390 protein-coding genes, 5 tRNA genes, 2 pseudogenes and 3 riboswitches (2 of these 400 running past the window's edge) are annotated in these 461373 nt (G+C 48.4%); of the genes and pseudogenes, 307 read left to right on the forward strand and 90 right to left on the reverse strand.

Annotation, left to right across the window (positions count from 1 at the left end):
• Positions 1–220: the final stretch of a TatD family hydrolase gene (locus NIA71_RS14670; RefSeq protein ID WP_253020797.1), read on the forward strand. It extends 599 nt beyond the left edge of the window; only the last 220 of its 819 coding nucleotides appear in the window; its start codon lies beyond the left edge, outside the window; the stop codon is at positions 218–220.
• Between the two features lie 20 nt (positions 221–240).
• Here NIA71_RS14670 and NIA71_RS14675 read toward each other — a convergent pair whose 3' ends face one another.
• Both NIA71_RS14675 and NIA71_RS14680 read right to left on the reverse strand, forming a co-directional pair.
• The gene (locus tag NIA71_RS14675) at positions 241–1815 is read right to left on the reverse strand and encodes a putative ABC exporter domain-containing protein (RefSeq protein ID WP_253020798.1); all 1575 of its coding nucleotides are present in this window, start codon (positions 1813–1815) and stop codon (positions 241–243) included.
• Positions 1812–2522 carry an ABC transporter ATP-binding protein gene (locus NIA71_RS14680; protein ID WP_148397029.1) on the reverse strand — a complete coding sequence of 237 codons (711 nt, stop codon included), beginning with the start codon at positions 2520–2522 and terminating at the stop codon, positions 1812–1814. The genes NIA71_RS14675 and NIA71_RS14680 overlap by 4 nt, the downstream gene beginning before the upstream one ends.
• A gap of 306 nt (positions 2523–2828) precedes the next feature.
• Here NIA71_RS14680 and NIA71_RS14685 point away from each other — a divergent pair, with 306 nt between their 5' ends.
• The 5 genes from NIA71_RS14685 (at position 2829) to glyA (ending at position 11118) form a co-directional block, all read left to right on the forward strand.
• Positions 2829–4598, forward strand: a complete 1770-nt coding sequence (locus NIA71_RS14685) for a SpoIIE family protein phosphatase (protein ID WP_148397028.1) — start codon at positions 2829–2831, stop codon at positions 4596–4598.
• Between the two features lie 19 nt (positions 4599–4617).
• Complete coding sequence (tilS, locus tag NIA71_RS14690; protein ID WP_148397027.1) at positions 4618–6006, forward strand: tRNA lysidine(34) synthetase TilS; 1389 nt, start codon at positions 4618–4620, stop codon at positions 6004–6006.
• 70 nt (positions 6007–6076) lie between these two features.
• Entirely contained in the window at positions 6077–8269 is a 2193-nt protein-coding gene (gene ftsH, locus NIA71_RS14695) for an ATP-dependent zinc metalloprotease FtsH (RefSeq protein WP_269477880.1), read from the forward strand.
• A complete protein-coding gene (locus NIA71_RS14700; protein WP_253020800.1) occupies positions 8270–9835 on the forward strand; it encodes a PucR family transcriptional regulator in 1566 nt (521 codons plus the stop codon). It abuts the gene before it with no gap.
• Positions 9836–9867: 32 nt separating this feature from the next.
• Positions 9868–11118, forward strand: a complete 1251-nt coding sequence (glyA, locus tag NIA71_RS14705; protein ID WP_253020801.1) for a serine hydroxymethyltransferase — start codon at positions 9868–9870, stop codon at positions 11116–11118.
• Positions 11119–11869: 751 nt separating this feature from the next.
• Here glyA and NIA71_RS14710 read toward each other — a convergent pair.
• The gene (locus tag NIA71_RS14710; protein ID WP_253020802.1) at positions 11870–12046 is read right to left on the reverse strand and encodes a hypothetical protein; all 177 of its coding nucleotides are present in this window, start codon (positions 12044–12046) and stop codon (positions 11870–11872) included.
• A gap of 239 nt (positions 12047–12285) precedes the next feature.
• Here NIA71_RS14710 and NIA71_RS14715 point away from each other — a divergent pair, with 239 nt between their 5' ends.
• From NIA71_RS14715 to dusB, 5 genes are all read left to right on the forward strand, one after another.
• Positions 12286–13827, forward strand: coding sequence for an acyl-CoA carboxylase subunit beta (locus tag NIA71_RS14715; protein ID WP_148397024.1), 1542 nt, complete (start codon positions 12286–12288; stop codon positions 13825–13827).
• Positions 13828–13838: 11 nt separating this feature from the next.
• The gene (locus NIA71_RS14720) at positions 13839–14252 is read left to right on the forward strand and encodes an OadG family protein (protein WP_148397023.1); all 414 of its coding nucleotides are present in this window, start codon (positions 13839–13841) and stop codon (positions 14250–14252) included.
• Positions 14253–14288: 36 nt separating this feature from the next.
• The gene (locus NIA71_RS14725; protein WP_253020803.1) at positions 14289–14684 is read left to right on the forward strand and encodes a biotin/lipoyl-containing protein; all 396 of its coding nucleotides are present in this window, start codon (positions 14289–14291) and stop codon (positions 14682–14684) included.
• Positions 14685–14832: 148 nt separating this feature from the next.
• On the forward strand, positions 14833–15624 hold the full coding sequence (locus NIA71_RS14730; protein ID WP_148397021.1) for a type III pantothenate kinase: 792 nt from the start codon (positions 14833–14835) through the stop codon (positions 15622–15624).
• Positions 15621–16580: a tRNA dihydrouridine synthase DusB gene (dusB, locus tag NIA71_RS14735; RefSeq protein WP_367177893.1), complete on the forward strand. Its 960-nt coding sequence runs from the start codon at positions 15621–15623 to the stop codon at positions 16578–16580. Before NIA71_RS14730 ends, dusB begins: the two co-directional genes overlap by 4 nt.
• 44 nt (positions 16581–16624) lie before the next feature.
• Here dusB and NIA71_RS14740 read toward each other — a convergent pair whose 3' ends face one another.
• From NIA71_RS14740 to NIA71_RS14750, 3 genes are read right to left on the reverse strand one after another with little or no spacing between them, the layout of a single operon-like run.
• Positions 16625–17413 (reverse strand): ABC transporter permease subunit, encoded by a 789-nt coding sequence (locus NIA71_RS14740; protein WP_253020804.1) that lies wholly within the window; start codon positions 17411–17413, stop codon positions 16625–16627.
• The gene (locus NIA71_RS14745) at positions 17400–18290 is read right to left on the reverse strand and encodes an ABC transporter ATP-binding protein (protein WP_253020805.1); all 891 of its coding nucleotides are present in this window, start codon (positions 18288–18290) and stop codon (positions 17400–17402) included. The genes NIA71_RS14740 and NIA71_RS14745 overlap by 14 nt, the downstream gene beginning before the upstream one ends.
• Positions 18277–18906, reverse strand: a complete 630-nt coding sequence (locus NIA71_RS14750) for a TetR/AcrR family transcriptional regulator (RefSeq protein WP_253020806.1) — start codon at positions 18904–18906, stop codon at positions 18277–18279. Before NIA71_RS14750 ends, NIA71_RS14745 begins: the two co-directional genes overlap by 14 nt.
• Positions 18907–19066: 160 nt before the next feature.
• On the opposite strand from NIA71_RS14750, the gene NIA71_RS14755 reads away from it, so the two are divergent.
• Genes NIA71_RS14755 through NIA71_RS14765 form a run of 3 tightly spaced genes read left to right on the forward strand, consistent with a single transcriptional unit; the run spans position 19067 to position 20856 of the window.
• A complete protein-coding gene (locus NIA71_RS14755) occupies positions 19067–19387 on the forward strand; it encodes a PadR family transcriptional regulator (RefSeq protein ID WP_148397017.1) in 321 nt (106 codons plus the stop codon).
• Positions 19380–20000, forward strand: coding sequence for a DUF1700 domain-containing protein (locus NIA71_RS14760; RefSeq protein WP_148397016.1), 621 nt, complete (start codon positions 19380–19382; stop codon positions 19998–20000). The genes NIA71_RS14755 and NIA71_RS14760 overlap by 8 nt, the downstream gene beginning before the upstream one ends.
• Positions 19993–20856, forward strand: a complete 864-nt coding sequence (locus tag NIA71_RS14765) for a DUF4097 family beta strand repeat-containing protein (RefSeq protein ID WP_253020807.1) — start codon at positions 19993–19995, stop codon at positions 20854–20856. Before NIA71_RS14760 ends, NIA71_RS14765 begins: the two co-directional genes overlap by 8 nt.
• Before the next feature lie 492 nt (positions 20857–21348).
• Here the strand turns inward: NIA71_RS14765 and NIA71_RS14770 are convergent, their stop codons facing one another.
• Both NIA71_RS14770 and NIA71_RS14775 read right to left on the reverse strand, forming a co-directional pair.
• Positions 21349–22512 (reverse strand): iron-containing alcohol dehydrogenase, encoded by a 1164-nt coding sequence (locus NIA71_RS14770; protein WP_148397014.1) that lies wholly within the window; start codon positions 22510–22512, stop codon positions 21349–21351.
• An 87-nt stretch (positions 22513–22599) separates the two neighbouring features.
• Entirely contained in the window at positions 22600–23145 is a 546-nt protein-coding gene (locus tag NIA71_RS14775) for an NADH peroxidase (protein WP_148397013.1), read from the reverse strand.
• Between the two features lie 190 nt (positions 23146–23335).
• On the opposite strand from NIA71_RS14775, the gene NIA71_RS14780 reads away from it, so the two are divergent.
• From NIA71_RS14780 to NIA71_RS14800, 5 genes are all read left to right on the forward strand, one after another.
• Entirely contained in the window at positions 23336–24583 is a 1248-nt protein-coding gene (locus tag NIA71_RS14780) for an ABC transporter substrate-binding protein (protein ID WP_253020808.1), read from the forward strand.
• Positions 24583–24807 (forward strand): NifU family protein, encoded by a 225-nt coding sequence (locus NIA71_RS14785; protein WP_148397011.1) that lies wholly within the window; start codon positions 24583–24585, stop codon positions 24805–24807. Before NIA71_RS14780 ends, NIA71_RS14785 begins: the two co-directional genes overlap by 1 nt.
• A 16-nt stretch (positions 24808–24823) precedes the next feature.
• Complete coding sequence (locus tag NIA71_RS14790; protein WP_148397010.1) at positions 24824–26047, forward strand: CapA family protein; 1224 nt, start codon at positions 24824–24826, stop codon at positions 26045–26047.
• Positions 26019–27455 (forward strand): dipeptidase PepV, encoded by a 1437-nt coding sequence (gene pepV, locus NIA71_RS14795; protein WP_253020809.1) that lies wholly within the window; start codon positions 26019–26021, stop codon positions 27453–27455. The genes NIA71_RS14790 and pepV overlap by 29 nt, the downstream gene beginning before the upstream one ends.
• Before the next feature lie 117 nt (positions 27456–27572).
• The gene (locus NIA71_RS14800; protein ID WP_148397008.1) at positions 27573–28967 is read left to right on the forward strand and encodes a DEAD/DEAH box helicase; all 1395 of its coding nucleotides are present in this window, start codon (positions 27573–27575) and stop codon (positions 28965–28967) included.
• 115 nt (positions 28968–29082) lie between these two features.
• On the opposite strand, the gene NIA71_RS14805 is transcribed toward NIA71_RS14800, so the two are convergent.
• Positions 29083–29763, reverse strand: coding sequence for a hypothetical protein (locus NIA71_RS14805; RefSeq protein ID WP_253020810.1), 681 nt, complete (start codon positions 29761–29763; stop codon positions 29083–29085).
• A gap of 149 nt (positions 29764–29912) precedes the next feature.
• Between NIA71_RS14805 and NIA71_RS14810 the strand changes: the two genes are divergently transcribed.
• The 4 genes from NIA71_RS14810 to NIA71_RS14825 all read left to right on the forward strand — a co-directional run bounded on the left by NIA71_RS14810 (position 29913) and on the right by NIA71_RS14825 (position 32227).
• A complete protein-coding gene (locus NIA71_RS14810; protein WP_290446012.1) occupies positions 29913–30404 on the forward strand; it encodes an RNA polymerase sigma factor in 492 nt (163 codons plus the stop codon).
• The gene (locus tag NIA71_RS14815; RefSeq protein WP_253020811.1) at positions 30397–31140 is read left to right on the forward strand and encodes a zf-HC2 domain-containing protein; all 744 of its coding nucleotides are present in this window, start codon (positions 30397–30399) and stop codon (positions 31138–31140) included. Before NIA71_RS14810 ends, NIA71_RS14815 begins: the two co-directional genes overlap by 8 nt.
• Positions 31141–31214: 74 nt before the next feature.
• Positions 31215–31344, forward strand: a riboswitch (FMN riboswitch).
• 104 nt (positions 31345–31448) lie between these two features.
• Positions 31449–32021: an ECF transporter S component gene (locus NIA71_RS14820; protein ID WP_253020812.1), complete on the forward strand. Its 573-nt coding sequence runs from the start codon at positions 31449–31451 to the stop codon at positions 32019–32021.
• 129 nt (positions 32022–32150) lie between these two features.
• Positions 32151–32227: transfer RNA gene (locus tag NIA71_RS14825), tRNA-Pro, on the forward strand.
• A gap of 174 nt (positions 32228–32401) precedes the next feature.
• Here NIA71_RS14825 and NIA71_RS14830 read toward each other — a convergent pair.
• The 3 genes from NIA71_RS14830 to NIA71_RS14840 form a co-directional block, all read right to left on the reverse strand.
• Entirely contained in the window at positions 32402–33988 is a 1587-nt protein-coding gene (locus NIA71_RS14830) for an APC family permease (RefSeq protein ID WP_148397005.1), read from the reverse strand.
• Between the two features lie 18 nt (positions 33989–34006).
• The gene (locus NIA71_RS14835; protein ID WP_253020813.1) at positions 34007–35311 is read right to left on the reverse strand and encodes a saccharopine dehydrogenase family protein; all 1305 of its coding nucleotides are present in this window, start codon (positions 35309–35311) and stop codon (positions 34007–34009) included.
• A gap of 238 nt (positions 35312–35549) precedes the next feature.
• Positions 35550–36962, reverse strand: a complete 1413-nt coding sequence (locus NIA71_RS14840; protein WP_253020814.1) for an AraC family transcriptional regulator — start codon at positions 36960–36962, stop codon at positions 35550–35552.
• An 87-nt stretch (positions 36963–37049) separates the two neighbouring features.
• Here NIA71_RS14840 and tsaE point away from each other — a divergent pair, with 87 nt between their 5' ends.
• The 8 genes from tsaE to NIA71_RS14880 all read left to right on the forward strand — a co-directional run bounded on the left by tsaE (position 37050) and on the right by NIA71_RS14880 (position 43182).
• Positions 37050–37475 carry a tRNA (adenosine(37)-N6)-threonylcarbamoyltransferase complex ATPase subunit type 1 TsaE gene (tsaE, locus tag NIA71_RS14845; protein WP_415270804.1) on the forward strand — a complete coding sequence of 142 codons (426 nt, stop codon included), beginning with the start codon at positions 37050–37052 and terminating at the stop codon, positions 37473–37475.
• Positions 37463–38152 (forward strand): tRNA (adenosine(37)-N6)-threonylcarbamoyltransferase complex dimerization subunit type 1 TsaB, encoded by a 690-nt coding sequence (gene tsaB / locus NIA71_RS14850; protein ID WP_148397002.1) that lies wholly within the window; start codon positions 37463–37465, stop codon positions 38150–38152. The genes tsaE and tsaB overlap by 13 nt, the downstream gene beginning before the upstream one ends.
• Positions 38145–38609, forward strand: coding sequence for a ribosomal protein S18-alanine N-acetyltransferase (gene rimI / locus NIA71_RS14855; protein WP_253020815.1), 465 nt, complete (start codon positions 38145–38147; stop codon positions 38607–38609). Before tsaB ends, rimI begins: the two co-directional genes overlap by 8 nt.
• 276 nt (positions 38610–38885) lie before the next feature.
• Entirely contained in the window at positions 38886–39092 is a 207-nt protein-coding gene (locus NIA71_RS14860; RefSeq protein ID WP_148397000.1) for a hypothetical protein, read from the forward strand.
• A gap of 9 nt (positions 39093–39101) precedes the next feature.
• Positions 39102–40118 carry a tRNA (adenosine(37)-N6)-threonylcarbamoyltransferase complex transferase subunit TsaD gene (tsaD, locus tag NIA71_RS14865; RefSeq protein WP_253020816.1) on the forward strand — a complete coding sequence of 339 codons (1017 nt, stop codon included), beginning with the start codon at positions 39102–39104 and terminating at the stop codon, positions 40116–40118.
• Positions 40119–40136: 18 nt separating this feature from the next.
• A complete protein-coding gene (gene abc-f / locus NIA71_RS14870) occupies positions 40137–42092 on the forward strand; it encodes a ribosomal protection-like ABC-F family protein (RefSeq protein ID WP_253020817.1) in 1956 nt (651 codons plus the stop codon).
• A gap of 150 nt (positions 42093–42242) precedes the next feature.
• On the forward strand, positions 42243–42470 hold the full coding sequence (acpP, locus tag NIA71_RS14875) for an acyl carrier protein (protein WP_148396997.1): 228 nt from the start codon (positions 42243–42245) through the stop codon (positions 42468–42470).
• A gap of 67 nt (positions 42471–42537) precedes the next feature.
• Positions 42538–43182, forward strand: a complete 645-nt coding sequence (locus NIA71_RS14880) for a redox-sensing transcriptional repressor Rex (RefSeq protein WP_253020818.1) — start codon at positions 42538–42540, stop codon at positions 43180–43182.
• A 67-nt stretch (positions 43183–43249) separates the two neighbouring features.
• Here the strand turns inward: NIA71_RS14880 and NIA71_RS14885 are convergent, their stop codons facing one another.
• Positions 43250–43420 (reverse strand): DUF362 domain-containing protein, encoded by a 171-nt coding sequence (locus NIA71_RS14885; RefSeq protein WP_148396995.1) that lies wholly within the window; start codon positions 43418–43420, stop codon positions 43250–43252.
• Between the two features lie 71 nt (positions 43421–43491).
• Between NIA71_RS14885 and NIA71_RS14890 the strand changes: the two genes are divergently transcribed.
• The 8 genes from NIA71_RS14890 to NIA71_RS14925 all read left to right on the forward strand — a co-directional run bounded on the left by NIA71_RS14890 (position 43492) and on the right by NIA71_RS14925 (position 50932).
• A complete protein-coding gene (locus NIA71_RS14890) occupies positions 43492–44298 on the forward strand; it encodes a hypothetical protein (protein WP_253020819.1) in 807 nt (268 codons plus the stop codon).
• On the forward strand, positions 44298–45206 hold the full coding sequence (locus tag NIA71_RS14895) for a DNA-3-methyladenine glycosylase family protein (protein WP_253020820.1): 909 nt from the start codon (positions 44298–44300) through the stop codon (positions 45204–45206). The genes NIA71_RS14890 and NIA71_RS14895 overlap by 1 nt, the downstream gene beginning before the upstream one ends.
• 54 nt (positions 45207–45260) lie before the next feature.
• Positions 45261–46118 carry a prepilin-type N-terminal cleavage/methylation domain-containing protein gene (locus NIA71_RS14900; protein WP_253020821.1) on the forward strand — a complete coding sequence of 286 codons (858 nt, stop codon included), beginning with the start codon at positions 45261–45263 and terminating at the stop codon, positions 46116–46118.
• Positions 46119–46323: 205 nt separating this feature from the next.
• On the forward strand, positions 46324–46602 hold the full coding sequence (locus NIA71_RS14905) for a co-chaperone GroES (RefSeq protein ID WP_148396992.1): 279 nt from the start codon (positions 46324–46326) through the stop codon (positions 46600–46602).
• A 23-nt stretch (positions 46603–46625) separates the two neighbouring features.
• Positions 46626–48266 (forward strand): chaperonin GroEL, encoded by a 1641-nt coding sequence (gene groL, locus NIA71_RS14910; RefSeq protein WP_148396991.1) that lies wholly within the window; start codon positions 46626–46628, stop codon positions 48264–48266.
• Between the two features lie 157 nt (positions 48267–48423).
• On the forward strand, positions 48424–49203 hold the full coding sequence (locus tag NIA71_RS14915; RefSeq protein ID WP_148396990.1) for an IclR family transcriptional regulator: 780 nt from the start codon (positions 48424–48426) through the stop codon (positions 49201–49203).
• A gap of 72 nt (positions 49204–49275) precedes the next feature.
• Positions 49276–49788, forward strand: a complete 513-nt coding sequence (locus NIA71_RS14920) for a ferritin (protein ID WP_253020822.1) — start codon at positions 49276–49278, stop codon at positions 49786–49788.
• A gap of 217 nt (positions 49789–50005) precedes the next feature.
• Positions 50006–50932, forward strand: coding sequence for an AraC family transcriptional regulator (locus tag NIA71_RS14925; RefSeq protein WP_148396988.1), 927 nt, complete (start codon positions 50006–50008; stop codon positions 50930–50932).
• A 155-nt stretch (positions 50933–51087) separates the two neighbouring features.
• Here NIA71_RS14925 and NIA71_RS14930 read toward each other — a convergent pair whose 3' ends face one another.
• Positions 51088–52521, reverse strand: a complete 1434-nt coding sequence (locus tag NIA71_RS14930) for an aldehyde dehydrogenase family protein (RefSeq protein WP_253020823.1) — start codon at positions 52519–52521, stop codon at positions 51088–51090.
• A gap of 48 nt (positions 52522–52569) precedes the next feature.
• A complete protein-coding gene (locus NIA71_RS14935; RefSeq protein ID WP_253020824.1) occupies positions 52570–53736 on the reverse strand; it encodes an FIST signal transduction protein in 1167 nt (388 codons plus the stop codon).
• A 334-nt stretch (positions 53737–54070) separates the two neighbouring features.
• On the opposite strand from NIA71_RS14935, the gene NIA71_RS14940 reads away from it, so the two are divergent.
• The 4 genes from NIA71_RS14940 (at position 54071) to NIA71_RS14955 (ending at position 58339) form a co-directional block, all read left to right on the forward strand.
• Positions 54071–54826: a M15 family metallopeptidase gene (locus NIA71_RS14940; RefSeq protein WP_253020825.1), complete on the forward strand. Its 756-nt coding sequence runs from the start codon at positions 54071–54073 to the stop codon at positions 54824–54826.
• Positions 54827–54848: 22 nt separating this feature from the next.
• Positions 54849–56360, forward strand: a complete 1512-nt coding sequence (locus NIA71_RS14945; protein WP_148396985.1) for an IMP dehydrogenase — start codon at positions 54849–54851, stop codon at positions 56358–56360.
• 12 nt (positions 56361–56372) lie between these two features.
• Positions 56373–57917, forward strand: coding sequence for a glutamine-hydrolyzing GMP synthase (gene guaA, locus NIA71_RS14950; protein WP_253020826.1), 1545 nt, complete (start codon positions 56373–56375; stop codon positions 57915–57917).
• A gap of 149 nt (positions 57918–58066) precedes the next feature.
• A complete protein-coding gene (locus NIA71_RS14955) occupies positions 58067–58339 on the forward strand; it encodes a type II toxin-antitoxin system RelB/DinJ family antitoxin (protein ID WP_253020827.1) in 273 nt (90 codons plus the stop codon).
• A 452-nt stretch (positions 58340–58791) separates the two neighbouring features.
• On the opposite strand, the gene NIA71_RS14960 is transcribed toward NIA71_RS14955, so the two are convergent.
• On the reverse strand, positions 58792–59046 hold the full coding sequence (locus tag NIA71_RS14960) for a helix-turn-helix transcriptional regulator (protein WP_148397989.1): 255 nt from the start codon (positions 59044–59046) through the stop codon (positions 58792–58794).
• A 113-nt stretch (positions 59047–59159) separates the two neighbouring features.
• Here NIA71_RS14960 and NIA71_RS14965 point away from each other — a divergent pair, with 113 nt between their 5' ends.
• The 3 genes from NIA71_RS14965 (at position 59160) to NIA71_RS14975 (ending at position 63466) form a co-directional block, all read left to right on the forward strand.
• The gene (locus tag NIA71_RS14965) at positions 59160–60635 is read left to right on the forward strand and encodes a sigma-54 interaction domain-containing protein (protein WP_253020828.1); all 1476 of its coding nucleotides are present in this window, start codon (positions 59160–59162) and stop codon (positions 60633–60635) included.
• Positions 60636–60843: 208 nt separating this feature from the next.
• Complete coding sequence (locus tag NIA71_RS14970) at positions 60844–62361, forward strand: BCCT family transporter (RefSeq protein WP_148397987.1); 1518 nt, start codon at positions 60844–60846, stop codon at positions 62359–62361.
• Between the two features lie 37 nt (positions 62362–62398).
• A complete protein-coding gene (locus tag NIA71_RS14975; RefSeq protein WP_253020829.1) occupies positions 62399–63466 on the forward strand; it encodes an arginase family protein in 1068 nt (355 codons plus the stop codon).
• Positions 63467–63694: 228 nt separating this feature from the next.
• Here the strand turns inward: NIA71_RS14975 and NIA71_RS14980 are convergent, their stop codons facing one another.
• The 3 genes from NIA71_RS14980 to NIA71_RS14990 form a co-directional block, all read right to left on the reverse strand.
• Positions 63695–64549, reverse strand: coding sequence for a hypothetical protein (locus tag NIA71_RS14980; RefSeq protein WP_253020830.1), 855 nt, complete (start codon positions 64547–64549; stop codon positions 63695–63697).
• Complete coding sequence (locus tag NIA71_RS14985) at positions 64546–66582, reverse strand: N-6 DNA methylase (RefSeq protein ID WP_253020831.1); 2037 nt, start codon at positions 66580–66582, stop codon at positions 64546–64548. The genes NIA71_RS14980 and NIA71_RS14985 overlap by 4 nt, the downstream gene beginning before the upstream one ends.
• A 315-nt stretch (positions 66583–66897) precedes the next feature.
• Positions 66898–67782 (reverse strand): MerR family transcriptional regulator, encoded by an 885-nt coding sequence (locus tag NIA71_RS14990; protein ID WP_253020832.1) that lies wholly within the window; start codon positions 67780–67782, stop codon positions 66898–66900.
• A 356-nt stretch (positions 67783–68138) separates the two neighbouring features.
• Here NIA71_RS14990 and NIA71_RS14995 point away from each other — a divergent pair, with 356 nt between their 5' ends.
• The 18 genes from NIA71_RS14995 to NIA71_RS15080 all read left to right on the forward strand — a co-directional run bounded on the left by NIA71_RS14995 (position 68139) and on the right by NIA71_RS15080 (position 88893).
• Positions 68139–69569 carry an aldehyde dehydrogenase family protein gene (locus NIA71_RS14995; RefSeq protein WP_253020833.1) on the forward strand — a complete coding sequence of 477 codons (1431 nt, stop codon included), beginning with the start codon at positions 68139–68141 and terminating at the stop codon, positions 69567–69569.
• Positions 69570–69764: 195 nt separating this feature from the next.
• On the forward strand, positions 69765–71198 hold the full coding sequence (locus NIA71_RS15000) for a sigma-54 interaction domain-containing protein (protein ID WP_253020834.1): 1434 nt from the start codon (positions 69765–69767) through the stop codon (positions 71196–71198).
• Positions 71199–71543: 345 nt separating this feature from the next.
• Complete coding sequence (locus tag NIA71_RS15005) at positions 71544–73082, forward strand: NCS1 family nucleobase:cation symporter-1 (protein ID WP_148397980.1); 1539 nt, start codon at positions 71544–71546, stop codon at positions 73080–73082.
• A 15-nt stretch (positions 73083–73097) separates the two neighbouring features.
• Positions 73098–74429, forward strand: a complete 1332-nt coding sequence (locus NIA71_RS15010; protein ID WP_253020835.1) for a M20/M25/M40 family metallo-hydrolase — start codon at positions 73098–73100, stop codon at positions 74427–74429.
• Between the two features lie 21 nt (positions 74430–74450).
• Positions 74451–75680, forward strand: a complete 1230-nt coding sequence (locus NIA71_RS15015; protein ID WP_253020836.1) for an FAD-dependent oxidoreductase — start codon at positions 74451–74453, stop codon at positions 75678–75680.
• On the forward strand, positions 75671–76927 hold the full coding sequence (gene preA / locus NIA71_RS15020) for an NAD-dependent dihydropyrimidine dehydrogenase subunit PreA (protein WP_253020837.1): 1257 nt from the start codon (positions 75671–75673) through the stop codon (positions 76925–76927). Before NIA71_RS15015 ends, preA begins: the two co-directional genes overlap by 10 nt.
• 17 nt (positions 76928–76944) lie before the next feature.
• Entirely contained in the window at positions 76945–78348 is a 1404-nt protein-coding gene (gene hydA, locus NIA71_RS15025) for a dihydropyrimidinase (RefSeq protein WP_253020838.1), read from the forward strand.
• 26 nt (positions 78349–78374) lie between these two features.
• Positions 78375–79919, forward strand: coding sequence for an acyl-CoA carboxylase subunit beta (locus NIA71_RS15030; RefSeq protein ID WP_253020839.1), 1545 nt, complete (start codon positions 78375–78377; stop codon positions 79917–79919).
• A 96-nt stretch (positions 79920–80015) separates the two neighbouring features.
• A complete protein-coding gene (locus NIA71_RS15035; protein ID WP_253020840.1) occupies positions 80016–80837 on the forward strand; it encodes a Cof-type HAD-IIB family hydrolase in 822 nt (273 codons plus the stop codon).
• A gap of 100 nt (positions 80838–80937) precedes the next feature.
• Positions 80938–82257: an aminotransferase class III-fold pyridoxal phosphate-dependent enzyme gene (locus tag NIA71_RS15040; protein ID WP_253020841.1), complete on the forward strand. Its 1320-nt coding sequence runs from the start codon at positions 80938–80940 to the stop codon at positions 82255–82257.
• 237 nt (positions 82258–82494) lie between these two features.
• Complete coding sequence (locus NIA71_RS15045; RefSeq protein ID WP_253020842.1) at positions 82495–83604, forward strand: hypothetical protein; 1110 nt, start codon at positions 82495–82497, stop codon at positions 83602–83604.
• Positions 83605–83673: 69 nt separating this feature from the next.
• Complete coding sequence (locus NIA71_RS15050; RefSeq protein ID WP_332108557.1) at positions 83674–84771, forward strand: HNH endonuclease domain-containing protein; 1098 nt, start codon at positions 83674–83676, stop codon at positions 84769–84771.
• Entirely contained in the window at positions 84771–85364 is a 594-nt protein-coding gene (locus NIA71_RS15055; protein WP_253020843.1) for a class I SAM-dependent methyltransferase, read from the forward strand. Before NIA71_RS15050 ends, NIA71_RS15055 begins: the two co-directional genes overlap by 1 nt.
• A 134-nt stretch (positions 85365–85498) precedes the next feature.
• Positions 85499–85894, forward strand: coding sequence for a hypothetical protein (locus tag NIA71_RS15060; protein WP_253020844.1), 396 nt, complete (start codon positions 85499–85501; stop codon positions 85892–85894).
• On the forward strand, positions 85895–86383 hold the full coding sequence (locus NIA71_RS15065; RefSeq protein ID WP_253020845.1) for a hypothetical protein: 489 nt from the start codon (positions 85895–85897) through the stop codon (positions 86381–86383).
• A gap of 198 nt (positions 86384–86581) precedes the next feature.
• A complete protein-coding gene (locus tag NIA71_RS15070) occupies positions 86582–86890 on the forward strand; it encodes a nucleotide pyrophosphohydrolase (protein ID WP_148397969.1) in 309 nt (102 codons plus the stop codon).
• Between the two features lie 468 nt (positions 86891–87358).
• Positions 87359–88108, forward strand: coding sequence for a peroxide stress protein YaaA (yaaA, locus tag NIA71_RS15075; protein WP_253020846.1), 750 nt, complete (start codon positions 87359–87361; stop codon positions 88106–88108).
• 62 nt (positions 88109–88170) lie between these two features.
• Complete coding sequence (locus NIA71_RS15080; RefSeq protein WP_253020847.1) at positions 88171–88893, forward strand: DUF5131 family protein; 723 nt, start codon at positions 88171–88173, stop codon at positions 88891–88893.
• A gap of 65 nt (positions 88894–88958) precedes the next feature.
• On the opposite strand, the gene NIA71_RS15085 is transcribed toward NIA71_RS15080, so the two are convergent.
• Together NIA71_RS15085 and NIA71_RS15090 are read right to left on the reverse strand one after the other, a co-directional pair.
• Positions 88959–89663 (reverse strand): YczE/YyaS/YitT family protein, encoded by a 705-nt coding sequence (locus tag NIA71_RS15085; RefSeq protein ID WP_253020848.1) that lies wholly within the window; start codon positions 89661–89663, stop codon positions 88959–88961.
• Positions 89664–90066: 403 nt separating this feature from the next.
• Positions 90067–91662, reverse strand: a complete 1596-nt coding sequence (locus NIA71_RS15090) for an amidohydrolase (RefSeq protein ID WP_253020849.1) — start codon at positions 91660–91662, stop codon at positions 90067–90069.
• Between the two features lie 218 nt (positions 91663–91880).
• On the opposite strand from NIA71_RS15090, the gene NIA71_RS15095 reads away from it, so the two are divergent.
• The 3 genes from NIA71_RS15095 to NIA71_RS15105 all read left to right on the forward strand — a co-directional run bounded on the left by NIA71_RS15095 (position 91881) and on the right by NIA71_RS15105 (position 97617).
• Positions 91881–93785 carry a response regulator transcription factor gene (locus NIA71_RS15095; RefSeq protein ID WP_148397964.1) on the forward strand — a complete coding sequence of 635 codons (1905 nt, stop codon included), beginning with the start codon at positions 91881–91883 and terminating at the stop codon, positions 93783–93785.
• Between the two features lie 372 nt (positions 93786–94157).
• Entirely contained in the window at positions 94158–95816 is a 1659-nt protein-coding gene (locus tag NIA71_RS15100; RefSeq protein ID WP_253020850.1) for an APC family permease, read from the forward strand.
• Positions 95817–96255: 439 nt separating this feature from the next.
• Positions 96256–97617, forward strand: a complete 1362-nt coding sequence (locus NIA71_RS15105; protein WP_253020851.1) for an MATE family efflux transporter — start codon at positions 96256–96258, stop codon at positions 97615–97617.
• Between the two features lie 231 nt (positions 97618–97848).
• On the opposite strand, the gene NIA71_RS15110 is transcribed toward NIA71_RS15105, so the two are convergent.
• Complete coding sequence (locus NIA71_RS15110) at positions 97849–99180, reverse strand: ISNCY family transposase (RefSeq protein WP_253020852.1); 1332 nt, start codon at positions 99178–99180, stop codon at positions 97849–97851.
• A 258-nt stretch (positions 99181–99438) separates the two neighbouring features.
• Between NIA71_RS15110 and thiS the strand changes: the two genes are divergently transcribed.
• The 16 genes and pseudogenes from thiS (at position 99439) to NIA71_RS15185 (ending at position 112722) form a co-directional block, all read left to right on the forward strand.
• Positions 99439–99633 carry a sulfur carrier protein ThiS gene (thiS, locus tag NIA71_RS15115; RefSeq protein WP_148397502.1) on the forward strand — a complete coding sequence of 65 codons (195 nt, stop codon included), beginning with the start codon at positions 99439–99441 and terminating at the stop codon, positions 99631–99633.
• Between the two features lies 1 nt (position 99634).
• The gene (gene thiF, locus NIA71_RS15120; protein WP_148397501.1) at positions 99635–100264 is read left to right on the forward strand and encodes a sulfur carrier protein ThiS adenylyltransferase ThiF; all 630 of its coding nucleotides are present in this window, start codon (positions 99635–99637) and stop codon (positions 100262–100264) included.
• Positions 100265–100268: 4 nt separating this feature from the next.
• Positions 100269–101039, forward strand: coding sequence for a thiazole synthase (locus tag NIA71_RS15125; RefSeq protein ID WP_253020853.1), 771 nt, complete (start codon positions 100269–100271; stop codon positions 101037–101039).
• Positions 101040–101050: 11 nt separating this feature from the next.
• Positions 101051–102211, forward strand: coding sequence for a 2-iminoacetate synthase ThiH (gene thiH / locus NIA71_RS15130; protein ID WP_253020854.1), 1161 nt, complete (start codon positions 101051–101053; stop codon positions 102209–102211).
• Positions 102198–102752, forward strand: a complete 555-nt coding sequence (locus NIA71_RS15135; RefSeq protein WP_253020855.1) for a thiamine phosphate synthase — start codon at positions 102198–102200, stop codon at positions 102750–102752. The genes thiH and NIA71_RS15135 overlap by 14 nt, the downstream gene beginning before the upstream one ends.
• Before the next feature lie 144 nt (positions 102753–102896).
• Positions 102897–103454, forward strand: a complete 558-nt coding sequence (locus tag NIA71_RS15140; RefSeq protein WP_253020856.1) for an RNA polymerase sigma factor — start codon at positions 102897–102899, stop codon at positions 103452–103454.
• The gene (locus tag NIA71_RS15145; RefSeq protein WP_253020857.1) at positions 103454–104209 is read left to right on the forward strand and encodes a DUF4367 domain-containing protein; all 756 of its coding nucleotides are present in this window, start codon (positions 103454–103456) and stop codon (positions 104207–104209) included. The genes NIA71_RS15140 and NIA71_RS15145 overlap by 1 nt, the downstream gene beginning before the upstream one ends.
• Positions 104210–104502: 293 nt before the next feature.
• A complete protein-coding gene (locus NIA71_RS15150; protein ID WP_148397495.1) occupies positions 104503–105177 on the forward strand; it encodes a BglII/BstYI family type II restriction endonuclease in 675 nt (224 codons plus the stop codon).
• A complete protein-coding gene (locus NIA71_RS15155; RefSeq protein ID WP_148397494.1) occupies positions 105170–105817 on the forward strand; it encodes an MT-A70 family methyltransferase in 648 nt (215 codons plus the stop codon). The genes NIA71_RS15150 and NIA71_RS15155 overlap by 8 nt, the downstream gene beginning before the upstream one ends.
• Positions 105818–106440: 623 nt before the next feature.
• Entirely contained in the window at positions 106441–107259 is an 819-nt protein-coding gene (locus NIA71_RS15160; RefSeq protein WP_253020858.1) for a hypothetical protein, read from the forward strand.
• Positions 107260–107273: 14 nt separating this feature from the next.
• Positions 107274–108314, forward strand: a complete 1041-nt coding sequence (locus NIA71_RS15165; protein WP_253020859.1) for an alcohol dehydrogenase — start codon at positions 107274–107276, stop codon at positions 108312–108314.
• A gap of 30 nt (positions 108315–108344) precedes the next feature.
• A complete protein-coding gene (locus NIA71_RS15170; RefSeq protein WP_253020860.1) occupies positions 108345–109163 on the forward strand; it encodes a hypothetical protein in 819 nt (272 codons plus the stop codon).
• Between the two features lie 24 nt (positions 109164–109187).
• Positions 109188–110858 carry an AAA domain-containing protein gene (locus tag NIA71_RS15175; RefSeq protein WP_253020861.1) on the forward strand — a complete coding sequence of 557 codons (1671 nt, stop codon included), beginning with the start codon at positions 109188–109190 and terminating at the stop codon, positions 110856–110858.
• 36 nt (positions 110859–110894) lie between these two features.
• Positions 110895–111089: pseudogene (locus NIA71_RS20105) on the forward strand (AAA domain-containing protein); the annotation flags it as partial.
• Positions 111090–111143: 54 nt separating this feature from the next.
• Positions 111144–112208, forward strand: coding sequence for an AAA domain-containing protein (locus tag NIA71_RS15180; protein WP_367177919.1), 1065 nt, complete (start codon positions 111144–111146; stop codon positions 112206–112208).
• Between the two features lie 16 nt (positions 112209–112224).
• A complete protein-coding gene (locus NIA71_RS15185; protein ID WP_148397488.1) occupies positions 112225–112722 on the forward strand; it encodes a phosphatase PAP2 family protein in 498 nt (165 codons plus the stop codon).
• On the opposite strand, the gene NIA71_RS15190 is transcribed toward NIA71_RS15185, so the two are convergent.
• Positions 112719–113627, reverse strand: a complete 909-nt coding sequence (locus tag NIA71_RS15190; RefSeq protein ID WP_148397487.1) for a DMT family transporter — start codon at positions 113625–113627, stop codon at positions 112719–112721. The two genes, NIA71_RS15185 and NIA71_RS15190, sit on opposite strands and share 4 nt — an antisense overlap.
• 156 nt (positions 113628–113783) lie before the next feature.
• Between NIA71_RS15190 and trxA the strand changes: the two genes are divergently transcribed.
• Complete coding sequence (gene trxA, locus NIA71_RS15195) at positions 113784–114092, forward strand: thioredoxin (protein ID WP_148397486.1); 309 nt, start codon at positions 113784–113786, stop codon at positions 114090–114092.
• A 93-nt stretch (positions 114093–114185) separates the two neighbouring features.
• Here the strand turns inward: trxA and NIA71_RS15200 are convergent, their stop codons facing one another.
• Complete coding sequence (locus tag NIA71_RS15200; RefSeq protein WP_148397485.1) at positions 114186–114821, reverse strand: Crp/Fnr family transcriptional regulator; 636 nt, start codon at positions 114819–114821, stop codon at positions 114186–114188.
• Between the two features lie 159 nt (positions 114822–114980).
• On the opposite strand from NIA71_RS15200, the gene NIA71_RS15205 reads away from it, so the two are divergent.
• The 8 genes from NIA71_RS15205 to NIA71_RS15240 all read left to right on the forward strand — a co-directional run bounded on the left by NIA71_RS15205 (position 114981) and on the right by NIA71_RS15240 (position 126501).
• Complete coding sequence (locus NIA71_RS15205; RefSeq protein WP_148397509.1) at positions 114981–116885, forward strand: acyl-CoA dehydrogenase family protein; 1905 nt, start codon at positions 114981–114983, stop codon at positions 116883–116885.
• Between the two features lie 11 nt (positions 116886–116896).
• Positions 116897–118099: an FprA family A-type flavoprotein gene (locus tag NIA71_RS15210; RefSeq protein ID WP_253020863.1), complete on the forward strand. Its 1203-nt coding sequence runs from the start codon at positions 116897–116899 to the stop codon at positions 118097–118099.
• Between the two features lie 316 nt (positions 118100–118415).
• Positions 118416–119129 (forward strand): peptidoglycan editing factor PgeF, encoded by a 714-nt coding sequence (pgeF, locus tag NIA71_RS15215; protein WP_253020864.1) that lies wholly within the window; start codon positions 118416–118418, stop codon positions 119127–119129.
• A gap of 771 nt (positions 119130–119900) precedes the next feature.
• Positions 119901–120401, forward strand: a complete 501-nt coding sequence (locus NIA71_RS15220; protein WP_253020865.1) for a hypothetical protein — start codon at positions 119901–119903, stop codon at positions 120399–120401.
• A complete protein-coding gene (locus NIA71_RS15225; RefSeq protein ID WP_253020866.1) occupies positions 120337–122433 on the forward strand; it encodes an EAL domain-containing protein in 2097 nt (698 codons plus the stop codon). The genes NIA71_RS15220 and NIA71_RS15225 overlap by 65 nt, the downstream gene beginning before the upstream one ends.
• 165 nt (positions 122434–122598) lie before the next feature.
• Positions 122599–123948, forward strand: coding sequence for an APC family permease (locus NIA71_RS15230; RefSeq protein ID WP_253020867.1), 1350 nt, complete (start codon positions 122599–122601; stop codon positions 123946–123948).
• A 77-nt stretch (positions 123949–124025) separates the two neighbouring features.
• On the forward strand, positions 124026–124712 hold the full coding sequence (locus tag NIA71_RS15235; protein WP_148397480.1) for a response regulator transcription factor: 687 nt from the start codon (positions 124026–124028) through the stop codon (positions 124710–124712).
• The gene (locus NIA71_RS15240; RefSeq protein WP_148397479.1) at positions 124687–126501 is read left to right on the forward strand and encodes a sensor histidine kinase; all 1815 of its coding nucleotides are present in this window, start codon (positions 124687–124689) and stop codon (positions 126499–126501) included. The genes NIA71_RS15235 and NIA71_RS15240 overlap by 26 nt, the downstream gene beginning before the upstream one ends.
• A 215-nt stretch (positions 126502–126716) precedes the next feature.
• Here the strand turns inward: NIA71_RS15240 and NIA71_RS15245 are convergent, their stop codons facing one another.
• A complete protein-coding gene (locus NIA71_RS15245) occupies positions 126717–127703 on the reverse strand; it encodes a DUF2156 domain-containing protein (RefSeq protein WP_253020868.1) in 987 nt (328 codons plus the stop codon).
• A gap of 243 nt (positions 127704–127946) precedes the next feature.
• On the opposite strand from NIA71_RS15245, the gene NIA71_RS15250 reads away from it, so the two are divergent.
• From NIA71_RS15250 to NIA71_RS15265, 4 genes are all read left to right on the forward strand, one after another.
• Positions 127947–130136 carry a bifunctional metallophosphatase/5'-nucleotidase gene (locus tag NIA71_RS15250; protein ID WP_253020869.1) on the forward strand — a complete coding sequence of 730 codons (2190 nt, stop codon included), beginning with the start codon at positions 127947–127949 and terminating at the stop codon, positions 130134–130136.
• A 113-nt stretch (positions 130137–130249) separates the two neighbouring features.
• A complete protein-coding gene (gene speC / locus NIA71_RS15255; RefSeq protein WP_227755509.1) occupies positions 130250–132406 on the forward strand; it encodes an ornithine decarboxylase in 2157 nt (718 codons plus the stop codon).
• Positions 132407–132565: 159 nt separating this feature from the next.
• On the forward strand, positions 132566–133429 hold the full coding sequence (locus tag NIA71_RS15260) for an AraC family transcriptional regulator (RefSeq protein WP_148397476.1): 864 nt from the start codon (positions 132566–132568) through the stop codon (positions 133427–133429).
• Positions 133430–133431: 2 nt separating this feature from the next.
• A complete protein-coding gene (locus tag NIA71_RS15265; RefSeq protein WP_227755508.1) occupies positions 133432–133896 on the forward strand; it encodes a hypothetical protein in 465 nt (154 codons plus the stop codon).
• Positions 133897–134025: 129 nt separating this feature from the next.
• Here NIA71_RS15265 and NIA71_RS15270 read toward each other — a convergent pair whose 3' ends face one another.
• The 3 genes from NIA71_RS15270 to NIA71_RS15280 form a co-directional block, all read right to left on the reverse strand.
• Complete coding sequence (locus NIA71_RS15270) at positions 134026–136005, reverse strand: NAD(+) synthase (protein ID WP_253020870.1); 1980 nt, start codon at positions 136003–136005, stop codon at positions 134026–134028.
• Between the two features lie 208 nt (positions 136006–136213).
• Complete coding sequence (locus NIA71_RS15275) at positions 136214–136843, reverse strand: hypothetical protein (RefSeq protein ID WP_227755506.1); 630 nt, start codon at positions 136841–136843, stop codon at positions 136214–136216.
• Positions 136844–136861: 18 nt separating this feature from the next.
• Positions 136862–137305 carry a cell wall hydrolase gene (locus NIA71_RS15280; protein ID WP_148397473.1) on the reverse strand — a complete coding sequence of 148 codons (444 nt, stop codon included), beginning with the start codon at positions 137303–137305 and terminating at the stop codon, positions 136862–136864.
• 272 nt (positions 137306–137577) lie between these two features.
• Here NIA71_RS15280 and NIA71_RS15285 point away from each other — a divergent pair, with 272 nt between their 5' ends.
• From NIA71_RS15285 to NIA71_RS15325, 9 genes are all read left to right on the forward strand, one after another.
• Positions 137578–138537 (forward strand): 3'-5' exoribonuclease YhaM family protein, encoded by a 960-nt coding sequence (locus NIA71_RS15285; RefSeq protein WP_253020871.1) that lies wholly within the window; start codon positions 137578–137580, stop codon positions 138535–138537.
• 35 nt (positions 138538–138572) lie between these two features.
• Positions 138573–140786 (forward strand): ATP-dependent RecD-like DNA helicase, encoded by a 2214-nt coding sequence (locus NIA71_RS15290; protein ID WP_253020872.1) that lies wholly within the window; start codon positions 138573–138575, stop codon positions 140784–140786.
• A 16-nt stretch (positions 140787–140802) separates the two neighbouring features.
• On the forward strand, positions 140803–141543 hold the full coding sequence (locus NIA71_RS15295) for a ComF family protein (RefSeq protein ID WP_227755503.1): 741 nt from the start codon (positions 140803–140805) through the stop codon (positions 141541–141543).
• A 321-nt stretch (positions 141544–141864) separates the two neighbouring features.
• The gene (hpf, locus tag NIA71_RS15300; RefSeq protein WP_227755502.1) at positions 141865–142392 is read left to right on the forward strand and encodes a ribosome hibernation-promoting factor, HPF/YfiA family; all 528 of its coding nucleotides are present in this window, start codon (positions 141865–141867) and stop codon (positions 142390–142392) included.
• Between the two features lie 150 nt (positions 142393–142542).
• Positions 142543–143400, forward strand: coding sequence for a diadenylate cyclase CdaA (cdaA, locus tag NIA71_RS15305; protein ID WP_148397469.1), 858 nt, complete (start codon positions 142543–142545; stop codon positions 143398–143400).
• Entirely contained in the window at positions 143387–144589 is a 1203-nt protein-coding gene (locus NIA71_RS15310; protein ID WP_253020873.1) for a YbbR-like domain-containing protein, read from the forward strand. Before cdaA ends, NIA71_RS15310 begins: the two co-directional genes overlap by 14 nt.
• Positions 144590–144633: 44 nt before the next feature.
• Positions 144634–145983, forward strand: coding sequence for a phosphoglucosamine mutase (gene glmM / locus NIA71_RS15315; RefSeq protein WP_148397467.1), 1350 nt, complete (start codon positions 144634–144636; stop codon positions 145981–145983).
• 12 nt (positions 145984–145995) lie between these two features.
• Positions 145996–147828 (forward strand): glutamine--fructose-6-phosphate transaminase (isomerizing), encoded by a 1833-nt coding sequence (gene glmS / locus NIA71_RS15320; protein WP_253020874.1) that lies wholly within the window; start codon positions 145996–145998, stop codon positions 147826–147828.
• Positions 147829–147832: 4 nt separating this feature from the next.
• A complete protein-coding gene (locus NIA71_RS15325; RefSeq protein WP_253020875.1) occupies positions 147833–149083 on the forward strand; it encodes an adenosylhomocysteinase in 1251 nt (416 codons plus the stop codon).
• A 317-nt stretch (positions 149084–149400) separates the two neighbouring features.
• Here the strand turns inward: NIA71_RS15325 and NIA71_RS15330 are convergent, their stop codons facing one another.
• Positions 149401–149880, reverse strand: coding sequence for a pyridoxamine 5'-phosphate oxidase family protein (locus NIA71_RS15330; protein WP_227755499.1), 480 nt, complete (start codon positions 149878–149880; stop codon positions 149401–149403).
• Between the two features lie 124 nt (positions 149881–150004).
• Between NIA71_RS15330 and NIA71_RS15335 the strand changes: the two genes are divergently transcribed.
• From NIA71_RS15335 to NIA71_RS15365, 7 genes are all read left to right on the forward strand, one after another.
• The gene (locus NIA71_RS15335) at positions 150005–151390 is read left to right on the forward strand and encodes a PLP-dependent aminotransferase family protein (RefSeq protein ID WP_253020876.1); all 1386 of its coding nucleotides are present in this window, start codon (positions 150005–150007) and stop codon (positions 151388–151390) included.
• 83 nt (positions 151391–151473) lie between these two features.
• Positions 151474–151752, forward strand: a complete 279-nt coding sequence (locus tag NIA71_RS15340; RefSeq protein WP_367177897.1) for a TIGR04076 family protein — start codon at positions 151474–151476, stop codon at positions 151750–151752.
• Between the two features lie 29 nt (positions 151753–151781).
• Positions 151782–152567, forward strand: a complete 786-nt coding sequence (locus tag NIA71_RS15345) for a hypothetical protein (protein ID WP_253020877.1) — start codon at positions 151782–151784, stop codon at positions 152565–152567.
• A gap of 314 nt (positions 152568–152881) precedes the next feature.
• Positions 152882–155470 carry an InlB B-repeat-containing protein gene (locus NIA71_RS15350; protein WP_253020878.1) on the forward strand — a complete coding sequence of 863 codons (2589 nt, stop codon included), beginning with the start codon at positions 152882–152884 and terminating at the stop codon, positions 155468–155470.
• A gap of 182 nt (positions 155471–155652) precedes the next feature.
• A complete protein-coding gene (locus NIA71_RS15355; RefSeq protein WP_227755494.1) occupies positions 155653–156537 on the forward strand; it encodes a DUF5688 family protein in 885 nt (294 codons plus the stop codon).
• A 594-nt stretch (positions 156538–157131) separates the two neighbouring features.
• Positions 157132–159729 (forward strand): EAL domain-containing protein, encoded by a 2598-nt coding sequence (locus NIA71_RS15360; RefSeq protein WP_148397458.1) that lies wholly within the window; start codon positions 157132–157134, stop codon positions 159727–159729.
• Complete coding sequence (locus NIA71_RS15365; protein WP_253020879.1) at positions 159726–163322, forward strand: response regulator; 3597 nt, start codon at positions 159726–159728, stop codon at positions 163320–163322. Before NIA71_RS15360 ends, NIA71_RS15365 begins: the two co-directional genes overlap by 4 nt.
• An 80-nt stretch (positions 163323–163402) precedes the next feature.
• Here the strand turns inward: NIA71_RS15365 and gltX are convergent, their stop codons facing one another.
• The 5 genes from gltX to NIA71_RS15390 all read right to left on the reverse strand — a co-directional run bounded on the left by gltX (position 163403) and on the right by NIA71_RS15390 (position 171636).
• Positions 163403–165049 carry a glutamate--tRNA ligase gene (gene gltX, locus NIA71_RS15370; protein WP_227755492.1) on the reverse strand — a complete coding sequence of 549 codons (1647 nt, stop codon included), beginning with the start codon at positions 165047–165049 and terminating at the stop codon, positions 163403–163405.
• A 61-nt stretch (positions 165050–165110) separates the two neighbouring features.
• Entirely contained in the window at positions 165111–167840 is a 2730-nt protein-coding gene (locus NIA71_RS15375) for an EAL domain-containing protein (RefSeq protein WP_253020880.1), read from the reverse strand.
• Positions 167837–169402 carry a sensor domain-containing diguanylate cyclase gene (locus NIA71_RS15380; RefSeq protein ID WP_148397454.1) on the reverse strand — a complete coding sequence of 522 codons (1566 nt, stop codon included), beginning with the start codon at positions 169400–169402 and terminating at the stop codon, positions 167837–167839. Before NIA71_RS15380 ends, NIA71_RS15375 begins: the two co-directional genes overlap by 4 nt.
• Before the next feature lie 321 nt (positions 169403–169723).
• On the reverse strand, positions 169724–170668 hold the full coding sequence (locus tag NIA71_RS15385) for a magnesium transporter CorA family protein (protein ID WP_253020881.1): 945 nt from the start codon (positions 170666–170668) through the stop codon (positions 169724–169726).
• Between the two features lie 74 nt (positions 170669–170742).
• Positions 170743–171636, reverse strand: coding sequence for an aldo/keto reductase (locus NIA71_RS15390; protein ID WP_253020882.1), 894 nt, complete (start codon positions 171634–171636; stop codon positions 170743–170745).
• 190 nt (positions 171637–171826) lie between these two features.
• Between NIA71_RS15390 and NIA71_RS15395 the strand changes: the two genes are divergently transcribed.
• Both NIA71_RS15395 and NIA71_RS15400 read left to right on the forward strand, forming a co-directional pair.
• Positions 171827–173674: a helix-turn-helix domain-containing protein gene (locus tag NIA71_RS15395; protein WP_253020883.1), complete on the forward strand. Its 1848-nt coding sequence runs from the start codon at positions 171827–171829 to the stop codon at positions 173672–173674.
• A gap of 14 nt (positions 173675–173688) precedes the next feature.
• Complete coding sequence (locus NIA71_RS15400) at positions 173689–174597, forward strand: DMT family transporter (RefSeq protein ID WP_148397450.1); 909 nt, start codon at positions 173689–173691, stop codon at positions 174595–174597.
• Positions 174598–174745: 148 nt separating this feature from the next.
• Here the strand turns inward: NIA71_RS15400 and NIA71_RS15405 are convergent, their stop codons facing one another.
• The 3 genes from NIA71_RS15405 to NIA71_RS15415 are packed head-to-tail and all read right to left on the reverse strand — an operon-like array spanning position 174746 to position 179605.
• Complete coding sequence (locus NIA71_RS15405; RefSeq protein ID WP_148397449.1) at positions 174746–176242, reverse strand: amino acid permease; 1497 nt, start codon at positions 176240–176242, stop codon at positions 174746–174748.
• A 42-nt stretch (positions 176243–176284) separates the two neighbouring features.
• Positions 176285–177220 carry a glycyl-radical enzyme activating protein gene (locus NIA71_RS15410; RefSeq protein WP_227755490.1) on the reverse strand — a complete coding sequence of 312 codons (936 nt, stop codon included), beginning with the start codon at positions 177218–177220 and terminating at the stop codon, positions 176285–176287.
• 21 nt (positions 177221–177241) lie between these two features.
• Positions 177242–179605, reverse strand: a complete 2364-nt coding sequence (locus tag NIA71_RS15415; protein ID WP_253020884.1) for a glycyl radical protein — start codon at positions 179603–179605, stop codon at positions 177242–177244.
• Between the two features lie 242 nt (positions 179606–179847).
• Between NIA71_RS15415 and NIA71_RS15420 the strand changes: the two genes are divergently transcribed.
• From NIA71_RS15420 to NIA71_RS15430, 3 genes are all read left to right on the forward strand, one after another.
• Positions 179848–180801 carry a hypothetical protein gene (locus NIA71_RS15420; protein ID WP_253020885.1) on the forward strand — a complete coding sequence of 318 codons (954 nt, stop codon included), beginning with the start codon at positions 179848–179850 and terminating at the stop codon, positions 180799–180801.
• Between the two features lie 462 nt (positions 180802–181263).
• A tRNA-Glu gene (locus NIA71_RS15425) sits at positions 181264–181338 on the forward strand.
• A 552-nt stretch (positions 181339–181890) separates the two neighbouring features.
• Positions 181891–182811: a DMT family transporter gene (locus tag NIA71_RS15430; protein WP_148397445.1), complete on the forward strand. Its 921-nt coding sequence runs from the start codon at positions 181891–181893 to the stop codon at positions 182809–182811.
• Between the two features lie 4 nt (positions 182812–182815).
• On the opposite strand, the gene NIA71_RS15435 is transcribed toward NIA71_RS15430, so the two are convergent.
• Positions 182816–183808: a hypothetical protein gene (locus NIA71_RS15435; RefSeq protein ID WP_253020886.1), complete on the reverse strand. Its 993-nt coding sequence runs from the start codon at positions 183806–183808 to the stop codon at positions 182816–182818.
• The gene (locus NIA71_RS15440) at positions 183805–185220 is read right to left on the reverse strand and encodes a CCA tRNA nucleotidyltransferase (protein WP_253020887.1); all 1416 of its coding nucleotides are present in this window, start codon (positions 185218–185220) and stop codon (positions 183805–183807) included. Before NIA71_RS15440 ends, NIA71_RS15435 begins: the two co-directional genes overlap by 4 nt.
• Before the next feature lie 74 nt (positions 185221–185294).
• Here NIA71_RS15440 and NIA71_RS15445 point away from each other — a divergent pair, with 74 nt between their 5' ends.
• The 13 genes from NIA71_RS15445 to NIA71_RS15505 all read left to right on the forward strand — a co-directional run bounded on the left by NIA71_RS15445 (position 185295) and on the right by NIA71_RS15505 (position 195644).
• Positions 185295–186725 carry an aminotransferase class I/II-fold pyridoxal phosphate-dependent enzyme gene (locus tag NIA71_RS15445; RefSeq protein WP_253020888.1) on the forward strand — a complete coding sequence of 477 codons (1431 nt, stop codon included), beginning with the start codon at positions 185295–185297 and terminating at the stop codon, positions 186723–186725.
• Positions 186726–187028: 303 nt separating this feature from the next.
• Positions 187029–187241, forward strand: coding sequence for a TOBE domain-containing protein (locus tag NIA71_RS15450; RefSeq protein WP_148397441.1), 213 nt, complete (start codon positions 187029–187031; stop codon positions 187239–187241).
• Positions 187242–187517: 276 nt separating this feature from the next.
• Positions 187518–188396 (forward strand): hypothetical protein, encoded by an 879-nt coding sequence (locus NIA71_RS15455; RefSeq protein WP_253020889.1) that lies wholly within the window; start codon positions 187518–187520, stop codon positions 188394–188396.
• Positions 188397–188407: 11 nt separating this feature from the next.
• Complete coding sequence (locus NIA71_RS15460; RefSeq protein ID WP_148397439.1) at positions 188408–188770, forward strand: VOC family protein; 363 nt, start codon at positions 188408–188410, stop codon at positions 188768–188770.
• Between the two features lie 22 nt (positions 188771–188792).
• Entirely contained in the window at positions 188793–189482 is a 690-nt protein-coding gene (locus NIA71_RS15465) for a phosphopantothenoylcysteine decarboxylase (RefSeq protein WP_253020890.1), read from the forward strand.
• On the forward strand, positions 189479–190024 hold the full coding sequence (gene coaBC / locus NIA71_RS15470) for a bifunctional phosphopantothenoylcysteine decarboxylase/phosphopantothenate--cysteine ligase CoaBC (RefSeq protein ID WP_148397437.1): 546 nt from the start codon (positions 189479–189481) through the stop codon (positions 190022–190024). Before NIA71_RS15465 ends, coaBC begins: the two co-directional genes overlap by 4 nt.
• Before the next feature lie 12 nt (positions 190025–190036).
• The gene (locus NIA71_RS15475; protein ID WP_253020891.1) at positions 190037–190312 is read left to right on the forward strand and encodes a GNAT family N-acetyltransferase; all 276 of its coding nucleotides are present in this window, start codon (positions 190037–190039) and stop codon (positions 190310–190312) included.
• A 69-nt stretch (positions 190313–190381) separates the two neighbouring features.
• Complete coding sequence (gene thrC, locus NIA71_RS15480) at positions 190382–191860, forward strand: threonine synthase (protein ID WP_253020892.1); 1479 nt, start codon at positions 190382–190384, stop codon at positions 191858–191860.
• A 767-nt stretch (positions 191861–192627) separates the two neighbouring features.
• Positions 192628–193098, forward strand: a complete 471-nt coding sequence (locus NIA71_RS15485; RefSeq protein WP_148397434.1) for a methylglyoxal synthase — start codon at positions 192628–192630, stop codon at positions 193096–193098.
• Between the two features lie 91 nt (positions 193099–193189).
• A tRNA-Ser gene (locus tag NIA71_RS15490) sits at positions 193190–193277 on the forward strand.
• A 588-nt stretch (positions 193278–193865) separates the two neighbouring features.
• Positions 193866–194192 (forward strand): nucleotidyltransferase family protein, encoded by a 327-nt coding sequence (locus NIA71_RS15495; RefSeq protein WP_148397433.1) that lies wholly within the window; start codon positions 193866–193868, stop codon positions 194190–194192.
• A gap of 85 nt (positions 194193–194277) precedes the next feature.
• A complete protein-coding gene (locus tag NIA71_RS15500) occupies positions 194278–195243 on the forward strand; it encodes a PDDEXK nuclease domain-containing protein (protein ID WP_290446078.1) in 966 nt (321 codons plus the stop codon).
• 80 nt (positions 195244–195323) lie between these two features.
• Positions 195324–195644: a hypothetical protein gene (locus NIA71_RS15505; protein ID WP_253020893.1), complete on the forward strand. Its 321-nt coding sequence runs from the start codon at positions 195324–195326 to the stop codon at positions 195642–195644.
• Between the two features lie 177 nt (positions 195645–195821).
• Here NIA71_RS15505 and NIA71_RS15510 read toward each other — a convergent pair whose 3' ends face one another.
• The 3 genes from NIA71_RS15510 to NIA71_RS15520 form a co-directional block, all read right to left on the reverse strand.
• Positions 195822–196325, reverse strand: coding sequence for an Ltp family lipoprotein (locus NIA71_RS15510; protein WP_253020894.1), 504 nt, complete (start codon positions 196323–196325; stop codon positions 195822–195824).
• Between the two features lie 113 nt (positions 196326–196438).
• Positions 196439–198643: a GGDEF domain-containing protein gene (locus NIA71_RS15515; RefSeq protein WP_148397431.1), complete on the reverse strand. Its 2205-nt coding sequence runs from the start codon at positions 198641–198643 to the stop codon at positions 196439–196441.
• A 179-nt stretch (positions 198644–198822) separates the two neighbouring features.
• The gene (locus NIA71_RS15520) at positions 198823–199668 is read right to left on the reverse strand and encodes a MerR family transcriptional regulator (RefSeq protein WP_148397430.1); all 846 of its coding nucleotides are present in this window, start codon (positions 199666–199668) and stop codon (positions 198823–198825) included.
• Between the two features lie 98 nt (positions 199669–199766).
• On the opposite strand from NIA71_RS15520, the gene NIA71_RS15525 reads away from it, so the two are divergent.
• From NIA71_RS15525 to NIA71_RS15555, 7 genes are all read left to right on the forward strand, one after another.
• Complete coding sequence (locus NIA71_RS15525; protein WP_253020895.1) at positions 199767–201383, forward strand: APC family permease; 1617 nt, start codon at positions 199767–199769, stop codon at positions 201381–201383.
• On the forward strand, positions 201380–202162 hold the full coding sequence (locus NIA71_RS15530; protein WP_148397427.1) for an SDR family NAD(P)-dependent oxidoreductase: 783 nt from the start codon (positions 201380–201382) through the stop codon (positions 202160–202162). Before NIA71_RS15525 ends, NIA71_RS15530 begins: the two co-directional genes overlap by 4 nt.
• 17 nt (positions 202163–202179) lie before the next feature.
• Positions 202180–203883 (forward strand): amidohydrolase, encoded by a 1704-nt coding sequence (locus NIA71_RS15535; RefSeq protein ID WP_253020896.1) that lies wholly within the window; start codon positions 202180–202182, stop codon positions 203881–203883.
• Between the two features lie 22 nt (positions 203884–203905).
• On the forward strand, positions 203906–204715 hold the full coding sequence (locus NIA71_RS15540) for a polysaccharide deacetylase family protein (protein ID WP_253020897.1): 810 nt from the start codon (positions 203906–203908) through the stop codon (positions 204713–204715).
• A 16-nt stretch (positions 204716–204731) separates the two neighbouring features.
• On the forward strand, positions 204732–205502 hold the full coding sequence (locus NIA71_RS15545; protein ID WP_148397424.1) for an SDR family NAD(P)-dependent oxidoreductase: 771 nt from the start codon (positions 204732–204734) through the stop codon (positions 205500–205502).
• Between the two features lie 60 nt (positions 205503–205562).
• Positions 205563–206180: a flavodoxin family protein gene (locus tag NIA71_RS15550; protein ID WP_253020898.1), complete on the forward strand. Its 618-nt coding sequence runs from the start codon at positions 205563–205565 to the stop codon at positions 206178–206180.
• A gap of 141 nt (positions 206181–206321) precedes the next feature.
• Complete coding sequence (locus NIA71_RS15555; RefSeq protein ID WP_253020899.1) at positions 206322–207590, forward strand: RidA family protein; 1269 nt, start codon at positions 206322–206324, stop codon at positions 207588–207590.
• Positions 207591–207898: 308 nt separating this feature from the next.
• Here NIA71_RS15555 and NIA71_RS15560 read toward each other — a convergent pair whose 3' ends face one another.
• The gene (locus tag NIA71_RS15560; RefSeq protein ID WP_227755471.1) at positions 207899–208894 is read right to left on the reverse strand and encodes a helix-turn-helix transcriptional regulator; all 996 of its coding nucleotides are present in this window, start codon (positions 208892–208894) and stop codon (positions 207899–207901) included.
• 150 nt (positions 208895–209044) lie between these two features.
• On the opposite strand from NIA71_RS15560, the gene NIA71_RS15565 reads away from it, so the two are divergent.
• The 7 genes from NIA71_RS15565 (at position 209045) to NIA71_RS15595 (ending at position 218467) form a co-directional block, all read left to right on the forward strand.
• Entirely contained in the window at positions 209045–210409 is a 1365-nt protein-coding gene (locus NIA71_RS15565; protein ID WP_148397421.1) for an APC family permease, read from the forward strand.
• 24 nt (positions 210410–210433) lie between these two features.
• On the forward strand, positions 210434–212140 hold the full coding sequence (locus tag NIA71_RS15570; protein ID WP_253020900.1) for an amidohydrolase: 1707 nt from the start codon (positions 210434–210436) through the stop codon (positions 212138–212140).
• A gap of 511 nt (positions 212141–212651) precedes the next feature.
• Positions 212652–214046, forward strand: a complete 1395-nt coding sequence (locus tag NIA71_RS15575; RefSeq protein ID WP_253020901.1) for a sigma-54 interaction domain-containing protein — start codon at positions 212652–212654, stop codon at positions 214044–214046.
• 247 nt (positions 214047–214293) lie between these two features.
• A complete protein-coding gene (locus NIA71_RS15580) occupies positions 214294–215733 on the forward strand; it encodes an MFS transporter (protein ID WP_253020902.1) in 1440 nt (479 codons plus the stop codon).
• Positions 215734–215796: 63 nt separating this feature from the next.
• Positions 215797–216918: a P1 family peptidase gene (locus NIA71_RS15585; RefSeq protein WP_253020903.1), complete on the forward strand. Its 1122-nt coding sequence runs from the start codon at positions 215797–215799 to the stop codon at positions 216916–216918.
• A gap of 3 nt (positions 216919–216921) precedes the next feature.
• On the forward strand, positions 216922–218301 hold the full coding sequence (locus NIA71_RS15590) for an aminopeptidase (RefSeq protein WP_253020904.1): 1380 nt from the start codon (positions 216922–216924) through the stop codon (positions 218299–218301).
• Positions 218302–218317: 16 nt separating this feature from the next.
• Positions 218318–218467, forward strand: coding sequence for a TRIC cation channel family protein (locus NIA71_RS15595; RefSeq protein WP_253020905.1), 150 nt, complete (start codon positions 218318–218320; stop codon positions 218465–218467).
• A 145-nt stretch (positions 218468–218612) separates the two neighbouring features.
• Here NIA71_RS15595 and NIA71_RS15600 read toward each other — a convergent pair whose 3' ends face one another.
• Complete coding sequence (locus NIA71_RS15600; protein WP_253020906.1) at positions 218613–219362, reverse strand: Na-translocating system protein MpsC family protein; 750 nt, start codon at positions 219360–219362, stop codon at positions 218613–218615.
• Positions 219363–219396: 34 nt separating this feature from the next.
• Entirely contained in the window at positions 219397–221136 is a 1740-nt protein-coding gene (locus tag NIA71_RS15605; RefSeq protein WP_253020907.1) for a sensor histidine kinase, read from the reverse strand.
• Positions 221137–221418: 282 nt separating this feature from the next.
• Between NIA71_RS15605 and NIA71_RS15610 the strand changes: the two genes are divergently transcribed.
• Positions 221419–223653: a M28 family peptidase gene (locus tag NIA71_RS15610; RefSeq protein WP_253020908.1), complete on the forward strand. Its 2235-nt coding sequence runs from the start codon at positions 221419–221421 to the stop codon at positions 223651–223653.
• 148 nt (positions 223654–223801) lie between these two features.
• Here the strand turns inward: NIA71_RS15610 and NIA71_RS15615 are convergent, their stop codons facing one another.
• From NIA71_RS15615 to NIA71_RS15665, 11 genes are all read right to left on the reverse strand, one after another.
• Entirely contained in the window at positions 223802–224779 is a 978-nt protein-coding gene (locus tag NIA71_RS15615; protein ID WP_253020909.1) for a hypothetical protein, read from the reverse strand.
• Positions 224780–225355: 576 nt separating this feature from the next.
• A complete protein-coding gene (locus NIA71_RS15620; RefSeq protein WP_227755464.1) occupies positions 225356–225862 on the reverse strand; it encodes an HdeD family acid-resistance protein in 507 nt (168 codons plus the stop codon).
• A gap of 97 nt (positions 225863–225959) precedes the next feature.
• Positions 225960–226997, reverse strand: coding sequence for a DUF3089 domain-containing protein (locus NIA71_RS15625; RefSeq protein WP_253020910.1), 1038 nt, complete (start codon positions 226995–226997; stop codon positions 225960–225962).
• A gap of 61 nt (positions 226998–227058) precedes the next feature.
• A complete protein-coding gene (locus tag NIA71_RS15630) occupies positions 227059–236052 on the reverse strand; it encodes a non-ribosomal peptide synthetase (protein ID WP_253020911.1) in 8994 nt (2997 codons plus the stop codon).
• Between the two features lie 3 nt (positions 236053–236055).
• Positions 236056–237414 carry a phenylacetate--CoA ligase family protein gene (locus tag NIA71_RS15635; RefSeq protein ID WP_253020912.1) on the reverse strand — a complete coding sequence of 453 codons (1359 nt, stop codon included), beginning with the start codon at positions 237412–237414 and terminating at the stop codon, positions 236056–236058.
• Positions 237401–237826 (reverse strand): ATP-binding protein, encoded by a 426-nt coding sequence (locus NIA71_RS15640; RefSeq protein ID WP_253020913.1) that lies wholly within the window; start codon positions 237824–237826, stop codon positions 237401–237403. Before NIA71_RS15640 ends, NIA71_RS15635 begins: the two co-directional genes overlap by 14 nt.
• A 2-nt stretch (positions 237827–237828) precedes the next feature.
• Positions 237829–238122, reverse strand: a complete 294-nt coding sequence (locus tag NIA71_RS15645) for an STAS domain-containing protein (RefSeq protein WP_148397406.1) — start codon at positions 238120–238122, stop codon at positions 237829–237831.
• A gap of 2 nt (positions 238123–238124) precedes the next feature.
• Positions 238125–239873 (reverse strand): MATE family efflux transporter, encoded by a 1749-nt coding sequence (locus NIA71_RS15650; RefSeq protein WP_253020914.1) that lies wholly within the window; start codon positions 239871–239873, stop codon positions 238125–238127.
• A gap of 21 nt (positions 239874–239894) precedes the next feature.
• Positions 239895–241817, reverse strand: coding sequence for a PP2C family protein-serine/threonine phosphatase (locus NIA71_RS15655; RefSeq protein ID WP_253020915.1), 1923 nt, complete (start codon positions 241815–241817; stop codon positions 239895–239897).
• 28 nt (positions 241818–241845) lie between these two features.
• Positions 241846–242475, reverse strand: coding sequence for a 4'-phosphopantetheinyl transferase family protein (locus NIA71_RS15660; protein ID WP_253020916.1), 630 nt, complete (start codon positions 242473–242475; stop codon positions 241846–241848).
• A complete protein-coding gene (locus NIA71_RS15665) occupies positions 242472–244319 on the reverse strand; it encodes a GDSL-type esterase/lipase family protein (RefSeq protein WP_253020917.1) in 1848 nt (615 codons plus the stop codon). The genes NIA71_RS15660 and NIA71_RS15665 overlap by 4 nt, the downstream gene beginning before the upstream one ends.
• Positions 244320–244896: 577 nt before the next feature.
• Between NIA71_RS15665 and NIA71_RS15670 the strand changes: the two genes are divergently transcribed.
• From NIA71_RS15670 to NIA71_RS15730, 13 genes and pseudogenes are all read left to right on the forward strand, one after another.
• Entirely contained in the window at positions 244897–245238 is a 342-nt protein-coding gene (locus NIA71_RS15670) for an STAS domain-containing protein (protein WP_253020918.1), read from the forward strand.
• 18 nt (positions 245239–245256) lie between these two features.
• Entirely contained in the window at positions 245257–246960 is a 1704-nt protein-coding gene (locus tag NIA71_RS15675; RefSeq protein WP_253020919.1) for a SpoIIE family protein phosphatase, read from the forward strand.
• Positions 246957–247345, forward strand: a pseudogene (locus tag NIA71_RS15680) (ATP-binding protein). Before NIA71_RS15675 ends, NIA71_RS15680 begins: the two are co-directional and overlap by 4 nt.
• Positions 247346–247365: 20 nt before the next feature.
• Positions 247366–248658 carry a condensation domain-containing protein gene (locus tag NIA71_RS15685; protein ID WP_253020920.1) on the forward strand — a complete coding sequence of 431 codons (1293 nt, stop codon included), beginning with the start codon at positions 247366–247368 and terminating at the stop codon, positions 248656–248658.
• Positions 248655–250115, forward strand: a complete 1461-nt coding sequence (locus NIA71_RS15690; protein ID WP_253020921.1) for an AMP-binding protein — start codon at positions 248655–248657, stop codon at positions 250113–250115. The genes NIA71_RS15685 and NIA71_RS15690 overlap by 4 nt, the downstream gene beginning before the upstream one ends.
• Position 250116: 1 nt before the next feature.
• Positions 250117–250344 (forward strand): acyl carrier protein, encoded by a 228-nt coding sequence (locus NIA71_RS15695; protein WP_148397397.1) that lies wholly within the window; start codon positions 250117–250119, stop codon positions 250342–250344.
• A gap of 33 nt (positions 250345–250377) precedes the next feature.
• Positions 250378–252102, forward strand: coding sequence for an MATE family efflux transporter (locus tag NIA71_RS15700; RefSeq protein WP_253020922.1), 1725 nt, complete (start codon positions 250378–250380; stop codon positions 252100–252102).
• Positions 252103–252219: 117 nt separating this feature from the next.
• Positions 252220–254157 carry an AraC family transcriptional regulator gene (locus tag NIA71_RS15705; protein WP_253020923.1) on the forward strand — a complete coding sequence of 646 codons (1938 nt, stop codon included), beginning with the start codon at positions 252220–252222 and terminating at the stop codon, positions 254155–254157.
• Positions 254158–254520: 363 nt separating this feature from the next.
• Positions 254521–255807: a M24 family metallopeptidase gene (locus tag NIA71_RS15710; protein ID WP_253020924.1), complete on the forward strand. Its 1287-nt coding sequence runs from the start codon at positions 254521–254523 to the stop codon at positions 255805–255807.
• A gap of 1 nt (position 255808) precedes the next feature.
• On the forward strand, positions 255809–257437 hold the full coding sequence (locus NIA71_RS15715) for an amidohydrolase (RefSeq protein ID WP_253020925.1): 1629 nt from the start codon (positions 255809–255811) through the stop codon (positions 257435–257437).
• Positions 257438–258808 carry a Na+/H+ antiporter NhaC family protein gene (locus NIA71_RS15720; RefSeq protein WP_253020926.1) on the forward strand — a complete coding sequence of 457 codons (1371 nt, stop codon included), beginning with the start codon at positions 257438–257440 and terminating at the stop codon, positions 258806–258808.
• A 256-nt stretch (positions 258809–259064) separates the two neighbouring features.
• On the forward strand, positions 259065–259247 hold the full coding sequence (locus NIA71_RS15725) for a LemA family protein (protein WP_148397391.1): 183 nt from the start codon (positions 259065–259067) through the stop codon (positions 259245–259247).
• Positions 259240–259932, forward strand: a complete 693-nt coding sequence (locus NIA71_RS15730) for a PD-(D/E)XK nuclease domain-containing protein (RefSeq protein WP_253020927.1) — start codon at positions 259240–259242, stop codon at positions 259930–259932. The genes NIA71_RS15725 and NIA71_RS15730 overlap by 8 nt, the downstream gene beginning before the upstream one ends.
• A 68-nt stretch (positions 259933–260000) precedes the next feature.
• Here the strand turns inward: NIA71_RS15730 and NIA71_RS15735 are convergent, their stop codons facing one another.
• Positions 260001–260549: a LysE family transporter gene (locus NIA71_RS15735; RefSeq protein ID WP_265333489.1), complete on the reverse strand. Its 549-nt coding sequence runs from the start codon at positions 260547–260549 to the stop codon at positions 260001–260003.
• A 166-nt stretch (positions 260550–260715) separates the two neighbouring features.
• Between NIA71_RS15735 and NIA71_RS15740 the strand changes: the two genes are divergently transcribed.
• From NIA71_RS15740 to NIA71_RS15755, 4 genes are all read left to right on the forward strand, one after another.
• A complete protein-coding gene (locus NIA71_RS15740) occupies positions 260716–261258 on the forward strand; it encodes a helix-turn-helix domain-containing protein (RefSeq protein ID WP_367177920.1) in 543 nt (180 codons plus the stop codon).
• 204 nt (positions 261259–261462) lie between these two features.
• Positions 261463–262935, forward strand: a complete 1473-nt coding sequence (locus tag NIA71_RS15745) for a sigma-54 interaction domain-containing protein (RefSeq protein WP_227755460.1) — start codon at positions 261463–261465, stop codon at positions 262933–262935.
• Between the two features lie 242 nt (positions 262936–263177).
• Positions 263178–264593: an MFS transporter gene (locus NIA71_RS15750; protein WP_227755459.1), complete on the forward strand. Its 1416-nt coding sequence runs from the start codon at positions 263178–263180 to the stop codon at positions 264591–264593.
• A 17-nt stretch (positions 264594–264610) separates the two neighbouring features.
• The gene (locus NIA71_RS15755; RefSeq protein ID WP_227755458.1) at positions 264611–265720 is read left to right on the forward strand and encodes a P1 family peptidase; all 1110 of its coding nucleotides are present in this window, start codon (positions 264611–264613) and stop codon (positions 265718–265720) included.
• A gap of 329 nt (positions 265721–266049) precedes the next feature.
• Here the strand turns inward: NIA71_RS15755 and NIA71_RS15760 are convergent, their stop codons facing one another.
• Positions 266050–266991 (reverse strand): helix-turn-helix domain-containing protein, encoded by a 942-nt coding sequence (locus tag NIA71_RS15760; RefSeq protein WP_227755457.1) that lies wholly within the window; start codon positions 266989–266991, stop codon positions 266050–266052.
• 164 nt (positions 266992–267155) lie between these two features.
• Between NIA71_RS15760 and NIA71_RS15765 the strand changes: the two genes are divergently transcribed.
• The 21 genes from NIA71_RS15765 to NIA71_RS15865 all read left to right on the forward strand — a co-directional run bounded on the left by NIA71_RS15765 (position 267156) and on the right by NIA71_RS15865 (position 294100).
• Positions 267156–268790 carry an APC family permease gene (locus NIA71_RS15765; RefSeq protein ID WP_253020928.1) on the forward strand — a complete coding sequence of 545 codons (1635 nt, stop codon included), beginning with the start codon at positions 267156–267158 and terminating at the stop codon, positions 268788–268790.
• Positions 268791–268809: 19 nt separating this feature from the next.
• Entirely contained in the window at positions 268810–270519 is a 1710-nt protein-coding gene (locus NIA71_RS15770; protein ID WP_253020929.1) for an amidohydrolase, read from the forward strand.
• Positions 270520–270539: 20 nt separating this feature from the next.
• Positions 270540–271760 (forward strand): saccharopine dehydrogenase family protein, encoded by a 1221-nt coding sequence (locus NIA71_RS15775; RefSeq protein WP_253020930.1) that lies wholly within the window; start codon positions 270540–270542, stop codon positions 271758–271760.
• A gap of 87 nt (positions 271761–271847) precedes the next feature.
• A complete protein-coding gene (locus NIA71_RS15780) occupies positions 271848–272603 on the forward strand; it encodes a YdcF family protein (protein WP_253020931.1) in 756 nt (251 codons plus the stop codon).
• Positions 272604–272726: 123 nt separating this feature from the next.
• Complete coding sequence (locus NIA71_RS15785; protein ID WP_253020932.1) at positions 272727–274772, forward strand: leucine-rich repeat domain-containing protein; 2046 nt, start codon at positions 272727–272729, stop codon at positions 274770–274772.
• 190 nt (positions 274773–274962) lie between these two features.
• Positions 274963–276099 carry a DUF6017 domain-containing protein gene (locus NIA71_RS15790; protein ID WP_089982499.1) on the forward strand — a complete coding sequence of 379 codons (1137 nt, stop codon included), beginning with the start codon at positions 274963–274965 and terminating at the stop codon, positions 276097–276099.
• Between the two features lie 34 nt (positions 276100–276133).
• Positions 276134–276346: a DUF5348 domain-containing protein gene (locus NIA71_RS15795; protein WP_008689697.1), complete on the forward strand. Its 213-nt coding sequence runs from the start codon at positions 276134–276136 to the stop codon at positions 276344–276346.
• Between the two features lie 42 nt (positions 276347–276388).
• On the forward strand, positions 276389–276865 hold the full coding sequence (locus NIA71_RS15800) for a PcfB family protein (protein ID WP_089982496.1): 477 nt from the start codon (positions 276389–276391) through the stop codon (positions 276863–276865).
• Entirely contained in the window at positions 276862–278667 is a 1806-nt protein-coding gene (locus tag NIA71_RS15805; RefSeq protein WP_002566674.1) for a VirD4-like conjugal transfer protein, CD1115 family, read from the forward strand. Before NIA71_RS15800 ends, NIA71_RS15805 begins: the two co-directional genes overlap by 4 nt.
• Before the next feature lie 64 nt (positions 278668–278731).
• Entirely contained in the window at positions 278732–278947 is a 216-nt protein-coding gene (locus tag NIA71_RS15810; protein WP_002566673.1) for a Maff2 family mobile element protein, read from the forward strand.
• A 75-nt stretch (positions 278948–279022) separates the two neighbouring features.
• Positions 279023–279886, forward strand: a complete 864-nt coding sequence (locus tag NIA71_RS15815) for a VirB6/TrbL-like conjugal transfer protein, CD1112 family (RefSeq protein ID WP_253020933.1) — start codon at positions 279023–279025, stop codon at positions 279884–279886.
• Between the two features lie 21 nt (positions 279887–279907).
• Complete coding sequence (locus tag NIA71_RS15820) at positions 279908–280471, forward strand: MT-A70 family methyltransferase (protein WP_158347426.1); 564 nt, start codon at positions 279908–279910, stop codon at positions 280469–280471.
• 6 nt (positions 280472–280477) lie between these two features.
• A complete protein-coding gene (locus tag NIA71_RS15825) occupies positions 280478–280927 on the forward strand; it encodes a PrgI family protein (RefSeq protein ID WP_022788455.1) in 450 nt (149 codons plus the stop codon).
• Positions 280830–283235, forward strand: coding sequence for a VirB4-like conjugal transfer ATPase, CD1110 family (locus tag NIA71_RS15830; protein WP_253020934.1), 2406 nt, complete (start codon positions 280830–280832; stop codon positions 283233–283235). The genes NIA71_RS15825 and NIA71_RS15830 overlap by 98 nt, the downstream gene beginning before the upstream one ends.
• 50 nt (positions 283236–283285) lie before the next feature.
• Positions 283286–284089, forward strand: coding sequence for a DNA-methyltransferase (locus NIA71_RS15835; protein ID WP_253020935.1), 804 nt, complete (start codon positions 283286–283288; stop codon positions 284087–284089).
• A complete protein-coding gene (locus NIA71_RS15840) occupies positions 284022–285977 on the forward strand; it encodes a C40 family peptidase (RefSeq protein WP_158347423.1) in 1956 nt (651 codons plus the stop codon). The genes NIA71_RS15835 and NIA71_RS15840 overlap by 68 nt, the downstream gene beginning before the upstream one ends.
• 23 nt (positions 285978–286000) lie before the next feature.
• Positions 286001–286258 carry a DUF4315 family protein gene (locus NIA71_RS15845; protein ID WP_003509287.1) on the forward strand — a complete coding sequence of 86 codons (258 nt, stop codon included), beginning with the start codon at positions 286001–286003 and terminating at the stop codon, positions 286256–286258.
• Positions 286245–287003, forward strand: coding sequence for a DUF4366 domain-containing protein (locus NIA71_RS15850; RefSeq protein WP_158347421.1), 759 nt, complete (start codon positions 286245–286247; stop codon positions 287001–287003). Before NIA71_RS15845 ends, NIA71_RS15850 begins: the two co-directional genes overlap by 14 nt.
• Positions 287000–289105 carry a DNA topoisomerase 3 gene (locus tag NIA71_RS15855; RefSeq protein WP_253020936.1) on the forward strand — a complete coding sequence of 702 codons (2106 nt, stop codon included), beginning with the start codon at positions 287000–287002 and terminating at the stop codon, positions 289103–289105. The genes NIA71_RS15850 and NIA71_RS15855 overlap by 4 nt, the downstream gene beginning before the upstream one ends.
• A gap of 126 nt (positions 289106–289231) precedes the next feature.
• Positions 289232–293896: an LPD25 domain-containing protein gene (locus tag NIA71_RS15860; protein WP_253020937.1), complete on the forward strand. Its 4665-nt coding sequence runs from the start codon at positions 289232–289234 to the stop codon at positions 293894–293896.
• 3 nt (positions 293897–293899) lie between these two features.
• Positions 293900–294100, forward strand: coding sequence for a transposon-transfer assisting family protein (locus tag NIA71_RS15865; RefSeq protein WP_253020938.1), 201 nt, complete (start codon positions 293900–293902; stop codon positions 294098–294100).
• Positions 294101–294172: 72 nt separating this feature from the next.
• On the opposite strand, the gene NIA71_RS15870 is transcribed toward NIA71_RS15865, so the two are convergent.
• From NIA71_RS15870 to NIA71_RS15890, 5 genes are all read right to left on the reverse strand, one after another.
• On the reverse strand, positions 294173–294919 hold the full coding sequence (locus NIA71_RS15870; protein ID WP_002573994.1) for a hypothetical protein: 747 nt from the start codon (positions 294917–294919) through the stop codon (positions 294173–294175).
• Between the two features lie 22 nt (positions 294920–294941).
• Positions 294942–295865 carry an abortive infection family protein gene (locus tag NIA71_RS15875; protein WP_253020939.1) on the reverse strand — a complete coding sequence of 308 codons (924 nt, stop codon included), beginning with the start codon at positions 295863–295865 and terminating at the stop codon, positions 294942–294944.
• Between the two features lie 225 nt (positions 295866–296090).
• Positions 296091–296462: a cysteine-rich VLP domain-containing protein gene (locus NIA71_RS15880; RefSeq protein ID WP_253020940.1), complete on the reverse strand. Its 372-nt coding sequence runs from the start codon at positions 296460–296462 to the stop codon at positions 296091–296093.
• Complete coding sequence (locus NIA71_RS15885) at positions 296459–297793, reverse strand: relaxase/mobilization nuclease domain-containing protein (protein ID WP_253020941.1); 1335 nt, start codon at positions 297791–297793, stop codon at positions 296459–296461. The genes NIA71_RS15880 and NIA71_RS15885 overlap by 4 nt, the downstream gene beginning before the upstream one ends.
• Positions 297754–298083, reverse strand: coding sequence for a plasmid mobilization protein (locus NIA71_RS15890; protein ID WP_002566656.1), 330 nt, complete (start codon positions 298081–298083; stop codon positions 297754–297756). Before NIA71_RS15890 ends, NIA71_RS15885 begins: the two co-directional genes overlap by 40 nt.
• Before the next feature lie 377 nt (positions 298084–298460).
• Here NIA71_RS15890 and NIA71_RS15895 point away from each other — a divergent pair, with 377 nt between their 5' ends.
• From NIA71_RS15895 to NIA71_RS15935, 9 genes are all read left to right on the forward strand, one after another.
• Positions 298461–299297 carry a tyrosine-type recombinase/integrase gene (locus NIA71_RS15895; RefSeq protein ID WP_002573990.1) on the forward strand — a complete coding sequence of 279 codons (837 nt, stop codon included), beginning with the start codon at positions 298461–298463 and terminating at the stop codon, positions 299295–299297.
• 336 nt (positions 299298–299633) lie between these two features.
• A complete protein-coding gene (locus NIA71_RS15900; protein WP_018595755.1) occupies positions 299634–299918 on the forward strand; it encodes a hypothetical protein in 285 nt (94 codons plus the stop codon).
• Between the two features lie 28 nt (positions 299919–299946).
• Complete coding sequence (locus NIA71_RS15905; RefSeq protein WP_002566654.1) at positions 299947–301134, forward strand: nucleotide sugar dehydrogenase; 1188 nt, start codon at positions 299947–299949, stop codon at positions 301132–301134.
• Positions 301135–301155: 21 nt separating this feature from the next.
• Positions 301156–302448: a glycosyltransferase family 2 protein gene (locus NIA71_RS15910; RefSeq protein ID WP_002566653.1), complete on the forward strand. Its 1293-nt coding sequence runs from the start codon at positions 301156–301158 to the stop codon at positions 302446–302448.
• Positions 302426–303463, forward strand: coding sequence for a glycosyl hydrolase (locus NIA71_RS15915; RefSeq protein ID WP_002566652.1), 1038 nt, complete (start codon positions 302426–302428; stop codon positions 303461–303463). The genes NIA71_RS15910 and NIA71_RS15915 overlap by 23 nt, the downstream gene beginning before the upstream one ends.
• 588 nt (positions 303464–304051) lie before the next feature.
• Positions 304052–304495, forward strand: coding sequence for an RNA polymerase sigma factor (locus NIA71_RS15920; RefSeq protein ID WP_002566650.1), 444 nt, complete (start codon positions 304052–304054; stop codon positions 304493–304495).
• On the forward strand, positions 304492–304731 hold the full coding sequence (locus NIA71_RS15925) for a helix-turn-helix domain-containing protein (RefSeq protein WP_002566649.1): 240 nt from the start codon (positions 304492–304494) through the stop codon (positions 304729–304731). The genes NIA71_RS15920 and NIA71_RS15925 overlap by 4 nt, the downstream gene beginning before the upstream one ends.
• A gap of 429 nt (positions 304732–305160) precedes the next feature.
• The gene (locus tag NIA71_RS15930) at positions 305161–305364 is read left to right on the forward strand and encodes an excisionase (RefSeq protein ID WP_002566648.1); all 204 of its coding nucleotides are present in this window, start codon (positions 305161–305163) and stop codon (positions 305362–305364) included.
• 79 nt (positions 305365–305443) lie between these two features.
• Complete coding sequence (locus NIA71_RS15935) at positions 305444–306721, forward strand: site-specific integrase (RefSeq protein ID WP_002566647.1); 1278 nt, start codon at positions 305444–305446, stop codon at positions 306719–306721.
• A gap of 265 nt (positions 306722–306986) precedes the next feature.
• Here the strand turns inward: NIA71_RS15935 and NIA71_RS15940 are convergent, their stop codons facing one another.
• Together NIA71_RS15940 and NIA71_RS15945 are read right to left on the reverse strand one after the other, a co-directional pair.
• Positions 306987–308402 carry an amidohydrolase gene (locus NIA71_RS15940; RefSeq protein ID WP_253020942.1) on the reverse strand — a complete coding sequence of 472 codons (1416 nt, stop codon included), beginning with the start codon at positions 308400–308402 and terminating at the stop codon, positions 306987–306989.
• A 71-nt stretch (positions 308403–308473) separates the two neighbouring features.
• On the reverse strand, positions 308474–309727 hold the full coding sequence (locus NIA71_RS15945; protein ID WP_227755450.1) for an MFS transporter: 1254 nt from the start codon (positions 309725–309727) through the stop codon (positions 308474–308476).
• Positions 309728–309998: 271 nt separating this feature from the next.
• Between NIA71_RS15945 and NIA71_RS15950 the strand changes: the two genes are divergently transcribed.
• Together NIA71_RS15950 and NIA71_RS15955 are read left to right on the forward strand one after the other, a co-directional pair.
• Positions 309999–311396, forward strand: a complete 1398-nt coding sequence (locus NIA71_RS15950; protein WP_148397376.1) for a sigma-54 interaction domain-containing protein — start codon at positions 309999–310001, stop codon at positions 311394–311396.
• Between the two features lie 432 nt (positions 311397–311828).
• A tRNA-Ala gene (locus NIA71_RS15955) sits at positions 311829–311904 on the forward strand.
• Positions 311905–312344: 440 nt separating this feature from the next.
• Here NIA71_RS15955 and NIA71_RS19985 read toward each other — a convergent pair.
• Positions 312345–312479 carry a hypothetical protein gene (locus tag NIA71_RS19985; RefSeq protein ID WP_265333486.1) on the reverse strand — a complete coding sequence of 45 codons (135 nt, stop codon included), beginning with the start codon at positions 312477–312479 and terminating at the stop codon, positions 312345–312347.
• 238 nt (positions 312480–312717) lie between these two features.
• On the opposite strand from NIA71_RS19985, the gene NIA71_RS15960 reads away from it, so the two are divergent.
• The 4 genes from NIA71_RS15960 (at position 312718) to NIA71_RS15975 (ending at position 318611) form a co-directional block, all read left to right on the forward strand.
• Complete coding sequence (locus NIA71_RS15960) at positions 312718–313848, forward strand: WG repeat-containing protein (protein WP_253020943.1); 1131 nt, start codon at positions 312718–312720, stop codon at positions 313846–313848.
• A gap of 16 nt (positions 313849–313864) precedes the next feature.
• Positions 313865–314614 (forward strand): hypothetical protein, encoded by a 750-nt coding sequence (locus NIA71_RS15965; protein ID WP_148397636.1) that lies wholly within the window; start codon positions 313865–313867, stop codon positions 314612–314614.
• Between the two features lie 71 nt (positions 314615–314685).
• A complete protein-coding gene (locus NIA71_RS15970; RefSeq protein ID WP_253020944.1) occupies positions 314686–315849 on the forward strand; it encodes an exonuclease SbcCD subunit D in 1164 nt (387 codons plus the stop codon).
• Complete coding sequence (locus NIA71_RS15975; RefSeq protein WP_253020945.1) at positions 315846–318611, forward strand: AAA family ATPase; 2766 nt, start codon at positions 315846–315848, stop codon at positions 318609–318611. Before NIA71_RS15970 ends, NIA71_RS15975 begins: the two co-directional genes overlap by 4 nt.
• A gap of 7 nt (positions 318612–318618) precedes the next feature.
• On the opposite strand, the gene NIA71_RS15980 is transcribed toward NIA71_RS15975, so the two are convergent.
• Complete coding sequence (locus NIA71_RS15980) at positions 318619–319998, reverse strand: MATE family efflux transporter (protein ID WP_253020946.1); 1380 nt, start codon at positions 319996–319998, stop codon at positions 318619–318621.
• A gap of 148 nt (positions 319999–320146) precedes the next feature.
• Here NIA71_RS15980 and NIA71_RS15985 point away from each other — a divergent pair, with 148 nt between their 5' ends.
• Positions 320147–321883, forward strand: a complete 1737-nt coding sequence (locus NIA71_RS15985) for a hybrid sensor histidine kinase/response regulator (RefSeq protein ID WP_253020947.1) — start codon at positions 320147–320149, stop codon at positions 321881–321883.
• Between the two features lie 37 nt (positions 321884–321920).
• Here NIA71_RS15985 and NIA71_RS15990 read toward each other — a convergent pair whose 3' ends face one another.
• Positions 321921–322991, reverse strand: a complete 1071-nt coding sequence (locus NIA71_RS15990; RefSeq protein WP_148397631.1) for a CdaR family transcriptional regulator — start codon at positions 322989–322991, stop codon at positions 321921–321923.
• Positions 322992–323246: 255 nt separating this feature from the next.
• Here NIA71_RS15990 and NIA71_RS15995 point away from each other — a divergent pair, with 255 nt between their 5' ends.
• The 11 genes from NIA71_RS15995 to NIA71_RS16045 all read left to right on the forward strand — a co-directional run bounded on the left by NIA71_RS15995 (position 323247) and on the right by NIA71_RS16045 (position 335318).
• The gene (locus NIA71_RS15995; RefSeq protein WP_148397630.1) at positions 323247–324221 is read left to right on the forward strand and encodes a hypothetical protein; all 975 of its coding nucleotides are present in this window, start codon (positions 323247–323249) and stop codon (positions 324219–324221) included.
• On the forward strand, positions 324218–324715 hold the full coding sequence (locus NIA71_RS16000; protein WP_148397629.1) for an RNA polymerase sigma factor: 498 nt from the start codon (positions 324218–324220) through the stop codon (positions 324713–324715). The genes NIA71_RS15995 and NIA71_RS16000 overlap by 4 nt, the downstream gene beginning before the upstream one ends.
• Positions 324716–324794: 79 nt before the next feature.
• A complete protein-coding gene (locus tag NIA71_RS16005) occupies positions 324795–325613 on the forward strand; it encodes a MerR family transcriptional regulator (protein WP_148397628.1) in 819 nt (272 codons plus the stop codon).
• Positions 325614–325786: 173 nt separating this feature from the next.
• Entirely contained in the window at positions 325787–326794 is a 1008-nt protein-coding gene (locus NIA71_RS16010) for an SPFH domain-containing protein (protein ID WP_227755444.1), read from the forward strand.
• A 15-nt stretch (positions 326795–326809) separates the two neighbouring features.
• Positions 326810–327061, forward strand: a complete 252-nt coding sequence (locus NIA71_RS16015; protein ID WP_336246071.1) for a hypothetical protein — start codon at positions 326810–326812, stop codon at positions 327059–327061.
• A gap of 156 nt (positions 327062–327217) precedes the next feature.
• Positions 327218–328597 carry an aminopeptidase gene (locus NIA71_RS16020; protein ID WP_148397627.1) on the forward strand — a complete coding sequence of 460 codons (1380 nt, stop codon included), beginning with the start codon at positions 327218–327220 and terminating at the stop codon, positions 328595–328597.
• A gap of 42 nt (positions 328598–328639) precedes the next feature.
• Entirely contained in the window at positions 328640–329146 is a 507-nt protein-coding gene (locus tag NIA71_RS16025; protein ID WP_148397626.1) for a DUF6933 domain-containing protein, read from the forward strand.
• Between the two features lie 71 nt (positions 329147–329217).
• Positions 329218–329787 carry an N-acetylmuramoyl-L-alanine amidase family protein gene (locus NIA71_RS16030; protein WP_148397625.1) on the forward strand — a complete coding sequence of 190 codons (570 nt, stop codon included), beginning with the start codon at positions 329218–329220 and terminating at the stop codon, positions 329785–329787.
• 542 nt (positions 329788–330329) lie between these two features.
• The gene (locus NIA71_RS16035) at positions 330330–331046 is read left to right on the forward strand and encodes a B3/4 domain-containing protein (RefSeq protein ID WP_253020948.1); all 717 of its coding nucleotides are present in this window, start codon (positions 330330–330332) and stop codon (positions 331044–331046) included.
• A 191-nt stretch (positions 331047–331237) separates the two neighbouring features.
• Positions 331238–333376, forward strand: coding sequence for a GGDEF domain-containing protein (locus tag NIA71_RS16040; RefSeq protein WP_253020949.1), 2139 nt, complete (start codon positions 331238–331240; stop codon positions 333374–333376).
• Positions 333366–335318 carry a bifunctional metallophosphatase/5'-nucleotidase gene (locus tag NIA71_RS16045; RefSeq protein WP_253020950.1) on the forward strand — a complete coding sequence of 651 codons (1953 nt, stop codon included), beginning with the start codon at positions 333366–333368 and terminating at the stop codon, positions 335316–335318. Before NIA71_RS16040 ends, NIA71_RS16045 begins: the two co-directional genes overlap by 11 nt.
• Before the next feature lie 320 nt (positions 335319–335638).
• Here the strand turns inward: NIA71_RS16045 and NIA71_RS16050 are convergent, their stop codons facing one another.
• Positions 335639–336556 carry a D-2-hydroxyacid dehydrogenase gene (locus NIA71_RS16050; RefSeq protein WP_148397620.1) on the reverse strand — a complete coding sequence of 306 codons (918 nt, stop codon included), beginning with the start codon at positions 336554–336556 and terminating at the stop codon, positions 335639–335641.
• Positions 336557–336849: 293 nt separating this feature from the next.
• On the opposite strand from NIA71_RS16050, the gene NIA71_RS16055 reads away from it, so the two are divergent.
• Genes NIA71_RS16055 through NIA71_RS16075 form a run of 5 tightly spaced genes read left to right on the forward strand, consistent with a single transcriptional unit; the run spans position 336850 to position 339660 of the window.
• Positions 336850–337398, forward strand: coding sequence for a DUF6506 family protein (locus tag NIA71_RS16055; RefSeq protein WP_148397619.1), 549 nt, complete (start codon positions 336850–336852; stop codon positions 337396–337398).
• A complete protein-coding gene (locus NIA71_RS16060; RefSeq protein WP_148397618.1) occupies positions 337399–337950 on the forward strand; it encodes a manganese efflux pump MntP family protein in 552 nt (183 codons plus the stop codon).
• A gap of 15 nt (positions 337951–337965) precedes the next feature.
• The gene (rdgB, locus tag NIA71_RS16065; RefSeq protein WP_148397617.1) at positions 337966–338568 is read left to right on the forward strand and encodes an RdgB/HAM1 family non-canonical purine NTP pyrophosphatase; all 603 of its coding nucleotides are present in this window, start codon (positions 337966–337968) and stop codon (positions 338566–338568) included.
• 22 nt (positions 338569–338590) lie between these two features.
• The gene (locus NIA71_RS16070; RefSeq protein WP_148397616.1) at positions 338591–339469 is read left to right on the forward strand and encodes a YihY/virulence factor BrkB family protein; all 879 of its coding nucleotides are present in this window, start codon (positions 338591–338593) and stop codon (positions 339467–339469) included.
• The gene (locus tag NIA71_RS16075) at positions 339466–339660 is read left to right on the forward strand and encodes a nucleic acid-binding protein (RefSeq protein WP_148397615.1); all 195 of its coding nucleotides are present in this window, start codon (positions 339466–339468) and stop codon (positions 339658–339660) included. Before NIA71_RS16070 ends, NIA71_RS16075 begins: the two co-directional genes overlap by 4 nt.
• An 826-nt stretch (positions 339661–340486) precedes the next feature.
• Here NIA71_RS16075 and NIA71_RS16080 read toward each other — a convergent pair.
• The gene (locus tag NIA71_RS16080) at positions 340487–341653 is read right to left on the reverse strand and encodes a 3-phosphoglycerate dehydrogenase family protein (protein WP_148397614.1); all 1167 of its coding nucleotides are present in this window, start codon (positions 341651–341653) and stop codon (positions 340487–340489) included.
• A gap of 126 nt (positions 341654–341779) precedes the next feature.
• On the opposite strand from NIA71_RS16080, the gene serC reads away from it, so the two are divergent.
• From serC to NIA71_RS16205, 25 genes are all read left to right on the forward strand, one after another.
• Positions 341780–342868, forward strand: a complete 1089-nt coding sequence (serC, locus tag NIA71_RS16085; RefSeq protein WP_269477826.1) for a 3-phosphoserine/phosphohydroxythreonine transaminase — start codon at positions 341780–341782, stop codon at positions 342866–342868.
• A 59-nt stretch (positions 342869–342927) separates the two neighbouring features.
• Complete coding sequence (locus tag NIA71_RS16090) at positions 342928–344139, forward strand: cofactor-independent phosphoglycerate mutase (RefSeq protein WP_148397612.1); 1212 nt, start codon at positions 342928–342930, stop codon at positions 344137–344139.
• Between the two features lie 8 nt (positions 344140–344147).
• Complete coding sequence (locus NIA71_RS16095) at positions 344148–345512, forward strand: D-alanyl-D-alanine carboxypeptidase family protein (RefSeq protein WP_148397611.1); 1365 nt, start codon at positions 344148–344150, stop codon at positions 345510–345512.
• Complete coding sequence (gene uvrC / locus NIA71_RS16100) at positions 345505–347361, forward strand: excinuclease ABC subunit UvrC (protein WP_253020951.1); 1857 nt, start codon at positions 345505–345507, stop codon at positions 347359–347361. The genes NIA71_RS16095 and uvrC overlap by 8 nt, the downstream gene beginning before the upstream one ends.
• Positions 347362–347427: 66 nt before the next feature.
• On the forward strand, positions 347428–347679 hold the full coding sequence (locus tag NIA71_RS16105; protein ID WP_148397609.1) for a DUF1292 domain-containing protein: 252 nt from the start codon (positions 347428–347430) through the stop codon (positions 347677–347679).
• A 79-nt stretch (positions 347680–347758) separates the two neighbouring features.
• The gene (locus tag NIA71_RS16110) at positions 347759–348988 is read left to right on the forward strand and encodes a L,D-transpeptidase family protein (RefSeq protein WP_253020952.1); all 1230 of its coding nucleotides are present in this window, start codon (positions 347759–347761) and stop codon (positions 348986–348988) included.
• Between the two features lie 177 nt (positions 348989–349165).
• Entirely contained in the window at positions 349166–350545 is a 1380-nt protein-coding gene (locus NIA71_RS16115; protein ID WP_148397607.1) for an NAD(P)/FAD-dependent oxidoreductase, read from the forward strand.
• Positions 350546–350600: 55 nt separating this feature from the next.
• Positions 350601–352388 (forward strand): ABC transporter ATP-binding protein, encoded by a 1788-nt coding sequence (locus NIA71_RS16120; RefSeq protein ID WP_367177898.1) that lies wholly within the window; start codon positions 350601–350603, stop codon positions 352386–352388.
• Complete coding sequence (locus NIA71_RS16125) at positions 352389–352964, forward strand: DUF2238 domain-containing protein (protein ID WP_227755431.1); 576 nt, start codon at positions 352389–352391, stop codon at positions 352962–352964.
• A 57-nt stretch (positions 352965–353021) separates the two neighbouring features.
• The gene (locus NIA71_RS16130) at positions 353022–353426 is read left to right on the forward strand and encodes a C-GCAxxG-C-C family protein (RefSeq protein WP_227755430.1); all 405 of its coding nucleotides are present in this window, start codon (positions 353022–353024) and stop codon (positions 353424–353426) included.
• 480 nt (positions 353427–353906) lie between these two features.
• On the forward strand, positions 353907–355166 hold the full coding sequence (locus NIA71_RS16135) for a pre-peptidase C-terminal domain-containing protein (RefSeq protein ID WP_253020953.1): 1260 nt from the start codon (positions 353907–353909) through the stop codon (positions 355164–355166).
• Positions 355167–355782: 616 nt separating this feature from the next.
• Entirely contained in the window at positions 355783–355992 is a 210-nt protein-coding gene (locus tag NIA71_RS16140) for a cold-shock protein (protein WP_148397603.1), read from the forward strand.
• A gap of 267 nt (positions 355993–356259) precedes the next feature.
• Positions 356260–357891 carry an AMP-dependent synthetase/ligase gene (locus NIA71_RS16145; RefSeq protein ID WP_253020954.1) on the forward strand — a complete coding sequence of 544 codons (1632 nt, stop codon included), beginning with the start codon at positions 356260–356262 and terminating at the stop codon, positions 357889–357891.
• 3 nt (positions 357892–357894) lie between these two features.
• Positions 357895–359706, forward strand: a complete 1812-nt coding sequence (locus tag NIA71_RS16150) for an AMP-dependent synthetase/ligase (protein ID WP_253020955.1) — start codon at positions 357895–357897, stop codon at positions 359704–359706.
• Positions 359707–359708: 2 nt separating this feature from the next.
• Positions 359709–360800 (forward strand): alanine/ornithine racemase family PLP-dependent enzyme, encoded by a 1092-nt coding sequence (locus tag NIA71_RS16155; RefSeq protein ID WP_227755427.1) that lies wholly within the window; start codon positions 359709–359711, stop codon positions 360798–360800.
• Between the two features lie 25 nt (positions 360801–360825).
• A complete protein-coding gene (locus tag NIA71_RS16160) occupies positions 360826–361542 on the forward strand; it encodes a hypothetical protein (RefSeq protein ID WP_148397599.1) in 717 nt (238 codons plus the stop codon).
• A gap of 106 nt (positions 361543–361648) precedes the next feature.
• On the forward strand, positions 361649–363037 hold the full coding sequence (locus NIA71_RS16165; protein ID WP_148397598.1) for a sigma-54 interaction domain-containing protein: 1389 nt from the start codon (positions 361649–361651) through the stop codon (positions 363035–363037).
• 406 nt (positions 363038–363443) lie between these two features.
• The gene (gene ord, locus NIA71_RS16170) at positions 363444–364502 is read left to right on the forward strand and encodes a 2,4-diaminopentanoate dehydrogenase (RefSeq protein ID WP_227755426.1); all 1059 of its coding nucleotides are present in this window, start codon (positions 363444–363446) and stop codon (positions 364500–364502) included.
• 90 nt (positions 364503–364592) lie between these two features.
• The gene (gene ortA / locus NIA71_RS16175; RefSeq protein WP_227755425.1) at positions 364593–364892 is read left to right on the forward strand and encodes a 2-amino-4-oxopentanoate thiolase subunit OrtA; all 300 of its coding nucleotides are present in this window, start codon (positions 364593–364595) and stop codon (positions 364890–364892) included.
• A complete protein-coding gene (ortB, locus tag NIA71_RS16180) occupies positions 364892–366310 on the forward strand; it encodes a 2-amino-4-oxopentanoate thiolase subunit OrtB (protein WP_227755424.1) in 1419 nt (472 codons plus the stop codon). The genes ortA and ortB overlap by 1 nt, the downstream gene beginning before the upstream one ends.
• Positions 366311–366377: 67 nt before the next feature.
• Positions 366378–366743 (forward strand): ornithine aminomutase subunit alpha, encoded by a 366-nt coding sequence (locus tag NIA71_RS16185; protein ID WP_227755423.1) that lies wholly within the window; start codon positions 366378–366380, stop codon positions 366741–366743.
• Positions 366744–366745: 2 nt separating this feature from the next.
• Positions 366746–368962, forward strand: a complete 2217-nt coding sequence (oraE, locus tag NIA71_RS16190) for a D-ornithine 4,5-aminomutase subunit OraE (RefSeq protein WP_148397593.1) — start codon at positions 366746–366748, stop codon at positions 368960–368962.
• A 44-nt stretch (positions 368963–369006) separates the two neighbouring features.
• On the forward strand, positions 369007–370593 hold the full coding sequence (locus tag NIA71_RS16195; protein ID WP_253020956.1) for a GlmL-related ornithine degradation protein: 1587 nt from the start codon (positions 369007–369009) through the stop codon (positions 370591–370593).
• A gap of 17 nt (positions 370594–370610) precedes the next feature.
• Positions 370611–371696, forward strand: coding sequence for an ornithine racemase Orr (gene orr, locus NIA71_RS16200; protein WP_253020957.1), 1086 nt, complete (start codon positions 370611–370613; stop codon positions 371694–371696).
• A gap of 86 nt (positions 371697–371782) precedes the next feature.
• Complete coding sequence (locus NIA71_RS16205) at positions 371783–372451, forward strand: N-acetylmuramoyl-L-alanine amidase family protein (RefSeq protein WP_253020958.1); 669 nt, start codon at positions 371783–371785, stop codon at positions 372449–372451.
• Positions 372452–372593: 142 nt separating this feature from the next.
• On the opposite strand, the gene NIA71_RS16210 is transcribed toward NIA71_RS16205, so the two are convergent.
• On the reverse strand, positions 372594–372854 hold the full coding sequence (locus tag NIA71_RS16210) for a GIY-YIG nuclease family protein (protein ID WP_227755419.1): 261 nt from the start codon (positions 372852–372854) through the stop codon (positions 372594–372596).
• Between the two features lie 112 nt (positions 372855–372966).
• Between NIA71_RS16210 and glp the strand changes: the two genes are divergently transcribed.
• The 11 genes from glp (at position 372967) to NIA71_RS16265 (ending at position 384809) form a co-directional block, all read left to right on the forward strand.
• A complete protein-coding gene (glp, locus tag NIA71_RS16215; protein WP_253020959.1) occupies positions 372967–374196 on the forward strand; it encodes a gephyrin-like molybdotransferase Glp in 1230 nt (409 codons plus the stop codon).
• Between the two features lie 12 nt (positions 374197–374208).
• Positions 374209–376113, forward strand: coding sequence for a molybdopterin biosynthesis protein (locus NIA71_RS16220; protein WP_253020960.1), 1905 nt, complete (start codon positions 374209–374211; stop codon positions 376111–376113).
• A 273-nt stretch (positions 376114–376386) separates the two neighbouring features.
• Entirely contained in the window at positions 376387–376536 is a 150-nt protein-coding gene (locus NIA71_RS16225) for a hypothetical protein (RefSeq protein ID WP_253020961.1), read from the forward strand.
• A 261-nt stretch (positions 376537–376797) separates the two neighbouring features.
• Positions 376798–377280 carry a hypothetical protein gene (locus NIA71_RS16230; RefSeq protein ID WP_253020962.1) on the forward strand — a complete coding sequence of 161 codons (483 nt, stop codon included), beginning with the start codon at positions 376798–376800 and terminating at the stop codon, positions 377278–377280.
• A gap of 428 nt (positions 377281–377708) precedes the next feature.
• Positions 377709–378740 (forward strand): AAA family ATPase, encoded by a 1032-nt coding sequence (locus NIA71_RS16235; RefSeq protein ID WP_332108590.1) that lies wholly within the window; start codon positions 377709–377711, stop codon positions 378738–378740.
• A complete protein-coding gene (locus NIA71_RS16240; RefSeq protein WP_253020963.1) occupies positions 378740–379894 on the forward strand; it encodes a DUF58 domain-containing protein in 1155 nt (384 codons plus the stop codon). Before NIA71_RS16235 ends, NIA71_RS16240 begins: the two co-directional genes overlap by 1 nt.
• Positions 379895–382288 carry a transglutaminase-like domain-containing protein gene (locus NIA71_RS16245; protein ID WP_253020964.1) on the forward strand — a complete coding sequence of 798 codons (2394 nt, stop codon included), beginning with the start codon at positions 379895–379897 and terminating at the stop codon, positions 382286–382288. It begins immediately after the preceding gene.
• 130 nt (positions 382289–382418) lie between these two features.
• On the forward strand, positions 382419–383372 hold the full coding sequence (gene moaA, locus NIA71_RS16250; RefSeq protein WP_148397584.1) for a GTP 3',8-cyclase MoaA: 954 nt from the start codon (positions 382419–382421) through the stop codon (positions 383370–383372).
• Positions 383373–383374: 2 nt separating this feature from the next.
• On the forward strand, positions 383375–383857 hold the full coding sequence (moaC, locus tag NIA71_RS16255) for a cyclic pyranopterin monophosphate synthase MoaC (protein WP_253020965.1): 483 nt from the start codon (positions 383375–383377) through the stop codon (positions 383855–383857).
• Positions 383858–384385 (forward strand): MogA/MoaB family molybdenum cofactor biosynthesis protein, encoded by a 528-nt coding sequence (locus NIA71_RS16260; protein ID WP_148397582.1) that lies wholly within the window; start codon positions 383858–383860, stop codon positions 384383–384385.
• Complete coding sequence (locus tag NIA71_RS16265) at positions 384378–384809, forward strand: MOSC domain-containing protein (RefSeq protein ID WP_148397581.1); 432 nt, start codon at positions 384378–384380, stop codon at positions 384807–384809. Before NIA71_RS16260 ends, NIA71_RS16265 begins: the two co-directional genes overlap by 8 nt.
• On the opposite strand, the gene NIA71_RS16270 is transcribed toward NIA71_RS16265, so the two are convergent.
• Together NIA71_RS16270 and NIA71_RS16275 are read right to left on the reverse strand one after the other, a co-directional pair.
• Positions 384796–385548 carry a Rossmann-like domain-containing protein gene (locus NIA71_RS16270; protein WP_253020966.1) on the reverse strand — a complete coding sequence of 251 codons (753 nt, stop codon included), beginning with the start codon at positions 385546–385548 and terminating at the stop codon, positions 384796–384798. The two genes, NIA71_RS16265 and NIA71_RS16270, sit on opposite strands and share 14 nt — an antisense overlap.
• Before the next feature lie 32 nt (positions 385549–385580).
• Complete coding sequence (locus tag NIA71_RS16275) at positions 385581–386360, reverse strand: hypothetical protein (RefSeq protein ID WP_253020967.1); 780 nt, start codon at positions 386358–386360, stop codon at positions 385581–385583.
• A 218-nt stretch (positions 386361–386578) separates the two neighbouring features.
• On the opposite strand from NIA71_RS16275, the gene NIA71_RS16280 reads away from it, so the two are divergent.
• The 9 genes from NIA71_RS16280 to ribE all read left to right on the forward strand — a co-directional run bounded on the left by NIA71_RS16280 (position 386579) and on the right by ribE (position 394891).
• On the forward strand, positions 386579–387442 hold the full coding sequence (locus NIA71_RS16280; protein WP_148397578.1) for a phosphate ABC transporter substrate-binding protein: 864 nt from the start codon (positions 386579–386581) through the stop codon (positions 387440–387442).
• A 13-nt stretch (positions 387443–387455) separates the two neighbouring features.
• Entirely contained in the window at positions 387456–388346 is an 891-nt protein-coding gene (gene pstC / locus NIA71_RS16285; protein ID WP_253020968.1) for a phosphate ABC transporter permease subunit PstC, read from the forward strand.
• Entirely contained in the window at positions 388343–389167 is an 825-nt protein-coding gene (pstA, locus tag NIA71_RS16290) for a phosphate ABC transporter permease PstA (RefSeq protein ID WP_253020969.1), read from the forward strand. The genes pstC and pstA overlap by 4 nt, the downstream gene beginning before the upstream one ends.
• Before the next feature lie 3 nt (positions 389168–389170).
• Positions 389171–389935 (forward strand): phosphate ABC transporter ATP-binding protein PstB, encoded by a 765-nt coding sequence (pstB, locus tag NIA71_RS16295; protein WP_148397575.1) that lies wholly within the window; start codon positions 389171–389173, stop codon positions 389933–389935.
• A gap of 11 nt (positions 389936–389946) precedes the next feature.
• Entirely contained in the window at positions 389947–390600 is a 654-nt protein-coding gene (gene phoU / locus NIA71_RS16300; protein WP_253020970.1) for a phosphate signaling complex protein PhoU, read from the forward strand.
• Between the two features lie 551 nt (positions 390601–391151).
• Positions 391152–391267: riboswitch (FMN riboswitch) on the forward strand.
• A 211-nt stretch (positions 391268–391478) separates the two neighbouring features.
• Positions 391479–392561, forward strand: a complete 1083-nt coding sequence (gene ribD / locus NIA71_RS16305) for a bifunctional diaminohydroxyphosphoribosylaminopyrimidine deaminase/5-amino-6-(5-phosphoribosylamino)uracil reductase RibD (RefSeq protein WP_253020971.1) — start codon at positions 391479–391481, stop codon at positions 392559–392561.
• A 4-nt stretch (positions 392562–392565) separates the two neighbouring features.
• Complete coding sequence (locus NIA71_RS16310; RefSeq protein WP_148397573.1) at positions 392566–393201, forward strand: riboflavin synthase; 636 nt, start codon at positions 392566–392568, stop codon at positions 393199–393201.
• A gap of 11 nt (positions 393202–393212) precedes the next feature.
• Positions 393213–394415 (forward strand): bifunctional 3,4-dihydroxy-2-butanone-4-phosphate synthase/GTP cyclohydrolase II, encoded by a 1203-nt coding sequence (locus NIA71_RS16315; RefSeq protein ID WP_253020972.1) that lies wholly within the window; start codon positions 393213–393215, stop codon positions 394413–394415.
• 14 nt (positions 394416–394429) lie between these two features.
• The gene (gene ribE / locus NIA71_RS16320; protein WP_148397571.1) at positions 394430–394891 is read left to right on the forward strand and encodes a 6,7-dimethyl-8-ribityllumazine synthase; all 462 of its coding nucleotides are present in this window, start codon (positions 394430–394432) and stop codon (positions 394889–394891) included.
• Between the two features lie 2 nt (positions 394892–394893).
• Here ribE and NIA71_RS16325 read toward each other — a convergent pair whose 3' ends face one another.
• Positions 394894–395925, reverse strand: coding sequence for a DUF2804 domain-containing protein (locus tag NIA71_RS16325; protein WP_253020973.1), 1032 nt, complete (start codon positions 395923–395925; stop codon positions 394894–394896).
• A 123-nt stretch (positions 395926–396048) separates the two neighbouring features.
• Between NIA71_RS16325 and NIA71_RS16330 the strand changes: the two genes are divergently transcribed.
• Together NIA71_RS16330 and NIA71_RS16335 are read left to right on the forward strand one after the other, a co-directional pair.
• Positions 396049–396873 (forward strand): deoxyribonuclease IV, encoded by an 825-nt coding sequence (locus NIA71_RS16330; RefSeq protein WP_253020974.1) that lies wholly within the window; start codon positions 396049–396051, stop codon positions 396871–396873.
• A 50-nt stretch (positions 396874–396923) separates the two neighbouring features.
• Entirely contained in the window at positions 396924–397682 is a 759-nt protein-coding gene (locus NIA71_RS16335) for a glycerophosphodiester phosphodiesterase family protein (RefSeq protein WP_148397569.1), read from the forward strand.
• 39 nt (positions 397683–397721) lie between these two features.
• On the opposite strand, the gene cysK is transcribed toward NIA71_RS16335, so the two are convergent.
• The 4 genes from cysK to NIA71_RS16355 all read right to left on the reverse strand — a co-directional run bounded on the left by cysK (position 397722) and on the right by NIA71_RS16355 (position 401999).
• Complete coding sequence (cysK, locus tag NIA71_RS16340) at positions 397722–398645, reverse strand: cysteine synthase A (RefSeq protein ID WP_336246073.1); 924 nt, start codon at positions 398643–398645, stop codon at positions 397722–397724.
• Entirely contained in the window at positions 398639–399934 is a 1296-nt protein-coding gene (locus NIA71_RS16345) for an O-acetylhomoserine aminocarboxypropyltransferase/cysteine synthase family protein (protein ID WP_253020975.1), read from the reverse strand. The genes cysK and NIA71_RS16345 overlap by 7 nt, the downstream gene beginning before the upstream one ends.
• A 120-nt stretch (positions 399935–400054) precedes the next feature.
• The gene (locus NIA71_RS16350) at positions 400055–400492 is read right to left on the reverse strand and encodes an RrF2 family transcriptional regulator (protein ID WP_233087115.1); all 438 of its coding nucleotides are present in this window, start codon (positions 400490–400492) and stop codon (positions 400055–400057) included.
• Positions 400493–400826: 334 nt separating this feature from the next.
• A complete protein-coding gene (locus NIA71_RS16355; RefSeq protein WP_253020976.1) occupies positions 400827–401999 on the reverse strand; it encodes a cation diffusion facilitator family transporter in 1173 nt (390 codons plus the stop codon).
• Between the two features lie 190 nt (positions 402000–402189).
• Here NIA71_RS16355 and NIA71_RS16360 point away from each other — a divergent pair, with 190 nt between their 5' ends.
• Positions 402190–403638, forward strand: coding sequence for a basic amino acid/polyamine antiporter (locus tag NIA71_RS16360; protein ID WP_253020977.1), 1449 nt, complete (start codon positions 402190–402192; stop codon positions 403636–403638).
• 7 nt (positions 403639–403645) lie between these two features.
• Here the strand turns inward: NIA71_RS16360 and NIA71_RS16365 are convergent, their stop codons facing one another.
• The gene (locus NIA71_RS16365; RefSeq protein ID WP_148397563.1) at positions 403646–403918 is read right to left on the reverse strand and encodes a TIGR03905 family TSCPD domain-containing protein; all 273 of its coding nucleotides are present in this window, start codon (positions 403916–403918) and stop codon (positions 403646–403648) included.
• Positions 403919–404042: 124 nt separating this feature from the next.
• Between NIA71_RS16365 and NIA71_RS16370 the strand changes: the two genes are divergently transcribed.
• The gene (locus tag NIA71_RS16370) at positions 404043–405029 is read left to right on the forward strand and encodes a DUF3048 domain-containing protein (protein WP_253020978.1); all 987 of its coding nucleotides are present in this window, start codon (positions 404043–404045) and stop codon (positions 405027–405029) included.
• A 2-nt stretch (positions 405030–405031) separates the two neighbouring features.
• The gene (locus NIA71_RS16375) at positions 405032–405802 is read left to right on the forward strand and encodes an RNA-binding protein (RefSeq protein ID WP_253020979.1); all 771 of its coding nucleotides are present in this window, start codon (positions 405032–405034) and stop codon (positions 405800–405802) included.
• A gap of 297 nt (positions 405803–406099) precedes the next feature.
• Here NIA71_RS16375 and NIA71_RS16380 read toward each other — a convergent pair whose 3' ends face one another.
• A complete protein-coding gene (locus NIA71_RS16380) occupies positions 406100–407467 on the reverse strand; it encodes a penicillin-binding transpeptidase domain-containing protein (RefSeq protein WP_253020980.1) in 1368 nt (455 codons plus the stop codon).
• Positions 407464–409176 (reverse strand): FtsW/RodA/SpoVE family cell cycle protein, encoded by a 1713-nt coding sequence (locus NIA71_RS16385; RefSeq protein WP_148397559.1) that lies wholly within the window; start codon positions 409174–409176, stop codon positions 407464–407466. Before NIA71_RS16385 ends, NIA71_RS16380 begins: the two co-directional genes overlap by 4 nt.
• Before the next feature lie 211 nt (positions 409177–409387).
• Between NIA71_RS16385 and NIA71_RS16390 the strand changes: the two genes are divergently transcribed.
• From NIA71_RS16390 to NIA71_RS16415, 6 genes are all read left to right on the forward strand, one after another.
• Positions 409388–410269 (forward strand): 2-oxo acid dehydrogenase subunit E2, encoded by an 882-nt coding sequence (locus NIA71_RS16390; protein ID WP_253020981.1) that lies wholly within the window; start codon positions 409388–409390, stop codon positions 410267–410269.
• Complete coding sequence (locus NIA71_RS16395; protein ID WP_253020982.1) at positions 410259–411986, forward strand: AMP-binding protein; 1728 nt, start codon at positions 410259–410261, stop codon at positions 411984–411986. Before NIA71_RS16390 ends, NIA71_RS16395 begins: the two co-directional genes overlap by 11 nt.
• Positions 411987–412616: 630 nt before the next feature.
• Positions 412617–412976: a DUF134 domain-containing protein gene (locus NIA71_RS16400; protein ID WP_148397555.1), complete on the forward strand. Its 360-nt coding sequence runs from the start codon at positions 412617–412619 to the stop codon at positions 412974–412976.
• Entirely contained in the window at positions 412948–413307 is a 360-nt protein-coding gene (locus tag NIA71_RS16405; RefSeq protein WP_148397554.1) for a NifB/NifX family molybdenum-iron cluster-binding protein, read from the forward strand. Before NIA71_RS16400 ends, NIA71_RS16405 begins: the two co-directional genes overlap by 29 nt.
• Before the next feature lie 754 nt (positions 413308–414061).
• A complete protein-coding gene (locus NIA71_RS16410) occupies positions 414062–414316 on the forward strand; it encodes a hypothetical protein (protein WP_253020983.1) in 255 nt (84 codons plus the stop codon).
• Positions 414317–414395: 79 nt separating this feature from the next.
• Positions 414396–414471, forward strand: a tRNA-Lys gene (locus NIA71_RS16415).
• 590 nt (positions 414472–415061) lie between these two features.
• Here the strand turns inward: NIA71_RS16415 and NIA71_RS16420 are convergent.
• The gene (locus tag NIA71_RS16420) at positions 415062–416000 is read right to left on the reverse strand and encodes a DMT family transporter (RefSeq protein ID WP_253020984.1); all 939 of its coding nucleotides are present in this window, start codon (positions 415998–416000) and stop codon (positions 415062–415064) included.
• A 149-nt stretch (positions 416001–416149) separates the two neighbouring features.
• Between NIA71_RS16420 and NIA71_RS16425 the strand changes: the two genes are divergently transcribed.
• Positions 416150–416953 carry a MerR family transcriptional regulator gene (locus NIA71_RS16425; RefSeq protein ID WP_253020985.1) on the forward strand — a complete coding sequence of 268 codons (804 nt, stop codon included), beginning with the start codon at positions 416150–416152 and terminating at the stop codon, positions 416951–416953.
• Here the strand turns inward: NIA71_RS16425 and NIA71_RS16430 are convergent.
• A complete protein-coding gene (locus tag NIA71_RS16430) occupies positions 416948–417850 on the reverse strand; it encodes a DMT family transporter (protein WP_148397545.1) in 903 nt (300 codons plus the stop codon). The two genes, NIA71_RS16425 and NIA71_RS16430, sit on opposite strands and share 6 nt — an antisense overlap.
• A 361-nt stretch (positions 417851–418211) precedes the next feature.
• Complete coding sequence (locus NIA71_RS16435) at positions 418212–419144, reverse strand: NlpC/P60 family protein (protein ID WP_253020986.1); 933 nt, start codon at positions 419142–419144, stop codon at positions 418212–418214.
• Positions 419145–419439: 295 nt separating this feature from the next.
• Between NIA71_RS16435 and NIA71_RS16440 the strand changes: the two genes are divergently transcribed.
• The 21 genes from NIA71_RS16440 (at position 419440) to NIA71_RS16540 (ending at position 444881) form a co-directional block, all read left to right on the forward strand.
• Positions 419440–419805 carry a hypothetical protein gene (locus NIA71_RS16440; RefSeq protein WP_253020987.1) on the forward strand — a complete coding sequence of 122 codons (366 nt, stop codon included), beginning with the start codon at positions 419440–419442 and terminating at the stop codon, positions 419803–419805.
• Positions 419806–420074: 269 nt separating this feature from the next.
• Positions 420075–420239 (forward strand): hypothetical protein, encoded by a 165-nt coding sequence (locus NIA71_RS16445; protein WP_253020988.1) that lies wholly within the window; start codon positions 420075–420077, stop codon positions 420237–420239.
• A 209-nt stretch (positions 420240–420448) separates the two neighbouring features.
• Entirely contained in the window at positions 420449–421006 is a 558-nt protein-coding gene (locus NIA71_RS16450) for a hypothetical protein (RefSeq protein ID WP_148397543.1), read from the forward strand.
• Positions 421007–421024: 18 nt separating this feature from the next.
• Positions 421025–423862 (forward strand): zinc ribbon domain-containing protein, encoded by a 2838-nt coding sequence (locus NIA71_RS16455; RefSeq protein ID WP_253020989.1) that lies wholly within the window; start codon positions 421025–421027, stop codon positions 423860–423862.
• 38 nt (positions 423863–423900) lie between these two features.
• A complete protein-coding gene (locus NIA71_RS16460; RefSeq protein ID WP_148397541.1) occupies positions 423901–426783 on the forward strand; it encodes a UPF0182 family protein in 2883 nt (960 codons plus the stop codon).
• A 117-nt stretch (positions 426784–426900) separates the two neighbouring features.
• Positions 426901–428817 (forward strand): glutamine synthetase, encoded by a 1917-nt coding sequence (locus NIA71_RS16465; RefSeq protein ID WP_253020990.1) that lies wholly within the window; start codon positions 426901–426903, stop codon positions 428815–428817.
• 9 nt (positions 428818–428826) lie between these two features.
• Complete coding sequence (gene serS / locus NIA71_RS16470) at positions 428827–430101, forward strand: serine--tRNA ligase (protein ID WP_148397539.1); 1275 nt, start codon at positions 428827–428829, stop codon at positions 430099–430101.
• A 21-nt stretch (positions 430102–430122) separates the two neighbouring features.
• Positions 430123–431589, forward strand: a complete 1467-nt coding sequence (putP, locus tag NIA71_RS16475; protein ID WP_367177921.1) for a sodium/proline symporter PutP — start codon at positions 430123–430125, stop codon at positions 431587–431589.
• A 24-nt stretch (positions 431590–431613) separates the two neighbouring features.
• Positions 431614–432702 carry a hypothetical protein gene (locus tag NIA71_RS16480; RefSeq protein WP_253020991.1) on the forward strand — a complete coding sequence of 363 codons (1089 nt, stop codon included), beginning with the start codon at positions 431614–431616 and terminating at the stop codon, positions 432700–432702.
• A gap of 25 nt (positions 432703–432727) precedes the next feature.
• Positions 432728–433915 carry a pyridoxal phosphate-dependent aminotransferase gene (locus tag NIA71_RS16485; protein WP_253020992.1) on the forward strand — a complete coding sequence of 396 codons (1188 nt, stop codon included), beginning with the start codon at positions 432728–432730 and terminating at the stop codon, positions 433913–433915.
• Between the two features lie 561 nt (positions 433916–434476).
• Positions 434477–434863 carry a 4Fe-4S binding protein gene (locus tag NIA71_RS16490; protein WP_253020993.1) on the forward strand — a complete coding sequence of 129 codons (387 nt, stop codon included), beginning with the start codon at positions 434477–434479 and terminating at the stop codon, positions 434861–434863.
• A 14-nt stretch (positions 434864–434877) separates the two neighbouring features.
• Complete coding sequence (locus tag NIA71_RS16495) at positions 434878–436659, forward strand: aldehyde ferredoxin oxidoreductase family protein (protein WP_148397535.1); 1782 nt, start codon at positions 434878–434880, stop codon at positions 436657–436659.
• Positions 436660–436762: 103 nt separating this feature from the next.
• The gene (locus NIA71_RS16500; protein WP_148397534.1) at positions 436763–437002 is read left to right on the forward strand and encodes a MoaD/ThiS family protein; all 240 of its coding nucleotides are present in this window, start codon (positions 436763–436765) and stop codon (positions 437000–437002) included.
• Between the two features lie 41 nt (positions 437003–437043).
• Complete coding sequence (locus NIA71_RS16505; protein WP_253020994.1) at positions 437044–438087, forward strand: C40 family peptidase; 1044 nt, start codon at positions 437044–437046, stop codon at positions 438085–438087.
• A 15-nt stretch (positions 438088–438102) separates the two neighbouring features.
• Positions 438103–439428 (forward strand): NlpC/P60 family protein, encoded by a 1326-nt coding sequence (locus NIA71_RS16510; protein WP_253020995.1) that lies wholly within the window; start codon positions 438103–438105, stop codon positions 439426–439428.
• Positions 439425–440114: a HesA/MoeB/ThiF family protein gene (locus tag NIA71_RS16515; protein WP_253020996.1), complete on the forward strand. Its 690-nt coding sequence runs from the start codon at positions 439425–439427 to the stop codon at positions 440112–440114. Before NIA71_RS16510 ends, NIA71_RS16515 begins: the two co-directional genes overlap by 4 nt.
• 151 nt (positions 440115–440265) lie before the next feature.
• A riboswitch (molybdenum cofactor riboswitch) is annotated at positions 440266–440395 on the forward strand.
• Between the two features lie 91 nt (positions 440396–440486).
• Positions 440487–441368 carry a substrate-binding domain-containing protein gene (locus NIA71_RS16520; protein WP_148397532.1) on the forward strand — a complete coding sequence of 294 codons (882 nt, stop codon included), beginning with the start codon at positions 440487–440489 and terminating at the stop codon, positions 441366–441368.
• 78 nt (positions 441369–441446) lie between these two features.
• Positions 441447–442142, forward strand: coding sequence for an ABC transporter permease (locus tag NIA71_RS16525; RefSeq protein ID WP_148397531.1), 696 nt, complete (start codon positions 441447–441449; stop codon positions 442140–442142).
• Positions 442143–442152: 10 nt separating this feature from the next.
• The gene (locus tag NIA71_RS16530) at positions 442153–442857 is read left to right on the forward strand and encodes an ABC transporter ATP-binding protein (RefSeq protein WP_253020997.1); all 705 of its coding nucleotides are present in this window, start codon (positions 442153–442155) and stop codon (positions 442855–442857) included.
• Positions 442858–442869: 12 nt separating this feature from the next.
• Positions 442870–443514, forward strand: coding sequence for a molybdopterin-guanine dinucleotide biosynthesis protein B (gene mobB / locus NIA71_RS16535; RefSeq protein ID WP_253020998.1), 645 nt, complete (start codon positions 442870–442872; stop codon positions 443512–443514).
• Complete coding sequence (locus NIA71_RS16540) at positions 443511–444881, forward strand: aldehyde dehydrogenase (protein ID WP_253020999.1); 1371 nt, start codon at positions 443511–443513, stop codon at positions 444879–444881. Before mobB ends, NIA71_RS16540 begins: the two co-directional genes overlap by 4 nt.
• A gap of 1 nt (position 444882) precedes the next feature.
• Here NIA71_RS16540 and NIA71_RS16545 read toward each other — a convergent pair whose 3' ends face one another.
• Positions 444883–446304, reverse strand: a complete 1422-nt coding sequence (locus NIA71_RS16545; protein ID WP_148397527.1) for a sensor histidine kinase — start codon at positions 446302–446304, stop codon at positions 444883–444885.
• Positions 446294–446965, reverse strand: a complete 672-nt coding sequence (locus tag NIA71_RS16550; protein ID WP_148397526.1) for a response regulator transcription factor — start codon at positions 446963–446965, stop codon at positions 446294–446296. The genes NIA71_RS16545 and NIA71_RS16550 overlap by 11 nt, the downstream gene beginning before the upstream one ends.
• Positions 446966–447202: 237 nt before the next feature.
• On the opposite strand from NIA71_RS16550, the gene NIA71_RS16555 reads away from it, so the two are divergent.
• The 9 genes from NIA71_RS16555 to NIA71_RS16600 all read left to right on the forward strand — a co-directional run bounded on the left by NIA71_RS16555 (position 447203) and on the right by NIA71_RS16600 (position 454530).
• Complete coding sequence (locus tag NIA71_RS16555) at positions 447203–447676, forward strand: CarD family transcriptional regulator (RefSeq protein WP_148397525.1); 474 nt, start codon at positions 447203–447205, stop codon at positions 447674–447676.
• Between the two features lie 93 nt (positions 447677–447769).
• Entirely contained in the window at positions 447770–448876 is a 1107-nt protein-coding gene (locus NIA71_RS16560; RefSeq protein ID WP_148397524.1) for a PIN/TRAM domain-containing protein, read from the forward strand.
• A gap of 13 nt (positions 448877–448889) precedes the next feature.
• Positions 448890–450035 carry a 2-C-methyl-D-erythritol 4-phosphate cytidylyltransferase gene (ispD, locus tag NIA71_RS19990; RefSeq protein ID WP_269478796.1) on the forward strand — a complete coding sequence of 382 codons (1146 nt, stop codon included), beginning with the start codon at positions 448890–448892 and terminating at the stop codon, positions 450033–450035.
• Positions 450036–450060: 25 nt separating this feature from the next.
• The gene (locus NIA71_RS16575; RefSeq protein ID WP_253021000.1) at positions 450061–451788 is read left to right on the forward strand and encodes a proline--tRNA ligase; all 1728 of its coding nucleotides are present in this window, start codon (positions 450061–450063) and stop codon (positions 451786–451788) included.
• On the forward strand, positions 451789–452436 hold the full coding sequence (locus tag NIA71_RS16580) for a trimeric intracellular cation channel family protein (protein WP_148397521.1): 648 nt from the start codon (positions 451789–451791) through the stop codon (positions 452434–452436). It begins immediately after the preceding gene.
• Positions 452408–452983, forward strand: coding sequence for a chromate transporter (locus NIA71_RS16585; RefSeq protein ID WP_148397520.1), 576 nt, complete (start codon positions 452408–452410; stop codon positions 452981–452983). The genes NIA71_RS16580 and NIA71_RS16585 overlap by 29 nt, the downstream gene beginning before the upstream one ends.
• Complete coding sequence (locus NIA71_RS16590; protein WP_148397519.1) at positions 452980–453549, forward strand: chromate transporter; 570 nt, start codon at positions 452980–452982, stop codon at positions 453547–453549. The genes NIA71_RS16585 and NIA71_RS16590 overlap by 4 nt, the downstream gene beginning before the upstream one ends.
• Positions 453540–453995 carry an NUDIX domain-containing protein gene (locus NIA71_RS16595; protein WP_148397518.1) on the forward strand — a complete coding sequence of 152 codons (456 nt, stop codon included), beginning with the start codon at positions 453540–453542 and terminating at the stop codon, positions 453993–453995. Before NIA71_RS16590 ends, NIA71_RS16595 begins: the two co-directional genes overlap by 10 nt.
• Before the next feature lie 49 nt (positions 453996–454044).
• Positions 454045–454530: a peptidylprolyl isomerase gene (locus NIA71_RS16600; RefSeq protein ID WP_415270834.1), complete on the forward strand. Its 486-nt coding sequence runs from the start codon at positions 454045–454047 to the stop codon at positions 454528–454530.
• Positions 454531–454590: 60 nt separating this feature from the next.
• On the opposite strand, the gene NIA71_RS16605 is transcribed toward NIA71_RS16600, so the two are convergent.
• Both NIA71_RS16605 and NIA71_RS16610 read right to left on the reverse strand, forming a co-directional pair.
• Entirely contained in the window at positions 454591–455499 is a 909-nt protein-coding gene (locus NIA71_RS16605) for an ABC transporter permease (protein ID WP_253021001.1), read from the reverse strand.
• A gap of 23 nt (positions 455500–455522) precedes the next feature.
• Positions 455523–455672, reverse strand: coding sequence for a hypothetical protein (locus tag NIA71_RS16610; RefSeq protein ID WP_253021002.1), 150 nt, complete (start codon positions 455670–455672; stop codon positions 455523–455525).
• Positions 455673–455859: 187 nt separating this feature from the next.
• Here NIA71_RS16610 and NIA71_RS16615 point away from each other — a divergent pair, with 187 nt between their 5' ends.
• From NIA71_RS16615 to NIA71_RS16630, 4 genes are all read left to right on the forward strand, one after another.
• Entirely contained in the window at positions 455860–456021 is a 162-nt protein-coding gene (locus NIA71_RS16615; RefSeq protein WP_253021003.1) for a TetR-like C-terminal domain-containing protein, read from the forward strand.
• 101 nt (positions 456022–456122) lie between these two features.
• A complete protein-coding gene (hydA, locus tag NIA71_RS16620) occupies positions 456123–457523 on the forward strand; it encodes a dihydropyrimidinase (RefSeq protein WP_253021004.1) in 1401 nt (466 codons plus the stop codon).
• A complete protein-coding gene (locus tag NIA71_RS16625) occupies positions 457501–458736 on the forward strand; it encodes a M20 family metallo-hydrolase (protein WP_253021005.1) in 1236 nt (411 codons plus the stop codon). The genes hydA (NIA71_RS16620) and NIA71_RS16625 overlap by 23 nt, the downstream gene beginning before the upstream one ends.
• Positions 458737–458814: 78 nt before the next feature.
• Complete coding sequence (locus tag NIA71_RS16630) at positions 458815–459180, forward strand: PepSY domain-containing protein (protein WP_253021006.1); 366 nt, start codon at positions 458815–458817, stop codon at positions 459178–459180.
• A gap of 56 nt (positions 459181–459236) precedes the next feature.
• Here the strand turns inward: NIA71_RS16630 and NIA71_RS16635 are convergent, their stop codons facing one another.
• Positions 459237–460607, reverse strand: a complete 1371-nt coding sequence (locus NIA71_RS16635; RefSeq protein WP_253021007.1) for an MATE family efflux transporter — start codon at positions 460605–460607, stop codon at positions 459237–459239.
• Positions 460608–460687: 80 nt separating this feature from the next.
• The gene (locus NIA71_RS16640; RefSeq protein WP_253021008.1) at positions 460688–461107 is read right to left on the reverse strand and encodes a MarR family winged helix-turn-helix transcriptional regulator; all 420 of its coding nucleotides are present in this window, start codon (positions 461105–461107) and stop codon (positions 460688–460690) included.
• Between the two features lie 134 nt (positions 461108–461241).
• On the opposite strand from NIA71_RS16640, the gene NIA71_RS16645 reads away from it, so the two are divergent.
• A protein-coding gene (locus NIA71_RS16645; RefSeq protein ID WP_253021009.1) for an NAD(P)/FAD-dependent oxidoreductase crosses the window boundary here: on the forward strand, positions 461242–461373 show its 5' portion. 756 nt of this gene lie beyond the right edge of the window; 132 of the gene's 888 nt are visible here — the first part of the coding sequence; it begins with the start codon at positions 461242–461244; its stop codon lies off the right edge, out of view.

A 461373-nucleotide genomic window follows, 5' to 3' on the forward strand; every position in this document is an offset into this window, starting at 1 on the left:
CAAAAAGACGGCGGGCGTAGTGGAAGAGCTTCCGCTGGAGGTGCTACTTGTAGAAACCGATTCTCCCTACTTGACCCCGGAACCGTTCCGCGGCAAGCGCAATATTCCGCCCTATGTGGAATACACGGCAAAGAAAGTGGCGGAGATCAAAGGCATCCCGCTGGAGCAGACGGCAGCTCAAACCAAGGAAAACGCGATGCGCTTTTTTGGAATCAAGTAATGGATCCCCTCCGGGAGCGGCTACTTTTTGACGGTAGGCATATCGCAGTTGTGCAGAACCTGCCTGGATAAAACGAAGCAGATCAGGGCCGCCGCCAGTTCCCAAGCGGAGAGTGCCCCAAGGGCGATTACCATGGCTGCTGGTCCGCCGACCAAGTAGAATACGGCCATGGCTGCCGCCAGGCCCGGGATCATGAAAAGAATGACAACAAAGAAGTACACGATCAGCAAAAGTCCCTGTGAGAGATTGGCCTGGGTCCACCGCAGGGACAAAAAATTGATTGCCAGCAGCAGCAACGAGAAAAGAATGTAAGGCAGCATGCTTATAAAGGTGAGGGCCGGGCTGCTGCCCAGGATGAAAGCGGGGATTCCTAAGAACAAGACGCTTTCGACAACGATTTTCAGCATCATCTCCATGTTGCTCCAGATGAGTTTTTGAAAGGGCGAGGCAGGAATCATGTAAATATAATGGGAATAGAGTTCCATCAGACCCCGTCCGGTGCCGATCATGAACACCTGCATCCACATGAGTATCTGCACCAAGGTGAGCAGACCCAGACTATCCCGCAGGAAGAAAGAGACTGTGATGATGATTACGGCAGCAACCAGCATATACAAACTGAAAAAGCCAAAGCGGTTTTTGCGGAAGGTTTCACGCATGTGTTTGTAAAAAAGGACCTGCGGTCCCAGGCCGCTGAGGCCGGTTTTGGTTACTTTCACCTTGGCCGTTGTGGAACCGGCTGCCTGTACGTCGCCTTCCGCTGCTGCCCGTTTCCGCTCAAAGCTGGTTTCGGTAGCCACCAGCACATCTTCATAGTAATCGGAACGGCTGAACAGGATATAGAGGAACAGGACTGCCCCCGCAGCGGCCAAAAGCCCCAGCCAAGCCAGCCCTGCCGCCATACTGCCCTGGATCAAAGCGATGGCCCCGGCCGATGCCCAGCCTACGAGCGGGGTGGCGGCTAGAAGAGGGGACTGGATGATGATGCCCGTAGCCATGCTGCCATGGGCGGCAATCTGAAAGACAGTATAGATGAGCAGGGGCACGAATACGGCGACTGCCAGGATCCGTACCGTCCGTTTTCTGCGGGGCCTTCCGTTGGTAACGCTGTATATGACCAGCGATAGCAGGGTGAAAACGATGGTGGCCAGGATAAAAGCGCCAAAGAGAATCAGTACGCCGTCGAATCCTACTCCAAAACTAGCAAGCGTGCTGCTCTGAAACAGCAGAAAAAATCCTGCAAAAAATGACATTCCCGCCATGCGGATCAGCCCATAGAGCAGGGTTGCCCTGGGATTGACCGGCGATACGAAGAGAAGATTAACGTCGCTCATTTCAAAAATGGTATCGCCTGATGAAAGGCCCTTCTGGACGGCCAGGCCGTAAAAGAGCAGCAGAAAGGCAAAATAAATGGGTAGTAAATAAGATGTTGGATACGCATGATTCATCTGCCCGGAGCCCAAAAGGGTGGTCGCCAAAGCCCCGCCGATGGCAGCGAACACCAAAAGATAAAGCACCAGCTTGGCCGGCTTGTGGATCACGGCTTTTATTCTATTTTTCAAACTGGTACGAAACAAATAAAAGTGGCTGCTCATGCTTTCTCCTCCCCGCTACCTTCCGTGATGGAAAAATACAGATCTTCCAAATCGCTGCCGCTGTCCAGGTCCTCTCTGCGGCAGGCCCGTGCGATACGTCCGCCTGTCATGATACAGGTGGTATCCCAATTTTCTTCTACGCTTTCGATCATGTGAGTCGAAACGATCATAGCACACCCATCCTTTTTCAATTCTGCGATCAAGCTCTTCAATTCCCTGATCGCATGGGGGTCCAGGCCCACAAGAGGTTCGTCGAAAATGACGGCTCTGGGATTGGTCAGGGCTGCGCAGCAAATGCTTACTTTTTGCTGCATGCCTTTGGACAGCTCTTTACCCAGCTTGTTTTGCTTATCATCAAGTTCAAAGCGCCGCAACAGCTGGGATGCCTGAGGTTTCCAGTCTTTCAGCTGGTAAGCGCGGGCAATAAATTCCATATGTTCCTGTACGGTCAGCATGGGGTAGAGGGCCGGCATCTCCGGGATGTATCCCAGCTGCTGCTTGGCCTCTTTGCTGCGGTTGTCATATCCGTTTATGGTAATAGCGCCTTCAAAACGCAGCAGCCCACAGATGCATTTGATCAAGGTGGACTTTCCTGCTCCGTTGGGGCCCAGCAGCACGGTAAGCTCACCGGGCTTTACCGTCAGGGACAGATTATTATTGGCAATAAATTTTCCGTACCGTTTTGTTAAATTCCTTACTTCTATCATGTCTAGGGTTCCTCTCAATGTTACGCAGCCTGCCCGGCCATTATAAGCGGTCAGCAGCATGGGGATAAAACCGTTGCTCATATGATACAGGAACTGGAGGTGCAAGTCAATTTTTTCCGCCCTGCCTGTCCCGCACCGTCCCCGCCTCCCCTTTGACATTCCTATCTGAACAGCTCAAAGCACGAGTCCCGCAGCTTCTCGAAATTTGTCGCAAAAAAACTGGTATTTTCTATCGGATTTCGACAAAGGAAAATATTGGCGTAAGGTATAATAGCTCCAGGCTTGTACAAAAGGAGGAGTCTGTAAATGGAACTGATATCAAAAAGGCCGGTTATCGGCAAAGAAAAAGGGGATATTCATATATGGGCCGTAGCGGCGGTGGTTGTATTGAGCTTTCTAGTGAGTAGAGCGTGTTTTATGGGGGAAACGTTTCCTGCGGGAATCGCCCTGCTTACGGCCTTGCTGACCTATCATACATTAAACTTTTACTTACTTCCAGTCATGCTTATTGGACTGGGGACGTTTTACAGCAGTGGGATCGCCATCTGGGGCGACGTGGGCGCGCTGTGCGGATGCGCACTGGTGTTTCTATGCACAGCCAAAATTCGATTTGCAACTTGGCACAAAGCCGTCATTGCAGGGTCGATCACGGTGATCGCCAGGAGCATCTATTATATTGCCGCAGGATATACATATCGAATCGCTGCAGCGGACCTTCTCCTGGAGGGCTGCTTTGTCGCGGTGCTGTGCGGCATCTTTGAGATCCTTCTCCAGCTGGTGGACAAAAGGGAACCGAGAAGCGGTACTGCCGGCGGGATGCTGGCCATTGCATCCGCGGCTATGCTGATCGTTTCCGGGACAAGCCTGCCCTGGGTTTTAATACCGGCGGCCATGACCATTACGCTGCTCATCGGCTATCTCTTTGGCACCATGGAAGGATTGCTGGTTGGTTTCGTTTCCGGGCTTATCCTGATCCTCAGCGGCGGCCCGCCTGGAGCCATCCTTGTCTTGGCGCTGGGAGGCGTTGTTGCAGGGTTTGCCAGAGGTCAGAATAAACTTGTAGCTGCGTTATGCTTTGCGGCAGTGACAATGGGCGCGGGGACCATTGAACTATCCGTCAATTTGGCGCTGCCCATATACGGCCCGCTGGCATCAGGGGCAATCCTTGCCTTGATGCCGCAAAAGTGGCTTTTCCGGCTGGATACGGCCCTTTGCACATTTCTGCGCTGCGGCGTTTTCAAAGAAAAGAAAAAGAACGCGGAAGCATCCGCTTACTTAGAAAGGATCCGGAGAAATTTTGATGACCTGTCATCCCTTTTCGTCTCACAAGAAAACAACCGGATCCTGATGTCCTATCAATTTAAGGCCATGTCCAGAATTATCGACCATACAATTAAAGAAATAAGCAGCAGGCCCGGCGCCGCCTCCGTAAAGCTTTGCGCCGAGCCTGCCTGGGCCGGCTATGCGAAAGACCGGGGGATCTCCGGTGACAGCTATATGTGGGAAGAACTGCCGGACGGGCGGTTTGCCATCGTCCTCAGCGACGGCATGGGAAACGGCAAGACAGCGGCAACGGAAAGCAGCTTGGCCGTGGCTGCGGTAATCAAGCTGCTCAAGGCCGGACTGGAGGTGGAGCTGGTATTAAAGCTACTCAATTCCATTCTCCTGCTCAATGCGGAAAATGAAATTTTTTCAACCATTGACCTGGGTATCCTCAATAAAAAAACCGGGAAAATGAAATTCTATAAAATCGGCGCGGCAACGACCTTTATTAAACGGAAAAATGCTGTGGAGACGGTGAAGGTTTCGGCCATGCCAATGGGAATTGTAGATGGACTGAAGATCGATTATGTGACGGTCCATTTGAATCCAGGCGACCAGGTGATCATGATATCCGACGGAGTGACCGATTCCAAACGAGAAGACCTTTCCATGGAATGGCTGGCCCAGACCATCGAAGAGATCAAATCCAAGGACCCGCAGACAATGTGCGACCTGATCATGAACCGGGCCGTAGAAAACTATGGCTTGAAAGAAAAGGATGACTTGACGGTTTTGTCTGTAAGAGTCAGCTGATCTATGATATACTGGGTCCATGATCAGAGAAAGCATTAAAAAAACTATTTTTAAGCATAATTTAATCAATCGCGGAGAGCACATTGTGATCGGCCTTTCCGGAGGCCCTGATTCAGTGTGCCTTTTTCATGTGCTGAAAAGTTTGGAAGAAGAATTGGATATTTGCTTGTACGCAGTCCATGTAAACCATAAATTCCGCCCCGGCGCTGCCGAGGAAGACCAGGGTTATGTGGAAAAGCTGTGCCAAAGTCAGGGCGTACCATGCCGGGTTGTTGTCCGGGATTGCGCAAAGCTGGCGCAGGAGCAGGGAATGAGCAGCGAGGAAGCGGGACGAAAGGTGCGCTATCAGGCTTTTGAAGAAATGTGCCGCAGCCTGGCTGACAGGGGCATTGCAAGGGAAGCCATTAAGATTGCTGTCGCCCAAAATGCTGACGATCAGGCGGAAACGGTGCTCCTTCGCCTTTTGCGGGGAACCGGGCCCGACGGATTGGCAGGGATGGCCTATCTGCGCAGGGAAGGGGATTTTGCCGTTATACGGCCGCTGCTGGATATGAAGCGGCAGCAGATTGAAGCTTATTGCCGGGAGCACAAACTGGATCCGAGGATCGACCAGACCAACCTGCAGTCCATTTATACCAGGAATAAAGTCAGGCTCCAGCTGATACCATATTTGAAGGAGCACTTTAACAGCAGCGTTGACAGCGCGCTGGTGCGGCTGAGCAAAATCGCTGCTGAGGATAAAGAATATCTGTGGAAGATCACAGAACAATCATATAAGGAGCTTATGATAGAGCCTGGAATTTTAAATCTGGCAGGCTTGCAGTCTCTGGAAAAAGCCATTCGCCGCAGGGTCATGCTCAAAGCCTTTGAAGAGGCCGGACTGGAGCAGGATATCACAGCGCGCCATTTGGAGGCGGCGGACCAGCTTTTGATGGAAGGCGGTACTTCAAAGTCTCTGGACTTTCCCGGCGGCTGTAAAATGACCATCGGCTACGGCTGTGTTTCTTTTAGAAAAGAAATCGATCAAACGGCCGCCAGGGCCAAAACGCGCCTGAAAATGCGCTTGGCCGCCGCGGAAGAGGAATTCCCTCCGGGAGCGGCTGTCTTTGACTGGGAAAAGATATGTGAGGGACATGGAGCTTCACCGCAAGTTCAGCTGAGAACAAGGCTTCCCGGTGATTATATCGGACTCAAGCTTGGACGTAAAAAAATACAGGATTTTTTTGTTGACAAAAAAGTCCCCAAGGAAGAACGGGACAGGGTGCCGCTGGCTGCCATCGGCAGTGAAATTCTATGGATGGTAGCCGACGGGCGGACCAATCTCAAGGCCCATCGTTACAGTGAAAAATATAAAGTCGATCAGGCAACAAAAGTGGTCCTTTTGCTTGAAATTATTTGTGAAATATGATAAAATGACATACCCAATTTTGGATATTAGAACAAAATTTAAATAAAAACCGACACGGGAGGACGGAAATTTGAAAAGGTTATCAAAAAATATAGGAATTTACCTGATCATCTTTGGACTGGTACTTGCCATGGCATGGTTCTACAGCAGCGGTTCCGACAAGGATGCGGAAAAGGAAGTTTCTTTTTCCACAATGGCTGAATACGCGGCGGACAGCCAGATCTCGGAGATTAATATCACAGAGACCAAGATCAGCGCTACGTTGAAAGATGACAGTCAGGTATACGCATACGCATCCAATGTGGTCGACTTGCAATGGTTCAACGAGAAATACGTGTATCCGCAGATTGATGCCAAAACGCTCAAGTATAAGACCGACGAGCCTCATAAGGAATCGATCTTCATCACCCTGCTGCCAACCCTGATCATGATCGGGGCGCTGGTTTTCTTCTTCTTTATTATCATGAACCAGAGCGGTGGAGGCGGCAAAGCCATGTCCTTCGGCAAGAGCAAAGCAAAATTGCAGAAAGACAGCGACCTGAGAAAGGTGACGTTCAAGGATGTTGCCGGCCTGGATGAGGAAAAAGAAGAGCTGGCGGAAGTGGTGGACTTTCTGCGCAACCCCAAGAAGTACAACAGTCTGGGCGCACGGATTCCAAAGGGAATTCTGCTTGTGGGCCCCCCGGGAACTGGTAAAACTTATATTTCCAAAGCTACTGCCGGAGAGGCAGGGGTTCCTTTCTTTACCATCAGCGGTTCTGACTTTGTGGAAATGTTCGTCGGAGTCGGCGCCTCCAGAGTCAGAGACTTGTTCGAGCAGGCGAAAAAGAATTCGCCCTGTATCATCTTTATCGACGAAATCGATGCGGTGGGCCGCAAGAGAGGCGCCGGCCTGGGCGGCGGCCACGATGAACGGGAACAAACCCTCAATCAGCTGCTGGTAGAAATGGACGGCTTCGGTGAGAATATGGGAATCATCATACTGGCTGCGACCAACCGGCCGGATATCTTGGACCCGGCTCTGCTCAGACCCGGCAGATTTGACCGCCAGGTTGTGATCGGCGCGCCGGATATCAAGGGAAGAGAAGAGATTTTCAAAGTTCATTCGAGAAACAAACCGCTGGCAGACGAAGTGGACCCCAAAGTTCTTGCCAGACGGACTCCGGGTTTTACCCCTGCGGATATCGAGAACATGCTCAATGAAGCGGCTCTTTTGACAGCCAGAAGAAATGGAATTAAAATCCGTATGGATGAGATCGAAGAAGCGATTACAAAAGTAATCGCAGGTCCGGAAAAGAAGAGCAGGGTAATCAGTGAAGAAGAACGAAAACTGACTGCTTTCCATGAGGCTGGTCATGCGGTAGTCGCCCACTCTCTGCCGAAAACCGATCCTGTTCATCAGATCACCATCGTGCCGAGAGGCCGTGCTGGTGGATTTACAATGATCCTGCCCAAAGAGGACAAATATTACGGCACCAAAACCACCATGCGCGAGCAGATTATCCATCTGCTGGGCGGGCGTGTAGCGGAAATGCTTACCCTGGACGACATCAGTACGGGAGCCAGCAACGATATCATGCGGGCGACGGAAATTGCCAAGGATATGATAACCAAATATGGTTTCAGCGACAAGCTGGGACCTGTCAACTACAGCTCATCGGATGAAGTGTTCCTGGGCAAGGATTTCTCCACCAGGCAGAACTACTCAGAAGAAACTGCTTCTGAGATCGATGAGGAAGTTAAAAATATTGTAGAAGCTTGCTTCGAAGAGGCAAAAGCGATCCTGACCGAGCATCTGGATAAACTTTATACGGTGGCCGAAGCGCTGCTGGAGATTGAGACGCTGGACGGCGAGCAGTTCGAGCTTTTGTACAGCGGAAAGATGACTGCCAAAGAGCTGGCTGACGATGTGCTGGACAAAGAGAACCAGCGCCGTGAAAAGAACGCAGCCGAAGCAGAAGAAGCTGCGAGAATTCTTCGGGAACAAGAAGAACGGGAGGCCAGAGAAGCGGAAGAGGCGCTCAATAGTATGGTCCTGGATAAGGACGGTGAAGAAAAAAATTGGGTTACAGAAGGCGAGGAAGAGCCGGATGACGACGATATGCCCAGTGAAGAAGAACTGGCAAAGTATGACGAAGACTATTTCGCCGATGACGATGAGGAAATGGATGAAGAGTCAGAGGATGAGGGTGACCCCCAGTCCGTAGAAGCGCCAGATCAAGACAGTGAAAAGGCTTCGGAGGAAGATAAAGAGGAAAAATAAATGAAAGTTACAGTAAAGGATTGTCTGGAGTTAAGAGCCTTTAAGGGCGCCAGGGTAGTGGCAGGCAGAGCGGCCCTTGGCAATGACGTGAAAGCGGTTTCTGTTCTAGAAGCTACCGCGCCCAAAGAAGTGGCGGCTTATGCCGACGATAAAGGTGAGCTTCTTCTGACTGGTTTCTTTGCGGTCCGAGACGATGTCTCCCAGCAATGCCAGATTGTAAAGCAGGTGGCTGCTGACGGCCATGCGGCTTTGGTCATATTCTATGTGGGCACGGTTGTGCCCGCTCTTGATAAAAAGGTGATCCAGGCCGCGGAAGCAGCCGATCTGCCGCTGATTGTGATGCCGAAAGACAGCCGCGCCCACTACTCCCATGTGATTACGCAGATCATGGAAAAAGTCCTTTACAGCGATAATTTTAGCAACCGGCTGATCAGCAATACCATTTTCCATTTGCTGAACTTTGAAAAACACAGCAACTTTCAATCGGCGGTCCGAGAGGCAGCCATTAATAATGACTTTCAGCTGATTCTCCTCAGTGAAGATTTCAACCCCATCTTGTCCGTTGAGACGCGCCATAAGGCGACGATTGCAGAAGCCATTCGTATGGGAAAAGAGCGGGAAGTGGAAAAACAATCGGAAGTATACACAATGATCGATGTGAATGGGGTCCTTACCTATTGGGGCCCGGTAACGATCAATAATGATAAATACTTTATGTTCATCGTGGACAACGAAGATTCCTATTCCGCAGGGGAGATCACCAAGCTGGCCGAAATCATCGAGCTGGCTATGGGCATGTGGAAATATACTCCGGAAAGAGATGCAAGAGCAGAATTCATCAAAGCCCTCATGCGGGGCAACAAGAGTCTGGCTTACACCTTGAAGGACGAGGCCGGAATCGAAGGGGACGATATACTCAGCGTATTTTTTGCCAAAGGAATCAATCAGGGAATCCTGACTGAATTTGAAAAGCAAGAAGGACTGCATATCATGAAAATCAGCGAGGCCGATGAAACTTACGGCATGATTTTGATTGATCGAGATGACCCGGATGTGGATATTGACGGAAAGAGCAGCTGTGTCAAGCTGTTTAATAAGTTAAAAGAGGACAAGACTGTCCGTATTTTCCATGTAACCGGATTGGATGGAATTGAGGGTGCAGGAGACGCATACAGGCTGATCAGCGAGAGTTGGTCCTTTGTACAAAACGTCTTCCCTTATAAACGAGTATTTACAAAATACGAACTGGCACTGGTGAGCAATTGCATTAATATCCAGCTCCAGGGCGGCTATGTGAAAAAAAATTATCTGGAACTTTTGGAACCCTTCAAGGGCGCGGGAGAGAACAAAGGAAAACAGCTGCTGGATACGCTGGAAACCTTTGTCCTGGATGCCGGGATGAACAGCGGCAAAACCGCTGAATTTATGGGGATTCATACTAACACAGTTCAATACAGGCTGAAACGGATTAACGATGTGCTGGGCGTGGAAATTACCGGAAACCGGGTTATTCCCGGGCTGACGATCGCACTGGCTCTCAAACGCCTTGAGCGGGTGGTTAGTTAATATATTTATGGTAGAAAAAAGGAGAACACGGAATGTATTTTAATTACTTGGACAAGGCTGATCCTGAGATCAGCGCCGCCATCAAACGGGAGATCGGCAGACAGGAGACAAAGATTGAAATGATCGCTTCTGAAAACTTTGTCAATTATGAAATCATGGAAGCGGCAGGAAGCGCTCTGACCAATAAATATGCGGAAGGCTATCCGGGCAAGCGGTATTACGGCGGCTGCGAATTCGTCGATGAGGTGGAGGCTATGGCCATTGAACGGGCCAAGGCGCTCTTCGGCGCAGACCATGCCAACGTTCAGCCTCACTGCGGCGCCAACGCCAATACGGCCGTTTACCAGGCGGTTTTGGAATATGGAGACACGGTTCTGGGCATGGATTTATCCAACGGCGGACATTTATCCCACGGATCCCCCGTCAATATTTCCGGAAAATCCTACAACTTCGTCCCATACGGACTGAACCCGGAAACGGAAAAGATCGATTTTGACAATGTGCGTGAGCTGGCGCTCAAACATAAGCCCAAGCTGATTGTGGCAGGAGCCTCCGCTTATCCGAGGACCATTGAAACGGACAAGTTTAAGGCCATTGCCGATGAAGTAGGCGCGATTTTAATGGTGGATATGGCTCATATTGCCGGTTTGGTGGCAACCGGTCATCATCCCAACCCGATGGAGTATGCTGATATCGTTACCAGCACCACCCATAAGACACTGCGCGGTCCCAGGGGCGGCTTGATTTTATGCAAAGAAAAGTATGCCAAGGCCATCGACAAAGCAATTTTTCCAGGAACCCAGGGCGGTCCGCTGATGCATATTATCGCTGCCAAAGCTGTCTGCTTTAAGGAAGCTGCCGAGCCGGAGTTCAAAATATATCAGCAGCAGGTGATCGACAATGCGCAGGCTTTGGCAAAAGCACTGATTGCAAAAGGTTTTGATTTGGTTTCCGGCGGCACGGACAACCATTTGGTACTGGTAAACCTGGTAGGCAAAAACCTGACTGGAAAACGGGCGGAAAATCTATTGGACGAGGCAAACATCACGACCAATAAAAACGCAGTTCCCAATGATCCCCAGAGCCCATTTGTTACCAGCGGTCTCAGGCTGGGAACACCGGCCATGACCAGCAGAGGATTTAAGGAAGAGGATGTGGAAAAAACAGTGGAGGCCATGGCGCTTGTTCTGGATAACCCGGATGATCCGAAAGCCATGGAGCAGGCAAAAGCCATCGTCAAAGAGCTTTGCCAAACGTATCCGCTGCATACTATTCAGAAATAGAGTTTGAAATGCTCGCATATTGACGGCAGGCAAAACTGTTGGTGCGAACCCTTTACAATGCAGCAAAACAAAAAATATTGCAAATCCTATTCGAAACCGGCCTTTTGGCAGCCAATGTCCATATAAAATGGCGCTGCAGGCCGGATTGTATCCGGTGTTAGATGCAGGTAACCGCATGCAAGTCGCTTGTATGCGCCTATATGCAGCAAATAAATGAATTTTGCCATCCTGGCTTGCTGTGAAAACGGCAAAATGCCCTGTTCTTCTATGAACTTTGCATTAAAAACAGGCCATTTCGAATAGAAACCGGCCAAAAAAGTTTTTTTGCTGTTGGGACGGCCCGGCCCACGTGCAATTAAGGATGCTCTGGCACCCAGAGGCAGTGTTTACACTGCCTCTATTTTGATACCGTCATTCTCCAGGAGTTGAGGCCGGGAACAAATCATCGCGATCTGTGCCTGGCAGGCCTTTCCAGCGATGATTTCAGGCCTTTTTTACGGCCAATTCACCTATAAACAGCATGTAATTATCGCTTTTATAGCTTTTTTTCTTTTCCCACGATAAAAAATCATCGTAATCTTAGACAAAAACAAGCTCGAGCGATCATTTTACTTTTCACCCTTTACTAATCCGGGCCCGAAGGGCCCGCTCCTTCCATAAAAGGGATCGAAAAAAAGGGCACATCGCATTCGTTTTCATGAATGCGACGGCCCCCCTTAGAAATTCGTGTGCAATACGCGAACTGACTCGCCTAGCGCCGAGTATTGGGCCCCAGTCCTTCCTTCTTCGAATTGTGCCCCAGGTTTTGATTTTTTAGAGTTCCGGGAACTTCCCCTTCCTGCTCCTCAAGAATTTTTTTACCGAGACTTACAAGGCCTTTTGAAGTAAGTTCGCCCAGCTCTTTTGAAGTCATATCTCCAAGATCCATTTTATCACCTCCTACTAGATAGTGTGGGTAGAAACATACGGGTTATACTTGTCCTGGATACGATATTGCCGAAACTTTGAAAAAACGGCTGTCTCCCTTGTAAAGACCAGCTGGAAGAATAATGTATACAACGGAATTTTGGTTGCAAAAGAGCTTGAATTACGTTATAGTGAGGTTGGTGTACCATGCACTGATAAATATTTCACAAAACATCCAAAATACTTAAGGAGGAAATATATATGAACAAGCTTGAAGAACTTCGCCAATTGAAAGAAAAAATAGCTCAGGGCGGAGGACAAAAAAGGATCGATGCGCAGCACAAAAAAGGAAAGCTGACCGCAAGAGAGAGATTGAATGTTCTCTTCGACGAAGGAAGCTTTGTAGAAAACGATGTGTTTGTTTCTCACAGATGCACCAATTTCGACATGGCTGACACCAAGGCTCCTGGGGATGGCGTTGTTACTGGTTATGGTACAGTGGACGGCAGACTTGTATTTGCTTATGCGCAGGACTTTACCGTACTTGGCGGATCTCTGGGTGAATACCATGCAGAGAAGATTGTCAAGGTGCAGGGCATGGCTCTGAAAATGGGAGCACCGATCGTCGGCTTAAATGACTCCGGCGGAGCGAGAATTCAGGAAGGGGTTAACGCGCTTTCCGGATTCGGCAAGATCTTCCACAACAACACGATCTCTTCCGGCGTTATTCCGCAGATTTCCGTAATCATGGGACCTTGCGCAGGCGGAGCGGTTTATTCACCGGCCATCACAGATTTTATTTTCATGGTAGACAAAACAAGCCAGATGTTCATAACAGGACCGGAAGTCATTAAAACGGTTACTGGTGAAGATATTTCCGCCGAGCAGCTGGGCGGCGCTATGACCCATAACACGGTCAGCGGAGTTGCTCACTTTATAGGAACGGATGATACGGATACACTGATGCAGGTAAGAGAGCTGCTCAGCTACATGCCTTCCAACAATTTGGAAACAGCTCCGATCTATGCGACGAGCGACGACCCCAACAGAATGATTCCGGAGTTCAACGATATCATTCCGGATAACCCCAATAAAGCGTATGATATGTACGATATTATTACCAAGATCGCAGACGACGGTAAACTCTTTGACGTTATGCCCCATTATGCGAAGAACATGATCACCTGCTTCATCCGCATGGACGGAGCAACGGTAGGCGTTATTGCCAACCAGCCCAAGTTCGGAGCCGGATGCCTGGACATCAACGCATCCGACAAAGCGGCAAGATTTATCAGAAGATGCGACGCGTTCAACATTCCTCTGTTGACCGTGGAAGACGTACCTGGATTCCTTCCGGGAGCCGATCAGGAATACGGCGGAATTATCCGCCACGGCGCCAAGATGCTGTACGCGTACTGCGAAGCAACCGTTCCAAAGATCACCATGATCCTGAGAAAGGCTTACGGCGGCGCTTACATCGGAATGTGCAACAAGGAATTGGGCGCAGATCTGGTTATGGCCTGGCCGTCGGCACAGATCGCTGTAATGGGAGCCGCAGGAGCCGCCAATATCGTATTTAAAAAAGATATCAAAGCAGCCGACGATCCGGAAGCAAAGAGACAGGAAAAAATTGCTGAATACGAAGATCGGTTCAACAATCCGTACAGAGCCGCGGAGATGGGTTATGTAGATGACATCATCGAACCGGCTACAGCTAGACAGAGAATCATCAGCGCTCTGGATATGCTGAGCACAAAGAGAGAATCCTTACCTGCTAAGAAGCACGGTAACATTCCGCTGTAGGAGGTGGCATAATGAGCTTAATGGAGCAATTTGCAAATCCCGATGTGATGCATAACATGACTTTTGGAGAAAAGATGGCAGGGGCCGGGATCACGACCCTGATGGGAATGGGGATCACGTTTATCGTGCTGATCCTGTTATGGGCCTGCATCGCAATCATGACAAAATTTACATATCGTCCCAACAAGGGAGATAAGGCGCCGCAGAAGGCAGATGCCGCACCCGCTGCAGCCCCGGCAGCTCCCACAGGAGCGGCAGCAGTCACTGCCGATGACAGTTTGATCGCAGTCATTACAGCAGCGATCACTGCTTATGAGGGGGGCGCAAATAATTTCATCGTTCGGAAAATACGCAGAATATCCGGTGACACGACAGCATGGGGTGATGCTGGCCGCGCCGACTGCATTGACAGCAGAAAGTTTTAAGTGAAGGATTTATCAGGAAAGGAAGAGTAAACGAAAATGAAAAAATATAACATTACAGTAAATGGTACTGTGTATGCAGTAGAAGTTGAAGAAGTAGGCGGAGCAGCGGCACCAGCAGCGCCTGTACCGGCACCAGCGGCAGCGCCTGCGGCTCCTGCTCCTGCACCGGCAGCAGCCCCGGCCCCGGCAGCACCTGCTGCCGCAGCTCCGGCAGCGGGAGCAAACACGGTAAGCGCCCCGATGCCGGGAACAGTTCTGGAAGTGAAAGTTACACCGGGTCAGGCTGTAAATGCCGGAGACGTTCTGATCATTCTGGAAGCTATGAAAATGGAGAACGAAATCATGGCACCAGCAGCAGGAACCGTAGATACCGTACCTGCAGCCAAGGGCGCGTCCGTAAATGCCGGAGACGTTCTGGTTACTCTTAAATAAGTGAATTTGATTTGATGAATATACTGGCGGGCACATGCGACCCGCCAGTTTTCATTGTCAGGTATAAATATGCTCGACATAGCGCGCATATTGGAGTATAATAGCTTGCAGAATTCTAAAAAAGGCAGAGCAAAGGAGAAACAAAGCCATGCTACTAGCATTTGACGTAGGAAACACCAATATTGTACTGGGCGTTTTTAAAGAGGGGGAGCTGATCCAAAACTGGAGGCTGGAAACGGATAACAATAAGAGCGCCGACGAATACGGAATGGTGATCAATCAGCTGTTTCAGTACGAAGGACTGGACGTAGGGGAAGTGGAGGACGTGATCATTTCCACGGTAGTACCTTCCGTACTGTTCACGCTGCAGCATCTATCCATGAAATATTTTAATAAAAGAGCGATTGTCATCGGACCGGGTATCAAAACCGGCCTGGTGGTGAAATACGATAACCCAAAGCAGGTAGGCGCAGACCGAATTGTCAACGCGGTGGCAGCTCACGCCAAGTACGGCGGACCGCTGATCATCATTGATTTCGGAACGGCTACAACATTCTGCGCGATCTCAGAAAAAGCGGAGTATATCGGCGGTACCATTGCGCCAGGATTGAAAATCTCTTCAGAGGCTCTGTTCGAAAAGACTGCCAAGCTGCCTAAGGTCGAGCTGGAGGAACCGGGGAACGTAATATGCAGAAATACGATCCACAGCATGCAGTCGGGGCTGGTCTACGGCCATATGGGAATGGTGGACTATATTGTAAAAAAGATGAAGAAGGAACTGCAGGATTACAGCGAGTCGGAAGAACCGGTAAAGGTTATCGCCACAGGAGGGCTGGCTACTCTCATTGACAGCGGGATCGACTGCATCGATCATGTGGACAAGCTGCTGACTTTGGAGGGCCTGGAAATTATCCATAGGAAGAATAAAAGACAGAAATGATGAAAATAGGGAATATTGAGCTGGAAAACCCTTTCGTTTTAGCGCCGCTGGCCGGGATTACCGACGGTCCTGCCAGAAGTTTGGCAAAGGAGCAGGGGGCTGCCCTTCTGTACTCGGAAATGGTCAGCGCCAAGGGACTCTGGTACAAAGATAAAAATACAGAGCGTCTCTTAGAAATCTTTCCAGGCGAAGAGCCGATCGCCTATCAGTTGTTTGGGAGCGAACCGGACATCATCGCCCATGCGGCAAAAACCTTGCGGGGTCGTAAAAATGCGGCGTTTGATATTAATATGGGCTGTCCGGTGCCCAAGGTGGTAAAAAACGGCGAAGGCTCCGCACTGCTGAAAGATCCGGATCAAATATATGAGCTGGTAAAAGCGGCTGCGGATCATGCGGGAAAGCCGGTGACGGCCAAAATCCGCATCGGATGGGATCACGATTCCATCAACGCGGTCCAGACCGCCAAAGCCATTGAGGCTGCGGGGGCCGCTGCTGTTGCAGTTCACGGCAGAACAAGGCAGCAGTATTATACGGGCCATGCGGACTGGGATATGATCCGCAGGGTAAAAGAAAACGTCAATATTCCAGTGATTGGAAATGGAGACGTTTTTTCAGGCGAAGATGCCAATCGCATGCTGAAAGAGACCGGATGCGACATGGTGATGATTGCCAGGGGCGCCCTCGGGAACCCCTGGATTTTCCGCGATGCGATTGCCATTTGGAAAGGCGATGAAAAGCCGCCGGCGCCCTCCCTTGAGCAGCGGGTGCAAACCATGCTCATTCATTTGGAGCGGCTGACAGCAGTCAAGGGCGAGTATGCGGCCGTCAGGGAGATGCGCAAACATGTGGGCTGGTATTTAAAAGGGATCAGAGGTTCCGCGGCGGTAAGAAGGACGATTAACCGCATTACCGACCTGGAGGAACTGAGGCGGGAAATCGAGCGCATTGGCGAATGAGCCGGGAGGTTTGGTATGGGCTGAATGTGTATCTGCCTACGCACCTACACGCTGATATCCTTGCGCCGGAAATGCAGGAAAGCGATCAGCGCCGCTGCCAGCGTGTATACCATTCCCAATATGATCAGCTTGCCGTCCAGCGTCCCATCGGGAATAATGGAGGAAGCGTCCGCATATTTGAATGGCGTGATATATTTGAGCCAATCGGCCTGGCTGCCGATGTTTCCGATGATATTGAGGAAATACAGTAGAGCGGCAAAGCCAAGACCAAGTCCAAGCCCGGATCTACGCAAAAAGGAGGAAATGGCAAAACAGATAAGTGCGATTTCCAGCTGAAGCAGGAACTGGGCGATGTGAAAGAGGACAAACGCCTTAACCTCTATTTGTTCATCGATCAGAACAAAAGAAATCAATGAACAGGCGATGCAGATTGCATTAAAAAGAATCAATTGGCAGATCAGGGCAGCCAGCTTTTCCCAAGTGACCCTCATGCGGCTGATGGGATGGGTGAGGAGAAATTCCGCCGTATGACCGGCCTCCTCCTTAGCCAGGCTGCTGATCCCCAGCAGAGCCGCGAAAAAAGCACCGCCGATTCCCAGAACATTTCCGCATTCGATACCGTAAAAGCCCATCACCGAACCCAAACTCAGCTTATCCATGCCAAAGGCTTCGGTAAAACCCCCCATCTGAGAAAAGATTTTGTCGATACCGCCCATCTGCTTTCCCATTTCCGGGTACATGAGCATACAGATCAAAATCATAAAACCGACCACAGCGCTCCAAATCAGCAGCATCCTGCGGCCCTGCCGCAATTCATGTCTAAATAAGATCATTGGACCCACTCCTTTCATGATAAAAGTGCATAAAGATTTCTTCGATATCCGGTTCGGATATCGAAAGGTCCTGGACAGGAAGGGCATTCAGCGAGGCGATCAGCGACTTCATCTCCCCCTGGTATAAAAAGCGGACACTTTCTGCGCCGCAGTCCACATCGAGGATACCATCGATGGCCGGCGGCGTTTGAATCCCGTGAACCTCCACTTTCCGCGCCGATGTTTTGGAAAGGGCTTCGACTGAGCCATGCACGACCAGCTGCCCGTCCCGGATAATGGCGGCGCTATGGCAATGACGCTGAATTTCTGAAAGCACGTGGGAAGAGAGAAAGACAGCGGCACCTTCTTTGTTCCGCTCTTCCACCAACGAAAAGAACTCCTTCTGCATCAGCGGATCCAGCCCGCTTGTGGGTTCATCCAGTATGTACAGCTGAGGGCGGTGCTGGAAGGCACAGACAATTCCAACCTTTTTCCGGTTTCCCAGAGACAGCTCCCGAATTTTCTTCTCTTTATCCAGCATAAAACGGTCACAGAGCAAGGCAGCTTCCCGGCTGCAATCTTTCTTATGCAGTTTGGCTGAAAGCTGGATCATTTCTTTTACCCGCAGACTATCATAAAACATGGCTTCCGACGGCATATAGCCGATTTGAGCCAAAATCGACGTTCGCTCCCGGCCGCAATCCATATTGAGAACCTTGGCGGTTCCCGATGAAGGGGAAATCAGACCCAGCAGCAGGCGGATCGTCGTACTTTTTCCCGCTCCGTTGGGGCCGATGAAACCGAAGATTTCTCCCTCCGAAACGGACAAATCCAGATCAATGATCCCCCGGGATTTGCCATAGTATTTTGTCAGACCTTTTGTTTCAATTATGTTCATCCCAATATTCCTCCTTATAAAAATGACGGCGCAGCAAATCCATATAGGACAAAAATTCTTCATTGAGCGCTTCCAGGTCTGCCAGCTGCTGCGGCGTGCGGCTGCGCATAAAACCGTCCGACATCCAAAGGATGATATCCAGGGCCTGGTCCGGGGAAATGCTTTCTTTGAATTTGCTGCCGTCGGTGCGTTCCAGGACTGTGGTGCGGCTGGCGGAGATAATGTCTCTGAACCTGGTATCTATCTGTGCTTCTACGGCGTCATCGTGTTCCAGATAGGCTCTCACCAAAAAGGAAATTAGATCCGGATGCTGATGAAGCACCTGAACTTTCGCCATCTGTGCGCTGATCAGAGCTTTGAAAAAATCCGTCTCCTCAGAATCGTAGTACCGCCTCATTCCCTCAATCAGGGACTTTTCCGCATATTGATAGAGGTGGAGATACAGCTCTTTTTTGCTGCCGAAATAATGAAAAAGCAGGCCCTTGGAAATACCGGCCAGCCGGGTGATCTCCTCTGTTGACGCTTTTTTATAATCATTTTCCGCAAACACATGGAGCGCAGCGTTTATAATCGCATTTTGTTTTTCGACGGGCAGGTTGTAAAATTTGTCGTTCATAAAAAAACTCCTTTTCGTTGACCAAATTGGTCAACAACAGTATAACAGCATTGACCGAATTGGTCAATAGAAAAGTTTGCATAATCTGCTTGACAAATAATATTATACGTCGTATAGTATTAGCAGATGAACAATATAATAAAAGAAAGAAGGATGCTCTATGGGATTTAAAATTGATTCAGCCCTTCTGGAAGCGTGTGTATTGTCGGTCCTTTCAAAAGAAGATACCTATGGATATGTGTTGACTCAATCCATGAAAAAAGTTCTGGATATATCCGAGTCAACCTTGTATCCGGTGCTGCGGCGCCTGCAGAAAGAGGATTATCTGCGGACCTATGACCAGCCCTATCAAGGTAGGAACCGGCGTTACTATACGGTAACAGAAAAAGGGCTTACACGATGTGAAATGTATAAGAAAGAATGGAAAGTTTACAAGGATCAAATCGATTCCTTGCTCAACGGGGGTGAAGATCATGAATAGACAAGAGTTTATGAACCGGCTGGCCGCCGAGTTATCAAAGCTGCCGAAGGAAGAGATTCAGGCAGCGATGGAATACTACAGTGAATATTTTGATGAGGCCGGACCGGAACGGGAAGCAGAGACTATCCAGGAGCTGGGAAGTCCATCTAAAGTTGCGACCCAGATTAAGGCTGATTACGCTGTCCGCCAGCTGGATCACGACAATGGCCGCCAGAGCACCAAAAAAGGGCTGTCAGCGATTTTATGGGTGATCATGGGCATCTTTGCGGCGCCGGTCGCCTTGCCGCTGGCGATCGCTCTGGGGGCCGTAGCCTTTGCCGTCTTTATCAGTATCTTTGCGGTGATCGCAGCGCTGCTTGCCTGTCTGATCGCATTCTGCATCGGCGGCATTGCTCTTGTCGCCATCGGATTTGCCGGGCTGGCCGGAAGCGTGGCGGGCGGTATGATGCTGATCGGCATGGGGCTTGTAGCCGCCGGTCTAATGGCAGTTTTGTGTGTAGGTGTTGTGATAGGTGCCAGGGCCCTCATCCGTTTGACTGCAAAAGAAATGCAGAAGAGCAGTCAGAGGAGACGGGAGAAAAAGCTGGCAAAGGAGGGGCATGGAAATGAGTAAGAGAATGAAAACCTTTTTAATGGTCTGCGGAATCGTGGTCGGCGCAGGACTGCTTCTCAGCATTGCCGGCGCGGCCTTGGGAGGAATTCGGGGTTTGGCCAGTGTTGAGGAGCGGGTTCCATGGATCAGCCTTACCGGCGGACAGCAAGAGCATCAGAATGGAGCGACAGAAGCCTTTTCTTCCATCAATGTGGATTCGGACCTGGGCCGGGTGGAATTTGTCCAAGGGCAGACCTTCGCAGTGGAAACCAGTTATGACAAAGCCATGGGCGCACCCAGGGTTTCTGTGGAAAACGGTATCCTGAATGTAAAGCCATCCGGGAAAAAAATCCGCTGGTTTAACTTGAATCTTTTCAATCTGGGCGACCACAAAGATACGGTGATAAAAATTTATTACCCCCAAGGTACAGCCTTTGATCGCGTTGAGATTGACAGCGATATGGGGGATGTAAAGCTCAATGATCTATCGGCAAAAACGCTGCACATCGAGTCGGATGCGGGAGATGTTACCATGAACGGGATTATAGCCGGAGAACTGGACCTGCGTGCCGATATGGGCAGTATCCAAGGGGCCAGCATTAAATCTTCCTCTGCCTCGATTAAGCTAAATGCGGGTGATATGAATCTCTCCGGAGAATTTGCAGGAATGACGAAAATCGACGGTGACATGGGGGATTGTACTTTGACCACCTACCTACCGCAGGATTCCTATTCCATAAAAACGCAGACGGACTTGGGGGACTGCTCCATTAATGGAAAGAGCGTGGGCAGCACTTATCTTGCGGAAAATCCGGCGGCGGCCAATCATATTGAGACGAATTGCGATACTGGAGATACGGAAATTAACTTTATATAAAAAATCAAGTGTGTATTGTAAAATAAAATCCCGCAGGGACGTCCAGTGCGGGATTTTTTATAATACAGGAAATATCGATTGCGTAGCATTTTCTGTATTTCAAAAAAGTTTACCTTGTGAAAGTGAGCGCGAAGCGCGAATAACGTTTCCAGAGGAAACTTTTTTATATTAGGGTGAGACTACGGCAATCGGAATATGGGGCGGCTGCGGCTTGGAGAGGGGGCGTGGGGATCTTTGAGAAAAAAATAAAAAAAGATTTCACTTTTTGCGCAGGTTTCAACAGCCAGACGCTGTCAGATCCGACTTGAGTTTGCGCGGGCAGTCAAGTTGGCGGGGTCAGCCCTCGCAAACCCACAACTTCGCGTAAAAAATAAAAAATTTTATAAAAATTTTCCGGGACCCTGGCCTGTGGATTCGGAGCTGAACCCATAAAGAAAACGCGACTTGCAAGTGGCAAGCCGCGTTTTCGTAAGTTCCAATATCGCAAAAAAACTAGCGATAGGATTTCTGATAAATTTTCACGACATCTTCATCAGACAGAGAAACCGGGTCGCAGGCAAAGAGCCTTCCCATGGACTCTCTGGCATTAACCGCATATTTATCCAGTTCTTCTTGTTTAATTCCGTAATCGCTCATTTTCAGCTGGTCCACGCTGCAGTCCTTCTGCAGCTGTGCTAACGCATCTATAAAGTCGCCGGCATCCTTGGCATGGTGTTTTCCCATGGCTTTGGCCATCTTGATGTACTGCTCGTCGCAAGCGCTGGTTTTGACAAAGTGGTCGTGATAAGCCAGACTGATCATAATCAGTCCTGCACCGTGGGGCAGGCTGTGATGATAAGCGCTGAGGGCGTGTTCCATGGAATGCTCCGAGGTGCACATCATAAAGAATCCGGCCAGTGTGTTTGCCAGAGCCACGTAGCTGCGGGCTTCTTCATTGCTTCCATCCTTGACCGCCGTCGGCAGGTATTTGGCAATATATTCGATGGCTTTGAGGGCGAACATTTCACCCATCGGATTTTCGTATTTGTTGATAACGCTTTCCACTGCATGAAAGAGGGCGTCGAATCCCTGATAAGCCGTCAGCATCGGCGGGATGGTCATCATCAAGTCCGGGTCCACCACTGAGATGGCAGGATAGAGTTTTTCATTGACATACCCGCATTTTTCATTGGTCTCCTCTTTGGTGGTAACGGTAGCAGCATCGGCTTCCGAACCTGTTCCTGCAGTGGTGGTAATGGCGACGATGGGAAGAGGATCGCATACCAGCGGCAGTCCCTTGCCCGTCTTGCCGCCGTTATAATCCCAATAATCGCCGGGATTGGTGGCCATGACGGCAATGGCTTTGGCTGCGTCCATGCTGCTGCCGCCGCCCAGGCCGACAACGAAGTCACAGCCTGTCTCCTTAGCCAGCGCGCCGCCTTCCATCACGTGGCGAAGCACTGGATTGGGCAGAATCTTATCAAAGAGAACATGCTCACAGCCGGCTTTTTCAAGCTGCTCTTCCACGCGGGCCAGATACCCGTTGGCCTTGGTTGATTTTCCGCTGCTGATGACGATCAGCGCCTTTTTTCCGGGCAGAGCCTGCTTGTGCAGGCCATCCAGCGCTCCTTTTCCGAACAAAATCCGGGTGGGAATATAATACTGAAATTTTTTCATCGGTTTCTTCACTCCTTACATAAAAACGTGGTTTCCTGTATAAAGAAAAAAGGATGCAGACACGCCGCATCCTCGTTATGTTTGATTTTAGCCAAAATATCTCTTAAGTAAACCTTCAAAAGCACAGCCGTGTCTTGCTTCGTCCTTAGCCATTTCATGAACCGTATCGTGGATTGCATCCAGATTCTGGTCCTTAGCCATTTTAGCCAGAGCTTTCTTGCCTGCGCAAGCGCCGTTTTCTGCGTCTACACGCATTTCCAGATTCTTCTTGGTGGAATCCGTAACCACTTCTCCCAGAAGCTCTGCAAACTTGGCAGCGTGCTCAGCTTCTTCCCAAGCAGCTTTTTCCCAATAAAGTCCGATTTCCGGATATCCTTCTCTGTGAGCGACTCTCGCCATAGCCAGATACATACCAACTTCGGAGCATTCCCCATTAAAATTATCTCTAAGGCCCTGCACGATTTCCGGATCTACATCTTTGGCAACGCCGACTACGTGCTGGTCAGCCCATTCTCTTTTACCTTCTTCAACTTTTACAAATTTTTCGGCGGGCACTTTACACTGTGGGCACTGAGCTGGTGGTTCCGGTCCTTCGTGCGTGTATCCGCATACTGAACAAGTCCATTTCATAATTTTCTACCTCCCAATAGTTTAGTCTTAATTTACTCTAATCTAGTTATACCACCATTATATGGAATGAAACAACCTTTTTTTGCAGCAGACTTTACCTTTTTGCAAAAAACAGGTATAATTTGATGTACATGTAACTTAGAGGGAAATGTTTGGAATTAGAGAATACAGGCAAGAAGGTGAAGAGGACAGCATGTCAAAGGCGAAAAAGATAATGGCCGGCATCCTTGCGGCAGGTGTTTTTTCCTTGTCACTGGCAGGATGCACGACGTTTAATAACTTTAAAGAAGCGTTTATAAATAAAAACGCATCATCGGACGATACTATAAGAATCGGGGTTTACGAACCAATGAGCGGCGCCGATAAGGAGCAGGGAGAGCTGGAGGTTCGGGGGATTGAACTAGCTCATGATCTTTATCCCAATGTCTTGGGAAAACAAGTAGAGCTGGTCTATGCGGATAATAAGTCAGATCTTGATGCAGCCGAAACTGCTATGGCGGATCTGATTAAAAAGCAGCCTCTGGCTGTTTTGGGCAGCTATGGCAGTATTTATTCGCTGGTAGCCAACGGATATCTGGAGGCGGCCAAGATTCCCGGTATCGCAATAACCAATGTCAATCCGCTGGTAACGAAGAACCACCCTTATTATTTCCGGGTATGCTTTGTGGAATCCTATCAGGGCGAGGCTTTGGCCCGCTATGTCTATGAGCAGCTCAAAGAAAAGAAAAGCGGGATCCTGCTGCCGGATGATGATGATCAGGCTACGGCAATGGCCAGCAGCTTTAAAGACAAGTTTGTCCAATTAACGGGGGATGGAGAAGCCATAGCCGTTTATCAAAAATTTAAGACAGGAGATAAGGACTTTTCACAGCAGCTGCAGGCGATTGCCAATTCCAGGGTGAGCACGGTATTTCTCCCGGGAGATATCCCCGATGCGGCAGCGATTCTCAAACAGGCGAAAAAGATGGGGATCAGCAATGTGACTTTTTTAGGTGACAGCGACTGGTCGACGGACGAATTTATGGACATTGCCGGAAAATACATTTACAATAACGTTGCCTTTTCCACACTTTATACGGAGGATGAGGCGGTGACACAGACTTCCCGGCAATTTCTCGATGCCTACAGTAAAAAGTACGGCAAAGACGAAACTGCGGCAGCTGAAACGGCATTGGGATTCGATGCGTATTTGCTGCTCATTCATGCCATCGAGACCGCAGGGGCGAATTGCACCGGCGAAGATGTCCGTGAGGCCCTGGCCCAGACGGCCGACTTTTCTGGCGCCTCCGGAAAAATTACCTTTGATAGCGTCGGAGATCCTAAGAAATCCGTTGTTATAAATACAATTGCTAATAAAAAAATCAAGCCCATATGTACGATTGATCCGGTAGAACCGGAGAAAAATGTTAAGAAAAAAGAGAAGAAAAAGGAGAATGAATAATGGAACAGAAAATCAAAGAAGGTTTAGAACAGATCAGACCCTTCCTACAGAGAGACGGAGGAGATATTGAGTTCGTGGAGTATACGGACGATCATATTGTAAAAGTGAGACTGCAGGGACATTGTGCGGGATGCCCGGGAGCGCAGATGACGATCAAAGGAGTCGTTGAGAGAATCCTTATGGAAAGCTATCCCGAAATCAAAGGCGTAGAAGCAGTTCAGTAGTTTTACGGAAGAGAACATGGAAAAAAAGACAAACAAATTAAAAATAGGAGTCTTTAGCGCGCTGGCCCTGGTTTTTCTAGGGCTGGCTATTCTTTTAGCCTGGACAAAAATATCGGGTGCAGTGCCTGCCGGCTCTCCGGCTGGAGAAACAGCGCCGCCAAAGGAGATTCCCCTCTCCATTCTATGTGTGGGCGACATTATGTCCCACAACCCCCAAACCAATGCTGCTTATGACTCGGATAAAAAAGAATATAATTACGACAACAATTTTCAATATGTAAAATCATATATTGAGGAGGCTGATCTGGCGTTGTGCAATGTGGAGACAACCTTCGCGGGCAAGCCCTATTCGGGTTTCCCTAACTTCAGCTCACCCGACGCCCTTGCGACTTCGTTGAAAAATGCAGGCTTTGATGTGGCGATTACCGCCAACAACCATATGGCGGATAAAGGCCTGGACGGAATACTGCGGACTCTGAAAGTACTTAAAGAGAATCAGCTTCCGACAGTTGGCAGCGTGAAAGAAGAGGCCGATGAACGGTATCTGATTCAGGACGTGAAGGGTGTCAAAGTGGGCATTGTAGCGTTTACTTATGAAACCGGATCAGGCAGCGGAGGCGTTTCCATCAACGGCAGCGCAGTTTCCGATGAAGTGGCGGCCCGCATCAATTCCTTTAACTTCAACACGCTGAAAGAAGATGGCGAGAAGATCAAGGAAGCCATTGATCAAGCCAAAGCCGCAGGAGCGGAAGTGATCGCAGCCTATTACCATTGGGGAGAAGAGTATCAGAAGTCCGCCAATAAGCATCAGAAAGAACTGGCACAGATGACGGCCGATCTGGGTGCAGATATTATTTTTGCCTCCCATCCTCACGTGCTGCAGGAAACTGCCTGGCTTAAGGCCGGCGATTCGGAGAAAAAGGTGCCGGTTTTTTACAGCATGGGCAATTTTATTTCTAACCAGAGGACAGAAACGTTGAATAATCGTTACACAGAGCAGGGTGTGATCGCCCAGGTGGATCTTACATATGTGGAAGGCAGTGGAATCAGCCAGATTTCCATGAGTGCTGTGCCCACTTGGGTAGATAAGTATTATTCTGACGGTAAACAGGTCTATGCGGTTGTTCCGCTGGATGACGGGCTGAAGGACAACGAGGCTTTGGCGGCCTCGGGACATTTGTCCAGGGCAAAGCAGGCCAGGGAGGATGCAAATGGAATACTTGCAATCGATAATCAGTAACATAGAAGCAAACAAAGAACAGATGATCAAGACGCTGCAGGAGCTTGTTCAAATAAAAAGCGTGGCCGAAGAGATGGAAGGCCAATATCCCTTCGGGGAAGGCGTTGAGCAGGCCTTTTCCTATATGCTGGAAAAAGGAACTTCTGAAGGCTTTGCAGTGAAGGATGCGGACCATTACGGGGGACATATCGACTTGCCTGGAAACGGCGGCGACGTCATGGGAATTGTCGGCCATCTGGATGTGGTTCCGGAAGGTACGGATTGGGATTACGATCCCTATGGCGGCGAGATCGTGGATGGAAAGATTTACGGCCGGGGTACGATGGACGATAAAGGTCCGGTGGTGGCATCCTTCTATGCCATGAAGGCGGTGAAGGACAGCGGCGTACCTCTCAAAGATACCGTGCGCTTGATTTTGGGGCTGGACGAAGAGACCAACTGGAAAGGGATGAAATATTACCTGGAGAAGGTGGCACCGCCTGACTACGGATTTACGCCTGACGGCGATTTTCCAGCCATTCATGGGGAAAAGGGCATTCTGGTTTTTGAAATTGCCAAAAAGTTTGGCAGCAGCGCTTCCAAAGGGCTGGAACTCCGCTCCCTAAGCGGCGGTAACGCAGCCAACATGGTTGCGGACCATGCCAGAGCCGTGGTCCGCGATACGGCGGGCGGAGGCTATGAGACGATTAAGGAAAAGGCGGCGGCTTTTCGCCAGCAGCATCAGGTGAAGCTGAAATGCAGAGGCATCGGCAAGAGCCTGGAGATTACGGCAGAAGGCGTCTCCGCCCACGGCGCCAAGCCGGAGCAGGGCGAGAATGCCATCTCTATTTTAATGGATTTTTTGGGAAACCTGAACTTTGCCAGCGATGATATCAATGAATTAATCGAGTTTTATAATACCTACATTGGTTATGAATTGGATGGTCAATCCCTGGGCTGCGGCTTTTCGGATGAGCCGTCGGGCAAGCTGGTGCTCAATGTGGGGATGGCGGCGGTGTCCACTCAGGCCGCATCCTTTACCATCAATGTCCGCTACCCGGTGACCTCCAGCGATGAGGCGGTCTATGAAAGCATCATGCCGGTGCTGGATCGCTATAATCTGGGCATTGTCAAGGAAAAGCACGAGGAACCGATCTATATTCCTGAGGATGATCCCATGATCGCCACGCTCATGGATATCTACAAAAGGCAGACTGGTGATGAAAACAGCAGGCCGCTGGTGATCGGAGGCGGCACCTATGCCAGGGCGATGAAGCATGTGATCGCCTTTGGCGCCAGGTTTCCTGGTGAGCCGGAGCTGGGGCATCAGAAAAACGAATGCCTAGCTGTGGAAAGCCTTGTAGCTATGGCCAAAATTTACGCAGAAGCAATCTTCCGCCTAGCAGCGGACGAAGAAGAAAATAGTTGACTTGAACGGCAATTATAGCGTATACTAATTAAGAATCGTAAAAAAGAAGCCGACGCTCCAGTAAACGAGCGCCGGCTTTTCTTGTTTGTAAGTAAAAGGAAAGATAAGAGTATTTGAATGGAACAAATGAATTATAATCAATCGGGACTTAATCAGGGAATTCTTCATGCAGTGGCGGAAATGGGTTTTGAGCAGATGACACCCATCCAGCAGAAGGCGATCCCAGTGATGATGGAAGGCAAAGATCTGGTCGGCCAGGCGCAGACGGGTACGGGAAAGACCGCGGCATTCGGCATTCCGCTGATCCAGAAAATCCAGCCGGACAGCAGCGGCGTTCAGGCCCTGGTCTTATGCCCCACAAGGGAGCTGGCCATCCAGGCTACGGAAGAATTGCGGCGGTTTTCTAAATATATGAAGGGCGTAAAAATTGCTCCCGTTTTCGGCGGGCAGGATATGTCAAAACAGATACAGATGCTGAAAAGCGGAACAAAAATCGTCGTCGGCACGCCGGGACGAGTTATGGATCATATGCGGCGCAGGACCTTAAAACTGGACGGAATCCAAACGGTGGTGCTGGATGAAGCCGATGAAATGCTCAATATGGGATTCCGCGAGGATATTGAAACGATCCTGGAGGATACGCCGCAGGAGCGCCAGACCGTATTGTTTTCCGCTACCATGCCCCAGGCTATTCTCAATATTACAAAGAAATATCAAAGGAATGCAGCTCTGATTAAAATTACCAAAAAAGAACTGACTATTCCCCTGATCGAGCAGTTTTATTTCGAGCTGAAAAGCAAGGATAAAACGGAGGCCCTGTGCCGCCTGCTGGATGTCCACGACCCAAAGCGGGCGCTGGTATTCTGCAAAACCAAGCGGGGAGCCGATGCCTTGTCGGGAGAGCTGAAAGGAAAAGGGTACCCTGCAGAACCGCTCCACGGAGATTTGAGTCAGGGTCAGCGAAACGCGGCTATGGCCCAATTCCGCCATGGCAAGGCAAACATTCTGGTAGCAACCGACGTGGCGGCTAGAGGTTTGGATGTGGATGATGTGGAAGCGGTCTTTAATTATGACATCCCCCAGGAAGAAGAGGCTTATGTCCACCGGATCGGCCGCACCGGCCGCGCGGGTAAGGAAGGCAAGGCTTTTACCTTTGTGGTCGGAAAAGAGATTTATAAGCTGCGGAGCATCGAAGGCTACTGCAAAACCCGGCTGGCCAAGGGAACTCTGCCGTCGGCCACATCGGTTATGAAGCAGAAATCGGATAAAATTCTCAATCAGGCAGTCCGATTGGCCGAAGGCCATAATCTGCAGCTGACCGGCAGCATGCTCCATAAGAAAGCGAAGGAAAGCGGCTACCCCATTGAATACTTGGCCGCAGCGCTTTTGCAGATGCAGATGGGCGATGAAATCACGGAGATCAGTCAGGAGCCCCACTGGGCTGCAGCACCTGCTAAAAAGAAAAAAAGAGACGGAAAGCGGAAACGCAATCCAGGACGTCGCAGAAATTAATCCATCCGCTGCCGGGCATGACTCCCGGCAATCAAAGAGACCGGGCGCTGCATGAAAGAAGTGATTTGCTTCAGCTTCATGCAATGCCCGGCCTCTCTATGTTTATCATGTACGACTAATCATCGATCGCTCTAAAAGTGCCTTTAATCGTTGTATAGGAAGATGCTCCTTTTGCTTTGATCCCGGAAATGGAATAGTTATACTTCTCGCCGTAGGTCAAACCGCCGACCCATACTTCCAGATCGTCGCTGTCCTTATCGGTGATCCTGGTGCTGTAAGAGTTTCCATTGGAATCTGTAATCTTAACTTTTGGGTTTTTCCATTGCACTTTGGTTTTGAAATCAAAGCTTACTTCCTGATCTTCGTAGTCGTAGTCAATGTCTTTCATCTTAATATTGTTCTTTGCCGATTTGGCTGCCGGAATTTTTACTTTTCCCTTCACAGAAGTGTATTTTGATGCCTTGGCTTTTTTGATACCTTTAATAGTGAATGTGTATTTTTTCCCCTTTTTGTATTTTTTGATTTTAAATTCCAGCTCATCATTATCCTTGTCCCGGATAGAAGCCTTATACTTCTTGCCGGAATTGTCCTTGACCGTTACTTTGACTTTTTTATACTTGACCTTACCATAAAAATCAACTTCGACTTTTCCTTTGCCGTCATACTTGATTTTTTCGATCTTCGGCGCCGACGAACTGGCGGCGGATACGGTTCCGGTAGTAAAGATTCCCATGGTCATGATCATAGCCAGCGTCAGAATGATGGCAGTGGCTTTCCTTGCGATACCTGTATTCATATTACTCCCTCCTTTATATGCTTCTTGATTATGTGTTTATTAAACCACGGGAAGATTAAAGAAACATTAATGAACGAAAAATTTTGTGGTATGCTTAAAAAAGCTGTAACGTTTTTCCGTCTGAGGAGTCATATAGCTAAAGAGGTGAGATGGTGAAGCATTTTGATGAAATCTACAATCAATATTTTAAAGACGTCTATAAATATATTTTTGCTTTGAGCCAAAGCAAAGAGACTGCGGAAGAAATCACGCAGGAAACCTTTTTCAAAGCGCTCAAGGGAATCGATTCTTTTCGTGGTGACTGCGATCTGCGCGTGTGGCTTTGCCAAATCGCCAAGCATACTTATTTAAGAGAATTAAAGAAAGATAAACATGTGGCTGGAGAGCTGGATCTGGAGCAGCCGGACCGAACGGATACAGAGGCGGATTTTATTAAAAAAGAAAGCGCCCTGCAAATTTATCAAATCCTTCATCATATGGAGGAGCCGTACAAAGAGGTCTTTTCTGTCCGGACCTTTGGCGAACTGCCGTTTAAAGAAATTGGGCAAATTTTCGGCAAAAGCGAAGGCTGGGCCCGAGTGATTTATTATCGGGCCAAAGTGAAGATTCAGGAAAGGTTGGAGGAGGAACAGCATGAATAGATTGGAATGCAAAACAGTAAGAGATTTGCTGCCGCTGTATATGGACGGTATCTGCAGTGAGGAGAGCCAAAAGCTTGTGGATGAGCATCTGGCGCAATGCAGTGATTGTAAAAAAATATTCGAACAAATGAACATGCCGGTCGAGGCTCCCATCACTGCTGATGAAGGGAAAAGCGCTTTACAGAGAATAAAAAAGAAAATCCGAAAAAAGTATGTGATCCTGGCTGTTATTACAGCGCTTTTGGCAGGCCTTTGGACGGGGCTATCGATCTTTATGCAGCTGGTGGAAACGCCCATGTCCTATGAAGAGGTAAAGGTTTCGGTGGTGCAGGATAAAAAAACACCTACTAAGTATAACTTGACTTTTAGCGGACCGTCATACGAAGGTCTCTATGGGGAAGCCGAGCTGGTGGCGGAAAATGAACAGTATGAATATTTGGCGGAGGTTATTCACTGTACCAGCTCTATGTGGAGCAGGACCTTTAAAAGAAAACCCATGAAAAATGAGGTGACCATGACCTTTTCTTCTGATCCGGAGGACAGTGTGGACGGCGTTACACAATTTGAGGATGGGAGGGAACAGAAAATGAGAACCGTGGCCGCATATTATCAGGCCACCCCCGGTTCGCCCCGTTATCTACTATGGGTATCCGATGATTTTAAGGATCGGGTCTATCGGCAAATCGATGAATGGAATGCGGTGGCCGGAGAAAGAATTGTAAAGGCGGATCAATAGGGGGATTAAAACGCATTTTACAACAAAAATTTGACAACGCCCCGATTTCCCACTATAATATTATCGTAAAAACAAATCTGTTTCAGGGCGAGGCGAAATTCCTCACCGGTGGTAATGAGCATGAGCTACGAGTCCACGAGCCTTTTTGGCCGAACGGGTCAGATCCCCGTACCGACGGTATAGTCCGGATGAAAGAAACACGGATACGGTTCTTGTATTTAGTGACTTTGCCCTGGAATTTATTCCAGGGTTTTTTAGTGACCTGACAGATTCCTGAACTTATTCATAGAAAATGGAGGAATCAAAAAATGAGCGAGGCAAAAATGGGAGAGAACTTAAATCAAAGCGGACACAGACAGTCCAACTCAGTGAAATTGGCCAAGATGGGCATGCTGGTAGCCATATCGGTTGTATTGGTATATTTTATACATATCCCAATGTTTACGGCATTTTACGAATATGACCCGGCGGATATTCCAATTCTGATCGGAACCTTTGCTTTCGGACCTTGGGCGGGGCTCCTTCTGACAGTGGTGACTTCTGTCATTCAGGGACTTACGGTCAGTTCAGCCAGCGGGGTTTATGGAATTCTGATGCACGTGATCGCCACAGGAGCATTTGTTCTGGTAGCAGGGTTTATCTACAGAGGCGAAAAGACTAGAAAAAAGGCGATCATTGCACTTCTTTGCGGAGTCCTGGCCATGGTAGTGATAATGGTCCCGGCCAACATTCTGATTACACCGTATTTTATGGGCGCACCAAGATCAGCAGTCGTGGCCATGATTCCGGTTATTATCGCCTTCAATTTTACAAAGGCAGGGATCAATGCAGTGCTGACCTTCTTCCTTTATAAGAGAATATCTAAATTCCTGCACAAATAGAGATTCATGTAATTGTCCATATAAGAAGATACCCGGCGGATTATAAAATTCTGCCGGGTATTTTTAAATTGGTGGTTGTCAATCCGATTTTATGTGGTAAAATAGAAGAGAATCTGAAATTCGCAGCGGCTGGGTGTGGCGCAGTTTGGTAGCGCGCGTGGATGGGGTCCACGAGGCCGCAGGTTCAATTCCTGTCACTCAGACCAGTAAGACAAGTTTCAACTAAGAGAAAAGTTGGAACTTGTCTTTTTCTTTTATAACGCAGGAAATATCGATGCAATCGATATTGACGGAGTTTCAAAGAAAGTACCTTGCAAAGTGTCGGCCCTTGCGGCCGACATGTGTGAATAGGGAGCTGTGCTCCCGTCATTCACACTTTTTTATGCCGATGCCATGATCAAATCAATTAAACCGAATTTGAGACAGCCGACTGCCACCAGCAGAATCAGCATCCAGGTGCAGATATTAAGAATCATCATTCGCTCCATGGACCGGGCCGCAAGCTTGCTGCGGTACCGATGCTTTTTCCACTGGAAGGCTGCATACAGAGGAACCAGCCATGCCCAAAGCTTGGTGTGTATGGTCAGCTCGGCACAATAGCCTTCCCCGTCCCTTCCGCCATACATCTCTTTAAACAGATAGTAAGTGATTGGACCGGATAAAAGGGCAACAATCCCGATAATCACAGCTCCGAGCCCATTGGTACAGAGGGCGATGATGCAAATTGCAATCGGGAACAGTGCAATGACAAAGAATAATTTCTTGCCTACCGGAATCCGGTATTCGCCGTGTAAATCTGGCTTTTTAAAGCGTATATACACGGCACTGCCAAAGACCAGCAGCAGGCAGAACATATAAAGGAAAACATCCATAACAATCAGGACATCGAAGGAGCCAATCATCGCCAGCAGCAGAGTGGCTGCGGTTACAACGCAGATCGCCACATACGGCGTTCCATTCTTTTTATCCACTTTCATAAAAAATCTGGGGAATAGCCTGTCTTCCGCCATAACAAAAGGCGCTCTGCTGGAGGATGCCACATAATCGTTGTAAATCGCAAGGTTGGCAAACACCGCGCCTATGACAAAGATAATCATCAGCGGCTTTCCGCCGATCATGCCTCCAATCTCCACATAGGAAAGCCCTTCTTCCGCGCTCCACTGGGACCAGGTCCCTTCCGGCAGCCCAGCAATACCTGCTACCGTCGGCAGAATATAAGTCAATGCTACGAAAGGGATCGCCAGCATCAACCCTTTTGGAATCAGTTTGGACGCACCTTCGATCTCACCTCCCAGGGCGGAAATGGCCTCATAGCCGGAATACATCCACATGCCGACAACCAGCGCCAGGCCAAAGCTGCCCAACGCTCCGCTCTCCGTATTGAAAAAAGGGAGGCAGGGGTTTGTCTGCCAGTTTACAAACCCCATAATTGTCAGCAGCGCAAAGGGAACCAGGCTGATGATACCCAAAATAATGGTGCTGGCCCCCAGCATTTCCAAACCTTTTACATTAATATAGGTAAAAATAACGACCAATGCTACGATCAGCGCAATCCGGGCTAACGTCGACATCTCAATAAAGCTCTCTATGTAGCTGACTGCAAGGACCAGGTATACCGCGGTGTCGATAAATCCCATCAGCGTATACCACCAACCGCAGTTATATCCCCAAAAGTCTCCAAACGTTTCCCTTACCCACACATAGATCCCGCCTGCTTCCGGATAGGTGGAACTCATTTCCGCGCAGATTAATCCGTAGGGCAATCCCCAGAAAATGGCCAGCAGAACCAGCAGAAGAATTGCCATCCCCGGGCCTGCCTGGCCCACCATATCCTCGATTCCATAAGAGCCTCCTGCGATATAGCAATAGAGCAGAAAAAATACGGTGGACAGCTTTACAGCAGATTTTTTTAATGACGGGTTTTCATTCTCAAGCAGGACTTCCCCTGCTTGACTTGGAATATGCATAAAGGTTCCTCCTTGTGTTTATAGCGCTTCGAACAGTGCCTGCAAGTCTTTCTGATCTTTTTCCGCCTTATATTCCGATTCGTACTCAACAATACCAAATGGGAAATTGGCTTCCTGCATGATCTTCAGATATGGTACCGCGTCGAAACATTCCGGAGTCTGAACGCCTTTTCCGGTCCAAATGCCTCTGCCCACCAGCTCGATTCCGATGGAAGCGCCGAAGCCTGTCTGGGAAACGACCGCCTGTGTCCCGAAACGTTTCAAAGATTCCTGCTGGTCCGTACTCTGATACATAAAGATTTTTCTCTGTTTTCCATCTTTGATTCCTTCGCACAAAATTCCTCCGCAAGTCTTTCCAAATACATGGTCGTCGATGCTGTCCGGCTGGGGCGCCACTTTTGCAACCAAATCTCTTGGTGAAATCAGCGTTCCATTCATTTCAACCGGCTCTGTGCTCCTCAGTCCCAGCGCGTTGACTGCCTTCAGAGCGCTTACCAGGTTGTCGTCCAGTCCGATTTTATAGGAAACGCGCTTCAGGCCCTTCTCCTTCAGCACTCTTGGCATGAATACGGTTTCTTCGTGCTCAATTTTATACAGCTTTACAGGGCCTACGCCATCAGGGAATTCAAAGACTTCTTCGCCTGCAAAGGGCTCATCACACACATAACCTTTATCATCATACCAAGTGATATTCGGATTCATACATTCATCCAGCACGGTCCATACGTTAAATCCAAACGCAACGTCATCCGCGCCGCCGTTGGGGTCTTCCATGTTGGCTCCATCTTTGATGTCGATCGTGTGCAGTTCATCAAAGAGGTGATCCGCCGCGAATCTGGCAAAGACGTCGATGGTACCAGGCTCGATTCCCAGACCAATGATAGCCAGCTGGCCTTTTTCTTCCCACTCCTTGTTTTTATTGAAGTTATAATCGGCCATGAACTCTTTAAAGCACTGCTTTCCTGTTCCATAGCACTTCGGTTCATCCTCTGGGACTGTCCATACGCCCATGTTGGAATAGTTGGCTCCGCCTTCCAGCGCCGCGTCAAAGATCGTATTTGTTAAAAACGGAAGCGCCGCATCCATTACAAAGTCAATCTTGTGTTTCTCAATTAAGGCTACCAGTTCTTGCTTGCTCTTTGCGTTTACCTTTTCCGGTACGAACCTCGGGTCACTGATCTCTTCTGCAATATCTCTCGCTTTTCCAAGATCATAATCCGCCATCACAACTTTTTCCAGCCAAGAGCCCTGTGGATCTCTTTCTTTCATAATCTTGATAATTGATTCACCAACACCGCCGCAGCCTACAACCATTAATTTCATTTTTTCTTCTTCCTTTCTGTCAGATCATTCAAATAATTCGTTTTCTTTATCTTAAGAGATTTGGCCCGGTTCATCAATTGCTCCAAATTCTATGTTTTTTACAAAACTTAGTCGGTTTTATCCTTGACCTTTTTTCTTTTTTCCGGGAAGAAAAAAACAAGGACGCCTTTTCGGTCGGCCTCCGAAAATACGTCCTTGTCAATTTTTAGTTTTTGTTTCGAAAAAACAGCTATGCAGCCTAATCGAACTTCAATGCCATTTTTATATTCTTCGGATCGATGTGCCCCTTTAACCGATCAATCAGGCCTTTTACCTCCACATCCTTTTCAAACTCACTGAAATAAATGCAGAATCTGCATCGGCTCAAGGCTTCTTTTCCTTCTTGATGCTGTATGGAAGAGGCAAAGCCTGTAATAATCTGTTCCCATTCCTCTGCGCTCCGCTCCTCAAATCGAATCTCAATGCAGAGGACATACGACATTTCTCTGACGATTCGAAAAATATTTTCTACAAACTCGGTATCATACGTTATTTTTCCATCTCTGAGCCCGGCCGCGTTTTTATCCAGCAGAGGCATATAGATTTCCCGTAGTCCCAGCGCTTGGTGGCTTTCTCGGATCATTTCTTTTTTTATTCTGCTGCCAGTGTACTTTCTCATCTGGTACTCATATTTTTCTTTCCAGTTATGGGACAAATCCGCGGAGTGGATCAAATAGGATTTTTCTTCATCCATGAAGGAATCAATGAGATCACGGCCAAAACTGCCCAAGAGCTGTGTTCCATCATATTCTTCAAAACATGCTCCCCGCTGCATATATTCCTGGTAAGCTTTTTTATGGGCTGACGGTGTGCGGTCATACCACTTTTTAAAACTCTTATAGATATATTTCGGATCGGAAAAACCGCAGTATAGAGAAATTTCATTAATGCTTTTTTCCGTAGTAAAGAGAAGCTTTTCCGCCATTTCACTTCTCCTGGAGTTGAGGTATTCAGTAAAATTCATATTAGTCATCTTCTTCCAAAATTGGGAGATATAAGTTTTGCCGATAAACTCCTTCTGCGCCAGCGCTTCCAGACTGACCTTCTCTTCATACCCCTCCTCAATTTCTTTCATAATCCTATGATATCTCTGGAGCTGGTCTTCCGCAATATCCCGTCCGTTATAATAATGAGCCATATCAAATTTATAGACAAGGAGCTCCATAATTTGCCTCATGTTTTCATTGATTTTGTCGATTTCCTTGTCGTTCTTTGCCGCTTCCACAATAACCATTACTAAAAGCTTTCTTAATTCGGGCACGTACTTCTCCTGCATGCTGTTGGTATTAAAGCTTTCACAGATAAAGTTCAAATATCGGATGTATGGCTGCTGATCCTCAAATTGCAGAAGATCAATATATAAAGATATAACCAAATTATCCCCGTTTCCATGGAGATAATGGATATCACCTTCATTGAGGACGACGTAATCTCCCTCTTGCAGCTGAAAGCGGTCATAGCTGGCCAAAACCTGCACCTGGCCTTTCAGTACAAAAATTACCTCTAGGCAATCATCGTGCCAATGAGGAGGATAATCGGTAATATTATAGGCTCGCACCGCGGTAGGCGTGTCTGGAATAAAGCTAATATCTTCTCTCTGAAGCATCATCATTTCCCCGTTCCTTTATATTCTTCTTCTATTTTAACATACATCTCAAGGAATTGAGTTTTCAATTTCCCTTTTCTTGTGGTAGAATAAATGGATATGAGAACAATAACCTTAAAAAACGAAGAAGAAACAAAAGAATTCGGGCTGCAGCTGGGGAGGGAAGCCCAAAAGGGCGATGTGATCGCGCTCATCGGCGATCTGGGCACTGGAAAGACGGCCCTCACCAAGTATATCGCAAAGGGCCTTGGCATTGAAGAAACCATTACCAGCCCAACCTTTACCATTGTACAGGAATATCACGACGGCAGGATGCCGCTGTATCATTTTGATGTGTACCGGATCGGAGACCCGGATGAAATGTTCGAGCTGGGATATGAAGAATATTTTTATGGAGACGGCGTATGCGTCATCGAATGGGCGGACGTGATCGAAGACTTGATTCCCCCGGAAGCAAAGACGATCTTTATCCAATATGGTAAAAATGAGGGAGAAAGGATATATCAATGTACATTTTAGCGTTGGAAACGACCGGAGCGCACGCATCGGCAGCGATTATCGACGAAGCGGATCATGTTATTTTGAAAAAATCAGAAGGCGTATTGAACCACCTGCAAAACCTGATGCCAATGGTTCAAGAGCTTCTTGCAGAAAATGGTTTGAAACTGTCTGACCTAACAGCTGTGGCGGCATCCCAGGGACCCGGGTCCTTTACCGGAATCCGCATCGGCGTGTCTTCTGCCAGAGCGCTGGCACAAGTACTGGATATCAAAGCAATCGCGGTTCCTACATTGATGACTTTTGCCTATCACATGCCCCAATACACGGGATTGATCTGCCCGGTTTTCGATGCCAGGAGGAGCCAGGTCTATGCCGGCGCCTATCGCTGGCAGGACGGGAAAATTAAGGAAGCTGTTGAAGGTGCGCCCTATATGATTGAAGAATTTTTAAACAAAGTAAATGCATTGGGCGGACAGAGAATGTTTTTCGGCGACGGCACCAAGGCTTATCGAGATTATTTTGACGATGCAGAGCTGGCGCCCAAGGAGTGCCGTCTCCAATCGGCAGACTCGGTGGCCCGTGTGGCTAAGGATCTGTTTATGCAGGGTAAGGCCGTATGCTGCGAGGAATTAAAGCCCAACTATATGCGCAAGGCAGAAGCAGAACGGAAATTGGAAGAGAAGAGACATGAATAATTTAGTAATTAGACAGGCGGATGAAACGGATATCGACGCCATTGCAAGACTGGAAGAAATCTGCTTTGCCACCCCCTGGAGCCGGGAATCGATCCGCCAGGAACTGACAGAAAACAAACTGGCCTTCTATGTGATTGCGGAGCTGGACGGAGAGATCGTCGGCTACGCCGGTATGTGGCTGGTGATCGATGAAGGGCACATTACCAATGTGGCAGTGCTGCCAGAACATCGGGGAAAACATATCGCATCGGCCATCATTGCCGTGATGATCGAGTTTACCGAGGGCCAGGGCATCAAGCGCTTTACGCTGGAAGTCCGCAGCTCCAATGAAGCGGCCAAAGGACTTTACCGCAAATTTAATTTTAAGGAAGAAGGACTGCGCAAAGGATACTATCAGGATAACGGTGAAGATGCAGTGATCATGTGGCGAGACCCTTCCGAGCCTTTGAAGAACTAAGGGGCAAGAGTGTTCAGGAGTGCCTTTAGGTTTGTATAAGGGGCCCGCAGCATGGATGAATCCCGCAGCTGCTGATTTTATCGCTGGAGATAATGCAGAGCGGCATTTACGATGATGTTTTCCAGCGATAAAAGTGCGATTGCAGCGGCGATCCCATGGGAGCATGGAAACGGCCCGCAGCCAAAAGCGTCAACGCCGCACTAAAATAGTGAAAACAGAATAAAAACCGATTCCCGGAGGATACTAGTATTAAGAATAGCGTTCGAGGAGGGAATCATGAGACACAATAACGATTTTTATGAGGAAGACCGTTTCGGAGATGACATGGTAGCAGTGGCCAGCCATTGCAGCCGCTTTTCCAGGAGGCATGATTTTGATATGTTCAACATGGGAACCTATCAATCCTGTGAAAACTGCAGACACCTGTCGTCGGATAACCAGTGTGTAGTCAAGGCACAGAATCAGATCTTCCCTTTAGAATAGAGGATAATTATGAAAGACGGAAAATTATTGACAATGGGCATCGAATCCAGCTGCGATGAGACATCGGTGGCGATTGTGGCAGAAGGACGGCAGGTCCTTTCCAATATCATTGCATCACAAATTGAGGTGCATCAGGTGTTCGGCGGGGTGGTGCCGGAGATCGCATCCCGCCACCATCTTTCCAATATCAACCATGTCACGAATCAGGCGCTTGTCCAGGCAGGGATAACGATGGAGCAGGTGGACCTGATTGGCGTAACCTATGGTCCGGGCCTTGTAGGCGCGCTGCTGATCGGTCTGGCAACAGCCAAAGCATATGCCTTGGCGGCGGACAAGCCGCTGGTGGGCGTGCATCATATTCAGGGTCATATCAGCGCCAACTACATAGAACACCTGAATCTGGAGCCGCCCTTTATGGCTCTGGTCATATCCGGAGGACATACCAATATTGTGGAAGTGACCGGCTATAATGAATGCCGGGTGCTGGGAAAGACCCGGGACGATGCTGCCGGAGAGGCGTATGATAAGGTGGCCAGAGTGCTGGGATTGGGTTATCCTGGCGGACCGCTGATCGATAAGATCGCCAAAGAAGGAGACCCCCATACGGTGGAATTCAAGCGGGTATTCCTGGAGAAGGACAGCCTGGATTTCAGCTTCAGCGGTATTAAGACCGGTGTGCTCAACTATATCAACTCGGAAAAACAAGCCGGCAGAGCGATTAACACGGCCGATGTGGCCGCCAGCTTTCAGCAGGCTGTTTTGGATGTCATTGTGACAAAAACCATCTCCGCGGCAGTAAAGATGAAAAAAGATAAGATCGTGCTGGCGGGGGGCGTTGCTGCCAACAGCAAGCTGCGGAGCATGATGGAAGAGGCGTGCCGCAGGCAAGGCATCGCCCTTTATTATCCGTCGCCGATCCTATGTACGGACAATGCTGCAATGATCGGCTGTGCAGCGTACTACAAATATAAATCCGGGATCACAGACGATCTGACGCTGGATGCGATCCCCAATTTACCATTATAGACAGATAGGAAAAGAAAGATGATTATTTTATCAGCAAAGGATTTGACCAAGGCTTACGGCGTCGATGTAATCCTGGAGAACGTCTCTTTCCATATCAACGAAGGAGACCGGATCGGCATCATCGGAGCCAACGGGGCCGGTAAGACAACTCTGCTTAAAATCCTTTCAGGTGAACTGAACGCGGACATCGGTGATTTTTTTGTGTCTGCGGACACTACTATTGGATACTTGAAGCAGAGCGATAACTTTCATTCGGAACATACCGTCATGGAAGAGGTAGAGGCCATCTTTTCGGGAATGGAACAAATGGAGCAGGACATGCTCGCCCTTTCCGCCGAAATTTCCAAGAAAGCTGAGAGAGGCGAATCAGGTCCGCAGGTGGACCGGCTCCTGGAGCGATACGACCGGATGCAGGAAGAATATCGGGATCAAGGAGGATATAGCTACAAGAGCGAAATCAACGGAATTCTCAGCAGCATGGCCTTTGGAGAAGAGTTTTATCACAAAAAGATTTCCACATTGAGCGGCGGAGAACGGACTCGCCTGGCTTTGGCGTGCCTGCTCTTAAAAAAACCGGATCTGCTGTTTTTGGACGAGCCCACTAACCACCTGGACATCGGTACGCTCAAGTGGCTGGAACAATATTTAAAATCATATCGAGGGACGATTTTGCTGGTTTCCCACGACCGTTATTTTCTGGATCAAACAGTCAACCGCATCTTCGAAGTGGAACATCACAAGCTTTATACATATGAAGGCAGCTACAGCAGCTATGCCGAGCAGAAGAAACAGCGGCGGGAAGCGCAGATGCGCAAGTATCAGCAGCAACAAAAAGAAATCGCCCGCCAAGAAGAAATTATCCGGCGTTTCAAGCAGCACGGCACCGAAAAATTGGCCAAGCGGGCCGCTTCCCGGGAGAAACGGCTGGAGGCGGTAGAAATGGTAGACCGCCCGGAAGCATCGCGAGGCAGAATGAAGCTGCAGTTCCGGCAGAATTTCAAAACGGGAAACGACGTGCTGGAAGGGGAAGGCCTCTCCAAAAGCTTCGGCTACGGTTCCAATGAAAAGCATCTCTTTGAAAAGGTGGACTTTGATATCAAACGGGGTGAAAGGATTTGTATCGTGGGGCCAAATGGCGTGGGAAAAACTACGCTGCTAAAAATCCTGCTGGGCGATCTTTCACCAAATTCCGGCAGGCTGAAAGTGGGCCACAACGTGGATTTCGGCTATTACGATCAGGAACAGCAGCTGCTGGGCGGAAGCAATACGGTACTGGAAGAATTGCACGACGCATATCGGCTTTATACGGACACGGAGCTGCGCTCCATACTGGGAAGCTTTCTCTTTCAGGGTGATATGGTATTTCTTCCGGTAAGCGCCCTCAGCGGCGGCGAAAAGGCGCGGTTGTCGCTGCTGAAGCTGATGCTGTCAGGAGCCAACACCCTGATCATGGACGAGCCAACCAACCATTTGGACATTGAATCCAAGGAAGTCTTTGAGGACGCGCTGCTGGATTTTCCCGGAACCGTTATCGTGGTTTCCCATGACCGGTACTTTCTCAACAAAATTCCCACCAGAATTTTTGAGCTGGGCCGGGAAGGCATCACGGCTTTTTTGGGAACGTATAATTATTACGTGGAAAAGAAGCAGGAGATCGAATCCGGCAAGAAGTATCTGGAAGAGCTGGCCGGAAAAGAGGAAAAACCCCAGGAGGAAAAACTTTCCGTCAATGAGCAGCGCCGCCTGAAAAAGGAAGAAGAGGCTCGAAAAAGAAGGCTTGCAAGACAGCTTGCACAGGCGGAAGAGAACATTGAAGCCCTGGAAAGCAGGATTGCATCCATTGAGGCACAGCTATGCCGGGAGGAAGTGATGACCGATCCGGAGCAGCTGAAAACCTTGAGCAAAGAGCTGGACGAGGCCAAGGAAGAGATGGCCGGCGAATACGAAAGATGGATGGAATTGCAGGACATCTAACGGAAGTTGGACGATCCGATGGAAAAAAAGTTAAAAAACGGTTGCAATATAAAGAACTGTCTACTATAATAAGTTTGAGTTATTTGCGGATAAACTTTGCAATGGGCAAATATGATAAACCGGTAATGTTTAACTGAATGGAGGTATATTATGGTTTTTGATAAGATTAAGGGAATTATTGCTGAACAGCTGGGCGTTGAAGAGGATGCGGTAAAGACAGAAACCCATCTGATGAAAGATTTGGAAGCGGATTCCCTGGATGCAGTTGAGATCATTATGGCGATCGAGGACGAATTTGACATCGAAGTTCCCGATGAAGACGCAGAAAAATTCCAGACTGTAGGCGATATTATCAAATATGTCGAGGAAAAAGCGTAAGACAGCAGATCAGGAAAACCCGTCGCAAGGCGGGTTTTGCAAATTATAAGGTAATTGAGGAAGTGGAATGAAAAAAGATACGAAAATATCAAATGCGGTTATCAAGCGCCTGCCCAGATATCGACGATATCTGAAAGAATTGCAGAAAAAGGGAGTCGATAAAATTTCTTCCAATGAATTCAGCAGCTTGATCGGATACACGGCTTCGCAGATCCGTCAGGATCTCAATAACTTCGGCGGTTTTGGACAGCAGGGATACGGGTACAACGTTGAGGGCCTGTATAATGAGATCAGCGCCATTTTAGGCTTGGATAAGGAATATAAGATGATTATCGTTGGTGCCGGTAATCTGGGCCAGGCCATTGCTAACTACACCTATTACTACAAAGCAGGCTTTGTGGTTTGCGGTATTTTTGATATCAATCCAAGGCTGATCGGTTTGAAGATCAACGATATTGAGGTTATGGATTATGAGAATATCGTAGAATATGTGGAAGAGAACCAAATCAACATTGGGATTATCTGTACGACCAAGGACAGCGCTCAGGAGGTTGCGGACAAACTTTGCTTTGCCGGAGTCAGCGGCCTTTGGAATTTTGCTCCGGTAGATTTGGAAGTGCCGGACCATGTAGCCATTGAGAATGTGCATCTGAGCGACAGCCTGCACTCTCTGGCGTACCATATGAACCGCAATACTACGGAAAATATATAACAAAAAATAAATAACCGTTTCTTTATGCAAGAAACGGTTATTACGTATACAAATTATTATGTATAAACTAAGCTTCTACTGGAGCGTCAACTGGGCAAGCGCCTGCGCATGCGCCGCAGTCAATGCACTTATCAGCGTCGATTACATAGATTCCGTCGCCTTCAGAGATAGCTTCCGTCGGGCACTCACCTGCGCATACTCCGCAGCTGATGCAAGCATCTTTAATTACATAAGCCATTGTAACAACCTCCTTTAATGTTTATCTTCACGATACATCTGATTATAACAGAAGGGTATGGAGAATTCAAGATGAAAGTTTACGCACTTGTGGGCAAAAGTGGAACAGGAAAGAGCTTCCAGGCCCAGAACCTATGTAAAGAATTAAATATTGAGGGTATCATCGATGATGGACTCTTTATTTATGAGAATAAAGTTATGGCCGGTATATCTGCCAAAAGGCGGTCTACAAAAGTCGGGGCAGTCAAAACGGCCCTATTTACTAAGGAGGAACACCAGAAGGAGGTGGCTGAAAGCATCCGTAGAACACCTCCGCAAAAGCTTTTAGTAATTGGCACTTCCGATGAGATGGTTAAACGAATTGCAAAGAGACTGGCACTCCCGCAAATATCGGAGACCGTGTATATAACGGATATCACTACGGAAGAGGAGCGGGCGATTGCCCACAAACAGCGGCATGAAATGGGACAGCACGTTATCCCTGCTCCGGTTTTTCAGCTCAAGCGTCAGTTCTCCGGTTATTTTATGTCGCCGCTGCGCATCTTTCGCGGATGGAGCGCCAATAAGGGCGGGTTCGCGGAAAAATCCGTGGTGCGGCCGACTTACAGCTATCTGGGGGATTACAATCTGTCGGACAAAGTATTCAGCGATATTGTGGAATGCGTGGCGGCCCGGATGGAGAGTGTGGACGATATCCTGCGGGTGATGACAATCACGGCTATGGAAGGGGTGGAGCTGACGGCATTGGTCAATATGCGCTACGGATTTAACATAGTGGCTCAGGCTGCAGCGCTACAAAAAGAAGCGACCCGGCAGATCGAAGATATGACGGCTTTCAATGTAAACCGCTTTGATATTGAAGTAAGAGGTCTGAAATAATGAGGCAGGTCAGCATAGAAGGCATACGCGATTTTGACCTGGACCATATCTTTGATTGCGGGCAGGCATTCAGGTGGAACCGCCGGCCCGACGGAAGCTATGCCGGTATTGCAGGCAGACGTATTGCTAATCTGCGATTTGATCCCTGCCAGCAAGGGGGCCGGCTGATACTTTCAAATGTAACGGATGAGGATTTTAATGGATTTTGGAAGGACTATCTGGACTTGGGCCGGGATTATGGCGCCATCAAAAAAGAATTGGCGGCAAAGGATCCCGTTATTGGAAGAGCCATTGGTGCAGGACAGGGAATTCGCCTGCTGAGGCAGGACAAGTGGGAGACACTGATTTCGTTTATCCTTTCTCAAAACAACCATATTCCAAGGATTAAAAAATGTATTGAAGCTTTGTGCTGTCAGTTTGGGGAAAAGGCCGGCCAGCTGGACGGAGAGGTCTACTACACCTTTCCTGCGCCGGAGACTCTGGCCTGTCTGGAGCCGGAAGATTTGGTGGAATGCCGGCTGGGCTACCGGGCAAAATACTTGATCGGCACCGCCAGAAAAGTGGCCGCAGACGGATTGGAGCGGCTGGAAACGATGGGGGCGCCGGATGTATCCGCTGCGGAAGCCTTTGAATATGTGACCAGCTTTCCCGGTGTGGGGCCCAAGGTTGCAAATTGTATTTTACTTTTTTCCATGGGCAAGTACGATTGCTTTCCGGTGGATGTGTGGATGAAAAAGGTAATGAACGATCTTTACGGGCTGGAGTCAGTGAAGGAGATCAGTGATTTTGCGGGCCGTACCTATGGCAGCTACGGCGGAATCGCCCAGCAATATTTATTCTACTATGTTCGCCAAATCAGCCGCAGGCAATCCGCGGATCCTTTGACTCTTGAGAACCGCAGGAAATGAACCTTTGCCGGGGGTGTTCATTTTTTAAATTTGTGGTAAAATAGATGCGAACGGTTGAAAGAGAACGATAGAAACATCGCCGGGCTGATTATGATCGCGTGGATTTTTCCGAAAGAGGCAGGATTTGATATGGAAAGAAGGAAAGATAGTAGAGGCTTCACACTGGTCGAAGTGATAGTGGTGCTGGTAATCTTGGCCATACTGGCTGCGATTTTGATTCCGGCATACACTGGATATATTAAAAAGACGGAAAAGACAAAATGCGCCATTCAGCGGGGTGATCTGGAAAAGAAGTTTATTGCTATGTTTAATTATGATCCTCAGATACGCAGCTGCACTACGACCGCAGATGTGATAAAGATTACTGGTACCAATGTGGCAAAGTACATGCTGGATAACGGATATTATGAAGGTGAAACCAAATGCCCGGTATATGATCAGGATTATGAGTTTAAGTTGATTCCTTCCGGCGCCGGCTATCGGGGCGAGTTTACCTGCGGGTGCGCAGCGGATGAGTTCAGTAAGTTTGCTGCAGCGGTGAAGAAGGCTGCGGAAGAGCTGAATAATAGCGGCAAGGATAGCGAGCTGATTAGGAATGTCTATAAGGCCTACGGAAGCCTGCCTAAGGTCAGCGAGACAGAGCTTGCCAGCACAGGCTATGATGGAAAAACCATGTACTGGCGTCCTTATCAGTTGGGTAACGGGAATATCATATATTTTGCAAATTTATCCCCATATTCGGAGGGGAACCCCCAGGGTTCCTGGAATGCAGGGATCATCAAAGTGAATGGAGAAGTTTATAGTACAGGCGGAAAAGAAACCAATATAGCAGACGCTAAGAATTACAAAGGCAAAGACATTGATCACTTTGTTGATGAATACTTAGCGGGAAAAGGATTTAAGAAAAAATAAAATCTGATTTAAGGCGGCAGCTGAACGGAGAAGAGTCCGGGCAGCCTGCCGCTTTTCCTTTCTTTAAAAAATCTTTAGCAAAAAACCAAAAAAACCTGTTGACAACTGGGACTGAAAGTATTAAATTATAGTTAGCACTCGTAAAGAGTGAGTGCTAACAAATCGTAGATAATAAAATAACTATAAAAGTGAAGGAGATGAAACTATGAGTTTTGGAATTAAGCCTTTGGGCGCACGTGTGGTTATTAAAAGATTAGAAGCAGAAGAAAAGACAGCCAGCGGCATTGTACTGCCTGGTCAGGCGAAAGAAAAGCCTCAGATGGCGGAGATCGTTGCAGTGGGACCTGGGACAGAAGAAGAAAAGATGGAACTGAAAGCAGGAGACACAGTGATCTTTTCCCAGTATGCCGGAACAGAGATCAAATATCAGGGTGAAGAATACACGATCTTAAACCAGAGAGACATTTTAGCAACCGTGGAGTAATTAGGAAAGGTAGGTAATGAGGAATGGCAAAAGAATTACATTATGGTGAGGACGCCAGAAGAAAATTACAGGCAGGCGTTGACAAACTTGCAGATACAGTAAAAATTACGTTAGGACCAAAGGGAAGAAACGTTCTTCTCGATAAAAAGTTCGGATCACCGCTGATCACCAACGACGGCGTGACTATCGCAAAAGAGATCGAGCTGGATGATGCTGTTGAAAACATGGGGGCTCAGCTGGTCAAAGAAGTTGCGACAAAGACCAACGACGTCGCTGGCGACGGTACGACTACAGCGACACTGCTGGCTCAGATCATCATTAAAGAAGGATTTAAAAATGTAGCAGCTGGCGCAAACCCAATGGTACTGAAAAAAGGAATCCAGGGAGCTGTTGATGTGGCTGTGGATGAAATTCAGAAGATTTCCCACGAAGTGGACAGCAAAGAAAGCATCGCGCAGGTTGCATCCATTTCCGCTGCTGATGACCAGATCGGCGCACTGATCGCAGAAGCGATGGAAAAAGTGGGCAAAGACGGCGTTATCACCGTAGAAGAAGCAAAATCCATGGGAACGACGCTGGACGTAGTAGAAGGTATGCAGTTTGACAGAGGCTACCTGTCCGCATATATGGTAACTGATACAGAAAAGATGGAAGCTGTTTTAGAAAACCCCTACATCTTACTGACAGATAAGAAAATCTCCAACATTCAGGAGCTGCTGCCAATCTTAGAGCAGGTCGTACAGCAGGGAAGAAAACTGATGATCATCTGCGAAGATCTGGAAGGCGAAGCGCTGGCAACCATCGTTGTCAACAAGCTGAAGGGAACCTTCGACTGTGTAGCTGTTAAGGCTCCTGGCTTCGGCGACAGAAGAAAGGCCATGATGGAAGATATCGCTATCCTGACCGGCGGTACAGTAATCTCTGAAGAAGTTGGCTATGATATTAAGGAAGCTACCCTGGATATGCTGGGTACAGCCGCAACCGTTAAGGTTGACAAAGAAAACACCGTAATCGTAGACGGAGCAGGCGATGCCAGCGAAATCGAAGCGAGAGTTCATCAGCTGAAAGCGCAGATCGAAGAAAGCACTTCAGATTTCGATAAAGAAAAGACTCAGGAAAGACTGGCAAAACTGTCCGGCGGCGTAGCAGTAATCAAAGTAGGTGCAGCTACCGAAACAGAACTGAAAGAAAGAAAGCTGAGAATTGAAGATGCTCTCAACGCTACAAAAGCGGCAGTTGAAGAGGGTATCGTTTCCGGCGGCGGCGTAGCGCTGGCCAACGCAATTCCGGCAGTGGCAAAATATGTGAAAGACCTGGCCGGCGATGAAAAGACTGGTGCAGCAATCATCCAGAGAGCTCTGGAAGAGCCGGTTAGACAGATCGCAGAAAACGCTGGATTCGAAGGCAGCGTAGTTGTTGCTAAAGTTCTTACCAGCGACGCGGGCGTAGGCTTTAACGCAGCTCACGAAGAATATGAAAATATGATCGACGCAGGTATCGTAGACCCTGCTAAGGTTACAAGATCAGCCCTGCAGAACGCGGCATCCGCTTCCGCAATGCTCCTGACAACAGAAGCAGGCGTAACAGATGCTCCTGCAGAAGAAGGCGCGGCAATGCCTCCAATGGGCGGCGGAATGCCGGGCGGTATGCCGGGAATGATGTAAGCTGACATTTCCAAAAGAATAGTTTCGAGCAGTCTGCCCAGCAGACTGCTCTTCCTTTTCTCAAAAGAAAAAAAGCTCCCCAACCTTTTTAACTGTGGTATAATAGACCCAAACTTGAATTTGCAACGTTATCACAGTAATGCGAGGAGGTGGATTTATGACAAAGCCTTCGACCCACGATGATAAAGGCGTACAATCTGTGGATCGAGTGCTGGACATGATTGAAGTTTTAGCAGAGGAACAGGAGGGCCTGGGTGTTACCGAGCTGGCAAACCGTGTGGGACTCCATAAAAGTACGGCACATCGACTTTTAGCGACGCTGACGAGAAGAAATTACATAGAAAAGACAGAATCGGGCACTTACAAGATCGGACTGAAGCTGATTGAGGCGGTCAGCTGCTACATCAACAGCCTGGAGCTGCAGACCGAGGCCCGGCCCTATATCGTACAGATTACATCCCATTTGGGATTGACCTCCCATTTAGGCGTACTGGACGGAGATCAAGTAGTCTATATCGAAAAGATGGATGTGGTTTCCACGGTGAAGATGTATTCCCAGATCGGACTGCGAATGCACGCCTATTGTTCATCTTTGGGCAAATGTCTTCTTTCCAATTACTCAAAGGAGGAGTTGGAAGACCGAATGAAAAACTGCAGCTTCATTAAATTTACGCCCAACACCATTTCCAGCATGGAAGAACTTCATGAGGAAATGACCAAGGTACGCAGGCAAGGCTGGGCTATGGATGATCAGGAATTTGAGATCGGGCATCGATGTATTGGAGCGCCTATCTACGATTATCGTGGTGATATCATTGCTTCTATCAGCGCCAGCGGAGATGTACGTGTACTGACAGATGACCGCATTGAGGACACGGCTGCCTATGTAAAGCAGGTGGCACTGGAGCTGTCGCGGAGCATGGGCTATGTTGAATAAATTTGTTACAATTTAAAAAAATGTGGTATACATATAAGAGTAGTGACATTTGTAAGATAAGGAGGAAGCGATATGTTATCAAAAAAAGTAGTAGAATTGTTGAACGACCAGGTGAATAAGGAATTTTATTCTGCCTATCTGTATCTGGATATGGCGAATTATTATAAGGATGAGAATCTGGACGGTTTTTATAACTGGTACAAGATTCAAGCACAGGAAGAGCGGGATCACGCTATGCTTTTCATGGAATATCTTCAGCAGAACGGCCAGTCCGTCACATTGGAAGCGATCGGCAAGCCGGATAAGGAATTCAAGGAATTTATCGATCCTTTGAAAGTGGGTGCGGAGCATGAACGGTATGTAACCGGCTTGATTCATAACATCTATGATGCCGCTTATCAGGATAAGGATTTCCGGACCATGCAGTTCCTGGATTGGTTTGTAAAAGAACAGGCTGAGGAAGAAGATACGGCTGACAGCCTGGTTCGTAAGTTTGAACTGTTTGGCAGTGATGCTAAGGGCCTGTATATGCTGGACAGCGAACTGGCGGGCAGGACATATAACGCGCCGTCACTGACGCTGTAAAAGACTGCATAAGTGCTTTGGATTATATAAATTTATTGGATGATACCTGCTCTAAGCAACTTCTTAATCATGAGTTTTTTCATGGTTGGTGAAGGCGCTTAGAGCTTTTTTCTAGAAGGGTGTTCACAATTCTGATTTCCAACTGGGCATTGCAGGGAAAGCCCAAGCGTGATTCATTTGATATAATAATGACACAATCAAACAGGAGGTAAACAATATGCACGCATGGGAAGCAGTTCAAAAATCTGTCGATTACATTGAGGAACATTTACAGGAAAATATACGGGCAGAAGTTTTAGCTGAAATAGCTGGATTGTCACCATTTTATTTTCAAAGATTGTTTAAGCGGCTGGTAAATAAACCGCTGCAAGAGTACGTCAAACTGCGGCGTTTGGCAGAAGCGATCGATACACTAAATACAGGGAACCCGCGGATTTTAGATGTGGCGTTAGACTATGGCTTTGCCAGTCATTCAAATTTTACCAGGGCCTTTAAGGACACCTATGGGATTACACCAGAGGAATATAAAAAACATCGACCGCTTCTCAATACTTTTGTAAAACCGATTCTTTCTTTGGGTTATGAAATGGCGGATGAGGGTGTTCCTCTAATCGTTGAAAATATCATTTTAGAAATACGCAGAGAACACCTTGACACTCCGGAAGTTTATCTGGGTCTTTCAGCAGATGTTTCCATAACGGCACAAACACCAGTTGGAGAAAGGACAGGCATAGATGTACCAGGACAGCTTTGGATTAGTTATCATAAAGAAAAAAAGGCAATTGATCAATATATTCATCCGAACATTGAATTGGGCATGTCATATTCCGCGGATGAGGAAAAAGAAACATTTTCCTATTTTGCAGGGGGACTTGCCAAAAACATTCCGCAAAAGCTGAACGGTGGTTTTGTGCAACAGGAGTTGCCAGAAGGAGACTACATTGTTTGTTCCATAGAGGCTGAAAGCTTTGAAGAACTTGTATCATCAGCGCTGGACCAGGCAGGAAAATATCTTTTTAGCACATGGCTTCCCAGGCATGGTCTAACTACAAAACCATTTTCTGCTGAAAAATATAATATGACCTTACAAGAAACTAATCGCATGGAAATTTGGGTAGCTCCCGTTACTCTATCAAAAGAATAAACGCAAACCTGCTGACTTAATCCGCTGCGAAGGCGGAGCTTTTAGGAAACCTCCACGTTTCAACCATCAATTCGCGAAATTTGTGCGAAAAAGGAGCTGATCCCACACATCACTTATTTTGAAATGTGCGACAGCCCCTTTTTCTCTTTGTATGATTATTCGTAAATATTCTTTAAAACGATGTTTTTGACGCGGGTCATTTCATCGAAGGTGGACATGACGCCTTCCGTACCGATGCCGCTGTGCTTCCAGCCGCCGAAAGGCATTTCAAAGGCTCTGAAGAAGCTGGCTCCGTTGATGACCGCGCCGCCTGCTTCCATGGCTTTTGCAACCTTGAAGGCGCGCTTTTGATCTTTGGAGAAGACGCAGCTGGACAATCCAAAGATGGACGCGTTGGCGATTTCGATGGCTTCCTCATCGGTATCGAAGCCGATGATAGGAACGACCGGGCCGAAAATTTCCATATCCTTGGCAACGTCTGCGGTCTTAGGAACATCGACGATAACGGTTGGTTCGTAGAAGGCGCCGTTTCTTTTTCCTCCCAGGATGACTTTTCCTCCCTGCTGGACGGTCAGTTCAACCTCTTTTTCAACTTTAACAGCTGCTTTTTCGCTGATCAGACAACCAATCTGGGTGTTCTCTTCCTTGGGCATACCTACTTTCATCTGTTTGATTCTGGCAACACATTTTTCTGCGAATTCGTCCTTGAGGGAATTGTGGACCAGAAAACGCTTGCTGGCGCAGCAGACCTGTCCGGTATTGTACATCCGGCCCCAGATCATTTCTTCTACAGCCAAATCCACGTCACCGTCTTCCAATACGATAAAGGCGTCATTGCCCCCCAGTTCAAGGGCTGTATGGGTCAAGTTTTTAGCAGCAATCTGAGCGGTATCGATTCCCACTTCCGTGCTTCCGGTTAAGGTGACCAGATGGACTCTGGGATCAGCTACAGCCGCACTTTTCACAGCGCCGGGAGCAGTGATACACTGGATGACTCCGTTTGGTACGCCGGCCTCAACCAGCATCTCGGTGAGGCGCATCAGGGTCAACGGATTATCGGATGATGGCAGCACGATGGCAGCATTCCCCATCATCAAGGCCGGCGCAACCTTCTGATCATATAAGTCGCACGGGAAGTTGAATGGTATGATGCAGGCCACAATCCCGATGGGTTCTCTGGTTACCAGCTGCAGGTTGGCTGCCTGCCCGGCTTCCGTACCCGGAGGGATAATAGCGCCGTAATAGTGCTTTGCATGCTCGATAAAACCGGAAAAGCCGATCTTGATGTTTCCGATTTCCGCCCTGGCTTCTGTGATTGGTTTACCGTTTTCAGCGGACAACAACTGGGCCAGGCTTTCCTTATTTTCTTCCACGATATCCAGGAACCGATAAAGGACCTCGGCTTTTTCGCAGACGGGAACTTCCGCCCATATTTTCTGGCCGGCTTCCGCTGCGTCGATGGCCTTTTCAATATCTTCAGCAGTTGCTTTGGGCACGGATTCGATCACTTCTCCGGTGGCCGGCGCCAGCACGTCAAAGGTTTCTCCGCTCACACTGTCAACCTTTTTTCCATTAATAATCATTTTCATAGTGATAATCTCCTTTCTTCTGAACAATCCCTTCTTTATGTATGTAATCTATTTTCCAAATGCGGTGAAGGACAGCATCAGGCCGCCGCAGGTGTTGCATCCGTCATCCTCATATCCGTATTCCCCGAAGGTGAACTCCATGATGAATGGAATATCTCCCACCGCTTTTTTCACTTGTGCGGTAACTTCGTCAATCCGGTTGTCAATACCGGCTCTCCTGCCGCCGCAGTGTACCAGGTGCAGTCCGCCGATTTCGCCATTCATTCTTCCTTTCAAATCTTCCAGCGTCTTGCCTACCGAAGAAATCAGGCCGTCGACACTTCCTTCCATGAGAATGACCGCCGTTCCAACAGCCAGGTTGTTGCCCACGTTGATGGAATCATCGGCATTACCGTTCATCGGGTGGCGAATTGCGATCAGATCACCCATGCGGTCTTTCACGCCCAGCGGATTGGTGATACTGTAGGCGAGCAAATTGCCTTCTGTGACCTGTTCCTTTGAGGCTCCGGTCCACTGACGATATTTTTCCAGAGCGGGAATTCCATCGATTTCCTGCAGGGTCCGGTTTTGGGCGACCTTTGTAATAATGCCCATTTTGTCGGTTTCACCATAGGCTCCGGTATATTTGTTGGCAAAAGGTTTATCTGTGTAGAAGAATGCGACGCCAAGTCCATCGGCTGTCACCATCTGATCGGTGTAAAGCAGCCATTCACCGGCTATGGCATTGTCAGCAGCGCTGCCGCCGAAGAAGGGAACCCGGCCGATTACTTCTGTGATTCCTTTCAGATAGAATTCCTCTTCTCCCGGAGGCGCTGTCATATAAAAGTAGTCGGGCGCAGCATCCGTTCCTGCGTTTTTTAGGGCCATTTCGGCGACTTTTTTGCCGGTTTCTCTTGCAGTGCCTTCCTTGGCCATTCCGGCTACGCCGACCTTCAACGCCTCGTCAGACATGGCCATGATGCCTACAAATCCATCTTCACCGGAGATAAATCCGTCCTGGGTGATGACACCTGTAAAGGATGTGTTGCCGATCAATGGCACACCTGGAAGCTCGGCTGCAATGGCGGCCAGCAGTTCCTTCTGATCATACTGCACCCCGCTGTATACGAAAGCCATTTTCATATCAGCTGCATTTTCTTTTACTTGTAAGGCAGCTTCTTTCCCGGCCGCCGCCGCATTGGTGTTTACGCTTGCGCCTGTTTTTACCTTTAACATAATTCGTACCTCCTTATAAGACTTATCTCAATATATTTTTTCTTAACCCCTTTTCAACACCCATAATAAGTCCGAAAATTCAGTTAGTCAACGCCGTGTGTTTTATTATGCAGACAGGTGGTTTCGTAATGCGGAACAAGGAGAAATGCGGAAAATTTATTTGTAAAAGAGGGTTTTTTATTATAAAATATGTTAATATAGTTTTGAATAAAAAAAGTTTTCTTTGGAAACGTTATTCGCGCTTGGCGCTCACTTTCACAAGGTAAACTTTTTTGAAATACAGGAAATGCTGCGCAATCGATAGTTCCTGTATTATAAGAAAAAGGGGAAACAAATGGTGAAGAATAGGAAAAAACCTACGCTCAGGCTAGCTGTTGCCATACTAATGCTGCTGGTATTTTCCGGATTCTATTTTCTGCTGGCGCCTTATGTTCACCAGGACGTAGGGGAGGGTGACACGCAGGTAAACGCGACGGTTCCGGCAACTGAAGCCGCGATTCAGACTCAGCCTCCGGCAGTGGACAAGTCTTCGGAATATCTGATTCTTGTCAATAAGAGCCATGGGCTTGGAAAAGATTATGAACCGGGGGACCTTAAGAAAGTAAAGTACAAGGTTTCATCCCGGGAATCGGAATATCAAAAGCTGCGAAAAACGGTAGCGTCCGCTTTTAATGATTTGGCAAAAGCAGCTGATAAACAGGGGCATACCATCAAGCTTACCAGCGGATTTCGGCCGTACGCTTACCAGAAAGTGCTCTACGAGAAATACGTGGGCAAGGATGGCAAGTACGCAGCCGAGCAATACAGCGCAAAGCCGGGATACAGCGAACATCAAAGCGGCCTTTGTGCAGATGTATCGTCGCCTTCAGTGAATTATAATCTGGTGCAGGCTTACGGCAATACGGATGAAGGAGAATGGCTGACTAAAAATGCCCACAAATACGGATTTATTATCCGCTATTTAAAAGGGAAAGAAGATATTACGGGGTATGAATATGAACCCTGGCACATCCGCTATGTGGGAAAGGATGCTGCGAAAGAAATTTATGAACAAAAAATCACTCTCGAAGAGTATTTGGGAGAAGTATAAAGATGTTTTAAAGGAGGGTAAAATGGCAGTATATTTCAATGAACCATCAAGGACATTCAGCGAGTATTTACTGGTACCGGGCTATTCCTCAAAGGAATGCAGGGTTGATAATGTCAACCTTGCCACCCCGGTCGTTAAATTTAAAAAAGGTGAGGAATCTTCCATTAAGATGAAAATTCCTCTTGTTTCCGCGATCATGCAGGCGGTATCCGACGATAAGCTGGCCGTTGCGCTGGCAAAGGAAGGCGGGATTTCTTTTATCTTTGGATCACAGACCATTGAGAACCAGGCAGCGATGATTCGCCGGGTAAAGAGCCATAAAGCCGGATTTGTGACCAGCGACGCCAACATTCGTCCTGATCAGACTTTGGGAGAACTCCTGGAGCTGAAAGAGCGGACAGGCCATTCCACAACGGCTGTCACTGAGGATGGAACGGCGGAAGGCAAGCTGGTGGGCATCGTTACCAGCAGGGATTACCGGATCAGCAGAATGTCTTTGGAAACCAAGGTTAAAGAATTTATGACACCCTTTGAAAAACTGATTTATGTGAAAGAAGGAGCCACTCTTTCGGAAGCCAATGATGTTCTTTGGGATAACAAATTGAATACGGTTCCGGTGATCGATGATAATCAGAGACTGACTCATTTTGTCTTCAGAAAAGACTATGATACCCACAAGGCGTATCCAAATGAACTGTTGGATGAACATAAGCGCTATATGGTGGGAGCCGGCGTGAATACCAGGGATTATGCGGAACGTATTCCGGCGCTGGTTGAGGCGGGCGCGGATGTGCTGTGCATTGACTCTTCCGAAGGCTTCTCCGAATGGCAGAAGGATACGCTGGATTTTGTCCGCGCTAAATACGGCGATTCGGTAAAAATCGGCGCTGGAAACGTTGTTGACCGGGAAGGTTTTAACTATCTTGCGGAAGCGGGCGCTGATTTTGTTAAGATCGGAATCGGCGGCGGCTCCATCTGCATCACCAGAGAGCAGAAGGGCATCGGCCGTGGCCAGGCCAGTGCAGTGATCGAGGTGGCTCAGGCCAGAAACGAATATTACGAAAAGACAGGCGTTTATATTCCCATTTGCTCCGACGGCGGAATCGTTTATGATTATCACATGACCCTGGCTCTTGCCATGGGGGCTGATTTTATTATGCTGGGCAGGTACTTCTCCAGATTTGATGAATCACCAACCAACAAGCTTAATATCAACGGCAACTATGTGAAGGAATATTGGGGCGAAGGTTCCAACCGCGCCCGTAACTGGCAGCGTTACGATATGGGCGGCGACAGCAAGCTCTCTTTTGAGGAAGGCGTCGATTCCTACGTGCCTTATGCGGGAGCATTGAGTGACAACGTCCGCTATTCCCTGCAGAAAGTGAAATCGACCATGTGCAACTGCGGCGTTTTGACCATACCGGAATTGCAGAAGAAGGCCAAGATGACCATTGTTTCCGCTACCAGCCTTGTGGAGGGCGGAGCACACGACGTTATCTTAAAGGATACTTCAAACAGCAGCAACTTGAGATAAGGAGAGGATTCCATGCAGCATGAAAAAATAATTGTGATGGATTTCGGCGGGCAGTATAATCAGCTGATCGCCCGGCGTGTGCGTGAATGCAACGTGTACTGTGAAATTTATTCTTATAAAAGAGATATTGAAGAAATCAAGGCGATGAACCCCAAAGGGATCATCCTCACCGGGGGACCAAGCAGCGCTTACGAAGCGGATTCGCCCACTTATACAAAGGAGCTTTTTGAGCTGGGAATTCCCGTTTTGGGAATTTGCTACGGCTCACAGCTGATGATGCATCTTTTGGGCGGCCATGTTTGCAAGGCGCCGGTTCGGGAATACGGAAAAATTGAGGTTACGGTGGATCAATCGTCCAAGCTGTTTTCTGATGTGTCTGAAAAGACGGTTTGCTGGATGAGCCACAATGACTACATTGAGTCGGCTGCGCAGGGTTTTGTTGTAACAGCCCATACGCCTGACTGTCCGGTGGCTGCAGCGGAAATGCCGGAAAAGGGTCTTTACGCATTGCAGTTCCATCCGGAAGTGCTTCACACTGCTGAAGGGACAAAGATGCTGTCCAATTTTGTGTATAATGTCTGTGGCTGCAAAGGCGACTGGAGAATGGATTCCTTTGTGGAAACTTCCATCGAAGCCATCCGGGCCAAGGTTGGCTCCGGCCGTGTGCTCTGTGCCCTGTCGGGCGGCGTAGATTCTTCGGTGGCGGCAGTTATGCTGTCAAAAGCCATCGGATCGCAGCTCACCTGTGTATTCGTGGATCACGGCCTTCTCCGTAAAAATGAGGGCGACGAAGTGGAAGAGGTGTTCGGCCCGTCAGGCCCGTATGATCTGAACTTCATCCGGGTCAATGCCCAGCAGCGCTTTTATGAGAAGCTGGCCGGTGTAACGGAGCCGGAGAAGAAACGGAAAATCATCGGAGAAGAGTTTATCCGGGTCTTTGAAGAGGAAGCGAAAAAGATTGGGTCAGTGGACTTCTTGGTTCAGGGGACCATTTATCCCGACGTGGTGGAAAGCGGCGTAGGCGGCGAGTCTGCTGTCATCAAGTCTCATCACAATGTGGGCGGCCTGCCGGACTATGTGGATTTTAAGGAAATCATCGAGCCTCTGCGGGATCTGTTCAAGGATGAGGTCCGCAAGGCTGGACTGGAGCTGGGAATTCCGGAGCATTTGGTGTTCCGTCAGCCGTTCCCGGGGCCGGGTCTTGGGATTCGCATTATCGGCGAGGTTACGGCTGAGAAGGTGAAGATCGTGCAGGATGCGGATGCGATCTACCGTGAGGAGATCGCAGCGGCCGGGATCGCTCGCGATATCGGGCAGTATTTTGCGGCGCTGACCAATATGCGGTCGGTGGGCGTCATGGGCGATGAGCGGACGTATGATTACGCCATTGCGCTGCGGGCTGTGAATACGATCGACTTTATGACGGCGGAGGCGGCCCAGATTCCCTGGGAGGTGCTGGGGAAGGTGACGAGCCGGATTGTCAATGAGGTGGCTCATGTGAATCGGGTGCTTTATGATTGTACGAGTAAGCCGCCTGGGACGATAGAGTTCGAGTGATGAAAATTTGACATGAATTATTTTAAATGACAGGCAGTCTGTAGGATTGCTTGTCATTTTTGAATTATCTACATTAGAAGATCAAAAAATACAAATGGTTGACAATGTACATTAAAACGCTTTTAATTGTATTAAAGGGAGGTGTGGTTATGGCGACAGTACCAACACAAATAAGGATTAATGAGGAGCTGAAAAAGCAAGCGATGGAGTTGTTTGGACAATTGGGATCGGATTTATCGAGTGCTACAAATATGTTTTTAAGGCAATGTGTTTTAAGAGGCGGATTGCCGTTTAAGGTGGAACTTCCAAATTATAAACCAGAAGTAATAGAAGCGATGGAGGAAGCAAAGAAAATCAGCAGAGATCCGGACACTAAAAAGTATACTAGTTTTTCGGAAGCTTTAGAGGACCTTGATTTATGACTTATCAATTAGTATTGACTGGCAGGTTTAAAAAAGGCTCAAGCGTGCGAAGAAGCCGGGGTTGGACATTGTTTTATTGGATCCTGTAGTTGACGTTGACATTAGTTGATACAGGGACTCATTCTGATCTATTCGATTTATAATGCCAGGCCAATATAGATGCATTTATCTTGAGAATCTGCAACAAAAAATCCAAAAGCCCCAATAATGTACACAATAGAAATAAAACTCCAGTTTGAAAAGCACCAAAACTAAACAGATATATTTAGTTCCACCCCTGGACTTGCCGAGAATAGCAAAAACAAAACTCTCATACGTTGAATATACAACAGTTGAGAGTTTTTGTGTGTGCCTGTGATACTGGTTTGATACTAACATAGAGATATGACTGTGTTGTTCTTCAGGGAAAGATTCAGATGCAGTAAATTTTGCCGCATACTCCATCCCATGGGTCATTCCTCATCGTTCAGCCCGTTAAAAATAGTATTATAATCAGTATGAAAAATTTCGACCAATGCGATTAATTCACCGATCCGGATATTGTAAGTGCCGGATTCTATTTGAGAGTAGGAGCTTCGGGATGTAGGCAAGTTGCGAAGTTGTAATTGGGCCACTACCTGCTCTTGTGTCATCTGGGCCTCGTTTCTTAATCTTTTCAGGTTTTCGCCTATGGAAATATCCCTGCTTTGCTTCAGCTTTTGGGGCATATGGAATCACCAAACCTTTCATTGGACATTATGCGCATTATTATTGATTCTAGTACAAATATTTTGTATAATTGCAATAAATATATTGCAAAACGGAAGGGGTGGTGTTTGATGTGAAAAATGGACAATGCGATAAGACTGTACAGACGAAAACAAGTGAAGATGGGGTTATGGTAAAGATTTTCGAACTATTTCACGATGACTGGAAAAACTTTTTTGAAGCGTCGTATGACGGGATCATTATAGCCGATGAAATGGGAAGAATTGTATATATGAACCACGCCGCGGAAATCTTGGAAGAAGTGGATAAGGAATATATTCTCGGACGGTATGCATCTGATTTACTGGAAGAGGGAATCTACGAAACATCCGTTACCGTCAAGGTTTTCAAATCAAAGAAAAAAGAGACCATCATGCAGTTCAAAGGCGGCCGGCAGCTGGTGATAACAGGGGTTCCTGCTTTTAAGAACGGTAAAATAAAGTGGGTATATATTAACGAAAGGGATGTAACAGAGCTGGCCCAAATTAAGCACGACAAAAAAGTTGTGATGAAACAGCTGGAAAAATACAAAAAAGAACTGGAGGCCATTAAAAAGCGAAATGCTGAAGACAATTTGCTTACTAGCAGCAATAGCAAAATGCAGGAAAATATGAACCTTTTGCAAAGGATTGCGCCATCTGAAGTATCGGTTCTGATCATCGGAGAATCGGGTGTGGGTAAAGATGTTTTCGCCAATTGGATTCACAAGCATAGCTTGAGAAAAGAGGAACCTTTTATAAAAATAGACTGCGGCGCTTTGTCAGAATCGCTCTTGGAATCAGAACTATTTGGATACGAAAAAAATTCTTTTACAGGCGCAAGCCAGAAGGGGAAAGTGGGCCTGGCGGAAGCGGCAGATAAAGGAACGCTGTTCTTGGACGAGATCGGTGAGATGCCGCTGAATTTACAGACTAAGCTCTTGAGGCTGGTGCAGGACAGCACCTTTCTGCCAGTAGGAAGTGTAGAAGAAAAAAAGGTAGACATAAGAATTATAGCTGCGACCAACAGAGATTTGGAAGAAATGGTCGAAAAGAAGCTCTTTCGAGAAGATCTTTATTATAGACTTAACGTCGTGCCGGTGAAATTGCCGCCCCTTAGAGAGAGAAAAGAAGATCTTTTTGATTTTATAGACTTGTTTTTAAAACGATATAACGAAAAGCATGGATATCGGAAAACCATTTCACAGGAGGCCGTGAACGGATTATACAGTTATTCCTGGCCGGGGAATGTAAGAGAATTGGCGAATATCATAGAAAGACTGGTGATTGTCACGCCAAAAGCGGAAATTGGTATTGAGGACGTCATGCGGGCCATGCCCAATTTTACCGACGCAGGCATAAATACTATTTTTGAAATCAATGGCAGGTACATTGACGCAATGGATGCCTTTGAGGGCGAGTATTTGAAAAAAATAATGGGAAAATACACAACCATAAAAGAAATGGCCGAACAGATTGGAATTTCAGAGAGTACATTAAAACGCAGACTCCGAAAGCATAGATTGCATTTTACTGCAAAGATCAATCATGACCTCGGAGGCCAAGACTGACACTTGATAAAAACAATTGAAAATTCAAACCGTTCTTTTGACAGGAACAAAATGACAGGTAACAGGAAGGTCAGACGTGACCTTCCTGTTTTGTTTTATGAAAATCCAAATTAGAAGAAAGGTTGGAATTTCAACGGTTCTAGAAGTTGGCACGCTTGTTGCGATTAATAGTGGATAATAAAACAGGAATCGAGAAAGGAGAAATGTTATGGAGAAGAATTTGAACACCAAATCAAAGGCGATATCTGACAAACCAATATCGCTGATCTGCATCATACTGGTAGCGATATTCGTGGCTTTTATGTGCATAAAGCCGGACCAAACTCTAAACGTGGTAAATGCAGTTTTTAACAAAGTTACAGCAGTAATGGGTCCGCCAATTCTATGGTTTGTTTTTATCGGCTTATTCTTTTGCTTGTACCTAGCTTTTAGCAAGCACGGAAAGGTCAAGCTGGGAGAGGGCGATCCGGAGTATTCCACATTCAGCTATATCGGCATGATGCTCTGTGCTTCGCTGGCAGCTACCGCAATTTTTTATTCATTTGTCGAATGGTCCTATTATTATGCTGCGCCGGCGTTTTCCATTGAACCTTATTCACAGGAAGCTGCTGAGATGTCGATGACGTACACCTTCTTTCACTGGGGGTTCAGCTGTCAGGTAATCTTTATCATGACAGCCGTATCAATGGCGTATGCCTTCTATGTGCGCAAAATTCCAGTGTTGCGAGTAGGCGCAGTATGTGAAGAAATGCTGGGCAATTTCAAATATAAGCGGCCTCTGGCAAGAATCATTGACGGGCTTACAATCCTTAGCATTGTCGGCGGATTAGGCGTATCGCTGGGAGTCGGGGTTCCCCTTGTAACCGCGGGTCTTGGCAAAATCTTTGGGATGGAAGCAAACTTTACAACAAACGTAATCGTATTGCTGATTATTGCGGTGATTTTCACCATCACATCCCTTGTGGGCATAAAGAAAGGCATGAAGCGGCTGAGCGACCTGACAATGTATCTTTCCATCATCTTTATTGCATTTATATTCATAGTCGGCCCGACGCAGTTTATCTGGAAAGAATTCACGTACAGCTTGGGGAAAATGTTCCAGAATTACGTTCAGATGAGTACCTATACGGATCCGGTGGCGCAGACAGGATTCCCGGAACTGAATACAATTTTCCTATTCACATTAGCGCTGAACTATGCGGCCATGATGGGGATTTTCATTACTAAAATATCAAAAGGAAGAACATTAAGACAGATGATTATAACCTGCTTGATCGGTATTACCGGCGGCATATGGATTATGTTTTCCATCAACGGCGGATTCGGGCTGAACGCAGAACTGACCGGCGCATACGAGCTTTCTAAGGCTGCCGATGTAAATGCAGGATTATTTGAGCTTCTGGGAACCCTTCCGGGCGGAAGTGTAATCTTGCCGATTGCATTTACGTTAGTAACAATCGGCTTGCTGACGACATCGCTGGATTCAGCGTCCTTTACGCTGGCCGCATCCGCGACTAAGAAGCTTGACGCAGAAGGAAATCCCAATCCAAGATTCCGGGTAATATGGTGCCTCGTATTGACCTTAGTTCCGCTGTCAATCATGTTTGCGGGAGCGCCTTTCACAGCAATCAAGACGGTGTGCATCGTATTATCGGTACCATTCCTGTTTATCATAATCGGTATGCTGATCGGGCTGTTCAGATGGTTTAAAGAAGATAACAATTAAAATTTATTGTATTAACTCGCGAGAGGAGGAGAAAAAAATGAACAAACAAGAAAGAATTGAAGCTTGCAAGAAACTGGTTGAAGGAAAGGGGTTGTGGGACGTAGACAATCCGGACGTGAGGGCGTTCTATAAGAGAGCGGAAGCAGAGGGGGTGGAACTCGTCAGCAACAACGTTCCTCAATTAGGCCTTTTCAGATCGCCGTACAGCCGGGATCTGGACGGTGTTGACATCGCTCTGGTGGGATTGCCCATGGATCTTGGCGTACCCAACCCAAGACCGGGCACAAGAAACGCCCCCAAAGCCGTAAGATTCTGGGGCCTTGATCGAAATCTGGTCAACTACTACAATAACTTATGCCCATACGATATGTGCAGCATCGTAGACTATGGCGATGTGGAATTTGTTAAGGATCCATACAATCTAAGAGCAAACCTGGAAGAAATTGCTGACTTATACGGGGATTTCAAGGATAAAGGAATTGTGCCTTTGACCATTGGCGGCGAACATACTTGTACATACGCGATCTTAAAAGGACTTGGCAAGGACGAGCCTTTGGCTGTCGTACATATGGATGCTCACGGAGACACAAGTATTGACTTTCAGGGCGCGGCAGTAAGCGATGCGTCCTTATTCCAGAACGCTGCCTGCGGCGGATATATCGCGCCGGAAAAGATGGTTCAGGTCGGCCAGAGAGGCAGAGGAATTATCCGCTGCGACTTCTCAACAAACAGCGGCATGAGAAGAATTATGGTCGATGAAGCCCAGGAAAAGGGAATTCCCTACGTGGTAAGTGAAATCAAGCGGATTATCGGCGATTACCCATGCTATCTGACAATCGATACCGACTGCATTGATTGCGGCGAGATGCCGGGAACAACGCTTCCTGAACCGTTCGGCCTGTTTGGAAGGGAAGTTCGGGATGTCATCAGAGGAATGTACGGCATGAATATTGTCGGCGCTGACCTAATGGAACTCAGCCCGGACTACGACGTAACCGGACAGTCAGCTTGCCTGGCCGCAGGGCTTGCTTTTGAAATGATGTGCCTGCTGGCGGAAAGCAAGGCGCGTAAGAATGGCGAAAAGCACCAGACACACTGGAAATAAACGATAAAACCGGTGTATCAGGAAGATGGAGCGGATGTATGAGGCCAGACCGCTTAATGGTAGAACAAATATAGAGGTACCGAGAGAGAAAAGCCGTAAAGCCTGTTTATCAAAGGGATTTGCGGCTTTTTTTGTGATTTCTCCGTTGCCGCGCTTCATGCGGCCGCGCCATATCTGAGTTTACACATTTTGAGAATTGGCAGCACTTTGGGAACACTATAATTTACGCTAATAGGCATCGTAGATGCGGTATAATTCCTCTAAGCCAATTTTTCTTCCTAAGATTGAGCATATTTCATATTCTCGCATCGAAAAAAGTTTACGAACCAACTTCCTGACATCCTCTTTTGCCCCATAGTGAATTTGGTTGTGGCAATTACTACAAAGTGAAAAAATATTTTGTTCTCTATCCAGATTGACTCCAAAAAAATCTGTCAGCGCCATTGGGATTAAATGATGCGGCTCCATGTATAGAGTTACACCATCTCTACGTAGAAACGATTCATGTGCGGGCGCTGCTTCGCATACATTGCCAGCTCTATAGAGCGCCCTTTGGGCTACAGCGGGCGAACGCAAATAGATATGCCCGTTTGCAGATTTGCTTGAAGCAGTCCCTTTTGATTGGGGCTCATTTACCAGCATAGCGGATTTTTTCTCATCTTTCAGGTTTATCTGGCAAAGCTGAGTTATTAGGACTTGGTCTTCCTTCAATTCAGTAACGGATTGGCTTTTAATTAGTTTTTGAAAGAATGCGGCAGTATAACAAGTTTCGGTTTCGGCGGTTTGATACATTGCTTTCTCAATCAGATGTGTTAAAATCGCTTTCCCCTTATCTGTGACTTCCCATCTGCCTTGCCCGTTGCTTTTCATATAACCGTATTCAACTAAATGCTGCCGTTCAAATGAAAAGTCATTTCTCCACGCCATTTCATTACGAGTCCGCCGGAGAATATCGTTTTGATCATTTTTATACCAGTATCCGCAATCGTTAATATGTTGTAAGATTACACTTCTCTGATCGCCTCCCTTACATTCAGTAAGGGAGTAAAGAAGCACCAACCACTTTTGTTCTTTCTGATTCATCTATCATAGACCTCTTCTTTCTGTGAGCAGAGCACGGGATAAGTAATTACCTGTTCTATTAGCAGATGCATAAACTGATTCAGGAGTTTCACCAATTCGCTATCGCAACAATCTTTAAGAAACTGAAAGATGGCAAATAGCGTATCTCCGATTTTCTTTTGCATAGTTGTATCCGGATAATAAACACGGATTTTTGAAAGTCTTTCTACATTCATATTTGCGCGTGTAGTATAAACAGGAGATACTTTTTCTACCTCTTGACGATAGATGGCACTATGAAAGTAAGCATTCATGTAGAAAGGATTCATATATTCTGTTTCAATCAAGCGAAGGCGTTTTACATAATTACCGTATACCGCATTTTGATCTGTTGCTGCAATACAGCAGCATGCTAGCTCCTCAACCGTCTCGCTAGTTCTATTTAACAAGATATCGCCTGCTTTGATGCAATATTTTTGAACTTCTACTTCCGTAGCATCAACATAAGAGGGCAGCCTATCAGGAAGAAAAGCATGTTTGATTACTGTTTTGACACCTACCATTGGAATACCGTGACCAAATGCAGCTTTGTCTTTTGCTAGACCTCCAAAAATTTGAAAAAGTTCAGGCAACAGAGCGTTTCCCCAATGATTTGGTGTTTGCACGTGGCTCCATTGTTGTATGAAACCGGATAGAGGATGGTTACCAAGTCGGTGATTCAATTTATTGATTAATTCTGTAAAATACAGCCGGTTTTTCTTGATCGGCTTCAAAGAAATTGCCGGAGTCTGCGTATAAAAATTTGGACTCAAAACAAAGCCCTTTTGCTCAATGTCTTTCAAAGTGGCGACAGCATACCAATTAGTCTTCTCTATCAGTGTTCCGCTGCGATGCTGCTGAACCAGCTCTGCCAGTTTGTGAATCTCTTTCATGCAGCCACTTTTTTCAGTTGTCAATTTCAATTGCCTGGCATCTATAAATAACGTAGTAGAGCCAGATTCTCGTGATTTGTCTAAAAGCCAAATGCAGCATGGAATTTTTGTACCATAAAAAAGCTTAGGCGGCAGAGCAATAATCGATCCTACTAATCCGTCACGTATAATACATTGCCGGATGCTTCGTTCCTCCCGAGTTTGAGTGGTCAAAGTCCCATTGGATAATATCACCGCTGCGCGTCCTTGTTCCGATAGGTGGCTAATAATATGCTGAAGCCATGCATAATTTGCGTTGGAGCGAGGCGGGGGTCCATATTGCCATCGTATGTCATATTGGGGGGACATACTACCGCACCAATGACCAAGATTAAAAGGCGGATTTGCCAGAATATAATCAAACGATTGGCCGATGTGAATATCATTTAATAGCGTATTGGCGGGTCTATCCCCTAAATCGACAGAAATATCGTGAAAGAAAAAAGTTGCATGGCACATTCGGTAGGCGGTCTGATTTGTTGCTTGTCCATAGAAATGATACTTGCTCGTTTGCGGCATCTGTTGGCTAATTTGGCATAGCATAGTGCCGTTGTCGCAGCAGGGATCATAAACATTACCATCTTTATTGAAATCCAATAAGCCTAGGATTAGATGAGCCATGTAGGAGGGTGTATGAAAACGATTGGATTCTACAGGAGCGTTCCATGCTTGTTTGCTCAAACAAATTTCATGAATTTCCGGCAGTGAGATGTCAGCTATTGAAATGGCTGACAGAAAGTCGATCATTCTATGTACAGCAGCCTCATCTGACTTGGAAAATTTTATGGATTCCTCCAAACTATACAATAGTGGGCCTGATGGCAGTATCGAACGCAATGCGTACAGCATCGCTGCGATGCACATTCCATCAGGAGCATGAGCCACATTATACCAAGGCGTTCTTCTAGAGTTTTCTTCAGATTGATTTTTATGCAAATAATCTTCAAGGTCCATTTGCGTAAAAGTTGGAATATAGTTGGGGGATGCCTGTCGAATTATTAATAAACCAGTCAAAATATCATTATTATTTATGTGAGAAGCAAGTTGTGTTATTTTTCGTATTATCGTGTTATTCTTTTTCATAATACTTCCCCATCTAATCGTGACGCAAATACTCTTCTAATAGACTTTAGCGTAGTCTACTTACAGGGCAAGTAAATTCAAATTCTGCCGAGCCAATCCTGTGTCTGGAATACCCATCCCCTACTTATACAATTGCTTACTGCTACAAATATTATATATGATCGTGGTATTTTTACAATACCAATTTCACCAAAAACAACCTGTCTTCATTATGGTAAACCAACATACGCTGTCCTGGTCTGGACGCAAGCAGTCCCCCCCCCGCTTTCCTGCATGGCATGGATGCCCCTGCCCTGACACATGCTCAGTCCTGGCCTATATCACAGGCTTGGACTTGGAAAAATAGGATTGCAGGGCCTGGGCGATATAAGAGGAAGCACCGGGCCCATATTTTGTATCAACGATCTCTTTCGCCGTCTCACTGGAATAGCTTTCGATTACCATGTCCCAATACCCTTCACCAAGATCGGGGACCGGCGCTTTCTCTTGCGTAAAGACGACGAGTTCATGGACGACCTTTTGAACACGGTCACAAGAAGCGGGCTCTGCCAGATCAGATGTTAATTTTTCGAACAGGGAATTCTGCTTGTTAAAAAATTCAGCTCGATCTTCCTCTGTCAGCGTTTGCTGCTGCTCCATGATTTCTGCGAAATGCTCCATGTTGTATTTCATCGCTGCCGTATATTTCTCAACGCTGCCGAACTGCTTGATCGCCAAGCGGGCTGCGTCGGATTCATTCATCTTTAGCTGTTGCAACAGTTCATCGAATGCCTCCATACTTCCCCAATGTTTGATCACCGCATCTTCGTTACTGTCTTTAAAACTTTCCAGCGCGTCAATATATTCCGATAAATCAAATTCCTTAAAACTCATACAGGTCTCTCCTTTCTCCAGCCTGCCGAGAAGCTCAATCAGCCGGTCAATCCGATTTCGCTTCAGCAGGAGCATTTGCTTTTGCTTGCCATAGGCGATCCGTTTATCAAATTCCGGCTTTTCTAAAATTTTCCTGATTTCTTGGAGCTTAAATCCCAACTCCTTGAAAAACAAAATCTGCTGCAGCCTTTCCAACGCTTCGCTGCTGTATAGACGATACCCGGAAGGCGTTAATTTGCTCGGCTTCAGCAAACCAATTTCATCATAGTATTGCAGCGTTCGTGTACTGATACCCGTCAGCGCTGCTATTTGCCCGATGGTTTTCATATTTATCAACCCCTTTCGTAAAATTCGTGCCTTACTAGAAAAAAGAATATACTATTACGTAACGTGAGAGTCAATCCTTTTTTCGGCTGCCTTAGGACGCGGCAGATAAGTTTAATCAAAAAGAACTGTTTCGATTTCGAAACGAACAGCGTTCCGATTGTTCCGTATACGGATCAGTTGGAATGGGGACAGGGATACCCGTCATTGTATAAAGGCAGGAGCAGTATTTTATTTTTCAACGATTGTGCCGTGATAAAGGATCGGCCTTGGATTCGGCGGCAGAATGGCACAAGATTTGCGCTTTTAAATTGATACAACCATTTATCGGTTAATTGGAGGATTCGGAGGAGGATTTTATGGAAATCAATTATGAAGCGTATATGAAAGGACTTGTGGAAAGGGCGAAAAAAGCCCAGAACATACTAAACGGCTACTCCCAAGAGCAGGTGGATGAGCTTGTGACAGCCATCGCATTTTATGGCACCCGCCCTGATTTCATGCGGGCGGTGGCCGAGCAGACCGTTGCAGAAACGGGAATGGGCGATGTGGAGGACAAAATCGCAAAAATTTGGAATAAGACCATCGGCCATTACCGGGAGATGAAGGATGAAAAATCAGTGGGCCTCATTGAATACGACGAGAAAAGAAACATTGCCAAATATGCCAAGCCCATGGGCGTGATCGGCGCCTTGGCGCCGGTGACAAACGCAGAAAACACAGCCGTAGTAAAGCCGATGAATGCTATTAAAGGGCGCAACGCCATGATCCTGGCGCCCCATCCAAGAGCTGCCAAGGTCAATTTGTTTGTCGTCAATTACCTGCGGAAGGTATTGAAAAAATTCCAAGCACCGGAAGACTTAATTATTGCAGTTGAGCCCGAATATGTCAGCATTGATTGTTCCGGCGAACTGATGAAACAATGCGACTTCGTGCTGGCCACCGGCGGCGCAGGCATGGTCAAGGCGGCGTATGAGTCAGGAACACCGGCCATTGGAGTAGGAACTGGAAACGATGCGGTATATGTGGACGGTACAACGGACCTGGGGAAAGTGGCCCAAATGGTACGGACCTCCAAATGCTTTGACAATGCTACCAGCTGTTCCACAGAAAACGTTCTTTTGGTTCAGAAAGAATGTTATGATGCCTTTGTAAATGCCTTGCAGGAACACGGCGGTTTTCTGGTTAGGGAAGCTTCGGAAGAAAAGGCCAAGCTCCAGGCAGCCCTGTGGCCCAAATGGCCGGAGAATCATGCGCTCAACAGGCATATCATTGCTCAGCCCATTTCCGTTATCGCGGAGCTGGCGGAGCTGGAAATCAACCAGAACACCCAGTTCCTGTTTGTCGAAGAAAACGGTGGCATCGGCCATGACTACCCGTTTACCGGAGAGAAGCTCTCAAGAGTTACCACGCTGATTAAGACAGACAGCTTTGAAGAAGCAATGGATAAAATGGAAGCGATCATGGACTACATGGGCAAGGGCCATGGCTGCGGTATCCACACCAGTGACGATAATAAGGTGGAAAAAATGGCGCTGAGAATGCCGGTGGCCAGAATGATGGTAAATCAACCCCAAGGTGTTGGAAACAGCGGATCGTGGGAAAATGGAATGCCGATGACGATGACCCTGGGCTGTGGAACTTGGGGAAACAACAGTGTATCCCATAATGTAAACTGGAAAGATTTAATTAATATCACCCACGTATCCAGAACGCTGCCCCTCAATGTTCCGAAAGAAGAAGACTTGTTTACAGCAGAATTTATTGCGGAGAATTCCAAACCGCTATAAAAGAAGATCAGCTGCCGCACGAACCATCAATTTATTTGTTAGAGCGGCAGCTTTTGCTTATCAGCCAAACTGCTCTTACAGGCAGCTATTACATAAAAATACTCAGCAGGGGTTATTTACTACACAATCTTGTTTGATATAATGAATGAATGATTAAAATGCGAACAGAAACAGGAGAAGATATCGAGGTATTCTATGGTCACGTTTAAGGATAAGCTGTACACATTCGAAGAAATTGAAGAAAAGGTAAAGAGCGGAAATATTGAGGAAGACAAAGATTTCATTGTCGAAGCGCTCCGGTCCTGCTTCTTTACGGAAGACGGCATGACTGTGGTGGATGAGAAAGGCATCACGATCATGGTTAATGGAGCCCACAGAAAAATTATGGGCATCGACGGAAAAGATATTGTTGGAAAAAATACCAAGGATTTGGTCACGGAAGGCATCTTCCAAAAATCTGCCTCAGCTACGGTATTCGAATCCAAACAACAGGAAACCATAACCCAGAACCTTTCCAACGGCAAAATCATTTTGGTTACGGCCACACCCATCTTTGACGAAGAAGGCAACATTAAACGAATCATCAACAACCTGCGGGATGTCCCCATTTTAAATGCTCTTTATGAAGAACAACTAAAACAAGAAACGCTGATCGATACCTATAGAAGCGAGCTGTCAAAACATAATAACATTGCGCATAAAGGACTGATTGCAGAAAGCGCGGAAATGAGACGCGTTCTGGAAATCGCTGAGCGTGCAGCCATGAACGACAGCATTGTATTGATTTTAGGAGAGTCCGGCGTGGGCAAAGGCGTGATCGCCAGGCTGATCCACGATATGAGCAAGCGAAGCAGCAAGCATATGGTATCCATAAACTGCGGAGCTATTCCCGAATCTCTTTTGGAATCGGAGCTGTTTGGATATGTTCCCGGCGCTTTCACCGGCGCCAGCAGAGAAGGGAAAATGGGACTCTTTGAAGCTGCCGACGACGGCGTAGTATTTCTTGATGAGATCGGAGAACTGCCCCTTAACTTACAACCCAAGCTCTTATCCTTTCTGGAGACCGGAGAAATCATGCGAGTAGGCAGCACTAGAGTAAAAAAAGTGAATTGCCGTATCATCGCCGCCACAAATCGAGAACTAAAAGATATGGTGGATCGCAATCAATTCCGAGAGGACCTGTACTACCGGCTGAGCGTAATCCCCATTAAAATTCCGCCTCTCAGGGAGAGACGAGAAGACATCATTCCCCTGACAATCACATTTTTAAAGGAGATTAACGAAAAGAATGGAATGAACAAGACCATCAGTCAGGAAGTCCTTGAAGTCCTGAAAAAAGCCGAATGGAAGGGAAACGTCCGGGAACTGAGAAACGCCATTGAACGCTATGTTGTCCTCAGCCTAAACCAGGAAATTACCTTAGCGGATCTGCCTAAGGAAGACGCTTTCGGCCAAACAAAAGGAAGCGTTTCAACGAAAAAACTGCCGGTCTGCCTGCCCGAGCTTGTTGCGGAGATGGAAGATGAATATATAGCCTTAGCAATGAAAAAGGGCGGCAGCATCAGGAAAGCAGCTAAGCTGCTGAACGTGTCACCGACGACCCTTTTTCGGAAAATCAATCGAGAGTAGACCGTTACGGAAACGAAACGAGTATTGTTTCGTCAGTTACAAAAACGGAACGAAAAGAAGATGCCTAGCTCTTTGCCGTTGGCGTCTTTTTTTCTTTGATCGTAAAAAACCTTCAAATTAAGCGGAAGACACAGGTCTTAATTATTTTTTTAAAAATACAGAAAATTGGCATAAAAGATGCTCTATATAAAGGTGTAATACCAAACGCAGCATACGCGTTCATGGATGCGGCGCTGCTTAAAGCTATATAACAACGGCCATTGTTATGAAACAGTTTTTACTAAGAAACGTTATTCCTGAAATGAACAAAGGCGAAATCTTTGAAACTCGCCGCAAGGAGTAAATATGGAAAACAAGTATACACAAATGGAATTTTCAAAGGGACTCTTTGAATTAAATGAAGAAACCCTGAAGGAACTGTCTGATTCAAAATATATGAATGCAGATCTGGTTCCCACATCCGCATCGGAACGAACATGGAACACCTATAATATTGGAATGCTTTGGGTTGGTATGGTCATTTGCATCACTGGATTCTCATACGCAGCTGCTTTGATCGCATTGGGAATGGGACCAATCCCCGCACTGATAAACGTCCTCATTGGAAATTTGATCGTACTCATCCCAATGCAGCTTAATTCCCATGCAGGGACACGATACGGTATACCATTCCCGGTATTTGCAAGAATTTCTTTCGGACGGATGGGCTCTCATCTGCCATCCTTGATGAGGGCCATCGTAGCTGCCGGATGGTGTGCAGTCCAGTGCTGGGTAGGCGGCGCAGCCTTCTCTTCCATCATCTCTGTTTTCAGCAGCAGCTGGGATACAGAAGGTATGGGAAGATTTATCGGCTTCGGCATTTTCCTAGTCTTAACTTTAATTTTGGGGCTGAAAGGTTCTGAAGGCATCAAACGGCTGGAAAGCCTGGGCAGCCCGATTTTGATCATTCTCTGTATTGGGCTGATCTGCTGGATCGTTTCACTGGGAAACGATTGCGGTTTATCCGTAGGAGACATGTTCCTGGCAGGCAATGAACCGGCAACCCTGGAAGCCAACGGAGGTTTCCTGTACGTGTTCCTCGCCGGCATTACTAGCAATATCGCAGTTTGGGCGACCTTAGCTTTAAATATACCGGATTTCTCCAGATATGCAAAATCGCAGAAAGCCCAGTTCAGAGGTCAGCTTTATGCAATGCCCACTTCCGTTATCGTACTTGCTACCATCGGCGCGATGTTCGCCAAGGTTACGGAAGTTGCTTACGGAGAAGCCCAATTCGACCCCACCGCAGTATTGCTCCATCTGAACAATAAATTCGTTGTACTCGTCGTATCCTTGGGCGTCATTATCGGTACCCTGACAACCAATATGGCAGCCAATGTGGTGGCTCCCGCCAACGGATTTGCCAATCTGGCGCCGAAGAAAATCAGCTACAGAGTGGGAATTATCATCACCTGCATTTTATGCATTGTCTATCGGCCTTGGTGGATGTACGGCGATGCCGGAGCCTTTATGTTTACATGGCTGGGTACGTGCGGAACTATTCTGGGACCGGTAGCGGCCATTCTGGTAGCCGATTACTTTGTGGTCAAGAAAAAGAGGATCAATGTAAAGGCTTTGTATGATGAAAAAGATGACACCTACACGTACAACAAGGGCTGGAATATCAGGGCTATTGCAGCGTGGGTTCTCGGCTTTATCGTTCCCCTTCTTGGAAAATTCGGCATCGGAGGTACTTTTACCAAATGGCTCGATGCCAATAGCTACATAGTCGGATTTATTCTTGCGTTTGTTCTGTACATTCTCTTTATGAAGAGTGAAAAGAAATCTTATGTTTCAGAGGAAACCTTCGTAGAGATTACAGAAAAGAAATACGCACAACAATAGGAGGATATCTAAAAAATGTATGACGAAAAAATATATAGCATGATTAATGAAATAGCCAAAGACTTGAAAGATGACTGCATCAAATTTATCCAAAGGCTGATAAAGACCCCATCTATCAGCGGTGATGAACAGAAGCTGGCGGATATCATCGTGGCAGAAATGGAAGCGTTGGGGTATGATGATGTCAGCAGAGACAAATATGGGAATGTCATCGGTATTATCAAAGGCGATGAAGAGGGTCCGACCATTATGTATAATTCCCACATGGATCATGTTGCCCCAGGAGATGTGGCTAATTGGGAGGGTTATGATCCTTACGGCGGCAAAATTGATATCTGTGAATGTGATAATGCGGACAGAACTGCCAAGGAAATGGTGGAATGCATCCATGGAAGAGGAGCTTCCGATGTGAAGAGCGGCCACGGATTCCAGATCTACGCCGGGGCCATTTTGCTCAAGCTGCGCCAGCAGGGTGTGAAGCTGAGAGGCGACTTTATGTACACCGGCGTGGTACACGAGGAGTCGGGTCAAAACGGAGGCACCAGGCGTATGCTGGCAGAGACCTTTCCTGAAAGGGGCCTTGACTTTGATGCCATGGTTTCCTCGGAAGCAACCAGCTTGAGCTTGTACCTGGGACACCGGGGAAGAATCGAATATTTGATTACCGTCTATGGAAGAACCAGCCATGGGAGCTGCCCCCAGAACGGAATCAACGCTATATATAAGGCAATTCCAGTAATCGAAAAGATTAAAAACGAAGTCATCCCCAACTTGCCCAAGGACCCGGACGGCGAAGTGGAGCCTGCATCCATTTCCCTGAACATCATCGAATGCTCCCCAGGCGCCCTCTCCATTGTGCCCGATCAGTGTTACCTCTCCTTTGATCGCAGAACGATGATCGGAGAGACCGAAGACAGTGCGATGAAGATTCTGCAGAAAGTGCTGGATGACATCGCGGCGGAAGATCCACAGTTTAAAGCTGATATTCAAGTCAAACCCTGCATTGATACCTGCTATACAGGAGAAGTGATGAATGGATACAAGTTTACGGAAGCCTGGAAAATCAAAAAGGATCATCCCTTCACCAAAGCCTGCGCAAAGGCGCTTGCGCAGATCGGACAGCCGGTCAAGTACGGGTATTGGTCCTTTGCTACCGATGCGGCGGTCACGGCAGGTCACTACCGTAAGCCGACGATCGGCTATTCGGGGATGCAGGAACAATTTGCCCACACCCCCTTTGACAAATGCAGGACCGATTTTATCGAAAAGGCGCTGGCTGGCAACGCAGCGATTTTCTTAACCGCCGGCAAGATGGAAAAGGAAGCGTTCACAGCACTGGATTTTTAAATGAGATAGGAGGCAGAATCATTGAGTAAAGTTGTTAAAAAAGAGTATTTGGAAGAGGCAGCAGCAGGATACAATCTCCGCACTGCCAGAGAAGAAGCAAGAAGATGTTTGGTATGCTACGACGCGCCGTGCAGCCAGGCCTGCCCTGCGGAAACCGATCCCGCCAAGTTTATTCGTTCCCTGCGCTTCAACAATGTAAAGGGGGCAGCTGAGACCATTAGAAAAAACAATCCATTCGGCGGAAGCTGCGCAAAGGTATGCCCTTATGACCAGCTGTGTCAGGAAGCCTGCAGCCGGTGCGGCATTGATAAACCAATCGAAATCGGAAGGCTCCAGAGCTTTCTGGTGGAGCAGGAAAAAGCCTTTGATATGAAAAATGTTGAAGCTCCGGCTGAAAAGAAAGCCGGCAAGGTGGCCTGCATTGGTGCCGGTCCCGCATCGCTGACAGCAGCATCCCAGCTGGCACGCCAGGGGTATGAGGTTACCGTTTATGATGCAGAAGAAAAGGCAGGAGGAATGCTGACCTACGGCATTGTACCAGCCAGGCTGCCTCAGGAGACGGTGGATTACGATATCAAACTCATTGAAGAACTGGGCGTTGAATTTATACTGGGAAAGAAAGTGGAATCAGCAGAAGATTTGAAGGCAGAAGGCTATGACGCAGTCTTTGTTGGCGCGGGGTTATGGGGCCCCAAGACCGTAGATGTTCCCGGCGCTGACGCCAAGGGGGTATATGATGCGCTGGATTATTTGAAGAAGGCCAGAGAAACCGGAGGAGCCTGCGATCTGGGGAACAAGGTCATTGTCATCGGAGGCGGCGACGTGGCTATGGACTGCGCCGCAACCGCAAAATTGGCTGGAGCAGACAAGGTGATGATCTACTATCGCAGAACCATTGAAGAGGCGCCGGCTGAAATGGCGGAGATCAACTACGTCCAGTCAATGGGTGTGACCATAACCACAGAATTTGCCCCGGAGGAAATCCTTGCCGAGGATGGAAAGGTCAGCTTCGTCCGCTTTAAAGGCCGCGACGGAGAGTCGGAAGCAAAGGTAAAAGCCGATAGGGTTGTATTTGCCATCGGCCAGACGGCAGAACCCATTTCCGGGACTGACCAGGAAGGTATTTTTATGGGAGGAGATTTCGCCAATGGCGGAAAGACGGTAGTAGAAGCGGTTAAAGACGGTAAGGAAGCCGCGGCAGCCATCATTGATTATCTGGAACAGAAAGCAGGTGTAAAAGAATGTCAGTAAAAAAAGACTTATCAATCGAATTTGCCGGAATTAAATGCAAGAACCCTTATTTTCTTTCATCATCACCAGTAGGAAATAATTACGATATGATCTCCAAATGCTTTGAAGCAGGATGGGGCGGCGTATTTTACAAGACAATCGACCTGTGGAATGAAAACGAGATTTCGCCCATCTTCGGTAGTTACGGCAATGCGGGAGAGCCCTGGACCGGTTTTAAAAACTGCGAACACGCTTCCCAGAATACATTGGAAGAAAATCTGGAGCACATGAGGCGGCTGAAAAGGGATTATCCGGATCATGTGATCTTTGCCTCCTTTATGGGGCAGACCGAAGACGACTGGAAACTGCTGTGCAGCTACGCAGAACAGGCTGATGCGGACGGAATCGAAATTAATCTTTCCTGTCCCCATATGGGCCGGGAAAATATGGGTTCGGACGTGGGCACCAATCCAAATCTGGTGGAATCCTTTACAAGAGCGTCGGTTAGCGGAACAAAGCTTCCGGTCATTGCTAAGATGACACCTAACGTCACCAATATGATTCCATCGGCCCTGGCAGCGATGAAGGGCGGTGCAGCAGGCATTTCCGCTATCAACACAGTAAAATCGGTGATTGATCTGGACCGGGATCTCTTTACGACTCAGCCGGTTATCAATGGAAAGTCGGCCATATCTGGCCTTTCGGGAGCAGCAGTAAAACCAATCGCCCTGCGCTTTATGACGGAAATGGGTAATTGTCCTGAATTGGAGGGGGTACCCATGTCGGGAGTGGGCGGAATCTACACCTGGACCGATGCGCTGGACTACTTGCTGGTAGGAGCAAGAAATGTTCAGGTAACAACTGCAGTCATGGAGTACGGCTATCGGATCGTAGAAGATATGATTTCCGGCATGCAGCATTACATGGACGAAAAGGGATTCAACAGTCTGGACGAATTGGTTGGAAAAGCCCTGCCCAACATTGTATCGCCGTCTGAGCTTACAAGGACTTACCAAATCCGGCCAAGCTTTGATGAAGAAAAATGCGTTGGCTGCGGCAGATGCTATGTATCCTGCTATGACGGCGGTCATCAGGCGATTAAATGGAATGACGAAAAGAGAAGGCCGGAGCTGGATACGGATCATTGTGTAGGATGTCATCTTTGTCAGAAGGTCTGCCCGGTATCCGACTGTATCCTGCCGGGAGAGCTGGTCTGGAGAGAGGGCTGCAGCCCGGAAAATCTGATGCTGAAAGAAATCTTTGAGTAGGAATATGAGGAACGATTATGGATTTATTAATCAAAAATGGTACCATCGTTACAGCGAGTGAGACCTATCAGGCCAACGTAGCGGTCAGCGGCGGAAAGATCGCAGCCATTGGAACGAACTTTGAAGAACATGATTTTCACGATATCGTCGATGCCCGGGGTAAATTCGTCCTCCCCGGGGCCATCGACGGCCATACCCACCTGGCGTTGCCTTTTGGAGGAACCATTTCCTCCGACGACTACTATGCGGGAACCCGATCCGCTGCCTGCGGCGGAACGACGACGGTCTTTGATTTTGTACAGCAAAACCCGGGCGAACGCATGCTGGATGCGGTGAAGCGCAGAGACGCTTTGGCTGCGCCGGACGCAGCGGTGGATTATTCCTTCCACATTGGGGTGGGAGATGTATCCACGGATGAACTGCTGGACTCCATGGAGGAAGCAGTGGAATACGGGATCCCTTCCTTTAAAGTATACATGGTCTACGACTTTGGCGTGGATGACGGTTCTTTTTATAAAGTGCTGCAAAAAGCCAAGAAAATCGGAGCCCTGGTGGGGGTTCATGCTGAAAACAAGGATGTAAACGACCTTCTTGTAAAACAGTACCTGGCAGAGGGAAAGGTTTCGGCCTGGTGGCATTATATGTCCAAGAACGAGCTGGTGGAGGGAGAGGCGGACGTGCGCGCCATCAATCTGGCGAAAATGGCAGAGGCTCCTCTTTACATCGTTCATCTGGCCGACAAGATGGGTATGGAAGCGGTAACGGAGGCAAGAAAGCAGGGCTATCCCATTTTTGCCGAAACCTGTCCCCAATATCTCCACTTTACCAATGAGGTCTATAAACGGGATCGGGGAAGAAATTTTGTCTGTTCGCCGCCAATGAAAAATCAGGAATCCCAGGATGCCATCTGGCATGGAATCGCCAATGGAAATATTACCACCATTGCCACCGATCACTGTCCATTTAAACAGGCAGAAAAAGACTGGGGGATTACGAAAAAAGACGGTACGTCCGGCGACTTTACGACCATACCCAATGGCTGTGCCGGTGTTGAAAATATGTATCCGTATGTGCTGGCCCAGGCGGGGGCGGGAAGAATCACCTTCAATAAGGCCGTCCAATTATGCGCGGCAAACCCGGCCAAGCTCTTTGGTCTCAGCCATCGGAAGGGCTCTGTGCGTGTAGGGCTGGATGCGGATTTGGTGCTGTACGATCCGCAAAAAGAATTTACCATTACCAATGAAGCTATGCATGGCGATACGGATCATACCATTTGGGAAGGCGTTAAGCTGAAGGGATACCCCATCGCTACCTATAGCAGGGGCAGATTGGTATTTAAAGACGGCGAATTTTTGGGCAGGCGGGGAGCTGGAGAACTAATTAAATGCAAGAAACTCAGCTTCCATGGACCAGAGCTGTAGGTGCAGGGAGTATAAAGGAGAATGGAATGACAGACATCTATGGAAACTACCGAGAAAAGCGAGATGCATTAAAAATCAAAAACAATCCAAGACGGGTGGAAAAGATGCACAAGGCTGGGAAACTGACCGCAGAGGAACGGATTGAGGCGTTTTTTGATGATCATACCTATACGGAAATGAAGCCTTGGACAAAAAACCGCTGTGCTGATTTTGGTCTCAATGAGAAGAATTTGGGTAATGAAGGCGTCCTCTGCGGTTACGGCAATGTGGACGGCCGACCGGTTTTTGCCTACGCCAATGATGTGACTATCATGGGCGGTTCCATGGGTGAGGCCGGCAGGGATAAAATCATGAACTGTTTTGAAAAGGCCATAGAAGCCGGATATCCAATTCTAACCTTTAACGATGCGGCCGGAGCCAGGATACAGGAAGGCGTATCAGCCCTTCATGCCTATTGTTCCACTTTTGGCAAAACCAGTATCGCTTCCGGATGGATTCCGCAAATCTCTTTGATCCTGGGGACTTGTGCCGGCGGAACATCGTATTGCGCGGCTTTGACCGATTTTATCATTCAAGTAAACCCAATCGGAAAGATGTTTGTTACCGGTCCGGCGGTGATCGAGTCGGTAACAGGAGAAAAAACCACCTTTGAGGATATCGGCGGTGCCGGAGTCCACGGCAGAATAACGGGGCTGACACATTTTGTTGTCAATTCGGAGCAGGAAGGGTTTGCAGTAGCAAAGAGACTTCTATCCTTCCTGCCGTCAAACAGCAAGAAGATGCCGCCCCGATATGCAGAAAATGATCCCATCGACCGCAGAACGCCGGAAATCAGGAATATCATCCCCTTGGACCCGCAAAAATCCTTCGATATGAAGGCGGTGATCCGAAGCTTTGTCGATAACCAAGATTTTATGGAAGTTCAGGCGGAATTTGCACAAAATATGGTAATCGGATTTGCCCGTCTAGGGGGTGAAACCGTTGGAATCGTCGGCAATCAACCGAAGATGCTGGCCGGATGCATCGATGTGAATGCCTCCTGGAAAGCCGCTAGATTTGTGCGTTTCTGCGACTGCTACAACATTCCTCTCATTACGCTGGCGGACACGCCCGGCTATCTTCCGGGTGTCATGCAGGAGCATAACGGCATTCTTCGCAATGGTGCCAAGCTGCTCTTTGCATACTCGGAAGCCACTGTTCCGAAGATCACTGTGGTCGTGCGCAAGGATTACGGCGGGGCTTATTCCGCCATGTGCGGCAAAGGTATGGGCGCGGATTTTGTTTTGGCCCTTCCCACCGGCGAGCTGGCAATCATGGGCGCGGAAGGCGCTGCAAACATCGTTTTTAAGCACGAAATCGCAGAGGCAGAGGATCAGGCGGCCAAGAGAAAGAAGCTGACAGAAACATACAAAGAACTGTTTCTCAACCCGTACAAAGGGGCGGAATATGGGATTGTGGATGATGTGATCGATCCGGAAGATCTTAGGAGCAGAGTCATTAAAGATTTGCGGATTATTCGCAATAAAAAGTCCGTCATGCCCTATAAGAAACATTCTAATATACCACTTTAACAAGACCGTGTTGACATGCAGCCTCTTGTTTATACTCGCCGGATGTGTGTGCCCGGCGAGTATCTGTTTGTCAGCGCAGAAAGGATCAATGTTAGCATGAAGGTAAAACTCATTGCTTTGGACTTGGATGGGACCACGTTAAACTCCAAAAATCAGTTGACAGAAAGGACAAGGCAGGCCTTGATCTTGGCTGCAGAACAGGGCGTAGAAATCGTTCCGGTAACCGGAAGGTGTTTTAAGTCGCTGCCGCCGGAATTGCTGGCGCTGGATTGTATCCGGTATGCGGTTGTATCCAATGGTGCAGAGATTCGAAATGCTCAGAATGGTGAAATTCTGTATAATCACTATATAGACCCTTCTGGGGTCCAAGAAATCAGGCGGCTCCTGCACAAAAAGGAGTTGATGGTTGAAGTATATGTAAAAGGCAGTGCCTACATGGAACACGCTTTTTATGAAAAGGTTGAGCGCAGTCAAATTTCTTACAGAAATCGTGATTATGTTTTGGCTACCAGAGTTCCGGTGCGGGGTGTTTTACAGCTTTTGGATGTACATAGAACTCGAATCGAAAAGGTTGCCGTTTACTTTGAAGCCGGTTCGGCTGCCAGCAGGATAAAGGAAGAACTGGCAGAGGTACGCCATGCTTGTGTGACATCTTCCGGACACAATAATATGGAACTGATCGCGCAAAACTGCAGCAAAGCAAGGACTCTGGAAGTGCTGTGCAGGATGCTGGGAATAAGCCTGGCGGAGGTGATGGCCGCCGGGGACAGCCAGAATGATCTTGAGATGTTAGAAGCGGCAGGGGTTTCGGTCGCCATGGGCAATGGGGATGATAATGTGAAAGCATGTGCGGATTACATTGCCCTAACCAATGATTGCGATGGGCTGGCGGAAGCGATTTCGCTGTTTATTGAATAGAGAATGCAGCTGGCGCGGGGTTACTTGTGGAGCGGGACCGGAATCAGCGGCAGCATCCGCCTGCCAGCAGGGTATGAGGTAAAAAGAAAGGAAAAACAAAATGTCTCTAATAAAAGAAAAAAGCTTACAATATAATTTGCATTCATGGAGTGCACAAAAAGGGATTGATCCCAAAGTTATTACAAAAGCAGACGGTATTTACTTTTGGGATGAAGAGGGAAACCGGTATTATGATATGTCCTCCCAGCTGGTAAACTCGAATTTGGGCCACGGCAATAAAGCTATCGTCCAGGCAATCAAAGAGCAGGCTGAGAAAATTCCCTTTATCAGTCCGGCTTTTGCTGTTGATGTCCGGTCTGACGCTGCGGAGGCGGTTGTAAAATTGTCGGGTATGAAGAACGCGAAAGTTTTTTTTACCAATGCCGGGGCGGAATCCAATGAAAACGCGATCAAAATGGCAAAACAATATACGGGCCGGTGGAAAATTTTCTCCATGTATCGCTGCTACCACGGATCATCAGCAGGCGCAGGTATGCTTACCGGCGAACCGCGGCATTTCGCCAACGAACCCGGGCCTGCCGGATTCATCAAATACGATGGTCCCTATGCCTACCGAGCGCCCAAGCAGGTTGTATTTACGGATGAGGACGATGCTGCGGATTTTTACCTGGAGCTGCTGGAAAACCAGGTACTTTATGAAGGCCCGGAAAGGATCGCTGCCATATTCCTGGAAACCGTGGTAGGGTCAAACGGCGTTCTGATTCCGCCTCAAAAGTGGATGAAAGGGGTTCGTGATTTGTGTACAAAATACGGCATTGTCATGGTTTGTGATGAGGTTATGGCAGGCTGGTACCGCACAGGAAAAGCCTTTGCCTTCCAGCATTATGGTATTGAGCCGGATTTGGTGACGTTTGCAAAAGGGGTGACCTGCGGATACGTTCCCATCGGAGGCGTCCTGGTTTCTGAAAAAATTCAGAAGTATTTTAACGATCATCAAATGATGTGCGGACTTACCTATAACGCCCACCCAATGGGCTGCGCGGCGGCTGTGGCGGCGATTAAAGAATATGAGCGTTTGCACATAGAAGAAAATGTGGAAAAGCAAGGGAATGTGCTGCGGGGCATCTTGGATGAACTTTCGCAGAAGCATCCGTGTGTGGGAGAGATCAGGCAGATTGGCCTTTTTTCAGCCATGGAGATTGTGAAAGATGAAAAGGGAACGCCGGTGGTGTCCTTTAACTGCGATCCGGATGGAATGATGCCAAAGATCATCGGTATGTTGATGAAGGAAGGGTTTTTCACTTACTCCCATGAGAATATGATTGTGGTGGCGCCGCCGCTGATTATTGCAGAAGAAGAGCTGCGGGAGGCAATGGCGATTTTGGATCGGGTATTGGATTCGGTGGATGGGATGATTTGATTGTTGTAAAAAAAATTGTTCCATAGGCCCGCTTGGCATCTATGATTGCAGTAGGTTTGTAAGTTTTGCAAACCTACTGCAATTTTTCATTTCATCGCAAGCCGTGCTGAACAAGTTTCTCCTCGCTCATCCCAAGGCTGCGCCCCGTTTTCTTGACTGTATAAAAGAAATACAGTAAGATGGATTTAAAGGGAAAAGACTGCCAATTGACAACAAACCATTTTACGGGAGAACTTCATGCGAAAACGACAAGCGCGCACATTAAGAACCATTTATAAAAACAGCAAATTTTGGATATGGGAAATATTTTTATTTTTACTGGCTGTCATTATTTGCGCGATCGGTTTAATTTTGCTGAACTTTACAGCACATAAGTATATTGGTAAACTATTTGGCCTGACAAGCTATTATTTATTTTTAACTTTACCAGTTATGTTTGCTGCATATCTTTTAATTAAAATCTTTCAACTCATAAAAAAGGGATTCATTAATATGCATGATTACACTGGATATGATGAAGAATTTGTTTTCAAGTTTATAGATAAATATAAATTGGGCGATAACAAAAATATTCAATATTTGCTCTGCATTAAAAAGATTAATGAAATATATGCAAGCGATGTAATTTTGGGTTATATAGAGAAAAAAAGGATTAAAATTTTTTATGAAAGAAAACAATTTTTGAAAAAGCATAGCAAGCTATTTTATGATGCAAAGGATTTCATGCGCACTGTATTAATATCGTTCTCCAGTGTGTTTTTAAGCCAGGTGATCGTAACGGACAGCGAAACCATGGGTTTCGCTGCAGTTATTAGCTATTCTGCTCTCCTGCTGATAATTTTTGTTGCTTTAATCCTGCCTTATTTAGAAAAAGAGCTTTTTGGCGATCTGCTATATGAGATTGATGAATATGAGATGGAGAAAATCAATTTTTGTATACAACAGATTGAAACCAATACTTTAAAAGACAATGAATATAAGATTGAACAAATGGCTTTTGAAACAAAGTGTACACTATTTGAGGATGCTAAATCAAACAGGAGAAAGAAAGAGCAAAAAGAAATAAGCCAATGGGTGCTTGTTCCAAGTGAGGGTATGCTAGAAGAAAATTGTACAAGTATACATGCTATTGTAGATTGTGGGAAAATCCCCAGCTCCATTTATTTTGTAATCAGAAATGAAGGCTTCCGGGAGGCTTGTGCCAGCTTTGGACATATAAATCGTCAGCAACTAAAAGAATTTCTTATAAGCCGTGATTATAAACGTTGTTTTGAATATGTGGAAAAATATCTTGGAACAAATATATTTTTCCCTGATAATGAAGTCAATTGGAATGAAGAGGGCTAAACGCATAAGCATGAAAGGCTTAGAGCGATTCATTTATTATAACGCAATAAAATAAGCAAAGGAGTCAATATGATGTACTTGCCGCAATCAGCAAATGTAGAAGTTAAATATCTTTCGCGCCTATTTGATAACAAGAGCGAAAGCTATAAACTCTTTTGGTTTCAGGCGATTGTGAAGAAAGTGGTCCAAGGGAAGACAAGACTTACCTATGATGAGCTGATCAACAGCATGATTGCAGATACATGGTATATGGTTTCCGAGTATAAGCTGAACTTAGGCCCTGTGGACAATCTGGAAGCCATCGTTCACTACATATCTGGCATCAGCGGTCTGAAACCTTCTGAGAAAAAGGATAGGGTTATGCTATTTCTTGAAAATTGTGAGGATAAAGAATTTAGAAGCAGAAAACGCAGATTGACAGAGCAAGTCCCGTATCGCCTGCAAGCGCCTTTCCTAGATGACATCAAGGGGAACGATTGGAAAATTTCAAGGAAATTGCTTGCTCAAAGGATCAATCAAAAGAAGCGGCTGATGTACTATTTTGTGCAAATTTCCGGATTGGATAGTGAGATTGAAATACAGGACGAGTGGGTATCCTATATCCGGTATAATCAGGACATTATTATTGGCTGGATACAATATCATTTGATCCAATATCTGCAGCGGCGGAACCCCAGCGTTCCTGGAATTGTCAATAAGCTTGCACCGCCGCAGGAACGAAAACTGGAGAAAATTAAACGATATTGGAAATTAGTATCAAGGGTGAAACCTTTAAAAGATATTTACAGCAAAAAAGTCTTAGATAACAGCGATATTTCTATCGACCATTTCATTCCTTGGTCCTATGTCGCTCATGACGAGTTTTGGAATTTGAGTCCGACAACGCGAAGCATTAACAGCAGCAAGAGCAATCATCTCCCGGATTGGACGATCTATTTCCCCAGGCTATGTGAGATCGAATATCAGTCGTATCAGTTGATATGGCAAAACGAAAAGGTACATAAAGAATTTGAAGTTTGTCAGAGAGAGCATATCAATACCATAGAAGCGCAGCGGTTATACCAAGAAGGTCTGGAAATGCCGGAGTTTTGCAAAAGGCTTGAAGATATCGTTTCTCCGGTTTATCAGTCGGCGAGGAACCTTGGGTTTCGGAATTGGATTTTATAATGAAGGACAAAACGTTAGAATATTATGAGCAGCATGCGCTGGAATTCTGCGAAAATACCATAAATGCAGATATGTCCAATCAATACAAAATGTTTTTAGCATACATCCCTCAAGGAGGATTAATCCTTGACCTTGGCTGTGGAAGTGGCAGGGATACCAAGGCATTTCAAGAATTGGGCTATGATGTGGCGGCTATGGATGGCTCTCGGACACTGTGTGAACTGGCCGCTGCATATATCGGACAGGAAGTCCAATGTAAATGTTTCGATGAGATAGATGAAATAGGTCGATATGATGGGATTTGGGCATGCGCGTCGCTATTGCACATTAGAAAGCGGGATATGCCCGAAATGCTTACACGATTAGCAGCAGCATTAAAAGACCGCGGCGTTTTATATACGTCTTTTAAATATGGAAATCAAGAGCGTGTAGAACAAATGCGGTTTTATAATGACTACACGGAAAAAGAGCTTGACTTATTATTCTGCAGAGAAAACGGCTTGGAATGCGTGGAGTGGAATATATCAGAAGATGCAAGGTCTGACCATCAGGGTAAATGGATAAATGTTATTTCGCGTAAAGAGAATATATAAAAATGAGCTAGAGGTAAGAGATTTGCAATCTAGCTAACCATTGAAACTTCCCATATGAGAAATAAAACTCCAAGAATTTTAATTTGATCAGTTTTATCATAAAATTTAATAAGTATATAAAAAGGAGGCGCCATATGAAAATTGATTACTCTCAATATTTTGAAGTGAAACCCGATGAACCCGCACGGAGTCTTTATGCTGTAACGATAACTGCTAATGGTAAACTGAATATTAATGGAAAACTTATGGAAAAGTTAAAGGATGAGCCGCAAAATATACTACTTTCAAAAGATCTTAAATCCATAATTATTTCAGCTCATGAAGGATCGATGAAACTGCCTAAAAGTGGTTCATTAAAAATAACTACAATAGCAAGAAAATTTGCAGAGCATAAGATAAAGCTTCCGGTTAGATATGCGATTAAGTGGGAAAAAGAGAATGAACTCTGGATGGGCATATTAGACCAAAATGTAATGCCTAAATCCACAAGAAAAAAAAGAAATTTAAAGATAGAAGATGTGATTGTGTAAATGAAAATGGTTCCAGATGAGGCCTATTATAATGCCCTAATTCAAAAAGCTTATAAAAGATATGGTTATAGTCTAAAAAATATTGATAAAGAATCAGTCGCGTGGTCAAGTATCTATTTCGCAGAAATGACGTATGAGGTGGGGATTAGTTCATATGAATTATATGTTATGCAATGTTTGAATGACGGCTTTGATTATGAGAGAAAGAGGATAAATAAGAGGTTCTGCAGGGAAAGCCCGTTTTCAATTGATACATATAATGAGACGATCAGTCTTATCAGAGGCGAGGAAAGAAGTATAGAGAGGCAGATTCTTTTTAGAGAATTCGCTAGGGCTTTGACAGCAGAGGAGAGGTTATTTACAAGGCTGCTTATGGAAGATTATTCGCGAAACGAAATAACACTACTATGCAAGTTGGATATGTATCAATATCAAGCTTTGATGGAAGATATCCGTAGAAAAATCATTAGATTTTTGCCGATGGGGTGAGGATTGCTAAGAGAGGTCCGCGAAAAGGTCTTGTATGGCTGTTTAAATGAGGAGTGCCCTCACACCAGAGCAATAGGCATGAACAGGAAAAATATACCTGATACTTGTAAGATAATATGTGACGCTGGTAGTGAGCTTGCGGTCGTTCGAATTTCATCGTATACTATATGCAATACGAATAAGAACAAGGAGACCGCCATGAACGACATCATTCACATCCTCCGCCAATTCAACGAAGAACGAAACTGGGAGCCATACCACACACCGGAAAACCTGGCAAAATCCATTACGATCGAGGCAGGAGAACTACTGGAATGCTTTCAATGGGACAATCAATACGATTTAGAAGCTCTCAGCGACGAAATTGCCGACGTCATGCTTTACTGCTTGATGCTCAGTGATAAGATCGGCATTGATATGAAGCAGGAAATGCTGAGAAAGATTGAGAAAAACAGAGAAAAGTATCCGGTTGAACAGTGTAAGGCGGAGAATGATCTGCAAAAGTAAGCGATAACTTTGAGCCGCTGGATCGAGGCCTGGGCCGGGACTGATAGAGCTTGGGGCTGGATGCCCCGGAGCTGCCCGGGTTTTCAGTTATTTTACTGATTTCTATTCGAAATGGGCGAAAATCAGAGCAATGTCCATATAAATTTGGAGTATTTTTTGCATTTCATGGGGCCGGTGTAATTAATTTGCTATTCCATCCAACTTTATTGAAAACAGTTTGCACTAACTTGCCGCCAATAATCCAATATTTGTATATTTTAAGCCAGATATTGCGGAAACTGCCCTAATTTATATGGACATTGGTTTCAAATTGTGGTGTTTCGAATAGAAATTGAGAAATTTTTTATATTATTGTCCGCTAAGCGGAAGCATGCGTAAATTTCACAAAACATTTTCTGTTTTTACCCAGATGATCCCATTTCCTGTATTTCATGAATAACCAGCCCTGCGGCCAATGGAGAAACGACCATGAAAATTATTATTTCGCCAGCAAAGAAAATGAATGTGGACAACGATGTGTTCGCTGCTGCAAAGCTGCCCTGCTTCCTGAAGGAAGCAAAGCAGCTGGCGGCATGGATGAGGGCCTTAACTTACCGGGAAGCCAAGTCTTTGTGGGCATGCAGCGACAAAATTGCCGAATTGAATTTTCAGCGGTTTGCCGATATGGACTTGGAGCGGAATTTGACACCGGCGCTGCTTTCTTATGAAGGCATCCAATACCAATACATGGCGCCCAAGGTATTCAGTAAAAACGCATGGGATTATGTTCAGGAGAAGCTGCGGATTTTATCCGGCTTTTACGGTGTGTTAAGGCCGCTGGACGGAGTGGTTCCATATCGTCTGGAGATGCAAGCCAAAGCAGGCCTGGACGGAAAAAAGGATTTGTATGATTTCTGGGGGCACAAGCTATATGAACAGGTAATCGATGAAAGCAGAACAATTATCAATCTGGCATCAAAAGAATACTCCAAATGCATTGAGCCATATCTTCAGCCGGAAGATCGATTTATCACCTGCATCTTTGGAGAATGGAAGGACGGTAAGGTCATTCAAAAGGCAACACAGGCAAAGATGGCCAGAGGGGAAATGGTGCGATTTATGGCGGAAAATCAAATTGCCGAAGCGGAAGAACTAAAGCTGCTTGACCATCCCCGCTACATATTTGAAGAAGGCTTATCGTCAGAAAAGGAATATGTATTTGTAAGAAAAAATTCGTAGGTACTTGGCGAAAAAGACGATGACCTGCGCGGATACGCAAGGGCATTATAAAAGGAGAAATTATGAATTGGGAACCATGGACAGGATGTTATAAAGTCAGCGAGGGCTGCACAAATTGCTATTTTTACGGGCCGCATGCAAAACGTTATGGGCAGAATACGATTACAAAAACGGATAAATTTGATTGGCCGATCAGAACCAAGGCCAATGGCGAGTACAATATTAAGGGAAACAAGATTTTGTCCACCTGCTTTGCAACTGACTTTTTTCTGCCTGAGGCGGATGAGTGGCGCAAAGATGTTTGGGCTATGATTAAGCAGAGAACGGATATAGACTTTCTAATTTTGACAAAACGGATCGACCGCTTCCCTGTATCACTCCCGGCGGATTGGGGAGACGGCTACGAAAATGTAAATATCGGCTGCACCGTTGAGAACCAGGAATTGGCGGATTATCGACTGCCGTTATTTTTGTCCTATCCGATCAAACGGCGGTTTATCGGCTGCGCGCCGCTTTTGGAAGCCATCGATCTGACCCCTTATCTCCATGGGGTGGACCATGTTACTGTTGGCGGTGAAACGGGCAGGGATGCTCGTCAATGCGACTATGACTGGGTCCTGGATATTCGCCGGCAGTGCGTAGATGCAAATGTGACCTTCTGGTTCAAGAATACAGGTTCGTTCTTTAAACATGACGGTGTGGTGGAAAAAATCAACCCTTTTAAGCAATCCAGCCGGGCAAAAGAGCTGGATATTAGCATTTTAGACGGCAAACGATTATTTTGATCGGAACTCCAAAAACGATAAAAGGGACCGGCTGCGTGCGCAATTGGTCCCTTTATAAAACTAATTTAAACAACCTCTGACTCAGCGCTGTGGCCTTTGGAAATTTCTACAGCTACTTTTTCCCGTACGTTTGGTACCCATCTGCTAATCTGCGGCGCTAAGATGCGGCTGAGCGTTCCCACCAGCAGAGCGGCAAGAACCGTTCCTTCCCGGACTCCTTGAACACGGTGGAGCATGAATAAAGAGACAAGTACACTCAGGCTGACCAGCGTGATATCCAAGGTTACTTTTGTCTTTCCGAAGTTCTTATGAGCAGCGATTACGATCGCTTTTACAAATCCGTCCACGGACAGCATAATGGTGTTGGCGGAAACCTCGATGCTGAGTCCTAATGCTACTAAAAAGATCCCGGCAGCTAGACAACCCAGCTGAGCGGCATAACTTCCCGGATGAAGCCAGGAAAGGATCGAATTGGAAAAATCGGTCATCCAGCCGAAAACAAATGCGGCTGGCAGCTGCAGAATCCAGAGCTTTGGGAAATTTTTTCGCAAAAGTAAAACTTGTCCGAGAAAACAAACAAGATTAAGGAGCATCATAAAGCTTCCCATTGTCAGGTCAAAGCCCAGGCTTAGAGAATAGGGCAGGCTTGCCAGCGGTGTCGTTCCAAGGCCGGAGCAAGTGGAAAAAGCAATGCCCAATGAAATTGTAAAGATGCCTAAAAGAAATAAAAAATACCGAAATACCGTGATAAAAAAATTGCGCGTTAACATGGGTCCTCCTTTAAATCCTCCAGCATTGTATCACATTTTTAAGAAAAAATCTATTGTGTAAGAAAAAATATCATATGTGAGGAATTGGAGGAGCTTTGAATTACAGTTAGAGGCCGAGGCCACATATTGGGGAAAAAAGTGAAAACAGACGCAAAAATTTACGCAGTTTTCAATGATAGCGGCCTCTCAACTGCAGCAAGAGGCCGCTCGGGCCGCCTCCTGGCAGGAACGGGTCCCGCAACCCCATAACTTTGCGTAAAAAACGCGAAACAGTATAAAAGTTTACCGCGGGGTTCCATGGAATGGGCATGAGGATCATCGTGACGTTTACGGAGCGCGCGACTATTCAACAAAAAAATAAAACAGAGCCAGACACGGACACCTGGCTCTGTCTTTCCAAGAGTTACAGCTTGTCGTAGACAATCTCTCCTTCGAACACGGTCATATCCGTATTTACAGAAGGGATATCCTCTTCATGCTCGAATATATTTTTGCTGAATACATTTATATCCGCGATCTTACCTTCTTCCAGCGTACCCAGCTTATCCTCCATGCGCATCATGTATGCCGGCCCTATGGTGGAGTTCTTGATTGCCTCCGCCATGGTAAATTTCTCCTGAGGGTTCCAGCCCCCCTCCGGCAGATCATCCTCCATGCGCCTCTTGACGGCTCTGTAGATGCTATCCACAGGATCCAGGTCCACGATCGGATAATCCGTTCCGAAAGCTACCACGGCACCGTTTTTCGCCAGCGTCTTTCCCGGCCATGCCAGCTTTGCCCGCTCCTTGCCCACGATCGGAAAAATGGCGTGATCCTCCAGCGTCTCCATGAGCATGTGAGACGGCTGGATGCTGGCGACCGTATTCGTTTTGGCAAATCTCGCCACATCATCTCTGTGAAGGACTTCAATATGTTCTATAGCATTCCTCACGTCCTTAGGGCCATATTCCTTCCTCGCCGCTTCATAAGCGTCGAGCGCCATCCTCACCGCTCCGTCGCCGCAGGCGTGCAGTCTCATGGCGATATCGTTTTTATAACATTCCTTGCTCCTTTCATACAGCCAGTCCCTGTCCACCAGCGGTTCCGAACGGAAACCGGGCCTGTCGCTGTAAGGCTCCACCATATATCCCGTATATCCCAGCGGCGTTCCGTCCATGAATCCCTTCAGACCCAGGAACTTCAGTCGATCGGACGTGTACTCTTCCTTCAGCCGCAGAGCTTCCCCCATATCCATTTCCATGTGAGGAGCAAAGAAGACTCTCATCTTGAGTTTTCCCTTGTTTTCGAGGCGCCTGCACGCTTCATGCTTCATGATTCTCAGGACGTGTACTGCGCCTACGGAGGTCACTCCCTTCGTGTGGGCTTTTTTTATAAAGCCTTCGATGAGTTCCTCTTCTTTTTCCCGCGATACGCAGAGGGCTTCCTTGGTCACCAGCTCCATCGCCGGCTGCTCCAATAGGAACCCTGTCGGCTCCCCGTTTTCGTCTCTGGCTATGGTGCCGCCCGCAGGATCCGGCGTATTCCGATCTATGCCACACAGCTCCAGCGTCCTGCTGTTGACCCATACGCCGTGGAGTTCGTCGTTAAAAGCGATTACCGGTCTGTCCGGAAAATATCTGTCGAGAGAAGCTTTCGTCGGCAGCTTTTCTTCCGGCCATCGGAACTGGCACCATCTGAATCCAATGATCCACTCATCGTCGCGATCCTTATAGAACTCATAGAGTTTCTCTGCGGCCTCCTCCTCCGTTTTTGTATCATAGATATCTACTGTGGCGTTGTGGAGAGAACCCAGGAACAGATGCACATGACTGTCTATAAGCCCTGCTGTTATCGTCCTGTCACCGCAGTCCCGCACATCATATATGGTCCTGTCGTCATAACAGTCTGTATCACCCTTTGTCACTTTCCGGATCTTGCCGCCCTCCATCTCTATGTATCCTGCAAACGGTGCATCGCTGACACTGTCATAAATACATGTACTCTTTAGCACTAAATTCATAATATGTCCCTCCCTGTCAATCGATATTGGCGCGCCGCCGGCTGCGGCGCATCTAAGCTTCATGTATATACTATACCTCAATTGGATTTTTCCGTAAATCTCTTTATTGCTAGTTCTTTTAATATTCAGAAAAGATATTTGTCTTTTTTGCGTTTATTTCTTATAATATAATCGCGGACAGCAACTAAATTCTATTATCAGGGAAAACGAGGTGCGCCATGCTGAAAAAAATAATCTATGAAGACGATCTGCCTGTAAAAGTCGAGATCATTTCTGTTTCAAGCTATCCTCTGCATCTGCATCAAGACATACAGCTCATCTATATCCTTGAAGGACAGGTGGATCTTCGCCTCACCTTCAAGACGTATCGCCTCAGGAAAAACGATTTTCGCTATATACACAGCGAGGATATACACGCCATGAGTTCCCCGGGCGGAAACAACTCTGTTTTGGTGCTCAGCGTTAATACGGGCTACATAGAGAGATTTTACCCCAACATTAGGACCGCCGTCATAACCATGCCAACGGACAAGACCCTGCTTCTTTACGATAACCAGCAGTCTCATCTTAAATATTGCATTTTCATACTGCTCGACGAATTTCTGAAACGATCGGAGGGCTTTGCAGCGCGGATAAAGAATACGCTGAAGACCATATTCGGGATCATATACAGGGAATTCCGCAGCTTCACCATTGATAGGGAAAACAAGGCCTTCGTCTACAAGCGTCTTCAGGATATCCGTCAGACAGAGCGTCTCGGAGAGATCATCGACGACATCTACAGAAACTATGTGGAACCTTCCACCCTCGAGGAGATCGCTTCCCGCCAGGACTTGAATCCCTACTATCTTTCACACCTGTTTTCCCAGACCATCGGCATAAACTACAGGGATTTCATAAACATGGTGCGGGTGGAGACATCGGAATACGAGCTTTTGTCTTCTGACCTGTCGGTATCCCACATAGCCCTCAGCTCCGGATTTTCCAACTCTTCCTATTACAGCAAGCATTTTCGCTTCTGGTTCGGCATGACGCCCCAGGAATACAGGGAGAAATATGCGGGCCAGACCCTGCAGAACTCGGAGCCTCTGATGGTCTCTTGCGAGCTTGCCGATTACAGCGATATGATACAGGAAAATCTCCGTGAACTGGCAGCGGCTTTTTCCGATGCCCATGCGGAGCCCCTGAGTCAGACCATCCACGTGGATAATGCCGATTTTGACGATTCGTTCCGTTTGCGCCTCAACCTGATCTTTCGAAATCCGGATCTTGCGGCGGAAGAGGCAGAAGAAACAGGTCCGAGAGATGAGATGCTCGAAGAAGCGGGAGAAGCGGCAGGACCCAAAAATCATGGGGAGACAGGAGAACTGGCGGCGATATGCACAGGGTCCGGAACACCAGAGAAGCTCTTTTCTCCGCTGTTCATAAACAGCCGCTTTGATTCTGTGAAGCTGATAATCGAGATCTTTCCAGAAAGGAACCCCCCTTCTTGCACGGATATGTACCTGTGCGTGAAAAGTCTCCTCGATTCACTAGTGGTCCGTCATTGCTGCGACTTCAACGTGGGAATGGCCGCCGAGGCAGACGCTGCATTCGGTTCGGCCCTAACCGCCGACGGGATCAGGACTCCGCTGTATCATCTTATGACTTTCTTGACACAGGATCACGACGCTATATGTGTGGACAACCGCTGCATCATCATGAGAAAAGGAGACGCCCGCCATATCCTCTGTTGGAACATGAATCCCGATCATGCCGCCGAGGTGACCCTGAAAGCCCGCGCCTCCTCTGAGAGCCTGGTCACCGTCAGCCGTATGGAGCTGGAAAATTATCATGGATATCTGTCCGCAGTCAGAAAGATAAAGAGCGCAGGCATTGAAAAGAAGACGCCGGCTAAAGCCGCTGGGGGGCGAGAAAAATCTCTATCCGAAAGAATCGGAGGAAGAGAAACCCTGCAGCAAACCAATACACCGAAGGGTGACTGCGTCCTGCCGGAAACCGCTCTGCGGGCGGCGGAACATCTTCTCTTCTCCGAAGAAAGCTGTTTTCGCACGGGAAAGGATTTGAGCATCACCGTACAGCTCCGGCGCAAGAGTCTGGCCTTTGTCAGCATAATTAGATAAGGCACGGGACAAACCGGCAGGGCTGGCTATCATCTCATATAAATATAGACCGCCCCCTATCCCGAACCTCTCCCATATGTCTAACAGCGCTTATTTTTTTGCGGTCCTTTATTAGATTTAAAGACAAACCGCAAAATTGTATATCCTCCAGGACAATCATTTCTATAAAAGAAACAACCTGAATAGCAAGAATAATATATAATTTTCTGAAAATAACCTGTAAGCTAACAGTACCCTATGGAAGACTCTGCGAGGTGCAAGGTACAGTACAAGAACAAGGGCAGGTGCAGATAAATGCAAACTGCATTTATCATCTGCCGCTCCTATGCGGGCGCCCTAAGGGAAAAACCGATTTGAAAAAGGAGGATCTATATGAGCAATAAATCCGAAACTTACGCTGCCCCAGCAGCAGGCTCCTCTACCATGAAAAAGACCAAATTTTCTCTGGCGGGGATCGTCTTTCTGATCTTCTGCATGTGCGCAGCCGGAGCTTTCGGCGTCGAGGACATGATCCCCAGTGTCGGCCCGGGGTTGACGATACTCCTGCTGATTATCATTCCCATACTCTGGGCGGCTCCAATGGGTATCTACACGGCTGAGCTGGGCGCTTTGGCCCCCGTTGATGCAGGACCTTACGTGTGGATGAAAATGGCATACGGAGAAATGTGGGGCTTCTGTATGAACTGGTGGCTTATGCTGGCCATCTATCTTGGTCAGGCGGCCTACGTCGTTATCGCCGTGGGTTATATAGGCAAAGTTATAGCACTGACGCCTCTGGCCGCTACTGTGATAAAGGTAGCCATCGTAGTCATTCTGACCATTGTAAATCTTATAGGCCTCAAGGAAGTGAGCATCCTCAGCACTATTTTCTCTATCATCATTATCGTAATGTTCGCTCTTGTGACCATCGTAGGCTTTGCTAATTGGAACTACAATCCGATCGACCCGTTCATTCCGGAGGACACGGATATCGTGAGCAGCCTGGGTACGGGACTTGCCATCGGTATATGGCTCTACTGCGGCTACATACAGATATCCAACCTGGGCGGAGAGATATCAAACCCCGAAATAGTTCCTAAGGGGATGAAGGTTTCCATCATTATCATAACCCTCAATTTCCTTTTGCCAACCGTCGCGGGCCTCGCTTCCATGGGGAATTATCAGAACTGGGGGACCGGCATCGGGGAAGGTACTTTGAATTACTCGTCGGTACTGATCCATTACACGGGACCGGCTCTCGGCGTTGCCTTCATGATCATGGCCGTAATCTCCTCGTGCTCGACGACAAACTCGGTCATCGCCAGCGGTTCAAGGCTTTTTCTCATCCTGGCGGAGGACAATCTTTGCCCTGGCTTCCTCTCCAAGCTGACAAAGAAAAGCAAGATGCCTTTCTGGCCGATCGTCATACTGGCTATCGTGACCATCATCTTCGTAAACTTTGACTTTTCTATGATCGTGAATATTGTGTCGCCTGTGCTTTTCGTCCTCTACGTGGGCCTTGCCTTCGCTTTCTTGAAAATAAGGAAAAAATACCCCGTTGAGAAAAGAAACGTATGGTATGCAAAAGGCGGGAAAGTGTTAAAAGCTTATGTGATAGGCGGTATGTTCCTCATCGGGTTCATCGGCATTATGGTGAACGGTTTGGAGTTTTTCACGCTCAGCTTTCTGATAACAGTTTCCGGCGTCGTGTTCTATGTGATATTCAAGCGGCTTTACGGAGGACTGTATGCCAGCGATCCCCAAAAATATCCGATCAACCCGAAGACCAAGCTGGCTCAGGGCGACATCTGGAGGATTGGAATATTCTTCATGATATTCGGACTGCTGATGTTTGCCGGCTCTTTCGTCATTTCATGGTACGAAGGTTCCTGGGGCCCGGATTACTACCTCCAGACATACGGCAGCGGGCTCCTGAGCGATTTTGGCGGCATGATATCCATATGCAGATGGTGTGGCCTGGGCGGCGCAGTCCTCGGCGTCATACTGTTTGTTATAGGAGTGAAGACCGACAAAGTAAGCGACGGCGAATAACTTTTTATAGAAAATTTCCGGAGATACGAGGCGGCTGCGGCTTGTAGAGAGGATGTGGGGATCTTTGGGAAAAAAGTGAAAAAGTATTTCAATATTTACGCAAGTTTCAATGACCGGGCGTTGTCAGATTCGCCTAGAAGCTGCGCGGGCCGCATAGTTGGCAGGATCGGACCCCGCAACCCCACAACTTTGCGAAAAGAACACGTATTTTTTTAAAAATTTACCGTAGTTCCCAGGTCCAACTCGCGCAAGGCCACATGATCCCCCCCGCTAAGCTCCGCTAAAACCGGACTGAGCCCGTCTCAGCCGGAGCAGTTGAAATCATTGACACTGGCATTGATCCGTGCTACCATAGAACGGCTGAAATGGCTATAGCTTTTCCTGTTTCTGAGTTATAAACAGGAAACTATAGTCTTTTTTTGTGAAAAGGAGTTATAGCATGACACACATAGAAAATCCCATGGGAGTAAAGCCGGTGTTTCCGTTTCTGATGACCATGTCCATTCCGGCAATGGTCTCCATGCTGGTACAATCCCTGTATAACATTGTCGACAGCCTGTTTGTAGGCCGCCTCAGCCAGGAAGCTCTGACGGCGGTGTCTATCGTGTTTCCGCTGCAAAATTTGGTTTTGGCGGTGGCGGTAGGTATGGGCGTTGGAGTAAACGCCAGCATCGCCAGGAGTTTGGGCGAAAAACGACAAGAAGATGCCGACCAGGCTGCCAGCCACGGGCTGGTTCTCACTTTTTTTCATATGGCGGGTTTTGTGGTTCTGGGGACGCTGGGCTCATCCTGGTTTGTCGGGCTCTTCACCGATTCTCCCCAAATCCTGCAAATGGGCAGCCAGTACAGCCACATTGTGATCTGCCTTTCCGGAGCAAGCCTGGTTCATATCCTCATTGAAAAGATTTTTCAATCCACTGGAAAAATGCTGGCGCCCATGCTGTTTCAGATTGTGGGCGCGGTGGTAAACATTGCCCTGGATCCCATCCTTATATTCGGCCTCCTGGGAGCGCCATCTCTAGGAGTGAAAGGGGCCGCCATCGCCACTATCATTGGACAGTGCTTCGCCTGTGGGCTGGCGATTCTCTTTTATCGTAAGAAAAACTGCGGAGTTCATATACAGCTGAAAGGTTTTCGCCTTGACAAACGAATGGTCCACAAGCTGTACAGTGTTGCCGTTCCCTCCTGTATGGTCATGTCTATGCCGTCGCTTCTTGTAGGGCTGCTCAATGGAATACTGGCCGGAATTTCTCAGATTTCGGTGGCGGTGTTTGGCATTTATTTTAAATTGCAGACCTTTGTCTACATGCCGGTCAACGGCTTGATCCAAGGGATGCGCCCTATCATCAGCTATAATTTCGGCGCGGGCGATCAGGAACGAATGAAGAGAACCCTGCACTTTTCGCTGGCCACTACCGGCACGATCATGGCTGTGGGAACGGTGCTGTTTTTAGTCGGCGCAGAGTGGATCCTTCTCATGTTTGGCGGCTCGCAGGAAATGCTGGATATCGGAGTGGAAGCGCTGCGGATTATTTGCAGCGGGTTTATCATTTCCACCCTGGGCGTTATTATCGCCGGCGCCTTTGAAGCCCTGGGGGAAGGCGGGCGTTCGCTGACGGTTTCCCTGCTGCGCCAGATGGTCATTATACCGCCCCTGGCGTTGGTGCTGGTACATTTTACCCAGCTGGGGCTGACCGGGGTTTGGATAACCTTTCCCATTGGAGAAACCGCTGCCTCGATTGCAGCCGTGGTGCTTTACCGCCGGTTGTGGCGGACCAAACTAAAAGCGGCAGGCAAATAGAGGACGGAGCTTGACCGAAGGCGGATATACGGCCACCAGCGAATTAATTGAGACTTGCTCCACCCTGGATGCAGGCTTTATTGCTGCGGCCTTTGCCTGGATGTCTGTCCGGATGAAAAGATCAAGCTCTCATGGAAATAATAGCTGTCAATAACTTGAGAAAATGTCTCTTTTTGTGAGAGAAATTCACTTGAGAAAATGTCTCCTTTATAAAAGGGCGGAACCGCCCTTTTATAAAGCTGGTTTGGATTGTTTTTCAAAGAAAATCTCGTAAAGGAATTTGAGCGATAGGTTGTAGTCTTCCATCCACCAGATCCGTTTCCATTCCTCGCTGCCATGTCGTAGCTCCACATGCGGCGTAACGGTGCTTACAACTTTCCTGGGAACCTTGGTATTGGCGTTTTTGTTCTGCGGCTTCAGATAGCGGATTGTGTCATAGGTTCGCCCCTGGTATTCTACGCGGATCCCGCGATTTGGATGGATGAGAACCGTGATTTCCTTGCGGGCGCTTACGATTGGGAAACCAGCGTCTAGGATTTGAAAGCAGCGGTTTTTGAAAGAAAACACACCGGCCGCGTCGGTTTTCCTTGTATGCTTCACGCACAGAATCGCGTCCAGGTCGATCGTCTCCCGCACGGGGACGAACAGGGAGCTTGCTTCGGCTTCTACTGCGAAACGGGCATTGAACTGGTCCAGATAAGCTTCTTCCAGGAACCGATTGGCCTCGGAAAGGGTCCGGAACCCCCGTTTGGCGAATTCGACGGGCAGGCGGCTCTGTAGCGTCGCCCAGAGGCGTTCCACCCGGCCTTTGGCCTGGGGTGAACCGGCAAAGATCAGGTCAACGCCCAGTTCCCGCATGGCCCGCCCAAACTGGGTCAAGTTCACCTGTTTGCCGTCCAGCAGTTCTTCCACGGTAAGCTTGCCGGTCTTGGGGGAACGGAAAATGGTATGGTTATCCGAATAAACGCTTTGCGGCACGCCAAAGCGGCGGCAGCATTGGCCCATGGTCCGCAGATAGCCATAGAGGCACTCGTTGCTGGTCAAGAACAGGCCGACAATGTTCCCGGTGGCGTCATCGATGGCACCATGCAGGGCGTATTTGGCCTTCCCGCCAAACCATTCATAAGGCGTGGCATCGACCTGGATGAGTTGTCCAGGATGGGGTTTGCGCGTTCTACGGTGTGTCCGATGGCGGATTTTTTTCTTTTTGGGGCTATCTTTTCCGGCGTTTTTCAGTATACTGGAAAGTGCGGAATAGGAAAGGGAAATTCCGAAATCCGTGGACAGAATTTCTTTGAAATGGAGGAAGTTGGCCCTAGACAATTCCGGGCGGGAATAAATCTTAAGGACTGCTTCCTTCGTTTCGTCTGAAACAGCATGGGCGGGTTTTCTACCGGTATTTTTATGAATCAGGGATTCGGGGCCAGAAGCGAGGACTCCTTTCTTTAAACGTGAGATCTGGCGGGTAGAAAGACCTAACAGGTCCGCGGCCTGCTGCCTGGTAATGTCTTTGTGGATGTAACGGTTGATGACCGTTAGTGTTTTCAGTTGTTTTTGTGACAACGCAATGTTACCTTCTTTCATAAGTTTCAGTCTATCAAATTGGGACATTTTCTCAAGTGAATCCTATGGTGACATTATCACAAGTTAACAACATCATGGAAATAATAGCTTGTGCGCTAAAAGCGATTATGCTATAATAATCTCGGAAAAATTACATGTCATAATTTGAGATTGCGGCAATACGGCGCATGAAGGGGCACACCACCTCGGGTGTGAATCTTCGTGCGCCTTTTTGATTGTCGAAAAGGAGGGAAATCATTGAAGGTTAACGGTGAGGAAAAAAAATTGGAACAGAACATGACACTGGAACAATTTTTAGAGGGACAAGGTTATGATCCCAAGCGGGTGGCTGTAGAACTGAACGGGAAAATCCTGCCCAAGAGCGACTTTGCGTTCAGAGAGCTTTCGGATGCCGACACCCTGGAAATTGTTCATTTTGTAGGAGGCGGCTGATTTGATTCCATCGAAAAAAGACCTTCAGGCGATCTGCGATTTGCGTTTTTCGCCGGAAGTGTATGAAAAATTGCAGGAAGCCTCTGTGGCAATCGCAGGATTGGGCGGATTGGGCTCCAACATTGCAGTTATGCTGACAAGAACGGGAATCGGCAAGCTGAAGCTGATCGACTTTGACCGGGTCGACCTGTCCAACCTCAACCGGCAGGTTTATGATATCCGCCATTTGGGACAGCTGAAAACAGAAGCCCTTTCCCAGCGGCTGAAAGAGCTGAATCCCTACATAGAACTGGAGCTATATAACGGCAGGATCACAGAAGATAAGGTGCAAAGCGTTTTCGGCGATTACCGATATATCTGCGAAGCCTTTGACGGGGCGGAAGATAAGGCGATGCTGGCCCAGCAGGTGCTCTGCGGCCTTCCGGGAGCATATCTGGTTTCAGGGTCCGGCATGGCCGGTTATGGGGATGCCGACCAGATCCATACGAGGAAGATCAACAGCCGCTTTTTTGTCTGCGGCGATGAATGCTCCGATGCAGCACAAGGCATCGGCCTGATGGCGCCCAGAGTGGCCGTGTGCGCAGGCCACCAGGCAAACAAAATAATTCAACTGATTTTAGAAGAGAGGTAGCGATATGAAAAAAGATAAACTGGTTATTGGAGGACATAGCTTTTCCTCCAGATTTATTCTCGGATCGGGAAAATATAATGTGGAGCTGATCGATGCGGCGATCCGGCAGGCGGGAGCGGAAATCATCACCTTGGCCCTCAGGCGGGCCAATTCCGCAGGGGAAGGCAACATTCTCGACCATATTCCAGAGGGGATTACCCTGCTTCCCAACACTTCCGGCGCGCGCAGCGCAGAGGAAGCAGTCCGCATCGCCCGCCTGGCCCGGGAGCTGGGATGCGGTGACTTTGTCAAAATCGAAGTTATTCACGATACAAAGTATCTGCTCCCGGACAATTACCAAACCATCAAGGCCACCGAAATATTGTCAAAGGAGGGCTTTGTCGTATTACCATACATGTATCCGGATCTGAATGCGGCAAGGGATCTGGCCAGCGCGGGAGCGGCGGCCGTCATGCCCCTGGCAGCCCCCATCGGGTCCAATAAAGGACTCAGTACCAAAGACTTTATCCAGATTCTCGTGGATGAGCTGGACCTGCCGATTATCGTAGACGCGGGCATCGGACGGCCTTCCCAGGCTTGTGAGGCTATGGAAATGGGCGTGGATGCGATCATGGCCAATACCGCAATTGCCACCGCAGGAGATATCCCGGCTATGGCCCAGGCTTTCCGAAAGGCCATTGAGGCCGGACGCGCCGCATATCTTTCCGGTTTGGGCCGGGTAGTGGAAAAAGGCGGCGAAGCATCGTCGCCGCTGACAGGATTCTTGCAGGAATAGGAGGAAGGAACATGAAACCAAAGATCGATCATATGGAGTATTGGCCGGAAATGGAAGCTCTGGAGGACTCCCGGGTCATGGAAGAAGTCTTGCAAGCCATGGAAAACTATGATTATCATCGCTATACGGCCGCCGATGTGAATCGGGCGCTGGGTAAAGAAAACCGGGGTCCGGAAGAATTCAAAGCCCTGCTGTCGCCTGCCGCCGCTCCATTTTTGGAGGAAATGGCTCAGCTGGCACAGCACGAGACGCATAAGCATTTTGGAAACAGTATCTGCCTTTTTACGCCCCTGTATATTTCCAACTACTGTGAGAATTATTGCATCTATTGCGGGTTTAACTGCCACAATCAAATCAAGCGGGCACGCCTTGATGAGGCGCAGATTGAAAAGGAGATGCAGGCCATCGCTGCCACTGGTTTGGAGGAAATTCTAATCCTCACCGGAGAAAGCCGGGCCAAATCCGATGTACCGTATATCGGCCAGGCATGCAGGATCGCCCGGAATTATTTTAAAATGGTGGGGATTGAGGTGTATCCCATGAATTCGGAAGATTATACATACCTGCACCAATGCGGCGCTGATTATGTGACGGTTTTCCAGGAAACCTACAATTCGGATAAATATGAAACTCTCCATTTGGCCGGGCATAAACGGGTTTTCCCATATCGCTTCAATGCGCAGGAACGGGCGCTGCGGGGCGGAATGCGGGGTGTGGCCTTTGCTGCGCTTTTGGGTCTGGACGACTTTCGAAAGGACGCGTTTGCAACAGGTATGCACGCTTACGCCCTTCAAAGAAAGTATCCCCATGCGGAAATTTCTTTTTCCTGCCCGCGCCTCAGGCCCATCGTCAATCATGCCGATATCAACCCAAAGGATGTCCATGAAAAAGAATTGCTCCAGGTAATGTGCGCCTATCGCCTGTTCATGCCTTTTGCCGGAATGACCATCTCCACCAGAGAACGGTCCGGCTTTCGCGATCATGTCATCGGCCTTGCGGCCACGAAAATTTCCGCCGGGGTCAGCACGGGCATCGGCAGCCACACGGAGGACGATGCTCCGCGGGGGGATGATCAGTTTGAAATCGCAGATGGAAGAAATGTGGAGGACATGGTCAGGGCCATCAAAGAAAGAGGTCTGCAGCCTGTGATGAATGATTATGTCTATGTTTAAACGTATTGCCATATCAAACCGCAGCCTTTGCCCGCGGCCGCTCTGGGAGCAAGCGGCCCTGCTGGGCGGGCGGATCGATGCGCTCATCCTTCGTGAAAAGGACCTGAAAGAATGGGAATATGAAGGGTTAGCCCTCAAGGTGCAGCAGGTCTGCCAGCGACAAGGGATCTGCCTGATTTGTCATACCTTTGTACAGGCGGCAAGGAAGATCGGCTGCGATGCCATTCACCTTCCACTGGCTCTGCTCCTGGAAAACCAGGGGCTGCTTGATGATTTTGCCTTGATCGGGGCGTCGGTGCATTCCCTTGAAGAAGCGAAGGCTGCGCAGGGGGCCGGAGCCCATTATGTGACCGCCGGCAATATCTTTGAAACGGATTGTAAGCCGGGTCTCCCAGGAAAAGGTACGGATTTTCTAAGGGCGCTTTGCCGGGAAACCCAGTTGGAGGTTTACGCACTGGGAGGAATTACCGACGACAACGAAGCTGAGATCCTAAGGACGGGAGCATCAGGAGCCTGCCGAATGTCCGGGTATATGAAATGAGTTGTTTTTTCTGAGAAAACGCGTTGCGAAATCCCAATAAAAAGCATCTAATATAGTAGAAGGCCGAATTGAAAATAGTAAACTTCTGTGCAGATGTGTTATAATCTGTTGTAATAAAACAGAATCTACAGCATAGGTGCAGAAATGAATTTGAGAAGGAAAGAGCATATATTTAATCAGAAGATCGAACCGGAATATACCAGGGTTTATCACTTTATCTATTCGCGCCTGGACGGAGATCGGCAGCTGGCGGAAGACATTACCCAGGACACCATGGAAATGGCCTGGAATAAACTGGAACAACTGAAAAAGGGAGATTCTTGCCGAGCCTGGCTGATGAAAATCGCCATGAATGAGATCCGGAAATATTTTCGTGCGCAAATGACTCAGAAGCGGGGCGCTTTCCAGGAAGAAAGTTATGATCTTCATCAGTTTGAGGAGATCGACAATCCGGAGCAGGTGGAAGCTGATGTTCTGGATCAGATCCTTGCGCAGGAAGGTCTGGAGATATTGATGCAGGCCCTTGACCGGGTTCACGAGAAGTACCGGCTTCTTTTGGAGCTTCGTTTGATTCAGGATTTGAAGTTTGCCCAGATCGCCGAAATTGTCCGCGAAGATGAGGCTAAGGTACGGGTATACTACGGCCGCGGATTGAAAATACTGGGTAAAGAATATCAACTATTGACGGGGAGGGATGAATAATGGGCACTGGCAAGCGGGCATATACCCATGAAGAACGGGTTAAAATGATCCAGCAGACAGCCGAAGACTATTATCAAAAACAAGCGGGCAATCCATCTCCGTTGAACCGCAGCTTTATTGAGATGGAGAAGGAAACTGGAAAACGAAGCAGGCGCATAAAGCGATATTCCGCCATCGCCGCCGCTGTGCTGCTGGTGGTTTTACTTGGGAACACCATTTCGATGATCGCCTTTGACGACAGTGTTTATGGGGATAAGGGCCTGCTCCATAGAATTTATAAGTCAGCTACGGGGCTGTCCACAGATGAGCAGGACGAAGCGCTGCTGGAAAATGAGGTGGCCGAGACGGTATCTTCCATTACGATCAATAGCATGGATGACATCGAGGGAGCGATCGATTTTGCCGAAGGGAACTTGTACGTACCCCAGTATATTCCCGATGGATTTCAGCTGGAATCCCTGATCGTTGAACAGTCCCAATTCGGAGATTTTACAGCGGAATATACGTTTAAAAACGGGGAAAAACAACTAAGCCTGATTGAGATGGCAAACAGCGATGATGACAGCACTGTCAACGCAAGCGGCGATGGAGATTTGATCAGGCTGAAAGACCGGATACTGTATGTACAGGATGAGGATTCCAACGGGGATCGGTATATCGATGTCATTACTGAGGAGTCCGTCATGCAGATGCTTGGAAAGGTTTCAAGGGAAGAAGGGATTAAGTTCGCCAAGGGGTTGAAGCGCTGTAAATAATGGTAGCTTTAAAAGATGGAAAGATTTCCTCTAAAATAAAATGATCCAATAGGCCCCATGGCTTCAGACCACAGGGGCCTATTTCGATGATGTTGCAACCTGGACGCAGCGCTCCGCCATGAAACTTTTAAAAATTTTTAAAAAGTTTTGGATAGGCACCGAAAAACGTACATAGCATATGTTATGCTGGTATCAGAAGGAGGGAAGAAAGAGAATGGCCGGCAGCGCAAACGCTTGTTTGGCGTCGAGATTTATCGTATAATAAAAGACAAATGAGAATTGAGGAGAAAAGAATGGAGACCTGGAAGGATTTGTTCCCGGAGGATATACAGCAAAGGTACGAGCTTTTAAACTACAACCACGCAGCAGAAATTATTTCTCAGGCGTTTCAAAAAGAATTCGATGAGATCATTGAAACCCTGCGCAAGGTAAAGATTACAAAAACGGATATTGCAAAGTCAGGAGGAAACGAATCTCCCATTCCTCCCAAATTTTCCGCTATTTTAGACCCGTTGGGGTGGCAAGAAATCCGCATCTCGGGCGACCTGGTGGTTCATTTTTACCCAAGGCGGGGCGATAAAAAGGGCCGGTTCGAAACTAGCCCTATCGAGCAAAAGACACTCAAAAACTATATTGACGGACATAATATCGACTATGTAAAAAACAGAGTCGCCATCGATGTGGAGTGGAACAGCAAAGACCAGACATATGACCGGGATTTATTTGCAATGAGGACCTATTACGAGTGCGACGTGATCAGCGCAGGCGTGATTATTACCCGGAGCGAGTCGCTGAATCAGGTTTTTGCAGAGTTGGGAAATTCCATCAAGAAAAAATATGGAGCCAGTACAACCTGGATGGGAAAGCTGACGCCGCGGCTGGATTCCAGGCGGCACGGAGGATGCCCGATTCTGGCCATTGGAATCACCGACAAATGCATCGAAGATTGGGAGGATGGTAATGACTGATAAAGAAATTTTGATAGATACAATTGACAATTTTAAGGCGTTCTGCGGAGAGGATAAATTCAAGACAATCCTTGCTGACCCGCCGTGGCAGTTCCAAAACAGGACCGGAAAGGTAGCGCCGGAGCATAAACGGCTCAACCGGTACCCTACCCTTTCCCTGGAAGCGATCAAAGCAATTCCTGTGGATGACGTTGCGGAGGAGAAAAGTCATTTATACCTGTGGGTGCCCAATGCATTGCTTCCCGAAGGTTTGGAAGTCATGAAAGCGTGGGGATTTGAATATAAGACGAATCTGGTTTGGGAAAAGGTCAGAAAAGACGGCGGCCCGGACGGCAGAGGCGTGGGTTTTTATTTCCGCAATGTGACCGAACTGCTGCTCTTTGGAATTAAAGGAAAGAGCAATCGAACCTTGCAGCCGGCCAGGAGTCAGGTTAATCTGGTTCGGGCGATGAAGCGGGAACATTCACGAAAGCCGGATGAAATCATTGATCTGATTGAAGCATGCAGCCCGGGGCCGTATCTGGAGCTGTTCGCAAGAGGCATCCGCGATGGATGGAAGCTTTGGGGCAACCAGGCCGACGACACTTATGAGCCAAACTGGGACACGTATTCCAATCACACGGTGGCTTCCGGGAAATAAAAAATAGCATACAGGGGCGGCTGCACTTTGATATGTATCATGCAGCAGCGCCAGACGTTTATATGCGGAAAAAAGTGTAAGTTTCTTTTGAAATTTACACTTTTTTTAATGCCTGAGCCATCTGAGATCGGCGGGTCGGCGGCCAGGCTTCAGCTTTTTCGTAATGAGGCCCCACAAACCCACAGCTTTGTGTAAAAACATTTAATTTTTTTGAGTTTTTTCCTCAGCACTGCGGCTCACGTTTTTTGCTTCCGGCCAGCAAAATATAAAAAATTTCTCAATTTCTATTCGAAACACCGCAATTTGAAACCAATGTCCATATAAATTCGCCCATTTCGAATAGAAATCGGCAAAATAAATGAAATATGCTCCAGCACGCGGGGCAGCCTGCCTCTGATGCCTCACATCCCCAGCACGCGGGGCAGCCTGCCTCTGATGCCTCACCTCCCCGGCACGCGTGGCAGCCCGCCGGGGCCCATGCACATACTCGCCACCAGCCCAATCCAAATCAACTTTTCCCCAATCCTCCCTTCAAATCAGCAGCCTCCAATGCTATACTGGTAAAAGAAGACTGTATTGTGTAAATCCGGCAGCGCCAGAGCCGCCGAAAAAAGGAGGAGCCTATGAAAAAACGTATTAAGATCATGTTGGGCATCATGACCAGCATACTACTGATCACATTGGTCTGTGGATGCAGCATCTACATGAAAGAGCCAGTGGTGGTGAAAAGTCTCATTTCATCAGATGACATGGATGTGGACATTATGTATATTTCAGGCATGGTAGGCAGTAAAAAGATAAAATCCGTAGAGATCCCCGATGCGCCCAAAGACATCAAAACGGTTGTCTACGATGAGGAGTCCGAGATTCTGAGCGGATACTCCCTCCACACCGCACACTTGGGGGTAAACAGCGACAACCTTACGGAAGAGGGGGGACTGACAGAGCCGATCTCCTTTAACAAGCTGAACATCACCTGGGATGATGGCAGCAAGACCACAGCTGATGTGGGCAGCATTCAAATCCAAAGCGGAGCCCGGGACATGCTAGAGGCCCAGGAGGCAAACAGCAACTATAAAAAAGATAAACGGATCGACGACTCGCAAACCTTTCAGGCGCCGCGGAACATGAAAATTACCCAAATTGAAATCCCCTATCAAGAAGAAGTAGAAAAGATGGTATCCAGCTTGACAGTCAATGATGTACCGGTGTCTGAAATAGATGAACAACACCCGATTGAATTGAAAAAGGGCGGGACATTTAAGGTGCATTGCCGTTATAATGACAACTTTCAGACCTTGTACGGACGCATTTGGATCAACATGCGGCTGATGGGGGAGGATGGTCAGGGAAAGAAACAAGAGGCTGTGTTTGTGATTTCTCCTGATACTAAGATCGAGGAAAATATACCGGAATACCTAAAACAAGCCCGGAAAGAGTGAAGAAGGAGGTTGAAATGAAAGCGCTCGTTTATAAGAAGAATCATCGGCTGGCGTTGGAAGAGCGGCCTCGCCCGAGTTTACAGCTCCCTACGGATGCCATTGTACGCGTAACTCTGGCATCGATCTGTTCCAGCGATCTGCACATCAAACACGGAGCAGTACCCAAGGCGATCCCCGGCATCGTTTTGGGACATGAGATGGTGGGCATTGTCGAGGAAACGGGAGAGCAGGTTCATAACGTCAAACCGGGGGACCGGGTAACCATCAACGTGGAGACCTTCTGCGGGGAATGCTTTTACTGCAAGCAGGGGCTGGTCAATAACTGCGCAGATGAGAACGGCGGCTGGGCCCTGGGCTGCCGCATCGACGGCGGGCAGGCGGAGTATGTGCGCGTACCTTATGCGGACAACGGACTCAACCGGATTCCCCAATCAATCACAGACCGGCAGGCGCTTTTTGTGGGCGATATTCTCTCCACCGGATATTGGGCGGCGGATTTGGCAGAGATAACAAAAAATGACACCGTAGTCATTTTGGGTGCCGGCCCTACGGGTCTGTGCACAGCTATGTGCGCTTCCTTGTATGAGCCGAAACATCTGATTTTGGCAGATATCGATGAAGAGCGAGTACAGTTTGGAAGAAAACTGGGAATTTCAGCGCAGGTGGTGGATTGCGTCAGGCAGGACCTGGAAAAACTGGTCATGGAAAAAACCGGAGGCAGAGGAGCTGACCGAGTGATCGAAGCCGCAGGCGGCGAGGGAACCTTTGACCTGGCCTGGCAGCTGGCCCGCCCATCGGGAATTGTGTGCCTGGTCGCCATGTACGAAGAGGACCAGCGGCTGCCGCTGCCCCAGATGTACGGAAAAAACTTAACCTTCAAGACGGGAGGCGTCCATGCGGCCCATTGTGAACGGCTGCTTCAGCTCATTGAGGAGGGCAGGCTGGATACTGCAGGCTTGATCACCCATACCTTTGCCCTGGAGGAAATCCTCAGCGCTTATGACCTGTTCGAAAACAGAGAAGCGGGCGTTATGAAAATCGCAGTCGAGATTTAGAAATTGGCGGTAAGGCCAAAAGGAGAATATATGAAAAAGAAAAGGATCGTTTTTTCGGCCGTATGCCTGCTTGTGCTTGCAGCGGCAGCCATGACCGGGTGCGGCCCCAAGCTGGAAGAACCGGTTTTTGTTAAGGCACTTATTTCTTCAGAAGATATGGATGTTGATACCCAGTACATCACCGATGAGACTTGGGAGAAAAAGGTAAAAAACCTTGAAATTCCCGATGCGCCGCCGGACATCTCCATCGACATCTACGACCAGCAATATGAGGAGGAAAGCGGGTATTGGCTTCATACCATCAGCTGGGGTGTAGGCACTAGCAAGCTGAACGAGGATTCCAGCATGGCGGTGCCGCTGGAGTTTGACCATTTAGAAATCACCTGGGATGACGGCAGCACCTCCACCGCTGACGTGGGGCATGTCAAAATATGCAGCTTGAAGGAAAAAGGATTTGTTACCACCAGAGAAGAACCGGATTATACACAGGATGATGAAAATTATGGGGAGATGGCCTTTGAAGCGAAAAGACCGATAGACATCACAGGAATTGAAATCCCTTATGAGAAGGAACTATTCCAAGTCATCACATCGCTGGAAATCAACGATATTCCTTACGATGAAATCGACTTCCAGGATCCCATTCATCTGGAAAAAGGTGAATCCTGTACCGTAGGCTACTCTATAGATGATAAGAAAAGGAGCAAGTACGGAACCGTCTTTGTCGAAGCCCAGCTTGTTGGAGTGGACAAGCAGGGAGAAAGACAGGCGGGGACCTTTCGAATGATAGATAGAATGGGGATGGGGCTGGATATCGGAGCGTATCTGAAACGGGTTAAGGGCCAGTAAGTCCAGCAGCTCAGGAGGCTTTTCATGAATACGGTTTGCCGGGATATTTTTAAAGCCATCCACGAAGGCAAGTGGATCAGCATCGAATACAAGAATAAAAATGGAGAACAGACCCGGTACTGGATCGGAATCAACGACATCAACCTCAAGGACCGGTCCCTTAGCGTGGCTGGACTCCATCTATCCAAACATACTCTGGGCGATTTTCCCAGGATTTACATCGACTCGATTCTCACCTCCGATGTGGTGGAAGGCTCCTTTCATCCGGTGAACCAGAGGCTGGTGGAAGATATTCATCTCAATCCGTACAAATACAAAGAACTGTTTCACCATGCGGCCAACATGAAAATCCTCAATTATCTGGCCGACTGCAGCCGCCTGGACTCCACCCCTTACCGCAGCGAATACGCATTGGTAGAAGGGCTGGACGGTGAAGGGGTGCAGGAAGGGGTCTACCAGCTAAGTGACCAGCAGTATAAGGATATCATCAACCAGTTCCAGCGCAGAACCATCCGCGACAGGCAGCAGAAAAAGCCCAGAAAACGGATCCTGCAAATCTGCATGAACCAGCTAAGTGTGCCCGTCAGAAAGGGCCTTTACGTGCTGGCGTACCGCAAGATGAATTTTGACGTGATCCGCCGCAGACTGATCGCAGAAGAGGAAGCAACCATTTGCCGGGAATTTACCAATGACGGTGAAAAGCAAAGCATCCGCCGCTTTCTTCCGGAAGAATACGGATATTTGCTGGACGATTTCGATACCAATCAGGAAGAAATCAAAGACCGGATTACCAGCGCCAATCCGCAGATCAAGGGCGTGGACGATATGCCCTATCTTCTGACCCTTTCCCGGGACCTGGCGTTGGATCTGGATCAGGAATACGGCGCAATCCTGGAAATGTACCAGGAAGCAAAACCCACCATTCCCATAAAAGCATTTTTCGGAGAACTGGTAAAACAGCCGGTGCGGACAAAACAATATCCCCTGGCGCTGCTCAACCAGCAGGTGAACCTGGATCAGCTTCTGGCCATCCATCACGGCTTAAAATATCCCCTTTCCTACATTCAGGGGCCCCCTGGAACCGGAAAAACAAGCACGATTATCAACACCATCACCACGGCTTTTTTCAACGAAAAGACGGTGCTTTTTGCATCCTATAATAATCATCCCATTGACAGCGTATTTCATACCTTGCAGAATATCCGCTATCGGAACAAACGCGTCCCCTTTCCGGCCGTGCGGCTGGGAAACCGGGAAAAGGTGGAAGAAGCCCTGTACTACATGAAGGCATTGTATCTGCAAGTGAAAGAAATCAATGTTTTTTCCAATACCCTGGAGCGGAACAAGGATGACAAAATCGAAAAGACAGAGCAGCTCTCCCAGCTGCTCAAACGATATGAGGCCATTCTCGATCTGAAGGAACGGAAAGCGTCGATTGAAAGCTTGATCCGTAGCGAACAGAGTCTGACCTTCCGGGTCGAACTCCAGAGCCGGCAGCTTGCGCAAGTGGAGAAACAGCTGGAGCAGATCGGAGAAGTGGATGAAGCGGATGCTCTGCCGCTGCTGAATCAAAACGTTGAAGAATTTTTAAAATATCTCTATTATATATCGGCAAAATATATCAAACGGCTGGACGAACCCAAGAATGAAGAGCTGCTGTCCATTCTCTTTATGGAGGGGCGCAAGGAGGAGTAGGTCAAAGAATTTAACCGCCATCTAAGCCAGGAAGAGAACATGAAGAAATTTCTTCGCATCTTTCCTGTCGTGATTACGACATGTATTTCCGCCCACCGGCTGGGCGAGCCCAAGATCTATTTTGATATGGTGATGATGGATGAAGCCAGCCAGTGCAATTCGGCGGTTTCTCTGGTACCCATCATCCGCGGCAGCAATTTGATGCTGGTGGGCGATCCCCAGCAGCTGAGCCCGGTGATTCTGCTGGATCCCAAGGCGAACCAGACCTTGAAGGCCAAATACCAGGTGAGCCAGGAGTACGATTATATTGAGAATTCCATTTATAAGACGTATCTGGCCTGCGACTCGGTGAGCGATGAGATTTTGCTCAGCTATCATTACCGCTGCCATCGCAAGATCATCGATTTTAACAATAAAAAATATTACAATGACAAGCTGAAGATCCGCAGCCAGGTTTGCGAATCCCAGCCGCTGGTCTATGTGGATCTTGCCGACGGATCGACAGAGGAAAAGAACACGGCTCCCGCAGAAGCGGCCCAGATCCTGAACTATATCCTTCAAAACCGGGACAAAAAAATCGGCGTCATTACTCCCTTTGTCAGCCAAAAAGAATACATCAACAGCGTGCTTTTGGATAACGGTATTCTCGATGTGCAGTGCGGCACGGTCCACGCTTTCCAGGGGGATGAAAAGGATGTCATTCTCTTTTCCCTGGCAGTGACCGATCAGACCCATGCAAAGACCTACAGCTGGCTGAAAAACAATAAGGAGCTGATCAATGTGGCCACCTCCAGGGCCAAGGAAAAGCTGGTGCTGTTGTCCAGCAGTCAGAACCTGCGCCGCCTTCACGGCACGGATGAAGAGGACGATTTGTACGAGCTGGTGGAGTATATCCGCACCAACGGCGCTTCGGAAGTTACGCCCAAAGCAGCAGCCACCAGAGCGCTGGGCATCAAACCTTACAGCACGGAAACAGAAGCCGCTTTCCTGACCACCCTCAACCACGCATTGGGCAATATCCTGGTGGCAGGCAGCAAATATACGATTCACAAAGAGGTGCCCATCTCCCATGTGTTCGATGGCAGCGAAGAACACAACGACCTTTTTTACACCGGCCGCTTTGACTTTGTCGTCTATCAGCGCGTCCGCAGCACAAAAGAAATGCCGGTGCTGGCCATTGAACTGGACGGAAAAGAGCATATTGAAGAGGAAGCGGTCCGCCTTCGGGATCAGAAAAAGGCGGAGCTTTGCCAGAGGTACGATTTTGAGCTGATCCGGGTTGAGAATTCTTATGCCAGAAGGTATCATTATATGAAAGATATTTTGATTGAGTATTTTAGAAAATTGTAGCAGGAGGCAGTCCACCATGACCAAAGAGACGTATCTGAAAATGACCGAAAGCTTTCGCGGCAATCCTAAGAGGCAAAAGGCGATCATCCTTATCGATTCCATTTTGACGAAAATCGCATATATTGCCTATCCCGTTTTGCTGGCAGCGCTGTATCTGCAAAAAGATACTGGGCTTGCGAGGGCTGTTTTGGTGCCGGGTATCTCTTTTGTCGTTATCAGCGTTTTTCGATATTTGTACTGTGCGCCCAGGCCCTATGAAGTCTTCGACCTGCCTCCGGTGATCCCCAAAGACACCAGGGGAAAATCCTTTCCCAGCCGCCACGTCTTTTCCATCTTTATCATCGGAATGACCTTTTTCTGGAAAATGCCTCTTGCCGGGGTATTGATCGGCGCGGCGGGAATCTTTATGGCCGTTGTGCGGGTGCTGGGCGGTGTGCATTTCCCCAAAGATGTGATTGCCGGGGCGGCTTTGGGAATTCTGTCCGGGCTGGTGGGGTTTTATTGGATTCCCTAAGCGTGGTCTTGACGTGAAATCCGTTTGTCAGGAATCTGCGATATGATAAAGGCAGTCAGCATCAGAACGCATCCGATCATTTCCCGCGATGACATCACTTCTCCAAGGAACAGAGCGCCGCATACTGCGGAGAAAAACGCTTCCAGGCTCATGATGATGGCAGCGATGGCAGGGGGAGTATCCTTCTGTCCGACGATCTGAAGGGTAAAAGCAATGCTCACTTCTAGAATTGCCGTGTATAAAATGGGGACCGCGCAGTCGATGATATCCTGAAAAGCCACGGATTCCAGAAAAATCATGAAAACACCCGATAAAAGGCCGGAAAGCAAAAACTGTAAAAAAGAAAGCTTGATTGCATCCACCTTGTCGGAATAATAGTCGATGAGCAGAATCTGGAAGGAATAACCCACCGCGCAGGCGATTACCAGTCCGTCGCCAAGCTGGATGGTAAACCCGTCCGTGATGCAGAGCAGGTAAAGTCCGAATCCGGCCAGGGCAACTCCCAGCCAAGTGAAAATTCCAACCCTTCGCCTGAGAAATAAGAGCAGGATGGGAACGATGACAATATCCAGCGAAGTGATGAATCCCGCCTTTCCGGCTGTGGTATACATGATGCCGATCTGCTGCAGGGAACCGGCAATAAAACTGGCGATCCCGCACTGCAAGCCTCCCAGCAGGAGCATGCGGTTTTTAAACGGCGTGATTTCCTTGGGCGCAGAACGCTTTTGGTTCAGCTTGCCGTAGATAAAAATCACGGGAAGCAGCGCCAGCGCTCCCAAGGTGAAGCGAAAGAATCCGAATGTGAACGGGCCCACATGATCCATTCCCATCTTTTGAAATATAAACGCTGACCCCCAGATCAGGGCCGCCAGCATCAAACATAATTCTCCTTTAAATTTTTTCATAAACCCTCCTTGCCTACTAGAATAATACATCAAAGCTGCCGCTGGCAACCGAAATTTTTCTGGGAAAGAAAAAAAAGCATATATGTAACCTGGTCACAGAAGATTTGTTTGGATGGTGGTATAGTTAAGCCACAAAGTCAAAGGAGGTATTTAAAAATGGCTATTATAAAATTAACACAGGATAACTTTAATCAGGAAGTTGTAAATTCACAGGAACCGGTGCTGGTGGATTTTTGGGCTCCATGGTGCGGGCCATGCAAGATGATGTCGCCTATTTTGGACGCGGTGGCGGCTGACGAGCCGAAAGCCAGGATCGGGAAAGTCAACATTGACGAACAGCCTCAGCTGGCCGCTCAATTCGGGATCATGAGCATTCCCACACTGGCCCTTTTCCAGAACGGAAAGATCGTAGGTACATCCGTGGGCGTTCAGTCCAAGGGCAAAGTAAAAGCCATGCTCAAATGAAGAAAAGAAAAAACGCCAGGGAGCTTTCGCAGCGATCGAAGTACCTTGGCGTTTTTTGCATGCTGCATCGGGCACCGGCGTTCATATCCTGCCTTACAACAATTGAAAGGTTCTCCTGTTGGACTGCAAAATCCCCTCCTCATTCATCAGCCGAATCTCCCGGGTCATGGCGCTGCGGTCCACGCAGAGATATTCCGCCAGAGCCGACAAGGTTAACGGAATGGTAATAGAATCGCTTTCCGCCGTTCCCCGCAGGCAGGTCAGATAGGTGAGCAGCTTTTTGCGGATCGTAGGCTGATGAAGAATATTCAGATGGAGCGACAACGCCTGAGCTCGCTGCGCTGCCATTAGGAAAAGATTGTTGATCAGCTGGGAATGGTGGGCGCAAGTCTTTTCACAGGGCGTAACGATGTGGGTATAGTCGATGAACAAGACCCGGCTGTCTGTCTTAGCTTCCACAAGGTATTCAAACCCGTCCAAAGGCAGATGAAACAGCTCGCCAAAGAGAGCCTGCTCTTCGTACGTTTCCAAAAGCCCGGCATTTCCGTCCGCATCCAGAACATGGAGAACCGCCGTTCCTTTCATCACAAGACCGATCTTTTCCACACGGTCCGAATAACGCATGATCGTTTCGCCGCTTTGAAATCGTTTCAACTGGGGCCGAAAACAGCGGAGCATCTTTTTTATGGAATCCTCAGCAATCCCATCGCTGATAAAATATCGTTTCATGAAAACCTTCCTTTCTCGAAAATTAGTATCCGTTCTTAATAATATTTACCCACTTTGTTGCATATATCACAGAATAAGTTCCAAAAACAGGTTAGAATATAATAAATTCTAAAAATTCAGTAAAAACATGGAAGATATATCGTGAAAGGGGAGGTAATGATGTTATTCAAAACAACCGATCAGCATGAGGAATTTCGCGCGAAGATCAGAGAATTCGCAGAAACGGAGCTAAAGCCGATTGCCTTTATGCTGGATCAAAAAAACGAATTTCCGGATGAAATCGTAAAGAAACTGGCGGAAATGAATATGCTGGGAATTCCATATCCGAAAAAATACGGAGGAGCCGGTTTGGATATTCTGACGTATGCCATTGCGGTGGAGGAACTGGCGAGGGTTGACGGCGGTACGGGCGTTATTCTTTCGGCCCACGTTTCGCTGGGATCTTATCCCATCTATGCCTTTGGTACAGAGGAGCAGAAGAAAAAATATCTGGTTCCGCTGGCAAAAGGAGAAAAGCTGGGAGCCTTCGGCCTGACAGAGCCCAATGCCGGAAGCGATGCCGGCGGCACAGAAACCACGGCCGAGCTGGTTGGCGACCACTATATCCTCAACGGCGGAAAGATTTTTATCACCAACGCCGAAAAAGCGGATACTTACGTGATTTTCGCAGTGACCACGCCTAATATCGGCACCAGAGGAATCAGTGCCTTTATTGTGGAAAAAGGCTGGGAAGGCTTTGAATTCGGCGACCATTACGACAAGATGGGAATCCGCTCATCGGCTACCGCTGAACTGATTTTCAACGACGTCAAGGTTCCCAAAGAAAATCTGCTGGGCAAGGAAGGCCAGGGCTTCAAAATCGCCATGGCAACCCTGGACGGCGGGCGGATCGGAATCGCTTCCCAGGCGCTGGGAATCGCTCAGGGAGCATTCGAACACGCGGTAGAATACGCCAAGGAAAGGGAGCAGTTCGGCATTCCAATTGCTCACCACCAAATCAATTCCTTCAAAATCGCAGACATGGCGACCAAGCTGAGGGCCGCAAGATTTCTGATTTACAGCTCCGCAGAACTGAAGGAGCATCATGAACCTTACGGTATGGAATCCGCCATGGCCAAGCAATACGCTTCCGATATCTGCCTGGAAGTGGTCAACGATGCGGTTCAGATTTTCGGCGGAAACGGATACTTGAAAGGTATGGAAGTGGAACGGGCATACCGGGATGCGAAAATTTGTACCATTTATGAAGGCACCAACGAAATTCAGAGAGTTGTTATCGCTTCTCATATTATCGGTAAACCGCCAAAACAGGCCGGCGGCAAGCTGAAGGCGAAGGGACCCATCACCGGAGCACGCAAGAAAAAGCTCTTCCTGGAAGGATCCAGCGAAGAAAAAGTGGCGGCTCTTGTGGAAGCCCTTAAGGCAGACGGCTATGATTTCACGGTGGGCATTGACCCCAACACGCCGATTATTGAAGCGGATCGTGTTGTCAGCGCCGGAAAGGGCATCGGAGATAAAAAGAATATGAAGCTCATCGAAGAGCTGGCCCTTCAGGCTGGTGCGGCTGTGGGTTCATCCAGACCAGTGGCCGAGACTTTGAAATATGTTCCTCTCAATCGTTATGTGGGAATGTCCGGGCAGAAATTCAACGGCAATCTGTACATAGCCTGCGGAATTTCAGGCGCCGGCCAGCATTTGAAAGGGATCAAGGGAGCAACCACCATTGTAGCCATCAATAAGAATAAAAACGCGCCCATCTTCAAAAATGCTGATTACGGTATTGTAGGAGATTTGATGGAAATTCTGCCGTTGCTGACAAAAGCGCTGGATAACGGAGAACCGAAAAAACCAGCGCCGCCAATGCAGAAGATGAGAAAAGCGACTCCGAAGAAGGAAGCGCCTCCATGGAAAACTTATGTATGCTCCGGCTGCGGATACGAATACGATCCGGCTGTGGGCGATCCGGAGGCCGATGTTTCTCCAGGTACTTTATTCGACGCTCTTCCGGAAGAATGGATTTGCCCGGACTGCGGAGAAGAAAAGGATAAATTCATAGAAGGATAAGGAGGATAACCATGTATTGCGTAAGAAAAGTAACAGAAGATTTGTATTGGGTCGGTGGGAATGACCGCCGCCTGACACTCTTTGAAAATATTCATCCCATCCCGCGGGGCGTTTCCTATAATTCCTACCTCCTGCTGGATGAAAAGACCGTGCTCTTCGATACCGTGGACTGGTCCGCGGGACGGCAGTTTTTAGAGAATATCGAGTATGTCCTTGACGGACGTCAGCTGGATTATTTGGTGATTAACCACATGGAGCCGGATCACGGAGCATCCATCGAAGAAGTGCTGATCCGCTACCCGGATGTGAAGATCATTAGTACGGAAAAAGCCTTTATGATGATGCATCAGTTCAACTTTGATGTTGACGGCCATATGGAAGAGGTGCAGGAAGGGGATACACGTTGCTTCGGTAAGCATGAAGTCACCTTTGTGGCCGCGCCCATGGTCCACTGGCCGGAAGCCATGGTAACCTTTGATCTGACAAACGGCGTCCTGTTTGCAGCGGATGCCTTCGGCTCCTTTGGTTCCCTCGACGGAAAGCTCTTCAACGATGAAGTCAACTTTGACCGGGATTGGATCGACGATGCGAGAAGGTATTATACCAATATCGTAGGCAAATACGGCCCTCATGTGCAGGCCCTGCTGAAAAAGGCGGCAACCATTGATATTAAAATGATTTGCCCCCTCCATGGCCCGGTATGGCGCAGCGATCTGGGGTATTTCCTGGATAAGTATGATAAATGGAGCAGCTATGAGCCGGAAGAACAGGGTGTGCTGATCGTATACGCATCCATGTACGGCAATACGGAAAGCGCAGTCAATGCGCTGGCAACCAAGCTGGCAGTCCGGGGCGTGACCAATGTGGCGATGTACGATGTTTCCAAAACCCATGTTTCAGAACTGATTTCAGAGACCTTCCGGCTGAGTCACATTGTTCTGGCCTCGGTCACATATAATCTGGGGATTTATCCTCCGATGCTGAATTATCTCATGGATATGAAGGCGCTGAATATGCAGAAACGCACAGTAGCACTGATTGAAAACGGGTCCTGGGCACCCAAGTCCGGCGCTCTCATGGAAGAGTTCCTCGATGAGATGAAGCAGATGACCGTGCTCAATGAAAAGGTATCCGTCCTCTCCTCTTTAAATGAAGGCAGCGCCATAGAGATGGATCAGCTGGTGGATGGACTGATCGAGTCTATGAATGATTGATCCTGATTGATCCAGCCAGGCAAATGCCGCTCTTCTGCCCGGGGCCTTGGTCCCCGGGCAAAGGATCGGTGCAGCTGCGAAAGCGGGCCTAGGATGCTGGACGACATGTTTCGGGAAAAAAATAAATGTTTCTTTCAAAATTTACCCTTTTTTCAACGATTGAGCCAGCTTATACAGGCTTGAACTGACATTTCTGAGGCTTGTCGCTCTTTTCTCCCAAATGAAGCCTCACAAACCCACATCTTTGTGTAAAAATGTCTCCGGTTTTTTAAAATTTACCGGATTTTTGCTGCTACAAAAATGATATAATAAAACCATGGAACAGAAATTATATTTGGAAGTATTTGAAGAGCTTCCCATAGTAAAAGGATTTTTTTCAACAAAGTACGGCGCCAGTGAAGGCAGTCCCTATGACCGGCCGGATGTCTTTTGCCAGCTTGGCCTGGATCTGGCGCAGCCCATCTGGCCAGCCCAGGTACACAAGGATCATATCGTTGTCATTGAAAAGCGTGAAGATGCCCCGGTTCGCATCGCTGATACTGACGGGTTGATCACCGATGTGCCGGGCGTTTTATTGACAACTGTTCACGCAGACTGCCTGCCTGTGTATCTGTGCGATCCTGTCAAAAAGGCAATCGGTCTGGTACATGCGGGTTGGCGGGGAACAGCCGCCGGAATTGCTCCTAAAGCAGCAAGAAAAATGGGAGAACATTTTGGCAGTAAACCGGAGGATATCCTTGTTCATATCGGCCCGGGCATCAGCAGCTGCTGTTTTGAAACAGGACCCGAGGTTTTGGAAGAATTCCAGCGCCGCTGGGAGTTCGCAGGGGATTTTGCCAGACCATGCGGTGAGAAGAACTATCTGGATCTGAAAGGTATCAACCGCAGGCAGCTGGAGGATGCGGGTATTCAAAAGAAACATATTACTGCCAGCAGCCATTGTACTTGCTGCGAGCCGGACTTGTTCTGCTCCTATCGGAGAGAAGGCGGGACTTATCGCAGAATGGGCGCGGGTCTGTGTTTGCTGTAGAACCAGGGAAAGCGTGCCTGGTTATGACGCAGATTAATTAGCTGATGGATAATGAAACATCGCCGGAAAGAGGATGCCCTCTTTCCGGCGATGTTTGTGATACCTAGACCAGTGACAGAAGAAAGTCTGCTCCCTTAGCGCCAAGATCCCGCAAAGAACAATGGCAGCACGATGTTTCGCTTGCGATATTTTTTCCAAATGACCCGCTGCAAAATATCAGTCATGAAGATGTTTTTTCTAAATACTGATACTATCTCACGCAAGTGGACCTGGCATCCGATGAGTCCAGTATCCGGAAAATTTTAAAAAGTTTTTGCGATATTTACGCAAAGTTGTGGGTTTGCGGGGTTTCATTTCGGGCCACACCAGGAAAAGCGGGTTTGGCTTCTTAAAAATCAATTTAAGAGGGCTCAATCGTTGAAAGTGGGTAATTTTTAAAATGTTTTTTTGCTTTTTTCCGCTTCCACTTCTCTCCGTCTCCTCCTCCCGCCCCCCAGCATGCGACCTGACCACATACTAAATATCTGAATATGAGATAAAATGGCTCTTTAATGATACCATATTGAATAGATGGATATGGCTTCGCCGAGAGGTGCAATATAGTTGAAAGATGCTCGACGCAGCTCGCATCTTATACTATTCTGGTCAGATTGGTACGGCGTTGCCGCAAGGTATAGAATAAGTGAAAGATGCTCGACGCAGCTCGCATCTTATACTATAATAGTTAGCGTCAATTACAGGATGATGCAGGCAAGTCCGAGGGGAATGATTATGCGCAAACATATGGTGCTGGTGCTGGAAAACGAGAAAACAGACAGCGGCCAGATAAAAACACTTTTAGACGACCAATATATCGTCATGCAAGCTTCCAACGAACAGGAAGCGCTTCATATCGTCAGCCACGGCAAAGAAAATATCTGTGCAGCCCTAATTAGCTGCTGTTTGCTGATAACGAGGAAGAACAAAATTATGGACTCGGTGAAAAAGGCCCTTTTGTCATATGATATACCGATCATTGCCCTCTTAGACCATTATGGACAAGATACCGCCGCCAGTTCCATTAAGGCCGGCGCCGAAGAAATATTGATAAAACCCTATGAAAAGAGCCTGCTTCAGCGGCGGGTTCACAATATGGTGATACGAAATGAACTGAGGCTGGCCGGGCAGTATGATTCCCTGACCGGCGTCTATAATAAAGAAACCTTTTATGAAAAAAACGGAAGCCTTGGTCCGCAGGAACCCGGAGAGAAACTATACGATTATCTGCCTTGACATCGACCGCTTTAAAATCGTCAACGATCTTTATGGAACCGAAGAAGGGGACCGGCTTCTTCAGTTTGTGGCTAACCATCTGAAAGTGGGCACCGCCGAAGCAGGCGGTGCGGTCGGGCGCATTGTGGCTGATGTTTTTGCATGCTGTTATCCGAACATTGGAGGACAGTACGCTTACATCGCAGAACTTATTACAAAATTGTTCAAAGATTATCCGCTTCAAATGGAGCTGGTAGCGGCCATTGGATTCTATCAAGTGGAGGACCGCTTCATGCCGGCCAGCAGGATGTGCGACCGCGCGCTGTTGGCTTTGAAATCTGTAAAAAATAAATCTGTGAAAAACTACGCTGTCTATGACCAGAAACTGCGAGCAAATCTCATTCTGGAACAGGAAATCGTCAACGATATGGAGTCTGCCCTGGAAAACAGAGAATTCAAGGTATACATGCAGCCCAAATGCGATATGGACACAGGAAAAATCGTTGGTGCGGAAGCCCTGGTACGCTGGCAGCACCCGGAAAAAGGCCTCATCCCGCCAAGCGAATTTATACCAGCGTTTGAAAAAAATCAGTTCATTATTAAAGTGGATTACTTTATATGGGAAGAAGTCTGCAGAGAACTTCGCCGCCAGATCGCTGCAGGCAAACGACCAATTCCCATATCCGTCAATGTATCAAGGACCAATTTATATCAAAACGATCTTTATCAACAGCTGGTTTCGCTGGTAGAACGCTACCAGATCGACCCTGCCCTTTTCCAGCTGGAAATTACAGAAACGGTGTACGCCCGCAATATGGAATACTTGTCAAAAGTGGTGGACCGGCTGCAGGCATACGGCTTCACCATCCTTATGGATGACTTTGGCAGCGGGTACTCCTCGCTGAACATGCTGAAGGACATTCATATTGATGTCATAAAGCTGGACATGCGTTTTCTTACCGGAGAAACCGACGGTCATGATAAAGGCGGAGACATCATGAGTTCTGTGGTACGGATGGCCAAGTGGCTCAATCTCTATGTAATTGCAGAAGGAGTAGAGACCGAGCAGCAGGTGGAATTCCTGCTGAGTATTAATTGCCATTATGCGCAAGGGTACTATTATTACCGCCCCATGCCCATGGATGTATTTTGGAACTTAATAGAGGATCGGGAGAAGGTTGACGACCAGGGTATGCGTCATAAGATGGGCGACACCTTTCACCTTCAGGAACTGATGCAGCCGGATGCCTGGTCCGATGCGCTTTTACAGAATATCATAGGCGGAGTGGCCTTCTATGAGTATTACAACGACAATTTGGAACTGATCCGTGCCAATGAAGGGTATTACGCAGAGATTGGGTGCAGCGAAGAGGAAGTTCGCTCTTATGGTAAACACATTTCCGACATGATCTACGAAGGGGACAAAGATACCTTTCGTCAATTGGTCAAAGCGGCATGCCAGTATCAGGAGAATGGCGTCGATGGCGTGCTGCGGCGAAAACTGCAATCCGGAAAGCTGATCTGGATACAGGTAAAAGTATTCTTTTTAGCCGAGAACAGGGGCCGGAAAATTTTTTACGCTTCCATACGAAATGTGACCAAGGAAAAGGAGGCGGAGGAACAACTGCGAATTTCAGAAGAACGCCTGCGCCTGGCAATGCAAAGCACATCCAGCATACTCTTTGATTTGGATATTAAGAACAGGGCATTGGATTATGGGGAAAAAGATACCGGGCTGGTGGGACTGCCTTCCCATTTGGAAAACGTCCCCGGCTGCATGATTGAAAAAGGACTGGTGCATCCTGATTATACAAAACCATTGCTGCAGATGTACCAGGACATCTTTGACGGAAAGCCCAAATCCGGATGCGAAACCCTGTTGAGAGCCTCTGACGGCAGCTACCACTGGGAGAGGATCCGCATGACCTCTGTTTTCGATAAAGACGGATATCCGGCCCACGCAGTGGGCGTAGTCGAAAACATAGATCGGGAAAAAGAGATGGAACACATGCTGGCTCAAGGAGGAAAACATTTGCAGCACAGCGCTTTATGACCAGCATAAACCGTACATACCGGCAGCTGTGCGGTTTTCTTCTGCACCAGACTTATGCAAATGAGGTATAATGGGGATACTGTTAAAAGAAAGGCCGGTTGGAGCTGCAAGAACGCAGAAAAACTGGATGTGAAATATAAAGTACAGTGGGAGAAAAAAGAATCTATGGAAACAAAACTGGAGAAACGATACGGGCTGGTGACAGCCATCGCCATGGTCGTGGGCATTGTCATCGGCAGCGGCGTTTTTTTCAAAGCGGAGAAGATCCTCAACGCAACGGGAGGAAATCTGCCGCTGGGAATTTTGGCCTGGGTGATCGGCGGGCTGATCATGGTCACCTGCGCTTATACCTTTGCCGTTATGGCCACCAAATATGAAAAAGTCAACGGCGTAGTGGATTATGCCGAGGCAGCAGCGGGAAAGCAATACGGATACTATGTGGGATGGTTTTTGGCAATTTTGTATTATCCTAATTTAACCTGCGTTTTGGCCTGGGTTTCGGCCAGATATACCTGCGTGCTTTTGGGATGGGATATAACGGGCGGTCCGTGTATGGTGATAGCAGGACTTTATTTGATCTGCAGTTTTGGGCTCAATGCCCTATCGCCGGTGCTTTCCGGCAAGTTTCAAGTGTCCACTACGATTATCAAGCTGATCCCTTTGCTGCTGATGGCAGTTGTGGGTACCATAGTAGGCCTTAGAAGCGGAATGACAGTGCGCAATTTCACCAATGTGGTCGAAGAAACGGGAGATACGGCGACGCTGCTGTTTACTGCCGTGGTAGCTTCTGCCTTCGCCTATGAGGGATGGATCATTGCCACCAGCATCAATTCCGAGCTGAAAGACAGCAAAAAGAACCTGCCCAGAGCGCTGCTGCTGGGGACCCTGATCATTATGGGCGTCTATATTCTCTACTACATCGGACTGGCGGGAGCGGTGAGCAATGAAGTGATGATGGCCGGCGGAGAAGAGGGCGCCAAGCTGGCATTCAAGACCGTTTTCTCAGAGGCGGCAGGCACGATCATCTTTGTGATTGTCGTCATTTCCTGTCTGGGAACGCTCAATGGGCTGATGCTGGGATGCACAAGGGGAATGTATGCGCTGGCGGCCAGAAAAGAAGGCCCACGGCCGGAACTGTTCGGCTCTGTAGATAAGGCTACCAACATGCCGTCCAACTCGGCCATCTTCGGTCTTCTGCTGTGCGGATTCTGGCTGTTTTATTTCTACGGTTCCAATCTGGCCGGCCCCTGGTTCGGGCCTTTCAGCTTTGATACTTCCGAACTGCCAATTGTGACCTTGTACGCCTTTTACATTCCGGTTTTCATCCTGATGATGAAAAAGGAAAAAGACTTGAATGTTTTCAAACGATTTGTCATGCCCTCCCTGGCTATTTTAGGATGTATCTTTATGATTGTTGCCGCTTGCTTCGCCCACCGGATGGCGGTGGTTTATTACCTGATCATCTTCGCAGCGGTGATGGCGATCGGCATTTTTATAGGAAAAAGCAGGAGTTAAGAAAGTTGTAAGAAACGGGTGGCCTCTTTATTAAGAAATGCCCCGTATGATAGAGCTATAAGCTGAAAGGAGTAACCATGAATATCTTAGTTTGTGATGATGATAAGGAAATCGTGAATGCCATAGAGATCTATTTGAAAAATGAGGGGTACGACGTGTTTAAGGCTTACGATGGAATGGAGGCCTTGAGCTTGGTAGAAAAAGCGGATATTCATTTGATCCTCATGGACATCATGATGCCAAAACTGGACGGTATGAGGACTACGATGAAGATTCGGGAAGAAAAAAACATTCCCATCATCATGCTCTCCGCAAAATCGGAGGATTATGATAAAATCACAGGACTCAACGTCGGCGCCGACGATTATATCACAAAGCCGTTCAATCCCCTGGAGCTAATCGCCAGGGTTAAATCACAGTTGAGACGATATGTAAATCTGGGCAGTCTGGAAAAAAAGACAGGTATCTTCAAAACAGGAGGCCTGATTATCGATGATGAACAAAAGACTGTGGAACTGGATGGAAAGAATGTGGCGGTGACGCCTATCGAATATGGGATCCTCAAGCTTTTAACCGAACATGCCGGCCGGGTATTTTCCATGGAGCAGATCTATGAGGCAGTGTGGAATGAGCCTGCCTACAATCCTGAGAACACGGTGGCCGTACATATTCGGAGAATTAGAGAAAAAATAGAGATTAATCCTAAAAATCCAAAATATTTAAAGGTGGTGTGGGGAATTGGATACAAAATTGAAAAAATCTAATAAGCCTGTTTTTATCACAGCATACATCGTGTGCGTGATCAGCTTTCTGGCTTCCATTGTTTGCATAATCGGCGCCGCAAGGCTGAACTCTTATTCAGGCTACATGGATCCGTATTTTTTAGAAAGCAACGGATTCAGCAGCTTCAGCGAATTCCTGGAACAGCAGGGCGGCAATTTGGCCTTGCAGATGGAAGCATTGGAAGAGCATATGAAGGTATGGATCATCCTGGCCATTGCCATGGGCATCATTGCCCTGCTCTCGCTGATTTACCTAGTAGTAGCAGTGGGAGAACGAAGCGGCGATGGTAAGATTCGACTCAATCAATTTGACCGGGTCTTTGCAGAAGTGCAGCTGGCTGCCATTTGCCTGATTTTTTTCGGAGGCGGGGCGATCTTTTCGCAGGTGGTTGACAGCGTATTCGGCGCGATTTATGGAATCGGATGGTATTCGGCAACGGTGTTCAACATTACGGTATATGCGATTTTAGCGACTATTCTAGGGGTGGGGGCCTCGGCCCTGGGACTGGGATTGATTCTATCTTGTGTAAAAAAGATCAAAGCCGGCGTGTTCCTGGAGCGGTCTGCGTGCGGCTGGCTAATCCGCAAGATTTATACGGAGATTTACTTGGGCGGCAGCACCATGCGCAAGGTCGTTCTGGTTGCGATTCTCATCTGCCTGCTGTCAGCGACTGTTTTTCTGGCGCCGGTGATGCTGATCGTAATTCTAGTCTTTGCCCCCAAATGGGTACACAAGTACGATGAAATTAAGAAGGGACTCAAAGAAGTCAGCAGTGGTAATCTGGACTATAAGATTCCGTCCGATGGAGACGGTGAATTGGATCAGCTGGCCGCTGGAATCAATGAGATTTCCAAGGCAACCAGTATCGCCGTGCAGAACGAGCTGAAAAACCAGAGAATGAAGACGGATTTGATTTCCAACGTTTCTCATGATTTGAAAACTCCGCTGACATCGATGGTCACTTATATTGATCTGCTCAAGACAGAAGGCTTGGATAGTGTAAACGCACCGGAATATCTGGATGTTTTGGAGCAGAAAACCGAGCGGCTGCGCCAGCTGACCGAGGACCTTTTCGAAGCAGCTAAGGCTTCCAGCGGGGCGATCCCAGTGCGCATAAGCAAAGTGGATCTGTTATCCCTGCTGAACCAGGGATTGGGAGAGCTGAATCAGCGGGTGGAAGAATCAGAGCTGGAATTTATCATCAATGCCGATCAGAGCCATTACTTCGTAAAAGCAGACGGGCAGCTCTTATGGCGGGTCATTTCCAATCTTTTGAGCAACGCCTTGAAATATTCCCAGCCTCATACAAGGGTCTATGTGGATTTTAGAAAACAGCAGTCTGAAAGAGGCGGCCTGGCGATCATGGAGATGAAGAACATCTCCAGGCAGTCTCTGAATATCGACCCTTCGGAGCTGACGGAGCGTTTCAAACGGGGCGATGAATCAAGAACCACGGAAGGCAGCGGCCTCGGCCTGGCCATTGCCAAGGACCTGATGAAATTGATGGATGGCTGGATGGAGCTTTCCATAGACGGCGACTTGTTCAAGGTGAGAGTTATGCTTCCGGCAGCGGCGGCGGATGAGCCCATCGTGATGCCGGATGACATAGAAATGGGGCCTGCGATGGAAGCGCAAGATAGGGAGCCGGAGGAGGGCGAACTTGACCTGACTGAAGAGCCTCAATCCATGGACCTGCCGGATGAACCGGAAGAAGAGACGAAAGAGCCGGAACCGGATGAGGATAAAGAAGACAACGGCAAACCCGAATAATGGAGATTGAGGGTTAAGATGAACATAAAGTCATGCAACGATAAAGTGGCTGTCGTATTAGATCAATTCTAATGCGACAGCCACTTTCTGATAACGTAGGAAATATCGATGCCATCGATATTGACGGAGTTTCAAAGAAAGTACATTGCGAAGCGTCGGCCCCTGCGGCCGACATGTGTGCATAGGGAGCTGTGCTCCCGTCATGCACACTTTTTTTAGTAAAGGCTTTGAAGCACCTTGTATTTTTTTGCATATCCGATCGGATTATAGCTGAGCTTGGCCTTTCTCAAACCTTCCAGGCCCACATCGTCCTCCCGGTTAATCAAGCGGGCTTGCGGAAACTCATTGAGCGCAAACTGCTGATTGATCATCTGATAGAGTCCGGGGAACTGAAAATTAGCCTTTTCAACACAAATAATCGCCATTTCTTCAAGATCATTATAATTGCCCATAGAAAAGGCTTCCATCTTCCCATCCACGTAAAGGGCGCCCATGCGGATTTCTGGCACGATGGGGCTGCTGAGGACGTCCCAAATGCCCTCTTTTTCCTTATCCAGTCCTTCCTCATCCGAGGTTTGGAGTCCATACCAATCTTCAAGAAACCCCTTGATTTCTTCCGCATCGTCACCGGTCAGGCTCCGATATTCCCATCTGCCTTCATACTGCTTTTTAAACTTATTGACTAGATTCTTCTTTTTGTGGTAGGCTCTCCCGGACAGCGTTCTCAATTTTTCCGCATCATATAAGTAGTCTTTCAAATCCTCCTGCTCGGTGATTCGATAGTACGGATTCTCGCAAAGTGCCAGAGTTTCTACAGCTTCTTCATCAGCCAGATAAATCTTCAACGGGAGATTCAACTCTTTGTTGAAATAGGTCTGGACCAAATCAAAGTAATAAGGCAGATCCTCTTCTCGACAAGACGGCATGACCGTGTAAACTTCACCGTCCAGCTCCATCTTCCACAGAACGGCTTCCCCTTCGATCAAACAATACTCCAGCCGGTTGGATCTGCTCCATAAAAATATGTCTAAAAAACTACTGTCGCAAATTTTATTCGGTCTCAACGCAAAATACGGTTCCAGCGCTTGCTGGTCGCTCATCGTCAGCTTTTGGAAATACAATTCCGGCCTTTTTTCTACGCAAGCGTCCGGTTTTTTCTTATTGTAGCACAGCTCTTTCCTGCATAAATTACAATTCATCATCTACTCCTTTTCCTCCCTTTGTCTGCTTTTATATTGATACCCCCAAAACGAAAAATCAATCGATTCCTATCATACAAAATTAGAAATTTTTACCGTTATGAATAAAAGCATCTTTCTTATTTTACACCCGACTGGTTGACAAAGCAATGTTGTTTGACATTTCTACGGGCGAATATTAGAATAAATGAAATAAAACTGCCAGGTTGGAAGGGCTGCCCCACGGGGCGGGAAGGGAAAACGGTTATGAAACACACACACAGAAAAGCAAGGATCGGACTGGTACTGTATATACTGATATGTATGATTTTTTATGCTCTGTCTCAGGGAGCCTCTGAAATCTGGGCACAGGAGTCTACGGCTCAAGCAAAGACAGGCGATATGACCGTTACAATCTACCACACCAACGATATGCACGGCGCATTGGCGGCTTCAGAATCGAGCATTGGAATCGATAAGGTGGCGGCAATCAAGGAAAACACACCCGGGTCCATCCTGGTGGACGCGGGTGATGCGACACAGGGGCTGCCTCTGGCCTCCCTGACCAAAGGCGCTGACGTGATCAAGCTGATGAACATAGCGGGATACGATGCAATGGCCCTGGGAAACCATGAGTTGGACTACGGAACGACCCAGCTTCTCCAAAATGCATCCTCTGCGGCGTTTCCAATCCTGGCGGCAAATGTATTTTACAATGGATCGCTGCTTCTCAAAGATACTCCGTCAGGAAACACCGGCTGCCACACCATAATCGAAAGAACCATTGGAACAAAGACAGTTAAAATCGGATTCTTTGGCCTGACAACAAGAGAAACCGCTGCGGCCACCAATCCTACAGGCATACAGGGCGTGACCTTTGAGGATGAAATCCAATCCGCTAAAAAAGAAATCGATGAGCTGAAAAAAGAAGGGGCGGAGAGGATCGTGGCCCTGGCCCATTTGGGAGAGCACGATACGGTGCCCTGCACCAGCAAAGCGCTGGCAACTGCTTTGACGGGGGAGTATCAGGGCAAACTGGATGTGATTATCGACGGCCACAGCCACACCAAAGAGGGTGCTCCTCCTGTAAACGACGTTCTTATCCAGCAGACAGGAACGGGACTGACAGACTTGGGAAAAGTGGAGCTTCGCTTTTCCGGTGACGGAAAAAGCGATTCCGTATCTGGAGAATTGCTTTCCTATGGGGCGCTGCAGAACGTAACGCCAAAAGCAGAAGTGACGGAGGCCATCAATAAAATCAATGATTCCCAGAAGCCATTGCTGTCCCAGAAAGTCTGCGCAGTCGGAAATACCCTCTGGGGAGGGACGATCAACAATTACAAAGAAGCGAGGATCACGGAAACCAATCTGGGTGATTTGGCGGCAGACGCTTACCGCTGGGCAGGCGAAAATTTCTTAAAAACCGCATCGGGGATGGACAGCTATCGGAGCCTGCCGGTAGCAGCCGTGGAAAATGGCGGAGGAATCCGGGCGTCGCTTCCTAACGGCCAAGCAACCGCGGAGGATTTGATTACGGTTTTCCCTTTTTCAAACACGCTGATGATGAAAGAAATAACCCCCAAGCTTTTATATGAAATGTTGGAGCGTTCCGTATCCAATGTTACCGGCCAGGACAAAAAGAGCGGGAAATTATACGGGACACCGGACGGCGGTTTTCTGCAAATAAGCGGATTCTCCTTCTCCTACGATCCGGCTGCGGCCAAGGGTTCCAAAGTGCAGAAAGTAACCCTGGAAATGGGAGGTAGGAATGTGAGCTTGGATAGAAATGACAGTTCGACAAAAATGATATTGGTATCCAATGATTTCCTCATGTCAGGCGGAAACGATTTCTCGATGCTAAAAAATTGTGATATGGTCGGTGAGATTGGCGGGGAACTGGAAACACTGCGGGCATATATCGAGCAGCTTACAGAGAATGGAAAGAAAGCTTTGAACACGAGAACTGCTGCGGGGCGTATTCAAATCGCCGGAGAATATCGGGCAGCGGCCTATACGGCCGCCTTTTCCGTAAAAAATAAAGACCAATCGCCGGCCGCGGGCAAGGTGGTATCCGTGTATATGGACGGTCAGCCCCAGCCGGTAAATGTAAAGACGGATAATAATGGGATCGCCCGGATCAAAGTCGCCGATGGACCTCATGGTATTGCTTTGTCGCGGGATCAAAAGCAGATTTACGTCAATAATTATACCGGGGCCGGTCTGGAGGGCGATGCGGAGAGGTCCATACCGGCGATTACATACCAGGAGCCCCAAATAACGCTGCAAAAGGAAGAGACAGCCGCTTCAGCAGCAAAAGAGACACAGACTCTGGCCCAAGCAAAAACCGAAACACCGGCTACAGGCGATGACAGCTTTTCCATTTGGAGCCTGGTTTTAATTCTTCTCACATCCGGCGGGACGGCGCTTTATGTGCGGCCGTTTTGCCGCAGACGTTAAAAAGCATTTCATGTGTTGACAGAATAGAATGTTCATGTTACTGTGGGGCAGTGAGAATGATTTTAGAGGATGCCAAGTTACTTTGTTACTAGGTAAAGAAGGAGGGATTTTTATTGAGATCATTGAAAATTGCTTATTCGCCGGCCATCCGGCAGTACTTTTCAACCAAGCGGAATCTGGTGGAAGTCCAGGATACGGATTACACGGATATTGCCGCGGCGGTGGTGTCAAATAAAGACAGGGATATCATCCGGGAGATCTACGAGACTCGGTTTGAAGTTCCGGTCTTTGTTTTTTCCGAGGACGAAGAATACGTCAACCAAGATATGAGAGAAATGATTTATCGGTGGGTATATGTGGGAAATCTCAACCGGGATATCATCGACAACGAGATTGAAACTGCGGCAGAGCAGTATGAGTGGCGCGTATTGCCGCCGTTTTTCGAAACCCTCAGCAATTATATCGACCTGAAAAATCAGCAATTCAACTGTCCGGGTCATCAAAGCGGCCAATATTTCAGAAAACATCCGGCAGGCCGTTATTTGTACGACTTTTACGGCGAGATGATTTTCAGATCCGATATCTGCAATGCGGATGTGGCCCTGGGCGATCTGCTGATCCATGAAGGACCAGCGGAAGATGCTTTGAAAAATGCAGCCAAGGTTTTCAATTCGGACAATACCTTTTTTGTCATGAACGGTACCAGCACCTCCAACATTATTGTGGCTACCGCCCTGGTGGCGCCGGGCGACCTGGTACTTTTCGACCGCAATAACCACAAATCCAACTACGACGCCGCGCTGGTTCAGGCAGGCGGGCTGCCGCTCTATTTGGAAACTTCCAGAAATCCCTTCGGGTTCATCGGCGGAATCGATGACCACTGCTTTGAGGAAGACTATCTAAGGGAGCGGATCGCCGCCATCGATCCAAAGCGGGCAAAAGAAAAACGGCCGTTCCGCCTGGCCATAATCCAGTTGGGAACTTATGACGGCACGATTTATAACGCGCGCCAGGTGGTTGATCGCATCGGTCATTTATGCGACTATATTTTGTTCGACTCGGCCTGGGTGGGATACGAACAATTTATCCCCATGATGCGGGACTGCTCGCCGCTGCTTTTGGAACTGGGGCCGGACGACCCGGGAATTTTCGTTACCCAGTCAGTTCATAAGCAGCAGGCCGGATTTTCCCAGTCCTCCTACATACATAAAAAAGACTCCCATATTAAAGGGCAGAAGCGTTATCTGGGCTATAAACGGTTCAATAATTCCTACCGTTCCCATTCCAGCACCAGCCCCTTCTACCCAATCTTCGCGGCGCTGGATGTAAACGCCAGAATGCAGGATCGGGAATCGGGCAAGCGGCTTTGGGCCGACTGCGTGAAAATGGGCATCGAGGCCCGCAAGGCCATCCTGCGGAGCTGTACCATGCTAAAACCCTTCATTCCGCCGACGATCAACGGCAGACCGTGGGAAGAATACAGCACGGAGGAGATTGCCAATAATATTGAATTTTTCCGCTTCATTCCGGGGGACAAATGGCACTCTTTTGAAGGGTATGGAAAAGATCAATATTTCCTCGATCCCAACAAACTGATGCTGACCACGCCGGGCATCGACGCCCAGACCGGAGAATATGAAGAGTTTGGAATTCCGGCTACCATTCTCGCCAGCTTCCTGCGAGACAACCGGATTATTCCTGAGAAGAATGACTTTAACTCCATTCTCTTTTTGATGACCCCGGCTGAGAGCAAAGAAAAGCTGGATTCACTGGTGGCTCAGCTGATGCGCTTTGAGCAGCTGGTGCGGCAGAATGCTCCGGTGAGCCAGGTAATCCCCTATCTGTACTGGGATAATGAAGAGCGGTACAGAGGCGTGGGGATCCGGGATCTCTGTCAGGAGATGCATGACTTTTACAAAGACAACAACGCCAAGGAGTATCAGCGGGAGCTGTTCCGAGAAGAAACCTTCCCGGAAGTGGCGATGACTCCGTACGAAGCCGGTGTGGCGCTGATTCGCAATCAGGCGAAGATGGTCGAAATCTCAGGCATTGAGGGCGAGGTGGCGCTGGAAGGCGCGCTGCCTTATCCGCCGGGCATCTTCTGCGTTGCGCCGGGAGAACGGTGGAGCAGCGCGGCAGTTCAATATTTCAGCATTCTCGAAGAGGGCATCAATCGTTTCCCCGGGTTCGCGCCGGAAATTCATGGCGTCTATCTGATGAAACGAGACGGCAGGACGAAAGCCCATGCGTACGTGCTGGATGAAGCATAGCGGCTGAACCAGTCTGAACAACGGTTTGGCAATCCCTTTATTTTGCGGATTGCTGAGCCGTTTTTTTCTTTCAAAAAAACGATCCGGACAGTGCGGAAAATGAGAGGAATGTTTTGTGATTTGGTGGTAAACTAACTAAGCAGCGAAAGGAGAAATGTTGTGGAGTGGAATGAAAGATTGGAAAACATCATTGAGTATGTGGAAGCGCACTTGCAGCGCGAGGAAGGACCGATCAGCGCTGACGCGATCGCAGAACTGGCGGGCTGTTCTTACGACTTTTTCCAGAAAGTGTTTTCTTATATGAACGGAATAAGCTTTGCCGAGTACGTACGGTTCCGCAAATTGACGCTGGCCGGATATGATCTGAAAAGCACGGATCTGAAAGTGATCGAAGTCAGCTACAAATATGGATATGAGTCACCCACTTCCTTTACAAGAGCGTTCCAACAGTTTCACGGCATTTCGCCCAAAGCCGCCCGCAGCCGCCGGGAGGAGCTTCGTGTTTATCCCAGAATGGGGATTTCCGCAAAACCCCAATATGCCTGGAGAATCGAACAGAAAGAAAGCGTCCGTCTTATTGGGAAAAGCATAATCCTATCCGTAAAAGATGGGAATAGGGCGGCTCAAATCCCTTGCTTCTGGAATGAGTGCCAGCAAAACGGCGTTTTTTCTCAAATGGTTGCAATGGATTCGGCAGACCCGCCCGGACTCTACGGTCTCTTTTTAAGCCCCGGCGGCACCGATGACCAGATGGAATATGCGATCATGGTCAGCACCGCACAGGATAAGCCGGAGGGTTTTATAGAGGAAACTCTGCCGGAGATGACCTGGGCTGTCTTTGATTGCAGGGGGCCGTCAGTTCAAGCCATCCAGACCGGGTGGAAGTTTTTAAAAGAAGAGTGGTTGAATCAATATCCTTTTGCCCATGCAAGCTGTCCCGAGGTGGAATGGTACAGCCGGGGAAATGCCTATGGGGAGGATTATTTAAGCCAAATCTGGATACCGATTATATTGGAGGAATGAAAATGGTACATTTAGTATACTGCGACAATGCAGGCAAACGCGGAGAAAAGGTCCTAGATAAAATTTTGGACGGAACAAAGACGATGGTCGTACGCGGCGCGGCCGGGCGGAAAATTCCCCACAGCAGGGTTTTTGCCGGCGAGGAGCTCTACTTTATGGAAAAAGGGACTGCTAAAATTACGGCCAAGGCTGTGGTGAAGGATGTGGAAAATTTTGTGAAGCTGTCCGATGAAGAGATTGATGAGGTTTTAGAGAAGAACCAGCAGAAGCTGAACCTGTCTGAAAAGCAGAAAAAACGGTGGCATAAAAAATGCCTTTGCCTTGTGGAATTCCAAGGAGTGGAGCAGATCGAGCCTCTGGATTTTGAGCATCAGGGGAATATGGACGATTGGCTGATCCTGGAGAAAATTGAAGATGTGGCTGCCGGGACAAGCGTTCCTTACAACTATGAGAAATCCAGATTCTAGCCTGCGGGCTGGGCTGGAAAAATAGCGCAGCCATCTATTCAGCAGCCAGCCGGTTGGGCGCCCGTTTCTCTTACGGACGCCGGCCGGCTTTTTTTCATAACGCAGGAAATATCGTCATGCACACGTTTTTTACTTAATTTCATCCAGCCAGATGGCCGCGTCCGCATCGCTTGGCATCCGCCAGTCCCCTCTAGGAGACAAGCTGACCGATCCCACTTTGGGGCCGTCAGGCACGCAGCTTCTTTTGAACTGCTGGGCAAAGAACCTGCGGTAGAAGGTGGTCATCCATTTCTTGATAAATGCCTCGTCGTATTCGCCGGCAAAGGCGTTTTTTGCTGTAAAGAGAAGCTTTTCCGGTTCCATTCCATAACGGATCGTATAATAGATAAAGAAATCATGGAGGATATAAGGCCCCACGCTTTCCTCGGTCTTTTGGGCGATATCCCCGTTGGGATCAGGCGGCAGCAGCTCAGGAGAAATGGGCGTATCCAGAATGTCTTGCAGGGTTTCCTTCAGCAGAGCGTTGTCAGAGCTGAAATCCGGATCTTCGCTGGGCCCGCTCAGCTTGTTTTCCATGACCCATTTGACGACAAAACGGACCAGCGTCTTGGGAACACTGGCGTTGACCCCGTACATGGACATGTGATCGCCGTTGTAGGTGCACCATCCCAGCGCCATTTCCGAAAGGTCGCCGGTGCCTACCACCAGCCCGCCTTCCTGATTGGCCGTATCCATGAGGATCTGCGTCCGCTCTCTGGCCTGGGAATTCTCATACGTCACATCGTGAACCTGGGGATCGTGGCCAATATCGGCGAAATGCTGGTTTACAGAATCCTTAATGGAAATTTCCCGAACCTGCGCGCCGAGTAGCTTCATGATGGTCATGGCATTGTGATACGTTTTTCCGGTTGTGCCAAAGCCCGGCATGGTGACGGCCACAATATCGTCGGCCGGACGTCCGATCAGCTTGTGGGTATAGGCACAAACCAGCAGAGCCAGCGTCGAATCCAATCCGCCGGAAATACCCACCACGGATTTTCTCGAATGGGAATGCTCAATGCGCTTGGCCAGGCCCGCTGCCTGCAGGTTGAAAATTTCCCCGCAGCGCTGGTTGACCATCTGGGTGTCGTCGGGCACAAAGGGATTCCGGTCATAGCGGCGGTAGAGGGTATCCTGGGAAGTGATCAAGGCGACCGGTGAAAGTCCGATCTGCTGATACTTCTCCGGCTCCCCGAAAGCAGAAGCACAGCGGCTCATATTACTGTCCTGGGCCCGCTCAAAACGGATTCTCTGAAAATCAATTTCGCTGTAAATGATTTGGCTTTGCCGCTGGAAGCGGTCGCTTTCTTTCAAGACAATGCCGTTTTCCGCAATCAGGCTGTGGCCGCTGAATACCACATCGGTGGTAGATTCGCTGACACCGGCCGATGTGTAGACGTAACCGCAATTGCACTTGGCGCTTTCCACTGTAACCAGGTTTCTCCGGTAATCCGCTTTGCCCACCGTGTCGTTGCTGGCGGAAGTGTTGAAGAGGATATGTGCACCGGCCATGGCCATCTGGGAGCCGGGGGATATGGGAAGCCACAAGTCCTCGCAGATTTCCACGCCCACGCAAAGTTCAGCCGCATCATCGCAGAAAAGCAGGTTTCCAAAGGGAATGTCCTCGCCAAAGAGGCGGATTGCTTTCTGCCTGCGGGCCAGATCGATTCCGCTGGCAAACCACCGGGCCTCATAAAACTCCTTGGAATTGGGCAAAAACATTTTGGGTACGATTCCTTTGATTTTTCCGCCCTGGATGAGAACGGCGCAATTATAGAGACTGTTTTCAATCCGCAGATAGCAGCCGAGAATCACCGTCGTCCTCAGTTTTTTGGTGGCGAGGACAATTTCTGAGAGGCATTCAAGCTGGCTTTGATACAAATGCTCCTGATAAAACAGGTCTCCGCAGGTGTACCCGGTGATGGCAAGCTCCGGAAAGACGAGAAACCCTGCCCGTTCCTTTTCCGCCGCTTGGATGAGAGTGAGAATCTGCTGCGTATTGTATTTTGTGTTGGCGACTTTCAGGGACGGTACCGCGGCACCGACCCGAACTAAACCTAAATGTTTCATCGGTATTTTTCTCCTTAACTGGTATGCATCGTAATATCCCATCTATTATATACCATTTCTGAAAAATTAAAAAGGTGCTGCTTTGAGCAGAATCTTTTGCTTTTCCAATTGGCTGTTACTAAACGATAAAATCCCGTAAGCACAGCTGCTCCGGGATTTATCATGGATTTCGTTAAGTTTTTGCATTAAAAGATTCGGATGGCAAATCTTATTTCTTGCCTTTTACAGCTGGTTCTGTTTCCTGCTGCGCGGATACTGCCTCGTCTTCTGCTTCCATTGTTCTTGGAAGGACTGGTGTGCCGCCCAAATTGTAATAAACATACATGCTTTTAATGCCGTAGAAATCAATTACAAGAATATTTCCTGTGGACATTTCCTGAAGAATGATATAATTAATTCCTACGCCAATCAGGTAGCCTTCCCTCGTTTCTATGGAATTAGACCCCATCAGCTGCTCAACGCGCACGTAACGGCCGATCTGCGTCCGGTAGAAACCATTGGCATACTGTACCGCATTATAATCCAGAACTTCCCGGTATCCTTCCGGAAGGAGCGGATTGGCGGGAACCGTAAAGGTGGGCGCATTGGGGATCAGCTCCGGTGTCATGCTGGAGCCAGGTGCAGCGGGTATCTGATTGACCGGATCCGCTCCAGAGTCCACTGGAGTATTTGGTGTTACAATAGGAGTCATATCCTGCGGCGGAAGCAGATTTCCCGGTTGAGTGCTATTGCTTGGGCCTGTTTCCGGCATCTGGTTATAAGGAGATGATCCCGGGTTTACAATTTGGTTTTTCTTAATTTTCTCAATTCGTATTAATGGAGTTTCACAACATGCCATAAAATCATACCTCTCTTTTTAAGTATTCGCATAGTTCGAAGTTGGAATATAAAAACAATGATCGCCAACGCGATTATGGATCACGCCTACATTGGTGGGAAAATAAGGCGGACAGGTATCACTATAAGGGTTAAAAAAGAATAAAGAATGGTCAACGCCCTGGAGCCTGCCGCCTGCCATCGCCCAATCCACAATATCGTAATGGATATCGGTAGGTGTCATATTATATACATTCTGCGGGTTGTAACGGCCTCCGACGGATTCTCTCATACAGACAAACTGGCCCTGCTGAGTGATAATGTTGCGTACGTCGCCGCCTTGACTGACCCGGGCAAACTCACCGTAATCAATGGTGGCTCGATTCATGATAACCGTAGCAACTGCTCTCATTCCATCGTCCCCTTCTCCACCCGCCTCGCATTGGATGAGCCGTGCAAACAGCTCACGAGTGTCTAGTGCCATAAAATTCACCTCTGCTTTTCATACTACAGTCAGTATATGCATAGACACGAAATCTGGTGCATACTTACAAAACGGCAGGCAGGATCAGGGGAATGTACCGAAAGGGAAAATCCTATTCTATGGCTTTTATTGAATTGCTGGGTTCGATGGCCGCGCAGAGCCAGCGTTTTAGAAATGGGTTTTTGATAACTTTGCGAAAAAGGGCCGCCCATTCCAAGGTAACTTGTAGTATAATAGATAAATAGATTTTAGAGAGGAAACATCGTGAATAAATGAAAGAAGTTTACATTGCAAATATAAAGACCGCGCAGGAAGTTACGGATTTTTTTATGGTGAAATCCATCGCCGTGAAGATTGGAGCCAATAAAAAACAATACCTGGATTTAATGCTGGCGGATAAGACCGGTGAAATATCGGGAAAGAAATGGGATGTAGCCGACGAGGAGCTGCCGTCTTTGGCCCAGATCAAGGAAGGTGACATTGTCAAGATCAGGGCCAACGTGACCGAATGGAACGGGCTCAAACAATTCCGGGTACTGCGGATTCGCAGGCGGGCGGAGAATGATCCGCTTGAATTCAGCGATTTCATCAAGGCTGCCCCGGAAAGACCGGAAGATATGTATGAATATATATTAGGCAAGGCGGAGGCCTTTTCCGATCAGGACCTGAAAAAGCTATGCGTCAAAGTCCTGCAAGAAAATAGAGAAAAACTTATGTACTACCCGGCTGCCCAGAAAAACCACCATGCGGAGATGGCCGGACTGCTCTACCACGTGAAAAGAATGCTCATGAACGGGGAGCGGATGTGCCAGGTGTACACCAACCTGAACGCAGATCTGGTCATGGCCGGGGTGATCCTCCACGACATGGAAAAGCTCAATGAAATCGAATCCAACGAACTGGGGATTTCATCCGGGTACTCCTTTGAAGGCCAGATGCTGGGGCATTTGATCCAGGGAATTAAGGTTCTGGATCGACTGACGGAGGAACTGGACTTTCCAAAAGAAAAGGCGATCATGTTGGAACACATGATCCTTTCCCATCATTATGAACCGGAATTTGGAAGTCCCAAAAAACCCCTTTTCCCGGAAGCAGAGATCCTCCACTATTTGGATATGATTGACGCCAGAATGTTTGACATGCAGGATGCCCTGGACAAAACAGAGCCAGGCGAATTCAGCGACCGAGTATGGACGCTGGATAACCGCAGACTGTACAAGGTAAAAGACTGATCGGAAGGAGTGTTTCGGGGAGTGAAGAAAATCAAATGATGGAAGAAAAACAAGGCAGCGTCGCAGAGATTATTTTTCATAACCAAGAAAACGGATATACGATTGCGGTCTTTGAAACAGAAGAGGAACAGTTTACTGCAGTAGGCAGCCTGCCATCCTGCCATAAGGGCAGCAGCTATATACTAAGGGGCCAGTGGAAAATACACCCCACTTACGGCGAACAGTTCGCTGTAAGCGGTTTTGAAGAGGTCATGCCCTCTACGGAGGACGGGATCCAAGAATTTCTGGCATCCGGAGTCCTCAAAGGCATTGGAAAAAAGACGGCTGCGGCCATCGTTGCCAAATTTGGAAGCGAGACCTTTGAAATTATTGAAAAACAGCCGCAAAAGCTGACGGAGATCGACGGCATCGGCGACAAAAAAGCAGAGGCTGTGGCCGAGGCGTTTCGCAGCCACAGGGAATTCGCCAGGATCACCTTATATTTGCAGCAGTTCGGAATCAATGCAGACTATGCGATGAAGCTGTACCGCGTTTATGGATCCGATACGATCACGGCTGTTGAAGAAAACCCCTACCGGCTGGCAGAGGATATCTTCGGCATCGGCTTTAAAAAAGCCGATAAGATTGCTGAAAAAATGGGAATCGCCAGGGACGACGAACATCGGATCAAGAGCGGTGTCAAATTTACCCTCTGGTATTTTGCAGGAGAGGGGAATACATTTTTGCCGCAAACGGTTCTCTGCGAAAAAGCGGGCGGACTTTTGGAGGTAGAAAGCGATAAAATTAACGACTGCCTGGTTGAGATGGCTTTTCAAGGCGATGTGCATATTGAAAATCTAGAAAACCGCAATGTGGTCTTTCTAATGACCTATTATCTGGCAGAACAGAATGTATGTAAATGTTTGGCCGCGATCAACTCGGCCGGGCTGAAAGCCATCGGCTCCGACCTGGACAGTTTGATTGCTGTCACAGAGACGGAAAGCGGAATCGCCCTTTCCGAAAACCAAAAATACGCAGTGAAAACATCGCTGAACCAGGGGATATCGGTGATCACCGGCGGACCTGGAACAGGAAAGACGACGATCATCAATTCCATCATCAAGATTCTCCAGCACAGCGGCCTTAAGACGGCCATTGCTGCGCCTACCGGAAGAGCAGCCAAGCGGATCACCGAGACTTCCGGCTATGAGGCCAGCACCATACACCGGCTGCTGGAATATTATTATTCCGAAGGGGAAGACACCATGCGCTTTGGAAAGACCGCAGAGGACCCTCTGGACTACGATGCTGTGATTATCGATGAAGCATCCATGATTGATCTCATGCTGATGAACGGACTTGTCAGCGCTATCAAGCCGGCAACGAGACTGATTCTGGTGGGGGACGCGGATCAGCTGCCGTCTGTGGGGGCTGGAAATGTTCTGCGTGATATCATCAACAGCGAGTATATTTACTGCGTCAAGCTTACAGAAATTTTTCGTCAGGCGAAGGAAAGCCTAATCGTGGTCAACGCCCATAAAATCAACCGGGGAGAATATCCGGACTGTAACGAAAAGGGGAAAGACTTTTTCATGATGCGTCAAAAGTCGGAAAAGGACATGCTCAATTTGATCAAAGACCTTTGCATTCGCAGGCTTCCTGCCTATTACACACAGATCATGCCTGTGAGGGATATACAGATATTAACGCCGGTGAGAAAAGGCCTTCTGGGCAGCATCAACCTCAACCGGGAGCTGCAGGACGTTTTCAATCCGCCCTGTCCGGAGCTGGAGGAGCGTAAAGCAGGCGACCGGATTTTTCGGGAGCATGATAAAGTCATGCAAATTAAGAACAACTACCAGCTTAAATGGCGGAACCAAGAAGATTTCACAGAGGGCGAAGGGGTTTTCAACGGCGATGTGGGATTCATCAACAGTATTGACCGGGAATTCAATGAAGTGGTGGTGGTCTTTGACGAATGCAAATACGTTACCTATGACTTCAGCCAATTGGATGAGCTGGAACTGGCCTACGCGGTTACAGTTCACAAGAGCCAGGGCAGCGAATTTCCCATTGTCATCATGCCCATGTCCTGGTTCCCGCCGGTTCTGGCCACGAGAAATCTGCTCTACACAGGCGTTACCAGGGGAAAGCACGCCGTGGTACTGGTAGGATCGGAAAACAAGATGCATGCCATGGTGGACAACAATCGGATCACCCAGCGGTATTCAGGACTTTCGGTGCGGCTGAAAGCGCTGCTGAGCTTTTAAGATAAAAGGGGGATTTATGGGGATTATTGAAACAGGATTGGAACTTTTGTATCCGTCCAATATTTATTGCATTTCTTGCGGCAGCATCATCGACAAGACCCGGCCGTACGCCCTTTGTGACGAGTGCATAGAGAAATTTCACTGGCTGGGAAAAAAGACCTGCAGAAAATGCGGAAAAATACTTGAGGAAAGCTATCACCGCGATTTATGCTGGGACTGCAGGACGTACGGCCACGATTTTGACCGGGGATACACCTGCGTCCAGTACGGCCTCTATGAACGTGGTGTGCTGCTGGATTATAAGTACAGGGGGAAATCCTATATCGGCCGCAAGCTGGGCGATGTACTCTACGACCGAATGCGCCTGGAAGAAGAAGACTTCGACCTGATCGCGCCTGTGCCCATGTATGGGAAAAAACAGGCCCAGAGGGGTTTCAACCAGGCAGCGGTAATGGCTTCCCGTCTGGCTTGGCGCATGGGGACGCCCTGCGTGCCCAATCTGCTGATTCGCCGTCGCCGGACATTGCCCATGAAGGGTTTGGGCGCATTTGAGCGGCAGCAGAATCTGGAAGGAGCCTTTGCTGCAGCGCCGGGGAATCATTATAAGCTGGAAGACCGCAGGATTTTACTGGTGGATGATATTTATACTACAGGGAGTACGATGGATGCATGTAGCAGGGTGCTGCGCGAGGCGGGCGCAAAGGAAATTCATGTGCTTTCCTTCGCCTGCGGGGCAAACAAAGCGCCTAAACAATAAAAAATACAAGGCGCAGTTTGCGCCGGCTGCTCAGGCCTGTGGTTGAAAGGCCATGCCAGCTACGGGCAAAAGGTCCCACGTAAGCTGATCCGCAAGGCGGCAGTGATCATGGCGTAGCTTAGAAGTAAGTCCTCTGACAAAGTCAGGTAAAGGCAAGTGTGGGGGCAAAGACCAGGTCAGCTGAGCAGCCGGCACAGACTGCGCTCTTTTTCTTACATTCTCATGCAAATTCATTGAATAAATTTGTATTTATTGCTATAATATGTTTACACTAATAAGCGGATGCGGCATCAGCTGTATCGCGGCAAGGAGGTTAAGGGTATGAAGATAGTTATCAACAGTAAGAACTATAATGCCAGTGAAAAGTTAAAAGAGACTATTGAAAAGAAGTTCGCAAAACTGGACAAATACTTTTCAAACGAAATTACTGCAAATGTTATGACCCTGAGGGAGAAAGGAAAGTATAAAGTTGAGGCTACCATAAATACAAAGGGAACCATCTTCCGGGCAGAAGTCCTGGCAGAGGATCCTTACGAAGGCGTTGATCGCGTCGTAGAAAAATTATCTCGCCAGATGTCCAAATTCAAGACAAAGCTGCAGAGAAAATATAAAGATCACAAGGACCTTGCGTTCGCTGAGCTTCCGGAAACTGAAGAAGAACAGGAAGAAATTCAGGTTGTCAGAAAGAAGAGATTCGATCTGGTGCCGATGACTGTCGATGAAGCCGTCGTGCAGATGGAACTTTTGGAACACAATTTCTTTGTTTTTCTCAACATGGAGACGGACAGCGTAGGCGTCGTTTACAAGAGAAACGATAACGATTATGGACTTTTAGAAACCGCATACTAGACCTTGTGGGCTTTACCACCCGAAAAAATTTAAGCGCCGGACCAAATCCGGCGCTTTGTTTTTGTAATAGGGAGAAAACTTAGGCTGATCTATTGAAAAAAGGAATGAAGTTCTGTACAATATATGAGATAAAGCATAAGGGGATAGCAAATGCAGGATTTTTTCAGAAACGTTGTATCAGGTGTTGGTATTACCGATATCATCGATATCCTGATCGTTGCGTTTATCATTTATAAAATTTTAGGATTCATACGGGAAACAAGAGCAGAGCAGTTGGTAAAAGGTCTGCTTATTTTAGTTATTGCGACTTTTTTATCTGACCAGCTCAATTTCTATACCCTCAACTGGATTCTCAAAGGAACGATGACCCTGGGACTTGTTGCTCTGGTCATCGTATTCCAGCCGGAGCTGAGGAGGGGATTGGAATACCTAGGGCGGACAAAGCTGGTACGCCCCGGAGGATTTGGACAGTTGGATAAGGATCGGGCAAAGCATGTCACCACTGAATTCATCCGTGCCATCGAGTCATTTTCTAAAGAACGAGTGGGCGCATTAATTGTCCTGGAACGAGAGACCGCCCTTACCGATATAGCGGAATCGGGAACCGTAATCGATGCGGAGATATCCGCTGAACTTTTAGGAAACATATTTTATGAAGGATCACCTCTTCACGATGGAGCGGTGATTATACGAGGCGACCGAATTTTTGCCGCCGGCTGCGTTCTTCCTCTGTCGCAGAACAAGACGATCGGCAAGGAGCTGGGCACTCGCCATAGGGCGGGAATCGGAATCACCGAACATTCGGACGCGGTGACATTGATCGTATCCGAGGAAACCGGAATCATTTCTATGGCTGTCAACGGAAAGCTCTCCCGGTTCCTGGACACCAAAACTGTGGAAAAGACCTTATTGAATCTGTATCTCAATAACGGAGACATCGGCGATAAAAAGAACTTCTTCCCGGATTTCTTTAAAAAGATAAGGAGGAAGAACAATGCTGAAAAATAATACCATCTTAAAAATTCTTTCTCTATTAATTGCGATTTTTCTGTGGTTTTATGTCATGGGCGAGATTAACCCAACAACTTCCCAAACCTTTGAAAACATTCCAGTGGAGCTTCTCAATGTGGACACTTTGGATCAAAGGGATCTGGCGATCCAGGGCGGAGCCAATTTTTCCGTGGATGTGGTCGTGGAGGGAAAACGAGCCGACTTGAACAGCTTGGATAAGGAGAAGATTAAAGCCACCGCAGATGTGTTCGGATATGAAGAGGGCGAAAATTATGTGCCGGTTTCCGTGCAGCTGCCGGATAACGTTTCCCTGGGACAGATCAAAACCCCTAAGATTAAGGTAATCTTGGAGGAATTAGTTTCTGTATACAAACAGATCAGTGTTAAGTTTACCGGCAAGACTCCATCAGGCACGGAGCCGGGAAATGTGAGTGTCAGCCCAACGGAAATCGAAGTCAAAGGCGCCAAATCCGTTGTAAATTCAGTAAAGGCTGTGCAGGCAGAGGTAAAAGCTTCTGAGATTACCGACGACGAGCAGAGCTTCAGCGCAGTGCCGGTAGCGGTGGATGGGAATCATGAACCGGTTTATGACGTGTCCTTATCTGCCGAATCGGTGGAAGTGCAGGCGACCTTGTTTTATACAAAGACGGTGCCGCTGAAAGTGGAAATTAAGGGAGCGGTTCCCAGTTCCTATGAGATGACCGATCTTTCCGTACCTGACGAGATTTCAATCCGCGGTCCAAAGAGCGCTGTGGAGGACATCACCAGCGTTACCGCCGATCCGGTGAATATCAGCAAGGTCAAGGCCAGCACCACCTTGAAAATCCATCCTAATCTGCCTCAGGGCGTAGAATTGGCGGATGAATCAAAGGGCATTGGTGTGAAAATCAAGATCAAGGGACTGTCCACAAAGACGATTACGCTGTCAACGAAAAACAGCGAGATCAAAAACGTGGAAGATGGTTTTAACGCATATATTAATACGGCTGAGGTCAAAGCTACCGTTACCGGAAGCGAAGAGATGCTGAAAGACCTGGAGGCTTCGGATTTTAAACTGGAGGTAGACCTGAAGGGGCTCAAGGCAGGCAACCATACGGTGGCCGTTAAGGTAACTTCTGATAAAGAATTTAATAGTTTGAAAATAAACCCGGAGAAAGTAGAAATTACGATCAACGGGCAGAACTAAAAGCGTGTGTTCGATGAAAGAGATCAAGATAAGGAGATTATAAGATGGGAAGACTTTTTGGAACCGACGGAGTGAGGGGCGTAGCCAATGCGGAGCTGACGCCGGAACTGGCTTTCAAGCTGGGTAAGGCCGGAGCCCACGTGCTCAGCAAGAAAAAAGGGAAGCCGGTTGTCCTGATCGGAAAAGATACCAGAATTTCCGGCGATATGCTGGAGGATGCGCTCAGTGCGGGAATTCTCGCGGTGGGTGGCAACGTGATCAAAGTCGGCGTGCTGCCGACCCCGGCCGTAGCATATCTTGTGAAACATTACCGGGCCGATGTGGGCGTGGTTATCTCTGCGTCCCACAACCCCTTTGAGTACAATGGAATTAAATTTTTCAACAGCGAAGGCTTTAAGCTGGACGATGAAATTGAGGATGAGATCGAGGATATCATCCTCCGAGATATTGATGTCAACAGCCATATCACCGGCGATAAGCTGGGAAGATGCCTGGAAGCGGATGATGACGCGGCGGCGATTTACGCCCGTTATCTGACCGGCACCATTGATCGCCGGCTGGATGGATTGAAATTGGTACTGGACTGTGCCAACGGAGCGTCCTACAAAGTGGCGGAGATGGTGTACGGGGATTTGGGCGCTGATGTGACGGTGATCGGCAATGAGCCGGACGGTCTCAACATCAATGCCGGATGCGGATCCACCCATCCGGAAAAGCTGCAGAAGGAAGTTATAAAACAAGGAGCTTTCATGGGCCTGGCTTATGACGGTGATGCGGACCGTCTCATTGCCATTGACGAAAAGGGCCGGGTCATCGACGGAGATAAGGTGATCTGCATCTGCACCAAGATGCTGAAAGACGCAGGCCAGCTGAAGGATAACAAGGTCACGGCAACGGTCATGAGCAACATCGGTTTTCACAAGTATATTGAATCCCTCGGATGCAAGGTGGATGTAACCGGCGTTGGCGACCGGTACGTGCTGGAAAGCATGATTCAAACCGGATGCGTGATTGGCGGTGAACAGTCGGGACATATTATTTTCCTCGATCACTCCACCACAGGAGACGGAATTCTGTCGTCCCTGCAGCTGGTAAAGGCTGTACTGGCTTCGGGCAAGAAGGCGTCCCAGCTGTCGGATGAAATCGAAATCTATCCCCAGGTGCTCAAAAACGCCAAGGTAAAAAACGAAAATAAATCAAAATATAAGAGCGATCCTGAGATTTGCGAAGCCATTAAAAAGGTTGAAGCAGAGATGGAAGGCAGCGGCAGGGTGCTGATCCGTCCTTCGGGAACAGAGCCGCTGGTTCGCGTAATGCTGGAGGGGCAGGATGTGGATCATATCACGGAACTGGCCCACGATCTGGCGAAGCTATTGACAAAGAGGTTTGGTTAGGAGGTAACAGGTATGTGCGGTATTGTAGGATATGTAGGCACTGAGAATAATGCCAAGGAAGTAATCATTGAAGGGCTCAAACGCCTGGAATACAGAGGATATGACTCGGCGGGAATCGCCCTTTGCAGAGATGGGAAGGTGGAAACCCGCAAACATGTGGGGGAAATCGCCAATTTGGAAAAGATCATCGGAGACCCCGACTATGACAGTTCAGTTGGAATCGGCCATACAAGATGGGCTACCCACGGCGCTCCGTCGGATGTGAACGCCCATCCCCACAGCAACAGCGACAACACGATAACCGTTGTACATAACGGCATCATTGAAAATTTTGTAGAGCTGCGGGAATGGCTCATCGATGAATACGGCGTCAAATTCAAGTCCGATACGGATACGGAAGTGATCGCCCATCTTATCGGCATTTATTATGACGGCGATCTGCATCAAGCGGTGAACCGAGCGGTGGAACAGATGAGAGGCGCTTACGCCATCGGCGTGATCGCTGCCGCGGAACCCGACAAGATCGTCGCGGTTAGAAAAGATGCGCCCATGGTAGCGGGTATCGGCGAAGGCTGCAATTTTATTGCTTCCGATATTCCGGCTCTGCTCAAGTACGTGAGAAAAATTTATTTGATTGAGAACAACGAAACCATCGTTTTAACAAAAGACGAGATTAAAATCTACGACGAAAACCAGAAGGTTGTAAAGCGGGATGTCTTTCATGTCACCTGGGATGCGGACGCAGCTGAAATGGACGGCTACGAGCATTTCATGATGAAGGAAATCCATGAGCAGCCCAAAGGCTTGTATGAGACGCTGACCAGAAGGCTCAACGAAGACGATACCATCAATCTGGACGGCATCTCCATGACTAAGGAAGATATTGAAAACTTCAACAAGGTTTATATCGTGGCCTGCGGAACGGCTTACCACGCCGGTCTGGTGGGAAAAGCGGCCATTGAAAAGATGGCCCGCATACCGGTGGAAGTGGACATTGCCTCTGAATTCCGCTATCGCGATCCTTTTGTGGATGATAAGACTTTGTTCATTGCCATCAGCCAGTCCGGTGAAACGCTGGATACGCTGGCAGCCCTTCGGGAAGCAAAACGGAAGGGTGCCAGAATCCTATCCGTGGTTAACGTGGTGGGAAGCTCCGTTGCCAGAGAATCGGACGATGTCTTTTATACCTGGGCCGGGCCCGAAATCGCGGTGGCATCCACCAAGGCTTATACGACCCAGCTGATGTGTATGTATTTGCTGGCCCTGTACATGGGCCACACCAAAGGCGTGATCGACAAGGACTATTATGCCCGCTTCATTGAAGAGCTGAAGCAGATCCCGGATAAGCTTGAGGACCTGCTGAAAAAGGAAAAAGAAATTGAAGCCGTTGCCAAGAAGTATTGCAGAAAAGAGCAGGTCTTTTTCATCGGCAGAGGCGTGGATTCGGGCGTGTCCTATGAAGGCTCGCTGAAGCTGAAGGAAATCTCCTATATTAACTCCTTTGCCATTGCGGCAGGAGAGCTGAAGCATGGAACCATCGCTCTGATCGAAGAAGATACTTTGGTATTCGCTCTGGCTACCCAGGATTTCCTCTTTGAGAAGATGCTTTCCAATATTCAGGAAATCAAGGCAAGAGGGGCCAATGTGGTAGGCGTTGCCAAGGAAGGAAACAGGGAGATTGAGAAACAATCCACGGAAGTGATCTATATTCCCGATTGTATGGATGAAGTTACTCCTCTGTTGTCAGTGGTTCCGCTCCAGTTGTTTGCCTACTTTGTGGCCAAATTTAGAGGCTGCAACATCGATAAGCCGAAGAATCTGGCGAAATCTGTAACAGTGGAGTAATCGTATGGAAAACAATCAGATAAGAGATATCACCCTGGCTCCATCGGGTCATCAGAAAATCGAGTGGGTGAGAAACAATATGCCGCTGCTGTCCGGGCTGGAGGAAGAATTTCGTAAAACAAAGCCCTTTGACGGCGTAAAAATTAGCTTGTCGGTCCACTTGGAAGCCAAGACCGCTTATTTATGTCTGGTACTTGCCGCCGGCGGCGCCCAGATGTCCATAACCGGCAGCAATTCGCTGTCCACCCAGGATGATGTGGCCGCGGCTCTGGTGGATTCAGGCCTGAAGGTCTACGCATATCACGGAGCCACGGACCAGGAATACGGGCGGCATATCGAAATGTGCCTGGAGCAGAAACCCAATATTATCATCGATGACGGCGGGGATCTGGTGGGGCTGCTCCACAACAAGCGGCCGGATCTGGCAAAAGAGGTCTGGGGAGGCTGCGAAGAAACGACGACCGGCGTCATTCGTCTGCAGGCCATGGAAAGAGAAGGCATTCTCAAGTTCCCCATGGTTGCTGTCAACGACGCCCAGTGCAAGCATCTCTTTGACAACCGCTATGGCACGGGCCAGTCGGTATGGGACAGCATCATGCGCAATACCAACCTGATTGTTGCCAGCAAAACGGTGGTCGTCGTAGGCTACGGCTGGTGCAGCAGGGGAATCGCCATGCGGGCTTCGGCGCTGGGGGCAAAGGTGATCATCACCGAGATCGATCCGGTCAAAGCCATTGAAGCCAGAATGGATGGATTCGACGTGATGAAGATGGATCAGGCGGCTCCGCTGGGGGATCTTTTTGTGACCGCCACCGGATGCAAGCATACGATCACGGTGGACCATATGAGGAAGATGAAGGATCGGGCGATCCTGGCCAACGCCGGACATTTTAACGTGGAGATCGACATGGAGGGCCTGGAGAAAGCCGCTTCTGACAAAGTGGAAACCCGCAAAAACATCATGGGCTACCGCATTGACAGCGGGAAGTGGATTAACGTCATCGCAGAAGGAAAGCTGGTCAACATCGCCGCCGCGGACGGACATCCGGCGGAAATCATGGATCTGAGCTTTGCGGTGCAGGCGCTTTCCGCCATGTACATCAAAGAAAATCACTCCAATCTGGAAAAGAAAGTGATCGATGTGTCGGCTGAGATCGACGATAAAATTGCCAGAAGAAAGCTGGAATGCTGGGGGATCGAAATCGATGCCCTGACTTCGGAGCAGGAGCAGTATCTCAACAGCTGGCAGGTTTGATAGACAATTGAAAAAGGCAGCGGACTGGTGGCGGTACGCTGCCTTTTTTGTGCGGTGCGCTTGGTGGGCGCAGCTGTTTCTTAGTGGAAGAGCAGTTGAGGGAAAATATAAGGAAAAATTTTTGAAATTTACGCAATTTCCAACGGCTGTAGCCTTGTGAATCGACCTTGTAGCCGAAAACCCTGCCTGTTCACCAAATCAGGCCCCGTAAACCCACAACTTTGCGAAAAAAATGCATAGTTTCACAGAAGTTTTCCGGGGGCTACGGCTGCGCCGGTTAGAAGAATGATTAAGTCGAATCGGCTTTTCGGCGCTGCTTACCACTTATCAGAACGGAAAGCCTTGCCCTTTATATCCTTAATGTTCAATTTAAGTACAGCTGTTTTTCCCAGGGCTCCCTTGATAAACTTCATGCCGCCTTCGTGGAAGTCCGGGGAGAAGCGATCGATGAACGTTTCCATGACCATGCGTCTTTCGCTGTCGTCTTCAACAAATTCCATGTCGCCGCAGGCCACGATGCTCTCGTAGCGGGTGGTGAATAATTCCGGTGCAACTTCAGAACGCACAATTACGGAAAAGCAGACTTTTTTATCAGCGTTGAGCGCATCGATTTTATACCCGTACTTGGCGCTGTGCATATAGATGGCATCCTTTGTATACACAAAATTCATTGGTATGCAGTATGGGTAGCCGTCATCGCCGTTTACCGCCAGAGTTCCTTCTTTACAGCTCAGCAGCATTTCCTTTACCGTCTCATCCGCGATCTGTCTTTCTTTCTTGTACATTTCTCTACTCATGGTTTCTATCCTTTCTATTACAGTGATCTCGATACCGAATGTCATGCATTTATTATAAAACAAATTGCACTAGGAGAAAGGGCCAATTATAATAAACTTATAGGTTACAATTTTGGAGGTAATCATGATTATTCTGGACAGAGCAAGTAAAATACCTTTGTACACGCAAATTTATCAGCATATTCGGGAAGAAATCATTTCCGGAGAATTGGAAGAAGGCCACCGGCTTTCAGCCATCAGAACCCAGGCGGAAAATCTCGGGGTGAGCCGCAACACAGTGGAGCTGGCATATCTCCAGCTCTGCTCAGAAGGTTATCTGAAAAACAAAAGGGGGAGCGGTTATTACGTCAAGCACGTGGACGCTTCCCTGATCGATAAAGAAGCCGTGACAAAGAGAATGCAGGAATACCATAGAGCGAGGAGCGCCGGGCGCAGCTATCGCTATGACATGAGATACGGCAACTGCCACATGGACGAGTTTCCTTTGGGAAAATGGAGAAAAGCGATGGACCAGGCCCTGTGCGAGTGTGGAAACAAGCTGGCCGCTTATGGGGATTCCTGCGGTGACCTGGAACTGAGAACTTATTTGGCCGACTATTTGGAACGGGCCCGGGGCGTAACCTGCGGTCCCCAGCAGATCATCATCGGCGGCGGAACCCAGCAGCTGCTCAGCATACTGGTTCAGCTGGTGAAGCCAAAAAGGTGCGCCATTGAGGAACCGGGATATGATGGCGTGCGAGCGGTCCTGGAAAACCACCAGGTAGAGCCTGTTCCAGTTCAGGTGGGAAGGAACGGCATTGACTTGGAACTGCTAAAAGAAGAAAGGATTGACGCGGTATACGTGACGCCGTCTCATCAATTTCCCCTGGGCGCAGTGATGCCTATACAGACCAGAATGGAGCTGATCCAAATGGCCCAGAAAGGCGGATTTTATATAATTGAAGACGATTACGACAGCATTTTCCGCTATAGTGCCAGATCCATCCCCTCCATGCAGGGTCTGGACCCTTGCGGCAAGGTGATCTATCTGGGCAGCACATCAAAGGCCATGGCCCCTTCCCTGCGCCTGGCTTACATGGTACTGCCTGCGGAGCTGAAAAACCGATATGATATGTGGTTTTCCCAATACCACAACACCGTTTCCGCCACCGTGCAGGACGCCCTTCGGATTTTCATGGCCGAAGGCAGCTGGGAGCGGCATGTACGAAAAATATGCCTCGCCAATAAGCGAAAACACGATATCCTGGTGTCAGAGCTAGAAAAGGGCCTGGGGCCAGATTTTCGCCTGCTGGGAAAAGGCGCGGGCCTCCATCTGATTGTCGAGTCACGGCGGCTCACTGGTGAGGAAATGATGGTGCGCATTGAGCGGCAGGGCGTCAAAGTCTATTCGATGGACAAATATTTTGCCCTGGGCTGCAAGCGGAACCTGATTATGGCCGGGTTCGGCGGCATCAGACAGGAGGACATCCGGGACGCAGCAGAGCGGATCCTCCGGGCCTTGAAAAATTGACCCCAGAAAATACATAAAAATTGACACTTTTAAACAGGCCAAAGATGAGATAAAGTGGTAGAAGCAAAAGTCCCGAAAGAGAGGTGAGTCAATTGGCGGGAAGACCGAAGATAAAAATTACGATGGTGGATAAAAAAGAAAAGGGCCCATGTCATTACGGGCATGGGATCGGAGATTCCTTTGACTTTGATCAGGACCGGGATAAAATGTGCCCAATGATGCTCCACACGGCGTTTCCGTATATCGACATTTTACGATACGGCGGGACCGTTCCCGGCGAGGAAAACGAGGACGAATGCCTGTTTTGCTGCCCGGATGCAAGAGTTATCAACGTTTTTAAAATAGAAAGAATCAAGGAATAGAGGGCGATGCGGCCCGGAGAGGAGCGATTATGAGCGCGAAATTTGGAATGGATATAAAAGAAAAGATATTGGAGGCTGTGAAAACAGCTATGAAGGAGTTTCAGGAAAGAGAGGATATTAAGACCAAATTCGGGGAACCTCTCGTAGGCTATGCGGACACGAGAAATCCCATTTTCGATATGTACTTTTCAAGAAACATCTGCGACCATCCAAAGAAGATTTACCGGCCCGGGAACACGGCTGTCGTTCATTTTGTCCCCTATGCGCCGGAAATCACCGAAAGCAACCGTGGAGGGAAGGAGCCTTCCCAAGCGTGGCTGACTGCTTTCAACGATTCCATGTGGCTGTCCATGCGTTTGAACGGGGTTATCCGTGAAGTACTGGATGGAGTGGGCAGACTGTCCTCATGCACCAATACGCCTACGGATTGGGACGAAGATCTATGCAGAGAAGAGTGGTCTCACAAGCTGGTGGCTTATGCCGCCGGAATGGGAGAATTCGGGCCTGCCGGGTCATTCCAAACGGAAAACGGGTTTGCCGGCCGATTTGGTTCGATTATAACGGACGGGTGCTACGCGGAAGAATTCGAAGTTCTGGATTCGGATCAGCTGGAGGCGACCTATCAGGAAATTCAGCGCCAATATTGCTACCAGGAAGCAAAAGGCGTATCCTGCAGCCAGGAGATGATTCAGGCCTGCCCGGCCGGGGCAATCACTGAAAAGGGGATTGATCGGAAGCTCTGCCAGGCTCACTGCAAGACCATCGATGAATACATTCCTTCACCGGAGGTCTGTGGAAAATGTTTCTTTTATTAAACTGATAAAAATGCCGGCATGCAGTCTGCTTGTGTCTGTGGGCCGGCTTTTTAGTTGCCTTGTTCTGGTAAAAACTCCCTTAATCTTGTTAAAAAGCTGCCAATATGGTATACTATTTTCCCCATCAAGTACGGCGTTGCCGCAAGGAAGAAAATAGTAAATCTTGCTGCGACATGGCTTGCAAGGTATAGTTACATGCAGCAATTAGTATGTGTAACTAATGGAAAACATACAAAACATCCTGTAGATAAAAGCGCGATGGCGAGCGAAAAGCAGAGTCATAGGTTTCATGCAGAGTTTTGGAGGAGAGAGAAATGAAGAGAACCACGGCAGTAAAAAGAACCCTGGCATGGGTAATGGCCCTGATTTTGGCCTTATCGATGAATTCCGCTGTATTCGCAGAAACGGTAGCCAAGCCTGCAGCGAAAGTGGCGGATGGGCCGATTGAGGTATGGAACGCATATGTGACAGGCAACCACAAAGAAGAAAATAAGTTGGGAACTTATAATTCTTTGAAAGAGGCGCTGGCTGCGGCCAAAGATAATAGTGAAAGTACAAAACTCGTCTATGTGCGCGAAAATTATACGCTGACAGAAGATGTAACGGTTCCGGAAAATGTAAAATTGGCCGTGTATGGAAGAGATAATGGACAGGGCTATAAAGGTGCGACGCTGACCGTTCCCAATGGTAAAATTTTGACCGTTTCAGCGGCGTGCAACCGTTTTGATATCTTTTGGGGTTGTGTGCTGGATGTGCAGAGCGGGGGAAAGGTTCTACTTGAAGGCGGAACGTATAGTTCGAAAGGCTGTGTCTATATTGCACCTCAAGATAAGGAAAAAGAAAAGGGTACTTTGAAAGGAACCCTATCGGTTCCAGAGAATAAGAAGCTTTTCAGATGGAGTAATTACTACTGGTCCAATACAGAAGATAAGGCGATTGCTAAGATTACGACTGCGGAGGGCAGGACCACTTATTGTGACAACAGCAGCAATATAGCGCCGGCAAGCGGTGAAACACTGACTCTTTTAAAGGATGTGGAAGCCAATCAAACCATATCCGGAGACAATGCGGTCGTTGATTTGAACGGGCACACATGGACTGGTAAAGCGACTGCTATCACATTCTCCGGCAAAAATGCAGTCATTAAAAATGGTACGGTGAAAGCCGGTGCCACAACTAAGAACTTAATCAAAGTGGGTAACGCCGATGTCACCATAGCCAGCGATGCGGTAATTGACGGCGGCGCTAAATTTGGGATCGTAGCAGAGAAAAATGCTGTAATCAAGGTGGAAGGTACTGTTAAAAGCACGGAAACCTTCGCCATTTCCGGCAATGGCACCGACAATAACCTTGACAACAAAACAGAGATTACAATTAAAGAGCCGGCAGTGGTTTCATCGGAGAAGGCTGCGGCCATTTATCAGCCCCACTTCGGCGTCCTCAAGATCGAAGGCGGCCAAATCACCGGAAAGACAGGTGTGGAGATTCGAAGCGGCACACTGAACATGAACGGCGGCAAGGTAACGGGCAGCGATGCCTTTCAATATCAGAACAATGACAATGGCATTACCACACAGGGCGCAGGAATCGCAGTGGTTCAGCATGTAACAAAATTACCCATTCATGTAACCATCTCCGGCGGCACCATCGAAGGCAGCAAGGCGCTTTATGAGTACAATCCCAATTTGCAGGAAAATTTCAAGGATGTGAAGCTGAGTATAACCGGCGGCACCTTCAATAAGACTGGCACGGCCGCAGATGCCGCGTCGGTATACAGCGAAAATTATGAGGATTTTATAACCGGCGGAACTTATAATACGATACTGGATACAAAGTATTATGACGAAGCAAAGTACATGCAGTATAAGCTGGATGATAAGAACCTTCCGGGAACCGTGGTTCCATACACGTTTGAACCAGAAGTTACCATAAATAAACCCGACGTGTCACAAGGCGATCCGGCAAGCGTTTCACAGAGTACGGCAGACGCCGCTGCAAAGGATGCCAAGGAAGCAGTAAAAGCCATTCTGGAAGGAAAAACACCCCAGGGAATCTCGGAAGAGGACGCAGCTAAGATTCGGGAGCTGCTGAAAGATATAACCTCCAAAGATGAGGTGCGTGTTACCATCACCATTTATGCGAACAAACTGGATGACAATAATGTGACAGCTAATGAAAAGGACCTGATTCACTCTCTTGCATCCGGTGATGAAAAGGCAGCGGCTTACCTGGATTTTTCGGTAGTGATGAAAGTCGTTCGAAAAGCAGAAAACAGTATAGAGACCACCGAGGACAACATTCAACTCACCAGCGTTCATACACCGCTGGAGTTTGCAATCCAAGTTGATCCCTCGCTGATTAAGGATCAGAGCGTCCGTATCGTGCGCATACACAATGGAGTTCCGGAGATCCTTCCTACCGATCAGATCAATCGGGAAACGGGCACTATTTGGATGTCTACCGATAAATTTTCAACCTATGCGCTGCTCACGTCAGAGACGGTGACCGTAAACTTTGACACTATGGGAGGCACGCCGGTCCAGCCCCAAACGGTCAGGTTCCATTCGGCCATTACCAGACCGGAAGACCCTGTGCGCAAAGGCTTCACCTTTGCTGGATGGTATACAGATAAAAATTATCGGTTAACTTATGATTTCAATACCCTTGTTGATTCACCGTTTACCTTGTATGCTAAATGGGTAAAGGACGAAGAGGCGGCAGCCGGCAGCAATGGAAATCAGAACGGCCCACAGGCCGGATCTTCCAGTCAGGATGAAAAAAATACTCCAGCTCAGGCTGTAAAGACCGGAGATGATACCAGCCTGACAGGATGGTTCGTCACCATGCTGTTAGCTGCGATAGCAGCCAGTATCTTGTTCATCAGACGTCATAAGAAAAGTTAAAGAATGAATACTGACAGAGATCAAATTTTCCGAAAGGGAAAGGTGATCTCTTTTTTTGCAATAATTTTTAGCTTTGTTTGGCGAAAAGTTAGGTTGGTTTTAAATGTAAAATATTGACAAATTCGAAATTGAGTGCTATTCTGTTAATGTAAATTATTTCCATAAAACAAAGGGGTTAAATTATGATGGATTATGAATTATTTAAAGAAGTTATTACAGAACGCATTAAGGATTTCTTGCCTCCCGGATTTATGAATAATCGGGTAGAGATTCGTACCGTTTGCAAGATTAACCAGAAAAAGGATACTTTGATCGTAAGACCGGAGCGCACAGCGGACATCGCTGCCATGCCGAATATTTATATGGACGAGATGTATGAGCTATTCCAAGAGTGTCAGGACTTGGATCGGGTTCTCTGCAAGATGGCAGCGCTGATTATCCACTATACGGCCCGCTTTTCTACTGAAGAACTGGATTTGGATTTGAGTAAGCGAAAGGATTTTATTGTTATGAATCTAATCAATACCCGCAGAAATCAGGAGTTGCTTAAGACGGTCCCTCACAGAGAAGTGATGGACTTATCCGTCATTTACCGTATCATTATGGGCAAAGAGGAACAGGGGATGGCAACGGTAATGATCAACAACAGCATTATGCAAGAAATGGGATTGAGCCGGGAAGAACTAGATCAAGCTGCTTACGAGAATACAGCACGACTGTTCCCAGTGGAAATTTTCAAGCTGTCAGATATGCTCTATGTGATGACTAATGAATCCAAACTGCATGGCGCTACAACAATGATGTACCGAGAGGCTGTCCAGATGCTGGCTGAGAAGATCGGCGGAGACTTTTATCTAATCCCCAGCTCGATCCACGAAATTATGGCCGTTCCCAAAGAAAAAGGAAATCTGCAAAAACTGGTGAGCCTGCTGGAGGAAGGCAACCGGGTCTGTACCCAGGATTTCGAAATCCTATCCAATTCAATTTACCAGTACGACCAAAAACAGGGGACCTTTCAGCTGGCAGCCTCCTACTCACCACAAGAAGAAAGAACAGAGCTGCCGTAAGAAAATTTTGAAGGATAAGTAACATTTTCGGGTCCTGAGCCATAGTCTATATTGAAGTTAAAAATTAGAAAAGTAGGTGAATTAAATGGGTAACAACTGTGGACTTCTCAACGGAGAAGGTATCGATACTAGCTTATTATTTTTCTTCTTACTGTTAGTGATTATCTTCTGTAATTGCTATAACTAGTATAGTGCATAACAGGAAAAAGGCCGCATCCTTCGGGGTGCGGCCTTTTCTTTTTTGTTGTGTGCTGTATAGGTATCTGCCTGAAGCCTGATGGGCCGTATTCAAAGAGCCCCCGATTAAAAGCAGAAAAATACCAATACTCATAGGGATTTGTCTCCTATTTTGTTTGTGGTTTGGAAGAAAATAGGATATACTGTAATTGCCTTGCAATCCTGAGGTCTAATTCGTGTCGACAAAGCTCTCTAATTAGCGAAGATGAGAGGAAAAAATCAATACGCAAGGAGTCAAAACAACCACCTGCCGCAAGGTCGGAGTTCGGTTGCGCGGCCGGCCCTCGTAAGGTATAATATAACCGTATATGCTTAAAAACAAGAGTTAAAGAGCTTTCAGGCGAGAGGAAGAACACAATGATGCCGCAAAAACAAATTCTGATTGTAGAAGATAATGACATTAACAGAACCATGCTATGCCAAATTCTGGATGATAAGTATGTGGTCTTAGAAGCCGCCAACGGAGAAGAGGCACTAGCGATTTTACAGGAACATGCTGAAGAGATAGCCCTGATTCTGCTGGACATCATTATGCCGGTGATGGATGGATATACCTTCCTTACCATAGCAAAGGCTGATCCTTCGCTTTCTGCAATTCCCGTGATCGTAACCACCCAGAGCGACAGCGAATCTGATGAAGTTTCGGCTCTGGCCCACGGCGCTTCCGACTATGTGCCTAAGCCATATAATCCGCAGGTTATTTTGCATCGAGTCGCCAGTATCATACATTTGAGGGAGACCGCCGCAATGATCAACCAATTTCAATATGATCAGCTGACTGGCCTCAACAGTAAAGAATTCTTTTACCAGAGGGTTAATGAAAGCCTTTTAAAGCATCCGGACCAGGAATATGATATTGTCTGTTCCGATATTGAAAACTTCAAACTGATCAACGATATTTTCGGCGTTCCCACCGGCGATCTGCTTCTCTGCAGAGTAGCGGACATGTATACCAATCTTGTAGGAGAAGACGGTATTTGCGGGCGCTTTAACGCAGATCAGTTTGTGTGCCTTATGGAACGACGCAGCGATTATACGGATGATCTGTTCGTACGCAACGAAGAACAGCTTAACGTATTGTCTAATACAAAGAGCGTCGTGCTCAAATGGGGTATTTATGCCATTAAAGATCGGTCAATTTCTGTGGAGCAGATGTGCGATCGAGCGTTTCTTGCGGCTCACAGCATCAAAGGGCAGTATGGGAAGCATTTTGCCGTCTATGACGAAAACTTGAGAAACCAGCTGCTTCGCGAGCAGGCGATCACCGATAGTATGGAAGCAGCTCTTGCCGAAGAACAATTTTTGGTCTATCTTCAGCCCAAATATACGGCTGAAGGTGGGTGTCTGGCCGGAGCCGAAGCGCTAGTACGCTGGAATCATCCTCAATGGGGGTTTTTATCGCCGGCCGAATTTATTCCACTATTTGAAAAGAACGGATTTATCACAAAGCTGGATCAGTTTGTTTGGGAAAGGTCCTGCGCAATTCTGAAGAGGTGGATCGATCAGGGCTATCCACAGGTTCCGGTGTCTGTAAATGTGTCCAGGGCCGATATTTATCAGGCGGATCTTTGTGATATTCTAGTCGGGTTTATTGAAAAGTACCAGCTTTCTCCGTCGCTTCTGCACCTGGAAATTACGGAAAGCGCTTATACGGAGAATCAGGAACAGATCATCGACACAGTTAATAATTTGCGCCAGCGGGGATTTATTATTGAAATGGATGACTTTGGAACTGGATATTCCTCCTTGAATATGCTCAATGAGATGCCTCTGGATGTTTTAAAGCTCGATATGAAATTTATTCGCAACGAGACCGCAAAACCTGCTGATGAAGGGGTGCTGCGGTTTATTATGGGCCTTGCCCGCTGGATGGACCTTAAAGTTGTGGCAGAGGGAGTGGAAACCAAAGAACAGTTGGAGCGCCTCAATGAATTGGGCTGTGATTATGTGCAAGGCTATTACCTCGCAAAGCCTATGCCCGCCATCGAATTCGAAAATCTGCTGAAGAGCGGGCAGCTGGCTGTTATGAGCAGGGATGGGGGCAGGAATCACAAGGATGAAACCCATTCCCAGATACTTCTTGTGATCGATGAACAGAAGGAATATCGGGACCAAGTCCGCAGAACGTTTGAGGATAAATATCAGGTTTTGGAAGCTGGAGAGGCCGATTCGGCGATTTCTGCCATCATGAGCAATCAAGATAGGCTGACGGTTGTGATTCTGAGCCTGACGCTGGGAGGGGAAAGCGGCTTTACGCTTTTGAAAATGCTGCAAAAGGAAAAGGCGCTTTGGGACATTTCTGTGATTGTCACCGCTCCGCCGGATGAACAAATGGAGGAGCAGGCCTTGCAGATGGGAGCCGACGATTTTGCCTTCAAGCCCCATACGCTAAAAAGCCTGCGCAGACGGGTTACTCGCGCCAGCGGTGCTGCTTCATTCCGCAGGCAGCAGCAAATACTTCAAGAAGATGCATATCGGGATTACTTGACCCAGCTTCTAAACCGTCGAGGTTTGGATACTGCTGCGGAGTCGTTGAAAAAAGAGGACCTGCCATTTGCTGTTTTTCTCTTTGACTTGGATAATTTAAAAGAGATCAACGATACTTTTGGACATGCGGAAGGCGATCGAATGCTGAAGGAATTCAGCAATGTTCTGCGTATGCATACGAGAGAAACGGATCTCCTATCTCGTTTTGGAGGAGATGAATTTGTTGTTATTATGAAAAGGCTTGGTTCACAGAAAACAGCAATAAAAAAGGGTGAAGAAATATGCCGGGCCCTACAAAAAAATTATTTTAAGGAGCAATCTCCCACAGCCTGTTCTGGGGGAGTGGCGATCTGTGATTGTATGGGCCAATCAATTACAGAATGGATTAACCGTGCTGATGAAGCTTTATACAATGCCAAGGGAAAAAATAAGGGAGGATGCTGCCTATGGAAGGGGCCTCAAAAATGAAACATAACAATACGGCGATAGAAACGATAAACAGGTTCTGCAGCGAATGGTTTGAGCAGCGAGATGCTGTAGGCGCAGTGTCCTTTTTGACAGAAGATATAAACTTTGTCGGAACCAGCAGCAATGAGCATGCGCAGGGAAAATCTTCCATGACAGAATACATCCGCCAGGATATCCTCGAGATGAAAGAACCTTTTTCCTGCGAACTGGCAAATATCGTTGAACAGCGTCTGGGAGAAGGCATTTGCAATTTATCTATGGAGATGACCCTTAAGAACTCTATGTATTCTTGGAAACTGCACATCTTTTCTTCCTTGCTGCAGGACGGTCAAGGGGCCTGGAAGATTTGCAGCTTTTATGCTGCCGAGCCGGGGAGCAGTCAAAAGGGAGGCGAACATTATCCACAAACCCTGGTAATGGAGACGATCGCACGGCAGCGGCAAGCCTTGCTCAATGATTCGGTACCGGGAGGCATGATGGGCGGATACATAGAAGAGGGGTTCCCCTTTTATTACATCAACCAAAAGATGCTGGATTATTTGGGGTATGAAAGTCAAGAAGACTTTGTCACTGATATCGGCGGAATGATTTCTAACTGTATACATCCCCATGACCGGAATCGGGTCGGTGAGGCTGTGGCTGAACAGCTAAAGCATGGAACGGAATATGTGGTTGAATACCGTATGAAAAAGAAGGACGGCTCCTATATCTGGGTCCACGATCTGGGAAGGTCTACGATTGCAGAGGATGGAAGAGCCGCCATTTCTTCTGTTTGTATTGATATCAATGCACAGAAACAGGCGCAGGAAGAAGTCATGCATCTTTATAACAACATTCCCGGCGCTGTGTTCAGATGCCGGTATGACAAAGAACTATCCATTATTGATGCAAATGACGGGCTGTTCGAGTTTTTAGGTTATTCACGCGAAGAGTTTGCGGATATGGGTAATCAAATGTCTCGGGTCATTCATCCCAATGACTTTAAAATGTTGGAAAAAAACCTAAGAGAGCAGCTTAAAAACGGCAGCAGTATTCAGGTGGAGAATCGCTTGTGCTGCAAAGATAGCGCTGTAAAGTGGGTTTCGGTGAAAGCGCAGATGTTTGTGGAGGAAGACGGCGAACCATACTTCTATTGTGTTTTTGTGGATATCACGGAGGAAAAACAGCTGCAGCAGAGGGTTCGAGAACTCTATGAGCAAGAACTGGCCTATTTTGCCTCCTTGGCATCCGATGACGGTAGTATTCAGGGAACGGTTAATGTCACGCAGGATAGGGTGGAGTCCTATCTATCTACATCGGATGTGGCTGTAGCCAAAATCGGCGATTCCTATGAGGATATCGTAAGAAGTCTATCCCATTCAGCAGTGGATGAGACGTACGGGCTAAAGATGGCCGGTACGCTGGCGAAAGAGAGCGTGCTGGCGGACTATGCAGCCGGCAAGGTGGATTATCAATTCGATTATCTGCGAAGGCGAAACGATGATAGTATTTTCTGGGGCAGTACAAGGCTCCGTACCTGCCTCAATCCGGAGAGCGGAGATATCATCATGTTCTTCTATACCCTGGATATTACGGAGCAAAAGCTGCAAGAACAGCTGTTGACACGCATTGCCGACCTTGATTACGATAATATCATGGAAATTGATATTGCACAGGATACATACCGTGTTATTTCCCTGCCTGGCAGTGAGGCGTGCAGAATCCCTTCGCAGGGAAAGTTCCAAAAAGAAATTCGCATCGCTGCAGATAAATTGATGGATCGTCCATCGAGAGAAATCTATTTGGACAACCTGGAGTATCGATATATGGAAGAACAGCTTGAACAGCAGGATTCTTACAGCTTTGTTACTGAATTTCTCGATGAAAATGAAAAGCATCCCCGTATAAAGCGATTTCAGATTTTCTATATCAGCAAAGAGCTGAAACGTGTTTGTGCAGCTAGGACGGACTTGACCGATATTGTACAGCAGGAACAGCGTCAGAAGGAAGAATTGGCTTCAGCACTGGTGGCTGCAGAACAAGCCAATGCGGCTAAAACGGATTTTCTGTCCCGTATGAGTCATGAAATTCGTACGCCGATGAATGCGATTATTGGAATGAGCACCATAGCAGCCCAGGCAATTGGTAATGACGACCGGGTGGCTGAATGTATTTCCAAAATCGGTATTTCTTCCAGGTTCTTGCTATCATTAATCAACGATATACTGGATATGAGCCGCATTGAGAGCGGTAAGATGCTGTTGAAAAATGAGGAAATCCCAACAGAAGAATTCCTTGGAGGCATCAATTCCATCTGCTATTCTCAGGCAGCATCCAAAGGCGTAGAATATGAATGTATTATCGATCCGGTTCTGGATGATTATTATATTGGCGATGCTATGAAGCTGCAGCAGGTTATCATTAATATCCTGAGTAATGCCATTAAGTTTACAAGAGATGGGGGAAAAGTGTCATTGTCCGTTTCACAGCGGAAGCGAACAAAAAACGATGCCGTTCTTCGTTTTATTGTTAATGATACGGGCGTTGGCATGAGTGAAGAATTTCTGCCTCACCTTTTTGAACCCTTTTCTCAAGAATCAACAGGTACGACGGCCGTATACGGCGGCACCGGATTGGGACTTGCAATCAGCAAAAACATCGTCGATATGATGGATGGAAATATTGCTGTTCGCTCCATCAAAGGCATTGGAACCGAGTTTACAGTTGACGTCAAGCTGGGGCTGAAGGAAGATGAAAAGCTGCACAACCATCAGAAAAAGCAAAATTATAATTTCTCTCACTTAAAAACACTTGTAGTAGATGATGATGTGGCAGTATGCGAAAGCGCTGTGGTTACGCTACATGAAATGGGCGTTAAGGCTGAGTGGGTAGATAGCGGTCGCAAGGCCATCGACCGGGTCAAGGAGCTGTGGAGCTCTGGAAAATATTACGATATGATCTTGATCGATTGGAAGATGCCTGAAATGGACGGGATTGAAACTGCAAGGCGTATTCGTCAGATCGTAGGTCCGGAGGTGACGATCATTATCATAACGGCATATGATTGGGGATCGATCGAGCATGAAGCAAAATTAGCAGGTGTCAATTTGCTTATGAGTAAGCCGATGTTCAAATCATCGCTGGTTTCTGCTTTTTCCAAAGCAATGGGAGAGAAAGAGGAACGGGAGCAGAAAAAAGAGGATTTTGATTACGATTTTTCCGGAAAGCGTATCTTGCTGGCTGAAGACAATGCCATTAATACGGAAGTAGCGGTTATGCTGCTGGAAAGCAAAGGATTTCAGGTAGAAGCCGCGGAGAATGGTCTGCGGGCTATGGAGATGTTCAGCAAATCGGAGCCTGGATATTACAGCGCGATCCTGATGGATATCCGCATGCCATTGATGGACGGGCTGTCAGCAACAGTCAATATTCGGCACCTCAGCAATTCGGATGCAGAGAGTGTTCCTATTATCGCCATGACCGCCAATGCCTTTGATGACGATATTGAAAAGAGCAAGGCGGCCGGCATGAACGCACATCTTGCAAAACCGATTGATCCGCAGAGACTTTATCAAACCTTGTATACCTTTATTTTTGAACAAGAGGAAGACTAAGCGGTTGAAAAATAGATTAATATAAAAGCCTGGTGCCTACTATTTATAAGCAGGGCGCCAGGCTTTTTAATATCATCTTCTTAGAGCTGGGCCTTTAATCTGGCCTTAGTGCGTTCTTCACCCAGAATCTGCTGGATCTCCCAAACATCGGGGGATTGGCTCCGTCCCATGACCGCGATTCGGATCACCGTGCTCACATCGCCGACATGACCTTTGTACTGATCGGGATTTTTCTTGTAATCCTTCGGGCGGGCGGCATAATTCAGTTCTTCCCCAATCGCCCGAATTTTATCGAACCACTGGCTTTGGTCGTCGCTGTGATCGTAAGTTTCCAGATAGCGGGACAAAATTTCCTTGACATCGTCTGACGCATTTTCCGGATAAGCGTCTTCGATTTCAAAATAGTCATCGAAGAAATAACGGATAAATTGGAAAATCTGTTTGCCGTAGACCAAATCTTTTCTCGGCTTCTTACCGCTTCTTCCTAAATCAAGAATCTTTTCAATATAGTCCTCATGGCCTTCCAGTAGAGGCAGAATCTCAGGCTTGAATTCTCCGGCCCACTGTTTTAAAAATGCGCACAGCTGGTCAGCCGGAATTTTGACGAGAACATCTTTGGAAACATCGTTGAGCTTGTCCAGATCAAAGAGGGCTCCCGAATTGCTCATTTTTTCAACCTGGAATGGGAATTCTCCGGCATCGGCGTCCGGGTTTTTCTGGCGCCATTCTTCATAGTTGGAGTTGAGAACCGTCAGCAAGTATTCCCTTACGGCCTGGGGCATATATCCCTCCTGCCGGTAATAGTCCAGGGAAAGTTCCGGATCTTTTCGTTTGGAAAGTTTGCGCTTATTGCCGTTGTCCAGCTTCATCAGCTGAGCGGTGTGGCAGAAAATCGGCATCTCAAATCCCAGTTTTTCAAATAGCTCCACATGAATGGGCAGGGAGGAAATCCACTCTTCTCCCCGGACCACGTGGGTCGTACGCATGAGATGATCGTCCACTACGTGGGCGAAATGGTAAGTGGGAATCCCGGTCGCTTTCAGAATCACCACATCCTGATAGTTTTCCGGCATGGAGAGTATGCCGCGTATTCCATCCTCTATAGAAATGGTCCTGGCCTTCTGTGGATCCTGATGACCATCGGACTTTAGGCGTATTACATAGGGTTTTCCGGCGTTGATGTTTTGCTCGATTTCTTCCAAGGTGAGGCCGCGGCAGGGCGCATATTCTCCGTAAATTCCCGGGTTTTCTTTGTTTTGCTCCTGATTCTGGCGAATAGCGGCAATTTCCTCTTCTGTGAGGAAGCAAGGATAGGCCTGTCCCTTTTTTACCAGCGCCTTTACATAGCACTGATAGATTTCACCCCGCTGACTCTGGTAATAGGGGCCGTAATCGCCGTTGGATCCGTCGATGGCAGCTCCCTCGTCAAAATCGATGCCAAAGAAGTCCAGCGATGTGATGATCGTTTCAACAGCGCCATCCACATAACGTTTATCGTCCGTATCTTCAATACGCAGGTAAAAGATGCCGCCGCTCTGGCGGGCCAGCCGCTCATCGACAAAGGCGCCGTACAAATTGCCCAGATGGATAAATCCTGTGGGGCTGGGGCCCAGTCTGGTGACCTTGGCTCCGGCCGGCAGCTGACGAGGCGGGTAGATGGTTTCATAATCTTCTGGTGTTTTGGTTATATGCGGAAATAGGAGTTCCGCCAGTTTATCATAATTCATGTGTTGCATCCTTTCTCTTTCAAGCTTTGCCCCACTATTATACCCCGCAGGGCGGTCATAATCAAGTGGGTGTCAGCTGGGGATCAGAATGGGGATTCTTCTCTTTCAAAAAGCGAGTGAGTTCCTCTTCCGGCATAGGACGGGCGTAATAAAAGCCTTGAATAAACTGGATGTCCAGGGCCGCAATCAGGCTTTGCTCCTGCTGGGATTCAATACCCTCTGCGACGACTGTCAGCGAGTTGATTTTCGCCATTTCCACAATGGCGCGCAGCAACGCGTGCTGCTTGGGATTGGTGGGAATTTGCCGCGTCAGGGAGCGATCGATTTTGATTACATCTACCGGTAGATTGGAAAGGTAATTCAGGCTGCTAAATCCTATACCAAAATCATCCAGAGCAATTCGAATCCCGGCTTCCCTCAGCTTGTCCAAAATAGCCGAAGCCTGCTCGATGGATTGAATGAGAATACTTTCTGTAATTTCCAAAGTGATCCGTTTGTGGTCAGCGCCGGCTGTTTCAATCATAGTCAGTAAATGATTGGAGCTGTTGCCCATCAGGAGCTGCTGAACTGAAAGATTGATGCCCATATGCTCAAGGCCCAGTTTGCTTCCATGGGATGCGATGAACTTACAGGCTTTTTTGAGTACGTAGTCCCCCAGCACTTCCACCATGCCACTCCGTTCTGCCAATGATACCACCTGTCCGGCAGAGAAATACGTTCCGTTTCCAGCGGGCAAGCGTACCAGCGCCTCTACTGCATTGTAGGTTCCGCTCACAAGATGAGCCATCGGCTGGTACCAGACTTCAAGGGTTTCCTGTTCAATCGAAGATTTCAGGTGATGGATAATGCCGGCTTCCGTTCGGATCATCTCGTCCAGCCTGTCGTTGTAGATTACATATTGCCGGTCCGAGGTTTTCGCAAAACGCAGGGCCGACTGTATGCAGTCCAGGAGCGCTTCCGGATTGGAACCATGGTCCGGATAACGGCAGATCACCATCCGTATTTTCAAAGCAAAGGAGGAGCTGTTGGCATGGACCGGCTCTGCCATTGATTTTTGCAGCTTTTCCGCAAAAGATGCCTCGCTTTCCTCTGACAGAGAAATGCCTAAAAATACATCGCCGTTAATGCGATAAAGATATGTACCGAAAAACCGCGACAAACGACGCAGGGTTTCGTGAAGAATTTTATCGCCAATATCAGCGCTGAAGAGATCGTTGTATTGGCTGAAGGAACAAATATCCACGCAAAAGAGACTGAACTTTCGTTTATTGTCGTAGGTAATCAGCACCTTGGAGTCCTTCAGATACTTGATCCGGTTTCCCACATGGAAGACCGGATCGAAGTAGGCCATCTGTTCAACTTGCTTACGGTATTGATTGAAGGTCTTGGATAATTCCATCATTTCCAGATCCGTATATTCTTCAAAGGTGACATCCGTATCTCCCTCAATCAGCCGCCGGCATTTTTCAGTAAGCATGCGTACCGGAGATTCCTCTGCCCGGGAGTTATAATAGCTGTCGATAACGGAGGCAATCATATCTTCCGCGCGGCTGCCCTGCTGGCAATAGACGTACTGGCAGCGGGCAGGAAGAAAATTCTTGCAGTTGTTCAGACGGATGTTAAGAAGCAGTTCCAGGGAAAGGCCATTTGCAAATTCTTCCCGCTGCTTTTCATTCATCTTTTCACGGATACCCACCGCAAAATTTTCGGCACCCAGGCGTCCGGCAATAAAAGGGCTTTTAATGAACTCGGTCAGACGTCCGGGAATGCTTTTGAGAAAAGCGGATTCCTGTTCAGGCCCGATCATCTGTGAAATTTGGCAATAGCCGTCAAAAACAAAGTAAAACAGCGTTACCGGTCCGTCAGCAAGCCACAGATCCAGTGCGGAAGCAAAGTTCTCTTGGTTGTATAGCCCCGTTTGCCTGTCGATAATGTCCAGCTGGCGGATACGTCTTCTTTGAAGAAATAGTTTATATAGGAGCAATCCCAGGGCCATTACCAATATGGCGGCAAAAAAGCAAATGATGTAAATACCGACTACAAAGGAAGCGGGGAGCCATCCGTCTTGCGGCTGTATACTCAGAGTCCACTGGGGCGGAAGATTGATATTGACTTTTGCGGCATGGGAAAAATCAAGGCTATCTCCGGATACGGCAACGATCTCTTTGTCTCCGTTTTCAGGGTCAACATGCCATACTTCATAGTCATATCCCTGCTGGGAGAGACCATCGAGCCCCAGATTTTTTAAAACAAAGCTGCTGTCGAGGGCAACTGCGACTTCGCCCAGGTAAGCATTGTTTTTTACGATTGGCTGCAGGAAAAGAAAAACTTCCTCTTCCGAGCCGTTGGAACGGATTGCTATCGGGCCTTCTACAACCGTGTCTTTGATCACTTTTGCCATTGTATAAACATAGGAAAAATCCTTTAAATCCTTTCCGACCCGGCTACCGTACTCTGCTTTGGGCAGTGCGCTGACTACGGTATCGCCTTCCACCAGGCAGGCATACCGCACACCTTCCTTTTTCATAACAGGAGCTGCGGCTTGCTCAAACCAGTCGGCATCCGGATCTTTAGCCGCAAGGGCCAGCCTGGCCAGAGGCTCGGCTTCATTGAGCTTGTTTTGGAGCTGAAACATAACATTCTGACTGTAAAGCTGAAGGCTTTGTTTTGCTTTTGTTTGATGAGCGCTGCTGAATGCCTGCTCAATTTGTTTTGCACAGATTCCCGCCGCGATCAGAAGCAGCAGGGCGAAACCGCAGATTAACAAACGCTGCAGGATTTGCTTGTTCATAGAGCTTCTCCGTTCTTGTGAATTTTATAATAGCCTTTTCCATTTTGTTTTACGAAGTACAGGGCTTCATCCGCATCGGCGATCACCTGATCCAGATCGGAGTCCGGCCGACACAAAGCGACACCTACGCTGCACTGAACCGGAATGCGCTGTCCGGCGGATTTGACTTCTCCTTGAAGCCGCAGCACCAATTCATCCAATACACTGCACAGTTCATCTTCGCTTTCCAGGTTGATCAGGAGCAGTACAAACTCGTCGCCGCCATACCGCCCGACCGCTCCGTCATATCGCTTTTCATACTCCCGCAGGATGTAACCCACACTTTTGAGAGCTACATCCCCGCCTCCATGACCATGGGTATCGTTGATGTACTTTAGATTATCCATATCCACAAAGCATAAAGCGCTCACCAGATTTGGATCTGCATCTCGCAGCAGCGAGGAGGCCTGATTCAGAAATACGGAGCGCGTGACTACGCCAGTCAGACTATCCGACAGCCCGGTGCTGGTCAGGCGAATGATCTCGTTGAAATCCCGGTCTTCCGGATTTTTATCCTGATAAATCTTCCTTTCCAGATCCTCCACTGAATGGACCAGAGTGTCCACAATCGCCATCTCTTTTGCGATATAACGGCGAAGGATCACCATCAGGCCGCCGCAGAGAAATACAGTCAAAGCCGCAACGAACAACAGGGAGGGGAGCAGACCCGAGAAAACGCTCCAAAAGCTTACGGAGCAGAGTATATCCCAATTGGTGTTTTCCACGCGCTGGTAAGAGGAATAGAAGAGCATGCCTTTTTCAAAATTCCAATAACCTCCCGGCTGAGCGGCCAGCAGTTGTTCTTCCAGTTCATTTGCTGTGGTGCCAAGCAGTGTTGTCCCTTCCAGCTGGCTCATAATCGGATCACCGTAAGGCAGGCCCGCAGTGGAGGACATAATCTGCCCTTTGGAACCGAGCAGGGTGGCGTTGGAACGATTGATGCTTGCGGCTTCTTCTAAAATGCCTACCACATCGTCAAAGTAAATCGCACAGAAAAGGCACCCTGTAATGTTTGTTTCCTGCCCCACAAGGGGAACTGCCACCGTATAATTCAAAGTTGCGCCGTCAGCACCTGCCAGGAAACTGTCCGTTACCTGCGGCTTTCCGGTGGAAAAAAGGCGCTGCATGTAATCCCGGCTGGCCAGGCTGGCCGGTTCGGAGCCGTCTGAGTAAACAATAATGTCCGAATCCACGTAGCAAATCATCATATAGCCAAAGGTAGGGGCCATTTTATCCAGTTTTTTGACTTTGTCGATAGGCGCGATTGAAGGGTCGTAAAATTCCGGTAAATCCGCCAGCGCTTCCAGGAGTGTAATGGCCTCATTTACGCGCAGAGAAACTTGTGAATGCGTGCTGGACAAGGAGGCGCGGGTTGTCGACTTCATCTGGCTGAAAGCCAGAACGGCTCCGCCCAGCAGAATGACGATTACAATCAACAAGCAGAAAACTGCACTATATCGCAGAATGGGATTGAAAGAAAGCCTCCAGTTGGCATCCTTCTTCTGCCTTTTTTTTCTTATCATCGATTGATCCTTTCTATCTGTAAAGCTTAACCCGCAGAATTTATGATAAATAGAGGAACGTTCTGCTCCGCCCGCTGTTTAATCCATCCAGCACGACGTTCTTCCTATATGCGATATGTCAGACTTTTTCCGCAGGGTAAAACCAACTTTTTCTTGGTACCTGTACTAGTTAATTGAGTACCCTCCAGTATAGCAGTTTTACCTTAAAAAGGCAATTAAAGTTGTGATGATTATGAAAACAGGCAAAGCCGATGCCCTGCCTGTTTTGGTGAGTTTATTAAACAATATTTCGTGGAATTTTCCTGTTTTTCTCTATGGCTTTTACAGCAATTTACTCTTTTTCATAATTAAAATAACCAGGACGCAGATGACTGCAATGCCTGCGCAAATGAGGCCGAAGCCGTACTGCATGTGGGAAAGGGGCATCCACTTTTCATCCACGTTCATTCCGTAGAGGCCGGAAACGATGGTCGGGATACCCATGATCAGAGTAACGGAAGTCAAAAGCTTCATGACCCGGTTCAATTTATCGTTGAGCACGGAGGCGATCAATTCTCTGGAGCCGTGAATGATATTAATGTAGATATCGGTCATTTCCGCCGCCTGCTTGATCTCGATCACCACATCGTCCAGCAGTTCTTTATCTTCCGAGTATTTTTTAATCCGCTCGTACCGCACCAGGCGGTCGATCACCAGCATATTGGATTTGAGGGATGCGGTAAAGTATACCAGGTTTGACTCTAATTCATGAAGGTCGATCAGATCAGTATCCTCTGCGATGTTGTTAATAGCACGAGTTTCGATCTCTTTTCTGGTTTTATCGATGTAACGCAGCAGCCGCTGGTATTCAACGGCAACCGAATACAAGACCTGATAGACAAAGCGCATCTGCTTTTTGGTGCTGAAGGAACGCATACTTTTTCGGTTGAAAATGGAAAAAATATCGCTTGCTTCGGAGCAGACAGTGACAATGGCTGTTTCTGCAAGAAAAATTCCAAGGGGAATGGTCGTGTAAGCGCTTCGGCCGTGGCGGGTTTCCTCGCTGGGAATGTCGATCACGATAAAGGTATAGCCGGATTCCTGCTCGACTCGGGAGGTCTCTTCATCGTCCAGAATGGCGATGATATCGTTGGTGTCAATCTGGTATTTTTCGGCGATCAACTTGATTTCATCCATGGTGGGGTCTGCCAGATCCACCCAAATTCCGTCTTCGAAGTCGTTCAGCCGGGACAGTACGCCGCCGTCGGTTTTAAAAAGTTTAAGCATGATGTCCACCTCCCTTTTTTATCTTGCTACATTTTATACGATAAAAAGGGATCCGTCAATTTTGCGCGGGCGCATCAATATTTTTCCATGGGGATTTTTTTGGCTGGGGCGGGGAAGGAGGCTTCCAGCTGTTCCAGATCGGCGTCGGACAAGATGATCTGAGAAGCAGCGGCGTTTTCCTCAATATGAGAAGAAGAGACTGCCTTGGGAATGGCGGCCACATCGTCATGGCGGAGGACAAAGGCCAGCAGCAGCTGAACCACTGATATTCCCAGCCTGCCAGAAACCTCCAGCACATTTTTATCATCCATGAGCATGGCTTTGGAAACGCCGTCTTGGGTTGTCAGCGCGCCGGCCTGTCCCACCGGGCTGTAGGCCATAATAGGGATGCCTCTTTCCCGCTGCCACGGAAGGAGATCGTATTCGATACCCCGCGTTCCCAGATTGTAAAGAACCTGATTAACACAGCAGTTGCTGCCATCGGGAACTTTCCAAAGATCCTCCATATCGCTTATATCAAAATTGGAAACGCCCCAACGCCTGATCTTTCCCTGCCGGCGCAAATCCTCCATGCAATATGCCACCTCTGCCAAGTCCGCATCTTCCCGCCAGTGAAGGAGATAAAGATCCAGATAATCGGTTTCCATCAGCTTGAGGGAGCGCTGCAGGCTGGAGTAAATATGGGCGCGGCAGGCATTCTGGGGATAGACCTTGCTCACCAGATACAGCTGGTCGCGGCGCAAATCGCGGATGGCATTTCCGACGATGTTTTCCGCCTTGCCATCTGCGTACATTTCCGCGGTATCGATCAAATTCATGCCGATCCGGGTCCCGTATTGCAGACCGCATACCTCTCGATGGAATTTGGCGTCATCCTCACCCATCTGCCAGGTGCCCTGACCCAGCTTGGGCATGAATGAGCCGTCAGGAAGAGCGATGGTATTTGTTAAAACTGGTGTTGTTTTCATTACAATTCCTCCGATGTAAAGATTCTGTTCTTATTGTAAGATGGGGGATCGGATGTAGCAACTATTCGATTGCTATAAATATAGATTGGCTTGCTGAGAAAAAAGCGTCAAACCCGTGTGCCGTCAAGGAAACTGTAGTATAATAGGTGCATCTGGTCAGGGTTGCGTACAGCGTCAGGAGAAACAAGATATGCTTGCAGAAAAAATCGCTTATACAAATGATTTTCCCATCAATATTAAAATTGCCAACATCACCGAATATCCTCTCCACTTCCATCAGGACGTGGAGCTGGTCTACGTCCTGAAAGGCGAGATACAGCTCAAAAACGGCAGCTGCATATATAAAATGCCAGAAGGCAGCGTTTTTGCCAGCAACGGCCACGAAGTTCACAGCATGTATAAAACGAAACGGGATAATATCACGGCCATCATACAACTGAGCAATGCCTTTTTCTCCCAGCATTTTCCCAGGCTGCCCGAGAGCTGCTACCGGACGTTTGATCCCCAGCGTCCCCATCCCCGCCTGGACTATATGAGAAAAATACTTTTGATGATCCTGCTCAACTACCTGAAAAAAAGCCTCAATTACAAGCAGGAGTGCATCGACCTTGCCATAGAGCTGATCGACTGCCTTGACCGAAGCTTTAACCTTTTTACCTTCAACGGCAAAACGATTGTCAATGGCAGCAATGAGGACCCGGTCCAAGCATCAAGGATCAGCAGAATCATCCAATACATCTATGCGGAGCACGCCAGACGGATCACCCTGGAAGAGCTGGCGGATATGGAGCACTTGAGTACGTTTTACTTATCCCACCTGATAAAAGAAAACATCGGAATGAGCTTTCGCGATTTTCTGTGCTTTGCCCGGGTAGAATTATCAGAAATTCCACTATTGGATATGCGCAAAAAGATCCACACAGTGGCGCGGGACATCGGATTTTCTACCACCGCCTATTATGAAAAATTCTTTTTAAAGTGGTTCGGCAGAACGCCCGCGCAGCATCGGGAGCTATACGGAAATCGGATCAAATCGGCCATGTATCCCGAACGGATGGAGCCCATCAACGACAGCAGCAGTATTTCCTTAGTAAGGAGGGCGCTGTCCTATATTGATTCCCAGATTACCGGGCAAGAAAGGATCAACAACCTCAAGCTGGATATAATTGTCGATGCGGAAAAGCAGGAGATCAAAACTCTGCGGCCGTCGCTGCAGATCATCGTCAGCCCGGAGGACTACCGGGTGCTGGGAAGCCGCTTGTTCGCACTGCTGAACGATCTGGGCCGGTCTCTGATCCTGCTGGAAACAGACCAAAGCATAAGTGAGGCGAGGAATCTGCTGGAGAAACAGCTGCTCGCCAGAGGGTTTTCCATAACCATGCACATGCCATCGGGCCTGGAAGCGGCCAATGCTTACGGACTGGATACGACCGCCTGCGTGCCCCAGCTGCTTTATAAAGGGATCCTTGGAAGCGACCCTCAGTATGTGCGGCTGCGGGACCAGGGAACCGAACACGAGCTGCGGATTAAGGGCGGTGCGGGAATACTGACTTCCTGCGGAATCGCAAAACCATCCTATTATGGATATGCGGCATTGGCAAAGATGAAGGGCGCTTTGCTGACGTGGGGAAAACACTATGCAGTCGCCAGACTGGATGGAGAAAACCAGGCGTTCATGATAGCGGCCTACAATTACGATACCTCCACAAGCCTTTTGTGCAGCCGGCCGGCGACCCTTCATGAAGCGGAAGATATCGTCTATAAATTCAACAATGAGATTGACCTCAACGTGACGCTGAGCCACCTTCGCGGGCGTTTTGCCGTGACCAAGTATGAGCTGACCACTCAGAACAGCATTTTCGATTTGATGAACAAACTGGGTTTTCCGGAGGCTTTTTCTCCGGCGGTGGATCTGGGGTTTGCATCCTACTGCCAGCCGAAAGTGGATGTCTTTACGGAAACCGCGGAGGACAGCCTGATGGTCAATTTTTCACTGCGGGACGTGGGAGCGGAGTTCGCGGTTATTCAAAGAATATAAAGGAGAACAAGATTATGCAGATACATAAGAAAGAACGCTTAGCGGCTTTGGGCATTATCATCTGCACCCTTTTGTGGGGCGCGGGTTTTCCGGCGCTAAAAGCCGTGGAAGAGCTGCCGGCCTTCCTGATCATCGCCGTCCGATTCATACTGGCGGCCGGGTTTCTTTCGGCGGTTTTTTATCGGCGGTTTCGCCTCATTAACCGAACCGTGGTCAAAAATGCGTTTATTTTGTCCTTTCTGATTTTTATCATGTACGTATTCGCGACCGTGGGAATCCGCTACACTACATCGTCAAAGGCATCTTTTTTCAGCTGCCTGGGCTTTGTCATTATACCCTTTCTCAACTGGCTGCTGTACAAACAAAAACTATCAAAGATCACGGTCATCAGCGTGCTCATGTGCTTGACCGGAATTTTCCTCCTCAGCTATTCATCGGATATGGGCCTGAATTTTGCGCTGGGGGATATTATTTGCATCGGCTGTTCGCTGTCCGGATCGCTGCAGATCGTTTTTCTGGACAGAATGACAAAGGATGAGCGCAACGATCCGACCCTGCTTTCGGTGCTGATGATGATCCTGATCGCCATCTATGGAACGGCGGCCGTATTCTTTACCGGTGCCTGGCAGGTGCGCCCGGCCGGGTTTGACTGGGGCGTTCTGATCTTTATCGGCGTGTGCTGCACGGCGATTGCGTATCTGTTGCAGGCGGTGGGGCAGAAATATGTGCCTTCTACCAGGGTAGGGATCATGTGCGCCTTAGAGCCCGCATCGGGGGCCATCTTCTCGGCGATTTTTCTGGGGGATCACTTGGGCTGGTTCGGATGGTCGGGCGGAGCAGTCATCATCGCCAGCCTGATTTTCATGGAAGCTATGACCGCCAGGAAAGCGGCGAAGGAAAAGGAAGAGCAGCACGCATCTTAAATTTTAAAATGCGTATTATTGGAAAATTGTTAATTTTTTTCGGAAAACTATGCCTCCTGAAATTTTGAAAAGATGTGCGATGCCGAGCACACTCAAAAGGGGCTGTCGCATTCGCTTTCACGAATGCGGCAGCCCCCATATGCGCTTTCTAAGCAATGGCCGAAATATCGCTTTTATCCACGCCTTCAGGCGGTTCGAAATCCATATCTTCGTACTTGACCCATTTGGTCCCATGTCTCTTCTTGTATCCGAAGAAGAGGAGGAAGCCAAGGGGGATCATACCGTAGCAAGTGATGAAGTCAAACCAGTTGAAGTCTGAGAACAACCAATAGTTGCAGGTAATGGTTACTAGAATACAAACCGCGATTGCGAAGATGGTACCGAATGGGTACAGCGGCGCTTTGTATTCCAGCTCGCTGAGGGTGTGCCCCTGTTTGAGCCATCCTTTTCTGAACCGATAGTGGGCCAGGGAGATGGTCAGCCAGTTGATGACTCCGGCGATTCCGCACAGATAATAGGCAGCCGTATAAGCGATGCCGTCGCCCACCAGGGATGCTACGAAAGCGGTGGCTCCCACAACAGCTGTAGCAATTACAGCACGGACCGGAACTCCGCTCTTGCTGAGCTTGCCGAAAAATCTTGGAGCAGTCCCTTTTTTCGCCATAACCTGCAAAGTCCGGGAAGCGCTGTACATGGTCGAGTTACCGCAGGAGAGCACGGAAGTGAGAATAACCGCGTTCATAACAGAAGCCGCAGCCGCAAATCCTGCATTTTTGAAGACAATGGTAAAGGGCGATGCAGCGATGTTGTCCTCCGCAGCGTCCAGCAGGGTCGGTTCTGTAAAAGGTACGATGGTAGCGATGATGACGATGGTCCCCAAATAAAAGAGCAGGATCCGCCAAAATACGCTTTTGATCGCCTTGGGAACGTCTTTCCTCGGATTCTCCGATTCGGCGGCAGTGAGGCCGACCACTTCCGTATTGGAGAAGGAGAAGGCAGCGACCAAAAACACCAGGATGACGCCGCTGAGTCCGTTGGGGAAGGGCGCTTTTCCAGAATCTCCGCCGTCCAGCACCCAGTTGGAAAATCCGGCGTCGTTGCCTTTCATGATACCCAGGATCATGAGCACGCCGATTACCAAAAAGATGATGGTTACCAGCACTTTAATGCCGGCAAACCAGTATTCCGCTTCGCCAAAGCCTTTTACTGAGAAAAGGTTGAAGGCCAGCAGAATGGCCATGAACAGGATCGCCCACAGGGTGGAATTGGAACCGGGGAACCAGTATTTAATAATGATGGCTCCGGCCACCAGCTCCGCGGCCACAGTCATGGAACAGCCGAACCAGTAGCACCAGCCGTTCATAAAGCCCCACGCCGGATCGATAAAGCGGTCTGCGTAGGCAGTAAAGGCTCCCGGGATTGGCAGCTTTGTCGCCATTTCGCCCAGCGCCGTCATCATAAAATAGACGACGATGCCCATGACGATATATGCGGTCAGCGCTCCGCCGGGTCCGGCGTCGGCTATGGTCCCGCCCATAGCCAGGAAGAGTCCGGTACCGATGGTACCGCCGATGGCAATCATGCTCAAATGGCGGCTCTTCAGTCCTCTCTCCAATGTTTCTCGTTCTTGTTTTTGTTCTTTCATGAGAGTCTCCTTTTTCTTCTTCTGTGGAAATCCCTGTTTGTTCTATAATCTCCCCAATATTTCTATTTCAGCGCCTGTATTGTTTTCCAGATAGGCTTTAATGGCATCCACGCGCTCATCATCCGGCGCTTCGAAGAGTGTCTGCGAACCGCCGATATGTTCTTCTTTCAATGCTCCCAGATTATGATACGGCAGAAGGGTCACTTTTTCAATCCCCAGGCGGCGGTAAAGGTCCGCCGTTTGATCGATCTGCTGATCGGAGTCATTGACCCCCTTGATCAGCGGCATGCGCATAATGAGTTTTTTAACCAGCCCGCCGCTTTCCGCCAGCATAGTCAGGTTTTCAAGAATGCGGGTGTTCTCCCGGCTTGTATAAGCCAGATGGGTTTCGTTATCGATGGCCTTCATATCATATAGGATATGGGAGACGTTTTCCTTTTCCGCCAGCGCTTTAAGCAGATCGCCGTCCCCGAACCCGGAGGTGTCCAGACAGACGGAAATTCCTTCTTTTGCAGCGGCATCAATCAAGGCTTCCGTAAACTTTGGATGGGAGAGCATCTCACCGCCGCTGATGGTAAGGCCGCCTTCCGTATGGGAGTAGAACTGCTTGTCCTGCGCCACTTGATAAAGGACGTCCTCTACCGTCATCGACTGTGCCACGGGTTTTAATGCCTGGGCATAACAGATATCGGCGCATCGAAGGCAAGTGTCGCACAGCTCCCAGCGGATATCGATCTCCTGATCCTCTCTCTGATAAACGGCATCCCGGGGGCATGCTTCTATGCAGTACCCGCACTGAATGCAGTTATTGGGCATCCGAATGATGTGCTGTGCATAATCGATCAATTCCGGGTTGTGGCACCACTTGCACCGGAGCGGACAGCCCTTCAGAAAAACCGTGGTGCGAATGCCGGGGCCGTCCTCCGTGGAAAATTTTTGTATTCCGCCGACGAGGGCCCGCAAAGGTTCGTGTTCCATGTTGATCTCCTGCTGCTTTATTTATTTCAGATGGGCGGTCCGGTCGATGATCGTGTCCTGTGCCGCCTTATCCAGCTCTGTAAAATAGGCCATGTATCCGGCTACCCGGACCATCAGGCCCCGGTAATCTTCCGGTTTGCTTTGGGCCTTGCGAAGGGTTTCGTTGTCAACCACATTGATCTGAATGTGCTCGCCGCCGTGGTCGAAATAAGTCTTGATAACGCCTTCGATGATATCCAGTCCTTTTTCCCCTTCAATGCCCTTTGGATCAAAGCGAAGGTTGAAGAGGGCTCCGTCATGGAAGTTCTTTTGGTCGATGGCAGCCACCGATTTGACCGTTGCGGTAGGTCCGCTCAAATCCCGTCCCATGGTGGGGGAGGAATTGTCGCAGTAAGGCTCGCCGGCCAGCCTGCCGTCAGGTGTGGCTCCGCAGACCTCTCCGTGGGAAATATTCACGGTTTGGGACAGGTTGCAGAAGGAATATCTGCCGTGCCTGGAATCTTCCCAGCTCTGAACTGTATCAGCGCAGAAGCGGAGTAAATCTCTGGCTACGCTGTCCACATGTTCATTGTCGTTGCCGAATTTGGGCGGCTTGTTGATGAGCAGCTGTCTCAGACGCTCTTCTCCTTCAAAGTTCTTGTCCAGGGCCGCGATCAGCTTGTCCATGGTGACCATCTTGTCCTTGTAGATGACCTCTTCGATGGCTACCAGAGAATCGGCCAGATTTGCCGCTCCCGTGATGAACATACCGGCCGTATTGTACTTGGTTCCGCCCTCCTGGACCGGTTTTCCCGATTCCACGCAGCCTTCCATTGCCATGGAAGCAAAGATCACCGGCAGCCGCAGCATATGATAAGGAACCATCAAGTCATAGCCGTCTTTAATCATCCGATAAAAATATTCCAGCTGTTTTTTGACGGCCTCCGTCAGTTCTTCTATGGATTGAAACTCCCTGGGATCGCCTGTTTCAAGTCCCAGCAGTTCTCCGGTTTTTGGATCGCGTCCATTGTGCAGGACCAGCTCCAGCACTTTCGGCGCATTGACGTAGCCTGCGTCCGGCGAACCGTCCGTAGTTCCGCCGCCGGGGCCGGGCTGAATGCAGCCGACGATGGCCCAATCCCTGGCTTCTTCGATGGTGCAGCCTTTGCCCAGGGTCATGGGGATTGCCGCATCATCGTTGAAGAATCCCGGGTTTGCCATGCCCTGCTGGATCATCTTTGCGCCTTTCCGAATCAGCTCTTTGGGCGTTCCTTCAAAGACCCGCACGGCCAGTACCGGCTGGGTGGTCTGCAGATCCGCCGCTGCGTCCAGGCACAGATAGGACAGGTCATTGGTAGCGTCCAGCCCTTCTCTGGTCTGTCCGCCCACCATGAGGATTTCCCACATGGGATAACCTGCGAAGGATTTGGCGTACCATCTGTCCCTTACTTCATAAACCTCACAGCATTTAAGATAAAAATATTCCAAAAGCTCTAAGGCTTTTTCTCCGGTAATGGTTCCAGCCTCGCAATCGGTCTTGAAGAATGGGTACATATATTGGTCAAATCTTCCGAATCCGCAGGCGGTGGTAGGCGCCTCAATGTGGAAGGCCACCTGAATGAACCACACCATCTGCAGGGCCTGATGGAAGCTCTGGGGCGGATTTTCAGGGACAACCCTGCAATTGGCCGCGATCTGCATCAGCTCTTGCTTCCGCTGGGAATCTTCGCAGCCGGCGGCCTGGCGCTCCGCCTCATCGGCCAGCCGACGGGCATAGGTGATTAAACCTTCGCAGAGGATGATGCAGGCCTGCCAGAAATCGATTTTTTCCTGCTTTTCTTTGGTTCCGCCTTTCGTTTCTTCGATGTTTCTGCGGCATTCTTCCATATAGCCCTTTAATCCCACTTCCAAAAACTTTTTGTGGTTGGGCATGGTTTCTCCGGAGACGCCGTTGCGGCATCCCACGGAAATGAGATCTTTCTGTCTTGCGTTTTCTATGTATTCGGGAAGGATTTGAGGCGCCAGGTCCTCAAGGGCTTTTCCATCCCAATATTTCAGCGTTTCCAAAATGGTTTCCCTGTCCTGGGGGCTGATCCGGTAAGGATCGGTTTTTCTTACCGGAAATTCATCGATATCGGCGATCAGCCATTTGCTGGATGTGTATTCAGGAAACAGGTTGGCGCCTTTGTATTCGTTGGTCGGTGTTCCGACGATCAGTTCGTCTTCCATCACCAGAGTCGTCATATGTTCCATGACATATTTGACGATCTTGGCGCGAAAGATGGGGACGGCGTCACCTGCAAATTTTTTATGGGCTTCTGTGGCTAAAACCAGCCGTTCGGCTGTGATGGCCGGAATGGTGTCAAAATATTTCTTTTTCATTCTCTGGAGTCTTGGGGTCAGCATGGTTTTCCTCCTTGTTTTGGATCGAATTTATTCTTCTATCTAACTACTCATTGTATGTTAGGCGGGCGGGAAGCTCAATAATTGGATTGTTTAAAAATATAATTGAGTTGCTATTTTGCTTGTCAGAGCCGGTATTTTTCACAGCGGAGAATTCAAGCGGAAATTTGTCCGCAGATTTGGACTTTCTTTCTTATGGTATGTGGGATATACTAGTAATAATAAGAACAAAAGGAGGACTTGTGATGAGACTGAGAGATTTACTGAACGATCAGACGGAAGTCAAAAAGGAAATTCTGATTGGCAGAGAAATAGAGGTACAGGAAAAAAAGGCGCTGCTTTTAGGTTTGAGAGAATTAGATGAGGTGGAGGACGGTGAACTGATAACGGTTTCCAGACTGCTCATTCTTCATGAGGATTATATGGCTGATTATGACGATTGGGATGAGGATGAAGAATGGGAAGAGGAGGAAGCGGAAACCAACCGTCAGCTCTTGATCGAATCTATGGAAACGGACGGCGATGTTTCAGTGACGGATATAGAAGCTTTTCATATTAATGGAACTCGCTATGAGACCGACGAGATTAATGTAAGCTACCTGGAGGAACAGCCATACGAGGAAATTATGCTCATCAAGCATTTTGCAGAAAAGGGATGCGTGCCTCAGGAATGGATGGACAAGGACGTGGACATGCTGGCGCTGGCCGCTTATGATGTTGAACCGGCAATGTTTGGTGTCAGCTGGGACGCGGATATTCTTGGGATCACGGCTGAGATGGCAGAACCGATTGAAGAGGTTCTGGTGGGGAAGGTCATTCGGTGCAGCTGCGGACACTACGATATGCCCAAAACCTTTGCAATAAAAGGAAAGAACGGCGAAGATGTTACGGTGCGGATCCATGGGGTTTACCTGCACAATATTTGGACGGACGTTTCTTGCCTGGACATGGACTTCTCCGAGCTGGAGGAATACTGCGACCGAGACGAACGGCTGCTGGTCGTGGAATACAGTACCGATGAAAATTTGCAGCTGGAGTTTTATACGAAAGACTATCTGGACGCGCCGGCAGATGTGGATGAACCATTTTCAGGAATTGGCCTTTTGTCTGATGAGAACCATGAACGTTGCGTTGTGGATGTGGTGCCGGCTGATTTTGAGGATGAGGTGGAGATCGAGCTGCTTTCTTATACTGTGTAGGAGTTTTTGCTGTCCAACTTTCGGGCTTGGCTTGGTCACGGGTCTGATACTTGGTTCCGTCCGGAAAATTTTTGTGGAAAATCGCATTTTTTTCGCAAAGTTGTGGGTCTGCGGGCTATGATCCGGCTGGAATGGCCATGCGCTTGCTTAAAATGGAATATGTGGGGACTCAACCGTTGGAAAATGCGTAAATTTCACGAAAAAATTTCGTTTTTTTCACGGAGAGTCCCCTTTTTGACACTGAGTCCCGGTGGCCGGAATTCGACATGCTGCGAGTAACTATCAAAAAACAAAATCAAAGACTGCCGGCTGTAAGTATGGTATAAGGTATGACAACTGCCAGCTCCAAGCAGTCGAATATGAGCAGAATGTAATCAACTAGCAATCACCTCCGGAGAAATGTAAAAAAGATATGGACAAGCGGGCGGAAGAAAGTTATAATATAACTCGACAGCTTGATATGTCGCCTTGGTCAAGTGGTCAAGACGCAGCCCTCTCACGGCTGAATCAGGGGTTCGACTCCCCTAGGCGATACCAAAGACAATGCCGAAAACCACTGAAATTTCAGTGGTTTTCGGCATTGTCAGACCTTTTTGAGGTGCAAAACAGACCACACGGACTAAAAGATAAAAAAGGACTGTAGCATTTAGGATGCCGCTACGGCTTTCATAGCCTTTATTGTAGACGTTTCAAGGCGATTTGCCTTGAAGATTTCTTTGGCTTTTTGTACCCTGGGCGTAAGCTGTCCAATATCATTGGTCTGTTTGGTTCCTTCATATTCGCAAAAGTGGACGAACTGACGGAATACACCTTTGATGGCCTTGGGGTTGTCTTTTCTAAAATCTGAAATCGCTCGGAAGTCCGGCTTCAATTTAAATGTTTTAGAGTGAAACTTTTCTTATTTTCTGCGAAGCTCACTAAATAAGTATCTTTATCTGCAAAATGCACGGTAAATGATCACTTTCTAAGAATAGATATATGTGCTTTTGATAAGGCAATCCACAGCGGGGGATTTTCGTCATTAGTTTGATTTTCCTGTGAAAATGATTTAGAATACCAAGTATACGATTTTGTGCAGGAGGACATGGAGTGGATATCAAAGGCGAAGTGAAAGCAAAACGAAATATGATCATGGCGGATATCGGACTTTTATTTGTTGCTCTTTTTTGGGGCGGCGGTTTTGTGGCAGGAAAATTCGCCCTGGAGGACATGAGCCCGATGAACATCATGGCCTATCGATATGTGGGAGCAGCGCTGGTCATGGCGTTGTTCTGCATGAGAAAATTCAAGCTGATTACTAAGAAAATGGTTCTCTGCTCACTGCTCATTGGCTTTCTCATGTATTTGGGCAACACCCTTCAGACGATCGGATTGCAATATACGACACCCGGGAAACAGAGCTTCATTATTTCTCTGTACACAGTGATGGTTCCGCTGTTGTCGTGGATTATCCTGAAAACCAAGCCGTCAAAGAAAATCCTTGCCGCGGCTTTTCTCGCTTTGGTTGGTATTGCGCTGCTGACGCTGAAAGACGATCTTACCATCGGGCTGGGTGACTTTCTGACCTTTCTTTTTGCCGTGACCTTTTCGCTGCAGGTGGTATTTATCGGTATCTTTATGAAGGATATGGATGCAACGCTGTTTACCTTTTTGGAGATTGGGATAGCCGCCGTCTTTTCACTTGTTACTGCACTGATCTTCGATACGCCGGCAGGCTTGCCTGAGATGCATCTGGTCCCGTTGCTGGGACTGATTTATCTGGTCACCTTTAATACTGCGTTCGCGTTTTTGCTGCAGAACTTGTGCCAACGATTTGCGCCTGCCAACCATACCGCCATTCTGCTGTCCACGGAAACCGTCTTCGGTACCGTTTTTGCCGTTACCCTGGCAAATGAAGTTTTTCGGGGCCGGATGCTGATCGGTTGTATTTTCATGTTTGCAGCCATCATCATTTCCGAGTTTCCGAGCAGAAAAAACAAAGCGCCCGCCGGGGATCCTGAAAACGAGTAAACGGCTATTTTTCATAAGAAAATAGTTCGATCTCCAATCCGCTGTGATAACGGTCGTCGACCACATCAATGACGGAACGCATGCGGCGGCCGCTGCTGGGAATGAACAGACCGGATAAGATTTGGAATTCATAGCAGTAAGGCGCATCCAAAAGATTCTTGGCAAAGAAGCGGGGTACGCAGGAATTCATTTGCCAGTCCAGAACTAAAAGCTGTTTTCCTTTGGGACAGCAGCGGATCAAATTGATGATCTGCTCCCAAGCGTACTGTACTGTTTCTTCTTCCGAAAAATATTTCTCCTGCATAGCAAAAAACTCATCCACTTTGGCCCAGGGATCGTAACGATAAAGTCCGTTGATCCGCACTGAGATATGCTCACCTTCATGGTCCGTAAGCTCCAGCACTTTGGGAGTATCAAAGGTACCGTATGGACAATAAAAGGCATGCTCGGCCAACTGGGCATTATAAGCCTTGACGATGTGCATCGAAAAGGTCGTATCTTTTTGTCTGCAAAGTTCATAGTAGCGATCCGATGGATCGGCCTTGCAAAGGAAAAGGCGCACTTGATCGAGGGGCTTATCAGACCAGTTTGAGGGTATGCAGCCATTGCGCAGAAAATATTGGAGGATAAGGATGCCGTCCTCACATTCATCCAGCCGCATGGCCTGACAGCGGTATTGGGTCATTTCTTTGAGGAGCTGGCCCGGATCGGCAGGATGGAGATCGGAAGGCCCGGCCTTGGCCTGCACCGATTCTACCACTTGAGGGTCGGAAAATTCTTCATAACGGAGAACGTCCCGGTTTGTGACGCAGGCATCAAGCGAATCTGCGGCGTTTTCACCAAGAATCCAGAAATCAGAACAAATTTCTCCTTCCGCTTCCCGCTCGGCTAAGGCCATAATCAGATAAGGACTATCGTCGTCGGCGATGACTTCCTTTCCTATAAAAGCGACTCTGAGAAAGCCGGGATCCGGTTTTTTCAAATCTTTAAGCTTCATGATTTTTTGCCTCCAATCACATTTGCCTGTAGATTTAACATTTCCGCAGCCGAATGGAGAAGCACGGCTCTCTCATTGGGAAGCTCTTCTTCCATCACCAGATCCAGCAGTCTGTCCAATGTCCTTCCGATTTCCGGGCCCTGAGGCATCCCCAGGGCTATCAGGTCGCGGCCGCTGACCGCAAGATCCCGGAGTGAAAAACAGTTTTCCGCTGCCAGCACGTCCTCCATCTTTTCGCTGAACGCCCGGATTGCGGATACTCGCTCCTGGGTATAGATGGGATTCTGGCTTTTCACATCTGCGTATTCCAGTTCGATCAAAAGTCTCAGCTTTTCTTCGCCCAGCTTATGGAGCAGCTTTCTGGCCTGTTTGGCCGTTGGGCGGAATACGATACTGTGGTTTCTGACGATGGAAGTGACTGTTTCTCTGGTGTGATTGTTGTATTTAAGCCGGGATAGCACCTCATCTGCGATCCGTTCGCTTGCCAGCTCGTGACGGTAAAAATGGCCCCAGCCTTCCTCGGTAACGGTCATCATCTCCGGCTTGCCGATATCGTGGAAAAAGGCGCACAGCTTTAATAGGGGCGTGTTTTTAATCTGATCGATTACATGAAGGGTATGGTCCCACACCGTATAGATGTGATAGCTGTTTTTCTGGTCAAGATCAAACATGGGCCTGGCTTCGGGAATAATCTGTCCGATAATCTCCCGATATTGGGAAAGTACGCTCATGGCCCCGGCGCCGCAGAGCAGTTTGTCCAGTTCTATGCGGATTCGTTCCGCTGAAATCCTGTCCAAAAGGGATTTACAGTCAATAAGGGCGGCGGCTGTTTCCTCTTCAATGGCAAAGCCCAGCTGTGCCGCAAAACGAATTCCCCGCATGATGCGCAGAGCATCCTCTTCAAACCGTTTCTTTGCCGTGCCCACACATCGAATGATCCCCTCCTGCAGATCGGCTGCGCCGCTGAAAGGGTCGATCAGACCCGCATCCGGGTGATATGCCATGGCGTTGATGGTAAAATCCCGGCGGCTCAGATCCTGCTTGAGGTCAGAGGTAAAGCGCACTTGCTTTGGATGGCGGCCGTCCTGGTATTCGCCGTCAATGCGGAAGGTCGTCAGTTCGAACGGCTGATGGTCCACAATCACTGTGAGGGTGCCGTGTTTCATGCCTGTCTCCACAAGGTGAAGGTCGGAAAAACATTGCTTCATTTCATCCGGCAGGGCGCTGGTGCAGATATCCCAGTCCTGGGGCGTCCGGCCCATGAGGCTGTCGCGGACGCACCCTCCGACTGCAAAGGCTTTATGGCCGCAGGCGGTCAGGCGGTTCATCAGATAGGCGGCTTGGTTTGGGAGCACGATGGAAACGGGCGGTGCTCCCTGTTTTAAATTGACTATAGCGTCGCAATGAGACATGGAAACTTCCTCCTTTTGCTTTCTATTTTAACACAAAAGCAGTATAATGGAGAGACTTGGAAAGGAGAAATTTTGTGGACAGAGAAAAGACAACGGTACAATTCCTCATGGAGCACGCGGCAAAGAAGCCTGTGTCCTTTCATATGCCTGGGCATAAAGGCGCGCAGCTTTACCGCCGTTTTGGCTATGGGGAATTTCTCGATCGATTTATGGACTGCGATGTTACAGAAATTCCGGGAGCAGATAATTTGTTTCAAACCGAAGGAGTTTTAAAAGGAACCCAGGAGCGTTACGCCCGGCTGTATCAAACAGATCATTCCTATCTGCTGATCAATGGCACCAGCTGCGGAATTATCGCGGCCATCCTGGCCAGCGTACCTGAGGGCGGAAAACTGATCATGGCGCGAAACTGCCATAAATCCGTATTCAACGCCCTGGCGCTGGGAAAGGTTTCGCCGGTTTACTTGTATCCTCAGCTGATTGAAGAGTACGGGATACTGGGACAAGTGACGCCCCAGGAAGTGGAACGGGCGCTGTTGGAAAATCCCCAGGCCGGAGCTGTCATACTGCCAAGCCCCAATTACTACGGCGTTTGCAGCGATATTAAGGCCATCGCCGACCTGGTCCATAAGCACGGGAAGGTTCTGATCGTGGATCAGGCTCACGGAGCCCATCTTAAATGGCTGAGCCAGGCGGGCGAAGGGCCGGCCTGCGCTGAGGATCTGGGCGCCGACATCGTCATCAACAGTATCCACAAAACCCTGGCATCCTTCACCCAGAGCGCTGTCCTCAATTTGAACTCCCATCGGGTGGACCGCTATGTGCTGGAAGATAAACTCCAGGCCGTTCAAAGCACCAGTCCGTCCTACCTGCTGATGGCATCCCTGGATATCAACGCCGATCTTTTGGAGAAGAAGGGATCGGAGCTGATGGTGCAGTGGCGGGAAAATTTGAATGCTTTTTATGAAGGGGTCAAACGAATACCGAATGTGCGGGTCATGGACAATCTTGAAAACTTCGACCGCAGCAAGATCAATCTGGATACGACCCTTCTTGGGATTTCCGCAGGCCGCCTGGAAGAGCTTTTGATGGAGCGGGGCGTGTTCGCTGAGCTTACGACTGGCAATATCCTCATGCTGATGACCGGAATCGGCAATCAGCGGCGGGATTTTGATGTGCTGCTTCATGCGCTGAGGGAAATCAGTAAACTTTACGGAAATGGGAAAAAACAGGAGCAAGCGGCAGTTCATACGGCGGGCGGCGGCCGCAGCCCCGGAAAAAAGCGGATTTACGATATTCCTAAGGATAAGCGGCGGGTCCTCCTTTCAGATGCCGCGGGGTGTATCTGTGCATCCTCCATCATCCCCTATCCGCCGGGCATTCCTTTGATCTGCCCGGGTGAAAAAATTGAAGCCGAAGATATCGACTATATTGCCGGCCTTCGGGCTGCCGGGGAAAAGGTGATCGGCGTCAATGAAGAGGGGGAAGTTACGGTAGGCAAATGAGCCTGCGGGCCAAACGGGGCGATGCGTTGGCTTTTGGCTGGGGTGCAGAGACTGGGTCCCGGGCCAGACTGTCAGACTCCACCTCAAAACCTTTCGGTCCTGATACTTTCCTAAATTTTGACTTTGGAATTTATGGAAAAGGGTAGTTATGTTTTGAAATTTGATAATCCGGGTATGAAAGTGGTGAGCTATACATTAAAAAAACTGAAAAACGGTCAGAATTCGTCCTGAAAAAGCTTTTTCTGACAGTCGGTTGCTGCAGAGCAAAAAATACGGGACAGACCGAGGAAAGGATGAAGAATTATGAAATTAAGCGCTAGAAATCAGTTAAAAGGCACAGTTGTTGAAATTAAGAAGGGTGCGGTAAACGGTATTGTAATCCTTGATATTGGCGGAGGCAATAAAATCAGTTCCACGATTTCCATGGCCTCCATTGAAGAACTGGGTTTAGAAGTGGGAAAAGAAGCTTATGCAATCATTAAAGCGACTTCTGTTATGGTTGGTGTTGATGATTAGTATGTTGTTGGCCAGATGATCCGCGGACAAACTGCCGGGTTTTTGTTGAATGGTACAGGATGCCCAAGGGCATCCTGCTTTTTTTGGCTGCGGAATGGCGTTGCGGCAAAGGGAAAATTGATACATTGTTGAACCAATTATCTCATTCGACAATTTTTGACACCGCTCCCGGCAACGCCGCACTCAATGGTTAGAATAGTATGGCATTTCAAGTAAATCTGTAGTAAAATAACAATGTGTTTGATGTGTTGTTTCAATTGTTATGGAGGGAAAGCTATGGATAAGAAAACCAGAACGATCATAATCGCTGTAAGTGCGGCTGCGGCTGTGGCTATGATCTTGGGCATTGTTGTTATCGCAGTTCAGGTGAAAGAGGTGCGGGACTTAATCGGAGAGGGCTCTGTGGTCGTCCACCAGACCCAGAGTTATGACGATGCAAGCATTGTTGAGACTCCCGAGCCGCCGTCGATTTTCTGCGACACCAGCGTGAAATTTAAAGGAAAAGATACCATCTCTGTCGAGGCAGGCACGGTGGAATGCCAACTATCGGTTACTCCCGTCGAATTCCGGGAGGGCACAAAGGCAAAGGTGAAAATAGACGGAAAAACCTATGCTTTAAAACAGAAAGAAAATACATTTGTGGGAACATTTCCAGTTTCCCTTTTCAAAAGCGTGGATCCGGAAGTGTATTTGATTGACGAAAAGGCCACGCGGACCGAGTCTGTGGATGGCGAAAACCCGTACATATCCACCGACTTTGGCTGGAGCGCAGCGGGATCAGATCCGTCAGCTGGCAAAGGTGAAACCCGATTTGACCTTCAAGTCACATTTGAATACGGCGAATTCATAGTCGAAGCGCCTTCTAATGCACAAGTAGTTGTAATGGCCGGCGGCAAACAGATTTATGAAAAACAGGTAAAGGTTATGGAGCTTGGGGAAGATTTTCCCGGATTTGACTGGAAAGACAGCGTCAAGAACCCGGATGACGCAGTCTTGGATGTTTATGTGGTAACAAAAGATGATAAAGGACTCACTTACCGCTATATGCTGGGCCAGGCCGGCAAAAAGCAGGACTTTTTCGATGAAGCGAAGAAGTCGATTACGGTTCTCAGCCCGGATAGAAAAGTTTTAGTAGATCGGAAGATCAAAGAATAAGGAGGATAAAGATGAAATTTACATTTGCAACCATACACGTGAAAGATTTGGAAGAATCCATTCGTTTTTATGAGGATGTGATCGGAATGAATACAGCGCGCAGATTTGCCGCCGGTCCCAACACAGAGATCGCATTCATGGAGGACGGTCCGGCGGAGATCGAGCTGATCTGTGACAAAACAGCTGCCCCGGGAAGCTTCAGCGAGGATCTGAGCCTGGGACTTTCCGTGGATTCGCTGGATGAGGCGATGGCGGAAATGGAGCGCCAGGGCGTTGTCATCACAGGCGGACCGATTCAGCCCAATCCCAATACAAGATTCTTTTTCATCAAAGATCCAAACGGCGTAACGCTGGAAATCATTGAGCAGAAATAAGCAGAAGGAGAAAAAGCAATCGATGAAGATCATCATTACAGCAGGAGGAACCAGCGAACGAATTGACGATGTCAGATCCATCACCAATACTTCCACAGGCAGACTGGGCCATGCCATCGGTGAGCGTTTTCTGGATAACTATTCACAGGAGATCGACCAGCTTTACTATCTCCACGGACTGAGAGCACAGCCCCTTGAGGGCACCAATGTGACGGCAATCCCCATCGAGGGCGTTCGTGATTTGGAAGCAGAGCTGAAACGGCTGCTGACGGAAGAACGGATCGACGGGGTTATTCATGCCATGGCAGTAAGCGATTATATGGTGCGGGAAGTGACCACTCTGGAAAAGATCAAGTCCGGCGATACCACCAAATTGGAAGGAAATAAGATCAGCTCCAATATCGACGATTTGACCATCATCATGCAGCGGTCGCCCAAGGTGATCCGTATGATTAAAAAGCTCAGCCCGCAGACAACGCTGGTGGGCTTCAAACTGCTCAGCCATGTGCCCCATGAAGAGCTGATACAGGTGGGCTATGGGCTCCTGCAAAAAAATGATTGCAGCTTTGTCCTGGCCAATGATCTGGCGGAGATCGGCCCCAATATGCATAAGGGCTACTTGATCCACAGGGACGGTACCTGCGACTCCATGGAAAATAATGAGCAGATCGCAGATATGATCGCAAAACGGGTTTGGGAGGAAACGAGATGAACGTATTATTAGGGGTAACGGGCAGCATCGCCGCCTATAAGGCTGCGGAAATCACCAGCCGCTTGACAAAGCAGGGGCATAACGTGGATGTGATTTTGACGGAAAGCGGCAGCCGGTTTATCACGCCGCTGACCTTTCAGACATTGAGCAAAAACAAAGTCTATATGGACATGTTTGAGGAAATTACGCCCAGCGAAGTGAAACATATTTCGCTGGCAAAAAAAGCCGACCTGGTATTGATCGCTCCCGCGTCAGCCAATATCATCGGGAAAATAGCCGGCGGCATCGCAGATGATTTTCTGTCCACAGTGACTATGGCCGCGGCGGGCAGGGCGCCCATCTATCTGGCACCTGCCATGAATACGAATATGTATGAAAATCCCATCGTGCAGGCAAACATTGAAAAGCTGAAACAGTTTGGCTATCATTTTATCGATCCCAAAGCCAGCCTGCTGGCTTGCGGGGACTTGGGAAAAGGGGCGCTCGCTGATGTGGATGAAATCGTTGATGTGATTTTAAAAGCACTGGAGTGCGAACAGTAGGGGGAAACGAATATGGAATTACAAAAAGAAAAAAATCGAATTTTTGCAGTGGATAACAGCGGAAAACTAGTGGCGGAAATCACCTTTCCCGATGCGGGAAACGGCCTTGTAGACATCGATCATACCTTTGTCGATGACTCGCTGCGGGGACAGGGAGCGGCCGGACAGTTGGTGGAAGCGGCGGCAAAGCAAATTGCATCTGATGGAAAGAAAGCCAGGCTTACCTGCTCTTACGCGGTGAAATGGTTTGAAAAACATAAAGAATACCGGGATATCCTCGCAGATTAATTTTTCATTGAACTTTCCGGCATTTTTTGTTAGAATCTAGGAATATTGAGCGTGTAAAGGAGTGAAGATATGATACATTACCAGAGTACCAGAGGAAGTAAATATATAAAGACGTCGGCTCAGGCCATTATTCAGGGCATCGCAGAGGACAAGGGGCTCTATGTTCCCAATGAAATCCCGGGTCTACCATTTGCCATTGAGGACATGATCGGAAAGTCCTATCAGGAGATCGCCTTCCGCATTATCCGGGCATTCTTTGAAGATTACACGGATGAAGAGATGGAAGCCTGCGTTAGGGGAGCTTATGATTCAAAATTTGAAGAAGAGGAGATCGTGCCCATTGTAAAAGGCGGCGACGCTTATTTTCTGGAACTGTATCATGGGAAAACGGCGGCGTTTAAAGATATGGCCCTGTCCATCCTGCCGTACCTTCTGACAACCGCAATGAAAAAGGAAAAGGAAGATAAAAAGATCTGCATTTTGACCGCAACCTCCGGTGATACGGGCAAGGCGGCCCTGGAAGGATTTGCGGACGTTCCGGGCACAGAGATCATCGTCTTTTATCCCAATAAGGGCGTCAGCCAGGTTCAGGAGCGCCAGATGGTGACGCAGGAGGGGGAAAACACCCACGTATTTGCCATCAACGGCAACTTTGACGATGCGCAGACCGGCGTGAAAAAAATCTTCAATGACAGCAGTTTTGCCGAAAAGCTGGCGGAAATCGATTGCAAACTGTCGTCGGCCAACTCAATCAACATCGGCAGATTGGTGCCCCAGGTGGCGTATTACGTTTACGGTTACATCAAGCTGGTCGAAAGAGGCGTGATTGAAAACGGCGATAAGGTGAACATCGTTGTTCCCACCGGAAACTTCGGAAATATTCTGGCTGCTTACTATGCGGGACAGATGGGCATTCCGGTTAAAAAGTTCATCTGCGCTTCCAACGAAAACAAGGTGCTCACAGATTTCATCAACACTGGAACCTACAACACCAACCGAGAATTCTTCCTCACCAATTCTCCGTCCATGGACATCCTGATTTCCAGCAATCTGGAACGGCTGCTCTATCATCTGAGCGGACAGGACGGCGAAGAGATCAAGGGTTTGATGGAAAGCCTGGAAAAGAACAAGAAATATACCGTAAGCCCCAAGATCAATTACGCGCTGGATCGTTTTTACGGCGGTTATGCGGATGTGAAAAGAACCAATGAAACCATCGGCCATATGTATAACAAGTATGGCTACTTGATGGATACCCACACCGCGGTCGCATACCGGGTTTATGAGGATTATGTTGCTTATACCGGCGACAAGACGCCGACTCTGATCGCGTCCACGGCCAGCGCTTATAAGTTTGCCGACAGCGTTACAGAATCCATCGGCCTGGAAAAGGGTGAAAGCGGATTTGAATCGGTCAAGAATTTATATGAAAAGACAAAGGTACGCGTGCCTGCCGGGCTGAAGGATCTGGAGAACAAAGAAATCCGACATACGGGGGTTCTGGACATCGAAGAAATGCCGGACGCAGTATATGACTGCCTGAAATAAATACTAAATATGATGGAGAAGGCTGCCTGCATGAAAAAAAGCTATTGGCTTCATGCAGCTGACCGTCATCTGGGATTGCACTGGCTTTTATCTAAGTTAGTGCAATTTTCAATTTTTTGCCGATTTCTATTCGAAATGGGCAAAATCCGGGGGGGTATGTCCATATAAAAATACGATATTTGTACTAAATTTTTGAGGCACCGAAATTATCTTGCTATATGAATATAAGAACAACTGCTTAAGGTTGCGCTAACTCTGCCTGGGATAGCCGTTTTTTGTGATAAAAGGTGAATGTTATATGGACTTCGGCTGGAAAAAGGTCAGACTCGAATATAAATGGAAATTATCTACTTTTTCGTTCGCTCGGTTGATGAGTTGCATTTGTAATCATCAAGGCAACTTCTGTCATGGTTGGTGTTGATGACTAGTATGTTGTTTAACGAGTTGTTTGCTGAATGATTGGTGGGCATTCTGCCGGGTTTTTATGACAGCGGTGGTATAGCTTGCTCGATGCGGCTTGCAGGTTAAATTGGTATGGTCGAATTGGTGCAGGATTTTTTTGGCGGCAGAATGCCAGCGCATGAAAATGGGGTTTTTCTGATTTTTTCCATAAACCTGTTCCCTACTTTGCTGCATTCAATTTTTCGGCAAAGCAGTATCCATATAAGCGAATGATCTGACAGCTACGTTAAATCTAGGTTAAACTTTGTCCATTGGGGTAGAAGATTGGGCATACTTTGATATAATGAAGGAAAGGAGGATAAAATATGAATGTAATAATGGAAAAACAAAAACGAATCGCGCTGATAGCCCATGATCATCTCAAGGATGAGCTGGTGCTTTGGTGTGTGAAAAACAAAGATGAGTTGAAGAAGCATTTTTTATGCGGAACGGGTACCACGTCCCGGTTGATCGCAGAGGCCACGGGCCTGCCGGTAAAGGCGTATAAAAGCGGTCCCCTGGGAGGCGACCTGCAGGTTGGTTCCAGGATTGCTGACGGCGAGATCGATATGATGATTTTTTTCTGGGATCCGTTGGAAGCACAGCCTCATGATCCGGATATAAAGGCGCTGCTGCGCATTGCGGTGGTATATGATATTCCGGTTGCAACCAATAGTGCAACGGCTGACTTTCTCATTACATCTCAGTACATGAATTCTCAATATGAGCATGTGCTTCAGGATTTTCAAGCACTGACGGAAAAGCGGGCGGAGACTATGAAAAAAGAATTTGAGTAAAACTATCGTTTTTACTTGCAAAGGCCTGCGTTATATGGTAAATTATTAAGTGCGCCAAGCGGTCCGATTTGGGACACGCTGGGGCAGCTATGGAGGATTGACCGAGTGGCTAAGGAGCTCGCCTGGAAAGCGAGTAAGGTGTAACAGCCCCGCGGGTTCGAGTCCCGTGTCCTCCGCCAAAAAAACACGTCCGAATTCGGGCGTGTTTTTCTTTGGTGGAATTGAGATACAGTCGGGACTCGAACCCGAAAGGGCCGGAGCGTGAAGCGAGGCTGTCCGGCGGACAGCCGAGTAGCGACGGGTCCAAGCCGAAACGGGAGTGAAGGCGCAGGACGGCAGGTTGCGGAGCAAGCAGCGTAAGTCCCGTGTCCTCCGCCAGCAAGAACGTTACGAAAGTAGCGTTCTTTTTCTTTATAATACAGGAAATATCGATTGCGTAACATTTCCTGTATTTCAAAAAAGTTTACCTTGTGAAAGTGAGCGCGAAGCGCGAATAACGTTTCCAGAGGAAACTTTTTTATAGTATAAGGGATGTCGCCTTCTGAACATCTAGGCGGTATGCCTTATACTTCAAAGAAATGATTATAAAGAGTAAAAGCGGGTCTGAATGAAAATAATACCTAACATCAATTGGATATAATACTCTAAGATACAAAATGTCTATATAGTTAATTAACAGCCCGTTGTTATATTAGTAAGACAATGATAAAATATAGCATAATTATCAGATCGGTTCGATCACAACATAAATAAGGTGGTGCTGTAAGATGGATCGAGCAGCTATAGTTGAATTAGCAGAGGGAATCCAAGAAATTTTAGGCGAAAAAATTGTTAAAATTATCTTATATGGTTCTGTGGACAGGGGAACTGATACTGAGGAATCAGATGTGGATGTTGCTTTATTAATGATCGAGAAAATAGACCGGAAGACAAAAGACATATTATCAGATTTTATTGTAGATATGAATTTAAAATACAACAGAGTTTTTTCTGTACTAGACATAGATTATGAGCAATTTCAAGAATGGCAGCAGGTGTTACCGTTTTATAGAAACATAAATCAGGAAGGAATCATACTATGGAAAGCCAAGTGAAAAAACTGAATTTAGAGATAGAGGAACAGGAATTATGAAAAGCGAATTACTTGACTTGCAATTTTACAATTAAATTAAAGAAGTTCTGAACTCAGCACGGCATAAGGTCTATTCAACAGCTAATTTTGCAATGGTTGAAGCCTATTGGCAAATCGGAAAAGCCATAGTAGAGAAACAAGGCGGCAGTCAAAAATCAGAGTATGGCAGTGGGTTGTTAAAGGCGCTTTCAAAACAAATGACGCAAGACTTTGGGAAAGGTTTTACAGTTGCCAATTTGAAAAATATGAGGCAATTTTATTTAACTTTTCCAAATCGCTATGCACTGAGTAGCGATTTGAGCTGGACCCATTACAGACATCTTATGCGAGTTGAAAATGAAAAGGCCAGGCAGTTCTACGCAGATGAAGCGGTTCGATCAGGCTGGAGTACCAGACAGCTAGAGCGCCAGATCAATTCTTTCTTTTACGAACGGCTGCTTTCAAGTCAGAACAAAGAAAATGTGGCTTCAGAAATTCAGACTTTGGAATCGGGGAAAACGCCGGAAGATATTATAAGGGATCCATATGTTCTGGAGTTTTTGGGTTTGTCATCAAATGATGATTTTTATGAATCCGATTTAGAGCAAGCGCTTATCAACCACCTTCAAAAATTTTTGCTAGAACTTGGGAGAGGCTTTTCCTTTGTTTCGCGTCAAAAACGTATTACCTTTGACGGTCGACATTTTTACATCGACCTGGTATTTTATAATTATATTTTGAAATGCTTTGTATTGATTGATTTGAAACTTGGTGATTTGACACATCAGGATTTAGGCCAGATGCAAATGTACGTCAATTATTATACCAGAGAACTTATGAATGAAGGGGATAATCCACCTATTGGAATTGTGTTATGTGCAGATAAAAGCGATGCAGTTGTCAAATACACATTACCGGAAGATAATCTTCAGATATTTGCTTCAAAATACAAATTATACCTGCCGACAGAAGAAGAACTGCGCCAAGAATTGAAAGCAGAATACAGAGCCTTGGAAGAAGCTGACAGCGTTTGAATTTAACCTTTCCAAATCGCCACGCACTGCGTGACTAATTGAGTTGGACGCATTACAGTCATCTTATGATGTATAAAATCATGGAATTGTTTGATATGTTAACGCTGCCCGAGAAGGAAGAGCTTCTTAAAGAACTCCGGAAGCCTACAGATTTGGAACGCAAAGAACCAAAGAAAACCAAGTTGGAAGAGGCATGGCATGATACTCAGCGAAACATAAAGAAAGTAAACTTCTATGATTATATTGATGATCAGCTTGAGATAACGTTGATTTGGGACATCTGCGAAGACCTGATAAAGCCGTCGAGATTGCTGAGCTCGGACTCAGGAAGTGCAAAAGAGACCAGACCGAGATTCTCATATATTTGCTCCGGCATGCACAGGAGACCGGAGACGAGATAAAAGCTGCCAAGCTCATCAAGGGCGCAAAGCTCCGCAAGGCCGTTAACTTTGCTAAGGTACAGGTTGTGATGCTGTCAGCTTATCTGATGTTCGGATAATAACTGTCCCAATTTCCCACCCGCTCGCAGCAATTAGCTATTATGCATCCATAGAGTACAACTTAAAATAATCTTTTCATTAATAGCCGACAGATTTCGCACCATGTGCAGCTTGTTTGTCTGTAAAGCCTTCAAATTCTAATTGTTCTTTTAGACCTTTTTTGGAAAAGCCAGCGTCAAGCATTAAGTAGTCTTTAGCTTTTTGCAGGGCATTTTTTTCACCCAGCGTAGTACTTTCAGTTGCTGCCGTCGTTGCCGGGGCTTCAGTGGTAGCCATTGTCGTAGAAGGTGTCGCCTCTGTAGGTGTGGAAGCCGTTTCAGTATTCTCATCTCCGCTTGCAAAGCATCCAACTATACCTAAAACAACAATAATTACAAGGATAATGAACCATACCCGTTTATAAATCGGCTTCTTTGCTTTCATGCCCTGACCTGGTCTTGGCGTGGAAGGTATTGTAGGTTCAATATCACTAGTAGTTTTGGATCGTTCGGGAAATAGATGCGGAACTTCTTTCATTTCAGAGCCGCAATTTGGGCAAAAGTTCGTGTCTGCCTCAGTTCCACATTGTAAACATTTCTTCATCGTGTCCTACTAAAAAATTGTGTACTTTCTCTAACCATACCCCATCATGCCTTAATTAAATTATTATTCTACCATTATACAATACTATTTCTTAAAAGCTTCGCAATAGCCCACTAGCTCGACGCCGTGCAAACACAGTTGCTGCCGCCTTCTTTTGCCCGGTAAAGCGCCTTGTCCGATGCTGCGATCAAGCTTGAAATTTTGTCACCGGACCGCGGCGTCATACAAGCCGCTCCAATGCTGACCGTCGCCTTTGTCGGCTCGCCGCCGCAAGTTTCCACGGAAAGTTCTTCCACCTTCCTGCGGATTTTTTCCGCCATAAACGAAGCGCCGAACAGATCCGTATTGGGCAGCAGGATCACGAATTCATCCCCGCCGGTACGCGCGGCCACATCCCCCGGACGCGAAAGGGATTCTCTGAATAAGGCAGATATGGACTGAAGCAGCAAATCCCCCTGGGGATGGCCGTAAGTATCGTTGTATTCCTTAAACCGGTCCAAATCAACGGTCAAAAGGCTGATGGGAATCCTGTATTTTATGGACTCAGCCCACTCATGTTCCAGCTGTTTTTCGAAAAAGCGCCGGTTATACAAGGATGTGAGCGGATCGGTCATCACCATCCGGTGAGAAGAACGCTCTCGCTTCCGATAGAGTACCACAACCAGAGCAAGAATGACCAAGAGCAGGGCTGATATTCCCGCCAGATAGGGGACCCTCTGCTCAGCCAGCTTCTTGCTGTAGTCGAAAACCCGTCTTTCCCAGTGATCCGTAATTTCTTCGCAGTCCACCAGCTTCTGCGCCTTGCTTATGATGGAACTGAGCACCTTTTGATCCTTGTTGAGACCAAAGTAAGCCTCGCAGGGAATATTCAAAGGAACGTTTACCTTAAAGCCAGGTCGTTCCATATAGTTGGTAATAAATAAAAGCAAATGGCGGGGCATCATAATCAGATCCACATCTCCGGCTCCCAGAGCTTCAAAGCACAGCTTTGCGTCCGAATACAGTTTAATATTTTTGTGGTCTGGGAATATCCGGTTGAAGGTTTCCTCGTAGGCCGTGCCCTCAAGAAGTCCCACCTTTGACAGGGTGACCTGACTGATGGTCATATCGTCTTGGTCCATGCGGGACAAAAGAGCATAGCTGTCCGTGGAATATGGCGCGTCCGGCCACAAATAACGTCCGCTGCGGTCCTTGGACTTAATCAGGTTGGTAATGAGCACTACGTCGCCGTTGTCTAATTTTTCAAGGATCGAATTCCAGGGTTCCTCTGTTCCTGTGGTTACTTCAAAAGAAAGATCGGTCAGACTTTGCACTTCATCGAGAATATCATGGGCAATACCCTGCCACTTGTGCTCCTGCTCGTTGTAAAAGCTGATGGGATAGTTGTCGAACTCTGCGGCCACAGGGATTGGCTGCTTGTTATCGATATGATCCTTCAGATACGCCTTTTCTTCCGCGGTGAGCGATTTGTACAGCTGTTGGCGCAAATACTCTTTTTTTCCCTGTTCATATAAATCCGACAGCTCCTGCTTGCCGCCATGTTTTAAATATTTCTCCACCACATTAATCAGCGAGCTCAGATCCGGATTGGCAGTAGCCAGCGAAACAGAAGTAAAAGCTACCGGGTAATACTCCTGATAGGCGATATCCGAGTAATATTCCAGTAGCGAATCGGTGGTGGCCTCGTGAACAAAGCCGTCGAGGGTGCCGTCACGCAGTCCTTCCGCCGCCTCTTTGTAGTCCCGGACAAAGACCGCCTCAAAGGGTACTGCGGAAGTTTCCCGTACCCGCTCATAGGTTGTGGCATCTTTCAGAAAACCGTAGCGCAGCGTCTCCTTGCTGCTCAGAAGATCCAGAGGTTCTCGGTTGGCATTGCGAAAAACAGCAAAGGAACGTTCCGCAATAGAGCTGGTCATAAAATAGGTTTTGCGCCTGTCTGGCGTAGCAGTAAATTCGCCGCTCAAATCTACAGAGCCATCGTTCAGGGAGGCTTTCAGTTTATCCCACTCCAGGATCTGGGGCGTGATCTTCAAACCCAGCAAGCTGCTGAGCCGCTGGCATACAAGATTGGCGTAGCCTCCGATCTGGCCATCTAAGGAAACAAACGCCTCTTCCGAATAAATCATTCCGTAAACCAGGCCCTCCGGGTGCTGCTGTTTCAGCGATTCTATTTGGGCGATCTCTTCCTCGGTTACCCCGGGGATGTCCGTATAATATGCCGCCGCTTTGTCGTTTGACGCAGCCGAAACGGTGATCACAGATCCAAATAGAAAAAATATGAAGAAATATATGAAAACACGTTTGCAGTGTTCAAGCATTGGATTTCCTCCCAATCTCAAATTCGCGTACTGGTTGTGTGTGGCACATAGCTGTACTAGGCCATATATTCGCCAAAATAGGAATTGACCGCCGTGGCGTCTCTCTGGGAGCAATCGTAGCTGTCACATTTTATTATATCACTACATTTTATTAATGGACAGAGGGCGGGGGAAATAATTTATCTCGTCAACAGTGAGATGCGGATGAAATATGAGTCCATCGTGTTGGTGGTCATTTCATCTAAAAGATATTCATCATAAAAATAGTTATCTGTTTCCAGTCCGCTATCTTTTGCAAACGCTAAAAGCTGCTTATGGTATTTGGGAGTCTTCCAATATCCATCTTTATGATAAATGGTAAGATAATCCCCTTCTGGATGTATCCAGGGATCGGAATAGTCGTTTTTGTTTGTAAGCTTTGTCTGAAAATATTTATGATGAATAATTTTATTTTCATATATGGAATCAATATGGGTAATTTCACCTACAGAATAAGGCGAATAGATATCAAGCAGCTTTAGGCTTTTGTTATGATAGCCTTCGTAATGATAAACTTCTTCAATAACGTAAGGGTTTCCATCGAAAGCAGTGACATAGAAAAATTCTTCAGGAAGATGTTGAATTTTAATTTTATTTAATTCAGCGTTCAACGCTTCCTCTGTAATGCTCCGTCTGCCGTTTATAAATTTCTGGATCCGTAAAATCTGTGCAAGCCTTTCTTCGAGCTGCGCCGCTGTTTTGTTCAATAGCTTGGCAAATTTCTCTGGCGTTCGATTTTCAACGTATTTTTTGATCTCCAATATTGGCATATCCAATTCACGCAGCGTTAAAATCAGTGTAATATCGTCAAACTGCTGCCAAGAATAATATCGATAGTTATTGTCGCCTTTTATCTGGGGGGAAATCAAGCCAATCTTATCATAATAATGAAGTGTGGATTTTTCGATGTCAAACATTTTCGCGAACTGCCCGGTCGTATAGAGCCCATGCTCGTTTAGCTCATTTATTTCGTAATCATTTAACATAAAATACTCCTTGACTATAAAGTTCCTTTATAGCTTACCATAAAATCAGTAAATTTTAAATATTATAAAAATTGGAATTTTGTAAAGGAGATGAGGAAATGAATGATAGTGAAAATTCAAAGCCAAAACAAAAAGTCGGTGTGATCGGCGTAGTATTTATGATTTATGCCATGGCTTGTGCGGGCGCATTTGGAATTGAAGATATGATTCCGTTTGCCGGCCCCGGATTGACCGTGGTAATGCTAATTGTTATCCCTTTCTTCTGGGCTGTGCCCAATGCGTTGATATCCGCAGAACTGGGGTCGGCGCTTCCCTATGAAGGGGGCAGCTATGTATGGGTAAAGAGGGCTTTCGGTGAATTTTGGGGATTTCAGAGTTGCTTTGGAAGACTGGTTTCTTACTATGTAGGAGTTCCAATTTATGTTGTCCTTGCGGGGGACTATATGGGATCTTTATTAAATTGGAATGACACCTATACATATATCTTCAAGTTGATTCTTATTGCGATATTTGCATTTATCAATTATAAGGGTGTAAAAGATGTGGCTGCGGTAGGAACGGTTTTAGGTATATTGATCGTGGCCGCATTTGCTTGCGTCATCATTATAGGATTCTCACACGCCCAGTATAATCCGGTAGAGCCGTTTGCCCGCGAGGATCAAAGCGTAATCGCATCTGTTGGGGGAGCGCTGGCGATTGGTATGTGGATGTATACCGGATATGAATCTATGGCCAATGTGGCTGGGGAACTGGAAAATCCACAAGTTATCCCAAAAGCGCTGATGATTGTAGTCCCCTTAATCATCTTAACGTATGTACCAACAACGATAGCAGGGCTTTGCAGTGTTGGTCAATGGAAAAGCTGGGGTACAGATGGTGTATCCTATGGCGATGTAGCGGCGCTCGCAGGTTCTGGATGGGCCGTGTTCTTTGTGGTAGTCGCTTTCCTGGGGCAGATATCCACTTACAATAGTTGGATGGCCACTTCATCAAGAGCCTTTTTGGTACTTGCGGAAGATAACCTGGCGCCTAAAATTTTGACGAAGACAAACAAAAATAGTGTGCCAATTGTGGGATGGGCTTTGATGGTAGCGCTAAGCGTTCTATTCGCGTCGTTTTCTTTTGATGTGATTGCGATCCTAACTGTAACGGCAATCTTGTTTCCGACCTCATTGATGATGTTTGCCGCATTGAAACTCAGAATAAGCGAACCGGACTTACCAAGGCCATTTAAGGTAAAGCTGAACAATTTCTGGTTCGGGGCACTCTGTATGCTGGTACCTCTTACCGCATTTGTAGCCTTATATTTGAACGGGTTAGATTATTTTGTTGCTGGATGTGCCATGTTCATCATTGGGCCAATTCTATATATGATTGCAAGAAAGTCTTTAGGCGGAATGACGAAAAAAGATCCTGAACATAATCCTGAAAATCCTAAGACAAAAATGCCATACGGCGATATGAAGAGAATCGCGTTTTTTTACTTCATGTTAGGCGTTCTGGTGGCAATTGGATACTTCTTTTTGAACTGGTACGAAGACCCGGCCTATTATATCGAAACCTATGGGAACGAGCATATTTTCAATCTTTTTATGGGCGGTGTGGTCGGTACAGCTTCCGTAAGCTTTATATTGGCAATTGTTTTCTATGGGATACACAAGAAAAAAGATGATGCCACAAACAGAATTGATACAAAGCAGGAGGGCTTAAAATGAATGGTTATAATGGATGCGTCGCTATCATTAGCGGCGGTGCGGGAGGAATTGGAAAGGCTGCGGCCGTGGAATATCTCGAAAAAGGCGCAAAAGTGTACTTGATCGGACGTACGGCTGACAAACTGAAAGACGCAAGAGAAGAACTTAGTAAAATAAGCGACAACGTCTTTGCTCTGCAAGGGGACGTATCAAAAGAGCTTGATTGTCAACGGATCATAAATCATGTGGCTGAGAGAGAAAAGAGCATCGATCTCCTTGTCAACAGCGCCGGAGTCTATATAGAAAAACCAACTTTAACATGCAGCGTCGAAGAATGGGACCAAGTGATCGATATCAACCTGAAAGGAACATTTTTGATGTGCAGACAGGTCATGCCGCACCTGATAAAAACCAAAGGCGCGATCGTAAATGTAAGCTCGGATGCGGGCCTCGTCGGGTTCAGGGGAGCGGCCGCGTACTGCGCGTCCAAAGGCGGAATCAACCTTCTGACAAAATCTTTAGCCGTAGAATTTGCGGAGCATGGTGTGAGAGTCAATGCGGTCTGCCCGGATATGGTTGATACGCGAATGCTGCAAAAGGATTTCGAGTCCTCAGGCTTTAAGAGCAGGGAAGAATATGACCGTTACAATTGGGAAGCGTTTTCCCAGGGCGGCGTACAGGGAAGATACATCCAACCGGAAGAAGTGGCAAAAGCAATTGCATTTCTGGGCTCGCCAAAGGCAGCGGCTATTACGGGTGTTTGTCTGGCTATGGACTTTGGATTGACGGCAGGGTTTTAACGGAAAGGAGCTCATCTATGATTGCAGACACAGTTCTTACTAATGGAAAAATCTATACGATGGACAAAGATAACACAGTTGTAGAATCCATTGCTATCAAAGCGAACAAAATTATATTCACGGGTTCCGATAGTGAGGTCAAAAGCTACATCTCCAGCCATACAAAGGTTGTGGATGTGAAGGGAAACACTGTCCTGCCGGGACTGATCGAGACGCATGTCCACGTCCCGGGTAACGCGTATAATGTTCTGCATAATATCGATTTATACGATGCGAAAACCACAGAAGAGACGGAAGCGGTGATTGAAAGATTTATAAAAGAACATCCGGAAAAAAACAGGTATTATGGCAAAGGATTTAAGACTTCTGTTTTTCCTGGGACAGAGAGCACGAAAGGCCCCAAAAAGGAACGGCTGGATCGAATATGCAGCGATAAACCGATCGGGATTATTGATGAAGGCGGCCATATATGCTGGCTGAACAGCAAAGCGTTAGAGCTTGCCGGCATTACGGAAACGATTGAGGAGATTGATGGCGGAATCATTGAAAAGGATGAAAAAACAGGGGAGCTCTGGGGAATCTTAAAGGACGAAGCGAAAAAGCTTTTTCCGGAGCAGCAGTTTTCTCCGGAAGAAAAAAGGGAAGCTTACCAATGGTTTCAGGATTTGTTTACATCCTATGGATATACGAGTATCCTGGCTATGCGGCAATCCGCGTCATCGGATCCTACGCCTATTTTAGAAACGATTGCATATTTTGATGAACAGGATCAGCTGAATTTGCGAGTGGCGAGCGCGCGAGAAATAAAAGTTCTGGAAGATGAATACATACAAATAAACGATCTAGCGGAGCTGAAAAAAAAGTATCATCAGGAAGACGGAAAAATAAAAGTAACAACGGCAAAATTCTTTTTAGATGGAACGGTAGAAGGCCTGAACGCATTTTTAAGCGAGCCTTATAGCCTTGAAGCCGGCAAAGGTGAGAATTACTACGGCGAACTCTTCTGGGATGAAGGACGTTTGAAAGCTACCTTTATAGAAGTTTTAAGCAGGGGCTTTAATATCCATATCCACGCTATCGGCGATGAAGCGGTCTCAAAGGCTGTTGAGGCGTTGGAGATAGCTCAGGAGAAAGTCAAAGGAGATCATCGCAATTGTATCACGCATTTGCAGCTTGTACACGCGGACGACTTTTCAAAAATGGCAGAGCTGAATATCATCGCCTGTGTAAATCCCTATTGGCATTTTAAGGAGCCATCCGTATATTTCGACGGTGAAGAAGTCTTTCTGGGCAAGGAACGGGCGGAAACAGAATATCCTCTCAAAAGTTTCATCGACCACGGTGTTATCATCACCTGCTCCGCGGATTATCCGTCTTCCCCGTACCCGAATCCGTTTTTCGCTATTCAGGCGGGAGTTACGAGAAATCTCTATGACGCTGATTATTTTGGCGCTGAAAAGATTACAGACGAGAACGACCCCAAGTGGCGGCTGAATCCTGAAGAAAGAGCCGGCGTACTGGAGCTGGTAAAGGGCTATACGATCGATGCGGCATACGCGATGCATATGGAAGATGAGATAGGCAGCATAGAATGTGGAAAAAAAGCGGATGTTATCGTAATAGATAGGGATATCTTTGCCATAGATCATCTGGATATTGAGAATACAAAAGTATTAAAAACGTTTTTCGATGGCAGAGAAGTATATTCCTGCAAGAAATAATTTCATGAAGGGTGTGAGTTTTATGGCAAAAAAATTTAAAATTATGCTGACCTTTGACGTGGACGCGGAAACCTTATGGACAGCGCGGGATGCTAATGTGGACGGCAAAAATACAATTCGGCCGTCCATGTTGTCACAAGGCAGCTACGGCGCAAATGTCGCAGTTCCAAGGATCCTCAATTTATTGGAAGAATACGATATCAAAGGCTCATTTTTTATCCCCGGAGAAGTTGCAGAGCTCCATCCGGAGATGGTTGAAAAGATACATAGGAAAGGGCATGAAATCGGCAACCATGGATATTCACATACATGTCCTGATCTCTTTGATGACTACGAGGAGGAACGGAAAGAATATGAAGAGACAAATTGCGTGTTAAAGGAAATAACCGGATCAGCTCCAAAGGGCTTTCGTGCTCCATCATGGGAATACAGTCGAAATACATTTGATATTGTAAAAAAAATGGGGTTTACCTATGACAGTACAATGATGGGAGCTGATTCAATGGGAAAATTGGAAGTGTTCGGTGAAAAATCGGATCTTGTAGAAATTCCGATCAACTGGACGCTCGATGATGCTCCGTTTTGGCTTTTGAGTTCACAAGATTGGGGCGCTCCCATGCTGCCTCCCAGCGCAGTATATGAAATATGGACGGAAGAATTTGAATTCTTATATCAGGAAAGCGTTGATAATGTGTTTACTTTGACCTGCCATCCGCAGATTATAGGCCGCCCGTCCAGAATCAGGATGTATGAGCGTTTGATCCAATTTCTAAAGAAGCATGAAAATGTTGAATTTTTGAGATGCATAGATGCCGCAGAGCAATATGCGTAGAAAGGGGAGATGAACGATGATGGATTTTAAAAATAAAGTTTGCCTTATTTCGGGCGCTGCATCTGAAAGAGGGATCGGATTTGCAATTGCAAAAGAATTTGGTGCATTGGGAGCTATCGTAATTTTGACAGATATTGTTGAAAAAGTATACGATCGGGCAGATGATTTAAATCGCCTGGGAATGAAGAGCGCTGCATATACCTGTGACCTATGTAATGCAGAAAAGGTACAAAATATGCTGGAGGAACTATACGACAAGTATAGGAAGATTGACGTTTTGATAAATAATGCAGGGTGGCATATCGAAGGCTGTCCGGAAGAATACCCTGACTTTGTCGACGCGAAAAAAGAGGAATGGTTTCTTAAATTCAACCGGAATTTCATGACGACCTTTAATATGACGAAAACAATACTTCCAAATATGAAAAAACAGAAGGCGGGGAGGATTATTAACATTTCCTCTGTAATTGGGCCTGTGTTAGGTGCGGAAGGTGATTCCGCGTATGCGGCCAGCAAAGCGGGAATTGTCGGCATGAGCCGTTCCATCGCCATAGAAGCGGCAAAAGACAATATTACGATCAATAACATATTGCCCGGCTATATCTCGTCGGCGTCCCAGGAAGAAGATGCATATGAAGCAGGACTGAAAACGCCTATGAACCGAAATGGCCACCCGGATGAAGTCGCAGGACTCGCTGTGTTCCTTGCGTCAGAAAAAGCATCCTACATTACGGGACAAGCAATTGTCGTTGATGGCGGAGCATCGATTGAAATGAAATTCGGCTGATGCCGCTTCCCATGATCGGTAATTTTTAAGCAGATAAACGTCAGGAATGAGAGGGAGAATATGAAAGTAATGATGATTAACGGCAGCCCGAATGAAAAGGGTTGTACATATACCGCTTTGCTTCAATGTAAAAAAGGTTTGGAGGAGATGGGCGTCGATGCGAACATTGTCCACATAGGTCGTGAGCCGGTTTACAGCTGCTCCGCGTGTTTTGGATGTGAGGAGACAGGAAGGTGCGTCCATGATGATATTTGTAATAATATGCTGGCACTCGCAGAACAATCCGTCGGCATTATTGTTGGATCGCCGGTTTATTTTGCCGGCCCTACAGGAGCAATATGTTCTTTGTTAGAACGAATGTTTTTTGCAAACAGCGATGTTTTAAAAGGAAAACCGGCAGCCGCGGTTGTAAGCTGTCGTCGATCCGGTTCAACTGCTGCTTTTGACAGACTCAATAAATTCTTCGCATATAACAATATGCCAATCGTAACTTCTCAAAACTGCTGGAATGGAGTTCATGGAATAACGCCGGATGAAGTCATGCAGGATGCTGAGGGGATGCAGACGATGCGGATACTAGGCAGGAATATGGCGTGGCTCATTAAGACAATGCATGGATCGAATATAAAAATGCCATCAGAGGAGGAGTACATAGAGACCAGTTTTATTAGAGATTAGTCCAGTTTTTTATGTTCAAAGAAATGATAAATGCGCCGAAAGAATCCGACCTTTGGATCATTAATAATTTTTGAGTAAATGAGGCATTCTAAAAGTAATCATTTATATTTTAATTCATTTATTCAAAAGGAGTATACAATTATGAGCGGCAATAATGTTGTGTTAGCAAGAAATACAGAAAACGCGCCCAAAAGTCCCCTGTATTCGCAAACTGTAGCCTTTTCTCATTATAACAACCTATCAGCGCAATTACCGATCGATCCCAAATCTGGGAATTTGGTAGCAGGTGGTATAAAAGAGCAGGCCCGGCAATGTTTTAAAAACATCAAGGCTATTGTAGAAAGCATTGACCATGTAATGAGCGATATTGTTAGAATTACCATATTTATTAAGGAAATCAAGGATATTGACGCAGTGACCGAAGTTTATAAAACTTACTTTACGAGTTACCTTCCTTCATTAACAATGGCTGCAGTTTCTGACTTGCCTATGGATGCTTTGGTACAGGTTGAAGCACTTGTTTCAAATGGCGAGGGTACCATTCCAAACGCACCGCAGGCAGGCGACCTGATCAAGCTTACCAATACCACGGCAAATGCGCCAATTTGTCCTCTCTCTTCGCAGACAGTAGCTTTTTCCCATTACAATAACCTATCAGCGCAATTACCGATCGACCCAAAAACGGGAAGGGTGACAGCAAGTGATGTAAAAGGACAGGCTTGTCAGTGCTTAAAGAATATAAAGGCGATTTTGGAAAGTATCGAGGTTCCTTTTGATGATATTGTGAAAGTGAATATCTTCCTTAAGGATCTCTCAGATCTTGAAGCTGTAAACCAAGTTTATAAAACCTTTTTTCCAGATTCAGCGATCGCTAGGGCCGCAGCCTATGTTCCTGCGCGGACAGTCATTGCAGCTGCAGCCTTACCGATGGATGCCTTCGTACAGATTGAAGCAGTGGTGTCACACGGAGATGGGACGCCTCCACAGGCAATTGAAGACAGACATGGCCTGATCGTTGAAGCTAACAATACGGACAAGGTGTCAGTCGATCCTCTGTCTACGCAGACGGTAGCCTTCTCTCATTACAATAATATTTCAGCGCAGTTGCCGATCGACGCAAAAACCGGTGAACTAGTAGCGGGCGGTGTGAAAGAGCAGGCCTCCCAGTGCTTAAAAAATATTAAGGAGATCATTGAAAGCGTTGACCATGTTATGGAGGATATCGTGAAAGTAAATATCTTCCTGAAAAATATCGCGGATATTGAGGCAGTAGATGAAGTTTATAAAACATTCTTCCCAGACGGTGTTCCTGCACGGAGAGTCGTCGGAGTATCCGCGTTGCCAAAGGACGCGTTGATCCAGATCGACGCGATCGCAGGAAACGCGGAAGGTACTCCTCCAATCGTTTAACAGGAATAGGGGGATATTATTCCTCTTCTCGATAGCGAGCCCCTTGAAACTGATAATTATGAAAGTTTTAAGGGGTTTTTTCTTTAAAAAAACAGAAACAGGTGGATTGATTTAAGTGCATGATAAGGAAGCTTTGACTTAAAGAGATTCTATGCTTTTTTAACTTTTTCTGCAGAGAGACTGGTCTGGCATCCAATTGAGACTTCATAATATGGAAGAATTCTTCGATTCTCCACTTATCACTTCATTTTATCGATGCACAGAGGGGACGTGTACATTTTATAACAGCAGCGCATTGGTCGGAGAAGTCAAACCAGCGGCACATTTCTGAAGAGAACGAACGGAACGTTCCAAAATTCGGGGATATGCAGCGTCGCAAAGTAGTAGGAAATATAATGCTCCAGCTGTGCCGATATTTCCTTGGGGTCATAAAATTGATTTTCTTGTGACCGCTCCTCTATTTTTTTAAAAAATGTCCGATGCTGCAGCGGGGTACAGCCATACCATTTTTTGAAGCTGCGGTAATAAAACTTCGGATCCGAATAACCGACCGTGTAGGAGATGTCAGAAATGTTGCGGATGGAGTCGAGCAAAAGCACTTCTGAATGATAGATTCGCACGAAGTTCAGATAAGAGGAGTAACCGACGAACGAGGTCTTTTTAAAAAAGTGGGACAGATAATTGGAATTCAGATGGAGCTGGGCCCCGATCTTTGTAATCGTAAGCTTTTCTGAATAACGCTGGTTTGTAAGAACCATCACTTTCTCATATCTTTGCTTTGCCTCCTGGGAATAGTCCAACGTGTTTGCCACATAATTGAAAAAATGAAAATGCTCCAGCATAATATCCATGATTTTCAGAGCCAGATTGCAAAAGGTCTCCCTCTGGGAGACTTTTTCGTGGGGAAAACAGTAAAAATAAAGCATTGTCAGCAGAAGATGCTTCAAATTCTGCATCTCATCCTGCTTCTCCTTTCTAAGAACATACCGTTCGCATACAAAGAACATATAGGGCAGATCAGGATTGTTGAAAATCGGATGGCGCAGGTCAAAATAGAAGGAAACGAATAAATTATTTTCCGAGGACTGTAAAGAGTGGATGTCATGAGGATCGCAGGAAATAATATCGCCGTCGGTCAGGGGAATATCTTCATATGCGATATGGATAACCGCATTTCCCTTAAAACAGTAGATGATCTCCAAAAATCCTTCGTGGTAGTGACAAGCTTCCTGAGTGATTGAATAAATGGAAATCGCGACAGGTGTATCTTTTATGAAATCTGGAACAGTATTTGCGGTGTGCATAGAACCCTCCGAATATAGACATATTTGTTGATAATTATATGTTAAGTTCAACAAAAAGTCCATATAAATGTCAGAAAATAATCATTATACTGAATTTATCAAAACGGATTCCGTATAATTTTTATCTGAAACTTTTACAGGAGGTACGTTATGGCTGAGAAAGCACAAACAAATGGTGAATTTAAAAAGGTATTAGGATTAGGCTCTTTGATCTGTTTCGGCTTGGCCTATTTGGCGCCCACCGTTGTATTCAATTATTATGGACCCATGTCAGTGGCTTCAAATGGGATGTATACCACAGTAATGCTGTGTACTGCAATCGCAATGTTTTTCACGGCATTCAGCTATGCAAGCATGTCCAAAGTATTCCAAAAATCCGGGTCAGCGTATGTATATGTACAGCAATCCCTGAACCCTCATATGGGATTTGTAGCTGGATGGGTGATGCTGCTTGATTATCTGCTGCTGCCGATGGTGTGCTTTCTGCTAGTCGGGGTTTATATGAATACGTATATCCCTGCCGTGCCCGTGGCGGTTTGGATTATCGTGCTGGTCACACTCTGCTTTCTTGTCAACGTGTTTGGCATCAGCAATACGGCAAAGGCGGACAATATTATTGTAGGAGCAGCTCTGCTAATGATGGCGCTGTTTGTGGTTGTGGGTATCATAACCATTGCAAAAGGCGGTATCGACGGTACTTCCAACGGACTCATCGATGGCACCGCGTTTTACAACCCGGAGGTTTTCCAGTTCAGACTGGTCTTATACCCGGCTGCGATTCTCTGTGTATCTTTCCTGGGATTTGACGCAGTTTCCACATTATCCGAAGAAGCGAAAAATCCCAAAAAAGATATTCCCAAGGCCATTGTTCTCGTTTGTCTGGGGGCTGGAATTATTTTTACCCTTATCGCATACATTGCACAGGTTATGTGGCCGGTAGGCTGGCAGCAGATGTCCGATCCGGACGCCGGGATCTTTCAACTGCTGGCAAAGATTACGCTCATCCCCCATATGGATATCGCCTTCCTGATCATCGATAACATCGGCAGCATCGCGTGCGCCTTATCAGGTCAGGCGGCAGTCACACGAATTATGTACAACATGGGCCGGGATAATATTCTGCCAAAGAAATTATTCGGCAGGCTCAATAAATATGGCGTTCCGGTTTATAACCTCATCATCGTTGCCATCATTGGTTTGCTGGGAATCGTATTTGCAGACAACATTATGGCCGGAGCGGAACTGATCAGCTTTGGCGCGGTAACTGGATTTCTTCTCGTTAACGTTTCCGTACCAGTGTACTTCCTTATCAGAAAGAAGGAACGGAGAGGAAAGTCGATTTTCATGCATGGCATAATGCCAATCGTTGCTACCATTATATGTGCCGTCTTATGGATTAACATGTCCAATACGGCAAAAACAGTAGGTCTCATATGGCTGGCGATCGGAGTCCTTGTTTTGGCGATCCAGACAAAAGGATTCAGAAAACTTCCGCCGGAAATGGAACTTGAATAAAGAAAGAGTGAGGTGACTCCAATTATGAAAATTGATAAAGTACTATTTAACGGAAAGATTTACACATCCGTTCAGGAGACGCCTTGGGCCGAGGCTCTGGCGATTTCCGGAAGGAAGATTGCTTTCGCGGGCAGCAATGAAGAGGCGAGGGCGGTGGCAGATGCAGACACGGAAATGATCGATTTGGAAGGTAAGACCATTTTGCCGGGTTTCCTGGACGGACATACCCATCCTACCACAGTGGCCAAGACCTTTTATCGGGTGCGGATGCCGCTGACCCACGACAAGGATGAGCTGCTGGCAAATATTCAAAAATACGCGAAACAGTATCCGAAAGAGGAAAGGCCGTTCCTTTTCTGCGAAAATTATTTTGCGGAAACCTTCGGGCCGAAAGGGCCGAGAAAAGAGGAGCTGGACCAAATCGTTTCCGACCGGCCGGCAAGAATACAGGATTTTACAGACCATGCATGCTGGTTCAACTCCATGGCCCTGGAAATGCTGAAAGACGAAAACGGCATCCCCCACAGCAAATCACCTGTCGGCGAGGCGCAGTTCGTGAAAGATGAAAATGGAGAATACACGGGCTGGTGCCTGGAAGGAGGGCCGGAGGGCGATCTGGGAATCTACGACGCCATCGGATGGTATCCGCCGGATACTCCGGACGAAGAAATGATCAAGCCGCTGCTGGATTTCTTCAAGGCAAACGGCGTCATGTGCATGCTGGATGGATTCACAGAAGGCGGCGAGGCGATGAAGCTGTTTTCGGAGCTGGATCAAGCAGGGAAGTTAGGCATGTATTACGAGGGGGCTTCCCATGCGGGAACCATCCATGATCTGGAAGAAGCAATTAAAAACGTGCGGCAGTGGCAGGCGAAATACGGTACTGAGCGGGTCCATATCAACACGGTAAAAATGTTTGTGGACGGCACCAATGAATTGGGCGATTGCCTGGCGCTGGAGCCTTTCAAGAACGACCCGGAAGGAAAGAACTGCGGCCATGCCAATTTATATAAAGCGGACCTGGTCAAGGCCATGGTGCGGCTCAATGAAGAGGCCATCGATCTCCATCTGCATATCATCTGCGACGGGGCGTTCCGCAATGTGGTGGACGCTTTGGAAGAAGCCCGCAAAATCTGCGGCCATGGCTGGAAGATCCGCGTGACAGGCGCCCACTGTGAGCTGACCCATCCTCATGACCGCGAAAGGGCCGCAGAGCTGGGTCTTTACATCGACTGGTCCACCCATTGGTCCGGCGGGTACTTTGGCGAAGCGGCGCAGGAATTCCACGGAATCGACCGCTGGAATACCATGTATGATTTTCGGGAATTCACAGCAGCAGGGGGGAATCTGGGATTCTCCAGCGACGTATTCAGCTATCAGGAAGCGGTGCGGGCGAACCCATTCTTCGGCATTCAGGCAGCCATGACGAGAGTTGATCCTGTGTTTCCCCTGGACCCGAAAAAATATCCCGGCAGCGCCCGCCCGCCCGAGGGAGCAAAATACACGCTGGAGGAACTGATTAAAGGCTACACCATCAATAATGCCGCCCGCCTGAGGCTGGATGATAAAATGGGTTCCCTGGAGCCCGGAAAACTGGCCAACTTTATGGTCCTGAATCGAGATATCTTTACAACTTCCGCTGAGCAAATGTCTGCGGTAACAGCTGAATGTACCTATTTCGAGGGCGAGAAACGCTGTATTACAAGCAGCCTGTCTGTGAGCAGAGAATGAACTGGCAGGCGCTGCTCTGCTATTCTGGATCCGAAGGAAGCGGGCCCTTCGGGCCCGGATTAATAAAAGGTAAAAAGTAAAATGATCGATAGAGCTTGTTTTGATCTAAGTTTGCGATGATTTACTCCTGCCCTCGACTTTCGGATTCGAGCCCCGGCCCCGGAACCTGGACCCCGCCCCCCTCAAGGATTCAGAGGTCACGACGATCACGATTATTGCGACAGATGTTTATGTCCGGAAAAAAGCGTAAATTTTATTCGAAATTTACGCTTTTTTCAACGATTGCATCGCCTCAAAGCAGCTAGACCAGCTGCCAGGCTGCCTTTTTTCGAAATGAGGCCACGCAAACCCACAACTTTGCGTAAAAATTACAAATATATTTGAGCATTTACCGGATTTCAACTGTTGAAGCCAATACACTGCACAAAACAAAACATGCCGGATCATTTCGTGTACTTGTCGGAATAGTATGGTATACTAAACCTATCTACACTTTGTGTCAGGAGGTATCATGAGTAATTTCAAGTTGACGCTTGCAGAATGCAGGCAGATCCTGGATCATATTTCAGGCCTGGTGGTGATTGACGCACAGGGCAAGGTAAGATTTCTTTCAAAAGATATGGTAGAAAGAGTCCAGCAGCTGGGCGTATCCAAGAGTGAGGCCGATAATTACTACGGCAAAGACATTCAAAAAATCAATCCCGTATCAAAGATCGGCAATGCTTTAGACAAGGATGCAAAGCCGCAGATTGTCTTTTACCAAACGGTAGGGATCACGGGAGCGGCGGTGATCTATCCCATCGTTGAAAAGGGGGAACTTCTGGGCGCGGTCGATTACGACGTTTTGCCCAATGACGCGTACATTCGCATCTTCCTGGATATGGTCGCGGAACGCTCCCTAAATCATGATCTGGACTTTGAAATCGATATCGAAGAGCTTTTTAATAAAGTAAACAGCGGCGGAAATGTGAAATATCGGATACAGGACATCCTGGGCGAAAGCGAGGCGATTAAAAAGCTGAAACAGAGGATCTACATATGCGCGGATGCGGATACAACGGTTCTGATCAATGGAGAAACGGGAACGGGAAAGGAACTGGCAGCAAATGCAATCCACCATATTTCCAAACGAGCGAATGGACCGATGATCGAAATCAACTGCGCTGCCATTCCGGAAAATCTCGTTGAATCCGAACTCTTCGGATATGAAGAAGGCAGTTTTACAGGGGCGCAAAAAGGCGGCAGGCCGGGAAAATTTGAGCTGGCTGACAAAGGTACGATTTTCTTAGACGAGGTAGACCAGCTGCCCATGCACATCCAGCCCAAGCTGCTGAGGGTGCTGCAGGAAAAAGAAATTGACCGGATCGGCGGAAAAAAGATCGGGGTCGATGTGAGGGTCATAGCGGCTACCAACAAGAATTTGCCGGAGCTGGTAAAGGACGGCCGTTTTCGTGAGGATTTGTTTTATCGCTTAAACGTTATCGAACTGCGGATACCTCCGCTGCGGGAGAGAAAAGAGGATATCAGACTGCTGACTGAGCATAAGATCAAGACCATTGATAAGGATATAAAGGGCATCACCAAAGGCGCTATGAAAATTCTTTACAATTACAGCTGGCCGGGAAATATTCGCGAGCTGTTCAATGTCATCGACCGGAGCGCATATTTTTGCAGCGGCGATCGGATCGAAGAAGACGACATTATGGAAATGCTGCCCCAAGAGAAAAGAAAAGAATATGGCAGCCGCGAGATCAAGTCGCTGGAGGCTGTTCGAGATGAAGCGGAAAAGCAGGCGATCAAACGGGCGCTGGAGCTTTATGGCGGGAACAAATCCAAGGCCGCGCAGGCGCTGGGAGTAACCAGAAGCAATTTGTATCACAAGATGAAAAAGAACCATATCGAATAATTGTATTATATTTTGTCACCGTCAAAATATAATACAGCATGAAAACGGTTTTATTTTAACGAGTTTCTAAGACTATGTGTATCATATTTTGACACATGGTCTTTTTGTATGTGTGAATATATTGAAAAGTAAGTATCTTTGAATTGGCATAATACTTGCTTTATATATTAGCGTTTAAACAGTAGACGTATTTCGATATCGAAAAGATGTTAATGCCCAATTGAGTTGTTATAAGGAGGATATTCAAATGATGAACCAAACAACTTCAAAAATTGGCGTCAAAACCAAATTGAGCTATGCGGTCGGGCAAATGGCGGACTCAGCATCTTTTAACCTTTATTATTGCTTTTTCCTGTACTTCCTAACGGATTTCGCGGGGATGAACCCGGCGCTTGCGGGGATGATTTCGCTGATCGCGATCCTGTGGGATGCCGTTACCGACCCGATCATTGGCTATATATCGGACAATCTCAAATCAAAATACGGAAGAAGGAGGCCCATGATCCTGGCGGGGGCCATACCATACGGCATATCTGTATTTTTGCTGTTCAACAACATCGACCTGGGCGGAAACGCGCAGTTCTTCTATTTCCTTGCTGTGGCACTGCTGTTCTGGACGTCCTTTACCACCTATGACATACCGTTCTTCTCCCTTGGCGCCGAGCTGAGCGAGGACTTCAATGAGAGAACTTCCCTGCGGGCGTGGTCCAGCGTATTCATGTATCTGGCCTCCATGCTGGCCACGGCCCTGCCGCCGATCCTTTTGAGCAAACTGCAAGGCAGCGGCTATTCATCCGATTTCGCATGGAATTTTATCGGTGTGCTGTTTATGGCCATCACCATCCTTGCCGGACTGGTATGTTGGAATTTCACCCGGGGGAAAGAAGACAAAATCGACTGGTCGGAAGTGAAAGACAAAGCAAAAATGAATTTTTTCACCAACTATATCTCAGCCTTTAAACTCAAGCCGGTCAAGTGGCTTCTCTTATCCGTTTTTTCCGTAGCCCTTATAGCGGCGGTCGTAAGTAATTCCAGCATGTACATGATGAACCACGTATTGGGCTTTTCCGCTGAAAAGCAGTCCCTTTCCTTTATCATCTATACGATTGTCAATTTAGGGTGGATCCCTGTTGTTAATATCCTCTCGCAAAAAGTTGATAAGAAGTACGCGTATGCAATCGCATTGGGCGTGAGCGCGGCAACCGCCCTGATCGTAGTGATCATGGGCTATGACATGTATACCCGCTTGGTCAGCAATTACGCGATATACATCGTATTTCTCACCATATCATCCTTTGGGACATGCGCTTTCTGGACCTTGTATTTTGCCATGATGTACGATCTTTGCGAAGTGGATGAATTTGTAAATGGGACAAGAAAAGAGGGGACTCTGAGCGCATTGACCTCCTTTTTCCAAAAACTTGGCGCGGCCAGCGCTTCATGGCTGACCGGCATGCTGCTGGCCAAAGGCGGCTACGACGCGGCCTTAGCTGTACAGACCATAGAAGCAAAGCATATGATCTTCAATATATTCAATTTGGTACCGCTCATTGGAATCGTCATAGGGATTCTCGCGATCCTCAAATACCCGATGACCAAGAAACGGTTCTACGCTTTGCTAAAGGCATTGAAGCTGAAAAGGGCGGGAAAAGAATACAGCACCGATGGATTTAAAGAATTGCTGTAGAAGTAAGGAAAGAAGGCCCAATGGGCCGCTAAGAAATTATCATAGAGACGAAAGGAATTTAAAATGAAAAAAAGAGCGCGTGATTTAGGAATCAACTTTTTTGGAGACCCGGGAAAAAACAATGCCATAACGGACGTAGAAGGGGTCGAGGTGGGCTACAGCACCATCATCAAGGGAGAGCCGGATAATTTTAAAGGGAGAGGCTCAAACTTTGCCAGAACAGGCGTTACTGCGATCCTGCCCCGGGGGAAGCAAAAGAGCGTCGTGTATGCGGGCCGGCATGACCTGAACGGCAATGGAGAACTAACCGGCACCCACTGGATGGACGATTCAGGCTTTATCCATGGGCCCATCATGATCACGAACACCAACAGCGTGGGCATCGTCCGGGATACGGTCACCAAGTGGATGGTGGAAAACGATTACTACCAGCACCTGGTTTTCATGGGGGAAGAAATTGACGAATGCGGATATTTTTATCCGGTCGTCGGGGAAACCTGGGACGGTCTGCTCAATGATATCAATGGGTTCCACGTGAAAGAAGAGCACGTATATGAAGCTCTAAACAACGCAAAGGCGGGGCCGGTCGCGGAAGGGAACGTAGGCGGCGGGACCGGCATGGTATGCCATCAATTCAAAGGCGGGACAGGGACCGCCTCAAGAGTGCTGCCAAAGGAATTCGGCGGATATACGGTGGGCGCGCTGGTGCAGGCGAACCACGGCATCCGCATGTGGTTTGAGGTCAATGGAATCCCCATGGGACAGGAAATCGAGGGGGCCGATCCCGTGTGCAATACCTTTGCGCCCAAACCGGGAACCGGCTCCATCATCGTCGTTCTTGCCACAGACGCGCCGGTGAATCCGACGCAGCTTTCCAAGATGTGCAAACGCGTACCCATTGGGATCGGCAAGCTGGGCAGCGGATATGAAAACGGCTCGGGCGATATCTTCGTCGCCTTTTCCACAGCCAACGAAAACGCTTACACCAACAACGTTTCCACCGCAGAAGTCCTTGGGGATTATATGATGGACGCGATCTACAGAGCTGTGGCGGATTCGGTGGAGGAAGCGATTTTGAATGCCCTTTGCGCGGCAGAGACCATGGAAGGCGCCAATCACAATAAGTTTTACGCCATGCCCCATGATGAAGTGGTGCGTATTTTAAAAAAGTATAGAGGAGAATGAACAATGTATCGAAGGAATGCCTGGGAGAAATATAGGGAAGAAGATTTAAGAAAGGTCATGGATTTTAACGAAGGTTACAAGCGGTTTCTTTCCTCCGCCAAGACAGAACGGGAATGTGTGAAAGAGGCCGTGCGCCTGGCGGAAGAAAAGGGCTTTGTGAATTTGCAGGGTGTGTTCAAAAGCGGACGGCCGTTAAAAGCGGGAGATAAGCTTTATGGAATCAATCGCCATAAAAATGTTGTGCTGTTTGTCTTAGGAGAAAAACCTTTGGAAGAGGGGATGCGGATTCTGGGCGCGCACATTGATTCGCCCCGGCTCGATCTGAAACCAAATCCCCTGTATGAAGAGGGAGGCTTGGTACTGGCGGATACCCATTATTATGGAGGAATCAAAAAATATCAATGGACCGCTCTTCCCCTGGCGATCCACGGGGTAGTGGTACGCAGAGACGGCAGCAAAGCGGAAATACGTATCGGTGAAGAGGATGGAGAACCGGTCGTAGGAATCAGCGATCTTTTGTATCATTTTTCGGAAGAACAGTTGAAAAAAAGCGGGGAAACGGTTGTGGAAGGGGAAAATCTGGATGTCACCTTCGGACACATGCCGCTCAAGGATACGGAAAAAGAGGCCGTCAAATCAAACATCCTGAAACTGCTCAAAGAAACCTACGACATAGAGGAAGAGGATTTTTTCAGCGCGGAGCTTGAAATCGTTCCCGCCGGCGCGGCAAAGGACTACGGTCTGGACCGGAGCATGGTCATGGCATACGGGCAGGACGACCGGGTCGGCGCCTATACATCCCTGGCCGCGGTCCTCGATCTGGAGCACAGCCGACACACCGCCTGCTGCGTCCTGTTTGATAAAGAAGAAATCGGCGATGTGGGAGCCACGGGAGCCCACTCCTTATATTTGGAAAATCTGGTGGCCGAGCTGATCTGGTACATGGGAAATACTTCACCCCTTGCAGCAAGGCAAGCCATGGCCCGCTCAAAAATGTTCTCCTGTGACGTAAGCGCGGCCTTTGACCCGCTTTACCCGGAAGTTTATGAAAAAAAGAACACCGCGATCCTTGGCCATGGCATGGTGCTGAGCAAGTATACCGGCAGCGGCGGAAAGATCTATAGCAATGATGCCAATCCGGAATATATTGCCTCGCTGCGCAGGATTTTTGAATCCGCGGGCGTCAATTATCAGACTGCTGAACAGGGAAAGGTGGATACCGGCATGTTCCAAACCATCGCTTATATAATGAGCAGCTATAATCTGGACGTGATCGATGCCGGCGTAGCCGTAATGAACATGCATGCTCCGTGGGAAGTGGTTTCAAAGGCCGATGTTTACGAAACCTATTTTGGATGCAAAACTTTTTTGGAAAAGATGTAAAGGAGAGGGCTGCTAAATGGAGTTTATTTCTCTTATGGAGATCATTGGAACCGTTGCCTTTGCCGTTTCCGGTGCGCTGGCTGCCATTGAAAAGACGCTGGCCGTACGCCTGGCAGCCCTGAAAATGAATTGGCCTTTGGGAAGAGTATCTGTTTTAGAGAAATAGCCGGAAAAACACCTTCATTTAAGTTTATGGAGGTGTTTTTATGACCGGAGTTTGCCTTCATTACTGGCGAACACTATTTTTTCTTTTTTGAGTGTCCATGGGCAAGGGCTGACGCAGACTTATTTGGAAATCAGCGGAGCCTAATTCAGCGGAACCTTGAAATCTCCTGATCCCGTCTGGCATCCACCTTGATGCTCTGCAATTCCATAAGGGCCCCGGTCGCCTCTTTGATCATATCGGACAAGTCGCTTTCGATCGCATGGTAGAACAGCCTGCGCCCTTCTTCCACATGACCTGTGTTTTTGATATCCGCTAACAGCGTCTTTTCCATTGTGCCGAATATCCCGTAGGCGGAAATTTCGATGATGCCGCCTGACAGAAAGACGACCGCGTCCCTTGGGCCCTTTCCTGACTTCTCTTTCAACAGTTTTATGAACAGCTTTCGTATCGTCTCTTCGATCTCCTTTTTGTTCTCAAAATCAAAAATCTGCGCAGCAGACGCCCTGGCCTTTTGCTCGAGGATCGATTTGCCGATTCGTCTTAGCTTTTCCTCAAAGACCTCCATATCAATGGGTTTTACAATGTAATTTTCAATATCAAGATCAACAGCTTCCAGTATGGTCTCAGCGTCTGACACTGTGGACGTAATGAGAAACTTGCAGGAAGAATTGGTTTCTCTGATTTTCTTGATCATTTCAAGACCGCCCATGCCGGGCAGAAGGATATCCACAATCGCGATGTCCGGATCAAATTGATCAAACAGACGAATGCCTTTTTCCGCGTTTTCCGCAAGAAAAACTTTGCCGAAACGTCTTTTTAAAAATCGTTCAATGCTGGACCGCGTATTGTCGTTGTCTTCGATGTATATCACTTTCAGCTCTTTTAAAATATCCATGATGTTTCTTATATGACCATTGAAATCCCAACGATCATTGTTTCCTCTCTTTCATCGTTATTATAAAGGTCACACCCGCTTTTTCGTTGCGAAAACCGATCTCGCCGCCGAAATGGGATTCTATGATTTGTTTCGCCAGATATAGTCCGATTCCGCTGCCCCCGTCCTTTTCTTTCGTTGAATAGTACGGGAGAAAAATTTTATCAGAGCTTTCTTTTGGTATCGCTCCGCCGCTGTTGAAAATACGCAGAGAAATGATTTTCCATTGGGCCGTATCCCTTTGATCAGAATCTATTTTTATGATCCTCGGTTTTATTTCCGATAAAATGGCTCCATCCCGCGCGTTTTCGAGAATGTTAAAAATGCATTGTATAAACTCATTTCTGTAGTTGATAATTGTGAGCTCCGGATCCACCTCATTCATGATGTTTATTTCGTTGATCACCAGCTTTTCCCGCATGATCGAAAGGGCTTTCTCCACGCTGTCTTTTATGAAGAAGCGTTCTTTCCTCCTGTCAGGTTTCAAGAAATCAGCAAAATCAGTTATGGTGCTCGACATGATGGATACGTTTTCGCGCATTTTTGTTTCGTATTCCTTAAAACGCTCCCACGTCAATTCGCCCGCATCGTAATCGTCCTTCATATTTGAAATGTCGATGTTGATATTATTCAGGGGCTGTTTGCATTGGTGGGAGATGTTTCCGATCATTTCACCCAGCTTCGCCTGTCTGGACTGATTGATCAGAAGAATTTCGTTTTGCTGCGCCGATTTTACGACAGGGCCGTAGAATCGTTTGATCAGTAATATGGCGATTACGACGATAATGGAAACCGTCACGAACATGGTGATCATCAAGGTTGTCCTGGTTTCCGTAGCCGGAGTCATGACCGTGGCTACAGTCTGCGTTGTGGCCAAAATCCACCCGTTGTTCAAAGTCGTATATGCGGCAATATGCTTTTTTCCATCCGAAGAAGTATACCAGACCGGCTCTTGATCGGCGCCCAAAGAAGCGATCTGGGAAACGAGGGGAGCATAAAACTTTGCGGGATTTTTTACATTGTCGCTGGATGCACAGAAATTCAGCTTGGCATCGAAAAGGATGATCTGGCTGTCGCTGTACAGTTTAATCGCTTTGAGAATATCATCCACCTCGGACATCAGCATATCGGAGCCGACGATGCCGATCAGATTTCCGTCGGAATCATATACGGATTTGGTGTGGGTCAGCATATATTCGTCGAGGGAGGATTCATAATCAGGCGCGCCCCAATAGTCACCGTTTTTGATTGCGTCAAAATAATAATTCACTCTGGGATTCCCCTCTACAAGCCAGCTGGGAGCATACATCCGCGCGTCAATGGGGACGACCCTGCCGTCTTTGTAGGCGTACCACACCTCTTCCATGCTGGAGTGAAGCTGGGGTGAAAAGGTAACATATAGTCCCGAAAGATGTTCGGTGTTGGAAAGGGACTGTTTGAGAATATCGCCGGCCTGATGTTTGAGGCGCAGAAACGTATCGTAATCATCGATATAATTTTCATGGGAAAAGGTCACCTGCACAATGGACTGCATCATATTTACCAGACTGGACATGCTGTTGATCACCACATCAAGATCCGTGCCCGCGCTTTTTGTAGCGTATTCGATCTTGTCTTTTGCTTCTTTCTCAAAGGCGTTTTGATTGCGAATCAGCCCTATGATTTCAATGGGAAGAGCGATTAAGAGGGCCCCCAGGATAATTAAAATAACCACACGTTTGAATATTTTTTTCATAAGCGTACACCATTCACAATTATGCGGAATAAAGGATTGATCGGAATGTAAGGGAGTATAGTGCACAACAGATCAATTGTCAAGACGCCGTTGACAAAGTGGATGATATATTCTATAATTTTGCCATGGGATAGAGTAGACTGCGGGCGCAGGAGACGATATCTTAAGATTTTAAAGAAGAAAATTGAGAGACTAAAAAGAAAGTATCATTACATTGCTTTTTATGGATCAATGCATTTATTTGCATTGGTCTTTTTTTGTTATTTTATAAGGAGGGAGAAAATGAAGAAACGATTAACCTGCATATCACTTGCGCTTCTCATCGCGCTGGTCCTGATGTTTGGAACATCCTGTTCCTCGTCGGGAGACTTGTCCATGTCCAAGGACGTCGACAAAATGCTCGAATTCACAAGCGAGGCAACGGACAAAGCCGAGGCTGTCGCCTATAAGCTGGCGTACGACGAGAAACTGGCCGATGATTCCACTGGTTTCCGAACCGCCGGATCCGACGCGGAGCACAGGGCCGCTGATTATCTGGCGAAAGAGTTTGAAAAAATCGGGCTTTCGGATGTGAAAAAAGAAGCGGTAACCGTTGACAAATGGCAGTTCAATGAAGCCTACATGACCGTCAATTACACGGATCAGGACGGAAAAAAGAAGACGTTCAAGCTGGACAATATGGTATCCTACGCGGCGCAGGGTACAAAGCAGTTGGGCGGCGATTACACCAACCTGGATATCGTAGATATGGGCATGGGTACGGAAGCCGATTATCGAAAATATTATAAAGCAAATAATTGCGAGAACATGGAAGGAAAAATTGTTCTTGTAGGCGTGGACCAATGGAATGAAGTCTGGATCGACGGACCGTACATGGAGGCTGCCGTACAAAAGGCCGCAGCTATTATCAGTTATCCCATAGACGGATATGCCAAGTACAATGACGATACCCTGAATATGCAGGATATCTGTGCTCCGGACATGAAGCTCCCTTGTACATCGATCACCAAGAACGATGCGAAAAAAGTCCAGGAGATCATAAAGTCAGGAAAAGATATTGCTGCCAAGCTTTATGTGGACAATGAAGTGGGAAGTCAAAATGGCACTAGCTACAATGTAGTCGGCACGATCAAGGGTACGGAGAACACGGGACAGAGAATCATCGTCGCCGGCCATTATGACAAATATTTCAACGGATTTGAGGATGACTGCACTGCCGTCGGACTTACGGCCGGCATTGCAAAAGCCATCATCGACTCCGCATATAAACCAGCCAATGACATTGTATTTATCGCCCATGCCGCGGAGGAATGGGGAAGATTCGATACTTCCACCGACTGGGCCATCGGATCGTGGGAAATGATCACCACCGCTCATCCCGAGTGGCAGGGAAGTACGCTGGCTCTGATCAACTTTGAAATGCCCAGCGTAGACAGCTTTAACAAGAACGGCGTTATGCGGACCACTTATGAAGCAGGGGAAATCGGAAAGAATTTGCTGTCCTCGGATTTATTGTCCGGCGTGAAGTCCTTCTATGAAGACGGGGTTGTTGTGAAAAATGACGATCAGGAAATTCCGAGAACAGACGGCATCTCCTATCAGTTCCAGGGCGTACCTGTATTCATGCCAAGGCAGGAGGACCGGACCGAATGGACCCAGAACCGCTACCATACGCCAAAAGACGACAATAATGTGGAAGATACGAAAAAAGACGGCGTACATAGCAAGGAATTGTTAGAATATCAGCTTTCACTGTATTCAGCGCTGGCCATGTATATCGACGGCAGCCCTGCGTTGGAGCTGGATCTCAACAGTCGGTGCGATGATTTTGAAGCTGCCGTAAAGGACACTGAAAAATACGCGACAAAAGAATCGGTAGAAACTTATAAAAAAGCGCTGACGGATTTACGTGAAGCGGCTGCAAAGAACCTTGAAAAGGCCAAGAGCATCAACGCTGACTACGAGGCCGCGTACAAGGCGGAGGACGAAGATGCTATGAAAGCCGCAAGAGCCCAGGGCGTTGAGCATAATAAGAAGTCCCTCACGGCCTTTAAGTATGTGCAGGATGAATTTATGGGGCTGGCCGATTACGGTGATGTGGAGCTGCACCATAAAGGCTTGCAGAATAATCTCGATCTGTACGGCGATGTGGTGGAAGCCTTGAGCGACGGTAAGATTACGGAAGAGGATGTATGGCTGGCCGCCGCAATCAACGGTTACTATGAGAATTATGCTTATCTGTTCAGCGATGAAGTATGCGCTTTGTCCAATAGCTTGCTGATGAATGATAAGGTCAAAAGCAATTGGGGAAGCGGTAAAATGACCCTCGCAATAAAAGATTCATGGAAAACCACAAAGAATATGTACGCCCAGTGGAACAAGGGCGTCACCGATGCCGCGGAATACAGAAAATTTGTGGATGAATATAAGGGATATATGGACATTCTCAAGAAAGAGCTGCAAAAGTATGTAAATAGCGAAACTGAGGCAATGGGCCAATTGGAGAGCATGCTTTAAGACAGCTGTGTAAATAGTCCTGCGCCTGAAAATAAAAGCCCCTTTCCTGGAAATGATAATTCAAATCCGGGTTAGGGGTTTTGTATCAGTGAGGGAACATAAAGCTTCGTCTGGCACCTTGTCACCGCAAATTTCTTCGCAATTCCTCTTACTTCTTACTTTTCCGTTCCTGGTACTCTCTGGCCAGGTACTCCCGCGGCTTTATTTTTTTCTTGAGGCCGTATTCGTAAACAGATAGCCATAATTTATCTTCGCCCATGCAATCCACCAAGTCAAGAGCGCGGTAGAGGGTAATTTCCTTATCCTGTTCCCGGCAGTTTTTAAAATAGTATTTGATCCCGTCTTCCGGTTCCGCCAAAGCAATTGCGATGAGCAAGACCATTGCGCAGAGCTCATTTACGCTATCTTCCAGATCATATCTTTGATTATCGTATTTTCCAAGATGGTCCAGCTTGGCACTTTTTTCAGCCACCAGTTTCATTGCCTCTTCCATGGCCATATATTTCACATCGCTTGTCTTTAATTCCTGCAGGAGCACCAGCTCCTGATTCAGGTGCAGCGACTCCCTGCTTAATCCTCCAGTAGCAGCGGATAAAAGCAATGCGGAGATGGTTTCTTTTGAATATCCAGCGGCAAAAGTCCGTTTTACCACTAATTGAAAGAAATCCGGCTGAGCCCATCCGATGGAACGAAAAGGGTCGTCCGTTGAAAATAAATAGTAATTACAGGCTTCACATATTAGGGAATACAGATCCGTTAATAAGCTTACTGATTTGAAATAATGCTCGCTTTCTGTCGGGATTTTTTCCAGCTCTTTGATGTATTGTTTTACTAAAAAACGCCATTTGGGCCGCTGGTGTTTGGGAATGATTCGGTTGGGAGCGAGATAATTCTGCGCGCGAGCATTTTCGATAAACAAGGTGATCTGCTGTTCTAAGTCTTGAAAACTGATAATTGTATTTTTCGCTGTTTTCTTCACATCCTTGCCTTCCAATACATCGCGTATCAGAGAATCGACATCCTCCTTCTGCCCCTTGGAAAATTGCTTGTAGCTTTCTACAAATGCTTTCTCCAGTAAATTTCTGTCCGCAGAAATCAACAGCTGCCTTAATTCCTGTACTTTCATTGCCCCAATTCCTTTCCTGCTTCACCACAAAAAATACAAACTAACATCTTTTTCATATATAATGCCGACAAAGATTTGTATTGTCAATGGAAACAGAGAAATCGGGATAAGTTCGAGGACAGACGGAGCCTCCAGGAAGGATGGTATCCATTGAGCGCATCCACAATAATCAATAAAGACAACAAGATATTTTGCAAAAATATTGCTGTAAAAATATTGAAATTATAGCCAAATCTGGATATAATAGACAAAAGCAAGCAAAGGCGGCGAAAGCGGTTAACCTTCAAAAGAAGGAAAGTTACCCGAACTACATGAACGTCCACTCTGTGGAACTCTTGGAAGGGAGGGCAACCTTTATGTCGGATTTTGAAATCTTGTCACTTATGCTCATTTTTGTGGGTATCGTGGTAGGTATTCTGATCGAGTACATAAAAAAGTAACCGTTCTCGCAGCCCAGGATTACGGTTACTTTTAACTGTATTCAAGGCTAACCGTTTTCAGCGGTTCCGCCTTTCTTGCTTTTATTATACAAAAACAAGAAATGAAATTCAAGGGGATTTTCAGATCCGTTTTCTCTTATTTTTTCAGCGACATGCCAAGGCTAAGGGTATTGATGCCCTGCATCACGATGGTAAAGGCCACCATATAGCCAACCAGCGCCACGCCCATCAGCGGATGGAACATAGCAGCCACCGCCACAAGAATGGAGATAACGCCAAAGACCATGCCCAGCACCCAGGACTCGCCGCTCTTCTTCAGCTTCCAGGCGCCAGCCGCACGGGTAATACCGGAAACCAGGACAAAAGCCATGATGAAATAAATAATGATCGTGTCCGCAAAAAAGCGCCCATAATAATTACAAATCAAGATAATCCCGCCTACGATGGAAAGAATTCCAAAGAACGCATCCCAGCCGGAGCCGATTTTTTTCCCGAAATAATTTGTTACGATGTTGAACCCCGCCAGGATCAGGATAATCCCCAGCAGCCAGGCCAGGCTCAAAGCTGCAACCCCCGGACGAAAAACGCAAAAGATACCCAGCAGTGTGGTTAGTACTCCTAAAATAATTGTTATAACTTTCAAAATAGACCTCCTCATAAACTGAAAAAATTGCAGATAACGTATCTTCGATCGCACTAGCGGCAAATCTCTTGCAAACTCTGCGTTTGCCCTTCTTGCTCTAATTTGCACCCGCTAAAAACTTTGCCGTGCGATTTTCTGCATTCTCCCTTAAATTGTAGTAATAAAAAGCATAGTCTTTGCTATGATAAACCCCAAGAGGAAAGAACGCTTTGTTGGGATTTGCATACTCTTTCGGATCAACCGTAGTACAAATTACGGTCCCCCGGTCCAAATCCACCGCAGCATCCACAAGGGCCGCCACTTTTTTATAGCTACCGTCTTCCTGGGGCATATAAGCGCCCAGATTATCCTCTTTGGGCGCAGTCCTGCCGCTGCGGGTCCAACTGATCGGATTGATGGCAACCGAGCCGTCCAGCACCGTGTTATTTTTACCATCTACCTTCGGCGCCTCTGTGTTGTAAGAAACGATGACTCCGGTATCGTTTGCGCTTTCCGCAAATTTTACATGGGGATTTTCCTTTAGCTCCTCCTCTGTCACAGAATATCCGATTACATAGGCAGCGACCATCCTCCGGGCAGCCTGGGGGTGTTCTTTTAAGTATTGGAACAGAATGAGTTTTGTCATTACGGAGCCCTGGGAATGGCCTGCAAGAATAAAAGGCCTTCCCTTGTTATAATGCTTCATATAATAGTCAAAAGCCGCCAATGCATCTGTTCCCGGGACCCCATCCGTATATTGGGGCTGCTCGCTGATCGGCTTGGAGAGCAAATAAGCCGCATCGATCTGGCGATAATACGGTGCGTAAATGTTTCCCACAGTTTCAAATGCGGTCGCCTGTCCGGCCGCAATGGCCTGTGCCCGTTTTCTCATGGGTTCATAGTCGATGGTGCAGATCGGGTTATCCTCTTCATCCTCCATGCCCCAGGCCGTAGGATAAAGGTAAAATACATCCACCGGCTTGTCACTCTCTTTTGGGAGCATCATCCAATTATCGTTTTGGCTATAGTCCGATGCCGTAATATCATCGCCGGCCACCGGGACGCTTACGCTGTCCGTTGGGCCCTCACATGCGGAGAAAACTGCCGCAATCAGAAGGATGCACAGGGCACAATAGCATCGCTTAAATGTTTTCATAAAAACCTCCTTGTAGAATTTGGTGGCCTTCACTTTGATAGAAAGCGGGCCACCATCATCCTTACGCTCCCGCAAAAAATCCCAGCCCTTCCATGGCCTCCACAAACCGGCCCACATATTCCTTGGAAGTGGTCGGCCACTGATAGCCCATGCGATAGAGCACCTGCATGGTATAATCGTTGGTCCTGGCAATGGAAACCGTCTTCTTCCCGTGGCCCATATTCTCGTAAGCGATCATGCTGGACAGCACCGCCGCCTTGTCCGGGTCTTTCTGGGCCGTCTCCAAAGCCGCCAGATAGTCCGCCTCTTCGGCCAGCTCGATCTCCACGCCGCAGCTCTTCATGGCGCAGATGATATCCCCCAGATAGATACTGTGGTTGTTGTACGGGTGGAACAGGCAGCACGCTTTCGGCGTCTTTGCCAGGGTCAGGATCGCCCTGGCCGTGCTGTCGATAGGCGCCATTTCGGCCGTCATATCCATCATGGAATAAGGGAACTTGCCGATCAGCTCATAGGACTTGAGACGGCCCACAAAGCTGTTGGTGGCAAAATTCATCTGGAATTCGCCGTCCGTATCCCGGGCCGACAGATTGCCCACCCGCATGATTTTCGCGCTGAGACCGGCGGCCGCCGCCTCCAGGACAGCCCGCTCGGCCAGGAACTTGCTGTGGCCGTATTTGGTATCCAGAGCCTGGCCGAAGTAGAGCATCTGCTCACTCATCACCGTATTGGAAGGCGGCACATCGCCCACGCTGAAACCGGAAACGCTGGTGGTGGAAATATGGACGATGCGGCTGCCGGTTCTCTTGCAGTAGTCAATGGCGTTCAGCACCCCGCCCACATTGACGTCCTCAATATCCGTTCCCTTGGAGAAGTGTTTCACATTGGCGGCGCAGTTGATCACCGTCTGGATATCCTCACCTTCCAGGCGCTGAAAGACGCCAGGATCCGTAACATCGCCCTCCACCAGAAGGATTCGGTCCCCGAACAATTCCTCATAGGTCGTCTCAAAATAGTAAAAGAGCATGGTGCTGAGACGCTTTTCCAAAGAATCGTAATTGCCCTTGCGCAGGATGCAATAAACGCGCCCGGACTCCGACTCCAGGAATTCCCGCAAAATGTGGATTCCCAGAAAGCCGGTAGCGCCGGTTAAAAGCACGTTGCCCAGCGGGAGCCGCTGGCCGCAAACAAAGGAGTCAAGGCTATTTTCCGCCAGCATCCGGCCGACATTCGTATAATCATAATCGGACAAGTCCTCCAGCTCAGATGCCGAGTCGCCCGCATCCGTGCGGAACATGGCCGCCAGCCTGCGCGGGGTCGTATGGCTGAACACATCGCCGTAGGTAATGTCAAAGCCCGCCTCCGTAGCCGCGATAATGACGCTGGTAACCCGCAGGGAGGTGCCGCCCAAATCGAAGAAATCGTCGTTGGCCCCCACCTTATCGAGCTTCAGCACATCGGCGAAGATCTGGCAGAAGACCCGTTCCTCCTCGCCCATAGGAGCCGTATATTCACCGGCCTCCGCCAGCTTCGGCTCCGGCAGCGCCTTGCGGTCAATTTTCCCGTTGGGGGTCATAGGCAGCGTTTCAAGCTGGCAGTAACCGGTAGGCACCATGTATTTGGTCAGCTTTTCCTGGAGGAACGCTTTCAGCTGGGAAACCTCCACCGCTTTTTCCGCCGTAAAGTAAGCGCACAAATGCTCGGTTCCGTTGATTTCCCGGATCACCGTCACCGCGTTTTTCACACCCGGATACCCGCCGATACAGGACTCGATCTCCTCCAGCTCAATGCGCAGGCCCCGCAGCTTGATCTGGTTGTCGGTCCGGCCCAGAATCACCACGTCGCCCTCCGGCGTCCAGCGGGCATAGTCCCCTGACTTGTAAACCCGCTGGCCGAAAGCGGTGATAAACCGCTCCTCGGTCATTTCCGGCAGATTGTGGTAGCCCCGGGCAACGCCCATGCCGCCGATATACAGCTCTCCCGTCACGCCAGGAGGCAGCGGATTTCCATCGCTGTCCGCGATAAACTCCGTATAATTCAAAAGCGGCGGCCCGATGGTAATGCGATCCGCAAAAGTCAGCTCTTTGGCGTTGCTGGAAACGGTAATTTCCGTCGGCCCGTAGGTATTGAAGATTCTAGCCTTGGTGACCTTTTTCAGTTTTTCTAGCAATTTTAAGCTGTACTGCTCGCCGCCGGACATGACTACCTTGCACCCGGCCAGGGCCCGGCAGAATTCCGCCGACTCCATATACTGGAGCATACGGGACGGGGTGGCGTTGAAGATATCGCCTCCCGTTTTTTCCATCAGCTCCGCAAGTTTGAGGGGGTGATTGGCGCAGTCCTCGTCGGCCAGCACCAGCGTCAGCCCGTTCAAGAGAGCCACCGCCGTTTCCTTCAGAGACATATCAAAAGAAACGGTAGTTACGGAAACCATCACATGTCCTTCCTCTGCGCAGGCGCGCACGTGAGGGTTGGCCTCATGATTGCGCGTATAATTGACAATGCCCCGGTGCTCCAGCATAACGCCCTTTGGTTTTCCGGTGGAGCCGGAGGTATAGATCATGTAAGCCAGATCGTGCCCCGTCACCGCTGCCAAAGGCGCAGGCGCGCCTTCATAGGCCAGCAGCTCTTCCATGTCCACCGCCTGTTCATAATCCGCCAGGCGGTCTGCCGTGGTGATCACCAGAGAGGCCGAACTGTCCTCTGTAATTTGACGAATTCGCTCCGCCGGATAGTCCGGATCGCAAGGGATATAAGCGCCGCCGGCCTTCATAACGCCGTACATGGCTATAATCAGCGCCCCGGTCCGAGGCAGCAGGACTGCGGCCGACTGGCCCGGCCCAAAGCCGCGCGCGGCAAGCGCTCCCGCTACCCGGTTCATCCTTTCATCCAGCTCCCCATAGGTATAGGAGCCTTCCGATGCGATGAGCGCCGTCTTGTTTTTATGGAGGGCCGCCTGTTTTTCAAAGGCCTTGTGGAAAATCTCCTCCTCCGGCTCCGCGGCGGCCCTGCGGCAAAAGCCTTCCAGAACCTTCCTCTGCGGCTCCGTAACAAGGCTGATGCTCCGCAGCGGGCATTGCGGCCCGGCCATCATCCGCTCCACGCAAAGGGCGATGCTCCCGGCAAGAAGTGCCGCCAGCTCCCCACTGTAAAGAGCGTCATTGTACTGAACGCAGACAGCCGGACGGCCTTCCCGCTCTTCAATATGGATGGAAATCTTAAACTTGGGCGTGTCGCTCTCCAAGCTTTCCATCTCTACCTGACTGCCCAGCAGCTCCACCTTTTCCAGCACGCCCAACTGGCAGGCGTACATGATCTGGGGCGCGAAATCATAGTCCTGGGCGATCTTGGAGAAAGGATAGCCTTCATGGGACACCGCGTCCATCATTAAATCCGCCGATTCTCTGATAAAGTCTATCGCCGTCTTGCCTTGCCCCAGGCTTGCCGCCAAAGGAAGGGTGTTTACAAACATTCCCAGAGACTGCCGGACCTTCAAATCCGACCTGCCGCTGCTGATGGTGGAAAGATAAACCTCCTCCGTATGGAGGAAACGGGCCAGGGTGTAAAAGACACCGGCCAGGAACAGGTGGGCGGGAGTAACGCCTCCTGCTCTGCAAAAAGCATCCAGCTTTTCACCGTCCACAAAGACGGCTTGCTCCGCTTTTCTGCCGGCGGTTTCCTCTCCCGCCAGATCCGGCGTCAACTGACTGGCTCCTTCACAGTTTTTAAGCAGATCCGCGAAAAACTCGCCCGCCTGGCGGTAGGCGTCACTGTCCTCTGCCGCCTGACGATCCGCCGCATAATCGAAGTAGCTGTAGTCCTCCTTTTCCGCCTCTGCGCCCTCACAGGCCGCCGCCACCTGGCGGAGGAACACATCCAAAGAGCCGCCGTCAAAGATGATGTGGTGAAAATCCGCCAGCAGATAAAGGCCCGCCTCCGTTTCCACCGCCGCCAGCCGATAGAGCCTGCTATTTTCCAGTTCAAACGGTTTTACAAACCGGTCCCGATAATCCCCAAAGGCATCCTCGGACATGGAGTGAACCTCAATGACCGGCTCTTCCTCAAAAGGAACCTGCACCAAAGCGCCATCCCGGGAGCAGAGCCGGGCGGACAGGTACGGATGGGCTTTGACCACCGTCCGCGCCGCATCCGCCAGCGTTTCCGCCGTCAGCTCCCCCGGAAAACGGAAAACTGCGGGGATATTGTAGCCGGTATCCTCAGGGCGGCGGACCGCGTCGTAATAGACGCCCATCTGGGCCTGGGTCAGCGGGTAAGTGTCCCTCAGCGCCCGTTGTTCCTTCCGGGCCGCAGGCAGCGCGCCGCTGCGCAAGCTTTTATAAATTTCATCTTCAATGGAAAGAATGGTGCACTGTTTCATCATAGCCTTGACTTCCAATGTCAGGCCGTATTCCTTTTCAATGGCCGCCGCCAGCTTGATGGCGGACAGGGACGTGATCCCGGCCCTGGTCAGCTCCGTGCCTACGGAAAATTCTTCATGGCCCACAATGCCGCCCACCAGCTCTTTCAGCTCCTGCTCCAGCAAGGTGAGGGGCCTGGAATCATCGCCGCCTGTTTTTGGCGTCTGACTCAGCGGATCCGGCAGCGCCCTGCGGTTGACCTTCATGTTTTGGTTCAGAGGAATCTCATCGATCTGCATGGTCACGGCAGGCACCATATAAGGCGGCTTTTCCTCCTGAATAAAGGCGTTGAGCCGCTGGATATCCACCGTTTCATCGGAAACGACATAGGCGGCAATGGCCTTTCCTCCCGCCGGCGCGTCAAAGGCCATGACCGTGGCGTCCTTGATTCCCGGATACTGGCGGATGATTCCTTCCACCTCCGTCAGCTCAATGCGGAAACCCCGGATTTTCACCTGACCGTCCCGCCGGCCGATGAACTGAATATTGCCGTCAGGGAGAAAGCGGACGATATCGCCGGTGTGATACATGCGCTCAAAGCCTTCTCTGTTTGTAAAAGGGTTGGAGGTAAAGACCTTTTCCGTCTGCTCCGGCCTTCCCAGATACCCCCGGCTCACCTGATATCCGGCCACGCACAGCTCGCCCAAGGCTCCCGGCGGCACTCTTCTTTGCTGCTTGTCCAGGATGTAAAGCTCCAAGTTCCCGAGGGGCCTGCCGATAGGCACATTCTCATAGGCTGCGGTTTTATCCACCTCAAAGGCCGTGGTGTATATGGTACATTCCGTGGGACCGTACACGTTGTAAAAGGCGTAGTCCGCCTCCACCCGCACGGGAACCAGGGTTTCGCCTCCCGTAGAAAGGTGCCGCAGACTGTGGTTCTCCATTTCCGCCGCAAACTGGCGGCCCACCTGGGTGGTCATGAAAATGTGGGTGGCTTTTTCATTTTCCAGATACTGGTTAAGAGAAACAAGTTCCAGACGCAGCTCTTCGGGTATGATCAAAACCGCCGCGCCAAAGGTTAAGGCCGGGTACAGATCCATCATACAGGCATCAAAACCGTAGCTGGCATAAGCGCCCACCACGCTTTCATCTTCCATCTCATAAAAGGATTGATACCAGTGACAGAAGGCTGTGATGTTGGCCTGGGTCAGCATACAGCCTTTCGGCGTGCCGGTAGTTCCCGAGGTATACAGCAGGATAAACAGATCCTCCGGCGCAGGGTCGGTTTTCCCTGGCTCTTCTGCCGGCGGAAGGCTTGGAATATCCTTTGTGAGCAGGACCTTTCCTTTGAATTGGGGGACCAGCGAAAGCAGGCTTTCATCGGCAATCAAAAGCTCCACCCCGGCGTCCTCCATCATAAAGGCCAGCCGGTCCATGGGATAAGTCGGGTCCAGCGGCTGGTAAGCGGCCCCCGCTTTCATCACGCCAAGAGAGGCGATGGCCATATATTCGCAGCGGGGAATCAGAACCGCTACCACCTGTTCCCTGCCGATGCCCTGGCCGCTCACATAGGCGGCGATGCGCTCCGACAGCTCGTCCACTTCCCGGTAGGCGATGCGCTTTTCCTTGTAAATGACCGCCGTCTTTTCCGGAACCCGCCCAGCCTGCTCCCGGAAGAGATCGACGATGGTTTTGCTCCGGTCATAGGAAATGGTCTCTCCGTAGAAGGATTCCAACATGCCGACTTCCTGAGGGGATACCAGGGGCAGTTCTTTTAATCTGCCGTACTCCAAAAATCCCCTGACAACGCGCACCAGCAGATTGCCCAAGGTTTCGATGGTTTTTCTTTCATAAACGTCGCTCCGGTACTCGAAGAACATGTCGTAGCTGCCCTTTTTGCGGAATACATGGAGGGCGATATTGGCGAGGCTGTTTCCCGTTTCCAGGGCCTCCATCGGCACCTCTGCCCCGTCCAGCGTGACGGAATTGAGGGTCTGGGCCTGATAGACAAAGAGCAGATCCGACGTCACGCCATACTCCCGGGCCAGCTCGCCGAAGGAACAGCAGTCATGGCTCATGGTTTCAAAGAAACGGCTCTGCAGGTTTTCGAGGAAACCTGCTACCGTCTCTTCCTCATCGATGGAAAGGTAGACCGGCAGCGTCCGCACCAGCATACCCAGGGTATGGTTCATGCGCGGGTCGTGGCGGCCGTTGTTGACCGTAGCCAGCAGCGCCTCGCTCTGTCCGGTGTATTTGGCAAGGGCATAGGCGTAAGCGCCCAAAAATACCGTATTTTCCGTAACGCCGGCCTGGCGGGAAAACCGCTCCAGCTCTTCTGAGGAAAGCTTGCCCGCCAGATTGACATAGTGGCGTTTTCCCGGCCGCACGAACTGCTGCGGATCCTCCGGCCGGTCGAATACCGGACTGACGTCCACCTTATTGCCCGCCAGATATTCTTCAAAATACGCCTTGGCTTCTTTGTAAACATCCTTCTCTTTTAAGGTCTTCTCATAATTTGCGAGGGTAAATTGGGAAATGACTTCTTTTTCCAAAGGCTTTCCCTCATAAGCGCGGGCCGTCTGGCGGAAAAATTCGGCCACCGATGCGCCATCGGAAATGATGTGGTGAAAATCGGCCAGAAGATAGACCTGCTGTTCCGTTTTGTACAGCTCGATGCGGAAAAAGGGTCCCTTTTCCAGATCAAAGGCCCGCACAAAGCATGCTTTGATTTTTTCCATTTCCGATCCGGCAATCTCCCTCACCGGAATGACAGCTTCCCGATCCGGGAGGGGAATCATGCCGTACTCGCCGTCCTTTTGGCCGGTGCCCACAAGCAGCGCCGGATAGTGGCGGACGACCGTCTCCAGCGCCCTTTGCAGCCTGGGAACGTCCGTATCCCCCGGGGCGGTAAGGCAAAATGGGATGTTGTACATGACGCTTTCCGGGCTTTGCATACACTCCAAAAACACCCCAAGCTGGCTGTCGGTGAGGGGATAAAAGTCCCTCGGGCTGTCGCAGCCCGCGTAAGGGTCGGCCTTTTGCCCGTCGAGAAGGGCCGCGATTCCCGCAGGCGTCCTTCCCTCGAAGATCTGGGCGGAGGTGAGGAAAAGGTCCTGGCAGAATTCCTGCAAGCGCACGGCCTTGATGGAATCCCCGCCAATGGTAAAGAAATCATCCTTGCGCCCGATGCGGTCTATTGCCAAAACTGCCTCAAAGCCCCGGCAGATGGCCGCTTCCTCTTCGCTTTGCGGGGCCTGGTATTCGGCTTTAAAGGCTGACGCGTCGGGGGCTTTCAGGGCCAGCCGGTCCAGCTTGCCGTTCTGGTTCAATGGAAAAGCGTCCATCCGGATCAGAAACTGGGGGATCATATAATCCGCCAGCTTTTTCTTCAATTCCCCTTTAATGGCGGCGGCGGGGTTCTCCGGCCCATCCCCGTCCTCCAACTGAAAGTAGCCGCAGAGCCAGGTCTGGCCGTATTCATTTTCAAAGCCCTTTACCACAGCGGTCTTTACATAGGAAAGGCCGCTGATGATGGCCTCGATTTCGCCGGTTTCCACCCGCTGTCCGTTGATTTTCACCATCCAATCCTTCCGGTTTACATAGACCAGATTGCCGTCCTTTTGCAAGTAGCCCAGATCGCCGCTGTGATAGAGGACCCGGTCCGTCTCTCCTTTGGCGAAAGGGCTTTCCGTAAAGGTTTCGGCCGTCTTTTCCGGCAGCCCCAGATAGCCTTCCGCCAGATAGCCGGAAATGCAGATTTCTCCCGTTTCCTCCGGCCCCGCCTGGCTGCCGTCCTCCCGCAGCACGTAAATTCCCATGTCGGGGAAGGGCTTTCCGATGGGCGTATTGTCGTACTCCCGGTCCACCTTGAAAAAAGTGGCCGCCGGGGTGGTTTCGCTGGAGCCGTAAATATTGTAGATCTGGTAGCCGTCCCCATAGACTCCCGATACCCGCTCACTGCCGCAGAGCACGGTTCTCAGAGAATCCCCCTTATTTTTAAACAGTTTCATCATCTGAGGGGAAATCAGGGTAGCTGTAATACGGTGGTCCGCGATGTAATCTTCAATTCTGCGGATATCCTTTCGCCCTTCTTCGCTGTTGATATGTACCGAGCCTCCCGCGTAAAGGCCCATAAAAACGTCCACCACAATGGCGACAAAATGGAAGGGCAGGTTGGACAGGTAGACATCCTCTGCTGTGACAAAGACCTGGGCGCTGCGCCGCGCCGCGCTGGCAAGGCTCAGGTGGCTGTGGACGATGCCCTTGGGCGTTCCGGTGGAGCCCGATGTATAGACAGCCAGGGCCCGGTCCGTGCCTTCGATCTTTGGCAAGCAAAGCCGGCCTGTTTCCTTGGGCAGCTCTGCTAGGAATTTTTCGTCGATTACCGCGCCGGCCCCGCACTGGTCGTTGATAAAGTCGATCCGCTCTTTAGGATAGCTGAAAGACAGGGGTACGATCACGCCGCCCGCTTTGAGGATTCCCAGAGACGCGGCAATGTACTCCATTTCCCTGGGAAGGAGAATGGATACAAAGGTTCCTTTTCTAACGCCTCTTTTTATCAGCACCGCCGCGATTCGGTCGCTGAGGGACCAGAGGGTCTCATAGGAGGTCTCCCTTTCTCCCTCCCGATCCGCGATGGCGGTTTTGCCGGGAATGTTTTTGATATGCTCCGCGAGCTGTTCTAAATATAACTGCATACACTACCTCCTGTCCAATTCCTTGACGATGAATTTTACTTTGCCGCCCTTTTCGCTGTGAACCGGCGGTTTTTCGCTGAGACGGATGTTTACCTGGGGACAGCCGTTGTCTTTGAAGAACCGCAGCATGATTTCTCTGGCCTGTTCAAAGGCGGTGAGCCTGGTTTCCTCCGACTCGGGGACCATGCGGATTTCAAATTCCGTATCGCCGGTCTGCACCAGCTGGAGGGAGTAAACCCCTTCCACGTACATGAGACTGTATTCCACGTTGATGCCCAGCACTTCCACGCCGCCCACCATCAGGTTTTCCGTGGTCCTTCCCAGGATTTCCATCACCGGAAGGGTGATGCCGCAGGAGCAGGGCCGGCTGTGGATCTTTACTTTGTCCTCCATGTAGTAGCGGATCACCGGCTGGACGTAATTGGTCAGATCCGTCACATAGACGCCGGCCGACCATTCGCCTTCCCGGGCCGGATTCCCCTTTTCATCCACCGGCTCGATGATGACCCAATCATCGTTGACGTGGAGCTTTCCCGCAGGACAGGACATGGCCGCTTCGCCGCCCTCCGTGCTGCAATAATTATTGAGCACCGGACAGCCGAAGGTCTGGTGCAAAGCTTGATACACCTTTTCTGTGAGCACCTCCGCCGAACAGGCGATGGCCTGGGGAGAAATGTCCATTCGCCCGTCCCTTTGGGCGTTGGCCAGAGCGCCCATGACCGACGGATAGCCGGTGACCAGATCGGGCTGAAAATCGTCCAGCATGCGGACCAGATCGGCGATATCGCCGTTGATGGGCAGCTCCAGCACATTGCTCTCATAGCCGGGATAGGCTTGTTTCATGCGCAGAAGGCTGGAATAGGAAGAAACGTGGGGATCCAGAAAGACAGCGGCAGCGATTTTGTGTTTGACCGGCGTCATCAGATCCGGGTCTGTCTGGCGCAGCAGCCTGGTCTTTGTCAAAGCGCCGTGAATGGTGTTGTGGTAAGGGTCCCGCACCATAGGCATGGGATTTCCCGTGGTGCCGGAGGTAGTGATGGCCGTATAGCTTTCCAGATACAGCTCTCTGCCGCCCTCGGGGCTTTCGATATAGGAAAAGACATCCTCATAGCGGATCCGCGGGTCGGTCACCCAGGCTTCATAGTCTTTCATGAGCTGTTTTTTATTGGTAGGAGGAAGCTGGGAAAGGGTGAAACTTTCTCCAATGTTTTTATAGGCTTTTTTAAAATAAGGCGAATGGTTCCTGGCGTAGCAGGCCAGCTCCATAAGCCGGGTGTCTCTCAGCTTGCCGCGCTGCTTTTGGGGCATGGTTTCCGCCTCTTTGCACAGGCGAAGGGCCTGATTCATGTCAATGGTTTTCATAATGTTCCTCCTTTTGCAAATACATTCCCACCGTTAGGATATTGGTCCCGTCCTCATATTGATAAGATACCCGGTCCGCGCAGGTTTTGGTCAGGTAAACGCCCAGGCCGCCGATGGGCCTTTGACCGGCCGGGGACTGGAGATCCGGCTCCGGCTGTTTGAGAGGGTCGAACGGCTTTCCCCTGTCGCGAAATTGCATCAAAAACATGCCCTTTTCCGCGCCGCAGCTTATTTGGATCAGCCCTTCTTCGCCGCCGTAGGCGTAGCCGGCGATGTTGACAAAGATTTCTTCTGCCATAAGCTCCAGCTTGGCCCGGTCGCCCTCCCAGCCGCAGCTTTGGGCGGCTTTTTCGATAAAGGCCAGGGCCTGGTACAGGGCTTTTATTTTGGCTGGAAGGGTGATGGTATCCATGGCTAATCCATCCGGATATCCAGAACTTTGTCAAAGCCGCTCATGCGCATGACTTCCAGCACAGCAGGGGCGGGGTTCGCCGCGGTGAAAGGCGCTTTCTGGCTGTCGGCTGTTTTTTTGCAGACCAGAAGAGCCCGCAGCCCGGCGCTGGAGATGTACTCCAGATCCGTAAGATCAAGGGTCAGCTCTTGAAAGGTTAAATCCTTCACAGCCTCTGTCAGCTCCGGCGCGGTGATGGTATCCAGTCTTCCTGAAAGCGCGATGGTAACGCGTTCCTCTTTGTTGGTAATAATCATGTTCAATCTCCTTTCCGATCAATGGTTACAATGGTGCAGTTCATGCCCAGAATATAGTCGTAGCGGATCCCGCTGGTGACCGCCTCGGCTACCGCCAGATTTCCGAACTGGCGCAGGTCCGTTTCCTGAAACGGGTCAAAGGGGTATCCGTTATCCTTGAAGATCATGGAAATCCGCCCTTCCTCCAGGGTCAGGCGCACGTCGATAAAGCGGTTCTTTCCACCTGTTTCCCGGCTTTGGATGGTGTTGACGGTCATTTCCTCCACGGCCACGGCCGCCATATGGGAAGTTACCGGATCCACGCCCCGCTTCCGGCAAAAGTCCATGGCCTGCCCGGAAAGCAGAGCGGCCTGAGTCTCTTCCCGGGGCAGGGTCACTTCCATTACCTGCCTGTTTGGGTTTTCTTCCAAGAGGAAAATCCCCTTGGCCCCTGGATTCTTTTTCTGCTTTTGCCGGACGAAGAGGAGCAACAGCAAAATCGTGAGAAGTTCTCCCGCCGGAAACGCGATCCAGATTCCCGCCGCCCCCATGATGCGTGCCAGCAGGAAAGCCGCCGGTACGACGATGGCAAAGCCTTCTAAGAGCGCAACCAGGCTGGAAAGGTTTTGATACCCCACGACCTGATAGACGCACATGGAAATGAATAGAAATCCCATGAAGGGCAGGCTGATGGCGTAGATGCGGAGAGCCTGGGCGGCGATGGCTACCTGGTGGGGGTCATTGACACCGAACAGGCCGGTGATTGTGGAAGGGATGGCTTCAAAAATCACCAGTAGGATTAGGGATGCCGACACGGTAATGGCAACGGCTTTACGGATGGTGAAACGGACACCGCTCAGATCCTGTTCACCGTAAAAAGTCCCCAATAGCGGGATCATGGTCTGGGCCGAGCCTCCCACGAACATGGAGACGATGGACAGGCAGGAGGTGCATACGGAAAAAGCTGTAACCCCGTCGCTGCCCAGGTACACGGAGACGATGGCATTGACGCAGGTGAGCCGGAAGAAGTTGAGGGCCGTATTGATGGTCAGGGGAAGTCCCGTGCCCATGATGTTTTTCAGCATGGAAAAGACGTGGCCTGGCAGTCCGCAAAACCGCAGCTCCTTTGCCCGGGCGACGCCGCCCAGGGCAATGAGCAGGCCGACAAAATATCCGCAGCCCGTAGCCAGCGCCGCGCCGCCGATGCCGCTTTCCAGCAGGACGACGAAAATCAGATCCAGCGTCAGATTGATCACATTGGCGGCGATCAGCACAAAGGAGGCCAGCTTAACTTCGCCGGTGGAGCGGAGAAAATACACCAAGCCCGGGACCAGGATCAAAAACGGCGAGGCCAGCATGACCACCCTCAGGTAGTCGAATACCAGCTCCGTCAAATCCCGGGCATGGACGGTGAGAGCTTTCGCCAGGGGTCCGCAGGCGTAAAGCCCCAGCAGGCAGATCACAATAGCGGTGAAAATCATCGTCAGCACAGAGACGGTAAACAGCTCTCTGGCCCGCTCTTTCTGCCGCTTTCCCAGGGCTACCGAATAGAGGGTGGATCCGCCCACGCCGATGAGCACGTATACGGAATTGAACAGCAGCGTAATGGGAAGGACCAGGTTTACCGCCGCCAGAGCGTCCGGCCCCAGGATGTTGCCCACAATGATTCCGTCGATGACCGTACTCAAGGAAAGAGCCATGGCCATGAGTATGGTTGGAAAAAAGAATTTCATAAATTGCTGGTTGATAATGATGCCTTTACGTTCTAACAAAGCTACCTCCTGTGATTTTGCTTATTTCATGGAAAGGGCCAGCATGGTGATGTCGTCCGACTGCTGGGCGCCCTCTGTAAATGTTTCCAGCCTGGCCGCCAGGTTTTCTACCAGTCCTTGGCAGCCGCTCCCCTCCCGGAGCTGCCGTCCCGCTTCCTCGAAAAGCCGGTGATTTCCGAAAAATCCGCCGTCGCTATTTTCCGCCTCATTGACGCCGTCGGTGTAGATGAAGAGGAGAAAATCATCGGCAAGGTCCATGGTATGCTGCTGGTAATGGGTATTTTCCATGGGCCCCAGGACAAAGTCCGCCTCTTCGTCCAGCCAGCAGATACGCCCGTTGTTTTGGCAGATCGGCGGATTGTGTCCCGCGTTTGCATAGGTCATGCGTCTGTTTTTCCGGTCCACGATCGCCGCAAAGGCGGTGACGAACATCATGGCTTTGTTGGATTTGGACAGGGCATTGTTGACCCGGGCCATCATCTGGTCCGGCGGCAGGGAGCAGCCCTCTTCCATGAGGATTTTGGCTTGTACCATGAACATGGCCGCCGAAATGTCCTTTCCCGAAACATCGGCAATACAGACAAAGACCCGGTCCTCATCCAGCCGGGAAAAGTGGTAAAAGTCTCCGCCCACTTCTCTGGCCGGCTTGATAAAGGGGACGATGTCAAAGCCGCTTCCGGTCCAGCGTTCCGGCAGCAGGCCCTGCTGGATGTTCCTGGCTATGTTCAGCTCGGCGGCCAGCTTTTCTTCTTTGATGGCCCTAAGCCGGGTCTCTTCCACAAAGGCGCGGATGTTTCTGGCCATGGTATTGATGGACTGTCCCAGTCCGTCCAGCTCGTTTCCCGTCCGTCCGATCACCAGACGTTCTTCGGTCAATGTTTCACCGGCCGCAAACTGCCGGGCGTAGTTTGCCGTCTTTTCCACCGGCTCGGCCACGACCTTTTGAATCCCTTTCAGCAGTAGAGGCAGAACGATGATAAAAAAGGTTCCGATGACCGCTGCGGCGACAATGACCCGCAGCCAGAGCAGGGACGTGTTTCCCGCGCCCTGGGTAAAGGCGGCCAGGTCTACGTAGAGCAGGCGCAGGCAGACGGCGGTAAGGGTGATTAAAATCATGCAGAGAATCAGCAGAAACAGGGTGACGAACTGGGCCCTCACCCCGACAGGCGGCAGGTATCGGCTCTCCGTCTCTGTTTCTTCTTTTCCCCGGCCCACAGGCAGACAGGCCAGAACCAGGGAGGCCGCTAGCAGCAGAAGGCACAGGCCGGTGATGAGGGGGCTCTGCCTGATTTCCTGGCCCTGGCCCATGGTCAGCGCGGTCAAAGCGCAGGCGACTGCCACTACCAGGCCGGAGAGCAGGTAATCGGGGAGATAGTCCCTTTCCCGCCGAATCCGCCGGTACGCCTGCCAGGGAATATGGGGCGTCCTGCGAAAAACGGTGAGGCAGATTTGGAAGAGGAGCATGCCTCCCAGAAGGGAAAGGTCGTAGTATTGGAGCGCCACAGGGAGAAAAAAGGCTCCGAAGGAAAACCCTGAAAGAAGCTGACCTCCCGCTCCGATCACGCCCACGGAGGCGCAGCTTGCGATGAGGGAGACAGCCACGAATTTGAGAATGGAGCCGGAAGACTCCAGGTATCGCGGCCCCTGCCGTCCCGCGAAGAACAGGGTGTGCCACAGCTTGTAGGGCAGCCAGGCCATGAGGAAATTGCCCGCAAAGCCGAAAATGCAGTAGATATCCGGGCCTGTGCAAAGATCGCCCAGCAGGTTCCCCAGGGCGCAGGAAAGCGCGCCGGGAAAACCGCAGAGCAGCCCCGCGGCCATGGGCAGGAGGCTGGTAAAGCGGATCTCCGAATATCCGTCGGAAAAATGAAGTCCCGCAAAGGGCAGGGCGAGGATAAAGTAGAGGATTCCGATTCCCAGATATAGTCCGATTTTTTTGCGCATCAATTTTCTCCTCTCCAGTAACGGGCAATTACCAATCCTTTGCCGTGATTTCCTCCGGCCGTACCTCCTCGACAGGCTGCTTGCAGCAGACGGCCAGGGAGTAGCCGGGGAAAAAGGGGATTTCTTTCAAATGATAGCTGTCGTCGCCGTCGATCCCGGCCTTTCCACCGGAAAAGGAAATGGAAAAAGACGTTGACGGAAGGGAAAAGCCTTTTCCCACAGCTTTCATGTAGCTTTCCTTCAGGGTCCAGATGGAATAGAAAAGCTCCCTTTGCTGTTGGCTGGCTAAAAAGAGCCGCCGCTCCTTTGGGTGAAAGCTAACTTTTGCCATGGCCGGAAGGTCGCCCGGTTCCTGCTGCTGTACGTCCGCGCCTACGGTTTGGTCCGCGGCGGCCAGGACGACGAAATCTCCTGAATGGGAGAGATTGAAGGTCCCCTTGCCGTTCAGGAGCGGCTTGCCGTATGGGTTATAAGACAGGCGTTTTTCATAGCCCTTTCCCAGCCAGTGGCACAGCAAAAGTCCCCCGCCCAGGCATCGCAGCCGGTCTTCTCTTCGCAGATAGCGGTCCATTTTTTCTCTGCGGCTTTCGGGGAGAAGGCGGATGAGCGGCCCGAGTTCCTGGGGGAACTTTCGTATATCGCAGTAGAGCAGTTTCATCGGCTTTGGTTTCTTCTTGCCTGGATCGCCAAGATCGCCATCATGAAGATGGAGGCGAGCAGGAGAATGAGAGGAAGCTTTATGGAGAAATCATCGCCTGTGGGTACCGCGGCCGAATCTGCGCCGGCGGCGGCCATGGTTACTGCAACCGTGTAATCCCGGGTCGTGCCGTCCTCGGCGGTAACGGTGTAGGTGACAGGCTCCGTGAAGTCGTTGACGGTAACGCCGCTGATCTGTTTTACGCCGCCTGCCGTCAGTTCCGCCCCTTTGCTCAGGGTAAAGTCAGCCGTCAGTTTTTTCGGATCGCTGCTCTGGGGAAGAGTGACGCGGATCGTCTTTTTCTTCTCGTCGATCGCTCCCTTTACTCCATCCAGGGAAAAGTTTTTGATTTTCTTTTCATGGGAAAGATCCGCGGCCGGCATCCCAGGCGTATAGGTGCGTTCAATGACTGGAAGGGCCAGGTCCGCGATCAACTGATGCCCCTCATGATTGGGATGAGGGTCGATGTTCAGGTTTATAATATCATCACCGGGTATATTTGGCGTGCTATTATCATCTCTGGTGATTTCCACGTTGGTCAAATCCTCCTGATTGAAGGGCTCATAGAGATCGATGCTGTGATAGCCGGCGGTGTTCTTCTTAAAAGCCTGGTTCATCTTCTCGATATAGATGGCCCCGTACGCGCCCAGATCGAGGGAAGGAAGGTTGTTCCAAGTATTTTCTGAGACAGTATTTTTAAGGCCAGGAACCAGTTTCTTGATATCCAGCTCTTCTCCATAAAAAGGATTGTACAGGGTTGTCCAGTAGATCTCCGCGCCCGGGGCCGCTTTGTGCAGCTTTTGCAAAATGGCCGGCTGGATCTTGTCCTGGAACTCCAGGCAGGCGGCATTTAATGTTTGATTGTCGTTAAGGTTCAGCTTGAGACTGTCGATCAACTTGGACAGCTTTTCAACAAACTGATTGACCACTGGAATAGGCCGCTTGAGCGCGCCGACCCCATTGACCCCTTTCACTTTTGCCTGGCCGAATTCCGCGGCCACGGCCTGTTCCACGATTTCCATGAAAGGCCCCAGCAGGTCGTTGGAGCCGATGGTTACGGTTATCACATCGGCGTTTTTCAGGGCCGCGTCATAATCGCCGCGGTTGAGCTGGTCCAAAAGCTGCTCGGAGGTCCAGCCGGAAACAGCCTGATTGTCTGTGACGGCAGGCCCTTTATTTTTGCTCAGTTCTTTTCCGATGAGGGATACGAAGGCATCCTGCGGGGTGGGGTATTTGTCGGCAGTGAGGTCATTTTTTACATAGCTGGGAAGGGCGTATCCCGCCGCGATGCTGTCGCCGAAAGCTACATATTTTGTACGGGCCGGTTTGTAGAAGACTTGCTCTATGGGAATTCCGTATGCCAGCAGAGCCTTTTTCGTGTCCGTATTTCCGGTTTCAAAAATCGTATCCGCAGGCAGGCCGTCCAAGGCACGGGCGTCGATGGTGATCCGTCCTTCTATGCGGACTTTATCGATCTTTTCGCAGCCAGCGAATGCCTTTGCGCCGATTTTGCTCACGCCAAAAGAGCGCACTGTTTCCCAGGCGTCATAGGAGGTCACATCTTCGGGGATGAATAGGGTTCCTGTGGTCCCGGCGGATAGGGCGGCGTTTTCTCCGTCTCCAAGCTGGACCGTGCCGTCCTGGAGAATCTTGTAGCGGGTGTCGACTCCCGTTTTGTAATGGGTGATGACCTCGCCTGCCGCTGCGTGGACCGTTTCAGCGGAAAAGTCGGCCGCCATGGTGAAAAGTAAAGCGGCTGCTGCGGTTAGACTGATCATTCTGCGGAATATTTGCGCTGCGTTCATATGTATTGCCTCGTTTCTTTTTACTCATGATTTTAAATTTTAACGTGGCTGTAGGTGAAAAACAATCGAGTTGCATATTTTGCAGTAAATTCTGCTTAATTTGTATGGGGATAGTTGGTATTGTGTTGAAACGAGAAGGAGACATAAAAGTTCCGCCTTCAGTCATGTATTAATTCAAATGGGAAAAATTTTATTAAAAGTTTTCATTATTTACGCAAAGCTGTGGGTTTGAGAGGCCCTATATGGCTAAAAAGCGGGCTAGGCCGCTTTTTGTCTCATTCGAGAGGAGGAAACCGTTGAAAAGTGCGTAAATTTCGTGATTTTTTTCAATTTTTTTCAACCCCCCTATGCAGCCTTAAATTAAAAAAAGCATGCGCTGGCCGGGCGCTCTCCCGCACACACCTGCAAATTATGCAGAAAAATATGCAAATTAAGCAAAAACTTCCGCAGCCTGCATTGACAGTTATAGAATCCGTTGTTATTACAAGGTAACTTCGCTATAATTAGAACAAAATCCAACATTGGTTAAAGTGCTGTCTTTGGGAACCTGCCTGCATCGCCGTAGGAGTGCTGTTCAATGGTAAAAAAGGAGACATTTAATTTGGAAAGCAACTTAAAATTAGAAAAACATACGGAAGGGGAAACCCTTACCATCGACCTGACCGGCCGGCTGGATACGGCCACGGCGCCGGAACTGGAAGGCAAACTAAACGGCTGGCTGGAAGGCGTAAGTACGCTGATTCTCGACTTCAAGGAAATCGAATATCTTTCCTCGGCAGGCCTGCGGGTACTGCTTTTCGCCCATAAGCAGATGATGGGACGCGGCGGGCAGCTGCATATTAAAAACGTACAGGAAATGGTCATGGAAGTCTTTGAAATGACCGGATTTTCCGACGTTTTGTCTATTGAAGGCGCGTAAACAAAAGGAAGTGGTTTTTTGAAACTCTACCAGAAGATTTTTTTATCAGCCATCCTCTTCTTCGTCATCACCATGCCTTTCCGGGAATTCTTCAAAGTGATGGCAGTGACGGAAATGCGCCCGGTCAGCGCCCTGCCGCCGGCATTGGGGCTTCTGTTTGGATATCCGGGAGCTTTGGGCTGCGCCATCGGCAATCTGGCGGCCGACGCCCTTTCCGGTTACAGTCCGCTTTTGTGCGGTCTGGGATTCATCGCCCAGTTTATCTATGGCATACTGCCTTACCTGCTCTGGTTCGGCTTCAAAGATAGGAAGCTGCAGCCGGATCATTTCCTGCGCCTTAACAGCGTCAAAAAGCTCCTGCGCTACATTGGAATTATCGTTCTGGATTCCGCTGTTATGGCCGTCATGTTTGGCATTCTTATGCGGGTGACGCGTCTGGGAAAATTCTGGACCACCGCTGACGTGATGGTGTTTCTCAATAACGTGGTCTTCTGCATGATTTTGGGTATACCGATCATCGTTTTCGCGGGAACCAGATCAAAAGGCCGGAGCAAACCGGTCATTTCCCTCAACGAACGGCTAATTCTGATTTTCATCCTTCTGGGCGTTATTTCCGCTTCCCTGATCGGTTTGTTTGCCTACACAGAATTATCACGGTACATACCCGATCCGCTGTCCATGTGGAATTGGATCTACCTTTATATGGTCATGGATCTGACTGTTTTTTATATCATCACTGTCCTTTTTCTGAAATACGCGGAAAAGAATATCACTGTTCCCGTCGAATCTATCGCTGGGATCGCCAAAAACTACATTGACGAGGAAAGCGGCAAGGCGGATACCGGGGAAATCGCCGCAGAATGCGAAAAGCTCCTGGACAGCAAAAGCGAAGTGAGCTACCTGGCGGAAGGCTTTCGCCAGATGGTGCAGGATCTGGACGCCTATATCGCCAACCTGACAGCTATGACCGCGGAAAAAGAACGGATCGGGGCCGAGCTGCAAGTAGCGGCCCAGATTCAGACAGATATGCTCCCCGTCGATTTTCCTCAGAGGAAAGAGTTCCAACTTCGCGCGGCCATGACCCCGGCCAGGGAAGTGGGCGGCGATTTTTACGACTTCTTCTTTGTCGATGAGGACCATCTGGCCGTGGTCATCGGCGATGTTTCGGGAAAGGGCGTGCCGGCGGCGCTGTTCATGGTCATCGCCAAGCTGCTGATCAAAAATCACGCCCAGAGCGGCGAAAGCCTGGGAGAAGTTTTTTCCGCGGCCAACGACCAGCTCTGTGAAAACAACAAAAAGTCCATGTTTGTCACCGGCTGGATGGGCGTTCTGACCCTTTCCACGGGAAAACTGGAATTTGTCAATGCGGGACATAACCCGCCCCTCATAAAAAGGGACGGATGTTTTGAATATTTGAAATCCAAAGCCGGATTCGTGCTGGCGGGAATGGAAGGAATCGCCTATAAGCAAAACGAACTCTGGCTCGCACCCGGCGATTCTCTCTATTTGTACACTGACGGTGTAACGGAGGCAGCGGACCGGCAAAATCAATTATACGGGGAAGAGCGGCTGCGGCAGACCCTCCAGAAGAGCGAAAGCCAGGAAGCCGAAGCGCTTTTGGATACCGTAAAGCTGGATCTGGATCGATTTGCCGGAGATGCGCCCCAGGCCGATGACATTACCATGCTCTATTTGATTTACAAAGGAAGGGCAGGATCATGAAACAGATTACGGTGGAAGCAAAGCAGGAAAACCTGCAACGGGTTTGGACCCTGATCGAGGGCGTGCTGAAAGCCTGCGGATGCTCCCAGAAAGTTTGCCATCAGGTCGAACTGGCGGTGGAAGAAATCTATGTCAACATTGCCAGCTATGCCTATGGGCATGAAAGCGGACCGGTGACGGTGGAAGCGGAAGGTTTTCCGGAAGAAGGGAAACTGACAATCCTTTTTCGAGACAGAGGCCGGCCCTTTGATCCGCTCAAAAAACAGGACCCGGACATCACCCTTGCGGCGGGCTGGGGATTTTCATGGTAAAAAAAATGATGGATGAAGTGAGCTATGAATTCAGGGACGGAAGCAATGTTCTGACCATAAAGAAATATTTTTGACAGAGGAAAAGGAGAACACGATGAAAGCACAGAGACATCCGCTTATCAAGCAGCAAGGTGAGATTTTGCAGTTCGACCTGGATCCGGCTCAGAGGGAAAATGTCAACACCCTATTGGCGGTCTGCTGGTTTGAAGCGCCCTATGAGGATGAAATCGTCAGTAAAGCGCTGAATCTGATCCTGAAGCATGAACAGGCGCTGCGGCTGCGGGTCGGAAGAGCGGGCGGGCAGTACGTCCAGTACGAGCAGGAATATGTCCGCGAGTCCATTCCCACAGCAGATTACGGCAGCGATGATGAAGCTCAGGTGCGGGCGCGTTTTGAGGCCCTGGCCCAGGAGCCGATTCCGCTCCTTGACAGCCCCCTTTACCAGCTGGCTATTTTTCATTATGGGCAGGGAATAGGGGTTTCCCTTAAATTCCACCATATTATCATGGACGGATGGAGCCTGGCTCTTTTCGCTCAGCAGCTGATGGATTACTGCAAGGCTCTGGCGGAAGGCCGCAGCCCACAGCCGGAAAAACACGATTTTACAGACTGCGTTACGGCTATTTTGCAGCGCTACTGTTCTTCCCGCTATGAAAAGGACCGCCGCTACTGGCGTGATCTTTTCGCTCAGCAGCCGATTCTCTGCCGCATGCGGCCCGATCGTCCCCAAGTCGAGGAATCGGAAGGGGACCGGGTACAGGTGCCTCTGGACCGGCAACTGTCCCGCCGCATCAATGACCATTGCGGCCAGCTGAATATTTCCCCGGCCGTGTTGTTTGAGACTGCTCTGCTGCTCCATCTGTACAGGCAGAATCCCGGCTGCAGTCGGGTGGACATCGGGCAGAACATGATGAACCGGGGCGACCTTATGGAAAAGGATCGGCTGGGCATGTTTACGGCGGAACGCATGCTGTGCGTGAACCTGCATGATGAAGACCTCATAGCAGACGTATACCGGAAAATCAAAGAATCCAACATGGAGGCCTACTATCATGGGCTGTGTCTTCACGATGAAGTGCTGGAGCTGGCGCAGGCGCAGCATCCGCAGGTGACGGCCATTCGGGATGCGGAATTCAGCTACCTGCCCTGCGGCGATCTAAAGCAGCGGGGCTGCCGCATGGAATGGATCGCCAACGGCGCACCGGAAGTATCGCTGGAATTCACCTTGTTCCATATGAATGACCCGGACGAATTTACCGTTATTTTCGATTACCGGAAATCCGCCTTTACCCGAGAAGAAGCGGAAGAAACCTTAGGGAGAATTATCGCTCTGGCGGAAAAGGCCATGGAGGATACCAATCAAAAAGTGGGCGAGGTCATAAGATGATTTACAAGGATTACATACAAAAGCACGCTGCAGAGGCACCACGGGAAGCAGTTTTTCTGCTCCGGGAAGGGCAGGAACGAAAGGAAATCACCTGGGAGCGGTTTTTCAGCGACATCAACGCTCTGGGGACCGGGCTTGTGGACGGCCATCCGGGCGCGCGGATCGGGATACTGGGGGAAAACAGCTATCAATGGGCCCTGATCCACATGACGGCGGTTTTGGGCGCAGGCGCGGCCGTGCCTTTGGACCGGGATCAGCGGGAGGATACCCTGGCCTCCCAGATCAGAACCACGGAGTGCAGCCTGGTCTTTTACTCCGCTCAGTACCGCAAGAAAGCCCGGCGTCTGGAGGAGATGCTTGACAAAACCTGCTTTATCTGCTGGGACGAGGAAGAATTCGACAAAATGCTGGAGCTGGGTAACGCAGAACTGGAGCGCGGCAATGATCAGTACATATCGCTGCGCCCGGGGGAAGAGGATCTGGCCTGCATCATCTTTACCTCCGGGACCACTGGCGGGCCGAAGGGTGTCATGCTTTCCCAGAAAAACATCGTTTCCATGGTATCAGCCGCGCTGGAGCTGCTGGATCTTGCGCCGGGGGATCGATGCCTTTTGGTCCTGCCCTTGTATCATTGCTACGGCTGCTTTTACAACCTCTACGCCGGTCTTGCGGCCCGCTGCGTCCAGTGCATCTGTCCGGATTTGAAGCGGCTTTCACAGCAGATTGTTTTTTTTCAGGCCAGGATTCTCTTTCTGGTGCCGGTGGTGGTAGAGGCGCTGCTCACGGAATTGGAGCGCAGCGGGATGAGCGCGGAAGAATTTTTCGGCGGCAGCCTCAAATGGGTGATGAGCGCAGGCGCGCCCATTTCGCCTCAGATTATCAAGCGCTTTGGAAAACATGGAGTGGACGTGCTCAACGGCTATGGGATCACCGAATGTACGGCCATCGTTTCCCTCAATCCGCGCCGGGCTTTCCGGGCGGATACGGTAGGACTTCCGGGCAAAAACTGGGATGTAAAAATCGCGGAGGACGGAGAAATCTGCGTCAGCGGCAGCAATGTGATGATGGGCTATTACGGGGATGGCGAGAGCCGGCAGGCCGTTATGGACGGGCCCTGGTTTCGCACCGGCGACTTGGGATATTTGGACCAGGACGGCCATCTGGTCATCAGCGGCCGCAAAAAGAATTTGATTATCCTTTCCAACGGCAAAAACGTGTCGCCGGAGGAGCTTGAGGAGCAAATTCATCGGATGGAAGGCGTAAAAGAAGTGCTGGTTTATGAAAAGGACAAAAAAATTACCGCCGAAGTTTATACGGAGCTTTCCGAGGAAGCGCTGTCCGCGGAAATGGCGCTGCTGAACCGGAAGCTTCCGGCTTATGATCGGATCCAGCAGGTCCTCATTCGGGACACGGCTTTTGAAAAGACCGGCGGACAGAAGATAAAAAGGAGAAGATAGGATGAGAAAAGAATTGGAACAGGTGATGGGGCAGTACACCAAGGTCAGCCCTCTGAAAGCGGAGATGGAGCTGCAAAAAGATCTGGGTCTGGACTCCTTTACGGTGATGAACATTGTGGTCAGCCTGGAGGACTGCCTGGACATTGAGATACCGATTTCCGAGGCAGCGGACTTTCTGACCGTGGGAGATATAGAAGCTTATCTTGCGGAGGCTTGCCAGGATCGCTGATACAGTGAATCGTAAATTTCGAGAGGAGGGCAAATGGAGAGCTTGGGCCTGAAAAAGAATTTCATTTCGGAAAAGTTCAAATCCATTTTTCTCGTTTCCACCCTGTCGATGCTGGTGGAGTATATTGTCATGCTCTCCGATAATGTGATCGCCGGAAATCTGGTGGGAGAACGTGCCGTGGCGGCCATTACGCTGGTGGGACCGGCCTTTTCCATCTCCGTGTTTTTCGCCTTCCTGGTATCCCAGGGGACGATCATTCTCATGGCTTTTGCCGTGGGCGAGGGGGATCGGGAAAAAGCCAACCGCTATTTCAGCCAGGGTTTGATTCTGTGTTTTGCCGTGGGAGCCGGGCTGACGGTTCTCTTCCTTTTGTTTCGGGAAGAGGTGTTTCGGCTTGGGCATGTTTCTCAGGAAGTGGCGGCTTACGCCGCGCAGTATTACCGGTATCTTTGCTTTATCCCACTTTTGCAGGCGCTCAACGCGCTCTTTTACGGCGTTGTCTTAAATGAAGGGGGCGAGCGGATCTGCATGATTTCATCGGCGGCGCAGGTGGGAGGAAACATCGCCATGTCTCTGCTGCTCTGCAGCCAGATGGGAGTGGCGGGCATCAGCCTGGCTTCGGTGCTGAGCAACATTCTTGCGGATGCCATTCTCTGTCTGCAATTTTTTCAAAAGCAGAATCAGCTCCGCTTCACCTGGTATTGCCGCTTGCGGTCTGTTTTATCAATGCTCAAATACAGCGTCAACGATTCCTTCCGCTATCTATATCTGGCGGCGTTTCAGGTCAGCCTCAATCTGTTTTTGGTCTATCGCTTCGGCGATAACGCACTGATTACGGCGGCCGTCATCCTCAACCTGCTCAATTTGATGCTCAGCGCCTTTGACGGGATCGGCGAGGGGATGCAGGTGCTGGTCAATGTCTATCGGGGCGAGAAGAACCAGCGGGGAATTTTTCGCTCGATGAGACTGGGGATTTTTGTTTCTGCTGCGGAAGGTCTGGCGGTGACGGCGGCGCTGCTTTTGCTGAGCGGCCAGATCCCCCGGCTCTTTGGAGTCGGAGAAGGAGCTCTGCTTTCGCAGACTCAGACGGCCGTCTGCATATATGCCCTCTCAGCGGTGTTCATCAGCATTGGGATTCTGCTTTCAGCCTATTACTGCTTTATTGACGAAATCAAGCTTTCGCTGGCCCTTTCGTTTTTGCTGCTGCTTTTCTTCCCCATATTATGCGCAGTGGTTTTCGGGGGATTGTGGGGACTTACGGGTGTATGGATCGGACTCGCCATTTCCTCCGCGGCCGCCCTTGCTGCGGGATTTCTGCTGGTCGGCGGAAAATGCAGGGATGGGAAGAAGGTGTTTCCCCTGCTGCTGGACCAGGAAGTTTTGGAAAACCAGGCAGCCTTTGACGTGCCGGGCACCCAGGACGGCGTCATGGAGCTTGTGGGGCTGCTGGGCCGGGAATTGACAGAGCGAGGCGCGCAGGTGCGGACAAAATTCAGAATCGAGCTGATTACCGAAGAAACCGGCATGCTGGCGGTGGGAAAAAATCCGGAACATGATTTTCGCATAGAGGCCAGCCTGCTTTTTGACGACGGGGTTACTTTGGTTTTGCGGGACAACGGGCAGAATTACGATGTGACTGAGGAAAACAAAGACCTTACTTCCATGCAGGAATACGCGGCGGATCGGATCATCGGCTCCAACAAGGAAAAAAAGTATATGCTCACCAGCGGGTACAACCGGACGGTGTTTCGGTTTTAGGGGGATTATCCTTATAATCCGACTTTCTTGCGTTTTAACCGGCTTTTTTGCCGGTTTTTTTCATATGGAAACCTTTCCATAAAGATCCGGAGTATAATACGACCAGGAGGAATTAATATGGGTTTTGAAGAAAACGGGATGATCTACGTGAGCCAGAGCAGCATTGTTGGACAGACGTTTCACTGGCACGACGAGCTGGAGCTGCTCCTTGTGGTAGAGGGCAGCCTGGATTTAAAAGTTGGTTACGAATGGTTCAGATTGAAGGCCGGCGACATCATGCTCATCAACAGCGATGAAATACACAGCATGAAGGAAACCAATGAAAAAAACGTTGTCATTTGTGTATACATCGACTGCAATGCATCTTATGAGAAATATCCGGATTTTTATGAAATCGTCGCTCTTTGGCCGTATTCCGAAGCGTTCCATAAATTAAACCAGCGAAAACATGTGATTATGGAGCATGTCAATCGTCTGGCGGTGCTGATCGACCAAAACGCGGACAGGGAACGGATCGCCCGCCAGTTTGATTCCTTTCTCAAGAGCCTGATCTATTGCTACCGCGTGGATATTACCGATTTGAACGGCGCGGCCTTCCAAGTGACGGATGAAAAAATGGATATTATTTATCGTACCATCAAGTATTTGTATTCCAATTACGACCATAAAGTAAACCTGCAGGATGTATCGGAGCAGGAATACCTGAGCATGTTCTATCTTTCCCACAAGTTCAAGGATATCACCGGATACAGTTTTCGGGACTGGCTGAATTTTGTCCGAGTGGAAAAAGCGGAAAAACTGCTCCTCAACACATCTTCGCCCATTACGGAGATCGCCTACCAGTGCGGGTTTTCGGACGTGCGCTATTTTAATAAGCATTTTATGAAGTGGTACAAAATAAGTCCCAACAAGTACCGCAAGCTGTTCCGTGAATCCTGTGAAATGTACGACGATACGGAGCGCTTTGAGGAGCCTGTTCCTATGGCGGATATCATTCATAAAATCGAATCCATTGTCCCGGAAATAAAAGCGGACGCAGATACGGAAAATGAGATTGTGATTGATCTCAATACAAGGAAAGTAGCGGAGCGATTGGACCCATCGTGGAAAGAGAAGCTGTGGTGCGGCGGCTCCAATATCATCGGATATCGAAAGATGAAACAAATTGAAGAGGCGCAGAAAGACATTGAATTTATGGCGATCATCGCCGACGAGCTGTTCAGCGCCGGGACTCAGCAGACGGAAGACCCGTCAATGCCGCAGCTGCACAGCGTTCTCAACTTTTTGCTGGATATTTTCGCAAAAGTCTATTTGATTGTGGGATGCAGCAAAGACGACCAATATGAAATCGATGCGGCAGAGGAATCCCTGCGGAATTTTTTCAAGTTTTACCCCAGAGGGCGGGCAGCGCAAATGGAGTTTAAGATCGATATGGCGGACAACGAGCGGGAAACAAAGGAAAAAATCAAAGAATTTACCGCCCTCCTGGATTCTCTGAACATACGGCACAAGCAGTATGAACACTACAAGAGGCCAGTGGACAAGCGGGGCAACGTTGAAACGGACTACATATCCAATATGATTGACGGTGAAATCAGAATGGACTGGCTTTATTCCAAGAACGGATTTAAAAATAATCTGTACTATTTCTACTTTTTCCTTTCCAAGATGGGTGAGGCGGTTGTTGTAAAAGAAGAGAGTTATGTGATTACAAGAAAAGAAGATGATTTTCAGATTTTGTTCCACAACGGAGGCACCAAATTCAAATACCCGCAGCAAACCGAGTATAAACTGATTTTAAAAAATTTCCGCGGCAGCTACAAGTCGGTGCATTATGCATGGAACTCTCAGCGTGACGACATCTCATCGGTCATTAAAAACCCAAACGTGATCCGGTATTTGAGTGACAGCGAATATGAGATGGTGGACCAAGCATCTCTGCCGATGATTTCCGTCGATTATATCGATGAGGATCAACTGAAAGACAAAGCCTTTGCCCTTGAGCTGCCGCCCGCTGCCGCGGATATGCAGCTTACGCTTTTGATAAAGGTGTGACTTTCGGGCTGGTGAGGTCTGAGGTGCGCCCAAAAGTTATTGGGCGGAAAAAATTAAAAATATTTTTTGAAATTTACACTTTTTTCTACGGTTGAGCCCTGGAAAGCTTGGCCTGAATCAAGAAACTCCGTTTTGCGTCAAGATTCGACCCCGCAAACCCACAACTTTGCGTAACTTTTACGATTTCCCCAATAAATTTACCGCATTGCGAAGCCCCCTGCATAAAGCAGGGGCATTTTATTCGCAAATTTACCTATCGCCATAACAAGATAATGGCTTAAAACCGGAAGCAAATAACGATATACTCCAAGGTAAATTAATTAACTTTTCAGACAATTCAAAACTGAATGGAGGGAACGCAAAATGTCAGAGAGAAAATTTGATTTAATTCCGGGAGTAGAAAGCTGCGCCGGAGAAATGAAAGTCGCTTTTCCCATGGAGGAGTATAAGAACCGACTGACCAGAATCAGGCAGATCATGGACAGAGAAGAGATCGACTTTGTGTACGCCACAGCCCCTGAAAGTATGTACTATATCAGCGGATACGATGTGGTATGGCACCGGGTCAATTCGCCCCAGGCCTGGTACGATTCAATGGGGGCGGGAACGGCCATACATGTGGACCACGATACATTCATTCACTTTGACCTGCCGGATGAAGAGGGCGTACTAAAACTCACCAGCATTTCCACCGACACAAGGCTGATCTACGATATCCCGGCGGATATGTACGGAAAATCCTATATATGCACAACAGACGAGGAAGGCTATAAAGAAATTGTAATCAAGAACTTAAAGGAAGAAGGATGGATCAAGCCTGGAATGACCATTGGCCTGGAATTGGGCAGCTACCGTCCCAGCTATTTGATCTTCGACCAGTGGAAAACCCTGTTCGAAGGGGCCGGATGCAAGGTTGTCGACGCCACGGAAGTGATCCGGGGGGCCCGGGCCGTAAAATCGCCTTTGGAACTCCAATATATTGAAACGGCGACCAATATCTGCAATGTGGGCATGGAAGCGATCTACGACGCATTGGAGCCGGGCATAACCGAATTGGAAATTGTTGCGGCCTACACCAACGCCCAGCTAAAGGCCGGCGGCGAAAGTCAGGCCATCGCCAATATGGTTCGTTCCGGCCCTTACCGTTCCTGGTGTTTCCACATCCCCGCGTCCAGGAGAAAAATCATGCTGGGCGATCCGGTGGGCGTGGATCTGGCCGGTGTATTCAACCGGTATCATTCCAACCAGTGCCGTTACTTTTCCGTGGGCGAGCCGCCAAAGGAATTTGCGGCCAAATACGCAGTCAACCAAAAGATTATCGAAACCGTTAAAAACACAATTAAGCCCAATATGCTCATGTCGGAGCTGCTCATAGAACTGAAAAAATACTACCAGTCGGAGGGCCTCTGGGGCCAGCAGTACTGGATCGGCGGATATGAGCTGGGCATCGCGTTTCCGCCTGACTGGTGCGGCGGATCGACGGTCTATGATATCTATTTCGACTGCGAAGATAAGGAAAGACGCTTCGTTCCCGGAACCGTCGTCAACTTTGAAACCGGCTTCGGCTGCATCGATACCCTTATGTTCAAAGAAGATGAAGCGGTTGTTCTGGGCAAAACGACCAGAGAACTGATGGTTAAGGAGTTCTGATATGTTTGCAGACTATATTATAAAATCCAACTGTATCTTCGATTCAGTCAGCGATGAGCCCTTCAAGGGGTTCATCGCCGTTGCGGGAGACAAGATTGCATACATAGGAAGATCAGATGAACAAATGGCAGAGTATCTGGGCGGCCAAACCCAGGTATTAAGCTATGAGGATCAGCTGGTCATGCCGGGAATCGGCGAAAGCCACGCCCATGTTTTTTATGGAGCGCTAGAAGTGGCCGGCGCCAATGTGGCGGAGTCCCGCTCCGAAGAGGACGCGGTGCAGATGATTTTCGACCATGAAAAGGACAAGGAGAATGAATGGGTGATCGCTTTCGGCTGGAACCATGAATATTGGCAGACCAAAGAACTGCCAACGAAAGCGTCTCTGGACCGACGGTTTCCCGACAAACCGGTGGTGGTCATCAATGAGGAGCTTCACGGCGCATGGGTAAACACAAAAGCCTTGGAAGTCTGCGGAATTGACCGGAATACCGCTATTCCGCAGGGCATGGGGATGATCGGAAAAGATGCCGCAGGGGAGCCTACCGGATATCTACTGGAGACCTATGCGATGAAGCTGGTTTTGGATGAAGCTTTTTCCATGCCAGAAGAGAAAAAGAGCCGACTGATCGATGCGTATTTTAAAACGACGGCCAGCCTGGGAATCACTTCCCTAAGCAATCTGCAAATCCATGAAATCCTCATGGAAGATGTGTTTGAGAAAATGGATCAGGACGGCAGACTCAAGGTGAGAATGTCCCTCCTTGCTTCGATCAATACGCCTATGGAAAAGCTGCTGGATATGAAAAACAAGTATCACAGCGACACGCTTAAATTCGGCGGAATCAAAGGATTTGTCGACGGCACGCCTATGGGCTATACGGGCGCTTTGATTGAAGAATACAGCGACCGCCCGGGATTTTACGGAGAAAAATATCTGTCCGTGGAAACTTTCGGCCAGCGGGCGCGGGCGTTTGAAGCCAATGGCATCCGGATGCGGCTCCATGCATGCGGGGACGGGGCGGTAAGGGAAGCGCTGGACATATATGAATATTGCCGCAGCGCCGGCGGAAAAGAACCATTGCGCCATACCATCGAGCATTTTGAAGTGGTGCATCCGGACGATCTGGGGAGAGTCGGGGAGCTTGGTGTTGTGGCTTCTGTTCAGCCGGATCATATGTGGGCCCCGGTCTTTTGCGAACACCCTTTCCATAAAATTCTCGGAGAAGAACGCTGTAAGTATGTTTACCCCTTTAAAAGTCTGGCAGGAAAAGGCGCGGTTCTCGCCTTTGGCAGCGACCATCCCATTGCGGAGCTCAATCCCATGCGGGGCATTTACAGAGCGGCCTCCAGGCTGTCGGAAGACAAGCAGCCCGAGGGCGGCTGGTGCCCCAATGAAAAACTCAGTCTGGCCGATTCGCTGAAAGCTTATACAATCGGATCTGCATATCAAATGCACAGCGAGGAGAAAACAGGCACTTTAGAGGCAGGCAAATTTGCCGATATCGCCGTGTTAGACAGGAATTTGTTTCAAGTTGATTTGGAAGAGATTCTGGAGACCACCGTCGCCATGACAATGTTAGGAGGAAGGATCATTTACGAAAAGAAACCCTGTTTGGAGGTGAAGTAAGTGGAATATGGAATTTTATGTTTACTGCCGATCGCGGTCATGCTGGCAGTAGCCATCATAACCAGAAAATGCATTTCATCCATGGTGATTGCGATTCTGGTGGGCTGCGTGATTATTGGCGGCACCGGCTGGTTTTCAACGTTTATCGATCAGGTTTATACGACAGGCTGCAACGAGGATACGGTATGGATCGTCTGCCTGATGTGCGTGGTCGGCGTTCTGGTGGCGCTTTTTCAGGCATCGGGCGGCGCTCATGTACTGGTTAAAATCGTAGAAAAAAAGGTGAAAGGCGAACGAAATCTATACCTGTGGTCCTGGCTGTTATCGGCGCTGCTGTTCATCGATGATATGATGCGCTCATCCGTAATCGGCCAGATGACACCGCTGTTCGACCGGTTCAAAGTGCCGCGGGCTTCCGTGGCCTACTATATCGACTCCACCAGCACGACCGTTACATCCCTGGTGCCGCTGACGAACTGGGCGGTCTTTTTCCAGGGCGTGTTCGCCGGCTTTGTGGAGCTGGAATACCTGGGCAATGGATTTGACATTTATGTAAAAACAATTCCCTTTAATTTCTACGCCATCGCCGCGCTGCTGGTGTGTTTTGGATTTACCATGGGATGGATGCCCAAGCTGGGCGGCATGAAAAAAGCCTACGAACGGGTGCAAACTACGGGAGAGCTTTACAGCAAGGCCAGCATTCCGCTCAATCCGGAGGAAAAAGTAAATGAGGAAGAAAAAGACCCGAAAGCCCCAGTTCGGCTGGTGGTATTCATTGCCGGAATCGCCATTTTAACGGCATCCATTCTGGTTACCGGCGACGTGCTGTCCGGCTTTTTTATCGGAGTATTTTCCATGTGCGCGCTCTTGTTCATAACAAGGCTGTGTACCTGGAAAGAGATCATGACAGCCGCCATCGAGGGCGAGGCAAGAATCATTCAGATGCCGCTGATTTCCTTCTTTGTTTACATGTTCAAGGATATTGTTACGACCCTGCAGGTTCCGGAATATATTATCTCCATTTGCGAGTCCTTCCTGTCCCCGGTATTTTTCCCGCTCATTACCTTTATCGCCTGCGCATTGCTGACATTCTGTTCCGGGAGCACCTGGGGCGTAACGGTTGTTTATGCGCTGGTGGCGGTTCCCCTTTCCGTTTCCATCGGGGCGGATCCGGTGGTCGTGCTGGCTGCGATTTTATCCGGCGAAGCCTTCGGAGCACACGTCTGCTTCTATTGCGACTACACAGTATTCGCATCGGCAATGGCAAAAATCGATAATATTGAACACGCCTTTACACAAGTTCCGTATGGGATCATCGGCGGAGCATTGGCGGCAATCGGTTTTCTTGTTTCAGGAATTGTGATGGCATAAAGGAATTGTAAGCGATGGAAGCCCGCAGCGGGCGGAGACCATGCGGTCTTTCTAACTGATGCGGCAGAGCTGCGCACCCCGGAGATTGGACGAAAGGGCTGAATAATTTAAAATTATCCGTGTACATAAAGGCGGAAAAGATTACACCAAAGGTTATGACAGCAGCGGACTTTTTGCGGGACTGGCGGTTTCCGGGGCAGCGTCTTTTTCCCAGCATTTGAACAAGCACAATGTCATCTATATAGACTTTAGCAGGATGCCGGATCTTTGCGATAGCTATAAAGCGTATATGACCAGCATCCTGAAAAACATGAAGGCGGATCTGGCCGAAGCCTATCCGGAGCTTGCGGCGCGGGAATATGACAGCCTGAGCCAGATGCTCCAGGATACGGAAGACTCGTTCATCTTCATCCTGGACGGAAACCGGCCCCATGAATGAAATCGCTGACTGCATTGAGCACAACGTGGACGAGGTGCGGGAAGATATCGTCAAGCTGGTGGCCGGTATCCCGGTCCCCATCAAACTGAAAGGCTACAGCGCCGCCGAATTGCAGCTGGACACCAGAGACGAAATCCTTTCAGCCATGGTGGTCTATGGATTTCTGTCGTACTATGACGGCTGCCTGCAGATTCCCAATCATGAGCTGATGGAAAAATACGAGGATGTTCTGACACGCCGGAGCATGGGCGAGGTGAAAGCCATTGTGGATCGTTCCCAGAAGATGTTAGAAGCCACTTTGGCCGGTGAGGAAGAAACGGTAGCCGCGATCTTGGAAGAGGTTCATGATAAGGAAATCCTTTTTCTCAAATACAATGATGAAAATGCCCTGTCGTGTGTCATCACTCTGTGTTATCTGTCAGCGCGGGATGATTATTACATTGAACGGGAAGCTAAGAGCGGAAAGGGATACTGCGACTACCTATTCCTGCCAAAGAAGCCGGGGAAGCCGGCGATTGTGCTGGAACTAAAGGTGGGCGGCTCCTGTGAAGAGGCTATCGCTCAGATCAGGGATAAAAATTATGCGCAGAAGGCGGAAGGCTGCGAAGAGATCCTGCTGGTGGGCATTAACTATGACCGGGTAAAACAGCATCAGTGCAGGATTGTCGCTGATCGCCCTCAATAAGAGGCTGAAATTAAGGCGCTGTATCAGTGCTAAAATCATCCGATAAAACCTTTCGTACTAACTTCCCATTACAGAAATAAGGCGATGGCGCAATAAATAAGCAACAGCGCCATAACCAGGTTGACGAGTTTTGTATGTTTGGCTAAAATTTTACAAAAGGCAGAGCCCAACAAGGCCCACATAAAAGAGCCGGAGGCACCGATCAGCGTTAATATAGCGGTGAACCCAACCATTGCCCATGGGGAATGATAAACGGGCAAAATGTAGAGCGATATTGCTGTTATCGCATAAATATAGATTTTTGGATTGGCAAATTGCAGGATCATACCAGAAAGAAAGCTGGCCTCTTTGCCGTTTTCCGTATGCAGGTCAGCTGAGCTTTTCCATACTTTCCAAGCTAAGTACAACATATAGACGGCGCCAAGAACCTGCATAACGATTTTGATTTTCGGAAGCAGCTGATACAGCACCGCGCTAAAAATCATGCACAGTACCATTACTGCTGCAAATCCGGCTAAAATACCAAAATTAAAACGGAGACTGCGCCGATAGCCGAGCCGGATAGCATTGCTCATAGAAAGCAGGTTGTTTGCTCCCGGCGTGTAAGCCGTGATCATGCAATAAATAAGAAAGTCATATAAATGAAACACGAAAGACGCCTCCCTCTTTACTTATAAAAGCAATAGGTATATAATGGTACAAAAGGTGCGATATATCGTACTGTACGATATAATGATACATTATATGCAATATATTGTCAAGAGGAGGTTTCTTTTGGATACGATGAATGCGATTGTGGCAAAGAATATTAAGCGTCTGCGGGAGGAAAACAAACTGAGTATGGAAGAACTCTCCAAACTGAGCGGCGTTAGTAAGAGTATGCTTGCCCAGATTGAACGGGGGGACGGGAACCCAACATTATCGACGCTTTGGAAAATTTCCAACGGAATGAAGGTGCCTTTTGATGCACTGACGGTGCGTCCTGAAAAGCCTTATGAGATTGTCAAGACTGGGGAAATACAGCCGCTGCTTGAAGACGGCGGGAGGGTGAAGAATTATTCGATTTTTCCCGACGATGAAAACCGCAGATTCGCGGTGTACTACTTGGAGCTTGAGGAGGGCTGTTATTGGGAATCAGAAGCCCACTTAAGGGGGGCGACGGAATTCGTTACCATATTCAAAGGCGCCCTGGAAATTTGCCTGAACGATCAGAGCTTTACGGTAAGGGCTGGTGAACACCTTCGATTCAGGGCAGATTCCATTCATTCTTACAGAAACACAGGCAATGAAACAGCCATTGTTCATATGATTATCTATAACCCGTAAAACATAATAAATCTGTCGAATCATGAGCGCGAATCACCCGCAAGCCTTTTCCACAGAGCATTGGCCGGCTTGTGGGATAATGTCAGAAGAGCTGCATTCGTGCAAGGGATGCGTGATGAAACTTCCCTGAAGCGCATCCCTTTTCGCGTATGCAGATGTTGTCGCAAAATCGGGGAAAAAGACTGGACTGAAGAAATGTCCGGTATGACATTAGAGGAAAACGCCATGAAAAAAGAAAAGAAAATCACATATTTCGGCTTGACGTTGGAAGAGTGCAAAAACGTCTTCGATGCCATTGACGGGCTGGTCGTCATAGATCATAAGGGAATTATAAAATATTTATCTCCCGATCTATTTGACGCATTGGAAGAACTGTACGGCATCGAGCTTCCACAAAAGGTGGTGGGGAAATCCATCCATGAAATCCACCCCACCAGCAAAATCAGCAGCGCCTTTGCAAAAGAAGAACAGCAGGAAGCCTATTTCTATTTGTCCGATGGTTTCATCAGTGTTGCCAGAATCAAGCCTGTTTATGACCATGGACAGATCGCAGGCGCCATCGACTATGATTTGTTCACGGACAGCTGGCAGCTGCAGAGCTTTGCGGAAAAGCTAGAAACAGTACTGAACGGAACGATTATGACCAAGAACAAAGGGTTTGGAAACGTTTCCGAATTTTACAATAAGAAAAAGGAGTCCAAGTATATGGTAGCCGATATCATCGGCAAGAGCCTGGCCATCGAAAGAATCCGGCAGAAAATTTATAACCTGGTGGAATCCGACTCCACCGTCCTCATAACCGGCGAATCCGGGGTGGGCAAGGAAGTCGTCGCACAGGCCATCCACAGCAGCAGTATGCGCAGCAGGTTTCCCATGGTAGAAGTGAACTGCGCCTCCATACCGGAGCATTTGTTTGAATCAGAGCTCTTTGGCTATGAAGAAGGGTCCTTCACCGGGGCAGCGCGGGGCGGCAGACAAGGAAGGTTTCAAATGGCCGACAAGGGAACGATTTTCTTGGACGAAATTGACCAGATCCCCTATCATATGCAGCCCAAGCTTCTGCGGGTCCTGCAGGAAAAAGAGGTGGTGACCGTCGGGGGCAAAAAAATAAAAATTGACATTCGCATCATTTCCGCCACCAACAAGGATTTAAAAAAACTTGTGGAAGAAGGCCTGTTCCGGGAAGATCTATATTATCGACTGGATGTGATCAATATGGAAATTCCCCCATTGCGCCAAAGGACAGAAGATATCCCCCTTCTTGCCCAGGCCCATATCCAGCGGCTAAACCCGATCCTCAACAAAGCCATAATTGGAATCACCCAAGAGGCGGCAGACATTCTCAAAGAATACGATTGGCCGGGGAACATCCGGGAACTGTTCAATGCCATCGAACGAGCCATGAACGAATGCAGCGGAGATACCCTGGAGAGCAAACACTTTAAGGAGCTGAACATCGCGCGCTTAAAAGAGTTCATCGTCGATGAGCCGATGGAAGCAAAAGAAAATTTGCTGGGCAAATTGATGGACGATACTGAAAAGCGCATCCTGGAGAAAGCCTTGAAGCTGAACGACTGGAATATTACGGCAACGGCGGAGTTCCTGGGAATCTCCAGACCCAGTCTGCATTATAAAATAAAAAAATATAACCTGAGCAAAAAGGATGACCGGGGGTAAATCGTCAGATCCTTTTACTATGATAAAAAACCTGACACCGGCGCAAAAAGGTCCAAACTGAATAACAAAGTGATATAAGAAAAAAGAAGTGTTAAAAAATCTGACACTTCTTTTTTTGTGCAAGCTGTCAAAGGCTGTATTTCCAAGGTTTAAGAAGTGGCACAATATTTGCGATATTCTGTCCATGTAAAGGCCTTTATCATTAACTGTCACTCGTATAGGATTTAAGGAGGATCATGTTTATGACTGAAACCAAATCTGAAAGGACAACGATCGCATTAAAACTGCAATATGCGTGCGGCCAGTTGACCGATTCCATACCGTTCAATATGTTCTATATTTACTTTTTATATTTTGTGACCGATGTAGTCGGACTGCCGGCCGTATATGGCGGGATCATTGCCTTGATTGTCGTGCTGTGGGATGCGCTGACGGATCCCATCGTGGGCTATTTATCCGACAACTGCAAATCAAAGTACGGGCGAAGAAGGCCTTTCATGCTTGCAGGCGTTTTCCCCTTATTCCTCTGCACGGTGCTGCTGTACACTGCGGTGGATTTCAGCAGACCCATTACCTTGCTTTATTATATCGCAGTGGGGATTTTATATTGGACCAGCTATAAAACGTATGTCATTCCCTTCTTTGCCTTGGGCGCCGAACTGACCCAGGACTTTAACGACAGGACCACGCTGCGCGGCTTTGCAGGAGTTGGAATCTACGTGGCTACATGGCTTGTCAGCGCCGGACCGATGATGGTTCTGGACAAAGTCACCCAAAGCGGAGGAACGGAAGCACAATCCTGGACAATTTCCGCAGTAGCCTTTGGGCTCTTCGGGCTGGCAGGCGGCTTGATCTGCTGGCGGGCGACCAAGGGGAAAGAATTTGTGGATAAGAACCAATATAAAGCAGAACAAAAGGCAAAGCTGCTGGCAAACTATAAAGAACTTTTCCAATTAAAAGCTTTCCGCCGGTTTTTGCTGATGACTTTGGCATACAACATCGCTTTTTCTATAGCATCGGCTGCTTTTGTTTATATCATGGACAACAATCTGGGCTTGAGTCCGGCCAAACAGGCGGGATACTGGACCATTTACTCGATCCTGACTATCGCATTTATTCCCATCTGTAATCTGATCAGCAATCGCTTTGGAAAAAAACAGGCTTTGATTTCCCTGAATCTGATCAGCATTGCCGGCTGCATGTTCTATTTCTTTTATGGAATTCCCGACTTCACCCATTTGATTTTGTTTACCGCATTTTATAACATCGGCAATGTATGCTACTGGTCCGTAGGCTATTCCATGATGTACGACTGTGCCGAGCTGGACGAATATGTGACTGGAAAGAGGCGGGAAGGCGCAATTACCGGATTCTCGTCCTTCATGCAAAAGTTCGGATCAGCCATTGGAATGTATGTGACTGGTGGCCTTTTGTCTCTGCTGGGATATGATGGTACGGCGGAAGTTCAGACCCAGCAGGCTCTGCAGGGCATTATAACGGTCAATACCTTGATACCGGGAATTTTATTTATGGTTGGAACGGTCTTTATCATCCTTTATCCGGTAACAAAGGAGCGCTTTCAAAATCTGCTGGAAGCGATCGAATATAAAAAAGAAGGAAAAGAATATCCGCAAGAAAAACTGAACAAAATTTTTTAATAGGGAGAATGATAAATATGAAAAAGAGAGCAAGAGAAGCGGGAATCCCGTTCTATGGAGCAACTGGAAAAAATAATGCCATAACAGACGTGGCCGGCGTGGAAGTGGGCTATGCGACCATCATCGAGGGCAGCGCCTCTGATTCCATGGATGCAGGCAGTGGTATTGTCAGAACAGGCGTAACGGCCATTTTACCGAGAGGGAAAAAGCGGAGCGCTGTATTTGCCGGGCGGCATGATTTAAATGGAAACGGAGAGCTGACGGGAACACACTGGATCGATGATTCAGGGTTCATGCACGGCCCCTTGATGTTGACCAACACCAATAGCGTGGGCATGGTCAGAGATACTGCGGCCAAATGGATGATCGAGCATAATTTTTACTATCCTCTTATCAATGAAGGCGAAGAAATACCTGGCTGCGGATATTTTTATCCCGCAGTAGGGGAAACCTGGGACGGGCTTCTCAACGATATAAATGGATTTCGAGTAAAAGAAAAGCATGTGCGGAAAGCCCTGGAAAATGCCAAAGGTGGCAGAATCGCAGAAGGAAATGTGGGCGGAGGCACAGGCATGGTCTGCCATGACTTTAAAGGCGGAACCGGAACCGCCTCGCGTCTTTTGCCAAAGAAGGACGGCGGATTTACAATCGGCGTACTGGTTCAGGCCAACCACGGTTTGCGGAAAAACTTCAAAATCAAGGGCAGGCACATGGGAACTCAAATTTGTGGAAGCCAGGCTGTATATAACATGTTAAAGCCTAAATCGGGAACCGGGTCCATCATCGTTGTCATCGCCACTGATGCGCCTCTGATGCCCTGGCAGCTGTCCAAATTATGCAAGCGCATACCCATCGGCATCGGAAATTTAGGATCATATGGAGAAAACGGATCCGGAGATATCTTCCTTGCGTTTTCCACAGCCAACGAGAACGCCTACACTTCCTCGGAATCTCAAGTGACGATGCTCAGTGACGACCTGCTCGATCCCATTTATTTTTCCGTGGCCGAAGCGGTTGAAGAGGCGATTCTTAACGCAATGTTCGCAGCCGAAACCATGGAAGGCATATGCGGCAATAAAGTATATGCGCTGCCCCAGGATCAGGTGATTGAGCTTTTGGCGAGATAGAGTGCGATGCCTCGCAGAAGGCGTCGTGAAAACTCTGTTTTCAAAGCGCATTGCGTTGGGCTGGGAAAATTTTATTGAAAGTTTACGTTTTTTTCGCAAAGGTATAGGTTTGCGTGGCCTGATATTGAGAAGGGATGGATTTTGCCGCTTCTGGTTGATTTTGAGAGGGCGCAACCGTTAAAAACTGCGTAAAAACTTAAATTTGTTTTAGAATTTTTCCCCAAAAACTATGACGCCGAAAAATCAAAAAAGACATGCGATGTCGGACATATTCTAGCAAACAGAGCTGCTGCATTGAAGCGCGATTTACTTCATGCAGCAGTCTTTTTTTAAACAAACACCTTCTGCAAATGCCAGTCTGTGATGTATTCTTTCAAAAGAGTGGCCGCTTCCGCTTCCTTGACCACTGTAAGCCGGGGGGCCTGCTCCAGATAAGCGCGACAGCGGTCTCTGTGCTCCGTAGGCGTACAGCCCCACCACTCCTTGAAGGTGGTGTAGAAATACTTTGGATCGGAAAAACCGCTTCGATAAGAGATTTCCGAATTAGGCAGATCGGTGGTGAGCAGCAGATGTTCCGCTTCAAAGCAGCGTATGTATTTGACCATCAGACTAAAGCTTTTGAATACCGTCTTGCTGATAAATTGAGAAAAATAATTTCTACTGATGTGCTCGGAAGCGGCCAGCTGGGAAACGGAAATCTTTTGATCAAAATGATCATTGCAATAGGCCAGCACTCGGTAAAAACGGTCATGAAGATCCAAATTCATGTATTCATCCTGATTTTCGTAATTAAACCAGTTAAAGAATTTGAAAAGGATTTCAATCAGACGATTGGCGGGCTCGCAGATGCCTTGAGGGTATGTTGGGTCGGCCGTATGCTGCACGTAGGAAAGGGCCAAAAGAATATCCTTGACCTCATTCATGGCTTCCTTTTGATAGGGATAACAATGACAGCTTTCGCAGGCAAAGAAAACGTGACGCAAGTTTTCCCAGGGCAAGTGGGTTCTGGTGAGGTTTAAATGGAAAACTAAGGTCAGGTTGTCGCAATCAGAGTGGATATAGTGAATATCCCGGTAATCCACGGAAAAGATTTCTCCGGCCTGAATCCTGACGCTCTGGTGGCCGGCAGTCAGCCGGACGGACCCGGAAAGACAGAAGATCAACTCCAAATCATGGGGATGATAATGGGGATTAATATGGCCGATTTTGCAGAGCCGGCTTTCGTATGTTAGTTCCTTCTGATAATTGATGGGGGTTTCTTTGATATCCATAAGGTAAGGATACACGAAAAAGGGGGTATAGTCAAATTTTAGATTAATTGGTTCTTTTTTTATCAAAAACGGCAATCGTCATGGAACTGGATTGGGGTCATAATTTTCTTAACAAACAAAATATTAAAAAAAGATGCGGCATCGGAAAGTTTGGAGGAAAATTTATGGAGAACAAAGGAAATGTAATCGGCCAGGATGGTGTTGCCGGTTTAAAAAAACATACCATGCGGCCAATACAAATCGCTTTTTTGCTGTTCTGCCTGGTGGCTGCAGGTGCGTTTGGAATTGAGGATATGATCCCAACCAGCGGACCGGGACTGACGATCGGGATGCTAGTCGTATTTGCGATCATCTGGGCGTATCCCATCTGTCAGATCGTATCGGAACTCAGTGCTCTCATGCCGTCTGAAGGCGGAATTTATGTTTGGGTTAAAGAGTCGCTGGGCGAGTTCTGGGGATTCTGCATGGGCTGGTGGGGAACAATCTCCATTTATCTGTCATCTGCCACTTATGTTGTGCTGATCGTAGGATATGCGGCCGATTTTATTCCAGAACTTAAGGATCCCTTTATCTCCTTTGTCGTCAAGTTTGCCATAGTCGCCTTTTTTGTCATTATTAATCTAATGGGACTGAAGGAAGTTGGAACGGTTAGCACCGTTTTATCGATTTTAATTTTAGCTGCTTTTACGACTGTAACCGTGGTGGGCTTTGCCAACTGGGAGTATAATCCTGTACAGCCCTTTATGCCGGAAGGACAGTCCATCATTGACAGCTTGGGCGGCAGCATATGCCTGGTGATCTGGATGTACTGCGGATATGAATGCGTCTCCAATATGGCGGGAGAACTGGAAAATCCGGAAGTCATTCCCAAAGGCTTTAAAATTGCCATGCCGCTGATTGCACTCAGCTATATACTCCCTACTGTGGCCGGCCTTGTATCCATAGGTTCGTGGGAGAAATGGGGGACGGAAGGAATCGGATACGGCGACGTGCTTACTCAGTGCCTGGGATATGGATGGGGTGTAGCATTTCTTGTAATTGCCATCGCTTCCCAGGCTGCAATTTTTAATTCCTATATTGCGGCCGGATCGAGGGGATTTTTTGTCATGGCCGACGACCGGCTCTGCCCAAAGTTTTTGGTAAAAGTCAGCAAAACAAGGGGCGTTCCCATCCTGGCCATTCTACTTTTAGGTGCGATTACAGTCCTGATGATGAATTTTAATTTTTCCACTTTAGTTACAATACTAACGCCATTGGCTTTGATGGTTTATGTGGTTCTTGGCATCGCTCTGCTAAAAATAAGAAAACTTTATCCTGTAGAGGAACGAACCGTATGGTACAACAAAGGCGGAAAAATAAAGATCTTTGTTATGGCTCTCCTGCCAATGATGATCGCAGTTTTGGGGCTGCTGGTCAACGGAACGGAATACTTTCTTCTCGGATTTATTTCGATCGGTTCAGCTGTAGTATTCTATATCATATTTAAAGTGAGCTGCGGCGGGTTGTACAAAATAAACCCACAAGAATACCCGATCAATTATAAAACCAGACTTGCAAAGGGCGATATACAAAGGATCGGCGTATATGTGCTGGCTTTCGGTATATATGCTATTGTGGGGAGCCTTTTCCTCAGCTGGTATGAAGGTGATTGGGGACCTGAATATTATTTGGAAACCTACGGATCGGGACTGCAAAGCGACTTTTGGCTCATGATAAAGACCGCCAGGATTGGCGGAATAATCGGTGCAGCGGCAGGCACGGCGCTGCTCCTGATCGGAAAAAAGAAAGACCCGGTATGAAAGAAGGAAGTGAATGGTTATGAATATTAACAAAGAGATGATTTTGTTCAACGGAAAACTATATAAAAGCAATGAGCAAAGGGAAATTGCCGAAGCAGCGGCCATCAAGGACGGCAGATTTATAAAAGTGGGCACGCTGGCCGAATGTCAGGCTGCGCTGCCGGAAGGGGATTTAATCGACCTGCAGGGAAGGCTGGTGCTGCCCGGCCTCATCGACGGGCATACCCACCCGGAGACCATCGCCAAGAGCCGCTGGCGCGTGCAGATGCCGGAGTTTGATGATATGCATCAGATGCTCTCCTTTGTCAAGGAATATTGCCAGACCCACCCGGTCAGCGAAGTTCCGTATTTTTTCGGCGAATGTTATCCGCCCACCATGTTCGATGAAAAGGGGCCTCGAAAAGAATGGATCGACGAATATGTGTCGGACCGGCCGGTAAGGCTCCAGGACTTTACCGATCACGCCTGCTGGTACAATTCCAAGGCTTTGGAGCTGATGGGCATCGATAAAAATAACGAGGAAACGGGTATGGCGCCATTTTTCATACGGGATGACAAGGGCGAGCCCACAGGCTGGGTTCTGGAACCGCTTCCAACCAAAGATTATGAAGATGTCATGTATGATAAGATTGGCTGGCATCCGCCGACTACCGTGGATGAAAAAACCTTATCCCCTTTCCTGGACTTTCTGAAAAAACGCGGTGTTATCGGCATCCTGGACGGGATCACCGAAGGCGAAGAAGCGATGAAGCTTTATTACGATATGGATAAGGCGGGAAGGCTCAACATGTATTATGAGGGGACCTGCCTCCTTGAGAGCTTTGACAAACTGGATGCCTGCATCGCCACCCTGCGTGACTGGCAAAGAACATACACCAGCGATCATGTGAGGATCCATACAGTGAAGACTTTCCTGGATGGCACCAATGAAATGGGCAACAGCGCATCGCTGGAGCCCCACTGCGACGATCCCGACAAGGCTAATTACGGACAGATCAATATGAGCGAGGAAGAACTGATAAACGTACTGCTGCGCTTGAACCAGGAAAAGCTGGATCTCCATGTTCACGTGGTTTGTGACCGGGGATTCCGCACTGCCTGCGATGCTTACGAAAAGGCAAAGAAGCAGATGGAGTCTGAAGGCGGAACATGGGATATTTACATGGAACTGGCCCATTGCGAACTGGTTCACCCCGATGACCGCAGGCGGCCTGCGGAGCTGGGAATCATCATCAACTGGTCCTGCCACTGGGCGGGCGGATATTTCGGTGAAGCAGCAATCGATTACCTGGGACAGGAACGCTGGAACACCATGTATGACTTCACAGAGATGATTGAATCCGGAGCAGTGGTTACTTACAGCAGTGATGTGATCGGCATGTGCGAAGAGCATAGAGGAGATCCGTTTTTGGGCATGGAGATATCGTCCACCAGAGTTGACCCGGAAGAGCCTCTGGACCCGGAACAATATCCGGGAAGCGTTCGACCGCCGGAGAGGGCAAGGCTCAGCGTCGCCGATCTGGTGGACGGGTATACCAGACTGGGCGCGATTCCGCTGCGGCTGGAAGATGAGACCGGCACTATTGAGGCGGGAAAACGAGCCAATCTGGTTGTACTGGACAGAGATATCTTCCAAATTCCGGTAAGTGAGCTTCATGAAGTGAAACCGGAGGCCGTGATGTTTGAAGGCAGTTTTCTATTTTCAGAGTTTGATGCAGAGAAAAAATAATTGAAAGAAGAGGAGAAAAAATGAAAAAAATTTTAGTATTAGGAACAGGAGCCCAGGGTTCGACCGTTGCACAGAGAATGGACGAAGAGCCAAATGTCAGTCAAATTATTTGCGCGGATGCGGATCACAAAGCGGTAGATGAGCTGGTGAAAATTCTCAAAAAAGCCAGCGGCGCTTATGTGGATGCGGACGATATCGATAGCATCATCAAAGCAGCAGAGGGCGTGGATCTCATCGTTAACGCTCTGCCCATCCGCTTTGCACCCAAAGTCTTAGAGGCAGCAATCGCTGTAAAGGCCAACTACCAGGACTTCGCTGCCACGGATGTCCTGGATTCCTGGTGGCCCAAATGCGTAGAAATGATGTATGAGGATTACGGCAGACGTTTCAAAGAGATTGGAAAAACCGCCATTATCGGCACCGGCTCCGCCCCTGGTATGATGTGCGTTGCTGCCAAGCGGTCCATGACGTATCTGGATACTTGCGACGATATCCTGATGATGGTTTACGAAGGCGTGGAAGCCAAACGGTTCCTGCCCTTCTGGTGGTCCCCTTTCACCGCCCTTTCCGATATGACCGACCCGACTTTCGCATTGAAAGACGGCGAACTGGTGGAAACAGAACCCCATTCTCTGCCGGTGACCAGACATTTTAAAGGCTGCCAGGGGCCTGTCACTTTGGTGGAGCACGCTCACGACGAAACGGTTTATATGGGGCTTAACAAGGATACCCATTTCAAGGGAGCCAAAAACATCAATTTCAAATACGGCGGCGTGGGCATCGATTTTTCCACACCCCTGTACCGGGCCGGGCTTTTGTCAAGAGAGGAAGAGACCTACAAGGGACACACCTTTATTCCCTTTGATGTGATCGTATCTCACCTTCCGCCGGCGCCCAAATACCATGACGAGATTAAGGAAATTCTGGATGAAGGTCTGGTGAAAGATGAAGGCGCTTTTGTTGTGGAAGCTGTGGGTATGAAAGACGGCAAGCGCGTGCTGGTGGAAACCTATCTCTATGCCCCAGGCTGCGTAGAGTCCTTTGAACGGGCTGGAATCACAGGGGAAATGTATCTCACCGGGCAGTGCGGTTCCTTGTTCACTAAGATGTTTGTCAATGATGAATATACGCAAAAGGGGCTGATTTCCTCCGACATGCTGACGGATGAAGAATGCGGCAAGTATTTGGATTATGCGGCCCAATTGGATATTACGCTGGAAACAGAGGTTAAAACGTTGTAAAATAGAAAAGAAGGTAATACATAGCGGGGTTCTGAGCTTGCGTCCATTCAAGCTCAGAACCTTTTTGCAGAATCAGGGGTGAAGTTAATGGGAAAAGGAATTTTGGCGAAAGCATCGCTGGCAGCAGGCATCTTACTGCTGCTGGACGGGCTATATGTGGCAATTACCACCAACCTTAATATGGGAACAGCGCTGACTTTGGCCGCAGGAGCCTTGCTGACGGCTTGTGGGATTTGGCGTGAGAAAATAGCAGCCCTTACGGCAAAAGGGTTTATACGCATTGTAAAATATGCGGTGCTGGCCGGAGTCCTATTTTTATTGGGGATGATTCTCTTTCTGGCTGCTGCCGCCCGCGGCGATTCTATGGATTACAAGGAAGATGCGGTTATCGTACTGGGCGCGGCGGTACATGGGGATCAAGCTTCGCGAACCCTTTCCCATCGGCTGGATCAGGCTGTCCAATATGCAGAAAAAAATCCTCGCGCAATGATTGTGGTGAGCGGCGGCCGGGGACCTCAGGAGGAAGTGACCGAAGCCTCTGCAATGGAACGATATTTGATGGACAAAGGCATATCAAAACAGCGAATCGTCAAGGAAGAACGGGCGACCAGCACTTACGAAAATTTCAAATTTTCCCGTGAGATTTTGGACAAGCATTTTAAAGGGGCATATACCTGTGTGTTTGTAACAAGCGATTTCCATTTGTATCGAGCTAGGAGCATCGGCGCGGCGGCCGGCCTTGAGGCCAAAGGCCTGGGAGCAAAAACAGACTGGTACAATCTGCCGCCGTCTTACTTGCGGGAGTCGCTGGCTGTGGTCAAGTTTTGGATGATAAAAAGGTAATATTTGAAAATTTCGAATCATCCATTAAATTTCTTGATTCTGCAAGATCTATCTGATAGAATTTAATAACTATCCATATCCCATAAATAGAAAGATCAATGCAATTCCTGGAGGGAGGCAGATATGAAAAAAACTTTTAGGTTATTAACCTTTCTATTTATCTTATTGATAACATTATTTGTTTCGGCGAGTATTGTTTCGGCACACACAGAGAATGTCCAGGCGACGGATGTCAAGTACAAGGCAGAGGGAGGATATCTTTATTTTAATAAAGAGACCGGAACGGTTTCCGGCGCAGATGAAACGGTCATAAAGGCCTCTATTCCGGAAGAAATTGCCGGACATAAAGTAACAACAATCGGCGCAGGGTGCTTTAATGGATGTTTGTCTCTTAAAACGATTTCGTTTCCTGCTTCTGTGCAGTTGATCGAGCCGTCTGTTTTCGTTTCCTGCCCTTCACTAGAATCGATTCATGTGGACCCTTCTAATGCTGTTTATGAAACCATCGATAATGTACTTTATAATGCGAAAGAAAAGAAGCTGATTCGTTATCCGGAAAATAAGCCAGGAACTGGCTACCAGATAAGCGAAGGGACAGAAATAATTGGAAAATATGCCTTTCGGGATTGTTACAGCCTAGAGAATGTGAAGATACCCAATTCGGTCCTGTACTTAGAGGCCTTTTCCTTTCAAGGCTGCAACAGTATTGGCGAAATTAAAATCCCTGAGGGTGTCAAACAGATAGAAAGCGGTAATTTTTCCAACTGTATTAACCTTGAAAGGGTGATTCTGCCTAAAAGTCTGGAAAACCTCCAGGCATCCAATTTTGTCTATTGTCCGAAACTCAAAGCAATCGATGTTTCCGATGAAAACCAGCAATACTGCGATATGAATGGGGTATTGTTTTCAAAAGATCTTAGCCGATTATACTGTTATCCGGCAGGAAAACCACAAACCTTCTACTTGATTCCGCAAACTGTAAAAGTTGTGGAGTATTCAGCTTTCAACAGCAGCAGGAATTTGAGGCACATTGACATGAGCGACGCCGTGGAGAAGATTTTTGCCGGCGCATTTAACCAGTGCACTGGATTGGAAATAATCAGGCTCTCGGACGGGTTGTCCACGATGCATCAAGCATTTATGGACTGTAAAAAATTAAAGAGCATTACCATTCCTCCAAAATTGGAGAAGTTAGATGGATGGATGTTTACTGGCTGTGAGAATTTAGAAAGTGTGTATCTTCCTGAAAACATTCAGATTGAGGATGACTATGCATTTGAGTATTGTGATAAGGTAAGGCTTTATGGGGCGATGGGGTCGCCAGCAGAAGCTTATGCGAAGAGAAACGGACTGCCCTTTTTCGATATTTCTCAAATACAATATCGAAAGCTATCGGTAAGTGCATCAACATTTCGATATAATGGGCGAGATCAGAGACCGAAGATTTCTGTGGAGGGATTGTCTGAGGGAAAAGATTATTCTCTGATCAAACCGGATAACAGTGTAAGGGCCGGTTCTTATACGGTTGAAATCAAAGGCATGGGCGACTATACCGGAAGTAGGACGGTTACTTATCAAATTATGCCGGCGCCTATTTCAAATGTGCAAATCACAGGACTGATGACAAAGTATACCTATAAAGGAAAAGCGATTACACCATCACCACGCATATTTGCCGGAGGAAAAGAGCTAAGAAACGGAAGCGACTATACAGTCTCCTATTCTAAGGGACGGAAAAATGTTGGGATTTATACCTTAAAGCTAGCCTTTCGGGGTGATTACAGCGGCTCCTTGTCAAAGCAATATACCATTGTTCCCAAGAAGACTAATCTGTCTAAGCTGACTGCAGGGAAAAAACAGCTTCGCGTCAAATGGAAAAGACAAAGAACGCAAGTAACGGGGTATCAGATTCAGTATGCTACTAATAAAAAATTTACAAAAAAATCCGTAAAAACCACCACCGTTAAGAGCAATAAGACAACTTCAAAGAAAATTAAAAAACTGAAGGCAAAAAAGAAGTATTACGTAAGGATTCGTACCTATAAAACAATTAAGATAAGCGGCCATACGAAACGAATTTATTCACAATGGTCAAAGGTTAATGTTAACAACTCTGATTATCTCCAAAAAGCCCGGAAATACGGGCATTTCACGGGATATAAGAACTGAATTTACTACCGATTTACTACTTTCGGATTGAGCTTTGACACGCTTCTGCTTCCCGTGAAGCCCACCGCCCAAATAGTGACACATCGAAAATCAAATACGACACCGCAAACGGCGGCGTTCTCTTTTCCCCTTTGGGGAGATCAGGACGCCGCTTTTTTTGCGCCCAAAACCAGAAAGGAGGCGACCACCTATGTACTTTACTTCCGGCAGCGACCGGGCCTTTGAACAGCTCATGCAGACGAGGCCGGGCGCAGATCATTTTGACAGCGGCGAGGCCGGAGCGCCGGAGGACTGCGGCACCTGCCGTTTCTACCGCCCGCACTGGAAGTACCAGTTTTGTGTGTATGAGGAATGTCCCTACCAGCCGGGCAAGCTCACCGCCCTTGACGGCGCGGTGAAATTTCAAGTGAAAGGAGTGGACGACGAGATGGCAGTTTTTCGAGTGGAGAAAAACCGGGGCTACACGGTGATGTCCAACCACCACCTGCGGAACAAGGACTTGTCCCTGAAAGCCAAGGGCCTGCTGTCGCAAATGCTGTCCTTGCCGGAGGATTGGGACTTTACGCTGAAAGGCTTGTCCCTTATCAACCGGGAGCAGATCGACGCGATCCGGGCGGCTGTCCGGGAGCTGGAACAGGCGGGCTATATCGTGCGTTCCCGTGAGCGTGACAGCCAAGGCCGCCTGCGCGGGGCGGATTACATCATTTACGAACAGCCCCAACCTGTGCCGGATTCACCTACATTGGAAAATCCAACATTGGATAATCCAACGCAGGAAAAGCCTACGCAGGAAAAACCAACGCAATTAAATAAAGATAGATCAAGTAAAGAGAAATCAATTACAGATGGATCAAATACCGATTCCATTCCTATCCTTTCCCCTCCCTCTCCTTTGGGGGAAGAAGCGGCTGCGCCGCCGGAACGGAAAGGAACGGGAGCGAAATCACAGAGCGCCGTAGAGATTTATCGGGAGATCATCAAGGACAACATCGAGTATGAACACCTTTGCCAGTACGCCAAGGGGATTGACCGGGATATGCTGGACGAGATCGTGGACTTGCTGGTGGAAACCGTATGCAGCGCCCGAAAGACCATCCGCATTGCCGGGGACGACTACCCCGCCGAGCTGGTGAAATCCAAGCTGATGAAGCTGAACAGCTCTCACATTGAGTTTGTCTTTGACTGTATCAGCAAAAACACCACGGAAATACGGAACATCAAAAAATACCTGCTGGCGGTTCTGTTCAACGCCCCAAGCACCATCAACGGCTATTACACGGCGCTGGTAGCTCACGATATGAACACAGGCAGTTGGGGAACCCCGTAATGATTTTGTGACGACGAGAAAGGAGGACGACCCTATGAAACAGGGTGCTTTGATTTTTGACGAGCAGACAGACCGCTACGACATCCGCTTTGACCTTGCGGACTATTACGGCGGCCTGCACTGCGGAGAAACTTTTGATGTGATGGTGGGCGGCAGATGGAAGCCGACCCGCATTGAAATGGCCGAGAATTGGTATTTGGTGGGAATCCATGCCGACGACCTCTCCGGCCTGCGGGTGCGGATTTAAGCCATCCGTCTGCCTGCTGACTTTCCAAAGGAGGGATAGCAGTTGCAGGAAGAAGTAGACCAGAAAACCATAGCGTTAGCGGTTAAGACGGGCAAGCTCACCGCCCAAGTGCTGCAAGCGGCCATCCGAAAATATCTGGCCGCCCGGCAGAAAGGGACAGGAAAGGCACATCACGGAAAACAGAGCTTGCGGCAGCTCAAAAAGGACGGTTCCGCCCTGTCCAACATTGAAATCACCGATGCCAACATCGGCCTGTTTCGGCCCTGCGCCAAGAAATACGGAATTGATTTCACCCTGCGGAAAGACCGCACCACCCATCCGCCCCGGTATATCGTGATTTTCAAATCCAAGCAGGCGGACAATCTGGAACAGGCGTTTAAGGAGTTTACGGCCAAGAAGCTCAAACAGCAGGAACGCCCCTCCATCCGAAAGGCCCTGTCGGCTATGAAGCAAAAGACGGCGGCCAGAAACCGCCAGCAGGCCAAGGAGAAAATCAAGGAAAGGGGGCTGTCTCTATGAGGCCGGAAGTGAAAAAGCTGATAATCGCAAACCTGCCCTATCTGCTGTTCGTTTACCTGTTTGGCAAGCTGGGACAGACCTACCGGCTGGCGGCTGGGGCGGATGTCTCAGAAAAGCTGCTGCACCTTGCGGACGGCTTTTCCCTTGCCTTTGAAAACGCCGCCCCCAGCTTCCACCTGTTCGATCTGGCGGTGGGTGTGGCCGGTGCGGTGGCATTGCGTCTGATGGTGTACTGCAAGAGCAAGAACGCCAAGAAATACCGCCGAGGCGTAGAATACGGCAGTGCCCGGTGGGGCGGCCCCAAAGATATAGCCCCGTACATCGACCCGGTGTTTGATAACAACATTCTCCTGACCCAGACGGAACGCCTCACCATGAACAACCGCCCCAAAGACCCCAAGACCGCCCGGAACAAAAACGTGCTGGTCATCGGCGGTTCCGGCAGCGGCAAGACGCGATTTTTTGTGAAGCCGAACCTGATGCAGTGCGTGTCCAAGGACTATCCGGCCTCTTTCATTATCACCGATCCCAAAGGGGGCCTGATCGGGGAGGTGGGCCAGCTCCTTGTGCGAAGCGGCTACCGGGTCAAAGTGCTGAATACCATCAACTTTTCCAAGAGCATGCGGTACAACCCATTCCGCTACATTCATTCGGAAAAAGACATCTTAAAGCTGGTCAACACCCTGATCTGCAACACCAAGGGGGAGGGCGAAAAAAGCGCTGAGGATTTTTGGATCAAGTCGGAACGTCTGTTGTATTCGGCTCTCATTGGCTACATCTGGTACGAAGCGCCGGACGATGAAATGAATTTCACGACGCTGCTTGAAATGATCAATGCGTCGGAGGCCCGCGAGGACGACCCGGAATTTCAATCCCCGGTGGATGCCATGTTTGAACGGCTGGAAGAAAAAGACCCGGAACACTTTGCGGTGCGCCAGTACAAAAAATTCCTTCTGTCGGCAGGCAAAACCCGCAGTTCCATTTTGATTAGCTGCGGAGCCAGATTAGCGCCATTTGACATCCGGGAAGTGCGGGAGCTGATGGAGGACGACGAGCTGGAGCTTGACACCATCGGGGATGAAAAAACGGCCCTGTTCCTCATTATGAGCGACACGGACACGACGTTTAACTTCATTCTTACCATGGTGCAGAGCCAGCTTATCAACCTTTTGTGCGACCGGGCCGATGACAAATACGGCGGGCGGCTGCCCGTCCATGTGCGGATGATTCTGGACGAGTTTGCCAACATCGGTCAGATTCCCAACTTTGACAAGCTGATCGCCACCATCCGAAGCCGGGAAATCTCGGCTTCTATCATTTTGCAGAGCCAGTCACAGTTAAAGGCCATCTACAAGGATGCAGCGGAAATCATTTCCGACAACTGCGACTGTACGCTTTTCCTGAGTGGAAGAGGTAAAAACGCCAAGGAAATCGCTGACGTGCTGGGCAAGGAAACGATTGACAGCTACAACCAAAGCGAAAACCGGGGCGCGCAGACCTCCCACGGACTGAACTACCAAAAACTCGGAAAGGAGCTGATGAGCCAGGACGAAATTGCAACCATGGACGGAGGCAAGTGTATTTTGCAGGTGCGCGGGGTGAGGCCGTTTTTCAGTGAGAAATACGACATTACCCGCCACCCCCGCTATCAATACCTCTCGGATGCCGACAAACAGAACACCTTTGATGTGGACAGGTACTTGTCGTCCCTGCGCCGGAAAAAACGGCGCGTGGTATCGGAGGATGAAACCTTTGACCTTTACGACATTGACCTGTCGGACGAAGATTTAGCCGCCCAGTGAAGCGGCTTTTTTCCTGTAATCAATCAAATTTGGTCGCCGGAAACCGGCAGAAAGTGAGGCATATATGGAATTTTTCAATAGTGCAGTGGATACGTTACAGACCATCGTTGTGGGCCTGGGCGGGGCGCTCTGTGTATGGGGCGGCGTCAATCTGTTGGAGGGATACGGGGCCGACAACCCCGCCAGCAAGAGCCAGGGGATCAAGCAGCTTGTCGCGGGCGGAGGCGTGGCCCTCATTGGCATGACCCTTGTTCCGCTGCTGTCCGGGCTGCTGGGATAATCGTTTGGTCCATCTGCAAGCAATACGCCGCGCCCTCCTGCTGCTGGGAGGGCGCGGGAAAGGAGGGATACACACATGATTGATGATTTAATCGGGGAATGGATCAAAGGCATCCTGATTGACGGGATCAAGGGAAACCTGTCCGGCCTTTTCAGTACCGTGAATACCAAGGTCGGGGAAATCGCATCGGATGTGGGCAGCACTCCGCAGGACTGGAACGGCGGCATTTTTTCCATGCTGCAAACCCTGTCCGAAACGGTCATTGTCCCCATTGCGGCGGCGATTCTCGCCCTGGTGATGTGCTATGAGCTGATTGAAATGATTGTGGAAAAGAACAACATGCACGACTTTGATACGTCCCTGTTCTTCCGCTGGATGTTTAAGAGCGCATTTGCCATCCTCATTGTGACGAACACATGGAATATCGTCATGGGCGTCTTTGACGCCACCCAGGCCGTCGTGAACCAAAGCGCCGGGGTCATCATCGGGGAAACCAGCATTGACTTTGATACCCTGATTCCGGATCTGGAAACCCGGCTGGAAGCCATGGACATCGGCCCTCTGTTGGGCCTGTGGTTTCAGACCCTGGTTGTTGGGCTGACGATGCACGCGTTATCCATCTGCATTTTCCTTGTCACCTACGGGAGAATGATTGAAATATACGCTGTGACTGCGCTGGGGCCGATTCCCCTTGCTACGCTGGGAAACTCGGAGTGGCGCGGCATGGGCCAGAACTACTTGAAATCCCTGCTTGCGCTGGGCTTCCAAGCCTTTTTAATCATGGTGGTTGTCGGGATTTATGCGGTGCTGATCCAGCAGATCGGAACCGCCGACGACATATCCGGCGCAATCTGGGGCTGTATGGGCTATACCGTTTTGCTTTGCTTCTGTCTGTTCAAGACCGGCAGCATATCGAAAGCCGTATTTACCGCACATTGACAGACAGGAGGAATACCAACCATCGAAGAAACACAAAAGAAAACCTACAACATCCTTTACGCCGACCCGCCGTGGAGATATGAGTGCAAACGGACAGGGGCGGCGGAACATCACTATCCCACCATGAGCATTGACGAGCTGTGCGCCCTGCCGGTGGAAACGCTGGCGGAAAAAGACTGCCTCTTGTTTTTGTGGGCGACTTTCCCCCAGCTCCCGGAGGCGCTGCGTCTGATTAAGGCGTGGGGCTTTTCCTTTAAGACCGTGGCCTTTGTCTGGCTGAAATTGAACCGCAAAAGCCCCACATGGTTTTACGGACTGGGCTATTGGACGAGAGGAAATGCGGAAATCTGCCTGCTTGCCAAGCGGGGCCATCCCAAGCGTTACTCCAAAAGCGTCCATCAGTTTATCATTTCCCCGGTGGAGGAACACAGCAAGAAACCAGACATCACCCGCGAGAAAATCATCGAGCTTGCGGGTGACCTGCCCCGCGCAGAACTGTTTGCCAGACAGAAAACCCCTGGCTGGGATGTGTGGGGCAATGAAGTGGACAGCGATTTTTCCCTGTCCGTACCAGAAACGAGGTGACTTTTTATGGCTTATGTAACTGTCCCCAAGGATTTAACCAAGGTCAAATCCAAGGTAGTATTCGGGCTGACGAAACGCCAGCTCATTTGTTTTGGCGGTGCGCTGCTTATTGGCGTCCCGCTTTTCTTTTTGATCCGGGGCCGCGTCCCGACCAGCGCGGCGGCACTCATTATGGTGTTCGCCATGCTGCCGGGCTTTCTGCTGGCCCTTTACGAAAAACACGGCCAGCCCCTTGAAGTGGTGGTGCGCCAGATCGTAGAGTGCTGCTTCATCCAGCCAAAGGAACGCCCCTACCAGACCAACAACGCTTATACCGCCCTTGTGCGGCAATCCCAAATGGAAAAGGAGGTCAACGCCATTGTCCAAAAAGCAAAAGAACGAAACGAGCGCAAAAGCGCCGGTCAAGCTCACCCGCGCCGAAAAGAAAGAGATTCAGGCCGTCATCCGAAAGTATAAGGGCGACGGCAAACCCCATTCGGCGCAGGCCAGTATTCCCTATGAGGCCATGTATCAGGACGGCGTATGCCGGGTGACGCCCCGCACCTTTTCCAAGTGCATTGAGTTTACGGACATCAGCTATCAACTGGCGCAGGCGGACACCAAGACCGCCATCTTTGAAAACCTGTGCGACCTCTACAACTATCTGGACGCCTCCATTCATGTGCAGTTTTCCTTTATCAACCGCAAGATCGACCCCAAGCAGTACGCCAAGAGCTTTGAAATCCGGGCGCATGGGGACGACTTTGACGACATCCGCAGCGAGTATTCCGACATTTTGCAAGACCAGCTTGTGAACGGGAACAACGGCCTGATGAAGCGGAAATTTATGACCTATACCATCGAGGCGGACAGCTTGAAAATGGCCCGCGCCAGACTGCGCCGGATCGAAACCGACCTTTTGGGCTATTTCAAGAGCATGGGGGCCTCCGCGTGGGGACTGGACGCCAAGGAACGGCTGGAAGTCATGCACAGCATTTTCCACCCGGACGGGGAACCGTTCTCCTTTGACTGGAAGTGGCTTGCCCCGTCGGGGCTTTCTACCAAGGACTTTATCGCCCCGTCCTCGTTCCGCTTCGGCAATGCCCGGATGTTCGGGCTGGGCGGCAAATACGGGGCGGTGAGCTTTCTGCAAATCCTCTCCCCGGAGCTGTCGGATGAAATGCTGGCCGACTTTCTCAACATGGAAAACGGCATTGTAGTGAACCTCCATGTGCAGGCCATCGACCAGAGCGACGCCATTAAGACGGTCAAGCGCAAGATCACCGACCTTGACGCCATGAAGATTCAGGAACAGAAACGGGCGGTAAGAAGCGGTTACGACATGGATATTCTTCCCAGCGACCTTGCCACCTACGGGCAGGACGCCAAGGAACTGCTAAAGACCTTGCAGAGCCGGAATGAAAGGATGTTCCAGCTTACCTTTTTGGTGCTGAATACCGCAGACACCCGGCAAAAGCTGGAAAACGATGTGTTCTGGGCTGCCGGTATTGCACAGAAATACAACTGTTCCCTTGTGCGGCTGGACTACCAGCAGGAACAGGGGCTTATGAGCAGCCTGCCGCTGGGGGCCAGCCACATCCAGATTGAACGCTCCCTGACGACTTCCAGCGTGGCCGTGTTCGTCCCCTTTGTGACGCAGGAGCTTTTTCAGGGCGGCGACGCCATGTATTACGGGATCAACGCCAAGACCGGCAACATGATTATGCTCGACCGCAAACGAGCGAGGTGTCCCAACGGACTAAAGCTGGGGACACCGGGAAGCGGCAAAAGTATGAGCTGTAAATCAGAAATTTTGAGCGTGTTCCTCTGCACCCCGGACGATGTGTATATCTGTGATCCAGAGGCCGAGTATTACCCCCTTGTGAAGCGGCTGCATGGGCAGGTGGTGAAGCTGTCGCCTACCAGCAAAAACTATGTGAACCCGCTGGACATCAACCTGAACTACTCCGAGGATGAAAACCCGCTGGCCTTGAAATCCGACTTTGTGCTGTCGTTCTGTGAGCTTGTCATGGGCGGCAAGAACGGGCTGGAAGCCATTGAAAAGACGGTGATCGACCGGGCGGTACAGGTGATCTACCGGCCTTATCTGGCAGACCCCAAGCCGGAAAATATGCCCATCCTTGCAGACCTGCACAAAGCTCTGTTAGACCAGCATATCCCAGAGGCCGACCGGGTAGCGCAGGCCCTTGACCTGTATGTGTCCGGCAGCTTAAATGTGTTCAACCACAGAACCAACATCGACATCCAGAACCGCATTGTGGCCTTTGACATCAAGGAGCTGGGCAAGCAGCTAAAGAAAATCGGTATGCTCATTGTCCAAGACCAGATTTGGGGGCGCGTCACCCAAAACCGAAGCAAGGGCAAGGCGACATGGTATTTCTGTGATGAGTTCCACCTGCTTTTGCGTGAGGAACAGACGGCGGCCTTTTCCTGCGAGCTTTGGAAGCGTTTTCGTAAGTGGGGCGGGATTCCCACAGGTGCGACGCAGAATGTGAAAGACCTGCTTTCCTCCCCGGAAATTGAGAACATTTTGGAAAACAGCGACTTTATCTGCCTGCTCAATCAGGCCAGCGGCGACCGCAAAATCCTTGCGGAACGGCTGAACATTTCGCCCCAGCAATTACGGTATGTGGACAATTCCGAACCCGGCGAGGGGCTTCTCATTTACGAAAATGTGATCCTGCCCTTTAAGAACCCCATCCCGAAAAACACCCAGCTCTACCAGATCATGACGACCCGGTTAGGCGAGGGGGCGACGGTATGAGGCGCGATGAGGCAGACAGTTTCAACAATCGGCTTTTCTGCATAGACTGTATGAAACTATTTGCAAAAATTCCAGATAGTACGGTATCACTGATTGTTACCGATCCACCCTACGGAATTTCCTATCAGAACCATTTTGCCAAGCAGCCCCACGCAATGCTGGCAGGCGACACAGGGATTGATTATGAACGGATGGCAAGGGAAAGCTACCGCATCCTGCGGGATAACTCCCATGCCTATTTTTTTACCCGTTTTGACTGTTATCCGCACCATTACGCCTGCTTGCAGGCAGCCGGGTTTCAGGTAAAGAATTGCCTGATCATCGAAAAAAATACAATCGGCGGTCTGGGAGATCTGCAAGGCAGCTTTGCCAACAATGCCGAGTGGGTTATCTTCTGTCAAAAAGGGAGGCGGACATTTAACCGCACGACACTTCTGCAGAACCGCAAAAAGGAGGGGGCGCTATTTCACACGGGGCGTAAACCAAGTGAAAAATATAAGACACGCTTCCCGGCCTGCTGGTTTGGTGCGGAATATCCCAAAGCAACCTATAATTCCACATGGCAGAAAAAACATCAGATTTATCACCCGACTGTAAAAAATACGGATTGTCTTTCATGGCTGATCCAGTTGTCAAGTCTACCGGGCGATCTGGTATTTGATGGTTATATGGGGACAGGCAGCACCGCATTAGCGGCCATTCAGACCGGCAGAAGATACTTAGGTGCAGAAATCCATCCAGAATATTACGCAATCGCCCAGCGGCGCATACAGGAGGTGATGTTACATGAATCCATTAAAACCCCGCGACAAGGTAACGCAGCACATGACCCGCGACGGCCTGACGCTGGATAACCAGACCACCGGCGAAAGCGTCAATGTGTCCAGCCGGGAGGCCGAGCAGGAATATACCGCCCAGCCGGAGGGCGTGGCGGAAAAAATACTGGAACGGGCGGACGAACTGCACGACCGCCATAAGGCAAAGAAAGCGGCCAAGGACGCCGGGGAAACCGTGGCGCAGGCCACCGGCCCTGTTTCCCGGTTGCAGTTTACCGCCGAGGAACGGGCCTCCCCGGAGCTGGCCCCGTATATCAAAAAGGCGGAAAAACGGGCGGATCAGCTGGAAGCGGCCAAAGAAGCCCTGCCGAAAAAGCGCGTCGTTACCAAGGAAACCGTTTATGACGAAGCCAAGGGCAAGGCCAAAAGCAGGCTGTATTTTGACAAGGTGGAGAAAGCCCCTCCCCAGCTCAAACCAAACCCGGCCAGTCGCCCCATACAGGAAGCCGGGCTTTACCTCCACGGGAAAATCCATGAGGTAGAACACGAAAATGTGGGCGTGGAGGGCGGCCACAAGGGGGAGGAACTGGCGGAACGGCAGGCGGGCCGCATGATCCGCAGCGGCGTCCACCGCCACAAGCTCAAACCCTACCGGGCCGCAGCCAAGGCCGAGCGAAAGTCCATCGCCGCCAACGCCGAGTTTGCGTATCAAAAATCCCTGCGGGACAACCCGGAGCTGGCGCAGGCGGCCAAGAACCCCGTTTCCCGTTTCTGGCAGAAACAGCACATCAAGCGGGAATATGCCAAGGCAGCAAGGGCGGCGGGCCAGACCGCACAGGGGGCCGCAAGCACCGCCAAGACCACGGCTGCCGCAGCAAAGAAAGCCGCAGAGAAAAGCAGACAGGCCGCGTCCTTTGCCGCCCGGCACTGGAAAGGGGCGCTGATTGTCGGCGGCGTGGGCCTTATGCTCCTGCTGGTGATGGGCGGCCTGCAATCCTGCACCGCCATGTTTGGCAGCACCGGGACGGGCCTTGCCGCCACCTCCTATCTCTCCGAGGACAGCGATATGCTGGGAGCCGAAGCCGCCTATGCCGCGCTGGAAGCAGACTTGCAGCACGAACTTGACAACTACGAAAGCCTGCACCCCGGCTATGACGAATACCGTTTCGATCTGGACGAGATCAAGCATGACCCCTATGTGCTGACCTCCATCCTCTCCGCACTGCATAACGGCGTGTTCACTTTGGAGGAGGTACAGGGCGACCTTGCCATGCTCTTTGAAAAGCAGTACATCCTGACCCAGACCATCGAAACGGAAACCCGCTACCGCACCGAAACGAGGACGGACAGCGAGGGAAACACCTACACCGTGGAAGTCCCCTACACCTACTATATCTGTAATGTGAAGCTGGAAAACTTTGACCTGTCCCACCTGCCCATCTACATTCTCACCGAGGAACAGATGGGCTTTTATGCTGCCTATATGCAGACTTTGGGCAACCGGCCAGACCTGTTTCCCAACGGCAGCTATCCCCACGCCTCCACCCCGAAAGAGCCGACCTACTATGAAATCCCCCCGGAGGCGCTAAAGGACGAAGCCTTTGCCGCCATGATCGCCGAGGCAGAAAAGTATGTGGGCTATCCCTATGTGTGGGGCGGCAGCTCCCCAAGCACCAGCTTTGATTGTTCCGGCTTCATTAGCTGGGTCATCAATCATTCCGGCTGGAATGTGGGACGCCAGACGGCGCAGGGGCTTTACAACATCTGCACCCCCGTTTCCCCGGAGCAGGCCAAGCCCGGCGACCTTGTATTTTTCGTCGGCACTTACGACACTGCCGGAATGTCCCATGTGGGGCTGTATGTGGGAAATTCGGTCATGCTGCACTGCGGCGACCCCATTTCCTACACAAACCTCAATTCAAGCTACTGGCAGCAGCATTTTTATTGTTACGGGCGTTTGCCTTAAACGCCAGAAAGGAGTAAATCACTATGGCAATGAACAAATTGGAGCGCATTGAAAAGGATATTGAGAAAACCAAGGGCAAGATCGCGGAGCTGCAAAAGCAGCTTCGGGAGCTGGAAGCGGCCAAGACCGAACAGGAAAACTTGCAGATCGTCCAGCTTGTGCGCGGCCTCAACATGACCCCGCAGGAGTTCGCCGCCTTTGTGCGCGGCGGCGCGTTACAGGCGGCCCCGGCCCCGATCCCGGACTTTGAACAGGAGGACAGCGCCCATGAAGAAATCTAAACTGTTCCGCACCTTGACGCTGGCCGTGGCCGCTGCGCTTTGCATGGCGACCACGACCGTTACCGCCTACGCCGGGGGCGCTGACCCTGACCCGGTGCCGCTGCCGGAAACCACCGAGGCCCCCGCAGAAGTGCCGGAGGAAACCGAAGAACCTACCACCGGCGGCATGGAGCCGGAGGGCGTACCTGTCACCCCACAGGGCAACGCTGCGCTGGTGGATGATTTTTTCGGGGATAAGCAGCTTATCACCGTTACCACCAAGGCCGGGAATTATTTTTACATCCTGATCGACCGGGCCAACGAGGACAAGGAAACGGCGGTGCATTTCCTCAACCAAGTGGACGATGCCGACCTGCAAGCCTTGTTGGAGGACGGGAAAAAAGAGCCGGAGGTCTGCACCTGTACGGCCAAATGTCAAGCCGGGGCCGTTAATACGGCCTGCCCGGTCTGTAAAAACAACCTGACCGCCTGCAACGGGCCGGAGCCGAAACCCCAGCCGGAGGAAGAAAAGCCGCAGGAGGAAAAGCCAAGTGGCATGGGCGGCCTTGTGGTGTTCTTTGTGGTGGTGCTGGGCGGCGGCGCAGCCCTCTACTTCCTGAAATTCAAAAAGGAAAAAGCCGACACCACAGGAAATGACGATCTGGCCGAGTATGACTTTGGAGAGGACGAGGACGACGAGGACGAAGCCCCGGAGCCGGACGAGGATATGACAAGTGAAGATGGAAATAAGGAGGACGAAGTATGAGCTATCAGTTAGTAATTGCAGAGAAACCAAGCGTCGCCCGCAGCATTGCGGGCGTGATCGGCGCGGACAAGAAACAGGACGGCTATATGGAGGGAAACGGCTATCTGGTGAGCTGGTGTATCGGCCACCTTGTTTCCCTTGCCGACGCCGGGACTTATGACGAGCGTTTCAAAAAATGGCGCTATGACGACCTGCCGATTCTGCCGCAGCAATGGCAGTACATCATTCCCGACGATAAGAAAAAGCAGTTTGACACCCTGCGTTCTTTGATGGAGCGCCCCGATGTCACCGGCCTTGTGTGCGCCACCGACGCCGGGCGCGAGGGGGAATTGATTTTCCGTTTCGTCTACCAGATGGCGGGCTGCAAGAAACCGTTTCAGCGCCTTTGGATTTCCAGCATGGAGGATGCGGCCATTAAAGACGGCTTTGCCCACCTGAAACCGGGAACTGACTATGATAACCTGTATCAGTCGGCCCTTTGCCGGGCGCAGGCGGATTGGCTGGTGGGGATCAACGCGACCCGGCTGTTCTCCATCCTCTACCACAAGACCCTGACCGTGGGCCGTGTCCAGACGCCGACCCTCAAAATGCTGGTTGACCGGGAGGCCAAGATCAGCAGCTTTCAGAAAGAGAAATATCACATTGTTCAGATCGCGGCGGGCGGCATGGAGGCGGCCAGTGAACGCATGGGAAACGCCGACGACGCCAAGGCCCTGAAAGCCGCCTGTGAAACGGCACAGGCCGTTTGTGTGTCGGTAACACGGGAGAAAAAGACGGAGCAGCCGCCCCGCCTCTATGACCTCACCACCTTGCAGCGGGAGGCCAACCGCCTGTTTGGATTTACCGCCAAGCAGACCCTTGACTATGCCCAGCAGCTCTATGAAAAGAAGCTGCTGACCTATCCCCGCACCGACAGCCAGTATTTGACCGACGATATGCTGCCAACGGCGGAAAGTCTTGTGTCCGGCCTGTGGCCGCTGCTTTCCTTTGCGGCGGGGCTTGACCTGTCCCCGCAGTTTGGCCGGGTGCTGAACAGCAAAAAGGTAAGCGACCACCACGCCATTATCCCGACGATGGAATTTGTGCAGAAAGGCTTTGACGGGCTGGCCGAGGGGGAAAAGAAACTATTGTCCCTTGTGTGCTGCAAGCTGCTGTGCGCCGTGGCCGCGCCCCATGTGTACGAAGCTGTCACCGCTACATTCACCTGTGCCGGGAACACCTTTACCGCCAAGGGAAAGACCATCCTGACCCCCGGCTGGAAAGAGCTTGACCGCCGCTTTAAGGCGTCGTTCAAAACAGACGCCGACGACACCGCCCCGGAGCCTGCGCGTGAACTGCCGGAGATCACCGAGGGACAGACCTTTGACAAGGTAACTGCCGCCATCACCGAGCATTTCACAGCACCGCCCAAATCCTACACGGAAGATACCCTGCTTTCCGCTATGGAGCGCGCCGGTGCGGACGATCTGCCGGAGGACGCCGAGCGGCAGGGATTGGGAACCCCGGCCACCCGCGCCTCCATCTTAGAAAAGCTGGTGCAGATGGGCTTTGTGGAGCGCAGGGGAAAACAGCTACTTCCCACCAAGGACGGCCACAACCTTGCCTGTGTGCTGCCGGAGGCGCTGACCTCACCCCAGCTTACGGCACAGTGGGAAACGGAGCTGACGGCCATTGCCAAGGGGCAGGCCGACCCGGAGGGCTTCATGGCTGGCATTGCAGAAATGACAAGGGGCCTGATTGCAAACTACTCCCAGATTAGCGAGGACGCACAGAAGTTGTTTCAAACCGAGCGTGTGGTTATCGGCAAATGTCCGCGCTGCGGGGAAAGCGTCTATGAGGGCAAAAAGAACTACTACTGCGGAAACCGAAGCTGCCAGTTTGTCATGTGGAAGAATGACCGATTTTTTGAGGAACGAGGCAAGGCGTTCACCCCGAAGATCGCCGCCGCGCTCCTTAAAGACGGAAAGGCAAAGGTAAAGGGCCTGCGCTCCATGAAAACCGGCAAGACCTATGACGGGACGGTGCTTTTAGCGGATACCGGCGGCAAGTATGTGAACTACCGCGTGGAACAGAGGGGCAAAAACGAAAGACAGCAAGCATAGGGAGTGTAGCCACACTCCCGGCAAAATCCCTGACCCGGCGCACCTGCCGGGCCGGGGATTTTCTCTTTGGGGAAGCCCCAAACCCCTTGTATCAGATCACCACCATAGAAAGGATGTGAACCCCAAATGTCTTACAGCTCCTACGACCATGACAATTTAGAACCGGCCAGCACTATGCGGATCGAGCGCCGGATTTACTTTGAAAGCGGCAAGGCCGATCTCTCCGAAATGGTAAAGCTGCCCCTTGCGGAGCTTCTTTCCCTGCGGGCGGAAAGCGCCGCCGCAGAACAGGAAGTGTTTGACCGTTTGAAAGAGCAGGCCGCCGCATGGGAGGAACAGGCCGGAAGAACCCTGTTTCTGGACAAAGCACTTGAATATGCCCGGACGCTTCCCGTTACCCATACCGCAAACCAGTGGGAGGCCCCGGACGAATACCGCCATATCCGCAGCAACATGGTTTACCAGATGGATTACTCCATTTCCGAGAACACCAGGTATGACAGCGCCGCCCAAAAATCCGTTCCCTACTCGTGGACGCTCCGCTGGAGCCTTTATACCAACGCGCCTCGCGGAAACCGGCGGGAAAAGATCGCCGGACAGGATCGGAAAGTCTTTGCCAGCCGGGAAGAACTGGACAAGTACCTGAATGGCCGGATCAAAGCCCACGAACATTACTTTACCGAAATTTCCCCGGCCATCCCCAAGGAATACGCCGACTGCTTTAAGGTCAACGGCTGCCTGCTCCCCGGCTACACCATCGAGGGGGAGGAACCGGCAAAAGCCGCAGAGCTTCCCGCGCAGGAAGAAGCCGCGCAGCCGCAGCAGACCGCAGCCACCCCGGAAAGGAGGGAACCTGTGAACGAAGTATTTTCTATTTTTCTTGATAACCGCGCCGAAGCGCAGACCGGCGGGTCGCATGGGTACTGGCTTTCCCTGCCGACTACCGCCGAACAGGTGCAGGAAGCCCTAAAGGAAATCCACATCACCGCCGACAACCAGCAGGACTTGTTCATTGGCGGCTTTTCTGCCCCGGAGGGAAAACCGCTGGAACTGCCGGAGGATTTAATCAGAGCCGCCAGCGTGGACGAACTGAACTTCCTTGCCGCCCAGCTTCAAAAGCTGGACGCCGTGGAGCTGGAGGAGCTGAACGCCGCCATGCAGTCCCCGGCAAAAATGCAGACCATCGGGCAGCTTTTGGACTACGCCGAAAACACCGATTGTTTTGTCTTAATCAACGCCAAGGACAACCGCAGTCTGGGGGAATATTATCTGAATGATTCCGGGCTGTTTGTCGTTCCCGACCCGTGGAAACCGGCCATTGACACCGACCGGCTGGGAAGTTTTATCGCCAACGAGGAACAGGGAACCTTTACCGATTACGGCTATATTCTGCGAACCAGCGACGAATGGCAGCGCGTCCATGAGGGACAGCCAGTGCCGGAGGAATACCGGGTGATGGCCTATCCTGCGCCGGAAATTCTGCGGGATGAAAGCAAGGTGCAGCCGGAGGCGGCAGCCCCCGCAAAGGCCCCGCAGCCTGTCACCCCCATTCTCTTAAACGGCCAGAACAGCACCGAGCGCATGAAAGAGATCACCGACCGGCTGGAAACCGGCATACAGGAGCTTTTCGAGAGTGAACGCTACAAAGCCTATCTCACCACCATGTCCAAGTTTCACAGTTACAGCTTCAACAACACCCTCCTGATCGCCATGCAGGGCGGACAGCTTGTGGCGGGCTACAACAAGTGGAGGGACGATTTTCACCGCAATGTAAAGAAAGGCGAAAAGGCCATCAAGATACTGGCCCCGGCCCCGTTCAAGGCGAAAAAGGAAGTGCAAAAGCTGGACGCACAGGGCAGGCCGGTGATGGGTAAGGACGGAAAGCCTGTTACCGAAGTACAGGAAATACAGGTTCCGGCCTTTAAGATCGTTTCTGTCTTTGATGTGAGCCAGACCGAGGGGGAACCGCTGCCCTCTATCGGCGTGGAAGAACTGACCGGCAGCGTGGAACGCTACGGGGAATTTTTCAAGGCGCTGGAACAGACCTCCCCGGTTCCTATTAGTTTTGAGGACATTCCGGGCGGTTCCCACGGCTACTACCACCTGACGGAAAAGCGGATCGCCATTCAGGAGGGCATGAGCGAATTACAGACCCTAAAGACGGCTATCCACGAGATCGCCCATTCCAAGCTCCACGCCATCGACCCGGAAGCTCCGGCCATAGAGCAGGCCGACCGCCCCGACAGCCGCACCCGCGAGGTGCAGGCCGAAAGCGTGGCCTATGCCGTCTGCCAGCACTACGGGCTGGACACCTCCGACTATTCCTTTGGCTATGTGGCCGGTTGGAGTTCCGGCAAGGACTTGAAAGAGCTGAAAGCCTCCCTTGAAACCATCCGGGCCACCGCCCATGAACTGATTACCACCATTGACGGCCACCTTGCACAGCTTCAGCAACAGCGGCAGGCCCAGCAGGAGCAGCCGCAGGCCGCACCTCTGGAACAGGCCGCCGAGCAGCCAGACCCGGACAGCGTATTTTCCAAGCTGCCCACGGAGCAACAGCAGGAAATGACCGACAGCGTAAAAGCCATGCTGCAAACCCTGATTGACGCGGATTTGAAATCCACCGGCGAAGTGTCGCAGGGAACCAAGGAGGCGGCGCAAGCACAGGGCTTTACCATTGCCAGGGATGGAACGCTGGAACAGGCAGAAGCCCCGCAGGAGGCCGCCTACCGTCTGGAAAACGGCGATTACCTGTATATCCAGACATCGGAAACCGGCTACGATTACACACTGTACGGCCCCGACTACAAGGAACTGGACGGAGGCCAGCTTGACAATCCCGACCTGCCCTTTGTGGAAGCCGGAAAAGAAATCCTTGCCATCCATGAGCGACCGGCTGGGGCAATGGAACCCCTGACCAGCGACAGGCTGGATGATTTTCTGGAAGCAACCGAACAGGCCAACGCCATTCCCCAGCCGCAGGCATGGAATGGGATCGACGGCCTTTTGAATGGAAAGCCGTTCATGCCGGAGGCGTCCCCGGCTGACCGGGCCGCCGCCCTGATCGAGCTGGCGGAGAAAAACGCCCCGCGTTTGGGCAGCGAGGAACGGCAGTTGATTATGGCTTATGCCGAGGCTGTGGGCGATACTGACAAGATGATCGGGCTTATCAACCGCCTGTGTGAACAGGGCTACGAGCTGCAAAAGGGCCAGATGGATTCCTTTGTGAAAAGCGAGATCGAAAGTGAGATTGCCGTTGCCAACGCCCAGCGGCAGATCACGCAGAATCCGGCGGCGGAGCCGGTTGTCACGATCCTTTGGAGTGAAAGCCCCCATCTGAAAGACGGCCAGCAAATGCCGCTGCATGAAGCCGAGGCCGTTTTCAAGGAGCTGGACAGCGCCAGACGCCATGAACGGGAGCAGCCGGGCTATACGGGCCATTGGTACGACAAGACCAAGTTCCGCATTGACTTTACCATGCAGGGCCAGCCGGACAGCTACGAGGGGCGGCAGGACTTTGGCGACGGGGACGGTTCCCTGATCCAGCATATCCGGGGCTACCACGAATACTACGCGCAGGATGAAAGCTGGAAAAACCATGTGCTACACCATGAGGGGCCGGAGGCATGGGAGGCGGACAAAGCCCAGCGGGATATGCTGCTGCATGAGTTTGTCCCGTATATGGAGCTGCACTGCAATCTGGCCGCTATGGAGCAGGAGGCCCGGCGTCCCCTGCGATCCGGGGAAACCCTGACGCCGGAACAGACCGCTTATTTCAACGCGGTTTTGGACTATGTAAAGGAGTGCCGCCCGCTTCTCAATCAGGGACAGTACCACTTGCCGGAGCCGCCGCAGCTTGCCGACTTCGACCAGAGCTTGCAGGACTACAAAAAACAGATCGAGGCAGAGCTGGAACAGGAGGCCGCCGCTGCCGGGCTGACGGTGGAGGAATATATTGCCTCCGACTATGAGGCCCCGGCGCAGCCCAACTTTTCCATCTACCAAGTACCGCCCGGCCCGGAGGGGCGCGACCTGCGCTACCGTTCCTATGAGGAATTGCAGGCGGATGGGCTTTCGGTGGACAGGAAAAATTACCAGCTTGTCTACACCGCGCCGCTGGACAAGGACACCACACTGGACGAGATTTACCGCCGCTTCAACATGGAACATCCCGCCGATTACAAGGGACATTCCCTCTCAATGGGGGATATTGTGGTGTTCCGGCAGGATGGGAAACAGACCGCCTACTATGTGGACGAGGGGGCCGACTACCGGCAGGTGCCGGAGTTTTTCGCCCAGCCGGAAAAGCAGCTCACGCCAGACGAGTGCATGACTGGCGAACAAATCCAGACGCCAAGGGGCCGTTTCTATCTGACCGACAGGAGCCGGGAACAGATGGAGGCCGCCGGGTATGGATTCCACCACCAGTCGGAGGACGGCAGGTATCTGATTATGGCAAACGGCACAAGGGCCTTTGCCATCCCCGCCCAGCCAGAAAGCCATATCAAGACGGCGGAAATGTCCACCGAGCAGAACTACAACATGATCGACGGCATGATGAACAATGCCCCGTCTATGGAGGAACTGGAAGCAAGGGCAAAAGCCGGGGAACAGATTTCCCTTTTGGATGTGGCCGAGGCAGCCAAGGCGGAGGCCCAAAAACCCAAGCAGACCCGAAAGACGACGCAGAAACAAAAGAAACCGTCCATCCGGGCGCAGCTTGCCGCCGCCAAGGAGGAACAGAAAAAGAAGCCCCCGGCGCGGGAAAAATCAAAAGAAATGGAGGTATGAGGAATGTATTTCACCGTGGAAGAAGAAAACCTGATCTGTCTGTACCACAACGCCGACCGCCGCAGGACGGCGGCAAATCTCTGGGCAGCTTTGCCGGACATGGACAAGGAAATGGCAGCGCTGGCCTGCCAGACCGCCGATAAGCTGGACGCCATGAGCGACGCCGACTTTGCGGCGCAGCGGTTCCACTTCACAGACGAGTGATCCAAGTATAGCAAAAGCGCCAGGAGCAGGGGCTGTATGGCCTCTGCTCCTGGCGCTTTTATGATTTGACTATTAGCCTATTATATCAAATGAAAGAGTTCCTACTGCTGGATTTATATTATCGTTAATCTCAAAATTGCTTTGAAAGACTATATTACAAAATTGCTTTGCTGTATGTGTATATGAATATAAATTCCCGCCATCTTCAGTAGCTGAACCAATACCAATTCCAGCAAATATTAACCAGCCTGTAGCCAATAGATTCTCTGTTTCAACAGATGTGATCTTTATTTCACCATCACAAATATTATCCCTGAGAAACAAAATATCAGAAAACATTGTGCGATCAACTTGCAACATCATTCTGCGGTATGTTTGATCGTCAATTTCTTCATCCATTTTTGCTTCAAATAACCTAATAAGAATATCAATTTTTGATAGCTCTTCAATTTTATTTAGAACTCCAAGGATAAATACAGAATCTTTATTAAGAGCTTCTTTTCCAACCCTTTTCACATATTTTTCCCGTTTTGAAGCTGGAATTGATACAAGCCCGGCGCAATACCGTTCCATTTTACGCATGAACAATTTGTCGGGAATACTTGCACTTTTACGAATTACTTTTACAACTTTGAGCGCATTTGATAGTTCTGTTCCCAGTTCTTTTATCTCATCCAGTATATCCGAAACTTCATCTGAACTAAAAAAAGTCACAATATCCTCTGCACCCTGTTCAATCCAAGTTGATAGAGAATCTACAATAGAATCCACCTCAACTAATTCTAAATCCGTTTGTCCCTCAATAAAATCTTGATTCATTATAATTTCTCCTTTTAATTGATTATTCATTGTGTGTTGTATTGAGATAGACCGATAAAATAAAATCTGCCATTGCGATTGCAGAATTGACAAAAAGCCGCGTATGATAATCCGCTATACCAATGCGCTTGCTACCAACACCATGCGAATCACTCTCTTTATTTCGCATTTCTGCGATTGCAGAAATTATTTTTTCCAAGCCGGAAAGTAAGGTGTTTATACGCCTATCCAAATCTTTGTGTGCGTGCATATTGTATAGAGATTTTACTTGACCGTAAAGTTTTCCAATATCACCGCTATCTGATGGCACTTCTCCCTTTTGCTCAATGACATAGCAGAATGTTTCTTCAAGTATTGTGCGAGCTTTTGTTATTGCACTATCAAAATTTCCATCATCAATATCTTTGTTAGCTCTTTCAGCCAAATCTTTTATATAAGCGCGGTCTATAACCTTTACTGTTGGTGCAGTAATAGTAAGAACCTTACCAATTTGCCCAATTTGATATGACTTGCCAACCACACGGAGTTCATTGCCGCCGAAATATAGAATACTGTTAATCTGCTCTAAGATTTTCTGCACAATAGTACAATACGCTTCCTCAATATCTTCTGGCGATAAACCCTTTAACGATTCAACAAATTTATCTTTGGAAAATATGTAGGCAAGAAAATCGGACATTCTATTTTGCTTAATACAAAAATCCATGACTTGATCGAAATATTGCCAGCGACTTAATGCGCCACCAGACCATGAATAAGTTGAGGGTAGCCCAAAAAGGGAGGAAATTTCGCATATAGCTGGCCCACTAAGATATGGCATGGCAATTTTGATGTTTTTTTCATTGCCGTATTTATCTTCAAAGGTCATATCACCAAATTCCTTATCCCCGTCTAAAATTGCTATTATTTCTTTGGAACGAAGTAAAGCAAATTCATTCTTCTCCATAACTATATCTCCCCAATTAAATTGTGTTTTTATTTATTGTAGCAGAAAACCACAATATGTGCCACCATATTAAAACGCCGGGCGCGGGGGCTGTCAAAGCCTCTGCGTCCGGCGCTTCTTTTTTGTCCATTTTCCCGCATTTAGAACCCCGTTTTGAGGGGAACAGGATAACTTTATCCACCTGCCTGCCGACCATGCGGAAAAACCCTTGATTTCCGTGGACTTTTACCGCCCTAAATGCGTAGACAGGAGGTATCTTTTCCGCTGGCGTTCCGCCTCTTTCTTCCGGCGTACCTGCACCGCACAATCCGGGCAGTATTTGGCCCGGTTGGAGTTGGGCGTAAACGCCGCCCCGCAGACGGCGCAGCGTTTGATCTCGTCCCGGCCTTTGGTGATCTCGGCGCACAGGGCCGCGTCCAGCGGCAGGACGGCCACCTTGAACCACCGGCACAGCAGCGAATAGGAAATACTCTGCACACAGATACATTCCTCCCCATCGTCCAGCAGGAGGCAGTTCCCGTTACAGTAGTTGCAGCACTCATGGGTGAGCCTGCGGGCCTTGCGGTATTGGGGGTAACTCATTCTCGGTATGTTCATCGTTCCTGCGTATGCTCCTTTCCCGGCGCTGTCCGCAAAATGCTGTCTACATTCTGTTTGACAATGCCGTATTCTTTCAACTTCTGTTTCGCTTCGCTGTACTGTGCGGACAGCCGTTCCCGTTCTGCGTCCAGTTTTTTATACTCGGTTTTGAGGGCGTACAGGTTAGGGAGCTTTGTGATCCCGGCCTCTTTGAGTGCCTTTGCCGCCGCCTCATACAAAATCAGTTGGCTTTCATGCTGCCGCCGGAACGCGGCCTTGTCTTTGGCATTTCGCAGTTCCAGCGCCACAGGCCGGAGCTGCTTGTAGGCGGAGAGGTTTTTTATCAGCAGCGCCATATCCCCAAGGCGGCGTTCCGCGTCTTTCAGGGCGGAGGCTGCCGCGTCGTTTGCCGCGCTGATCTCGGCCAGCCTGCTTTCCAAGCCCTCGTAGCTGTCGATCTGGTGTTCTGTGATGAAGTTTAAGGAATTGGCGGCCTGCTTCAAGTTGTGCAGCTTCGCCCACCGCGCATATCCCGCCGACTGCTGGGCTTTGATACTGTCCTCCAAGGCGATCCGCAGGGAGATTTCCCCGGCGCTTCTTCTGCGCGGCCCCCGGTCGATGGCAATGCCCTTGATCCGCTGGGTGATCCGTTCCTCGGTGTAATCCTCCCCCAAGGTCTTGCAGCGGGTGAAGCGTTCCTGTCCGGGGGCGCGGAATGAAATAAACTTGCCCTGTTTGACTTCATAGCCCTGCGCCTCCATGAACCGCAAAAAGCCGTCAAAGTCTTTGGCCTGCGGAATGGCCGCGTCGATAGCGATTTTCAGTTTTGCTTTCCAGCTCTTACCCTTTTTCTGTGCGTCCCACTCGGCGTAGGTCTTACCCTTGTCCTTGCCGGGCTTTACCACAGACAGGCCGTGTTCCTTGCACAGCCGGTCACTGGTTCGCCGGATAAAGGCGTAGCTTTGGCGGTTGGAAATGTACTTGCGCTGGTTCGCCATATCCACGGCGCAGAAAATGATGTGGTTATGCAGGTGGCCCTTGTCAATGTGGGTGGTAATCACATAGGGGTATTTGCCTTGCAGCACTTCATCGGCAAGCTGCCGCCCGATCTCGTGGGCCTGCTCCGCCGTGGTTTCTCCCGGTTCAAATGCTTGTATCAGGTGGTGGGCCAGATTATTGCCCTTTTGGTACGCCTGATCTAACAGCATTTGAAATTCAATATCCGCCGTTTCATAGGAACAGCCATAGGAAGAAACGAACAGCTTTTCATCGGTCTTGTCCGGGTTCTCGATGTAGTCCAGCGCCTTTTTCAGCGTTGACTTGATAGGATGGATCTTTGTAACTGCCATATCTGTGCCAGCGCCCCCTTGATGTCCTCCAAGTCCTGCGCGTACACAGTCCCGGTACTGTTGATACGCCTTGCAATCTGATTGATGTTGACGCCGATCTTTTGCAGCTCTGCGGTCTGTGCCCGGACGGGGCCGGTGTCGATATGGACGATATAGCCGTCAATCAGCATTTTCCGGGCGTAGGCAGAAAAGTTCTTTGTGCCAAGCTGGGCCATCTTCTGCTGGATCAGCGCCCTTTCCTCCGGCGTCACCGGGACGCGCAGCACAAACTTTCGTTTTCGGTTTGCCACTTTCGCACCTCCATTCATTCAGGGGTTTGGGGACTTCCCCAAGATACAAACGGGAAGCCGTTTGCCGGGAGTGTGGCTACACTCCCTATGCTTGCTGTTTTTCTTTTCCTCCACTCCTAATACTCTGAGAAGCCATCAAACTACCCGCAAAATAGCGCTTTGGAAAGAAAAATTTGCAAAAAAATAAGAGGCCCTTGGCCTCCATACAACAAATGATAAACAAATGCCGAATCCGTTTGACGCGTTCGCTTGACGGTCCGTGTCTACAGCACATCGTTAAACTTACCCGTTCTTTTGTTTTACCTTTGCAGAGAATACGGTATAAAAGATTCTGTCATACTACTTTCATACTATCAATTTAGAAGAGGTAAAACACGATGAAACAAAATTACAATGAAATCTTGCGGGAGTACCGCATCTACTTGACCGAACATGAAAAATCTCACGCAACCATACAAAAGTATGTTCGTGAGTTGGTTTGGTTTCTTTCATTTTTACAGGGGGAAGAACCTACAAAAGCAAAGGTGCTGGAATATCGAGAGCAACTGCAACAGAGCCACCATGCCCGCACCGTAAATGCCAAGCTGTCCGCCATTCATTCCTATCTGGACTACCTGGGGCTGGCGGCCTGCAAGGTGAGGTTTTTGAAAATCCAGCATACGGTATTTGTGGATGACAGCCGAGATTTGACCGAAGCGGAATACCACCGCTTGTTAGACGCTGCCAAAAGGAAAAAGGACAGCCGCCTGTATCATGTGATGCTTGCCATTTGCACCACCGGAATCCGGGTCAGTGAGCTTTCCTTTCTGACTGTGGAGGCATTGCACAAAGGAAAAGCGGAAATCCGCATGAAAGGCAAAATCCGCACCATTCTCTTGACAAAAGAGCTGTGCCGGAAATTGAACGCCTATGCCAAAGAAAAAGGCATCCGAACGGGGTATCTGTTCTGCACCCGTACCGGAAAGCCCTTAGATCGAAGCAATATCTGTCATGATATGAAAAAGCTGTGCCGGGCGGCGCGGGTAAATCCTGAAAAGGTCTTTCCCCACAATTTGCGGCACTTGTTTGCAAAATGCTATTATGCCATCAAAAAGAATCTGGCATATCTTGCGGATATTTTAGGACACGCCTCCGTGGACACCACGCGTATCTATGTAGCTATGGGCACACGGGAACATGAGCGAACCTTACAGCGGATGCATCTGATCTCATAGCACCACGGAATAATGATTCTGTGGTTCCATGGCCCCCTTGCTCAGTTACAAGTAGAACTGATTAGCTCTATTATAAGTGTATCAGAGCAGATTTTCAACCATTTATTACATATAGAACAGCAAAATAAATACGAAAAATAGACCTGCACCGCGAAATATGTGCGCAGGTCTGCTTTTTATGCCTGTCAGAACGCCCTTAGTTGATTAAAATAATAATTTTCTTCCTAGAAGCAGTAACGATTACCCCAGAATCATTATTCTGCGGTAATTGAATCGTTCAGAAAAGGAAAGTTTGTGGTTAGGATATTCCCTTTGAAATGACAGGAGGTGAATAAAGTGGAAGAAAGATGGTCGGTAGAATTGTTGGAGTGCTTGGCCCAGAAGGCCGGATGTGGGTATCTGTCGGATTTGCGGTATCTCAGCCCATGGGAGCAATTCCATCTGTCCAGGGAGCTTTTACATGTTCCTTCGGAAGCCTTTTCGCTAAAAACGTGGAATGACGCCTTGGCTTATCTGACGGGTCTTTCCCAGCAAGCGGATGCATCCGCCGCGAAAGAAACGTTGATGAAGCATCTATCGGAACACTGCAGCGGTTTGCAACGTCATCCGAGCCGAGAATGAATTTGAATAGAAAGGTGGTTAGAATGCTATGCAAATTACTGTTGTAGGCGCAGGTTATGTGGGGTTATCTCTTGCCACTCTGTTAGGCCAAAAGCATGAAGTAATAGTGCTTGATATTGATGAAGAAAAGGTTGCGAAAGTTAATTCCCGTATTTCTCCCGTTCAGGACGTATATCTCGAAAAGTTTTTTGCCGAAAGAAAACTAAATTTGACAGCCACTGTAGATACGGCAATAGCATATAAAGACGCCGAGTATGTAATTATTACAACACCTACTAATTATGAGGATGAAACCAATAGCTTTGATACTCATGCGGTTGATTCCACCATAGAAATTTGTATGGCAAATAATGATCATTGCATTATGATCATCAAAAGTACGGTTCCTGTTGGGTATACAAGGAGTGTGCGAAAAAAATATAACACCAGCCACATTCTATTTTCCCCTGAATTTTTAAGAGAAACGAAAGCCCTATACGACAATTTGTACCCTTCCAGAATTGTTGTTGGTACAGATATTGCAGACCCTGCTATGGTTATCCATGCACAGGTTTTTTCAACCATCTTGCAAGAGTGCGCAAATAAAGAAGATATTCCCGTCTTGATTATAGGGCTTGATGAAGCAGAAGCCGCTAAACTTTTCGCTAATACTTATTTAGCCATGCGTGTTGCGTTCTTTAACGAATTGGATACCTTTGCAGAAATGAATGGGTTAAGTACAAAGAACATCATAGATGCAATTTGTCATGATCCTCGAATTGGTAAGCATTATAACAATCCATCTTTTGGCTATGGCGGATATTGCCTCCCGAAAGATACAAAGCAGTTGAAATCAAGTTTTCATGATATTCCTGAAAATTTGATTACCGCTGTGTGTCAGGCAAACCACACCAAAAAAGGCCATGTCATAAAGGGAATTCTGAATAAACATCCTGGCACAGTTGGTATTTACCGCTTAACGGCAAAGTCTAATTCTGACAATTTCCGTTCAAGTGCTGTTTGGGGTGTTATGGAGGGGCTTTCCAAAGAAAAACAAGAAATTGTAATATATGAACCCTTATTAGGCGATGCCGCAGAGTTTATGGGTTATAAGGTTGTACATTCTTTTGCGGAGTTTAAGCGTTCATGTGATGTTATTGTTGCTAATAGAGTTTCCAGTGAACTCTCGGAAGTTATGTATAAGGTTTATACAAGAGACATCTTTGGAAGAGATTGACCCGGCGAGGCGGTGATTGTAATGTACACATTTTTCTTGATGGTCGAGGATTATATCAAAACTCATAACCTTCACCTCTTTATGTTTTTCTTCGCATTCATTTTCATTCGATGGGGAATAGTATTTTTCCATGCTATTCGATATAAGCCATATGATTATGAAGATAAAGAAATAAATTATTTTACATCGGTGCTGCTCCCAGTCGTTGACGAACCATTAGATCTATTTTATAGTGTTCTGATGAAAATAGCACGCCAGAATCCGTCTGAGATTATAGTTGTCATTAATGGGCCAAAAAACGAGGGGCTTGAAAACCTGTGTGTAGATTTCAACAGGAATTTACCAATTTGCTTTACTCCTGTTCAGCATTATTATACACCTGTTGCCGGTAAGAGAAATGGGATCCGTGTGGCAATGGAGCACATTAATCCGAATTCCGATATAACAGTGCTTGTGGATAGTGATACGGTATGGACAGAGGATACTTTGTCCGAGTTGCTGAAGCCTTTTGCTTGTGATCAAAAAATTGGCGGTGTTACAACCAGACAGAAAATACTTGATCCTGACCGCAAACTCGTAACCATGTTTGCAAATTTGCTTGAAGAGATCAGAGCTGAAGGAACGATGAAAGCAATGAGCGTTACAGGCAAAGTGGGCTGCCTTCCCGGCAGGACAATTGCTTTCCGTACTCAGATTTTGATAGATGTGATGTATGACTTTATGAATGAGACATTCATGGGATTTCACAAAGAAGTATCCGATGACAGAAGCCTCACAAACCTGACGCTCCGAAAGGGGTACAAAACAGTTATGCAAGACACCTCAGTAATTTATACAGATGCGCCCACCGAATGGAAAAAATTTATCAGGCAGCAGTTAAGATGGTCGGAAGGTTCACAGTATAACAATCTGAGAATGACTCCTTGGATGTTAAAAAACGCCAAGCTGATGTGCTTTATTTACTGGTCAGATATGATTAGTCCGATGATGCTGGTTAGCGTTTATGCCAATACTATAATTTGCAAGGTGTTAAATATACTTGGCTGCGCGATTCCAACATTGGCATATACCGCTCCATGGTGGCAGATCATTCTCTTTATTCTTCTTGGTTGCATCATTAGTTTTGGTTCACGAAATATTAAGGTTATGAGAAGTGTGAAGTGGTATTATACATTACTGCTTCCAGTATTCATCCTTGTTTTAACTGTTGTCATGGTTCCTATCCGATTGCTAGGCCTTATGCTCTGCTCTGACGATATGGAATGGGGCACCCGGAAATTGGAGGAGGACAATGATAAAGTGGAAGTTCCTTAATTGCATTTGTATATTCGCGGCTGCTATATTTATATTATGGGTTGGTTGCAACGAACAGCCTGTCGATACCGAGAAGGCCGATGGCTCTGACAGCATTGCGTCTATTGAGGCTCCGAGTAATAGTCAAGCTACACTGGAAGAACCAACTACGGAATCTATTGTAACAGAATCCTCAGTTGTCGAGTCTGAATATTATCCTATTACAGAGGGACAAAGATATTTGGGCGTTTATGTTCAAGGCCCCGAAGAGACTGATGTTTTAGCTGACAGCATCAATACTTTAGCTTGGTTTGATCGTTTTGATCAGACAAGTGATTACAAGATTTCTTTATGTTTAGACGACAATAAGTATATAGCGTTTATCACTTTGCAGCCTACCGACTGGGACTTAAAATTGGTTTCTGACGGGTATTATGATGATTTAATTATTGAATATTTTAAGAAACTCTCTTCGGATAACAGAGCCAATACAGAACTTTTTGTTCGATTAGCGCATGAAATGGAAATGAGGCCCTCTTACAAATCTGGTTGGTACAGTTGGCAAACAGATGATGCTCACGCATATGTAAACGCTTGGGTTCACATTGTGAACTTGGGTAGGGAATATGCTCCCAATGTTAAGTGGGTATGGTCTCCCAACAGGGCAGACGAATACACAACGAAATATTATCCAGGTGATGAGTATGTTGATTATGTCGGATTGACATTGAATAACACATTGGATTCCCGTGAGAGTTTTCAGCAATTCTATGAAAATGAAGGTCAAAGAGACTATTTGGAAGCATATAATAAGCCAATTATTTTTGGAGAGATCGCGGAGCATAGCACCAGTGATGAAGTTCGCAATGAATACATACAATCTGTTTTTGATTATCTTGGAACCTACGATAAATGCATCGGTTTTATTTTCTTAAATCAAGATATAGAAAGTGCAAGACAATACAAGTTTACAGATTGCGAATTGATATTAGATACATTTATTGAGAATGCGAGGGATTACATTTGTGCGAAATAAGAAGTTTACAAAGTATCAGATCATGACGAGAGTTGGAACGATTATCAGCATTTTACTGTTTGTTGTCCTTGGATTTTGTATCGAAGTTATTTTCTAAAAAAATGGAGAAAGTGAAAGATGGAACATCAAACCAAAGGAACGTTGCGCAATCAGGCCGTCATTACATCAGCCGGATCGCCCCGAGCAACCACACCGCGGTTCGTAAGGTATTGGATGGGAGCAATTCCCCCTAACGCTGATCCCATTGGCGGTTTCAGGAGGGAGCCGTCATGTGTAGAACGGGATATCGACCAACGGAAATGGGAGTAACACCGTTAAAAAAAACATCCCCCGGCCCGTGGGAAATGTGGCCGGAACCATGAATTTGCGTATGCAATAAAATATCATACTATTTTTTTGTTCGCCCGGAGGGTTTATGCCCTTCCGGGCGAATTTTGTTATTTCCTTCGGCCCGCTCTATCGGTCAAACACTTTTTCAAAATTTTTTTAAAAAAGTGGTGTTTGGCGGGTAGCTGGAGGCCTTTCAACAGTAACTTTGGCGGAAAGGGAGAAAACCACCGAAATCCCCCACAGAAAGGGGGTGAAAAGATGGAAACGATCCCCCGCAATGATTTTATCCTGCGGCACCGCTATGATGCTTTCTGCAAAGCGGTACTCCGCAATGAGGCTAAAAGCTACTGGTCGGAGATGGCGCATCGCCGCGAACGTGAAAAGTCGCTGGATGCTCTGACACAAGAGGAAATGGACAAGCTCTCAGTCGTGGATGATTACCCCAGCGACAGCTACGTTTTTTCGTCGTATGGGTATGACCTGCTGATCGACAACGAGCTTGTAGCCGAGGCGTTCGCCAGCCTGCCGGAACAGGAACAAAGCATTTTGATTTTGCACTGTGTTCTGGATTTGGCAGACGGAGAAATCGGCAGCCTCATGGGAATGTCCCGCAGCGCCGTACAGCGTCACAGGACAAGGACCCTGAAACAGTTGCGTATGAAATTGATGGCGTTCATGCCAGAGGGAGGTAAACGCGGATGAAGGAACCTACATTCAACGGCAGAGAGCTTCTTCCCCTTTCGGTGATGGAAGCTGCCCACGCTGGGGATGCAATGGCTATGGAGCAAGTGCTGCGGTACTATGAGGACTACATAAACAAGCTCTGCATCCGCACCTTGTATGACAGCAACGGCATCCCCTATGTGTGCGTGGACGAGTATATGAAGCACCGTTTGGAAATCAAGCTCATTCATTCCATCATCGTTGCCTTGAAGTAACGACCCGGCCACGGTAACGGAAATGTCTTATTACTCTCTTTCCGCATTTCCGCCGGCTCGGTGGCTGATGTATGTACCTTGACAAATACGCCCGCAGGACAATGGCGGCGCGTCATAGGGCATACGGACACATTCTGTCTACACCGAGCCGGACGGCGGGTGCGCCATGATGCTGGTTTCTACGAAAACAGCGGAGCGACAACCACCCAGCCGCAAAATAAGCGTAGCTGCTTATGGGCGATGACGTGCAGGCAGGACAATGATACTCCCTTACAGCCACAGTCCGAGCGTTAAAAGCGTCACAGGCAATGGGTAGGGCCGTGTGAGAACCACACGGGGGTGAAAAGCCCGTGGAGCTGGGCCGCCAGCCGTCCGTGTTTTGCCCACATTTACAAGGAACCTTTGCTTTGAACAGAAGGAGGCCATATTATGAGTAATAACGATGTGCCTATTTGGGAAAAGTATACGCTTACCATTGAGGAAGCGTCGAAATATTTTCGCATTGGAGAAAACAAACTGCGTCGGCTTGCCGAGGAAAACCCATCCGCTGGCTGGGTGATTTTGAACGGCAACCGCATCCAGATCAAACGGCAAAAATTTGAAAAAATCATTGATTCTCTTGACACAATCTAGTGAAAAAGAGCCTTGACTATGCTATAATACTCTTAAAGCGTGTCAAGGCTCTTTCCGTCATGGAAAGGAGCATGACGAAATGTCAAAAAAAGAACGAGATGAAAAAAGGCGGGACAGCAAAGGCCGCCTTTTGAAATCTGGAGAGAGCCAGCGAACAGACGGAAGATACGCCTACAAATATACGGATACCTTTGGAGAACCGAAGTTTGTGTACTCATGGAAGTTAGTCCCTACGGACAAAATCCCTGCCGGAAAACGCCCGGATATTTCTCTGCGTGAGAAAATCAAGCAGATACAAAAAGACCTTGACGATGGGATTGACACCATCGGTAAGAAAATGACCGTGTGCCAGCTATATGAAAAGTATATCCGGCAGCGGGGCAATGTGAAACGGGGAACCCATAAGAGCCGCCAGCAGTTAATGAAACTTCTGTCCGAGGATAAAATCGGAGGGGCCAGCATCGACAGCGTGAAGCTGTCTGACGCCAAAGAATGGGCCTTGCGTATGCAGGAAAAGGGCGTGGCCTATCATACCATCTGCAACGGCAAGCGTTCCCTGAAAGCCATTTTTCACATGGCCGTACAGGACGATTGCCTCCGCAAGAATCCCTTTGACTTCCAGATCAATGAGGTTATCAACGACGATACCGTACCAAAGGTGCCGCTTACCCCTGCACAGGAAAAGGAGCTTTTGGGCTTCATGCAGAGTGACCCCGTTTATGCCAAGTATTATGACGAGGTATTGATTCTGCTGGAAACCGGACTTCGCGTTTCCGAACTCTGCGGCCTGACGCCTGCCGACCTGAATTTTGACAAGCGGTTTGTGAATGTAGACCACCAGCTTTTGAGAAGCACCGAGGACGGCTACTACATCGAAGCGCCAAAGACAGACAGCGGTTATCGCCAGGTGCCTATGAGCGCAGCGGCCTACAAAGCATTTCAGCGTGTGTTGCACAGGCGAAAGGACGGCAAAGGCGTTGTGGTGGACGGGTATAAGGGATTCCTGTTCTTAAATCGGGACGGACTGCCGAAAGCGGCTGTCAACTATGATTCCATGTTTCAGGGCCTTGCCAAGAAGTTCAACAAGTTCCATGCGGAACCGCTGCCGGAGGTCATGACGCCACACACCATGCGGCATACATTCTGTACCAGAATGGCAAATGCGGGCATGAACCCCAAGGCATTGCAGTACATTATGGGGCATTCCAATATCGTTATGACGCTGAACTATTACGCCCACGCCACGTTCCATTCCGCACAGGAGGAAATGGAACGGCTGCAAGCCAAGTCACAGACCGCCGCCGCAGTCAACGCGCAGCCTGCGTCAGAGAGCGCCCAGGAATCCAAGGCCGCATAAGATACGCAGAATGTACTACTGTTTGTACTACGTTTGAGAACGAAAACATGAGGGGTAATAAGAATGTTTGTGAGGTTCTTCCGATAGGAAAAATGCCGGAAAAGCCCGAAGTTAAGGGCTATACCGGCATATAAGAACATCTAACGAGATAATTGGAAATCTATTAAATGATTGAATATAAAAAAACAAGATAACAAAAAACAAGTGATAAATTTATTCGTGCACCTTTTTCGCTGTTATGAAAAAGATGCACGAACTTTATATTTTAAGGCTGCATTTCAGGTGTCCGGAACTTCTCCATTTCCGCCTTGTTGGCATCCGTTGCAGGCCGGATGCTTTCATCAAAGAGCGACTGATAGACCCTTCCGTTCAGTCTCGTTTTCAGCTCATCCTTCGCTTCCTGGAGCAGCGCGGGATTTTCTGCAAGCTCGACTGCAGTGCATGCCAATAGTTTGGCTGCCACAGAAGCCGTAACTCTTCCGGCATTGCCCCCGGCAAACTTGGTTACCACCCAGTTGTGCCATCCCAGTTCATCAGGGACCAGTTCCACCATGGCAATATCCATCGGAGCAAACCAACTGTACTCCGAGGAATCGTTGACCGGCATCTTGGTGCAGGCAAAAGGTGCCAATTCTCTTCCCATCGGGATGACCGGTATGCCGTGTTCTTGCTGTATTTGTGCAGCAGTCTTTCGATCTTCTTCCGAAAACACCGGTGTACCCACATATTCAAAGTTGCGGAGCATGGTTCTTGAAATGGTTTCGTTGGGGATTTTTTCGTGAATCACGGTTATGAGCTCCTTGGTGACCTCTGTCTCTGTTGCCAGGGAGATACCGTCCGCGCAGTTATCGACTCTCCGTTTCAACTCCTTGATTTCTTCAGCCGTTCCCATTCTGCCGACGCACCACAAGGTTGCCTTTTCCGGGACAACGTTGGGCGTGCCGCCGACATTTTCAAAAGTATAGTTGAGCGTCGTTTCACCTCCGGGTGTGCCGGGAAGTAAATGCTCCCTCAGAAACTCCAGCGCATTTCCCATGAGCATAGCTGCATCCAGTGCGCTTTTTCCAAACCAGGGAGCATTCCCGTGGGCGGTAGCACCCTTAAAGTGGTATTTGCAGTTGAAATATGCGGTGCTTTCATTGTACCCGGCTTTGCTGTAGGCCATGGGATGCCAGTCCAAAACGCAATCTACGCCGCGGAAATATCCTTCTCGTGCTAGAAACGGTTTGCCGATGCACAGCTCCTCGGCAGGAGTTCCAAAGATTTTTAAGCGGGCCTTTAACCGACCGGCATCGATCAGCGATTTGAGCGCAGCAGCGGCCATGATGCCGCCGATGGACATCAGATTGTGTCCGCAGCCATGACCGGGAGCGCCTTCCTTCAGGCTGCATCTGTGGGATTTGTCTTTGTCCTGGGATAATGTCGGCAATGCGTCGTATTCGCAGCTAAACCCAATAACCGGCCCTTTGCTGCCGTATGAAGCAATAAATGCAGTGGGCATTCCGGCGACGTTCCTTTCTACTTGATACCCTGCGTCAGTCAAAAAATTAGCCAATAGGTTTGATGCAAAATATTCCTGCATGCTCAGTTCAGGATGCTCCCATATGGCATCGGATATTTGAAAAAATTGGGTTTGATTCTCTTCGATCCAGCGGATTGCTTGTTTCTTTTTTTGTTCCATACTCTTCCTCCTATTATCTCTAAACAGTCGCTGCAACCACTTACACTAAATGGTAAACCAAAATCAGGCAGTTAATAAGTGTACTTTTTCCTTAACTTAAAGCAGATAACACGGAATACAACCACTACAGCCATCATCGCCGCGGCAATGCACCAAAACACCACATAGCTTCCGGTAATATCATAGATGACGCCGGCAATGGTGCCGCCGATAGCGCCGCCCAGATTGGTAGCCATGTTCATAGCAGCAACGATGTTTCCATAATCCTTTTCGCCGAATAATGCGTTTACCAGAAGAGGCGGGCAGACCGTAATACCGCCGCCGCCAATACCGTAGCAAATGACTGCTCCGAATACGAACACATTGGGGTTCATCGGCATCAGGGCCAGGGAAAGAAAGCCCAATCCGAATATTGCGCCGGACAGAATGGAGCCGAACTTGGTACCCAGCTTGTCGCAGATAAAACCAATAAAAATTTTTCCAACGGCCAGCATGCCCAGGTTGAAAGAAGCAACGAGAGCTGCTTTTTGCGTGCTGAATCCGCATTCGATAAAGAACGGTGCTGAATTGAACAGAATCGCGCTGGAACCAAAGACCATCAAAGTAGCGGTAGCCAAGATGAGCCAGAACATTGGCGTTTTTATGGCTTCCTTTATGTTCATCCCTGCAGCATCTTCAACCGCCTTTGTTTCTTCTGCGGTTTCACCCATTCTTGTAAAGCCGCGCTCCTGCGGAGTTTTCACAAGGAAGAGCAGAGAGACGAAAGCGACAATTCCAAACATGCAGGCCAGTGCGATATAGCCGGTCCTCCATCCCGAATTGGTTATGACCGAATTCAGGATCGGCAGAATCACCAGGCCGCCTACTCCGCTGCCCACAAAGCAGAATCCCATGACCGTGCCCCTGACTTTTCCGCCGAACCAGTTATTTAGAATAATGGACATCGGAAGTACCGTGCAGTTGGTAAAGCCGACGCCGATCAAAACTGCGCCGAAGTAAAACCAGTACACAGCCTTTGCCCATGCAAAGAGCAGATAACCGACAGCTGCCACAAGGGCAGATATCACGACAATCAGCTTTAACCTTCCCTTCGCCATGCGCTTGCCAAAATATGCAGTCACAACAACGGCCGTCAATGTCAGCACGGTCTGATAGAGCAGAAAAGAGCCCCGATCAATGCCAAAGGCTTCCGTTACTGGCACTACAAAAACGCTGGTTATGGAAATTGAGCCTGTATAGGCCAGAGACATGAGGATAAATCCGACGATCATCAGAATCCAGCCATAGTAGAATCTTCCGTTTTGCTTTAAACCTACTTTGTTCATAATGCATTTCCTCCTAAAAAATTATGATAAAATCATTTGCCAATAAGCTAAACGCAAATCCCATGCCATAAAAAAACGCAGTTTTCATAAAGAATCGGGCCCAATTGACGCAAAATGAGTAAGCCGACGTCGCTTATACAAAGGGAGATATGCGAAATTGCATATTATAAGGCAAAATATTGTTGAAAAAGATTGGAATTTAGATGTAATTATGCTATAATGCATAAAATATGAAAATAAGCATAAATTACTGAAATCATGGAGCCTTCCGATGAAAAATAAACAAAAAAAATTTATTGAAAACAGAGAACTATTGAGGTTTATAATCGACCAGTCGTCCAGCGCCACCATCGTGGTCGATAAGGATGAGGAAGTGATTATGACCAATCAAGAACACGAGCGGATGACTGGTTATTCGGGAAAATATCTCGTTGGAATGACCCTGGGCGAGATGATTGAGCAAAAAATTATCCATGACGCGACGACAAGAAGAGTAATGGACAGAAAGGAAACGGTGGTATTGGAACAGCTGTCGTATAAAAATGACGGGGAAGGGATTTCGCGGATGGTTAAAGGCGTTCCCTATTTTGATGAGTCGGGAGAAATTCAATACGTCATATGCTACATCTTTGATACCAGCGAAAAGCGGAAAGTGATTGAGGATTTGACTTCCAGCAATTTGAAGTACAGTATGGAATTGCTCCAATTAAAGAACGATGCTGCTAAAAAATTAGGAATTGTTTATAGAAGCGCAGTAATGAAGAATATTATTGATAAGGCAGAAATTATGGCCAAGACGGATTCAACGGTTTTGATCTTGGGTGAATCCGGTGTGGGTAAAAGTCTTCTTGCAAGATTTCTGCATAATAACAGCAATCGAAAAGCAGGCACTTTTTTAACCATTAATTGTGGTGCAGTCCCTGATTCGCTGATTGAATCGGAGTTGTTCGGGTATGAGAAAGGCTCTTTTACAGGTGCATTAAGCGGCGGAAAACAAGGGCTTGTGGAAATGGCCGATGGCGGTACGCTTTTTCTGGATGAAATCGGTGACATGCCTTATGACTTGCAGGTAAAACTGCTGCGCCTGCTGCAGGAAAGAGAATTTTTCCGTATCGGAGGAACCAAGCCGGTTATGGTAAATACTCGAATCATTGCTGCAACCAATGTAAATCTGAAGGAGAAGATAAAAGAAAAAAAGTTTCGAGAGGACTTGTATTATCGATTGAACGTACTGGAACTCAACATTCCGCCTTTGAGAGAACGACCGGAGGACATTCCGCCTCTCGTCGAAACCTTTAAACAGAAATTCAACGAAGTTTATCAACTGAAGAAAGAAATCACCGGCGAAGTTCTGACTTTTCTTTCCAGAATGGAATTAAAAGGAAATGTACGGGAACTGGAAAATCTCATAGAGCGGCTGATTTTATTTTCCAATAAAAAGACCATTACCCTGAGCGATCTTTACGGAATTATCGATTTGAACCTGGAAGATACTTTTAATACGGATTTGAGGATTGCGAACCGCAGCTATAGAGAGATTTGTGAAGAGTTGGACAAACAAATATTCACAGAAGCTAAGAAGCTCTATAAATCCACAACCGAAATCGGAAATCGCCTCGGTATCAACCAATCGACGGTTTCACGCAAATTGCGAAAATATCACATTTGATCTGCGGACGCACTATCATGATTTTCCGTAGAATTTCGTGGGGCTGTCGCATTAACGAAAACGAATGCGATGTGCCCTTTTTTTGATCCATTTTGTGGACTGTTGGGAAAGGAGCGGGCCCTTTGGGCCCGGATTAATAGAGGGCGAAAAGCAAAATCATTGCTGGGAAAGCTGCCAGGTACAGATCACGATGATTTGCTCCCGTCCTCGATTCCCGGCTTAGTTCCCCGGCCCCGGTTCTCCGAGAACGTGACGCTCAAGGATTCAGGGATCACGATGATCATGATTACTGCGACAGCCTCTCTGGTTGCGGCGGCTGGCCTGTGGGGCCTCCCTGGTCAAGCCTGCTGGCAAGGGTAATAAGAATTCATTTTTCTATTGCCATCTTCGAATCAATCGTGCTATAATAGTTCCGTTAAATTAATCCGGCTTGGGGAATTAGCTCAGCTGGGAGAGCGCGTGGTTCGCAATCACGAGGTCAGGGGTTCGATCCCCCTATTCTCCACCATTTGAACGTTGAGATTTCAACGTTCTTTTTGATTGTATAGCGATTCCTGAATTTCATGGGGCATAGGTTTGCGTAAAAAACTTCAAATAAATTCAAGTTTTTACGCAATTTTCAACGATTGCACCCTCTCAAAACCAGCCAAAAGCCGAAAATCCTGCCACTTCTCAATATCAGACCCCGCAAACCCACAACTTTGTGAAAAAAACCAAACCATTTAAAAAAAATTTCCCGGCCCGGTCCAGCCCGACTCAACACCAACACACCACAAAGGCAAAACCCTTAGGGGCCTTCCCTTCTCGCTTCAACACTCGGCGAAATGTGCACAAAAAAAGGACATATCACATTCATCACGCATTTATGTGATATGCCCCATTCTTGGTTATCCCCAAACAAATGTACCATCTAAACGCTCCGGCCCAATCCCAGCCGCCGCAATCTCGTTACTTTGTCGTGCCTGGTTCGTATGCGATTAAGACAATATTTTGATTGGTTTCATTACGCAGCTTTTTCTGAAACTCGTTGATTTCCGCCACCTTTTCCGCGGACAGATCCGCTACCCTAAAATCTCTATCCATGAATACCACCTCCAACAGTAGTGTGTGGAGGATAGAAAAATTTATACCCAGGCACGACGCCCAGCCGGGATTCCGCCAACAGTAATATGCAAAAAACGCAGATCAATAAAGCCTTCCCAACAAAGCAAATGCGCATTGACAAGCGCATCCCTATGTGCTATTGTACTATATAAATAATACAATAGCACATGCAACAAATTAAACGGAATGTCACGATTCATAGAGGGAGGAAAGAACTATGAGGATTCGCCTTAAATACATCTTCATTCTCATAGCAGCAGTAATTGTCACCGCAGGCGCAGGGACAGCCTTTCTGGCAAAGAGCTATTCCGAAGAGGTTCAGCTGGTGCGGTCGCTGAAGCCGGTTGAGCTGGCGGGCATGGATTCCCTGATTCAGCTGGTTCCCATGGACGGGGCGGAAAATCGTTTTGTTGCCGAAGGCGAAGAGGATGGCCGGCTCTTCTACGCGCTGACGGACCGGGATGGCAGCTGCTTGGCAGAAGCCGGCCAGTACGATTATATCGATTTCCAGGGAGACAATGACCGCTATTTATTTCAACAAGGTGAATATTTCGGCTATTTGAACCAGGACGGCCAGCCTGTGATCCCGGCCCGCTATAAAGAAGGCAGCCCCTTTGTCGAAGGCTGGGCTGTGGTATGGGATGAAAAGCAGGACTGCATCATTGACACAAAAGGAAAGACCTGCTATCGGGCAAAACCCAATCAGAGGCTTACCATGCTTCAGGACGGATATTTTCTAATGGAGAACGGCTATCAGCTATGGGTCGGCAGCGTAACGAACAGGGAAACGCTGTTCTATTCGAAAAAAGGAATGAGCTTTGACAGTTACAGCGAAGGCTTCTTTTGGTTCTCCCAGGATCGGGATGACGGTGAGATACGGCTCTTGTGCTATAACGCAGACTTTCAACAAGTATTCAGCGACAAAACCATCCAAAGGACCAGCGGCTTTTCTGATGGACGATGCTTTATAGAAACGGGCGAGGGGGAAAAACAGTGTATCGGTGAAAAGGGAAATACGGTATTCCAGCTAAAAAGAGACTGGCTGACAGGCACGTCCCAGTTTTCCCAGGGACTTGCCTGGATCAATGACGAAAAAAATAACAACTGGTTTTGCGTCAACACCAGGGGCGACCGAGTTTTCAGTCTTTCCGGAACATACAGCGATTGCGGAGCGTTCCAAGACGGTTATGCCCTGGTGATTGATGATGACTATGACAACCTGAAAAAAGGCCTGGCTGACAATCGGGGAAAGCTCGCTTTGCCTGTCTGCTTTGAGTCTGTGTCCTGGACAAAAGGAAGGACTGCGGTCGTAGGATATGAAGGAAAGCTGTATTTTGCAGACTTTTAGAGGGGAGGCGAACATAATGCAGAAAATGTTTGACATGAATCTGCGGCTTATAAAACGGCAGATGATTATGATGATTCCGGCCATCCTTTTGCTGGCAGCAGGCGCGAAAATGATCTATCAAACGACCTATTATTCCGATATCAGCGATTGGGAAAAAAGCGCTGCAGCAGCAGTTACAGCCGTCGCAGCCGCGGCCATTTTGTTTCTGATCTTGTACGAAGCCCATCTGCTCTTTCATCGAACTGTATTCGGCCATGACTCTAACCTTTACATGGCACTGCCTGTTCGCACAAAAAATTTGATTGCCTCAAAGATACTGGCTGTGTGGGTTCAAACAGCAGCCGTGCAGCTTTGCACATTTCTGATGTTTCTGTATCCCTGGGAAAGCCAATATATACCTAGACTGATCAAATCCTGGATGCTGGACGGCATGCCGATTTGGCAGGCGGGCGTCAGCGGGCTTTTGCTGACAGCGCTCATCTTTGCTGTGCCGGGTATGGTACTGAGCCTGCTGTTTTTTGTCTATGCCTTACGCCATATGGCGCTGGGTTCCCAAAAGGGTCCGATTGCTACAGCAGGGATTTTTGCAGGGTCTGCAGCCTTGATCGCATTGCTGGGACGGCTGGCTTACAAAATGTTTGTGCGTATAGGCGGCAGCTATGAGATTACCCGCGGGCTGATTTTGGGATTAGTGATATGCCTTGCTTTGACTTCAGCAGCTTTGTACTTGAGTAAAAATATCCTTGAACACAAGCTGAACATTTGATCTGGGATCAGGAAATGATATAATAGCAAGATGAAGACCGGCCGAAAAGCCGGCGATAAAAAGGGGGATTTATGAAACTGATCCATTTATCCGATCTTCATCTTGGCAAACGGGTCAACGGATTTTCCATGATCGAAGATCAGCAATATATCTTAAAGCGAATATTAGAAATCATTAAAGAGGAAGACGCCGATGGAGTACTCATCGCAGGGGATGTTTACGACAAGACAGTCCCCTCGGCAGAAGCCGTCCAGCTCTTTGACGACTTTTTGGTGCGGCTTTCCGAGGAGAAACGCAGCGTGCTGATCATCAGCGGCAATCACGATTCTCCCGAACGTCTGTCTTTCGGCGCCCAGCTCATGACTGCAAGCGGCGTATACCTTTCGCCGGTTTATGACGGCGCAGTCAAGCCCATAACCTTTGAGGACGCGTTTGGCAGCGTCCATGTGTTTCTCCTGCCCTTTCTCAAACCAGCTCACGCCAGGGCCGTTTTTCCGGATAAAGAAATCAACTCTTACACCGATGCGGTGAGCGCGGCGATCCAGCAAATGGATATCGACCCGCAGGAACGTAATATTTTAGTGACCCACCAATTCGTTACAGGCTCCCAGAGCTGCGATTCGGAAGAGCTTTCGGCAGGGGGCACCGATCATATTGAAGCAGGTGTATTCCGGCCTTTCGATTATGTCGCCCTGGGACATCTCCACAGCCCGCAGAATATTCCCATCCCCCCGCAAGAAGGGAAGAGCAAACGTCAAACAAGAGCCAGATACTGCGGAACACCGCTGAAATATTCCTTTTCAGAAGTCAAGCATCAGAAATCGGTTACCGTCATAGAACTGAAAGAAAAGGGCAATCTCCTGCTGCGAACGGTTCCGCTGATTCCCAGAAGACAGATGCGGGAAATTCGGGGAAGCTATATGGAAGTTACCGCAAGAGAGCAGTACCAATTTGCGGACCAAAGCGACTATGTGCATATAACCCTGACCGACGAAGAGGATATCTTCGATGCCATTGGAAAGCTGCGGTCCATCTATCCCAATCTGATGAAATTGGACTATGATAACAGCCGCGTGCGCGCCCAAGGCCTTGAAACAGCAGCGGCAGCGGAGACAAAACCGCCGGCCCGGCTGTTCGCGGATTTTTTTCAGATGCAGAACGGGCAGGAACTGTCCCCCAGTCAGGAAAGCCTGGTGGAAAAGCTGGTGAAAGCCATTTGGGAGGATGAGAAATGAGACCGATCAAACTGACAATGAGCGCTTTTGGCCCATATGCGGCAGAGACGGTGATCGAGATGGACAAGCTGGGGGCGTGCGGCCTCTATCTGATCACGGGAGATACAGGCGCCGGAAAGACGACCATTTTTGATGCCATTACCTACGCTCTCTTTGGCGAGGCCAGCGGCATGGTGCGGGAAACCGGCATGTTTCGCAGCAAATACGCCGATCCGGCCGCGCCCACCTTTGTGGAGCTAGTGTTTTGCTACCATGAAAGCCTTTACACGGTGCGCCGCAATCCGGAATATATGCGCCCGGCGAAAAAAGGTCATGGAACTGTCCTCCAAAAAGCGGAGGCCCAGCTCCATTATCCAAACGGGAGAATCGTAACAAAGATCAGAGAAGTCAACGAGGCCGTTAAAGAGATCCTGGGAATTGATTGCGCCCAGTTCACCCAGATCGCGATGATCGCCCAGGGGGATTTTCTTAAATTGCTGCTGGCATCCACAGACGACCGGAAAAAAATTTTCCGGCAAATCTTCCGCACCCAGAATTATGAGATTCTGCAGAACAAACTCAAATCAGAGACACTGACAAGGGAAAAACAATACAAAGCCATGAAGGCCGGCCTGGAACTGTATGTGGACGAAATACAATGCAGGGAGGGATCACCGGAGTGGGAACAGCTGCAGCTGGCCAAGGAAGGAAAACTTTCTTCGCAAGAATTGGTACCGGTGATTCAAAGGATCATCGATGATGACCAGCAGCAGTATCAAAGAAAAACGGAAGAATTGGAAAAGACCGAACGTCAGCTTCGGGCTGTGCACCTGAATCTTGACCGGATCAGGACACAGCAGAAAGCCGCCGCTGATTTGGAAGGCACCCAAACGGAGCTTGGAAAAGAACGTATGAATCAAGAGCAAAAGAAGGCGGCGCTGGACCAGGAATCGGCAAAAGCAGGCCAGCGGGAACAGCTCTCTGAGCAGATCGCCAATATGAAAGCACACCTGCCCGCGTACGATGAACTGGAAAATGTGCGGCAGCAGCTGTCATTATGCCGGAAAAGGGCTGAAAAGAAGCGGACGGAAAAAGAAGAGAGGGCCGCATTCATTGAATCTCTTTCCGCAGAGCTTGAACAGCAGCGAAAAGACCTGGAATTCCTAAAAGAGATTGACGTTGAGCAGACAAAGACGCAGCAGGCCATAGAAGAAAATCGCCGGATGGGCCAGCAGCTAAAAGGACTGGAAGAGATAAGAAAGCAATACCAGATCACCCAGACCAAATGGGAGGAAGCCAGCGCAGAGTACCAGAAAGCTGCTGCCTGCGCCCAGCAGGCACAACAGGAATACGCCGAGAAATACCAGGCATTTCTCGATGAACAGGCCGGTGTTTTGGCACAGAGTCTGGATCCGGGTCAGCCTTGCCCGGTCTGCGGCTCGACGGACCATCCTCAGCCCGCCAGCATCACCCAGGGCGCGCCCAGCGAGGAAGAAGTAGAGCTTGCCCGTTCCAAAAAGGAACAGGCCCAGGACGATATGGCGCAAGCCAGCGCTGCTGCCGGCGAAATTAAAGGCAGGGCGGAGGCCCAAAGGTCCGATCTAAAACGGCAGGCAGAGGTTTTCATAAAAGACGGCCCCCTGGAATCCCTTTCCCATTGGATCGATCGAAAGAGGGCAGAGCTGAAAGCACAGCAAAAAGAGCTGAAAGAAAAACAAGCCTGTCTTGAAAAGCAGGCGGAGCAAAAGGCGGACTTGGAACAGAACATACCTCAGGGACAGAAAAAGGTGGAGCAAGAGAAAGACCTTTTGAACCAAGACGAGCAGGAACTGGCAAGGTCCGAAAGCCAGGAAAAAAACCTTTGGGAGCAGGAAAGCGGCCTGGCTCAAAAACTGGAGTTTTCCAGCAAAGAGGAAGCAAAAAAATATCTGAAGGAACTGGAGAAAACCCAATCCTCCCTCGATAAGGCTCTGCGTCAAGCGGAAACGCAGCTCCAGAAAAGCAGGGAACGAATTGCAGACCTTGAGGCAACGGCCCGTACCCTTAAAGAACAGCTGCAAGGAATGCAAGCCGCAGATCCTGATGTTGAAATTGAAAAAAAGAAAGCCTGGGAAGCGGAAAAGACCGACCTTTCTCAAACCTTGCAGACCATTCGCTCAAGACTGGATCGAAATCGGGACTGCCTGCTGCAGATTGAGAACAGAGCCAGGGAAATGGAAGCGGCCGAAGAAGAGTGGTCCTGGATGAAAGCCCTATCGGATACGGCAGGCGGAACCATCAGCGGCAAAGAAAAGATCATGCTGGAAACCTATGTGCAGATGACCTATTTCGACCGGATCATCGATCGGGCAAACACCCGCTTTATGATTATGTCCGGCGGGCAGTACGAGCTGAAACGCCGGCTGGAAGCAGAGAACCGCCTCAGTCAGAGCGGGCTGGAATTGGATGTGATCGACCATTACAACGGCAGTGAGCGAAGCGTCAAGACCCTTTCGGGAGGAGAATCCTTCAAAGCCTCCCTCTCCTTAGCGCTAGGACTCTCTGATGAGATTCAGTCTTCCGCCGGCGGAGTCAAGCTGGATACCATGTTTGTGGATGAGGGCTTCGGATCCCTGGATGAAGAATCCTTGCAGCAGGCCATCAGGGCGCTGTCCGATCTCACGGAGGGAAACCGGCTGGTGGGAATCATCTCCCATGTGGCCGAGCTGAAAGAAAAGATCGACCGTCAGATCATCGTTAAAAAGGATCAATTCGGCGGCAGCAGCATCACCATCATGGCCTGAAGAAAACTTATGGATCGCTTGGCGCTTGACCGCCGCAGAGCTGATTGATCTTGACCTTATGATAAACGGCCATACAAAGAAACAGCGTCAAAGTGTCGGACAGGGGCTGGGAAAACATCAAACCCTGCAAGCCGAGGAACCTGTTAAGTCCTAAAGACGCTGCCGGAAACAAAATCCCCAGCCTGCAGATTGTGAGCAGAAGGGCTTGCTTCCAAAGGCCGACTCCTTGAAAAATGGCATTATACATCTGAAAGAGACACATGCCGAAGGCGCAGAACATCCAGCACCGCATAAAGACACCAGTCAGCGCCGCAGTCGCCGGCTCGTCGATGAAGATACGAGACAGAGAAGCTGCCGAAGCTTCAATGGCAGCAAAAAAGAAAATGGTGAAAATCAGCAGGGTCCGCAGCGCAAACCGATTGGTCTGCCGGACGCGGGTCAGCCTGCCCTGGGAATAATTATAACCGATCAAAGGCAAAATCCCCTGTGCCATTCCCTGACTGATGTGGATGGTTGCGGTGGTGATCTTCTGGGTGATCCCGTAGGCTGCTACCACCTGATCGGAATAAGCTGCGGTCAGTCCGGACATCAAGGCATTGTCCAGGTTGACAAGGCAGGTGTTGAGCCCGGTAGGCAGGCCCACCGAGACGATGCCTGCAAGAATTCCCTGACGGACGGTAAAGTCCTTTGGACTCAGCGAAAGAACCGTATGGCGGCGAATGCGGAAAAATACGCCCAAAAAAAACACCATGGAAGCAGTGTTGGCCGCCATAGTGGCGATTCCTGCTCCGCCCACTCCCCAATGAAAGTAAAAGATAAACAAGGGATCCAGCGCGATATTCAAAAGACCGCCCAGGGTCATGCCAATGCTGGCAGCTTTGGTTCTGCCTTCAGCGCGCAGCAAATGCCCCAGCAATAGGGAAAGCTCCGTAGGAAGTCCGCCGAATAAGACCACCCAGATCAGATAACTGCGGGTAAATGCGTATGTATCCGCCGTTGCTCCCAGGAGGGTAAGAACTTCTTTCATAAATAAAATCAGTACCAGGATCATCAAGCCTGCGGAGATAGCGGCGCTCCAGAAGGCGCAGGCAGATGCTTTCCTCGCCCGTTCAGAGTTTCCTGCGCCCAGACTGCGCGAAATGACACTGGCCGCTCCGATGCCGAATATATTGGCCAGCGCCGTAAGCATATTAAAGATGGGGAATGAAATGGTCAGAGCAGCGACCTGCTGCGGATCTCCCAATCTACCTACAAAAAAAGAATCCGCCAGACTATAGACGATTACGATGACTTGGCTTAAAACAGTGGGAACTGCCAGCGTCAGAAAGGCCCTTCGAATTGGCATTCTTTCAAAAAGTTCCCGGTTGATATTCTCGTTATTGGACAATGGATCATCTCCTTTACGGATTAGTATATGAAACTCCGCTGCAATTTGAGACGGTCCCAGACAGAGGTGGAATCGATAGTAAACGCTTTTTTTGTGGACAATACGCAGTAAGGTACGTATAATGAGCATATAGGATTCGGTGAACAAAATGAGAAAAATGAAAATACAGCAGAAATGGATGATTGCAATGGTTCTTGTCACCTTTGTCGGGGTAGGGATTTTTTCCTTTTACATCATTAAAAATTTGCAGGGAAACGCCAGAATTGTCAATTATTCGGGCATTGTGCGGGGCGCTACTCAGAAACTAGTGAAAGAAGAAATGTACGGGAAAGAGAATGACGATTTGATTGAGAGGTTGGACGGGATTCTGTATGATCTTCAGAACGGAGACGGTGAAAATCAACTGGAAAAAATGTCGGATGAACAGTTCAGCTTACTGCTGGAGCAAGTACAGCGTTCATGGGAAGAATTGAAGAAGGAAATTCTGCACGTCCGGGAAGGCGGCGGGCTGGAATCTCTCTTTCTCCAAAGCGAGGACTATTTCAATCTGGCGGACAAGCTGGTTTCCGCTGCGGAAATATATTCGGAAAAGCAGGCAAGACATGCCAGATTCTGGCTGATGAGCCTATACTTCATTTTGATTGTTCTTGTTGCTGTGACAGCAATTTATGGAATCCGACAGAAAAAAATGCGGGAAGAGCTGCTGCAGGCAGAAGCCGCCAGCAAGGAAAAAGGCAGCTTTTTGGCCAGAATGTCCCACGAAATTCGTACGCCGCTCAATGGGATTATCGGCATGACCAAAATTGGTATTGAAAGCCTGCCGGATGTGGAAAAGAGCGGACAGTGTCTGGCCAAAATCGATAAGGCTTCCAAATTTCTTTTAGATTTGATCAACGATATTCTGGACATGTCAAGAATTGAAAGCGGCAAGACCGTTCTCCTTAACCGGACATTTCATCTTTCCGAAATGCTGGATGACCTGCGGGAACTCTTTGCAGATCAAGCCAAAGAAAAGCAGCTTGACTTTCTCATTTGTCAAGACAATCTGGACCAGGGGGCGGATCTGGTAATGGCTGATGAGCTTCGTACCCGGCAGATTCTGATTAATCTGCTGTCCAATGCAATGAAATTCACTCCCCAAAAAGGCAAGGTACGCCTGGATGCAGAAAGCCTGAACCAAGGCGATGGGGAGCCTCTCATACGCTTTACAGTTGCAGATACAGGAATCGGTATGCCGGAAGAATTTATGAGCAAGATGTTTGAGCCTTTTGAACAGCAGAATTCTTCATCCCTGATTTATCAGGGAACTGGTTTGGGCCTTGCCATCAGCTTCCGGCTTGTCGAACTGATGGAAGGCACGATTTCAGTGACGAGCAAAATAAACGAAGGCACGGTGTTTACCATTGATCTTCCTCTAAAACAGGCTGGAGAAGAGGATACAAAAGAAAACAGTGCAAATGTGTCCAATCAGGCTGAAATGGGCTTGTTAAAGGGCGCGCATATTCTATTTGCCGAGGACAATGAACTTAATGCCGAAATTATCGAATATCTTCTGCAAAACGCAGGCGTACATACTTCCCATGCATGGGACGGCGAACAGGCGGCAGCAATGTTTCTGGAACAAGAACCGGGAAACTTTGACCTGATTCTGATGGATGTTCAAATGCCCAAGATGAACGGATTAGAAGCCGCAGAAAAAATCCGCAAAAGCGGGCACGGCAATGGGGCGGAGATTCCGATCATTGCCCTGACAGCAAATGCGTTCAGCGAGGATGCAAAGGAAGCGATGGAGAGAGGAATGAATGGGTATCTTGCAAAACCTATCGATAACCAGGAGCGGTACCATGCGCTTGCAGCGCAAATAAAGAAGCACGACGGAAAATAAGGGTGCGGGAGATGAGCAAAGGGTTTCAGACGCAGCACTAGCCTTTTTTCAGCCACTGAGCAGTCATCGCCAGAACAAAGGCATCTTTCAGGATCCGCGGATCGCGGCCGGTCTTTCGGAGGATTTTATTGATTTTGTATTGGACGGTATTTTTGTGCACAAAGAGTTCTTTGGCAATGGCATTGACGGAGCCGTTGCAGCGAATATAGACGTCCATAAAATCAGAGAACTCTTCTTTTTCCTGGGCTGACAGCGAGGAAAGGGTTTGGCGGCAAAGCAGCTCTTTGTATTCCGGATCCACATCGTTTAAGATAAGCTCGGAAATACAATCTTCGTAAAAGAAGCATCCTTGCTGGTTATGTTTCAAATTCATCAGTTTTTTTGCCTGGCGATAGGAACGGCGAACACCGGTATAATCCTCCTGGGTTCCTCCCACTGCGCACAAAAATGGATCGATGCCGGAATAGCGCGCGGCTTTTTTTACAAAAGATAAGACTTGATCCGCAGAAGAAACCGCGCAGATTAGTATACCCACATCGCTGTTCTGTGCATGAAGGACGTTTTTTTCCTTCAAATCTTCCGCATCTGCAAGTATAGCTGCCGGACGGACCAGACACACCGCATAAGGTGCTTCGGCGGGAAGACCGTATTCGGCCATCGATTCCTTGAAGCCAGGGGCAAACTCAAGCGGCTGCAGATTGATCCATTCGTTGACAAAGAAAAGGCGGGCCTGCTCCTGCTGATTTTTTTTGTGGTAAGAAAAAAGGTCCATCAACAGGATCTCGGTCATTTTTTTTAAAACCTTGCCGTATTTCATCACTTCTGATACCTTGCCGGTGATACCAATTACGCCGATGATTGTTTCGTTTAGAAAAATAGGAAGATTGATTCCTTTGCGGCAGCCCTGATACTGTCCGTCTTCATAAACGGCCAGCTCATCCAGGCCCTGGCGGATGATACGGAAAGCGCCTTCATGAAACATGCCTATCCGGTCAGGATTGGTGCTGGCCAGAATCGCCCCCTTTTCATCCATAATATTGATGTCGTAATCCAAAATCATACTGATCTCACGGATGATCCGCGCTGCTGTGTCCTTTCCCAGCCTCATAACTTCTCCTCCTGTAAATTCAGATTGTTAAAGGCATTATATAATGAAACCGGGCTGGGAACAAGCTGACGCCGCTTTTTTATCATGCATGTCATAACACGTTTTTTAGAAGGCAGGGGCATAACGGTTATTGCCCCGCCGCCAGATGGCAGCATAGGAGGCAGGATGACTGATGAAAAAATGTTGTAACTTTTTGCGCTTGTGGCGTATTAATCAATGAAACGTTTCAAATAAAAACAAGGAGTGTGTATTGTTATGGTTGAAAAAAAAGAGTTAGGGCTTCAAAGAATGGATCCCGGAGAGGCAGAAGATCAAAAGTTTCTTCTGCTGGCGAAAAAAATACGAAGACGCCGGATGATAGCCGCATCCATCTTAGTCTTTGTTACAGCGTTTCTGACTGTGTGTATTGTAAATTATAAAGCGGCGGGCAGAAGTGTATCGCCGCCGATTGTGATCAGCCGCGACGGAGTGGATAATGGACAGACCAGCACCATGATCTACTATTCTTTGGGATTCAAACAGGTGGCATACGAATCTAAATATGGAAAGAATTACAGCCAGCGGCTCTGGCTTTGGGAAAACGTTGAAGAAAATCCGGAGGTTCTGACAGGACAGCAATATCAGCAGCTAACAGACCAGCTCACAAAGCGCAATGGGCAGAAACCCGCGTATTCCGATTATTTTCAATGCTTTCAGACCTTTGATGCATCTATCTTGGATGTGGAAAAAGACAAAGATCAGTATACGATTTACATGAAAGGTGCAGTTTATTCTTTTTTGGAATATAAGGGCCAAGTATACGAAAATGTTGATGGGGACCCCCAGTCCGCATATAATGGGGGTGAACAGCAGCCGATGATCGTATCGGCGGTTTGGGACGGCAAGAATCTGCAAGTGGAGCAGGTAAAAGAATACAAGTTGGGGGATGCTGGAAGCGCTGCGATCTATGAACATTTCCCAAAACCAGTTGCAATCCGTCTGAATGCTTCGATTGAAGGGCAGAGCGATGAAGGTCAGAGCGCTGTTGAGCGGAGTAGAATGAAAGCTGCCGCCTATTTTGGCAAGCAGGTGGCAGATGGTACCTACCTATTTCTCAACGATGAAACTTCGGAGGCAGAGTTGTATCGTATTGTGCCGGACAAATGGAAGAAGGGCAGCCAAGCCGGCCCTTGGGAAAACGATGAGCTGGTTGAAAAAAAGCCGCTTGCAGAACTAAAGGAGCAAAGATGAAAGGGTTTGACCAGATTTACACAACGTATTATTCGGCGCTCTACGGATTTTTATTGAGACTGACTGGCAGCGATCCTCTTCTTGCGGAAGAATTGACGCAGGAAACCTTTTATCAAGCATTTATTTCCATTCACCGATATAACGGCAAGTGCAAATTTTTTACCTGGCTCTGCCAGATCGCCAAGAACAGCTACTTTAAGTACTTGAAAAAACACAAAGAGGTATCGGTTGATTTTTCCCGATTGGGAGAAGAGCTGGTTTATGATCGCGCTGCCAATACAGAACAACTTTGTGAAGCCAGGCTTATGAAGGAAGAGCTGCGGAGCGCCGTGGAGGGACTGAAGAAGCAGCAGAAAGACGTTATTATCCTGAGGATTTATTTTGAGCTTTCTTTTAAAGAGATTTCAAGAACTCTTGGAATAACGGAGGGCTCAGCAAAAGTAACTTATCATCGCGGCAAAGCGGCTTTGCAAAAAAAACTGACAAAAGGTTAATCATATGCTTGACTCTAACACTATGAAAGACCGTATCCTATAAATGAGCTCACAAAAACGCATATGCGAGGTAAAGGAAATGTTAAAAATAGGAGATTTTTCAAAACTATCAAGAATCAGCATCCGCATGCTGCGCCATTACGACGAAATGGGACTGTTAAAACCAAAATGGATTGATCCGGCTACCGGTTACCGTTACTACGGCGAAGAGCAGCTGCCGCTGGCTGGCCGCATTGGTGCCTTAAAATCAATGGGATTCAGCCTGACGATGGTGCTGGAATTGCTGAAAAAATACGATGATGTTCAGGCCCTTAGAGAATATCTGGTATTAAAGCGGGTGGAACTGCAGGAAAACCTGGATGCCATGAATCAGCGCCTGCGGATCCTTGATAATGCCATCGTGCGATTAGGAAAGGACGGCGAAACGATGAAATATAATGTAACTTTAAAGACAATGCCAAAGCGATATGTTGCCAGCTTACGAAAGGTGATACCGGCTTACGATCAGGAGAGCATCCTCTGGCAGCAAATGTACGAAGAAACAAAAGGCATGAATGTGCAGACGGCAGAACCCAGCTGCAGCCTGGCTCTCTTTTATGATGAAGGCTACAAAGAACAGGACGTGGATGTGGAAATCCAAATAACGGTAAAGGGACGTTACGCCGATACCGATCATGTCAAGTTCAAAACCGCCCCTGAGTGCCGGATTGCTTCTGCAACCTACAAAGGCAGCTACACCAAGCTGACGGAAGTCAACGCGGCTGTAGCCAACTGGGTGAAGGACAACGGCTATGCCTTCGATGGGACTTCGTTCTGTATCTACCATGTTAGCCCGGCAGAAACGCAAAATCCGGAGGAACTGGTGACCGAAGTCTGCTTCCCCATAAAAAAACAATAACCCAATTTGATCCGCATTCAGCGGCAGTGATCTGCGTAAAGGTATCAGCCATCCTTTGCGCAGATCTTTTTTTGCGCGGCAATCTTAAAAATTCTATTGACAATCCATAATAATGTGATATTATTTTGATATCAAATAAATATTGAACTGTTAATGAAGAAATGGAGAAAAAAATGAAAAAGAATGCGGTGAATATGAATAATGAAATTGAAGAAAAAATATTAAAGCCGTTTAACGGCATGGCAATGCTGGTTATTTTGATTCTGGTCCTGCTGGCCTCCATCGCAGTTATGATCTTTGGAATTGCCCAGGAGCTGGTGGTACCAATTGTTGCTGCAGTGATCGTATTCTGTCTGGTGTGCATACTCTTTGCCGGACTGAAAGTCATCAATCCCAATGAGGCGCTGGTCCTTACTTTATTCGGTGAATACTATGGGACGATTAAAAGCCATGGATTCTTCTTTGTAAATCCCTTTGCTACGGGCCGCAATCCGGTGGCGGAAAAACAAGGAGCGCCGGAAGGCCTGCTGGAAGAATTCAATGACAGCAACAAAAAGGGTTCCAAATCAAAGAAGGCTTCCATGAACAAGAAGGTTTCCACAAAGGTACTCACCTTTAACAACGGCACCCAGAAAGTAAACGATGCTATGGGTAATCCGATCATCATCGGGGCCATTGTCGTATGGAAGGTGCAGAATCCAACCAAGGCTGTTTTCAATGTGGATGATTATTTCCAGTATCTGTCCACCCAGTGCGACTCTACGATTCGAAACATTGCCAGATTGTATCCTTATGACAATATGGAGGATACGGACACAGATGAAAAGACTCTGCGGGGCAGCAGCCAGGAGATTGCCGATACGATGAAAGAAAAACTGCAGCTGCGGGTAAGCGATGCGGGCCTGGAGATTATTGAAGTGAGAATTACGCATCTGTCCTATGCGGAAGAAATTGCCGCCGCTATGCTGCAGAGGCAACAGGCATCGGCCATCATCGCAGCCAGACAAAAGATCGTTACCGGGGCAGTAGGCATGGTAAAATCAGCGCTGGATCAGCTGGGAGAGGAAGATATCGTTCTGCTTGATGAAGAACGAAAAGCCTCCATGGTCAGCAATCTGCTGGTGGTGCTCTGCGGAAATAAAGAGGCGCAGCCCATTGTCAACAGCGGAACCATCTATTAATCGAGGCCTGGGCAAATGAAAGAAGAACTGGACTTAAAAGAACAGCAGCTGCAAAAAAAGCTGGAAAAGCTGGCGGCGCTGGAAAAGGAAATCAAAGAGCGAGAGAAAAAACTCAAAGAGTCCGAGAAAAAGAAAAAGCAAATTCTGCTGAGGATCGCACCGTCCCTGTGGGATGAAATTGCAAGATGGGCGGAAGAGGATTTTCGCTCCATCAACGGCCAGATTGAATATCTTCTGGCAGAGTGTGTAAAGAAACGTAAAAAATAAACGAATAAAGAGCGGATCGCGGCATGGGGGAGAAAAAGGCCGGGGAATCTGCTCTTTTCATGTTTATTTTTTGAGAAGAAATGATATACTGAGGATATCTGCATACTAAGAACGAGGGAATTTTTTATTTTAGATTGATAAGGAGAGACGAATAGAATGTATAAGGAAAACGCATGGGAAAAATATACGGACCAGCAGTTAAAAGCGGTTATGGAATTTAATGAAGGCTATAAGGATTTTCTGACCAAAGGAAAAACGGAGCGGGCCTGCATAAAGGAAGCAACCGCCCTGGCGGAGAAGAGAGGATTTGCCGATTTAAAGGATGTCATCGGCCAGCAGCGGCAGCTGAAGCCGGGCGATAAGGTCTACGCATTGAACAGAGGCAAAAACATCGCGCTCTTTGTGATCGGGGAAAAGCCCATTGAAGAGGGCCTTCGCATCCTGGGAGCTCACGTGGATTCTCCGCGTCTGGACCTAAAGCAGAATCCTCTATATGAAAGTGAAGGCTTTGCGCTTTTGGATACCCACTATTACGGGGGTATTAAAAAATACCAGTGGGTTACCATTCCCCTTTCGCTCCACGGAGTCGTGGTAAAAAAAGACGGCACAAAGATTGAACTGGTCATCGGTGAAGATGAAACGGATCCGGTTTTCGGTGTCAGTGATTTATTGATTCACCTTTCTCAGGAACAGCTAAAAAGTACGGCGGACAAAGTGATCGAGGGAGAGAATCTGGATGTGACCATCGGCAACATTCCGCTAAAAGGAGAAGAAGAGAATAAAGTAAAGGCAAATATTCTCCGCATTCTGAAGGAAAACTACGATATCGAAGAGGAGGACTTCCTCAGCGCCGAAATTGAGGTAGTACCAAGCGGAAAAGCCAGAGACTGCGGTCTGGATCGCAGCATGGTCATGGGTTATGGCCACGACGACCGGGTGTGTGCATATACCTCACTGGCGGCAATCCTGGAAGTGGAATCCTGCCAATATACCAACTGCTGCTTCCTGGTGGATAAGGAAGAGATCGGAAGCATGGGCGCGACAGGAGCCCAGTCGGTCTTTATGGAAAATACCATAGCCGAACTGCTGGCTTGCATGGGCGACCAGTCCCAGGTGAAAATTCGCAGGGCATTCAGCAATACCAAGATGCTTTCCAGCGATGTGAGCGCGGGAGTGGATCCGCTGTATGTAAATGTGAGTGAAAAGAAAAACGCCGCTTATCTGGGGCAGGGGGTCGTTTTCAATAAATACACCGGGGCCAAGGGCAAGAGCGGCTGCAACGATGCCAATCCCGAATATATCGCCCAGCTGAGAGGAATTCTCGATGAAGCAAACATCAACTATCAGACTGCCGAATTGGGAAAAGTGGACCAGGGCGGCGGCGGCACTATCGCCTATATCATGGGCAACTACAATATGGATGTTATTGACGCCGGCGTTGCAGTGATGAATATGCATGCACCTTGGGAAGTGGTCTCCAAAGCAGATGTGTACGAAGCCTACCAGACATATAAGGCATTCCTGGCAAACGCATAAGCACGCGTCTGAAATCAGCAGTTTTAAGAGAGGAGAACGTTTATGCAGCTGGGAATTACCATCCCCATGGAGCGATTTTTTAAGATGAAAAAGCCGCCTTACGGCAAGAAGGCCGACGATCTGTTCTGCTGGGAATTGCATGTGATCATGCTGCAGGGACGGCCTTCGCTGATCGGGGTCAACTGCGGAACCCGGTTTTCCTTTGTGCTTTGCGGGATCGGTCCGCAGGATCGGGATCGGCTGGAACTGCTGGCGGAGCGGGAAATCTGTGATAGCTTTCTCGAAGCGGGACTGACCGAAGGGGAGATTGAAGCCTACCTGGATATGGCCGGAGCAATGGAGGTTACCAAAACCCATGGGCGCAGCCAGGTGGCTTATTTGAACAAAGCAGTGGAACTGGTATTGTGGAACGATATCGCCGTTGATGGGGCCAGCGCGCGCCAGCCAATTCTCAATGATATTCTCAATCGTACGCCGACGAAATGTACCGGCGATTCGGAGCTGGAGAGGCCTGTGGACCGGCTGCTGGAAAAGTTGGAGAACTTATAGCCATATTTTGTTATGGCGCAAATTTCTTTTTATTCGCATACACTAAATAGAATAAAAAGGAGGAATATGCTATGGCAATTAAAATATTTGTCGATCAGGGGCACAACCCGCAGAATCCCAATGCCGGAGCTGAGGCCAATGGAGTAAGAGAGCAGGATATCACGTATGATATCGGCGTTCGTCTGGCAGCTCTTCTGGGAAATGATCCCAATTTCGAAGTCCGCCTCTCAAGAAATTCTCCGCAAGAGCAGCTGGGAACCAGTAATGCCACCAGTCTGCAGGCCAGAGTTTACGAGGCAAATACTTGGGGCGCGGATTTTTTCATCAGTTTGCACTGTAACTCCAGCAGCAATACGTCTGCCAGCGGCAGTGAGGCATATGTATACAGTGAAGGAACCCAGGCTTACACTATGGGACAGCGGATTTTGGAAGGCCTCCACGACATGACCGGACTGGCCAATCGAGGTGTCTTTATCAGACCAAGTCTCTATGTGCTGCGGGCCACATCTATGCCGTCAGTTTTAGTGGAAATGGGTTATATCACCAATTTGGGAGATTTGTATCTATTGACTAACGATCCGGAAAGCTTTGCCCGCGGAATTTATCGAGGCATTCGTCTTTATTACGGATTCGTTCAATAAAAGATCGTATAAGAGCACATGTTTCATGTTCGCACCTTTTTTGCCGATTATGTAAAAAAGGTGCGAGCTTTATTTAAGCCTCGTCCAGCCGAGTATCACTGTTTTCATGGGGCAGCCCTTAAATAAAATCCAATAAAAAACCGGTAAGAACTCTTACCGGAAAAAATATAAGGATATATTTGTTTGAATCAATGATCTACAGAGTGCCTTTGTGAATGCACTCGTCAATCATTTCCGCACAAGCCATAACTTCTTCCTTAAATGCACGTATGCCTCTAGCGAAAACATTTTTCTTCGTAGCATTACTCATGATATCCCTCTTTTCTGTTGCTACTAATTCTTATGAGCTCATTATAGTGCTTAATTTGCTGGATGTCAAGGGGCAAAAATGATTAGTTTGCTTAAAAGCTTGTCAATTTTATAGAATTATTTTGAAAAAACGCCGGTGATATCAAATCCGGCGCTTTGACTTGCTGTGAGGTCAGCCGATATGGTAGAATGGCAATGTATTTGATAAACAAAGGACGAAAGAGAGGTGACATATGTCGAAGTTTATAATAGAAGAAGGCTTTTGGGAGCTGTTCCCGCAAGCTGAAATTGCAGTCATCCTCGTTAAGGGGATTGATAATACGGAAGAATCGGCAGAGCCGGTAAGATCGGACATCTTGCAGTTGCTGGAAAACGCCAATAAAAACGCCAATCAATTTATCCTCAAAGAACCCATCAGTGAGAACGAAGTGATCGCTGTCTGGAGAGAGGCTTTTAAAAAATTCAAAACCAAAAAAAGCGCCAGATGCTCCATTGAGGCTCTCTTAAAGCGGATACAAAAAGGAAAAGAGGTTGGGTGTATTAATCCGCTGGTCGATCTTTATAATTCTGTTTCTTTAAATTATGGACTACCTTGCGGCGGAGAGGATATCAATACGTTCGCAGGCGATCTGCGTCTGACAATTGCGGAAGGAGGAGAGTCATTTCTGGCCTTGGGCGACGAACAATATGATGATGCGCTTGCGGGGGAGGTTGTATATAAGGACGATGAGGGAGCTGTCTGCCGCTGCTGGAACTGGCGGGACGGACAGCGCACTATGCTGACGGAGGATACAACGGATGCCTTTCTTATCATTGAATCCGTGGATCCGGCAAGAAGCGGGGACTTAGCGGCAGCAGCTCGGGACTTGGCCGAACTATCCTGCAGATTTCTAGGCGGTTCGAGCAGGATTGAGCATTTGAACATCGATCATAAAGAAATAAGTCTATAGCATTTGAACAAAGAAAGAGAGAAATAGATGGATAGAGACCGAAATCAGTCTTTCTATCGTAAATATATACTCCTGGCTTTTGTGTTGTGTCTGTGTTTTTTAGCTACTAGCTTAATCTTTCTCTTTTACATGATGCAGCAAAACAACAAAGAAAATGTGGAATATATAAAGGCTGACGCAGATCAGAAAAAATGACGATCGTCAAGCAAGTACAGGGTGATATTCAGACTTTAGAGGGAATATCCGTTTGCATTCGAGGTGTAGCCGTCAACAACTCGAATGAGATGTCCAACATTATGCAAGAAATCAACAACGGCAACTCCTTTATTCGTATGGGTGTTGCGGACACTGACGGAGTTGTGCAGTTATTTGATATCGGCGGTAAACTCAATGAGCCGATTAATCTGGGCGAAGAACTATTTTTTCAAAAGGCGCTTGCCGGCGAAAGCAGTATTTCAGCCACGACTGAAGACCCTTTTTCAGAAGGGGAATACATTAATTATTATGCAGTTCCAATTAAGGATAAAAACAAACAGGTTTTCAAAATTTTGTGTGCGGTCAATCCTGCCGATACCCTTGCAAATATTATCAATAGTCCTATTTTCAAGGGGGCAGGTTGCTCCAATATTATGAATCAGAATGGCCAATTCGTAATACGTGCCAGAGGATCTTCCGCAGAGAAGATGGATGCCCGCTCTTTAGATGATATGAAATTCCTAACAAAAGAACAGAAACAAAAACTGATGAATGCGTTGAAAAAGGGAGAGGAGACTAGCTTAACGTATAAAGAGAACGGCCAAGAGCAGATTTCCATCGCTGAACCGATTGGAATCAATGGCTGGTCAATTACAGGTGCCGTTCCAAAGGCGGTGATTAAACAGAGATACAGTCAGACCGCCATAGGTGTGTCTGCGATTATTTTTACAGCTCTTTGTATTTTCTTGCTGCTGCTCTATCAACAGCAGAAAATCATGCACCGCAATGAAAAATCGTTGAGAAACTTGGCTTATGTGGATCAGCTGACTGGCTGCAGCAATTTTTCCAAGTTCCTTTTGGATGCAGGGGACTTTGTGCAAAGAACAGAACAATATGCTGTCTGGTATTGTGATTTGAAAAACTTCAAGTATTTTAACGATATTTTTGGCTATAAAGCTGGTGACAGCGTCTTGCAGGCACTGGCACAGCAATTCAAAAAATACGAGAACCGGGAATTTTTGTTTTGCCGTGTATCGGCAGATAATTTTACCGGTATACGAACTTATGACAATAGAACCGAGCTGGAACAATGGTTTGATGAACTAGCGGGATTGAGACACGTTGACGGGTCAGATGTTTTGGAAAAAGATTTTATCCACCTGTCTATGGGGTTTTACTGCCCGCGGACTGGGGATGAAAAGCGATCGATCAATGATATGGTAAATCGGGCAAATATGGCTCAAAACTCGGTAAAACAGCTGCCAGGCAACCAGTGCGCCTTTTTTACCGACCAAATTCGATTACAGGCCCTAAAGGAGACGGAGATCGAGTCCGATGGCAAGATCGGTATCAATGCCGGTCAGTTCATAGCGCATTTTCAACCAAAAGTGAATATCCAAAAAGGGAATCGTATTGTTGGTGCCGAAGCGCTGGCACGTTGGAAGCATCCTGAGAAAGGAATGATACCACCTGATGAATTTATTCCCATCTTTGAGAAAACCGGATTGATCGCGGAGCTGGACCGATCTATATTTTGTGAAGCATGCCGCTGGCTGCACAGCTACTTGGCAGAAGGAAACCAGCCGATCAGCATTGCGGTTAATGTTTCAAGGCTGGGTCTTTTGGAGCCGGACTTCATTGAATATTACACAAAGGTCAAGGAACAATATCAAATACCGGACAATGTTTTACAACTGGAATTCACAGAGAGCCTTGCACTTGGTGATGACGATATGTTTAACCATATCGTCCGTATACTGCAGAGTAAAGGGTTTACTTGTTCGTTGGATGATTTCGGATCAGGTTATTCTTCGCTCAATGTACTTAAAAATTTACCAGTGAGTGTTTTAAAGCTGGATATGCTGTTTTTTCGCAAGAGTGTAGATATCAAGAGAGAGAGGATTGTCGTATCCAATATCATCAATATGGCGAGGGAACTTAAGATTAAAACCATTGCTGAAGGGGTGGAAAATACAGAAACGGTTGACTTTCTAAGAGCAGCAGGCTGTGATGTGATCCAGGGATATATTTTTTCAAAACCATTGTCACAGGAGGAATTTGGCTGCTTAATACGAGAAATGGGAGACAGAGCCATGCCCCTGTGTGGCGAACGAGAGGATACAAATGAAAAATAGAATCGTTGGGATAGCACTCTTATTCTTGCTGCTGACCGCAGGAACTTCTTTTGTGTGGGCGGCGGAATCAGAAAGAGACGATGTGCAGGGCGGGAAGAAAGAAATTTCGATTATTTTCTCCCACGATATGCATTCTCATATGGATGCTGAAAAAATTGTCAAAAACGGAGTCGCTGAGATGAGAGGCGGCTTTGCAAAACTCCAAACCCTGGCTGAAAAAATTCGAAAAGAATATCCAAACAGTTTTATGCTGGATGGGGGTGATTTTGCCATGGGTACGCCGTATCAGACCATTTATTCTACCCAGGCGTCAGAGCTGCGGATGATGGGCGCGCTGCAATATGATGCAACGACCTTTGGCAACCACGAATTTGATTATCGGGCGGGTGGACTGGCGAATATGCTGCAGGCAGCAGTCAAGTCGGGAGAACGGCTGCCTCTGATCCTGTCTGCCAACATAGATTGGGAAAGATCGCTTGCGGATGAAGACAAAAAGGCGGCGGCATCCCAGTTAAAATCTGCATGCGATGCATATGACGTCAAACCCTATTCGCTGATTGAGAAAGGCGGCATTAGGATTGCGGTCTTCGGGCTTTTAGGGAAGGAAGCGGACGAATTCGCACCTGAAAGCGGTCTCTATTTTAAAGAGCCGGTTGAGACGGCAAAGACAATCGTAAACGAGATAAAGCAGGGTGAAAAGGCGGATGCCATCGTGTGTCTCTCCCACAGCGGAACCAATGAGAATCCGGATAAATCGGAGGACGAAATTCTCGCAAGGGAAGTACCGGATATCGATGTGATTATCAGCGGTCATAGTCATACAGAGCTGGCGGAGCCGATTGTGGTCGGCGATACGATATTGGCTTCCTGCGGAAGCTATACGTATAATTTGGGCCACTTAGTATTGGAAAAAGGCAGCGACGGTACTGCCCATCTAAAAAATTATGAACTGCTTCCCCTGGATGGCCGTGTTAGAGAGGACCAATCGATTGTAACCCGACTTGCCGGATTTGAGAAACTTGTGGATCAAGAGTATTTTTCTCAGTTTGGATTTCACATGAAGGATGTTTTGGCAAAAACCGATCAAGCCTTTACAGATATTGAACAATTTGCAATGGATCAGGGGGAAGACACGCTGGGAAATTTGATTGCCGATTCTTATCTTTATGCGGTATCTCAAGCTGAAGGAGTTCAGGCCCGGCCCGTGGATGTAGCGGTGGTTCCGGCCGGTGTAGTGCGGGCCTCTTTTGGTGAAGGGCCGATTACAGCAGCTGATGCCTTCAATGTACTCTCTTTGGGGTACGGAAAGGATAAAATAACCGGATATCCTCTGGTGAGCGCCTATCTGACAGGGAAGGAGCTGAAAGCGGCTGCTGAGGTAGATGTTTCGGTGTCTAATATTATGCAGGTGGCGCGGCTATATATGAGCGGGCTGGCATACAATTATAACCCCAATCGGCTCTTTCTCAATCGAGCTACGGATGTTCGCAGGGATTTGGGAAACGGAACCTATAAAGAGCTAGAGAATGATGAACTTTATCGGGTTGTTGCTGATTTATATTCCTGCCAGATGCTTGGATCAGTCAAAGAGAAGTCTTTCGGTCTCTTGTCCATTGAGCCTAAGGATGAAGAGGGACAACCAATTAAAAATTTCGAAGATCATATTATTTATCATGGCGACCATGAATTGAAAGCATGGTATGCAATGGCTTCTTACTTGAAATCCTTTGATGATGGGACTGTGCCGGACCGTTACCACAAGCTCCAGGGCCGTAAAGTTGAGATGAATAGTCTCAGTCCGGTAGAGCTGCTAAAGCAGCCAGGGAAGGTTTTGTTCATGGCTGCGGGAGCGCTTCTTTTGCTGACAGCGGTCATTGTTATGGTTGTCCGTCTGCTTCTGCGCAGAAAAAGGCGACACGCCATTGGTTCTGCGGGTGAATAGATATTTACAAAAAAGTATATTGATCTATTTCTATTCGAAATCCAGCAATTTGCTGGCAATGTCCATATAAATTCGGTCTTTTAACGTGAAATTTGATTTAAACTCAAGTGCTTTCGTATAAGCTAGCGCAAACTTCTAAGTATAAAATATGAATAAGCCGCAATTTGGTCCTATCCAATCTGCCAGAAACAAAAAATATCCCATTTTTATATGGACAAGCACTCTATTTGTGCCTGTTTCGAATAGAAATGGGAAAAATTTTTGTTTATTGATGGAAATAGCTTTTCGGATATTTGCTAAGGATTAACAGAACATAAATTTTATTTCAAGTCCACCCGATTGAGCGTTCCGCCTTGCAGAAAACTGTTCAAATTGTCCGCTAATGTCCGGCAGATGATGCTACGCATCTCTTCCGGGGCCCAGGCCATATGAGGCGTAATGATGCAGTTGGAAAGCTTCAGTAAAGGGTTTGCTGCTGCAGGCGGTTCCTGTGACAGCACATCTACGGCAGCTGCACTGAGACGACCTGCGCGGAGGGCATCTGCAAGGGCAGTTTCATCGATCAATCCGCCTCTGGCTGTATTAATCAGAATCGCACCCGGTTTCATTTGTCCGATAAAATTCGCATCCACAAATCCTGCGTTTTCTTTTGTCAGCGGACAATGAAGGGAAACGAAATCGCATTTCATTGCTGCCTCTTTATCGCGGCTGTACACATGAACGCTCATCCCCAGAGCTTTGGCGATCTCCGCCACTTTTTTCCCAATCTGACCATAGCCGACGATCCCCAGGGATTTGCCGGACAGCAGCATCACCGGCGCTTTCCAATAACAGAAGTACTTACAGTTTGTCCATTCTCCGCTTTTTACTGAATCATTGTGAAGGCCCACATTGTTGCATAACTCAAGGATTAAAGCGATGGTATGCTGTGCCACTGCTTCCGTTGAATAGGCAGGAATATTAGTGACAGCAATGCCCAATTCTCTTGCAGCATCCACATCGATGTTATTATAACCGGTGGCAGTTGAACCAATATAGCGTAAATTGGGGCATTGCTGCATAAACTCTTTTGTAACAGGGCATTTACTGGTCATAAGAATTTCTGCGTCGCCGATGCGTTCCAGCGCTTCTTCAGGCCGGGTGGCATCGTAAACTGTCAGATCGCCGATTGCTTCGAGCGCATCCCAAGAAAGATCGCCCGGATTGATTGTATGTCCGTCAAAAATAACAATTTTCAAGATTATTATCCCTCCTCATGAATTTTACAATGGCTATTTTACACCATGAGGATTGGAAAGTCCAGGAACATTGTGGTATAATGAACGCACCATTTATTGCGGCGTTGCCGCAAGGAAGCGTTCATTGAAATGTGCTGCGACGTAGCTTGCACATTATAATGGTTCCACCATTTAGAAGCGGCGTTGCCGCAAGGAAGCGTTCATTGAAATGTGCTGCGACGCGGCTTGCACATTATAATGGCAGCACCATTTGATGCGGCGTTGCCGCAAGGAAGTATTTAGTAGGAGGAAGTATGTTTAAGTATGCATTCATTGAAAACGTTCCGGGGAGCAGCCCGGAAACTTATTCGTTCGTCTATGAGAATGACGAGAGCTATAGTCTGGTAACCGGAACAAGTTCCTTTGAGATGACCGAAGAACTGGCGAAAAAGCTGGATCAGGAAGGCTATGATTTGATCGATTTGTGCGGCGACTTCGATGATGAAGCGGTTGCAAAGCTTTCCAAGTCCTTCACCGGAGAAATGGGCATCACCCATGCGGATTATCTGCCCGATGAATTGGTTAAAATAGAAGCGCTGGATTCTCTGAAAGAGTATGGCATTGTCATCGTAATGGATGGAGTTGAAGTAACTCAGAAATTCAGTCTTAAAAGCGAAGAGTGCAATACCTATGTCCGTTTTACGAAGGATCTGGACGCAGCTAAAGCGGCGGCAAAGGAACTTGTTTCTCTGGGCGTGGATTTCATAGAGCTGTGCAGCTATTTTGACAAGGAAAAGACGCAGGCAGTGATTGGAGCTATCGAAGGGAAGGTTCCTGTAGGATCGTGCGGTGATTTGGCATAAATGGGATTCATTGAAGTAGCCCTGATCGGGGTAGGGCTTGCCATGGATGCGGTTGCGGTGTCCATGACGAATGGGATGATTTACAAAAATTTAAAGTCTGTGGATTACATAGGAATGCTGGCTTTTTTCGCTGGCTTTCAGATGCTGATGCCGGTGGTAGGCTACTATGCGGGGAGCCTTTTTGCCGGGATTATGAGCGCATGGTCCGGACTTGTAATCCTGCTGATTTTGGGGATTATCGGCGGTAAAATGATCAAGGAAGGCGTTGCGCACCTAAAAGAACATCAGATGCCCAAAAACCGGGTTTTGACCTTAGGGATCTTACTTTTTCAAGCTATTGCGACCAGTATTGACGCGTTGGCCGTAGGGCTGGGGTTCAGCTTTCTGGGCGTTCCCATCGGAGCCGCGGCAGCGGAAATCGGGATCATAACGGCAATCATGGTGATGATTTCCATATATGTAGGCCGTAAATTCGGTGATCTTTTAGGCAGCAAAGCCGAAATTTTAGGTGGAACAATATTAGTAATCATTGGGATAAAGGCAATACTATAACTGAGAGGTAGTAATATGGGCATAATTGTAGCAGCTTCAAAAAATCACCATAAAATTAAAGAAATTGAGGCTATAACAAAAGAATTCGGCATGGAGATCGTTGCTAGAGATAAGGCAGGCGTTGCTGATATAGAAGTGGAAGAAGACGGAACCACCTTTGAAGAGAATTCCTATAAAAAGGCGTATGAGATCATGAAACTCTGCAATGAGATTACAATTGCCGATGACTCCGGACTGGAAGTGGACTGTCTGGATGGTGCGCCGGGGGTCTATTCTGCTCGCTTTGCAGGAATAGACGGCGACGATCAGGCCAATAACGATAAGCTGAAGGATTTGATCAAAGATGTGCCTTATGAAAAAAGAACCGGCAGATTTGTTTCAGTAATTACCATGGTGTACCCAGACGGTGATACCATCGTCGCACGGGGAGAAGTTGAGGGCCATCTGGTGCTGGAGGAAAGAGGACCTAATGGGTTTGGATATGATCCTCTTTTTGTGCCGCTGGGCTATGACATTACCTTTGGAGAATTTGAGCCTGACGCAAAAAATCAAATCAGCCATAGAGCGAATGCGCTGAAAGATTTGAGAAGGCAGCTGGAAGCAAGGGCGGCAAAATAATTGAGAAAGAGACGAGTGTAGCATGAGACAACGGTTATTGCAAATGACATTTTTAGGGATTAAGCAATTCAGAGATCCATATTATCAGGGATTTGCCGCGCAAATCTCGTTCTACCTGCTGCTTTCCATTGTGCCCATGTTTTTGCTGCTGACCCAAATTCTGGGGTACTTTCATTTGCCTTTGAACAATCAGTATGTAGTCGAATGGATCAGTAAATACACTGGAGAACAGCTTTCCGGAATGCTGCTCAATTTGATTCAATTCTCTTCGGCGGGCGCAGGCAACATTGTATTTTTGTGTGTCGCTTTGTGGGCGGCGTCCCGGGCGCAGTTCGCGATTATGCGGATTACGAATTATACGTTTACAGAAGGCAAGAATACGGGGAAAGGATACTGGAGAGAACGGCTGCGGGCTGTCAGAACTATGATCGTAACGTTGTTTACGATTGCATTTGCGCTGCTCATTTTGGGCTACGGTGATCTGCTTTTGCGGACCGTGGTGAAGCTCTTCGATCTGGATGCGGATAAGTATATCAATAGCATTTGGATGTACCTCAGATGGCTGCTTGGTCTGGCCCTGTATTTTTTGATGGTCAGCTACAATTATTATATACTGCCTACCAATAGGGTGCCTTTTAGAAAAATTTTGCCGGGGAGTGTGTTTGCCTCTGTGGGCATGCTGCTTGTGACCCTGGTCTATGCAAAATACACCAGCAGCGTTGCCAATTACGACATTATCTATGGAGCACTGTCATCCATTGTCGCAGTTCTGTTTTGGTTTTATTTCCTGGCCTGGGTCCTTTGCCTGGGAATTTTAGTTAACAAGGTGTGGGATGATACTACCAGCTTCAGCAAGAGAAAGCCGGTGGAACATCCATCCATGAGGAGGAATGAAAAATGAGAAAATGTTTAAGATGCGGAAAAGAAATGATCGAAGGTTATTCCATCCGTGAAGACTCGGAAGCCGCGGAAATCCAGCTGGTGGAGAGCGAAGAATTGCTGGCGAAACGAATCCGACCTAAAGTGGCGGTATGTCCTGGGTGCGGTGAAGTTTCCGTGTACATAGAAAATATTGAAAAGCTGCAAAAATAAAGCAGGCCTCTTGTAAAAGGGCGGGATGGGTGGACAGATATCAAAAGATTAACTTTTTGGTTTTTTGTATCTGTTCTTCCCATTTGAAGACCCTGCTCGGGCCTGATTTCGAGATTTTGTGATGAAGCTTGATAAAAACTGAAAAATAAGGGGTGTAAAGCTGCATTTTGGGATACGAAAAGCGGCTTTTTTCTTTTTTGAATCGAGCTTGGCCCTGATGGGTGGAAGGAGTTGGCAGGATGCCGGCCGCAGCCTGGAAGCAGTTGGAGATAGGCTGTGGGGATTTTTCGGGAAAAAACTGAAACAGAATTTTACTTTTTACGCAAGTTCCAAGGGCCAAGCACTCTCAAATTCGCAATGAGGCCGTACAGGCCGAAAGCTGCCGGGATCCGGCCCCGCAATCCTACAACTTTGCGAAAAGAATGCAGATTTTTACAGAAATTTACCGGAATGCGGAAGTCTGCCGCAGCTCGAAGGCAGGAGGCCGACTTTTCACTATTTTATCGCTGTCAACTGCTAATGCCTCATCCAGCGATGATTTTAGCCGCTTTTCGGGCCGTTTTTATCGATGGATAGGGGAGAATTACCCCTACTGCCAAGTTTTTTTACCGGCAGCGATAAAAAATTATCGCAATCCGGGAGAAAACCCCCTAGGCAGCGATGATTTCCCGAAAACCAGCTCAAGCGGCCCCTGGGGCCGCCCTCCTTTAACATCCCCCCACCTTTGAAAGCATTGAAAAATTGCACTAATTTTGAAAAAGCTGCAAAATTAGTGCAATCTCCGGTGCCAGGCGACTGCTCGAGAAGCAGGTCGCTTATATAAAACTTATTTGATAACTCTTATTGAAATGATCGCTTCATCATCCAGCTTGGATTTCAGATCCGCTTCTGCCACATCTCCGGAGAGCTCAAGAAGCGTATAGGCGTAATCCCCTTTGCTTTTATTGATCATATTTTCTACATTCAGCCCCATATCTGCAAAGATACCGGTAATCTGACCTAAAATAGAAGGAACATTCTTGTGTATGACGCAGACCCGTGTCGACCCGGGGACGATTGGTCCTAGATTGCAGGCCGGGAAGTTGACCGAGTTGGTGATGTTGCCGTTCTCAATATAATCCATGATCTGATCCACCGCCATAGATGCGCAGTTGTCTTCCGCCTCAGCAGAGGAAGCTCCCAAATGGGGAAGTACGATGACATTATCAAAGGTAATCACTCGATCATCCGTAAAATCAGTAACATATTTCTTTACTTTTCCGGCAGCCAGCGCCTTTTCAAGATCATCATCATTGATGAGCGTGTCTCTGGAATAATTGAGGAAGACCACGCCGTCTTTCATTTTATTGAAAGCGTCTTCATTGATCATCCCCTTTGTATCAGCGACAGCCGGAACATGAATGGTTATGTAATCACAGTGGGGATATAAATCCTTCAGATCATCGACGATCTTTGCCGTATTGGACAGGCCGTGGGCAGCCTTGACCGTCAGATACGGATCATAGCCGATGACATCCATACCCAATTTTTCCGCCGCATTGGCAACCAGCACGCCGATTGCGCCCAGGCCGATGACACCCAAGGTTTTGCCTTTAATCTCCGTACCAGCGAATTGCCCTTTGCCCTTTTCGACAGCTTTACCCACGCCTTCCGTACCGGCCAGAGTCTTTGCCCATGCCAGAGCGTCGGGGATGTTTCTTGCGGCCAGGACCATTCCTGCCAGAACCAGTTCCTTTACTGCGTTGGCGTTGGCTCCCGGTGTGTTGAAGACAACGATACCTTCTTGTGCACAGCGGTCCAGAGGAATATTGTTGACGCCGGCTCCCGCACGGGCGATGGCCAGCAGGCTGTCTCCGAATTCCATATCGTGCATGGCCTGGCTTCTGACCAGAATGCCGTTTGCTTCATCTGTATTGTCAATTACCGTATAATCATCGGTAAGGCGGGAAAGTCCTACCGGTGAAATTTTGTTCAGGGTCGCGATTTTGTACATGGTTTCACCTCTCTATAAAATTGAATTATCCTAAATTATAGCACTTTACCATGAGGCAGTAAAGTGATATAATAGGAAATCATGAATTTGTTGAATTGACTCAAGTAGCTTATGGAGGTGACGAATTTGAGCAATAATAGAGCATATAATTTCTCGGCAGGCCCGTCGATGCTGCCGCTTTCCGTGATCGAAAAGGTAGCCGCAGATCTGCCCAATTATAAAGGGTGCGGAGAATCCGTAATGGAGATGAGCCATCGTTCCAAGGAGTTCAAAGCAATCCTGGCGGATGCGGAACAGGACCTGCGGGATATTATGAACATTCCGGACAATTATAAAGTTATGTTCCTTCAGGGCGGAGGTACGCTGCAGTTTGCCATGGTGCCCCTTAACCTGCTGAGAAAATCAGGAAAAGCCGATTACATCATCACCGGCTCCTGGGCTAAGAAAGCCGCTAAGGAAGCGAAAAAATTCGGAGATATCAAGATTGTAGCATCTTCCGAAGAATCCACATTCTCCTACATTCCGGAAGTGAAGAGAGAAGACTTTAGAGATGATGCGGATTATGTACATATCACCTATAATAATACCATTTACGGGACCCATTACCCATACATCCCGGATACAGGCGACATCCCACTGGTAGCGGACATGTCCTCCTGCATCCTTTCTGAAGAGATCGATGTTTCCAAATTCGGCCTCATCTATGCGGGCGCGCAGAAGAACGTAGCGCCGTCAGGCGTTACCATCGTCATCATGAGAGAAGATCTGATCGGCTTTGCCAAGGATACGGTTCCCACTTATCTGGATTACAAAGTCCATGCAGAGAACGATTCCGCATACAATACACCCAACTGCTTCGGCATCTATGTGGCCGGAGAAGTGTTCAAACACATCAAGGAAATCGGCGGAGTCGCGGCCATGCACAAGCTGGATGAAGAAAAGGCTGCCAAGCTGTACAAATATATCGACGAAAGTGAACTGTATACTTGTCCGGTAAGGGAAAAGGATCGCTCACTGATGAATGTGGTGTTCGTCACAGGCGACGAAGCATTGGACAAGAAATTCGTAGCAGAAGGAAAAGCCTGCGGCCTGCACAACCTGAACGGACACCGGTCCATCGGCGGAATGAGAGCCAGCATTTACAATGCTATGCCGCCGGAAGGAGTGGATACGCTCATTGAATTCATGAAGAAGTTCGAAGCCGAAAACAAGTAAACGTAAACCGGGCTTCCCCTCACAAGAAGGGAAGCCTTTGACATTTTAGGAGGAAAAGCATGAAATATTTGATCTTGGTTCCCGATGGAGCAGGAGATGAAAAGGTCGATCAGCTGGGCGGGAAAACCCCGCTGGAAGCTGCCGATCTGAATATGACCAACCAGCTGGCCGCAAAAGGAATGGTGGGTATGGTAAAGACTATCCCCCCTGGAGTGGCGCCTGGTTCGGATGCGGCCAATCTTTCCGTAATGGGGTATGATCCGGCTGTTTATCTGACAGGAAGGTCGCCTCTGGAGGCAGCCAGCATCGGCATCAACATGTCCGATACCGATGTTGCCTTTCGTACCAACATCGTCACATTGACAGGGGAAGGCGACTACGAAGACCTCATTATTACCGATCACAGTTCGGGAGACATTACCACGGAAGAAGCGGATCAGCTGATCCAGGCAGTCAACGAAAAGTTTGCCGATGAGAATATCCGCTTTTATACCGGAGTCAGCTACCGCCACTGCATGATCGTTCATAACGGCTCTACCGATTACGAGCTGACGCCGCCTCACGACGTGCTGACCCAGAAGGCGGGCGACCATCTGCCAAAGGGCGAGGGCAGCGACTTTATCACTAAAATGATGAAGGAAAGCTATGAGCTCCTGAAAGACCATCCGGTGAACAAAGACCGGATCGCCCGCGGGCTCAATCCGGCCAATTCCCTGTGGATCTGGGGCCAGGGCAGAAAACCGAGTCTGTCCTCCTTCTACGATAAATACGGCATTACAGGAACCGCCATTTCCGCCGTCGACCTGATTAAAGGTATCGCCATCTGCGCGGGGCTGAATTCGGTGGACGTGGAAGGCGCAACCGGCACCCTTCACACCAACTTTGAAGGAAAAGCAGCCGCGGCTATCCGGGAATATAAGGATGGAAAGGATTTCGTATACATGCACTTGGAAGGGCCGGACGAATGCTCCCACCAGGGCGATCTTGAAGGAAAAATTCAGTGCCTGGAATCCATCGACCGCAAGGTTCTCACGCCCATCGTGGAATATTTCCGCCAGGCTGGCGAAGATTTCCGGGTTCTCATCGTTCCTGACCATAGAACGCCCCTGGCGATCCGCACCCACTCGGCGGATCCGGTTCCATATGTGATTTATGACAGCAGAAAAGAACAGCCTGAGGATAGAGAACGTCAATTCAACGAAAAATCCGGCGCAAAAGGACAGTACATGGACAGCGGTTTTGCTCTGGCGGATTTCTTCTTTGAAAAATAGGAGAAGGTATGAAGTTCAAGCAGAAACTATTTATTGTTATTACAATCATTGCAATTGCCTGTACCCAAGCGGTGCCGGCATTTGCTGCGTCTGCGGATAATTTGAATCTGGACGCGCAGGCAGCTATTGTCATGGACGCATCCACTGGAAAAATTCTTTATGAAAAAGACGCCTACTCCAAGCGGGAACCGGCCAGTACCACCAAGATCGCCACCTGCCTTTTGGCGTTGGAAAAGCTGGATTTGAACCAGGTGATTACGGTAAAGCATGATGCTACCAAAATGGGCAACATTATGGATGTGAAAAAAGGCGAGGAGTTGACGGCGGAGCAGCTGCTGTACGCGCTGATGGTCTATTCGGCCAATGACGCGGCAGTGGTACTGGCGGAAGAAATGGGCGGAACTGTAGAAAATTTCGCCAAAATGATGGATGCCAAGGCAAAGGAATGCGGCGCCAAAAGCAGCCACTTTCTCAATCCCAACGGCCTTAACTGGCAGGGACAGGAAGCCCACCTGACCACTGCTTACGATTTGGCGGTGATGACCCGGGAGGGCTTAAAGGATAAAACCTTCCGCAAGTTGGTAAGCACAACGGAGTACACGATCCCGGCCACCAACAAATCCAAAGCCCGCAAGCTGGAGAGCACCAACGAATGTCTTTGGTATAACAAAGAGGTTGAAGTGGAAAAAGGCACTGGAACGGATAAAAAGGAAACGATCAAGTTCACCCCTTATTATCCGGGAACCATCGGCGTCAAAACCGGACTGACCAGTACGGCGGGCGGCTGCTTTGTAGGAGCGGTTGACCGCAATGGCACGGAGCTGATTTCCGTGGTCCTTCATTCCGGACCCCAGATGCGCTTTTACGATACCATAAAGCTCTGGGATTATACCTTGGATAAATTCTACGATACCCATCAAATTGTGGAAAAGGCGGAGAAGGTCGGCAAGGTTCGGGTAAAACGAGGCGCCCATAGAAACGTGCCCGCCGTAGCGCAGGGCCCGGCATCGGTAACAGTGGAAAAGGGTGAGGACATCAAGAATGTACATACGGAGTTTGAAAAGCGAAAGCTTCAGGCTCCTGTAAAAAAAGGCGATCAAGTGGGCATTATCAAAGTATACGACGGCGACCGTCTCATGAGTCAGGTTGACGCCGTGGCAGGAAAGACCATTGAAGAAGGCGGCCCATTGTCACGTATTGGAATCCCCGATTGGCTGGCTGTTTTGATTTATATCGCAGCGGGTATTATCATTTTGATGATCATCATCCTGGCCGCGCTCAACCGGCGTCCGGGCAGCAAGCGCAGCAGACGAAAAGCGGCTAAAGCAAAAAGACAGAAAAGAAGAGAGCAAGAGCGAAGAAACGATGTTTGATATTCAGGAAAATCTTAAAAAACTCCCGGATTCACCGGGAGTTTATCTGCATAAAGATAAACTGGGGCAAGTCATTTACGTGGGGAAGGCGATTTCTCTCAAAAACAGAGTGCGCCAATATTTCCAGTCCTCCAGACACATGGACCCCAAAGTCAGGGCCATGGTTTCCCAGATCGAAGAGTTCGAGTACATTACTACGGGAAGCGAAATGGAGGCTCTGATTTTAGAGTGCAACCTGATCAAAAAGCATATGCCCAAATACAATGTGCTCCTGCGGGATGATAAGACCTACCCCTATATAAAAGTAACCATGGAGGAGGATTATCCTCGTGTCATTAAAACCCGGCTGGTGAAAAAGGACGGCAGCAAATATTTCGGCCCCTACAGCGACGCCGGGGCGGTCAACCAGATCGTCGATCTTCTCAATCAGGTCTACTCCTTGAAAAAATGTTCGGCCCGCGTATTCCCCAAAGGATTCCGCCCATGCCTCAACTACCATATCGACCAGTGCGACGGCATCTGTCAGGGCACGGTTTCGCCGGAGATATACCGTGAAAAGGTCAATCACGCAGTGGATTTTTTGAGAGGCCGGACAAAAGGCATGCTCACTTATCTGGAAGAACAGATGGCGGAAGCTTCCCAAGCCCTGGATTTCGAACGGGCGGCCGAGTACCGTGACTACATCATGGCGGCAAAGGCCCTCTCTGAAAAACAAAGGGTTGTGCTCCAGGATACCAAGGATGTGGATCTGATTTTGGTGGCAAGGGGCGCAAAACAGCGGCATGTTGTCCTGTTTTTCGTGCGCGACGGCAAGCTGAGCGGGCGGGAGACTTATGATCTTCAATCCATGGAAGAAGATTCGTCAGAAGATATTATATCCGCATTCATCAAGCAGCACTATAGCCAGAGCCTCAGTCTGCCCAAGGAGATTATCCTGGAAAAGGAGCCGGAAGAAAAAGAATTGCTGAAAGAATACCTTTCCGGACTGGCGGGTCATCAGGTCCACCTGCTGGCGCCGAAAAAAGGTGAAAAGCGGGCGGTATTGGAGCTGGCCAAAAAAGATGTGGTGGAAATGGTCAAGACCATTGACCAGCGGGCGGAGGTTCGAAAGGAAAGAGCCGTGAGCTTGGGTAAAGAAATTTTTGACATTCTCATTCAGATGGGTTACGAAGAAGGCCAGTATAATGGCCGCGACTACCGGGTCGAAGCATATGACATTTCCAATACCAACGGGGTAGATACAGTGGGGGCCATGGTCGTCTTTGAAGGTTTGAAAGCGGATAAGAAATCTTACCGCAGATTCAAGGTCAGATCCATCGAAGGCCCCAATGATTACGGCAGCATGCAGGAAGTCCTGTTCCGCAGATTCCGCCGTGCGCTGGAAGGGGACGAAGGTTTTTCCGTCTTTCCCGATCTCATTCTCATTGACGGAGGAAAAGGCCATGTCAATGCGGCGCTGGAAATGATCCGCGGTCTGGAACTGGATCTGGCAGTTGCAGGCATGGCAAAGGACGATCATCACAGGACCCGGTCCTTAGTGTTCTTCAAGGAAGGCCGGATGGAAGAGATTCTCCTGAAGGATCATCCGCTGCTGTATAAATATATGGGAACGGTCCAGGAAGAGGTACACCGATTTGCCATCGAATACCACAGAGGCCTGCGAAATAAGCGGATGCTGACATCGGTTCTCGATGAGATTGAAGGCATCGGCCCGGCAAAGCGAAATGCCCTGCTGGATCACTTCGGCAGCGTGGATCGAATCAAGAGCGCTACCCAGGAACAGTTGCAGGAAGTAAAAGGAATTACAGAAAAACTGGCAATCAAAATTCAAGAATATTTTCATTGCTAAAACCCCGGCATGATGGTATAGTAATGATATTAGTACAAATTTAGAAAATTTTTGGAGGAAACAAATATGTCAGATGCAGATTTCATCACATTGGAATATGATGATGGTACAGAATTGGAATGCGAGATCCTGGGCGTTTTCGAAGCAGAGGGTAAGGAATATATCGCCCTGATTCCTCAGGATGATTCCGATGACGTGTATATCTATGGATATAAGGAAACCGGTGAAGACGAGTTCGAGCTGATCGATATTGAAAATGACGCTGAATTCGAAAAGGCAGTTGCAGTATTCGACGAGCTGATGACGGAAGAAGAGTAGGACATACGCACAGAATACGGCGAGCTTGGGGGACGGTTTTTAATCGGTCCCCATATTTATGCAAGAAGGAGAAACAAGAATGCAATCAACGAGATCTCGGGGGCTGATGGTAGGATTGGCCGCCCTGGCGGTACTGCTGGGGATATGGATGTTTGCGGGAAATCATGTGTACGCAGAAACGGAGTCGCCTGACCAGGCGGTTGCTCAAAGTAACGCAGCAGCTGCAAGTGAAAATCCGCCGCCACAGGCGGAGCAGCCAAAAGATGGGTGGCAGAATGACGGCACCTATTATAGAGACGGTGCTATGCTGACAGGGATGCAGATGATCGACGGTAAGCTGTATAATTTAGGTACCAGTGGAGTGGGAGCCCTCTACACCGGCACCTACAACAGCGCATACTATGTGAGCGGTGTTTTAGCCAACGGCACCTACAACAGCCTGCTGTATGTCAACGGCAAGCCTTTTTCCGGAACAAAGAACAACAAGCTTTACAAAGCCGGGAAAGTTTACTCCGGAGTCAGCGGCAGCTACTATTATAAAAACGGAGTCAAACAGAAATATAAGAATTCCGTGAGGAAAATGAACAACGGCAAAATCTACTATTTCCAGAAAAACGGGAAAGTCTATAAAGGCACGGCCTGGAAACGGGTAAACGGAAAGCGCTACTATTTCAAAAAAGGCACTGCCCTTACCGGCTGGAACTATGTTGGAAAATATAAATACTATTTTGACAGCAAAGGAAAGATCTGTCAGGATTTGATTGCCAAGTTCGGAAACAAGTGGAAGAAAAAAGACATTCTTATCAAGGTGAACCGTAAAAAGAATTGTGTGACTCTTTACGCGAAAGACGGTAAGCGGGGCTTTACGATTCCGGTGAAGGCCATGGCCTGTTCCGTGGGTAAATCCAAGACTCCTACTGTCAAGGGAACCTATTACCTCACCAAGAACAGAACGTACCGCTGGGCAAAGCTGGGCGGACCGACGATGGGCGGTTATTGCTACGGCCAGTACTGTTCCAGAATTACAGGAGGCTACCTGTTCCATTCTGTCAATTACAATCAGAAGAATAATCGCACCCTGACATCTTCTGCTTACAATAATCTGGGTAAAGCCGCTTCTCACGGATGCATCCGTCTGCAGACAGCCAACGCTAAGATTATCTACGATATTGCCAGGTATCAGAAAACCAAGGTGACCATTTACGACGGAAAGTCAGCAGGACCATTCGATAAGCCGAAAGTTAAAAAAATTAAGGCCGGCCAGAAATACGACCCGACCGACCCCAACATCAAAAAGAAGAAAAAATAGTTGGGCTTAAATATGAACGGAACCCCAAAAGGGGCTGCTGTATGAAGCAAATCGCTTTTCATGCAGCAGCCTTGTTTTTTGGAATGATTTAACCTCGTCCAACACTTTACAAAAGGAACAAAACAGCATAAAATATAAGAATTGAGTAGAAGTAAAAGCCATTCTGGAGGGAATGAAATGAAAAACTATGACATCATCATTGTTGGCGCAGGCGCCAGCGGTGTATTTTTATCTTACGAGCTGACAAAGAGAGACAACAAGGCAAAAGTACTTATGATTGACAAGGGGGCGCCCCTGGAAAAACGCCAGTGCCCGATTAAGAAAGGCGCCAAGTCGTGTCTCAAATGTACCCCATGCCACATCATGAACGGCTATGGAGGCGCAGGCACCCTTTCCGACGGAAAATACAATATCACCACCCAGTTCGGCGGCGACCTGCATAATTACGTGGGAACGCAGGAAGCCCTGGAACTGATGGAATATGTGGACGATGTGCTGTGTAGCATGGGCGGAGCGGATGCCAAGCTCTATTCCACTGCCAGCTCTGAGCTGAAGACAACGGCCCTGCGAAACAATCTTCATCTGCTGCAAGCCAAAGTGCGCCATCTGGGGACAGACCGCAATGTGAAAATTCTGGGCCGGGTCTTCGACTATTGCAGCAGTAAAGTCGATACCATGTTCTATACAACCATACAGGATGTGGTGAAAAAGGATGACGGAACTTTTGAAATCACCACCGATGGAGGAGAAGTCATGTCCTGCAAGGATTTGGTACTGGCCACCGGCCGTTCCGGATCAAAATGGATTTCCAGCATCTGCGATAAGATGGGCATCGGACAAAAACGCAACCGGGTGGATATCGGCGTGCGGGTTGAACTGCCGGCGGAAGTTTTTAAACATATCACCGACGATGTATACGAAAGCAAAATCGTATATAAAACGGACAAGTATAACGACCTGGTCAGAACCTTCTGCATGAACCCCTATGGAGAGGTAGTTGCGGAGAATACCAACGGCATCGTCACCGTAAACGGGCACAGCTATGCGGATCCGGCGTTAAGGACAGAAAACACCAACTTTGCCCTGCTGGTTTCCAACAAGTTTACGGAACCCTTCAAAGACAGCAACGAGTACGGCGAATCCATCGCCAGACTGTCCAACATGCTGGGAGGAGGCGTATTGCTGCAGCGTTTCGGGGATTTGATCAAAGGGCGCAGGAGCAGCACGCGCAGAATGGAAAAATGCTTTACAAGGCCTACACTCCAGGCTACACCGGGAGATTTGAGCCTGGTCATTCCAAAGCGCCAGCTGGACAATATCATTGAGATGATTTATGCCCTTGATAAGATCGCTCCCGGAACTGCCAACGAGGATACCTTGCTCTATGGGGTGGAAGTGAAATTCTATAACTCCAAGGTGGAAGTAGACGAAAATCTGGAGACTAAGGTAAGAGGCATGTATGCCCTTGGGGACGGCTCCGGCGTGACCCATTCCCTGTCCCAGGCATCCGCAAGCGGCGTTCATGTGGGCAGACTCCTGGCGGAAAAGTACAAATAATCCAGGCGGGCTCTTCAACTGGGGAGCAAGGAAAAAAGAACGATTAAGGATTTGAATGATGAAGGAAAATAACATCAATACGAAGAAAACCTCTTATCTCATTAAGAGGTTTCTTCCATATTTTAAAAAATACAAATGGGTACTGATTCTGGATCTCTTCTGCGCGACGCTGACGACAATCTGCGATCTGGTTCTGCCGATGATCGTCCGCTATCTGACGGATATGGGCATGAACGATGTGGAAAGTCTTACAGTGCGTTTGATTCTGACGGTGGGGGCCATTTATCTGGGCCTGCGTGTCATCGATTTAATCGCCAATTACTACATGGCCAACATCGGCCATGTGATGGGAGCCAAAATCGAGACGGACATGCGCAGGGACCTGTTCGATCATCTCCAGGAATTGTCCTATTCTTTCTACAGCAATACAAAAGTGGGACAGCTGATGGCCAGGATTACCAGCGATCTTTTTGACGTGACCGAGTTCGCCCACCACTGCCCGGAAGAATATTATATTGCGCCTCTAAAAATCGTAGTTTCTTTCTGCATTCTGTGTTCCGTGAATGTATGGCTTACTTTGATCATCTTTGCAATTATCCCGGTGATGATCTTTTTTGCCATGAAATTCAACAATAAGATGCGGACCGCGTTCAAGAAATCCAGAAATCAGCTGGGCGAAATTAACGCACAGGTGGAAGACAGCCTGCTGGGCGTGCGGGTTGTAAAATCCTTTGCCAATGAGGACATTGAAGGGGAAAAATTCAAAGAAGGAAACGAGGGCTTTCTCAATGTGAAAAAGGAAGCTTACCGCTACATGGCCGGCTTTCAGAGCACCACCAGGCTCTTTGACGGAATCATGTATATCACCGTCGTTGTGGCCGGTTCCTTATTTATGATGCAGGGCATTATTACGCCTCCGGATCTGATGGCTTATCTCCTGTATGTGGTGATGCTGCTGGCCTCAGTGCGCAGAATCGTTGAATTTACGGAACAGTTCCAGCGGGGTATGACCGGGATCGAGCGATTCATTGAAGTTATGGATGAAGAAGTGGAAATTCAGGATTCTCCGGATGCGAAAAATTTGCAGGCGGTGAAAGGCGAAATCACTTTTGACCATGCCAGCTTCCATTATGCAGACAGCGATGAGAACGTTCTCACCCAGATCGATCTGACCATCAAAGCCGGAGAAAACGTGGCTTTGGTAGGCCCTTCGGGCGCAGGCAAAACCACCTTATGCAATCTGATTCCTCGTTTTTATGATGTGACAGAAGGGCGGATTTTGATCGATGGCATAGACATTCGCAGTGTGACAACCCATTCCCTTCGATCCAAGATCGGAATGGTACAGCAGGAAGTTTATTTGTTCTCGGGAACGGTTTATGATAATATTGAATATGGAAAGCCGGGAGCTTCCAAGGAAGAAATCGTCCAGGCCGCCAAGCTGGCAGGCGCTCATGAATTTATTTCCCAGCTGACAGACGGTTATGAAACTTTTGTCGGCGAACGTGGCGTCAAGCTTTCAGGCGGACAGAAGCAGAGGATCAGCATTGCGCGGGTATTCCTAAAAAATCCGCCAATTCTAATTTTGGATGAAGCCACTTCAGCTCTGGATAACGAAAGTGAACGGATTATTCAGCAATCCCTGGAAAAGCTGGCAAAGGGCAGAACAACCCTGACCATCGCTCATCGATTAACGACGATCCGCAATGCCTCGACGATTTTGGTGCTGACGGAAGACGGCATTCAGGAGCAGGGCAGCCATGATGAGCTGATGAGCAAGGGAAGGCTGTACAGCAGGCTCTATAATATGTATACGACCAACGAAGAAACGGTAGGCAACTAAATGAAGCAGCGAATTTATAGCGTAATTGGACTATGGTTTTTGATTACTATATGTGTGATAATCGCACGGACGACAGGAATTGATCCGCCTGTGATCAATATGATCGGCGCATACGTTTCGTCTATTCTGATAGCTGCCGTACTTTACAAAGCTCCCCAGCATTTCTTTGTTTTGGCATTGTGTTTCGACCTGCTGGCTGCAGCTTTTGGCTCAGTCTTGGACTTTTATCGCAGCATTGACGGGTATGATCGGTTTGTTCACTATCTCAGCGGCCTACTGGCTGCAGAAGGCGGCCGTCTGATCATGCAATACATCTTAAAGCGTTACCACGAAAAGCGTTTGCTGCTGGTTCAAATCTTGTTTGCGTTGTTCTTTTCCTGCGCATGTGCGGCAATTTGGGAGATTTACGAGTTTTCGGCAGACCAGTTGATCCATACAAATATGCAGGGAAACAATCTTAACACCATGGGTGATATTGTTTCCGGCGCCTTGGGAGCACTTACTTACACAGCCGGCTTTTTTGTCTGGCTAATAAGGGATAAAAAAAGGAAACCTGACCCCGGGGACAGCCGCTGATTTTGGCCGAAAAAGGGGATGTTTTTTGAAACGGAAGAGAAAAAAGGAGGATGACAAATGACTGAAAGAGTTGCAAAGGCAGTAGAAAATCATAAGAGTGGTTACAATTGTGCGCAGGCGGTGGCATGTGCTTATTGTGATCTGATGGGTGTGGATAAGGCGGAGGCATTTAAGATGACAGAGGCCTTTGGCTTTGGAATGGGAACAATGGGAACCTGCGGGGCCGTCAGTGCTATGGCCGCCCTCACAGGAATGAAACTGAGCGATGGAAACCTGAGCAAGCCTGCTACAAAGAAGCAGTGCTATAAGATGATGAAAGAAATGACTAAGAAATTTGAAGAAAAGAATAAGACGGTGATCTGCGCTGAGTTAAAGGGGATAAATGGAGGCAATGTGCTGCGCAGCTGCGACGGCTGTATTGAGGACGCGGCAAAAATAATTGAAGAGGTTTTGTTGAAATAAAAAAGTTTCCTTCGAAATCGTGATTCGCCCTTTGTACCCACGTTAACAATTGTAGTATAGGAACGGCCCGATCGGAACGTGCAGTTGATCTGCAGGTTTCGGCGGGGTCGTTTTTCTTTGCGTAGTTTCGATCACTGCGCTGTCCGTTTTGCCATCAATGCCTCGCATTTCCGTTAAACAGCAAGCTTTATTAATCCTAATTAGCTAAAAAGGACAATTATTTTGTTTTTATTTTTTATGGATCCAAGATTGCGGCTTTAGTAAATGGGAACTACAAATGTGAATGAATATGCATATTTTGCTTAAAACATACAGAGGTTTCATGTGGGACATGCATGGCTGTAACCTTTGGATTTAAAGGATTTGTTCTGATAAAAAAACATGATCAATGTGTGAAAAAATAGTGGAAAAGCTGTGAAAATCAGGTATAATGATAACTAAATATGAATTGAACCAACAGTATTCAAAAAGGAGAGCAATATGAAAAAAGGAATGAGCAAATTGCTGTCGGCGCTTTTGATCGCCACATTGGTATTTACTTCAGCCGGCGTAGCGTTCGCAGATACGGGCGGCAGCGAGGCAAGCGGCGCGATAAAGGCTTCACAAGGGAAGAAACAATTTTCACAGTTGGAAAAAGGGTTTGACCTTGAAAAACAGATTAAAGCACAGAGTGACCAAACTAAAGCAACATCGAAATCGGCAAAAACAAAGGCAATAGGAAATCTTACTGTAGCAACCCTGGTAACTGGATATGAAACGGCTCCAGTGGCGAGAATTGACTATAGCGCTCCGGCAGATTCCCTTGGCAGTTATAAGTATGGATTCCAGCAATCGATTTATTTGCCATCTAAAGGAACTCTTATTTTAGCGGCGTACAATTATCCTGAAAGTACTGGGACAGCATATTTTGGTCTTTTCCAAGACCCTGCGCTGACAAATCAAATTGCAGGTGGTAGAAGCATTGTAAGAGCGGGTGCAGCCGATGGAATTGCTATTAAAATCCCTGCAGCGGGGACATATTATATTGGAGCGTATTCGAACGACTATGCTTCCCAACCCACAGTTGCGGTAACATTGAACATGTCAGCTGGTTTCATCTCAGGTATTGACCGTACTGTTAAAAATGGATCAACGATTGCGGTAGGTCAAAAAGATGCCCAGACAAACTATTTTAAATTCAAAGCAACCCAAACAGGTTATTTAAAGGTGGGGAGCAGCGAAGGGTACGATAAGATCGCACTATGTAATAGCAAGAAAAAGGCATTGTCTAATTATACATATGCGGGATATGTTCCTACATATGGAGTAAAAAAAGGCAGCACCTACTATATAAAAGTTGCGGCTGGCAGCAATTATGATGGAGGCTACCAATTACAAGTAACCAACAAAAAAATCACCGAAAAATCCGGGAAAAAGAAGTCTAAGGCCGTGACCATCAAAAAGAAAAAGACCAAAAAGGGCACGATTATTGCTGGAAGCAGCCAGGCTGATTGGTATAAATTTAAGCTGGGCGGAAAGAAAAAAGTAACTCTGACGATGAAGGGCGCTACCAACAATAAGCTGAAGGTTGTTGTCTACAATAAGAAGGGAAAGAAAGTAAGCAGCGCATACAACTACAACTATTACAACAATAAACTGACACTGAAGTCTTATGGAAAGCTGCCTAAGGGTACATACTACATTAAAGTGTACAGAGGAACCAAAACGTCATCAGGATGGTACTCTCTGTCCTGGAAATAAGCACTTTCCACTGACTGATTGAAAGCGTTTCAACCAGAACAATAAAACACAACAGGGGCTGTTGCATGAAAAAAAGCGATTCAGTTGCTTCATGTGACAGCCTGTCGCCCAGGATTGCACTAATTTTGCAGCTTTGACCAAAATTAGTGCAATTTTTCAACGTTTCCAGAGGGTGGATTTTGCCAAAACTGCCATCGGTTCCGATTTATACTATTTTCGTCTTCTGCAGCCTACAAAATTTACACTAATTTCGATCAAAATGTATCGTTTTGATTATGGTAAACCACATCAGGGCGTCGGCCGCCCACCCTTTTCGCGCCGATGATCCCCAAAACCCCTCAAAAAAATACCTGCCAACTGCCGCCTCTGCGCAGCGGCCCCAGTTGTTTTGGCAAAACCCATCGGGAGCACGCCCAAAAACTCATCAGAAAGAACGGAAATTGAGCGAATTTTGTTTGACAAATCTGACAACTACATGCTATACTAAGCTTGTATTGAATGGAGAACGGTTATAAGCAATGTGGTTTTTAAAAGTTCCTGCCTGGGATACTTTTAAACCGCATTTTTTTATACTTGGATCTATGAAGTATAATTAAGAAACAGGAGGTACCGGAGAATGTATACAGGTACAGTAAAATGGTTTAATGATGACAAGGGATTTGGATTTATCACAAATGATGATGGCGGCGAAGACCTCTTCGTGCATTTCTCAGCCATTATCGCTGACGGATTCAAGACACTTAAGGAAGGCCAGAAGGTTACTTTTGACATTGAAGATGACGTTAAGCGGGGCAAGACAAGAGCTGCCAATGTTCGCTTAGCATAACATAGCATGTAAGACAAAGTGATCGAACCGAAGCTGTCTCTCAAAAGCAGAGACAGCTTTTTTCTTTGCCAATTGCACTGGGCTCCGTAAAATGATACAATAAACTATCAGGCGTTTTGTAATTATACGGGAAACCGGGAAAGGGGTTTTATCCATTTGAATAGTAGAAAATACAAAGATACATTTTATCAATTCAGATACATAAACGATCTAAAAGATATGCTAAATACAAGCGCAGAGATCTTTGCCGAGGAGAAAGCCTATCTTGTGAAAGATGTACCTGGAGGGGAATATCGCCCCATCTTTTATTCTCAGGTAAAAAAGGATGTGGATGCCTTGGGAACTAGGCTGATTGATCTGGGACTTAAAGGGGCCAAGATAGCTGTTATTGGTGAAAACAGCTATAAATGGGTGGTTTCATATTTGGGTACGGTCAACGGAACCGGAGTAGTCGTTCCCTTAGATCGGGAACTTCCGCCGAAGGAAATCATCCATCTGTTGGAGCGGGCGGGAGTCAGCGCCATTATCTATTCAAAAAAGCTGGAGGACACGGTAGAAATCGCACTTTCCCAGGTAGAAGGCGTACAATACCGGATCTGCATGTCCACAGAGGAGCATGAGGACAGCATTCTTTCCTTCGACCGCTTAATCGAAGAAGGGCAGGCTTTGATCGACCAGGGGGACAAACGTTTTATCGATGCTCCCATCGACCGGGAAGCCATGTGTTCACTGCTGTTTACTTCCGGAACTACCGGCCTTGCCAAAGGCGTCATGCTTTCCCATAAAAATATTTCCGCCAATGTTTATAACATGTCGAAATATGTAAAGATTGAAAGCCCGGGAATGGGATTATCGGTCCTGCCCATGCACCATTCCTATGAGATGACGTGCCATATCTTTACTGGGATGTATCAAGGCATGTGCATTGCTATCTGCGAAGGGCTTAAGCATATACAAAAAAATATGAAAGAATCAGAGGCCACCGTAATGCTGGGGGTACCGCTGATTTTTGAGACTATGCACAAAAAGATTTGGAAACAGGCAGAAGGTTCGGGCAAGGCCGAAACCATGAGAAATATGGTCCGTTTGTCACGGAAGACAAAATTATATAACAACCAAAAACTGATCCGCAAAATTTTTGGCCAACTTCATCAAAGCACAGGCAATCATATGAGCCTGTTCATTGCCGGAGGGGCGGCCATCAATCCAGAAGTAATCCGCGACTATGAGGCTATGGGAATTCCAATGATTCAAGGTTATGGAATGACGGAAAACGCGCCCATTATTGCAGTAAACCGGGACCGTTACAGCAAAGCCGATTCTGTAGGAAAACCAATGCCGGGAACAGAAGTGAAAATTATCGACCCAGATCGAGACGGCATAGGCGAAATTATATGCAGAGGACCTTCGGTTATGATCGGGTATTATAATGACCGGGAGGCGACCGAGCAGGTTCTCCGGGACGGATGGCTCTATACAGGAGATTACGGCCGCTTTGACGAAGAGGGATTCCTTTATGTCTGCGGCAGGAAGAAAAATGTAATCGTCACCAAAAATGGAAAGAACATTTTCCCGGAAGAAGTGGAATACTATTTGTTGAAAAACAAATATATAGAAGAAGTTATGGTCTATGGAACAATTGACAAGCGAACCGGCGACACGATCGTACGCGCGGATATTTATCCGGATTACGCAGCAATCAACGAGGAGTTGGGAGAAATGAGTGAAGAAGGCCTGAAAGACTTTATGAAGGCAGTTATCGATGAAACCAACGAAGAAATGCCTCTCTACAAACGGGTGAAACGATTCCGGATCAGAGACGAAGAATTTGAAAAAACCACCACTCGCAAGATCAAACGCCATAGTCAGCTGCAAAATGACGATCCACAGGAGGATTAATAGATGCTCAGTAAAGAAGAATACCGCGCTTTAAAAGGTGCCGACCTGCAAGCGGCTGAGGAAATCGTAGCTCAGATTAAAGCCAGCACCAGCCCAGCAGTAAAATACAAAGAAAGCCGCCCAATCATGGATATCAAGCACATGATTGAAACCAGCGCCCAGCTGTATGGTGATCATACTGCTTTTTATCAAAAGATGGAAAAGGGCGGTCCGTATAAGACTGTTTCCTATACGGAAATGCTGGATATGGTTAATGGCTTGGGGACGGCGCTGATTGATACAGGCCTGAAGGGAAAACGAATTGGCGTAATCGGCGACAATTGCTGTCAATGGGCGATTTCTTATCTGGCTGCTTTGTGCGGTACCGGTATTGTCGTGCCCCTGGACAAAGAGCTCAATCCCCTGGAGCTGAAACAACTGATCATTCAGGCAGAGGTAAGCTGCGTTATTTTTTCAGGGCGCTTTCAGAAAACTTTTGAAGATATGAAAAACAGCGGCGGCACGGTACTCAAGAGTCTGATCAACATGGATGCTGATCAGGATCAAGGCCAGGTGCAGGCGTGGAGACCTTTAGTCAAGGAAGGGATCAGGCTGATCGCAGAAGGCGACCGGCGATTCTTGGATGCCCAGATCAACAAGGATGAATTAAGTGTTATTCTCTTTACATCGGGAACTACCGGCGTATCCAAAGGCGTTATGCTTTCCCACTGGAACCTGGCGTCCAACCTGATGGTTTCTCCGACAGTTTTAAAGGTAAACGATTGGGATATCTTTTTTTCCGTTTTACCGATCCATCACACCTACGAATGCACCTGCGGATTTTTGATGCCCATTTACAAGGGCGCGGCCATCGCTTACTGTGAAGGACTGAAATATATTACCAAAAATCTTGCTGAAGTAAAGCCGACCATGTTCTTGGGTGTGCCGCTGATTTTCGAAAGCATGTACAAAAAAATTTGGAAAAATGTCCGCAAGCAGGGTAAGGAAAAGATGTTGAAAAAGGTTTTGAAGCTCAACCGTAAAACCAAAAAAATTGGTTTGGATCTGGGGAATCTTTTCCTGAAAGAGATCCGTGCTGTATTCGGCGGAAGAATGCGGATCATGATCTGCGGCGGTGCTGCCATTAACCCCGAAATCCTGGAGGGGATCCAGGACTTCGGCATTCAGGCGCTGCAGGGTTACGGCCTTACGGAATGCGCGCCTCTGGGCGCCCTCAACCCCGATACTGCGCCCAAAGCCACATCCATTGGCGTTCCTTTCCCCGGATGCTCCATGCGGATCGATTCGCCCAATGAAGAGGGAATCGGCGAGCTGTGCATCAAAGGACCCAACATCATGCTCGGTTATTACAATATGCCGGAGGCAACGGCTTCAGTGATCAGAGACGGCTGGTTCCATACCGGAGATCTGGGCTATATCGATGAGGACGGCTATGCTTACATCACAGGCCGTAAAAAGAATGTGATTATTACCAAAAACGGCAAAAACGTTTATCCGGAAGAGCTGGAATACTATTTGAGCAATGTTCCATTCATTGAAGAATCCTTTGTTTTTGGGCAGGACAGTGATGACGGGGAAGACACGACGATTGTTGCTTCCGTCAAATTGGATGAAGAGGAACTGAAGGAAAAGCTGGGAAAGGATTACTCGCTGGAGGAGGCTCAGAAACTGCTCTGGCAGGAAGTTGACAAGATTAATGAGATGACGCCATTTTTCAAGAAAATTAAGAAGATCATCATTCGTAAAGAGGATTTTGCGAAAAATACGGCCAAAAAGATTGTCCGCTATGCAGATTCGAACAGAGAGGAAAGGTGAAAATGAACAAAAACAAATACCCGAAATTAGTTGTAGACTTGAAGAAACTGAGACATAATATTGACCATGTTCTCATTAAATGCCAAGACCAGGGAATTGAAGTGGCAGGCGTCATCAAAGGCTGTACAGGCCTTCCTGAATGCGCTAACCAGTTTGCACTGGCCGGCTGCCGCTACATTGCTACCTCGAGGCTGGAGCAGATTGAAGAAGCAAGAAATTTCGGAGTCCAGTCGGATTTTATGATGATACGGATCCCCATGCTCAGCGAGGCGGCCGATGTGGTTCGTCTGGCAGAGGTCAGCCTGAACAGTGAAATGAAGGTGCTGGAAGCGCTGAACCATCAGGCCGGGTTGCAGGACCGGCGTCATAAGGTTATCCTGATGGTAGACCTGGGCGATTTGCGGGAAGGCTACTGGGATAAAGAAGAGCTGCTGCAGGCGGCGCTTCGGGTCGAAAACGAGCTCTACAATCTGGAGCTGGCCGGAATTGGAACCAATTTGGGCTGTTATGGAGCGATTGCGGCCACGCCGGAAAAACTCAACGAGCTGGTCGAGTGCGTAGAAATGATTGAAGAGAAGATCGGAAGGGAACTGGAATTTGTTTCCGGAGGATCGACTACTTCTTATCCAAGGGTTCTGGAAGGGAATATGCCGCGCAGAATCAATCAGCTGCGCATCGGCGAAGCCATTATTCTGGCAAAGGATCTGCAGGACCTCTGGGGCTTTGACATGAGCGATATGCACCAGGATGTGTTCACCTTGCAGGCGGAAGTTATCGAAGTGAAAGAAAAGCCCAGCTATCCGGTGGGGCAGATCGAGTTCGATGCCTTTGGGAACCACCCGGCCTTTGAAGACCAGGGTGTACATAAACGGGCGATCATTGGCCTGGGCAAAGTGGATTTTGCGTTTGCAGACATGCTGCTGCCCCGCGATGAAGATATTAAAATATTGGGAGCATCCAGCGATCATACCATTCTCGACGTGCAGAACTGCAAACACGACTATAAAGTGGGAGACGTGGTCGAATTTGATCTCTGTTATGCCACCATTGTCTATGCTACCAATTCACAGAATGTGGACGTAGTGTATATATAGACCCATTGACTGAGGAGGTGTGCGCATGTGTGTGTATTACGATTTGCGGGGACTAAGACTGATTGTAATTGGATCGATTGTGACAATGGTGTTATCAGTCGTCGAATCGCTCATTTCTGCGGTCGACGAATCCGCTGCCTTTTTGGTTCTGCCTCTGGAACTGGTCGGATGGGTGATAACCATTGTGGGTGTTTTTAAGTGCAGCCGCATCAATGAGCGGTTTCGCAAGGCGAAAACGTTTACTTTGATTACGATCCTGCTTTCTGCAGCAGCGTTGGCAGCACTTTTCCTTTTCTTGGTGAATGCTTACTGGCCCGATGAAAATGAGAGCCTGGGAGATGCTTCCTTTGTTGTCGGCTTGATCAGCCTGGCAGCAATGGTTCTCTTCTTTTTGGCGATATTGATCATTAGCTTCATATGCGTTTATCAATTGCTTTATGGCTGCCGTGACATCGCCCTTATGGAGGGGGAGCAGTATCTGGCGCAGAAGTGCCGCAGCATCTGGACCATGTATATTTGGGCCTCTATAGGCGGTCTGCTGTTTTTCGTGATTGCTTTAGGCAGTATTGCAGCTTTGGAGACAGTAGCAATGGTTTTCTTCATAATAGGGATGATCTGCGGTATCGTGGTGCTGGTGGCTGAGATTCGCTTGCTTATGTGTTTCTGGCGGTTCTGGAAAACCTATCATGGAAAACCGGTAGGGGGAAAAAACATTCCCCTGCCCGAACAACCTGTCATATAGTAAAGTGCTAAGGGTGCAAATTAATTTGCACCCTGGTTTTTTTTGTGCTATACTATTCTAACTATCGGGATACGGAGCGAATTAAAAGGGACCAGGAGGTGGAGACATGAAAGCAAAGGACTACCGGAAAATCCTTCATGATCTGACCGCGATCGTAGATGAAGGCGTCCATGTGGTGGACGCAAAAGGCAAGAGCATCATATATAATGAGGCTATGGCAAGTTTGGAAAAGACCAATCGGGAAGACGTTTTGGGCAAGCCGTTCCAAGAAGCGTTCTCCCATATTCCGCCCGAAGAAAGCTCCCTTTATCGGGCTTTGAATGAAAATAAGGCAACTATCAATCAGCATCAAACCTATCGCAATAAATACGGAAAAGAAATCACGGCCGTCAACTCAACCATTCCGGTGGAAGTCGACGGGCAGGTGATCGCAGCGATTGAAATCGGCAAAGATATTACTGAAATTAAAAGCATGAGCGACACCATTCTCAAGCTTCAAAAGGAAAGTATCAACCCCAAAGAACCCCAAAGGCCTAAAATCAAGCGCTATAGTTTTAAAAATTTGATCGGCGAGAACAGAGCGTTTAAAGAAGTAGTAGAACGTGCACAAAAAGCAGCCAAAACCGATGCGTCAGTTTTTATTTATGGAGAAACCGGAACCGGGAAAGAACTGTTTGCCCAGAGCATCCATTTTGCCAGTGAAAGAAGTGATAAACCGTTCCTGGCACAGAACTGCGCTGCGCTCCCGGAAAGCCTTTTGGAAGGGATTCTATTCGGTACGGAACGAGGCGGCTTTACAGGTGCTGTGGACAGGGCCGGACTATTTGAACAAGCAAGCGGCGGCACTCTGCTGCTGGATGAAATCAGTGCCATGCCTTATGAGCTGCAGAGCAAACTGCTGCGGGTGCTGCAAGAAGATTACATCCGGCGGGTAGGCGGCAAGAAAGACATTCCTATCGATGTGCGCATCATCGCCACGGTCAACGAATCTCCGGAATCCTTGATTAGAAGCGGGGCTTTGCGAAAGGATTTATACTACCGACTCAATGTAGTCAACCTTACCATTCCTCCTCTGCGGGAGCGTCTGGACGATCTGCCGATTTTAGTAGACAGCTTTTTAGAAAAACATAATAAACGGTATAGAAAAGAAGTATGGATGGTGTCCGACGGAGCATTGGAAAAGCTGCGAAACTATAGTTATCCCGGCAATATTCGGGAACTGGAAAACATGATTATGTCTGCAGTATCGCTGGCAGATCAGGAGCATGTGCTGACTGAAAAACAAGTTCAAATTCAAGAAGCGTATCGCGAAGTTTCTGCTGATACCGACTTTGATGGAGAGCAAGAAAGCTTGGATCAATATCTTGGCAGGATAGAAAGCGCCGTCATTCGAACCAGCCTTGCAAACTGCGAAGGCAACATCTCCAAGGCAGCCAAGCAGTTGGGAATAAAAAGACAGACCTTGCAGCATAAATTAAAAAAATATCAATTATAGAGAGTCTGTAGACACAAATTGGACCGGACGGGAATCAGCGTGATTTCTATCCGGTCTTTTTTATTTCCACGAAATTCATAAAATGTTAAAAGGAATCGCATACTAAGATAAGGAATAAGTAAGAAGGAACTGCTATTCATGCGCCATTCGATCAAAACAGGCATTAAAAAATGAACGAAGTGCAAAAAAATGGGCTATGAAGTGCAAAAAAACGGGCGCATGACAAGCTATAGATAAAATATTCAAAATTATATAAAAACAATCAGAGCTGAATTTTCAGTGCTTACAATGTCCTCATCAAATTATGCGGATTTGGCATGGAGATTGCTTTATATATTAGCAGAATCAAGATAAAAGTAAAAGCGTAACAGCGAAGCGATATTAAGATGAAAAGGAGAATATGGAAATGAAAAATGTAAAAGTAATTATTTGGGGTCTTGGCGCTATGGGCGGCGGTATGGCGGATCTGCTTCTCAAGAAAAAGGGCGTTGATATCGTCGGCGTTGCCGGAAGAGGCGCCAAGATCGGCAAGTCCATGTACGATTACATTCAGACAGAACGTGGTGACCGGCCAGATGTGTTAATCGGTGCTCCGGAAGATGTGATCAAAGAAGGCGCGGCGGATGTGGTTCTCTGCTGCACGGACTCTTTTGTTAAAACCGCTTTTGACCGGTTGAGATTTGTCCTCGAAAGAAAGATCAATGTGGTATCTTCTGCGGAAGAGATGGCATATCCAAAAGCCCAATCCCCGCAGGAAGCAGCAGAGCTGGATCGCATCGCCAAGGAAAACGGCGTTTCCATCGTGGGTACCGGCATCAATCCGGGATTGATCATGGACCTGCTGGTTGTGACTATGACCGGCTGCTGTGAAGAAGTGGAACATATTGTTTCCAGGAGAGTCAACAGCCTTTCACCTTTTGGTCCGGCGGTCATGGAAGAGCAGGGAATCGGCATTACCAAGGAAGAATTCTTGGATGGAGTCAAGACCGGTAAATTATCAGGCCACGTTGGTTTCCACGAATCCATACACATGATCGCAGACGCCATCGGCTGGGATGTGGAAAAGGTTACCCAGTCCATGGATCCAATTATGACCGATGTAGACCGGAAATCTCCTTACGGCTTCGCCAAGGCCGGCAACGTCGCCGGATGCGCCATGAAAGGTCAGGGCTACGTAGACGGCGAGCTGAAGATCGAAATGGATCATCCACAGCAGATCGAGCCGGAGCAGGTGGGCGTTCAGACCGGAGACTATGTGATCATCAAGGGCACGCCCAACATCAACATGGTCAATTCGCCGGAGGTACCGGGAGGAATCGGAACCATCGCCATGTGCGTCAATATGATTCCCCATATCATCAATGCCAGACCGGGCCTTCATACCATGATCGACCTGCCGGTTCCAAGGGTCATCATGGGGGATATGAGAGACATGATCTGTGAAGAAGCAAAAATTGTAAAATAGTTGATTCATACGTATACAAAAATGACAGGACACGCTCAGCTTGCAGCAGAGGGTGTCCTGCCATCTAACCGTATTTTTTAGGAGGAGACAATGGTTAAAAAAGGTGAATGGGTGCGAATCCATAAGGTGATTTTAAAAGCGGAGCAGAGGACAGGAAAGCTTCCTGAGGATACAAAGAAGGTTCCCCTGGAGATGTGGACAAAAGGCTATCTGCTGGCAGATGCACAGATCGGAGATGAGGTTGAGATCGAATCCGTCAACGGCAGGCATGAGACCGGCACGCTGATTGAAGTGAACCCGTATTATGAACATGATTTCGGAACCTGCGTGCCTGAACTGCTCAAAATTGATAAACAAGTGAGAGAAATCATATTTGGAGGTGAACAATAATGGCAAACTTACCTCAGGATTATGACAGCGTAATGAGCAGAAAACAGGAAGTGATGAAAGATGCCATCGGCATTGACTATTCCCAGTTTGAATCAGGGTCCATGGCCTTTGACTACGAAAAAATGATGCGTGAGACCGGTTATACCCTGGAAGAAATGCAGAAAATCCAGTACAGCGTAAATGTGGGCAACACACCGATTCTGGAACTGAGAAATCTGACCGCATTGGCAAGAGCCTGCGCTCCGGAAGGAAAAGGCGCCCGCATCTTCGTCAAGGATGAAGCCGCCAACCCATCGGGAAGCTTTAAAGCCAGAAGAGCGGCCAACGCCGTCTTTCACGCGAAAAAGCTGGGCTACAAGGGCGTGATCGCAGCCACATCGGGAAATTACGGAGCAGCAGTCGCCTCCCAGGCCGCCATTGCGGGATTGAAATGCATCATTGTTCAGGAATGCTATGACTCCAAGGGCGTTGGACAGCCGGAGATCATCGAAAAGGCGAGAAAATGCGAAGCTTTGGGAGCCGAAGTGGTTCAGCTGACCGTAGGACCGGAGCTCTTTTATAAGTTCATCCTTTTGCTGGAAGAAACCGGATACTTTAACGCATCCTTATATACGCCCTTTGGAATCGCAGGCGTGGAGACACTGGGTTATGAGATTTCCATGCAATTTCGAGAAAAGTACGGGAAAGATCCGGACGTGGTGGTCTGCACCAACGCCGGCGGCGGCAACCTGACCGGAACGGCCAGAGGGCTGATGAAAGCCGGGGCCAAGGATACCAAAGTGATTGGAGCATCCATCGATCTTTCCGGCCTGCATATGGCATCGGATAAAGCCTTTAATCTCAAGTCCTGTACCACCGGCCACACTGGATTCGGCGTACCTTACGCTGTGGATCCGGACCATTCCGACGTACCAAGATCCGCGGCCAGACCGCTGCGCTACATGGATCGGTACGTGACCATCACACAAGGCGACGTCTTCTATATTACCGAATGTCTGGCTACCTTAGAGGGATTGGAAAAAGGGCCGGCAGGAAACACTTCTCTGGCGGCGGCCTTTGCCCTGGCGCAGGAAATGGACCAGGATCAGATGATCGTTGTCCAGGAGACAGAATATACGGGAGCTGGAAAGCATGTCCAGCCACAGCTATCCTTTGCAAGAGAAAACGGGATAGAAGTCCGTTTTGGCGACCCCAAGGATGAGGTGCCGGGAAAGAGCGTCATCATTCCGGAGCATCCGACCCTGATCAAAGCCACTGACATGGATTTGGACCGCCAGAAAAAATCTTTGATTAAAGCCAACTTGAAAAAATATACCATGGATCCCACTGAAGAAGATTACCAATACCTTGCGGAAGAAACGAAAAAAGATGTGGACTGGGTGAAAAAAGCGGTAGAAGAGATAAAAGCTTCCCTTTAAACAAGATGATGGAAACCAGCATACCGGCCGGGCTGATGAAAGGCCGGGGACAGAAAGGATGATAAGGATGAGAAGAGAAGATGATTTCGCGGAACGCAGAAAGCATATCGCAGGTCTCAGCGACCAGGAGTTATACGACCGGTTCTGGCAGTTAACGGCTCAGGTGGTTGACCCCCTCCTGGAGCTGGGCAAAAAAAACACCACCCCTTCAGTAGAGCGGGCCGTTCTCCTGAGAATGGGCATTTCCTCCCTGGATACGCAGAAAATCGTAGAAGGCTGTATGGACAGAGGCCTCATGGGACATGGCGCCGGCCACGTGGTTTATAAAATGGCCAAAAAGAAAGATATTTCCATAAGAGAAGCCGGCGAGATGCTGGCCAGGGGTGAAGGCTGGGATGAAGCAGTGTCCCTGTTTACGAAGGGAGGCAAATAAAAATGACGGATTTCAAATTGGAAGCCAATGAAAAGCTGGATGTGCGTAACATCCTTAAAGACCTGGATAAATATGAACCCAGAAGAAGAGGCTGGACCTGGAGAAAGCACGTTGACAATTTAAAAATGGGTCCCTTTGAGTACCATGATTGCTCGGAGCCTTTGGAAAACGGGGTAGGCCTGCCGCCGGCAAAATATTTTGGAAACATCGATCCCCAGCCGGATGCGGTGATCACAACGGAAATCGCTTCCGGAAGATTTGAGGATGATATCCGCAGAATGCGGATGGCCGCGTGGCACGGAGCCGATCATATTATGGTTATCCGCCATATGGGGCAGTCCCATATAGACGGCTTGATGGAAGGCACGCCCCAGGGCATCGGCGGCGTTCCGATCACCAGAAAACAGGTGCGGGCTCAGAGAAAAGCCCTCGATATCATCGAAGATGAGGTGGGCCGGCCCATCAACTATCATTCCTATGTTTCCGGCGTGGCGGGCCCGGATGTGGCGGTCATGTTCGCGGAAGAAGGCATCAACGGAGCCCATCAGGACCCACAATACAATGTGCTGTATCGGGATATCAACTGCGTGCGTTCCTTCGTCGATGCTTGTGAATCAAAAAAAATCCTGGCATGGGCTGATATCCTGCAGATTGACGGGGCTCACAACGCCAACGCTACAGCGAGAGAAGCATGGAAGGTGATGCCGGAACTGATCGTCCAGCATGCCATCAACGCCCTTTTCTCAGAGAAGGTTGGCATAAAGCCTGAGAATATCAGTTTATCGACCGTCCCGCCGACGGCAACGCCTGCGCCAAGCGTATACATGGATTTGCCCTATGCAGTGGCCCTGCGGGATATTTGCGACAGATACAAAATGCGGGCCCAGCAGAATACCAAATATATCTGCTCCTCCGCAAGGGAAGCTACGGTAACTCATGTGCTGAACATGCTGATTTCCAAGCTGACAAGGGCAGATATTCAGTCCACCATCACCCCGGACGAAGGCAGAAATGTACCATGGCATATTTACAACATCGAAGCCTGCGACAATGCCAAACAGACCCTGGTGGGCCTGGACGGTTTGATGGAAATGGTCGAGCTGAAAGAGGACGGCTATCTGAGAGAAAAGGCAAGAGAAATTAAAGAACGGGCATGCCTCTTTATGGAAGAGATTGTCCAAGCCGGCGGATATTTCCAGGCAGTGCAGGAAGGCTTTTTCGTGGATTCTGCCGAGTACCCGGCGAGAAACGGCGATGGTATCGCAAGGCAGATTGAAGGCGGTGTAGGCTATGGATATATCTTTGAACGGGAAGATGATTATATGGCGCCGGTAACGGCCCATTTTGGGTACAATAATGTTGAGCAGTACGGCGGCGATCCCGCCGATCCGGCGGCCCTCATCGGAGGATGTACCTTCGAGGACCGGGAGAAGATCGTCTATATCGACGAGCTGGATGAGGAAGACTGTGTGGATGTGAGATTGGAAAAGGTAAAGAAATACCTGGACGGCGAAGCCATCAAACCAGAAATGGAGTGGTGCGCCGATGGCACGATTATGCTTACCATGTGCCTTCCAACCCACATGCGGGCGGCAGAAGCGGCAGCCCTGGAAATCGGCAAAAAGCTGGGGCTGGAGGATCCGGAGGTTATCAGCAAGGAAGTCCTTCAGGATGCGGAAGGTACTAGAATTGAAATGAAGGGTAAAGTCACCTTTGACGTGGATCCCAATCATCTAGAAATTCCGCCGGAGCCTCATCACTTGAGCGACGAGGTGCTGTACAAAGAGTTCAGCGACCATCCGATGAAGGTTGTCTGCGGTACAGTAGGCGAGGACGAACATTCGGTCGGTCTGCGGGAGATCATCAACATCAAACACGGCGGCATCGAAAAGTGGGGCATCAAGGTGGAATACCTGGGAACTTCGGTTCCAGTGGAAAAGCTGGTGGATGCGGCAGTGGAACTCAATGCGGATGCGATTTTGGCCTCGACCATCATCTCCCACGATAACGTCCATTATAAAAATATGAAACGAATCAACGAGCTGGCTATTGAAAAGGGAATCCGGGATAAGGTAATCATCGCCGCAGGCGGTACACAGGTCGTCCCTGAGGAAGCGAGAAATACCGGTATTGACGAAGGTTTCGGAAGAGATTCACACGGCATCGATGTGGCAACTTTCCTTGCAGAAGAAGCCATGAGGCGGAGAGGCGAGCTTTAGGCCGCTTCATGCGGCCTCCCGGGAAGAAAGGAAGAACATGGAGTATGAAGGTTGATGTGCTGGTAGCCGAAATCGGCTCTACGACAACAGTAGTAAACGCATTTAAGGATATTGACTCAGAGGAGCCGGTTTTCTGGGCCCAGGGGCAGGCTCCCACATCGGTGCTGGACGGCGATGTTCGGATTGGACTTGAGGGCGCCATCGCCGATCTTTGCAGAAAAAAGAAGATCGATTCATTAGAATACGATGAAATGCTGGCGACTTCTTCGGCAGCGGGCGGCTTGAAAATGACGGTGCACGGATTGGTATACGACATGACCGCAAGAGCCGCCAAAGAAGCTGCCTTGGGCGCAGGAGGCATCATCCATTATGTGACTGCGGGAAAATTGCGGCGGACAGATCTTGCTAAGATTAAAGCCATCGATCCCAATTTGATCCTCATCGCCGGGGGTGTTGACTATGGGGAACGGGATACGGCCATTGAGAATGCAGAAATGATTCGCAGCCTGGGACTGAAAACGCCGGTGATTTATGCAGGAAACTGTGAAAATCAAGAAGAGATGAAGCTGATTTTTGATAAGGATAGCGGCCAAAAGCTGTACAATGTGGAAAATGTTTATCCCAAGATCGACGACCTGAATGTGGAGCCGTGCAGAAAGGTGATTCAGGATGCCTTTGAGGAACACATCACCCGTGCTCCCGGTATGGAGCATGTACGGGATATGATAAACGGGCCGATCGTCCCTACCCCCGGGGCAGTGATGGAATGCACGAAACTTCTCTATGAATATCTGGGCGATCTGGTGGTTTTAGATGTGGGTGGAGCGACCACCGACCTTCATTCGGTTGCCGCTGAGTCCGATCAGGTGGCCCGCATTATGACTTCGCCTGAGCCTAAGGCAAAGCGGACCGTGGAAGGGGATCTGGGCGTCTATATCAACCGCATGAAGGTAATCGAATCCATGGGTGAAGAAAAATTCCGGGAAACATGCGTGAAAGCAGGGATTGATCCGGAGCAAACTCTGGAAAGCTACCGGGCGATTCCTAAGAATGAGGATGAGAGCAAGCTGGTGGAAATTCTGGCAGAAGAGGCAGTGATGAAAGCAGTAGAGCGGCATGCGGGGCAGATTCGATATATCTACGGCCCTTCCGGCAGGACTAGTGTGGCCGAAGGCAAGGACTTAACCCAAGTCAAGTATATTGTCGGTACTGGAGGCGCCCTAACCAGGCTGCCTCACAAAGAAGCGATTATGAAGAAAATCGCCTTTCATGATGAGACTGGAATGCGTTTATTTCCAACACAGCACGCAGAAGTCCTGGTGGACCGCGACTATATTATGGCTTCCTTGGGAGTCCTTTCAAAAAAACATAAAGAAGGAGCAAAAAGGCTGCTTGAAAGAAGTTTGGGGATTTCGTTTCCGAAAGCCAAAGCTGGTTTTGGGGAAATGGATACTTCCTTGGCAAAAACCAGGTCCGGTGCGGCTGTTTTAGAGGAATTGGAAAGAGATCAGGCAGCGCAGGATTCCAAGCGGGAAGCATTGATCAAACACATCAAAGAATGTGAAGCAAAAGGGTATGATATGGCCGCTTACCGGGAAGGCCTGGGACTGCCGTCAAAAGAGAAAGACTAAGATAGGGGAGAGTAACCATGTATCCGAGATTAACCATCGATTTGAAGAAACTAAAAAATAATTTGGAAGGTGTGGCCAGAATTACAAAAGAGCAAGGGCGTTGCAGTCTGATGATCGTAACAAAAGGCGTTTGCGCGGACCGGGAGGTGGTAAAACTGATATGCCGGCATCCGGCCGTGGACTTTGTTGCAGATTCCCGAATTCAGAACCTTGAAACGTATGCTGAACGTGCAAGAAAAGCAGGCAAACAAACCGTGCTTTTACGGCTGCCCATGGCGTGCGAAATCGACAAAGTGATCAGATTTGCGGATATCAGCTTCAACTCTGAGCTTGAAACACTGAAGCTTCTCAATGAAGAGGCTGCCAGCCAGAGGGTCAAGCATAAAGTCGTACTGATGATCGATCTGGGCGATCTTAGGGAAGGCATTTTCTTCAAAGCTGAAGAGGCCATTTACAATACAGTTTCTCAAGTTCTTTCCATGGACCATCTGCAGCTTTATGGAATTGCGGTCAATCTGACCTGCTACGGCGCGATCATACCAAAGCATGATAATTTATCCCGGCTCTGCCAATGGGCGGAGAATATTGAAAAGACGTTTAGCATTGAGCTGCAGATGGTTTCAGGCGGTAATTCCAGTTCCATTTACTTGATTGAAAAGGGGGAGCTTCCCGGAAGGATCAACAATCTGCGCTTAGGGGAGGCCTTTCTCCTAGGAAACGATACGGCATACGGGACTAAGCTTTCCGGCACGACGGATGATGCCCTGCTTTTGGAGGCCCAGATCATTGAGCTGAAAGAAAAACCGTCGATTCCGATCGGGGAGTCGGGGGTCGATGCTTTTGGAAAAAAGCCTGTCTATGAGGACCGCGGCAAGATCAAGCGGGCAATTATTGCCATCGGTCAGCAGGATACCGACATCACCAGCATGAACCCCCTGGATTCTAAGGTCGATATTCTGGGAGCCAGCTCTGACCATATGATCCTGGATGTTACCAAATCAGATGAATCTTACAGTATTGGCGATGTGGTCAAATTTAAAGTGGGGTACGGCGCCATGCTGAAAGGTGCAACCAGTAATTATGTGGAAAAGGTTTATAAATAAGGGGTAATGGGCGGCAATTCTTAAAAAAGCGTTAACATTCAGGCCCTTCTCTTGTCAAAAAACGTCGAGGGCTTTAGAATGAATGTATGCCAAGAACAACAGTAGCGAGAAGGAAAACTGCGAAGAAACCCATCAGACAAAAGACAAGAACAAAGAGGGGAAAACAGGGGGAGCGGCGAAAGCGCCTGCTGGTTTTGATGTTCGTCATATTGGCTCTCATGAGCGTCGTTGTGCTCAAATCCTGCTTTATGACTATCGACATATCTAAGTTGGATTACCCATCCTTTGTGCAGCAGGATTTTATCGGGAAGGACGGCCACTCCAGAACAGGAAAATCGATGAAACGAGTCAACGACATTGTCATTCATTATGTTGCCAATCCAGGGAGCAGCGCCAAAGCCAACCGGGACTTTTTCGATTCCAGCCAGTCAAGCGTCAGCGCGCATTTTGTCGTGGGCTTGAAGGGGGAAGTGATTCAGTGTGTGCCTTTAAACGAACAGTCGTCCGCTTCCAATGACCGGAATCCGGATACCATTTCCATTGAGGTCTGTCATCCCAAGGCAAACGGAAAGTTCAACAGTAAGACATACGGCGCTTTGATCAAGCTGACCGCATGGCTTTGCGATGAGTTTGGGTTAGATGAAGAGGATGTGATCCGTCATTACGATATCACAGGCAAGGATTGTCCCAAATACTATGTGGAACATCCAGACGCCTGGAAAAAACTGAAAAAAGACGTGAAAAAGGCAATGTGATAAGCATTGCCTTTTTCATAACGTAGGAAATATCGATGCCATCGATATTGACGGAGTTTCAAAGAAAGTACATTGCGAAGCGTCGGCCCTTGCGGCCGACATGTGTGCATAGGGAGCTATGCTCCCGTCATGCACACTTTTTTTATTTTCCAGGGTGGGAGGCGATGAGCAGGTGCTTTTTGTCCCTGCTCAATTTTTTTATCGCCGCTTCGCGGCGCAGAGCGGTTGAACGGTCGGGCAGGTATTCGATATAGACCAGTTTCACCGGACCCCGGCCTCTTGTATATTTGGCGCCGGTTCCGCGGTTATGAGCAGCCAGCCGGCTTTCAATATCATTGGTCCAGCCGGTATAGAGGGAACCGTCCGCGCACTCCAGCATATAAACGCAATCTTGTTTCTTCATAATTAAAAATCCTTTCCATAGTATCTATCATACAAAATTATTTTCCCGTTGACAACGCATAGGTGGAAGCGATATGCTAAAAACTAAGCAAAGAAGTAGAAAGGAAAGTGCAGTGAAACTATTAACAGTAGATACAGTAAGCGAAGCACGCGAAAAACTATTAATCGCGGCACAGCAAAAAAAGAAGCAAATCGAATTTGTGGAACTGGAAGAAGCGATGGATCGGGTTTTGGCATCGGATCTGGTATCTCCTGAACCTATCCCGTCTTTCCGCAGATCTACGGTGGATGGATATGCGGTCAGGGCGGCGGATACCCAGGGAGCCGGGGAGAGCATTCCAGTTTTTTTAGAAATCATCGAGCGGATTGAAATCGGTACGCCGGCCGTGAGGATGGTTCAGCCCGGGCAATGCAGCTACGTGCCGACGGGCGGCATGATCCCGGAGGGCGCTGACGCTGTGGTTATGGTGGAATATTGTGAAGCCTTTGATACCAGGAGCATGGCTGTATACGATGCGGTTTCACCCGGGAGAAATCTGATCCGCATTGGAGAAGATATTCAAGAGGAGTCTCTGTTTTTAAAAAAGGGAACAAGGCTGCGGCCGCAGGAAATCGGGGTCCTTGCTTCGGCAGGCGTTCATACGGTGCCGGTTTACCGGCCTTGGAAGATTGCCATTATTTCCACAGGAGACGAGCTGGTGCCTGCGGATCAAAAGCCCATGCCGGGCCAGGTGCGGGATATTAACACCTACGTGCTTGATGCCATGAGCAGAAAATATGGATTTGAGGTCGTGTCCAAACAGGTGCTGCAGGATCAGCGCAATCTGCTGGAGAAAGCGGTGGACTCAGCCATGAAAACCTGCGATATGGTGGTCGTTTCCGGCGGCAGTTCCCAGGGGGAAAAGGACCATACGGCCGATGTCCTGGATCAGCTGGCAGATCCAGGGGTCTTTACCCACGGCATCGCCCTGAAGCCGGGTAAGCCGACTATCCTGGGATATGATACGCTTTCGGAGACCATTTTAATGGGCCTTCCAGGTCATCCGGCCGCGGCAATGATCGTATTTGAACTGCTGGCGGTTTGGCTGTATCTCCAATTAACCCACCAGCCGGCTCCAGCATATACAACGGCCGTAGTCGAAACCAATGTGGCCAGTGCGCCGGGCAAAGAAACCTGCCTGCTGGTTGAACTTGTGGATGGTGACGACGGATATATTGCCAGGCCGATCTTCGGTAAATCGGGGTTGATGACCACGTTATCCAGGGCCTGGGGCTATACCTTGATTGATATGAATAAAGAAGGGCTGAAAGCGGGAGAACCCATACAAGTAATACTGTTTTAGAAAGGATAAAATATGGCAAAGAGAAACCTTTATTTAGATACAAAGCCGGTGGATGAGGCGGCGGCTCTTTATTTGGCTGCGCTGCAGAGGACCGTGGATATTCAATATGAAACTATTCCCGTGTCGGAAGCCCTTAATCGGGTTACCAGGCATGCGACTTATGCCAAATACTGTTCACCCCTTTTTAACGCATCGGCAATGGACGGCATCGCTGTTATTTCACAAAAGACAAAGGATGCTGCTGAGACTGAACCTGTTGTATTAAAGGAAAAAGAAGATTATGTGGTAGTTGACACGGGCGATCCCATTCATCCGCCATATGATGCGGTGATTATGGCCGAAGATTTAGTGGAGACAGAAGAAGGGGTATTGATCATCGCATCTGCTGCTCCCTGGCAGCATATCCGACCAATTGGGGAAGATATTGTGGCAGGGGAAATGATTTTGCCCAGCAGCCATAAGATACGTCCCATTGATGTGGGTGTGCTGTTGTCTGCCGGAATTACGGAAATCGAAGTGGTTAAGAAGCCGGAGGTGGCCATCTTCCCTACAGGTACGGAAATCATCGAGCCGGAACAAACGCCGGAGGACGGCAATATTATCGAATCCAATTCTCGTATGTTTGAAAATATGGTTACGGAAGCCGGAGGCGCTGCTCATCGTTTTCCGCCGATTATGGATGATTACAAGCAGATTCGCGATCATATTGCAGAAGCGGTCGGGGAATACGACATGGTGATCGTTAACGCCGGTTCCAGCGCAGGCACGGAGGACTTTACCGTTCATGTCCTGCGGGAGCTGGGAGAGGTGCTGGTCCACGGAGTGGCCATCAAACCGGGAAAACCGGTCATCCTGGCCATAGTCAAGGGAAAGCCGGTCATCGGACTTCCGGGATACCCGGTTTCCGCATATATCGGATTTGAAAATTTTGTTGAACCGGTTTTATCCATGATGGGACAGACTCCGGCAAAGCGGCGTGAAAGCGTGACAGCGTATATCTCCAAACGACTGGTCTCCAGCCTCAAGCACAAGGAATATGTCCGCGTCAAAGTGGGAAAAGTGGGAGATAAGATGGTTGCAGCGCCATTGGCCAGGGGAGCGGGAGCGGCTATGTCGCTGGTGAGGGCCGATGGCTTCTGCGTGATCGAGCAGAACAGCGAGGGCGTGGAAGCTGGCGATCCGGTCAAGGTAGAGTTGTATCGGGAAAAGGCTGAAGTGGAAAATACAGTGGTGATCATCGGCAGCCACGATCTGATTTTGGATGTTGTGGCCGACATGATGCCTGATCGGCATAAAGGGATGTTTGTTTCCAGCACCCATGTGGGCAGCATGGGCGGGTTGATGGCGCTGAAGAGAAAAGAGGCCCATTTGGCGCCGATACACCTGTTGGATGAAACATCCGGTCAGTACAACATTTCTTATATAAAAACGGTGTTCGGAGATGAGAAGATGGCTCTGATCAAGGGAGTTGGCAGGACACAGGGTATTCTTGTAAAAAAGGGAAATCCCCTGGACATCGGCGGCATCGAAGACTTAGCCGGCTGTCGATATGTCAACAGGCAGAGGGGCGCAGGTACGAGGGTATTGTTCGATTATAAGCTAAAGCAGCTGGGAATGGAGCCCGAGCAGATCAATGGATATGACCGGGAAGCTGCTACCCATATGGCTGTAGCGGCGGCGGTAGGAAGCGACGGGGCAGATGCAGGTATGGGCATTCTTTCGTCAGCAAAAGCGATGGATTTGGATTTCATACCGATTGGCCCCGAAGAATATGATTTTGCAATTCCTCAAAGCTATTTGGATTTGCCCCATATCCAGGCGTTCCTGGAGATTCTGCGAAGCGAAGATTTTCATCGCCGCCTTGATGAACTAGGCGGGTATTCCTATGAACATGCAGGGGATGTGGTGCTTATTTAGGCGGACGATTTGTAAAAAGATAGGGGAAAATAAGGCTCGAATTGGTGTAATGCTTCCCTTTGACATGCTTGTTAAAATAGTAGCAATGCACAAATTAATTATCCAAATTGTAAGAAAATGAACAAATTTGTTATTTGCCTGCAATCAGATTGCTGAGTTGAAAAAGTTGTTTGTTTTTGGTTGAAATTTTAATTGACTACGAATATAATGACCATGTCAGAAGAGATAATTTTATTATCATCATAATGATGAGGAAGAAAGGAGTGTTGAACCATGACATCAACAAGAGTCAGCAGATTTAAAAACGACAATCCGGGAAATCCTTCGAATGTTATTTCTCACATGCTTCATGAGACAGAAAAGCAGATTGAAAAGATGACCGGACAAAGAGTGAAACTGATTGCAAAAGACGTGGAAGAATAATAATTGCAATGTCTTATGATTTAGGCGTGTTTACACATAGTTTTTAAAGACAAGAGCGTGGTTGAAAGACCAAAAGATGAGCGAAAACCTGGCAGGCTGGCAAAGCTTGGCCAGGTTTTTGCTGTAAAAGGGAGGCAAATGATTCTTTACGGAAGGGATTTTTATCTCGAAAAAGATTGACAAAATTTTACAAATCGGATATAATTAAGTCACATTCTGAAAGAGAAGATTTTCGGAAAATTTTCAGGAAAGGAGAATGAAATGGATAGAGATATTCAAGAACTGAAGGACTTAATGCTTCGCACCTTGGACAGTGTACAAAGTCTGCATGTCAAAGTGGATCGGATCGAAGAACGGGTAACTGCCTTGGAAGTTCGCATGTCGGCTCTGGAAGAGCGAATGACTGCCTTGGAAGAACGTGTGAGCACCTTGGAAGAGCGAATGACTGCCTTGGAAGAACGAATGACCGCCTTGGAAGAGCGAATGACTGCCTTGGAAGAACGAATGACTGCCTTGGAAGAACGTGTGACTGCCTTGGAAGAACGTGTGAGCACCTTGGAAGAGCGTGTAACCGCTCTGGAAGAACACGTCGCGGCTTTAGACTCCGAGCTTTCCGCACTGAGAGACTCACAAGAAAAGCATTTTGAAACTTTGATTGTAGAATTCAGCGCATCCATGGATGGAATGAACTGGCTCAGAGAAAACAAAGTTGATAAATCCGCACTCAGACAAGCAGCCATATAAGTGTATGGATTTGGCTGGCAGCATGTAATCGCTTTACGCAGTTACATAGAGAGTAGGATTTAACGGATATCAAAAAATATCCTTGCTGCCTTCCGGGTGGGACCGGTAAGAGCCGGGCAGCAACCCTTTCCGATGGGAACGTACAATTTAAAAGCACCCTCTTTTAAGCAAACAGATGTGCCGGAGAAGTTTTTCAAAAGAAGAACCATTCCACCAGCGCAAGTGGTTTGCTTTTTTCATGGAATTAAAAGAGAAAATGTCGGTAAGTGACAGTGTGGGTTCATGCAGGCTGGGCTGACATGATTCGACAAAGGTAGTCATGCAGCATGAAAATGTGATATACTATATCGGAAAATAATCAAAAAAATTAACGGTTGATCAGAGAGGTCATCAACTGTCTTGAACAGGCAATTATTGAGGAGGATATCATGGACAAACAGATAAAGGAATCGCAGCCAAACGACCAGACACTTGCTGCGGCTGCATCCAGACAAGAAACCGTCACAGCTGAAATGCAGAAGGTCTGTCTGGCGATTATCAGGGAACTGAAGAAAGTAATTGTGGGAAAGGATGAAACCATCAAAAAGGTGCTGATGGTCATTTTGGCCGGCGGACATATTTTGCTGGAGGATGTGCCTGGAGTTGGTAAAACTACATTGGCCCTGGGCTTTTCCAGAGTCATGAATCTGGATTACAGACGTATGCAATTTACCCCAGATACGATGGCCAGCGATATCACCGGGTTCAGCGTATACAATAAAGAAACCGGAGCTTTGGATTACAAACCGGGGGCGGCCTTGTGCAACCTGTTTTTAGCAGATGAGATCAATCGGACTTCAGCCAAAACCCAGGCGGCGCTGCTGGAAGTTATGGAGGAGGGAGGTGTGACCGTCGATGGGGTGACGCACAAAGCGCCGGACCCATTCGTATGTATTGCCACCCAAAACCCCCTGGGAAGCGCGGGAACACAGAAACTCCCTGACTCTCAGTTGGACCGTTTTATGGCCCGGCTATCCATGGGATATCCGGATCTGAAAAGCCAAGTGGAAATCGTTAAGCAACGCCAGAGCTCCGATCCGATAAAGACCGTTCGCCCCCTCGTGAGCGTGGCTCATATCAAAGCCATGAAACGAGCTGTGCAGATGATCCATATGGACGAGGAGATCATTCAATACGCGGCGGCCCTCTGTGAGAAAACCAGGACTGCGGCGGCTGTAGAACAAGGTGTAAGTCCGAGAGCAGTATTAGCTCTGGTGCAGATGGCAAAAGCCGATGCTCTCATGGACGGGCGAACCTACACCATACCCCAGGATATCAAGGATGTGTTCGTCGATGTTTGTGGCCATAGGCTGATTTTGACAGCCAGAGCGAAGATTCGCAAAGAAACAGAAGCAAAAATTCTGCAGGATATTCTGCAAGAAATAAAACCGCCGGCGATTCTGGAAAGAAAGGCAAAATAATGCTGCGAAACAGAGTGTTTTATGGGCTGCTGCTTTTGGCAATGGCTGTGATTTACATCTTTACAAATACATATTACACACTGACCCTTTTTGGCCTCTGTGTGCTTTTGCCCCTTGTTTCACTGGCTCTCATGCTGCTATCCCACAGGGGACTGTCCATAAGTCTGCAAGCGCCCGCTGCAGCAGACAAGGAAGAGGCTGTTTTCACCTATCAATTTGAAAACGCCAGCCGGCTGCCGGTTGCCAGGCTTGGTTTTCAGGTGCAGTTGGAAAATCAGATGAGCGGATCGCAGAAGACCAGAAAGGTCAGCACCACCGTAGGCGGAAAAAAACAAGCAAGCGCAAGATTAGCTATCAAAGACAGCAAAGTAGGAACTGTAATCATTTCGACAAAAGAAATATGCATATACGACGCATTCGGCCTCTTTACTTTAAAAAAAACCGATCTACCCGATCAGGCGACGATGATTTATCCCCATATGCGGGAAGCTGCCGTTCATATGGAAAAAGCCATCGAAACGACCGGTGACGGCAGACGCTACTCAACGGACAAACCGGGTCAGGACGTGAGCGAAGTTTTTGCCCTGCGGGAATATGCCCCTGGAGATGAAGTGAGAAAAATCCACTGGAAATTGTCTTCTAAAATCGACAAGATGATGGTGCGGGATTTCAGCCTTCCTTTCAACTATTCGGTGTTTCTTCTAATGGAGCTGACTCGCGGAAAGGAAGATGCGGTGGATGCAGTAGTGGAATTATACCTGTCATTGTCAAGGGCGCTTCTGGAAGGCGGCATCAACCACAACTTGGCGTGGTATGATGCCGGCGACCGGGCTTTTCATGTGCGCGAGCTGGATGATTTTGAAGATCTGGATTTGGCAGCGGCGCAGGTTCTGGCGTCCTTTGCCGGGGAGGAAAAGGGAATCGCTTTGGACTATTATGCGGCCAGCGCCTATTCAGGGCAAAAAAACACATTGGTTTACATTACATCGGATCCGGATGTGGAGAAGGTTGCAGAAATGGAAGTGTCGCAAGCAATGCGGACGGTGTATGTTTATGAAGATGAAGCTTATAAGGAGCAGGCGCAGCAGGTGATCGAGCTGGTTCCGGTGCCGGTAAACCAGATTGGGCAGGGAATCCCGGAGTTGATGGTATAAATGATGATTTTAACGAGAAAGAATGAATCCAGGACCGCAATGGATCTGGTACAAATAACCGATGAAAACAGCAGGCATCCGGCCAGGAGAGTTCTCTTTGAGCTACTGCTTGCGATCGCCCTTTCGGTGGGATGCTGGTACACCTTTTTTTCCATGTTTCCCAATCCGGTGGATCCGATCATTAGCGTCCTGCTTATTGCAGGATTGCCGGTGGGGCTGTATTTTCTATGCTGGAACCCATTTCTGGGGCGGTTTTTGACCCTGTGTGTATTTGTGCTCGCAGCGGTATTTTGTGCGGCAGCATACAAGCATGTTTGGAACGGATTGCTGGTATTGACCAACAACGTCATCGAGATATTGAACGATCAAATCAAAGCAGGGTTGGTTTCCTTTGAGGCGGCCGGTGATTCAGTTGATTGGAGCACAGACGTATTTTTGACCATGATTCCAGTTATCCTGCTGACATCCATGGCCATTGTTCACAGCATCTACCATAAAGAACCTCTTTTGGGATTTATCTTTACCGCTTTTCCGGTTTTGCTGGGATTGTGCATGAAAATCCGACCGTCCATTTGGCTGTTGATTTTATTGCTTTTAAGCTGGACAGGGCTCCTGGTTCTTTCAGCTGTTGCCAGGCCGGTGAGCCGGAAAAAAAATCGGCCCATTTATATCCAAAATTCTCAAAATTCAATGCTCCCATATCTTTTCCTCGGTATTACTCTGGTTCTTCTGCTGGGGTATGTACTGCTGTTTTCAGGTGACGATTATCGGCCGCCGCAGACGGTTAACGAAGCCAGAGACGCAGTTGTGGCAGCCCAGGAGCATCTTCGCTACAGCAAACTGGGAGGCGATGAAATCGACCAGCTGAGTGAGGGCGACCTGACTCAGTCCCATCCTCTTGCCTATACGGGAAATTCGGTCCTTACTTTGACAATGGAAAACCCGCAGGCTATGTATCTAAGAGGCTTCACAGGCGGTGAATTCAAGGAGGATCAATGGGAGGAAGCTCCAGAAGGGGCCTATGGCGGCCAATATGCCGGCCTAATAGAGAGCTTGATGGAAGAGGATTTTTATCCCTGGGTGCAGCAGGGGCGTCTTTATTCCATGCTGCAAAGCGCAGCTGCCCCTTCAAATGTCTATGTGAATAACCGCAACGGAAGCAGCAGGTATCTGTATCTTCCATACGAGGCGGCGCTCAGCGGCGATGCCCTCCCAGAAAAGGTCAATTACAAAAAGGATTACGGCGCCTTTACCAAAGGGCTGACCGGCCAGAGGCAATACATCTTCCAGACCTACCCGGCCATAATGAATGATTACAGTGAAAAGGGCGCGGCCCAATGGATCGGTCAATTGAAAGCAAGCTCAGGATGGGAGGACTATTCTAAGGCAGAAGCCGTGTATCGGGCTTATGTCTATGACACTTATCTTTCTGTTTCCAACAAGGATGCGGCTGCGCTGGGAGCCAGCGGAATCGAACGATGCGAGGGGAAGTCCATCGCTTATACACTGGACTATATCCGCAAAAATTTCGAGGAAGAGTTTACCTATAACCCGCAGCAGCAAAAAGCAATGAAAGGAAAAGGACAGCTGGATACTTTTATGAACGACAGCTACAGCGGAAATGACATGCACTTTGCCACAGCCGCTGCGCTCATGTTCCGCAAGGCAGGCATTCCGGCCAGGTATGCAGAAGGTTACTATCTTTCACCGGAATACATAAGCGATTACCTGGGAATGGATCATGCGGATGTGGATGTGCCCGACTTCCTGGCCCACAGCTGGGTTGAAATCTATGTGGATGAAATCGGCTGGTTCCCGGTGGAGGTAGTCCCGGGTTATTATGGTACTGCAAAACCGCAGAACCCTCAGCCGGAAGAACCGGAAAAGCTGAAAGAAGCCAAGGATGAGACATATGAGAATGTGGTTCCTGAAGACAGCCGGGAGAGGGAAGAAAAACAAGAGACGGAAAAACAGATGAACAGCTGGCCATGGTTTGTTTTGGCGGCAATCGCGCTGCTGATTCTAATCTATGAGGCCATGGGAAGGCAGCGAATTCATAAACGACTGGCATCCTTTGCTGCGATTCATACCGATGAACAGGTTTACAAGATGTACGCGTACGCGGGGCGGGTGATGGCTTTTGACGGACATCCGTTGCCAGAAAACCCATACGATCAGTTGGAAGAACTTTCGACTGCTTATGATGCTGTGACCGATATCACGCTTGCTGAGTTTTTGAGGCTGGTGAACCGGGTACGTTTTAGTGAAGGCCATCTGCTGGAAGAAGAATATGAAACTATGAATCGCTATGTCCGAAATCTGGCAAAACATGTTTATGGAGCTTCCAAGGCAGGAAAGAAATTCCTTATGAAATGGGTGCGCTTTTATATATGAGGTTTGGAAGATGGAAGAATCCTGAGAAAGACAGCTCAGGGGCGGTACAAACGGCGAATTTGTGGTATAATCATTTGCAGCGGCCCTTTGCGGGCGCTTGCTAATTCTAGTAAAAATCAAGAGGATATACATGAAAGATCAATATAACAGAGATATTAATTATATGCGGGTATCCGTCACGGAGCTGTGCAATTTGAGATGCCGGTACTGCATGCCGGAGGAAGGGATTGCGAAGAAAGCCCACGAAGAGATGATGACGGCCGAAGAAACCATTATGGCAGTCTCGGCGGCGGCCCGGCTGGGAATTCGTAAAATTCGTATCACCGGCGGAGAACCCCTCGTCAAGCGGGGAATCGTAAAACTTTGCGGTGCCATTGCCGATATTCCTGGAATCGAAGAAGTCTGCATCACCACCAACGGCACCCTGCTTCCCAAATACGCCAAGGACTTGAAAGCCGCAGGGGTAGACCGTCTAAATATCAGTCTGGACACCCTCAACCCGGAAAAATACCATCATATTACCCGGCTCGGAGAATTGAGCGATGCTTTGGCGGGCTTGAAAGCCGCAGAGGATGCGGGATTTACCAATATTAAGATTAATAATGTGCTCATGGGCGGCTTTAACGATGATGAGACGGAGGATTTTGTCAATCTGACCAGGGAGCAGCCCATTGAAGTGCGCTTTATCGAGCTGATGCCCATCGGTGGAGGCATTGGATTTGACCGGGCCCAGTTTGTAAGCTGTGATACAGTTCTGGAAAAAGTTCCCCAGCTTCGTTCCCTCAATCGGGAAGAAGGCGTTGCACGTCTCTATGCCCTTCCCGGAGCGGCGGGGAGAGTCGGTTTGATCCGGCCGGTCAGCTGCGATTTTTGTGAGGGCTGCAATAAAATACGTCTGACAGCAGATGGAAAACTAAAACCCTGTCTCCACTCGGATCAGGAGATTTCTTTAAAAGGCTTGACCGAAGATCAGATGGAGGAAACGCTCCGCGGCGCAATCATGGACAAGCCGCAGAAGCGGGAAGAACTGGGCGCTGACAGCCCCAGCAAGGCCGGCAGGGATATGAACCAGATAGGAGGATAAATATGGCGGATTTTTCACATTTTAACGAAGAAGGACGGGCTAAAATGGTGGACGTGGGCGGTAAAGATACAACCGTCAGAACTGCGGCTGCTGCGGGAAGAGTCCTTGTTAATAAAGAATGTTTTGATTTGATCAAAAGCGGCGGTATGAAAAAAGGCGATGTGCTGGGAACCGCTCAGATAGCCGGGATCATGGGAGCGAAAAGCACTTCTCAGATCATCCCGATGTGCCACCCGATTATGATAAATGGCGTCAACATTACCTTTTCTTTGAATGAAGAGGATTTGGCGGTTGAAATCAGGAGCGAAGTAAAATGCTCCGGCGTAACGGGCGTGGAGATGGAAGCCCTTTCAGCGGTTTCCATAGCAGCCCTGACTATTTACGACATGTGCAAAGCCGTTCAAAAGGATATGGTCATCGATCGGATTCATCTGCTGAGAAAGACCGGAGGCAAGAGCGGCGATTTTAGATGGGAGGATAGATAGATGGAATATACAGCGGCTGTAATTACCATGAGCGACAAAGGCTCGCAGGGACTGCGCAAAGACACCAGCGGCCCTGCTGTTTGTGAAATGTTAAAGGAGAACGGCTGGCAGGTGGTGTATACCAGCATCATTCCAGATGATTTTGAAACGATCAAAGAGGAATTGATTAAATGTGCGGATGAACTTTCCGTCTGCCTGGTGATGACCACCGGCGGGACCGGATTTTCCCCCAGAGATGTGACGCCGGAGGCCACCCATGCGGTGGCGGACCGTGAGGTGCGCGGCATTCCCGAAGCCATGCGGGCGGAGAGCATGAGGATTACCCCTATGGGCATGCTTTCCCGTGCAGAGGCTGGTCTGAGAGGCGGAACGCTCATGGTCAATCTGCCTGGCAGCGAAAAGGCGGCCAAAGAGTGTCTGGCAGCGGTCATTAAACCCATCAAACATGGAATCGATGTGCTGAGGGGCCAGTCTCATGACTGCGCGGAAATGCACAAAAAGGATAAGGAGGGCCATCACCATGGCTAAGGTAAAGGCTGTTTGCATCAGCGAAAAAAAGGGAGAACAAAAATATCCGGTGGACAGCGTAGAGCTCAAGATCGATCATGGAATCGCAGGCGACGCCCATGCGGGAAACTGGCACCGCCAAGTCAGCCTGCTGGCGGCCGAGAGTGTGGAAAAAGTCCAGAAAGTCCTGGATTTTCAACTGAAGAGCGGTGCTTTCGCGGAAAACATTCTTACAGAAGGCATTGAACTTTTTACATTGCCCATTGGGACCAAGCTGCAGATCGGCGGCGCGACCTGCGAAGTGACGCAGATCGGGAAAGAGTGCCATCAAGGCTGCGCCATTCGGGAGCTGGCCGGCGATTGCGTCATGCCCCGGGAAGGCATTTTTGTTAAAGTGCTACGAGAAGGAACTGTGAAAGCAGGAGACGAAATTAAAGTGATTTAGTGGAGTGCATTTCCTTTCGCAGCCGTACCCGCTGACCAAAATCCCCCATCTTCACATATCCCCGACCGATTTCCGCAGCCTGCTTGACAGGCAGATAGTTGGGCAGCAAGCCGGATAGCTCATCTGCTCCATATTGAAAGAGGACCGGGGACATGGGCGTGCTGGGGCCGAGAACAACTGCCCGCCCATGGGCAGACAACTGTAAAAGACGGGGAAGGGTCTTGTTGATAAACGCTGACCCGGTGATAAAGATAAAGTCCTGCTCCGGCAGGATAAATTCGCAGGCAGAATCGGGATAGTCATCGCCAGAGGGCTTGCGCTCCAGAACAGAAATAGAGGCAGCATTGGTCAGGAATCGTTCCAGATTGAAAAAATGACCAATGATCGCTGCCTTTTTGTTTTTTACTGCGCCGGCATAATCGAAAAAGGCGTTTTGGGTCTTTTCCATGCCAGGCACGGAAAGAGCGGCAGCCGGATGGTTGCAGTAGGCGTTGACAACCGCGGTTCCCGCGCTGGCTTTCAGGAAGTCCCAGGATTTGCACAGCTCAGCGGCAGATTGCATATCCACGCCGATTAAGCCGTCAAAAACCGGTAAAGAAAGTCCTCGCTCATTCACTGTTGCTGCAAATCCGCAGTAAGGTCCGGCGTAAACAATGGTCCAGGTTGGACCCACATGGATGTGATTGATTTTCACATCCTTTGGTATTGTCTCGATTAACTGATCATACAGCTGCCACATAACTTCAAAATCCTTTTTATCTATCGCAGATTCTATACTGTCATTTCCTGATACCCCTCAAAATCAGGGAAGTCAATGGTTAAATCGGTGTTAATGCTGACAAATTCCACGGTTGTCTTAAATTTCATAGCCACGGTTTCTTTATCCAGCTTTGCTTTCAGGGAAAAATCCACATCGATCTTTTTGGCCATATGGTTTTTGTCAGCTGTAACGGATATGTCCGCCTTGTCAAAGGTCAGATTTCCGGACGCATCGGTGATCCCTTCTGCCCCTGATACGTTTTTGGCCATATAGTCTATAGCTTTCGCGGGATCCATGGTAAAGTTATAGACCGTGTCCTCCCCATCCTGGCTGACCTTCAAATCTGAAATCATTTCCTCTGTAATGGATAACAATTCATCAGTATCCACCTTCATCATGGCACCCATTTCATTGGATGTATCCGTTTTCACTTTTTGTCCCATGAATTCCGTATAAAGAGCCTTATCCTTCATATACATGGTGCCGCTCATATCGGTACCGGCCATGTTCATTTTATACTTCATTTCCATCTGGATATCGTCTTTGGCCTTTTTGATCTCCTTTGCGGTCCCGCTCACGGTCATGTTATAGTCGCCGTCCCTGGAGGGAATGGCCGTTTCCATATTCACCTTAAATTCCGCATCTTTTATCTGCTCCATGTTCTTTTGCACAGTCATAAAAGAATCAAAATCGCTCTTTTCTTTGTCAGCAGTTTCTGTATCGCTGCCGCAAGCGGCAAGTGAAAAAACGATCAGCAGCGCAGATAATAAGCACAAACATTTCTTTTTCATCATGAACTCCTTTCAAATACAGGATCTTGTTGATTGATTATACCATAATCCGGCTCTTAACAAAATCCCTCAAAACAATCTCATTTTTTACAGCCATTTAACATAATTAACCCAAATCTAACGCTTTTCTTAAAATAGGTTTAACAAAAGCCGGTTAAACTAAACTTGTGAAAAAGAAAAGATGAAAGAAAAAATAAAAAGAAAGAAGGACGAAGATCATGAAAAAGAAAGTATTGACAGGTTTGCTTGCTGCAACTGTACTCATCGCATCACTGGGAATGGCAGGATGCGGAAGCGGCGGAGACGAAAAGGATGCTGCTGCCAATAAAGGAAGTGTGGTAATTGCTGGATCCACTTCCGTTCAGCCCCTTTCAGAAGCAATGGCGGAAGTTTATATGGACAGTAATCCAGATGTAACCGTTGAGGTACAAGGCGGCGGTTCAGGACAGGGCATCAAATCCATCGAAGAAAAAATCGCCGATATTGGTTCTCTTTCAAGAGAAGTAAAAGATGAAGAAAAAGCTTCTGTAGCAGAGGAAGTGGTAATCGCAAAAGACGGTGTGGCAGTGGTGGTCAACAAGGAGGTAAAAACTGATGACCTGACGCTGGAACAGATCAAGAATATCTATACAGGAAAGATTACCAACTGGAAGGATGTAGGCGGAGACGACAAACCGATTACCGTCGTATCCCGAGAAGAAGGTTCTGGAACAAGAGGCGCTTTTACCGAAATTACCGGTGTGCTTGAAAAGGATGACGCAGGAAAGGAATCCGACAAGACCACAAAGGATGCACTGGTTCAGCCTTCGACAGGAGCTGTCAAGAAAACGGTTGCCAGCACCCCAGATTCCATCGGATACGTATCCTTAGGTGCGCTGGATGATAGTATAAAAACAATTAAAGTTGAAGGTACCGAAGCTACGGTTGATAATGTATTGTCCGGCGATTACAAAATCCAGAGACCCTTCGTATATGTTGTAAACAGCGAAATGAGCGATGCGGCCAAAGCCTTCATCGACTTTGCCAAGGGCGCGGAAGGGCAGAAAATCGTAGAGGAAAACGGATTCATCCCTGTAAACTAAAAAGGGTTTAATCATGAAGACGAGAGAAAAAGCGATTGAAAAAGTAATTCTGATTTGTGCAGCGGTATCCACCCTGGCCGTTGCACTTATCACGATCTTTATCTTCAGCTCAGGACTTCCAGTGCTGAAAAACTATGGACTATTCAACTTTATCTTCGGACACAGCTGGCGGCCGACAAACGGAGATTACGGTATTTTGCCGCTGATCGCAGGCACACTAGGCGTTACGTTAGGTGCTCTCATAATCGGTATCCCTACTGGCCTGGGCTGCGCCGTATTTCTTGCGGAAATGTTAAAAAAACGGCCGGCAAAATTATTTAAGGCGGCAATTGAGCTGCTAGCCGGGATTCCATCTGTTGTATACGGCTTCTTTGGGTTGGCAGTTATCGTTCCGGCTATCCGAGAATATATTCTTCCTTTGGCACAGAAAGTAAATCCAGAAGCGGCCAGCAGCGGATTCAGTGTCCTTGCAGGCGCGATCATTTTGGCAATTATGATACTTCCCACCATTGTCAGTATCTCGGAAAATTCCATATCCGCCGTACCGGCTGAGTTCCGGGAAGCCTCATTGGCTCTGGGAGCCGACAAACGGGAAACGATTACTAAAGTGATTCTTCCGGCGGCAAAATCGGGTATTTTTTCCTCCATCATTCTGGCTATGGGGCGAGCAATTGGTGAAACTATGGCCGTGCTCCTGATTACGGGAAACATGGCGCAGATTCCGGGAAGTCCGTTGGATCCGGCCGCCACGCTTACGGGCACAATCGCTATGGAAATGTCGTATGCCACACCGGAGCATCAGAGTGCGCTGTTTGCCATCGGCATCATTCTCTTTGTAATAATTGTAATACTCAATTCCATCGCCCAGGCGATTATGAGAAAGTTTGGGGGTATGACGGCATGAACAAACGTATAAAAAGCAATGGATATTTCGGACTGATCGGCTTGGTAGCCGCCATAACCCTGGCAGTGCTGATTCTCATCATTGGATTTATTCTCGTAAGAGGAATTCCCAATATATCGCTGGAGTTTCTGTCGGATTCTCCGAAACGGATGGGAAAAGAGGGCGGTATCTTTCCGGTTATCATCGGTACTTTGTACGTGACCTTAGTATCCATCATCATCGCCACGCCCATTGGAGTAGCGGCGGCGATCTACTTTTCAGAATACGCGAAGAAGGGAAGGCTCATAAACATAATTAGATTCTTTACAGAGGTCTTGGCTGGAATACCATCAGTCATATTTGGTCTCTTCGGCTTTGCTTTCTTCGTTGTATTTTTAGGAATGGGGTGGTCGGTTATTTCCGGCGGCCTGACCTTATCCATGATGATTCTTCCCACGCTGATCCGATCAACGGAAGAATCGCTGAAAACAGTACCGGTCTCTTACCGGGAAGGCAGTCTGGCTCTGGGCGCCACTAAATGGGAAACGGTCAAAAAAATTGTGCTGCCCTGCTGTAAGTCGGGGGTTTTGACGGGTTTGATCCTGGGCATCGGCAGAGCGATCGGAGAGACTGCTGCTGTTATGCTGACAGTGGGCGGATCCTTAAAGCTTCCCGTATCGATTTTTGATTCCACAAGAACGATGGCGGTTCACTTATACACCCTGGCTTCCGAAGGGCTGTCGGATAAAAACACGTATGCCACTGCGGCGCTGCTTATCATTCTGGTACTGATCATCAATACACTTGCAGGCTATATCAGCGGCAAGCTGGCGAAGGAGTAAGAAATGACGGATAAAGAAAAAACCTTTCAAGTAAAGGATCTGGATTTATATTATGGAACCTTTCAGGCTCTGAAAAAAATTAATATTGATATATACGAAAAGGATATTACAGCATTGATTGGACCCTCCGGATGCGGCAAGTCCACCTTCCTGCGAACCTTGAACCGAATGAACGATCTGGTGGAGGGATGCAGGATCGAAGGAAGCGTCCTCTTTGACGGCGAGGATATCTACGATAAAGATTATGATCTGATTAATCTGCGAAAACGGGCGGGGATGGTGTTTCAAAAACCCAATCCTTTTCCCAAGACCATTTATGAAAACATTACCTACGGGCCCAAAATTCATGGAGAAAAAAACAAGAGCAAGCTGGACGAAATCGTCGAACGTACGCTGCGCGAGGTAGGGCTTTGGGAAGAAGTAAAGGACCGGCTGGGCAAATCGGCGATCGGCCTTTCTGGCGGCCAGCAGCAAAGGCTTTGTATCGCCAGATGCCTGTCGGTGGAACCGGAGGTGATCCTTATGGATGAACCTACCTCGGCGCTGGATCCGGTGGCTACAACTAAGATCGAGGCTTTGATTCAGGAGCTGGCATCCAAGTATTCGATTATCATCGTCACCCATAACATGCAGCAGGCGGCTAGAATCTCCAACCGGACAGCCTTCTTCCTGACGGGTGAAATTATGGAGATCGATGATACGGAAAAAATCTTTACTAACCCATCCAATTCAAAGACAGAAGAATATATAACCGGAAGATTCGGTTAAAGGAGGAATTTATGACACCGAGACCTAAAATGGACCAGGAACTAATTGCGATTAACGATAAGGTAACAGAAATGACCGAAGAAATCGAACAGGCCATTGTCGATTCGCTGAGAGCGATTAAAGAGAAAGATATGGATTTGGCCAGAGCCATTATTGACAACGATGAGAAGATCGATGATATGGATGATGAGATTAACGAAATGTGCTATCTTTTCCTGGCTACCCAGCAGCCTTTGGCCGGCGATCTGCGTTACTGTATCTCCATTATGAAGATGGTAACCGATCTGGAGCGGATCGGCGATCACTGCGAGGACCTGGCCAAGTATGCGATCCGTATGGAAAATGAGGAATACTACAAAGAACTGATCGACCTGCCGAGGATGGCGGAGATGGCCGCAGGCATGGTGAAAAACGCCATCCGCGCTTTTTTAGACCGGGATCTCAAGCTGGCCCGCAAGGTTTGGAAAGCGGATGAGGAGGTGGATGAGCTGTTCCGCGACGTATACGAAGAACAGATCGGAATCGCGGCAACTGACTCAAAAAACGCCCGCCTTTCCATTATGTTTGCCTTTGTCGCCGCCCACCTAGAGCGCATCGCCGATTATGCGACAAACATCTGCGAGGAGACCGTGTTTTCCTTGGAAGGAGCTTATACGATGGAATAGAATGTAGGCTGACTTATTCGCGGCGGCAATCCTCTTACACTAATTTTGTATTATTGAATGAAATTAGTGTATTTTTTAACGTTTCCAGCGGGTAAATTTTGTCAAATCTGCTTTGAGTTCCGATTTTTACTGATTTTGCTCTCTGCAACGCACAACTTTTACACCATTTTACACAAAAATACGGCGTTTTCATAATGGTAAATCTATTCTATGCATGACTGGTTTGCAATTAACCCCGCGCCCTTCCTTCCAGCCTGCGATTTGTTCAATCCTGGATTTTTGTAAAAAAACATTGACAAAATATGGCTGGGGGGGGGGTATACTTATTTTAGAAGTATGGATCGCTAAAAAAATTTGGTGCTGCCGTGAGGCGAAAAATACAGAAAATGTGAGGCAGCGCTTATGTGTGTATTGTGATAAAAACGATGTGCGGCCGGTGCCTGCCGGCCCGGCTGTGCGGAGTTGAATCGCCCCCCCCCTCTCTGGCGGCACAGAAAATTTTTTTCTTGACAATACGGTCAGAAGGTCTATAATAAAAAATGAATTGAATAACAAGTCTTCGGGGTTTGGTGAAATTCCATACCGGCGGTACAGCCCGCGAGCGCCCAGCGCATGAACCGGTGAGATTCCGGTGCCGACAGTAAAGTCTGGATGAGAGAAGATGAAAGCTCTTTTGCTATGTAAATTTACCCTGAGAAATTTTCTCAGGGTTTTTGTTTAAGATAATCGGTGCCGCACGCACTGGTAAAAATCTTTACGGCAAAGGATAATCGGCATCAAAGAACGTGCCGGGATTCAGCAAAAGATAGGAATGCTGATTATAAAACAAAACTCCGAATTTGATTTCGGGGTTTTCTGTGTTTTTGGGAGGGATGAAGATGACAAAAGAAGAATATATGCGCTATGCATTAAACCTGGCGGAGCAGAGCAGAGGAAGGACCTCGCCCAACCCGCTGGTGGGAGCCGTAATCGTAAAAGGCGGCCGGATCATCGGAGAAGGCTGGCATAAGAAATACGGCGGGAACCACGCAGAGATCAATGCCTTTGAAGATGCGGCAAGGGCAGGCCACGACGTTCAGGGCGCGGAAATGTACGTAACCCTGGAGCCGTGCTCCCATTACGGCAAGACGCCGCCATGCGCCAGGGCCATCATTGAAAAGAAGGTTAAAAAGGTTTATATAGGCATGGAGGATCCCAATCCGCTGGTGGCAGGACAAGGAATTCGGATGATGGAAGAGGCGGGAATCCAGGTGGAAGCTGGAATTCTAAAGCAGGAGTGCAGCAAGATCAACGAAATTTTTCTCAAGTATATTACGGAGAAAAGACCGTTCGTTGTAATGAAAACAGCCATGACACTGGACGGCAAGATTGCGGCGCGAACGGGAGATTCCAAATGGGTCAGCGGCGAAGAATCCCGCAGTCTGGTGCAAGAGATGCGTAATAGCCTCACAGGAATCATGGTAGGAATCGGGACGGTGCTTGCCGACGATCCCAGGCTGACCTGCCGCAAAGAAGGCGGCCGGGATCCGGTACGCATCATCGTTGACAGCCATTTGAAGATACCCCTTTCAGCCAAGGTCCTGCAAGATGATAATTACATCCTGGCGGCCACGTCAGATTGCGACCCGGAAAAAAAGAAACGATTAGGTGATCGAGTATTGCTTACCAAGAGCAGAGACGGACAGGTGGATTTGGATGATTTGATGATGCAGCTGGGAAAGCGGGGAATCGACAGCATCTTGCTGGAAGGGGGCGGCAGGCTCAATGAATCGGCATTGAAAGCCGGTATCGTGGATCGGGTTATTTTCTTTATCGCACCGAAAATAATCGGCGGAAAAGATGCGCCGACGCCGGTGGAAGGTGAAGGCCTGGCCCGCATGGATGAAGCCATATCATTGGATAACGTCCAGTTTGAAAAAATAGGCGAAGATTTGATGATTCAAGCCATACCAAAGAGGTGAGAACATGTTTACAGGAATCATAGAGGAGATCGGCTGTCTGATGGAGAGCCGGCAGGGAAGCCTGCGGATCCGGGCAAAGAAGGTCCTGGAGGACGTCCATCTGGGGGACAGCATCGCAGTCAACGGAGTCTGTCTGACCGTTACCGGATTTGATGCGGCTTCCTTTTCCGTGGACGTTATGGCGGAAACCTTGCGCCGCAGCAACCTGGGAGGGTTGTCAACTGGCAGCAGGGTCAACCTGGAACGGGCCATGGCTGCGGACGGCCGTTTTGGCGGACACATCGTCAGCGGGCATATCGACGACACCGGAACGATAACACGCCTGGAGCAAGAAGGGAATGCCGTATGGGTTACGGTTTCGTGCAGGAAAGAGCTGCTCCGCTACATTGCGGAAAAAGGTTCAATAACCATTGACGGCATCAGCTTAACCGTAGCCAGTCTTTGGGAGCATGGGTTTCAAGTTTCCATTATTCCCCATACGGGATCGGAAACCACCCTGCTGGAGAAAAAAACAGGCGATTTGGTTAACCTGGAGACTGATCTCATAGCAAAATATATCGAAAGACTCATGCGGCCCGCCGCAGCAGAACCGGCAAAGAGCAGCATTGATCTGGAGTTTTTACAGAAAAATGGATTTTAGGAGGATAAAAAATGAGCAGCTTTGGAACGATTGAACAAGCGTTAGAGGATTTGAAAAACGGCAAGATCATTGTATGTACCGATGATCCGGACAGGGAAAACGAAGGCGATTTTATTTGTGCGGCTGAGTTTGCAACGCCGGAAAACGTGAATTTTATGGCCTGCTATGGGAAAGGGCTGATCTGCATGCCCATGAGCGGACAAATGACGCAAAAGCTGGGGCTGGCACAGATGGTCGACAACAACACGGATAACCATGCAACAGCCTTTACGGTTTCCATCGACCATGTGGATACCACTACCGGCATTTCTGCCCACGAACGATCTGTGACTGCCATGAAATGTGCGGAGGACCGGGTACAGCCGTGTGACTTCCGCCGTCCGGGGCATATGTTCCCTTTGGAGGCTAAGCCCAAAGGCGTTCTGGAAAGGGAAGGTCATACAGAAGCAACCGTTGATCTGATGCGCCTGGCCGGCCTCAAAGAATGCGGTCTCTGCTGTGAAATCATGCGGGAAGATGGAACCATGATGCGGAGGACCGAGCTCATGGAACTGGCCAGAGAGCACGGTATGACCTTTATTACCATCAAAGACTTAATCGCCTACCGAAAGCGCCATGATAAAATTATGGAACGGGTTGTAGAAGCCGATTTCCCGACCAAATACGGACAGTTTCGCATCTATGGCTATATTAACAAGCTCAACGGGGAGCATCATGTAGCTATGACCATGGGCGATGTGGAAAACGGCGATCCGGTACTGGTACGCGTTCATTCCGAATGTTTGACTGGAGATGCGCTTGGCAGCGCCAGGTGCGACTGCGGCGACCAGTACGATGCGGCGATGCGGATGATCGCCCAGGAAGGCCGGGGAATCATGGTCTACCTGCGGCAGGAAGGCCGGGGCATCGGTCTTATCAATAAGCTGAAAGCCTATGCGCTCCAGGACCAGGGAATGGACACGGTGGACGCCAACATCGCTCTGGGCTTTGACGCGGACCTGCGTGACTACACAGTGGGAGCACAGATTTTGGAAGACCTGGGTGCCACCACCCTCCGTGTTATGACCAACAACCCGGATAAAATAAGCGGCCTTGAAAGCTACGGCATCGATGTGGTGCAGCGGGTGCCCATTGAGACAAAGATCAAGCCGGAAAGTGAATTCTACATGCAGACCAAGAAAGAAAAGATGGGCCACGTGCTCCATTCATGTTAAGGAGGTAAAGGAAAGTGAAAGTTTTAGAAGGAAATTTAATCGCACAAGGACTGAAGATTGGAATTGTTGCAGGCAGGTTTAATGAGTTCATCGGCAGCAAGCTGCTGTCAGGGGCAATCGATACCCTGAAGCGCCATGGAATGGATGAAGATGCCATCAGTGTGGCCTGGGTTCCGGGGGCCTTTGAGATTCCGCTGATTGCCAAGAAAATGGCAAAGAGCGGAAAGTATGACGCCGTCATCTGTCTGGGCGCTGTCATTCGCGGAGCAACCGCCCATTTTGAATATGTAAGCGCGGAGGTGTCCAAAGGAATCGCATCCGTAGGGCTGGACAGCGAGATTCCGGTGATCTTTGGAGTACTCACTGTGGATTCCATCGAGCAGGCTATTGAACGGGCAGGAACCAAGGCCGGAAACAAAGGCAGCGAAGCCGCAGCTGCTGCCATCGAAATGGTCAATCTGATCAAAGAAATCTAATGCTACCATTTATTGAAGACTTTCTCGGCAAATCCGAGGAAGTCTTTTATTGTCAGAACCGTTCCGTCATCGAGAACGACTCGCCCGGTGTACAACCCGAATACCTGGTGCTGATCGCTGCACAGAATTCCCAGATTGGTCTTAGCTGCCCGGTCGATAATGGGATGGAAGATCATTTTAAAACGATCGTCATCGCTGGTAAAAAACCAGGGCTCCAGGTAATTGTCCACCCCGTTTAATGTGGGAATGTTAAAGGTCACACGGGACAGCTTGTGGGCTTTATGCCCATAAAAGAGCATGTTTTCCGTGGCCTCCGAATCATCGCCAAAGCCGCAGCCGATGTTAAAGCCGAAGGGTACTCCATCCAGCAGACCGGAGCTGCTTCCCCAGTACCAGGTGTTCTTATAAGTCCATACCCCGCGGCCCCAATCCAGAACGCCAAAAGATTCTTCCGGACGGAAAATATACGACTGATCACCCAGATTAACATAACCTTTCGCTGCCATGCAGTTTATTTTTTGATTGTAATAGAAGGCCAGGGGATCTTCCACAAAAGGCGTGGCAATGACCATCGAATCGCCGCCATGATCCTCCAGGGTAATTTCTCCATCCAGGGTTTTATGATCATAAAAATGATCCATATGGAATTTGAGAAAGCGCCGGTCCTTTTCTTTTCGAAAAGAAAGAAAATGGTTCTTGCAGAAGCTTTCCGTGTATCCGGTTTCCGATGTTTCCGGCATATGGGTGTGGCCCATGGGGAACAAACGCATAGGGCTTTTCGTATGCTGCCACGGCTTTCGAAAATCAATAAAAGAGATACTGTCCAGTCCCATATAGGAATTGTCAGCAATGGTCAAAGCCACGGCAAACTCCCGATTGGCAATCAGATAATAATCCCATTCTTTTATGCGAAATTTATTCGCTTTTATAGCGGAACGATCATAGTCTAATAGGAGACTCCTTGCATACCCGGCTTCAGATAATGTTCCATTGGGCCGGAGCAGATCGTGTTTTCTCGTTATTTCATGCTGCATAATCCTTCTCCCTTTTTTCATCTTAGAATAGTATAAAACATTTTTGAACAGTTGGGAAGTGGTGGTTCGTTTTTCTGTGAATGTGGTATCATAGAAATATAGATTAAACAAAGGAGAATCAACATGTTAACGATAGGATGTCATTTATCAGCAGCGAAAGGTTATGAAAATATGGGAAAAGACGCCCTTAAGATCGGGGCCAATACCTTTGCTTTTTTTACGAGAAACCCTCGGGGCGGCAAGGCAAAAGCCATCGATCCGGCAGATGCGGATAAATTGCTTTTGATCATGAAGGAGCATAAATTCGGCAAGCTGGTGGCCCATGCGCCGTATACCCTCAACCCATGTTCCAAAGACCCGAAAGTGCGGAATTTTGCGTTCATGGCTATGAGTGAAGATATGCAGCGGATGGAGTATACGCCAGGAAACTATTACAATTTTCACCCCGGCAGCCATGTGGGTCAGGGTGTGGAAACAGGGATCCGCATGATATCAGATTTGCTCAATCAGATTCTCAAGCCGGAGCAGAGCACGATTGTGCTGCTGGAAACAATGGCCGGCAAAGGCAGCGAGGTGGGAGGCAGATTTGAAGAGCTGGCGGCCATCATAGAGCGGGTAGAGTTAAAGGATAAGATCGGCGTTTGTATGGACTCCTGCCATGTCAGCGACGCCGGTTATGATATCATTCATGATTTGGACGGCGTACTTGAGGAATTTGATCGGATCATCGGGCTGGAGAAGCTGCATGCCATGCACATCAACGACAGTCAGAATCCCATAGGCGCTCATAAAGACCGTCATGCAAAGATTGGAGAAGGCCATCTGGGGCTGGAGACCATTTCCAAAATCGTCAAGCATCCTCAGCTTGCGGGCCTGCCCTTTATTCTAGAAACGCCCAATGAACTGGATGGATATGCGCGGGAGATTGCGATGCTGCGGGAAGCGTGATACAATTTTTCGGAGCAGACTTTTATCATCAATAATAGAAAGGACGAACCATGTCAGATACCATATATGCAGCCCACAGAGGCTACAGCAGCACTGCGCCGGAGAATTCCATCCCAGCCTTTGAAGAGGCCGTCAAGCATGGATTCGGCGCTGTTGAGTGCGATGTTTGGCAGGCAAGGGAGGACGGCGGCGGGCCGCAGCTTATGATCATGCATGATGAAAACCTGTCCCGCATGTGCGGCGTCAATGTGCGCATCACGAAACTGACCAAAAGCGAGCTGGCCGAATACCCCATTATTCGGGGCAAGAATATCGGTAAATATGGCGGCTCCCTGCCAATCCCCACCTTTGAAGACTATTTGCAGATTTTAGAAACAACAGAAGCGATCCCGATTGTTGAAATCAAAAGCAGGGAGCCGGAGAATGAAGAAAATGCTATCTCAGAGGAAACAGCAAGGCATTTAACCAGCCTCCTTTACAACAAACTGCCGGGTCGCCTCGCAGTGCTGCAAAGCTTCAATCTTCATTCCTTGTATCGGCTGAAACCTTTTATCCGTAAAAATACCCAGCTGCTTTATTTAGTCAAAAAGCCGGCGCTGATTAAAAGTGAACGGCTCCTGGAATACAAAAAAGCGGGGATCGCAGGGATCTCCGCCAAGTATACAATTTTATCTTCAACATCTATCAGCCGTATTCATAAATGCGGCTGCAAGCTGGCTGTGTGGACCGTGGACAGCAGAGCGCTGGCACGGAAACTGGCGGCTGCAGACCATGTTGAATATGTGATTTCCAATAAAATTTACAAATAGAGAAAAAACCATGGAGGCTTTAAGGATCGCGTCTGCTGTTTATTTGAATAAATCCGTAGTCAGGTAACGTTCACCAGTATCGGGAAGGAGAACGACAATGTTCTTGTCTTTTTCACGTTTTGCCAGCTGAACCGCAGCGTAGAGGGCGGCGCCGGACGAAATGCCGACCAGGACTCCTTCTGTCTTAGCCAGCGTTCTGGCTGCTTCGAAAGCCTCTTCGTTGTCTACCGTAAGGACTTCATCGTAGAGCTGGGTATCCAGTACTTCGGGAACGAATCCGGCGCCGATCCCTTGAATCTTGTGGGGACCGGCAATACCTTTGGATAGAACCGGAGAGGCGGATGGTTCGACGGCGGCCAGCTTAATCTTTGGATTCTTCGCCTTCAAATAGCGGCCTGTGCCAGTGATGGTACCCCCGGTTCCGATTCCGGCGACAAAGATATCGACCTGTCCATCCGTATCCTGCCAAATCTCCGGACCAGTGGTCGCTTCGTGGGCTGCAGGGTTGTACTGGTTGGCAAACTGACTAGGTATAAAACTGTTTTCCGTATTGGCAGCCAGTTCTTCCGCTTTGGCGATAGCGCCTTTCATTCCCTGGGCGCCGTCCGTCAGCACAAGTTCAGCTCCGTAAGCCTTGAGCAGCTTGCGCCTTTCCATGCTCATGGTTTCCGGCATGGTGAGAATGATTTGATAACCCTTTGCCGCCGCTGCTGCAGCCAGCCCGATTCCAGTATTGCCGCTGGTAGGTTCAATGATCACGGAGCCTTCTTTCAACAGACCGGACTCTTCCGCCTGCTCGATCATATTTTTTGCGATTCGATCCTTGACGCTTCCGGCGGGATTAAAATATTCCAGCTTCGCTAAAAGGGGTGTGCTGAGACTCTGTGCCCGGCTGAATCGGGATATTTCCAAAAGCGGCGTGCCGCCAATTAAATCTGTCATTTTCTTATAAATCTTCATAATGCTTCTACTCCTTTAAATGCCTGCGAGAGGTCTTCAATAATATCGTCAATATGCTCAGTGCCGATGGACAAGCGGATGGTTGCAGGCCCGATGCCCTGCTCCTTCATTTCTTGTTCATTGAGCTGAGAATGGGTTGTGCTGGCCGGGTGGATGACCAGTGATTTAACATCGGCTACATTAGCCAACAGCGAAAAAATTTTCAAATGATCAATAAAGGCATGGGCTTCTTTTTGCCCACCCTTAATATCGAAGGTAAAGATGGAGGCTCCCCCGCCCGAAAAATACCGCTCATAAAGATCATGATGCGGGTGATCCGCAAGGGAAGGGTGCTGGACAGCTGCAACCAATGAATGTTTACTGAGGAATTCCACCACTTTCAACGTATTGAAAACATGGCGCTCAACTCTGAGGGAAAGGGTTTCCAAGCCCTGTAAAAACAAAAATGCGTGGAGCGGCGCCAGAGTTGCGCCCATATCCCGCAAAAGGACTGCGCGTATGCGGGTGACAAAAGCCGCCGGCCCGGCCGCTTTTGTGAAGCTGACACCGTGATAGCAGGCAGTAGGCTGGGTAAGCTGCGGGAATTTACCGCTGGCTTCCCAGTCAAATTTGCCGCTGTCTACGATTACACCGCCCAGGGCTGTGCCGTGGCCGCCGATGAACTTGGTAGCCGAGTGAACGACGATATCGGCGCCCAGTTCAAAGGGCCTCAGCAAAAATGGTGTGGCAAAGGTATTGTCTACAACAAGAGGAATTCCATGATCATGGGCAACTTTAGCTACTTTTTCAATATCGATCAAGGTCGCGTTGGGATTGCCGATGGTTTCAATGAAAATAGCTTTCGTATTTTTCCGCAGCGCATTCTGAAAAGCGCCGTCCTCGTCCGGATCGACAAAGGTGGTGGAAATACCCATTTCAGGCAAGGTATGTTCTAAAAGATTATAGGTGCCGCCGTAAATGGTCTTGGCTGCGACGATGTGATCCCCTGCATGTGCAAGATTCTGGAATGTATAAGTGACGGCGGCAGCCCCGGAAGCCACTGCCAGAGCGGCACAGCCTCCTTCAAGGGCGGCGATCCTTTTTTCAAAGACATCCTGTGTGGAATTGGTCAGCCGGCCGTAGATATTGCCGGACTCAGCAAGGCTGAATCTGGCTGCGGCCTGAGCCGAATCCTTGAAAACATAGGATGTAGTCTGATAAATGGGGACTGCCCGTGAATCGGTGGCCGAATCGGCTTCCTCCTGTCCTACGTGCACCTGCAATGTCTCAAATCTGTAAGTTGTTTCTGCCATGATATGCTCCTCCTAATACCTCAAATCTTAATTCATATAATTCCTATAGAAATAGTATGAATTTATAGTAATATAAATTCCCTGCTTTGTCAACAGGGAATCTTAAACCAAATAGAAAAATTAGATGCAGAAATCGTTATTGCCTGCGGTCCTTTGATTTTCGCAGAGGTCGGCCAAGGTGACACTGTCCACATAATCGTTGATGGCGTTATAAAGGCCTGTCCAGAATGGAAGGGTGCCGCAGCTGCTGCAGCGGGGACAGTCGTTTTCCTGGGTTTCCAGGCAGACTACCGGGGCCAGAGCCCCTTCTGTAGTCCGCAGAATATCGCCTACTGTGTAAGAATCCGGCGCTTTGGCAAGCTTATAGCCGCCTTGGGGGCCGCGAACACTTTTGATATAGCCGTTCTTATTAAATAAGGATACGATTTGCTCCAGATATTTCAGCGAGATATCCTGCCTTGCAGAAATTTCCCGCAGAGAAACATATTCATCTCCGCCGTAGATCGCCAGGTCCAGCATGAAACGCAGCGCATAGCGGCCTTTGGTTGAAATTTTCATAAGCACATTCCTTTCTTTGCGATATTTCATCCTTCGGCAGCTCACTCCGCTTGCTGGTCAGAATGTTATACTATTCTGACCAGATTAATACGGAGTTGCCGAGAGGTGCAGAATAAGTGAAACTTGCCCGACCTGGCTCGCAAGTTATAACATAACGAGCCGATGGCTGAAGGGGGGAGCCTTAAAAAATCCCATTTTCTGATACCCCCAGCGTGCTGCCTTTCCATCGCTAGCCTGCGGATGGTCAGAACTGCGTTAGATATTAATGTCTGGACAAAATAAAGAAAATATTGCCGCAATTCAACAGTTGCTGCATAGCGAATTAGATAACCAATCAAGTTTCCGTATAAGCCTTATCAAAGGTAATGACCACGAAATAGGTGGGATTAATTTGCTTGAGCATTGCATCCACCAGCCGGCTTATTTCATCCTCGGACATTTTACAGGACGGTGTCAATACCGCATCAAAGATGATATTGGTATGCGTCTTGCCGGGAACGATGCGTAGATCGTGAATACTGTGGACTCCCTCAAGGGGCTTAATTGTCTGAATAATCTCTTTATAGAGCTGGCTGATCAGAGGGTTATCCAGTTCTACCGGATCCATATGAGCAGTAAACTCGATGTGAAGGCCCTCCTTGATGTATCGTTCAATGTTGTCGATCATATCGTGGCTTTCCATTAGATCGCCCTTGGCGTCCACCTCAATGTGAATGGATGCGAAGATTTTGCCGGGACCATAGTTGTGCACCACCAGATCATGGATGCCGATAACCCCTTCATGGGAAAGAACGCCTTCTTCAATGGCCCGTACCAGATCCGCATCCGGCGCTTCTCCCAGAAGCGGGCTGGAAGTCTCGCGAATCAGCTGAATCCCGGACCAAACGATGAACAAGGCAACTAAACAGCCCATATAACCATCCAGCTGTATATGAAAGATTTTTCCGATGAAAATGCTGACCAGAACAGCGGAAGTGGAGATCACGTCATTGCGGCTGTCGGCGCCTGTGGCCATGAGGGCAACGGAATTGATTTTTTTACCGATCCCCATATTAAAAAGGGCCTGCCAAATCTTAATAACAATGGCAATGACTAGAATAATTACCGTAGTATAGCTGAAGGAAAGCGGGTCAGGCTGCAGAACTTTGCGAAAGGATGAGCTCAGCAGCTGCAGACCCAGAACGATGATCAGCACTGAAATAAAAAGGCCGGTCAGATATTCGATTCGGGCATGGCCGTAGGGATGGTCTTTATCTTCAGGCGCTGCCGCCAGCTTGAAACCGATCAGTGTAATAATAGAGGAAGAAGCATCCGCCAAATTGTTGATTCCGTCCGCCACAATGGCGATGCTGCCTGCCACCAGACCGACGATGATCTTCATCGTACACAAAACCGCATTAGAGATAATGCCTACGATTCCGGCAAATTTACCGTAGCGCTCCCGGACTTTGGGATCGCCGGTATTCTTATAGTCTTTTACAAATATTTTTGCTAAAAAAGTTCCCATATCTATACTCCGTTCAAATAACAATATGACCTATTATACCATATCTTTCTACAACTATGTACAAACGGATGGCAGGAAATTATATGACCGGTTGCTATTCCCATCGACGGGAGTGAAAGGGGGAGAAATACAATTTTCAGGCAAAACAACTCGTCCGCCGGCATATGTTCCCAAAGAGAGGTGGATCTTTATGAAACAGGACTTAAATCATGGGCAGCAGTTAAGCTGCTTTAAATTAACCGGCGTTGCAGTGGGCAGTACGATTGCCAGCGGAGCCTTCAGCTTGTCGGGGGATATGGCGGCTGCCGGAGCAGGGACAGCGGCGGTTCTATGCGGATGGCTTTTATGCGGTCTGGGAATGCTGGGACTGGTCGTTTGCTTTTACCACCTGAGCCGCGTCAAGCCGGGGCTGACGGGCGGTATTTACAGCTATGCCAGAGCCGGGTTCGGGGATTATGCAGGTTTTAATTCGGCCTGGGGCTATTGGATCAGCAATTTTCTGGGCAACGTGTCCTTTGCAACTTTAATGTTTGCGGCGCTGGGCCATTTTTTTCCTGTATTCGGAGCAGGAAACAATTTGGCGTCTGTCGTGGGAGCATCGGCGGTCACGTGGCTGTCAGTACTTTTGGTGCTCCGGGGAATGAAAGCGGCTGCCCTCATCAATCTGCTGGTCACCTTTGCCAAGCTCATCCCGATTTTTCTATTTATCTTGGCAGTGATTTTTCTAAAAGCCTTTGATCCGCAGATCTTTTTTTTCAACTTTATGGGAGAGGATACCGGATTGCCATTCAGCAGACAAGTGATGGCTACGACATATACAACGGCATGGGCTTTCATCGGCGTTGAAGGAGCCGTTGTTATTTCCGGACGAGCGAGGACTTCACAGGATGCGGGCAGAGCGACAGTAATATCTTATCTGTGTGTGCTGATGATTTATATCCTGATTTCTGTTCTCAGTATGGGTGTGATGACCAGAGGACAGCTGGCCCAGCTGGGCAATCCGCCGCTGGCGGACGTAATGCGGCAGGTAGTCGGGCCCTGGGGCGGTAATCTGATCAATGCCGGCGTTGTCCTTTCCTTGTTGGGAGCCACACTGGGGCATACGATTATTTCTGCGGAATGTGCCTACGAAGCTGCGTCAAAAGGTTCATTCTGCAAGCTCTTTGCTATGGAAGGAAAATCGGGAGCACCTATCGCCGCGCTGTTAATAACCGGAGCACTGGTGCAATTGTTTCTGGTGATCGTATATAAGAGTGCATCCACTTATCAAATTTTCTATACAATTTCTACGACCATGATGGTCATTCCATATCTTTTGACAGCTCTCTATTACTGGCAGCTGGCCGCTCATAGACCGGAAAGTTTAGAGCATGCGGGGATACACCCTGCAAGGGGCCGGCTTGCTGCTGTAATTGGAATTTTATATGGAGTTTGGCTGATTTATTCGGGCGGTTTGACGGCCCTGTTGGTGTCTGCACTCCTATATGCGCCGGGAACCTTGATTTATATGAAGGGGAAAGGTGAGCAGCATCTTCCTCCTTTTTACCGGATGAGGGATAAGGTTCTGCTGACTCTGATTCTATCGATCTTTACAATTTCGCTTGCACTGAGGGGACAAGGGGGTCTCGATCCATTTTAAAGGGAGCCTATTTGGCTCCCTCCTTATCTTTATTCTCTTCCAGTGCTTTTCTCAAAGCTGTAGCCAGCTGATCGGTGCAGGATGTGGATTTCATGCCGCAGCTGATTCCAGAAAGCTTTTTCGTGACTTCTTCCACCGGCATGCCTTCTACTAATGTTGAAATTGCCTTTAGATTGCCGTTGCAGCCGCCGCTGAACTTTACATTTTTGACAATATCGCCGTCCAATTCAAAGTCCAGCTTGGTGGAACAGACTCCTCGTGGGATGTAGGAATACTTCATAACAATTTGTCCTTTCTTAATTGCTTTTTACTGTTATAATATATAATATAGCAAAAAAGAACGGAAAGGGAAAGATAAAATGCGTTCAGACAAAAATAAAAGAAAAATTAAGAAAAAAAGCAGCATGAAAATGATGTTGATTGTGCTGGTTGTACTGGTAATTGGTGGGGCAACCGCCGTATTTGCTCTCTTTGGAGGGCTTTCCAGCGATTGGCCGGATATCAAATCACCAAAGACAAACCCGCTGACCGGTGAGCTGGTAATCGAACTGCCATCGAGACCGTTCATCCTTTCAACTGACAATGATTCCGGTCTGGCAAGACCACAGTCGGGGATCTCCAAGGCCGATATTGTTTATGAATTTCCAGTGGAGGGAGGTTCCAGCCGTTTGGAGCCGATTTATTACAGCAAGGTACCTGACAAAATCGGACCATCCCGCAGCGCAAGGCCGTATTTTATCGATATGGCCAGAGAGTATAAAGCGGTTTTCGTCCACCACGGATGGAGCCCGCAGGCCAAAAAATATTTAGAGTCCGGTGTGATTCCCTACATCAGCGCGTTCAGTTATAACCGTATTTTCTATCGTTCAACGGATCGCAGCGCGCCCCATAATTCTTATACCACGGGGAAAGACGTCTGGAAGACCATTAAAAAAGAAGGATGGGATCAGCAGCAGGAGCCGAGGAGCTTTCCATTTTTGGGAGACGGCCAGATCCAGCAGGGAGCATCTGCCGTCGATATTGATATTGATTATCGGGTAAATAAGAATAACTATAAGTATGATAAAAAAACTGGCCTCTATAAAAAATACGTCGGCGGAAGCGAGTATATGGACAAAGAGACCGGAAAGCAGATCACCACGAGAAACATTCTGGTGCAAAAAGTGAAATCCAAAGTTCTGGATGAAAAGGGGCGCTTGAAAATCAATATGACCGCAGGGGGAGATGCCCTGCTTTTTACCAACGGAGTTGCAGTAGAAGGCAGCTGGTCTAGAAAAGATCTCGATTCCCCTACTGTTTTTACGGATCAAGAAGGGAAGGAACTGAAGCTGAACGTGGGCGTTACCTGGATTCAGGTGGTGGATGACACGGTGAAGGTGGAATACAAATAGCGATGAACGAAAGCAAAGAAGATAAAATGCTCTTGGCTGGGGCAGAAGACAAATATCAGCAGTGTAGTCGCCAGTATATGGTGACCAGCACTGGTTTTCTGGATTTACGACAAAGAGCGCTGGTGGAAGGACGCCTGCGGGAGCTGAGCAAAGCTTCAAGCGATGTGAGCTGGGCGTTTTTCGGCGGGTATGAAGATGCGGAGCGAACCATAGCCATGTTTCTGCCTGACTATGCGAGCCTTGAAGAGAACCATCCCCTAGCGGTCATCCGTGCGGAGGCTCCGTCCGGGGGAAGGAAGCTGACCCATCGGGATTATCTGGGATCGCTCACCGGATTGGGGATCAAAAGGGAGAAGATCGGTGATATTCTTACCAATGAAACAGGGGCGGACATCCTTATTTTAGAAGAAATAAGGGACTTCCTGCTGTTTCATTATGAGAAAGCAGGAAGAACCAGCCTGAAGCTGGAGTCCGTCCCTCTGTCGGAGCTGCGGATACCTGAGCAGAAAACAAGTATGCAAAAAGATACGGTTGCCTCTTTGAGACTGGACAACGTGATCGCATCGGCTTTTTCCCTTTCCAGAGCAAAGGCGGCGGAAGCGATTCGCTCGGGATTGGTCTTTGTCAATAGTATGCAGGCGGAAAAGACAGATTTCCAAGTTAAAGAAGGAGATAAGCTGGTACTCCGGGGGAAGGGCAAGGCTTTCTTGCGTGAAGTCGGACAGCGAACGAGAAAGGATCGAATTTTTATTGTGACTGAACGGTATTTGTAGGCCATAGAAAATGGGCTGCCTGCTGACCAATGATTTAATTCATGTAGCTGTGCGGTGCCTGGGATTATACTAAATTTTTTATTTTAATGAATCTAGTGAATTATTGCAACGTTTTCAAGGTTCAAATTGTGTCAAAATCCTTGAACCTTTATATATCTCGAAATTTCAGGCTTGCAAGCCCACAATATTTACACCACTTTCGGCCCAAACACCCCATTTTCATTATGGTAAACCAAAAAACACAGCAGTCACACGAAGTGTGACTGCTGTGTTCGCGCTTCCGGCTTTCTTGTCCGGTTAATATTTTTCGACGACTTCCTGCAGCACTTTATTGGCAATACTGCCGGAAACCTGACTGCCGAAACCGCCGTTTTCAACCAATACGATAAAGGCATATGGATGTTCTTCATCCCTGAGGAAACCGGTAAACCAAGCGTTGGGCCGTTTATTCTTCCCAACTTCCGCTGTGCCGGATTTTGCGCAGATATTCAGGCCCGGAAAGTTCTCCGTACCATAATTATCTTCCACGTTGTTACGCATCATGTTTTGAAGGATTGATGCAGTGTTTTCTTCAATCATACGCTTAGTCCAGGACTTCCAGGGCAGGCTTGCAGGAATTCCGGTGCTGAATTTTACATTGCGAATAATTTTCGGCTGTACAGCCCGCCCGCCGCCGGCGATGGCTCCCATATAGGTCATCATCGTACAAGGGTTTACTAGATCTTCATGCTGCCCGATACCGGCCCAAGCCAGCTCAACTCCACCGCTCTGTGGAAACTCAAACTTTCCCCTTGCAGTAGAGATTCCGTTGATATCTCTGCTGATGGTCAGACCGGTCTTCTCTGTATATTCCTTCATCTTTTCTGCGCCCACCTTTTCGGCCAGCTTTCCGAAATAGCAGTTGCAGGATACGGCCAAAGCCTTTTCCAGATTAACCTTTCCGTGAGGTTCCTGGCAGGTAACTCGGTCCGAACCGCCATAAGACTGTCTGCCGGTGCAAGTGTATTCCCAGGTCGCATAATCGGATAAATTTTCGATGGAAGCCGCCGCTGTCACCAGCTTGAATATGGAGCCGGGAGTGAAGGTAGCGGAAAAGAAACGGTTCATGTAAATACCAGATTTATCATCCTCGCTTACCTTAGGCGGGTCCGTTGGATCGTAATTAGGCGAACTGACCAGACAGATGATTTCTCCGGTCTTATAGTTATAAACTCCGACTGTACCTTTTCGTCCGGCAAGCGCTTGATTGGCCGTAGTGCAGATTTCGGAATCAATAGTGAGGTTCACATTTCTGCCTTTTCCCAGCATGGAGTAAGTCCCCGTAAGAAAATTATAACCCGAAAGCTTATTGGCAAAGACTTTATTAGCGCCGGTAGCGATCATGCCGCTTTTATCGCCAGTTAAATGGACGTTCGCTTTCCGAATGGAAGAGGTATCGCTGAATTGCATCTTTCCGCCCACATTGGTCATAAGCAGTTTGCCGTTTCGATCGTAAAGGGAGCCGGTTTTCAGCTTTCCTTTATCGTTGTAAATCTGTTTGTTGGCTGTATAAGTCGCCCAGTCGCCTCCGTCTTTCACATAGCGAAAACAAAAGACGCCGAGGCCGATTACCAGGACTCCGGCAAGGAGCAGGCACATGATCGCACGTTTTTCAATCTTTTTCATGATGCTAGGCCCCCTTCCTTTTTATCGTCCAGCCGGACGGCAAAGCTGGCGTTCTGCCTGGTGTCGGCTGCCTTGAGGAAGGCCAAAAGCCCCCAGGAGACGATCATACTGGTCCCTCCGCTGGAAACGAAGGGGAAGGTTACTCCGGTAAAAGGCAGCAGGTCCAGCGCACCGAACACGTTGAGTATCGTTTGAAAAATAAACAGCGAGGTGGCGGCACAAGCGGCAATGCTGTAATAAGCGGAGCGGCCTGCGATGATGGAACGGACCGCAAAGACGCCCAGCGTTACAATACATAGAACAGCTAAAATAGCAATAATCAGACCCCACTCCTCAGCAAGCAGGGAAAAAACAAGGTCAGTATCTGAAGCCGCTGTAGTATGGAACCAGCCTTTTCCGGCACCAACGCCGGGAAGGCCGCCGCTGGCCGCCGCCGACATGGCCCTGGTCTGCTGGTATCCGGTTCCCATAGGATCGTCCCAGACATGCCCCCAAGTGGCGAATCGCTGCCTCACATGGGGCTTCAACGTCAGCACCAGCATACCAGCCAGTGCTACAGCACCGACGATGAGGATCAGCTTGGAAAAATCGCCGCTTCGCAGAAAGGCGATGACCAGGAAGGTGACAAAGAAAATGGCAGCGCCGCCAAAGTCACTCATTAAAGCCAAGCAGCCCATACAAAAGCCGGAAAAAATCATGAAGATGGTCAGGTTTCCTTTTTCATACAACTCATCTAAAGTAGCGGCTCCGGCAATAATAAAGGATATTTTAACCAATTCTGCCGGTTGAATAGACATTCCTCCGATTTCAATCCAGTTCTTTGCTCCATAATGAGTTGTTCCAAAAAGTAATGTTGCAAGCAGCAGAACAACGCCCACTCCCAGAATCAACATCCGAACTTCCTTGGACCTGTTCAAATCCCGCAAAAACCAGCACAACAGAAAGAATAAGACTACCCCTAAGATGATGCAGATCAACTGTTTCATCGTGTTGCCGGTGTGTACAGCTGTTGCAGCCAAACTGAGCGTGGACAAGAAAAAGGCAATGGTTTCCATTTCAAATGCGATCCGCCGCAGAGAGCGCATGAAAAGAAAATAAACCCACATAATCGCACATAGACCGAAGATGGATGTTGGAATGGATGGAGGGCAGTCATCTCCATATGCGACTTTAAACTGAACTACTGTCAAAACCTGAAAGACCGTCAGCGCAATCAGCGATGTCCACGGAGATACGGGCCGGCTTTTCCGCTTTCTTTTTTGAATGTTTTGCTGCTTTTCCTGCAAGCTTACAGGAATCAAAGAAAAATTAGCGCCGCCCAGAGTAAGTACATCGCCGGGACGCAAAGGCATAGTCTTTTTTACCTTCACCCCATTTATGTAAGAACCGTTTTTCGAATGCAAGTCATTGTATCGCCAAGTTCCCCGGGCATCCCGAACCAGGGTTCCGTGATTACGGGATATACTGTTCAGGTTGACTACAATATCGGCGCTGGAAGCTCGCCCGATAACGTTTTCCCAATGCTTGAGCGGGGTAGAAGAACCGTCGGGGCCTCCTATATAGGCCCATATCTCTGAAGGGTTTTTTGCCTGAAGCAAAGATTTAATTGATTTGACCAGTATAAATATAGCAAGAAGCACAAAGACCCACCTTACGGCCGCTGTGTAATATGGCCCCATGACGGTCATTATGTTCTGGAATGTATCCATGCCTTGTCCTCCTTTTTCTAACTTAAATGCAGAGAACATTATATCACAACCGGGTCTTTTTTCGGACCCCTTTAATAAACTTTTAAGAATCAACATGATGGCTGCTCATGCTGAAAAAGTTGAAAAAAAGCGAAAAAATGAATATAATATATCATTAAGTTAGATTATGTTATAAATTGTATACAATACTCGACGACCGAGGAGGAAGTGTATGACAAAGAAAACGAAAGAAAGAAGGGACAGGCGGGACGGAACCAGAGTCCGCAATGTGGATGGGGTCCATGCGATTATGCCGCATTTGATGCCCAATCGGTGTGATGCGGAAGTGTATATACAAGAGCAGATCGATGTCACCAATTTGATGCGGTATCTGCAGGAAAAAAATGGGCCAGGTGCCGAATATAAAACTACAATTTTTCATACGATCGTTATGGCGGTTGCTAAAACCATATATAAAAGACCGCTGCTGAACCGCTTTATTGCTGGCAAACGATTTTTCGATCGTAATGAGATTACAATTTCATTTGTAGTGAAGCGACAGTTTCAGGATGGAGCCGAAGAAGCGCTGATGACGCTGCGGGTTGAGGACGATATGACACTGGAAGATGTGAGCAGAAAAATCATTGGAGATTCTGCCAAGCTTAGGCAAGAGGCTGGTACAAATGATATTGACCAAGTGCTGGGCAAACTGGCTAAGCTGCCCAGATTTGTTATGAGAATCATGATGGCTGCTTTTCGGTTTTTGGATTTTCATGATAAGATGCCGGCATTTATCTGTGATGGGGACCCCAACTATTCAACGGCTATGCTGACCAACCTGGGCAGCATTGGATGCAGCTGTGTCTATCATCATTTGAACAATTATGGAACTAACTCTCTGCTCATTGCCGTAGGAACCGTGCATCAAGCACAGATCATTGGGGATGATGGAGAAGCGGAGATCCGAGATGTGGTTGATCTTGGCGTTACTTTGGATGAAAGAATTGCAGACGGCTTTTATTTTGCCAGATCCGTAAAATTGCTGGAGGAAATCCTATCCCAACCGGAAATTCTGGAAAAACCAGTAAAGGAGGAAGTGGATTATGAATGCTAAAGAACCAAAGGCTCCGTGGCTGTCGTCATACCGTAATGTGCCTGAAACACTGGATTACCCCGATCTTTCGATGATCGATCTGATAGAAAAGAATGCAGAAGAACACCAGGATGTAACTGCATACGAATTCATGGGAAAGAAAGTGACCTATCGCCAGTTTTTGTCAGAAGTCAATCAGTGCGCAAGAGCATTGTGTGCTTTGGGCATTCATGAAAACGACCGGGTTACGATTTGTATGCCCAACACTCCGCAAGCGGTCACGATGTTTTATGCGATCAACCGCATGGGAGCGCTGGCCAATATGGTCCATCCGCTGTCGGCTGAGGGAGAAATCGAGTTTTATCTCAACCACTCTCACAGCACAGCTATTCTTGTTCTGGACGCTTTTTATTCAAAGGTTGAACAGGTACGCGGCCGGACGCCGGAGTTGAAGCATGTTATTGTAGCCTCCATTGCCACCGAGCTTTCAGGTATTACAAAACTTGGATTCAAGCTGACGAAAGGAAGAAAGATCAAGAAGATCCCGAGCCGTGAGGATGTTATCACCTATACGAGCTTTATGCGGAAGGGGGAATCTTTTTCCGGAAACTTCCGGACCGTGCGCAAGGGTTCTGCTGAAGCTGCAATTTTATACAGCGGCGGCACTACGGGAAAAACAAAGGGAATCATCTTAACCAACTTGAACTTTAACGCTCTGGCTATGCAGACCGGTGCTGCGGGAGACTGTATTATAACCGGGCATAAAATGCTGGCGATCATGCCCATGTTTCACGGGTTCGGTCTGGGCGTCTGTATCCACACCATGCTGATTCACGGCTGCAGCTGCGCCTTGGTTCCCCAATTCAGCGTTGAAACATATGCTAAGCTGCTCAAATCCGTCCAGCCCAACTACATTGCCGGCGTGCCGACTCTTTTCGAGGCGCTGTTGCGCAATAAACGGATGAAAGACGTGGACTTGTCCCGCCTGGAAGGTGTCTTTTCCGGCGGCGATTCTCTATCCGTCGAGTTAAAGAAGAAGGTGGACCGCTTTCTCCGGGAGCATGATGCTCCCGTACAGATCCGGGAGGGGTACGGGACGACCGAATGCGTTACTGCCAGCTGTCTGACGCCCAAGGACTTTTACAAAGAGGGAAGTATAGGGATTCCTTTCCCCGATACTTATTATAAAATTGTCAAGGCCAGCACTAAAATGGAAATCCCTTATGGAGATGAGGGTGAAATTTGTATCAGCGGCCCCACAGTTATGAAAGAATATCTGGAAGATCCGGAAGAAACAGAATCCACGCTCCAGCGTCACGAGGACGGGAGGATTTGGCTTCATACCGGAGACCTGGGAACTATGGATGAAGAAGGCTTTGTTTATTACAAACAGCGGCTGAAACGGATGCTTATTTCCTCTGGATACTCCATCTACCCGTCTCAGTTGGAAAATATCATTGACGCTAACAAATATGTGCTCATGTGTACCGTAATCGGCGTGCCCGATCCATATAAAGTGCAAAAGGTTAAGGCATTTATCGTCTTGAAGCGGGGTGTCAAGCCGACGCCGGAAGTCCAAAAGGATATTGAAGAGCATTGTGCGAAAAACATTGCCCAATACGCCATGCCCTATGAATTTGAATATCGGGATAAGCTGCCTCAGACACTGGTGGGAAAGGTAGCTTATACGATTTTAGAAAAGGAAGAGCTCGCAAAGCTGAACAAACTGGAATCATAGGATTTTGAACAATTGGTACGGTGTTGATTGCTGAGGGGAGCCGACTCCTGCTTACAGCCGGGAGGACTGGCAAACTTCTGCTAGTGGGTGAGGTGGCAGGGCTCCAGGATACTTCTGCGGAATGGGGAGGGGCCAGGCCCGGGAAAATTGTTGCTGACCGGTGAGGTGGCGTGGCGGATCTTGGAAAACTCCTGCAAAGCTTTGCTTTTTTTACGCAAAGTTGTGGGGCTGCGGGGCATCATTTTGGAAAAAAGTAGGCCTGACTCCTGAAAAGCCTATTTAAGAGGGTTTAATCGTTGAAAAAGGGGAAAAGATTAAAATTTTTTTGATTTCTTCCGGCCATTTAACGTTTCGTGCAGGGCTACTCTTCTGCACAGCAGGATAAAAGATGCGAGCCGCAGCTCGCATCTTTTATGATTTCAGACCAGCGGGGGCGAGAAACGCGAGAATCTGAGATCTGAGAGTAACTATCAAAGTCGAAGCCTTTTGGCAAGAATTGTAATACTGAGTGCCAGACGATTTGTTTTTTGCTGTCATTTTCATGCCTCTGAAAAAAGACATCGGAATATAATTGACATAAGTCAGAAACTGGGCTATAATTGACATAAGTCAGAAACCAAGGAGATTACCATGCCGAGACCTAAAAAATGCAGAAAAATCTGCGGCCTTCCTAAACGATGCAATTTTGGACCGCTGGACGGTGATGCCGCAGATGAAAACGTTATTATGACGGTTGATGAATACGAGACGATCAGACTGATCGACCATCTGGACTACAATCAGGAGAGTTGTTCCCAACAGATGGGAGTAGCGAGAACTACAGTGCAGGCTGTGTATAATTCTGCTCGGAAAAAGTTGGCGGAGGCCTTGGTTGACGGCAAACCCTTGATCATACAGGGAGGAAATTATAGAATTTGCCCGCAGGGCAGAAATCGGTGTTGCAAAAAAGGAGGCCATCAGGATGAAAGTTGCAGTTACTTACGAAAATGAACAGGTATTTCAACATTTTGGGCAGACGTCCCAGTTTAAAATCTATGAGGTAAAGGATGGAACTGTATCCTCAAGTGAAGTTGTATCTACAGGCGGAAAAGGACATGGGAGTCTGGCGGGATTTCTCAAAGACGCAGGTGTCGATACGGTTATCTGCGGTGGTATCGGTGGAGGTGCCAAAGCTGCTTTGGCCGAGTTAGACATTCAGGTGCTGCCGGGAGTATCTGGAGCCGTGGATGAACAAGTAGAACGGCTGTTAGCCGGCAATCTGGAATATGATCCAACGATCCAGTGTTCCCATCACGGAGAGGGGCATAAGTGCCACGATTAATTCTCATCATATCCAAAGGAGCCGCATTTGCGTTATCGCAGCGGCTCTTTTATTTATCACGTAAAAGGAGCAGCGTTTTCTAAACATGTAATGTCGATAGGCGTATACCTTGCAAGCTACGGCGCAGCAAGATTCGCTGATTTTACCCGATGCACCTATTTTTTGTCCCTGATGGGACGATTTTTAGTTTTTTTGTCAATTCCTATTCGATATGGGCAAATACTATAGCAATGTCCATATTAAGATTACAAATTTTACCTCTTAAACAACGAATTTTCAGTCACGGTAAGATTCAGTATTTTTTACCTTGCGACAATGCCGTCCCGATGGTAAAAATACCACAAGGTTTTTGGCAAGACAAAAAATTTTTAAAAAATATCAGAAAATTCTTGCAATGTTAAAAAAGTGATGCTATAATACAAACAAGAAAAGCAAAGAAAGAGAAGGAAATCTAAGATGGAACTCTCTACTAGCTTTTGAAATAAATAAGTTGAAGTCAAAAGGCTTTAATCAAAGAAAGAGGGTGAGTCCACCAGAAATGCAAACTGAGTCAACAAAAAGATAATACCGATTGCAAAACCAAGTGACACGCCTTTCGATGCTGGCCGGGCGGCCAAAGGCAGAAAAAGGAATTTTGGTAAAGTGAAAACTTTAGGAACCGAAGTCAGAGGAAATATGAGTTGTAAGTCGCCGGAGCGGGAGCGTAGCGGTAGACAAAGATTCCGAAGTACGGAGGTGTAAAGACGGAAACTTTATGGGGAGTAAAGGTGGGAGAGGAAGTAGCGATCGGTATTATCTTACGTTTTATGAAAAATCCATACCTATGGTTTATTTTTTTGCACAAAAACAACATGTTCCGGTATACAGCAATATTTTTATGCTCTGGGCAAGGTGTCCTTTTAAAAAAGGGAAGATATCAAGTGTCATTGTAAATAGCTTATTTGCATTAAGAGCAGGCCAGATAAAATTATTGATAATTAATAAAAAAATACTTGCAATAGAGATTTGAATATTGTATAATCAATTTTGCAAGTTTGAAAAACAGACATGCTTATAGTTGAAAAAGATTGAAATCTAAAGGATTATATGCACCATTAGCTCAGCTGGCAGAGCACCTGACTCTTAATCAGGGTGTCCAGGGTTCGAACCCCTGATGGTGTACCACAAAGTATACGAAAACCACTGAAATTTCAGTGGTTTTTAGCATTTTCAGACCTCTTTAAGGTGTAAAATAGACCATACGGGCTGTAAATAAAAAAAGACTCTAGGCCCCTAACAAGGATAATGTGTACCCAAAAAAAGTAGAGAGGCGAAAGGGCCGGTGAACGAAGAAGTAGGATTGAAGGGGAGATAATGGCAAGAAAACATTGCACAAGAGAACTCAGACTAAAGCTGCGTTAGAAGTGACCTAACCTGAGAATAAAGGAATAGAGCGCATCATCGCAGTGAAATATGTGGTTAAGCCATGGACGGTGAAAAAATGGAAAGCCCGTTGGGGTGCTGTCCTTCTACAGAGATAATTTGGCTATTAAGACAGGACGACAGGCCGCGCAGCGGGTTGTGTAAACCCCTGATGGCACTCCACACCATGAAATTCTAATGGTGCGGAGTAAAACCCGGTCCGTTTTCGAAGATGAAGGCACGTATAGCTGGCAATGATACTGCGGATGATCGTTTTAGATAAAAAAGCCTGAATGAAGCAGGTATTACATGTTGCCTTTTTCCCGAAACAGCTAGCAGAACTGAAAGCTCGGTCACTGTTTTTTCGGTTTGCTGCTGCTAATTTCTTTTGCGCCGACCTTCGGCCTGTCAGCCAGGGCAACTATGGTAATCGATGCTATGATTACAGCTCCGCCCAGCAACTGCATCGTGTTTAATAACGTCCCAAATAAAATCCATGTGACAATAACCGCTGTGAAAGGCAGCAGGTTCATCATAATGGCGGTTGTTGTTACTGCCAACCTTCCGACCCCATAAAGATAGAAAAGCTGACTGATTCCGATAAGAAGGACAGCCGCCGCCATAATGAGGATTAACTGGATTGGAGTGAGCTGCAGAACGTGCTCCGGATGATAGAGCAAGAAAAGCGGCAGATCGATCAATGCTCCCGCTGTAAAAAAACCGGTCGTCATTGCCAAGATGGAATACTTGTTATTTAACGGTTTGGCGACAATCGTATAACCAACCCAGCAGCAGGCAGCAATGAGCACCAGAATGATCCCCAAGAGACTGCCGCTGAAATCGCCTTCTTCTGCGCCCATAAGAATCACGGCCACACCAGCAATGGACGCCAGAACGCCAAGCAATTTTACTTTTGTAATTTTATTTTTATATACGATGGCATCTCCGATCATTCCAAAGAGAGGGACAGTTGCAAACAACAGCGACGAAAGAGAGGCTCCCGTAAGCGTAATCCCGATGGCTTCGATGATATAATAGAGCCCGGATCCAAGAGCGCCGCCAATCAGAAATCTTGGTATGTCTTCCTTTTGAAAAGGCAGCTTCTTTTCTTTGATCTTAAGTACAATCAGAAATAAAATAGCGATCAGCGCAAGTCTCAAGAACACCAGACTCACCGAGTCTATGTATGCGGAAATATATTCAATAAAGACAAAATCCAATCCGCCTGCCACCGGTAAAACCGTAGCCGCCAATACTGGCTTTATTTTTTTGTCCGTTGTTTGTAAATCCATCTTCTCTCCTCCTGAATTAAGTTTTGAATTCTATGTTCTCATGGTAAACCTTAAACTTACTTGAATGTCAATGGTTATTTTGATAGAATTTCCTTATAACAAAACGACCGTTCCTTTATTGTAACTCCGATAAGAAAAAGGTGGACAAGATGCCAGATCAAAAGGAAAATAGCAAAGCATTCCTTAAAAACATAAAAGATATCGCAAAGCTCTTCAATGTACCCAAGTCCGCGTTACGCTATTGGGAGAAGAAAGGATTAATTTCCCTGGAAAGAAATAAGGAAAACGATTACCGAGTCTATTCCAAGAAATCAATTTCTGAAATACAGGATTTGCTCATGTACCGTTCTCTCGGTCTGTCCCTCAAGGACATTTGCCGAATTAACCAAGCGTCCGTAGACGATAACATCGATATGATTGCCAAAAGGCGCAGTGTGCTGGAAAAGGAAATGGAAAAGCTGTCGAATACGATGAGCAAGCTGGATTACAGGATTGAACGATCCAATGAATATAAGGCGCTGCAAAATGCCCCATTTCAGCCATGCAAGCCCGATCCCTTCATTCTTTTGCCCTGGAGTTTTGAAAATTCCATCATGGAATTATACGTAAGCAGTATAAATACGTTTTGTATGATCAATGTCTATGAGCCTCCTTACGATCGGTGTCTGGAGGGTATCGCTCTACCCCTTGATCACGCGGATCAGATACCGGAAGGGGTAGCGCCCCTTTGGGCACTGAAACAGCCAGAAAATCAGTACTTATCGTTTCTCTTTCGAACGGAGTACGCCTTCCCGTGGGAGCATAATCTGAAAGAGGATCTAAAAGGGCTGCATGAACTTGGTAATACGACGGGCGTTGTGATTAGCAAGTTCCTGACAGCCGGGTCCGAAAACGGCATTAAATACGATTACTATAAAGCCATGGTTGAGATTATCGGACCGGTTTCTTTATAAGTCTGATGACTTCTTCCTGGTAATGCTGCTGATGACGATCGCGGCAACAATGAGAATTCCCCCGATAACCTGAACGACTTTCAGCTGCTCGTGCAAAAACAGGCAGCCCAATATGGTTGCGGAAACAGATTCTAAGGGGAATATGACGCCTGCCTGATTGGCCGAAGCATATTTCACGCCTATGGTAAACAAAAGCTGCGTAATAAATGTTCCGCAGATGATTAAATATAAAAACTCCAACAGAATGGACGGCGTCATAACGATGCGCGGCGGCACTTCCATAATCACTGCAAAGATGACAGCGATGACAAACGTAAATAAGAACTGACAGCCTGTGATAAATTCTACAGATGTTTTTTTCGTGTAATAATCCGCCGCCACGATGGCACCTCCATAGCCGACGGCGCTGAGCAGCGATAAAAGTTCGCCGGTGCCGATTGACAGACTCCCTGTGGAAAAACCGGTTACGGACATGATACTTACGCCTAAAATTCCCACGAAAGCGCTGACAAAAACTTTACTGGGTGGCCGCTTTTTTTCGATGCACCATACCATAAATGGAACCAGCACAACATATGCAGAAGAGATAAACGCGTTAATTCCGGCGTTGATCATCTTCAATCCCATGATCTGAAGCGCAAAGGCCAGGCCGAACAAACTCCCGCAGACGGCTCCCCGTCTCCAATCCTGCCGGGTGGCCCTGGCAAACTGCTTCCGCCATATAACGAGGGCCAGAACAGACGTGAAGAACGTTCGGATAGCATTGCTCCAATTTGGTTCGATCAAGTTCAAAACATCTTTTGCAACTACATATTCGCCGCCCCACAGGAGTGCTGCAATGATTAGGCTTAAAACCCCGGCCGGGGCCCCATATTTCTGAATAAATTTTTCTAACAAACCTTTCAGCCTCTTTCCATCAATCCAATATTCTTACCTATCATGTTAGCGTATCCTGTAACTGTAATGTCAAGAAGATTTTAAAAATTTCGTAAATTACAATACAAAGATGGGACGATGACAATACGACGACATCAACTACAACCACCACATCGGATGGGGATACATTGGATAATGCCGATTCGGTCCAGACCGGTGCCGATGTCAATCTCAGCTTGTAGGGGAATGCTTATTGCCATGACGATCGGGATGACCATAATCTTCAGCAGCAAAAAAGCGCTTAAGCAAAAATAAAACGTAAAAACCAGAATGCCAGTATTACAACAAGTATGCTGGTTTTATTCTTCCTGAATACATGTCGTTAATTAAACACTCGTTTTACCCCTTTAATTCTGCTCCGGCGGCCGTTCTTAATCGGCCGGATCACTACTTTGTTAGGCCAGGATTCGATTACCTTTCCGCCGCCCAGATAAATGGCAATGTGGTTGATTGCTCCGCTGGGACCTTGGTAAAAGATCAAATCGCCCCGCTTCTTTTTCGTATAAGACACGGTCTTTAACTTTTTGTTCTTCCAGATATTTCGCGATTCAAATTCGTACCCCGGCTTGGAATGCCTTACACAACTGACCGGATAAGGATCGATGCCGGACGCGTACAGCGCCTGCATGATCAGGCCTGAACAATCCGCACCCTGGCGGGGTTTTCCCGAAGCTCCTACCACGTAGTTTGAGCCCAGATATTTCTTGGCGGTACTGATCATCGCGTCGATATGGTCCTTTTTCGTGCTGGAAGGGTCTACTATGATCGGTGAAACATAGGCTCCCAGGTTGTACCAGGAACTTTCCGAAAAACCCATCATTAACCACGTAGCTTTATTAACGACGCCGGTTGCCTTTAATTTTTTTCGCTTTTGAAAGGCTTTGACTTTCCGTTTTGTTTGAGCAGTGTAGCGAGGCCAATATTTATTCCCAATATGAAAATAACGATTGACCTTCTGGACTTTCAGCCCCATATATCCCACCTTTAAATTGTAGCCGCCGGAATGCTTTAACTTTATTTTATCCTGGATTTGAATATATTTTGAAGGATTTTGATAATACCTTTGAGTCTTTATGGTTATACTGCTGCTAGTGAAAGCCGCTGCTTGGTCGCTTTCCGGAACCACAAAACGCCATGCGGATGAGGGAACCTTCCACCAATCATTGGGAAAAACGGCGGTGAGGGCAGCGCTGCTTGAGTCAGGCAGCTGAAAGTTTTTTTTCGTGAGCCACTGTCCGTTTTGGTATAACTGCAATTCGAGGGTTCTTCCATAAGCCGGGGTTACAGTAATATTTTGGAAAATTGTCTGCCGTGATTTTTTTGTGAATTTTTGAAAAATTCCACTAACGGAAGTATCCGCTTTGACTACGATTACATGGATAACGGGAAGTGCAGCAGATGGGTTTGAATGAAATTGAGCGGGAAACGTTGGTGTGAATGTATAATTACCTGCCCGATCGGCGCTGAAGCTCGGCTTTGAGTTCCAGTCCGCATTGACGGCTACAAAATCAGAGTTATTTTCAAAGCGGACCCGGAGTTCTTTCGGCAGATTGGGTGATTTTCCGGAGCCAATTTTAATAGTTTGCCGAGATGTGTTGGATGGCAAACTATCAAGTTCTGCAATGATTTTTTGTCCGGAGCTTTGGGCGTCTGATGGTGCTGCAGTTGGCTCTGCGCTGCTTTGCCCAAAGACAAGGACTGAGAATGAGGAGCAAAGTACGACAACAGCTAATACCGTGCAAGTGGTTCGAAAAAATTTCAACATGATGTACCTTCCTTTTATTATATTGAATACGGGTCTATTTGCCAAAACGAATGATACCATTTTTTATTCTTCTGGTAAACTGAAGAAGCGGGAAAAGCGCTTTTACAAGCTGCGGATATGGGCGGTTTCATATGTAAATGGATATTATTAATAGTTCTTGCGGCTGCAGTTCACCGGCACTTTACCCAGTTCCGGCTGGATCAATCGTTGAAAAAAGTGTAAATTCCGCAAAAAAAATTTTGGCTTTTTCCGGCAGCCGACTTTCTTTTTTCGGTCACTTTCTTAGTGAATGACCTGCCTTCATTCCTTCCACTGCAAATCAATCAAAGCCAAAAAACACATGCGTATAAAAATTCCTCATTTTTCCGCACATACAAAATGCACGGTCGGAACAAAATAATAAACGAGGAGGGATGAGAAATGAAAAACAACCAAAACAACAACAACCAGAACAACAACAACCAGAACAACAACAACCAGAACAACAACCAGAACAGAAGCGAAAGAAGTGAAAGGAACGAAAAAAATTCACAGAACAATCGTTTCAACAACGAAAAGAACCAGAACAACAGATCTGAGTACTAATTCTTACGGCAAAAAGAGCAGGATGTCTCTCCTAATTATTGGAGCGGGGGTACCCGCTCTTTTTGCGTATGGAATTTCCTGAAGCTTTCTGTACTGTTGTGTTTGCTATTGTTTTAACTTTGTAGTATAATATTAAAAGTTATAATCTCGGTGAAGTACGCCAAGACAAATAGAAAGGCCGGGATATCTTAAAAATAGGAGATTTTAGCATGACGACAATAGCTTTGCCGATACTTGCAGTAGTAGCTGTCGTGATCCTGCTGATTCTAGTGATCACTCTGATCCTATGGCGGAAACAATCCGCTGCGCAGCTCACGGCTCTGGAAAATATCGAAAAGCGTCTGACTACAGTGGAAAAGGCTTTAACCATCAGAATCAGGCAGGAAGCAGCGGCAGTGTCACGGCAGAACACGGCCAGCATTCAAACAGGACAAGTGCAAGAGACGGAACCGATACAAAAAGAAAACGTGAATCCGGAACCGCCGCCGGCAGAAAAACACGGCGAATATACAGCGGAGGAGGATAAGGGACCGGAGAAAAAACAACATGAACCAATAAACGCTCCGGAAGAATCCTCTCACGAGCCAGAAACGATACAGACCGCTAATATTCCGAACATAGAGGCCACAGAAAAAGCTGAGCCCGACGTTCAGCTGACAGATACTTTGGACAAGGGCAGCGAAACGCCCGCAACGTCAATTTATAATATTGGAAAAAGCGGAAAAATCTATACAAAGGAAGAACTTGAATTACTTATTAAAGAGTAACAAGCAGAGGAGGAACTTATGTATTGTAGAAATTGTGGACAAAAATTGGCAGACGGGGATAAGTTTTGCAGTTCCTGTGGAGAAAAAACAATTTTAGCAAGCGAAAACGATAAACCGGAGAATCTGGCTGCGGACGCAGAGGAGAAAACTTCGCACGCACAGGCTGAAGGGCAGCCGGAAGAAAAGGCTCCTTTGTTTGAACCATTTGACTTTAAGTCACTCGATCTTGGAATAGACCTTGGGCTGGACGACTCTGCAGGAAAATCCAAAGAATCCGGGTCCGTGACACCGCCGGTTGAGGATTTTGATTGGAATATACATACATTCCCGGGACAACGAGTGGAAAAGACAGAAGAAATTGATTTTAACTGGTCGATGAGTCCTGAAGAATTGGAGGCGGCACAGCATAGAAGCGCGCCTGCGCAGACGCACACGGCTGAAACAAAACCAGCAGGAGAAATAGTGCAGGAAACGATTAACTCGGCAGACGCCAAACCACAGCCTGCATCCGAAACCATAAAACAGCCGGATGAAGGGCAAAAACCTCAGGCAGCGTCCAGCCTGGAAGAAGAACTCTTCGGAGGGCTGGACAGCAAGGCTGACGAAGCTAGAAAACAATCCGAGCAAATCGACAAATTTTTTACTTTTAATAAAAAGAACGAAGAGTTTCAGAAACTTTTAGATCGGGAGTATGAAAAGATAAAATCCGGGAATATACTCTCTGAGGAAATGAACACAGCGGCGGCCGCATCGGAAGAAAAATTTGCTTCAAGAAAGCCGGAAGACCCAATGGAAGAACTTTTTGCTGCCGAAGGGGTCGTAAAAAGCTACGAACCGAAACCAGTAGAAACCGATGTGCTGGACCGCATTGAGGCAGCAGAAGCAGAAAAAAAAGCCAGGGAAGAAGCGGCCAGAATCATAGAAGAAGAAAAAGCCAAGGCCAGAGAAGAAGAGGCGGCCAAAGCCAAAGCAGAGGCTGAAGCTCTTGCAAAGGCGCAGGCAGCGGAAGAGGCCGCACGGCTGAGACTGGAAGAGGAAGCTAAGCGGGCTGCGGATGCAAGAGCGGCGCAGGAAGCTGCCGAACGCGAAAAAGAACGAGCAGCAGCTAGAGAAGATACAGAAGCAGCGATGAAAGCAGAAGCAGAAAAAGCCAGAATCGAGCAAGAAGAAGCAGAAGCCAAATTAGCTCAGGAAGCGGCAAGACTGCGGGCAGAGGCGGAAGCCAGAGCCAAAGCAGAAGCAGAAGCTAAGGCAAAAGCCGAGGCAGAGGCCAAAGCAGCCGCAGAAGCTAGAGCCAAAGCAGAGGCGCAAGCCAAGGCTCGGGAAGAAGCAATTGCGCGGGCAAAGGCGGAAGAAGAAGCCAAGGCTGCTGCGGCTAAAGCTGCGGAAGAAGATCCGCTCAACCATATTTCTGAAATGGTGCGGGCAAGAGAGACCTTCTTTGGTCAACAATCCCTTGAGGATGCGCTGAAAGAAAACGAGCCGCTGCAAGAGGAACAGCCGATTCCAGAAAAGACAAAAGCCGTTGATAAAGCCGCCATTCTCGCAGGAATGGCAACTGCCTCTGAGATGGTACAGCGGGACCGGCAAGCAGCAGCAGCCGAAGCCGCGGCCAAGGTAGCGCCGCAGGAAGAGATACCAGTTGAAGATTTTGCATCTGAACCAGTGGATATGCCTGATTTTCTGGGACACTTTGAGGAAGAGCCGGCAGCATCTGTGCCAGCTGCAGATACGATTGAAGAAATTGATATTCTCGACGAACTCCAAGATCTTTCCGTCGAAGCGGAGCCGGCTCGTTCGGCAGAAGAACTGGAAGAAATCCCGGCAGAGCTTTTCTCCTTTGATGATCTGATGGGGGAAGAACCGCAGGATCCGGCTCCGGATGAACCTGCTGCGGAAGCAAAACCAGTATCGGACGAGACTCTGATTATGTCAGAAGAATCCGTTGCCGATATTTTAAATAATCAAACAGAACCAGCTCAACAGCCGATGGATGCGACCATGGTCTTCCCGTCCGATTACAGCCCGGCGGAAGACATTAGCGAAGCCATTGAACAGACTGGAATTGCGGACCATATGGAATTTGAAGATGAAGAAGATGAGGATGAAGAAGAAAAGGGCGGAAAAGGCAGAGTGGTTCTTAAAGTCTTCCTGGTAATCCTGATCATCCTGCTGGCAATCGAAATTGCCGGCGTTGTGATTAAGCTGACTGCGCCAAACAGCGGTGCTGCCAAGTTCATCGACAGCCAGCTCAACAAGGTGATCCATCTCTTCACCGGAAACGATGCTGAATATACCTTTGCCATGGAGAAGGAAGATATTCGTGAGGAGCCGATGGAAGACAAGACGACGTTAATTCAGGCTGAAATGGGCAAAAATAAGGATGGAAACATCGCGGCTATCGAATACAACGCGGATTTAAAATTTGATCCGGACAAAAAATATGAGAATCAAGATTTGAACCTGACCCAAAAGCTGGCTGATGTTACCTGGTACAAAGACGCTGAAAACAAACAAGTGTATTACGACCAGGCTATCGTTGGAGCGATCATTGCATATGACTCGCAAAAGGTAAACCTGATCAATAATAATGACACTAGTGTTCTCAATTTAATGCAGCAAGGAACGGATCTTTATAAAGAGGTCAAACAGCTGGGCAAAAAAGGCATGAAAGAGACTTTCAAGACGCTAAAAATTGGAGAAATCAGACAAGCGGGCAGCTCCTACTTTGTCTGGGTATCCGAAAAAGTGTCTGATACGCAAAACGGAAGCAAGCAAAATTCCACAACAAAGCGAATCTATGAACTGCAGCCGGATAACGAGATCATGAAAGTGGTAGCCAGCTATGAAATTTAACCTTTATATATGTAGTATCACAAAAGGGAGGAATTGATTTGAAAAAGAAGAAACTGGGCTTAAAAGGATTAATCATCGTAATTCTTTTGCTCATCGTATTGTTCCTGAGTCTTATTGGGTTTATAACAGACTTTTTATGGTTCAGAGAACTGGGGTATGTAAGCGTATTTCTCAAAAAGCTGATTACTCAGCTGGAAATCGGAATACCTACATTTATCGTCATCACATTCTTGGCGTATGTCTACCTGAAATTCCTCAAACGAGGATATTTCAAAAAGGTGGAATCTAATGAGGAGACAAACCATAAGAGGCTGAATCTCATATCATGGGGAATGGCAATCGTCTTCGCCGTACTGGTCACCTTTGTTTCTGTGACCCAGCTGTGGTTTGAAATTCTAAAATTCGCCAATAGCACAGGATTTGATATTTCCGATCCTTTATTCAATCTGGACGTATCGTTCTATGTATTTAAGCTGGCATTCATTAAGGAGCTTAACCAGATTTTAATCGGTGTAATTATAGCCTTTGCCATATTGACGCTGCTTTATTACGCTGTGCTCCTGTCGGTTCGGACGCCTCAAATGTTTGAGGAAAAAGAAGAACCTTTTGAAGAAGAACCCTTCACCGGTCCGCATGACGGACCTAGAACCGGATTTGACAATGTAACCGACATGTTCGGCAAATTCGGGGAAGCCTTTACCGGCAAGAAAAGCGGCATGAACCGTGCTCCAAGACGGAAAAAGCAGTTCGATGACAAGAACTTTATGCACCTGATCAGCATTGCCGAAAAGCAGTTGATTATTGTGGGGATTTTGTTCTTTGTTATGGTTGCAATTAACTTTTTCCTGAAGCAGTTCGATCTGCTTTATGGACATACGGGAACGGTCTACGGCGCCGGATTCAGAGATGTCAACATTACCCTTTGGGTATACCGTATCCTTATGGTCCTTTCCGTGGTAGCAGCTATTGCTTTTGCCATTGGCATTTCCAAGAGAAAATTTAAGACAGCTGTGGTTGTACCGGTCATTATGATTGTAGTAGGGCTGGTTGGCGCAGGCGCAGGTACCTTGATCCAGAATTTGGTCGTATCGCCTGATGAAATCAACAAAGAAAGCAAATACTTGGAACGTAATATTGAATATACCAGATACGCATATGATTTGGGGGAAGTGACGGTCAAACCCTTTGCGGCCAACAATGACCTGAGCAGCGAAGACATCGCTAACAATGCGGAGACGATTTCCAACATCCGTATCAATGATTATGAACCAGCGGAAAAATTCTACAATCAAACACAAAGTATCAGACAATACTACACCTTTAATGATGTCGATGTGGACCGCTATATGGTTAATGGTGAATATACTCAGACATTCCAGTCAGCCAGAGAAATTGATGAAGAAAAGATCAGCGATACATGGCTGAACAAGCATCTGAAATACACCCACGGATACGGACTTACTCTTTCCAGAGTTGACAAGGTAACTTCCAGCGGCCAGCCGGATATGCTGATTGACAGTATCCCGCCGATTTCCGATGTACAGGAAATTCAGATCAAACGACCGGAGATCTATTTCGGAGAAAAAACAGATAATTATATCTTAGTAAATACCAACGAAGAAGAGTTCGACTATCCGGACGGAGACAACAATAAATACGCCACATACGAAGGTGATGCCGGAATCAAACTCAATATGCTGAATAAAATGATGTTCTCAATCCGCGAGCGCAGCCTCAAGCTGCTGGTGTCCAGCAACATTGACAGCGACTCAAGGATCGTCATCAACCGCAACATCGAGGAACGAGTTCAGAAGATCATGCCATACTTGGAATACGACAGCGATCCATATATCGTGACAGCTGACGGAAACCTTTACTGGATGATCGATGCGTACACGACCAGTACCAGATATCCGTATTCCGAACCGTTCGATGAGACGAACAACACCAATTATATCCGGAACTCGGTTAAAGTTGTTATCGATGCATACAATGGAACAACCAATTACTACCTGGTTGATGATACGGATCCGATTGCCAATACCTTCAAAGAGATTTATCCCAAGCTCTTCAAGGATTTTGAAGAAATGCCGGAATCTCTCCAGGCGCATATTCGTTATCCGAATGTACTCTTTAACATTCAGGCCAACGTGTACAAAAAGTACCACATGACCGATGTGAAGGTATTCTACCAGAAAGAGGATATGTGGGATGTGGCCGATGAAATTTACGGCACAAAAGAAACCGCGATGACGCCGAACTACTATATCATGAAGCTGCCGGGAGAAAAGAGCGCCGAATTCGTTAACTCGATCCCGTATACGCCGAAAGATAAGAAGAATATGACCGGTCTTCTGGTGGCACGAAATGATGGAGAAAACTACGGACAACTGGTTCTCTATCAGCTGCCGAAGAGCAAGATTATTTACGGGCCAATGCAAATCGAAGCGCAGATCGACCAGAATACAGAGATTTCTAAGGAATTCTCCCTGTGGGATTCTGCCGGATCCAACTACAGCAGAGGAAATATGTTCGTCATTCCGATCGAAGATTCCCTGCTCTATGTAGAACCGGTTTACCTGGAGGCGAAAAATTCCAGTATTCCGGAAGTCAAGCGTGTTATTGTCGCTTACGGCGACCAGATCGCATATGAAAGCACGCTGGCAGATGCGCTCAATTCCCTGTTCGGTGAAGGAAGCGCCAAGGAAAGCCCGGGCAGCGGCGATGCCGAGGCACAGGAGGGACAAAAGACCGACGATGCACTGAGCCAGGCAGAACTGGCAGCCAAGGCGCAGGAAGCGTTCACCAATGCGGAGAAAGCGCAGAAAGACGGCGACTGGGCCAAATACGGCCAGTACCTGGATGAACTGCAGAAGTATCTGAATCTGTTGGCACCGCCAGCAAAAGAAGCTGAAGAATAAAACTTCAGAATCATTTAGAATAAGTAAGGGTTTTAGGGGACATTCTTTTTGCAGATTTTGTAAAGAGGATGTCCTAGCCTGTTTGAGAACCATAAATTTGAAAGGAGTATTGTTTACATGTTTGATTTCGACTTGGATAAGATGCTGTTTACCATACCGGCGGAAAACCATTCGCCGGAGGAAATTACCAGCCTTCTTCGGGCCCATCCCGAAGTTCGCTTCGTTTCACTGGTAGGTCTGGACATCGGAGGTCATGATACAGATGAAAAGATCCCGGTAAATCTCTTTATCGAGGATATGGATAAATTTCTTAACTCCGGCGTGCAGACGGACGGATCCAGCGTAGTCCTGCCGAAGATCGCAGAATTAAATAACGCAAAAGTGGATATCATTCCAGATACAGAGGTAAACTGGTATGTGGACCATAATTTTAAACATGTGGACAGAGAAACCGGGCTCCCCATAGGAACCCTGCGTATTCCTTCTTTTCTAATCCACAACGATGTGGCGGAGGTAGGCTCGAGGGTAATTCTGCGGGATGCCATTATCAACTTTAAAAAAGAGCTCTTACAAATTATTAAGGAAAATCCTTATATCTTCGATCACCTGGACATAGACGGCGTGGATCAGATCGAAAAGCTGGAGATCACAGCGGCCACAGAGTTGGAGTTTTGGGTAAAAACCCCGGATGACGAAGCGGACCGTGAGCAGCTGTCAACGGCGCAGATTCTAAAAGAACAGTATTGGAAGAGAACCATTGGCCCGGTGCGGACGGCTTTGGAAGAAGTGATGCTGGTTCTGGATAAATACGGCGTTGAGATGGAGATGGGCCATAAAGAGGTCGGCGGGGTAAAAGCCAAAATTGGAAACTCGGGAAATTATGACCATGTAATGGAACAGCTGGAAATCGACTGGAAGTTTTCCACAGCCATTCAGGCTGCGGATAATGAAAATCATATCAAATACGTGGTGCGAGATATTTTCCGTATGCACGGGCTGGAAGTGACCTTTATGGCCAAGCCCATGGAAGGCGTGGCCGGAAGCGGAGAGCATACCCATATGGGGCTTGCCGCCAAATTGAAAGACGGCCGCAGGATAAATCTGTTTTCGGCAAAGGACATGAAAGAGGAATTCCTCAGCCCCATCGGTTTCGGCGCGCTGATGGGAATTCTCAAGAACTACGAAGTGGTAAACCCCTTTGTCAGCGCTACAAACGATGCCTTTAACCGCCTCAAGCCCGGATACGAAGCGCCTGTCTGTGTGGTTACCTCTTTGGGCCACGGCGTGGAAATGCCCTCCAGAAACCGGACCGTTCTCGTGGGACTGGTCCGGGATGTGGACAATCCGCTGGCAACACGCTTTGAACTGAGAGCGCCCAACCCCAAGAGCAACACCTATCTGATCCTGGCATCGTCTTATATGGCTATGTTGGATGGGATCAAGGCGGCTCTGGAAGGGGAAAAAACGCCTAAAGAGCTGGAAGCGTCCATCTCCAAAGAGTACGGACAGGAAGATTTTTATCTGGAAAAAGACCGGCTTTACAGAAGCGAGCTGGATGTGTTTGAAGAATATACGGAGCAGGAGCGGAATGAACTCTTCGGCCGGGTGCCGCGGACAGTTTGGGAAAACATCTGCGCTTTTGAAGATCATCCACAGAAGCTGAAAGTATTCCAGAGGGATGATGTCATGACGCCGATCACGCTGGACTCTTACAAAGAAGCGATCGTTGCCCAGTGGGCGACTGAGCTCCACAACCGGATTGTTCCCAACACCATGGATTTGATCCGCCACTGTGTCAAATGTCATGATGAGGGTGACTGCGTAGACTACGATGTGGTCTACTGGGAAAAAATCAATACGATTCGCAACTTGCTGGGAAGAGATAAACTCAATGAACAGTGCCTGCTCACAAGAATCGTCCGGGCGCTGGATAAGCGGGACTTTGAAACGGCTTCCAACCTGCAGATCGAAATGCAGGAAAAGGTAAAAGAACTAACGGATTTGTACATAATATATAAGAAAAATTTATTTTAGGAGTGAGCCATGTTAGATATCAGAAGAATTAGAGAAGATTTTGAAAATGTAAAAAAAGCCGTCGAATCCAGAGGACAGGGTGATTTCGGGATCGATCAGGTGCTGGAATACGATAAAAAAAGGCGGGAAACGCTGGCAAAAGTGGAACAGATGAAGAACCAGCAAAGCACTGCTTCCAAACAAATTCCAAAGATGAAAAAGGCCGGCGAAGATCCAAGCGAGCTGATGAAGGAGCTGAAGGTTCTTTCAGAAGAAATTAAAGCGCTGGACGGGGAAGTCAGCGATGTGGAAGAAAAGCTGAGAAACGCCCTTCTCAACATTCCCAACACCCCATACAAAGACGTACAGGTGGGCGCCGATGACAGCGACAATGTGGAGCTGCGCAAGTGGGGCGAGCCGAGGAAGTTTGACTTTGAAGAAAAAGCCCACTGGGATGTGGGCCAGGATCTGGATATCCTGGATTTTGAGCGGGCAGCGAAAATCTCTGGTACCAGATTTACCGTTTACAAAGGATTGGGTGCCAGACTGGAACGTTCCGTCATCAACTTCATGCTGGATCTTCATACAAGAGAACACGGTTTCACGGAGATTCTGCCTCCTTTTATGGTCAATCGGGACGCGATGACAGGAACCGGCCAACTCCCCAAGTTTGAAGATGACATGTTCCATGTGCCGGCTAAAGACTTTTTCTTGATTCCTACAGCAGAGGTGCCGGTAACCAATCTGAGAATGAATGAAATCCTCAGCTATGACGAACTGCCGGTTTACTATACCGCATATACGCCCTGTTTCAGAAAAGAAGCGGGTTCCGCGGGCAGAGACACCAGAGGTCTGATCCGCCAACATCAGTTTAATAAAGTAGAGCTGGTAAAATTCGTTCATCCTGATGAATCCTACAAAGAGCTGGAGCTTTTAACAAATGCAGCGGAAGAAGTTCTGCAAAAGCTGAATATTCCTTATAGAGTTGTGCGGCTTTCTACGGGCGACCTGGGATTTTCTTCGGCAATGACCTACGATATCGAAGTATGGATGCCGAGCTATGGCAGATATGTAGAAATTTCCTCCTGCAGTAACTTTGAAAGCTACCAGGCGAGAAGAGGAAACATCCGTTTCCGTCCCCAGGAAAAGGGCAAGCCGGAATTCGTTCATACCCTCAACGGATCGGGTTTGGCAGTAGGCAGAACGGTTGCGGCGATTCTGGAAAATTATCAGCAGGCCGACGGTTCGGTTGTGATTCCAGAGGCGCTTATATCCTATATGGGCGTAGACAAGATTACCAAATAAAGGAGCGATATTTTGAGTACAGTGATTATCGCCGCCATTTTCATCCTTTACCTGGGCGTAATGGTGGCAATCGGAATAAAACATTACAGCAAGACAGACAGCTTATCAGAGTATATTTTGGGCGGGCGTAAACTAGGCAGCTGGGTAACGGCCATGTCCGCCCAGGCATCGGATATGAGCGGATGGCTATTGATCGGCCTTCCGGGAACCGCCTATGTGATTTACACGGGGACCTCGGAAGCCATCTGGACCGCCATCGGCCTGTTCATCGGTACATATCTCAACTGGCTCTTTGTAGCCAAACGGCTGAGAAAATACACACAGGTGGCGGGAAACGCCATTACTATACCCGACTTTTTTGAAAACCGGTTCCGGGATCATAAGCATATCCTGCGGATCGTTTCCGGCGTGTGCATCGTTATCTTCTTTCTGGTCTACACGTCCTCCCAGTTCGCGGCCGGCGGCAAGCTGTTCAACACCATTTTTGGAATGGACTATACCATCGGCTTGATCGTATGCGCGGTGATCATCTTAGCATATACGGCTTTGGGCGGGTTTACTGCTGTGTGCTGGACCGACACCATTCAGGGAACCATCATGTTCTTCGCGCTGATTATTGTGCCCATCATCGCCGTAATCTCCATGGGCGGGATCGACGACGTATCCTTGCGTCTGGCCCAGCTGACACCCGAATCGCTGGGATTTTTTCCGCAGATCGACGGACGAATCAACGGATTGCTTTTAGCCTCTGCCCTGGGCTGGGGATTGGGTTACTTCGGACAGCCCCACATCTTAGTACGGTTTATGGCCATCGAAAGCCCGGATATGATTCACAAATCCAGGGTGATCGCCATGATCTGGGTTGGAATTACGCTGGCTGCAGCCATTATTATCGGCATCGTAGGCAAAGCGTTCATGCCCGGTCTGGAGGACGGAGAAACGATCTATATGTCCATGATCAATACTATGTTTAACCCGGTCATCGCAGGCATTTTATTAATTGCGATTCTGGCTGCGATCATGAGTACGGCCAGCTCTCAGCTGCTGGTATCAGCATCATCGGTTTCGCGGGATCTCTATGCCACCATCTTTAAAAAAGATACGGAAGGCCCTTCCATTGTTTGGGCCAGCAGACTGACGGTAGTCATCATTTCTGTAATCGCCATCGTCATTGCCATCGATCCGGACAGTTCCGTCTTCGGTTTGGTTTCCTGTGCGTGGGGAGGGTTCGGCTCGGCTTTCGGACCGCTGATTCTCTTTGCCCTTTTCTGGAGAAGAATGACCTTGCCGGGCGCCATCGCCGGTATGATTACAGGCGGAGTGGTGGATCTTTTGTGGTACAACCTGGAAGGCGGCATCTTTGATATTTATGAAATCATTCCTGGATTTATCGCCTCCGCGGCGGTGATCGTGATCGTCAGCCTCTGCAGCAAGTTGCCGCCTGAGATCGCAGAAGAGTTTGACTCGGTAAAAACAACCAAATTTTAGTACAGCAAGGGAGAGTTGATTGAAATGGCTTTTAAATTACGAGCATATAAAGAGCCGAATTTTTCGCTGAGAAAATTCAGCGATGCGCCGGATGCGGTGCTGCGCCTTGCCCCAAAGGACATGACAGCGCCTCAGAATTTTCACGCCACCTCCATTTTTCCGGAATATTTTAAGATCGATGGAAAATGGCGGCTTGCGGAAGAATCACGGATGGACTGCGTGGCAGTTTACGAAGAAGGGAAAATTCACGTAAGAGAGTTCCGCAATATAAAACAGGGAGACCGGATCGTCGTAGGCAGAACCGAGGAATGCGAGGAAGGTATCTACGTGCACGCCGACTGCTTTGAGCAGGAGGAAAATAAGGATACGCCTTTCTCCTTCCGCCAGAGCCGCAGCCGTGAGACTGCCTTCTCCTATGACTATGAACAGTTGATTGAACTTTTGAAACACGAGAGAAAGCACGGCTATGTGGTCTGGGTGCTGGGACCTGCCTGCGCCTTTGACTGTGAGGCCAGAGAAGCCTTTTCCAAGCTGGTCGCGGAAGGCTACGTGGATGCGCTGCTGGCGGGAAACGCCTTGGCTACCCACGACCTGGAGGCGGGACTTTTGGGAACCGCCCTCGGGCAGGATATCCGAACCCAGCGGCCCCACTTCAATGGACATTATAACCATATTGATACCATTAACAAGGTGAATCTCCATGGTTCCATACCAGCCTTTCTTGAGAAAGAAAAAATAAAAGACGGCATCATATACAGCTGTGTTAAGCACGATGTTCCGTTTATCCTTAACGGTTCGCTGCGGGACGACGGGCCGCTGCCGGAAGTATATGAACATACATATGTGGGTCAGGATGCGGTGAGAAGCCACATCAGCAAAGCGACTACAGTGATCGGTATGGCGACGGTGCTCCATACCATTGCCGCCGGAAACATGACTCCCAATTACCGGGTAATGTCCGACGGAACCATTCGCCAAATTTATTTTTATACCATAGATACCTCGGAATTTGCTGTCAATAAACTGGCGGACCGAGGCAGCCTGGCAGCCAAAGGGATCGTGACCAATGTGCAGGATTTTGTCTGCAATCTGGCAAAAGGCCTGAAGCTGTAAGCATGTAAACAGAGGAGATGAAGAAATGATTTCAGAGAAAATGAAACCGCTGATGGAGAATAATTCCGCCATTCGCACCATGTTCGAGGAAGGGGATAAAATGCGGGCCAAGTACGGCCGCGATCAGGTTTACGATTTCAGCCTGGGAAACCCCGATGCTCCCACGCCGCCGGAAGTCAATCAGGCCATCTGCGATATTGTTAAGGAAGAACCAGACCTGATCCTCCATGGCTATATGAGCAATGCTGGATTTGAAGATGTGCGGGAAACCATTGCCCAGCACATCAATAAGACCCAGGGCACCAACTTTTCCATGAAGAATATTTTAATGACAGTAGGCGCGGCCAGCGGACTCAACGTGGCCCTGAAAACCATTTTAAATCCAGGGGAAGAAGTGGTAATCTTTACCCCGTATTTCCTGGAATACAACTGGTATGTGAACAACTTCGACGGTGCTGTGGTTCAAGCTAAAACTGAGCCGACAACCTTCCAGCCGGACCTGGCTGCTTTCGAATCGTGTATCAGCGATCGGACCAGGGTGGTGCTGATCAATTCGCCCCACAACCCAACCGGCGTCGTCTACTCGGAGGAAACCATCAAGGGAATCGCTTCCATTTTGGAGAAAAAACAAAAGGAGCTCAACCGGACCATCTTTATCATTGCCGATGAGCCATATCGGGAGCTGGCCTATGATGGAATCAATGTGCCCTATGTGACCAAGTATTACGATAACACCATTGTGGCGTACTCTTACAGCAAATCATTGTCCCTGCCGGGAGAACGGATCGGTTATCTGGTTATCCCCGATGAGCTTGAGGAGAGCGAGCTGGTGTTCGATACCGCGTCCAATGCCAATCGAATCATCGGCTGCGTCAATGCTCCTTCCCTGCAGCAAAAGGTAATCGGCCGCTGTGTGGATGCCAAGGTGGATCTCAGCTATTATGACAAAAATAGAAAAGCGCTCTATGAAGGATTGAAGGAATGCGGCTTTGAATGTATCATGCCCCAGGGCGCATTTTATCTCTTCGTAAAGTCTCCGGTGGAAGATGAAGCGGAATTCTGCCAGGCAGCGAAAAAGTATAATATCCTGATGGTACCGGGCAGCGCCTTTGCCGGCCCGGGATATGTGCGGCTGGCTTACTGCGTTTCTTATGAGACGATTGTAAATTCCATGCCCGGGTTTAAAAAACTGGCGGCGGAATACGGATTATAAAAATCTGTTCTTTTTGAGAGGGTAGGTGCATGAAAACTGATTTGTTTCAAGCGGCTCTTTATGCAGCTGTGCCATGACTGGGATTACACCAAACTTCTAAATGTTAGAAGTTTGGTGTAGAATTTCAACATTTCCAAGGGTTGAATGGTGTCAACATCCTTGAAAATTTATATATCCCCAAATACCAGGCCCTCAAGCCCTGCTACGTGAAATTTGAAAAAAACATGAGCTGCTGCATAAAAAGTGATTTCCTTTATGCAGCAGCCCGATATAGCACAACAAATGAGCTGAGTCAACACAGCAAACTTGTATAAAAAAGGAAGGCCCGAGTAATTGACAATGGAAGAGAAAATAGGTTATAATCAGACATAGAAACGACAAATTTAATAACTCCGATTTTCGCATGACACCCTGTGCCGGCGAAAACGTCAGGGTAGCAAAAGCGATTTTGCTGCCTGCCATTGTGCAAAGGAGCGTCTTAAAAACCGTGGACAGCGGCAAGACATGCTTTGCATTTTTTGTTTGCGGAATTTATGTTAAATGTTGAAAGGAAGAGAAAAAATGAAGCGACTGAAGTTTAAGAAAGAGACGTGTATCGGTTGCCAGCTTTGTGCTCAGGTCTGCTCAGCGATGAAGGAAGGGGAATACGTTCCTTCAAAGGCAAGAATTTTCATTGAGACCTGTTATGACGACGGCAATCTAAAATATCACGACAACTACTGCATTTTATGCGGGCTGTGCGCAAAAGCATGTCCGGTAGATGCGATAAAAATCGGCGAATACATAGAGGTGGATATGGATCAGTGCATTGGCTGCGGAGCCTGCGCTGAAAAATGTCCGAAGAAAGTCGTGCGTATCAGAGACGAGAAGGCGTACATCTGCGATACCTGCAAGGGCGACCCGATGTGTGTAAAGACTTGTCCGCAGAACGCGCTGACATTTGAGTAGGGAGGAGGACAATCATGACAGAGAATAAAACAATGCTTGGATATCAAAACAAAGTACTGCGTATTGACCTGACGAAAAAGGGCGTGTCCTTCGAACCGCTGCGCATGGACTTTGCAAGAAAATACGTGGGATCAAAAGGACTGGCCATTCGATATATGTATGAAGAACTGGCGCCTGGAATCGATCCTCTTGGACCTGAAAATAAATTATTTTTGACAACCGGTCCCCTGACCGGAACTCCGGTTCCCTGCTCGGGAAAACTGTCAGTAGCGGCAAAATCACCGGCCACAGGAACTATGAACGACTGTTCCATCGGCGGCCATGTAGGCATCCGTCTTAAATTTGCCGGATACGATATGGTTATCTTTGAAGGAAAACTGGATAAGCCGGGATATGTGCTCATTGACGACGGAAAAATTCGTTTTATGGATGCATCTGATCTGTGGGGACTGGGATCCCATGAAGCAGAAAGCATTCTTTCCAAAAAATATGGAACCGAGTACAGCATCATGTCCATCGGACCTGCCGGCGAAAATCTGAACATCATGTCCTGCATCAATTCCGACTACTACAGACAGGCTGGAAGAGGCGGAATCGGCGCCGTAATGGGATCCAAAAATATGAAAGCGATCGTCATCCGGGGAACCGGCGGCGTAAAAGTAAACGATATTGAAAACACGACGAAGCGAATCGTTGAGCTTCTTCGTGAAAACGTAGTAACCGAGGACAACGATTTTATCTATCACGATGGTACGACTGCGTTCCTGGAGGCCTGCAACGACGGCGGAATCCTTCCATGGAAGAATTTCTCCGATGCAACGGACGAAAAATGGACCGAATACAATGGCGATGTGCTGAAAAAGTACAGAGTCGGTAAGCGGGGCTGCGGAAGCTGCGGCCTGGGCTGCGGAAACTTCCTCAAGATCGGCGATGCCATCTGCGAGGGACCTGAATATGAATCCATTTCCGTTGCCGGCCCCAACGCAGGAATCCGCGACCCGGAAAAGATCGTAAAATTCAATGAAGTGGCTGACAATATGGGACTGGATACCATCAGTGCCGGAGATACGATCATCTGGGCTATGGAAATGACGGAAAAGGGCATCCACGACTTTGGCATCAAGTTCGGAGAAGCCGATAAAATGATTCACTACTTGGAACTGATTGCGAAAAATGAAGGCGTGGGCAAGGATCTGGCCCTGGGCACAAAGCGCGCATCCGAGAAATTCGGCGGCACAGAATTCGCAATGCAGGTTAAGGGACTGGAATATCCTCAGTATGAACCACGCGGTTCCTGGGCTATGTCCGTATCCTACGCAGTATCCGACAGAGGCGCCTGCCACATGCGTTCTTATGCTCCCAATTTGGAAGTATTCGAAGCAGCTGCACCGCCGTATACGGGCGAGAATAAAGGACAGCTGGTCTATGATCTGGCAGAGTTCAACGCCATTAAATTCTCCCTCTGTATCTGCGACTTCTGGGGATCGATTACATACGAAATCATGGCAGAGCTGCTGACCATGGTTACCGGAACCGAATGGACGGTGGAAGACATGTCTAAGATCGGACGCCGCGTCATCAACATCGGCCGGGCATTCAATCAGAGAGAAGGATTTGACCGCAAGAACGATACCGTTCCCAAGCGTGTCGTAACCGAGGCTCTGCAGAACGGTCCTGCAAAGGGACAGGTGATTCCGCAGGAAGTCTTTGATGATATGCTGAGCCAGTATTATGAGGTTATGGGATGGGATGAAAACGGCATGATGCCGGAAGAACTGATCGCTTCCTTGCTCTAATACAAAAAACTTCAAAAATTGGCTTTTTGCCATAGCAAAAATGATGTATAATAAAAGAGTGTTTGGATAATATCCTATACACTCTTTTTTGCAAGGAGGAACTATGGAAATCACAATCACACTCAGAGGCACGCTCCGCAAGTACTTTGGCCAGGATAAAGAGCGGAAGGTGGAGGTGCCCGATAACTGCACCTGCGACGAAGCATTGCAGGCAGTAGGTATCAATTACAAAGAGATCCCCAGTTTTGGGTTCGTGGCAGTCAATGGCATGCGCGTCATGATCTATGACCGGCTGTCGCCAGGGGATGAGCTGAAGGCATACTCGAGGATTTCGGGAGGCTGATCGGCGGGTCCGTTGTTACTGAACACACAAGGAAGGGTACTATGTTTGAAAAACACCTGGGTAAAATGAAACACAAAATGGAGGTCGCGGTCATCGGGCTGGCGATCGTAGTAATCGTGTTAGGTGTGTGTGCGTTCTTGCAGTTCACCAAGCCTTTCGCAATATCGGAAGACGGGGTGAAAGTGGAAGAGCCTTGGGTGGTGAAAGTAGGCGATAACGAAGCCTTCGTCGTCGCCAGCGAAAAAGAAGGAAAAGCTGTTATCGAGGGGATAAAAAGCAGCTATGTAACGGAGAACACGAAAAAGGAAGCTACAACCTTGTCTCCGGAAGTAACCATAGTGGCAAAAGAATTGAAAAGAGGCGATGAATCGCCCACTGTCGTGGAAGCGGATGATGCGGTGACACAAGTGGTCGCGGCAAACAAAACCGCTGAGCCGATGATAACGGTGACCACAACAGAAGAGGTGGCAAAGACAGAAGCCATCGACTATAAGACAGAATATAAGGAAAACAGCAAGCTCTACCTTGGCGAAGAAAAGGTAGCGACAAAGGGCAAAAAAGGTAAAAAGACCATTGTCAGCCAGGTGACTAAGCAGAACGGCCAGATTGTATCTGAAGAAGTGATCGCTACGACTGTGGACCAAAAGCCGGTTGCCAAAGTTATCGAAAAAGGAACCAAAACCATGACGGCCGACAAGGCATCTCAGGTTGTCTCTAGAGGCGGAGCAGCTATGGGAAGGGGCTCTGGTAAAGAAGTGGTTAATTATGCTCTGCAGTTCGTGGGCAATCCGTATGTATACGGCGGAACCAGCTTGACCAACGGAACCGACTGTTCCGGATTCACCATGAGCGTGTACGCCAAATTCGGCGTTTCACTTCCTCATTCATCCAGTGCGCAACGATCCTGCGGCAAGGAAGTACCTTACAGCGAAGCAAAACCAGGCGATATTATCTGTTATGCGGGACATGTAGCCATCTATATCGGAAATGGCAAGATCGTTCATGCCAGTACGCCGAGTACCGGAATTAAGGTCAGCAGCGCAACTTATAAAAACATCATTACTGTAAGAAGAATTATCGAGTAACAAAGGCAGGGGATTATGAGAGCAGCAATTTCAAAAAATAGAGGAAAGATGCTGAAGATTGCAGCAGCAGGTTTGAGTCTAGTGCTTCTAATTCTTGCAGTCTGTATCTATCTTCAGATGACAAAACCTTACGCTATTACGGATAATGGGGCCAGAATACAGGAACCATGGGCAGTAAAAATAGGCGATCAGGAAACGTTCATTGTTGCCAGTCAAAAAGAAGGACAGGCGGTCATCGACGGCATCAAACAAAAATACAGCACCGCCAATACCAAGAAAGGGGAGACTAGCCTTTCTCCGGAGATAACCGTGGAGAAAAAGGCGCTGAAACGCAGCGACGAGAAAGTGAACGTTGTGGAGGCGCAGGACGCGGTTGAGCAAATCTATACGGCGGCTGCGTCTGGTAACCCGATGGTAGCGGTTACGACGGTGGATCAAGTTTCGCGAACAGAAACGATTGCATATCAGACGGAATACCGAATCGATGATAACCTGGATAAAGGGCAGAAGAAAATTGTAGCCCAAGGACAGGAGGGCGGAAAACTAATCACTAGTCAAGTGGTTCGAGTAAATGGCAGCACGCTGTCAGAAGAAGTGATATCGGAAAAAGTAACGCGCCAGCCTGTAGCGATGGTAGTCGCCAAAGGCAATGATTCCGTAAAAGAAGACGGAACCTTGACAGCGGCAAAAGAAAAGGAAACGGCTAAGGCCCCAGATACGGAGCAGCCTAAGCCTGCGGAAGAACCAACGACAGAACCGCAGCAGCAGCCTGAACAGAAAGCACCCCAGCCGGCAACAGCGGCTGCGGCAAAAGAGCCAAGCAAAGCCACTCAGCCTGCGACTGAAGCGATAAAGCCGTCTGTGGACAATACCAAACCGTCCAAGCAGACAACGGAAAAACCGACCGCGAATACGGAAAAAGAGACGAGCACAGCAAAACCCGAGAAGGAGCCAACCACTCCTCCGGATAAGGAAACCAAACCCCCGGTTACGACCAATAAAGGACAGGCAGTCGTGGATTATGCCTTGCAGTTTGTCGGCAACCCGTATGTGTACGGTGGTTCCAGCCTGACAAACGGCACCGATTGTTCCGGTTTTACCATGAGTGTGTATGCCAAATTCGGCATCAAGCTTCCCCATTCCTCCAGCGCTCAGCGCTCCTGTGGAAGAGGGGTATCCTACAGCGAGGCAAAACCAGGTGATATTATCTGTTATGACGGCCACGTAGCGCTTTATATGGGAGGCGGTCAGATCGTCCACGCCAGCAATCCTACGGACGGGATTAAAATCAGCAAGGCGACTTATAAACCAATTCTAGCCGTAAGAAGGATCATTGAATGATGACTGCTGATAGATACGAGAGAAATATCGGTACAATTTCACTGGCAGAAAACGAGAAACTGCGAAACTCTTGGGTTTTGGTAGCTGGCTGCGGCGGCTTGGGAGGCCATGTAATCGAGGGTCTGGCCAGACTGGGAGTGGGTCAAATCACAGCCGTGGACGGAGACGTTTTTTCAGCCAGCAATTTGAACAGGCAGCTTCTCTCTACAGAAAGGACACTTGGACGCTACAAAGCCCTGGAAGCTCAGGAGAGGATTAAAATGGTCAACTCAGAGGTGCAGATCCATCCTTTGTGTCATTATATTGACGAGAACAATGTGGACGGCATTATAACGGATCGTTATGATGCCGTTGTCGATGCTTTGGATAATATAAAGGCCAGACGTCTTTTGGAACAAGGATGCCGGGAGCAAAAGCTCCCGTTGGTTCACGGTGCCATCGCCGGCTGGCATGGGCAGGCCGCGGTGATCATGCCGGGGGACGACCTCTTTGATAAAATCTACCCTGCTGGTTCTAATAAAGGTGCCGAGCAGGAAACTGGAAACCCAAGCTTCACGCCTGCAATGGTAGCAGCGGTCCAAGTGGCGGAGACCGTAAAGGTGCTCCTTGGAAAACCACAGATTTTGCGCAATCGTCTGCTGACCATCGATCTGCTCAATCAGGAATATGAAGTGATTCGATTCTGATCTGAATGTGGAAGATGTTTGAATCTAAGGGGAATTATGATAGTTTTATGGTAATTTGCCTTGACAGACGGGTTGATTTCATGCGAAAATACCAATGGCTGCTGAGATGACGCAGCGGGCCGGATCATTGCCCAAAATGATCCTTACAACTGAATAGAAAATGTTCCGAGTCAATACAGCCTAACCGTCCGCAGCAAAAGGCGCATGGCACTTGACCGTTCAGGGTCCTAGAGGAAACTCTCCGGCCTCCCAGTGTGGAAAGGAATACGATGTATGTCAAAATACAGAATATAACCTTTCATTTCAATGCAATGAAAGGTTTTTTGTTCTGTTTTTTGGGTAAATTATTTTTGTTACTGAGGAGGAGAAAAAATGAGAAGTAAGAAGAGAGTGTTTGCATGCGTGCTGGCGCTGATGATGGTATTTTCCACAGCAGCTATGCTGAGTGCATGCGGCAGCGGAGACGACAAAGAAGCGGCCAAAGAGCCGGCCAATCCCAAGCTGATTTTGGCAACCACCACCAGCACCAAGGACAGCGGACTTTTAGATTCGATTCTGCCTGAATTCGAGAAGGAAAGCGGCTACAAAGTTGACGTTGTATCCGTAGGATCCGGCGAAGCCATGGCAATGGGCGAAAAGGGCGAAGCAGACGTACTGCTCGTACACTCACCTGCTGCTGAAAAGGAATATGTGGAAGGCGGCCATGCGGACAAAGACGGAAGACTGGACGTTATGTACAATGACTTTGTTGTACTGGGACCAAAGGATGATCCGGCGGCCATCGAAAAGAACGCAAAAGAAGACGCAATTAAGGCTTTCACAACCATTAAGGACCAGAAAAAAAAGTTCGTATCCAGGGCAGATGACTCCGGTACCCACAAGAAAGAACTTTCTATTTGGGAAAAGGCAAAGATTGAACCGAAAGGCGACTGGTACATCGAAGCTGCGGCTGGAATGGGCGATGTAATCACCATGACCGATGAAATGGTGGGCTACACCCTTTCCGATCGTGCAACCTGGCTCAACGTGGGCAAAAACACTCAGCTGAAGATCGTCAGCGAAAAAGACCCAAGCGGCGTGCTCAACAACCAGTACGGCGTTATCTGTGTAAATCCTGAAAAGAATGAAAACATCAACGCTGAGGGTGCGAAAGCATTCCAGAACTGGATCGTTTCAGAAGCAACACAGAAGCTGATCGGTGAATACGGAGTGGAAGAATATGGACAGGCTCTGTTCGTTCCCAACGCAAAATAACGGATTTGATAAGCAAAGGACGGGAGACAATCCTGTCCTTTTTTGATATAATAGGACTGATTTGAGAAAGGATCATTTATGGATGCAATTGGACATGGAATTATCGAAGCCTTTAAACTGATCTTTGCCGGCGACGGGGAAATTTTTGAAATCGTAGGGCTATCTCTCTACGTTTCTTGCTTTTCTGTGGTGTTTTCCACTTGCGCTGGCATACCTCTGGGTATTCTCCTGGGAACGCACCAATTCAGAGGCAAAGGCGTCGTAGTCAGATTAATTTACACCTTTATGAGCCTGCCCCCTGTCATCGCGGGATTGACGGTATTTCTGATTCTGATGCGGAGAGGACCGCTGGGAAGTTTGCAGCTGAATTATACGGTGACGGCGATGATTATCGCTCAAATCTGCCTTGTGACGCCCATCATCATCGGCCTGACTTACAATTTGGTAAAAGAAAAGGCGCCTGTAGTAAACCGCCTGGGCATGACCCTGGGAGCGGAACGGCTGGACCGGATGAAACTGCTCATTTACGAGATGCGCGTGGGCATTACCACGGCTGTTGTTACCGGATTTGGCAGGGCCATCTCCGAAGTGGGAGCCGTTATGATTGTCGGCGGCAATATCAAAGGACAGACCCGGGTTATGACCACCTATATTTCAGAATTGAAAGGCATGGGAAACTATGACCGCGCCATAGCCGTGGGCATTATCCTGCTGACCCTTTCATTTTTGGTAAACGCTGTATTGTATAATTTTCAGGAACGGGAAAGCAGATAGGAGGTGCGGCTTGGAACTGAGATTTGAAGAGCTGACACGGGCATATGAAGGAAAAAAAGTGCTGGATCTGAAAGCAGGAGCCATTGTCAGCGGCAGCAGGACCGGGGTCATCGGGCCTAACGGAGCCGGAAAGAGCACGCTGCTCAACCTGATCGGCGGACTGGACCGGGCTGACGGGGGCCGGATTTATTACGATGGACAAAAACAAATTCCAAAGAATGAAATTACTCAGGTCTTCCAGACCCCTTATTTGATTACGACCACCGTAGAAAAAAATATTGCCTACCCGCTGAAGCTGCGGGGATGGGGTGAAGATGAAATTGAGGAAAGAGTCGCCCAGCTCTGCCAGGAGCTGGATTTAACCGGCATGAGAAAGAAAAAGGCTTGGAAGCTGTCGGGGGGAGAAACCCAAAAAGTTGCTTTAGCCAGAGCGCTGTCCTTTCACCCCAGACTGCTGCTGCTGGATGAGCCGACAGCAAATATCGACCCTTCCACCACGGCAGAAATCGAAAAGATGCTGATAAAAATCAACGAGGAAGAGAAAACTACCGTTGTCTTGGTCACCCACAACCTGGCTCAGGCCAAAAGGACCTGCGACCGATGTTTGTTCCTCAAAAGCGGGCAGCTGATCGAAACGGGCAGGGCGGATCAGATACTGGCAAATCCCAAGGAGGAATTGACCAGAAAATTTATAGCAGGAGAACTGCTGATTTAAGGAGCGATAGCGATGCGAGTCATTATGGTAAAAGGGTTTTCAAAAACAGGGAAAACGACCACGGTTACGCAGATCATTAAAGAACTGCGCAGGCGGGGATACAGCGTGGGAACGGTAAAGGATATTCACTATGAGAAGTTTGCCATGGATCATCCGGGGACGGATACCTATAAGCACACCCAGGCAGGGGCCCAGCGGGTAACTGCGCTGGGAGAGAAGGAGACGGACATCCTGCTGTCGCGCAGGATGGACATTGACGCTGTCCTGAAATATTATAAAGAGGATTTTGTCATCCTGGAGGGCGACAGCGGCGCAGACTGCCCGGCAATTTTGACCGGAGCGACCGAGGAGGATCTGGCAAAACGCATGACCGATCAAGTGATCGCTGTATCGGGGATCATTTCCGGAAAACTGGACCATTACGGCCGGCTTCCGGTGATTAATTGTTTAGAGGAGGTAGAGAAAATGGCTGATTTAATCGAGAAAGCTACTGAAGAACAAAAACAGGAGGCAGATGTAATTCTGACTATCGACGGAGTAGAAATTCCTATGGTGCCATTTGTTAAGAATACGCTGAAAAACGTGGTTATTGGTGCGGTGAAAGCGCTGGATGGCTATGAAGAAGGAAAAGAGATTGCAATCCGGGTGAAAGGATGAGAGATATAAAAGAAATTTTGGACTGCCAGAAGGCATATTTTAAAACAGGAGCCACCAGGAGCATCGCTGCCCGCGAATCAGCGCTGGAGTCACTCAAGAATAAGATTCGCAGTATGGAATACGAAATCTTGGAAGCACTGAAACAGGACCTGGGGAAGAGCGCTCCCGAAGGCTACATGAGCGAAGTGGGAATGGTTCTAGAGGAAATCTCATACATGCAAAAGCACTTGAAAGGGCTGGCAAAGGAAAAACGGGTAAAAACTCCGCTGGTACAGTTTCACTCGAAAAGCTATGTCAAGCCCTGCCCTTATGGAACCGTTCTGATCATGAGCCCCTGGAATTATCCTTTCCTCTTGACCATGGCGCCCCTTGTGGATGCCCTGGCAGCGGGAAATACGGCCATTTTAAAGCCCGGTAACGCATCTGCCCATACCAGCAGAATCATGGCCAGGCTGGTGGAAAAGACCTTTTCGCCCCAATTGGTTACAGTGGTGGAAGGCGGCCGGGAAGCTAACAGCCTGCTGTTGGAGCAAAAATTCGACTACATATTTTTCACCGGCGGCAAAACGGTGGGAAGGCTGGTTATGGAAAAGGCGGCCAGGCATTTGACGCCTGTTTCGCTGGAGCTGGGAGGAAAGAGCCCTTGTGTGGTGGACGAGACGGCAAACCTGCCGCTGGCTGCCAAGCGGATCGTCTTTGGCAAGTTTCTCAATTTGGGTCAGACCTGTGTGGCGCCGGATTATCTTCTGGTGCAGCGAAACGTGAAAGATGAGCTCCTGGCCCATATAGAAAAAGCTATCCGCATCCAATTCGGCACCATGCCCCTCGCCAATTCGGATTATGGCAATATCATCAATGAAAAACATTTTCAGCGGCTGATCGGATTGATCCAGGGACAGACGGCCCGGATCGGCGGCAAATACGATGATTGCCGGAGGATGGAGCCCACTGTGCTGACGGATGTGACCATGGAAAGTCCGGTCATGCAGGAAGAAATTTTCGGACCGGTGCTGCCGGTTTTAGAATTCGACGATATCGAAGAGGCCATAAAGATGATCGAAAAGCATCCGACCCCACTGGCGCTCTATGTATTTACACAGAACAAGTCGGTTAAAGAAAAACTGACTGAGGAAATTGCCTTTGGGGGCGGATGCATCAATGATACGATTATTCACTTAGCTTCCACCAGCATGGGCTTTGGCGGCGTGGGAGAAAGCGGTATGGGCGCCTATCACGGAAAGACCGGATTCGACACCTTTACCCATTACAAAAGCCTGGTGGACAAAAAGACCTGGATCGATCTCCCGTTCCGCTATGCGCCTTATGCCCGGTGGAAAACAAAGATCGTCCGTGCGTTTATCAAATAAGTTATTTGAGGGCCACATCCAATTCGAACCAGAAGGAAGTTCCTTCTCCCAGAGTGCTGTCAACGCCGTAATTGGCCTTGTGCAGAGAAAGAATTTCCTTTACGATGGAAAGACCCAGACCTGTTCCGGTGGTGGAACGGACCATGTTGGAGCTGGCTTTATAATACCGTTCCCAGATATGAGGCAGTTCTTCCGCCGGGATACCGACTCCGTGATCCTGCACCTGGCATAGTACGTGGCGGCCTCGTTTTTTAATAACTACATTGACGGTTTTATCTTCTCCGCAGAACTTGAGCGCGTTGTTGATCAGATTGGAGAATACCTGTTTCATCCTTTCCGGATCCGCATCCACCAGAATGTCGCCGCGGCAGTCCAAATTAATGTTATAGCCGTCTTCCTCCATCAGAAGCTTGTAGGACAGCAGAATGCCTTCCACTGCTTCTTTGATGTTAAAATGGGTTTTCTTGATGACAATAGCGCCCGACTGCATTCTCGATAAGGTCAGCATGTCGTTTACCAAAAGGTTTAGCCTGTCCGCCTCGTCGATGATGACCTGGAGGTGGGCGTTTCTTTTTTTGGGATTGTCTCCGGAAAGATCGCGGATCATTTCCGCATAAGACTTGACCATGGTCAGCGGAGTCCGCAGATCGTGGGAAACGTTGGCGATCAAATCCTTCTGGAGCATCGTCGACTTTTCCAGTTCAATGGAAGCCCGGGTCAGCGTGTCTGCCAGATTGTTCAGTTCCGTATAGTGGCCCCCTTTGAAAACGACGCCGTATTGTCCCTGAGCCAGTTTTCCGGCTGAATTGGTAATATTCCGGATCGGCGTAGTGATACGGGTGGCCAGGTAGATGGCTAGGATCAGGGCCAGGGCCAGAGATATGGCGGTGACGTAGGCCAGCTGGTTGGTCAATATTTCGATGGTGGTCGAAACCGGCCACAGCGGAGAAAACACATAGGCAATTAAATCCGGCTTGTCAGCCTCGGCTAAAAGTAATGTTCCGCAGGCCAGCATTCTTTTGGAATCTTTTCCTTTGCCGATGGGAAGCTGAACGGAAGTCTGATGTTTCAGCTCCATCTCTTCCCGCACCCGCTGCATTTCGTAGCTGTAATCCCGGGGATAATTATCGCGGAAGGAAGCAAAAAACGGCGCGCCGCCTAGTTGGGTGATATAGATGGTCATATCCACCGAATCAGCCAAATTGTTCATATTGGTATAAAAGGCGCTCAAATCATCCTTTTCATACGCCTCCTCAATGGTGGTGACCACTTTTTCTGTCTTGGCCTTTTTCATGGTCACATAGAAGGTGTTGAGAAATAAAACCTGCAGGAACCAGAGCACCAGCATGAGCAAAACGGCAAATATGATAAAGTATAAACATACTTTAAATTTTATACTGTTTACGTCGATCTTAAACTTCAAATTTATAACCTACTCCCCTGAGCGTGACGATGTAGTCACGATATTTTCCAAGATTGTTTCTGAGATTTTTGATGTGGGTGTCGATGGTGCGGTCATCGCCGAAAAAGTCGTATCCCCAAATGTCGGACAGCAGTTTGTCCCTGGACAGGGCAATGTTTCTGTTCTCCACCAGATAGAACAAAAGGTCATATTCCTTAGGCGTCAATTCAATTTTTTCCCCATCCACGGTGACGGTTCTGGCCGCGATGTTAATGCATAGCCCCTCAAATTCCAAAACCTGGGGCTGTGTCTGAGAGCCGCCCTGACGTCTTGAAAGCACGGCATTGACCCTGGCCATCAGTTCCTTGGGGCTGAAGGGTTTGACCACGTAATCGTCGATCCCCAGCTCAAAGCCGAACAACTTATCGTACTCCTCGCTTCTGGCGGAAAGCATGATAATAGGAATATCCTTAATCTTTTTGATCTCCTTGCAGGCGGTGAATCCGTCAAGCTTGGGCATCATGATATCCATGATGATCAAATCATAATCGTTGAGCTTGCAAAGACCCACAGCAGTCATACCGTCAGCGGCCTCTGTAACCTCAAATCCGTTGAATTCCGAATATTCTCGAATAACCTCTCGTATTTTCTGTTCATCATCCACAACTAAAATTTTTGACATAGACAGTCTCCTCCCCGATTCTGAATTCCTATTCTACACAATAGCGTCATTATGTGACTTTTGTGTGATAGGTATGTAGTTATTGTATCATAATTATTTTAAAACATCTGGAAATTTTGATTAAATTTTTAGTTGACAGTCAAAAATCCTTATGATAAAATTAACAATTTATTTACTTGACATACCTGTAAAAGGTGACTTATACTTAATATTAGGTATAGACTGGAGGTAAGTAGTATGTATACCATAGGTGATAAAATTGTATATCCAATGCATGGTGCCGGGATCATCGAGAAAATCGAAGAAAAAGAGATCCTGGGCGAACACAGAGAGTACTATGTCCTGAATGTGCCTTGCGGTGACATGAAGATCATGATACCGGTGGATACCAGTGATGAGATTGGCGTAAGATATATCATCAGTGCGGAAGAGATCCAGACGATTCTTTCCGTATTGGCCGACGTATCTTCAGAAATGCCGCATAACTGGAATCGGCGGTACCGCGAAAACATGGAAAAATTAAAGACCGGTAACGCGGTCGAGGTAGCAGAGGTTGTAAGAAACCTGACTCGTACGGACCGAAAGAAAAAGCTGTCTACGGGAGAGAAAAAGATGCTTACCAATGCAAGACAGATCCTGCTGAGCGAAATGGTTCTGGCAGGGGGCATGGATACGGCCAAGGCCGACGTTCTTATTGACGAAGCTGTATAATCTACAGGCTCCGTTAATAAGGCCTGCGGGCCGCTTGTGAACAAAGAGGCTATACCGAACATGTAACCGAATATGGGGAAAGGAGGTGAAGGGATGCTGAAAAAATTAATGCGAGTTGTTTTTTCGATCGTAGGCGCCATAGTAGGCTATGGTGTATTTTTATTGGCTAAGTTTCTAGTTGGACTGTCCGATTACGGGGAAAAAATCAACCTGTCCAGCACGCAGGAACTCTGCGTGGCTGCTTTATTCGTACTTATCTTTGGATTAATATTTTTCAGGTTGACACCTACGCTGGGAAAACAGAGCAGCAAGGTTGCAGATAACATTGAGACGGATCTGCAGAAAATTTCTACCAATGATATTGTCATGGGCACGGTAGGACTGATCGCAGGATTAATTATTGCCTACCTGATCAGTAGAATTTACGTGGGAGTTATGAACCCGATCCTGGATGTGGTTTTGAACATTATTACCTATTTTGTCTTGGGATTTTTGGGCGTTGTCATTGCCACCAGAAAGGGGCCGGACATCCGCGCAGCCTGGTTCACATCCAAAAAAGCTGGAAGCTCGGGAGGAAAGGGCAAGGGGAAGCATGATGCTACGCCCAAGATTTTTGATACCAGCGTGATTATCGACGGCAGGATCGCCGATATTATGAAGACCGGATTCATTGAAGGACCGATTGTAATTCCTGAATTTGTACTCGTTGAGCTGCGGCACATTGCCGATTCATCGGATTCATTGAAACGAAATCGCGGACGCCGCGGGTTGGACATCCTAAATAAAATTCAAGGCGATTATGGCATCGAAATTTATAATACGGCATCAGAAAAAGCTCTGGATGAAATTCCGGAAGTGGACGTAAAGCTTTTGAAGCTGGCCCAGATCATGAACGGCAAGGTAGTTACAAACGATTTTAATCTGAACAAAGTAGCTGGAATTAAGGGCGTGGATGTGCTGAATATCAATGAACTGGCAAATACTCTCAAGCCGGTGGTACTGCCGGGAGAAGAAATGACACTGTTCCTGGTAAAAGAAGGAAAAGAGAACAACCAGGCCGTCGCATATTTGGACGACGGAACGATGATTGTCGTAGAAGAAGGCAGACGCTATATCGGAAAGACGATCAAGGTGTTAGTCACCAGCGTGCTGCAGACATCAGCCGGAAGAATGATCTTTGCCAAACCCCGCGTAAAATAGTAGGAGACCGCAAATGTACAACAATAAAAAAATCGCCGCTATTATCGCAGCTGCCGGGCTGGGCAGACGTATGGGCAGCGACGTTCCTAAGCAGTACCTGAAAATTGGAGGCGAACCGATCTTGCTGAAAACGTTGCATGCCTTTTGCAGCGCTCCCTATATCGACTATATTTTTATTGTTACTAATAAGGATTACATACCGTACTGCCTGCAAATGAAAGAGGACTATAGGCTGGATAAGGTGGTGTCCGTCGTCGAGGGCGGAAAGGAACGGCAGGATTCCGTATACCAAGCACTGCAGGAGGTAAATCGCTGCCGGCCCGGCGTGGAATACGTGCTGGTCCATGATGGAGCAAGGCCTTTTGTCAGTCAGGAAACCATCGATTATGTGGTCCAGGCAGCTGCCGGCGTAGGCGCTGCCATTGCCTGTGTCCCGGTTAAGAACAGCATTCGCAGAGGTGAAGGCGAGAGCAGCTACAACGTTGAACGCAAGAACCTGTATTCAGTCCAAACGCCCCAGGGCTTCAAAAAATCCATTTTAATGGAGGCTTATGAGCAGGCATTTTCCGATGGCTACTACGGTACGGATGATGCCAGCCTGGTGGAACGGATCGGACAGCCCGTTGAGCTGGTGATGGGTCAGTATGACAATATAAAAATTACGACGAAAGAGGATATGCCTATGGAAAGCAGAATAGGAGCAGGCTTTGACGTGCATCGTCTGACGGAAGGAAGGCCCTTGATCCTGGGCGGCGTTGAGATTCCCTTTGAAAAGGGGCTGCTTGGCCATTCGGATGCGGATGTGCTGATTCACGCTTTGATGGACGCCCTGTTGGGCGCTGCCGCTCTGGGAGATATCGGCAGACACTTTCCCGATAACGATCCCCAATATAAGGACATTTCCAGTATGAAACTCCTGGAAAAGGTGAAAAAGCTCATCGACGAGGAATTCTACGGGATCAGCAATGTGGACATTACCGTGATGGCGGAGCGTCCCAAGATCAAATCGTACATTGACGATATGACCGAAAAGATTGGGGAAGCGCTGGAAATCGACAAAAGCAAGATAAACATCAAAGGGACGACCACCGAAAAGCTGGGGTTTGTCGGACGGGAAGAAGGCATTGCGGCGCAGGCGGTCTGCCTGCTTTATAGATAACACAAAAAGGAGATAACGCAAGAAAATGAGACTATCGAACATGCATTTGAAAACCTTGAGAGAAGTACCCAACGAGGCCGAAATACCGAGCCATATTCTGCTGCTTCGAACCGGTATGATACGCAAACTGGTTTCCGGTGTCTACGGGTTTATGCCTCTTGGATGGAGATCCCTTCGTAAAATAGAAGAGATTATACGCCAAGAGATGGATCGGGCCGGAGGACAGGAAATCCATATGTCGGCCGTACAGCCGGCCGAACTCTGGGAAGAATCCGGCAGATGGTACGCCTATGGACCGGAGCTTTGGAGACTGAAAGACCGCAACGGCAGGGACTTTTGTCTGGGGCCGACCCATGAAGAAATCTTTACGGATATCATACGCAGCGATGTTTCTTCCTACCGTCAGCTGCCTCTGAATTTATACCAGATTCAGACCAAATACCGGGATGAAGCCCGCCCTCGTTTCGGACTGATGAGAAGCAGAGAATTCATCATGAAGGACGCCTATTCCTTTGATAAGGACCAGGCGGGACTTGATAAAAGCTATGAAGAGATGTATGAAGCTTATGAGAAAATTTTCACCCGCTGCGGCCTGACCTTCCGTCCGGTTGAAGCGGATACGGGAGCCATCGGCGGAAGCAATTCCCATGAATTCACGGCTCTCTCCGAGGTGGGCGAAAGCGAGATCGCTTACTGTGAAAAATGCCAGATGGCAGCGACCGTGGAACGAGCTGCATGTGTGGATGCGCCGGCTTTCTCGGAAACGGAGCTGCCCATGGAAGAAGTTCATACCCCGGGAACCAAGACCATTGAAGAAGTGGCCGATTTTCTAGGCATCAAACAGGAGGAGACCATCAAGGCTCTGCTCTTTGTTACCTATGATGAAGAGGGAAAAGAAAACGGTTATGTGGCAGCGTTTGTCAGAGGAGACCGAGAACTGAACATGACCAAGCTGATCAACGCACTCAAGATTCCGGAGCATTCGATTGAGTTTGCAGACGAGGAAAAAATGGGTGATGCCACGGGCTGCGTAGGCGGATTTACCGGACCGACAAAGCTTCACGATTGTACCATTGTCGTTGACAGTGAGCTGCCGGGGCTGAAGAACCTCTGCGCCGGTGCCTGCAAAGTGGATCACCATTTGAAAAACGTCAACTATGGCAGAGATTATAAAGCGGATATCATAACCGATATCAAGACCCTGAAAGCGGGCGATCCATGCCCGGTATGCGGTGCGCCGATCAAACATGCCCGCGGTATTGAGGTGGGCCAGGTTTTTAAACTGGGAACCAAGTACAGCGAGTCCATGGGCGCTACTTATAAAGACGAGAACCAGCAGGATCAGCTGATTGTAATGGGCTGCTACGGCATCGGCGTGACCAGAACCCTGGCGGCCGTTGTCGAACAGCATCACGATGAAAATGGAATTATCTGGCCCATGTCCGTCGCTCCTTATCATGTGATCATCACCGTGATGAAAGAAAACGATGAGACACAGATGGAGCTGGCGGAACGCATCAGCGGCGAATTGGAAGCCGCAGGGGTGGAAGTGCTGCTGGATGATCGGAAAGAACGCCCCGGCGTCAAATTTAAAGATGCGGATCTTCTGGGTATTCCGGTTCGGATCACCGTAGGAAGAGGCGCAGCAGACGGCATGATCGAATATAAGTTGAGAAGAGATGCAGACAAGGAAGAGATTTCCGCGGAAGAAGGAGTTCAGCGGGCAATCGAAATCGTGAACAAGGAGAAATAAATGGAGTTTCTTTCTTTGATGGAGATCATCGGTACTGTAGCATTTGCTGTTTCCGGGGCCCTGGTTGCCATTGAAAAAGAGCTGGACTATTACGGAATCGCTTTTCTAGCGATTATCACATCGGTGGGCGGCGGCATTCTGCGGGATATCCTCATTAATCTGCCTCTGCCTTTGGCGTTGGCAAACCCGCTGTACGTGCTCATCAGCATCGGTACTGCGGCAGTGGTGATTCTGTTCTATAAAAAATTTGTCAGACATCAGCACATTGTTTTGTTTTTTGATGCCATCGGTCTGGCTGCCTTTACCGCCATCGGCGCTGAGGCCGCTTTGGTCCATGAAGTCTATACGCCTTTCGTGGTCATAACCTTAGCGGTGCTCACAGGAACCGGCGGCGGCATTCTGCGGGATGTTTTCGCCAAAAGGATTCCTTTTGTGTTCAGAAAAGAAGTCTATGCGGTGGCGTGCATCATCGGGGCAGCCGCCTTCATGGGGGCTTACTATTATCTGAATCAGGTTCGCCTGGCCATGTATATCTGCTTTGGCGTGACCCTTGCAGTGCGGCTGATCGCCATTAAAATGAACTGGCATTTGGCAAAAGTAAAACGGATTGAGGAAAGTGATGACGAAGAGCAAAAAGACGGCAATTAAAGAACACGCAAGTCTCTTCTGGGAATTTTTTAAGATCGGCCTTTTCACCATCGGCGGCGGAATGGCTATGCTGCCATTGATTCAGAAGGTGGCGGTAGAGGATAAAAAATGGATGGATGCTGAGGATATGATCGATTGTCTGGCGGTCAGCCAGGCCATGCCCGGTGTGATTGCCATCAACAGCGCCACCTACATCGGCAGACGCCGCAATGGGATTACAGGTTCATTGGCAGCGACCCTGGGGGTGATCATGCCCTCCTTTCTGATTATCATCGCAGTTGTGACTCTGCTGGGAACCGTGGGACAGAACAAATATGTAGACGGAGCCTTTACCGGGATCAAGGCGGCGGTATGCGGCCTGGTCATCGTATCGGCCTGCAAGCTGGGGAAACAGGTTTTAAAGGATCCCTTTACCTGGATCGCGGCGATCGCAGCCTTTGCGGCCATCGCAATATTTCGAATCACCGCTCTTTGGGCGATTATTGCCGGAGCGGCAGCCGGAATTCTCTATCTGATTATCCGTGAACACAGGAGGGCAGAAAAATGATTTATGCGTATCTGTTTTCCATGTTCTTTCGCATCGGTTTGTTCAGCTTTGGCGGCGGGCTCGCCATGCTGCCTTTGATCTTTCAGAGCGTCCAGGATTTCGGGATCATGTCGGCTCATGAATTTTCCAACTTGGTGGCCCTTTCCCAAGTAACGCCCGGTCCCATCGCCGTTAACGCGGCCACTTACGTGGGCCTTAACTACGCGGGCCTTCCGGGAGCGATGATCGCTACCCTGGGCGTGTGTCTGCCTTCCTTCGTGCTGATTCTGATTGTCATGAAGTTTATGGAAAAGTTCAAAGAAAGCAAAGGGCTGGAAGGTGCGTTCCTGGGCATTCGACCGGTAACGGTGGGGCTCATTGGTGCGGCAGCCATCTTTGTGGCCGAAACTTCACTGGTCAATGGGGAACTCTTTTCCACAAAAATATTTACAAATCCCGGATCTTATATCAATCCGATTCCCTGCGTCATTTTTGCGGTGACCTTGATTCTGGCGGGGAAGTTCAAAGTGAGTCCCATTAAAATTACGATTTTAATGGCAGTAGTAGGAGCAGTAGTATGTGGGTAGGCGGCGTAAGAGTAATTATACTGGATGATCAAAAACGAGTTCTCATGGTGCGGCAGCATCACGAAGGCAGGGACATCTGGATGGTGCCCGGCGGCGGCATTGAAGAAGGAGAGACCTCCAGCCAGGCCGGTGTGCGGGAAGTCCTGGAAGAAACCGGCCTGCAGGTGGAGATGGGAAAACTGATCTGGCATGTGGAAGAGGTTTCGGAAAAACGGGGCCAGCGCTTTGTCAATTTCTTTCTGGCCCAGTTGGTGGGAGGCAATTTAGAACTGGGATCTGACCCGGAATTCGATGAAAACTCACAGGTGCTGAGAGAAGTGCGCTTTATGTCCCGGGAAGAAATGTGCCATTTGGAGGTGCTGTATCCGGAGTACCTGAAAGATGAGCTGTGGAGATTCCTGGAAGAAGATTATTATGGCTATAATGCTTTTAAAATAAGAACTTGATCAGGAGGACAAGGCTGTCCCCGGACCGAGTTGATAAAGGAGAATGAATATGAAACTTGTAAAAATTGAAATGGAAAACGGTGATGTGATGAAGGGGGAACTTTATCCTGACGTGGCGCCGGAAACAGTTGCCAACTTTGAAAAGCTGGCGGGAGAAGGATTCTATGACGGACTGACCTTCCACAGGGTCATTCCCGGCTTCATGATCCAGGGCGGCTGCCCGGACGGAACAGGAATGGGCGGTCCCGGGTACACCATTAAGGGAGAATTTACAGGCAACGGCTTTACCAATGATCTGGCCCATGAGCGGGGCGTTCTGTCCATGGCCAGAGCCATGGATCCCAACTCGGCGGGCTCCCAGTTCTTTATCATGGTAGCCCCTGCGCCCCACCTGGACGGCCAGTATGCGGCTTTCGGCAAGATTACCGAAGGTATGGAAGCGGCCGACAAAATTGTCAGCGTGAAAACCGGTTTTAACGATAAGCCGGCTGAACCGCAGGTGATGAAAAAAGTTACGGTTGAGGACGCGGAATAAAAGAGATCGTTTAAGTGGAGGGCCCGGCAAGTTTATTGCCGGGCTTTTTTGTAAATTTTTTTATTTGACCACACAGGCAAGCCTTTTTCGATACACGTAAGCTGCGGCGAACACAGATACTACCAGATACCCAATCATAATCAGCCAGCCTTCCCGAAAACTCAGCATGCCGCAGACCGACGGATCCATGGAAAAAACTTCGCCTCTGATCTGGCTTAATCCATAGGTGTTTGGAATGCAGAGGGCAGCGCTTTTCAACAGGCCGGTGGTATATTTAATGGAGCCTGTCGCACCGGAAAGAAACCATAAGATCACGGCCGCGGTCATTATGCTTCGGGGCGACAATTGGTATTCAAACAAGGTATTGTAGGTTTTTTCCTTGTACAGCAAATACAAAACATTGAACATGGACCCTAATAAAAAGGCAAGGAGGAATACCGCCACCGCAATAATATGAAACCAATCCAACTGGGTTTCCACATTGAGGATTTCTTCCACTTCCACTTGCAGATTTTTATCCGTGGCCCGGTAAAAGTCCAGAATTCCTTCGTTGAGATATAAGCGCAGGTTCTTTGCCATATCCGAATTGTAGTTATTAAAGAAATAGGAAATATCCGCGTTGCCGCCGCCTTCCAATTTGCCGCTGAAATCTCCGCTCACAAGGACCACACCGTTGACCTTTCCCTGTTGATACAAGTCCATGGCCGCTTCACGACCCTCTTTGACTTCTTCAAAATATGGTTTGTCTCCCAATGGTGAAATTTGGCTGAAAATGGATTTTTCAAGTACCTTTCCGTATGTGCCGGGATCTTCATTTACATAAGCCAGCCTGAGGGATGAAAAGTTCCCAAAGGTCAGGGCAAATATGATCAGGATGATGGTTGGCGCAATGACACCTGCTGCGATGGACTTTGGATCCGCCCTGAAAAGCAGCAATAATTTTTTAAATTCAGCAGTAAACAGTTTCATCTTTCCACCTCCTCGCTGCGGATTCATCTGATGTAGGAAATCGTAATCAGCACAAATGCCAGAATAAAGGAAAGACATAAGGCTCCAAAATCCGCGGTCCGGTCGATTGTGCCGTTAAAATAGCACCAGCGCACGATTTCGATGGCATAGGTCACAGGGTTGATATCGCCCAAGAGATTTGCCACGCTCCCAAAATACGAGAGGGAGCCAAAGCCGCCGCCCCCCGACCCATAGCGTCAGAGCAGTGACTAGGGATATCAGAAAAGCAGTCAGCGTTGACTTGATATAAATGCCGATGCACATGCCGATACAGACAAAAATGCCGTATCCCAATAGCAGCACCAAAAGAAAAGAAGGCAGATGGAATACATTGCCAGCGCCCAAATCGGAATGCTCACCCTGTGGCTGGAAAATGGCCGGAACATCAGCAGCAGGAAGCTGGCCGGACTCATAGAAGCAGCAAACTTGCGGGGCCCGATGCACTGCCTGGTGGAATTAGCGGTAAGGGAGGCAAAAAACTGAGATCATCAGGACCTCTCTTTTTTTGGAATTTTTAGAAAACGCTACCTTTCTTAAAAATTCCATGATAAAATATGATTATGATGAAAAAGGAGGAACCGACTATGGGAGTATTAATTAAGAACGGGACGATCGTTACTGCAGAAAATGAATTCAAAGGCGACGTGTATATAGCCGGCGGAAAGATCATTGCCATCGGCGCCAAGCTGGGGCATCGGCCGGATGACGAAGTTGTCGACGCTACCGGTAAATATGTTCTGCCCGGAGGAGTTGACCAGCATGTACATTTCTCCTTTACCTACAATGGCAGTAAAGTGCGGGGCTTCGAGACCTCCAACGCTGCCGCGGTAGGCGGAACCACCACCTTAATTGAATTCGTTAATCAGGAAAAAGGAAAAGGGCTGATCGAAACCCTGGAAGCATACAAGGCTTCCGACGCCGATGGGATCGCCATGGTGGACTACGGTTTTCACAGCGTTATGACCGATCCAAGAGACGAAGTGATCGAAGAGATTCCCAAGCTGGCAGAAGCGGGATATCCGACTATGAAACTGTTCATGGCATATAAAGGCATGTTCTTCCATGCGGATGACGATGCCATTTTAAAGGCGCTGCGCAAGGGAAAAGAGGCCGGCGTTACAATCATGGTCCATGCGGAAAACGCGGATATGATCGATGTCCTCACCAAACAGCTCATCGCGGAAGGAAAGACGGAGCCGTACTACCATGCTGTGTCCAGACCACCGGTTGTGGAAGCGGAAGCCACCAGAAGAGCCATCTATCTGGCCGAGCTGGCGGGAGCACCGCTTTATGTGGTCCACGTAACTTGTAAGGAAGCGCTGGAGGAAATCAAACAGGCATATAATCGGGGACAAGCTGTCTTCGGAGAAACCTGCTCCCACTATCTGGTGCTGGATACGGAAGATCTGGCGCGGCCCAACTTTGAAGGAGCCAAATATGTCTGTTCGCCGGCACTGCGTACGGCGGAGCATCGTCAGGCGCTATGGCAGGCTGTGGACAGAAAGTGGCTCAACGCCATCAGCTCCGACCACTGCGGCTTTGACTTCGCAGAGCAAAAACATATGGGCTTTGGCGAAGGCAAGTCCTTTGCCGATATCCCCAACGGAGCACCGAGCCTGCAGAACCGGCTGAACATTCTCTGGACCTACGGCGTTTGCGAAGGAAAAATTTCCAGAACAAGACTGGTCGATCTTTTCTCCACCATGCCGGCGAAAATCAACGGTCTGGATACAAAAGGACACATCGATGTGGGCTACGATGCCGACCTGGTTGTCTTTGATCCGGAATACCGGGGAATCATGAGCGCCCAAAATAACCTGGAAGGCGTTGATTACAGCCCATTCGAAGGATTCGAGCAGAAAGGCCGTCCGGAGACCGTATTCCTCAGAGGCATGAAGATCGTCGATAACGGCACCTATGTGGGACAGAAAGGACAGGGCAGATTCGTGCCTGGAAAACCTTATGGCGCAGCTTATGAAGATTGATGGGAAGCGACTGCTGCAGGACCTGCTTGTATTGAGGGACTTTACCGATACGCCAGGCAGCGGCGTTACCAGATTTTCTTATGGGACGCAGGATAAAAAGGCCAGGGAATATCTCTTTGAACAGGCAAAGGCTCTGGGCTGCCGGATCGAAACGGACGCGCTGAAAAACGTACGCATTCATATGCCCCAGAACAAGCCGGAGTGCAAGCGGGTCGTAATTGGATCCCATGTGGACACAGTGAGAAACGGCGGCTGGCTGGACGGAATCTACGGCGTCACAGGAGGACTTGCGGTTCTGCGGGCTTTGAAGGACTGCCAGCTTAACCGCAATCTGGAACTGGTGATCTTTGCCGAGGAAGAGGGATCCAACTTCGGATCCACCATGACTGGCAGCAAATTTATTACCGGCAGCTACGGCGACCCTGATCTGGATAAGCTGAAGAACGACCAAGACATTTCCCTGAGAACCATTTTGGGAGATCCATCTCCGGCGGACCTTGAAGCGGTCAGGTGGGATTTCGCTCAAATTGAGGCTATGCTGGAACTGCATATTGAGCAGGGCCCGGTGCTGGAGAGAAAGGGACTGCCTCTGGGAATCGTTGAGGCCATTTTCGGTATGCAAGTCATTGAGGTTGAAATAAAAGGCGTGGGCAACCATGCGGGAGCAACGCCCATGGTCGATCGCAAAGACGCCCTTTGCGCTGCCGCCCAGTGCATTCTGGCCGCAGAAGACATGGTCAGGCCGGATGGAATAAGTGTGGTAACCGTGGGACGCATCCACGCAGAACCGGACTGCTCCAACGTGATCCCGGAAAAAGCCCGGTTTACCTTGGAGGTTAGGGATCGGGACAACAAAAAAATTCAGACCTATATGGATCGTATTACAGCGGCGTTCAAAGAAATTTGCAGCCAAAGAGGCGTGGACTGCCAGATAACAAGAACATCGTCATCCAAGCCCCTCAGCCTTGACACTGGGCTGATTGAGACTATGAAAGGGCTGGCGGAAAAGAAAAGAATTCCTCATCAAGTGATGGACAGCGGCGCGGTACACGATGCCTGTATGATCGCAAACCATGCCAGAACAGGAATGATCTTTGTACCCAGTATTGGCGGCAGAAGTCACGTACCAGAGGAAGATACCAAAAAGGAAGATTTGATTCTGGGAGCACAGTTTCTGCTCGATCTGGCTTCTGATTTGACCGGCGCGAAATAAAAGAAAATTTTAATGCTCCTTTCATTTATAGAATGTACCATAATGGTACACAATAGAAGCAAGAGAGGAGATGGAATTATGAGAAAAAAAGTTACATTGCTGTTAGCTGCGGTTGTAGCAGTATTGATGATTGCCGGATGCTCTTCCGGAGACGACGATAAAGCTGCCCAGCAGACCCAGCCGCCTTCCAGCGAACAGACTACACAAGCGGCGACTTCTGAAAGCCAGCAGAATCTGATCGGTGAACAGAAGGCCAAGGAAATTGCCCTTATGAAAGTAGAGGGCGCCAAGGAATCCCATATTACCAAATTCAAGCTGGACAAAGACGATGGCCGTCAGGAATACGAGGGTGAAATCGTCTATAACAACCGGGAATACGATTTTGAAATCGATGCGGTTTCCGGCGAAATCCTCAGTTGGGAAGACGAAGCAGTAAATCAGTAAAAAAGAAAACAGCGGGCATGCCGGAGAACGGCATATCCGCTGTTTTTATTTTGGAGCTATCCATGGAGAGAGCGCTTGACCTTTGCCAATGTTTTCTTCAGGAAGAGTGCGCACAATAAGACGGATACCAGTTCGGCGATGGGGAAGGCCCACCATACCGCATTGATATTTCCCGACAGGGAGAGCAAATAAGCGGCCGGCAGCAGCACGATCAGCTGGCGGATCAGGGATACGATCAAACTGTATACGCTCATCCCCAGTGCCTGGCATACGGAACTGGCGATGATGGAAAATCCGGCGAATACAAAATGGATGGAAATGATCCGCAGGGCCGGAATGCCCATGGACATCATATGCTCAGACGCGCTGAACAAATGGAGCAGCGGGCCGGGTATAGCCTGAAAGAGGATTACCCCCAGGCACATGATGCCGATGGCATAACAGGCCGCGTAGCGAATGGTGCGATGAATACGGTCTTCTTTACCGGCGCCGTAATTATAAGCGACGATGGGTACCATGCCGTTGTTGAGGCCGAAAATGGGCATGAAGACAAAGCTTTGAAGTTTAAAGTAGACCCCGAAAACCGCCACAGCTGTGGAACTGAACGCAATCAGGATTTTGTTGAGGCCGAAGGTCATGACCGAACTTATAGCCATCATCAAAATAGACGGAATTCCAATGTACAAGATACTGAAGAGAATGTGCCGGTCCGGGCGAAGACAGCTGAAGCTCAGCGTAACATCATGGTTTTTCTTATAATTAAAAAACAAAGCAAGGCAGGCAGCTGCGATCTGCCCTAAAACCGTAGCTAGAGCAGCCCCGGCCACTCCCATTTTCGGCATTCCCAAAAGACCGAAGATCAGGATCGGATCAAGGATGATATTGATAACAGCACCGATACCCTGTGTGATCATGGTATAAAAGGTACGTCCGGTGGATTGAAGGAGACGCTCAAAGGTGAACTGAAAGAAGAGCCCGAAGGACATGGCGCAGCAGATCTGCAGGTAGATGTTTCCGTAATCGAGGATCTGGGCAATATCTGTCTGGGCCCTCATGAAGATGTTGACCCCGGTAAAGGAAAAGAGCAGAAACACCAAATAACAGATAGCGATGAGTAAAAGCCCCTGCATGGCTACTTTATTGACTCTCGGCTGATCCCTCTGCCCCAGAGCTCTGGAAAGTAGTGCATTGATGCCCACGCCTACCCCGCTGCCCACAGCGATGAGCAGATTCTGGATGGGAAAGGCCAGGGACACGGCGGTCAAAGCGTTCTCGTTGATCATGGCTACGAAGATACTATCCACTACATTATACAGGGCTTGCACCAACATGGAAATAATCATGGGCAGAGCCATAGTAATCAGTAATTTGTTAACGGGCATAATCCCCATTTTATTTTCGGTTTGTTGAAGTGTTGCATCAGACATTTTAAAAATTCCCCCTTTATAAATAAGTTAGATATCGAACTATATCAATGAAAAGAAAATGAATGTATCTGCAAGTACATTCATTTAATCGTTTCGGACAAGCGTTTTAAAAGACGCAGCAGTGTTTCCATCTCGTCATCTGTAAATACCTGAAAATCCTGTGCTTCATCCTGAGCCAGCCTTTGTTCAAACTCAATGAAGGTAGACTCGCCGGCCGAAGTTAGAACCAATTTTTTCAGCCGTGCATCGCAGACAACGCTTTCCCGGCGAATGTATCCTTTGTTCTCCAGAATTCCCAACACATTGGAAATAGTTGAGCGCCGCACATCCAATGCCGCTTCCAGATCACGCTGGAATACATCCCCCTTTTTGGAGGCTATAAAAATATGCTCCATAGCGATGAACTGGATTAACGTCAGATTGTATTCGTCTGCAAGACGGTCGATTTTTCTCTTTAATTTCACATCAATGACATGAATCATTTTGCCTATATTTTTCATAAAATTTGTTCCCTTTGTTAGAACTCTAACAATATTAACAGAAGGCGATTAGAATGTCAAGGCAGAAAAACGTTAAAAGTTTTTGGTAATGGGTATAATAAAAAACACAAGGGATGAATGAGGAGGAAAAAACAATGTATGATGTGATTATTATAGGTGCGGGACCAGCCGGGCTTTCCGCAGGCATTTATGCGATTCGCTCGGGATTGAAAACTTTGATATTCGATAAAGCTTCCTTTGGCGGACAGACCATTCTTTCGGCGGAG

The organism is Ihubacter massiliensis (assembly GCF_024125305.1).
Classification (GTDB): Bacteria; Bacillota; Clostridia; order Peptostreptococcales; family Anaerovoracaceae; genus Hominibacterium; species Hominibacterium faecale.

Excerpts from the sequence above, each read along its gene's own strand:
- NIA71_RS14675 (WP_253020798.1), bottom strand. The coding sequence starts at position 1,815 with ATGAGCAGCCACTTTTATTTGTTTCGTACCAGTTTGAAAAATAGAATA.
- NIA71_RS14680 (WP_148397029.1), bottom strand. The coding sequence starts at position 2,522 with ATGATAGAAGTAAGGAATTTAACAAAACGGTACGGAAAATTTATTGCC.
- NIA71_RS14685 (WP_148397028.1), top strand. The coding sequence starts at position 2,829 with ATGGAACTGATATCAAAAAGGCCGGTTATCGGCAAAGAAAAAGGGGAT.
- tilS (WP_148397027.1), top strand. The coding sequence starts at position 4,618 with ATGATCAGAGAAAGCATTAAAAAAACTATTTTTAAGCATAATTTAATC.
- NIA71_RS14700 (WP_253020800.1), top strand. The coding sequence starts at position 8,270 with ATGAAAGTTACAGTAAAGGATTGTCTGGAGTTAAGAGCCTTTAAGGGC.
- glyA (WP_253020801.1), top strand. The coding sequence starts at position 9,868 with ATGTATTTTAATTACTTGGACAAGGCTGATCCTGAGATCAGCGCCGCC.
- NIA71_RS14710 (WP_253020802.1), bottom strand. The coding sequence starts at position 12,046 with ATGGATCTTGGAGATATGACTTCAAAAGAGCTGGGCGAACTTACTTCA.
- NIA71_RS14715 (WP_148397024.1), top strand. The coding sequence starts at position 12,286 with ATGAACAAGCTTGAAGAACTTCGCCAATTGAAAGAAAAAATAGCTCAG.
- NIA71_RS14720 (WP_148397023.1), top strand. The coding sequence starts at position 13,839 with ATGAGCTTAATGGAGCAATTTGCAAATCCCGATGTGATGCATAACATG.
- NIA71_RS14725 (WP_253020803.1), top strand. The coding sequence starts at position 14,289 with ATGAAAAAATATAACATTACAGTAAATGGTACTGTGTATGCAGTAGAA.
- NIA71_RS14730 (WP_148397021.1), top strand. The coding sequence starts at position 14,833 with ATGCTACTAGCATTTGACGTAGGAAACACCAATATTGTACTGGGCGTT.
- dusB (WP_367177893.1), top strand. The coding sequence starts at position 15,621 with ATGATGAAAATAGGGAATATTGAGCTGGAAAACCCTTTCGTTTTAGCG.
- NIA71_RS14740 (WP_253020804.1), bottom strand. The coding sequence starts at position 17,413 with ATGATCTTATTTAGACATGAATTGCGGCAGGGCCGCAGGATGCTGCTG.
- NIA71_RS14745 (WP_253020805.1), bottom strand. The coding sequence starts at position 18,290 with ATGAACATAATTGAAACAAAAGGTCTGACAAAATACTATGGCAAATCC.
- NIA71_RS14750 (WP_253020806.1), bottom strand. The coding sequence starts at position 18,906 with ATGAACGACAAATTTTACAACCTGCCCGTCGAAAAACAAAATGCGATT.
- NIA71_RS14755 (WP_148397017.1), top strand. The coding sequence starts at position 19,067 with ATGGGATTTAAAATTGATTCAGCCCTTCTGGAAGCGTGTGTATTGTCG.
- NIA71_RS14760 (WP_148397016.1), top strand. The coding sequence starts at position 19,380 with ATGAATAGACAAGAGTTTATGAACCGGCTGGCCGCCGAGTTATCAAAG.
- NIA71_RS14765 (WP_253020807.1), top strand. The coding sequence starts at position 19,993 with ATGAGTAAGAGAATGAAAACCTTTTTAATGGTCTGCGGAATCGTGGTC.
- NIA71_RS14770 (WP_148397014.1), bottom strand. The coding sequence starts at position 22,512 with ATGAAAAAATTTCAGTATTATATTCCCACCCGGATTTTGTTCGGAAAA.
- NIA71_RS14780 (WP_253020808.1), top strand. The coding sequence starts at position 23,336 with ATGTCAAAGGCGAAAAAGATAATGGCCGGCATCCTTGCGGCAGGTGTT.
- NIA71_RS14785 (WP_148397011.1), top strand. The coding sequence starts at position 24,583 with ATGGAACAGAAAATCAAAGAAGGTTTAGAACAGATCAGACCCTTCCTA.
- NIA71_RS14790 (WP_148397010.1), top strand. The coding sequence starts at position 24,824 with ATGGAAAAAAAGACAAACAAATTAAAAATAGGAGTCTTTAGCGCGCTG.
- pepV (WP_253020809.1), top strand. The coding sequence starts at position 26,019 with ATGGAATACTTGCAATCGATAATCAGTAACATAGAAGCAAACAAAGAA.
- NIA71_RS14800 (WP_148397008.1), top strand. The coding sequence starts at position 27,573 with ATGGAACAAATGAATTATAATCAATCGGGACTTAATCAGGGAATTCTT.
- NIA71_RS14805 (WP_253020810.1), bottom strand. The coding sequence starts at position 29,763 with ATGAATACAGGTATCGCAAGGAAAGCCACTGCCATCATTCTGACGCTG.
- NIA71_RS14810 (WP_290446012.1), top strand. The coding sequence starts at position 29,913 with ATGGTGAAGCATTTTGATGAAATCTACAATCAATATTTTAAAGACGTC.
- NIA71_RS14815 (WP_253020811.1), top strand. The coding sequence starts at position 30,397 with ATGAATAGATTGGAATGCAAAACAGTAAGAGATTTGCTGCCGCTGTAT.
- NIA71_RS14820 (WP_253020812.1), top strand. The coding sequence starts at position 31,449 with ATGAGCGAGGCAAAAATGGGAGAGAACTTAAATCAAAGCGGACACAGA.
- NIA71_RS14830 (WP_148397005.1), bottom strand. The coding sequence starts at position 33,988 with ATGCATATTCCAAGTCAAGCAGGGGAAGTCCTGCTTGAGAATGAAAAC.
- NIA71_RS14835 (WP_253020813.1), bottom strand. The coding sequence starts at position 35,311 with ATGAAATTAATGGTTGTAGGCTGCGGCGGTGTTGGTGAATCAATTATC.
- NIA71_RS14840 (WP_253020814.1), bottom strand. The coding sequence starts at position 36,962 with ATGATGATGCTTCAGAGAGAAGATATTAGCTTTATTCCAGACACGCCT.
- tsaE (WP_415270804.1), top strand. The coding sequence starts at position 37,050 with ATGGATATGAGAACAATAACCTTAAAAAACGAAGAAGAAACAAAAGAA.
- tsaB (WP_148397002.1), top strand. The coding sequence starts at position 37,463 with ATGTACATTTTAGCGTTGGAAACGACCGGAGCGCACGCATCGGCAGCG.
- rimI (WP_253020815.1), top strand. The coding sequence starts at position 38,145 with ATGAATAATTTAGTAATTAGACAGGCGGATGAAACGGATATCGACGCC.
- NIA71_RS14860 (WP_148397000.1), top strand. The coding sequence starts at position 38,886 with ATGAGACACAATAACGATTTTTATGAGGAAGACCGTTTCGGAGATGAC.
- tsaD (WP_253020816.1), top strand. The coding sequence starts at position 39,102 with ATGAAAGACGGAAAATTATTGACAATGGGCATCGAATCCAGCTGCGAT.
- abc-f (WP_253020817.1), top strand. The coding sequence starts at position 40,137 with ATGATTATTTTATCAGCAAAGGATTTGACCAAGGCTTACGGCGTCGAT.
- acpP (WP_148396997.1), top strand. The coding sequence starts at position 42,243 with ATGGTTTTTGATAAGATTAAGGGAATTATTGCTGAACAGCTGGGCGTT.
- NIA71_RS14880 (WP_253020818.1), top strand. The coding sequence starts at position 42,538 with ATGAAAAAAGATACGAAAATATCAAATGCGGTTATCAAGCGCCTGCCC.
- NIA71_RS14885 (WP_148396995.1), bottom strand. The coding sequence starts at position 43,420 with ATGGCTTATGTAATTAAAGATGCTTGCATCAGCTGCGGAGTATGCGCA.
- NIA71_RS14890 (WP_253020819.1), top strand. The coding sequence starts at position 43,492 with ATGAAAGTTTACGCACTTGTGGGCAAAAGTGGAACAGGAAAGAGCTTC.
- NIA71_RS14895 (WP_253020820.1), top strand. The coding sequence starts at position 44,298 with ATGAGGCAGGTCAGCATAGAAGGCATACGCGATTTTGACCTGGACCAT.
- NIA71_RS14905 (WP_148396992.1), top strand. The coding sequence starts at position 46,324 with ATGAGTTTTGGAATTAAGCCTTTGGGCGCACGTGTGGTTATTAAAAGA.
- groL (WP_148396991.1), top strand. The coding sequence starts at position 46,626 with ATGGCAAAAGAATTACATTATGGTGAGGACGCCAGAAGAAAATTACAG.
- NIA71_RS14915 (WP_148396990.1), top strand. The coding sequence starts at position 48,424 with ATGACAAAGCCTTCGACCCACGATGATAAAGGCGTACAATCTGTGGAT.
- NIA71_RS14920 (WP_253020822.1), top strand. The coding sequence starts at position 49,276 with ATGTTATCAAAAAAAGTAGTAGAATTGTTGAACGACCAGGTGAATAAG.
- NIA71_RS14925 (WP_148396988.1), top strand. The coding sequence starts at position 50,006 with ATGCACGCATGGGAAGCAGTTCAAAAATCTGTCGATTACATTGAGGAA.
- NIA71_RS14930 (WP_253020823.1), bottom strand. The coding sequence starts at position 52,521 with ATGAAAATGATTATTAATGGAAAAAAGGTTGACAGTGTGAGCGGAGAA.
- NIA71_RS14935 (WP_253020824.1), bottom strand. The coding sequence starts at position 53,736 with ATGTTAAAGGTAAAAACAGGCGCAAGCGTAAACACCAATGCGGCGGCG.
- NIA71_RS14940 (WP_253020825.1), top strand. The coding sequence starts at position 54,071 with ATGGTGAAGAATAGGAAAAAACCTACGCTCAGGCTAGCTGTTGCCATA.
- NIA71_RS14945 (WP_148396985.1), top strand. The coding sequence starts at position 54,849 with ATGGCAGTATATTTCAATGAACCATCAAGGACATTCAGCGAGTATTTA.
- guaA (WP_253020826.1), top strand. The coding sequence starts at position 56,373 with ATGCAGCATGAAAAAATAATTGTGATGGATTTCGGCGGGCAGTATAAT.
- NIA71_RS14955 (WP_253020827.1), top strand. The coding sequence starts at position 58,067 with ATGGCGACAGTACCAACACAAATAAGGATTAATGAGGAGCTGAAAAAG.
- NIA71_RS14960 (WP_148397989.1), bottom strand. The coding sequence starts at position 59,046 with ATGCCCCAAAAGCTGAAGCAAAGCAGGGATATTTCCATAGGCGAAAAC.
- NIA71_RS14970 (WP_148397987.1), top strand. The coding sequence starts at position 60,844 with ATGGAGAAGAATTTGAACACCAAATCAAAGGCGATATCTGACAAACCA.
- NIA71_RS14975 (WP_253020829.1), top strand. The coding sequence starts at position 62,399 with ATGAACAAACAAGAAAGAATTGAAGCTTGCAAGAAACTGGTTGAAGGA.
- NIA71_RS14980 (WP_253020830.1), bottom strand. The coding sequence starts at position 64,549 with ATGAATCAGAAAGAACAAAAGTGGTTGGTGCTTCTTTACTCCCTTACT.
- NIA71_RS14985 (WP_253020831.1), bottom strand. The coding sequence starts at position 66,582 with ATGAAAAAGAATAACACGATAATACGAAAAATAACACAACTTGCTTCT.
- NIA71_RS14990 (WP_253020832.1), bottom strand. The coding sequence starts at position 67,782 with ATGAAAACCATCGGGCAAATAGCAGCGCTGACGGGTATCAGTACACGA.
- NIA71_RS14995 (WP_253020833.1), top strand. The coding sequence starts at position 68,139 with ATGGAAATCAATTATGAAGCGTATATGAAAGGACTTGTGGAAAGGGCG.
- NIA71_RS15000 (WP_253020834.1), top strand. The coding sequence starts at position 69,765 with ATGGTCACGTTTAAGGATAAGCTGTACACATTCGAAGAAATTGAAGAA.
- NIA71_RS15005 (WP_148397980.1), top strand. The coding sequence starts at position 71,544 with ATGGAAAACAAGTATACACAAATGGAATTTTCAAAGGGACTCTTTGAA.
- NIA71_RS15010 (WP_253020835.1), top strand. The coding sequence starts at position 73,098 with ATGTATGACGAAAAAATATATAGCATGATTAATGAAATAGCCAAAGAC.
- preA (WP_253020837.1), top strand. The coding sequence starts at position 75,671 with ATGTCAGTAAAAAAAGACTTATCAATCGAATTTGCCGGAATTAAATGC.
- hydA (WP_253020838.1), top strand. The coding sequence starts at position 76,945 with ATGGATTTATTAATCAAAAATGGTACCATCGTTACAGCGAGTGAGACC.
- NIA71_RS15030 (WP_253020839.1), top strand. The coding sequence starts at position 78,375 with ATGACAGACATCTATGGAAACTACCGAGAAAAGCGAGATGCATTAAAA.
- NIA71_RS15035 (WP_253020840.1), top strand. The coding sequence starts at position 80,016 with ATGAAGGTAAAACTCATTGCTTTGGACTTGGATGGGACCACGTTAAAC.
- NIA71_RS15040 (WP_253020841.1), top strand. The coding sequence starts at position 80,938 with ATGTCTCTAATAAAAGAAAAAAGCTTACAATATAATTTGCATTCATGG.
- NIA71_RS15045 (WP_253020842.1), top strand. The coding sequence starts at position 82,495 with ATGCGAAAACGACAAGCGCGCACATTAAGAACCATTTATAAAAACAGC.
- NIA71_RS15050 (WP_332108557.1), top strand. The coding sequence starts at position 83,674 with ATGATGTACTTGCCGCAATCAGCAAATGTAGAAGTTAAATATCTTTCG.
- NIA71_RS15055 (WP_253020843.1), top strand. The coding sequence starts at position 84,771 with ATGAAGGACAAAACGTTAGAATATTATGAGCAGCATGCGCTGGAATTC.
- NIA71_RS15060 (WP_253020844.1), top strand. The coding sequence starts at position 85,499 with ATGAAAATTGATTACTCTCAATATTTTGAAGTGAAACCCGATGAACCC.
- NIA71_RS15065 (WP_253020845.1), top strand. The coding sequence starts at position 85,895 with ATGAAAATGGTTCCAGATGAGGCCTATTATAATGCCCTAATTCAAAAA.
- NIA71_RS15070 (WP_148397969.1), top strand. The coding sequence starts at position 86,582 with ATGAACGACATCATTCACATCCTCCGCCAATTCAACGAAGAACGAAAC.
- yaaA (WP_253020846.1), top strand. The coding sequence starts at position 87,359 with ATGAAAATTATTATTTCGCCAGCAAAGAAAATGAATGTGGACAACGAT.
- NIA71_RS15080 (WP_253020847.1), top strand. The coding sequence starts at position 88,171 with ATGAATTGGGAACCATGGACAGGATGTTATAAAGTCAGCGAGGGCTGC.
- NIA71_RS15085 (WP_253020848.1), bottom strand. The coding sequence starts at position 89,663 with ATGTTAACGCGCAATTTTTTTATCACGGTATTTCGGTATTTTTTATTT.
- NIA71_RS15090 (WP_253020849.1), bottom strand. The coding sequence starts at position 91,662 with ATGAATTTAGTGCTAAAGAGTACATGTATTTATGACAGTGTCAGCGAT.
- NIA71_RS15095 (WP_148397964.1), top strand. The coding sequence starts at position 91,881 with ATGCTGAAAAAAATAATCTATGAAGACGATCTGCCTGTAAAAGTCGAG.
- NIA71_RS15100 (WP_253020850.1), top strand. The coding sequence starts at position 94,158 with ATGAGCAATAAATCCGAAACTTACGCTGCCCCAGCAGCAGGCTCCTCT.
- NIA71_RS15105 (WP_253020851.1), top strand. The coding sequence starts at position 96,256 with ATGACACACATAGAAAATCCCATGGGAGTAAAGCCGGTGTTTCCGTTT.
- NIA71_RS15125 (WP_253020853.1), top strand. The coding sequence starts at position 100,269 with ATGAAAAAAGATAAACTGGTTATTGGAGGACATAGCTTTTCCTCCAGA.
- thiH (WP_253020854.1), top strand. The coding sequence starts at position 101,051 with ATGAAACCAAAGATCGATCATATGGAGTATTGGCCGGAAATGGAAGCT.
- NIA71_RS15135 (WP_253020855.1), top strand. The coding sequence starts at position 102,198 with ATGTCTATGTTTAAACGTATTGCCATATCAAACCGCAGCCTTTGCCCG.
- NIA71_RS15140 (WP_253020856.1), top strand. The coding sequence starts at position 102,897 with ATGAATTTGAGAAGGAAAGAGCATATATTTAATCAGAAGATCGAACCG.
- NIA71_RS15145 (WP_253020857.1), top strand. The coding sequence starts at position 103,454 with ATGGGCACTGGCAAGCGGGCATATACCCATGAAGAACGGGTTAAAATG.
- NIA71_RS15150 (WP_148397495.1), top strand. The coding sequence starts at position 104,503 with ATGGAGACCTGGAAGGATTTGTTCCCGGAGGATATACAGCAAAGGTAC.
- NIA71_RS15155 (WP_148397494.1), top strand. The coding sequence starts at position 105,170 with ATGACTGATAAAGAAATTTTGATAGATACAATTGACAATTTTAAGGCG.
- NIA71_RS15160 (WP_253020858.1), top strand. The coding sequence starts at position 106,441 with ATGAAAAAACGTATTAAGATCATGTTGGGCATCATGACCAGCATACTA.
- NIA71_RS15165 (WP_253020859.1), top strand. The coding sequence starts at position 107,274 with ATGAAAGCGCTCGTTTATAAGAAGAATCATCGGCTGGCGTTGGAAGAG.
- NIA71_RS15170 (WP_253020860.1), top strand. The coding sequence starts at position 108,345 with ATGAAAAAGAAAAGGATCGTTTTTTCGGCCGTATGCCTGCTTGTGCTT.
- NIA71_RS15175 (WP_253020861.1), top strand. The coding sequence starts at position 109,188 with ATGAATACGGTTTGCCGGGATATTTTTAAAGCCATCCACGAAGGCAAG.
- NIA71_RS15185 (WP_148397488.1), top strand. The coding sequence starts at position 112,225 with ATGACCAAAGAGACGTATCTGAAAATGACCGAAAGCTTTCGCGGCAAT.
- NIA71_RS15190 (WP_148397487.1), bottom strand. The coding sequence starts at position 113,627 with ATGAAAAAATTTAAAGGAGAATTATGTTTGATGCTGGCGGCCCTGATC.
- trxA (WP_148397486.1), top strand. The coding sequence starts at position 113,784 with ATGGCTATTATAAAATTAACACAGGATAACTTTAATCAGGAAGTTGTA.
- NIA71_RS15200 (WP_148397485.1), bottom strand. The coding sequence starts at position 114,821 with ATGAAACGATATTTTATCAGCGATGGGATTGCTGAGGATTCCATAAAA.
- NIA71_RS15205 (WP_148397509.1), top strand. The coding sequence starts at position 114,981 with ATGTTATTCAAAACAACCGATCAGCATGAGGAATTTCGCGCGAAGATC.
- NIA71_RS15210 (WP_253020863.1), top strand. The coding sequence starts at position 116,897 with ATGTATTGCGTAAGAAAAGTAACAGAAGATTTGTATTGGGTCGGTGGG.
- pgeF (WP_253020864.1), top strand. The coding sequence starts at position 118,416 with ATGGAACAGAAATTATATTTGGAAGTATTTGAAGAGCTTCCCATAGTA.
- NIA71_RS15220 (WP_253020865.1), top strand. The coding sequence starts at position 119,901 with ATGCGCAAACATATGGTGCTGGTGCTGGAAAACGAGAAAACAGACAGC.
- NIA71_RS15225 (WP_253020866.1), top strand. The coding sequence starts at position 120,337 with ATGAAAAAAACGGAAGCCTTGGTCCGCAGGAACCCGGAGAGAAACTAT.
- NIA71_RS15230 (WP_253020867.1), top strand. The coding sequence starts at position 122,599 with ATGGAAACAAAACTGGAGAAACGATACGGGCTGGTGACAGCCATCGCC.
- NIA71_RS15235 (WP_148397480.1), top strand. The coding sequence starts at position 124,026 with ATGAATATCTTAGTTTGTGATGATGATAAGGAAATCGTGAATGCCATA.
- NIA71_RS15245 (WP_253020868.1), bottom strand. The coding sequence starts at position 127,703 with ATGATGAATTGTAATTTATGCAGGAAAGAGCTGTGCTACAATAAGAAA.
- NIA71_RS15250 (WP_253020869.1), top strand. The coding sequence starts at position 127,947 with ATGAAACACACACACAGAAAAGCAAGGATCGGACTGGTACTGTATATA.
- NIA71_RS15265 (WP_227755508.1), top strand. The coding sequence starts at position 133,432 with ATGGTACATTTAGTATACTGCGACAATGCAGGCAAACGCGGAGAAAAG.
- NIA71_RS15270 (WP_253020870.1), bottom strand. The coding sequence starts at position 136,005 with ATGAAACATTTAGGTTTAGTTCGGGTCGGTGCCGCGGTACCGTCCCTG.
- NIA71_RS15275 (WP_227755506.1), bottom strand. The coding sequence starts at position 136,843 with ATGGCATGTTGTGAAACTCCATTAATACGAATTGAGAAAATTAAGAAA.
- NIA71_RS15280 (WP_148397473.1), bottom strand. The coding sequence starts at position 137,305 with ATGGCACTAGACACTCGTGAGCTGTTTGCACGGCTCATCCAATGCGAG.
- NIA71_RS15285 (WP_253020871.1), top strand. The coding sequence starts at position 137,578 with ATGAAAGAAGTTTACATTGCAAATATAAAGACCGCGCAGGAAGTTACG.
- NIA71_RS15290 (WP_253020872.1), top strand. The coding sequence starts at position 138,573 with ATGATGGAAGAAAAACAAGGCAGCGTCGCAGAGATTATTTTTCATAAC.
- NIA71_RS15295 (WP_227755503.1), top strand. The coding sequence starts at position 140,803 with ATGGGGATTATTGAAACAGGATTGGAACTTTTGTATCCGTCCAATATT.
- hpf (WP_227755502.1), top strand. The coding sequence starts at position 141,865 with ATGAAGATAGTTATCAACAGTAAGAACTATAATGCCAGTGAAAAGTTA.
- cdaA (WP_148397469.1), top strand. The coding sequence starts at position 142,543 with ATGCAGGATTTTTTCAGAAACGTTGTATCAGGTGTTGGTATTACCGAT.
- NIA71_RS15310 (WP_253020873.1), top strand. The coding sequence starts at position 143,387 with ATGCTGAAAAATAATACCATCTTAAAAATTCTTTCTCTATTAATTGCG.
- glmM (WP_148397467.1), top strand. The coding sequence starts at position 144,634 with ATGGGAAGACTTTTTGGAACCGACGGAGTGAGGGGCGTAGCCAATGCG.
- glmS (WP_253020874.1), top strand. The coding sequence starts at position 145,996 with ATGTGCGGTATTGTAGGATATGTAGGCACTGAGAATAATGCCAAGGAA.
- NIA71_RS15325 (WP_253020875.1), top strand. The coding sequence starts at position 147,833 with ATGGAAAACAATCAGATAAGAGATATCACCCTGGCTCCATCGGGTCAT.
- NIA71_RS15330 (WP_227755499.1), bottom strand. The coding sequence starts at position 149,880 with ATGAGTAGAGAAATGTACAAGAAAGAAAGACAGATCGCGGATGAGACG.
- NIA71_RS15335 (WP_253020876.1), top strand. The coding sequence starts at position 150,005 with ATGATTATTCTGGACAGAGCAAGTAAAATACCTTTGTACACGCAAATT.
- NIA71_RS15345 (WP_253020877.1), top strand. The coding sequence starts at position 151,782 with ATGAGCGCGAAATTTGGAATGGATATAAAAGAAAAGATATTGGAGGCT.
- NIA71_RS15350 (WP_253020878.1), top strand. The coding sequence starts at position 152,882 with ATGAAGAGAACCACGGCAGTAAAAAGAACCCTGGCATGGGTAATGGCC.
- NIA71_RS15355 (WP_227755494.1), top strand. The coding sequence starts at position 155,653 with ATGATGGATTATGAATTATTTAAAGAAGTTATTACAGAACGCATTAAG.
- NIA71_RS15360 (WP_148397458.1), top strand. The coding sequence starts at position 157,132 with ATGATGCCGCAAAAACAAATTCTGATTGTAGAAGATAATGACATTAAC.
- NIA71_RS15365 (WP_253020879.1), top strand. The coding sequence starts at position 159,726 with ATGAAACATAACAATACGGCGATAGAAACGATAAACAGGTTCTGCAGC.
- gltX (WP_227755492.1), bottom strand. The coding sequence starts at position 165,049 with ATGAATTATGATAAACTGGCGGAACTCCTATTTCCGCATATAACCAAA.
- NIA71_RS15375 (WP_253020880.1), bottom strand. The coding sequence starts at position 167,840 with ATGAACAAGCAAATCCTGCAGCGTTTGTTAATCTGCGGTTTCGCCCTG.
- NIA71_RS15380 (WP_148397454.1), bottom strand. The coding sequence starts at position 169,402 with ATGATAAGAAAAAAAAGGCAGAAGAAGGATGCCAACTGGAGGCTTTCT.
- NIA71_RS15385 (WP_253020881.1), bottom strand. The coding sequence starts at position 170,668 with ATGCTTAAACTTTTTAAAACCGACGGCGGCGTACTGTCCCGGCTGAAC.
- NIA71_RS15390 (WP_253020882.1), bottom strand. The coding sequence starts at position 171,636 with ATGAAAACAACACCAGTTTTAACAAATACCATCGCTCTTCCTGACGGC.
- NIA71_RS15395 (WP_253020883.1), top strand. The coding sequence starts at position 171,827 with ATGCTTGCAGAAAAAATCGCTTATACAAATGATTTTCCCATCAATATT.
- NIA71_RS15400 (WP_148397450.1), top strand. The coding sequence starts at position 173,689 with ATGCAGATACATAAGAAAGAACGCTTAGCGGCTTTGGGCATTATCATC.
- NIA71_RS15405 (WP_148397449.1), bottom strand. The coding sequence starts at position 176,242 with ATGAAAGAACAAAAACAAGAACGAGAAACATTGGAGAGAGGACTGAAG.
- NIA71_RS15410 (WP_227755490.1), bottom strand. The coding sequence starts at position 177,220 with ATGGAACACGAACCTTTGCGGGCCCTCGTCGGCGGAATACAAAAATTT.
- NIA71_RS15415 (WP_253020884.1), bottom strand. The coding sequence starts at position 179,605 with ATGCTGACCCCAAGACTCCAGAGAATGAAAAAGAAATATTTTGACACC.
- NIA71_RS15420 (WP_253020885.1), top strand. The coding sequence starts at position 179,848 with ATGAGACTGAGAGATTTACTGAACGATCAGACGGAAGTCAAAAAGGAA.
- NIA71_RS15435 (WP_253020886.1), bottom strand. The coding sequence starts at position 183,808 with ATGAAGCTTAAAGATTTGAAAAAACCGGATCCCGGCTTTCTCAGAGTC.
- NIA71_RS15440 (WP_253020887.1), bottom strand. The coding sequence starts at position 185,220 with ATGTCTCATTGCGACGCTATAGTCAATTTAAAACAGGGAGCACCGCCC.
- NIA71_RS15450 (WP_148397441.1), top strand. The coding sequence starts at position 187,029 with ATGAAATTAAGCGCTAGAAATCAGTTAAAAGGCACAGTTGTTGAAATT.
- NIA71_RS15455 (WP_253020889.1), top strand. The coding sequence starts at position 187,518 with ATGGATAAGAAAACCAGAACGATCATAATCGCTGTAAGTGCGGCTGCG.
- NIA71_RS15460 (WP_148397439.1), top strand. The coding sequence starts at position 188,408 with ATGAAATTTACATTTGCAACCATACACGTGAAAGATTTGGAAGAATCC.
- NIA71_RS15465 (WP_253020890.1), top strand. The coding sequence starts at position 188,793 with ATGAAGATCATCATTACAGCAGGAGGAACCAGCGAACGAATTGACGAT.
- coaBC (WP_148397437.1), top strand. The coding sequence starts at position 189,479 with ATGAACGTATTATTAGGGGTAACGGGCAGCATCGCCGCCTATAAGGCT.
- NIA71_RS15475 (WP_253020891.1), top strand. The coding sequence starts at position 190,037 with ATGGAATTACAAAAAGAAAAAAATCGAATTTTTGCAGTGGATAACAGC.
- thrC (WP_253020892.1), top strand. The coding sequence starts at position 190,382 with ATGATACATTACCAGAGTACCAGAGGAAGTAAATATATAAAGACGTCG.
- NIA71_RS15485 (WP_148397434.1), top strand. The coding sequence starts at position 192,628 with ATGAATGTAATAATGGAAAAACAAAAACGAATCGCGCTGATAGCCCAT.
- NIA71_RS15495 (WP_148397433.1), top strand. The coding sequence starts at position 193,866 with ATGGATCGAGCAGCTATAGTTGAATTAGCAGAGGGAATCCAAGAAATT.
- NIA71_RS15505 (WP_253020893.1), top strand. The coding sequence starts at position 195,324 with ATGGAATTGTTTGATATGTTAACGCTGCCCGAGAAGGAAGAGCTTCTT.
- NIA71_RS15510 (WP_253020894.1), bottom strand. The coding sequence starts at position 196,325 with ATGAAGAAATGTTTACAATGTGGAACTGAGGCAGACACGAACTTTTGC.
- NIA71_RS15515 (WP_148397431.1), bottom strand. The coding sequence starts at position 198,643 with ATGCTTGAACACTGCAAACGTGTTTTCATATATTTCTTCATATTTTTT.
- NIA71_RS15520 (WP_148397430.1), bottom strand. The coding sequence starts at position 199,668 with ATGTTAAATGATTACGAAATAAATGAGCTAAACGAGCATGGGCTCTAT.
- NIA71_RS15525 (WP_253020895.1), top strand. The coding sequence starts at position 199,767 with ATGAATGATAGTGAAAATTCAAAGCCAAAACAAAAAGTCGGTGTGATC.
- NIA71_RS15530 (WP_148397427.1), top strand. The coding sequence starts at position 201,380 with ATGAATGGTTATAATGGATGCGTCGCTATCATTAGCGGCGGTGCGGGA.
- NIA71_RS15535 (WP_253020896.1), top strand. The coding sequence starts at position 202,180 with ATGATTGCAGACACAGTTCTTACTAATGGAAAAATCTATACGATGGAC.
- NIA71_RS15540 (WP_253020897.1), top strand. The coding sequence starts at position 203,906 with ATGGCAAAAAAATTTAAAATTATGCTGACCTTTGACGTGGACGCGGAA.
- NIA71_RS15545 (WP_148397424.1), top strand. The coding sequence starts at position 204,732 with ATGATGGATTTTAAAAATAAAGTTTGCCTTATTTCGGGCGCTGCATCT.
- NIA71_RS15550 (WP_253020898.1), top strand. The coding sequence starts at position 205,563 with ATGAAAGTAATGATGATTAACGGCAGCCCGAATGAAAAGGGTTGTACA.
- NIA71_RS15555 (WP_253020899.1), top strand. The coding sequence starts at position 206,322 with ATGAGCGGCAATAATGTTGTGTTAGCAAGAAATACAGAAAACGCGCCC.
- NIA71_RS15560 (WP_227755471.1), bottom strand. The coding sequence starts at position 208,894 with ATGCACACCGCAAATACTGTTCCAGATTTCATAAAAGATACACCTGTC.
- NIA71_RS15565 (WP_148397421.1), top strand. The coding sequence starts at position 209,045 with ATGGCTGAGAAAGCACAAACAAATGGTGAATTTAAAAAGGTATTAGGA.
- NIA71_RS15570 (WP_253020900.1), top strand. The coding sequence starts at position 210,434 with ATGAAAATTGATAAAGTACTATTTAACGGAAAGATTTACACATCCGTT.
- NIA71_RS15575 (WP_253020901.1), top strand. The coding sequence starts at position 212,652 with ATGAGTAATTTCAAGTTGACGCTTGCAGAATGCAGGCAGATCCTGGAT.
- NIA71_RS15580 (WP_253020902.1), top strand. The coding sequence starts at position 214,294 with ATGATGAACCAAACAACTTCAAAAATTGGCGTCAAAACCAAATTGAGC.
- NIA71_RS15585 (WP_253020903.1), top strand. The coding sequence starts at position 215,797 with ATGAAAAAAAGAGCGCGTGATTTAGGAATCAACTTTTTTGGAGACCCG.
- NIA71_RS15590 (WP_253020904.1), top strand. The coding sequence starts at position 216,922 with ATGTATCGAAGGAATGCCTGGGAGAAATATAGGGAAGAAGATTTAAGA.
- NIA71_RS15595 (WP_253020905.1), top strand. The coding sequence starts at position 218,318 with ATGGAGTTTATTTCTCTTATGGAGATCATTGGAACCGTTGCCTTTGCC.
- NIA71_RS15600 (WP_253020906.1), bottom strand. The coding sequence starts at position 219,362 with ATGGATATTTTAAAAGAGCTGAAAGTGATATACATCGAAGACAACGAC.
- NIA71_RS15605 (WP_253020907.1), bottom strand. The coding sequence starts at position 221,136 with ATGAAAAAAATATTCAAACGTGTGGTTATTTTAATTATCCTGGGGGCC.
- NIA71_RS15610 (WP_253020908.1), top strand. The coding sequence starts at position 221,419 with ATGAAGAAACGATTAACCTGCATATCACTTGCGCTTCTCATCGCGCTG.
- NIA71_RS15615 (WP_253020909.1), bottom strand. The coding sequence starts at position 224,779 with ATGAAAGTACAGGAATTAAGGCAGCTGTTGATTTCTGCGGACAGAAAT.
- NIA71_RS15625 (WP_253020910.1), bottom strand. The coding sequence starts at position 226,997 with ATGAAAACATTTAAGCGATGCTATTGTGCCCTGTGCATCCTTCTGATT.
- NIA71_RS15630 (WP_253020911.1), bottom strand. The coding sequence starts at position 236,052 with ATGCAGTTATATTTAGAACAGCTCGCGGAGCATATCAAAAACATTCCC.
- NIA71_RS15635 (WP_253020912.1), bottom strand. The coding sequence starts at position 237,414 with ATGAAAACCATTGACATGAATCAGGCCCTTCGCCTGTGCAAAGAGGCG.
- NIA71_RS15640 (WP_253020913.1), bottom strand. The coding sequence starts at position 237,826 with ATGGATACCATCACCCTTCCAGCCAAAATAAAAGCCCTGTACCAGGCC.
- NIA71_RS15645 (WP_148397406.1), bottom strand. The coding sequence starts at position 238,122 with ATGATTATTACCAACAAAGAGGAACGCGTTACCATCGCGCTTTCAGGA.
- NIA71_RS15655 (WP_253020915.1), bottom strand. The coding sequence starts at position 241,817 with ATGCGCAAAAAAATCGGACTATATCTGGGAATCGGAATCCTCTACTTT.
- NIA71_RS15660 (WP_253020916.1), bottom strand. The coding sequence starts at position 242,475 with ATGAAACTGCTCTACTGCGATATACGAAAGTTCCCCCAGGAACTCGGG.
- NIA71_RS15665 (WP_253020917.1), bottom strand. The coding sequence starts at position 244,319 with ATGAACGCAGCGCAAATATTCCGCAGAATGATCAGTCTAACCGCAGCA.
- NIA71_RS15670 (WP_253020918.1), top strand. The coding sequence starts at position 244,897 with ATGGTAAAAAAGGAGACATTTAATTTGGAAAGCAACTTAAAATTAGAA.
- NIA71_RS15685 (WP_253020920.1), top strand. The coding sequence starts at position 247,366 with ATGAAAGCACAGAGACATCCGCTTATCAAGCAGCAAGGTGAGATTTTG.
- NIA71_RS15690 (WP_253020921.1), top strand. The coding sequence starts at position 248,655 with ATGATTTACAAGGATTACATACAAAAGCACGCTGCAGAGGCACCACGG.
- NIA71_RS15695 (WP_148397397.1), top strand. The coding sequence starts at position 250,117 with ATGAGAAAAGAATTGGAACAGGTGATGGGGCAGTACACCAAGGTCAGC.
- NIA71_RS15700 (WP_253020922.1), top strand. The coding sequence starts at position 250,378 with ATGGAGAGCTTGGGCCTGAAAAAGAATTTCATTTCGGAAAAGTTCAAA.
- NIA71_RS15705 (WP_253020923.1), top strand. The coding sequence starts at position 252,220 with ATGGGTTTTGAAGAAAACGGGATGATCTACGTGAGCCAGAGCAGCATT.
- NIA71_RS15710 (WP_253020924.1), top strand. The coding sequence starts at position 254,521 with ATGTCAGAGAGAAAATTTGATTTAATTCCGGGAGTAGAAAGCTGCGCC.
- NIA71_RS15715 (WP_253020925.1), top strand. The coding sequence starts at position 255,809 with ATGTTTGCAGACTATATTATAAAATCCAACTGTATCTTCGATTCAGTC.
- NIA71_RS15725 (WP_148397391.1), top strand. The coding sequence starts at position 259,065 with ATGCCGGATCTTTGCGATAGCTATAAAGCGTATATGACCAGCATCCTG.
- NIA71_RS15730 (WP_253020927.1), top strand. The coding sequence starts at position 259,240 with ATGAATGAAATCGCTGACTGCATTGAGCACAACGTGGACGAGGTGCGG.
- NIA71_RS15735 (WP_265333489.1), bottom strand. The coding sequence starts at position 260,549 with ATGATCACGGCTTACACGCCGGGAGCAAACAACCTGCTTTCTATGAGC.
- NIA71_RS15740 (WP_367177920.1), top strand. The coding sequence starts at position 260,716 with ATGAATGCGATTGTGGCAAAGAATATTAAGCGTCTGCGGGAGGAAAAC.
- NIA71_RS15745 (WP_227755460.1), top strand. The coding sequence starts at position 261,463 with ATGACATTAGAGGAAAACGCCATGAAAAAAGAAAAGAAAATCACATAT.
- NIA71_RS15750 (WP_227755459.1), top strand. The coding sequence starts at position 263,178 with ATGACTGAAACCAAATCTGAAAGGACAACGATCGCATTAAAACTGCAA.
- NIA71_RS15755 (WP_227755458.1), top strand. The coding sequence starts at position 264,611 with ATGAAAAAGAGAGCAAGAGAAGCGGGAATCCCGTTCTATGGAGCAACT.
- NIA71_RS15760 (WP_227755457.1), bottom strand. The coding sequence starts at position 266,991 with ATGGATATCAAAGAAACCCCCATCAATTATCAGAAGGAACTAACATAC.
- NIA71_RS15765 (WP_253020928.1), top strand. The coding sequence starts at position 267,156 with ATGGAGAACAAAGGAAATGTAATCGGCCAGGATGGTGTTGCCGGTTTA.
- NIA71_RS15770 (WP_253020929.1), top strand. The coding sequence starts at position 268,810 with ATGAATATTAACAAAGAGATGATTTTGTTCAACGGAAAACTATATAAA.
- NIA71_RS15775 (WP_253020930.1), top strand. The coding sequence starts at position 270,540 with ATGAAAAAAATTTTAGTATTAGGAACAGGAGCCCAGGGTTCGACCGTT.
- NIA71_RS15780 (WP_253020931.1), top strand. The coding sequence starts at position 271,848 with ATGGGAAAAGGAATTTTGGCGAAAGCATCGCTGGCAGCAGGCATCTTA.
- NIA71_RS15785 (WP_253020932.1), top strand. The coding sequence starts at position 272,727 with ATGAAAAAAACTTTTAGGTTATTAACCTTTCTATTTATCTTATTGATA.
- NIA71_RS15790 (WP_089982499.1), top strand. The coding sequence starts at position 274,963 with ATGTACTTTACTTCCGGCAGCGACCGGGCCTTTGAACAGCTCATGCAG.
- NIA71_RS15795 (WP_008689697.1), top strand. The coding sequence starts at position 276,134 with ATGAAACAGGGTGCTTTGATTTTTGACGAGCAGACAGACCGCTACGAC.
- NIA71_RS15805 (WP_002566674.1), top strand. The coding sequence starts at position 276,862 with ATGAGGCCGGAAGTGAAAAAGCTGATAATCGCAAACCTGCCCTATCTG.
- NIA71_RS15810 (WP_002566673.1), top strand. The coding sequence starts at position 278,732 with ATGGAATTTTTCAATAGTGCAGTGGATACGTTACAGACCATCGTTGTG.
- NIA71_RS15815 (WP_253020933.1), top strand. The coding sequence starts at position 279,023 with ATGATTGATGATTTAATCGGGGAATGGATCAAAGGCATCCTGATTGAC.
- NIA71_RS15825 (WP_022788455.1), top strand. The coding sequence starts at position 280,478 with ATGGCTTATGTAACTGTCCCCAAGGATTTAACCAAGGTCAAATCCAAG.
- NIA71_RS15835 (WP_253020935.1), top strand. The coding sequence starts at position 283,286 with ATGAAACTATTTGCAAAAATTCCAGATAGTACGGTATCACTGATTGTT.
- NIA71_RS15840 (WP_158347423.1), top strand. The coding sequence starts at position 284,022 with ATGAATCCATTAAAACCCCGCGACAAGGTAACGCAGCACATGACCCGC.
- NIA71_RS15845 (WP_003509287.1), top strand. The coding sequence starts at position 286,001 with ATGGCAATGAACAAATTGGAGCGCATTGAAAAGGATATTGAGAAAACC.
- NIA71_RS15850 (WP_158347421.1), top strand. The coding sequence starts at position 286,245 with ATGAAGAAATCTAAACTGTTCCGCACCTTGACGCTGGCCGTGGCCGCT.
- NIA71_RS15855 (WP_253020936.1), top strand. The coding sequence starts at position 287,000 with ATGAGCTATCAGTTAGTAATTGCAGAGAAACCAAGCGTCGCCCGCAGC.
- NIA71_RS15860 (WP_253020937.1), top strand. The coding sequence starts at position 289,232 with ATGTCTTACAGCTCCTACGACCATGACAATTTAGAACCGGCCAGCACT.
- NIA71_RS15865 (WP_253020938.1), top strand. The coding sequence starts at position 293,900 with ATGTATTTCACCGTGGAAGAAGAAAACCTGATCTGTCTGTACCACAAC.
- NIA71_RS15870 (WP_002573994.1), bottom strand. The coding sequence starts at position 294,919 with ATGAATCAAGATTTTATTGAGGGACAAACGGATTTAGAATTAGTTGAG.
- NIA71_RS15875 (WP_253020939.1), bottom strand. The coding sequence starts at position 295,865 with ATGGAGAAGAATGAATTTGCTTTACTTCGTTCCAAAGAAATAATAGCA.
- NIA71_RS15880 (WP_253020940.1), bottom strand. The coding sequence starts at position 296,462 with ATGAACATACCGAGAATGAGTTACCCCCAATACCGCAAGGCCCGCAGG.
- NIA71_RS15885 (WP_253020941.1), bottom strand. The coding sequence starts at position 297,793 with ATGGCAGTTACAAAGATCCATCCTATCAAGTCAACGCTGAAAAAGGCG.
- NIA71_RS15895 (WP_002573990.1), top strand. The coding sequence starts at position 298,461 with ATGAAACAAAATTACAATGAAATCTTGCGGGAGTACCGCATCTACTTG.
- NIA71_RS15905 (WP_002566654.1), top strand. The coding sequence starts at position 299,947 with ATGCAAATTACTGTTGTAGGCGCAGGTTATGTGGGGTTATCTCTTGCC.
- NIA71_RS15910 (WP_002566653.1), top strand. The coding sequence starts at position 301,156 with ATGTACACATTTTTCTTGATGGTCGAGGATTATATCAAAACTCATAAC.
- NIA71_RS15915 (WP_002566652.1), top strand. The coding sequence starts at position 302,426 with ATGATAAAGTGGAAGTTCCTTAATTGCATTTGTATATTCGCGGCTGCT.
- NIA71_RS15920 (WP_002566650.1), top strand. The coding sequence starts at position 304,052 with ATGGAAACGATCCCCCGCAATGATTTTATCCTGCGGCACCGCTATGAT.
- NIA71_RS15925 (WP_002566649.1), top strand. The coding sequence starts at position 304,492 with ATGAAGGAACCTACATTCAACGGCAGAGAGCTTCTTCCCCTTTCGGTG.
- NIA71_RS15930 (WP_002566648.1), top strand. The coding sequence starts at position 305,161 with ATGAGTAATAACGATGTGCCTATTTGGGAAAAGTATACGCTTACCATT.
- NIA71_RS15935 (WP_002566647.1), top strand. The coding sequence starts at position 305,444 with ATGTCAAAAAAAGAACGAGATGAAAAAAGGCGGGACAGCAAAGGCCGC.
- NIA71_RS15940 (WP_253020942.1), bottom strand. The coding sequence starts at position 308,402 with ATGGAACAAAAAAAGAAACAAGCAATCCGCTGGATCGAAGAGAATCAA.
- NIA71_RS15945 (WP_227755450.1), bottom strand. The coding sequence starts at position 309,727 with ATGAACAAAGTAGGTTTAAAGCAAAACGGAAGATTCTACTATGGCTGG.
- NIA71_RS15950 (WP_148397376.1), top strand. The coding sequence starts at position 309,999 with ATGAAAAATAAACAAAAAAAATTTATTGAAAACAGAGAACTATTGAGG.
- NIA71_RS19985 (WP_265333486.1), bottom strand. The coding sequence starts at position 312,479 with ATGGATAGAGATTTTAGGGTAGCGGATCTGTCCGCGGAAAAGGTGGCG.
- NIA71_RS15960 (WP_253020943.1), top strand. The coding sequence starts at position 312,718 with ATGAGGATTCGCCTTAAATACATCTTCATTCTCATAGCAGCAGTAATT.
- NIA71_RS15965 (WP_148397636.1), top strand. The coding sequence starts at position 313,865 with ATGCAGAAAATGTTTGACATGAATCTGCGGCTTATAAAACGGCAGATG.
- NIA71_RS15970 (WP_253020944.1), top strand. The coding sequence starts at position 314,686 with ATGAAACTGATCCATTTATCCGATCTTCATCTTGGCAAACGGGTCAAC.
- NIA71_RS15975 (WP_253020945.1), top strand. The coding sequence starts at position 315,846 with ATGAGACCGATCAAACTGACAATGAGCGCTTTTGGCCCATATGCGGCA.
- NIA71_RS15985 (WP_253020947.1), top strand. The coding sequence starts at position 320,147 with ATGAGAAAAATGAAAATACAGCAGAAATGGATGATTGCAATGGTTCTT.
- NIA71_RS15990 (WP_148397631.1), bottom strand. The coding sequence starts at position 322,991 with ATGAGGCTGGGAAAGGACACAGCAGCGCGGATCATCCGTGAGATCAGT.
- NIA71_RS15995 (WP_148397630.1), top strand. The coding sequence starts at position 323,247 with ATGGTTGAAAAAAAAGAGTTAGGGCTTCAAAGAATGGATCCCGGAGAG.
- NIA71_RS16000 (WP_148397629.1), top strand. The coding sequence starts at position 324,218 with ATGAAAGGGTTTGACCAGATTTACACAACGTATTATTCGGCGCTCTAC.
- NIA71_RS16005 (WP_148397628.1), top strand. The coding sequence starts at position 324,795 with ATGTTAAAAATAGGAGATTTTTCAAAACTATCAAGAATCAGCATCCGC.
- NIA71_RS16010 (WP_227755444.1), top strand. The coding sequence starts at position 325,787 with ATGAAAAAGAATGCGGTGAATATGAATAATGAAATTGAAGAAAAAATA.
- NIA71_RS16015 (WP_336246071.1), top strand. The coding sequence starts at position 326,810 with ATGAAAGAAGAACTGGACTTAAAAGAACAGCAGCTGCAAAAAAAGCTG.
- NIA71_RS16020 (WP_148397627.1), top strand. The coding sequence starts at position 327,218 with ATGTATAAGGAAAACGCATGGGAAAAATATACGGACCAGCAGTTAAAA.
- NIA71_RS16025 (WP_148397626.1), top strand. The coding sequence starts at position 328,640 with ATGCAGCTGGGAATTACCATCCCCATGGAGCGATTTTTTAAGATGAAA.
- NIA71_RS16030 (WP_148397625.1), top strand. The coding sequence starts at position 329,218 with ATGGCAATTAAAATATTTGTCGATCAGGGGCACAACCCGCAGAATCCC.
- NIA71_RS16035 (WP_253020948.1), top strand. The coding sequence starts at position 330,330 with ATGTCGAAGTTTATAATAGAAGAAGGCTTTTGGGAGCTGTTCCCGCAA.
- NIA71_RS16040 (WP_253020949.1), top strand. The coding sequence starts at position 331,238 with ATGACGATCGTCAAGCAAGTACAGGGTGATATTCAGACTTTAGAGGGA.
- NIA71_RS16045 (WP_253020950.1), top strand. The coding sequence starts at position 333,366 with ATGAAAAATAGAATCGTTGGGATAGCACTCTTATTCTTGCTGCTGACC.
- NIA71_RS16055 (WP_148397619.1), top strand. The coding sequence starts at position 336,850 with ATGTTTAAGTATGCATTCATTGAAAACGTTCCGGGGAGCAGCCCGGAA.
- NIA71_RS16060 (WP_148397618.1), top strand. The coding sequence starts at position 337,399 with ATGGGATTCATTGAAGTAGCCCTGATCGGGGTAGGGCTTGCCATGGAT.
- rdgB (WP_148397617.1), top strand. The coding sequence starts at position 337,966 with ATGGGCATAATTGTAGCAGCTTCAAAAAATCACCATAAAATTAAAGAA.
- NIA71_RS16070 (WP_148397616.1), top strand. The coding sequence starts at position 338,591 with ATGAGACAACGGTTATTGCAAATGACATTTTTAGGGATTAAGCAATTC.
- NIA71_RS16075 (WP_148397615.1), top strand. The coding sequence starts at position 339,466 with ATGAGAAAATGTTTAAGATGCGGAAAAGAAATGATCGAAGGTTATTCC.
- NIA71_RS16080 (WP_148397614.1), bottom strand. The coding sequence starts at position 341,653 with ATGTACAAAATCGCGACCCTGAACAAAATTTCACCGGTAGGACTTTCC.
- NIA71_RS16090 (WP_148397612.1), top strand. The coding sequence starts at position 342,928 with ATGAAATATTTGATCTTGGTTCCCGATGGAGCAGGAGATGAAAAGGTC.
- NIA71_RS16095 (WP_148397611.1), top strand. The coding sequence starts at position 344,148 with ATGAAGTTCAAGCAGAAACTATTTATTGTTATTACAATCATTGCAATT.
- uvrC (WP_253020951.1), top strand. The coding sequence starts at position 345,505 with ATGTTTGATATTCAGGAAAATCTTAAAAAACTCCCGGATTCACCGGGA.
- NIA71_RS16105 (WP_148397609.1), top strand. The coding sequence starts at position 347,428 with ATGTCAGATGCAGATTTCATCACATTGGAATATGATGATGGTACAGAA.
- NIA71_RS16110 (WP_253020952.1), top strand. The coding sequence starts at position 347,759 with ATGCAATCAACGAGATCTCGGGGGCTGATGGTAGGATTGGCCGCCCTG.
- NIA71_RS16115 (WP_148397607.1), top strand. The coding sequence starts at position 349,166 with ATGAAAAACTATGACATCATCATTGTTGGCGCAGGCGCCAGCGGTGTA.
- NIA71_RS16120 (WP_367177898.1), top strand. The coding sequence starts at position 350,601 with ATGATGAAGGAAAATAACATCAATACGAAGAAAACCTCTTATCTCATT.
- NIA71_RS16125 (WP_227755431.1), top strand. The coding sequence starts at position 352,389 with ATGAAGCAGCGAATTTATAGCGTAATTGGACTATGGTTTTTGATTACT.
- NIA71_RS16130 (WP_227755430.1), top strand. The coding sequence starts at position 353,022 with ATGACTGAAAGAGTTGCAAAGGCAGTAGAAAATCATAAGAGTGGTTAC.
- NIA71_RS16135 (WP_253020953.1), top strand. The coding sequence starts at position 353,907 with ATGAAAAAAGGAATGAGCAAATTGCTGTCGGCGCTTTTGATCGCCACA.
- NIA71_RS16140 (WP_148397603.1), top strand. The coding sequence starts at position 355,783 with ATGTATACAGGTACAGTAAAATGGTTTAATGATGACAAGGGATTTGGA.
- NIA71_RS16150 (WP_253020955.1), top strand. The coding sequence starts at position 357,895 with ATGCTCAGTAAAGAAGAATACCGCGCTTTAAAAGGTGCCGACCTGCAA.
- NIA71_RS16155 (WP_227755427.1), top strand. The coding sequence starts at position 359,709 with ATGAACAAAAACAAATACCCGAAATTAGTTGTAGACTTGAAGAAACTG.
- NIA71_RS16160 (WP_148397599.1), top strand. The coding sequence starts at position 360,826 with ATGTGTGTGTATTACGATTTGCGGGGACTAAGACTGATTGTAATTGGA.
- NIA71_RS16165 (WP_148397598.1), top strand. The coding sequence starts at position 361,649 with ATGAAAGCAAAGGACTACCGGAAAATCCTTCATGATCTGACCGCGATC.
- ord (WP_227755426.1), top strand. The coding sequence starts at position 363,444 with ATGAAAAATGTAAAAGTAATTATTTGGGGTCTTGGCGCTATGGGCGGC.
- ortA (WP_227755425.1), top strand. The coding sequence starts at position 364,593 with ATGGTTAAAAAAGGTGAATGGGTGCGAATCCATAAGGTGATTTTAAAA.
- ortB (WP_227755424.1), top strand. The coding sequence starts at position 364,892 with ATGGCAAACTTACCTCAGGATTATGACAGCGTAATGAGCAGAAAACAG.
- NIA71_RS16185 (WP_227755423.1), top strand. The coding sequence starts at position 366,378 with ATGAGAAGAGAAGATGATTTCGCGGAACGCAGAAAGCATATCGCAGGT.
- oraE (WP_148397593.1), top strand. The coding sequence starts at position 366,746 with ATGACGGATTTCAAATTGGAAGCCAATGAAAAGCTGGATGTGCGTAAC.
- NIA71_RS16195 (WP_253020956.1), top strand. The coding sequence starts at position 369,007 with ATGAAGGTTGATGTGCTGGTAGCCGAAATCGGCTCTACGACAACAGTA.
- orr (WP_253020957.1), top strand. The coding sequence starts at position 370,611 with ATGTATCCGAGATTAACCATCGATTTGAAGAAACTAAAAAATAATTTG.
- NIA71_RS16205 (WP_253020958.1), top strand. The coding sequence starts at position 371,783 with ATGCCAAGAACAACAGTAGCGAGAAGGAAAACTGCGAAGAAACCCATC.
- NIA71_RS16210 (WP_227755419.1), bottom strand. The coding sequence starts at position 372,854 with ATGAAGAAACAAGATTGCGTTTATATGCTGGAGTGCGCGGACGGTTCC.
- NIA71_RS16220 (WP_253020960.1), top strand. The coding sequence starts at position 374,209 with ATGGCAAAGAGAAACCTTTATTTAGATACAAAGCCGGTGGATGAGGCG.
- NIA71_RS16225 (WP_253020961.1), top strand. The coding sequence starts at position 376,387 with ATGACATCAACAAGAGTCAGCAGATTTAAAAACGACAATCCGGGAAAT.
- NIA71_RS16230 (WP_253020962.1), top strand. The coding sequence starts at position 376,798 with ATGGATAGAGATATTCAAGAACTGAAGGACTTAATGCTTCGCACCTTG.
- NIA71_RS16235 (WP_332108590.1), top strand. The coding sequence starts at position 377,709 with ATGGACAAACAGATAAAGGAATCGCAGCCAAACGACCAGACACTTGCT.
- NIA71_RS16240 (WP_253020963.1), top strand. The coding sequence starts at position 378,740 with ATGCTGCGAAACAGAGTGTTTTATGGGCTGCTGCTTTTGGCAATGGCT.
- NIA71_RS16245 (WP_253020964.1), top strand. The coding sequence starts at position 379,895 with ATGATGATTTTAACGAGAAAGAATGAATCCAGGACCGCAATGGATCTG.
- moaA (WP_148397584.1), top strand. The coding sequence starts at position 382,419 with ATGAAAGATCAATATAACAGAGATATTAATTATATGCGGGTATCCGTC.
- moaC (WP_253020965.1), top strand. The coding sequence starts at position 383,375 with ATGGCGGATTTTTCACATTTTAACGAAGAAGGACGGGCTAAAATGGTG.
- NIA71_RS16260 (WP_148397582.1), top strand. The coding sequence starts at position 383,858 with ATGGAATATACAGCGGCTGTAATTACCATGAGCGACAAAGGCTCGCAG.
- NIA71_RS16265 (WP_148397581.1), top strand. The coding sequence starts at position 384,378 with ATGGCTAAGGTAAAGGCTGTTTGCATCAGCGAAAAAAAGGGAGAACAA.
- NIA71_RS16270 (WP_253020966.1), bottom strand. The coding sequence starts at position 385,548 with ATGTGGCAGCTGTATGATCAGTTAATCGAGACAATACCAAAGGATGTG.
- NIA71_RS16275 (WP_253020967.1), bottom strand. The coding sequence starts at position 386,360 with ATGAAAAAGAAATGTTTGTGCTTATTATCTGCGCTGCTGATCGTTTTT.
- NIA71_RS16280 (WP_148397578.1), top strand. The coding sequence starts at position 386,579 with ATGAAAAAGAAAGTATTGACAGGTTTGCTTGCTGCAACTGTACTCATC.
- pstC (WP_253020968.1), top strand. The coding sequence starts at position 387,456 with ATGAAGACGAGAGAAAAAGCGATTGAAAAAGTAATTCTGATTTGTGCA.
- pstA (WP_253020969.1), top strand. The coding sequence starts at position 388,343 with ATGAACAAACGTATAAAAAGCAATGGATATTTCGGACTGATCGGCTTG.
- pstB (WP_148397575.1), top strand. The coding sequence starts at position 389,171 with ATGACGGATAAAGAAAAAACCTTTCAAGTAAAGGATCTGGATTTATAT.
- phoU (WP_253020970.1), top strand. The coding sequence starts at position 389,947 with ATGACACCGAGACCTAAAATGGACCAGGAACTAATTGCGATTAACGAT.
- ribD (WP_253020971.1), top strand. The coding sequence starts at position 391,479 with ATGACAAAAGAAGAATATATGCGCTATGCATTAAACCTGGCGGAGCAG.
- NIA71_RS16310 (WP_148397573.1), top strand. The coding sequence starts at position 392,566 with ATGTTTACAGGAATCATAGAGGAGATCGGCTGTCTGATGGAGAGCCGG.
- NIA71_RS16315 (WP_253020972.1), top strand. The coding sequence starts at position 393,213 with ATGAGCAGCTTTGGAACGATTGAACAAGCGTTAGAGGATTTGAAAAAC.
- NIA71_RS16325 (WP_253020973.1), bottom strand. The coding sequence starts at position 395,925 with ATGCAGCATGAAATAACGAGAAAACACGATCTGCTCCGGCCCAATGGA.
- NIA71_RS16330 (WP_253020974.1), top strand. The coding sequence starts at position 396,049 with ATGTTAACGATAGGATGTCATTTATCAGCAGCGAAAGGTTATGAAAAT.
- NIA71_RS16335 (WP_148397569.1), top strand. The coding sequence starts at position 396,924 with ATGTCAGATACCATATATGCAGCCCACAGAGGCTACAGCAGCACTGCG.
- NIA71_RS16345 (WP_253020975.1), bottom strand. The coding sequence starts at position 399,934 with ATGGCAGAAACAACTTACAGATTTGAGACATTGCAGGTGCACGTAGGA.
- NIA71_RS16350 (WP_233087115.1), bottom strand. The coding sequence starts at position 400,492 with ATGAAAATTTCAACCAAAGGCCGCTATGCGCTGCGTTTCATGCTGGAC.
- NIA71_RS16355 (WP_253020976.1), bottom strand. The coding sequence starts at position 401,999 with ATGGGAACTTTTTTAGCAAAAATATTTGTAAAAGACTATAAGAATACC.
- NIA71_RS16360 (WP_253020977.1), top strand. The coding sequence starts at position 402,190 with ATGAAACAGGACTTAAATCATGGGCAGCAGTTAAGCTGCTTTAAATTA.
- NIA71_RS16365 (WP_148397563.1), bottom strand. The coding sequence starts at position 403,918 with ATGAAGTATTCCTACATCCCACGAGGAGTCTGTTCCACCAAGCTGGAC.
- NIA71_RS16370 (WP_253020978.1), top strand. The coding sequence starts at position 404,043 with ATGAAAATGATGTTGATTGTGCTGGTTGTACTGGTAATTGGTGGGGCA.
- NIA71_RS16375 (WP_253020979.1), top strand. The coding sequence starts at position 405,032 with ATGAACGAAAGCAAAGAAGATAAAATGCTCTTGGCTGGGGCAGAAGAC.
- NIA71_RS16380 (WP_253020980.1), bottom strand. The coding sequence starts at position 407,467 with ATGAAAAAGATTGAAAAACGTGCGATCATGTGCCTGCTCCTTGCCGGA.
- NIA71_RS16385 (WP_148397559.1), bottom strand. The coding sequence starts at position 409,176 with ATGGATACATTCCAGAACATAATGACCGTCATGGGGCCATATTACACA.
- NIA71_RS16390 (WP_253020981.1), top strand. The coding sequence starts at position 409,388 with ATGACAAAGAAAACGAAAGAAAGAAGGGACAGGCGGGACGGAACCAGA.
- NIA71_RS16395 (WP_253020982.1), top strand. The coding sequence starts at position 410,259 with ATGAATGCTAAAGAACCAAAGGCTCCGTGGCTGTCGTCATACCGTAAT.
- NIA71_RS16400 (WP_148397555.1), top strand. The coding sequence starts at position 412,617 with ATGCCGAGACCTAAAAAATGCAGAAAAATCTGCGGCCTTCCTAAACGA.
- NIA71_RS16405 (WP_148397554.1), top strand. The coding sequence starts at position 412,948 with ATGAAAGTTGCAGTTACTTACGAAAATGAACAGGTATTTCAACATTTT.
- NIA71_RS16410 (WP_253020983.1), top strand. The coding sequence starts at position 414,062 with ATGGGGAGTAAAGGTGGGAGAGGAAGTAGCGATCGGTATTATCTTACG.
- NIA71_RS16420 (WP_253020984.1), bottom strand. The coding sequence starts at position 416,000 with ATGGATTTACAAACAACGGACAAAAAAATAAAGCCAGTATTGGCGGCT.
- NIA71_RS16425 (WP_253020985.1), top strand. The coding sequence starts at position 416,150 with ATGCCAGATCAAAAGGAAAATAGCAAAGCATTCCTTAAAAACATAAAA.
- NIA71_RS16445 (WP_253020988.1), top strand. The coding sequence starts at position 420,075 with ATGAAAAACAACCAAAACAACAACAACCAGAACAACAACAACCAGAAC.
- NIA71_RS16450 (WP_148397543.1), top strand. The coding sequence starts at position 420,449 with ATGACGACAATAGCTTTGCCGATACTTGCAGTAGTAGCTGTCGTGATC.
- NIA71_RS16455 (WP_253020989.1), top strand. The coding sequence starts at position 421,025 with ATGTATTGTAGAAATTGTGGACAAAAATTGGCAGACGGGGATAAGTTT.
- NIA71_RS16465 (WP_253020990.1), top strand. The coding sequence starts at position 426,901 with ATGTTTGATTTCGACTTGGATAAGATGCTGTTTACCATACCGGCGGAA.
- serS (WP_148397539.1), top strand. The coding sequence starts at position 428,827 with ATGTTAGATATCAGAAGAATTAGAGAAGATTTTGAAAATGTAAAAAAA.
- NIA71_RS16480 (WP_253020991.1), top strand. The coding sequence starts at position 431,614 with ATGGCTTTTAAATTACGAGCATATAAAGAGCCGAATTTTTCGCTGAGA.
- NIA71_RS16485 (WP_253020992.1), top strand. The coding sequence starts at position 432,728 with ATGATTTCAGAGAAAATGAAACCGCTGATGGAGAATAATTCCGCCATT.
- NIA71_RS16490 (WP_253020993.1), top strand. The coding sequence starts at position 434,477 with ATGAAGCGACTGAAGTTTAAGAAAGAGACGTGTATCGGTTGCCAGCTT.
- NIA71_RS16495 (WP_148397535.1), top strand. The coding sequence starts at position 434,878 with ATGACAGAGAATAAAACAATGCTTGGATATCAAAACAAAGTACTGCGT.
- NIA71_RS16500 (WP_148397534.1), top strand. The coding sequence starts at position 436,763 with ATGGAAATCACAATCACACTCAGAGGCACGCTCCGCAAGTACTTTGGC.
- NIA71_RS16505 (WP_253020994.1), top strand. The coding sequence starts at position 437,044 with ATGTTTGAAAAACACCTGGGTAAAATGAAACACAAAATGGAGGTCGCG.
- NIA71_RS16510 (WP_253020995.1), top strand. The coding sequence starts at position 438,103 with ATGAGAGCAGCAATTTCAAAAAATAGAGGAAAGATGCTGAAGATTGCA.
- NIA71_RS16515 (WP_253020996.1), top strand. The coding sequence starts at position 439,425 with ATGATGACTGCTGATAGATACGAGAGAAATATCGGTACAATTTCACTG.
- NIA71_RS16520 (WP_148397532.1), top strand. The coding sequence starts at position 440,487 with ATGAGAAGTAAGAAGAGAGTGTTTGCATGCGTGCTGGCGCTGATGATG.
- NIA71_RS16525 (WP_148397531.1), top strand. The coding sequence starts at position 441,447 with ATGGATGCAATTGGACATGGAATTATCGAAGCCTTTAAACTGATCTTT.
- mobB (WP_253020998.1), top strand. The coding sequence starts at position 442,870 with ATGCGAGTCATTATGGTAAAAGGGTTTTCAAAAACAGGGAAAACGACC.
- NIA71_RS16540 (WP_253020999.1), top strand. The coding sequence starts at position 443,511 with ATGAGAGATATAAAAGAAATTTTGGACTGCCAGAAGGCATATTTTAAA.
- NIA71_RS16550 (WP_148397526.1), bottom strand. The coding sequence starts at position 446,965 with ATGTCAAAAATTTTAGTTGTGGATGATGAACAGAAAATACGAGAGGTT.
- NIA71_RS16555 (WP_148397525.1), top strand. The coding sequence starts at position 447,203 with ATGTATACCATAGGTGATAAAATTGTATATCCAATGCATGGTGCCGGG.
- NIA71_RS16560 (WP_148397524.1), top strand. The coding sequence starts at position 447,770 with ATGCTGAAAAAATTAATGCGAGTTGTTTTTTCGATCGTAGGCGCCATA.
- ispD (WP_269478796.1), top strand. The coding sequence starts at position 448,890 with ATGTACAACAATAAAAAAATCGCCGCTATTATCGCAGCTGCCGGGCTG.
- NIA71_RS16575 (WP_253021000.1), top strand. The coding sequence starts at position 450,061 with ATGAGACTATCGAACATGCATTTGAAAACCTTGAGAGAAGTACCCAAC.
- NIA71_RS16580 (WP_148397521.1), top strand. The coding sequence starts at position 451,789 with ATGGAGTTTCTTTCTTTGATGGAGATCATCGGTACTGTAGCATTTGCT.
- NIA71_RS16585 (WP_148397520.1), top strand. The coding sequence starts at position 452,408 with ATGACGAAGAGCAAAAAGACGGCAATTAAAGAACACGCAAGTCTCTTC.
- NIA71_RS16590 (WP_148397519.1), top strand. The coding sequence starts at position 452,980 with ATGATTTATGCGTATCTGTTTTCCATGTTCTTTCGCATCGGTTTGTTC.
- NIA71_RS16595 (WP_148397518.1), top strand. The coding sequence starts at position 453,540 with ATGTGGGTAGGCGGCGTAAGAGTAATTATACTGGATGATCAAAAACGA.
- NIA71_RS16600 (WP_415270834.1), top strand. The coding sequence starts at position 454,045 with ATGAAACTTGTAAAAATTGAAATGGAAAACGGTGATGTGATGAAGGGG.
- NIA71_RS16605 (WP_253021001.1), bottom strand. The coding sequence starts at position 455,499 with ATGAAACTGTTTACTGCTGAATTTAAAAAATTATTGCTGCTTTTCAGG.
- NIA71_RS16615 (WP_253021003.1), top strand. The coding sequence starts at position 455,860 with ATGGAATACATTGCCAGCGCCCAAATCGGAATGCTCACCCTGTGGCTG.
- hydA (WP_253021004.1), top strand. The coding sequence starts at position 456,123 with ATGGGAGTATTAATTAAGAACGGGACGATCGTTACTGCAGAAAATGAA.
- NIA71_RS16625 (WP_253021005.1), top strand. The coding sequence starts at position 457,501 with ATGGCGCAGCTTATGAAGATTGATGGGAAGCGACTGCTGCAGGACCTG.
- NIA71_RS16630 (WP_253021006.1), top strand. The coding sequence starts at position 458,815 with ATGAGAAAAAAAGTTACATTGCTGTTAGCTGCGGTTGTAGCAGTATTG.
- NIA71_RS16635 (WP_253021007.1), bottom strand. The coding sequence starts at position 460,607 with ATGTCTGATGCAACACTTCAACAAACCGAAAATAAAATGGGGATTATG.
- NIA71_RS16640 (WP_253021008.1), bottom strand. The coding sequence starts at position 461,107 with ATGAAAAATATAGGCAAAATGATTCATGTCATTGATGTGAAATTAAAG.